Annotated in this window: 424 protein-coding genes, 6 tRNA genes and 5 pseudogenes (2 of these 435 only partly in view); 186 read left to right on the top strand and 249 right to left on the bottom strand. The window is 67.7% G+C overall.

Annotated elements, in window-relative coordinates:
• Positions 1-1,049: the 3' end of a trypsin-like serine protease gene (locus CBR61_RS04330; protein WP_157696488.1), read on the top strand. The gene continues 1,264 nt to the left of window position 1, outside the view; the window shows 1,049 of its 2,313 coding nt (coding positions 1,265-2,313); the start codon falls outside the window, past its left edge; its stop codon occupies positions 1,047-1,049.
• 76 nt (positions 1,050-1,125) lie between these two features.
• Positions 1,126-2,628 carry a S1 family serine peptidase gene (locus CBR61_RS04325; RefSeq protein ID WP_088913250.1) on the top strand — a complete coding sequence of 501 codons (1,503 nt, stop codon included), beginning with the start codon at positions 1,126-1,128 and terminating at the stop codon, positions 2,626-2,628.
• Between the two features lie 39 nt (positions 2,629-2,667).
• Here CBR61_RS04325 and CBR61_RS04320 read toward each other — a convergent pair whose 3' ends face one another.
• Both CBR61_RS04320 and CBR61_RS04315 read right to left on the bottom strand, forming a co-directional pair.
• Positions 2,668-2,916, bottom strand: a complete 249-nt coding sequence (locus tag CBR61_RS04320) for a hypothetical protein (RefSeq protein WP_088913249.1) — start codon at positions 2,914-2,916, stop codon at positions 2,668-2,670.
• Positions 2,917-2,968: 52 nt separating this feature from the next.
• Positions 2,969-4,969 carry a TIR domain-containing protein gene (locus tag CBR61_RS04315; protein ID WP_172835914.1) on the bottom strand — a complete coding sequence of 667 codons (2,001 nt, stop codon included), beginning with the start codon at positions 4,967-4,969 and terminating at the stop codon, positions 2,969-2,971.
• A gap of 305 nt (positions 4,970-5,274) precedes the next feature.
• On the opposite strand from CBR61_RS04315, the gene CBR61_RS04310 reads away from it, so the two are divergent.
• From CBR61_RS04310 to CBR61_RS04295, 4 genes are read left to right on the top strand one after another with little or no spacing between them, the layout of a single operon-like run.
• Positions 5,275-6,048, top strand: a complete 774-nt coding sequence (locus CBR61_RS04310; protein WP_420705698.1) for an SPFH domain-containing protein — start codon at positions 5,275-5,277, stop codon at positions 6,046-6,048.
• Positions 6,049-6,055: 7 nt separating this feature from the next.
• Positions 6,056-6,271, top strand: a complete 216-nt coding sequence (locus tag CBR61_RS04305; protein WP_088913246.1) for a toxin-antitoxin system HicB family antitoxin — start codon at positions 6,056-6,058, stop codon at positions 6,269-6,271.
• Complete coding sequence (locus CBR61_RS04300; RefSeq protein ID WP_088913245.1) at positions 6,264-6,587, top strand: hypothetical protein; 324 nt, start codon at positions 6,264-6,266, stop codon at positions 6,585-6,587. The genes CBR61_RS04305 and CBR61_RS04300 overlap by 8 nt, the downstream gene beginning before the upstream one ends.
• A gap of 44 nt (positions 6,588-6,631) precedes the next feature.
• Positions 6,632-7,612, top strand: coding sequence for a hypothetical protein (locus CBR61_RS04295; RefSeq protein ID WP_088913244.1), 981 nt, complete (start codon positions 6,632-6,634; stop codon positions 7,610-7,612).
• Here CBR61_RS04295 and bchJ read toward each other — a convergent pair.
• The 5 genes from bchJ to hppD form a co-directional block, all read right to left on the bottom strand.
• Entirely contained in the window at positions 7,609-8,214 is a 606-nt protein-coding gene (gene bchJ, locus CBR61_RS04290; RefSeq protein ID WP_088913243.1) for a bacteriochlorophyll 4-vinyl reductase, read from the bottom strand. The genes CBR61_RS04295 and bchJ overlap by 4 nt on opposite strands.
• Positions 8,204-9,817, bottom strand: a complete 1,614-nt coding sequence (gene bchE, locus CBR61_RS04285) for a magnesium-protoporphyrin IX monomethyl ester anaerobic oxidative cyclase (RefSeq protein WP_088913242.1) — start codon at positions 9,815-9,817, stop codon at positions 8,204-8,206. The genes bchJ and bchE overlap by 11 nt, the downstream gene beginning before the upstream one ends.
• A gap of 103 nt (positions 9,818-9,920) precedes the next feature.
• Positions 9,921-10,481, bottom strand: a complete 561-nt coding sequence (locus tag CBR61_RS04280) for a VOC family protein (RefSeq protein ID WP_088913241.1) — start codon at positions 10,479-10,481, stop codon at positions 9,921-9,923.
• A gap of 14 nt (positions 10,482-10,495) precedes the next feature.
• The gene (locus tag CBR61_RS04275; RefSeq protein ID WP_088913240.1) at positions 10,496-11,143 is read right to left on the bottom strand and encodes an intradiol ring-cleavage dioxygenase; all 648 of its coding nucleotides are present in this window, start codon (positions 11,141-11,143) and stop codon (positions 10,496-10,498) included.
• Complete coding sequence (gene hppD, locus CBR61_RS04270; RefSeq protein WP_088913239.1) at positions 11,140-12,255, bottom strand: 4-hydroxyphenylpyruvate dioxygenase; 1,116 nt, start codon at positions 12,253-12,255, stop codon at positions 11,140-11,142. Before hppD ends, CBR61_RS04275 begins: the two co-directional genes overlap by 4 nt.
• A 126-nt stretch (positions 12,256-12,381) precedes the next feature.
• Between hppD and CBR61_RS04265 the strand changes: the two genes are divergently transcribed.
• On the top strand, positions 12,382-12,909 hold the full coding sequence (locus CBR61_RS04265; protein WP_088915452.1) for a VOC family protein: 528 nt from the start codon (positions 12,382-12,384) through the stop codon (positions 12,907-12,909).
• Complete coding sequence (locus tag CBR61_RS04260) at positions 12,909-13,547, top strand: carboxymuconolactone decarboxylase family protein (RefSeq protein WP_088913238.1); 639 nt, start codon at positions 12,909-12,911, stop codon at positions 13,545-13,547. The genes CBR61_RS04265 and CBR61_RS04260 overlap by 1 nt, the downstream gene beginning before the upstream one ends.
• A gap of 122 nt (positions 13,548-13,669) precedes the next feature.
• Here CBR61_RS04260 and CBR61_RS04255 read toward each other — a convergent pair whose 3' ends face one another.
• Complete coding sequence (locus CBR61_RS04255; protein ID WP_088913237.1) at positions 13,670-15,196, bottom strand: acetyl-CoA acetyltransferase; 1,527 nt, start codon at positions 15,194-15,196, stop codon at positions 13,670-13,672.
• A gap of 11 nt (positions 15,197-15,207) precedes the next feature.
• Positions 15,208-16,476 carry an acetyl-CoA C-acetyltransferase gene (locus CBR61_RS04250; RefSeq protein ID WP_088913236.1) on the bottom strand — a complete coding sequence of 423 codons (1,269 nt, stop codon included), beginning with the start codon at positions 16,474-16,476 and terminating at the stop codon, positions 15,208-15,210.
• Between the two features lie 118 nt (positions 16,477-16,594).
• On the opposite strand from CBR61_RS04250, the gene CBR61_RS04245 reads away from it, so the two are divergent.
• Both CBR61_RS04245 and CBR61_RS04240 read left to right on the top strand, forming a co-directional pair.
• Positions 16,595-17,368 (top strand): crotonase/enoyl-CoA hydratase family protein, encoded by a 774-nt coding sequence (locus CBR61_RS04245; RefSeq protein ID WP_233996850.1) that lies wholly within the window; start codon positions 16,595-16,597, stop codon positions 17,366-17,368.
• A 38-nt stretch (positions 17,369-17,406) separates the two neighbouring features.
• Entirely contained in the window at positions 17,407-18,570 is a 1,164-nt protein-coding gene (locus CBR61_RS04240; protein ID WP_088913234.1) for an acyl-CoA dehydrogenase family protein, read from the top strand.
• Between the two features lie 150 nt (positions 18,571-18,720).
• Here the strand turns inward: CBR61_RS04240 and CBR61_RS04235 are convergent, their stop codons facing one another.
• Positions 18,721-21,297, bottom strand: a complete 2,577-nt coding sequence (locus tag CBR61_RS04235) for a TonB-dependent receptor (RefSeq protein ID WP_233996848.1) — start codon at positions 21,295-21,297, stop codon at positions 18,721-18,723.
• A 306-nt stretch (positions 21,298-21,603) separates the two neighbouring features.
• On the opposite strand from CBR61_RS04235, the gene CBR61_RS04230 reads away from it, so the two are divergent.
• The 4 genes and pseudogenes from CBR61_RS04230 to CBR61_RS04215 all read left to right on the top strand — a co-directional run bounded on the left by CBR61_RS04230 (position 21,604) and on the right by CBR61_RS04215 (position 25,883).
• On the top strand, positions 21,604-23,112 hold the full coding sequence (locus CBR61_RS04230; RefSeq protein ID WP_088913233.1) for a flavin-containing monooxygenase: 1,509 nt from the start codon (positions 21,604-21,606) through the stop codon (positions 23,110-23,112).
• Between the two features lie 59 nt (positions 23,113-23,171).
• Positions 23,172-23,934: pseudogene (locus CBR61_RS04225) on the top strand (competence/damage-inducible protein A).
• A gap of 55 nt (positions 23,935-23,989) precedes the next feature.
• Complete coding sequence (locus CBR61_RS04220) at positions 23,990-24,970, top strand: polysaccharide deacetylase family protein (RefSeq protein ID WP_088913232.1); 981 nt, start codon at positions 23,990-23,992, stop codon at positions 24,968-24,970.
• 13 nt (positions 24,971-24,983) lie between these two features.
• Positions 24,984-25,883 (top strand): GNAT family N-acetyltransferase, encoded by a 900-nt coding sequence (locus CBR61_RS04215; RefSeq protein ID WP_088913231.1) that lies wholly within the window; start codon positions 24,984-24,986, stop codon positions 25,881-25,883.
• On the opposite strand, the gene CBR61_RS04210 is transcribed toward CBR61_RS04215, so the two are convergent.
• From CBR61_RS04210 to CBR61_RS04170, 9 genes are all read right to left on the bottom strand, one after another.
• Complete coding sequence (locus CBR61_RS04210; protein ID WP_088913230.1) at positions 25,842-26,159, bottom strand: hypothetical protein; 318 nt, start codon at positions 26,157-26,159, stop codon at positions 25,842-25,844. The two genes, CBR61_RS04215 and CBR61_RS04210, sit on opposite strands and share 42 nt — an antisense overlap.
• 125 nt (positions 26,160-26,284) lie before the next feature.
• Positions 26,285-26,500, bottom strand: a complete 216-nt coding sequence (locus tag CBR61_RS04205) for a hypothetical protein (protein ID WP_088913229.1) — start codon at positions 26,498-26,500, stop codon at positions 26,285-26,287.
• Positions 26,501-26,643: 143 nt separating this feature from the next.
• Positions 26,644-27,336 carry a 50S ribosomal protein L1 gene (rplA, locus tag CBR61_RS04200; RefSeq protein ID WP_088913228.1) on the bottom strand — a complete coding sequence of 231 codons (693 nt, stop codon included), beginning with the start codon at positions 27,334-27,336 and terminating at the stop codon, positions 26,644-26,646.
• 4 nt (positions 27,337-27,340) lie between these two features.
• Positions 27,341-27,772, bottom strand: coding sequence for a 50S ribosomal protein L11 (rplK, locus tag CBR61_RS04195; RefSeq protein ID WP_088913227.1), 432 nt, complete (start codon positions 27,770-27,772; stop codon positions 27,341-27,343).
• Positions 27,773-28,496: 724 nt separating this feature from the next.
• Positions 28,497-29,303, bottom strand: coding sequence for a hypothetical protein (locus CBR61_RS04190; protein WP_157696487.1), 807 nt, complete (start codon positions 29,301-29,303; stop codon positions 28,497-28,499).
• A 558-nt stretch (positions 29,304-29,861) separates the two neighbouring features.
• On the bottom strand, positions 29,862-30,047 hold the full coding sequence (locus CBR61_RS04185; protein ID WP_088913225.1) for a hypothetical protein: 186 nt from the start codon (positions 30,045-30,047) through the stop codon (positions 29,862-29,864).
• 127 nt (positions 30,048-30,174) lie between these two features.
• Positions 30,175-30,711, bottom strand: coding sequence for a transcription termination/antitermination protein NusG (gene nusG, locus CBR61_RS04180; protein ID WP_088913224.1), 537 nt, complete (start codon positions 30,709-30,711; stop codon positions 30,175-30,177).
• Positions 30,712-30,767: 56 nt separating this feature from the next.
• Complete coding sequence (gene secE, locus CBR61_RS04175) at positions 30,768-31,010, bottom strand: preprotein translocase subunit SecE (protein ID WP_088913223.1); 243 nt, start codon at positions 31,008-31,010, stop codon at positions 30,768-30,770.
• Between the two features lie 190 nt (positions 31,011-31,200).
• Positions 31,201-31,276 (bottom strand) — tRNA-Trp (locus CBR61_RS04170).
• A gap of 94 nt (positions 31,277-31,370) precedes the next feature.
• Between CBR61_RS04170 and aat the strand changes: the two genes are divergently transcribed.
• Entirely contained in the window at positions 31,371-32,198 is an 828-nt protein-coding gene (gene aat, locus CBR61_RS04165; protein ID WP_088913222.1) for a leucyl/phenylalanyl-tRNA--protein transferase, read from the top strand.
• A gap of 35 nt (positions 32,199-32,233) precedes the next feature.
• Here the strand turns inward: aat and CBR61_RS04160 are convergent.
• The 4 genes and pseudogenes from CBR61_RS04160 to CBR61_RS04145 form a co-directional block, all read right to left on the bottom strand.
• Positions 32,234-32,470, bottom strand: a pseudogene (locus CBR61_RS04160) (DUF2155 domain-containing protein); the annotation flags it as partial.
• Positions 32,471-32,637: 167 nt separating this feature from the next.
• The gene (locus CBR61_RS04155) at positions 32,638-33,069 is read right to left on the bottom strand and encodes an NADH:ubiquinone oxidoreductase subunit NDUFA12 (protein WP_088913221.1); all 432 of its coding nucleotides are present in this window, start codon (positions 33,067-33,069) and stop codon (positions 32,638-32,640) included.
• Positions 33,070-33,113: 44 nt separating this feature from the next.
• Entirely contained in the window at positions 33,114-33,632 is a 519-nt protein-coding gene (locus CBR61_RS04150) for a DUF192 domain-containing protein (protein WP_088913220.1), read from the bottom strand.
• A complete protein-coding gene (locus CBR61_RS04145) occupies positions 33,626-34,288 on the bottom strand; it encodes a regulatory protein RecX (RefSeq protein ID WP_088913219.1) in 663 nt (220 codons plus the stop codon). The genes CBR61_RS04150 and CBR61_RS04145 overlap by 7 nt, the downstream gene beginning before the upstream one ends.
• 143 nt (positions 34,289-34,431) lie before the next feature.
• On the opposite strand from CBR61_RS04145, the gene CBR61_RS04140 reads away from it, so the two are divergent.
• Complete coding sequence (locus CBR61_RS04140) at positions 34,432-36,165, top strand: fatty acyl-AMP ligase (protein WP_088913218.1); 1,734 nt, start codon at positions 34,432-34,434, stop codon at positions 36,163-36,165.
• 42 nt (positions 36,166-36,207) lie between these two features.
• On the opposite strand, the gene CBR61_RS16975 is transcribed toward CBR61_RS04140, so the two are convergent.
• From CBR61_RS16975 to CBR61_RS04130, 3 genes are all read right to left on the bottom strand, one after another.
• Positions 36,208-36,384 (bottom strand): hypothetical protein, encoded by a 177-nt coding sequence (locus CBR61_RS16975; protein ID WP_172835913.1) that lies wholly within the window; start codon positions 36,382-36,384, stop codon positions 36,208-36,210.
• Between the two features lie 30 nt (positions 36,385-36,414).
• Entirely contained in the window at positions 36,415-36,771 is a 357-nt protein-coding gene (locus tag CBR61_RS04135; protein WP_088913217.1) for a DUF4440 domain-containing protein, read from the bottom strand.
• 125 nt (positions 36,772-36,896) lie between these two features.
• A complete protein-coding gene (locus tag CBR61_RS04130) occupies positions 36,897-38,396 on the bottom strand; it encodes a TIGR00341 family protein (protein WP_088913216.1) in 1,500 nt (499 codons plus the stop codon).
• 216 nt (positions 38,397-38,612) lie between these two features.
• Here CBR61_RS04130 and CBR61_RS04125 point away from each other — a divergent pair, with 216 nt between their 5' ends.
• The 5 genes from CBR61_RS04125 (at position 38,613) to CBR61_RS04105 (ending at position 44,231) form a co-directional block, all read left to right on the top strand.
• Positions 38,613-39,824: a toxic anion resistance protein gene (locus tag CBR61_RS04125; protein WP_088913215.1), complete on the top strand. Its 1,212-nt coding sequence runs from the start codon at positions 38,613-38,615 to the stop codon at positions 39,822-39,824.
• Positions 39,824-40,642 (top strand): hypothetical protein, encoded by an 819-nt coding sequence (locus CBR61_RS04120; protein WP_088913214.1) that lies wholly within the window; start codon positions 39,824-39,826, stop codon positions 40,640-40,642. The genes CBR61_RS04125 and CBR61_RS04120 overlap by 1 nt, the downstream gene beginning before the upstream one ends.
• Positions 40,643-40,645: 3 nt before the next feature.
• Positions 40,646-40,945: a polyhydroxyalkanoic acid system family protein gene (locus CBR61_RS04115; protein ID WP_088913213.1), complete on the top strand. Its 300-nt coding sequence runs from the start codon at positions 40,646-40,648 to the stop codon at positions 40,943-40,945.
• A 146-nt stretch (positions 40,946-41,091) separates the two neighbouring features.
• Complete coding sequence (locus CBR61_RS04110; protein ID WP_157696486.1) at positions 41,092-41,682, top strand: biliverdin-producing heme oxygenase; 591 nt, start codon at positions 41,092-41,094, stop codon at positions 41,680-41,682.
• Positions 41,679-44,231: an HWE histidine kinase domain-containing protein gene (locus CBR61_RS04105; protein ID WP_088913211.1), complete on the top strand. Its 2,553-nt coding sequence runs from the start codon at positions 41,679-41,681 to the stop codon at positions 44,229-44,231. Before CBR61_RS04110 ends, CBR61_RS04105 begins: the two co-directional genes overlap by 4 nt.
• Here CBR61_RS04105 and CBR61_RS04100 read toward each other — a convergent pair.
• From CBR61_RS04100 to CBR61_RS04090, 3 genes are all read right to left on the bottom strand, one after another.
• Positions 44,228-45,001 (bottom strand): class I mannose-6-phosphate isomerase, encoded by a 774-nt coding sequence (locus CBR61_RS04100; protein WP_088915450.1) that lies wholly within the window; start codon positions 44,999-45,001, stop codon positions 44,228-44,230. The two genes, CBR61_RS04105 and CBR61_RS04100, sit on opposite strands and share 4 nt — an antisense overlap.
• Positions 45,002-45,024: 23 nt before the next feature.
• Positions 45,025-46,065, bottom strand: a complete 1,041-nt coding sequence (locus CBR61_RS04095; RefSeq protein ID WP_088913210.1) for a mannose-1-phosphate guanylyltransferase — start codon at positions 46,063-46,065, stop codon at positions 45,025-45,027.
• A gap of 85 nt (positions 46,066-46,150) precedes the next feature.
• Complete coding sequence (locus CBR61_RS04090) at positions 46,151-46,876, bottom strand: energy transducer TonB (protein WP_088913209.1); 726 nt, start codon at positions 46,874-46,876, stop codon at positions 46,151-46,153.
• 163 nt (positions 46,877-47,039) lie between these two features.
• Here CBR61_RS04090 and CBR61_RS04085 point away from each other — a divergent pair, with 163 nt between their 5' ends.
• Positions 47,040-50,030 (top strand): PAS domain-containing sensor histidine kinase, encoded by a 2,991-nt coding sequence (locus CBR61_RS04085; RefSeq protein WP_088913208.1) that lies wholly within the window; start codon positions 47,040-47,042, stop codon positions 50,028-50,030.
• A gap of 88 nt (positions 50,031-50,118) precedes the next feature.
• Here CBR61_RS04085 and CBR61_RS04080 read toward each other — a convergent pair whose 3' ends face one another.
• From CBR61_RS04080 to CBR61_RS04070, 3 genes are all read right to left on the bottom strand, one after another.
• On the bottom strand, positions 50,119-53,439 hold the full coding sequence (locus CBR61_RS04080; protein WP_088913207.1) for a TonB-dependent receptor: 3,321 nt from the start codon (positions 53,437-53,439) through the stop codon (positions 50,119-50,121).
• 266 nt (positions 53,440-53,705) lie between these two features.
• On the bottom strand, positions 53,706-54,647 hold the full coding sequence (locus CBR61_RS04075) for an isopenicillin N synthase family dioxygenase (RefSeq protein WP_088913206.1): 942 nt from the start codon (positions 54,645-54,647) through the stop codon (positions 53,706-53,708).
• Between the two features lie 53 nt (positions 54,648-54,700).
• Complete coding sequence (locus CBR61_RS04070; protein WP_233996847.1) at positions 54,701-56,179, bottom strand: NupC/NupG family nucleoside CNT transporter; 1,479 nt, start codon at positions 56,177-56,179, stop codon at positions 54,701-54,703.
• Positions 56,180-56,394: 215 nt separating this feature from the next.
• Here CBR61_RS04070 and CBR61_RS04065 point away from each other — a divergent pair, with 215 nt between their 5' ends.
• Together CBR61_RS04065 and CBR61_RS04060 are read left to right on the top strand one after the other, a co-directional pair.
• The gene (locus CBR61_RS04065; RefSeq protein ID WP_088913205.1) at positions 56,395-57,117 is read left to right on the top strand and encodes a queuosine precursor transporter; all 723 of its coding nucleotides are present in this window, start codon (positions 56,395-56,397) and stop codon (positions 57,115-57,117) included.
• A gap of 57 nt (positions 57,118-57,174) precedes the next feature.
• Positions 57,175-57,495, top strand: coding sequence for an MliC family protein (locus CBR61_RS04060; protein WP_088913204.1), 321 nt, complete (start codon positions 57,175-57,177; stop codon positions 57,493-57,495).
• A 6-nt stretch (positions 57,496-57,501) separates the two neighbouring features.
• Here CBR61_RS04060 and CBR61_RS04055 read toward each other — a convergent pair whose 3' ends face one another.
• The 5 genes from CBR61_RS04055 to CBR61_RS04035 all read right to left on the bottom strand — a co-directional run bounded on the left by CBR61_RS04055 (position 57,502) and on the right by CBR61_RS04035 (position 60,556).
• Complete coding sequence (locus tag CBR61_RS04055; RefSeq protein ID WP_233996845.1) at positions 57,502-58,008, bottom strand: DUF305 domain-containing protein; 507 nt, start codon at positions 58,006-58,008, stop codon at positions 57,502-57,504.
• 113 nt (positions 58,009-58,121) lie between these two features.
• A tRNA-Lys gene (locus CBR61_RS04050) sits at positions 58,122-58,197 on the bottom strand.
• A 30-nt stretch (positions 58,198-58,227) separates the two neighbouring features.
• Positions 58,228-58,728: a 2-amino-4-hydroxy-6-hydroxymethyldihydropteridine diphosphokinase gene (gene folK / locus CBR61_RS04045; protein ID WP_088913203.1), complete on the bottom strand. Its 501-nt coding sequence runs from the start codon at positions 58,726-58,728 to the stop codon at positions 58,228-58,230.
• A gap of 13 nt (positions 58,729-58,741) precedes the next feature.
• The gene (gene aguB, locus CBR61_RS04040; protein ID WP_088913202.1) at positions 58,742-59,608 is read right to left on the bottom strand and encodes an N-carbamoylputrescine amidase; all 867 of its coding nucleotides are present in this window, start codon (positions 59,606-59,608) and stop codon (positions 58,742-58,744) included.
• 63 nt (positions 59,609-59,671) lie between these two features.
• Complete coding sequence (locus CBR61_RS04035; RefSeq protein ID WP_088913201.1) at positions 59,672-60,556, bottom strand: class I SAM-dependent methyltransferase; 885 nt, start codon at positions 60,554-60,556, stop codon at positions 59,672-59,674.
• A gap of 144 nt (positions 60,557-60,700) precedes the next feature.
• Between CBR61_RS04035 and msrA (CBR61_RS04030) the strand changes: the two genes are divergently transcribed.
• A complete protein-coding gene (gene msrA / locus CBR61_RS04030) occupies positions 60,701-61,243 on the top strand; it encodes a peptide-methionine (S)-S-oxide reductase MsrA (protein WP_088915447.1) in 543 nt (180 codons plus the stop codon).
• A gap of 36 nt (positions 61,244-61,279) precedes the next feature.
• Here the strand turns inward: msrA (CBR61_RS04030) and CBR61_RS04025 are convergent, their stop codons facing one another.
• Positions 61,280-62,527 carry an RsmB/NOP family class I SAM-dependent RNA methyltransferase gene (locus tag CBR61_RS04025; protein WP_088913200.1) on the bottom strand — a complete coding sequence of 416 codons (1,248 nt, stop codon included), beginning with the start codon at positions 62,525-62,527 and terminating at the stop codon, positions 61,280-61,282.
• Positions 62,528-62,582: 55 nt separating this feature from the next.
• Between CBR61_RS04025 and CBR61_RS04020 the strand changes: the two genes are divergently transcribed.
• Positions 62,583-62,741 carry a DUF1674 domain-containing protein gene (locus CBR61_RS04020; protein WP_088913199.1) on the top strand — a complete coding sequence of 53 codons (159 nt, stop codon included), beginning with the start codon at positions 62,583-62,585 and terminating at the stop codon, positions 62,739-62,741.
• 228 nt (positions 62,742-62,969) lie between these two features.
• Here CBR61_RS04020 and CBR61_RS04015 read toward each other — a convergent pair whose 3' ends face one another.
• The 4 genes from CBR61_RS04015 to CBR61_RS04000 all read right to left on the bottom strand — a co-directional run bounded on the left by CBR61_RS04015 (position 62,970) and on the right by CBR61_RS04000 (position 68,874).
• A complete protein-coding gene (locus CBR61_RS04015) occupies positions 62,970-64,397 on the bottom strand; it encodes a cytochrome P450 (protein WP_088913198.1) in 1,428 nt (475 codons plus the stop codon).
• A 66-nt stretch (positions 64,398-64,463) separates the two neighbouring features.
• Positions 64,464-65,498 carry a ferrochelatase gene (hemH, locus tag CBR61_RS04010; RefSeq protein ID WP_088913197.1) on the bottom strand — a complete coding sequence of 345 codons (1,035 nt, stop codon included), beginning with the start codon at positions 65,496-65,498 and terminating at the stop codon, positions 64,464-64,466.
• 79 nt (positions 65,499-65,577) lie between these two features.
• Positions 65,578-67,863: a molybdopterin cofactor-binding domain-containing protein gene (locus CBR61_RS04005; protein ID WP_088913196.1), complete on the bottom strand. Its 2,286-nt coding sequence runs from the start codon at positions 67,861-67,863 to the stop codon at positions 65,578-65,580.
• A gap of 3 nt (positions 67,864-67,866) precedes the next feature.
• The gene (locus tag CBR61_RS04000) at positions 67,867-68,874 is read right to left on the bottom strand and encodes an Mrp/NBP35 family ATP-binding protein (protein WP_088913195.1); all 1,008 of its coding nucleotides are present in this window, start codon (positions 68,872-68,874) and stop codon (positions 67,867-67,869) included.
• A gap of 132 nt (positions 68,875-69,006) precedes the next feature.
• On the opposite strand from CBR61_RS04000, the gene hflK reads away from it, so the two are divergent.
• The 3 genes from hflK (at position 69,007) to CBR61_RS03985 (ending at position 72,667) form a co-directional block, all read left to right on the top strand.
• Positions 69,007-70,101 (top strand): protease modulator HflK, encoded by a 1,095-nt coding sequence (gene hflK, locus CBR61_RS03995; protein WP_088913194.1) that lies wholly within the window; start codon positions 69,007-69,009, stop codon positions 70,099-70,101.
• Between the two features lie 4 nt (positions 70,102-70,105).
• Entirely contained in the window at positions 70,106-70,951 is an 846-nt protein-coding gene (hflC, locus tag CBR61_RS03990) for a protease modulator HflC (RefSeq protein WP_088913193.1), read from the top strand.
• Positions 70,952-71,128: 177 nt separating this feature from the next.
• Complete coding sequence (locus CBR61_RS03985; RefSeq protein WP_088913192.1) at positions 71,129-72,667, top strand: Do family serine endopeptidase; 1,539 nt, start codon at positions 71,129-71,131, stop codon at positions 72,665-72,667.
• 71 nt (positions 72,668-72,738) lie between these two features.
• On the opposite strand, the gene CBR61_RS03980 is transcribed toward CBR61_RS03985, so the two are convergent.
• The 4 genes from CBR61_RS03980 to CBR61_RS03965 all read right to left on the bottom strand — a co-directional run bounded on the left by CBR61_RS03980 (position 72,739) and on the right by CBR61_RS03965 (position 76,648).
• Positions 72,739-74,910 (bottom strand): transglycosylase domain-containing protein, encoded by a 2,172-nt coding sequence (locus CBR61_RS03980; RefSeq protein ID WP_088913191.1) that lies wholly within the window; start codon positions 74,908-74,910, stop codon positions 72,739-72,741.
• 119 nt (positions 74,911-75,029) lie between these two features.
• Positions 75,030-75,437 (bottom strand): peptide-methionine (R)-S-oxide reductase MsrB, encoded by a 408-nt coding sequence (gene msrB / locus CBR61_RS03975; RefSeq protein ID WP_088913190.1) that lies wholly within the window; start codon positions 75,435-75,437, stop codon positions 75,030-75,032.
• A gap of 71 nt (positions 75,438-75,508) precedes the next feature.
• Positions 75,509-76,177 carry a glutathione S-transferase family protein gene (locus CBR61_RS03970; protein ID WP_088915446.1) on the bottom strand — a complete coding sequence of 223 codons (669 nt, stop codon included), beginning with the start codon at positions 76,175-76,177 and terminating at the stop codon, positions 75,509-75,511.
• Between the two features lie 78 nt (positions 76,178-76,255).
• A complete protein-coding gene (locus tag CBR61_RS03965) occupies positions 76,256-76,648 on the bottom strand; it encodes a hypothetical protein (RefSeq protein ID WP_088913189.1) in 393 nt (130 codons plus the stop codon).
• Between the two features lie 110 nt (positions 76,649-76,758).
• Here CBR61_RS03965 and CBR61_RS03960 point away from each other — a divergent pair, with 110 nt between their 5' ends.
• Positions 76,759-77,151: a VOC family protein gene (locus CBR61_RS03960; protein ID WP_088913188.1), complete on the top strand. Its 393-nt coding sequence runs from the start codon at positions 76,759-76,761 to the stop codon at positions 77,149-77,151.
• A gap of 47 nt (positions 77,152-77,198) precedes the next feature.
• Here the strand turns inward: CBR61_RS03960 and metW are convergent, their stop codons facing one another.
• The 3 genes from metW to metX are packed head-to-tail and all read right to left on the bottom strand — an operon-like array spanning position 77,199 to position 79,326.
• Positions 77,199-77,801 (bottom strand): methionine biosynthesis protein MetW, encoded by a 603-nt coding sequence (metW, locus tag CBR61_RS03955; protein ID WP_088913187.1) that lies wholly within the window; start codon positions 77,799-77,801, stop codon positions 77,199-77,201.
• The gene (locus CBR61_RS03950) at positions 77,798-78,229 is read right to left on the bottom strand and encodes a GNAT family N-acetyltransferase (protein ID WP_088913186.1); all 432 of its coding nucleotides are present in this window, start codon (positions 78,227-78,229) and stop codon (positions 77,798-77,800) included. The genes metW and CBR61_RS03950 overlap by 4 nt, the downstream gene beginning before the upstream one ends.
• Positions 78,226-79,326, bottom strand: coding sequence for a homoserine O-acetyltransferase MetX (gene metX, locus CBR61_RS03945; protein ID WP_088913185.1), 1,101 nt, complete (start codon positions 79,324-79,326; stop codon positions 78,226-78,228). The genes CBR61_RS03950 and metX overlap by 4 nt, the downstream gene beginning before the upstream one ends.
• 129 nt (positions 79,327-79,455) lie before the next feature.
• Between metX and CBR61_RS03940 the strand changes: the two genes are divergently transcribed.
• The 3 genes from CBR61_RS03940 to CBR61_RS03930 all read left to right on the top strand — a co-directional run bounded on the left by CBR61_RS03940 (position 79,456) and on the right by CBR61_RS03930 (position 82,819).
• Positions 79,456-80,559, top strand: a complete 1,104-nt coding sequence (locus CBR61_RS03940; RefSeq protein WP_088915445.1) for a pyridoxal phosphate-dependent aminotransferase — start codon at positions 79,456-79,458, stop codon at positions 80,557-80,559.
• Positions 80,556-81,464, top strand: coding sequence for a prephenate/arogenate dehydrogenase family protein (locus CBR61_RS03935; protein ID WP_088913184.1), 909 nt, complete (start codon positions 80,556-80,558; stop codon positions 81,462-81,464). The genes CBR61_RS03940 and CBR61_RS03935 overlap by 4 nt, the downstream gene beginning before the upstream one ends.
• Before the next feature lie 155 nt (positions 81,465-81,619).
• Complete coding sequence (locus CBR61_RS03930; RefSeq protein ID WP_157696485.1) at positions 81,620-82,819, top strand: cytochrome P450; 1,200 nt, start codon at positions 81,620-81,622, stop codon at positions 82,817-82,819.
• Here the strand turns inward: CBR61_RS03930 and CBR61_RS03925 are convergent.
• Genes CBR61_RS03925 through ftsE form a run of 4 tightly spaced genes read right to left on the bottom strand, consistent with a single transcriptional unit; the run spans position 82,809 to position 85,723 of the window.
• Entirely contained in the window at positions 82,809-83,501 is a 693-nt protein-coding gene (locus CBR61_RS03925; protein ID WP_233996843.1) for a lysophospholipid acyltransferase family protein, read from the bottom strand. The two genes, CBR61_RS03930 and CBR61_RS03925, sit on opposite strands and share 11 nt — an antisense overlap.
• The gene (locus tag CBR61_RS03920; RefSeq protein ID WP_088913182.1) at positions 83,498-84,028 is read right to left on the bottom strand and encodes a YdcF family protein; all 531 of its coding nucleotides are present in this window, start codon (positions 84,026-84,028) and stop codon (positions 83,498-83,500) included. The genes CBR61_RS03925 and CBR61_RS03920 overlap by 4 nt, the downstream gene beginning before the upstream one ends.
• Positions 84,029-84,038: 10 nt before the next feature.
• Positions 84,039-84,986 (bottom strand): cell division protein FtsX, encoded by a 948-nt coding sequence (locus CBR61_RS03915; RefSeq protein WP_088913181.1) that lies wholly within the window; start codon positions 84,984-84,986, stop codon positions 84,039-84,041.
• The gene (ftsE, locus tag CBR61_RS03910; RefSeq protein WP_088913180.1) at positions 84,983-85,723 is read right to left on the bottom strand and encodes a cell division ATP-binding protein FtsE; all 741 of its coding nucleotides are present in this window, start codon (positions 85,721-85,723) and stop codon (positions 84,983-84,985) included. The genes CBR61_RS03915 and ftsE overlap by 4 nt, the downstream gene beginning before the upstream one ends.
• A 166-nt stretch (positions 85,724-85,889) precedes the next feature.
• Here ftsE and CBR61_RS03905 point away from each other — a divergent pair, with 166 nt between their 5' ends.
• The 4 genes from CBR61_RS03905 (at position 85,890) to CBR61_RS03890 (ending at position 91,213) form a co-directional block, all read left to right on the top strand.
• The gene (locus CBR61_RS03905) at positions 85,890-86,948 is read left to right on the top strand and encodes a zinc-ribbon domain-containing protein (RefSeq protein WP_088913179.1); all 1,059 of its coding nucleotides are present in this window, start codon (positions 85,890-85,892) and stop codon (positions 86,946-86,948) included.
• A 109-nt stretch (positions 86,949-87,057) separates the two neighbouring features.
• Positions 87,058-87,144, top strand: a tRNA-Leu gene (locus CBR61_RS03900).
• 140 nt (positions 87,145-87,284) lie between these two features.
• Entirely contained in the window at positions 87,285-88,937 is a 1,653-nt protein-coding gene (locus CBR61_RS03895; protein WP_088913178.1) for a DUF885 family protein, read from the top strand.
• A gap of 92 nt (positions 88,938-89,029) precedes the next feature.
• The gene (locus tag CBR61_RS03890) at positions 89,030-91,213 is read left to right on the top strand and encodes a putative bifunctional diguanylate cyclase/phosphodiesterase (RefSeq protein WP_088913177.1); all 2,184 of its coding nucleotides are present in this window, start codon (positions 89,030-89,032) and stop codon (positions 91,211-91,213) included.
• A gap of 1 nt (position 91,214) precedes the next feature.
• Here the strand turns inward: CBR61_RS03890 and CBR61_RS03885 are convergent, their stop codons facing one another.
• Both CBR61_RS03885 and CBR61_RS03880 read right to left on the bottom strand, forming a co-directional pair.
• Positions 91,215-91,721, bottom strand: coding sequence for a DUF6702 family protein (locus tag CBR61_RS03885; RefSeq protein ID WP_088913176.1), 507 nt, complete (start codon positions 91,719-91,721; stop codon positions 91,215-91,217).
• Complete coding sequence (locus tag CBR61_RS03880; RefSeq protein ID WP_088913175.1) at positions 91,721-94,156, bottom strand: M1 family metallopeptidase; 2,436 nt, start codon at positions 94,154-94,156, stop codon at positions 91,721-91,723. Before CBR61_RS03880 ends, CBR61_RS03885 begins: the two co-directional genes overlap by 1 nt.
• A 136-nt stretch (positions 94,157-94,292) precedes the next feature.
• Here CBR61_RS03880 and CBR61_RS03875 point away from each other — a divergent pair, with 136 nt between their 5' ends.
• The 5 genes from CBR61_RS03875 (at position 94,293) to CBR61_RS03855 (ending at position 99,299) form a co-directional block, all read left to right on the top strand.
• Positions 94,293-94,478 carry a DUF5522 domain-containing protein gene (locus tag CBR61_RS03875; protein ID WP_088913174.1) on the top strand — a complete coding sequence of 62 codons (186 nt, stop codon included), beginning with the start codon at positions 94,293-94,295 and terminating at the stop codon, positions 94,476-94,478.
• Positions 94,479-94,534: 56 nt separating this feature from the next.
• Entirely contained in the window at positions 94,535-95,647 is a 1,113-nt protein-coding gene (locus tag CBR61_RS03870) for an S-(hydroxymethyl)glutathione dehydrogenase/class III alcohol dehydrogenase (RefSeq protein WP_088913173.1), read from the top strand.
• A 100-nt stretch (positions 95,648-95,747) separates the two neighbouring features.
• Positions 95,748-96,851: a GNAT family N-acetyltransferase gene (locus tag CBR61_RS03865; RefSeq protein WP_088913172.1), complete on the top strand. Its 1,104-nt coding sequence runs from the start codon at positions 95,748-95,750 to the stop codon at positions 96,849-96,851.
• Complete coding sequence (locus tag CBR61_RS03860) at positions 96,844-98,352, top strand: lipopolysaccharide biosynthesis protein (RefSeq protein ID WP_088913171.1); 1,509 nt, start codon at positions 96,844-96,846, stop codon at positions 98,350-98,352. The genes CBR61_RS03865 and CBR61_RS03860 overlap by 8 nt, the downstream gene beginning before the upstream one ends.
• 68 nt (positions 98,353-98,420) lie before the next feature.
• A complete protein-coding gene (locus CBR61_RS03855) occupies positions 98,421-99,299 on the top strand; it encodes an alpha/beta hydrolase (protein WP_088915443.1) in 879 nt (292 codons plus the stop codon).
• A gap of 15 nt (positions 99,300-99,314) precedes the next feature.
• Here the strand turns inward: CBR61_RS03855 and CBR61_RS03850 are convergent, their stop codons facing one another.
• Genes CBR61_RS03850 through CBR61_RS03765 form a run of 18 tightly spaced genes read right to left on the bottom strand, consistent with a single transcriptional unit; the run spans position 99,315 to position 114,949 of the window.
• Positions 99,315-99,680 (bottom strand): flagellar protein FliS, encoded by a 366-nt coding sequence (locus CBR61_RS03850; protein ID WP_088913170.1) that lies wholly within the window; start codon positions 99,678-99,680, stop codon positions 99,315-99,317.
• A gap of 15 nt (positions 99,681-99,695) precedes the next feature.
• Complete coding sequence (fliD, locus tag CBR61_RS03845) at positions 99,696-101,153, bottom strand: flagellar filament capping protein FliD (RefSeq protein ID WP_088913169.1); 1,458 nt, start codon at positions 101,151-101,153, stop codon at positions 99,696-99,698.
• Between the two features lie 30 nt (positions 101,154-101,183).
• Positions 101,184-102,326, bottom strand: a complete 1,143-nt coding sequence (locus CBR61_RS03840) for an EscU/YscU/HrcU family type III secretion system export apparatus switch protein (RefSeq protein ID WP_088913168.1) — start codon at positions 102,324-102,326, stop codon at positions 101,184-101,186.
• A gap of 1 nt (position 102,327) precedes the next feature.
• Positions 102,328-103,113: a flagellar biosynthetic protein FliR gene (locus CBR61_RS03835; RefSeq protein WP_088913167.1), complete on the bottom strand. Its 786-nt coding sequence runs from the start codon at positions 103,111-103,113 to the stop codon at positions 102,328-102,330.
• The gene (locus CBR61_RS03830) at positions 103,110-103,382 is read right to left on the bottom strand and encodes a flagellar biosynthetic protein FliQ (RefSeq protein ID WP_088913166.1); all 273 of its coding nucleotides are present in this window, start codon (positions 103,380-103,382) and stop codon (positions 103,110-103,112) included. Before CBR61_RS03830 ends, CBR61_RS03835 begins: the two co-directional genes overlap by 4 nt.
• Complete coding sequence (fliP, locus tag CBR61_RS03825) at positions 103,379-104,179, bottom strand: flagellar type III secretion system pore protein FliP (RefSeq protein ID WP_420705697.1); 801 nt, start codon at positions 104,177-104,179, stop codon at positions 103,379-103,381. The genes CBR61_RS03830 and fliP overlap by 4 nt, the downstream gene beginning before the upstream one ends.
• Entirely contained in the window at positions 104,179-104,487 is a 309-nt protein-coding gene (locus CBR61_RS03820) for a flagellar biosynthetic protein FliO (RefSeq protein ID WP_088913165.1), read from the bottom strand. Before CBR61_RS03820 ends, fliP begins: the two co-directional genes overlap by 1 nt.
• A gap of 18 nt (positions 104,488-104,505) precedes the next feature.
• Positions 104,506-104,844 carry a FliM/FliN family flagellar motor switch protein gene (locus CBR61_RS03815; RefSeq protein ID WP_088913164.1) on the bottom strand — a complete coding sequence of 113 codons (339 nt, stop codon included), beginning with the start codon at positions 104,842-104,844 and terminating at the stop codon, positions 104,506-104,508.
• Positions 104,841-105,791, bottom strand: a complete 951-nt coding sequence (locus CBR61_RS03810; protein ID WP_088913163.1) for a flagellar motor switch protein FliM — start codon at positions 105,789-105,791, stop codon at positions 104,841-104,843. The genes CBR61_RS03815 and CBR61_RS03810 overlap by 4 nt, the downstream gene beginning before the upstream one ends.
• On the bottom strand, positions 105,788-106,387 hold the full coding sequence (locus CBR61_RS03805; protein ID WP_088913162.1) for a flagellar basal body-associated FliL family protein: 600 nt from the start codon (positions 106,385-106,387) through the stop codon (positions 105,788-105,790). The genes CBR61_RS03810 and CBR61_RS03805 overlap by 4 nt, the downstream gene beginning before the upstream one ends.
• A 32-nt stretch (positions 106,388-106,419) precedes the next feature.
• Positions 106,420-108,123, bottom strand: a complete 1,704-nt coding sequence (locus CBR61_RS16720; protein ID WP_157696484.1) for a hypothetical protein — start codon at positions 108,121-108,123, stop codon at positions 106,420-106,422.
• A gap of 26 nt (positions 108,124-108,149) precedes the next feature.
• Positions 108,150-108,587 carry a hypothetical protein gene (locus CBR61_RS03795; protein ID WP_088913160.1) on the bottom strand — a complete coding sequence of 146 codons (438 nt, stop codon included), beginning with the start codon at positions 108,585-108,587 and terminating at the stop codon, positions 108,150-108,152.
• Positions 108,580-109,947 (bottom strand): FliI/YscN family ATPase, encoded by a 1,368-nt coding sequence (locus CBR61_RS03790; RefSeq protein ID WP_420705680.1) that lies wholly within the window; start codon positions 109,945-109,947, stop codon positions 108,580-108,582. Before CBR61_RS03790 ends, CBR61_RS03795 begins: the two co-directional genes overlap by 8 nt.
• Complete coding sequence (locus CBR61_RS03785) at positions 109,911-110,579, bottom strand: hypothetical protein (RefSeq protein WP_088913159.1); 669 nt, start codon at positions 110,577-110,579, stop codon at positions 109,911-109,913. The genes CBR61_RS03790 and CBR61_RS03785 overlap by 37 nt, the downstream gene beginning before the upstream one ends.
• The gene (gene fliG, locus CBR61_RS03780) at positions 110,563-111,594 is read right to left on the bottom strand and encodes a flagellar motor switch protein FliG (RefSeq protein WP_088913158.1); all 1,032 of its coding nucleotides are present in this window, start codon (positions 111,592-111,594) and stop codon (positions 110,563-110,565) included. The genes CBR61_RS03785 and fliG overlap by 17 nt, the downstream gene beginning before the upstream one ends.
• Positions 111,591-113,261: a flagellar basal-body MS-ring/collar protein FliF gene (gene fliF, locus CBR61_RS03775; protein WP_233996841.1), complete on the bottom strand. Its 1,671-nt coding sequence runs from the start codon at positions 113,259-113,261 to the stop codon at positions 111,591-111,593. Before fliF ends, fliG begins: the two co-directional genes overlap by 4 nt.
• Positions 113,262-113,264: 3 nt before the next feature.
• Positions 113,265-113,627, bottom strand: coding sequence for a flagellar hook-basal body complex protein FliE (gene fliE, locus CBR61_RS03770; RefSeq protein ID WP_088913157.1), 363 nt, complete (start codon positions 113,625-113,627; stop codon positions 113,265-113,267).
• Positions 113,624-114,949, bottom strand: a complete 1,326-nt coding sequence (locus tag CBR61_RS03765; protein ID WP_233996840.1) for a sigma-54 interaction domain-containing protein — start codon at positions 114,947-114,949, stop codon at positions 113,624-113,626. Before CBR61_RS03765 ends, fliE begins: the two co-directional genes overlap by 4 nt.
• 272 nt (positions 114,950-115,221) lie before the next feature.
• Between CBR61_RS03765 and CBR61_RS03760 the strand changes: the two genes are divergently transcribed.
• The 3 genes from CBR61_RS03760 (at position 115,222) to CBR61_RS03750 (ending at position 119,375) form a co-directional block, all read left to right on the top strand.
• Complete coding sequence (locus CBR61_RS03760; protein WP_088913156.1) at positions 115,222-116,046, top strand: flagellin; 825 nt, start codon at positions 115,222-115,224, stop codon at positions 116,044-116,046.
• A 192-nt stretch (positions 116,047-116,238) separates the two neighbouring features.
• Positions 116,239-117,474 carry a cation:proton antiporter gene (locus CBR61_RS03755; protein WP_088913155.1) on the top strand — a complete coding sequence of 412 codons (1,236 nt, stop codon included), beginning with the start codon at positions 116,239-116,241 and terminating at the stop codon, positions 117,472-117,474.
• Positions 117,475-117,701: 227 nt separating this feature from the next.
• Positions 117,702-119,375, top strand: coding sequence for a beta strand repeat-containing protein (locus CBR61_RS03750; RefSeq protein WP_088913154.1), 1,674 nt, complete (start codon positions 117,702-117,704; stop codon positions 119,373-119,375).
• A gap of 27 nt (positions 119,376-119,402) precedes the next feature.
• Here CBR61_RS03750 and CBR61_RS03745 read toward each other — a convergent pair whose 3' ends face one another.
• From CBR61_RS03745 to flgB, 13 genes are read right to left on the bottom strand one after another with little or no spacing between them, the layout of a single operon-like run.
• Positions 119,403-120,308, bottom strand: coding sequence for a flagellar motor protein MotB (locus tag CBR61_RS03745; RefSeq protein ID WP_088913153.1), 906 nt, complete (start codon positions 120,306-120,308; stop codon positions 119,403-119,405).
• A 1-nt stretch (position 120,309) separates the two neighbouring features.
• Entirely contained in the window at positions 120,310-121,173 is an 864-nt protein-coding gene (gene motA, locus CBR61_RS03740) for a flagellar motor stator protein MotA (protein ID WP_088913152.1), read from the bottom strand.
• An 18-nt stretch (positions 121,174-121,191) separates the two neighbouring features.
• Complete coding sequence (locus CBR61_RS03735; RefSeq protein WP_088913151.1) at positions 121,192-122,112, bottom strand: hypothetical protein; 921 nt, start codon at positions 122,110-122,112, stop codon at positions 121,192-121,194.
• Positions 122,113-122,127: 15 nt separating this feature from the next.
• Positions 122,128-123,468, bottom strand: coding sequence for a flagellar hook-associated protein FlgK (gene flgK, locus CBR61_RS03730; protein WP_088913150.1), 1,341 nt, complete (start codon positions 123,466-123,468; stop codon positions 122,128-122,130).
• Positions 123,468-123,776, bottom strand: a complete 309-nt coding sequence (locus CBR61_RS03725; protein WP_157696483.1) for a rod-binding protein — start codon at positions 123,774-123,776, stop codon at positions 123,468-123,470. Before CBR61_RS03725 ends, flgK begins: the two co-directional genes overlap by 1 nt.
• A complete protein-coding gene (locus CBR61_RS03720; protein WP_172836002.1) occupies positions 123,773-124,879 on the bottom strand; it encodes a flagellar basal body P-ring protein FlgI in 1,107 nt (368 codons plus the stop codon). The genes CBR61_RS03725 and CBR61_RS03720 overlap by 4 nt, the downstream gene beginning before the upstream one ends.
• A 21-nt stretch (positions 124,880-124,900) precedes the next feature.
• Complete coding sequence (locus tag CBR61_RS03715) at positions 124,901-125,617, bottom strand: flagellar basal body L-ring protein FlgH (RefSeq protein WP_088913147.1); 717 nt, start codon at positions 125,615-125,617, stop codon at positions 124,901-124,903.
• Positions 125,618-125,625: 8 nt separating this feature from the next.
• Complete coding sequence (gene flgG, locus CBR61_RS03710; RefSeq protein WP_088913146.1) at positions 125,626-126,417, bottom strand: flagellar basal-body rod protein FlgG; 792 nt, start codon at positions 126,415-126,417, stop codon at positions 125,626-125,628.
• A gap of 23 nt (positions 126,418-126,440) precedes the next feature.
• Positions 126,441-127,187 carry a flagellar basal body rod protein FlgF gene (locus CBR61_RS03705; RefSeq protein WP_088913145.1) on the bottom strand — a complete coding sequence of 249 codons (747 nt, stop codon included), beginning with the start codon at positions 127,185-127,187 and terminating at the stop codon, positions 126,441-126,443.
• A 13-nt stretch (positions 127,188-127,200) separates the two neighbouring features.
• On the bottom strand, positions 127,201-128,016 hold the full coding sequence (locus CBR61_RS03700; protein WP_088913144.1) for a flagellar hook-basal body protein: 816 nt from the start codon (positions 128,014-128,016) through the stop codon (positions 127,201-127,203).
• Between the two features lie 30 nt (positions 128,017-128,046).
• Positions 128,047-128,370, bottom strand: a complete 324-nt coding sequence (locus CBR61_RS03695; RefSeq protein WP_088913143.1) for a flagellar hook assembly protein FlgD — start codon at positions 128,368-128,370, stop codon at positions 128,047-128,049.
• Positions 128,370-128,780 carry a flagellar basal body rod protein FlgC gene (gene flgC / locus CBR61_RS03690; protein WP_233996839.1) on the bottom strand — a complete coding sequence of 137 codons (411 nt, stop codon included), beginning with the start codon at positions 128,778-128,780 and terminating at the stop codon, positions 128,370-128,372. Before flgC ends, CBR61_RS03695 begins: the two co-directional genes overlap by 1 nt.
• Before the next feature lie 5 nt (positions 128,781-128,785).
• Positions 128,786-129,082 (bottom strand): flagellar basal body rod protein FlgB, encoded by a 297-nt coding sequence (flgB, locus tag CBR61_RS03685; RefSeq protein WP_233996927.1) that lies wholly within the window; start codon positions 129,080-129,082, stop codon positions 128,786-128,788.
• Positions 129,083-129,370: 288 nt separating this feature from the next.
• Here flgB and CBR61_RS03680 point away from each other — a divergent pair, with 288 nt between their 5' ends.
• Together CBR61_RS03680 and CBR61_RS03675 are read left to right on the top strand one after the other, a co-directional pair.
• The gene (locus tag CBR61_RS03680) at positions 129,371-130,045 is read left to right on the top strand and encodes a MotA/TolQ/ExbB proton channel family protein (protein WP_088913141.1); all 675 of its coding nucleotides are present in this window, start codon (positions 129,371-129,373) and stop codon (positions 130,043-130,045) included.
• Complete coding sequence (locus tag CBR61_RS03675) at positions 130,042-130,518, top strand: hypothetical protein (RefSeq protein WP_088913140.1); 477 nt, start codon at positions 130,042-130,044, stop codon at positions 130,516-130,518. The genes CBR61_RS03680 and CBR61_RS03675 overlap by 4 nt, the downstream gene beginning before the upstream one ends.
• A 4-nt stretch (positions 130,519-130,522) precedes the next feature.
• Here the strand turns inward: CBR61_RS03675 and CBR61_RS03670 are convergent, their stop codons facing one another.
• Positions 130,523-131,590 (bottom strand): sensor domain-containing diguanylate cyclase, encoded by a 1,068-nt coding sequence (locus CBR61_RS03670; RefSeq protein WP_088913139.1) that lies wholly within the window; start codon positions 131,588-131,590, stop codon positions 130,523-130,525.
• Positions 131,591-131,778: 188 nt separating this feature from the next.
• On the opposite strand from CBR61_RS03670, the gene CBR61_RS03665 reads away from it, so the two are divergent.
• The 7 genes from CBR61_RS03665 (at position 131,779) to CBR61_RS03635 (ending at position 138,072) form a co-directional block, all read left to right on the top strand.
• Positions 131,779-132,321: a flagella basal body P-ring formation protein FlgA gene (locus CBR61_RS03665; RefSeq protein ID WP_233996838.1), complete on the top strand. Its 543-nt coding sequence runs from the start codon at positions 131,779-131,781 to the stop codon at positions 132,319-132,321.
• Positions 132,322-132,400: 79 nt separating this feature from the next.
• Positions 132,401-132,706: a flagellar biosynthesis anti-sigma factor FlgM gene (gene flgM / locus CBR61_RS03660; RefSeq protein ID WP_088913138.1), complete on the top strand. Its 306-nt coding sequence runs from the start codon at positions 132,401-132,403 to the stop codon at positions 132,704-132,706.
• 4 nt (positions 132,707-132,710) lie between these two features.
• Complete coding sequence (locus tag CBR61_RS03655; protein ID WP_233996837.1) at positions 132,711-133,076, top strand: flagellar protein FlgN; 366 nt, start codon at positions 132,711-132,713, stop codon at positions 133,074-133,076.
• A gap of 104 nt (positions 133,077-133,180) precedes the next feature.
• Positions 133,181-134,203 carry a transglycosylase SLT domain-containing protein gene (locus CBR61_RS03650; RefSeq protein WP_233996836.1) on the top strand — a complete coding sequence of 341 codons (1,023 nt, stop codon included), beginning with the start codon at positions 133,181-133,183 and terminating at the stop codon, positions 134,201-134,203.
• A 92-nt stretch (positions 134,204-134,295) separates the two neighbouring features.
• Positions 134,296-136,311, top strand: a complete 2,016-nt coding sequence (locus CBR61_RS03645) for a flagellar biosynthesis protein FlhA (RefSeq protein WP_088915434.1) — start codon at positions 134,296-134,298, stop codon at positions 136,309-136,311.
• Positions 136,308-137,033, top strand: coding sequence for a sigma-70 family RNA polymerase sigma factor (locus CBR61_RS03640; RefSeq protein WP_088913137.1), 726 nt, complete (start codon positions 136,308-136,310; stop codon positions 137,031-137,033). Before CBR61_RS03645 ends, CBR61_RS03640 begins: the two co-directional genes overlap by 4 nt.
• A 76-nt stretch (positions 137,034-137,109) precedes the next feature.
• Positions 137,110-138,072 carry a bile acid:sodium symporter family protein gene (locus tag CBR61_RS03635; protein ID WP_088913136.1) on the top strand — a complete coding sequence of 321 codons (963 nt, stop codon included), beginning with the start codon at positions 137,110-137,112 and terminating at the stop codon, positions 138,070-138,072.
• Here the strand turns inward: CBR61_RS03635 and CBR61_RS03630 are convergent.
• From CBR61_RS03630 to CBR61_RS03620, 3 genes are all read right to left on the bottom strand, one after another.
• Complete coding sequence (locus CBR61_RS03630) at positions 138,069-139,355, bottom strand: acyl-CoA dehydrogenase family protein (RefSeq protein ID WP_172835912.1); 1,287 nt, start codon at positions 139,353-139,355, stop codon at positions 138,069-138,071. The two genes, CBR61_RS03635 and CBR61_RS03630, sit on opposite strands and share 4 nt — an antisense overlap.
• On the bottom strand, positions 139,355-140,599 hold the full coding sequence (locus tag CBR61_RS03625; RefSeq protein ID WP_233996835.1) for a phosphotransferase: 1,245 nt from the start codon (positions 140,597-140,599) through the stop codon (positions 139,355-139,357). The genes CBR61_RS03630 and CBR61_RS03625 overlap by 1 nt, the downstream gene beginning before the upstream one ends.
• Positions 140,600-140,711: 112 nt before the next feature.
• Positions 140,712-142,139, bottom strand: a complete 1,428-nt coding sequence (locus CBR61_RS03620; protein WP_088913134.1) for an aldehyde dehydrogenase family protein — start codon at positions 142,137-142,139, stop codon at positions 140,712-140,714.
• A gap of 188 nt (positions 142,140-142,327) precedes the next feature.
• Here CBR61_RS03620 and CBR61_RS03615 point away from each other — a divergent pair, with 188 nt between their 5' ends.
• The 3 genes from CBR61_RS03615 (at position 142,328) to CBR61_RS03605 (ending at position 145,788) form a co-directional block, all read left to right on the top strand.
• Positions 142,328-143,032: a glutathione S-transferase family protein gene (locus tag CBR61_RS03615; protein ID WP_088913133.1), complete on the top strand. Its 705-nt coding sequence runs from the start codon at positions 142,328-142,330 to the stop codon at positions 143,030-143,032.
• A gap of 34 nt (positions 143,033-143,066) precedes the next feature.
• Positions 143,067-143,933 carry an S-methyl-5'-thioadenosine phosphorylase gene (mtnP, locus tag CBR61_RS03610; RefSeq protein ID WP_088913132.1) on the top strand — a complete coding sequence of 289 codons (867 nt, stop codon included), beginning with the start codon at positions 143,067-143,069 and terminating at the stop codon, positions 143,931-143,933.
• 106 nt (positions 143,934-144,039) lie between these two features.
• Positions 144,040-145,788 carry a methyl-accepting chemotaxis protein gene (locus tag CBR61_RS03605; RefSeq protein ID WP_088913131.1) on the top strand — a complete coding sequence of 583 codons (1,749 nt, stop codon included), beginning with the start codon at positions 144,040-144,042 and terminating at the stop codon, positions 145,786-145,788.
• 16 nt (positions 145,789-145,804) lie between these two features.
• Here the strand turns inward: CBR61_RS03605 and CBR61_RS03600 are convergent, their stop codons facing one another.
• Both CBR61_RS03600 and CBR61_RS03595 read right to left on the bottom strand, forming a co-directional pair.
• Positions 145,805-146,416: an LON peptidase substrate-binding domain-containing protein gene (locus CBR61_RS03600; RefSeq protein ID WP_088913130.1), complete on the bottom strand. Its 612-nt coding sequence runs from the start codon at positions 146,414-146,416 to the stop codon at positions 145,805-145,807.
• On the bottom strand, positions 146,413-147,342 hold the full coding sequence (locus tag CBR61_RS03595; protein WP_088913129.1) for a tetratricopeptide repeat protein: 930 nt from the start codon (positions 147,340-147,342) through the stop codon (positions 146,413-146,415). Before CBR61_RS03595 ends, CBR61_RS03600 begins: the two co-directional genes overlap by 4 nt.
• A 229-nt stretch (positions 147,343-147,571) precedes the next feature.
• Between CBR61_RS03595 and CBR61_RS03590 the strand changes: the two genes are divergently transcribed.
• From CBR61_RS03590 to CBR61_RS03580, 3 genes are all read left to right on the top strand, one after another.
• A tRNA-Gly gene (locus CBR61_RS03590) sits at positions 147,572-147,646 on the top strand.
• A 323-nt stretch (positions 147,647-147,969) separates the two neighbouring features.
• Positions 147,970-150,774, top strand: a complete 2,805-nt coding sequence (locus CBR61_RS03585) for a TonB-dependent receptor (RefSeq protein ID WP_088913128.1) — start codon at positions 147,970-147,972, stop codon at positions 150,772-150,774.
• Between the two features lie 207 nt (positions 150,775-150,981).
• A complete protein-coding gene (locus tag CBR61_RS03580; RefSeq protein ID WP_088913127.1) occupies positions 150,982-153,201 on the top strand; it encodes a TonB-dependent receptor in 2,220 nt (739 codons plus the stop codon).
• An 81-nt stretch (positions 153,202-153,282) separates the two neighbouring features.
• On the opposite strand, the gene CBR61_RS03575 is transcribed toward CBR61_RS03580, so the two are convergent.
• From CBR61_RS03575 to CBR61_RS03560, 4 genes are all read right to left on the bottom strand, one after another.
• Entirely contained in the window at positions 153,283-153,522 is a 240-nt protein-coding gene (locus CBR61_RS03575; protein WP_157696482.1) for a hypothetical protein, read from the bottom strand.
• Between the two features lie 94 nt (positions 153,523-153,616).
• Positions 153,617-154,792, bottom strand: a complete 1,176-nt coding sequence (locus CBR61_RS03570; protein WP_088913125.1) for a saccharopine dehydrogenase family protein — start codon at positions 154,790-154,792, stop codon at positions 153,617-153,619.
• A 265-nt stretch (positions 154,793-155,057) separates the two neighbouring features.
• Entirely contained in the window at positions 155,058-155,612 is a 555-nt protein-coding gene (dcd, locus tag CBR61_RS03565) for a dCTP deaminase (protein WP_088913124.1), read from the bottom strand.
• Between the two features lie 214 nt (positions 155,613-155,826).
• On the bottom strand, positions 155,827-156,549 hold the full coding sequence (locus CBR61_RS03560) for an endonuclease/exonuclease/phosphatase family protein (RefSeq protein WP_088913123.1): 723 nt from the start codon (positions 156,547-156,549) through the stop codon (positions 155,827-155,829).
• Between the two features lie 70 nt (positions 156,550-156,619).
• Between CBR61_RS03560 and CBR61_RS03555 the strand changes: the two genes are divergently transcribed.
• Positions 156,620-157,180 (top strand): chlorite dismutase family protein, encoded by a 561-nt coding sequence (locus tag CBR61_RS03555; protein ID WP_233996834.1) that lies wholly within the window; start codon positions 156,620-156,622, stop codon positions 157,178-157,180.
• Here CBR61_RS03555 and putA read toward each other — a convergent pair.
• Complete coding sequence (putA, locus tag CBR61_RS03550; RefSeq protein WP_088913122.1) at positions 157,177-160,311, bottom strand: bifunctional proline dehydrogenase/L-glutamate gamma-semialdehyde dehydrogenase PutA; 3,135 nt, start codon at positions 160,309-160,311, stop codon at positions 157,177-157,179. The genes CBR61_RS03555 and putA overlap by 4 nt on opposite strands.
• A 152-nt stretch (positions 160,312-160,463) precedes the next feature.
• Between putA and CBR61_RS03545 the strand changes: the two genes are divergently transcribed.
• Positions 160,464-160,751, top strand: a complete 288-nt coding sequence (locus CBR61_RS03545) for a YciI family protein (protein WP_233996833.1) — start codon at positions 160,464-160,466, stop codon at positions 160,749-160,751.
• 4 nt (positions 160,752-160,755) lie between these two features.
• On the opposite strand, the gene CBR61_RS03540 is transcribed toward CBR61_RS03545, so the two are convergent.
• The 6 genes from CBR61_RS03540 to argB form a co-directional block, all read right to left on the bottom strand.
• The gene (locus CBR61_RS03540) at positions 160,756-161,808 is read right to left on the bottom strand and encodes a DUF475 domain-containing protein (protein ID WP_088913121.1); all 1,053 of its coding nucleotides are present in this window, start codon (positions 161,806-161,808) and stop codon (positions 160,756-160,758) included.
• A 53-nt stretch (positions 161,809-161,861) separates the two neighbouring features.
• Entirely contained in the window at positions 161,862-162,485 is a 624-nt protein-coding gene (locus CBR61_RS03535; RefSeq protein WP_088915430.1) for a MarC family protein, read from the bottom strand.
• Positions 162,486-162,518: 33 nt separating this feature from the next.
• Entirely contained in the window at positions 162,519-163,277 is a 759-nt protein-coding gene (locus CBR61_RS03530) for a hypothetical protein (protein ID WP_233996832.1), read from the bottom strand.
• Positions 163,278-163,391: 114 nt separating this feature from the next.
• Entirely contained in the window at positions 163,392-164,288 is an 897-nt protein-coding gene (gene folD / locus CBR61_RS03525) for a bifunctional methylenetetrahydrofolate dehydrogenase/methenyltetrahydrofolate cyclohydrolase FolD (RefSeq protein ID WP_088913119.1), read from the bottom strand.
• Positions 164,288-164,569, bottom strand: a complete 282-nt coding sequence (locus CBR61_RS03520) for a YggT family protein (protein ID WP_088913118.1) — start codon at positions 164,567-164,569, stop codon at positions 164,288-164,290. Before CBR61_RS03520 ends, folD begins: the two co-directional genes overlap by 1 nt.
• A 122-nt stretch (positions 164,570-164,691) precedes the next feature.
• Positions 164,692-165,615 (bottom strand): acetylglutamate kinase, encoded by a 924-nt coding sequence (gene argB, locus CBR61_RS03515; protein WP_088913117.1) that lies wholly within the window; start codon positions 165,613-165,615, stop codon positions 164,692-164,694.
• 151 nt (positions 165,616-165,766) lie between these two features.
• Here argB and CBR61_RS03510 point away from each other — a divergent pair, with 151 nt between their 5' ends.
• Positions 165,767-165,952 (top strand): hypothetical protein, encoded by a 186-nt coding sequence (locus CBR61_RS03510; RefSeq protein ID WP_157696481.1) that lies wholly within the window; start codon positions 165,767-165,769, stop codon positions 165,950-165,952.
• Positions 165,953-166,028: 76 nt separating this feature from the next.
• Here CBR61_RS03510 and CBR61_RS03505 read toward each other — a convergent pair whose 3' ends face one another.
• Entirely contained in the window at positions 166,029-166,280 is a 252-nt protein-coding gene (locus tag CBR61_RS03505) for a YdcH family protein (protein ID WP_088913115.1), read from the bottom strand.
• A gap of 120 nt (positions 166,281-166,400) precedes the next feature.
• On the opposite strand from CBR61_RS03505, the gene CBR61_RS03500 reads away from it, so the two are divergent.
• Together CBR61_RS03500 and CBR61_RS03495 are read left to right on the top strand one after the other, a co-directional pair.
• Positions 166,401-166,889 (top strand): thermonuclease family protein, encoded by a 489-nt coding sequence (locus tag CBR61_RS03500; RefSeq protein ID WP_088913114.1) that lies wholly within the window; start codon positions 166,401-166,403, stop codon positions 166,887-166,889.
• Positions 166,890-167,263: 374 nt separating this feature from the next.
• Positions 167,264-167,638, top strand: coding sequence for an endonuclease domain-containing protein (locus CBR61_RS03495; protein ID WP_088913113.1), 375 nt, complete (start codon positions 167,264-167,266; stop codon positions 167,636-167,638).
• Between the two features lie 327 nt (positions 167,639-167,965).
• Here the strand turns inward: CBR61_RS03495 and CBR61_RS03490 are convergent, their stop codons facing one another.
• The 4 genes from CBR61_RS03490 to CBR61_RS03475 form a co-directional block, all read right to left on the bottom strand.
• The gene (locus tag CBR61_RS03490; protein ID WP_088913112.1) at positions 167,966-169,012 is read right to left on the bottom strand and encodes a ribonucleotide-diphosphate reductase subunit beta; all 1,047 of its coding nucleotides are present in this window, start codon (positions 169,010-169,012) and stop codon (positions 167,966-167,968) included.
• A gap of 60 nt (positions 169,013-169,072) precedes the next feature.
• Positions 169,073-169,261: a hypothetical protein gene (locus CBR61_RS03485; protein WP_088913111.1), complete on the bottom strand. Its 189-nt coding sequence runs from the start codon at positions 169,259-169,261 to the stop codon at positions 169,073-169,075.
• A 73-nt stretch (positions 169,262-169,334) separates the two neighbouring features.
• Positions 169,335-171,365, bottom strand: a complete 2,031-nt coding sequence (locus CBR61_RS03480; RefSeq protein ID WP_088913110.1) for a ribonucleoside-diphosphate reductase subunit alpha — start codon at positions 171,363-171,365, stop codon at positions 169,335-169,337.
• Positions 171,366-171,861: 496 nt separating this feature from the next.
• Entirely contained in the window at positions 171,862-172,872 is a 1,011-nt protein-coding gene (locus tag CBR61_RS03475) for a sensor histidine kinase (RefSeq protein WP_199797453.1), read from the bottom strand.
• A gap of 230 nt (positions 172,873-173,102) precedes the next feature.
• Here CBR61_RS03475 and CBR61_RS03470 point away from each other — a divergent pair, with 230 nt between their 5' ends.
• On the top strand, positions 173,103-173,486 hold the full coding sequence (locus CBR61_RS03470; protein WP_157696480.1) for a hypothetical protein: 384 nt from the start codon (positions 173,103-173,105) through the stop codon (positions 173,484-173,486).
• A gap of 200 nt (positions 173,487-173,686) precedes the next feature.
• Here the strand turns inward: CBR61_RS03470 and CBR61_RS03465 are convergent, their stop codons facing one another.
• Positions 173,687-174,688: an adenosine kinase gene (locus CBR61_RS03465; protein WP_088913108.1), complete on the bottom strand. Its 1,002-nt coding sequence runs from the start codon at positions 174,686-174,688 to the stop codon at positions 173,687-173,689.
• Positions 174,689-174,816: 128 nt separating this feature from the next.
• Here CBR61_RS03465 and CBR61_RS03460 point away from each other — a divergent pair, with 128 nt between their 5' ends.
• The 3 genes from CBR61_RS03460 to CBR61_RS03450 are packed head-to-tail and all read left to right on the top strand — an operon-like array spanning position 174,817 to position 176,943.
• Positions 174,817-175,527: an EI24 domain-containing protein gene (locus tag CBR61_RS03460; RefSeq protein ID WP_088913107.1), complete on the top strand. Its 711-nt coding sequence runs from the start codon at positions 174,817-174,819 to the stop codon at positions 175,525-175,527.
• On the top strand, positions 175,524-175,937 hold the full coding sequence (locus CBR61_RS03455; RefSeq protein ID WP_199797452.1) for a hypothetical protein: 414 nt from the start codon (positions 175,524-175,526) through the stop codon (positions 175,935-175,937). The genes CBR61_RS03460 and CBR61_RS03455 overlap by 4 nt, the downstream gene beginning before the upstream one ends.
• Before the next feature lie 58 nt (positions 175,938-175,995).
• Positions 175,996-176,943 (top strand): hypothetical protein, encoded by a 948-nt coding sequence (locus CBR61_RS03450; protein WP_088913106.1) that lies wholly within the window; start codon positions 175,996-175,998, stop codon positions 176,941-176,943.
• 4 nt (positions 176,944-176,947) lie between these two features.
• Here CBR61_RS03450 and CBR61_RS03445 read toward each other — a convergent pair whose 3' ends face one another.
• The 12 genes from CBR61_RS03445 to CBR61_RS03390 all read right to left on the bottom strand — a co-directional run bounded on the left by CBR61_RS03445 (position 176,948) and on the right by CBR61_RS03390 (position 185,594).
• Positions 176,948-177,421: a hypothetical protein gene (locus CBR61_RS03445; protein ID WP_088913105.1), complete on the bottom strand. Its 474-nt coding sequence runs from the start codon at positions 177,419-177,421 to the stop codon at positions 176,948-176,950.
• A 3-nt stretch (positions 177,422-177,424) separates the two neighbouring features.
• Positions 177,425-177,790 (bottom strand): HesB/IscA family protein, encoded by a 366-nt coding sequence (locus CBR61_RS03440; protein WP_088913104.1) that lies wholly within the window; start codon positions 177,788-177,790, stop codon positions 177,425-177,427.
• Positions 177,787-178,263 (bottom strand): GNAT family N-acetyltransferase, encoded by a 477-nt coding sequence (locus CBR61_RS03435; RefSeq protein WP_233996831.1) that lies wholly within the window; start codon positions 178,261-178,263, stop codon positions 177,787-177,789. Before CBR61_RS03435 ends, CBR61_RS03440 begins: the two co-directional genes overlap by 4 nt.
• A 14-nt stretch (positions 178,264-178,277) precedes the next feature.
• The gene (locus tag CBR61_RS03430; protein ID WP_172835911.1) at positions 178,278-178,721 is read right to left on the bottom strand and encodes an SUF system Fe-S cluster assembly protein; all 444 of its coding nucleotides are present in this window, start codon (positions 178,719-178,721) and stop codon (positions 178,278-178,280) included.
• 5 nt (positions 178,722-178,726) lie between these two features.
• Positions 178,727-179,959: an aminotransferase class V-fold PLP-dependent enzyme gene (locus CBR61_RS03425; protein ID WP_088913101.1), complete on the bottom strand. Its 1,233-nt coding sequence runs from the start codon at positions 179,957-179,959 to the stop codon at positions 178,727-178,729.
• A complete protein-coding gene (locus tag CBR61_RS03420; protein WP_088913100.1) occupies positions 179,956-180,711 on the bottom strand; it encodes a SufD family Fe-S cluster assembly protein in 756 nt (251 codons plus the stop codon). Before CBR61_RS03420 ends, CBR61_RS03425 begins: the two co-directional genes overlap by 4 nt.
• Complete coding sequence (gene sufC, locus CBR61_RS03415; RefSeq protein WP_088913099.1) at positions 180,708-181,451, bottom strand: Fe-S cluster assembly ATPase SufC; 744 nt, start codon at positions 181,449-181,451, stop codon at positions 180,708-180,710. The genes CBR61_RS03420 and sufC overlap by 4 nt, the downstream gene beginning before the upstream one ends.
• Complete coding sequence (locus CBR61_RS03410) at positions 181,451-181,975, bottom strand: hypothetical protein (RefSeq protein WP_088913098.1); 525 nt, start codon at positions 181,973-181,975, stop codon at positions 181,451-181,453. Before CBR61_RS03410 ends, sufC begins: the two co-directional genes overlap by 1 nt.
• Positions 181,972-182,532, bottom strand: a complete 561-nt coding sequence (locus tag CBR61_RS03405; protein ID WP_088913097.1) for a DUF559 domain-containing protein — start codon at positions 182,530-182,532, stop codon at positions 181,972-181,974. Before CBR61_RS03405 ends, CBR61_RS03410 begins: the two co-directional genes overlap by 4 nt.
• A gap of 190 nt (positions 182,533-182,722) precedes the next feature.
• On the bottom strand, positions 182,723-184,204 hold the full coding sequence (gene sufB / locus CBR61_RS03400) for a Fe-S cluster assembly protein SufB (RefSeq protein ID WP_088913096.1): 1,482 nt from the start codon (positions 184,202-184,204) through the stop codon (positions 182,723-182,725).
• Positions 184,201-184,635, bottom strand: coding sequence for an SUF system Fe-S cluster assembly regulator (locus CBR61_RS03395; RefSeq protein WP_088913095.1), 435 nt, complete (start codon positions 184,633-184,635; stop codon positions 184,201-184,203). Before CBR61_RS03395 ends, sufB begins: the two co-directional genes overlap by 4 nt.
• Positions 184,636-184,730: 95 nt before the next feature.
• On the bottom strand, positions 184,731-185,594 hold the full coding sequence (locus tag CBR61_RS03390) for an AraC family transcriptional regulator (RefSeq protein WP_157696479.1): 864 nt from the start codon (positions 185,592-185,594) through the stop codon (positions 184,731-184,733).
• A 343-nt stretch (positions 185,595-185,937) separates the two neighbouring features.
• On the opposite strand from CBR61_RS03390, the gene CBR61_RS03385 reads away from it, so the two are divergent.
• The 3 genes from CBR61_RS03385 to CBR61_RS03375 all read left to right on the top strand — a co-directional run bounded on the left by CBR61_RS03385 (position 185,938) and on the right by CBR61_RS03375 (position 190,717).
• Positions 185,938-186,972 carry a quinone-dependent dihydroorotate dehydrogenase gene (locus tag CBR61_RS03385; protein ID WP_088913093.1) on the top strand — a complete coding sequence of 345 codons (1,035 nt, stop codon included), beginning with the start codon at positions 185,938-185,940 and terminating at the stop codon, positions 186,970-186,972.
• 11 nt (positions 186,973-186,983) lie between these two features.
• Positions 186,984-188,702, top strand: coding sequence for a gamma-glutamyltransferase (gene ggt, locus CBR61_RS03380; protein ID WP_088913092.1), 1,719 nt, complete (start codon positions 186,984-186,986; stop codon positions 188,700-188,702).
• A 191-nt stretch (positions 188,703-188,893) separates the two neighbouring features.
• Positions 188,894-190,717, top strand: a complete 1,824-nt coding sequence (locus tag CBR61_RS03375) for an AMP-dependent synthetase/ligase (protein ID WP_088915428.1) — start codon at positions 188,894-188,896, stop codon at positions 190,715-190,717.
• Positions 190,718-191,015: 298 nt separating this feature from the next.
• Here CBR61_RS03375 and CBR61_RS03370 read toward each other — a convergent pair whose 3' ends face one another.
• Positions 191,016-191,576 (bottom strand): hypothetical protein, encoded by a 561-nt coding sequence (locus CBR61_RS03370; RefSeq protein ID WP_157696478.1) that lies wholly within the window; start codon positions 191,574-191,576, stop codon positions 191,016-191,018.
• A gap of 178 nt (positions 191,577-191,754) precedes the next feature.
• On the opposite strand from CBR61_RS03370, the gene CBR61_RS03365 reads away from it, so the two are divergent.
• The gene (locus CBR61_RS03365; protein ID WP_088913090.1) at positions 191,755-193,071 is read left to right on the top strand and encodes an MFS transporter; all 1,317 of its coding nucleotides are present in this window, start codon (positions 191,755-191,757) and stop codon (positions 193,069-193,071) included.
• Between the two features lie 9 nt (positions 193,072-193,080).
• Here the strand turns inward: CBR61_RS03365 and CBR61_RS03360 are convergent, their stop codons facing one another.
• Positions 193,081-193,671 (bottom strand): NADPH-dependent FMN reductase, encoded by a 591-nt coding sequence (locus CBR61_RS03360; protein WP_088913089.1) that lies wholly within the window; start codon positions 193,669-193,671, stop codon positions 193,081-193,083.
• Between the two features lie 132 nt (positions 193,672-193,803).
• Here CBR61_RS03360 and CBR61_RS03355 point away from each other — a divergent pair, with 132 nt between their 5' ends.
• Positions 193,804-194,589 carry a helix-turn-helix domain-containing protein gene (locus CBR61_RS03355; protein WP_088913088.1) on the top strand — a complete coding sequence of 262 codons (786 nt, stop codon included), beginning with the start codon at positions 193,804-193,806 and terminating at the stop codon, positions 194,587-194,589.
• A gap of 78 nt (positions 194,590-194,667) precedes the next feature.
• Here the strand turns inward: CBR61_RS03355 and CBR61_RS03350 are convergent, their stop codons facing one another.
• Both CBR61_RS03350 and CBR61_RS03345 read right to left on the bottom strand, forming a co-directional pair.
• Positions 194,668-195,492 (bottom strand): nickel-binding protein, encoded by an 825-nt coding sequence (locus CBR61_RS03350; RefSeq protein ID WP_088913087.1) that lies wholly within the window; start codon positions 195,490-195,492, stop codon positions 194,668-194,670.
• Positions 195,493-195,515: 23 nt separating this feature from the next.
• Complete coding sequence (locus tag CBR61_RS03345; RefSeq protein ID WP_088913086.1) at positions 195,516-195,797, bottom strand: DUF4242 domain-containing protein; 282 nt, start codon at positions 195,795-195,797, stop codon at positions 195,516-195,518.
• A 107-nt stretch (positions 195,798-195,904) separates the two neighbouring features.
• Here CBR61_RS03345 and CBR61_RS03340 point away from each other — a divergent pair, with 107 nt between their 5' ends.
• On the top strand, positions 195,905-196,819 hold the full coding sequence (locus CBR61_RS03340) for a LysR family transcriptional regulator (RefSeq protein ID WP_088913085.1): 915 nt from the start codon (positions 195,905-195,907) through the stop codon (positions 196,817-196,819).
• A 255-nt stretch (positions 196,820-197,074) separates the two neighbouring features.
• Here CBR61_RS03340 and phbB read toward each other — a convergent pair whose 3' ends face one another.
• On the bottom strand, positions 197,075-197,797 hold the full coding sequence (gene phbB / locus CBR61_RS03335; protein ID WP_088913084.1) for an acetoacetyl-CoA reductase: 723 nt from the start codon (positions 197,795-197,797) through the stop codon (positions 197,075-197,077).
• A gap of 171 nt (positions 197,798-197,968) precedes the next feature.
• A complete protein-coding gene (locus CBR61_RS03330; RefSeq protein ID WP_233996830.1) occupies positions 197,969-198,748 on the bottom strand; it encodes a hypothetical protein in 780 nt (259 codons plus the stop codon).
• Positions 198,749-199,086: 338 nt separating this feature from the next.
• On the opposite strand from CBR61_RS03330, the gene CBR61_RS03325 reads away from it, so the two are divergent.
• From CBR61_RS03325 to CBR61_RS17135, 5 genes are all read left to right on the top strand, one after another.
• A complete protein-coding gene (locus CBR61_RS03325; RefSeq protein ID WP_420705679.1) occupies positions 199,087-199,548 on the top strand; it encodes a DUF3576 domain-containing protein in 462 nt (153 codons plus the stop codon).
• Positions 199,549-199,572: 24 nt separating this feature from the next.
• Complete coding sequence (leuS, locus tag CBR61_RS03320) at positions 199,573-202,095, top strand: leucine--tRNA ligase (RefSeq protein WP_088913082.1); 2,523 nt, start codon at positions 199,573-199,575, stop codon at positions 202,093-202,095.
• Positions 202,095-202,595, top strand: a complete 501-nt coding sequence (gene lptE, locus CBR61_RS03315; RefSeq protein WP_088913081.1) for an LPS assembly lipoprotein LptE — start codon at positions 202,095-202,097, stop codon at positions 202,593-202,595. Before leuS ends, lptE begins: the two co-directional genes overlap by 1 nt.
• The gene (holA, locus tag CBR61_RS03310; RefSeq protein ID WP_172835910.1) at positions 202,592-203,656 is read left to right on the top strand and encodes a DNA polymerase III subunit delta; all 1,065 of its coding nucleotides are present in this window, start codon (positions 202,592-202,594) and stop codon (positions 203,654-203,656) included. Before lptE ends, holA begins: the two co-directional genes overlap by 4 nt.
• A gap of 97 nt (positions 203,657-203,753) precedes the next feature.
• Positions 203,754-205,157, top strand: a complete 1,404-nt coding sequence (locus tag CBR61_RS17135; RefSeq protein WP_233996829.1) for a sugar transferase — start codon at positions 203,754-203,756, stop codon at positions 205,155-205,157.
• Positions 205,158-205,162: 5 nt separating this feature from the next.
• On the opposite strand, the gene CBR61_RS03300 is transcribed toward CBR61_RS17135, so the two are convergent.
• The 3 genes from CBR61_RS03300 to CBR61_RS03290 are packed head-to-tail and all read right to left on the bottom strand — an operon-like array spanning position 205,163 to position 207,067.
• The gene (locus CBR61_RS03300; protein WP_088913079.1) at positions 205,163-205,756 is read right to left on the bottom strand and encodes an LptA/OstA family protein; all 594 of its coding nucleotides are present in this window, start codon (positions 205,754-205,756) and stop codon (positions 205,163-205,165) included.
• Positions 205,756-206,421 carry an LPS export ABC transporter periplasmic protein LptC gene (gene lptC, locus CBR61_RS03295; protein ID WP_088913078.1) on the bottom strand — a complete coding sequence of 222 codons (666 nt, stop codon included), beginning with the start codon at positions 206,419-206,421 and terminating at the stop codon, positions 205,756-205,758. Before lptC ends, CBR61_RS03300 begins: the two co-directional genes overlap by 1 nt.
• A 25-nt stretch (positions 206,422-206,446) precedes the next feature.
• Complete coding sequence (locus CBR61_RS03290; protein WP_088913077.1) at positions 206,447-207,067, bottom strand: ribonuclease D; 621 nt, start codon at positions 207,065-207,067, stop codon at positions 206,447-206,449.
• Positions 207,068-207,212: 145 nt separating this feature from the next.
• On the opposite strand from CBR61_RS03290, the gene ung reads away from it, so the two are divergent.
• The 3 genes from ung to CBR61_RS03275 all read left to right on the top strand — a co-directional run bounded on the left by ung (position 207,213) and on the right by CBR61_RS03275 (position 209,695).
• A complete protein-coding gene (gene ung, locus CBR61_RS03285; RefSeq protein WP_088913076.1) occupies positions 207,213-207,896 on the top strand; it encodes a uracil-DNA glycosylase in 684 nt (227 codons plus the stop codon).
• On the top strand, positions 207,896-208,678 hold the full coding sequence (locus CBR61_RS03280; RefSeq protein WP_088913075.1) for an enoyl-CoA hydratase: 783 nt from the start codon (positions 207,896-207,898) through the stop codon (positions 208,676-208,678). Before ung ends, CBR61_RS03280 begins: the two co-directional genes overlap by 1 nt.
• 207 nt (positions 208,679-208,885) lie before the next feature.
• A complete protein-coding gene (locus CBR61_RS03275) occupies positions 208,886-209,695 on the top strand; it encodes an outer membrane protein (protein ID WP_088913074.1) in 810 nt (269 codons plus the stop codon).
• A gap of 45 nt (positions 209,696-209,740) precedes the next feature.
• On the opposite strand, the gene CBR61_RS03270 is transcribed toward CBR61_RS03275, so the two are convergent.
• Positions 209,741-210,979 carry a polyhydroxyalkanoate depolymerase gene (locus CBR61_RS03270; RefSeq protein ID WP_088913073.1) on the bottom strand — a complete coding sequence of 413 codons (1,239 nt, stop codon included), beginning with the start codon at positions 210,977-210,979 and terminating at the stop codon, positions 209,741-209,743.
• 181 nt (positions 210,980-211,160) lie between these two features.
• On the opposite strand from CBR61_RS03270, the gene CBR61_RS03265 reads away from it, so the two are divergent.
• The 4 genes from CBR61_RS03265 (at position 211,161) to CBR61_RS03250 (ending at position 216,786) form a co-directional block, all read left to right on the top strand.
• On the top strand, positions 211,161-213,014 hold the full coding sequence (locus tag CBR61_RS03265) for an ABC transporter transmembrane domain-containing protein (RefSeq protein WP_088913072.1): 1,854 nt from the start codon (positions 211,161-211,163) through the stop codon (positions 213,012-213,014).
• A gap of 258 nt (positions 213,015-213,272) precedes the next feature.
• A complete protein-coding gene (locus CBR61_RS03260; RefSeq protein WP_088913071.1) occupies positions 213,273-215,432 on the top strand; it encodes a M13 family metallopeptidase in 2,160 nt (719 codons plus the stop codon).
• Positions 215,433-215,641: 209 nt separating this feature from the next.
• Positions 215,642-216,445 carry an undecaprenyl-diphosphate phosphatase gene (locus CBR61_RS03255; protein ID WP_088913070.1) on the top strand — a complete coding sequence of 268 codons (804 nt, stop codon included), beginning with the start codon at positions 215,642-215,644 and terminating at the stop codon, positions 216,443-216,445.
• 83 nt (positions 216,446-216,528) lie between these two features.
• Positions 216,529-216,786 (top strand): GlsB/YeaQ/YmgE family stress response membrane protein, encoded by a 258-nt coding sequence (locus CBR61_RS03250; RefSeq protein WP_088913069.1) that lies wholly within the window; start codon positions 216,529-216,531, stop codon positions 216,784-216,786.
• Positions 216,787-216,903: 117 nt separating this feature from the next.
• Here CBR61_RS03250 and phhA read toward each other — a convergent pair whose 3' ends face one another.
• Positions 216,904-217,794: a phenylalanine 4-monooxygenase gene (phhA, locus tag CBR61_RS03245; RefSeq protein ID WP_088915425.1), complete on the bottom strand. Its 891-nt coding sequence runs from the start codon at positions 217,792-217,794 to the stop codon at positions 216,904-216,906.
• A 103-nt stretch (positions 217,795-217,897) separates the two neighbouring features.
• Here phhA and ppk2 point away from each other — a divergent pair, with 103 nt between their 5' ends.
• Positions 217,898-218,671, top strand: a complete 774-nt coding sequence (gene ppk2, locus CBR61_RS03240) for a polyphosphate kinase 2 (protein ID WP_088913068.1) — start codon at positions 217,898-217,900, stop codon at positions 218,669-218,671.
• Between the two features lie 103 nt (positions 218,672-218,774).
• Here the strand turns inward: ppk2 and CBR61_RS03235 are convergent, their stop codons facing one another.
• From CBR61_RS03235 to CBR61_RS03210, 6 genes are all read right to left on the bottom strand, one after another.
• Entirely contained in the window at positions 218,775-219,623 is an 849-nt protein-coding gene (locus CBR61_RS03235) for an FAS1-like dehydratase domain-containing protein (protein ID WP_088913067.1), read from the bottom strand.
• On the bottom strand, positions 219,620-220,846 hold the full coding sequence (locus tag CBR61_RS03230) for an acetyl-CoA C-acetyltransferase (RefSeq protein WP_088913066.1): 1,227 nt from the start codon (positions 220,844-220,846) through the stop codon (positions 219,620-219,622). The genes CBR61_RS03235 and CBR61_RS03230 overlap by 4 nt, the downstream gene beginning before the upstream one ends.
• An 88-nt stretch (positions 220,847-220,934) precedes the next feature.
• On the bottom strand, positions 220,935-222,158 hold the full coding sequence (locus CBR61_RS03225) for a CoA transferase (protein WP_088913065.1): 1,224 nt from the start codon (positions 222,156-222,158) through the stop codon (positions 220,935-220,937).
• A gap of 1 nt (position 222,159) precedes the next feature.
• The gene (locus CBR61_RS03220; RefSeq protein WP_088913064.1) at positions 222,160-223,362 is read right to left on the bottom strand and encodes an acyl-CoA dehydrogenase family protein; all 1,203 of its coding nucleotides are present in this window, start codon (positions 223,360-223,362) and stop codon (positions 222,160-222,162) included.
• Positions 223,363-223,407: 45 nt separating this feature from the next.
• Positions 223,408-223,647, bottom strand: coding sequence for a hypothetical protein (locus CBR61_RS03215; protein WP_088913063.1), 240 nt, complete (start codon positions 223,645-223,647; stop codon positions 223,408-223,410).
• 10 nt (positions 223,648-223,657) lie between these two features.
• The gene (locus CBR61_RS03210; RefSeq protein WP_088913062.1) at positions 223,658-223,939 is read right to left on the bottom strand and encodes a hypothetical protein; all 282 of its coding nucleotides are present in this window, start codon (positions 223,937-223,939) and stop codon (positions 223,658-223,660) included.
• Positions 223,940-224,076: 137 nt separating this feature from the next.
• Here CBR61_RS03210 and CBR61_RS03205 point away from each other — a divergent pair, with 137 nt between their 5' ends.
• Positions 224,077-225,030 carry a hypothetical protein gene (locus tag CBR61_RS03205; protein WP_088913061.1) on the top strand — a complete coding sequence of 318 codons (954 nt, stop codon included), beginning with the start codon at positions 224,077-224,079 and terminating at the stop codon, positions 225,028-225,030.
• Between the two features lie 778 nt (positions 225,031-225,808).
• On the opposite strand, the gene ribA is transcribed toward CBR61_RS03205, so the two are convergent.
• A complete protein-coding gene (gene ribA / locus CBR61_RS03200; protein WP_088913060.1) occupies positions 225,809-226,837 on the bottom strand; it encodes a GTP cyclohydrolase II in 1,029 nt (342 codons plus the stop codon).
• A gap of 47 nt (positions 226,838-226,884) precedes the next feature.
• Positions 226,885-227,673 (bottom strand): exodeoxyribonuclease III, encoded by a 789-nt coding sequence (locus CBR61_RS03195; protein WP_088913059.1) that lies wholly within the window; start codon positions 227,671-227,673, stop codon positions 226,885-226,887.
• 97 nt (positions 227,674-227,770) lie between these two features.
• On the opposite strand from CBR61_RS03195, the gene CBR61_RS03190 reads away from it, so the two are divergent.
• A complete protein-coding gene (locus CBR61_RS03190; protein WP_088913058.1) occupies positions 227,771-229,225 on the top strand; it encodes an alkaline phosphatase in 1,455 nt (484 codons plus the stop codon).
• Between the two features lie 339 nt (positions 229,226-229,564).
• Here CBR61_RS03190 and CBR61_RS03185 read toward each other — a convergent pair whose 3' ends face one another.
• Together CBR61_RS03185 and rpmG are read right to left on the bottom strand one after the other, a co-directional pair.
• Positions 229,565-230,233 carry a LolA family protein gene (locus CBR61_RS03185; protein WP_088913057.1) on the bottom strand — a complete coding sequence of 223 codons (669 nt, stop codon included), beginning with the start codon at positions 230,231-230,233 and terminating at the stop codon, positions 229,565-229,567.
• 82 nt (positions 230,234-230,315) lie between these two features.
• Positions 230,316-230,483: a 50S ribosomal protein L33 gene (gene rpmG / locus CBR61_RS03180; RefSeq protein WP_017664380.1), complete on the bottom strand. Its 168-nt coding sequence runs from the start codon at positions 230,481-230,483 to the stop codon at positions 230,316-230,318.
• Between the two features lie 182 nt (positions 230,484-230,665).
• On the opposite strand from rpmG, the gene CBR61_RS03175 reads away from it, so the two are divergent.
• Positions 230,666-231,388 carry a class I SAM-dependent methyltransferase gene (locus tag CBR61_RS03175; RefSeq protein ID WP_088913056.1) on the top strand — a complete coding sequence of 241 codons (723 nt, stop codon included), beginning with the start codon at positions 230,666-230,668 and terminating at the stop codon, positions 231,386-231,388.
• A 3-nt stretch (positions 231,389-231,391) separates the two neighbouring features.
• On the opposite strand, the gene arfB is transcribed toward CBR61_RS03175, so the two are convergent.
• The 3 genes from arfB to pabB form a co-directional block, all read right to left on the bottom strand.
• Positions 231,392-231,811 (bottom strand): alternative ribosome rescue aminoacyl-tRNA hydrolase ArfB, encoded by a 420-nt coding sequence (gene arfB / locus CBR61_RS03170; RefSeq protein ID WP_088913055.1) that lies wholly within the window; start codon positions 231,809-231,811, stop codon positions 231,392-231,394.
• Entirely contained in the window at positions 231,804-232,466 is a 663-nt protein-coding gene (locus CBR61_RS03165; RefSeq protein WP_088913054.1) for an RluA family pseudouridine synthase, read from the bottom strand. The genes arfB and CBR61_RS03165 overlap by 8 nt, the downstream gene beginning before the upstream one ends.
• Positions 232,467-232,580: 114 nt before the next feature.
• A complete protein-coding gene (gene pabB / locus CBR61_RS03160; RefSeq protein WP_088913053.1) occupies positions 232,581-234,395 on the bottom strand; it encodes an aminodeoxychorismate synthase component I in 1,815 nt (604 codons plus the stop codon).
• Between the two features lie 100 nt (positions 234,396-234,495).
• Here pabB and CBR61_RS03155 point away from each other — a divergent pair, with 100 nt between their 5' ends.
• A complete protein-coding gene (locus CBR61_RS03155) occupies positions 234,496-236,034 on the top strand; it encodes a helicase HerA-like domain-containing protein (protein WP_172835909.1) in 1,539 nt (512 codons plus the stop codon).
• A gap of 75 nt (positions 236,035-236,109) precedes the next feature.
• Here the strand turns inward: CBR61_RS03155 and CBR61_RS03150 are convergent, their stop codons facing one another.
• The 3 genes from CBR61_RS03150 to CBR61_RS03140 form a co-directional block, all read right to left on the bottom strand.
• A complete protein-coding gene (locus tag CBR61_RS03150; protein ID WP_088913052.1) occupies positions 236,110-236,505 on the bottom strand; it encodes a cupin domain-containing protein in 396 nt (131 codons plus the stop codon).
• Complete coding sequence (locus CBR61_RS03145) at positions 236,502-236,894, bottom strand: VOC family protein (protein ID WP_088913051.1); 393 nt, start codon at positions 236,892-236,894, stop codon at positions 236,502-236,504. Before CBR61_RS03145 ends, CBR61_RS03150 begins: the two co-directional genes overlap by 4 nt.
• Before the next feature lie 184 nt (positions 236,895-237,078).
• The gene (locus CBR61_RS03140) at positions 237,079-238,887 is read right to left on the bottom strand and encodes an aminopeptidase P family protein (RefSeq protein WP_088915423.1); all 1,809 of its coding nucleotides are present in this window, start codon (positions 238,885-238,887) and stop codon (positions 237,079-237,081) included.
• Between the two features lie 122 nt (positions 238,888-239,009).
• Between CBR61_RS03140 and CBR61_RS03135 the strand changes: the two genes are divergently transcribed.
• Positions 239,010-241,226, top strand: a complete 2,217-nt coding sequence (locus CBR61_RS03135) for a S9 family peptidase (RefSeq protein ID WP_088913050.1) — start codon at positions 239,010-239,012, stop codon at positions 241,224-241,226.
• Here the strand turns inward: CBR61_RS03135 and CBR61_RS03130 are convergent.
• Positions 241,180-241,860 (bottom strand): hypothetical protein, encoded by a 681-nt coding sequence (locus CBR61_RS03130; RefSeq protein WP_088913049.1) that lies wholly within the window; start codon positions 241,858-241,860, stop codon positions 241,180-241,182. The genes CBR61_RS03135 and CBR61_RS03130 overlap by 47 nt on opposite strands.
• 91 nt (positions 241,861-241,951) lie before the next feature.
• Here CBR61_RS03130 and CBR61_RS03125 point away from each other — a divergent pair, with 91 nt between their 5' ends.
• Positions 241,952-242,344, top strand: coding sequence for an acyl-CoA thioesterase (locus CBR61_RS03125; RefSeq protein WP_088913048.1), 393 nt, complete (start codon positions 241,952-241,954; stop codon positions 242,342-242,344).
• Positions 242,345-242,464: 120 nt separating this feature from the next.
• Here the strand turns inward: CBR61_RS03125 and CBR61_RS03120 are convergent, their stop codons facing one another.
• On the bottom strand, positions 242,465-244,204 hold the full coding sequence (locus tag CBR61_RS03120) for a diguanylate cyclase (RefSeq protein WP_088913047.1): 1,740 nt from the start codon (positions 244,202-244,204) through the stop codon (positions 242,465-242,467).
• A 226-nt stretch (positions 244,205-244,430) separates the two neighbouring features.
• Between CBR61_RS03120 and CBR61_RS03115 the strand changes: the two genes are divergently transcribed.
• From CBR61_RS03115 to CBR61_RS03105, 3 genes are all read left to right on the top strand, one after another.
• The gene (locus CBR61_RS03115; protein WP_088913046.1) at positions 244,431-245,489 is read left to right on the top strand and encodes a substrate-binding domain-containing protein; all 1,059 of its coding nucleotides are present in this window, start codon (positions 244,431-244,433) and stop codon (positions 245,487-245,489) included.
• Positions 245,490-245,575: 86 nt separating this feature from the next.
• Positions 245,576-246,712 carry a DUF2157 domain-containing protein gene (locus CBR61_RS03110; RefSeq protein ID WP_088913045.1) on the top strand — a complete coding sequence of 379 codons (1,137 nt, stop codon included), beginning with the start codon at positions 245,576-245,578 and terminating at the stop codon, positions 246,710-246,712.
• Positions 246,709-247,281 (top strand): GDYXXLXY domain-containing protein, encoded by a 573-nt coding sequence (locus CBR61_RS03105; protein ID WP_088913044.1) that lies wholly within the window; start codon positions 246,709-246,711, stop codon positions 247,279-247,281. Before CBR61_RS03110 ends, CBR61_RS03105 begins: the two co-directional genes overlap by 4 nt.
• 9 nt (positions 247,282-247,290) lie before the next feature.
• Here the strand turns inward: CBR61_RS03105 and CBR61_RS03100 are convergent, their stop codons facing one another.
• The 3 genes from CBR61_RS03100 to CBR61_RS03090 form a co-directional block, all read right to left on the bottom strand.
• Entirely contained in the window at positions 247,291-249,639 is a 2,349-nt protein-coding gene (locus CBR61_RS03100; RefSeq protein WP_088913043.1) for a TonB-dependent receptor, read from the bottom strand.
• A gap of 179 nt (positions 249,640-249,818) precedes the next feature.
• Positions 249,819-252,245: an FtsK/SpoIIIE family DNA translocase gene (locus CBR61_RS03095; protein WP_088913042.1), complete on the bottom strand. Its 2,427-nt coding sequence runs from the start codon at positions 252,243-252,245 to the stop codon at positions 249,819-249,821.
• A 98-nt stretch (positions 252,246-252,343) separates the two neighbouring features.
• Positions 252,344-252,880 carry a thiamine phosphate synthase gene (locus CBR61_RS03090; RefSeq protein ID WP_233996827.1) on the bottom strand — a complete coding sequence of 179 codons (537 nt, stop codon included), beginning with the start codon at positions 252,878-252,880 and terminating at the stop codon, positions 252,344-252,346.
• 22 nt (positions 252,881-252,902) lie between these two features.
• On the opposite strand from CBR61_RS03090, the gene CBR61_RS03085 reads away from it, so the two are divergent.
• Complete coding sequence (locus CBR61_RS03085; protein WP_088913041.1) at positions 252,903-253,568, top strand: YggS family pyridoxal phosphate-dependent enzyme; 666 nt, start codon at positions 252,903-252,905, stop codon at positions 253,566-253,568.
• A gap of 63 nt (positions 253,569-253,631) precedes the next feature.
• On the opposite strand, the gene CBR61_RS03080 is transcribed toward CBR61_RS03085, so the two are convergent.
• From CBR61_RS03080 to CBR61_RS03070, 3 genes are all read right to left on the bottom strand, one after another.
• Entirely contained in the window at positions 253,632-255,947 is a 2,316-nt protein-coding gene (locus CBR61_RS03080) for a TonB-dependent receptor (RefSeq protein WP_088913040.1), read from the bottom strand.
• A gap of 130 nt (positions 255,948-256,077) precedes the next feature.
• Positions 256,078-258,837, bottom strand: coding sequence for a [protein-PII] uridylyltransferase (locus tag CBR61_RS03075; protein WP_088913039.1), 2,760 nt, complete (start codon positions 258,835-258,837; stop codon positions 256,078-256,080).
• 21 nt (positions 258,838-258,858) lie between these two features.
• A complete protein-coding gene (locus tag CBR61_RS03070; protein WP_088913038.1) occupies positions 258,859-260,574 on the bottom strand; it encodes a class I adenylate-forming enzyme family protein in 1,716 nt (571 codons plus the stop codon).
• A 194-nt stretch (positions 260,575-260,768) separates the two neighbouring features.
• Between CBR61_RS03070 and lgt the strand changes: the two genes are divergently transcribed.
• Genes lgt through CBR61_RS03050 form a run of 3 tightly spaced genes read left to right on the top strand, consistent with a single transcriptional unit; the run spans position 260,769 to position 264,087 of the window.
• A complete protein-coding gene (gene lgt, locus CBR61_RS03065) occupies positions 260,769-261,674 on the top strand; it encodes a prolipoprotein diacylglyceryl transferase (protein WP_088913037.1) in 906 nt (301 codons plus the stop codon).
• Positions 261,578-263,647, top strand: a complete 2,070-nt coding sequence (locus CBR61_RS17260) for a class I SAM-dependent methyltransferase (RefSeq protein WP_324616827.1) — start codon at positions 261,578-261,580, stop codon at positions 263,645-263,647. Before lgt ends, CBR61_RS17260 begins: the two co-directional genes overlap by 97 nt.
• 11 nt (positions 263,648-263,658) lie before the next feature.
• Positions 263,659-264,087 (top strand): DUF2147 domain-containing protein, encoded by a 429-nt coding sequence (locus CBR61_RS03050; protein WP_233996826.1) that lies wholly within the window; start codon positions 263,659-263,661, stop codon positions 264,085-264,087.
• Positions 264,088-264,207: 120 nt separating this feature from the next.
• Here CBR61_RS03050 and CBR61_RS03045 read toward each other — a convergent pair whose 3' ends face one another.
• Both CBR61_RS03045 and CBR61_RS03040 read right to left on the bottom strand, forming a co-directional pair.
• Positions 264,208-265,746, bottom strand: coding sequence for an ABC transporter permease/substrate-binding protein (locus CBR61_RS03045; protein ID WP_088913036.1), 1,539 nt, complete (start codon positions 265,744-265,746; stop codon positions 264,208-264,210).
• Entirely contained in the window at positions 265,746-266,528 is a 783-nt protein-coding gene (locus tag CBR61_RS03040) for an ATP-binding cassette domain-containing protein (RefSeq protein WP_088913035.1), read from the bottom strand. The genes CBR61_RS03045 and CBR61_RS03040 overlap by 1 nt, the downstream gene beginning before the upstream one ends.
• A gap of 115 nt (positions 266,529-266,643) precedes the next feature.
• On the opposite strand from CBR61_RS03040, the gene CBR61_RS03035 reads away from it, so the two are divergent.
• The 6 genes from CBR61_RS03035 (at position 266,644) to CBR61_RS03010 (ending at position 271,938) form a co-directional block, all read left to right on the top strand.
• On the top strand, positions 266,644-267,810 hold the full coding sequence (locus CBR61_RS03035) for an isovaleryl-CoA dehydrogenase (protein ID WP_088913034.1): 1,167 nt from the start codon (positions 266,644-266,646) through the stop codon (positions 267,808-267,810).
• The gene (locus tag CBR61_RS03030) at positions 267,807-268,016 is read left to right on the top strand and encodes a hypothetical protein (RefSeq protein WP_088913033.1); all 210 of its coding nucleotides are present in this window, start codon (positions 267,807-267,809) and stop codon (positions 268,014-268,016) included. Before CBR61_RS03035 ends, CBR61_RS03030 begins: the two co-directional genes overlap by 4 nt.
• Positions 268,013-269,662, top strand: a complete 1,650-nt coding sequence (locus CBR61_RS03025) for a carboxyl transferase domain-containing protein (RefSeq protein ID WP_088913032.1) — start codon at positions 268,013-268,015, stop codon at positions 269,660-269,662. Before CBR61_RS03030 ends, CBR61_RS03025 begins: the two co-directional genes overlap by 4 nt.
• 89 nt (positions 269,663-269,751) lie before the next feature.
• Positions 269,752-270,393: a lysophospholipid acyltransferase family protein gene (locus CBR61_RS03020; RefSeq protein ID WP_233996825.1), complete on the top strand. Its 642-nt coding sequence runs from the start codon at positions 269,752-269,754 to the stop codon at positions 270,391-270,393.
• Positions 270,386-271,183 (top strand): DUF1295 domain-containing protein, encoded by a 798-nt coding sequence (locus tag CBR61_RS03015; protein WP_088913031.1) that lies wholly within the window; start codon positions 270,386-270,388, stop codon positions 271,181-271,183. Before CBR61_RS03020 ends, CBR61_RS03015 begins: the two co-directional genes overlap by 8 nt.
• Before the next feature lie 116 nt (positions 271,184-271,299).
• Positions 271,300-271,938: a TetR/AcrR family transcriptional regulator gene (locus CBR61_RS03010; RefSeq protein WP_088915418.1), complete on the top strand. Its 639-nt coding sequence runs from the start codon at positions 271,300-271,302 to the stop codon at positions 271,936-271,938.
• Here the strand turns inward: CBR61_RS03010 and CBR61_RS03005 are convergent.
• The 5 genes from CBR61_RS03005 to CBR61_RS02985 form a co-directional block, all read right to left on the bottom strand.
• Entirely contained in the window at positions 271,935-272,444 is a 510-nt protein-coding gene (locus tag CBR61_RS03005; RefSeq protein WP_088913030.1) for a nuclear transport factor 2 family protein, read from the bottom strand. The genes CBR61_RS03010 and CBR61_RS03005 overlap by 4 nt on opposite strands.
• 48 nt (positions 272,445-272,492) lie before the next feature.
• Positions 272,493-273,278: a M50 family metallopeptidase gene (locus tag CBR61_RS03000; protein ID WP_088913029.1), complete on the bottom strand. Its 786-nt coding sequence runs from the start codon at positions 273,276-273,278 to the stop codon at positions 272,493-272,495.
• A gap of 4 nt (positions 273,279-273,282) precedes the next feature.
• Positions 273,283-274,425, bottom strand: a complete 1,143-nt coding sequence (locus tag CBR61_RS02995) for an AI-2E family transporter (protein ID WP_088913028.1) — start codon at positions 274,423-274,425, stop codon at positions 273,283-273,285.
• Between the two features lie 15 nt (positions 274,426-274,440).
• Positions 274,441-277,002 carry a DNA topoisomerase (ATP-hydrolyzing) subunit B gene (gyrB, locus tag CBR61_RS02990; protein ID WP_088913027.1) on the bottom strand — a complete coding sequence of 854 codons (2,562 nt, stop codon included), beginning with the start codon at positions 277,000-277,002 and terminating at the stop codon, positions 274,441-274,443.
• Between the two features lie 96 nt (positions 277,003-277,098).
• Positions 277,099-277,848, bottom strand: a complete 750-nt coding sequence (locus CBR61_RS02985; protein ID WP_157696477.1) for a PIG-L family deacetylase — start codon at positions 277,846-277,848, stop codon at positions 277,099-277,101.
• An 83-nt stretch (positions 277,849-277,931) separates the two neighbouring features.
• Here CBR61_RS02985 and CBR61_RS02980 point away from each other — a divergent pair, with 83 nt between their 5' ends.
• Positions 277,932-279,491 (top strand): class I adenylate-forming enzyme family protein, encoded by a 1,560-nt coding sequence (locus CBR61_RS02980; protein WP_088913025.1) that lies wholly within the window; start codon positions 277,932-277,934, stop codon positions 279,489-279,491.
• 81 nt (positions 279,492-279,572) lie between these two features.
• On the opposite strand, the gene CBR61_RS16710 is transcribed toward CBR61_RS02980, so the two are convergent.
• Together CBR61_RS16710 and CBR61_RS02975 are read right to left on the bottom strand one after the other, a co-directional pair.
• On the bottom strand, positions 279,573-279,827 hold the full coding sequence (locus CBR61_RS16710; RefSeq protein ID WP_157696476.1) for a hypothetical protein: 255 nt from the start codon (positions 279,825-279,827) through the stop codon (positions 279,573-279,575).
• A 398-nt stretch (positions 279,828-280,225) separates the two neighbouring features.
• Positions 280,226-280,546, bottom strand: a complete 321-nt coding sequence (locus CBR61_RS02975; protein ID WP_157696475.1) for a UrcA family protein — start codon at positions 280,544-280,546, stop codon at positions 280,226-280,228.
• A 271-nt stretch (positions 280,547-280,817) separates the two neighbouring features.
• On the opposite strand from CBR61_RS02975, the gene guaA reads away from it, so the two are divergent.
• A complete protein-coding gene (gene guaA / locus CBR61_RS02970; RefSeq protein ID WP_088913023.1) occupies positions 280,818-282,410 on the top strand; it encodes a glutamine-hydrolyzing GMP synthase in 1,593 nt (530 codons plus the stop codon).
• Positions 282,411-282,444: 34 nt separating this feature from the next.
• On the opposite strand, the gene CBR61_RS02965 is transcribed toward guaA, so the two are convergent.
• Positions 282,445-283,446 (bottom strand): DUF3047 domain-containing protein, encoded by a 1,002-nt coding sequence (locus CBR61_RS02965; RefSeq protein WP_088913022.1) that lies wholly within the window; start codon positions 283,444-283,446, stop codon positions 282,445-282,447.
• 173 nt (positions 283,447-283,619) lie between these two features.
• Between CBR61_RS02965 and CBR61_RS02960 the strand changes: the two genes are divergently transcribed.
• The 3 genes from CBR61_RS02960 to CBR61_RS02950 all read left to right on the top strand — a co-directional run bounded on the left by CBR61_RS02960 (position 283,620) and on the right by CBR61_RS02950 (position 286,148).
• Positions 283,620-284,258 carry a YceI family protein gene (locus CBR61_RS02960; RefSeq protein ID WP_088913021.1) on the top strand — a complete coding sequence of 213 codons (639 nt, stop codon included), beginning with the start codon at positions 283,620-283,622 and terminating at the stop codon, positions 284,256-284,258.
• Between the two features lie 245 nt (positions 284,259-284,503).
• Positions 284,504-285,478, top strand: a complete 975-nt coding sequence (locus CBR61_RS02955; protein ID WP_088913020.1) for an NAD(P)H-dependent flavin oxidoreductase — start codon at positions 284,504-284,506, stop codon at positions 285,476-285,478.
• Positions 285,479-285,641: 163 nt separating this feature from the next.
• Complete coding sequence (locus CBR61_RS02950) at positions 285,642-286,148, top strand: hypothetical protein (protein WP_088913019.1); 507 nt, start codon at positions 285,642-285,644, stop codon at positions 286,146-286,148.
• Here the strand turns inward: CBR61_RS02950 and CBR61_RS02945 are convergent.
• Both CBR61_RS02945 and CBR61_RS02940 read right to left on the bottom strand, forming a co-directional pair.
• A complete protein-coding gene (locus CBR61_RS02945) occupies positions 286,109-286,579 on the bottom strand; it encodes a hypothetical protein (protein ID WP_199797451.1) in 471 nt (156 codons plus the stop codon). The two genes, CBR61_RS02950 and CBR61_RS02945, sit on opposite strands and share 40 nt — an antisense overlap.
• A 76-nt stretch (positions 286,580-286,655) precedes the next feature.
• Positions 286,656-286,916 (bottom strand): zinc-finger domain-containing protein, encoded by a 261-nt coding sequence (locus CBR61_RS02940; RefSeq protein WP_088913018.1) that lies wholly within the window; start codon positions 286,914-286,916, stop codon positions 286,656-286,658.
• A gap of 72 nt (positions 286,917-286,988) precedes the next feature.
• Between CBR61_RS02940 and CBR61_RS02935 the strand changes: the two genes are divergently transcribed.
• Entirely contained in the window at positions 286,989-287,942 is a 954-nt protein-coding gene (locus CBR61_RS02935) for an ABC transporter ATP-binding protein (protein WP_088913017.1), read from the top strand.
• Positions 287,943-287,944: 2 nt separating this feature from the next.
• On the opposite strand, the gene CBR61_RS02930 is transcribed toward CBR61_RS02935, so the two are convergent.
• Positions 287,945-288,124 carry a hypothetical protein gene (locus CBR61_RS02930; protein ID WP_088913016.1) on the bottom strand — a complete coding sequence of 60 codons (180 nt, stop codon included), beginning with the start codon at positions 288,122-288,124 and terminating at the stop codon, positions 287,945-287,947.
• A gap of 209 nt (positions 288,125-288,333) precedes the next feature.
• On the opposite strand from CBR61_RS02930, the gene nadB reads away from it, so the two are divergent.
• From nadB to CBR61_RS02910, 4 genes are all read left to right on the top strand, one after another.
• Positions 288,334-289,950: an L-aspartate oxidase gene (gene nadB / locus CBR61_RS02925; protein WP_233996824.1), complete on the top strand. Its 1,617-nt coding sequence runs from the start codon at positions 288,334-288,336 to the stop codon at positions 289,948-289,950.
• 182 nt (positions 289,951-290,132) lie between these two features.
• On the top strand, positions 290,133-291,056 hold the full coding sequence (locus CBR61_RS02920; RefSeq protein ID WP_088913015.1) for a TraB/GumN family protein: 924 nt from the start codon (positions 290,133-290,135) through the stop codon (positions 291,054-291,056).
• Positions 291,057-291,090: 34 nt separating this feature from the next.
• Positions 291,091-291,990 carry an alpha/beta fold hydrolase gene (locus tag CBR61_RS02915; protein WP_088913014.1) on the top strand — a complete coding sequence of 300 codons (900 nt, stop codon included), beginning with the start codon at positions 291,091-291,093 and terminating at the stop codon, positions 291,988-291,990.
• Between the two features lie 168 nt (positions 291,991-292,158).
• On the top strand, positions 292,159-292,317 hold the full coding sequence (locus CBR61_RS02910; RefSeq protein ID WP_088915416.1) for a lasso RiPP family leader peptide-containing protein: 159 nt from the start codon (positions 292,159-292,161) through the stop codon (positions 292,315-292,317).
• A 6-nt stretch (positions 292,318-292,323) separates the two neighbouring features.
• Here CBR61_RS02910 and CBR61_RS02905 read toward each other — a convergent pair whose 3' ends face one another.
• Genes CBR61_RS02905 through CBR61_RS02895 form a run of 4 tightly spaced genes read right to left on the bottom strand, consistent with a single transcriptional unit; the run spans position 292,324 to position 295,841 of the window.
• A complete protein-coding gene (locus CBR61_RS02905) occupies positions 292,324-292,878 on the bottom strand; it encodes a VOC family protein (protein ID WP_157696474.1) in 555 nt (184 codons plus the stop codon).
• Positions 292,857-293,654 (bottom strand): sugar phosphate isomerase/epimerase family protein, encoded by a 798-nt coding sequence (locus CBR61_RS16705; protein ID WP_157696473.1) that lies wholly within the window; start codon positions 293,652-293,654, stop codon positions 292,857-292,859. Before CBR61_RS16705 ends, CBR61_RS02905 begins: the two co-directional genes overlap by 22 nt.
• Positions 293,651-294,406 carry an SDR family NAD(P)-dependent oxidoreductase gene (locus tag CBR61_RS02900; RefSeq protein WP_088913012.1) on the bottom strand — a complete coding sequence of 252 codons (756 nt, stop codon included), beginning with the start codon at positions 294,404-294,406 and terminating at the stop codon, positions 293,651-293,653. The genes CBR61_RS16705 and CBR61_RS02900 overlap by 4 nt, the downstream gene beginning before the upstream one ends.
• A 7-nt stretch (positions 294,407-294,413) precedes the next feature.
• Entirely contained in the window at positions 294,414-295,841 is a 1,428-nt protein-coding gene (locus CBR61_RS02895; RefSeq protein ID WP_088913011.1) for an aromatic ring-hydroxylating oxygenase subunit alpha, read from the bottom strand.
• Positions 295,842-295,967: 126 nt separating this feature from the next.
• On the opposite strand from CBR61_RS02895, the gene CBR61_RS02890 reads away from it, so the two are divergent.
• Positions 295,968-296,504 (top strand): VOC family protein, encoded by a 537-nt coding sequence (locus CBR61_RS02890; protein WP_088913010.1) that lies wholly within the window; start codon positions 295,968-295,970, stop codon positions 296,502-296,504.
• A 247-nt stretch (positions 296,505-296,751) separates the two neighbouring features.
• Here CBR61_RS02890 and CBR61_RS02885 read toward each other — a convergent pair whose 3' ends face one another.
• Positions 296,752-297,561, bottom strand: coding sequence for a helix-turn-helix transcriptional regulator (locus CBR61_RS02885; RefSeq protein ID WP_088913009.1), 810 nt, complete (start codon positions 297,559-297,561; stop codon positions 296,752-296,754).
• A gap of 134 nt (positions 297,562-297,695) precedes the next feature.
• Here CBR61_RS02885 and CBR61_RS02880 point away from each other — a divergent pair, with 134 nt between their 5' ends.
• Positions 297,696-299,309, top strand: a complete 1,614-nt coding sequence (locus CBR61_RS02880; RefSeq protein WP_088913008.1) for an AMP-binding protein — start codon at positions 297,696-297,698, stop codon at positions 299,307-299,309.
• Positions 299,310-299,387: 78 nt separating this feature from the next.
• Positions 299,388-299,891: an MGMT family protein gene (locus CBR61_RS02875; protein ID WP_088913007.1), complete on the top strand. Its 504-nt coding sequence runs from the start codon at positions 299,388-299,390 to the stop codon at positions 299,889-299,891.
• Here CBR61_RS02875 and purD read toward each other — a convergent pair.
• Positions 299,888-301,171, bottom strand: coding sequence for a phosphoribosylamine--glycine ligase (purD, locus tag CBR61_RS02870; protein ID WP_088915415.1), 1,284 nt, complete (start codon positions 301,169-301,171; stop codon positions 299,888-299,890). The two genes, CBR61_RS02875 and purD, sit on opposite strands and share 4 nt — an antisense overlap.
• Before the next feature lie 138 nt (positions 301,172-301,309).
• Here purD and xseA point away from each other — a divergent pair, with 138 nt between their 5' ends.
• From xseA to CBR61_RS02855, 3 genes are read left to right on the top strand one after another with little or no spacing between them, the layout of a single operon-like run.
• Positions 301,310-302,752 carry an exodeoxyribonuclease VII large subunit gene (gene xseA, locus CBR61_RS02865; protein WP_088913006.1) on the top strand — a complete coding sequence of 481 codons (1,443 nt, stop codon included), beginning with the start codon at positions 301,310-301,312 and terminating at the stop codon, positions 302,750-302,752.
• A gap of 24 nt (positions 302,753-302,776) precedes the next feature.
• Complete coding sequence (locus CBR61_RS02860) at positions 302,777-302,980, top strand: DUF2093 domain-containing protein (RefSeq protein ID WP_088913005.1); 204 nt, start codon at positions 302,777-302,779, stop codon at positions 302,978-302,980.
• 13 nt (positions 302,981-302,993) lie between these two features.
• Positions 302,994-304,025, top strand: a complete 1,032-nt coding sequence (locus CBR61_RS02855; RefSeq protein WP_088913004.1) for an esterase-like activity of phytase family protein — start codon at positions 302,994-302,996, stop codon at positions 304,023-304,025.
• Positions 304,026-304,092: 67 nt separating this feature from the next.
• Here the strand turns inward: CBR61_RS02855 and rpmB are convergent, their stop codons facing one another.
• Positions 304,093-304,380 carry a 50S ribosomal protein L28 gene (gene rpmB / locus CBR61_RS02850; RefSeq protein ID WP_088913003.1) on the bottom strand — a complete coding sequence of 96 codons (288 nt, stop codon included), beginning with the start codon at positions 304,378-304,380 and terminating at the stop codon, positions 304,093-304,095.
• Positions 304,381-304,604: 224 nt separating this feature from the next.
• Between rpmB and CBR61_RS02845 the strand changes: the two genes are divergently transcribed.
• Together CBR61_RS02845 and tadA are read left to right on the top strand one after the other, a co-directional pair.
• A complete protein-coding gene (locus tag CBR61_RS02845) occupies positions 304,605-304,850 on the top strand; it encodes a hypothetical protein (protein WP_088913002.1) in 246 nt (81 codons plus the stop codon).
• 24 nt (positions 304,851-304,874) lie between these two features.
• Entirely contained in the window at positions 304,875-305,330 is a 456-nt protein-coding gene (tadA, locus tag CBR61_RS02840; protein WP_233996823.1) for a tRNA adenosine(34) deaminase TadA, read from the top strand.
• A 10-nt stretch (positions 305,331-305,340) separates the two neighbouring features.
• On the opposite strand, the gene CBR61_RS02835 is transcribed toward tadA, so the two are convergent.
• The 6 genes from CBR61_RS02835 to nadC all read right to left on the bottom strand — a co-directional run bounded on the left by CBR61_RS02835 (position 305,341) and on the right by nadC (position 308,755).
• Positions 305,341-305,727: a VOC family protein gene (locus CBR61_RS02835; protein WP_088913001.1), complete on the bottom strand. Its 387-nt coding sequence runs from the start codon at positions 305,725-305,727 to the stop codon at positions 305,341-305,343.
• A gap of 72 nt (positions 305,728-305,799) precedes the next feature.
• Positions 305,800-306,126: a membrane protease subunit gene (locus CBR61_RS02830; protein WP_233996822.1), complete on the bottom strand. Its 327-nt coding sequence runs from the start codon at positions 306,124-306,126 to the stop codon at positions 305,800-305,802.
• A 133-nt stretch (positions 306,127-306,259) separates the two neighbouring features.
• The gene (locus CBR61_RS02825; RefSeq protein WP_088913000.1) at positions 306,260-306,964 is read right to left on the bottom strand and encodes a ribonuclease T; all 705 of its coding nucleotides are present in this window, start codon (positions 306,962-306,964) and stop codon (positions 306,260-306,262) included.
• A 12-nt stretch (positions 306,965-306,976) separates the two neighbouring features.
• A complete protein-coding gene (locus tag CBR61_RS02820; protein ID WP_157696472.1) occupies positions 306,977-307,411 on the bottom strand; it encodes a hypothetical protein in 435 nt (144 codons plus the stop codon).
• Positions 307,412-307,466: 55 nt separating this feature from the next.
• Positions 307,467-307,883 (bottom strand): hypothetical protein, encoded by a 417-nt coding sequence (locus CBR61_RS02815; RefSeq protein ID WP_088912998.1) that lies wholly within the window; start codon positions 307,881-307,883, stop codon positions 307,467-307,469.
• On the bottom strand, positions 307,880-308,755 hold the full coding sequence (gene nadC / locus CBR61_RS02810; protein ID WP_088912997.1) for a carboxylating nicotinate-nucleotide diphosphorylase: 876 nt from the start codon (positions 308,753-308,755) through the stop codon (positions 307,880-307,882). The genes CBR61_RS02815 and nadC overlap by 4 nt, the downstream gene beginning before the upstream one ends.
• 166 nt (positions 308,756-308,921) lie before the next feature.
• On the opposite strand from nadC, the gene CBR61_RS02805 reads away from it, so the two are divergent.
• Positions 308,922-309,188, top strand: a complete 267-nt coding sequence (locus tag CBR61_RS02805) for a TM2 domain-containing protein (RefSeq protein WP_088912996.1) — start codon at positions 308,922-308,924, stop codon at positions 309,186-309,188.
• Between the two features lie 17 nt (positions 309,189-309,205).
• Here the strand turns inward: CBR61_RS02805 and CBR61_RS02800 are convergent, their stop codons facing one another.
• The 10 genes from CBR61_RS02800 to CBR61_RS02755 all read right to left on the bottom strand — a co-directional run bounded on the left by CBR61_RS02800 (position 309,206) and on the right by CBR61_RS02755 (position 318,696).
• Complete coding sequence (locus CBR61_RS02800; RefSeq protein WP_088912995.1) at positions 309,206-310,012, bottom strand: LytR/AlgR family response regulator transcription factor; 807 nt, start codon at positions 310,010-310,012, stop codon at positions 309,206-309,208.
• Positions 310,009-311,223, bottom strand: coding sequence for a sensor histidine kinase (locus CBR61_RS02795; protein ID WP_088912994.1), 1,215 nt, complete (start codon positions 311,221-311,223; stop codon positions 310,009-310,011). The genes CBR61_RS02800 and CBR61_RS02795 overlap by 4 nt, the downstream gene beginning before the upstream one ends.
• An 86-nt stretch (positions 311,224-311,309) precedes the next feature.
• A complete protein-coding gene (locus CBR61_RS02790; protein ID WP_233996821.1) occupies positions 311,310-312,323 on the bottom strand; it encodes a hypothetical protein in 1,014 nt (337 codons plus the stop codon).
• Positions 312,324-312,333: 10 nt separating this feature from the next.
• The gene (locus tag CBR61_RS02785) at positions 312,334-313,041 is read right to left on the bottom strand and encodes a DsbA family protein (RefSeq protein ID WP_088912993.1); all 708 of its coding nucleotides are present in this window, start codon (positions 313,039-313,041) and stop codon (positions 312,334-312,336) included.
• A gap of 37 nt (positions 313,042-313,078) precedes the next feature.
• A complete protein-coding gene (locus CBR61_RS02780) occupies positions 313,079-314,446 on the bottom strand; it encodes a M48 family metalloprotease (RefSeq protein ID WP_088912992.1) in 1,368 nt (455 codons plus the stop codon).
• A gap of 141 nt (positions 314,447-314,587) precedes the next feature.
• On the bottom strand, positions 314,588-316,351 hold the full coding sequence (locus CBR61_RS02775; protein WP_088912991.1) for a hypothetical protein: 1,764 nt from the start codon (positions 316,349-316,351) through the stop codon (positions 314,588-314,590).
• Positions 316,352-316,495: 144 nt separating this feature from the next.
• Complete coding sequence (locus CBR61_RS02770; protein ID WP_233996820.1) at positions 316,496-316,936, bottom strand: DUF2141 domain-containing protein; 441 nt, start codon at positions 316,934-316,936, stop codon at positions 316,496-316,498.
• Positions 316,933-317,706, bottom strand: a complete 774-nt coding sequence (locus tag CBR61_RS02765; protein WP_088912989.1) for a sterol desaturase family protein — start codon at positions 317,704-317,706, stop codon at positions 316,933-316,935. Before CBR61_RS02765 ends, CBR61_RS02770 begins: the two co-directional genes overlap by 4 nt.
• 47 nt (positions 317,707-317,753) lie before the next feature.
• Entirely contained in the window at positions 317,754-318,257 is a 504-nt protein-coding gene (locus CBR61_RS02760) for an MmcB family DNA repair protein (protein ID WP_088912988.1), read from the bottom strand.
• Between the two features lie 52 nt (positions 318,258-318,309).
• The gene (locus CBR61_RS02755; RefSeq protein WP_088912987.1) at positions 318,310-318,696 is read right to left on the bottom strand and encodes a hypothetical protein; all 387 of its coding nucleotides are present in this window, start codon (positions 318,694-318,696) and stop codon (positions 318,310-318,312) included.
• A 150-nt stretch (positions 318,697-318,846) separates the two neighbouring features.
• Between CBR61_RS02755 and CBR61_RS02750 the strand changes: the two genes are divergently transcribed.
• From CBR61_RS02750 to CBR61_RS02725, 6 genes are all read left to right on the top strand, one after another.
• A tRNA-Arg gene (locus tag CBR61_RS02750) sits at positions 318,847-318,923 on the top strand.
• 473 nt (positions 318,924-319,396) lie between these two features.
• Positions 319,397-320,410, top strand: a complete 1,014-nt coding sequence (locus CBR61_RS02745; RefSeq protein WP_233996819.1) for an efflux RND transporter periplasmic adaptor subunit — start codon at positions 319,397-319,399, stop codon at positions 320,408-320,410.
• Positions 320,410-323,514, top strand: a complete 3,105-nt coding sequence (locus CBR61_RS02740; RefSeq protein WP_088912986.1) for an efflux RND transporter permease subunit — start codon at positions 320,410-320,412, stop codon at positions 323,512-323,514. Before CBR61_RS02745 ends, CBR61_RS02740 begins: the two co-directional genes overlap by 1 nt.
• A complete protein-coding gene (locus CBR61_RS02735) occupies positions 323,511-324,890 on the top strand; it encodes an efflux transporter outer membrane subunit (protein ID WP_088912985.1) in 1,380 nt (459 codons plus the stop codon). The genes CBR61_RS02740 and CBR61_RS02735 overlap by 4 nt, the downstream gene beginning before the upstream one ends.
• Before the next feature lie 4 nt (positions 324,891-324,894).
• Positions 324,895-325,572 carry a response regulator transcription factor gene (locus CBR61_RS02730; protein WP_088912984.1) on the top strand — a complete coding sequence of 226 codons (678 nt, stop codon included), beginning with the start codon at positions 324,895-324,897 and terminating at the stop codon, positions 325,570-325,572.
• On the top strand, positions 325,569-326,897 hold the full coding sequence (locus CBR61_RS02725) for a sensor histidine kinase (RefSeq protein ID WP_088912983.1): 1,329 nt from the start codon (positions 325,569-325,571) through the stop codon (positions 326,895-326,897). The genes CBR61_RS02730 and CBR61_RS02725 overlap by 4 nt, the downstream gene beginning before the upstream one ends.
• A 284-nt stretch (positions 326,898-327,181) precedes the next feature.
• Here the strand turns inward: CBR61_RS02725 and CBR61_RS02720 are convergent, their stop codons facing one another.
• Positions 327,182-327,505 (bottom strand): excalibur calcium-binding domain-containing protein, encoded by a 324-nt coding sequence (locus CBR61_RS02720; protein ID WP_088912982.1) that lies wholly within the window; start codon positions 327,503-327,505, stop codon positions 327,182-327,184.
• Between the two features lie 398 nt (positions 327,506-327,903).
• On the opposite strand from CBR61_RS02720, the gene CBR61_RS02715 reads away from it, so the two are divergent.
• The 8 genes from CBR61_RS02715 (at position 327,904) to CBR61_RS02685 (ending at position 336,843) form a co-directional block, all read left to right on the top strand.
• Positions 327,904-328,095, top strand: a complete 192-nt coding sequence (locus tag CBR61_RS02715) for a helix-turn-helix transcriptional regulator (protein ID WP_023836545.1) — start codon at positions 327,904-327,906, stop codon at positions 328,093-328,095.
• A 44-nt stretch (positions 328,096-328,139) separates the two neighbouring features.
• Positions 328,140-328,652 (top strand): hypothetical protein, encoded by a 513-nt coding sequence (locus CBR61_RS02710; protein ID WP_088912981.1) that lies wholly within the window; start codon positions 328,140-328,142, stop codon positions 328,650-328,652.
• A gap of 204 nt (positions 328,653-328,856) precedes the next feature.
• Entirely contained in the window at positions 328,857-329,228 is a 372-nt protein-coding gene (locus CBR61_RS02705) for a hypothetical protein (protein ID WP_088912980.1), read from the top strand.
• On the top strand, positions 329,225-331,069 hold the full coding sequence (locus CBR61_RS02700; RefSeq protein WP_088912979.1) for a type IV secretion system DNA-binding domain-containing protein: 1,845 nt from the start codon (positions 329,225-329,227) through the stop codon (positions 331,067-331,069). The genes CBR61_RS02705 and CBR61_RS02700 overlap by 4 nt, the downstream gene beginning before the upstream one ends.
• The gene (gene mobF, locus CBR61_RS02695) at positions 331,069-333,816 is read left to right on the top strand and encodes a MobF family relaxase (RefSeq protein ID WP_088912978.1); all 2,748 of its coding nucleotides are present in this window, start codon (positions 331,069-331,071) and stop codon (positions 333,814-333,816) included. The genes CBR61_RS02700 and mobF overlap by 1 nt, the downstream gene beginning before the upstream one ends.
• Positions 333,817-334,038: 222 nt before the next feature.
• Entirely contained in the window at positions 334,039-334,917 is an 879-nt protein-coding gene (locus tag CBR61_RS02690; protein ID WP_088912977.1) for an ArdC family protein, read from the top strand.
• A 464-nt stretch (positions 334,918-335,381) separates the two neighbouring features.
• Complete coding sequence (locus tag CBR61_RS17205) at positions 335,382-335,516, top strand: hypothetical protein (protein WP_267890705.1); 135 nt, start codon at positions 335,382-335,384, stop codon at positions 335,514-335,516.
• Between the two features lie 235 nt (positions 335,517-335,751).
• Positions 335,752-336,843, top strand: coding sequence for a Fic family protein (locus CBR61_RS02685; protein WP_088912976.1), 1,092 nt, complete (start codon positions 335,752-335,754; stop codon positions 336,841-336,843).
• An 873-nt stretch (positions 336,844-337,716) separates the two neighbouring features.
• Here the strand turns inward: CBR61_RS02685 and CBR61_RS17280 are convergent.
• Positions 337,717-338,060 (bottom strand): annotated as a pseudogene (locus CBR61_RS17280) (IS21 family transposase); the annotation flags it as partial.
• A 70-nt stretch (positions 338,061-338,130) separates the two neighbouring features.
• Here CBR61_RS17280 and CBR61_RS02675 point away from each other — a divergent pair.
• Together CBR61_RS02675 and CBR61_RS02670 are read left to right on the top strand one after the other, a co-directional pair.
• Positions 338,131-339,374, top strand: a protein-coding gene (locus CBR61_RS02675; protein ID WP_233996818.1) for an IS3 family transposase whose coding sequence is annotated in 2 segments (ribosomal slippage) — positions 338,131-338,469 and positions 338,472-339,374 — 1,242 coding nt in all. Because the reading frame shifts where the segments join, the coding sequence is not laid out codon by codon here.
• 232 nt (positions 339,375-339,606) lie between these two features.
• Entirely contained in the window at positions 339,607-340,491 is an 885-nt protein-coding gene (locus CBR61_RS02670; RefSeq protein WP_088912974.1) for an alpha/beta fold hydrolase, read from the top strand.
• Positions 340,492-340,524: 33 nt separating this feature from the next.
• Here the strand turns inward: CBR61_RS02670 and CBR61_RS02665 are convergent, their stop codons facing one another.
• From CBR61_RS02665 to CBR61_RS02655, 3 genes are read right to left on the bottom strand one after another with little or no spacing between them, the layout of a single operon-like run.
• The gene (locus CBR61_RS02665) at positions 340,525-341,979 is read right to left on the bottom strand and encodes an efflux transporter outer membrane subunit (RefSeq protein ID WP_088912973.1); all 1,455 of its coding nucleotides are present in this window, start codon (positions 341,977-341,979) and stop codon (positions 340,525-340,527) included.
• Between the two features lie 7 nt (positions 341,980-341,986).
• A complete protein-coding gene (locus CBR61_RS02660) occupies positions 341,987-343,546 on the bottom strand; it encodes a DHA2 family efflux MFS transporter permease subunit (RefSeq protein ID WP_088912972.1) in 1,560 nt (519 codons plus the stop codon).
• 6 nt (positions 343,547-343,552) lie between these two features.
• A complete protein-coding gene (locus CBR61_RS02655; protein ID WP_088912971.1) occupies positions 343,553-344,737 on the bottom strand; it encodes an HlyD family secretion protein in 1,185 nt (394 codons plus the stop codon).
• Between the two features lie 604 nt (positions 344,738-345,341).
• Between CBR61_RS02655 and CBR61_RS02645 the strand changes: the two genes are divergently transcribed.
• Positions 345,342-345,827 carry a MarR family winged helix-turn-helix transcriptional regulator gene (locus CBR61_RS02645; RefSeq protein ID WP_157696471.1) on the top strand — a complete coding sequence of 162 codons (486 nt, stop codon included), beginning with the start codon at positions 345,342-345,344 and terminating at the stop codon, positions 345,825-345,827.
• 189 nt (positions 345,828-346,016) lie between these two features.
• Here CBR61_RS02645 and CBR61_RS02640 read toward each other — a convergent pair whose 3' ends face one another.
• From CBR61_RS02640 to CBR61_RS02630, 3 genes are read right to left on the bottom strand one after another with little or no spacing between them, the layout of a single operon-like run.
• Entirely contained in the window at positions 346,017-347,453 is a 1,437-nt protein-coding gene (locus CBR61_RS02640) for an efflux transporter outer membrane subunit (RefSeq protein WP_088912968.1), read from the bottom strand.
• Complete coding sequence (locus CBR61_RS02635) at positions 347,453-350,686, bottom strand: multidrug efflux RND transporter permease subunit (protein WP_088912967.1); 3,234 nt, start codon at positions 350,684-350,686, stop codon at positions 347,453-347,455. Before CBR61_RS02635 ends, CBR61_RS02640 begins: the two co-directional genes overlap by 1 nt.
• A gap of 3 nt (positions 350,687-350,689) precedes the next feature.
• On the bottom strand, positions 350,690-351,841 hold the full coding sequence (locus CBR61_RS02630; protein WP_088912966.1) for an efflux RND transporter periplasmic adaptor subunit: 1,152 nt from the start codon (positions 351,839-351,841) through the stop codon (positions 350,690-350,692).
• 85 nt (positions 351,842-351,926) lie between these two features.
• Here CBR61_RS02630 and CBR61_RS02625 point away from each other — a divergent pair, with 85 nt between their 5' ends.
• From CBR61_RS02625 to CBR61_RS02615, 3 genes are all read left to right on the top strand, one after another.
• On the top strand, positions 351,927-352,556 hold the full coding sequence (locus CBR61_RS02625; RefSeq protein ID WP_233996817.1) for a TetR/AcrR family transcriptional regulator: 630 nt from the start codon (positions 351,927-351,929) through the stop codon (positions 352,554-352,556).
• A 430-nt stretch (positions 352,557-352,986) separates the two neighbouring features.
• Positions 352,987-355,326 carry a TonB-dependent receptor gene (locus CBR61_RS02620; RefSeq protein ID WP_088912965.1) on the top strand — a complete coding sequence of 780 codons (2,340 nt, stop codon included), beginning with the start codon at positions 352,987-352,989 and terminating at the stop codon, positions 355,324-355,326.
• A gap of 495 nt (positions 355,327-355,821) precedes the next feature.
• Entirely contained in the window at positions 355,822-357,384 is a 1,563-nt protein-coding gene (locus tag CBR61_RS02615; RefSeq protein WP_233996816.1) for a TonB-dependent receptor, read from the top strand.
• A gap of 16 nt (positions 357,385-357,400) precedes the next feature.
• Here the strand turns inward: CBR61_RS02615 and CBR61_RS17275 are convergent.
• The 9 genes and pseudogenes from CBR61_RS17275 to CBR61_RS02575 form a co-directional block, all read right to left on the bottom strand.
• A pseudogene (locus tag CBR61_RS17275) lies at positions 357,401-357,718 on the bottom strand (YybH family protein); the annotation flags it as partial.
• A gap of 34 nt (positions 357,719-357,752) precedes the next feature.
• A complete protein-coding gene (locus tag CBR61_RS02605) occupies positions 357,753-358,676 on the bottom strand; it encodes a CopD family protein (RefSeq protein WP_088912964.1) in 924 nt (307 codons plus the stop codon).
• A gap of 7 nt (positions 358,677-358,683) precedes the next feature.
• The gene (locus CBR61_RS02600) at positions 358,684-359,073 is read right to left on the bottom strand and encodes a copper resistance protein CopC (RefSeq protein ID WP_086740562.1); all 390 of its coding nucleotides are present in this window, start codon (positions 359,071-359,073) and stop codon (positions 358,684-358,686) included.
• A gap of 16 nt (positions 359,074-359,089) precedes the next feature.
• Positions 359,090-359,899, bottom strand: coding sequence for a copper resistance protein B (locus CBR61_RS02595; RefSeq protein ID WP_324616826.1), 810 nt, complete (start codon positions 359,897-359,899; stop codon positions 359,090-359,092).
• A 293-nt stretch (positions 359,900-360,192) separates the two neighbouring features.
• Entirely contained in the window at positions 360,193-362,058 is a 1,866-nt protein-coding gene (locus CBR61_RS02590) for a copper resistance system multicopper oxidase (RefSeq protein ID WP_088912963.1), read from the bottom strand.
• A 5-nt stretch (positions 362,059-362,063) separates the two neighbouring features.
• The gene (locus CBR61_RS02585; protein WP_088912962.1) at positions 362,064-362,636 is read right to left on the bottom strand and encodes an RNA polymerase sigma factor; all 573 of its coding nucleotides are present in this window, start codon (positions 362,634-362,636) and stop codon (positions 362,064-362,066) included.
• Positions 362,633-363,070 carry a periplasmic heavy metal sensor gene (locus CBR61_RS02580; RefSeq protein WP_088912961.1) on the bottom strand — a complete coding sequence of 146 codons (438 nt, stop codon included), beginning with the start codon at positions 363,068-363,070 and terminating at the stop codon, positions 362,633-362,635. The genes CBR61_RS02585 and CBR61_RS02580 overlap by 4 nt, the downstream gene beginning before the upstream one ends.
• On the bottom strand, positions 363,067-363,327 hold the full coding sequence (locus CBR61_RS16700) for a hypothetical protein (RefSeq protein WP_086740551.1): 261 nt from the start codon (positions 363,325-363,327) through the stop codon (positions 363,067-363,069). The genes CBR61_RS02580 and CBR61_RS16700 overlap by 4 nt, the downstream gene beginning before the upstream one ends.
• Positions 363,328-363,388: 61 nt before the next feature.
• Complete coding sequence (locus CBR61_RS02575) at positions 363,389-363,775, bottom strand: MerR family transcriptional regulator (protein WP_088912960.1); 387 nt, start codon at positions 363,773-363,775, stop codon at positions 363,389-363,391.
• A gap of 72 nt (positions 363,776-363,847) precedes the next feature.
• Between CBR61_RS02575 and CBR61_RS02570 the strand changes: the two genes are divergently transcribed.
• Positions 363,848-364,597 carry a MauE/DoxX family redox-associated membrane protein gene (locus CBR61_RS02570; protein ID WP_162291046.1) on the top strand — a complete coding sequence of 250 codons (750 nt, stop codon included), beginning with the start codon at positions 363,848-363,850 and terminating at the stop codon, positions 364,595-364,597.
• Positions 364,598-365,496: 899 nt separating this feature from the next.
• On the opposite strand, the gene CBR61_RS02565 is transcribed toward CBR61_RS02570, so the two are convergent.
• The 7 genes from CBR61_RS02565 to CBR61_RS02535 form a co-directional block, all read right to left on the bottom strand.
• On the bottom strand, positions 365,497-368,739 hold the full coding sequence (locus tag CBR61_RS02565; protein WP_088912959.1) for an efflux RND transporter permease subunit: 3,243 nt from the start codon (positions 368,737-368,739) through the stop codon (positions 365,497-365,499).
• An 11-nt stretch (positions 368,740-368,750) separates the two neighbouring features.
• On the bottom strand, positions 368,751-369,971 hold the full coding sequence (locus tag CBR61_RS02560) for an efflux RND transporter periplasmic adaptor subunit (protein ID WP_088912958.1): 1,221 nt from the start codon (positions 369,969-369,971) through the stop codon (positions 368,751-368,753).
• Between the two features lie 2 nt (positions 369,972-369,973).
• A complete protein-coding gene (locus CBR61_RS02555) occupies positions 369,974-371,176 on the bottom strand; it encodes a TolC family protein (protein WP_162291054.1) in 1,203 nt (400 codons plus the stop codon).
• Positions 371,177-371,332: 156 nt separating this feature from the next.
• Positions 371,333-371,500, bottom strand: coding sequence for a hypothetical protein (locus CBR61_RS16695; RefSeq protein ID WP_156076277.1), 168 nt, complete (start codon positions 371,498-371,500; stop codon positions 371,333-371,335).
• Positions 371,501-371,663: 163 nt separating this feature from the next.
• Entirely contained in the window at positions 371,664-372,017 is a 354-nt protein-coding gene (locus tag CBR61_RS02545) for a DUF3703 domain-containing protein (RefSeq protein ID WP_086741015.1), read from the bottom strand.
• On the bottom strand, positions 372,014-372,589 hold the full coding sequence (locus CBR61_RS02540) for a methyltransferase family protein (protein ID WP_086741017.1): 576 nt from the start codon (positions 372,587-372,589) through the stop codon (positions 372,014-372,016). The genes CBR61_RS02545 and CBR61_RS02540 overlap by 4 nt, the downstream gene beginning before the upstream one ends.
• Positions 372,589-373,230: a cation transporter gene (locus tag CBR61_RS02535; protein WP_088912955.1), complete on the bottom strand. Its 642-nt coding sequence runs from the start codon at positions 373,228-373,230 to the stop codon at positions 372,589-372,591. The genes CBR61_RS02540 and CBR61_RS02535 overlap by 1 nt, the downstream gene beginning before the upstream one ends.
• Before the next feature lie 83 nt (positions 373,231-373,313).
• Here CBR61_RS02535 and CBR61_RS02530 point away from each other — a divergent pair, with 83 nt between their 5' ends.
• The 3 genes and pseudogenes from CBR61_RS02530 (at position 373,314) to CBR61_RS02520 (ending at position 374,891) form a co-directional block, all read left to right on the top strand.
• A complete protein-coding gene (locus CBR61_RS02530; RefSeq protein ID WP_086741021.1) occupies positions 373,314-373,709 on the top strand; it encodes a MerR family transcriptional regulator in 396 nt (131 codons plus the stop codon).
• A 154-nt stretch (positions 373,710-373,863) separates the two neighbouring features.
• Positions 373,864-374,073: pseudogene (locus CBR61_RS02525) on the top strand (efflux RND transporter permease subunit); the annotation flags it as partial.
• 179 nt (positions 374,074-374,252) lie between these two features.
• Entirely contained in the window at positions 374,253-374,891 is a 639-nt protein-coding gene (locus CBR61_RS02520) for a cation transporter (protein ID WP_088912954.1), read from the top strand.
• Positions 374,892-374,913: 22 nt separating this feature from the next.
• On the opposite strand, the gene CBR61_RS02515 is transcribed toward CBR61_RS02520, so the two are convergent.
• From CBR61_RS02515 to ald, 6 genes are all read right to left on the bottom strand, one after another.
• Positions 374,914-375,237 (bottom strand): YnfA family protein, encoded by a 324-nt coding sequence (locus tag CBR61_RS02515; RefSeq protein ID WP_088912953.1) that lies wholly within the window; start codon positions 375,235-375,237, stop codon positions 374,914-374,916.
• 210 nt (positions 375,238-375,447) lie between these two features.
• Positions 375,448-375,837, bottom strand: a complete 390-nt coding sequence (locus CBR61_RS02510; RefSeq protein ID WP_086741166.1) for a type II toxin-antitoxin system VapC family toxin — start codon at positions 375,835-375,837, stop codon at positions 375,448-375,450.
• Positions 375,830-376,078, bottom strand: coding sequence for an AbrB/MazE/SpoVT family DNA-binding domain-containing protein (locus tag CBR61_RS02505; RefSeq protein WP_086741164.1), 249 nt, complete (start codon positions 376,076-376,078; stop codon positions 375,830-375,832). The genes CBR61_RS02510 and CBR61_RS02505 overlap by 8 nt, the downstream gene beginning before the upstream one ends.
• A 396-nt stretch (positions 376,079-376,474) precedes the next feature.
• A complete protein-coding gene (locus CBR61_RS02500; RefSeq protein ID WP_088912952.1) occupies positions 376,475-377,710 on the bottom strand; it encodes a tyrosine-type recombinase/integrase in 1,236 nt (411 codons plus the stop codon).
• Positions 377,711-377,999: 289 nt separating this feature from the next.
• Positions 378,000-379,835 carry a DUF885 domain-containing protein gene (locus CBR61_RS02495; protein WP_088912951.1) on the bottom strand — a complete coding sequence of 612 codons (1,836 nt, stop codon included), beginning with the start codon at positions 379,833-379,835 and terminating at the stop codon, positions 378,000-378,002.
• A 96-nt stretch (positions 379,836-379,931) separates the two neighbouring features.
• Positions 379,932-381,026: an alanine dehydrogenase gene (gene ald / locus CBR61_RS02490; protein ID WP_088912950.1), complete on the bottom strand. Its 1,095-nt coding sequence runs from the start codon at positions 381,024-381,026 to the stop codon at positions 379,932-379,934.
• A gap of 136 nt (positions 381,027-381,162) precedes the next feature.
• Between ald and CBR61_RS02485 the strand changes: the two genes are divergently transcribed.
• The 3 genes from CBR61_RS02485 to CBR61_RS02475 all read left to right on the top strand — a co-directional run bounded on the left by CBR61_RS02485 (position 381,163) and on the right by CBR61_RS02475 (position 383,742).
• Positions 381,163-381,603: an Lrp/AsnC family transcriptional regulator gene (locus tag CBR61_RS02485; RefSeq protein WP_088915410.1), complete on the top strand. Its 441-nt coding sequence runs from the start codon at positions 381,163-381,165 to the stop codon at positions 381,601-381,603.
• A 199-nt stretch (positions 381,604-381,802) separates the two neighbouring features.
• On the top strand, positions 381,803-382,852 hold the full coding sequence (locus tag CBR61_RS02480; protein ID WP_088912949.1) for a diacylglycerol/lipid kinase family protein: 1,050 nt from the start codon (positions 381,803-381,805) through the stop codon (positions 382,850-382,852).
• Positions 382,849-383,742 (top strand): hypothetical protein, encoded by an 894-nt coding sequence (locus CBR61_RS02475; protein ID WP_088912948.1) that lies wholly within the window; start codon positions 382,849-382,851, stop codon positions 383,740-383,742. Before CBR61_RS02480 ends, CBR61_RS02475 begins: the two co-directional genes overlap by 4 nt.
• Before the next feature lie 24 nt (positions 383,743-383,766).
• On the opposite strand, the gene CBR61_RS02470 is transcribed toward CBR61_RS02475, so the two are convergent.
• The gene (locus tag CBR61_RS02470; RefSeq protein WP_088912947.1) at positions 383,767-384,297 is read right to left on the bottom strand and encodes a DUF2141 domain-containing protein; all 531 of its coding nucleotides are present in this window, start codon (positions 384,295-384,297) and stop codon (positions 383,767-383,769) included.
• A gap of 253 nt (positions 384,298-384,550) precedes the next feature.
• Here CBR61_RS02470 and rpe point away from each other — a divergent pair, with 253 nt between their 5' ends.
• The 7 genes from rpe (at position 384,551) to dxs (ending at position 392,335) form a co-directional block, all read left to right on the top strand.
• Positions 384,551-385,213, top strand: coding sequence for a ribulose-phosphate 3-epimerase (gene rpe, locus CBR61_RS02465; RefSeq protein WP_088912946.1), 663 nt, complete (start codon positions 384,551-384,553; stop codon positions 385,211-385,213).
• On the top strand, positions 385,213-387,081 hold the full coding sequence (locus CBR61_RS02460) for a heparinase II/III family protein (RefSeq protein WP_088912945.1): 1,869 nt from the start codon (positions 385,213-385,215) through the stop codon (positions 387,079-387,081). Before rpe ends, CBR61_RS02460 begins: the two co-directional genes overlap by 1 nt.
• Positions 387,082-387,089: 8 nt before the next feature.
• On the top strand, positions 387,090-388,691 hold the full coding sequence (gene purH, locus CBR61_RS02455; protein ID WP_088912944.1) for a bifunctional phosphoribosylaminoimidazolecarboxamide formyltransferase/IMP cyclohydrolase: 1,602 nt from the start codon (positions 387,090-387,092) through the stop codon (positions 388,689-388,691).
• A 225-nt stretch (positions 388,692-388,916) separates the two neighbouring features.
• Complete coding sequence (locus CBR61_RS02450; RefSeq protein WP_088912943.1) at positions 388,917-389,102, top strand: hypothetical protein; 186 nt, start codon at positions 388,917-388,919, stop codon at positions 389,100-389,102.
• Positions 389,103-389,107: 5 nt separating this feature from the next.
• A complete protein-coding gene (gene msrA, locus CBR61_RS02445; RefSeq protein WP_088912942.1) occupies positions 389,108-389,788 on the top strand; it encodes a peptide-methionine (S)-S-oxide reductase MsrA in 681 nt (226 codons plus the stop codon).
• 79 nt (positions 389,789-389,867) lie between these two features.
• Complete coding sequence (locus CBR61_RS02440; RefSeq protein ID WP_088912941.1) at positions 389,868-390,332, top strand: Fur family transcriptional regulator; 465 nt, start codon at positions 389,868-389,870, stop codon at positions 390,330-390,332.
• Positions 390,333-390,403: 71 nt separating this feature from the next.
• A complete protein-coding gene (gene dxs, locus CBR61_RS02435) occupies positions 390,404-392,335 on the top strand; it encodes a 1-deoxy-D-xylulose-5-phosphate synthase (RefSeq protein ID WP_088912940.1) in 1,932 nt (643 codons plus the stop codon).
• 1 nt (position 392,336) lies between these two features.
• Here dxs and CBR61_RS02430 read toward each other — a convergent pair whose 3' ends face one another.
• Positions 392,337-393,305 (bottom strand): VacJ family lipoprotein, encoded by a 969-nt coding sequence (locus CBR61_RS02430; RefSeq protein ID WP_088912939.1) that lies wholly within the window; start codon positions 393,303-393,305, stop codon positions 392,337-392,339.
• A 124-nt stretch (positions 393,306-393,429) separates the two neighbouring features.
• Between CBR61_RS02430 and CBR61_RS02425 the strand changes: the two genes are divergently transcribed.
• Both CBR61_RS02425 and CBR61_RS02420 read left to right on the top strand, forming a co-directional pair.
• A complete protein-coding gene (locus tag CBR61_RS02425) occupies positions 393,430-394,227 on the top strand; it encodes a crotonase/enoyl-CoA hydratase family protein (RefSeq protein ID WP_088912938.1) in 798 nt (265 codons plus the stop codon).
• Between the two features lie 34 nt (positions 394,228-394,261).
• Positions 394,262-394,585, top strand: a complete 324-nt coding sequence (locus tag CBR61_RS02420) for a hypothetical protein (protein WP_088912937.1) — start codon at positions 394,262-394,264, stop codon at positions 394,583-394,585.
• A 7-nt stretch (positions 394,586-394,592) separates the two neighbouring features.
• Here CBR61_RS02420 and CBR61_RS02415 read toward each other — a convergent pair whose 3' ends face one another.
• Positions 394,593-395,270, bottom strand: a complete 678-nt coding sequence (locus CBR61_RS02415) for an NnrU family protein (RefSeq protein WP_088912936.1) — start codon at positions 395,268-395,270, stop codon at positions 394,593-394,595.
• A gap of 48 nt (positions 395,271-395,318) precedes the next feature.
• On the bottom strand, positions 395,319-395,786 hold the full coding sequence (locus tag CBR61_RS02410) for a PaaI family thioesterase (protein WP_088915409.1): 468 nt from the start codon (positions 395,784-395,786) through the stop codon (positions 395,319-395,321).
• A 79-nt stretch (positions 395,787-395,865) separates the two neighbouring features.
• On the opposite strand from CBR61_RS02410, the gene CBR61_RS02405 reads away from it, so the two are divergent.
• Entirely contained in the window at positions 395,866-396,231 is a 366-nt protein-coding gene (locus CBR61_RS02405; protein WP_088912935.1) for a winged helix-turn-helix transcriptional regulator, read from the top strand.
• Here the strand turns inward: CBR61_RS02405 and CBR61_RS02400 are convergent.
• The 4 genes from CBR61_RS02400 to CBR61_RS02385 form a co-directional block, all read right to left on the bottom strand.
• On the bottom strand, positions 396,228-396,731 hold the full coding sequence (locus CBR61_RS02400; RefSeq protein ID WP_088912934.1) for an FKBP-type peptidyl-prolyl cis-trans isomerase: 504 nt from the start codon (positions 396,729-396,731) through the stop codon (positions 396,228-396,230). The two genes, CBR61_RS02405 and CBR61_RS02400, sit on opposite strands and share 4 nt — an antisense overlap.
• A complete protein-coding gene (locus tag CBR61_RS02395) occupies positions 396,731-398,044 on the bottom strand; it encodes an amidohydrolase family protein (RefSeq protein ID WP_088912933.1) in 1,314 nt (437 codons plus the stop codon). Before CBR61_RS02395 ends, CBR61_RS02400 begins: the two co-directional genes overlap by 1 nt.
• A complete protein-coding gene (locus tag CBR61_RS02390; RefSeq protein ID WP_088912932.1) occupies positions 398,041-399,468 on the bottom strand; it encodes an amidohydrolase in 1,428 nt (475 codons plus the stop codon). The genes CBR61_RS02395 and CBR61_RS02390 overlap by 4 nt, the downstream gene beginning before the upstream one ends.
• A gap of 88 nt (positions 399,469-399,556) precedes the next feature.
• Positions 399,557-401,137, bottom strand: a complete 1,581-nt coding sequence (locus tag CBR61_RS02385; RefSeq protein ID WP_088912931.1) for a peptide MFS transporter — start codon at positions 401,135-401,137, stop codon at positions 399,557-399,559.
• Positions 401,138-401,310: 173 nt separating this feature from the next.
• On the opposite strand from CBR61_RS02385, the gene CBR61_RS02380 reads away from it, so the two are divergent.
• Together CBR61_RS02380 and CBR61_RS02375 are read left to right on the top strand one after the other, a co-directional pair.
• Positions 401,311-401,649 (top strand): GntR family transcriptional regulator, encoded by a 339-nt coding sequence (locus CBR61_RS02380; RefSeq protein WP_233996815.1) that lies wholly within the window; start codon positions 401,311-401,313, stop codon positions 401,647-401,649.
• A 212-nt stretch (positions 401,650-401,861) separates the two neighbouring features.
• Complete coding sequence (locus CBR61_RS02375) at positions 401,862-402,140, top strand: integration host factor subunit beta (protein WP_073974563.1); 279 nt, start codon at positions 401,862-401,864, stop codon at positions 402,138-402,140.
• A gap of 243 nt (positions 402,141-402,383) precedes the next feature.
• Here CBR61_RS02375 and CBR61_RS02370 read toward each other — a convergent pair whose 3' ends face one another.
• Positions 402,384-404,066 (bottom strand): cation:proton antiporter, encoded by a 1,683-nt coding sequence (locus CBR61_RS02370; protein WP_088912929.1) that lies wholly within the window; start codon positions 404,064-404,066, stop codon positions 402,384-402,386.
• A gap of 115 nt (positions 404,067-404,181) precedes the next feature.
• On the opposite strand from CBR61_RS02370, the gene CBR61_RS02365 reads away from it, so the two are divergent.
• Positions 404,182-404,263, top strand: a tRNA-Leu gene (locus CBR61_RS02365).
• A gap of 168 nt (positions 404,264-404,431) precedes the next feature.
• A complete protein-coding gene (locus CBR61_RS02360; protein WP_088912928.1) occupies positions 404,432-405,076 on the top strand; it encodes a PilZ domain-containing protein in 645 nt (214 codons plus the stop codon).
• On the opposite strand, the gene msrB (CBR61_RS02355) is transcribed toward CBR61_RS02360, so the two are convergent.
• The 4 genes from msrB (CBR61_RS02355) to CBR61_RS02340 form a co-directional block, all read right to left on the bottom strand.
• Positions 405,073-405,573 (bottom strand): peptide-methionine (R)-S-oxide reductase MsrB, encoded by a 501-nt coding sequence (gene msrB / locus CBR61_RS02355; protein ID WP_088912927.1) that lies wholly within the window; start codon positions 405,571-405,573, stop codon positions 405,073-405,075. The two genes, CBR61_RS02360 and msrB (CBR61_RS02355), sit on opposite strands and share 4 nt — an antisense overlap.
• Positions 405,574-405,649: 76 nt before the next feature.
• Positions 405,650-407,002 (bottom strand): cytochrome P450, encoded by a 1,353-nt coding sequence (locus CBR61_RS02350; RefSeq protein ID WP_088912926.1) that lies wholly within the window; start codon positions 407,000-407,002, stop codon positions 405,650-405,652.
• 102 nt (positions 407,003-407,104) lie between these two features.
• On the bottom strand, positions 407,105-408,355 hold the full coding sequence (locus tag CBR61_RS02345; RefSeq protein WP_088912925.1) for an ABC transporter permease: 1,251 nt from the start codon (positions 408,353-408,355) through the stop codon (positions 407,105-407,107).
• Positions 408,352-409,362 (bottom strand): ABC transporter ATP-binding protein, encoded by a 1,011-nt coding sequence (locus tag CBR61_RS02340; RefSeq protein WP_088912924.1) that lies wholly within the window; start codon positions 409,360-409,362, stop codon positions 408,352-408,354. Before CBR61_RS02340 ends, CBR61_RS02345 begins: the two co-directional genes overlap by 4 nt.
• 46 nt (positions 409,363-409,408) lie before the next feature.
• Here CBR61_RS02340 and queG point away from each other — a divergent pair, with 46 nt between their 5' ends.
• Positions 409,409-410,455: a tRNA epoxyqueuosine(34) reductase QueG gene (gene queG, locus CBR61_RS02335; RefSeq protein WP_088912923.1), complete on the top strand. Its 1,047-nt coding sequence runs from the start codon at positions 409,409-409,411 to the stop codon at positions 410,453-410,455.
• Here the strand turns inward: queG and CBR61_RS02330 are convergent.
• The 5 genes from CBR61_RS02330 to CBR61_RS02310 all read right to left on the bottom strand — a co-directional run bounded on the left by CBR61_RS02330 (position 410,448) and on the right by CBR61_RS02310 (position 419,313).
• On the bottom strand, positions 410,448-411,686 hold the full coding sequence (locus tag CBR61_RS02330; protein WP_088912922.1) for an NAD(P)/FAD-dependent oxidoreductase: 1,239 nt from the start codon (positions 411,684-411,686) through the stop codon (positions 410,448-410,450). The two genes, queG and CBR61_RS02330, sit on opposite strands and share 8 nt — an antisense overlap.
• 192 nt (positions 411,687-411,878) lie before the next feature.
• Complete coding sequence (locus tag CBR61_RS02325) at positions 411,879-416,576, bottom strand: NAD-glutamate dehydrogenase (RefSeq protein ID WP_088912921.1); 4,698 nt, start codon at positions 416,574-416,576, stop codon at positions 411,879-411,881.
• A gap of 125 nt (positions 416,577-416,701) precedes the next feature.
• Positions 416,702-417,697, bottom strand: a complete 996-nt coding sequence (locus CBR61_RS02320; protein ID WP_088912920.1) for an LLM class flavin-dependent oxidoreductase — start codon at positions 417,695-417,697, stop codon at positions 416,702-416,704.
• On the bottom strand, positions 417,694-418,572 hold the full coding sequence (locus CBR61_RS02315) for a tetratricopeptide repeat protein (RefSeq protein ID WP_233996814.1): 879 nt from the start codon (positions 418,570-418,572) through the stop codon (positions 417,694-417,696). Before CBR61_RS02315 ends, CBR61_RS02320 begins: the two co-directional genes overlap by 4 nt.
• Before the next feature lie 6 nt (positions 418,573-418,578).
• The gene (locus CBR61_RS02310) at positions 418,579-419,313 is read right to left on the bottom strand and encodes an alpha/beta fold hydrolase (protein ID WP_088912919.1); all 735 of its coding nucleotides are present in this window, start codon (positions 419,311-419,313) and stop codon (positions 418,579-418,581) included.
• Positions 419,314-419,393: 80 nt separating this feature from the next.
• On the opposite strand from CBR61_RS02310, the gene CBR61_RS02305 reads away from it, so the two are divergent.
• The 5 genes from CBR61_RS02305 to CBR61_RS02285 all read left to right on the top strand — a co-directional run bounded on the left by CBR61_RS02305 (position 419,394) and on the right by CBR61_RS02285 (position 425,289).
• On the top strand, positions 419,394-421,067 hold the full coding sequence (locus CBR61_RS02305) for an alkaline phosphatase D family protein (protein ID WP_088912918.1): 1,674 nt from the start codon (positions 419,394-419,396) through the stop codon (positions 421,065-421,067).
• Positions 421,068-421,141: 74 nt separating this feature from the next.
• Positions 421,142-421,810 (top strand): hypothetical protein, encoded by a 669-nt coding sequence (locus CBR61_RS02300; protein WP_088912917.1) that lies wholly within the window; start codon positions 421,142-421,144, stop codon positions 421,808-421,810.
• Positions 421,811-422,105: 295 nt separating this feature from the next.
• Complete coding sequence (thrS, locus tag CBR61_RS02295) at positions 422,106-424,103, top strand: threonine--tRNA ligase (protein ID WP_088912916.1); 1,998 nt, start codon at positions 422,106-422,108, stop codon at positions 424,101-424,103.
• Complete coding sequence (locus CBR61_RS02290) at positions 424,100-424,537, top strand: acetyltransferase (RefSeq protein ID WP_088912915.1); 438 nt, start codon at positions 424,100-424,102, stop codon at positions 424,535-424,537. Before thrS ends, CBR61_RS02290 begins: the two co-directional genes overlap by 4 nt.
• A gap of 8 nt (positions 424,538-424,545) precedes the next feature.
• Positions 424,546-425,289, top strand: a complete 744-nt coding sequence (locus CBR61_RS02285) for a sulfite exporter TauE/SafE family protein (protein WP_088912914.1) — start codon at positions 424,546-424,548, stop codon at positions 425,287-425,289.
• Here the strand turns inward: CBR61_RS02285 and CBR61_RS02280 are convergent.
• The 4 genes from CBR61_RS02280 to CBR61_RS02270 form a co-directional block, all read right to left on the bottom strand.
• Positions 425,286-426,056 (bottom strand): DUF1223 domain-containing protein, encoded by a 771-nt coding sequence (locus CBR61_RS02280; protein WP_157696470.1) that lies wholly within the window; start codon positions 426,054-426,056, stop codon positions 425,286-425,288. The two genes, CBR61_RS02285 and CBR61_RS02280, sit on opposite strands and share 4 nt — an antisense overlap.
• 85 nt (positions 426,057-426,141) lie before the next feature.
• On the bottom strand, positions 426,142-426,276 hold the full coding sequence (locus CBR61_RS17200) for a hypothetical protein (protein WP_267890704.1): 135 nt from the start codon (positions 426,274-426,276) through the stop codon (positions 426,142-426,144).
• Positions 426,277-426,320: 44 nt separating this feature from the next.
• A complete protein-coding gene (locus CBR61_RS02275) occupies positions 426,321-427,304 on the bottom strand; it encodes an agmatine deiminase family protein (RefSeq protein WP_088912912.1) in 984 nt (327 codons plus the stop codon).
• Positions 427,305-427,311: 7 nt separating this feature from the next.
• Positions 427,312-429,015 (bottom strand): M28 family metallopeptidase, encoded by a 1,704-nt coding sequence (locus tag CBR61_RS02270; protein ID WP_088915407.1) that lies wholly within the window; start codon positions 429,013-429,015, stop codon positions 427,312-427,314.
• A gap of 106 nt (positions 429,016-429,121) precedes the next feature.
• Between CBR61_RS02270 and glnE the strand changes: the two genes are divergently transcribed.
• From glnE to CBR61_RS02230, 8 genes are all read left to right on the top strand, one after another.
• Complete coding sequence (gene glnE, locus CBR61_RS02265) at positions 429,122-431,878, top strand: bifunctional [glutamate--ammonia ligase]-adenylyl-L-tyrosine phosphorylase/[glutamate--ammonia-ligase] adenylyltransferase (RefSeq protein ID WP_088912911.1); 2,757 nt, start codon at positions 429,122-429,124, stop codon at positions 431,876-431,878.
• Entirely contained in the window at positions 431,875-432,348 is a 474-nt protein-coding gene (locus CBR61_RS02260) for a peroxiredoxin (protein ID WP_088912910.1), read from the top strand. Before glnE ends, CBR61_RS02260 begins: the two co-directional genes overlap by 4 nt.
• A 7-nt stretch (positions 432,349-432,355) precedes the next feature.
• Entirely contained in the window at positions 432,356-433,147 is a 792-nt protein-coding gene (locus CBR61_RS02255; protein ID WP_088912909.1) for a ferritin-like domain-containing protein, read from the top strand.
• 107 nt (positions 433,148-433,254) lie between these two features.
• Positions 433,255-433,995 (top strand): M23 family metallopeptidase, encoded by a 741-nt coding sequence (locus CBR61_RS02250; protein WP_088912908.1) that lies wholly within the window; start codon positions 433,255-433,257, stop codon positions 433,993-433,995.
• A gap of 287 nt (positions 433,996-434,282) precedes the next feature.
• A complete protein-coding gene (locus CBR61_RS02245) occupies positions 434,283-435,824 on the top strand; it encodes an acyl-CoA synthetase (protein WP_172836000.1) in 1,542 nt (513 codons plus the stop codon).
• A complete protein-coding gene (locus CBR61_RS02240) occupies positions 435,821-437,113 on the top strand; it encodes a cytochrome P450 (RefSeq protein ID WP_088912906.1) in 1,293 nt (430 codons plus the stop codon). Before CBR61_RS02245 ends, CBR61_RS02240 begins: the two co-directional genes overlap by 4 nt.
• Before the next feature lie 116 nt (positions 437,114-437,229).
• Positions 437,230-437,859, top strand: coding sequence for an OB-fold-containig protein (locus tag CBR61_RS02235; protein WP_088912905.1), 630 nt, complete (start codon positions 437,230-437,232; stop codon positions 437,857-437,859).
• A gap of 12 nt (positions 437,860-437,871) precedes the next feature.
• Positions 437,872-439,680 carry a flotillin domain-containing protein gene (locus tag CBR61_RS02230; RefSeq protein ID WP_088912904.1) on the top strand — a complete coding sequence of 603 codons (1,809 nt, stop codon included), beginning with the start codon at positions 437,872-437,874 and terminating at the stop codon, positions 439,678-439,680.
• Positions 439,681-439,721: 41 nt separating this feature from the next.
• Here CBR61_RS02230 and CBR61_RS02225 read toward each other — a convergent pair whose 3' ends face one another.
• On the bottom strand, positions 439,722-440,600 hold the full coding sequence (locus CBR61_RS02225) for a UTP--glucose-1-phosphate uridylyltransferase (RefSeq protein ID WP_088915406.1): 879 nt from the start codon (positions 440,598-440,600) through the stop codon (positions 439,722-439,724).
• Positions 440,601-440,756: 156 nt separating this feature from the next.
• Here CBR61_RS02225 and murA point away from each other — a divergent pair, with 156 nt between their 5' ends.
• On the top strand, positions 440,757-442,037 hold the full coding sequence (gene murA, locus CBR61_RS02220) for a UDP-N-acetylglucosamine 1-carboxyvinyltransferase (protein ID WP_088912903.1): 1,281 nt from the start codon (positions 440,757-440,759) through the stop codon (positions 442,035-442,037).
• 107 nt (positions 442,038-442,144) lie between these two features.
• On the opposite strand, the gene CBR61_RS02215 is transcribed toward murA, so the two are convergent.
• From CBR61_RS02215 to CBR61_RS02200, 4 genes are all read right to left on the bottom strand, one after another.
• The gene (locus CBR61_RS02215) at positions 442,145-442,375 is read right to left on the bottom strand and encodes a ribbon-helix-helix domain-containing protein (RefSeq protein ID WP_088912902.1); all 231 of its coding nucleotides are present in this window, start codon (positions 442,373-442,375) and stop codon (positions 442,145-442,147) included.
• A gap of 74 nt (positions 442,376-442,449) precedes the next feature.
• Complete coding sequence (locus CBR61_RS02210; RefSeq protein ID WP_088912901.1) at positions 442,450-442,962, bottom strand: hypothetical protein; 513 nt, start codon at positions 442,960-442,962, stop codon at positions 442,450-442,452.
• A 68-nt stretch (positions 442,963-443,030) separates the two neighbouring features.
• A complete protein-coding gene (gene thiS / locus CBR61_RS02205; RefSeq protein WP_324616825.1) occupies positions 443,031-444,011 on the bottom strand; it encodes a sulfur carrier protein ThiS in 981 nt (326 codons plus the stop codon).
• Between the two features lie 58 nt (positions 444,012-444,069).
• Positions 444,070-444,459: a MerC domain-containing protein gene (locus CBR61_RS02200; RefSeq protein ID WP_088915405.1), complete on the bottom strand. Its 390-nt coding sequence runs from the start codon at positions 444,457-444,459 to the stop codon at positions 444,070-444,072.
• Positions 444,460-444,580: 121 nt separating this feature from the next.
• Between CBR61_RS02200 and CBR61_RS02195 the strand changes: the two genes are divergently transcribed.
• The 4 genes from CBR61_RS02195 to rpsI all read left to right on the top strand — a co-directional run.
• A complete protein-coding gene (locus CBR61_RS02195) occupies positions 444,581-445,657 on the top strand; it encodes a COX15/CtaA family protein (RefSeq protein ID WP_088912899.1) in 1,077 nt (358 codons plus the stop codon).
• Positions 445,654-445,971, top strand: coding sequence for a divalent-cation tolerance protein CutA (cutA, locus tag CBR61_RS02190; RefSeq protein WP_088912898.1), 318 nt, complete (start codon positions 445,654-445,656; stop codon positions 445,969-445,971). Before CBR61_RS02195 ends, cutA begins: the two co-directional genes overlap by 4 nt.
• A gap of 158 nt (positions 445,972-446,129) precedes the next feature.
• The gene (gene rplM, locus CBR61_RS02185; protein ID WP_088912897.1) at positions 446,130-446,609 is read left to right on the top strand and encodes a 50S ribosomal protein L13; all 480 of its coding nucleotides are present in this window, start codon (positions 446,130-446,132) and stop codon (positions 446,607-446,609) included.
• Positions 446,609-446,901: the 5' portion of a 30S ribosomal protein S9 gene (gene rpsI, locus CBR61_RS02180; RefSeq protein ID WP_088912896.1), read on the top strand. Its footprint extends 223 nt past the window's final position; only the first 293 of its 516 coding nucleotides appear in the window; the start codon lies at positions 446,609-446,611; the stop codon falls past the right edge of the window. The genes rplM and rpsI overlap by 1 nt, the downstream gene beginning before the upstream one ends.

The raw sequence follows: 446,901 nt of genomic DNA, 5'->3' as shown, positions 1-446,901 counted from the left end.
GCTTCAGCCATCCGGCCGCGCCCGCGCCGCTGGCGCAGGGCTACGATCCGCCGATCCGGACACCCGAGGAGATCGCCGAAGAGGAACGGATCGAGCGCGAGGAGCGCGAACGGCAGGACGCCGAATTCGCAGCGCAGCGCTGCCAGACCAACACAGCGATCTTCGAGGGCGTGACCTACAGCGATACGCTGTGCATCAGTATCGCGCGGGTGATCGGCGGCTTTGCGGTACCCCGGCTCGAGCAGGCGCCGTGGCAGGCGCTGCTGTGGCGGCCGGAGCAGATCGGGCGGACCAAGGTCTCGGGCGGGGACAGGGTGCTGTGCGGGGGTAGTCTGGTGCGCACGGGCTGGATCGTGACCGCAGCCCACTGCCTCGTCGACATCGAGAACACCGATATCGTCACCGGCGGCCATCGGGTCCGGCTCGGTCTGATCCGGCCGTTCGAGGACGAGGGCAACAGTTACGCGATCCGCCGCGCGATCCGCCATCCGCGCTTCGACCCCAAGACCTACGCCTTCGATATCGCGCTGGTGGAATATGACCCGCGCAGCGGCACCAGGGGCGACTTCGTCACCGGCGTGGCGCGGATCAACCTCGACCGGCGCACGCTGGCGCAGCGACCGGTCCGTGCCGGCGCGCCGGTGTTCACCTTCGGCTTCGGGCGCACCCGGTTCGTCGACCGGCACCGGTCCGACTTCGCGCAGGCCGCCGCCGGCAGCATTCCCACCTATTTGCAGGCGGCGCGGCTGATGCTGCGCGATGCGGAGGAATGCACCCAGCTCACCGCCTTTCGCGACCTGCGCAGGGATTCGATCCTGTGCGCGGCGGGCGCCAACGGCGAGCAGGCCTGCGACGGCGACAGCGGCGGGCCGCTCGTCACCTATGGCGACCAGAAGGGTGTTCCGACCCTGATCGGGGTGGTGAGCGCGGGCAAGGCCTGCGGCACCACCGGCAAGCCAAGCCGCTACGTGCGGATCGGGCACCCGCTGGTACAGGCCTGGCTGGAGGAGAACCTGCCCGGCTTCAGGGCCGAACCGACGGCTCGCTGACCGCGACCGGCCCGTCCGAGGGATAATTGCGCAACATCCTGCAAGAGGGCATATTTGCCGGACAGGCGGGAGAAAGATGATGGGCAAGCGAGTGGCGGCGCTGGCGGGTCTGGTTCTGGCGGCCGCGGTGCTGGGAGCGGCCCCGGCGCGGGCCGATCCGCGGGAGGTCCGGACGCTCGACACCGCATGCCGCAAGGGCGAGCGCGCCGCCTGCATCACGCTCGGCAAGCGGCTTGCCGACATCTACGATCCCCTCGCCGACCGCCCCCGCGCCCTCGCCCTGTTGCGCCCGGTGTGCGACAGCCCCGCAACGGTCGCGGAGGCGGCGGAGACCTGCGCGACCGTCGGCGAGCTGATGCTGATCGCGCGGACGCTGGACGAGAGCGGCACGAATTCTGCCGTGGTGACCGCCTACCTCTCGCGCGCCTGCGACAGCGGATCGCTCGAAGCCTGCCGCACGCTGGCGGACGAACTGGGTTCGGGCGACCTCCTCCCTGCCGACGCCGCCCGCGCCCGCGATCTGGTCGGCCGGCTCTGCCGCTCGGGCCAGCAGGACGCCTGCGAGGCCCTCGCGCCGGCACAGGCCCCGGAGCCGGAGCCGGCGTCTGACACCGCCGCCGTTCCATCCGGAGATATCGACTATGCCGACCTGCCTCCATCGAGGCCGGAAGGCGCTCCGGATGCCGAAGGGCAGGTCGAAAGCGATGGGCAGCTCACGGAAGTTGATCCCTCGGACGAACCGCGCATGGTCGGGGTCAACCGGGGCATTCCGCTCCGCCCGGGAAGCGCCAACTGGGTGGCGATCCTCGAGCACCCGAGGCAGCTGGGAACGCGGAAGCTCGAGGCGTGGCAAAGGGTGGCCTGCGGAGGATCGCTGATTGCGCCCGGATGGGTGCTCACGGCGGCGCACTGTCTCGATCACAAGGACAGCGGGCGCGTAACCCCCACCAGCGGGCACGCGATCCGGCTCGGGGCGCACAACCCGTTCAACGAGCAGGAGGGCATTTCCTATCCGATCCGGGAGGTCATCGGGCACAATTCCTTCACCCCCGCAACCTACGCCTTCGACATTGCGCTGATCCGGTTCGACGAGACCCGCCCGATTGCGCGCGGGAAAGTGTTCGGGGAGAGGCCGTTCCGCCCCGTGGCGGTCGATGCCCGCCCTCCGGCCAGCCGCCCGATCTCCGGCAGGCTCAACGTGGACGTTCTGGGTTGGGGCCGGACTTCGCCCGACGACCCGCGGCCGGCCGACGGCCTCAGGCGCGGGGATGTTACCCTGATGAGCGAGGCGTCCTGCACCAATGCGACCCATTTCCGGGATATCCGCAAGGGTTCCGTGCTGTGCGCGGCGGCGGGATCGGGGCAGCACAATTGCAAGGGCGACAGCGGCGGTCCGCTCGTGCTCGAGGATGCGCAGCGGCGCAGGGTTCTGATCGGCGTGATCAGCATGGCTGACGCTTGCGGGGATGGCGCGAATCCGAGCCGATTTGTCCGGTTGACGCACCGGACGGTCTGGGCGTGGCTTCAGGAGAAGCTGCCGAAGGACGCGTGGCGCCGGATGACGCTGGTGACAGATTGAACCCTGCGCGGCACCGGCCGCGCAGGGTCTGGCCAGCGATTACTCGGCGGTCGCGCCGGCGGCTTCGCCTTCGGGCGGAATCGGGTTGTCGGACGCGGCCGGCGGGATCGGGTTGCCGGTCGGGTCGAGGCCTTCGGCAGCGGCTTCGGCCGGATCCGCCGCGGGCGTTTCGGCAGCCATGGCATCGGCGGTCGGTTCGGCCTCGGGGGCCTCTTCCGTCTTGCCGCCGCAGGCCGACAGCGCCAGGGCGCCAGCCGCGACAGCGGCGAAGGTCACAATCTTCTTCATGTAATCAACCCCCTCATGCGCGCCCCCCATTGAGCGCGACCGAGGGGTGCTATCATGATCCGAGGCGCGAAAGCAAATTCTTGAAAGCCGCCTCGCCCCGCAGCGGATCGAGCAGCGGGTCGTTGGGCATCCACAGCATCCCCGGATCGCGCATCGCATAGCCAGTTTCCAGCTGCGCCAGCGCCTCTGCGGTGTTCCCGCGCTGGGCGTGGACCTGGGCCTGCTGGTAGTGGCTGTCGTCATAGGCGCTCGCCAGCTTCGACAGCGCGGCATCGGAGCCTGCCGCATCGCCGAGCCGGTGCCTGGCCACCGCGATGGCGGTGAGCGCATAGGCCTCTCCGGCCTCTGCCTCGGCGGCCTTGAGCGCGCCGGCGGGATCGTTCTGCATCAGCCGCGCGATGGCGATGCCGAACTGCGCGCTCGACAGGCTCGGATTGAGCGTCAGGCCGCGTTCCATGCGCGACACGACCGACGGGTAGTCGCGCGCGAACAGCGAAATATATCCCGCCGAACGGTAGGCGCGCGCATTGAGCGGATCGAGCGCGAGCACCTTGGCAATCATCTGCTCGGCCTGCGGCACCTCGGAGCCATAGGCGAGAAAGCCCGCGACCGAGCGCAGAACGTCGGCATCGCCCGGCGCGAGCTCCTGCGCGGCGCGGAAATGGGGCGTTGCCGCAGCTCGCGACAGCTTCCCGTTGTTGAGCGCGAAGCCGAGCGCCAGGTGCCCGCGCGGCAGGCGCTTCTCGATCTGGAGGGCGCGCTCGGCCGCCGCGATCGCTTCCCCGAACAGCTCGGCGGATTCGGCCTCGCCGCTTGCCACGTTGTTCGCGATTGCCGCCAGCATTGTCGAGCGCATCGCATGGGCGGCGGCGTAGTCGGGGTCGGCCGCGATCGCGGCGTCGAACTGCGTCAGAGCCGCGCGGTCGCTGTCGGTGCCGGCCGAGACCTCGTAGAGCGCAAAGCCGCGCAGAAAGGCCTCGTAGGCGGCGACGTTCTGCGTCCCGCCGACATCCTGCTGCGCCGCCGCCGCCTTCTGCGCCTCGCTGGCAGTAGCGACCTCGGCGACAAGCGAAACCGCGACGGTCTGCGCGATCTCGGACTGGACCGCGAAGACATCCTCGAGCGCGCGGTCGTAGGTTTCGGCCCAGCGCACCAGCCCGCCCTTGATCTCGACCAGTTCGGCACTGACCCGCACCCGCGCGGTGTCGCGCTGGACGCTGCCGCGCAGGATGTGCCCGACCCCGAGCTTGCGGCCGATGGCGAAATCGTCCTCGCTCTGGATGACGCTCGAGGAGGTGGGCGCTGCGACCTGGAGCCGCGGGTTGCGGGCGAGCACGCTGCGCAATTCGCGCGAGAGCCCCTCGGAGAAATACTGCTTGGCCGGATCGCCGGTCTCGTTGGCGAAGGGCAGCACCACCATCGAGATCGCCGCCGAGGCTGGCGAGCCGAAAATCCCGAACTGCCATGCGCCCAGCAGCCCCGCCGCTCCCGCCACGCCCGCGACGCCGATCATCAGGGTGCGGCGCGAGAGCGCGGGCCCGCCCGCCAGCTGCGCGGCGGCAGGCACCGCCGTCGGTACAGCCGGGGCAGCCGCGACCGGCACGCGCGCCGCTTGGCCTGTGCCCTGTTCGGCCCCGGCCTTGGCCCTGACCGCGACGAGAATGCGCGCCGCCTCGGGGCTGCCGGGCTGGCCGTCCCAGCCGCTGATGTCGAGCAACTGGAACTGGCGGAAGCCGAGCGGGGCCATCGTCCCGTCAATCGTCAGCGGCACGAGGCAGCCGCGCTCGCGACCGCGCTGGGCCTCGTCGCGGACCCAGTGCGACTGGGTCGATGCGGCCGACCACAGCACCACCACCGCATCCGCGCCCTCGAGCGCGGCCTCGGTGGTCTGGAGATAGTTCTCGCCGCCCTCGAGCCGTCCGTCCCACCACACGTCGTATCCCGCCCCTTCGAGCAGGTCGATGACAGGACGGGTGCGAGCGAGATCGCCGCGCGAATAGCTGACGAACAGCAGGGGGGGGACACCGGAGGAGGCGTCGTCTGCGCTGTCCACTGATTCTGCCCCCCTTTTGCAATCGTTGACCGATCGCCCCCTGCTACCGCGAAACGCCCCCCGTCGCCAAGCGATGATGCGCATCCGCGCGGAATGGCTTGTCGCAAATCCGCTTGACGCACCCGACTCATGATATAAATATGATATCATAATAATACTGAAACCGGAGATTCGTCATGTCCCCATCCGATACCCCTGCCCTCAACCGCAGCCGGGAAGTCCCGGCAACGACACAGAGCGGCTATGTGATGCTGCTCGCCAGCCTCGTGCTGGTGGCACTGGCGGTCTGGCTGTTCATCGGCGCGATGGCGCCCGAGGATCCCGACGGGCTCAAGGTGATCGGCGCGATCGTCACCGGCGTCGCCGGGCTGTTCATCCTCACCGGCTTCTACATGATCAACCCCAACGAGGCCGCAGCGATCCAGCTGTTCGGCGCCTACAAGGGCACAGACCGCAACGAGGGGCTGCGCTGGGTCCTGCCGTGGCTGACCCGCAGCAAGATCGCTGTGCGCGCCAACAACGTCATCTCGGAGAAGATCAAGGTCAACGACGCGCGCGGCAACCCGATCGAAATGGCCGCGCAGGTCGTGTGGCGCGTCACCGACACCGCGCAGGCGCTCTACGACGTCGACGACTACCGCGAGTTCGTCACCGCCCAGATCGAGGCGGCGGTGCGCGCAATCGGTTCGCGCTATCCCTATGACGATATCGAGCATCTCGAGGTCACCCTGCGCGGCAACCACGAGGAGGTCGGTGCGGAGCTGCGCCTCGCCCTGATCGAGCGGCTGCAGGTCGCCGGGATCACCGTCGATGAATGCGGCCTCACCCACCTCGCCTATGCCCCCGAGATCGCCGGCGCGATGCTGCGCCGCCAGCAGGCCGAGGCGGTGATCGCCGCGCGCGCCAAGCTGGTCGAGGGTGCGGTCTCGATGGTCGAACTGGCGCTGACCCAGCTCAGCGAAAAGGACGTCGTCCACCTCGACGACGAGCGGCGCGCGGCGATGGTGTCGAACCTGATGGTGGTGCTCTGTTCCGAGCGCGACACGACCCCGGTGGTCAATGCAGGATCGCTCTACTGATCCTGCCATGAGTGCGAAGAAGGCCTTTGCCCTGCGTCTCGATCCGGCGCTTCACGCTGCGGTCCAGCGGCTCGCCGATGCCGAGCTGCGCAGCGTGAACGCCGAGATCGAGATGCTGCTGCGCGAGGCGCTGGCGCGGCGCGGGGTGAAAGTCGAGGTCAGCAAATCCGCCAAGCGCGGGCGGCCTGCGGGCAAGGCAAGCGAGGGAGACAGCGATGCGTGACGAGGACAAGCCCTTCATTCTCACCCGTTACGGGCGGTGGAGCTTCAAGATTGCCCCGCGCAATGGCGAGGGCTGGCGCCAGACGGTGGTCTGGATGGCGCTGCTGGCACCGATCACCGGCGGCTTTGCGTGGTTTGCGTCCGGCCAACCCGAAGGTTCCACCTTTCATATCGGCCTTGCGCTCTACCTGATCGTTATGTTCGCGTGGGGCACAGGCGGCATGATGTGGATGAAAGCCCGTGCCGAGGTGGTCGACATTGAGGAATTGCTCAAGCTGAAACGCGAGGCGGATCGCAAGGCGCGGCGCCCGAAATAGGCCCGGGCAAGGGAACCGGGTTAAGGAAAAAACGTTGAAATGACATGTCATTCCGTCTGCCGCTGTTCGCCGCTTTCGTCCTGACCCCGCTTCCGCTCGCCGCACAGGACGCGCCTGACGCCGGCCCCGGCATCGTCGTCACCGCCGAACGGAAAACCCCTGCCGAGGAGCTGGTGCTCCCGCCAGACCACATCATCACCGTGGTGATCGACGGCACGCCGTTGCGCCTGCTGGTCACCGCCGACGCCTCGGGCCCGGCGGCCATCGATCCCAGAATCGTGGTGCGTCTGGGGTGGGGCGCCACGTTCCAGACCCACTGGGATTACGGCAATGGCGATGTGCTGAAATCGGCCGGCACATTGCGGATTGCCGATTTCGGCGACCGCAAGGCAACCCTGCCGGTGATGTGGAGCTTCGGGTTGCCCACAATGCTCGCCGACGGCATGATCGGCATCCATAACCTGCCCTACAAGCGCATCGTCATGCCGCTTGCCGCACCGGTCGGGGAACAGACGGTCCAGCGCTTCCCGCTCCAACGCTTTGCCGGACAGCGCGCAATGCGGGTGGGGACCGAGATCGACGCCGACGGGCGAAGGCTCAAGGCAATTTTTGCCACGGATTACACCGACAATGTCGTTACCGCGCCGACCGCAAACTGGCTCGCGACGCGGTTCGACGGCGGGTTCCTGCCCGGGAGCGAGGGCAAGCTGCGGATGCGTTTCGGGGTGGAGCGCCGCACGCGGATGATGCGCCTCGCCCGGCCTCTGGAACTCGGCGACCTGCTGATCGACCGCTTTGCGGTGCGGCTCGCGGATTACGGCAAGGCCCGCAATGTCGGCGAGGCGGGGGAGAACGATCCGCGCTTCGACCCGAACGAGATCGTCGTCTCCGAACGCAAGCCGCGCGGGCGGGTCGACATGCTGACCCGCATCGGCCGCAACCAGATCGCCCACTGCTCCACGCTCACCTACGATCTCGAGAACAACGAAATCCGCCTCGCCTGCGGCACCCCGCCCGCCAGCTAGGCGCGGGCGATGCGGTAGTCCCGGCGCGGCACGATCTCGCAGCCGGGCTCGATCACCGTGCAGGTGCAGCCCGCCGCCACCAGCTCGCGGTAGAGCCGGGTGAAGACCGCCGCATACCAGTGGAACAGGCTGTCGGGCGGCATGGTGGGATCGTCCGCGGCGGAGCGGTCGATGGTGAAGCCCCACGCCCCCTTCGCGGCAAAGGCCCCCGCGCCGATGAAGGTCCAGGCGTGCTTCCTGATCGCCGCCATCAGCAGCGGCGCGGCCAGCATCGGCGGAAGGCGCCGCAGCAGCCAGCAGACCGCGCGCGGGATACGGTTGGCGATTATGTAGTCGGCAGTGCGCAGGCCCGCCTCCTCGGCAACGACGAAGGCGCCCATCGGATCGTGCAGCGACAGCCAGCGGTGGAGCCGAAGCGCCTCGATCTCGGGGATCATGTGCTCGCCCGAAGGCAGGCGGTGAATCTGCGCATCGAGAAGGATCGCGCGGGTCTCGGCAGCCCCGAGCCGCTCCTCCATCACCTCCACCGCCTTGAGCACCGCATTGGGCCCGATCAGCGCGCCGGGCTTGCGGCGCCCCTGAAGGCGAGCCTCAATCGACATCGATCCGGTCCCGCCGGCGTTGCTCACCCCGCTGCTTCATCTGGCTGCGCACAGCTTCGCGGCGCTCCTGCGCCTGCGCGGCGCGGTCGGCGGCGGTTTCCCAGTCGGCGGCGGCATCGATCGCGGCGGCGCGGCTTTCGTCGAAGTGGAACTCGACGCTCTTCTTCGTCTGCGGCCCCCAGTAGCCCGCCTTGCCGAGATCGTAGAAGGTCCGCTTGAACCCGGCGCGCAGGAAGGCCCAGAGGCACCCCAGCAGATAGCGCCGCCGGAAGCCGGTGCCGCGCCACGGATAGTGGAACAGCGCCTTCCTCATGTAGAAGCGGCGGTAGTTCTTCATCACCCCGTCGAGCAGCTCGCCCCGCTCCATCGCGGCGGGTTTCATGATCGGGGTGACGAAGTTGTACTTGCTGAAATCGTGGACCTCGACCTGATCCTTCAGCGTCTCGAACAGCGGCGTGTAGGGCCAGGGCGTGTACATCGCCCAGTTGGCGAGATCGGGCTGCCAGTCCCACGCCATCTGGAAGGTCTCCTCCAGCAGCTCTGGCGTCTCGTTGTCGAGGCCGACGATGAACTGCGCCTCGACGAAGATGTCTGCCTCGCGCAGCAGGCGGATCGCCTCCTTGTTCTCCTCGACCTTGGTTTCCTTGTTGAACCGGTCGAGCTTCATCTGCGCCGCCGCCTCGGTGCCGAGGCTGACATGGACGAGGCCTGCCTTGCGGTAGAAGGACAGCAGCTCCTTGTCGCGATAGATGTCGGTGACGCGGGTGTTGATGCCCCACTTCACCTTGTCGGGCAGGCCGCGGTCGATCAGTTCCTGGCAGAACCTGATGAAGGTCTTGCGGTTGATGGTCGGTTCCTCGTCGGCGAGGATGAAGAAGCCGACGCCGTGCTTTTCGTGCAACTCCTGGATTTCATCGACGACATCCTTCGGGTCCCGCACGCGGTAGTCGCGCCAGAACTTCCACTGCGAGCAGAACGAGCAGGTGAAGGGGCAGCCACGCGCGAGGTTGGGGATGGCGACCCGGGTGCCGAGGGGAATGTAGGTGTACTGGTTCCAGTCGAGGATGTCCCAGTCGGGCTTGATCGAGGCCATGTCCTTGATCGTGTCGGCGGCCTCGGTGGCGACGACCTTTTCACCTTCGCGGAAGGCGAGGCCCCTGATCGCACGCGCCTCGTGCGGCCAGCGGCCCTCCTTGATCGCCGTGAACAGCTCCACCGCGATCTCCTCGCCCTCCCCGCGCACGATCACGTCGATATGCGGGGCTTCGGCGAGCACCTGGGCATACATGAAGGTCGCATGGATGCCGCCCAGCACCCTGACCGCGCGCGGCACGGTGAGCGCCGCGACCTCCAGCACGCGTTCCGCCGCGTAGATCGAGGGGGTGATGGCGGTGGTGCCGACGATGTCGGGCTGGAGAGCGCGCATCCGATCGGCCAATTCCTCGTCCGACAGCCCTTCGGTCATCGCGTCGATGAAGGTGATGTCGTGGAACCCGGCGCGCTTGAGCGGCCCCGTCAGATAGGCGACCCAGGCGGGCGGCCATGTCCCGGCGATCTCGGCACCGCCCGAGCGGTAGTTGGGATGAACGAACAGGATGCGCATGGGCCGACTCCCCCCTTCAGGATGGCCCAAGGTGGGGGAGTCGCGGCGCTGCGGCTTTGTTTTGGATCAAATGTTAAAAGGCAGACGCTCCGCCGCAGAGGAATTACTTCGCCGCGTGCTGCGCCCGGGCAATCTCGTGGAGCCAGTCGGCGTGGCGCGGGGCTTTCTTGGTCTGCGACCATTCCTCCAGCATCACCGGGGCGACGCGGGCGAGTTCCTCGTATTGCTCGGCCGTGCCGATGTCCGCGGCGAGTTCCACACGGTGGCCGTTGGGATCGAAGAAGTAGATCGACTTGAAGATGCCGTGATGCGTCGGCCCGAGCACGTCGATCCCCTCAGCCTCGATATGCGCCTTGGCCGCCAGCAGCGCCTCCTCCGAAGGCACTTTCAGTGCGAGGTGCTGCACCCATTGCGGCGTGTTCGGGTCTTTGCCCATCTCCGGCTGGTTCGGCAGCTCGAAGAAGGCGAGGATGTTGCCGTTCCCCGCATCGAGGAAGATGTGCATGTAGGGATCATATTCGCCGGTCGAGGGCACGTGGTCCTCGGCAAAGGCGGTGGTGTAGGTCATGCCGAGCACGCGGGCGTACCACTCCACCGTCTCCTTCGCGTCCTTGCAGCGATAGGCGGCGTGGTGGATGCCGGCGAGGTTCACGGGATGGGTCATGGCGCTCTGCTCTCTCACTCGGGATGGCGTTCAAGGATGATGTCGCGGGTCACCTGCCAGACGCCGCGCGCGTCGCGGGTGGCCGGGACGATGCCGTTGCCGCCCTTGTTCGTCATGCTGCGGCGATAGGCGTCGGTCACCCCGAACTCGCCGTCGAACACGATGTCGTCGATCCAGTAGGGGCGTTTGCCCGGCTCGAGGATGGTGAAGTGGACATGGGCCGGGATCGTGTCGTCCGGGTAGGGGGCGGGCTTGATCGTGCCGAAGCTGTAGCGCCCGTCCGCGCCGGTCTTCACCCAGCCGCGCAGCCGCCCATGGCGGCGCGAGGCCTCGGTTTCCGGGGTGCCGCCCGCATAGAGCCCCGCGGCGTTGGTCTGGTAGGCATAGATCACCACACCCTCGGCGGGTGACTTGCCGCCTGCAGCATAGACCGTGCCTTCGATGCGCAGCGGCTCGCCCGGTTCGCCGGCGGGAGCCATGTCGGCATGGCTGGCGAGCGAAGCGGCATCGGCCTCGAGCGCGCCTTCGCAGCCTTCGCACTGGTAGAGATCGGCGCGGGCCTTGCCCGCCAGAGGCGCGGCATCGTCCTGCGCGCCCGCCACGCCGCAGCCCGCAAGACCGAGCAGCATGGTCGCGGCAAGGACGGGCCGCGCGGCGATCACTCCGCCGGTTCCTCGACGTTGAGCACGCCGCGGATGATCTGGTCGCGCTCCATGCTTTCGAACAGGGCCTTGAAGTTGCCTTCGCCGAAGCCCTCGTCGCCCTTCCGCTGGATGAATTCGAAGAACACCGGCCCGACCTGCGCCTGGGCGAAGATCTGGAGCAGCAGGCGGGGAGAGCCGCCTTCGGTGGTCCCGTCAAGCAGGATGCCCCGCATCTTCAGCGCCTCGACATCCTCGCCGTGGCCGGGGAGGCGTTCGGCGAGCATCTCGTAATAGGTCGCGGGCGGCGCGGTCATGAAGGGGACGCCGAGCTTCTGGAGGCGGTCCCAGCAGCTCACGAGATCGTCGCAGATGAGGGCGATGTGCTGGATGCCCTCGCCGTTGAAGGCGCGCAGGAACTCCTCGATCTGGCCCTTGCCGCCCTCGCCCTCTTCGTTGAGCGGGATGCGGATCTTGCCGTCGGGCGCGGTGAGGGCCTTGGAGGTGAGGCCGGTATATTCGCCCTTGATGTCGAAGAAGCGGATCTCGCGGAAGTTGAACAGGGTCTCGTAATAATCCGCCCAGTACTTCATCCGCCCGCCGTAGACGTTGTGGGTGAGGTGATCGATGGTATGGAAGCCCGCGCCCTCGGGGCGGCGCTCTATACCGGGGAGATACTCGAAGTCGATGTCGTAGATGGTGAGGCCGTTGCCCCCTTCCGCGCCCTCGTAGCGGTCGACCAGATAGAGGATCGCCCCGCCGATGCCGCGGATTGCGGGGATGCGCAGTTCCATCACGCCGGTCTGGACGGCCACGGGCTCGGCCCCCTTGGCGATCAGGTGCTCATAGGCCTTGGCGGCGTCGCGCACGCGGAAAGCCATGCCGCAGGCTGACGGGCCGTGCTCGCGGGCAAAATACCATGCGGCGCTGCGCGGCTCGTAATTGGCGATGAGGTTGATGCCGCCCTGCCGCCAGAGGTGCACGTCCTTCGAGCGGTGCTGCGCGACGCGGGTGAAGCCCATCGCCTCGAACACCGGTTCCAGCATCCCCTTCTCGGGCGCGCAGAACTCGACGAACTCGAACCCGTCGAGCCCGGCGGGATTGTCGAACAGGTCCTTGGTCGGTGCATTCATCGCGGGCGCTCCCTCGTCGGCGAATATAGTTTCAATTGAAACCATCTACCCGAAATGGCCGATTCGCGCAAGCATTGCCAGCCGGGCCGGATCGGGGCAGTCTCGCGCCGGAGGAGAGACAAGCCGATGATCAGGACCAAGGGCATCAACCACATCGCGCTGGTGTGCCGCGACATGGCGGAGACGACGCGGTTCTACACCGAAGTTCTCGGTATGCCGCTGTTCAAGACGGTGGAGCTGCCCGACGGCGGCCAGCACTTCTTCTTCGATTGCGGCGGGGGAAATGCGGTGGCGTTCTTCTGGTGGAAGGACGCACCGCCCGCCGCGCCGGGGATCGCCTCGGTGAAGAAGTTCCCGTTCGACGCCAAGACGGCGGTGGGATCGATGAACCACCTCGCCTTCGACATGGAGGAGAACGAGCTGGAAGCGGCTCTCGAGCGGTTGCAGGCGGCGGGCGTGCCGCACACGCACATGGTCTTCAACCACGACGACAGCCCCTCGGGCTATGCGCGTGAGATGCACGAGGGGGTGTTCGTGCGCTCGGTCTATTTCACCGACCCCAACGGCATCATGCTCGAATTCGCCGCCACCACCCGCGCCTTCGGGCCGGAGGACGTACGCCACGCACCCGCGACAATGGCGGAGGACGCCTGATGCCGCGCCTGAGGGAAGTGCCCCGCGCCGAGGCCGATGCCAAGGTCGCCCAGCCGCTCTATGCGCAATTGTTCGGGGAGCGCGATCCCGTCGCCGAGCCGGGCACCGCGACCGGCACGCGCGGGGACTGGTGGACGGTGTTCGCCAATTCGCCCGACACGCTGCGCCACGCCGCGCAAGGGTTCGCTTATTACCGCTCGCCCGAGAGGAAGCTCGATCCGGTGCTGCGCGAGCTGGGGCAGACCTGGGCGGGGTGGGCGACCGGCTCGCAATTCGTGTTCTCGCAGCACTGCAAGTCCTTGCGCGGCCTCGGGGTCAGCGAGGCGAAGATCGCGGCCTTGCCGGTGTGGCAAACGTCGGACGAGTTCGAAGCGCGGGAGCGCCTCACGCTCGCCTATGCCGACCGGCTTGTGTGCCATCAGGGCCGGGTGCCCGACGCGCTGTTCGCCGAGGTGAAGGCGGCGTTCAGCGACGAGGAGATCCTCGAGCTCACCTACATCACCTGCCTCTACCACATGCACGCCATCATGAGCCGCGCGCTGCGGACGGAGTTCGACGATCGCGATGAACCGGTGGTGGAGGTGCCCGCGCCCGAGGGCTTCGACGCGCTGGATTTCCTCGGCGGGGCTAGGCGCTAAGTCTCCCCTCCCGCCTGCGGGAGGGGCCGGGGGTGGGCAAGTGAACCGTCGCGCAGGCCCACCCCGCTGCGACTAGGCGGCAAGCCGCCAAGTCTCGCTCCCCTCCCGCAAGCGGGAGGGGATTACGCCACCCGCCCCAAAGTCCGCCCGCGTTCGTCCTGCGTCAGCGACAGCCGCTTGCCGAAGGGCTCGCCGCTCTCGAAGACCTCGGCGGTGGCGACATCGGTCAGGTCGGCATTGCCCACCACCCGCTCGCCCGCGTCCGAGCGGCCGATGAAGATCGCCTCGGCGCCCTTGGGACCGCGGTTGATGGTGTAGGTCTCGACCGTCGCGGCATCTATCGGGCCTTTCGCCAGCGGCACCTTGTCGGTCGCCTTGGGGAGCACGGCGAAGCGGTCATTCGCTGACCAGTCGGCAGGTTCGGTCGAGTAGATGCCGGTCGCATATTTGCTCATCCACCCGCCATTCGCGCCCACCAGCGCGAAGGAGCCGCGATCGGCGCGCACCCGCTGCACGGCTTCCGCGATGGCATGGGCCGAGTAGTTGTTCCCGGCCCCGCCGAAGAAGGGGAGTCCCCCCGTCAGCGTCAGCCCGCGCGGGTCATCCGCCGAAAGGCCGAAGTGGTCGCACTGGTTGAACACGGGGATCGCGAAGCAGGAATAGAAGTCGAGGTAGCGGATGTCGCCGATCCCCTTCCCCGCGCGCGCCAAGGCCGCATCGACGCTGGCAAGGCTCGCCGGATTGCCCGCCAGATCGGGCCGCTGCGAGAGCTTCAGCTCGGTCGCGGCGGTCACCGCGTGGATATGCACCCACTTGTCCTCGGGCACGCCCAATTCGCGGGCCAGCCCGGCGCTCGCGACGATCACCGCCGCCGCCTGGTTCACCTGATCGCGGGCGACCGTCATGCGCGGATAGGGTTCCGCCACGATCCGGTTGCGGTCGGTGACGGTGGCGAGTTCCTCCGCGGTGCGCTCCACCGGCGCGGCCGAATGCGGGTTGGCAGCGGCAACCTTGGTGAAGGGCGCGAACAGCCTGCCGATTTCCAGCCGGTATTCCTCCAGCCCCATGCCCAGCCGGTGGCGCCGCGCGTTCTCCGCCAGCGCATAGAGCGGGATCGCCCCGCTCGCTCCGTGCATGAACAGCACGGGTTCGAGCAGTTCCTCGACCCCGAAGCCCTGATCCTCGAAGTCGCCGCCGATTTCTTCCGACCAATCGGGAATCTCGCCCTTGGCGGTGAGCGCCAGCACGGTCGAAATCGCCTCGCTGCCGACGATGACCGCACAAGCACTGTCGCCCGCCGCAATCGCGCTCGCAAACTCGCCCACCAATTGCTGGTTGGTCTGACCGCCGGTGGTGGTGAGGATCGCCCGCTTCGGATCAGCCCCGACCCGCTTGGCAATCGCGCGCGGCACATTGTCCGCCGCGCCGAAGGGCGGCTTGCGGTCAGGCCGCGACATTTCGAAGGCGCGGATCGCGGCGAGGGTGTCGATCGCGCCCGCGACCGACCCACTCGCCCCGCTATCCGCAATCGCTGCCCCCAGCGCCCGTCCGGCAAGGTCCATGTAGGACAGGGCTTCGTAACCGGGCTCTCCGACCCGTTCCGAATACTGCCCGACCCCGATGATGACGGGCGTGTTGTCAGCGATCATGCGCGTGTCTCTCAGTCGACGAAGCCGTCCACGCGCTCGACGATGATCGCCGGGGCCATGCCGCCCGCCGCGCACATCGTCACGAGGCCATAACGCCCGCCGCGACGCTCCAGCTCGTCGACCACGGTGCCGATCAGGATCGAACCCGTGGCGCCGATCGGGTGCCCGAGCGCGATCGAGCCGCCGTTGACGTTGACCTTGTCCCAATCGAGTTCGAGATCGCGCACGAACTTGGCGGCGACCACGGCGAAAGCCTCGTTGATTTCGTAGAGGTCGATATCGTCCTTGGTGAGGCCCGCCTTGGCCAGCACCTTCTTCGCCGCAGGCACGGGGGCGTTGAGCATCAGCGTGGGATCATCGCCCATGTTGGCGGTGGCGACGATGCGGGCGCGGGGCTTGAGGCCGTGCTTTTGCGCGTAGTCCTTCGAGGTGATCAGCACGGCGGCCGCGCCGTCGACCACGCCCGAGGAGTTGCCCGCATGGTGGAAGTGCTTGATCTCGAGATCGGGATACTTCTGGTTGATGAGCTTGCGGAAGGTCGTGCCCTGCTCGTCCAGCGGAACATCGGCGATCTTGGGGAAGGCCGGCTCCAGCTTGGCGAGGTCTTCCATCGTGGTCTGCGGGCGCGGATATTCCTCGCGGTCGAGCAGCACCGTGCCGTCATCGGCCACCACCGGCACCACCGACTTGGCGAAGCGCCCTTCGGCGATTGCCTCGGCCGCGCGCTGCTGCGAGCGGTAGCCGACTTCGTCCAGTTCCTCGCGGGTGAAGCCTTCCATCGAGGCAATCGCATCGCCGCAGATGCCCTGGTGCGATTGCGGGTGCACCTTCTGGAGCCGCTCGTTGTAGCTGCCCATCATCGGCGGCTTGATCCCGGCGCGCATCTTCTCCTGGCTCATCGCGGCGGTGAGGCTCATCATCTCGGTCCCGCCGGCGACGACGCAATCCTCCATCCCGCTCATCACCTGCGCGGCTGCCAGCGCGACGCTGGTGATGCCGCCGCCGCAGAAGCGATCGAGCGTGGTGCCGGACGAGGTGATGTCGTAGCCCGCATCGAGCGCGGCCATGCGGCCCATGTCGCCCGCCTGCATCCCGTCCTGCGTGCTCACCGACCAGATCACGTCGTCGACCGTCGCCGTGTCGAGATTGTTGCGCTCCTTGATCGCCTTCAGAACGGTGGCGGCAAGGTGCTGCGGGTGGCACGCGGCGAGCGCGCCCTTGCCCTGCTTGCCGATCCCGCGCGGGGTGCGCACTGCGTCGATGATATAGGCTTCGGCCATGGGAGACTCCTCTCTCGTTCTAGCGAAAATGCGGTTGACGCGTCCGTAAACCGACTGCACCAGTGGCACAAGAATTGCGTTTCGAAACGCAATGGCAAATTCGATAGGAGAGAGCCCCGTGAGCGACACCGCTGCCCCCGAAGTGCTGACCGAAGTCGAGGACGGCGTCCTCATCGTCACCATCAACCGCCCTGAAGCCAAGAACGCCATGACCAAGGCCGCCTCCGAGGCGATCGCGGCGGCGATGGACCGGCTCGACGCGGAAGACGACCTGCGGGTCGGCATCCTCACCGGCGCGGGCGGGACCTTCTGTTCGGGCATGGACCTCAAGGGCTTCCTGCGCGGCGAATCCCCCTCCGTTCCGGGCCGCGGCTTCGGCGGCGTGGTGCAGGCTCCGCCGCAGAAGCCGCTGATCGCTGCGGTCGAGGGCTATGCGCTGGCCGGGGGCCTCGAGCTGATGATCGCCTGCGATCTCGTGGTCGCCAACGCCAATGCCAAGTTCGGCATCCCCGAAGTGAAGCGCGGCCTCGTCGCGGCCGCCGGGGGCGTGATGATGCTCCCCGACCAGATTCCCGAGCGGATCGCGATGGAACTGGCGCTGACCGGCGACTTCATCGACGCGGCCCGCGCCTACCAGCTCGGCCTCATCAACGAGGTGACCGAGGGCAGCGCGCTCGAGGGTGCCAAGGCGCTCGCCGCGCGGATCGCGGCGAACGGCCCGCTGGCGGTGAAGGTGTCGAAGCAGGTTCTGAAGCAGTCGCGCGGGTGGGCGATGGAAGATCGCTACGCCAAGCAGGGCGAGCTGATCGGCCCCGTCTTCGTCAGCCACGACGCCCGCGAGGGCGCGGCGGCCTTCGCCGAGAAGCGCAAGCCCAACTGGACCGGCAAGTAAGCGCCAGCCTTCAGGGATCAGGAGAGAGAGGAACCACCATGCCCGTCATCGACGTGCCCCAGCCCGCCTTCATGGAAGACGAGGAAATCGCCATTTTCGCCGACGCGGTCGGCAAGTTCTATGCCCAACACGCGCCCCAGAAGCGAGTCGAGAAGTGGCGCGAGGACGGGATGGTGGAACGCGAGTTCTGGCGCGAGGCGGGTGCCGCCGGCCTGCTCGGCGTGTCGGTGCCGACCGAATATGGCGGCCACGGCGGCGACTTCCGCCACGACATGGTGGTGATCTCCAAGCAGGGCGAATACGGCGTCGACGGCTTCGGCGCCTCGCTCCACAACACCATCATCCTGCCCTACCTCGTGCGCCACGGCACCGAGGAGCAGAAGCAGAAATACCTCCCCCGCCTCGTCTCCGGCGATCTCGTCAGCGCGATCGCCATGAGCGAGCCTGATGCCGGTTCGGACTTGCAGTCGATCAAGACCACCGCACTCAAGGACGGCAACGGCTACCGCCTCAACGGATCCAAGACCTGGATCTCGAACGGCCAGCTCGCCGACTTCATCATCGTCGTCGCCAAGACCGATCCGAACGAGGGCGCCAAGGGCATCTCGCTGCTGCTGCTGGAAACCGAGGGCGCGGAAGGCTTCACCCGCGGGCGCAAGCTCGACAAGATCGGGCTCGACGCGCAGGACACCTCGGAACTGTTCTTCGACAACGTCTTCGTGCCGGCCGACAACCTGCTCGGCGGGATCGAGGGGCGCGGCTTCTACCAGCTGATGGGCGAGCTGCCGCAGGAACGCCTGGTGATCGCGATGGGCGCGATCGCCGGGATCGAGAAGGCGCTCGACGTGACGGTCGAATACGTCAAGAACCGCAAGGCCTTCGGCAAGACGATCTGGGATTTCCAGAATACCCAGTTCACCCTCGCGGACCTCAAGGCGCGCGGGACGGCGGCGCGGGTTTTCGTCAACGACTGCATCGCCAAGCTGCTTGAAGGCAAGCTCGACGTGGCGACCGCGAGCATGGCGAAGTACTGGGTGACCGAGCTGCAATCGGAAGTGGTCGACAAGTGCCTCCAGTTCCACGGCGGCGCGGGCTACATCAACGATTACGCCATCGCCCGCATGTACCGCGACACCCGCATCGCCCGCATCTACGGCGGATCGAACGAGATCATGAAGATGCTCATAGCCCGCAGCATGTAAGGCAGCATCAGATTGACGAACTGCGAAGGCGGCCCTGCAAGGGGCCGCCTTTTCAATGTCCGGCAACTGAGAGAGAAAAGGAAAGGGCGGCTCGCTCCGCGCGAACCGCCCCCTCTCCCGCTCCTTTTCGGAGCTAACTGTCGAGCGCGCTCAGAACTTCGCGCGCAGCGTGACGCCGTACTGGCGCGGCGGCAGGGTGAAGGCCGAGCGCGAGTTGGCCGCGCCCGAGCCGCGCAGCGTGGTGTTGAAGGTCACCCCGCGCACCACCTCGTCGGTCAGGTTGTTGACCCAGCCTTCGATCGCATAGGCACCGTCGGCAAAGCGCAGGCCGGCGCGCAGGTTCACGAAGGCCTTGCCGTCCTGCACGTCAGCGATGATCAGCGGCTGGGCCGCGGCCGCGGCGATGACCGTCGCCTGCGACGAGCCTGCCGCCACCGTCGGCGGGACAATCGCCTGAGTCGAGGTGCGCTGGTCGCTCTCCATGCGGACCTGGCCGGTGATGAAGAATTCCGCCGAATCGCTGATCGGCTTCTCCCACATCGCCCCCGCCAGCGCGACCACCTGCGGCGCGTTGGTCAGGTCATAGCCGCACAGCGACACCACCTGCGGCGCGGTCTGGTTGCCGGCGCAGTCCTTCGGATAGCTCGCCTCGAGGAAGGTCGCGGCGAGGTTGAAGGTCAGCTCGTCGTTGGGCCGGATAAGGCTTTCGATTTCCACACCCCGGGTCTCGGCAATCGGCACGTTGAAGGTGGCGAAGGCCGTGCCGGTGAACTCGAGCACCTGGAAGTTGGTGAACTCCTCGTAGAAGGCCGCGATGTTGAGCGTCAGCGCGCCGTTCGGGGTCTGACCCTTGACGCCCAGTTCCCAGGCATCGACCTCTTCCGACAGGAAGGTCGGATCGGCCCCGCCCACCGCTGCGGTGGTGTCGAGGTTGATCCCGCCCGCCTTGTAGCCGTGGGTGAAGCTCGCATAGGAGGTCACGAAGGGGCTGAACTCGTAGCCGAGCTTGATAGTGTAGATCAGCTCCTCGTCCTTGAAGTTGGACTGGAAGGTGCGCGGCAGCGGCAGGACGGCGGCCTGCGGCAGGCTGGCGGGCGCGGTGAAGCCGAAGCAGCCCAGCGCCACGAAGGTCGGCCGCAGCGCCGCGGGCACCACCGCCGGACCGGTGCCGGCGCCGATCGCGTTGAGCGTTGCCGGACAGATCTGGTTGTTCACCGCGGTCTGGGTGAACCCGCCCGACTTGTCTTCCCACGAATAGCGCGCGCCGAGGGTCAGCTCGAGCCCGTCGGTGATCTCCAGCGAGTTGTGCGTGAAGATCGCGTAGCTCTTGGCGTCCTGCTGGAAGCGGTTGGTGTTGGTCGTGCCGGCCGGATCGCGGCCGGTGAACACGGTCAGCGGGTTCGGCCCGAGCGCCCCACCGGTGGCCGGGAACAGCAACGCGCCCACGTTCTCGCCGTAGTCCTGCCCGAGCGCGAAGCTGACCGACTGGTCGATCTGCTCGTCGGAATAGAACCCGCCGATCATATAGTTGAGCTTGCCCTCGAAGGTCTCCCCCTGGAGCCGCAGTTCCGCGGTCCAGTTGTCGATCTCGAGGTCGAGACCCGGCACGTTGAAGATGTCGAGCCCGGTGAAGTCGGAATCGTAACGCTCGAAGCTCTGGTACTTGCGGTAGGAGCCGATGAAGATGAGGTCGGCGTTGTCGGAGACCGGGAATTCGAGTTCGCCGGTCACGCCGTAGTTGTCGATATCGGCCTGGGGCGCGAAGTTGGCCGAGACGATGCGGTTGTCCATCGCCCGCTCGAAGGCGGCATTGTCGCGCGGGGCGGGGCTGACGAAGGGCTGGCCGTTGCCGCCGTTCGCCCCCAGCCCGACCGCGGCGTAGGCTCCGCCAGTCACCAGCGGGGTCTGGTAGAGCTCGATCGCGCCGCAGCAGCTCGACTGGCTCTTCGAGTAGTCGGCGATGATGCGCCCGCGCAGGCCGCTTTCGGTATCCCAGCCGATCTGGCCGCGCACCAGCCACTGGTCGACATCGTTGGTGTCGCCGACCTCGCGGCCGGTGCGGTCGACCACCGTAAGGAAGCCGTCACGCTGACGGAAGGCACCGGTGAGGCGCACCGCGACGGTGTCCTTCACGATCGGCAGGTTGACCGCGCCCTGCAGGCTGACTTCGTCGAAATTGCCGTATTCGGCGTTCACGAAGCCGCCGAACTCGGTCACGTCGGGCCGGGCGTTGGTGATGTTGAGCGCGCCTGCCGAGGTGTTGCGGCCGAACAGCGTGCCCTGCGGGCCGCGCAGCACTTCGACGCGTTCCACGTCGACGAATTCGCTGAGCGCCACGCCCGGACGGGCCTGGTAGGCGCCGTCGATGAAGATGCCGACCGCGCTTTCGAAGCCGATGTTGTTCGAGGTCGTCCCGATACCGCGCACGCGCAGCACCACCGAGCCCGAGGCGAGCTGCGCCTGGCTGGCGGTGAACGAGGGCGCGAGGGCCGAGATCTGCTGGATGTTGACGACGCGCTGCGCCTCGAGCTGCTGCGGCGCGATGGCTGTCACCGCGAGCGGAATGTCCTGCACGTCCTGCGCGCGCCGGGTCGCGGTCACGATGATGACGTTATCGGCGTTGCGGGTGGCCTGGGCGTCGGTATCCTCGTCCTGGGCAAAGGCGGGGGTGGTCAATGCGCTGCAGGCCATCAGGCCGCAGGCGAAGGTTGCGAACTTGCGCGTCATGGCTGTCCTCTCTCCACATTCCAGCCGGTCTTGTTGCCGGTCTTGGCTTGTGGAGAGGAAACTATCAGCGCCGCGCCGCCTAACAAGAGTCATAGCCAACTTATGATAGACAGTAGCAAAAATGCCACATCCCCTGTTGCAGCGCAGCAATGATGCGATGGCAGGCGCTGTAAAGACAAGAATCTTGCCCCCGGTCCGGACCGGTGACGTCCGGCGGATGGTCGGTTGCAATTTGCCATTCAAGACTCGCTTTTGCCCGAGGCCTGTGGTTACATCGGTGTCAACAAGGGAGAGAGAGGCCCCGTCATGCTTGCATCACCACCCGATTTCGACGTCCTGATCGTCGGCGCCGGCATTTCCGGCATCGGCATGGCCGCGCACATGGAGATGAAGGCCCCGCACCACAGCTATTGCATCGTAGAGCGGCGCGACAATCTCGGCGGCACCTGGGACCTGTTCCGCTATCCCGGCATCCGCTCGGACAGCGACATGCACACGCTGGGCTTCGATTTCGAGCCCTGGCGGCACGAGAAGTCGATCGCCGATGCCCCCGCGATCCTCGAATATCTCGACCGGATCGTCGACGAGCGCGGCATCCGCCCGCACATCCGCTTCGGCCACAAGGTGATCAGCGCCGATTTCCGCCACGACGAGGCGCGCTGGCACGTCGAGATGGAGAAGGCCGACGGTTCGCGCACCCGCATGACCGCGAACTTCCTCTACCTCGGCGCAGGCTATTACGACTACGACGAGCCCTATGATCCGGGCTTCGATTTCGGCGAGTTCGACGGTCAGGTGCTGCACCCGCAGTTCTGGCCCGACGATCTCGACTACAAGGGCAAGAACGTGGTGGTGATCGGATCGGGGGCGACCGCGGTGACCATCGTCCCCTCGATGGCGCGCGAGGCGGGGCACGTGACCATGCTCCAGCGCACGCCGACGTGGATGTTCACCCGGCCGGCAAAGGACGCCATCGCCAACTTCCTGCGCGCCATCCTGCCCGAAAAGCTCGCGTACCGGATCACCCGGTTCAAGAACATCAAGATGCAGGACTTCAGCTTCAAGCTGGCGCGCGATAACCCGCAGAAGGTGAAGGACGCGCTCTACAAGAAGATCGAGAAGGCGCTCGGCAAGGATTACGACAAATCAGCCTTCACCCCGCCCTACAACCCGTGGGAACAGCGCCTGTGCCTCGTGCCAGACGAGGACCTGTTCCGCGCGATGAAGGCGGGCAAGGCGAGCGTCGTCACCGGCCATATCGCGAAGTTCGAGAAGGGCGGCGTGCGGCTGACCGACGGGCAATTCCTGCCTGCCGACATCGTCGTCACCGCGACCGGCCTGAAGCTGGCGGTCGCCGGCAAGATCGCGGTCAGCGTCGACGGCGAGCCGGTGCAGTTCAACGAGCGGTTCTACTACAAGGGCTGCATGTTCTCGAACCTGCCCAACCTTGCGGTGGTGTTCGGCTATCTCAACGCCAGCTGGACCCTGCGGGCCGACATCAATTCGGACTACGTGTGCCGCGTGCTCGAGCATATGCGCGCGACCGGCACGGCGATCGCCACCCCGGTGCTGACCCCCGAGGGTGAGGCCGCGATCATCGAGGACGACGTGTTCGATTTTTCGAGCGGCTACATCCAGCGCGGCAAGCACATCATGCCGAGGAACTCGGTCAGCTATCCCTGGCGGCTCAACCAGGAATACGTGATCGACAGGAAGCGCATGAAGGAGGATCCGCTCACCGACGGGATCCTCACCTTCACCAAGCCGGGCGCGAACGCGCAGCGCGGCGAGGAGCAGCTCGAAGCGGCGGAATAAGGGCGAAAGGCGGGCGGTAATCTCTTCCGATTGCGCCCGCCTTGGCCTAACCACAGCCCATGACCTCTCCCGACAAGATCTGGACCGCCGGGCTCATCGTCATCGGCGACGAAATCCTCTCCGGCCGCACGCAGGACAAGAACATCGCACAGGTCGCCAGCTGGTTGCAGGTGCAGGGCATCCGCCTTGCCGAGGTGCGGGTGGTGCCGGACGTGGAGAGCCGGATCGTCGAGGCGGTCAACGCGCTGCGGGCCGCCTACGACTACCTGTTCACCACCGGCGGAATCGGGCCGACCCATGACGACATCACCGTCGATGCGGTCGCCGCCGCGCTCGGCGTGCCGGTGGTGATCCACCCCCGAGGCCCGCGCGCTGCTCGAGAGGTATTACGAAACCCGCGGCGGCCTCAATGAAGGGCGCCTGCGCATGGCCCGGGTGCCCGAGGGTTCGGAGCTGATCCCCAACCGCATGTCCGGCGCGCCCGGCATCCGGCGCGGCAACCTGTTCCTGATGGCGGGCGTGCCCCACATCACCGCCGGAATGCTCGACGCGCTCACCGGCCAGCTCGAAGGCGGCGCGCCGCTGCTGTCCGAAACGATCGGCTGCTGGGTCGCCGAAAGCGAGGTCGCCGCGCTGCTGCGCGAGGTCGAGGCCGCGCACGAGGGTTGCCAGATCGGCTCCTACCCCTTCTTCCGCGAAGGGCGGGTGGGGGCGAATTTCGTGGTCCGCTCGACCTCGGCCGAGGCGCTGAGAAGCTGCTGCGACAGCCTGACCGGCGGGCTCGCCACCCACGGCCACGACTTCACCCCCGGCGGGATCTGACCGGCAGGAAACATCATCACCTCGCTTTAACCCTTGGCTGCTATGCCAGCCTTGCATGACCCGCGTGTTCATCACCATCGACACCGAGTATTCCTCGGGTCTCTATACCGGGCCGGGCACGGTCGACCGGGCGGACAATTACGCCCGCTCGATCGCCTGCATCACGCCGGAAGGTCCTGCGGGCATCACTCACAAGCTGCAATTGCTGGCCCAATACGGTCAGAAGGCGGTGTTCTTCGTCGACCCGATGCCTGCGCTGGTGTGGGGCGTTGCCGCGATCGAGGACATCGTCGGGCCGATCCTCGAGGCCGGGCAGGACGTGCAGCTCCACTGCCACACCGAATGGCTGGCCATCGCCGGAAGCGCCAATCCGCTGCCCTCGAAGGCGACCGGCCATAACCTCGCCGATTTCCCCTTCGAGGAGCAATGCGCGATCCTCGACTATGCCCGCGCCACGCTGATCGCCGCCGGAGCCCCTGCCCCGGTCGCCTTCCGCGCGGGCAATTACGGCGCCGACGACAACACGCTGCGCGCGCTCGCGGCGAACGGGATCGACTACGATTCGAGCCACTGCCCCGCCCTCGTGGGCGCGAGCGCCTGCGCGATCAGCCTCGGCAGCGAGGACCGCGATCCGGTCGGCCACATGGGGGTGATCGAGGTGCCGGTCGGCAGCATCGGCACGATGGGCGGCGGCTTGCGCCATGCCCAGATCACCGCGCTGACGCTGGGCGAGATGCTCGGCGCGATCCGCCATGCCCGCGACAGCGACCGCGACAGCTTCACGCTCGTGAGCCATTCCTTCGAGCTCATCAACCGCCGCAAGCTGGCGGTGAACCACATCGTGCGCCGCCGCTTCGGCGGGCTCGTCAAGACGCTCGCGACCATGCGCGGCGTGACGACCGGCACCTATGCCCACACTCCGCCCGTCCTGCGCCTCACCGGCGCGAGCGCGCAGCCGCTCCCGGCGAGCGCGATGCGCACCGGGCGGCGGCTGGCCGAGCAGCTGGTCTCCAACACGCTCTACGGCGCGCTCTGAAGGGGCAGCCGGCATGGCCAGCGCGGCAATCGACTTCACCCTCGGCTCGCGCCGCCTGCTGAGCGTGCCGCGCAGTCTATCGACCTGGGCCTTCAGCCTCGAGGACGTGCTGGCCGGCGCCCTGCCCGATGCCCCGCCTAGCGGGCGCGACGGGGTACGGGTGCTCTCAGCCCCGACCGCAAGCCTCGCCGCCGTCACCGCGCGCTATCCGGGCTTCATCGCCGGCGGCCGGCAGGATTACCGCCGCCACTTCATCGACATGGGGCAGGATTTCGAGGCCTACATGGGCCGGTTCTCGGGAAAGACCCGCTCGACCCTGCGGCGCAAGGCGAGGAAGCTGGCCGAGGAAGCGGGCGGCTACACCGTCACCGAACACCGCACCCCTGCCGAGATCGCGGCCTTCCTCGCCGCCGCCCTGCCGCTCTCGGCGCGCACCTATCAGGCGCGGCTGCTCGATGCCGGGCTGCCGGGCGACGAGCCTGCGCGCCGGGCGATGATGGAGGCGGCGGAGGCGGGGCTGATGCGCGCCTTCCTGCTCCATGCGGGCGGCGCGCCGGTCGCCTACCTGTCCCTGCCGGTCGCGGGCGAGACGCTGGTCTATGCCCACCTCGGCTACGATCCCGACTGGGCGCGGCTTTCGGTCGGCACGGTGCTGCAGATGGATGCGCTCGAACGGCTGTTCGCGGAAAGGCGCTTCCGCTGGTTCGACTTCACCGAGGGGGACGGGGCGCACAAGGAAATGTTCGGAACGCATTCGGCGGCGTGCTCGAGCCTCGTGCTGCTCGAGCCGACGCTCGCCAACCGCACCCTGCTCGGCGCGCGGGCAGGATTCGACGCAGGGGTAGCGGGCGCCAAGGCGCTCGCCGAGCAGTCAGGGGCGCTGGGCCGGATCCGCGCCCTGCTGCGCGCCTGAGCGCGCAAAGTCGCGCGCTGCCGCCATGCGCCGCAGGTTCTCCTGCTGGCGCGCCCGCTCGACCGGCACCATCCGCACCGAGGGCGTACCGCTGAGCGAGCCGTAGCGCAGCGCGATGTAGAGCCAGATCACGGTCACGACCGCCAGCAGCGAACCCGCTGCAAGGCCGAGTCGCAGATCGTAACTGAGCAGCAGCCCGTCAGCCGCGAGCGCTACCCCTGCGACAAGCCACTTGAGCGACAGCCATCCGGCCAGACGTTCGGAAGGAACAGGCATGGTGCGAACCTCTTTCACGGCGCGCGGGCGGGGAAGGGGAGAGGTTCCGCGCGACCGTGAAAGAAGATGGTGCAATCGGGAAGAAACGCAAGGGGTCAAACGACCCATGACGCCCGGTCGCCGGCCTACTTGTCGCCGCGCGCGCGTTCCTCGCGCTGGTGGCGGGTGGCCTCCTCCGACCGGCGCCGGTTCGCGCGGCTGTCGCCCCGGTTGTAGAGCCAGCCGGCCAGCAGCACGCCGAACAGCAGCGCCGCGCCGATCGGCGGGGCGATGAACGAATCGGTGAGGTAGGTCGCAAGGACCGTGGCGAGCAGGATGAGAACGATGGCGGCTTTCAGCATGGGGCGCTCCTTCGCAGGGGCTACCCCCTCCGCGGGGCCGATGATCCGCCACCGGTCGCCTTTCCCCCGCCGCCCGACGCAAAAGGGGCCGGAAGCGCGGCTTCCGACCCCTTTTCGTATTCAGCAGTTCGGCAGGAGAGGGCTTACGCGCCTTCCACTTCCGACAGGTCGACCTTGAGGCCCGGGCCCATCGACGAGGTCAGCGAGACCTTGCGGACATACTTGCCCTTGGCGCCCGAGGGCTTGGACTTCACGACGGCTTCGGTCAGCGCCTTGAAGTTGGCCTTCAGCGCGTCATCGGAGAAGCTCAGCTTGCCGATGCCCGAGTGGATAATGCCCTGCTTCTCGACGCGGAACTCGACCTGACCGGCCTTGGCGTCCTTGACGGCCTGGGCGACGTTCGGGGTCACGGTGCCGAGCTTCGGGTTCGGCATCAGGCCCTTGGGACCAAGCACCTTGCCCAGACGACCCACCACGCCCATCATGTCGGGCGAGGCGATCACGCGGTCATAGTCGAGGTTGCCGGCCATCATGTCTTCCATGAGGTCCTCCGCACCGACCTTGTCGGCACCGGCGGCCAGCGCCTTCTCGGCATTGTCGCCGCGCGCGAAGACCGCGACCTTCACGTCCTTGCCGGTGCCCGAGGGCAGCGACACCATGCCGCGCACCATCTGGTCGGCGTGACGCGGGTCGACGCCGAGGTTCATGGCGACTTCGACGGTCTCGTCGAACTTGCCCTTGAACTGGCGCAGCACGCCCAGCGCTTCCTCGATGGTGTAGAGCTTCTCGCGGTCGAGCGAGGCCAGCACCTTGGCCTTCTTCGTGATCTTGCCCATGGTCTTAGCCCTCCACCACTTCGAGGCCCATCGAGCGGGCGCTGCCGGCGATGATCTTCATCGCCTGTTCGATGTCGTTCGCGTTAAGATCGACCATCTTGGCTTCGGCGATCTCGCGGATCTGCGAGCTCTTGATGGTTCCGGCCGAGACCTTGCCCGGCTCCTTCGAGCCCGACTTGAGGTTGGCGGCCTTCTTGATGAAGTAGGTCGCCGGCGCGGTCTTGGTGACGAAGGTGAAGGAACGGTCACCGTAGACGGTGATGACCGTCGGGATCGGCATGCCCTTTTCCATTTCCTGCGTGGCGGCGTTGAACGCCTTGCAGAATTCCATGATGTTCACGCCGCGCTGACCCAGCGCCGGGCCGATCGGCGGCGAGGGGGTTGCAGAGCCCGCGGGCACCTGCAGCTTGATATAGCCTTCGATTTTCTTGGCCATGAGGCCTTGCTCCTGTTCGCACTCTTGCCGCGCTGCTTCCAGCCCGGCTCATGTTAAGCGGTCGAACGCCCCTGCCTTGTGCATGGCGAGGGCTCCCGCACGGAATCACCCGGAGCCGAAGCCCGAGCGAAGGCGCGCGCCTAGGCGCAAGCCGGGAAAAAAGCAACCCGCCTGTGGCGGCAGCGCAGCCCAAGCGGACAAAGCGGACACCCTGTCCGCTTTGTGGCACCGCTATTTCCCTAGCACTTTCAGACGCTACCACCCGAATCCGCCAAGCGGACGGACAGGGAAGCGGGGCCTTGTTTCGCGCCCCGGGCATCGGGCGGCCTCGCAGGCCGGGCACAAGGATGGGAAAGAACCGGGGCGCATCGTAGCGGCTGCCAGAGGTGTAGGAAATGCCGCGACCCGTCCCCCGCTCGTCGCCCGTGCTCGACAAGGGGCTTGGCTGCCCTCCCTTCGCGCGCAGAGGAAGAAAAGCCTGACCCCCGATCAAGTCCGGGGCGACGATCGAGGGATGGCGGCTTCAACCCCGTTCCGGCCAGAACCTGCCTTTCGGCTAGCGACCCCATATCGGACTCACGCTTTGCGGTTGAGAAGTGGCCGCAACGGGCAGATTATTGACCGTCCTCTTTTGGTGACAAATCGGTAAAAACTGCCGTAGGGTCGCGGACCCTTCATCAACTGATCATAGGTTCGAGGTCTAGTGCTTCCACAATGTACACCATTATGATCGCTTAGGTTTTTTGACCGGTTTGGCAGCGCGAGCTGCGGGGCTTTTCGCACTTCGGGTAACGCTGGGGGTAACTGATGCCTTTGCAGCCTCGGGCTGCAAATAGGAGCACATGTCGAGCATGGCCCCCGCGACAGCCTCCAGATAGGTTTCTACCATCTTACTGCGCCGCTTCACGCGAGCGGCCCATTCAGCCGAGGAACGGCGGTAGCCTCTGTTGGCCACATCCCTCCAGCCAGGGCCTACCTTGTCGCTGTAGCCCATGATCAGGGCCAGCCCGATGCCGTGTATGGCGCCATCATCAAATCGCTCATGGTGATGGATGCTGTTGCGGGCTCTCAGCTCCTGATCAAAATCCTTGGCAAAACTCTTCAAAACAGGGCCTGTGTTAATGGTGCCTTCTATGGTCGCATCCACAGCATTGAGGCAGCGCTTTAGTCGCTCTTTGAATTCATAAAAGCGATTGAAATACATCTCGCACATGTTGCGTATGTGATCCTCCTTGCTCACTGGTAGGTGAGCAAAGGGGTAGCGCCGGAAATAGAATTCGCACTGTTGCAGGGTGTAAAAGGATTGAGCCAGGCTTAGGTAAGCCAATATGGCCTCATGCTGGCGATTAATCTCAGCTGTGAATTGGAATTCCCCTGGGAGGTCATCATCCCTTATCGGGAAACCCTCCACCAGCGACAGCACTGCTCCCACCTTTTTCCTCTGCCACTCCCGAAAGCCAGGATAGCTATCAAGTGCTTTGATCCAAACACCGATTGCGTCCAGCAGCTCTGATTGCTTTGATTTGTCCATGCACCGTCACCATCGTTTAAGCGGGGCGCGGATTCAACTTTGGAATAAAGATGGGCAGCAAGCGAAAAGCATGGCTGCCCCAACCAGAGCGGGACGGTAGGGGCCAATACCCACCGCAAATTTTGCGAAGGCAGCTGGAGCAGCCTGATGCCGTTGGTATCGAGCAAGCGTCAGCTTTTAGGGCAGCGAACCAACAAGCCGAACGGCTGGGAATGGCGCGCGAAACTGTCGCTGGCGAGCGAAGAAACGGATGACCGATTTCCACCCACTTGCCGCCATTCGCGCAGCTTAACGGCACTCCCGAAAGCGGACGCTTGGCGCGCTTTCCTACCGGGGTGCTTGCCGCTAGCCTCGGGCGGTTCTTTCGCGTTGTCGATGCCGCGCGCCATCGCCGCTCAGGGCTGTCTGGCTCCCCGATCAGGCGGAGAAAACGCAAAACACAGTGTCAACTTCGGTTTTGCCGAGCAAGCCGATGAAACAGCTATGGAATTCCCGTAGGAAACCGAAGTTTACAGTGTCAACTTTGTAAACTTCGCCGGTCCGGGAGGCGGGGCGGGGTCAGGGCCGCTCATCCGCGACGCGCGGGACGCGCAGGCCCTTGGTGCGGCTGGTGAGGTGGAAGCGGCGGCACAGCGCGCACTTGTAGGCGCGCAAGGGTGTGTCGGCCGCAACCGCAACCGCCTCGGCCGCCTCACGCGTGTCGAAGCGGCGCTTCTTCTGGCAGATGCCGGGACGGGTCTTCACACCTGCACCCTGCCCGTCCTGCGTCCGTTCGCCTCGAGCGCAGTCGAGAGGCCTCGGCGTGCCGGTGTCTCGACTGCGCTCGACACGAACGGAAGGGGCAAAGCCAAGCGGGCAGGCCGCAGGCCCCTCACTTCACCAGTTCGACTTCCTCGAAGCCCAGTTCCACCGGGGTCGCGCGGCCGAAGATCGAGACCGAGACCTTGACCTTCTGCTTGTCGAAATCGAGCTCTTCCACGATCCCGTTGAAGCTCGCGAAGGGCCCGGCGTTGACCTTGACCGAATCGCCGATCTCGTAATCGACGCTGATGTCGCGCTTGGGCGCGGCCTTGGCCTCTTCCACCCCGCCGAAATAGCGCGCGGCCTCGCGTTCGGAGATCGGCTGCGGCTTGTTGCCTGAGCCGAGGAAGCCGGTGACCTTGGGGGTGTTCTTGACGAGGTGGTAGATGTCGTCGGTCATGTTCAGCTTGGCGAGCACGTAGCCGGGCATGAACTTGCGTTCGACCTGGACCTTCTTGCCGCGCTTCACCTCGGTCACGGTCTCGGTCGGGACCTGCACTTCCTCGACGCCTTCACTGAGGCCGAGGCGTTCGGCCTCGGCGATGATCGCGTCGCGCACCTTGTTCTCGAAACCGGAGTAAGCGTGGATGATGTACCAGCGGGCCATGGGTCGTCCTTGGAAAATGGGTCTGACGGGCAGGGAATCGGGAGGCGCGGCTCGGCCTACTGCAGCAGGCCGATCAGCGCGCGCACGATCGCACCGAAGGCGCTGTCGATGCCGAGGAAGAACAGCGAGAGGATCAGCATGAAGATGAACACGAAGATCGCCGTGCGCACCGTCTCCTCGCGGGTCGGCCAGACGATCTTGTTCGTCTCGGCCTTGACCTGGTTGAAGAACTCGGCGGGCGAGGTCTTGCGCTTCTTCTCTTCGGCCCCGTCCTTGGGGGCGATCATCTTGTCGGCCATGCAGCCTCGTTCCTTCGCGTAATGCCTTCTCGTCTCGTCCGGCCGGCTTTCAGGTAGGGCTCCGCGCCGCCCGGGACAAGGTCGCCGGAGGGGCTGGATGATCTGCCGATGTCGGAAAGACGCCGACGCCCTTACGCGCACGGGGCCGCGATTGCAAGAGAGCGGCGGGCGGACGGCGATGGCGGGAAAATGGCAGGGGTGACAGGATTCGAACCCGTGGCCCTCGGTTTTGGAGACCGATGCTCTACCAGCTGAGCTACACCCCTGCAGCACGTTGGAGCGCGCCCCTTAGCCAAGGCATCCGGGATAGGCAATCCTCTTTGCCTCGCGGGGGGCGGCCATGTATTGTGCGCTGCAACCATGCACGCGCCCAGCCGCCCTCCCATCCCCGTCGAGACCCTTCTGCTCGCCTATCGCAGCGGGATCTTCCCGATGGCCGACCGGCGCGAGGATCCGGAGGTGTTCTGGGTCGAGCCGCGCGAGCGGGCGATCATTCCGCTCGAGGGGCTGCACCTGTCGAAGTCGTTGAAGAAGGTGATCCGCGCGGACCGTTTCACGGTGACGGTCGACCGCGCCTTCGAACAGGTGATCCGCGCCTGCGCCGAGCCGCGCCCCGACCATCCCGAGACCTGGATCAGCGAACGCATCGTCCAGTCCTATCTCGGCCTCCACCGCGCCGGGCATGCCCATTCGGTGGAGTGCTGGCAGGAGGGCGCGGGCGGGGAACCCGAGCTGGTCGGCGGGCTCTACGGCGTCAGCTTCGACCGGGTGTTCTGCGGCGAATCCATGTTCAGCCGGGTGCCCGATGCGAGCAAGGTCGCGCTCGCCTGGCTGGTGGCGCTGATGCGGCGCGCGGGGATGGTGCTGCTCGACTGCCAGTTCATGACCGAGCACCTGCGTTCGATGGGCGCACGCGAACTGTCGCAGGCGGATTACCGGCGGCTGGTCGAACGCGCGCAGGGGCAGCCGCCCGCCAGCCTCGGCATGGCGTGGCGCGCCTTTGCCGGGGGCTATGTCGCAGGCGGCGCGGGAGCCGGAACGGCGGGAGCAGGGGCAGCGGGCGTCGCCGCAGCCGAGGGCGAGGCCGAGGCACCGGCGGCCGGACGGCCGGAGGCTTCGGCCTTGGGCGAGGCGGGGCCCTCCTCGCCCGGGAAGCTCATCGTGCAATCCTTGACCCAGACATCGTAGATCGGGTGCTCGACGACATTGAGGCTCGGGCTTTCAAGGAACATCCAGCCCGAGAACACGCGGCGGTGCTGCGCCGCGCCCCGCTCGCGGATGTCGACCTGCACGAAGGCGCCGGTCTGCTGCGGCATCTCCCAGGGCGCGGTGCGCTCGCAGGCGGAGACGCGCACGATCACCGGTCCCACCTCGCGCGCCTCGCCGGGCTTGAGGCGGAGCTCTTCGGACACGTTGTTGCGCTTGTTGAGCAGGCCGAGCACCGCGACGCGCTCGTTCATCGGGGTCGCGCCGTAATCATTGGCGGGCGCAGCCGTGGCGGCGGCCGCAGGCGCGGGCGTCGCATCCTCGAGCGGGACCTTGACCGCCTCGCCCTCGGGCGCGGCGAAATAGTCGCACGCCGCAAGGCACAGCGGCAGGACGAGGACAAAGGCCCGCACGCGGTGCCTCAGCTGTCCGCGGCGCCGGGGGTCCAGGCCTCGTAATCGCCGACGGCGCGCGCACGCTGGCCGCCACGCTCGAGCGCACCCTGCGGGCGATAGGCGGCCGCGGTGCCGGTGGCGTTGGGGGTGTAGTCCACCTCCCACACCTTGGGCGGCGGCAGGTGGCTTTCGGGCACCTCGTCATAGGTGCCGTGGAGCCAGCCATGCCATTCGGACGGCACGCGGCTGGCATCGTTGGCGCCGTTGTAGATCACCCAGCGCTTTTCGCGGCTGGTGTAGGAGCCGTCGTTCGGCCCCGCTGCCTTGGGGCGAGCGCGGTAATACTTGTTGCCGGCGGCATCGGTGCCGACGTGCTCGCCCTTGGCGCGGCTCGCCCAGAGGTGGGTGCCGATGGTGGCACCGTCCCACCAGGTGAAGATCTTCATCAGGATTCCCATGGAGGCGCGCCTAGCCGAATTGGCGGGGAGCGCCAAGGGGGAGATCACCGGGGCAGGCTGTAACTCACCTTGTCGCCCGGCACGATCCCCAGTTCCTTCGCCCGACCGGCGCGCAGTTCCAGCACCGCGCTCGCCAGCCCCTTCGAGGTCACCGAATCGAGCGAATAGGGCACGGTGTTCGCCGCGATGTTGGCGATCCGCCCGTCCGGCCCGATGAAGATGATGTCGAGCGACAGGGGCGTGTTCTTCATCCAGAAGCTGCGCGTCTCGGGCACGGCGGAGGGGAAGATCATCCCCTCGTTGTCGCCGAGCTGGGTGCGGAACATCAGCCCGCGCGCCTGGGCCTCGGGCGTGTCGGCAAGCTCAACCCGGAAGGGCAGCCGCTTGCCCCCGCGCTCCACGGTGAGGTCGATCACCCGAAGCCCCGAGACAGGGTGGCGCGCGGCGGCGGTGGCGGCGGGCGGCGCTGGGCTCTGCGCAGTCGCAGTCGCGCCCCCGCCGGGGGAACAGGCAGCAAGCGTTCCCAGCGTCAGCCCCGCTGCGGCCAGAATGTGCCTCACCATTGCCCTTCGATCCCTTCATCATCGCCCGCCTCGGCGAGCCATTCCTCGACATCCTCGATCCGCGCGGCGGCGAGGATGGCCTTCACATGCTCGTACTGGTGGCCTGCGCGCAGCATTGCTGCAACGGCTTTTTCGCGGGCCTTGCCTGCCACGAGCGGATCGGCCTCGTCCTCCGCCCTGCCGAAGGGGCCGAGCCGGCGCTTCCTCGCCATCAGCACCGCGGCGTGGCGGCTCGCCGCCTCGCCCGGAGCATGGGCGGCACGCAATGCATCGCCGACCCCGGCATGGCGCAGGCTCTCCTCCACACGCCGCGCGCCGTAGCCCCGCGCCCCCAGATCGCGGGCGCGCATCCGGGCATAGGCATCGTCATCGACATAGCCCAGTTCCGCCAGCCGGGCGACGAGCGCGGGGAGATCGGGATCGATGGTCCGCCCGTCGGAATCCTCGGCCAGGCCGCGTTCCCTGATCTTGCGCGAAAGATAGGCCTCGAGCCGCGCCCCCGTGGACGCGAAGCGGGCGGCGTAATGCAGCGCAAGGTCGCGCAAATTCGCCTCGGTGAGCGGGGGTTTGGCCCGCCGCTCGCCCCGCCGCCGGACGCGGCGATCCTCCCCGGCATCACGACCGGTCGATGACGAATTCGCTTTACCTGAAACCATTTCGCCTTATTCGTGCCACTTTCCTTATCAAATGCGAACTCTGGAAGACGCCGGACTATGCCCGGCGACACGGGGTTATGCCAGAGCGCGGAAGGGGTGCCACCATGAACCGCGCCGCAACTGACGGGTATCGCTGAAAAACCATGACCGACGCCGCCCTGACGCCGACGCCGAACGATTGCGACCTGCCGCGAATCCGTGCGCAATTCGCAACCTTCAACGAAGCGATCGACTATGCCGCGCAGAGCCTGAAGGGGCTCAACTTCCACGACATGCGTGGCGAACTGGCGCGCGTCTACCCCTATACGACCATGCGCGAAGATGCATTGGTCATGGCACGCAGGCTGGTCGCGGCGGGGATCGGCAAGGAGGACCGCGTCGCCCTCATCGCCGAGACCGGCGCGGAGTTCGCCGCGCTGTTCTGCGCCTGCGTCTATGCCGGCGCCTGGCCGGTGCCGCTGCCGCTGCCGACCACCTTCGGGGGCAAGGACAACTACATCGACCAGCTGGCGATCCAGCTGATGAGCTCCGATCCCAAGCTTCTCCTCTACCCCGAGGAGATCGCCGAGATGGCCGCCGCCGCCGCGGCCCGGCAGGGCTGCGCCGCCGAAAGCTGGCAGGACTTCGCCCGCCGCGAGGCTCCCGAGGTCACCCTGCCCGAGGCCAGCCCAGACGACATCTGCTACCTCCAGTATTCCTCCGGCTCGACCCGCTTCCCGACCGGCGTCGCCGTGACCCACCGGGCGCTGCTGCACAATCTCTACGGCCACGCCGAGACGATGAACCTCGGCACCAACGACCGCTGCGTCAGCTGGCTGCCGTGGTATCACGACATGGGCCTCGTCGGCTGCCTGCTCTCGCTGATCGCCAACCAGGTTTCGGGCGACTACCTCAAGCCCGATGCCTTCGCCCGCCGCCCGCTGGCGTGGCTCGACATGATCAGCCGCAACCCGGGCAACACGCTCTCCTATTCCCCCACCTTCGGTTACGACATCTGCGCGCGCCGCATCTCGAGCCAGAGCCACGTCGCCGAACGTTTCGACCTGTCGCGCTGGCGGATCGCGGGCAACGGCGCGGACATGATCCGCCCGGACGTGATGCAGAACTTCGTCAACGCCTTCGCCGAGGCAGGCTTCAAGGCGGCGAGCTTCACCCCCTCCTACGGCCTTGCCGAGGCGGTGCTCGCGGTGACGGTGATGCCGCCGGGCGAGGGCATCCGGGTCGAGCTGGTCGAGGAAGAGCGCCTCTCGGGCGCCCCGCGCGATCTCTCCCGCCCGGCGCGCTACCGGGCGATCGTCAATTGCGGCAAGCCGCTCCCGGACATGGAAGTCGCGATCCGGGGCGAGGACGGCACGACGAAGGGCGATCACCAGATCGGCAAGGTGTGGTGCCGCGGCCCCTCCGTCATGCATTCCTACTTCCGCAACGAGGAAGCCACGGCCGACTGCCTGGCTGACGGCTGGCTCGACACCGGCGACATGGGCTACACCGCCAAGGGCTACCTGTTCATCGTCGGCCGGGCGAAGGACATGATCATCATCAACGGCAAGAACCACTGGCCGCAGGACATCGAGTGGGCCGTGGAGCAGCTTCCCGGCTTCAACCACGGCGACATTGCCGCCTTCGCCATCGAGATGGAGAACGGCGAGGAAGCGCCCGCGGTGCTGGTCCACTGCAAGGTCTCCGACCCCGAGGAGCGCATCCGCCTGCGCGACCAGATCGCCGACAAGGTGCGCTCGGTCACCGGCATGAGCTGCATCGTCGAACTCGTGCCTCCGCGCACCCTGCCCCGCACTTCGTCGGGCAAGCTCAGCCGCGCCAAGGCGAAGAAGCTCTACCTCGCGGGCGAGATCGTCCCGATCCAGCTGGCGGCCTGAGACGATTCAAGGCTGAACCTCCGGGCCCCGTCAGCGGGCCCGTCAGATCTTCTCGGGCGGGGCCTCGTCGGGACCGCGACCGGGCTCGTCAATATCGGGCGGGGTCGGCTCGGTTTCGGGCGGCGGCGACCTGTAGGGTTCGGCAGGTTGCGGCGGCGCCTCCTCGGGCGGGGCAGCGGGCTCGACGGTGTCGGGCTCAGTCGGCGGGATGGTGGCCACGATCGTATCTCCTCGAGATCGGCATAGGGTTCAGCCGGCGGTGAGCGGCACGGTCTGCTGGTGCTGCACCACCCGCCATTCGTCATGGGCCAGCCTGCGGATGGTGCTGGTGCAGAACGCGACATAGCTGCGGTCGGAACGCTTCGCCTCGGCCCTGTAGGACAGGACGATCAGCCCCTCCTGGGGACGCACGACCTGCTCCTCGCTGAAGGTCACTTCCGACCAGCGCGGTGTGTCCTCGACGGCGGCGATCGCCTGCTCGGCCGTGAAGACATAGGGCTGTGCCGGCAGGACCATCAGGCATTCGTCGTCGATCAGCGCCTCGTAGGTCTCGGGACCACCGGTCCAAAGGCTCCGTTCGAACTCCCACACCCGCGCATCTTCCATGGCTCGACTCCTTCCGGCTGCGCTGGGGTAGCGCCCGCGCCGGCGATCGTTCCGCAGCGGTGTGCGCGATCGGGACGACCGGTGCCTGGCATCCCGCCAACAGAGCAGGCGGACCGGCGGGCGGGCTAGTCCGCCTCCTCCGCCCAGCTTGCGCGCAAGGGGGCCGCGCCCGCGCGGGTTTCTGCGGCGACGCCTGCCTCGCGCAGCACTTCGGCGGCTGCCTCGGCGCTTTCGGCGGGGCCGGTGAGCACCACCGCACGGCCCAGCCGCTGCGCCGCCCAGCCGGTCAGCGCCAGCGCGCGGGCGCCCGCCTCGGTCGGCGCGCCCTCGGCGAAGGCGATCGCGTCCGGAAGGGCGGCGGTCGGCGGGACCAGTTCGATCCGCCATTCGGGTTCGCTCGCGGCGATGCGCGCCTCGAGCGCGCGGTAGGTCGCAAGGCTCGCCCCCTCCAGCCGCTTCGCCCGCACCAGCGCGCGGCGGCGGGCGTTGTCGATCAGGACCTCGCCCGGCCCCACCCCCGCAGCCAGCGCCAGCCGCGCCGTCAGCGCCTCGGCGCGCGAGGTTGCGGCGCGCTCATCGCGTTCGCGGGCGGCGGAAAGCTGCGCCCGCTCGGCGGCGGTGGCATTGGTGCCGACCTCGTATTGCACCAGATCGAGCTTGACCGGCTCGTCCAGCCGCTCGGCCAGCGCGCGCTCCACCCGCGTCTCGACCCCGGGCTGCAGCAGCGGCGTGAAGATCACCGCATGGACCCCCACCGGGGCGGCGGCGAAATCGATCTCCAGGAGATCGAGCTGCGAGCGGTCGTCGAACTGCGCACGGATCTCGCTGCGCACGATGCGCTGGGCGTTGGCCTCCCACGCGATCCGCTGGAGCGAGAAGCCGAGCGGCACGGCCAGCGCGATGAACACCGCCACCACCATGAAGTTCTGCACCTGCGACTGGCCCTTCGACAGGTTGGCGCGGAAGCCGTAGAGCTTGGCCATGCCGAAGGCGGTGAGCGCGATGGTGATGAAGTTGGTCACGAACAGCAGCAGCGCGCCGGAGAACACCGTCCAGTTCCAGGTGGCAAGGCCGTAGCCGACCACCGCGAGCGGCGGCATCAGCGCAGTGGCGATGGCGACGCCGACGATCGCCCCCTCGCGCCCGCGGATCATGGCATAGGCCCCGGCGAGCGCCGAGAACAGCGCCACGAACAGGTCGAACAAGTTGGGCCGGGTGCGGGCCGCGATCTCGCTGGTGACGGCCTGTATGGGCGAGACGAACACCAGCACCGCGCACAGCAGCACCGCCATCACGCTGCCGATCACCAGCGTGCGCAGGCATTGCTTGAGCCAGTCCCAGTCCCCGATCGCGAGCGCGAAGCCGAGGCCCATGATCGGCCCCATCAGCGGCGAGAGCAGCATCGCCCCGATCACCACCGCCGGCGAGGACAGCAGCAGGCCGAGGATCGCGATGGCGCCGCTCATCGCGGTCATGAACAGGTAGTGTTCGGACAGCTGGCCGTCCTCGCGGCGGCGCTCGGTCACCTCGGCCTGGTCGACGCGGCCGATGACGTGCACGGTCCACCATTCACGCACCGCGGCGAGCACACCGCCGAGCGGGGCCTGATCGGTGGTCTCGTTCATTGTCGGGCCCCTCGCATTTTGCCTGCCTTGCCCGCAACCTAGCCCGCGCCGCGCCGGAATGCCAAGCGGGGCTTGCGGGCATGGACGGGAGGGGGGTTTCGAGCGTAGCATGCGTGCGCGCGCTTGAAAGGCGTGTTTTAGATTACTAATACAGTGGGCACGACCGTTTTCGCGCCTTGCGTGGCGCGGTGGCCCAGAGGGAGCACGAGACGAGGCATGAGCACCGAAACCAAGACGGCGACCGCGACGGACTTCACCCTCACCCCGCCCGATCCGGTGCCCCAGGTCGCGCCCGAGCAGGCCGCGGGGCTGGTGCCGGTCACCTCCGAGCAGAAGTCGAAGCTCGACACCAAGGTCGATGCCTTCGTGAACGAACTGGTCTCGGTCGATGCCAATTCCCCGGCCTTCGGGGAGAAGGTCGACCAGATCACCCGCATGGGCCAGGAGCAGATCCGCGCCGCCGCCGCCATGTCGAACCGCTTCCTCGACCGCCCGGTGCGCGCGATGGATGCCGACGGCAGCGTGGGCAAGGATCTCGCCGAACTGCGCCGCACGGTCGAGGATCTCGATCCCGGACGGCAGGGCAAGCTGTCGGGGCCGCGCAAGATCCTCGGGCTCATCCCCTTCGGCAACAAGATCAAGAACTACTTCGACAGCTACACCTCCGCGCAGGGGCACATCGCCTCGATCCTCCAGCGGCTCGAAAGCGGCAAGAAGGAGCTGCATCTCGACAACGCCGCGATCGATACCGAGCGCCAGAAGCTGTGGACCGCGATGGGCGAGCTGGAGCAGATGATCCACATCGCCAAGACGCTCGACGAACGGCTCGAGCAGAAGGCGCTGGAGCTCGACAGCTCCGACCCCGCCAAGGCCAAGGCGCTGCGCGAGAGCGCGTTGTTCTATGTCCGCCAGCGCACGCAGGACCTGCTGACGCAGATGGCGGTGAGCGTGCAGGGCTATCTCGCGCTCGACCTGGTCAAGAAGAACAATGTCGAACTGGTGAAGGGCGTCGACCGCGCCAGCACCACCACGGTCGGCGCGCTGCGCACTGCCGTCACCGTGGCGCAGGCGATGACCAACCAGCGGCTGGTGCTGGGGCAGATCACCGCGCTCAACAAGACCACCAGCGACATCATCGATTCGACCAGCACGCTGCTGCGCGAGCAGACCGCGCAGATCCACGAGCAGGCGGCCTCGAGCACCATCCCGCTCGAAACGCTCCAGCGCGCCTTCCAGAACATCTACGACACGATGGACGAGGTCGACAACTTCAAGGTCCGCGCGCTCGATTCGATGAAGCAGACCGTCACCGTGCTGACCGCCGAGGTCGAGAAGTCCAAGGGCTACATCGCCCGCGCCGAAGGCCAGGCCCAGGCCCAGGCCAAGGTCGCCGCGCAGACGCCCTCGCTGCTGGCGCTGGATAGATAATGCCCGACAGCACCCGAGAATCCGACCGCATCCTGCGCGAGGCCAAGCGGAGCCTCGTCACCCAGCGCGAGGGCGGCACCCACCGCCCTGCGCCGCGCGGGGCAAGCATCGGCAAGGCCTCGGCCGAGGTCAAGACGAAGGCGCTGCTCAGGAAGGCGCGCAATATCGTCCTGACGCTGCTCGCGCTCTATGTCGGGGCCGGGATCACGGGTGCGATCATCGGCGGGATCGGCTTCTGGGGCGTGATGACGGTGGTGGCGCTCACCGCCATCGTCTTCGCCATGTTTGCCGCGACCGGGAAGGTGAAGACCCCGCGCCGCGAGGAGCTGAAGCAGGGCAACCCGCACCAGATGGTCGCGCGCACCGAGCTGTGGCTCGAGGCGCAGCGCCCCGCCCTGCCCCCGCCCGCGCAGGCGCTGGTCGACCGGCTGGGCGTGCAGCTCGATGCGCTGGGGCTGCAATTGAAGGGCCTCGGCGACAACGAACCGGCGATGGCCGAGGTGCGCGAGCTCGTGGGCGAATACATCCCCGAGACGATCGACAACTACCGCAAGATCCCCGTGCATCTGCGCGCCGAAGAACACGCCGGCAAGACTGCCGACGAACGCCTGACCGAAAGCCTCGAGAAGCTCTCGGGCGAGGTCGACCGCGTCACCCGCCGCCTTGCCGAGGGCGCGCTCGACGATCTCGCGATCAAGAGCCGCTATCTCGAATACCGCTACGGAGGGGCCGAGGCGCTCGAGGACATGACCGGAATGCCCGACACCGGCGTGCCCCTGCCCGATTTCGCGGCCCTGCCGACCAAACAGGAGCGCTGAGCCATGCGCGTGACCCTTCCCCACAACCTCACGAAGGAAGAGGTCCGCCGCCGGATGCGCGCCCATGCCGACGAGATCGGCGGCTTCTTCCCTGCAGGCCTCGCCAGGGTCACCACCGGCTGGCCGCATGAGGACCGCATGAACATCACCGCCGAGGTGATGGGCCAGGCCATTCCCGGCGGCGTCGAGGTGCGCGATCACGAGGTGGTGATCGAGATGGACCTGCCGCTGCTGCTCTCGGTGATGAAAGGCCCGCTCGAGGCGGCGGTGAAGAAGGAAGGCGGGCGGCTGCTCGCCCCCTGAACCGATGCCCGATGCGCGCGGGCGATTGCCATGGCGGCCTACATATGTAACAATATCTGTACATATTGATTGCCTAATTTGCCTTACACTCGGGATCGTGCGGCAGATCGGCTTAGTGGTCGATTCGGACGGGAAGGACGGGTGGTATGGCACCGGTCATGGACAATGCAGACCCGCGCGAAAGCCTGCGCGCGCATCTGCGCACCGCGACGATGGCCGCGCACGACCTGCTCGACCACGCGATGCAGGCAGCAAGCGGATGGCAGACCCGCGCCGACTATGCCCGCTTCCTCGCCCTGCAACACGCCGCCCGCGCGCCGCTGGAAGCGTGGATCGGGGCCCATGCGCCGCGCGGCCTCGCCCCGCCGCCGCAATCCGGGCTGATCGCGCGCGACCTTGCTGCCCTCGACTGCGCCCTTCCCGCCCCGGCGCCGCTCTTCACTCTCGGCCGGACCGGCGCAGGGCACGCGCTCGGCACGGCCTGGGTGCTGGCCGGATCGGCGCTCGGCAATCGCGCGATCGCCAAGCAGGTCGCCCGCATCGGCGGCGGCACCTGGCCGGTGGCCTTTCTCGATGACGGGGCAATGATGACCTTCTGGCAGGGCCTCAGGGAGAGGGTCGAACGCCCCGCCGGTATCGAGGAGGCCGAAGGGGCGACCCGCGCGGCCGAGGCGGTCTTTGCCCACTTTCTCGCCGTCGCCGAGGGTGCGCAGGTGCCGGAAGGCGCTGCGTCATGAACCTCCACCAGCGCAGCGACACGCTCACCGAATGCGACCGCGAGCCGATCCACCACATCGCCGCGATCCAGAGCTTCGGCGGATTGCTGGCCGCCGATGGCGCGGGGCAGGTGGTGCACGCCTCGGCCAACGTGGCAGACTTGCTGGGCCTTGCCGAAATCCCCGCCCCCGGCACCCCGCTCGCCGCCATTCTCGCGCCCGCGTCCCTCGCCACCCTCGAACAGGCGCTCGGCGGACTTGCGGGGGTGGACGCGCTCGAACGCCGCTTCGGGCTCGATCTTGCCGGCACGGGCACCCGTTTCGACTGCGCCGTGCACCGCTCCTGCGGCCTGTCGGTGATCGAGTTCGAGCCCCACGCCGCGAGCGACTTTGCCGACCATGTCAGCATGATCGTCCCTGTCATCGCCCAGCTCGAACAGGCCGCCAGCCTCGCCGCGCTGTGCGATACGGCGGCGCGGCTGGTGCGGCAGATGACCGCTTATGACCGGGTGATGGTCTACCGCTTCCATCCCGACGAAAGCGGCGAGGTGATCGCCGAGGACAAGGACGAGAGCCTCGAACCCTTCAAGGGCCTGCGCTATCCCGCCGCCGACATTCCGCAGCAGGCGCGCGAGCTGTTCCGCCGCAACCGCTTCCGCGTCATCGCCGACATGACCGCCGAGCCCGTGCCCATTGTCCCCGCGCTGGGGCCGGAGGACACCCCGCTCGACCTGTCGATGTCGATGCTGCGCGCGCACTCGCAAATGCACCTCGCCTATATGCGCAACATGGGGGTGGGCGCCTCGCTGGCGATCGCGATCGTCCGGCACGACCGGCTGTGGGGCATGATCTCGTGCCACCACCGCGAAGCGCGCCTGCCGCCCTATTCGCTGCGCACCGTGGCCGAACTGCTCAGCCAGACCTTCTCGCTGATGCTCGACCGCATTCTGGTGGCGCAGGCCGAAGGCTTGCGCGAACGAGCGCGGCAATTGAACGACCGGCTGCTGCTGCGCCTGGCGGGCGGGGTCAGCCTCGCCGACAGCCTGCCGATGATCGAGGAGCTGCTGCGCGGCACGATCCAGCACGACGGCATCTCGCTCTTTGCCGACGGGGAATATCGCGCCAGCGGCGATGCGCCCGACGAGGACGCCTTCCGTGCCGTCGCGCCGCTGCTGGCGACGACGCTTGGCGGGGCGACCCACGCCACCACCCGCCTTGCCGATCAGATCGCCGAGGCCGCGCCCTTCGCGCACCGGGCGGCCGGCGCGCTGGTGCTGCCGCTGTCGCGCGGCACGCGCGATGCGCTGGTGCTGTGGCGCCGCCCGCTCGAACGGGTGGTGCAATGGGCGGGCGATCCGAACAAGGCGGTCGCCGCGCCCGGCGAACTGCTCCAGCCGCGCGCGAGCTTTTCGGCCTGGCAGGAAACCGTGCGGGGCCACTCGGCGGACTGGAGCGCCGAGGAATGCGAGATCGCCGCGCGCCTGCGCCGCACGCTGATCGAGGTGATCCTGCGGATGAGCGAGGATCTGACGCGCGAGCGCGCCCGCGCGGCCGAGCAGCAGGACCTGCTGATCGCCGAACTGAACCACCGCGTTCGCAACATCCTCGGCCTGATCCGCGCGCTGGTGTCGCAGTCGCAGGCCGAGGCGCTGTCGGTGCCCGGCTTTGCCGCGATCATCGGCGGGCGCATCGCCGCGCTGGCGAGCGCGCACGACAACATCACCGCCAAGAACTGGGGCCCGGCGAGCCTCGCGCGGCTGATCGAAGCCGAGCTTGCGCCCTATAGCGGCGAGGCTCGCGCACGTTTCCGCCTGAGCGGCGATGATGTGCTGGTGACGCCGGAGGCCTACACCATCCTGGCGCTGGTGGTGCACGAGCTGGCGACCAACAGCGCCAAATACGGCAGCCTCTCGGCCCGCGCCGGGACGGTCGAGGTCAGCCTCGCGCGCACCGCCTTCGGCGATCTGGCGCTGCGCTGGCGCGAGAGCGGCGGGCCGCCGGTGACCGCACCCACGCGCCATGGCTTCGGCTCGACGATCATCACCCGCTCGATCCCGCATGATCTCGGCGGCGAGGCGGACGTGCGCTACAAGCTCGGCGGGGTGGAGGCGGAATTCCTCGTCCCCGCGCGCTATCTTGCCGCACCCGATGCGCCCGGGCGGCGTCTCGCCCCGCCCCCGCCCGATCCGCTGCGCGCCGACCGCCTGCCCCCCGATGCGCCCGCTCGTGTGCTGGTGGTGGAGGACAGCATCATCATCGCGCTCGACACCGAGGAGAACCTGAAACGCCTCGGGGTGGCAGAGGTGCGGCTGGAAAGCTCGGTCACCGGCGCGCTGGCGGCGATCGCCGAGAGCCCGCCCGATTTCGCGATCATCGACTTCAACCTCGGCGGGGAAAGCTCCGAGCCAATCGCCGAGGCCCTGCGCGCGGCGGGCGTGCGTTTCGTGCTGGCGACGGGCTATGCCGAAGGAGCTGCGAGCTTCGAGCGGCTGGGTGCGGCGGCGGTGCTGCGCAAGCCCTACGGCATGACCGAAATCGAGCGACTGCTGGTCGGCGCGGAGCCGGCCTAGGCCGCCCGCGCCAGCAGAGTCACCTGCGCCCCGCCGAAATCGAGACTGTCGAGACCGTCCGCCACCAGGCACTCCCCCGCCGCCGCCCGGGCCGATCCGTCCTTCGCAGCGATCTCGCCCGCCAGCGGCAGCGCCAGCAGCGCCCCGCTCCACGCCGCCGAAGTCGCCGCATCGGGGGCGCCCTCGATCCGGTCGAGCCGGAAGTGCGGACCATCGACCAGAACCGGCCCCGCGGTTACCGAGCCCTTGTTCCCGGGCGCATAGACCCCTCCCGAAGCGACAGCGAGGGCCCGCTCGAGATGCAGTTCGCGCGGGCGGCCGTAGTCGTAGAGGCGGAAGGTGGTGTCGCTGGTCTGCTGCACCTCGACCAGCGCGAGGCCGGGGCCGATGGCGTGGACGGTGCCGGCCGGAAGGTAGAACAGGTCGCCTGCCTGCGCCGGGTACCAGGCGAGCAGCGTCTCGATGCTGCCGTCGCGCGCCGCTGCGGCGATCTCCTCGCGCGTCACCTCCCGCGCGAAGCCGATGGCAAGCTCAGCCCCCTCCTCGGCATCGAGCACCAGCCAGCACTCCTCCTTGCCCGCCTCGCCGGGAAGCGCGGTGGCCTCGGAGGGGTGCACCTGCACCGAGAGTTTCTCGCTCGTGAACAGATACTTGACCAGCACCTGCGGCAATTCGGGCGGGGGTTCGAACCAGATTTCGCCGATGCGCGTGCCGGGCGGCGCAGCGAAGGGAGCAGGCAGCACCTCGCGGCCCCAGACCTTCTCGACCATCAGCGTGGAGAGCCGGCGCGCGGTCACTGGCTCATTGCCCCCGGCAGCTTGCCCACACCCTGCGCGCCGTCGCGCGTGGTGACCAGAACCTCGCCGTCCGAGACGACGATGCACACCCCCTCGAGCCCCACGGCCGAGATGCGCGGCCCGTCGGTGGTGGCGAAGACATCGCGGCAGTCCGCCAGATCGACCGCCCCGCGCACGACATTGCCCAGCCCGTCAGCCTCGCCAGCCAGCGCCTCGGCGAGCGCGGCCCAGTTGCCGATATCGGACCAGCCCATGTCGGCCGGCACCATCGCCGCGCGGGCGGTGTTCTCCATGACGGCATAATCGATCGAATCCCCCGCGATCGCGGCGAAGGGCGCCGGCGCGGGATGGAAGCGCGCGCCCTCCCACCGGCCGCCCGCGACCGCCTCTGCCACTAGGCGCGCCATGTCGGGGCGGTGCGCGGCGAGTTCCGCCAGCAGGTGCCCGGCGCGGAAGGCGAAAATCCCGCCGTTCCAGCTGTATTCGCCGCTTGCGAGATAGGCTTCGGCCCGCGCCCGATCGGGCTTTTCGACGAATTCGCGGATCGCGTAGCCCCCGGCCAGCGGCGCGCCGCGGCGCAGGTATCCGTAGCCGGTTTCGGGCCGGTCGGCGGCGATGCCGAAACTCACGAGATGATCCTCGCGCGCCAATGCCGCCGCGGCAAGGGCGGAGGCGCGGAAGGCGTCGGTGTCGGCGATGTGGTGGTCGCTCGGGCAGACCAGCATCACCGCGTCCTCGGGCAGCAACGCGGCGGCAAGCGCGATGGCGGGCGCGGTGTTCCTCGCCGCCGGCTCGATCACCAGCCGCGCTCCCGACGCCGGGCCGAGCTGCGCTTCGATCAGATCGGCATGGTCCGCACCCGCGACCACGATCGGCGGGGCGAAGCGATCGTCTCCGGCAACCCGGCGCACCGCCTGTTCGAACAGCGTCTCCTCGCCCAGCAGCGGCAGGAACGGCTTGGGCAGCGCCTTGCGGCTCACAGGCCACAGGCGCGTGCCGCCGCCGCCGCACAGGATCACAGGATGGATGGCCGTCACTCGCATACCCCTCGTCTGGCCCCGCTATATCAGCAAGTTTTGCCGAAACGTAATGCTGGTCAGGATTATTCCGCCACCGGTCGCATCAGAACCACTGCTGGCGCCAGTAGAAGGGCGCGGCGACCGGATTGCCGGCCGCATCGCGCGCCGGGCGGAAGCCGAGGCGGCTCTCGACGAGGCGGCAGGTGATGCGGTCGGCCTCGGGATCGGGGCTGGGGCGGTAGATGCTGCAATCGCGCGCGCGCCCATCGGTGCCCACGGTCACGCGCACGATGACCTGCGTGCCGCGCCGCGCCTCGCGCCCGCCGGGAGGCACGGGAAAGTCGCGGGCATTGTCGATGCTGCCGGAGATGTGGACGGGCTTCGAGACCGCTACCCCGCCGCGCCCGCTGCCGGAATTGCCGCTGCCGGTGCCCAGCCCCGTGCCCGCCGCGCCGGTGCCCTCGCCTGCCGCCGCCGCGCCCGAGCGGTTCGCGGTGCCGGTCGATGCGGCGCGCGGGAGCGGCTCGTCTTGCCTGACCCGCACCCTGGGCGGCTGTGCGGTCACGGGCTTCGCCACCGCCTCCCGCCCGGGCGCGCCTTGCGCGCCTTCATCCGGTTCGGGGCGATTTTCCGGCGGGGGCGGGGGGGGCGGCGGGGGCGTGGCGATGCTGAAGGCCGACACCACCTCGCGCTCGACCGCGGCGGTGATGTCGGGCGCGAGCGCGCGGGCGAGACCGTAAAGCGCGGCGATGTGCAGCAGGACAATGCCCGCGATCAGCGGCCAGCTGAGCCGCTTGCGCCGGGCGCCGAAGGGTTGTGGTGTTGCCATCGCCGCTCGCCTGCCTGCCGTTAACTCCATTCCGGATGCAGTTGTCTCTGCAATCCGCCCTAACCCACTATAGCAACATGGGGGCAATTGGCGATGGAGCGCAGCGATCGGGCGCGCAGACAATCACGATCGGCACGGCGGCAGCGATCCGCCTGATGCCGCCATGGGCGTCGCCCGCAAGGCGCCGTCGTACGCAGCCGTGCGCCCGGCTGCCCGCGAGGCCGGGGCGGGCTTCGCTCTGATCCGCAACGCGCTGGCGCTTGCCGGAATCGCGGTCGGGCCGCCTGACCGGCGCAGTCTGCTTGCGGCGCTGATCGGCGGCGCGGGGTATCTCGCGCTCGCCTGCCTCAGCCTCATGCTGTCGCGCGCGGGCGATACCGTCAGCCCGATCTGGCTCGCCAACGCCTGCGCCGTCGCGGTTCTGCTGCGTGCCGGGCTCCGCTGCGAGGTGCCCTTCCTCGTCGCATGCTTCGCCGCGAGCCTTGCGGCCAACGTGGTGGTGCAGCTGCCCGACAGTATCGCGCTGTTCTTCTCGCTCGCCAACGTGGTCGAAATCGTCGCCGTGCTGGCCCTCACACGGGTGCCGGGCCGGGCACCGCCCGACATGAACCGCCTCGGCGATCTCGCCCGCTTCGTGTGGGCGGGCGGGCTGGTGGGGCCGGTGCTCTCGGCGCTGGTGGCGCTGCCGGCCATGGGCACGAGCCTCGAACAGCTGCGCGCCGGCGCGGTGACGTGGTTTCTCACCGACAGCATGGCGATGGTGTTGATCGTGCCTGCCGCGCTGCTGGCGACAGACCGGCTGCGTGGCCGCCTCGCCCCGGCACCGGCGCGCATGCCCGAAGCTGTCGTCCTGCTCGGCGGCGGGATGGTCAGCGCCTATCTGGTGTTCGACCAGACGCTCTACCCGTTGATGTTCCTGATCCAGCCGGTCACCCTCCTCCACGCCTTCCGTTTGGGCAGCCTCGGCAGCGCGCTCAATGTCGTCGGGGTGGCAGTGGTGGCAGGCGCGATGACCTTCGCGGGCGAGGGTCCGATCGCGGCGGCGAGCGGCGGGGGCATCGCCCAGTTGCACCTGCTGCAGGCCTTCATCGCCGCCAATTTCCTCACCGGCCTGCCGGTCGCCGCGATCCTCGCCGGACGCGACCGCATGGTGGCACAGCTCGCGGCCGGCAAGCGCGAGGTCGATCTGCTCGCCGACAACATCACCGACGCGATCCTGCGCTTCGATCTTTCGGGCGTGTGCACCTATGCCTCGCCCTCGGTGCGCACCGTGATGGGGGTGCCGCCCGAGACCTATATCGGCAAGCATCTCACCGCGCGCCTGCACCCCGATGCGCATGACCGCACGGTGCAGGCGCTGGAGCGGCTGCTCGACGGCACCAGCGTGCACGAGCGCGTGACCTATCGCCGCTTCGCCGACGCGCCTGACGGCTCTCCGGTCTTCCTTGAGGCCGATTGCGCGGTGTTCCACGATCCGCAGACCGGCGCGCGCGAGGGCGTGGTGGTGGCGGCCCGGGACGTGACCGAGAGGGTCGAGCTCGAACTGCTGCTCACCCGCGCCCGCCGCAACGCCGAGAACGCGGCGCGGGCCAAGTCCGAATTCCTCGCCAACATGAGCCATGAGATCCGCACCCCGATGAACGGGGTGCTGGGCTTCGCCGAGCTGATGCTTCAGGGCGAGCTGGCGGCCGACCAGCGGCGCTTTGCCGAGCTGATCGTGCAGTCGGGCCGGTCGATGATGATGCTGCTCAACGACGTGCTCGATCTCAGCAAGATCGAGAGCGGGCAGTTCGCGATCGACCGCGCGCCGGTCAACCTTCACGCCAGCATAGCCGAATGCGCCGCGCTCCACCGCCCTGCGGCGAGCCGCAAGGGGCTGACGCTCGAGGTCTCATGCGATGGCGGCGGGGATCCCGCTTCCCGCTATTCCGAGGACCGCCCGCCTTGGGTGCTGACCGACGGGCTGCGGCTGCGGCAGATCCTGCTCAACCTGATCGGCAACGCGGTCAAATTCACCGAGGCGGGGCACATCCGGGTCAGCTACCGGGTGTGCCGCCAGGAGGTGCGGATCACCATCGCCGACAGCGGCATCGGGATCAGCCCGCGCCAGCTCGAGACGATCTTCCATCCCTTCACGCAAGGCGAGGCGAGCACCGCCCGGCGGTTCGGGGGGACGGGTCTCGGCCTGTCGATCAGCCGCCAGCTGGCCGCGCTGCTGGGAGGGCGGATCGAGGTCGAAAGCGTGCCCGGCGAAGGCTCCCGCTTCACACTGGTGCTGCCCGCGACGCTCGCCCCGCCCGCGCAGGACATGGTGGCCCTGCCCGGGACGCCAACGGCCGCCGACCTCGCCCCGGCGGCGCTCGCCCCGTCGCGCATCCTCCTCGCGGAGGATCACGACATCAACCGCGAGCTGATCGGCGAGATGCTCCAGCGCTGCGGCCAGCAGGTCGATCTGGCGCATGACGGCAACGAGGCGATCGCGATGGTGATCGACCAGGTCATGCGCGGGCGTCCCTATGATCTGGTTCTGATGGACGTGCAGATGCCCGACTGCGACGGGCTCGCAGCGACCCGCGCGATCCGTGACGAGGGGATCGGTCCCGGGCTGCTGCCGGTGATCGCGCTCACGGCCAATGCCTTCCCCGAGGATGTCGCTGCGACGCGGGCGGCGGGGATGCAGGGGCATCTCGCCAAGCCGGTGGTCTTCGCCCAGCTCGCCCGCGCCCTGCAACGCTGGCTGCCGACGCGGATCGTCGAGGCGCGGGACAGCGATGCGCCGGTCGCGCGCATTCCTCTCGACCGGTCGGAACGCGCCTCGGCCCTCGCGCGCTCGCCGCGGCTGGTGGCGCGCTGGGAGGCGCGGCGCGCGGAAGCTCTGGCGGCGGTGGGGGCGGAGCTTGCCGCAGGACGGCTCGGAACATCAGGGCCGGAAGCGTCACGGGATCAGGCCGAAGACCTCGCCCGGCTGCTGCACAAGCTGGCGGGCACAGCGGCGATGTTCGGCGAAGCGGCGCTGGGCAAAGCCGCCGGCGCGCTCGAGCGCGCCCTGACGGGCGGCGCCGACGCCGCGACTTGCGCGGCGCTGGCCGCGGCGCTGCTGGCCGAGGCCGACCGTTCGGCAGCGGCCGGCGCGGCGCGCATGGCTCGTTCCTGATCCGGCCCGGCGGTCGCCACGGCTCCCAAAGCAAAAGGGCGGCCCGTTACCGGGCCGCCCTTCTAAGTGGTTCGCTTGCGCGACGCGATCAGAACAGCACGCGCACCCCGAAGCGCACGCCCCACAGCGACCCGTTGATGTTGGTCGCTTCGACAGGCGCACGGAAGGTCGTGCCCGAACGGTTCTCGTAGAGGTACTGGGCGCAGGGCTGGGCCACCGTGGCGACGCTCGCGGCGTTGCCCGGAGTGGTCAGGCAGCGCACGTTCACGATCGGCGCGGTGTAGGGGAAGCCGACCTGACGGATCGTGCCCCAGTCCTTGTCGATGAAGTTGAGGACGTTCTCCATTTCCATCGACAGTTCCATCTTCCCGCCGAGCGGCAGCGGAACCTGCTGGCGCACCGACAGGTCGAGCTTGTGCACCCACGGGGTCTTGGCGATGTTCTTCGGCGCGATCTGGCCCTGGAAGTCCGCCAGCTCCGAATTCAGCACGAACTGCTGGAAGCCGGTGAAGTCGAAGTTCGGGGCATAGAGCACGCGCGAATCGGCGGTCGGGCTGCTCACGTTCGGCACGTAGAGCAGACCGCGCTCGTTGCGGCCGGTCACCCCGAGAACGGTCGACCGGGCGGTGCCGGCGGCCTGATCGGCGAAGGTGTAGCTGTAACGCTGGCCCGAACGCACGTTGTAGAAGAACTCGACGCGGGTGATGTTGTCGCCGAACAGCTCGTTGTCATAGCCCGCCACCAGTCGGAACTGGTGGTCGCGCTGGTAGTTCGAGATGCCCTGCGCGGCGAAGTTCGGATCGAGCACGGCGGTGTTCTGGTAGTTCGAGAACGCCACCGACGAGGTGCCCGGGTTCTGATCCTGAACGTCGCCATAGGTATAGGCGCCGTTGAAGAAGAAGCCGCTGTCGAAGCGCTTGTCGAAGCGGCCGACGATGTTCCAGCTGTCACCGAAACCGGTGTTGGTCAGCAGGACGTCGGTGTTCACCGTGGTGCCCTGGCCGGGGAGCACGGTGTAGCGGGTCCGGCCATCGGGCAGGGTGCCGTTCGGCACCGAGCGCAGGTCGGTCCACTCCAGCGCGTTGCGCTGCTTCGAATAGACCACGTCCGCACCGAAGGTCCAGCCATCGCCGAGGAAGCCGAGGTCGGCTTCGTAGTCGACCGAGCCCGAGAAGCGCCACTGCGAGAGCACCTCGAAGTTCGGATCCAGCGCGTTGGTCGGCGAGGCGGCGGTGCCGGTGGTGCGGATCGCATCGACCAGCGCCTGCGGAACGCCCGTGCCGCCCGAGACATTGTTGAGCGTGGCGGCGCCGATGGCGTTCTGCTGCGCCGCCGACAGGCCGGTGACGCCCGAAACGGTGAAGGTGTCCTGCGCCGGGGTGGCGCCGGGCACGCGGCGGACCTGCACGCGGCCGATCGTCGGGCCGGGGTTCGAGTAGTTGTTCGAGATCCAGACGTTGGGGTTGCCGCCGCCGAAGATCCCCGCCGAACCGCGCACCGTCAGGCGGTCGGTCGGCTGCCAGTTGATGCCGAAGCGCGGCTGGAACAGGTCACGCCCGTTGAGCGTGGCAGTGTTCGAGAAGCCGAAGCGGCCGAGGAAGGCGTCGTTGGCAAAGGGACGGTCGGGCGTGTCGAACAGGTCGTAACGCATGCCGGCCACCACGGTCAGGGTGTCGGTCACGTCGATCGTGTCCATGATCCCGAAGGTCCACGAGTTGTTCTGGAAGTCCGCGGTCACGGTGTCGATGCCGCCGCGCAGCGGCACGGCGATGTCGACTTCGTTGGCGCGGCGGGCCTGCAGGTCGCTGATCCCGTCGAAGTACCACGCACCCGAAACGCGCTGGGCGAAGAGGTTGCGGATGTCCTGCGTACGGCGCTCGGCGATCACCTTGACGGTGTGGTTGTTGAGGTTGAGCGTCGCGGCGAATTCGATGTTCAGGCTCTGGCTGTCGAGCTCGTTGGCCTGACGGCTGATGTCAGGGCCGAACTGGAGACGGCGGGTCCCGGCCGGGCAGACCAGCGGCGGCGCCGAGGGGTTGTCGGCAAGGCAGACCTGGAACTGGCCGAAGTCGCGGTTGCCGCCGATCGGCACCTGCAGGCGCACGTAGTCGGCGTAGGACACGCGCAGCATGGTCGAGAAGTTGTCCGACCACTGGTTGTTCGACTGGATCATCCCGAAGTGATTCTTCGCGCCCTGCGTGTAGTTGTTCGACAGCAGGTTGAAGGTCGGGTTGTTGGCGTTGATCTGGCCCACGCCGGTCTGGCCGGCGAGCAGCGCGCTTTCGTTCCAGATGTAGGTTGCGCTCAGACGGTGACCGTCGGCGACGTTCCAGTCGAGCTTGGTGACGAGCTTGTCGTCGCTCTCGACGATGTCATTGGCAACGCCCAGCGTGTCGAACTGGTAGGTATTGCGGGCGATGTCGCTGATCCGGGTGAGCTGCGCATCGGTGATGCCGAGCTGCGAGGGCGCCACTTCCGAAGGCACGGTGTCGCGGGTGCGCTCGTAGGTGACCGCGAAGAACAGCTTGTCCTTGATGATCGGGCCGGTGACCTGCGCCGTGTAGATCTGCGATTCGAAGGCGCCGACACGGGTCAGTTCGCGCGCGCGCTCGCCGCGCAGGCTGTCGTCCTGATAGTAGGCGCCGCCGAGGAAGGTGAAGCGGTTGCCGCCCGACTTGAGCTGCGCGTTGATCGCGCCGCCCTGGAAGAAGCCCTGCTGGATGTCCACCGGAGCGATTTCGACGGCGAATTCGCCGATCGCGTCAAGCGGCACCGGGCCACGGGCCGAGACAAGGCCGCCCGATTCGAGGCCGAAGGGGTCGCCGAAGGCCACGCCGTCGATGGTGAAGCGGTTGTAGCGGTTGTTGGCGCCGGCGATGCTGATCGCGCCGTTGTTGGTCGCATCGAGGTTAACGAGCGGGTTGCGCGCGGCGAGGTTGCGGATGTCGCGGTTGATGTTGGCGACGCCGAGGATGTCGCGGGCGCTAAGCACGGTGGCGGCGCCGGTGGCGAGCTTGATCGACGAGGTCTGGCGCGCGCCGGAAACGACGATCGCCTGGCCCTGCTCGACCAGCGCGACGCTGAGGCGCTGGGCCTGGCCGGCGGTGAGGAAGCCGATTTCCTGCTCGACGGTCTCGAAGCCGTCGGCGGTCACGGTGACGTTGAAGGGGCCGCCGAGACGCAGGCCGGCCGCGTTGAAGCCGCCGCTCGCGTCGGTGGTCTGGGTCGAGGTCGTGCCCGAGGGAACGTGGGTCACGGTGACGGTCGCACCGGCAATGGGCGCGCCGCTCTGGTCGGTCACGTTACCGCGAACCGACGAAGTGGTTTCCTGCGCGAAAGCCGGCGTAGCGATCGTGGTCGTCGCGGCGAGGCTGACGATGCTCGCGGCAAGGAGATACTTAAGCTTCATGGTTGAGGCCCCTGTTTGCGAAATGGAAATCGTGATTGGGAGAGGTCGATGCCGGGCAGCCCTAGGCCCGCTGGCTTGCGGAAAAGCGACGGTTCTGTGACAGTTTCAAGACTCTCTTCGCGTCAGGCCGTCGATTTTGCGGAAACGCTCCGCCCGCGCGCCGAAAAAACCCTCGGAGTCAGCGGGTTGCACGGAGTGGTGTTGCATCGCAGCAACGCCGCGCCCATTTCAGGGGCAGGCCGACGAAGCGTGCTTCGCGTGCGATGTCAGGCGAGATTGATCTCGCGCAGGCGCTGCATCAGGAAATCATGCGCGGTGATCGGCGCGGGCGGCGGAGTCGCGGCGTCCGGATCGATGCACTCGGGCAGGGGCTCGATCAGGAAGTCGGGCCGGAAATGCAGGAAGAACGGCATCGAGTAGCGCGAACGCTTCGCCGCCTCGCCGCGCGGGTTCACCACCCGGTGCGTGGTCGAGCGCAGCCGGCCGGCGGTCTGGCGTTCGAGCATGTCGCCGACATTGATGACCAGCGCGCCCTTCACCGCCGGGATCGGCAGCCATTCGCCTTGCCGGGTCAGCAGTTCGAGCCCCGCCTCCTCTGCGCCGAGCAGCAGGGTGATGGTGTTGATGTCGCCATGCGCGGCAGCGCGGATCGCCCCTTCGGGCGCGCCTTCGCCGAGCGGCGGGTAGTGGAGCAGGCGCATCACCGAATTGCCATCCTCGACGCTCGCCGCGAAGAAATCGCGCGGGCGTCCGAGGTGCAGGGCGATCGCCTCGAGCACGCGGGCTCCTGCCGTCTCGAAAGCGGCGAACAGCGCGCTCATGGTCTCGCGGAAGCCCGCGACCTCGGCGGGCCAGATGTTGGGGGCCATGAACTCCGCGAGCGGGTGGCCCTGCGGCAGATCGCGGCCGACGTGCCAGAACTCCTTGAGGTCGAACACCTCGGCGTCCTTGGCCTTCTCGGTGCCGAAGGGGGTGTAGCCGCGCGCACCGCCGCCGCCTTCGATCCGGTAGGCGCGCTTGACTGCGTCCGGCAGGGCGAAGAACGCCTTCGAGACGGCTTCCGCCTCGTCGATCAGTTCCTGCGGGATCCCGTGATCGCGCACCACGGCAAAGCCGTATTCGGAAAAGCTGCGGCCCAGCTCGTCGGCGATGGTTTCGAGCGGCTGGGCGAGGCTGACGGAGGCGATGCCGGGGGCGATATTGGTCATGCCGGGCGCCTTACACCTGCCGGGGAGGCCCTGCCAAGGGGGCAGGGCACCGGTCAGTATGGCAGAAACAGGCTGGCGAGCGCCGCGCTCATCAGGTTGGCGAGACTTCCGGCGGCGAGCGCCTTCAATCCGAGCTTCGCGATCACCGGGCGCTGGTTGGGCGCGAGGCCTCCGGTCACCGCCATCTGGATCGCGATCGAGGAGAAATTGGCAAAGCCGCACAGCGCGAAAGTGATGATCGCGCGGCTGCGCATCGTCAGTTCGCCCGGCCCCATGGCGCCCAGATCGATAAAGGCGACGAATTCGTTGAGCACGATCTTGGTCCCGAACAGCCCGCCCGCGATCTGCGCCTGGTCCCAGTCGGAAATGCCGATCAGGAACATCACCGGCGCGAAGATGTAGCCGAGCAGTTTCTGAAAGCTGATCCCCTCGAGCCACGCTGCGACCTCGGGCGATAGCGGACTTCCCGCGCCGGCGGCGAGGTTAACGATGCCGGTGCCGATGCCCGCCAGCATCCCGTTGGCTAGCGCCACGAGGGCGACGAACACCATCACCATCGCGCCGACCGCGACCGCGAGCTTGACCCCGGTCTGGGTCCCTTGCGCGGCGGCCTCGATGATGTTGGCGGGGCGCTGGCCTTCCTCGAAAGTCTCCGCCGCGCTCACCTCGTCGGCCTTGGCGCCGCCTTCGAGGATCGAGGCCGGGCCGACCGCGCTGATGCGGGCCTGCGGGAGTTCGACCTCCTGCCCGTTCTCGTCGTACATCACCACCCGGGTCGCCTCGGTAAGGGCGTTGGTCTTGCCGCGCGCACGGGCAACCGCGGCTACGCCGATGGCGTGATCGTGGCCGCCCGGGCCGCCCACGTCAGGCATCATGATCTTGGCCATGAGAATGCCGCCCGGCGCCGACATGAAGGCGGCCGCGAGCAGGAAGGGCACGGCCTCCTCGCCGATGAAGCTCGCATAGGCGGCAAGGATCGTTCCCGCCACGCCGGCCATGCCGACGCTCATCAGCGTGAACAGGCCTGCCGGGCTGAGCGCCGCGAGATAGGGGCGCACCACCAGCGGGCTTTCAGACTGGCCGACGAAGATGTTGGCCGCTGCACCCAGCGCCTCGACCTTGCTGATCCCGGTGATCCAGCCGATCGCCCCGCCGACCCAGCGCACCAGCCGCTGCATGATCCCGAGATGGTAGAGGATCGAGACGATCGCAGCGAAGAACACGATCACCGGCAGCGCGGCGATCACGAAGGTGTTGGCGAAGGGGTTGTTCTCCATCGGCCCGAACACCGAGGTGATGCCGATCTTGGAGAAATCGAGCAGCGCGATCACGCCCTGCGACAGCCCCCCGATCACCGCCACGCCGGCATCGGTGCGCAGCACGACGAGCGCGGTCAGCGCCTGCAACGCGAAGGCCGAGCCAACCACCCTGAGGTTGATCTGGCGCCTGGCCGATGACAGCGCAAAGGCGATGGCAAGAATGGCGAGCACGCCGGCAAGGCTCAGCAGGATGGACGTGATACTCTCGTTCACGGCAGCGAATGGCCCTTGTTCTGGCTGGGAAAGCGTGTCGACCCCTCACGCGCCGCAGCCCCGCTCCGGCACGCACACGCTTGGCGTGGCAGTTTGCGCGGGCACTTGCAAGCGGCGATGCGGCATGGGGCGGCCAGAAGCCGTGGGCAAAGTGCGGTGACAGGCAGTGCGAGTGCGCTTTTCTTTTGCCGGCGCGCTGGCTAGCACTTGGCCCGATGGACACGCCCGCACCCGCCGTTCCGGCCGCCGCCCCCTTCGCCGCCACCGCGCCTTCAGGCATCGCAATGCCCCTCGGCATGTTCGTCTTCACGCTGCTCTATGGCGGGATGACGGTGCTGGCAGGCGTGCTCGCCTTCAAGCAGGTGCAGCTGTGGCCGACCGATCTTGCGGTGGAGAGCGGCATCTTCCCCTTCCTGCTGCTGGTGGTGATCTCGAGCACGCTGTCGCAGCTCTACGGGCGCGAGGCGGCCAAGCGGATCGTTTGGTGGGGCTTCCTGCCGCTGGGGCTGTCGGCGGTGCTGATGCAGCTGGTGCTGGCCCTGCCCGCCTCCTCGGAGATGCTCGCCTTCCGCCCCGACGATCTCGCCGCCTTCGAGCGTGTGCACCAGTCGACATGGCGCGTGTGGATGGCGGGACCGGCGAGCTACATCACCTCGCTGCTGCTCAACATCTGGATCTTCGACCGCCTGCGCGGGAGCGGCAGCGGCGAGAGCACGATCGGCCTGATGGTGCGCGGCGCGGTGGCCTCGGCGCTCAGCCAGGCGGTCGATTCGGTGATCTTCATCACGCTCGCCTTTTACGGCGAGTTCGACATCACCGACCTGATGATCGGGCAGGTGCTGGCCAAGGTGTTCCTCAGCCTCGTGATGGTGCCCTTCCTCATCACCTTCGGGGTGCAGGCGGCACGCTGGCTCGATGCGAGGACGGCCCAGGCCTAGCCACAAAAACGCCACGCTCCGGCCATACCCTCCGTCCAAACGGAGGGAGAGAGGCACATGAAACAGGTTATCCTTTTCACACTCGGGGCGTTGGCACTGGCGGGCTGCACCCAGAGCGTCGGCGGGCCGGGCGCGAGCAGCTATTTCGATTGCGGCAACGGCACGCGGCTGAAGGTCGACATGCTCGATGGCGACCGGGTGATGGTACAGATGAACGACAATGCCCCCGTCACCATTTCCGCGGACCGCTCGGCCTCGGGCGCGAAATACATGAGCCCCACGCACCAGTTCTGGAACAAGGGCGACGAGGCGATCTGGACCGTGGGCCGGATGGCGCCGATGACCTGCCGGAAGGTGGCCGTGCCGCGGGGAATGTGAGGCCGCTCAGCGGGGGGCGGCGGGCTGCGCCTGCACGCCGTTCGCCTCGATGTCGGCGATCAGCGCCTTCATCTCGGCGATCTCGCGGCGCTGGGTCGCTGCGATTTCGTCGGCCAGGGCGCGCACCCTGGGATCGCGGATCTGCGCGCGGGTGCTGGTCAGGATCGCGATCGAGTGGTGCGGGATCATCGCACGCATGTATTCGGTGTCGGTCACGGTGCGCTGGCTGCGCACCAGCCAAAGGGAAAGCGCGAAGACCAACGCCGCGACGGCAAGGACGATCAGGTTGCGCGTCCGGCTCGGATACATCCCCCACATGAAGGCGAGCATCACCACCATCATCGCCGCGCCCATGACGAAGGCCATCCAGAACCGCGTCTCGCTCCAGAAGACGTGGTCGGGGGCGTAGGTGTTGAGATACATCAGGCCGAACATCACCACCGTTCCGGCCGCGATCATCGCCATGAAGCGCCAGTAGGGGGTGCTGGCGGTGCTGTCTTGCTGCGGTCCCATGCTCGTCTCCCTCGCGATGATGCGGAGAGAACCGCCGGGTCCGGCGCGATGTTCACCAGCGCGCGCCACGCCGTGGCACAGGCGCCACAGACCGTTCGGACGAGCAGATAGAGTGGTGAGCCCGACAGGATTCGAACCTGTGACCCGCTGATTAAAAGTCAGCTGCTCTACCTACTGAGCTACGGGCCCACGCGCTGCGCCTTTTCGCGGCGAGCGCGCTCACCTAGGCAGGGGGCGCGGGCGGGTCAAGCGGGCTTGGGACTGGGCGAGGGTCAATCCGCTGCGCGGATCGCGCCACTGCCGGGCGATGCGGCAGGCCGGGTCGAGCACGAAGGCCCTTGCGGCAAAGGCCGGGTGAGGGATGGCGAGGCCCTCGCCCCGCACGCCCGAGCGCCAGACCCCGCCACTCCACAGCACGATGTCGCAATCGAGCACCCGGTCACCCCAGCGCTGGCCGCGGCGCCGACCGAAGCTGCGCTCGGTGCGCTTGAGGCCTGCGAGCAGCGCCGGCGGGGCGAGCTCGGTCTCGAGCACCAGCGCGGCATTGGCGAAGCGCCGCCGCGCCGCGCCCATCGCCGGGGTCGTCACTACGGGCGAGCGGGCGGTGACGGTGCCGAAGGCGGCAAGCTCCTCCATTGCCGCGCGCACTACCCCACCCGGCGCGCCGTAGAGGTGGTGCCACCGGTTGCTCCCCAGCGCGATCAGGTAGGTGCTGCTCAATCAGACCCCGCGCCTAGATGTCCTCGGCGATGCGTCCGTAGAGCTGCGGGCGGCGGTCGCGGAAGAAGCCCATGCCGGCGCGGTGCGTCGCCGCGCGCGCGAGGTCGAGCCGGGCGACCAGCACGCCGCTCTCCCCGGCACCGTACTCGGCGAGGAAATCGCCCCATTCGTCGGTGATGAAGGAGTGGCCGTAGAAGCGCTGCCCGCACTCCTCGCCGATGCGATTGGCCGCCACCACCGGCATGCAGTTCGACACCGCATGGCCGAGCATTGCGCGCCGCCACATCCGGCTGGTGTCGAGGCCGGGATCATAGGGTTCCGAGCCGATCGCGGTCGGGTACATCAGCAGTTCCGCGCCCAGCAACGCCATCACGCGGGCGGCTTCGGGATACCACTGGTCCCAGCAGATGCCGACGCCCACGCGCACCCGCGCGCCGTCCTCGCCCGGTACATCCCACACCTTGAACCCGTCATTGCCCGGGCGGAAATAGTACTTTTCCTCGTAGCCCGGCCCGTCGGGAATGTGGCTCTTGCGATAGGTGCCCATGATCGCGCCATCCGGGCCGATCATGGCGAGGGTGTTGTAGTAGTGGTGTCCGTCGCGCTCGAAGAAGCTGGTGGGGATCGTCACCTTCAGCTTCGCGGCGAGCGCCTGCATCGCGGTCACGCTCGGGTGCTCGGCGAGCGGACGGGCCAGGGCAAACAGGCCCTCGTCCTCCTCGCGGCAGAAATAGGGTCCGCTGAACAGCTCGGGCGGCAGGATCAACTGCGCGCCCCGCGCGGCGGCCTCTTCGACCAGCGCGGCGACGGCGGCGATGTTGGCGGCCTCGTCCTCGGAGCCGAGGGGGAGCTGGAGGGCGGCTACGGTGATGGCGGTCATGCGCCGCCCCCTACAGCACATCCGCACGCGGGGGAACCTCTCCCCCGCGCCGGATGAGACGAGTTACTTCGCCTTCTTGAACAGGAGCGTCATGCGGTCGCTCTCGCCGAGGCCCTTCAGGTCCTCGCGCTTGGTGGCGAGCACCGGCGGCATTTCCCACACGCCCTCGGCATGGTTGGCCGGGTCCTTGGCGTTGGCGTTGATCTCGCTCGCACCGACCAGTTCGAAGCCGTTGAGGCGCATGAAATCGATCACGTCCTGCTGCTTGAGATAGCCCTTGGTGCCGTTGGCGTAGGACCACGGCGCATCGGCCTTGGCGCGGTGCTGGACGATACCGATCAGGCCGTCGTCCTTGAGCAGCTCGCGCATCGCCCGGATCTCGGTGTCGGCGATCCCGGCGCGCATGATGTTGTGCATCGCGCGGATCACCAGGATGCGATCGAAGGTGCCCTTCTGCTCGGCCGCCTTGTCGAGCGTCAGGCCGCTGAACTTCTCTTCCGGGAGACCGGTGTATCCCGCCACTTCCTTGCCGAAGCCCGCAGCACCATCGCGGATGCGCTGCTGGCGCGCCGGGTCGGCGGTGGCGGTGAGCGGGTTGGTGTAGAGCCCGACCAGCTGCCCCTCGCCGCCCAGATAGTGGCCGAGCAAACGCGAATACCAGCCGCCGCCGGGCGAATATTCGCCGACCTTCATGTGCGGGCCGACATGGAAGAAGGCGAGCGTTTCGGCCGGGTGACGGTGCACGTCGCGCGCCTTGTCCTCGGCGCGGGTCGGGTGGTTGATCGCGCCCGCCAGCGCCTCGCCGTGATGCTTCATGAAGGTGGCGGTGTCCTTGATGTGCGCTTCGGTTTCGGCACCGTGCCCTTCGTGGCCGGCGTGCTGCGCCAGCGCGGGCGCGGCGAGGGCAAGGCCGCTCGCGGCGGCGAAGGCGAGGATCAGCTTGTTCATCGGGTCTCTCTCCGGACAAATGGAAATAATCGGCAGGTTGAGAATAGGGCCTCAAGCAGCGAAGCGGTAGGCCGGAAATGCGTGGCAACGCGGCGGGTGCTGCCCTATCTCTGGCACAAAGCAACGGAGAATTCGATGAGCAACATGGAAACGGCGATCATTGCAGGCGGGTGCTTCTGGTGCACCGAGGCGGTGTTCCGCGATGTGGTGGGCGTGAGCACGGTGGAAAGCGGCTATATCGGCGGCACCAAGGCGAACCCGACCTACAAGGAGGTGTGCACCGGCACCACCGGCCATGCCGAGGGCATCCGCGTGACCTTCGATCCGGCAGTGATCAGCCTGCCCGAGATCTATGACGTGTTCCTCGGCACCCACGATCCGACGCAGCTCAACCGGCAGGGCAACGACATCGGCACGCAGTACCGCTCCGCTATCTTCCCGCTGTCGGACGAGCAGGGCGCCGAGGCCGAGGCCGCGATCGCGCGCTGGAATGCGGAGAACGGCAAGACTGCGGTGACCACCATCGAGGGTCTCGCAGGCGGGGTCCAGACCGCCGAGTGGTATCCGGCCGAGGACTACCACCAGGAATACTGGGACGGCGAGGGCCAGCGGAACCCCTATTGCCTCGCGGTCATCCCGCCCAAGCTGATGAAACTCAGGAAGAGCTTCCAGAAGTACGTGAAGTGACCACTTCCCGTCCCGGGTCAGGCCCGGGGCGGGCTGCTACTTCACCCACCGGGCCACGAAGAACCCGTCCAGCCCGCCCTGCTCGGCGAGCATCCCCGGATGGGTGCGCAGCCAGCCCTTCGGGGTGGGCGCGAGTCCGGCGGGGAGTTCTTCGGGCATGATCGGGGCCGGGGCGAGGCCCAGCTCGGCGTCGATCCACGCGCCCTGCTCCTCGCCCTCCTCGGCCTCCAGCGAACACACCGCATAGACCAGCACCCCGCCGGGGTTCAGCCACTCCGCCGCCTTCGCGACCAGCGCCCGTTGCAGTTCCGCCATCTCCGCGACCTGCCCCTTGCCGATGCGGTGGAGGACGTCGGGGTGGCGGCGGCAGGTGCCGGTGGCGGTGCAGGGCGCGTCGATCAGGATCGCGTCGAAGCGGTGCTTCGGTTCCCAGGTCAGCGCGTCGGCTCGCACCGGCGAGGCCTTGAGACCGGTGCGCTTGAGGTTGTCCTTCAAGAGGTCGAGCCGCCGCTTCGACAGGTCGAGCGCGGTGACCTTCCAGCCGGCCGCCGCAAGCTGCATGGTCTTGCCCCCCGGCGCGGCGCACAGGTCGAGCGCGCTCCGGCCATTCCCCGGCCCCAGCAGCCGGGCGGGGAGCGAGGCGGCGAGGTCCTGCACCCACCACGCGCCCTCCCTGAAATCCTCGAGGCTCTCCACCGCCGCGCCCCTCGGCAGGCGGATGTGGCCGGGAGCGAGGCTGATGCCGCCCATCTGCACCGCGCGGGCCTGCGTCTCGGCAGGGTCGCGAAGGGCGAGGTCGAGCTCGGGCGGGAAGGCGAGGCCGGGGGCGATCGCGGCGGCCCACTCCGCGCCCCATCGGGCTACGACACGCTCGGGCAGGGTCGGCACCTCGGGCAGCTTGGCACCTGCCTTGTCGAGCGCCGAGAACACCCCGTGCGCCAGCCGCCGCGGGCCACCTTCGAGCAGCGCGAGACCGGTAGCTATCACCGCGTGCGGCGGGGTCTCCAGCCGCAGGGTCTGGGCCAGCATCAGCCGCAGCACCATCCGCGCCTTGGCATCGTCCGGCAGGCGCTGCTTCGTCGCCGAATCGATCAGATCGTCGAGGTCCGTCAGCCAGCGCAGCGTCTCCCCGGCGATGGCGCGGGCGAGGGCGCGGTCGGGGGCCTTGCGGATATCGCCCAGCGCAGGCCCTTCCGCCTGCTCCAGCGTCTCGCCCCGCCGCAGCACGGCATCGAGCAGGCGCAGCGCGGCGCGGCGCACGGGAAGTCCGGGGGGGAGAGCCATGCCTGCGCCCCTAACCCTTCTTGAAACCGGATGCCAGCACGCGCATTTGGAAGGCATGACCAAGGAAAAGTCCGAGGCCGCAAAGGCCTTCAAGAAGCCGGCCCACTGGACCAACGATCCCGCCCCCGCGCCGAAGCCCGTCGCGAACGAGGAGAAGCTCTCCCCCACCCGCTACGGCGATTGGGAGAAGGACGGGATCGCGGTCGATTTCTGAGCCAAAGTTTACAAAGTTGACACTGCAAACTTCGCAATCCTACAGGAATTCCGCAATCCCCTCAAAGGCTTGGACGGCAGAATCGAAGTTGACACTTTGCCGGCGAAATTCGCATCCCGGCGGCCGATTCAGCCGTGCGAAAACAACCCCGCGCACGGAGCGGCATGACCCGACGATCGCAAAGAGCCTCCCGCCGGTTACGCCACACGCACCATGTAGGAAACAGCCCTAGAGCGGGGTGAAGGTCACCTTCAGCCCGTCCTTGGGCTGGGGGATCGGCCAGTCCTGCCATTCGGGATTGTAGCCGGGCGCAGCCTCGATCCGGTAGCGCTGGAGAAGCTGCGCCATCAGGATCTTCACCTGCATGTAGGCGAAATGGAGGCCGAGGCACATGTGCGCGCCGCCGCCGAAGGGCACCCAGGCATATTTGTGCCGCGCCTTCACCTTGTCCGGCGTGAAGCGCATCGGATCGAAGGCGTAGGGGTTCTCCCAGTATTCCTCGGAATGGTGGGTCCAGTGGATGTTGATGCCCACCATCGCGCCCGCCGGGATGCGGTAGCCGCCATATTCGAACTCGCGCAGCGCGCGGCGCGGCATCGAGGGGACGGGCGGGATCATCCGCAGCGATTCCTTGAAGGCCATCTCGGTCAGGTCGAGCTTCGCCAGATCGTCGTAATCGAGCGGGCGCGGGTTGCCGTCTCCGTCGGGGCCGCCCGTCACCGCCATGATCTCCTCGCGCACCTTCTCCTGCCAGGCCGGATTGGTCGCGAGATGATAGATCAGCGAGGTCGCCGAGGAGGTGATGGTGTCGTGCGCGGCCATCATCAGGAAGTTCATGTGATCGACCACCTCGTCGACCGGCAGCAGGCTTCCGTCCTCGCGGGTGGCGGTGGCGAACTGGCTGAACATGTCCTGCCCCCCGCCTTCCGCACGGCGGCGCAGGGTTTCCTTCGTGAAGTAATCGACGAGGTAGGCGCGGCCATCCACGCCCTTCTTCATCTTGGTGAAGGGCAGCGGGCGGCGCACCGGCGCGACCGAGGCCTGCACCATGTCGACGAAGGCTTCGTTGATCCTGTCGGCTTCCGGCCCCCACGGCAGCCCGATGAAGCTGTCGGCCGCCAGATCGAGGGTGAGCTTCTTGATCGCCGGATAGAAGGTCTTGGGGCCCGCCCAGGTCGCCACTTCGCGGGCGATGCCGCGGTTCAGGGCGCCCGAATAGTGGCGCATCGGTTCAGGCTTGAAGGCGATCGAGAGCGCGCGGCGGTCAATCCGGTGATGCTCGAAATCCATCAGCATCAGCCCGCGCGGGAACAGCTGGTCGAGCACCGGACCCCAGCCCTGTTCGCTGGAGAAGATCTTGTCCTTGTTGAACAGCAGCAGCTCGTTCGCCTCGGCCCCGATCAGGGCGACCTGCCAGCCGCCGAAGGCCCGGTTCCTGTAGACCTTGCCGTGGGTGCGGATCATCCGCTCGGCAAAGGCGTGGGGATCGGCGAGCATGGTGAAAGTGTTGCCGACCAGCGGCCAGCCCGCCTCTCCGGGAATATGGGCCAGATCGGCTTCGGTCAGGCGCTGCTCGTTCCAGTGGCGGGGGGCGTCGGTGGGCGCGCTGCCACCGTTCGCTTCGGTGTACTGCGGGGCTTCGGCAAGGGTGGCCATGGCTCTCTCGATGCTCCGGTGAAGGTTCGGATTCGCAACTGACTCTGGTGTAAATAATGCTCCGCGTCAAATCCAGCCGGAAAGCTCGCGGCGCAGCATGGTCTCGATCATGGCGAGACCGTCCTCCGAGGTGTTGAGGCAGTCGAGCACGGCGTAGTCCTCGCCGCCCGCCTCGCAGAATTCCTCGCGCCCTTCGATCGCCAGTTCCTCGAGCGTCTCGACGCAATCGGCGGCAAAGCCCGGGGCCGCGACGACGAGGCGCTTGGTGCCTTTCTCCCCTTCGGCGATCAGGGTCGCATCGGTCGAGGGTTCGAGCCATGCTGCGGGTCCGAAGCGCGACTGGAAGGTGGTCTCGAAGCGCACGCCCTCGAACTCGGGCCTTGTCCCGAGCATCTCGCGTAGCAGGCGGGCGGTCTTCATGCAGTGGCAGTAGTAGGGATCGCCCTTCTCGAGCGTCTGCTGCGGCATCCCGTGGAAGCTGAGGAGCATGACCTCGGGCTTGAAGGCCAGCGCCCGCGCCTGCCGGGTGAGGTCCTCGGCGAGGGCGTTCAGGTAGTTGGGATCGTCGTGATAGGGCGGCACGAAGCGCAGGGTCGGCTGCCAGCGCATCGTCTTGAGCACGCGGGCGATCTCGTCGAACACCGTCGCGGTCGTTGCTGCGCAGTATTGCGGATACATCGGGGCGATGAGGATGCGGTCGCAGCCGTCCGCCATCATCGCGGTGAGGCGCGATTCGATCGACGGATTGCCGTAGCGCATCGCCCAGTCGACCTGCACGCTCTCCCCGAAGCGCCCAACCATCGCCTCGGCCTGACGCGCGGTGATGTCGGCGAGCGGCGAGCCGCGCTCGGTCCAGATCTTCTGGTAGGCCTTGGCGCTTTTCTGGGGGCGCGTGTTGAGGATGATCCCGCGCAGGATCAGCTGCCACGCGATCGGCGGGATCTCCACCACCCGCGTGTCCGATAGGAACTGCTTGAGGTAGCGCTTGACCGATTCGGGGTCGGGCCCGTCGGGCGTGCCGAGGTTGATCAGCAGAACGCCGACGCGGCCGCTTTTTGCAGGAGGATGGTCGCCCGGAAGGCGCTGGGTCTGCCAGGTCATGACCGGCCTAACGCGCGGTGCACGTTTCGTTTCCGGCAGGCGGCGATTGCCTGCCCTGGCTGTGGCACAAATGTCGGGGTCATATGCCGTCCGAAAGTAGGGGCAGGCGCCGCAGCCGCAAGCCTGTAGCCGAAAACAGCGCATTGGCAATCGCGGGCGGCGCGACCACCGCGCCAAGCTCGCCCGGATCGGCGGGCGGGGCTTCGCTCTCGATGAATTCGATGCGCATCTCGGGGCAATCGGCGAGCGTGGGGAGGCCGAGCGCCGCATCGCTCGGCACCGTGGGCAGGCCCGCGCGCAGCTCCAGCGGGTTGCCCAGCGCGATACCGATGCCGAACACCAGCCCCCCCTCGATCTGCTGCTTCGCGATGTCGTGGTTGACGATCCGCCCGATGTCGGCGGCGGCGGAGAGGCGGATCACCCGCACCCCGCCCTCGCCCTGACGGGCGGTGGCGACACAGGCGATGCGGGCGGCCTCGGGCCCCTCTCCGATGCGGGCGCAGGCGAGGCCCTGCCCGCTCTGGTCCGCGCCGCCATCCCACCCGGCGAGTTGCGCCGCGCGCTGGAGGCAGGCGGCGAGCCTGACGTCGGCGCCCAGCATCGACATCCGGAACGACAGCGGCTCGCGCCCGTGCTTTGCCGCGATCTCGTCGATGAAGCTCTCGATCGCGAAGATCAGGGGCCCGTGCGAATTGCCGCGCACCCTGCCGACCGGCAGGCCGATGTCGGCGGGGATGTGCTCCACCAGCAGCGCCGGGATCTGGTAGGGCGGCACCGCGCCCTCGCAGGCGAGCGGATCGGGCTCGCCCGCAGTCTCGCGCATCGCCGCCTCGGGGGTGAGGTTGGCGAACAACCGCTTGCCGAACTCGCGCGCGCCGGGGGGCGTGGCGATCCGGATGCGCATCGCGTCGATCGCCCCGCCCTCGCCCTTGGTGCCGCCCTTGGCGACCTGCGCGCCGAGCAGCATCCAGTAGGGTGCGCGCGGGCGGGCGCGGATCAGCTCGTCGCGGCGCGGCCAGACGAGCTGCACCGGGCGGCCGAGCTCGCGCGCGATCAGGGCGATCTCGATCGCGTGGTCGTGTTCCAGCCGCGCATCGAAGCTGCCCCCGGCGGCCACAGGGTAAAGCGCGACGTCCTCGGTGGCGATGCCGATCGCGCGGGCGGCGGCGATGCGCGTCTGTTCGGGCGCCTGTGTTGCGATCCACAGGTCGAGCCGCCCGTCGGCAAAGCGCGCCGTCGCGGTCGCCGTTTCGGCCGGTGCGGCATAGGCCGGTTCGACCTCGTAGCGCCGCCCGATGTCGACCCGCTGCATCGCCTCGCGGCCGTAGCCGGTCTCGGCAATGACATGGGCCCCGCCCGCGGTCAGCAGCGTGCCGAGGCGCGCGGCGATGTCGGGGCTGTTGACGGGGGCGGCGGTGGTGAAGCGCGGCTTCATCGCGGCGAGCGCGCTTTCGGCGCTCCACCAGGTGTCGGCGGCGACCGCCAGCCAGCGTTTGCTCTCGACGATCCCGGCAAGGCCCCTGATCCCCGCGGCGGCGTCCTTGTCGAAGCCGGCGAGTTCGGAGCCGCCCGCCGGGCCGTGGCGGATCGAGGCGAACACCATCCCCGGCAGGCGCACGTCCCCGGCAAAGCGCCACGAGCCGTCGACCTTGGAGGGCAGGTCGATGCGCGGGAAGGCGGGCGCGCCGTCGACATCGGCGGGGAGCGGCTTTTCGCGCGGGGGTTCGGGGCGCAGCGGCGGGGGATCGGGCGGGGTCCATTCCGCCGCCGCCTCGGCGAGTTCGCCAAAGCTCGCGCGCTGGCTGCCGTGGGTGACGAAACCGCCTTCGACCTCGCATTCCTCCCATGCGACGCCCCAGCGCGAGGCCGCTTCCTGCGCCAGCATCGCGCGCGCCGCGGCGGCGGCTTCGCGGGCGGGCATCTCGTAGGCTTCGAGCGAGGTCCCCGCAGCGGTGGCGTTGAAGCGCCGCGACTGGGCGAAGCGCGTGGCGATGAGATCGTCGCTGCCTTCCGAAAGCCCGGCAAAGGCCGGGTCCCACAGCGCCATCCACTTCTTCGCCAGCGGAACATTGGCATAGGCGCCCGAGACCGGCGCAGGGTCGACCGCCACCTGCCGCCAGTCCGCGCCGAGTTCGTAGGCGACGATCTGCGGCAGCAGCGTGGTGATGCCCTGCCCCATCTCGAGCTGCGGGACGGCGACCGTCACCACCCCGTCGGTGGCGATCTTGAGCCACGCGCCGAACACGTGCTCGCCGCTCGCCGCGACCAGCGGGCTCGCATAGCTGCGCGGCATCAGCCACCAGGCGACCACGAGGCCCCCTCCGGCCGCCGCCCCTGCCAGCAATCCGCGCCGGGTGATCGCCATTCCCTAGAGCTTCCCGGTATCCAGCCAGCGCGCCAGCTTTTCGGCGATGGCGCGGAACGGGGCGGCTTCCTCGCCCTCGCCTGCCGCCGGGGGCACGCCCCTGTCGCCCGCGATTCGGGTTGCGAGCGTCAGCGGCACGCGGCCGAGGAAGGGGATTTCGAGCGCGGCGGCGAATTTCTCCACGCCCCCGCTGCCGAAGGGATCGCTGATGTGCCCGCATTCGGGGCAGCAATAGCCCGCCATGTTCTCGACGAGGCCGATGATCGGCACCTCGCCCTGATCGAACAGCTGGCCCGCGCGCGCGGCATCGATCAGCGCGAGATCCTGCGGGGTCGAAACCAGCACCGCCCCGTCTGGCTTGTGGGCGGAGAGCATCGACAATTGCACGTCGCCCGTCCCCGGCGGCAGGTCGACCAGCAGCAGATCTGTCTCGCCCCAGTCGGCATCGACCAGCTGCGACAGGGCCTTGCCGGTCATCGGCCCGCGCCAGGCGAGCGCCTTGCCGGGGGCGACGATGTGCCCCATCGAGAGCACCTTGACGCCATAGGGGCTGTCGATCGCGACCAGCTGCTTGCCGTCGGGGGTGGCGGCGGGCTTCAGCCCTTCGGTCTTGAGCAGCTTGGGCTGCGAGGGGCCGTAGATGTCGCCGTCGATAACGCCGACGCGGCGGCCCATCCGCGCGAGCGCGACCGCGAGGTTGGTGGTGAGCGTCGACTTGCCGACCCCGCCCTTGCCTGACCCCACCGCGATCAGCCGGCGGCGGCGGCGCTCTCCGGTCAGCGCCACGCGCACCTCGTCCACTTGGGGCAGGGCACCAATTGCGGCAGTGATCGCGCCTTCGAGGTCGTTGCGTCCCGCGTCGGACAGGTCGCCGGCCTCGGCGACGATCACGGCGCGGCGGGCGACGATGCGGGCCGAGCGCAGGCGGTGGTTGATTTCGGGCGTGAGCGCGGCGCGGATCAGCGCCTCTTCGGCTTCCGGGTCACGGGGGGTATTGGCAGGGTTGTCCATTGCGCCACGCCTCTAACACCAAAATCACGCAGCGAACCCCTGTTTTTCGCCGGATCGCGTGCCTATAAACGGCCTATGCAGAGATTGGACGGCTGGAGAGAACGTCTTGGCACTGGCCTCAGGGGCCTCGCCATGGCTGGCAGGAACAACCCCTGGGGCGGCGGCGGCAACGACGACGAGCCGGGCGAGAGCGGTCCTTCGGGCGATGGCGGCGGCTCGGGCGGAGGCCCGCGCAATCCCTGGCTTCCCGGCGGGGGCGAGCCGGGCAAGCGGCGTTCGGCCAGCATCGAGGACATCTTCAAGAACCGCGGCCCCGAAGGTCCGCGCCGCGCGGGCGGCGGCCCCGGCGGGCCGGCCTTCCGCCTGCCCGAAAGGCCCGGCGGCAAGAGCTGGGTGCCCGTCATCGTCGGCGGCGTCGCGCTGGTCTGGGCGGCAGTGACGAGCGTGCACTTCGTCCAGCCGGGCGAAGAGGCCGTGGTCGAGTGGTTCGGCGGCAAATATTACGCCACGCTCGAATCCGGCACCAACATTACCGCCCCTTGGCCGATCCACACGGTCGAGAAGGAGAACGTGGCCCAGGTCAGGCTCGAGGAGGTGCCCGGCACCAAGACCGAGAAGCTGATCCTGACCGGCGACCAGAACCTCGTCGATCTCAGCTACCTGATCCGCTGGAACATCTCGGACCTCACGCTCTACAAGTACCAGCTCAACGATCCGCAGAACGCCCTGCTGGAGATCGGCGAGGCGGCGATGCGTGCGGCGGTGGCGCGGCAGAACCTCGACACGGTGCTGACCGGCGCGGGCCGCGCGGAGATCGAGCAGGAGGTGCGCGAGCGGATGCAGGCGCGGCTCGATGCCTATCGCTCCGGCATCCAGGTGCAGGGGATCGAGATCAACAAGGTCGATCCGCCGAGCCGGGTGGAGGAAGCCTTCAAGGACGTCTCCTCGGCCCAGCAGGACGCGGACGCCGCAATCAACCGTTCGCGCGCTGTGGCCCAGCAGGTGCTCGCCCGGGCCCAGGGCGATGCGCGCGAGTTCAACGACATCTACGAGGAATACAAGCTCGCGCCCGAAGTGACGCGTCGCCGCCTCTATTACGAGACCATGGAGCAGATCCTGTCCAAGACCGACAAGACGATCGTCGAATCCGGCAATGTGACGCCCTACCTGCCGCTGCCGGAGCTGAAGCGCCGCGCGCAGCAGCAGCCGCAGACGCAGGGGGAGTGAGGCCATGAGCGACTTCGTCCGCAGCACCCGCAACGTCATCATCGCCCTCGTCGCGCTGGTGGTCGCACTGCTCGCCAGCGTGGTGATCGTGCCGGAAACCCACCAGGCGGTGGTGATCCGCACCGGCCAGCCCGACCGGGTGTTCAACATGTTCCGCCCCGGCCAGCCCTACGGCTCGACCGGCGCGGGGATCAACTTCCGCATCCCCTTCGTCGAGGAAGTGCGGATGATCGACCGCCGCGTGCTCGATCTCGACATGGAGCGCACCCAGGTGCTCTCCAACGACCAGCAGCGCCTCCAGGTCGATGCCTATGCGCGCTACCGGATCATCGACCCCGTGAAGCTGGTCGAGAAGGCAGGGACCGAACGCCAGCTCGAGGCACAGCTGCTGCCCATCCTCACCTCGGTGCTGCGTCAGGAACTGGGCCGGCGCCCGTTCTCCGCGCTGATCAACGCCGAGCGCGGGACGGCAATGGCCAACATCACCGCCACGCTCGACCAGCAGGCGCGCATCTACGGCGCGCAGGTGCTCGACGTGCGGATCAAGGCTGCCGACCTTCCCGAAGGCCGTCCGCTCGATGCCGCCTTCACCCGGATGGAAACCGACCGGCAGGAGGAAGCCGCCACGATCCGCGCCGCCGGGCAGCGCGATGCGCAGATCATCCAGGCCGAAGCCAGCGCCCAGGCCGCCAAGATCTACGCCGATGCTTACGGAAAAGACCCGAAGTTCTACGACTTCTACCGCGCGATGCAGAGCTACCGGCAGACCTTCCTCGCCGGCGAGGGGCAGAGCACGATGGTGCTGTCGGAGGACAGCGAGTATTTCCGCCAGTTCAAGGGCGGGAACTGACCATTCGACAAAGCGCCGACGCACGGCGTTGAAGGGCGCGGGTGTTCAATCCGCGTTCAGCCCCGGAAAGGGCATTTGCACAGCGGGCTGCCGGCCTTCGCGCCGGCCCCGTCAAAGGGTTTAAGGAACGGCGCGGGGTGCCTGCGCATTCCTTCACAGGATAAGGACCAAGAGGACGTGAACAACGTGCGCTACGTATACGGACTGTCGAGCGCGCTGCTGGTGGGCGGCGCAGCCATCTCGCTGATCACCGGCTCGCCGCTGGGCGCGCAGGTGGCGCAGAACGACGATGCGGTGATGGACCGGGTGGTCCCGGTCGCGGGCGCTCCGGCGAGCTTCGCCGACCTGACCGCCCAGCTCCAGCCGGCGGTGGTCAACATCGCCACGCGCCAGCGGGTCGAGGTCGCCAACAATCCCTTTGCCGGCACGCCCTTCGCCGAGCTGTTCAACCGTCGCCAGGGCGGCGGCGGAGCCCAGCCGCAGACCCGCGAGGCGCAGTCGCTGGGTTCGGGCTTCATCATCTCGGCCGACGGGATCGTGGTCACCAACAATCACGTCATCAACCCGCCCGATACCCGCGCCAAGCTCGAGGCGATCACCATCACCCTGTCGGACGGCACCGAATACGAAGCCGACGTGATCGGCGCGGATGCCGCATCGGACCTCGCGGTGCTCAAGATCCGGTCGAACAAGACCTTTCCCTTCGTGCGCTTCGGGGATTCGAGCGCGGCGCGGGTGGGCGACTGGGTGGTGGCGATCGGCAACCCCTTCGGCCTCGGCGGGACGGTGACCAGCGGGATCATCTCGGCGGTCTACCGCAACACCGGGCAGGGCGGCGCCTATGACCGCTACCTGCAGACCGACGCGAGCATCAACCGCGGCAATTCCGGCGGCCCGCTGTTCGACATGCGCGGAAACGTGATCGGCATCAACAACGCGATCTTCTCGCCCTCGGGCGGAAGCGTGGGCATCGGCTTCGCCATCCCCGCCGAGATCGCCGCGCCGATCGTCGACCAGCTGCGTTCGGGCCAGGAGATCCAGCGCGGATACCTCGGCGTGCGGCTCCAGCCGATCGACGAGGACCTCGCCGCCTCGCTCGGCCTGCCCAAGCGCCGCGGCGAGCTGGTGCAGTCGGTCGAGGACACCAGCCCCGCGGGCCGCGCCGGGATCAGGGCAGGCGACATCGTCACCAAGATCAGCGGCAAGGAAGTGACTGCCGAACAGACCGTCTCCTTCCTCGTCGCCAATCTCCAGCCGGGCACCACCGTGCCGGTCGAGGTTCTGCGCGACGGCAAGCGGACCGCGATCAACGTCACCCTCGGCAAGCGCCCGAGCGAGCAGGAGCTGCAGGCGCAGAACCAGACCTTCGATCCCAATGCCGAGGAGCCGATGGCGCCCGGCACCTCGGACACCACCATCGAGCAGTCGCTCGGGATGCAGGTCATGCCGATGAGCGCAGGCATCGCCCGCTCGCTCGGCGTGCCCGCGGAGACGCAGGGCGTGGTGGTCGCTGCGGTCGATCCCAATGCCGACGCCGCCCGCAAGGGGCTGCGCCGCGGCGACATCATCCTGTCGGCCAATTATCAGCCGGTCGCCTCGGTCGAGGCGCTGGTGGCGCAGGTCACTGCCGCCCGGGCCGAGAAGCGCGAGGCGATCCTGCTGCGCGTCCAGCGCGGCCCCAACCCGCCCGCCTTCATCGCCGTCCGCCTGCGCTGACGCGCGCCGCACGGCAGAAACGACAAAGGGCGCCGGGATCCGATCCCGGCGCCCTTTTCGTATGGCGCGGCCTATTGCTCGCCCGGCTTCAGCGCCGGCGGCTGCGGCGGCGGGCGGCGCGGCGGCGGGCGCTGGTTCTGCGGCAGGGCGCCGCCGGTCGCCTCCTCGAGGAAGTCCTGGCTCGCGGCCGGCGGGGCGTTAGGGCCGCGCTCGCCCTCCACGCCGAAGGGCCCCGCGCCCGGATCGCGACGGCTCGGCTCGATCGCGTTGCCCTGCTCGTCGATGTAGTAGTAGTCCTCCGGCTCGCCGAACAGCGCCTCCTCGTCGGGTTCGAGCCATTCGGGCGGCTCGAGCGTGACGTCGAAGGGTTCGACCGGGCGGTCCCTGACGGCATAGCGCATGTAGGCGGCGAAGGCCTGCGCCGGGGCGCGGCCGCCCTGGAGGCCGGGGACGGGCTTGGCATCGTCGCGGCCCATCCACACGCCGGTCGTGATGCCGCTGGAGAAGCCGATGAACCAGCCGTCCTTGTTCGACGAGGTCGTGCCGGTCTTGCCCGCCACCGGACGGCCGATGTCGGCGGCGCGCCCCGTCCCGGTCTGGACCGCGGCCTGGAGCAGGTCGGTGATCCCGGCCACGACGTAATCGGGCACCGCCGGCGACTGGCGCTGGCTCTCGCGGCGATAAAGAACCTCGCCGCTCGCTCCCGTCACCTTGGTGATCCCGTAGGGCTCGACCGGCGCGCCCTTGGCGGCCACGCCCGCAAAGGCCTGGGTCATCTCGATCACCCGCATCTCCGAGGCGCCGAGCACCATCGAGGGGTTGGTGTCGACCTTCGAATCGATCCCGAACCGCCGCGCCATCGAGGCGACCGTGCCGAACCCGACCTCGTTGCCGAGCTGCGCCGCGACGGTGTTGATCGAATAGGCGAAGGCGGTGCGCAGGTCTGTCTCGCCGACGTTCCGGCCATTCGAGTTGCGCGGGCTCCAGCCGTCGATCGTCACCGGGGTGTCGACCACCTTGTCCTCGGGCGTGTAGCCGGCCTCCAATGCGGCGAGATAGACGAACAGCTTCCACGCCGAACCGGGCTGGCGCAGCGCGGACGTGGCGCGGTTGTAGTTGCTCGCCACGTAATCCGTGCCGCCCACCATCGCGAGAATCGCCCCGTCTCGGTCGAGGCTGACCAGCGCGCCCTGCGCGCCTTTCGGGGTGTTCGCTTCGATCGAGGCCGTCGCGGCTCGCTGCATCCCGATGTCGAGCGTGGTCCACACCTCGATCGGCTCGTAGGTTTCGGGCAGGATGATATCGAGCTGCGGCAGCACCCAGTCGGTGAAATAGCGCACCGAGTTCTGCCCGGCCTGCTCCTTGAGCTGCACCGTGCTCACGTCGACATCGGCCTGGTCGGCGCTGATGAAGCCCTGCTCGCGCATCAGCCGCAGCACCACCTTGGCGCGGTCGACCGCGGCCTGCACGTCGGCGGTGGGCGAATACTGGCTGGGCGCCTTGACCAGCCCGGCGATGATCGCCGCCTCCTCGACGCTGAGCTCGTTCGCCGGGTGGCTGAAGAACTTGCGCGAGGCGCTGTCGATCCCGTAGGCGCCGCCGCCGAAATAGACCTTGTTGAGGTAGAGCTCGAGGATCTCCTCCTTGGAGAACTTCCATTCGAGCGCCATCGCCAGCACCGCCTCGCGCGCCTTGCGGTCGGGGGTGCGGTTGTTGTTGAGGAACAGGTTGCGCGCCAGCTGCTGGGTGATGGTCGAGGTGCCGCCGATGCGCGATCGCGAGCCGGTGATCCATTCCGCCACCGCCCCGGTGAGGCGCACGGGATCGACCCCGAAGTGCGAACGGAACCGCTTGTCCTCCACCGCCACCATGGCGTCGGTCATGCTGCGGGGGATCTCGTCGTATTCGAGCCATTCGCCGAAGCTCGGCCCGATCTCGACCAGCTCGCGCCCGTCGCGCGCGCGGATGATGATGGTCTGCCCGGGCTGGGTGGCCTGAAGCGTGGCGAAGCTCGGCAGCGAGGAGGCGGCAAAGCCGACCGCGAAGGCGAGGAACACGAGGCCGAGCACCGCCACACCCGCACCCCAGACGAACAGGCGGCGCAGCCACAGCCGCCAGCCGGTGCGCGGCGGCTTGCCGCCGGGGCCGCGCGGGGCGGGGTCGGCCGCGCCGGACCGTTCCGCCGCCGCCCGGCGCTTTCCGCGCGCGCCCCTGTTCTGCAACTGCTCACCCCGTTTCGACATGACCCGTGCCCGATTGATGCTCCCCTGAACCGGGGCGGAAATGCGGCCCCTTGCATAGGCAAGTTGTAACCGGGGGTGAACCCGGCGCTGTGCGGCTCTCCCCGATTGCGGCGGCGGGCTCAGCCGCCGGCAGGAGTGAAGATCAGCGCGGCGGAATTGATGCAGTAGCGCAGGCCTCCCTGTTCGGGCGGGCCGTCGGGGAAGACGTGGCCGAGATGCCCGCCGCACTTGCCGCAGCGCACCTCGGTGCGGATCATGCCGTAGGAGGTGTCGCGGTGCTCCTCGATCACCTCGTCATCGGCAGGCCGGGTGAAGGCGGGCCAGCCGCAGCCGGAATTGTATTTGGCCGTGCTGTAGAACAGCTGCGTGCCGCAGGCGGCGCAGTGATATTCGCCCTCGTCGTAGAACTTGTCGTATTCGCCGGTGAAGGCGCGCTCGGTCCCCGCCTCGCGAAGGATGTGATACTGCATCGGGGTGAGCTTTGCGCGCCACTCGGCGTCGGTCAGGCTGCGGGGATCGTCGGTCATGGTGTCACCTCTCTCGTCGGGCCAATATCGGCCCGGGAGTGCCATTTCGCAAGCGAGCCCTCTTTCGTTACCTAACCGTCCAGCAGCGCATAATGCGCGGGCGGCTTGATCGTATCCATCCGCTCGGTCAGCAGCGGGCGGAAGCTCGGGCGGCTCTTGAACACGGCATACCAGCCGCGCGACTGTTCGTGCCCCGACCAGTCGATCCCGCCGAGATAATCCGCGACCGAGATCTGCGCCGCCGCCGCCAGATCGGCGAGGCTCATGGTAGATCCCGCCACCCACGGGCGGTTGTCGATCAGCCAGTCGAGGTAGTCGAGATGCCCGTGCGCCATCTTCATCGCGTTGCGCAGCGCGCCGCTGTCGGGCGGCTGGCGCAGGATGCGCTTCTTCATGCGTTCGGACAGCAGCGGCGCGGTGACATCGGCGTAGAAATTCTCGTCGAACAGCGCAACCAGCCGGCGGATCTCGGCGCGCTGGGTGGCGGTGCCGTTGATCATCGGGTTGCGGTCCACCGTCTCCTCGAAATACTCCGCGATCGCGCGGCTGTCGGGAATGGTGATGTTCTTCTCCGCATTGACGATCACCGGCGTGCGCCCGGCCGGGTTCAGATTGAAGAACAGGTCCGAGGCCGCCCAGGGGTCCTCGCGCACCAGATCGAAGGGGATGTTCTTCTCGCTCAGCAGCAGCCGGATCTTGCGGCTGAAAGGGCAGAGCGGGAATTGGTAAAGGAGCCACATGGTGGCCCGTTCCATGCCTCGTTTGGTGGCGGGAATCCAGCGCCCGATCATGGGCGCGCGGGGGATATGTCCGCTCTCTTAAAGCCCCGCAGCCGACTTCATCAGCTCGCAGACGGGCATCATCTGCGCGATCCGCTCGGCGCCTTCGGGGGTGTCGTTGCGGGCCGCAGCCTCGGTCGTCATCATGACGATGCTCTCGCGTGTCACCCCGGCGTCCATCAGCTTGGCCATGACCTGCACGAAGAACTCGCGCCCGCCCTGCGCCTCGGCATCGGGATAGGCGCTCCCGCGCGTATCGCCCGCCTTCTGCCAACGGCTGACCGTGGCATAGGCGATCGCACAGCGCACCGCGGCGGCCTGTTCGATCGGGAGATCGTCGATCGCATCGGCGCCCTGCTTCGGCGGCACTGGTTCGGGATAGGCAGGCGCTTCCTGAAGCACGAGCGCAGCGGCGAGGAGAGGCGTGAGCATGGCCCTTCGTATGCCCTGTCACCTGAACCAATGGCTACCGGAATCCGCATTGCGGGCGGGCAAGTTCCGTCCTAATCCGCAACCTGTCCTATGAGAGGAGACACCAATCCATGTTCAGTCACATCATGGTCGGCACCAGCGATTTCGACCGCGCCAAGGCCTTCTACGACAGCGTGCTCGGCGTGCTCGGCGCCGGCCCGGGGATGATCAACGTTGCCGCCACCGGCCACAAGCGCGCCTTCTGGATGCACAACGGGGGCATGTTCTCGATCAGCGAGCCGATCAACGATCAGCCCGCGACCTGCTCGAACGGGTCGACCATCGGCTTTGCCTGCAACAGCCTCGAACAGGTGCAGGCCTTCCACGATGCCGCCGTGGCTGCGGGCGGCAAGTCGATCGAGGACCCGCCGGGACCGCGCACGGGCGCGATGGGCACGCTGAACCTCGGCTACGTGCTCGACCTCGACGGCCACAAGCTCTGCGCCCTGCACCGGGCGGGCTGATCGTGCGCGCTCGCTGATGCGAGCGGGTCTGCGCCACCGAAGGTGGCCTAACGACTCAACTCGAAGACAGCAAACTCGGCGCGCCAGTTAGCCGCTGGCGCGCCGATCTGTTTCTCGTTCGCGAAAAACCACGCCCGCTCGATCCGCGCGCCCTTGAGCCGTGCGAGATCGCGGAAGTCCTCGACCGTGACATGGTGGATGTTCTCGGTCTCGTACCAGCTGACCGGCAGGGCGCGGGTCACCGGCATCCGCCCCCCGAACATCAGCGCCGCGCGGGTGCGCCAGTGGGCGAAGTTGGGGAACGACACGAAGGCGCGCCGGCCCACGCGTAGCAGCTCGTCGAGCATCAGGTCGGGCCGCGTCGCGGTCTGCAGGGTCTGGCTGAGGATCGCGTAGTCGAAGGCCTTGTCGGGGTAGTTGGCGAGGTCGAGATTGGCATCGCCCTGCACCACGGAAAGTCCCCGCGCGACGCAGCGTTCGACCAGCGCACCGTCGAGTTCCATTCCCCGCGCATCGCAGCCGCTTTCCGCTTCGAGCACAGCCATCAGCGCCCCGTCCCCGCAGCCGATGTCGAGCACCCGGCTGCCGGGCGCGACATGGGCGGCGATCGCGGCTAGGTCGGGGCGCAGGGAGGGTACGGGGCTCCTCATCGCCAGCCGCTTTCCGGGCGATACTGGCGGAACCACGACAGGTCGTCGGGCACGCCATAGCCCAGTTTCTCGTAGACCCCGTCGGCGTCCCGGGTGACGAGCAGGAAGCGCCGCACCCCGGCGAGTTCCGGGTGATCGTGGAGGTGGCCGACCATCGCCCGGGCAAGACCCCTGCCGCCATGCTCCGGGATCACGAATACGTCGGCGATCCAGGCGAAATGCGCCCGGTCGCTGACCGCGCGGGCGAAGCCGACCTGCGCCGCGCCGTGGAAGGCGGCGACGCACAGCGAATGATCGACAGCACGGTCCATCCGTTCGCGGGTGAGGCCCTGCGCCCAGTAGCTGTTCGCCAGCACCTCGTGCATCAGCGCCCGGTCGAAGCGCGACGGATCGGTCTCCAGCCGGTAGCCCTGCGCCAGCCCGCTCATTCCACGAACCCCTTCACCACCCGGTCGAGCTGGTCGTGTTCGAGCAGGAAGCTGTCATGGCCGTGCGGTGCCGACAGTTCCACGAAACTGACCTTCGCGCCCGCCGCGTTCAGCGCGTGCACGATGTGGCGGCTCTCGGCGGTGGGATAGAGCCAGTCGGTATCGAAGCTGACGATGCAGAAGCGCGCCTCGGTGCCCGCGAAAGCGTCCGCCAGTTTCCCGCCGTGCTCCTCGGCGATGTCGAAATAGTCCATCGCGCGGGTGATGTAGAGGTAGCTGTTCGCATCGAACCGGCGGGTGAAGCCGCTGCCCTGATACCTGAGATAGCTTTCCACCTGGAACTCGGCGTCGAAGCCGAAGCCCTTGGCCTCGCGGTCCTGCAACCGGCGCCCGAACTTCTCGGTCAGCCCCGCTTCGGAGAGGTAGGTGATGTGCGCCGCCATGCGCGCGACGGCGAGGCCGTTGTCGGGCTTGGCGTCGCCCGCGTAGTAGTCGCCGCCGTTCCACGCCGGGTCCGCCATGATCGCCTGCCGCCCGACCTCGTGGAAGGCGATGTTCTGCGCCGAGTGCCGCGCGGTGGACGCGATCACCAGCACCCGCGCCGCGCGCTCGGGCCAGTTGGCGGCGAGGCTCAGCGCCTGCATCCCGCCCATCGACCCGCCGACCACCGCGTGCAGGCGCGCGATCCCGAGGCCGTCGAGCAGCGCCACCAATCCGCGCACCATGTCGCGGATGGTGATGACGGGGAAGCGCATCGCATAGGGCTGTCCGTCCGGGGCGAGGCTGGCGGGGCCGCTCGATCCCATGCAGCTGCCGATCACATTGGCGCAGATCACGAAGTGCCTGTCGGTGTCGATCGGCTTGCCCGGGCCGACCATCCGCTCCCACCAGCCGGGCTTGCCGGTGATGGGGTGCGGGCTGGCGAGATACTGGTCGCCGGTCAGCGCATGGCACACCAGCACGGCGTTGCCCTTGTCCGCCGCCAGCGTGCCATAGGTCTCGTAGGCGATCTCGCAGGCCTCGAGCACCTGCCCGCTGTCGAGCGGCAGGGGGTGGGGGACGCGGTAGACCGGGGAGACGGGCGGGGCGGCGTTCATGCGAAAGTTGCGAAAGCGGAAAAACGGCCCTTCGACAAGCTCAGGGCGAACGGCTAACGAAACTTTTCGCAAAATCCGCCCGTGCTGAGCTTGTCGAAGCACTGCCTTTTCTTCAAGCGGCGCATCACGATGACTATCGCAAGACCCGAACCGAAGCCCTGGATCGCGCAGATCCACGCCTATGTGCCCGGCAAGTCGAAGTCGGCGAGCGGCAAGCCGCTGACCAAGCTTTCGGCCAACGAGAACCCGCTGGGCTCCAGTCCTGCGGCGCTGGCTGCGCTGGCGGAAGGGCACAACCCGGCGGATTACCCCGATCCCGATGCGCGCGCCTTGCGTGACGCGATCGCCGAGGTTCACGGGCTCGATCCCGCGCTGATCGTGTGCGGCACCGGCTCTGGCGAGCTGCTCCACTGCGCGGTCCAAGCGCTGGCCGGGCCGGGCGACGAAGTGCTCATGTCGCGCTACTCCTTCTCGCTCTATCCGCTGCTCGCGCAGAAGGTCGTCGCAACCCCGGTCTTCGCCGAGCCCGAGGGTTATGGCGCGAGCGTCGACAACCTCCTCGCCGCCGTCACCGAGCGCACCCGCGTGGTGCTGCTCGACAACCCGAACAATCCCGTAGGGACCTTCCTGCCGCCCGCCGAGGTGGCCCGCCTCCACGCCGGCCTGCCCGGCGATGTGCTGCTGGTTATCGACGAGGCCTATGGCGAATATGTCGACCCGGCCTTCCAGACCCAGGCCTTTGCCCTCGCCGCAGCGCACGAGAACGTGCTGGTCAGCCGCACCTTCTCAAAGGCCTATGGCCTCGCCGCCGAGAGGGTTGGCTGGGTCACCGGTTCGGCGCACCTGATCGATCTCGTCAACCGCCTGAGGGGCGCGTTCAACGTCTCGGTGAGCGGGCAGAAGGCCGCACTGGCGGCGCTGGGCGACCAGGCTTTCGTCGCACGCAGCCGCAACCACAACGCGACGGAGCGGCAACGACTGGCCGACGCCATCGCGATGCTCGGCAATCACGGGATCTCGGCACCGCCGAGCGAGGCCAACTTCCTGCTCGTCCATTTCGACGGCGACGTGACGGCCGCACAGGCGCTCGAGGCGCTGTCCGACGCCGGATACGCCGTGCGCCACCTGCCAAGCCAGGGCTTGCCGAACGCCCTGCGCATCACCATCGGCACGACGCAAGCAACCACCGACGTCATCGCCACGCTGCGCCGGCTGTGCGGAGAGACGGCATGAGCATCGCGCGGGTCGCGATCATCGGCCTCGGCCTGCTCGGCGGCTCGATCGGGCTGGCGGCGAAGGCGCGCAGCCCCGGGATCGTCACCACCGGTTGGGACCGCGACCCGGCCGTGCGCGCAAGGGCGACCGAGCGCGGACTGGTGGGCACGGTCTGCGAGACGGCGGAAGCCGCCGTCGCCGGTGCCGACCTCGTGATCCTCTGCGTCCCCGTCGGCGCGATGGGCGATGCCGCGCGGGCGATCGCGCCGGGTCTCGCGCCCCACGCGATCGTCAGCGACGTCGGCTCGTCCAAGGCGGCGGTGGCAAGCGCGCTGGCCGAGGCGCTGCCGGGCGCCTGCGTGATCCCCGCCCACCCCGTCGCCGGGACCGAGCAGAGCGGGCCGGACGCGGGCTTCGCTACCCTCTTCGCCGGGCGCTGGTGCATCCTCACCCCGCCCGAGGGCGCCGACCCGGCGGCGGTCGCGGCGCTGTCGGACTTCTGGACCGCGCTCGGCTCCAGGGTCGAGATCATGGACGCGGCGCACCACGACCTCGTGCTCGCGGTCACCAGCCACATCCCGCACCTCATCGCCTACACCATCGTCGGGACCGCCAGCGATCTCGAGGAGGTGACCCAGAGCGAGGTGATCAAGTATTCCGCCGGGGGCTTCCGCGATTTCACCCGCATCGCCGCCTCCGATCCGGTGATGTGGCGCGACGTCTTCCTCAGCAACAAGGGCGCGGTGCTCGAGATGCTCGGGCGCTTCGTCGAGGACCTCACCGCGATGCAGCGCGCGATCCGATCGGCCGATGGCGAGGCGCTGTTCGACCTCTTCACCCGCACCCGCGCGATCCGCCGCGCGGTGATCGAGCAGGGGCAGGACGATCGCCGCCCCGATTTCGGACGCGAACACGGAGAGTGATCGCGCGGCGGGCTGCGCCCGGCTCTAGGGCGCCGCGAAGCGGAGCGCGATGCGCCGCACCCTGATCTCGCCTGGTGCGATGATGGACCGGCACGGCACCTCTCGCGGCGCGGATCACGTTTTACAAGCGGGGCGGCTTCGCGCACAGAGCGGGCGTGACCACGTTGCCCGACCCCGCCCCGCTGCCTGCCGCGACCGACCCGGCGGAGCGCGACCCCTTCGCCGCCGCGCGCCGGGGCGAGGGCGTGCTGCTTGCCCAGTTCGACGGCGAGCCGATCCCGATGATCCTCGGCCACCGCGCGGTGCGCCGGGCGGCGAAGGAATGGCAGACCTTCAGCTCCGACGCGCCCTGCCGGGTGCCGATCCCGGAAGAGACCGGGGTGCGCAGCATCAGGCAATTGCCGATCGAGGCCGATCCCCCGCTGCACAAGGCGGCGCGCGATCTGTTGAAGCCGATCTTCATGCGCCCCGCCGCGCCGGAATACGCGGCCCGGATCGAAGACCTCGTCGCCCGCCTGCTCGCGCCGCTGGTGGGGGCGGGCGAGGTAGAGATCGTGCGCGGTTTCGCCCTGCCGCTCCAGTCGACCGCCCTCACCCACCTCATCGGCATGCCCGAAAGCGCGGCGAAGGAATGGATCGGCTGGGGCGTCCACGTCTTCCACGACGGGCCGGACAGCGCCGCCAAGGGCTCGGTGCTCGACCGCTACATCCGCGAGCGGATCGCCGCCGCGCGCGCCGCGCCGGGCGCGGATCTGTTCGGGGCGATGACGCGCATGCGCCTCGACGGCCGCCCGCTCACCGAGGACGAGATGGCCGGCATCGCCAACCTCGCCTTCGCCGGCGGGCGCGACACGGTGATCACCGCGATCGCCGAGATCATCGCCTACTTCGCGGGCAATCGCGCGGCGCTCGAACGCTTGCGCGCCGAGCCCCGGCGGATCGCGGCGGCGGTGGAGGAATTCGTCCGCTACACCTCGCCGCTCACCCATATCGGGCGCGTGTGCCCGCGGCCCACGACCGTCGGCCCCCATGCCGTCGCCGCCGATACGCGGGTCTCGCTGTGCTGGGCCTCGGCCAATTTCGACGAGACCGTGTTCGATGCGCCGGAGGAAATCCGGCTCGACCGGATGCCCAACCCGCATCTCGGCTTCGGCAGCGGGCACCACAATTGCCTCGGCGCGGCGCAGGCCCGCGCGATCCTGCGCGCGCTGATCCGGCAGCTGGCCGAACAGACCGCCGACATTGCCATCGTCTCGCAGGTGCGCGGCGAGGAGCATTTCGGCGCGCTCGTGCGGCACGTCGGCTTCCGCGCGCTGACCGTCCGCCTGTCCGCCCGCCCGGCCTCTAGCCGTTGAGCGCGTTGATCGCCGCGTGCACCCGCGCCTCGACCTCCTCGCGCGGAAGGCCCGCGGGGATGGTCTCGCCGACCTTGTAAGTGATCCGCCCCGGGCGCTTGACGACCGCGTGGTAGAGCCTGCCGCTGTCGACCGCGATCGGCACCACCGGCAGCCTGAGCAGCTTGTAGAGCCCGGCGAACCCCGCCTGGAGCGGCGGACGGGTGCCCACGGGGACGCGGGTGCCCTCGGGGAAGATCACCAGCGGGCGGCCCTGTTCAACCCGCTCCTTCGCGGTCGCCAGCATCTGCCGCAGGGTCTTGGCGCCCTCTTCCCGCGCCACCGGGATGAGGCCGTAAACCAGCGCGGAATAGCCCCAGCCCGGGATGCGGAACAGTTCCTGCTTGGCGAAGACGGCGGGGAAGGCGAACAGGCGCGGGGTGTCGATCGCCTCGAAGAACGCCTCGTGCTTGACCGCGATCAGCACCGGGCCTTCGGGCAAGGTCCCGTCGAGCACCACCTTGATGCCGAGCACCTTCTCGACGCACCACAGGTGCCAGCGCCCCCACCGCCCGACGATGCCGCGCAGCCAGCCGGGCTTTGCCGTCACCGCCACCACCGAGGCGGTCACCAGCAGCACGCTGCCGCCATAGAACAGCACGTAGAAGGCGAGCGAGCGCAGCGCGGCGATGAGCCAGCTCAAAGGTCGGCCAGACCCGCCGCGCGGCTCGCGATCAGCTTGTGATATTCGAGGAACAGCGTGCCGAGATCGGGCTGCGAGGGCACCGCGTCGCGGATCACCGTGACGTGTTCGGGCAGCGTCCGGTCAAGCTCGCCCGCGGCGCGGCGCATGTGCCAGTCGGTCGTCACCAGCCGCAGGGACCGCACCTCGTTCTGCGCCACCCACTTGGCGGTTTCGGCGGCGTTGGAGCGGGTGTCGACCGCCGCGAAGCCGAGCGTCACGCAGCAGGCCATCTGCCGCGGGGAAACTCCGAACTGGGCGGCGAATTCCTGCGGCCGCACCTCGGGATCGACCCCGCTGACCAGCAACTTGCCCGCCAGCCCCTGTTCGAGCACCGTGAGGCCGCGCGCGATCCGCCCGGGGCCGCCGGTGGGGACGATCACCGCATCGGTCGTCACGCCGTCGGACGGCTTGGGCAGGGCCACCACGAACCACAGGAAGCCGATCGCCCAGGCGAGAAACAACAGGGAAAGGGCACGCCGGATCATCGTCACGCGCCTAAAGCATGTCCTTGAGGGCGAGCGCAATGGTGATGCGGGCCGTCACCAGTGCGAGCAGCACGCCCGCGAGCGGGATCGCGGCGATCGCCAGCCAGTCCGCCAGCATCAGCCCTCCGCCGCTCACCATGCCGCTGCCGAGAGCGGCGAACTGCTGGCCAAGCAGCCAAACCGCCGCCACCCCCAGTCCCGTGCCGAGCAGCGCGCCTGCCGCCGCCTCGCGCAACACGTCGCGCAGGAACACCGCGCTGATCTGGCTCTGGCTGGCGCCCAGCAGGTGCATGATCTCGACCGTGTCGCGCGCGGCGGCAAAGGCATTGCGCGCCGCCAGCCACACCGCCGCCGCAGTCGCCAGCGCGACCAGTGCGATGAGGCCCAGCGCCAGCCATTGCAGCGCAGCGAGGGCATCGTTCACGGGGCGCAGGAAATCGCCCTGAGCATCGACCCGGGCGCCAGGCACCTGCGCGGTCAGCGCCGCCTCGATCCGGGCGATCTCGGCGGGGCCCGCCTTGCCGGCGAGATCCACGTCGATCAGCGCCGGGATCGGCACATCGCCCTCGCCCGCGCCCGGGCCGAGCCAGGGTTCGAGCATCGCGACCAGTTCCGCCTCGGGCACCAGCCGCACCGCGCTCACGCCCTCAATCCCGGTCAGCACCGCGACCGCTGCCTGTCCCCGCGCAGGGCGCAGATCGGGGTTGGGCTCGATCACCTGCACGCTCACCGCGCTCGACAGGCCCGCGCTCGCGGCGGTGGCAAGGTTGCGGAGCGCGAGCCCCCCGGCGGCGGCGATCACCACCAGCGCGATCAGGATCGCGATCACCCAGGGGATCGGCCCGGTCAGCCGGGTAGGAGGCAGCAGCCGCGCCGCCGCGCGGCCGGTCGGGCGCGCGGGGGGCGCATCCTCGGCCGGTTCCTCGGGCGCGGCGGACAGGGGCGGCAGCGAGCTCATGGCGCGCCGCCCCCCACGGGCGCGGACGGCCGCGGCGGATAGCGCAGCGCCCCCGTGGGATCGCTGAGCTGGCCCTTGTGCAGCCGCATGATGAGCGAATCCGGCACCTTCTTGAGCAGGTGCACATCGTGGGTCGCCACCACCACGGTTGTGCCGACACGGTTGTTGAGTGCCTCGAACAGCCGCAGCAGCTTCAGTGCCATGTCGGGGTCGACGTTGCCGGTCGGCTCGTCGGCGATCAGCATCTTCGGCCGGGCGATCACCGCGCGGGCGATGGCAACGCGCTGCTGCTCCCCGCCCGACATGGTCGGCGGCACGGCATGGGCGCGGTGCGCGAGGCCCACCCAGTCGAGCATGTCGCCGACCGCCTTCACCACCTTCTTCTCGTCCGTCCCCGCGAGGCGCAGCGGCAGAGCGACATTGTCGAAGGCGGTGAGGTAGGGGACGAGGCGGAAGTTCTGGAACACCACCCCGAGGCGGCGGCGCAGCTCCGGCAGGCGGCTCTGCGGCATGGTGACGAGATCCTGCCCGAACATCCGGATCGCCCCGCGCGAGGGCCGCTGGGCAAGGTAGAGCATCTTGAGCAGGCTGGTCTTGCCCGCCCCGCTCGCGCCGGTGAGGAAGTAGAAGCTGCCGGGATAGAGCGTGAAGCTGAGATTGCTCAGCACCTCGGGCTCGGTGCCGTAGCGCAGCCCGACATTGTCGAATTTCACGTGGCCGTCGAGGGTCTCGCTCATGCCGCGCACCTATCAGGGGGGCGCGCGGCGGGAAAGCCGGTGATCGCCGGGAGGGGTCCGGAATGCCCGATTTACGCCCCGCAATGTGGAAAACAGCGGGTAAATGGGGGCCCCGAGGGTGCTTCCTCTTGTTTGCGCAGGCCTGTGGACTATCACCGAGTGTGACATGATCATCGCCTGCCCAGCCTGCGGCACCCGCTACGCGGTGCCCGATGCTGCCATCGGCAGCGAGGGGCGCACCGTGCGCTGCGCCAAGTGCAAGCACAGCTGGTTCCAGGAGCCGCTCGAGACGGCGGCCACGCCTGCGCCCGAGCCGCAACCCGCGCCCCCACCCGCGCCCGCGCCCGCTCCCGCAACCCGGCCGGAACCCGAACAGTCCCGGCCGGCTCCCCAGCCCGCCGCCACCGTCGCACCCCGACCCGCACCGGTCGCCGCGCCGCCGCCACCGCCCACGTCCGCCCCGGCACCCGAAGCCGAAAGTGACGGGCCCTCGGTAAGCCACTGGCGCACGCCGGCGGAACCCGGCGCGCCGAGCTATACGCCCGAAAGTGCATCGCTGGCCGTGCGGGCCCTGCGTCATGGTCGCGCCGCCCAGCAGGAGCCGGCACCCCCACCGCCCCCGCCTCCTCCGCCGCCGACACCGGCGCCGACCTTTGCCGAGACCCCCTCCTTCCCCGACCCGGCCACGCCCGGCGAGACCATCCCCGACCCGCCTTTCGACGATGACGAGGGCTATGGCGAGGACGCGGATGGCGGCGAGGGTTCGCAGTTCGATTACCGCGCGCCCTTCACCCGCCCGCGCAACACGCTGAGGATGTGGACGCTCGCCGCCGCCCTGTTCGCCGCACTGGCGACCGGCACGGCGGTCGCGGTCAACTATTACGGCCTGCCCGAATGGCTGCCGCTCGAGCGGCCGACCTTCGGCGTCGGGCGCCCGGGGCTCGAGCTCAATTTCCCCGCGGCCGACCAGCGCCGCGAACCGCTCGAAAACGGCGAGGTGATCTTCCGCGTGCGCGGCACCATCACCAACACCGCGAGCGAGAGCCTCGATGTGCCCAACGTTCTGGTGGTGTTCAGCGACCGGCGCGAACGCAATATCGGCGACTGGGTGGTGGTGCCCTCCCAGCGCCGCCTCGCCCCGGGCGAGACCGTGACCGTGACCGAGGCGATCGCCAACATCCCTCCCGGCGCGGCCGGTGCGGCCCTCGGCTGGGCGCCGCGCTAGGACGCGCGAGAAAGTCTGCGTCAAAGAGCTTGCGCGGCTGCAAACCCCTTGCTAGGGGCGCGCTCCTACCGCGGGGCCAGCGCTTTGGCTGCCCCGGCAAACCCCGAGTGCGGTCGTGGCGGAACTGGTAGACGCGCAACGTTGAGGTCGTTGTGGGCGAAAGCCCGTGGAAGTTCGAGTCTTCTCGACCGCACCATTTCAATCCGGACACAAGCCATCGTCCCGCCGCACGGTCCCCCGGGGCCGTGACAGCGCGACGTCGTGCGCTCTCCGGCACCCTCTTGGATAAGCGCGCATTCTGCTCCATCATCGCAAGCGGTTTGCGGGGGAGGGGTTATGCGGTGGTTCCTGGCGTTTCTGGGCTTCGCGCTGTTCTGGGCGGGCGCCGTCCGCGCCGAGGAAGCGGATCCCGGATACGACGCGCTGCTCGCGCTGCACGAGGACCTGCGCGACTACATGCTCCCCGGCTTCACCGCAGGGGTGGTGATGGATTCCGGCGCACGGGTGGGCGAGGTCTATGCCGATGACCTGATGGCCCGCAAGCTGGCGGGGCTGGCGGCCTTCGAGACGCGGCTCGCCGCCCTGCCGGTCAAGACATGGTCGCGCGCCGGACAGGTCGATTACCTCGCCGTCAAGTCGATCCTCAACGGCTACCGCTTCAACCTCGAGGTGCTGCGCCCGTGGAAGCGCGACCCGGGCTTCTACCTCGATCCGCTGATGGGGGTCGCCTTCAGCGAGGTGACGGGGAGCGAGGCCGACATCGCCAAGCTGCGCGCGCGGCTTGCGATGGTGGCGCCGATGCTCGCCTCGGGGCGGCAGAATCTGACCGAAGTGGCGGGCGATTTCGCCGATCTTGCGATCCACAATCTCGAGAACAGCGACGGGGTGAACCACTACCATCCCTATCGCGCGGTCCCGCCGGCCGGGATCATCGGCTGGTATGACGACCTGCTGGCGCGCAGCCGTGCCTCGCGCCCCGATCTCGTCGCCGATGTCGAGGCCGCGCGGGCGGCGGTGATCGCCTTTCGCGACTGGCTGCGGGCCGAACGGCCGCGCATGACCGCCCCCGGCGGGGTCGGGGCGGAACGCTACGACTGGTATATCCGCCATGTCCGCATGATCCCGCTGACCGCCGCCGAGATGCTCACCCTCGCCGAGCGCGAGCACGAGCGCATGACCGCCGCGCTCGCCCTGCTGCGCCATCGCAATCGTGACCTTCCGCAGCTCACCCTGTCGCGCAGCGCCGCCGAGCAGGCCGAAAAGATCAGGGTGACCGACGCCGCCGTGCGCCGCTTCCTCACTGAGGAGGAAATCGTCACCATCCCCGATTACGTCGGCGAGCTCGGCACCAACACACCCTATATCGAGCGGCCTGGCGGCCCCAATTTCTGGGAGCAGATCCAGTTCCGCGATCCGATCCCCGATCACCTCCATGCGGTGATACCGGGCCACCGTTTCGATGCCGTTCTGGCGGCGCGCGACACGCGCCCGATCCGCGGCAGCTACAGCGACGGCGGGCGGGCCGAGGGCTGGGCGACCTATCTCGAGGAAGCGATGATGCTCGCGGGCGGCACCCGTCACACCCCGCGCGCCGACGAGTTCATGCAGCTCTTCGGCATCTTCCGCGCCGCCCGCGTGCCGGTTGATATCGGCATGCAGCACAACCGCATGACCGTCGCCGAGGCGGTCGCGGCGATGCGCGCGCGCACCCCCTGGCTCGACGAGGACGTGGCGCGGGTCGATGCCGAGATCTACCTGCGCCGCCCGCCGGGCTACGGGGTCGCCTATACCATCGGCAAGCTCCAGATGGACGCCCTGCTCGCCGACCGCGCAGCGCAGCTCGGCGAGGCCTTCCGCTTGCGGGAGTTCCACGATGCCTTCCTCGCCGCAGGCCGGCTGCCGATCGCGCTGACCCGCTACGAGATGACCGGATATGGCGAGGAAGTGGCGCTGTTCTGGACGACACCGCCGATCCCGCCCGCCGGCTGACGCGGCGCGCCCTCCCAAGGGCGTCGGACTTGCGGCAATACGCGCCTGCCGGGGCACGTTTTCTTAAGAGCTTGTAAGGCACAGCCGCGGGCGTGAAAGACCTGCTACGCCTCGATGCCATCCGCAATCTCGGACTCGAGGCGATTCCCGATCGCGACCTGTTCTCGCGCATTACCCTGCTCGCCAGCACCATGCTCGGCTGCCCGATCGCGCTGCTATCGGTTGTGGAGCAGGACCGCCAGTGGTTCCTCGGGCGCACGGGCACCGACCTCTTGGAAACCCCGATCGGCGATTCGTTCTGCGCGGTCTGCATCCAGAGCGAACAGCCGATGCTGATCGCCGATGCGCGCACCGATCCGCGCCTCCGGGACAATGCGCTGGTTACCGGGGCCCCCTTCATCCGCTCGTATCTCGGCGTGCCGATTCGCACGGACGAGGGCGTTCTGCTGGGCGCCTTGTGCTGCATCTCGCCCGAACCTGACGCTTTCCGCCCGGAACAGATCGCGCCGCTGGCGATGCTTGCCGAACTCGCCGAACAGTCGATCGCGCTCCACGCCCGCACCCGTGCGCTCAGCACCGCCAATGCGGCCCTGCGCCAGACCAGCCAGATCTTCCGCCAGGCCGAACGCGCGGTGAATGTCGGGAGCTGGTGGGTCGATCTGGCCACCCGCCAGCTGCACTGGTCGGATCAGGTCTATGTCATCACCGGGCTGGAGCCGGGCCATTCGATCGATGTGCGCGACGTCGTGCAGCTCTACCAGCCCGATGACCGGACGATGGTCAGCAAGGCGATCGACGACACGATCGAGGGCGGCAAGCCGTTCATGTTCGAGACTACGATCCACCGCCGCGACGGAGAGCGGCGCCGCATCCGCGTGGTCGGCGAACGCATCGATGTCGACGGACAGCCCGACTGCGTCGCCGGGATCATCCTCGATTGCACCGAGGAGCACCTGCGCAATGTTGCCCTCAAGCGCGCTGCCGAGCGCGACCGGCTGACCGGGCTCTACAACCGCGCGACCTTCGACCGGCGGCTGGCCGAGGCGATGCAGCACGTCGAGAGCGCGCCTGTCGCCATCGCGCTGCTCGATCTCGACGGGTTCAAGGATGTCAACGACACGCTCGGCCACCTCGTCGGCGACCGGGTGCTGGAAGCAATCTCCGCACAGTTGCAGATGCGCACCGCCGCAGGCGTGTTCCTGGCGCGCTGGGGCGGGGACGAATTCGCGATGCTCTTCCCCCCGGCCATGACGCTGGCGGAGGTGACCGGCTTTCTCGACGAACTGCTCGCGGAACTCGGGGAGATGCCGCCGCTCGGCAACAGCCAGATCCGGATCGGCGCGACCTGCGGGGTGGCGCGGATGGACAGCGCCGCCAGCAGCGAGGAGATCATGCGCCGCGCCGACCTTGCGCTCTATCGCGGCAAGGAGGAGGGGCGCGGGTCGGTGGTGTGCTGGGACGAGCAGATCGAGGCCCGCCAGAACGAACGCCAGAAGGCCGTTGCCCGGCTGCGCAGCGCGCTCAACGCCGACCGAGCGCTGGCAGCCTACCAACCCATCATCGAACTCGCGACCGGCAGGGTCGTCTCGGTCGAGGCCCTGCTGCGGCTGCGCGATGCCGAGGGCACGCTGCTCGCGGCGAGCGATGTCTTCTCCGCGCTGCTCGATCCGGAACTCTCGCGCCGGGTCAGCCGGGTGATGCTCGACCAGATCGTGGCCGACGGGCCGGCGATCCTCGAACTGTTCGGGCCCGAGACGCGGGTCGGGATCAACCTGTCGGACGCCGATCTCAGGCAGGGCGACTTCGTGCGCCACCTGATCGAGGTGATCGACGACAGCCCGCTGGGGCCGCACAACATCACCATCGAGGTGACCGAGACCATGCTGCTTGACGCCGGCGGCAATCTGCGCGCCTCGCTGGCGATGCTGGACGAATGCGGCTTCACCATCTGCCTCGACGACTTCGGCACGGGTTTTTCCTCGCTCACGCACCTGCGCGCCTTCCCGATCCACAAGGTCAAGATCGACCGCGATTTCATCGCCGCGATCCGCGAGGATCACCAGTCGCGCCTCATCATCCAGGCGATTGTGCAGATGGGCCATTCGCTGGGCCTGCGCGTGGTGGTGGAAGGCGTCGAGACCGAGGAGCAGGAGACCTTCCTGCGCGCCATCGGCTGCCGCCACGTTCAGGGCTATCGCTACGGCCGCCCGGCGCTGCTGGCGGACCTGCAAAACCGTTTCGCCGCGCCCGATATCGCCGTTCGGCGCAGCGCCTAGGCTAGGGCGTCAGCGGGGCATCGGCCGGGACCGAACCGGCCCTGAAGATGAAGGTGTTGACCTTGGTCCCGCCGCCGATGTTGACCCGGTTTTCCTGCCGCGCCCAGACATCGGTGAGGATCTGCGAATTGAACCGCAGCACCGCCTGCCCGCCTGAGGGTGCCGGCACCTCCTGATAGACCCACAGGCTGCCGCCCGTGATCTCGCTGCCGACATAGGCGGGCTCGACCACCTTGCCGTCGACCTGCAGCAGGAACCGCCGCGTGACGTAGCGGGCGAAGGCCTCGCGGCTCTTTTCCGAGCCGATGATGTCGGCGCTCTTGGCCCCCTGCGCTCTCAGCGCGTGTTCCGCATCGTGGACCGGCACCTGGTGCGCGATCTCGATCGCGCCGCTGCGCGCGTTCAGGGCGATGGTGCTGATCGCGATCTTCTGCTGGTGCGCCAGCGCCGCCCCGCCCGCGAGCGGGGCCAGCACCAGTGCGGCCAGCAGCAGCAGCCGGTGCAGCATCACTTGCGGTTCTTGACCGGCTCGGCGCCCGCCGCCTCGCCCATCAGATCGCGGCTGACCCGCGACTTCGACGCTTCGTCCTTGAAGGCCTCGATCCGGCTCGGGATGATGCGGCGCGGGTAGTGGTTGTCCTCGAGGTTGGCATCGCCGGTCTCCCAGTCGGGATCGACCATCACCTCGACCAGCTCCTTGTTCTTCGGGAAGACCAGCAGCTTGGCCACTTCCTTGGAATTGCGGCGCCAGATCTCGGCCGGGATGTTGAGCTTCTGCTTCGATCCGTCCTTGAAGGTGAGGCCGAGGATGATCGGCATCACGAGGCCGCCCTTGTTGGTGAAGTTGAGGACGTAGTAGTTCGCATCCTCCTTCACCGCCCGGTCGAAGGCGGCGCGTTCCCACGGGGCGAGGCCTTCGAGGAAATCGGTGTAGCCCTTCCGGTCCTTGGGCGTGACGGTGAATTCGTCGTTCTTGTCGTAGAAATCGGTGACGCCCGGGTTCTCCATCACCCAGATCGGCAGCCCCTGTTCCTTGTTCAGCCCGATGCCGACCGGCGTCGGCTCCTCGGCCCTTTCCTGACGGCGGCGCGGCAGGTCGATGTCGGGGTTCTTGCTGTCCATCTTCAGCCGGTAGATCGAATCGAGGCTGATATCGACGTGATCGGTGGTGTAGAACCAGCCGCGCCAGAACCAGTCGAGGTCGGTACCCGAGGCTTCCTCGATGGTGCGGAAGAAGTCCGCCGGGGTCGGACGCTTGAACTTCCAGCGGCGCGCATATTCCTTGAGCGCGAAATCGAACCGCTCGCGACCGATCACCGTGTCGCGCAGCACGTGATAGGCGGCCGACGGCTTGCCATAGGCGTTCGAGCCGAGGTCGGTGATCGAATCCGACTGGGTCATGATCGGCTGCTGGTTGTTCGAGACCATGTAGGGCACGAGGTCACGCGCGAGGCTGCGGGTCCAGGGCATGTTCGGATCCCACTCGTAGCCCGCGACCGAATCGAGGAAGGAGTTGATCCCCTCGTCCATCCAGGTCCACTGGCGCTCGTCCGAGTTCACCGTCATCGGGAAGTAGATGTGCCCGATCTCGTGGATCACCACGCCGACGAGGAACATCTTCTCGGCCAGCGAATAGGTGCGGCTGCCGTCCTTGTTGAGGGTGGTGCGCGGCCCGTTGAAGGTGATCATCGGATATTCCATCCCGCCGACCGGTCCGTTGACGGACTGGGCGGTGGGATAGGGATAGTCGAAGCTGAATCGCGAATAGACCTTCAGGGTGTGAACCACCGCTGCGGTCGAATACTTGCGCCACAGGTCCCCGCCCTCCTTGGGCCAGAAGCTCATGGCGAGCACGGTCTCGTGCTCGGCGCCGGGCTGCTTCACCCCTTGCGCGTCCCACATGAACTTGCGGCTCGAGGCCCAGGCAAAATCGCGCACGTTGGTGGCGGCGAACTTCCAGGTCTTCTTGCCGCGGGGATTGCCGGCCTCGGCGGCGGCGGCTTCCTGCGGGGTGACGACGAAGACGGGGGCGTTCGCGTTCTTCGCGGTCTCGAGCCGCTGGCGCTGGGCGGCGGTGAGCACGGTTTCCGGGTTCTGGAGCGTGCCGGTGGAAGCGACGATGTGATCGTCGGGCACGGTCATCTCGACCTCGTAATCGCCGAATTCGAGCGTGAACTCGCCGCGGCCGAGGAACTCCTTGTTGTGCCAGCCTTCATAGTCCGAATAGACCACCATGCGCGGGAACCACTGGGCCATCAGGAAGATGTCGTTGCCGCCCTTCCTCGGGTCATCGGGGAAGTGCTCGTAGCCCGAGCGCGCGACGACCGCGTCCTCCTCGACGATGTTGAAGGCCCATTCGATGACGAATTCGGTGGTCTGGCCCGGCGCGAGCGGCTCGGGCAGGTCGATGCGCATGAGGGTGCCGACGATGGTGTGCGGCAGCTTCGCGCCCGCCATCGTGGTCACCGCGCCGATATCGTAGCCATAGTCGTTGTCGGCCATCGACTGCTGGCGGCGCAGTTCGTCCATCGAAAGCTTGGTCGGCTCGTTGCCGGAACCCAGCGCGACCTTCGGCCCGCGTCGGCCCGCGCCGCCGAACACATCGGTCAGCTCGGCCATCGAATCGCGCTTGAAGATGTTCTGGTCGAGCTGCATCCACAGCCACGGCAGGGCATCGGGCGAATTGTTGGTGTAGCGCACCGTGGCGCGCGCGGTCAGGCGGCGCTTGGTCTCGTCAAGCTCGGCGGTGATCTTGTAATCGACCTTCTGCTGCCAGTATTCGTGCCCCGGCGCGCCGCTGGCGTTGCGGTAGGTGTTGGGATCGGGCAGCACCTCGTCGAGCTGGCGGAACTTGTCCTCGAAGCCCCCCTTGGTCTGCTGCACGCCCTGGGCGTGGGCGGGAACGGCGAGAAACAGGGCGGCAAGCAACAGAACGAGGCGCAAGAGCGTTCTCCGGCAAGAATGGCAGGCGCGTGAGAGAGCGCAAATCCGGCAAGCGCGCAAGCGGGTATGGTGCGCCGGGCGGCAATTTTATGTCGTGCATGGCATCGCGGACACTTTGGCCCTATCGGATGCGACCATGACGCAGCCCGAATGGCATGTCCTGCACGAAGCCGCCTGCGCCCGCGGGGAAGCGACCTATTGCGATCCCGAAACCGGCTACACCGTCTTCACCCGCCTTGCGCACCTGAAGCGCGGCAAGTGCTGCGGATCGGGATGCCGCCATTGCCCCTACGATCACGAGGCGGTGCCCAAGGCACGTTGACGCTTGCCAAGCTGCGAAGCTGCGGGAATAGGCGGGTTCACGAGGAGACCCGCCCCATGAAGACCCGCGCCGCCGTTGCCTTCGCCGCCAAGCAGCCGCTCGAGATCGTCGAGCTCGATCTCGAAGGCCCGAAGGCGGGCGAGGTGCTGGTGGAGATCATGGCGACCGGCATCTGCCACACCGATGCCTATACGCTCGACGGCTTCGACAGCGAGGGGATCTTCCCCAGCGTGCTCGGCCACGAGGGCGCGGGGATCGTGCGCGAAGTCGGCGCGGGTGTGACGAGCGTGAAGCCGGGCGATCACGTGATCCCGCTCTACACCCCCGAATGCCGCCAGTGCAAAAGCTGTCTCTCGGGCAAGACCAACCTGTGCACCGCGATCCGCGCCACGCAGGGCAAGGGGCTGATGCCCGACGGCACCACCCGCTTCAGCTACAAGGGCCAGCCGATCTACCACTACATGGGCTGCTCGACCTTCTCGAACTTCACCGTGTTGCCCGAGATTGCGGTCGCAAAGATCCGCGAGGACGCGCCCTTCAAGTCCGCCTGCTACATCGGCTGCGGGGTGACGACGGGCGTGGGCGCGGTGACCAACACGGCCAAGGTGCAGGTCGGCGACAATGTCGTGGTGTTCGGCCTCGGGGGCATCGGCCTCAACGTCATCCAGGGCGCGCGGCTGGCGGGGGCGAACCTGATCGTCGGGGTCGACATCAATCCGGCGCGCGAGGAATGGGGCCGCCGCTTCGGCATGACCCACTTCCTCGACAGCCGGGGAATGAGCCGCGAGGAGATCGTGGCGAAGGTGGTCGAGATGACCGACGGCGGCGCGGACTACACCTTCGATGCCACCGGCAACACGGAAGTGATGCGCACCGCGCTCGAAGCCTGCCACCGCGGCTGGGGCACCAGCGTCATCATCGGGGTGGCCGAAGCCGGCAAGGAGATCGCCACCCGCCCGTTCCAGCTCGTCACCGGGCGCAACTGGCGCGGCACCGCGTTCGGCGGGGCCAAGGGTCGCACCGACGTGCCCAAGATCGTCGACATGTACATGACCGGCAAGATCGAGATCGACCCGATGATCACCCACGTCATGGGCCTCGAGGAAATCAACACCGCCTTCGACCTGATGCACGAAGGCAAGTCGATCCGCTCCGTCGTCGTCTTCTGAGCCCTGCCGCGCTCGCTCGGGCGAAGCCCGTGGTTAACCGGGTGGTTACGCCCCCTTGCTATGGCCTTCGCCTGACGCCCGCGGGCGAGGCAGGTGAGGAATGTACGAGAGCAGGATTGCAGCCGATCACCTGACGGTCGCGGCGGTCGAGGGCTTCTGCCCCGAGATCGACGCGCTGGCGGCGTGCAACCTGTCGGATCACGGCTTCCTGCGCGCGGCTTGGTATGGCGCGGGGCAGGCGGACAAGGGCCGCACCCTCGTGCTGCGCGGCGCCAACGGCGCGCCGCTCGCCGCGATTCCGACCGTTGCCTTCGGCCCGCAGGTGGCGGGCGCGCGCAAGGTGCCCGGGAGCTACTGGCCGCTGCGCTCGCCCCTGATCGCGCCCGGCTGCGGCGTCTCCGATCTCGCCCACGCGCTCGGCCATGCGGCCTCCTACGGCCTCGGTCCGGTATGGCGCATCGGCCCGGCGCGCACCTGCGATCCGACAATCGCGCGGGTGATCGAGGCGGCGCACCTCGCCAACTGGACGATCCTCGCCCGCCCCGCCGGCATCAGCTGGCTGGTCGATCTGGAAGCGGCGAAAGCGAACGGCTGGCCCCGCCCCTCGGTCGGCAAGAAGTTGCGCGCCGCGTGGCGCAAGCTCGAGGAGCTCGGCACGCTGCGCTGGCACCACGTCCGCGGGAGCGGGTGGAGCGAGGCGGCGCTCGAGGACATGGGCCGGATCGAGGCCGAAAGCTGGATCGCCCGCACCACCGACGGGCGCGGCGCGAAGTTCATGACCCCCGCGCAGCGCGCCCAGTGGCAGGATGCCCTGCGCGATCCCGTGATCGCCGAAAATCTCTCGGCCGCGATCCTGATGCTCGATGACCGCCCGATCACCTTCTGCTTCGACCTCGACGACGGACCGGTGCGCTATGGCATCGCCAGCAGCTATGTCGAGGACATGAAGCGGTTCAACATTGGCAAGCTCGCCAATTACCGCTCGATGGAGGACGCCATCGCCGCAGGGCAGCGCGTGCTCGATCTCGGGGTGGGCGACAGCGGCTACAAGGAAGAGATGGGCGCGGCCGAAGGCTATGCCATGAGCGATCTCCTGTTCGTCCGCAGCCGCACTGCGGCGCTGATGCTCGCCCGCCTGTGGGGCGAACCGCTGGTGCCCGCACGCCTTGCCCGCCTCGAGCAGACCGGGGCCGGGCGTGGCTGAGGCCGATCCGGCAGCCGCCGGCCCCTCGCTCGCTTCGCAGGTGCGCACCGCGGTGATCTGGCGCTCGGGCAGCCAGGTGCTGACCCAGCTCGTCTCCTGGGCCTCGACCCTGATCGTCATCCGCCTGCTCGCCCCGCAGGACTACGGCCTGTTCGCGATGGCGCAGGTGATGCTGACCCTGCTCAACACGATGAACGGCTGGGGCCTCGCCTCGGCGCTGATCCGCGAGGAGACCGTCAGCGAGGAGCGGCTGCGCCAGACCCTGGGGATGCTGATCCTGCTGAACGGGATGCTGGCGCTGGTCCAGTTCCTCGCCGCGCCGCTGGTGGCGCTGTGGTTCGAGCAGCCGATGGTGGCGGACCTCTTGCGGGTACAGGCGGTGCTCTATCTCGCGGTGCCGTTCTGCGCCGTGCCGCACGCGATGCTCTCGCGCCGGATGGACTTCCGCCGCCCGGCGCAGGTGCGCCTTGCCGCGGCCGTGGTCGGCGCGGTGACGGCGCTCACCGGCGCGTTGTCGGACTGGGGGGTGTGGACGCTGGTCGCCGCGCCGATGGCGATGCTGTTGACCGAGGCCGTGGGCATGACATGGGCCGCCGGTGCCCCGATCCGACCGGTGTTCCGGTTCGGCGGGGCGGGGCACATCGCGGGCTTCGGCGGGGTGATGACCGCGACCCAGCTGTTCTGGTTCGCGCAGAGCCAGGCCGACATCGTGATCGCCGGACGCGTGCTCGATCCGCACGATCTCGGGGTCTACACCACCGGCCTGTTCCTCGCCCAGCTGCTCGCCGCCAAGTTCGTGCCGCCGATCAACGAGGTCGCCTATGCCGCCTATTCGCGCCAGCAGGCCGAGGGCGAGGCGGACATGATCGCCCCCGCCCTGATCGCCACGATCCGGCTGGTGATGCTGGTGGCGCTGCCGGCCTATGCCGGGCTTGCCGTGGTCGCCCCTGTGCTGGTGCCGGTGCTGCTCGGCGAGAAATGGGTCGAGATCGCCCCGCTGCTGCCGATCCTTGCCGGCGCGATGGCGATGCTGACATTGCAGATCCTGTTCTCCCCCGCGACCAACGCACGCGGCTTTCCTGGGATCGCGCTGAGGGTGACGATCGTCGGCAGCGCGGTGATGCCGATCGCCTTCTTCACCGGATCGTGGTGGGGCCTCACGGGCTTCGCCTGGGGCTGGGTCGGAGGCATGACGGTGCTGACCGGGGCGACGATCCTGCTGTCGCGCCCGGTGATCGGCTTCAGCCTCGCCGGCCTCGCCCGCGCGATCCTGCCGCCGCTCGCCGCCGCGCTGGCGATGGCGGCGGGGGTGGCGCTGGTGCTGCGGAGCCTGGCGGGGGCGCCCGACCTTGCCGCGCTCGCGATCGCGGTGCCGGTCGGCGTCGCGCTCTACCTCGGTCTGCTCCACCGGATCGCGCCCGATCGCCTCGCCGAGGCACTGCGCTTCATCCGCAACCGCGGCGAGACCGGGAGCGCCGCCGTGCCCGCCCCGGCGGAGTGAACGCGCGGTGCCGGAACTGGCAAAAGCGCGCGATTGACTTGGGCCGAGCGATGCTCTTGTGCGGCGGCATGACCACCGCGCGGCCTGCCCCCGTCACCCGTCTCCATCCCGTCAACGGCATCGATCTCGCGGTCCACGAATGGGCGTCCGAGGGCGGCGGGGTGCCGCTCGTCTTCGCCCATGCGACGGGGTTTCACGGCCGGGTCTGGGACACGATCATTGCGCACTTCCCGGCGCATCCTGCCTACGCCCTCGACCTGCGCGGGCATGGCCGCTCGCGCGCGGGGCCGATCACCGACTGGCGTCTGCTGGCCAGCGATGTCGCTGAATTCCTTGAGCAATCGTCGTTGAGCGGTGCGGTCGGCATTGGCCATTCGATGGGGGCGCACACGCTGCTCCAGGTCGCCGCCGACCGCCCGGAGGCCTTTGCCCGCCTCGTGCTGTTCGATCCGGTGATCCTCGCGCCCGAATTCTACGGCGAGGGCGAGCCGCTCTACACCGCCGACAACCCTCACCCCGCGATCCGCCGCAAGCGCGACTTCCCATCCGCCGAGGCGATGATCGAACGCTTCGCCGCGCGCGATCCCTATGACCTGTTCGACCCCCGCGTGTTCGAGGATTACTGCCGCCACGGCCTTGTCCCCGCCGCTTCGGGCGAGGGTCTGGAACTCGCCTGCGCCCCCGAGGTCGAGGCCAGCGTCTATGCCTCGAGCCGCAGCAACGGCGCCATTCTCGAGGCGGCGCGGCGGGTCGATATCCCGGTGCTGGTGGTGCGCGCGCAGATGACGAGCCTCAACGATTTCAAGAGCTCGCCGACCTGGCCGGAGCTGGCGAACGTGCTGCCGCAGGGGACCGACCTCTACCGGCCGGACATGACCCATTTCCACCCCTTTCAGGACCCGGCGGATGCGGCGCGGATCATCGGGGACTTTGCAGGTTTCACGTGAAACATTGCCGGCGGCCTAGCCCGCCGCTTCAAGTATATCCCTGATATCGCTCTGGATATTCTGAAGCGCCGCAGCATCCGCCTGTAGGATTTGCGCTCCGATCTGTGCAGCGAGCCCGCCGTAGAAGGCCTTGAGGCTCGCCCCCAGCGGATGCCCGGGCGCGACCGATTTGGCCAGCCACAGCATGATCGTCTGGGCGCGCATGAGTGGCTCACGACCTGCCGACGACCCGCGCATGACCGCGCCATGCGCCTGCGCGATCGCGGCCTCGCACTCCTCCAGACAGATCCGCGTGAGATCCGCCCCGCTTGAAGCCTCGATCCGCGCCTCGAGCGCGACGCGGCGATAGGCGGCGGCGGGGTTGCGGGCCAGCATCTGCATCCCTGCGCCTCCCCCTTACCGCTCGCGGGCCGACCAGATGTCGACCTGCTGGCGGATGAAGGCGAGGGTCGACTGCGAGGCCGCCACGCGCCGCTCGGAGGCGGTGAATTCGCGGGTCAGGCGCTCGCGCAGCGCCTCCTGCTGCTCGGCGATCCGGGCGAGGCGCTCGTCGCTCGCCTCGAGCTGGCGCTGGAAGCGCCGCTGCGAGCCGCCGAGCGAGCCCGGATCGCCGGAAAGGCCGGTTTCGCGCGCCAGCCGGTCGAAGGCGGCGAACACCCCCGTCGCCCCGGTGGTGAACATCGCCGCGGCGGCATCGGGGCTGGTCTCGAGCGTGCGGTTGAGCCGTGCGCTGTCGAGCCGGAAGGTGCCGTCGCGGTTCAGCGCGAGGCCGAGGTCGCCGAGCGTGCGCGGCGCGCCCCCGGTCGCCGAGGGCATCAGCACCTGCCCGGCAAGCGCCGCCAGATCGCGGCGCAACTCGCGCGCGCCGGGATCGTTCGCCAGCTCGCCCCCGACCGGCGCGGCGAGATCGTTGATCTGCCCGACGATCTCGTTGAGCGCCGCGACGAGATCGGTCATCACGCGCGACACGGCGGCCGAATTGCCCGCAAAGCTCAGGGTGGTCGGCGCGCCCGGATTGGTGCCGGTGAGCGTCAGACCAAAGCCCCCGGGCAGGCCGGTGACGCGGTTGGTGGGGCTTGTCATCGCCACCCCATCGAGCCGGAAGGCGGCATCGCGCGCAGTGCCGGTGCGCAGGGTGTCGCCGGGGGCGGGGGCCCAGGCGAGATAGCGCGGATCGCCGGCGGCGAGCGGGGGCGCGGGTTCGGGATCGGGCGGCGCGGACGGCGGCAGCGCGGCTTCGATCACGAAACCGTTCGCCGCGCCCTCCTGCCCCTTCATCACCAGCTGCGCGCCGCCGGTGCCGGTGGCGACATAGGCTTGCACGCTCCCTCCGGTCGCCTGGGTGATCTTTGTCGCGAGAGTCGCGAGGGTGTCGGTCGCGGTCAGGGTGATCTCGATCGGAGCGCGGGCGGCGTCGGGGGTGAAGCTGCTCGCACCCGCCGTCCCGAAGCGCAGGGTCAGCGTGCCCTCGCCCACCAGCGCGTCGCGGCTGGCGAAGGGGCGGCTGAGCAGCGTCTGCGCGGCGGCGAGCTCGGTCACCTCGAGCGCGAAATTGCCCCGCGGCGCGCTCCCCGGGAGCACGTTCACCGTGGCGACCGCGGCATTCGCCAGCGTCCCGCGCGGGGAAAGGTCGCCGTTCCGGATCCGGTCGCCGAGCGCGCTCGCCAGTTCGGTGAGCGATCCGCGCAGCTGCCCGGCGGCGGAGATCTGCGCCTCCAGCGCGGTCTTGCGCGCCGTCAGCTGGTCGCGCTGCGCGGCGAAGCTGGCGGCGGAGATGTCCTGCGCCAGCTTGGTGAAATCGACGCCGCTGCCTGCGCCGAGAGCCGAGATGATCGAGGAGCCTGAGGTTGTCATGGCACGGATAACGGGCGCGGGCGGCGAAGTTTAAGCATGGTTTTCGGGCCTCCCGTCCCCGTCGAACCTCAGCCCCTGCGGCACCTCCACCACCGGGCGGCGCGGGCGCTGGCCGCGCTTCAGCGCCATGACGAAGGCGACCAGCGAGGCGAGCGCGACATAGAGCTCCTCGCGCACCATCTGGTTCGGGCGGGTGGTGAAATAGACCGCGCGGGCGAGCTGAGGGTATTCGAGCACCGGCAGGCCTTCTTCCGCCGCGATCTCGCGCATGGCGAGCGCGGTCTCGCCCCGGCCCTTGGCCAGCAGCAGCGGGGCAGGCGCACGGGCCGGATCGTAGATCAGGGCGACGGCGAAGTGCATCGGGTTGACGATTATGAACTGCGCCTCCTTCATCGCCTTGGCCACGCCCCCGCGCGCGAGGTCGCGCTGGCGCTGGCGGCGCGCCGCACGCATTTCGGGTGAGCCTTCAGATTGCTTGTTCTCGTCGCGCATTTCCTGAAGGCTCATCTTCAGGCGCTTGTCGCGCTGGAAGCGTTGCAGCGGGTAATCGATCGCGGCGATGACGAGCAGGCCGATCAGCAGCGCGCCCACGAGGCTGGTGATCGCCTCCAGCGCCTGCGCCAGCTGCGCCTCGAGCGGGAGGGTGCCGAGCGCCAGCAGCGCGGAGACGCGGTCCTTCGCCCACCACCACGCGATCCCGCCCAGCAGGGCAAGCTTGGCAAGGCCCTTGCCCAGCTCGATCAGCCCCTGCCAGCCGAGGATGCGCTTGAAGCCGGAAAGCGGATTGATGCGCGATCCCTTGAAGGCGGTGTTGCCGATCACGAAGCGCCCGTCGGCGCCCCCCATCAGCACCTGCGAGGCGGCGGTGGCGGCGGCGACGATCAGCCCCAGCGCCATCACCGGCGGCAGCGCGGCGAGCGCCGCGTCGCCCATCGCCGCCCCCGGGGTGAAGCCTTCGAGCGCGCGGCGGTCGAAGACGAAGCCGGCGCGCGCAATCCGCGCCATGCCGTCGTTGAGCCACGCCCCCAGTCCCCACAGCGCCAGCGCACCCGCGCCCGTGGCGGCGGCGACGCCGAGCTCCTTTGAGCGCAGCACGTCGCCCTTCTTCGCCGCGTCCTGCCGCCGCTTGGGGGTGGGGGCGAAGGTCTTTTCGCCGGCAGTCTCCTCGGCCATGTCAGGGCGTCCCGACGAGCGCGGCGGACTGGTCGAGCGCCACCTCGATCACGCCCCGGATCTGACCGACCATCACCGGCATGGCGATGATCAGCGCCGCGATCCCCGCCAGCACGCCGGCCGGCAGGCCGAGCGCGAAGAGGTTCAGGGCCGGGGCGGAGCGGGCGACGAGGCCGGTGACGATCTGCACCAGCAGCAGCACCAGCACCACCGGCAGGGCGATGGCGGCGGCAGCGGCGAGGCCGTAGCCGAAGAACATCACCACCGCCTCGGCCCGCCACGCGCCGAAGGCGAACTGCCCGGCGGGCAGCAGGCGGTAGCTTTCGATCAGAAGCTCGAACCACAGAAGGTGGGCGCCGGTGGCGAAGAACAGCAGGCTCATCACGAGGCCGAAGAAGGTGCCCAGCGCCCCCGCCTGCGCGCCGCTTGCCGGGTCGATCGAGGTGGCGATGGCAAGACCCATCGTGCCGGAAATCTGCTCGGCGGCAACCAGCGGAATGGCGAAGGCGAGTTGCAGCACGAAGCCGAGCATCAGCCCGACCGCGATCTCATGCAGCACGGCAAGGATGGCGGCGATGCTCATCATCGCAGGCGGCGGGGCGATCGGCACCCAGGCGGCGATGAAGTGGCCGAGGACGAGGGCCAGGAGGATGCGCAATTGCACCGGCACCGCCGTCCCGCCCACCATCGGCGCCGCCATCAGCGCCGCGCCGCAGCGGATCGAGAGGAACAGGATCTGCCACAGCTGCGCCTCGATGCTGCCGAGGCCGAAATCGAGGACGTTCACGCCGCCAGCCCTGCGACCTGGGCCATGATCTCGCGGGTGAAATCCGCGAGCAGCCCCATCATCGCCGCGCCCAGCACGACGAAGACCAGTGCGGTGATGGCGAGCTTGGGGATGAAGGAGAGGGTCTGCTCGTTGACCGAGGTCGCCGCCTGCACGATCCCGACCACGAGGCCGACCACCAGCGTCGCGAGCAGCACCGGCCCCGCGATCAGCGCAGTCACCCACAGGGTCCGGTCGGCGAGCGCGAGAAGGGCGGCGTCCTCGGTCATGTGGAGAAACTCAGGGCAAGGCTGCCCATCAGCAGCGCCCAGCCGTCGACCAGCACGAACAGCAGCAGCTTGAACGGCAGCGAGATGATGGTGGGTGACAGCATCATCATGCCGAGGCTCATCAGCACGCTCGCCACCACGAGGTCGATCACGAGGAAGGGCAGGAAGATCATGAAGCCGATCTGGAAGGCGGTCTCGAGCTCGCTGGTGACGAAGGCGGGGAGCAGGATCGAGAAGGGCACGTCCTTGCCGCTCGCGAAGGTGCCGCCGCCGGCGATGTCGGTGAACATCACGAGGTTCGCCTCGCGGGTCTGGGCGAGCATGAAGGCGTGGAAGGCCTCGCCCGCCTTGCCGATCGCCACGTCGGCGGACAGCGCGCCGCTGGCATAGGGCGCAATCGCCTGCGCATTCACGACGTCGAGGGTCGGGGCCATGACGAAGAGCGAAAGGAACAGTGCGAGCCCCGCCAGAACCTGCCCCGGGGGCGATCCCTGCAGGCCGAGCGCCTGTCGCAATATCGCCAGCACCACGAGGATGCGCAGGAAGCTCGTCATCATCAGCACCAGCGCGGGCAGGATGGTGAGCAGGCCCATCACCACCAGCAGCTGGAGCGAGAGGCTCAGGGGGCTGTCGTCACCCGCCCCCTGGTCGCCCAGCGCGCGCTCGATGGCGGTGCCCACGCCTGCCGCGACCGGATCGGGCACAGGCGCAGCCGCGAGCGCCACCTGGGGCGCGCAGAACATGGTTAACGCGGCAATGCACAACAGCGCCATGCGCAGCATCGCGGGCAGGCGCATCACGCGGTCTCCGCTGGCGTGTCGGTGGTGGCTGGGGCCTCGCGCAGTCCGGCTTCGCCAAGGCGCACCATGCCCTGCCGGGTGCAGCCGAGCAGGATCTCGCGGTCATGGAAGCGCACCACCGCGAGCTTCATGCCGGGCGCGATCAGGCTGGTCTCGACCAGCTGGAGCTGCCGGCCCGTCCCGGCGCCCGCGCCCGGCATCTGGCCGAGCCGGGTCTGGAGCCAGCGGGTCAGCCACAGGCTCCCCCAGATCAGCCCCGCCAGGACCGGCAGCAGCAGCGCGAGGCGCAGGAGATATTCGAGCATCGACCCTGTTCCGGCCGCTTACAGCGCGTCGCCGGACGCGCCCGGCACCGGATCGGCGGAGCCATCAGGTGCGGCAGACTCGCGCGCGGGCGGCAGTTCCTCGCCCTCCTCGCCCAGCAGGCTCACGATCCTGAGGGCGAAGCGCCCCTTCTCGGCCACAACCTCGCCGCGCGCGATGACGCGGCCATTGGCGGTGACGTCGAGCAGCTCGTCGGTCATCCGGTCGAGCGGCACGGTGCTGCCCTCGCCCAGCATCAGCACATCGCGCAAGGGCATCTCGGTGCGGCCGAGCTCGACCGACAGGCGCACGGCGACGTCCCCGAAGCGGGCGAAAGCGGCGGGTTGATGGACGGTCATGATGCGATCCCTTCGGATGGGGTGAAAACGGCGGACGGAATGCGGGTGAGGCGGATCGCCATGCGATCCTCGGCGGTGCCGACGCTGCCGTGGCCGACCAGCGTATCGCCGGCCATCAGCGGCACCTGCCGGCCGATCGCGAGCGGGATCGTGTCGCCCGGACGCAGCGTCTGGAGGCGCGCCAGCGAGAGGTCGAACTCGGCCAGCACAACGTGGAGCGGCACCGGCACAGCGGCAAAGGGCGCGGCAAGGCCGCTTGCGGGCGCGCGGGATGTCCGGGCGCGCAAGGTCCGCCCGCCGCCGGGCAGCAGCCGCGCCATGCGCTCGGTCGCCACCGCCAGCACCGCGCGCCAGGTGCAGCCCTGACGGTTGGCGATCTCGAGCGTGAAGACCAGCGCCTTGGCATCGAGCGCGAAGGGTTTCAGGCGCGCCGCGCTCTCGCTGCGCACGATCACCTCGCCGCGGCTCGCCATCGCCGCAGGGGGCGGCAGGTCGCCGAAGCCCGCGACGGTGATGGCCCCGGCGATCATCGTCGCCGCTTCCTCGATCAGCAGCGCGGCCGAGCGCGGCAGCACTTCGGGCACGCTTCCCGTCACCCGCCCGTCGCCACCGAAGCTCTTGTCGGTGAGCGCGATGGCGGTGGCGAAATCGAAGCTGACGAGCGCGGTCTCGCCGCTCGCCCCGCAGCGGATCAGGGCATTGGCGGCGAGCGGGCCGATGCGGCGCAGCGCGTCGGCACCGGTCATGCGCTCGGGCTCGGCAATGCTCACCTCGAGCCGGTCGCCCGAGAGCAGGGCCGAAAGGTCGTCCGCCAGCAGCCGCGCCAGATCGCGCCGCCAGGCCGCCATCAGCGCAGCGCTTTCGGCCGGATTGGGCCCGCGCTCGGTGAGCTCGGCGCAATGCAGCGCGGCGGCGCGCGCGGGCGCGAAGGCGTGTTTCATCCTCATTGGACCAGGAACCCCCGGAAGTGCACCGCGTCGATCCCGCCGAAGCCCTCGTTCTCCTCGAGCACCTGGTTGACCGCCTTGGTCAACCGTTCGGCGAGGCGCTTCTTGCCCTCGACGTCATAGGCCTCGGCCTCGGTGGTGGCGGCGAGCTGGGCGAGGATCGCCGAACGGATCGCGAGCTCGTGGGTCTTGACCCATTGCAGCACCCGCCCGTCGCGCCGGGTAGAGACCGCCAGCTCGACCTGCACCAGCCCCGGCGAATCCGCGAGGTTGGAGGTGAAGCTTTCGGCGAAGGAATAATAGGCGGTGCGATACTTGCTGCCGCCCTCGCCATAGACGGGCGCGGCGGCCTCCTTTTCCTTCTCGGCGCCGGGCAGGGGATAGGGATCGGCGTCGGTCTTGAGCACCAGCTTGGGTTCGTCGGGCTCCTTAGCGCCGCCGCCCCCGCCGATCAGGCCCATCGCGAAGGCGCCATAGGCCCCGCCCGCACCCAACCCCAGCAGCAGCACCGCGCCGAGGATGATCTTGATCATCCCGCCCTTGCCGGACTTGCCGCCGCCATCGGCGCCATCGGCCTTGTCCTTACCCTTGGCCATGCCCTGTCAGCTCCCTTGCCTTGCCCATGCGATCAGGCGAACAGGCCGCCCGGTGCCCGCGAGGCACCGGCAGAATCATCCTCCGGCTCCCCTGCGCGGGCCGCGAGTGCGGCCGCAGTCGAGGGGCGGCGGTGGTCCGGCGCAGCCTCGCCGTCACGGCCACCCGATTGGCCCGGGTATGGTTGAGACGATCCTTGACCCCCGTTAGGGGAAGCCCCGTAACGCTGGTCACCTGTCCCGTTCTGACCCATCGCCGTGCCGCTGTCCGTGGGCGCCTGAGCGGGGCTGATCGCCCGCTCGGCGAGCGCGGCCTGGATCGCGGGGACGAAGCCCGGATCGCGGCTCGCCAGCACCGCGCGCCACTGGTCGGGCGCGGCGGGTTCGAGCCGCAGCGAGATCATCCCGAATTCCGCATGGCGCACCACCATCTCGGGCCGCTGGGCGCGCAGCGCCTCGCGCAGGGTCCCGGCCTGGGCGATGGCGGTCTCGACCGGTGCGGCAGGGTCGGACGGGCGCGACTCGGCGGCAGGCTGGGATGCGGGAGCGGTTGGCGGGGGCAACGGCGCGGGGATGGCGGGCGTGGGGGCGGCGGGTGTCGTGCTGGCACCGGAAGCGGGCACGGACAGGGCATCCGGTTCCGCCTCGGGCAGGGTCGGGATGCCGACAGGGAGTGCGGAGGGCACCGGCGCGGCGGAGCCGGACGATGCCGGCACCGCAGAGACCGCAGGTTCGGCAGCCGCAAAGCGGGACGCGGAGCCGCGCGTAAACGATGCCTTCGCCGGAGCGGGCGCATCCACTCCGCCCGCAGGCACGACAAGCGCGCCCGCCAGCGCGACAGGCGCAGCAGCAGGGACCGACACGGCAGCAGAAGCGGGGACGGGGGCAGGGCCGGGTTCCGGCGAAGCCGCAAGCGCCACGCCGGTCTGCGCGGGCGGCGACCACGGGGCACCGGGCACAAGATCAGATGCGGCGGCAAATGGCGCCGAGGGTTGGGCAGGTTCGCCCGGTTCGGCCGCTTCGCCGGTCTCGGCCGGCTCGGCTTGGCGCGGAGCCTCGGTGGTCACGAAATCGGACGTCGTCGCGATCCCAAGCGACACAGCGGTCGGGACGGATGGAGGTTGCGGATCGCGGGCCGGGATACGAAGAGCGGACGGCGCGACCGCAAGGACGAGGGCCGCACCTTCGGGCACGGCTCCGGGCGCGGGTGCGGGTGCGAGGTCTGATGCGGAGGAAGGCGCGGGCGCGGGGGCCGCGGCCGCTCCGGCCAAGGGAGGAAGCTGTCCCATCGGCACTTCGGCCCGCGCCATGGCCGGGGGGGCGCGATGCGCTTCCGGCACCGCAACCGCAAGCGCGGCGGCAGCCTGCGGCAACGGGGGCGGCAAGGTTTCGCCCGCTTCCGGCAGAATCCGGCCGCCCGGCAGCCGCGGCGCTGCAGGAGCCGGGAGCGCGGGGACCTCCTGCCGGCGCACCCGGGGATGGGCGGGTGCGGCCTCCTCCGGCGCGGCGATGAGGGTCAGACTCGCCGCGTCGGACGCTGGCCGGTTCTCCCCCGTCGTCCCCTGCGAGGAGGCAGACGGCGGAGGGAGCGCGGCGGCACCGAGCAGGGCGGCGAAGTCCAGCCCGCCGCCGCTCGCCACGCCTGCACCCGCACCCGCACCCGTCCCGGTCGCCGGCAGGGCGGATGCGGGCAGCGGAAGGGCGGGAGTGACGGGCAGTTCGGGCAGGAAGGGGCTCATTGCGGGCAACCTCGTTGCGGCTTCGGTCAGTCTTGCGGGCGACTGTGCAACTTGCGTGCCAGCGGCACGGCGCGCGCCGCCTCGCGGCGATCCTTCGCGGCGGCAAGCGCGGTACACGCCTCGGCGGCCATCTCGGCGAGCCGCCGCGCGCGGGTCTCGGTGCGGGTCAGGGTCTCGGCCTGCCAGTCGCGCTGGCGGGCGGCATCGCGCGCCGCCTCTCCGGCGTGGGCGGCCAGCCTTGCAAGACCGGCGGTGAACTCCGCGCGGGCGGCCAGCGCCGCGCCGGTGGTCGGCCCCTTGCCGGGCGCGCTCGCCGCCACCAGGCGCTGGCTGCGCGCGGCGAGCGCGCTGCTGCGCGCCTCGGCCTCGAGCGCCTCGGCCAGCGCGCGCAGGGCCTGCTTGCGCGCCACCTCGGCGATCAGGCTCTGGCGGCGGAGCAGCGCGAGGCGGCGTGCCTCACGCACCGGCGGGCGCCATCAGCGCGAGGAGAGCGGCGTGGCTCGGCCCCAGCGCCTCGGGCTGCCCGCGCGGCTGGGTGAGGAAGGCGTCGATCGGGCCGCTCAGGGCCAGCGCCTCGTCGAGCAGCGGGTCGCCGCCCGCGCGGTAGGCGCCCATCATCACCAGATCGCGCCCGCTCTCGCGCGCCGCGATCAGGCCCCGCAAACGCCGCGCCGCGGCGGCGACGGGCGCGCTCACCACATCGTCCATCACCCGGCTCAGCGAGGCGGGCACGTCGATCGCGGGATAGTGCCCCCGCGCCGCCAGCTCGCGCGAGAGGACGATATGCCCGTCGAGGATCGCGCGCGCGGTGTCGACCACCGGATCGTTGGCGTCGTCCCCGTCGGCGAGCACGGTGTAGATCCCCGTCACCGCCCCGCCGCTCCGCGCGGAATTGCCCGCGCGCTCGACAAGGCGCGTGATCGCCGCCAGCGCGGAGGGCGGATAGCCCCGCGCGGCGCCGGGCTCGCCCAGCACCAGCGCCAGCTCGCGCGCGGCGTGGGCAACGCGGGTGAGGCTGTCGAGGATCAGCAGCACGCGCTTGCCCTGCGCCCGGAAGTATTCGGCGATGGATGAGGCATACTGCGCCGCCCGCAGCCGCAGGTTGGGCGCATGGTCGGCCGGCACGGCCACCACCACGATCCCCCCGCGCCGGTGCCCGGCCATGTGCCGGTTCACGAAATCCGAGACCTCGCGCGCCCGCTCGCCGATCAGCGCGACCACGGTGACATCGGCAACGGCATGGCCCGCGATGGTGTCGACCAGCACCGACTTGCCGACCCCCGATCCCGCCATGATCCCGAGCCTCTGCCCGACGCCCATCGCGCACAGGGCATTGATCGCCCGCACCCCGCAATCGAAGGGATGTTCGACGCTCGCCCGTTCCAGCGCGCCCTCGCGCCTGCCGGCCAGCGGCCAGACCTCCCTGCAATCGAGCCGAGGGCCGCCGTCGATCGGCTCGCCGAGGGCATCGACCGCGCGGCCGAGCAGCGCCTCGCCGACCCGCACCTCGCCCGGCTGCCCCAGCGCGCGCACCCGCGCCTGCGGGCGCAGCAGCATGGCATCGCCGAGAAGCATCATCAGCGAATGACCCGCGCGAAAGCCGATCACCTCGGCGAGGCACTCGGCCCCCGCATCGTTCTCGATCAGCCCGAGCGAACCGACGGGAAGCGGCAGGCCCGCGACCTCGATCAGCCCGCCGTCGCAGGCGACCACGCGGCCCGTCAGCACCGGCCCGGCGGCGACCGGCGTGGCGCGCATCCGGGCGAGGTCGAGCTGGAGTTCGGCGATCATGGGCGCAGCGCGGCGGCGATAGCGCGGCGCCATTCGGCGGGGCCATCGGCCACCGAGCCCTCGGGCCCCTGGATCACGACGCTGCCGGGTTCGAGCGAAGGATCGCCCGCGACCCGCATCGTGCCAAGCGCCTCCTCGCCGAGCAGGGCGATGTCGTCGGGGTGTAGGTGCAGCACCAGCGCCTCCGGTGCCTCGCCGATCCGGCGCGCGGCGGCGATGCAGCGTTCGCGCAGACCCGCCGGGTCGCGTGCCGCCTCGCCGAGAACGCCCTCGCACAGCGCAGCGACGGTGGCGGCGAGGTCATCGGCGAGCACGCCGAGAGCGGCCTCGTCGAGCGCGCGGAAGGTCAGCCGCAAGGCCCGCTGGCGCGCCATTCGCGCCTCGCCTTCGGCCTCGGCGGCGGCGCGGCCCTCGGCAAAGCCTTCGGCGCGCGCAAGGGCGATGGCTTCGGCCAACGGATCGGGTGCGGGTTCGTCGGGTTCGGGTTCCTGAAGGGGTTCGGGCAGGTCGGCCACCCCTGCCGGATCGCCGAACAGCGGAGCCTCGCGGAAGGCGCCCGCCGTATCGAGCAGGGCGAGCCAGTCGGGCGCCTGTGCGTCCGTGTCGCGAGCGATGGCGACATCGGCCCCGGCCAGCCGGCCGAGCCAATCAGACGAATTCGCCATTGCCGCTTCCGATCACGATCTCGCCCGCATCGGCCAGCCCCCGCGCGATCTCGACGATCGCCTTCTGCGCCGCGGCAACCTCGCTCTTGGCCAGGCGCCCGCGCAGTTCGATCTCGTCGCGCACGCCGTCCGCCGCGCGGCTCGACATGGCGGCGAAGAAAGGCGCGCGCTCGGGCTCCTTGAGGCCCTTGAGGGCATCCACCAGCTTCTCGTTGTCGACATCGCGCAGCAGGCGGCCCATCGACATCGGATCGAGTTCGAACAGCATCTCGAAGGTGAACAGCTCCTCCTCGATCTTCTCGGCAAGCGGCCCGTCGCGCTCGGCGATGGCGGGGAGCACGGTGTTGCGCAGCTCGCCCGCGGCAAGGTTGATGAGGTTCGCCGCATCGCGCGGTCCGCCCAGCATCAGCGCGGCGGTGCCGTATGTCGCGCTGATGCGCTGGGTCAGGAGCGTGTCGATGGTGGCGATCGCGGCCTGCGAGATCGCGCCGCTCCGGGCCACCCGCTCGACGACGAGGGTCTGCAGTTCGAGCGGGAGCATCGCCAGCACCGCGGCGGCGGGTTCGGGGTCGATCAGCAGCAGCAGCGCGGCGATCACCTGGGGATGCTCGTCGAGGATCAGGCGCGCCAGCACGCCCGGGGCGAGCCACTTCGCCAGTTCGAGGCTGCGCGGCCCGGCATCGGGCTCGATCCGCTGCATCATGCTTTCCGCACGCGCGGGGCCCAAGGCCTTGTCGAGCAGGCTGCGCACGCGGTCGTCGCGCCCGCGCCGGGGCAGGACCTCGCGCGCCGCCTCGCCCGCGAAATCGGCGAGCGCCTCGGCCATGTGCGGCTGCTCGATCTCGCCCAGCGCCAGCATCGCCGCGCCGAGCTTTTCGAGCTGTTCCGGGCTGAGGCGCGCCAGCAGGCCGGTCGCCTCCTCGTCGCCGAGCAGCATCAGGAACACCGCGGCGCGATCGACCCGGCTGAGCAGGGTGGGCGGCGGAGCGGACGCGGGGAGCGGTTCGGGGATCATGCCGCCTCCGCCTCGGGCCCGCGCGCATCGGGTGCCTCGAGCATCCGCTGGAGCGCCTCGACCGCGCGTTCGGGCTGGCTCGCGGCAATGCGGCGGGCGAGCTCGACCTGGCGGGGGAGGTCATCGAGTGTGCTGCCATTGTCCCCGGCGAGCACGCCCATCGTGGTCTCGGCTTCGCCTTCCCCGATGGCGAGAGCGCCGTCGCCCGGCGTCGAAGCCGCAGAGGCCGCAGCCTCGTCACGGCCCTTGCCCCTCAGCTTGCCGATCAGCGGGCGCACCGCGAGCAGCAGCACCAGCAGCACCGCAATCAGCGCCGTGCCGTAACGCACCAGCATCGCGAACCATGGCTGTTCGTAGAAGGCAGGCGGTTCGAGCGTTGCGGGCTCGAACTTGCTCGCCGCGACCTCGACCTTGTCCCCGCGCTGGGCATCGGCGCCCACGGCGGCACTGACCAGCGCCTGCAGCCGTTGCGCGTTGAGGGGTGCGGCGGCCTTCAGGGCCTCGTCGCTGACTGCGACCGCGACCGAAAGCTTCTTGAGCCGCCCCGGCCCGGCGGTGGTCACGGCGACCTCGCGGCCCAGTTCGTAGGCGCGATCGGTGGCGGTTTCGGTGTCGGTGGCGGCGGCAGCGGCGGGGGCGACAGGCTGCGGCGCGCCGTCGACCAGCTGGGCCTGCGGGGGCGGGGTGTTGGCAGCGACGCCCGGAACGCCGCCCGCGGGCGCGGCCCCGGTGCGGGTCGCCTCGCGCGCGCTCTCGCTGCGGATTGCGCCTTCCTTTTCATAGGTCTCGCGCGCGGTTGTGACTTCCGCGCTGTCGAGTTCGACCTGCACCTGAGCACTGAAATTGCCCTCGCCCAGCAGCGGGAGCAGCAGCGCATCGAGCTGTTCGCGCAGCTTCGCCTCGTGCTCGCGCTGGAGCGTCAGGCCCTCGCCCGCCGCCTCGCGCGGGTCGGAGAGGAGGCGGCCGTTCTGGTCGACCACCCGCACGGCATCGGCGCTCATCCCCGGCACAGAGGCGGCAACGAGGTTGACGATCGCGCCGACCTGTTCCTGCGAAAGGCTGCGCCCGCCCACCAGCCGCACCATCACCGAGGCGCTGGGCGGGTTGTTCTCGCGCACGAAGACCGAGCGTTCGGGGGTGGCGAGGTGGACACGCACGCTCTCGATCCCGTCGATCTCCTTGATCGTCAGCATCAGCTCGCGTTCGCGGGCGAGGCGCAGGCGTTCGCCTTCCAGCGTGCGCGAGGTGCCGAGCGGCATGGCATCGAGCATCGCCTCGGCCCCTTCGGGCGCGGCAATCCCGGCGTCGCTCGCGACCAGCATCTTGGCGCGATAGACGTCGTTCTCGGCAACCGAGAGCGCGCCGGTCGCGTTGTCGATGCTGTAACCGATCCCGCCCGCCTCAAGCGTTTCGACCACCTTGGCGCGCTCGGCATCGGTGAGGCTGGTGTAAAGCACGCGGTCGGGGCCGGAGGAAATCGCCATCCACAGCCCCGCCGCCGCCGCCACGGCGCCGAGGCCGGCAATGGCGGGCAGGGCGCGGGCGAGCGCGGGCTGGCCGAGGAATCCGGCAACCTGCGGCGGAACCATCCCCCGCCATCCGCCGGCGGCAGGCGCGACCGGAAGGCCCGGGGGATCGGCGGGAACGGGCAGAGCGGCGTCGGCCATCTATCAGCCCCCCATCCGCATGATGTCTTGATAGGCGTTGAGGAGCTTGTTCCTCACCTGCAGGGTGGCCTCGAAGGCGACCCCCGCCTCCTGCCGCGCCAGCATCACCTGGGCGATGTCGGTCACTTGGCCGCGCTCGTAGGCGACCTGCATCGCGCTCGAATGCTCCTGCACCGCGCTGACCTGTTTGAGGGCCGTGTTGAGCGTGTCGGCAAAGCCCGCGCCGGGCGCCCGGCCGGTCGCCTGAGGCGCGCCGCCCGTCTCGCTCGCCGCGCGCACGGCGCGCAGGGCGGCACTGCGGGCGAGCACCTGGCTGCGCAGCGCCATCACGTCCTCGATGCCGAAGCCTGTCCTCACCGCGCTCATGCCGCACCTCCTGCGGCCGCGAGCATCCCGGCTCCGCGCATCGAGGCGAGGCGATAGCGCAGGGTGCGCTCGGAGATCCCGAGGCTGCGTGCGGTGGCGGCGCGGTTGCCGCCGTGGCGACCGAGGGTTTCGAGGATCGCCCGCGCCTCGGAAGCGAAGGCGACATCGGAGAGCGAGCGCGGCGCTGCGACGGCAGCGGGCATCGGCATGGCGGGCACGGCATCGGCGGCGGGGCGCACGGCGGTGTCGAAGACGATGTGCTGAGGCGCGATCGCCGCCGCGTCGCCCGCGAGCAGGATCGCGCGGCGGATGACGTTCTCGAGCTCCCGGACATTGCCCGGCCAGGCATGACTCTCCAGCGCCGCGAGGGCATCGCCCGTGATCCAGCCCGGCTGCCGGGGGGCGGGCGCATGGCGCAGCAGCATCGCGAAGGCGAGCGGGGCGATATCGCCGGGCCGCTCGCGCAGCGCGGGCAGGCGCAGGGGGAAGACATTGAGGCGGTAGAGCAGGTCCTCCCGGAAACGCCCGGCGGCGGCCTCCTCGGCGAGGTTGCGGTTGGTGGCGGCGATCACGCGCACATCGACCTTGACCGGCCTGGTCGCGCCCAGCGGCAGGATCTCGCCTTCCTGAAGCGCGCGCAGCAGCTTGGCCTGGAGCGCCAGCGGCAGCTCGCCGATCTCGTCGAGCAGCAGCGTACCGCCGTCGGCTGCGCGGAACAGCCCCTCGCCAGCCTCGGCCGCGCCGGTGAAAGCGCCCTTCTTGTGGCCGAACAGCAGCGCCTCGAGCATGGCTTCGGGCATGGCGGCGCAATTGACGGCGACGAAGGCACCGCCCTCACGCGCGGAGAGACGGTGGACGAAGCGCGCCAGCACCTCCTTGCCGGTGCCGGTCGGGCCTTCGAGCAGGACGGGGATGTCGCTCGCCGCGATGCGTTCGGCAAGGGTCAGCAGGGCAAGCGACTGCGGATCGCCCGCGACCGGCCAACCCCCTTGCGCCGATGCCGCGATCAGCGCCGCACGGGCCGAGGAAAGGGCTGCGGGATCATAGGAAAGCGTGACGCGGTTGGTGCCGGTCAGCGCCAGCGCGGGCGCGGTGCCCTCTGCGTGATCGAGCGTGATCGCGATCTTGCCGCCGCGTGCGATTCCCGCCGCCATCTGGGGAGGCAGGCCGTCGCCGAGCACGATCCGGTCGCGCTGCCAGCTGCCGCCCATCAGCGGCACCGTCATGCCGATCAGGATGTCGTGGCCGCCGCTGCCGCTTCGCGCCGCCTCGCGCGGCGGTGCTTCCCTGCGGCGGATCGCGCCGTTCGCCGGTTGCATCATGCTTGCCCCTGCTCGTGTTGCCTTGTGGCAAGTCCCTGCCGCATACAGGCTGCACAGCAGGCAAATTTAAGCCCCCGTAGCTTCCCCTAGACGCCTAGGGGCGAACACGCGGGCAGGGGCGGCGACGCGACGGTGCCGATCGCCCGATTTTCATCTATTCTGTTGTTTTCACTATTATATTTTTTCGGCTTAAACATCCCGCCACATGGCCGCTCTTAGGGCCAGCAGCGACGGGCCTGTTCGTCCTGCCTGACCATTCGGGAGTTTGAACAATGAACGTAGTGAACACCAACATCTCGGCCCTGCGCGCCACCAACGCCAGCGTTTCGGCGGGCAAGATGCTCGGCACCTCGATGGAGCGCCTGTCGAGCGGCAAGCGCATCAACAGCGCCGCCGACGACGCTGCGGGTCTCGCGATTTCCGCCTCCTTCACCTCGCAGATCCGCGGTATGGCCCAGGGGATCCGCAACGCCAACGACGGCATCAGCCTCGCGCAGACCGCGGAAGGCGCGCTCGACGAAGTCACCAACATGCTCCAGCGGATGCGCGAACTGACCGTGCAGCGCTCGAACGGCACCTATTCGACCACCGACATCGCCAACATCGATTCGGAGCGTGACGCGCTGGCCTCGCAGATCAACTCGGTGATCTCCAACACCACCTTCAACGGCATCAACCTGTTCTCGACCGCGACCAACGACATCGACATCCAGGCCGGTGCCGAAGCGGTCGACGCCATCACCCTGACCCTGCCCGAACTCGACGTCGCCGGCGGCGATCTGGCCGGCGTCGTGACCTTCGGCGCCACTCCGGCGGCGGTCGCGGGTGCCTCGCTCGACGACTATGACGATGCGATCGGTGCGGTGACCACCGCCCGCGCCGACCTCGGTGCGTTCCAGAACCGCCTGCAGTCGGCGGTGAACAACCTCACCAACGTCTCGACCAACCTCACCGATGCGCGTTCGCGGATCATGGACACCGACTACTCGGCGGAAACGACCGCGCTCGCCAAGGCGCAGATCCTCGGTCAGGCCTCGACCGCGATGCTCGCCCAGGCCAACCAGTCGCAGCAGAACGTGCTGTCGCTGCTGCGCTAAGCCGACCATCCTCGCGCCCCGCCCCTCTCCCCTGGGGGCGGGCCACGAGCGCCCGGAGCCGCAAGGCTCCGGGCCTTTTTGTGCGTCGCCCACGGTGCGGCGTTCGGGGGCGATGGACCAAACCGGGCCCCGGAATGGTTAAGCAGGCAGGGGCGGCACCGGGCTGCCGCCATTGCCGCTATTCGAGACCCCATGTTCGGATTCAGTTCGTACCACGTCCTTCTGGCCGCCTCGGGCCTTGCAATCATCGTGTCCTACTGGTGGCCACGCTTCATATCGGGCCGCGAACCGGCGGCCTCGGCGCTGCTGGTGCTGACCGGATACGCCGTCTTCTCGTTGATCCCCGGCATGCCCACGGCCATCGATCCGCTGGGCGCGCCGCGCATCTGGGAAGTCTCGGCCGAGCTGTGCGTGATCATCGGCCTGTTCGGCACCGGCCTCAGGATCGACCGGCTGACCGGGCGCGACCTCCTGAAGCCGACCTTCCGGTTGCTCGCCATCGCCATGCCGCTGACCATAGCGGCGCTGGCGCTGGTCGGCTGGCAGGCGGGGGGGATGACGCTGGCGGGCGCGCTGCTGCTCGGCGCGGTGCTGTCTCCGACCGATCCGGTGCTGGCCGGGGACGTGCAGGTCGGCCGGCCGAACGAGGGCGGGGAGAACACCGTGCGCCTGACCCTCACCACCGAAGCGGGCCTGAACGACGGTCTCGCCTTCCCCTTCGTGCATCTCGGGGTGCTGATCGCCACCACCGGGGCGGTCACGGCGGGGCTGATGGGCGAATGGGTGGCGCGCGATCTCGTATACCGCGTGATCGTGGGCGCTCTCGGGGGCGCGACGATCGGCTGGCTGCTCGGGAAGCTGCTGTTCGCCTGGCCGCGTGCCAACGCCCTGTGCACGACACAGGCCGGCGTCGTCGCCTTCGCGGGCGTGATCCTCGCTTACGGAATGACGGAGCTGGCCGAAGGTTACGGCTTCATCGCCGCCTTCGTCGCCGGCCTGGTGCTGCGCCGGCAGGAGAGCGAGCACGAGTTCCACGCAAGGCTGCACGATTTCTCCGAATCGCTCGAGCACACGCTGACGGCCATCATCCTCGTCGCGCTCGGGGCGGCGCTGCCGACCTTATGGCCCTATCTGGGATGGCCGGAGGCGATCATCGGCCTGTCGCTGATCTTCGTGATCCGCCCGGCCACGGCGTGGCTGGCGCTGGCGGGGACAGGCGTTTCCGGTCGCCCGCGTGCGGTGATCGCATTCTACGGCGTGCGCGGGATCGGTTCGATCTACTACCTCGCCTATGCCGGCCACCATGTCGAACTGGTCAACGAGGGCGAGCTATGGGCGATCATTGCCTTCACCATCGTCCTGTCGACGGTGCTCCACGGCCTGACGGCGGGCATCGCGGTGGAGCAGGCCGCGCGCGCGCCTGGCTGACCGGTCAGCGCGGCGGCTCCAATGCCCACCGCGCCGATAGACCACGAGAGCCCGGAACGAGCAGCGCGCCGATTCAAGCTTTACGGCGAGTTAACAAACCGTAAACTGTACGCAAAAATACGAGTCGCTACAGGGTTTTGGTTGAACAACACGGGCTGCGGGGGGCGGCCAGCGCGTCGATTTGCGCGCAAATTCCGGCTCCCTGGGCGCGATGGGGGGGAATTGAAATGAAAGTTCAAGTGATGCTCGGCGCTTCGGCGCTGGCAATGGCCGTTGCTGCGCCTGCTCTGGCACAAAGCAACCAGTCCACTGCGACCCAGACCGGGACGAACGGTGCGATCACCGTGACGCAGTCGGGCAGCGACGGCACCTCGACCGTGACGCAGGGCGGCAATCTGAATCGGGCGACGCTCAACCAGTCGGGGAGCCTCAACAGGTCGACCATCACCCAGGACAACGGCGTCGGCAGCTCCGACGACAACAACACCGCGACCGTGACCCAGAGCGGCAGCGAGAACGTTTCGGTGGTGTCGCAGACCAACGACTTCTCGACCACCACCGTCGTCCAGGCGAACGACAGCAACGATTCCGATGTTTCGCAAAGCGGCGATCTCGATCTCGCCAGCGTCACCCAGACCGGTTCGGACAATGAATCCGACGTGGTCCAGGTGGGCAACATCAACACCGCGAGGATCGCGCAGGGGGGTGACGGCAATACCTCGACCATGACCCAGACGAGCGGGCTCAACGAGGCGATCGTGACCCAGAACGGCAACGAAAACACCTCGCTGGCGACCCAGGAGGGCGTGGGCGCCAATACGCTGAACGTGCTGCAGGAGGGCGACGAAAACCTGTCCGACATCGTTCAGGGCGGTGCCGGCAACGGCGTGGGTACCACGGCATCGGCGGGCGTGATCCAGCTCAGCAACGAGAACACCGCCACCATCCGCCAGGCCGGCGGGCTTCACACGGCCTTTGTCGAGCAGAAGGGCGGCGACCTCAACACCGCCTCGATCAATCAGGGCGCCAATAGCTCCACCGATCATGATGCGCAGGTCCGACAGGACGGCACCGACAACGATGCGACGGTCAACCAGCGCGGCTTCAACCAGCTCGCCGACGTGCGCCAGGGCGGTGACGGCAACAGCGCCGATGTCGCACAGGGCGACGGGCAGGGCCGCGACCATGACGCCTTCATCGTGCAGGACGGCAACGACAACACCGCCGACATCGCTCAGGGCGGCGAGCGCCAGAGCGCGACGATCACCCAGCCCGGCAGCGACAACGAAGCCACCATCGATCAGGGCCGCAATCGGCTGCCCGGGTTCGCCGGGGTTACCGACACCGGATTCGGAGCCGATCAGGTCGCCAGCATCACCCAGTCGGGCAGCGGCAACACCGCCAACACCATCCAGCGCGGCGAATTCCAGCGGGCCACGATCTCCCAGGTCGGCGACGACAACGTCGGGTCGGGCGGTTTCCTGTTCGGCGCGCAGATCACCCAGGGCGGTGACGCCGGCCGCGACAACGATGCGACCATCACCCAGCTTTCGGGCAGCAACCGCGCGCTTATCGATCAGCAGGGCGACAGCCTCGCCGCCAACGTGACGCAAGGCGGTACGGGCAGCAACACCAGCACCGTGCTCCAGACCGGCGCGGGCGGGACGGTGCTGCTCAATGCCGACGTGCTCCAGAACGGCGCGGACAACACCTCGATGGTCGATCAGACCGGGACCGGTCAGACCGCCAGCGTCGATCAGCTGGGCGAGGACAACCTGTCCACCGTCCTGCAAAGCGGCAGCGGCCACACCGCCACCGTGATCCAGAACTCCAACGCCAACCTGTCCACCATCACCCAATCGGGTGCCGGTCACAGCGCCACCGTCACGCAGGGCAGCTGATCGCAACGCCCCGCAGCCGGGCCGCCGTCAGCGCGGCGGCCGGGCCTGGGTGCCGGGGCTCGGCGGCGGGCTTCGCCCTGCTGCCGCCCCCCGCCCCTCGAGCAGCAGCAGCGAGATGCGGCGGTTGCGCGGGTCGGCGGGGTTGTCGGCCACCAGCGGCTCGGTCTCGGCGACGCCCTCGATCCGGGCGAAGCGGTTCTGCGGCACCCCGCCCAGCACCAGCGCCTGGCGCGTCGCCTCGGCGCGGCCGGTGGAGAGCGGCCAGTTGTTGGTCGTCACCCCGCCGCGCCACGGCAGCGAATCGGTGTGGCCGCGGATGATCAGCGGGGCGGATTCCTCGGCCAGGGTCTCTGCCATCACCTCGAGCAGCCCGCGCGCCTCCTTGGTCAGGATCGTCGTGCCCAGTTCGAACATCGAGAAATCGGCATTGTCCATCAGGTCGATGCGGATCCCCTCGGGCGCGCGCATCACCCTGACCTGCCGCGCGAGATGCTTCAACTGGCGGCGCTGGACGAGCTTGCGGTCGATCTTGTCCTGAAGCTCCTTGAGCTTCTTCGCTTCCATCTCGCCGCGCCCGCCGGCCTCGCTCGGCCCGCCGGTCACGCCGCGGGGGATGGTTATCGACCGCGTGCCGGTCTGGCCCTGCTGATTGGGATAATTATCCGGATCGGTTAGCGAAGAGCCGCCCAGCAGGCCGTCCGAGCCGGCGCTTTCCTGTCGCAGCTTGACCAGCGTGGGCGTGAAGTAATCGGCGATGCCCTTGCGCTGCTTCTCCTCGGTCGCACCGAGCAGCCAGAGCAGCAGGAAGAACGCCATCATCGCGGTCACGAAGTCGGCATAGGCGACCTTCCACGCCCCGCCGTGATGGCCGCCTTCGACGATGGTGACCTTCTTGACGATGATCGGAGCAAGCTTGACGTCGGCTTCGGCCACCTCAGCGCCCCCGCATCATGTCGAGCAGGTCGGTCAGCTTGGGGCGGTGCGCCGGCGGCAGGCCCGAGCGCGCGGCCTCGAGCACCAGCGGCTGCGGATAGCCGTGCAGGCTCGCGATGATGACCTGCTTGATCGAATAGAAGATCTGGCTGTCGTGGGTGTTGATCTGCTTGAGCCGCGCGCCGAGCGGCCCGGCGAAGCCATAGGCGAGCAGCACCCCGAGGAACGTCCCCACCAGCGCCGAGCCGATCATCTTGCCGAGGATCTCGGGCGGCTCGCTGATGGCGCCCATCGTCTTGATGATCCCGAGCACCGCCGCCACGATCCCCAGCGCGGGCAGCGCGTCGGCGAGCGACTGGATCATGTGCTGCGGCTCGTCCATCTCGTGGAGCTGGGTCTTGATCGCACTGTCGATCACGTCCTCGACAGCGTGGGTATCGAGCGTGCCCGAGGAGACCACCATCAGCGTCAGCGGATCGCAGATCATCGCGGTCACCACCGGATCGGCCTGGAGGCGCGGATATTCGGAGAAGATGGTCGAGGAACCCGGCTCGGTGACATGGCTTTCCAGCGCCACCGCGCCTTCGGATCGCAGCAGCTTCATCAGCTTCGATGTCAGCGCGATTGCGTCGATGTGGTCCTCGTGGGTGTATTTCGGCCCCTTGAAGATCTTGCCCAGCCCTGCGCCGAGCAGCTTGATCTCGTGCATGGAGTTGCCGATCAGGGTCGCGCCGGTGGCGGCCCCGCCGATCATCATGAATTCGAGCGGGAGTGCGGCCAGAACGGGCCCCATGGCCCCTCCGGCGAGGATGAACCCGCCGAACACCATGGCGAGCAGCACGACGATACCGATGGCGACGAACACGGACCCTTGCTCCCCGGCTTAGCGCAGCGCGTCGAACAGGGTCAGCGCGCTGACCCTGGCGAAGGCGGCCTGGCTCGCCTCGAGCGCGGTCAGCGATTGCTGGAGCCGGGCGACGGCATCGGCGATGTCTGTGTCGCCGACGCGGCTGCGGCGTTCGGCCAGCGCGATGCTGCGATCGGCCTGCTGCTGCTGCACCTGCTCGACCCACGCCATGCGGGTGCCGATAATGGTGGTGGCGCGATTGGTGGCATCGAGCGCCGCGTCGATCCCGTCGATCGCCGCGTTGGCGGCCGCAACCGGATCGGGCGCCCCGCCCTGGAGCGCCGAGACAAGCCCGCCGAGCACCGCGAAGGCGCTCGAGGGCGTGCCCCCGAGGTCGAACTCGAACACCTCGCTGCCCGGCAGGCCGCGCTCGATCGCGGTGCCCGGCGCGATTGGCACGGCCCCGCTTTCGGGCGTGCCGGCATAGGTGACATTGCCGAGCGCATCGCGGGTGAAGGCGGCGCCCGACGATTGCCCGGCGAACAGCGGCTCGCCGGTCAGCGAGGTGGCATTGGCGCGGCTGAACAGTTCCTGCCCGAGCTGTTCGAGCTCGAAGGCGACCGCGCGCCGCCCGTCAGCCCCGAGCGGCGTGTTGGCCGCCTGCAATGCCAGTTCGCGGGCGCGCTGGAGCAGGACGGTCACCGCCTCGAGCTCGTCGCCTGCCGCGCCGAGATCCTGACCGAGCCGCGCGGCATTGTCGCCCTCGACCCGCGCCAGCGCCTCGCGCCGCGCGACGCTGCGCAGCTGGGCGGCGACGGCGGGATCCTGCGAACCGCGCTCGATGGTGCGCCCGGTCGCGATCTGGGTGCGGGTGCGCTCGATGCCGTTGCGCAAGTTCGCCATCTGGGCGAGCGAGCGGTTGAAGAAGGACCCGGCGGAATTGGTGATGGAACTCATCGCGCAAAAGGCTCCTTACCTCAGGCCCAGGATCGTATCGAACAGCTCGGCGGCGACCTGGATCACCCGGCTGTTGGCCTCGAAGGCCTGTTGCAGGCGCACCAGATTGGCGGCCTCCGTGTCGAGATCGACGCCGGTCTCGCGCAGCAGCTCGGCCTCGGCGCTGGCAGCGACGACGGAGAGACCCTCGGCGCGGGTCTCGAGCGCGGAAACCCGGCTGGAGAGGCCGAGCAACAGGCTGTCGACGCCGTTGGTCGGCCCCGTCGGCGCGGCAAGCGCGGCGATCAGCGCAGCGAGGTTGGTCGTGTCGCGGCTGCCTGCGGGCGCACCGGCGGGGGCGGTGGCGAGGCCATCGGCGCCCGAGAGCACCACGGCGATGCTCCCCGCACCGGTTCCGGCGAACAGCGGCTGGCCGGTCGTGCCGTCCGCGCCGACACCCGCGGCCTGCGCGGTGTTGCTGAGGGTGATCGCCGAGACCGCCAGCGCGTCGAGCCCGGCCTGAAGCCCGGCCATCTCGGAAAGCGCGGCGGCGCGACCCGCCATCCCCCCGCCCGTAGGGGCAAAGGTCGTTCCGCCGACCGTGAAGGTGGCGGTGCCGTCGGCGGCGTAGGTGACGGCGACGGCCTGCGCCACGGCGCCGGTCACCAGTCCCAAAGGCGGGGTGCCGGTCAGCGTCACGTCGGCGGTGCCATCGGGGTTGAAGACAGGCTGGAGGCCGAATTCCTCCGCCAGCGACCGCAGCGCCTTGTCGCGCGCATCGAGCAGCGCCGCGCGGCCCGCGGTGCCCTCGCGCGCGCCGACGAGGTCGGCGTTGATCTTGGCGAGCTCGTTCGCCAGTTCGTTCACAGTCAGCACCTCGGCGCTCACCTCGGCCTGGACGAGGCTGCGGGCATTGGCGAGGGTGCCGTCGGCGATGCGGAAATTGCCTGCCACCTTGCGCGCGCTCTCCAGCGCCGAGAGGCGCAGCGCGGGTTCAGTGGGGTTGTTCTGGAGCCGGGTCAGCGCTGCCTCGTAATCGACAAGCGCGGTGAACACCCCCGAGGTCTCGAGCGCGCTTTCCGCCTCGCGCAGCGCGAGGAACTCGGCCTCCGCCGCGGCCAGCGCCGAGGAGGAATCGCGCGCCTGCCGCTGCACCAGTGCGCTTTCGGCGCGCTCGATCGCACCCGGACGCACCCCGCCGAGCGAATCCTGCGCGTTGACCCCGATCGAACCCGTCATCACCAGCTCGCCCTGGGTCAGTGTGCGGCGCGAATAGTCGGGGTTCTCGGCATTGGCGATGTTCTGCGCCGTCAGCTCGAGGCTGCGGCGGGTCGCGGTGAGGCCAGAACGGCCGATGGTGAAGATCGCGGTCGGCATCAGCTATTCCCCTGTTCCTCGGGTTTAGCCGGAAGATGTTGCGCGAGGCTCGCCTCGATACTGCGGGCAAACCCGAAGCTGCCCGACTTGGCGGCGATCTCGGCGAGGTGTTCGTCGCGCATCGCGGTGAACTGCTTCATGCCCCCGCCGGTCAGCGGGGTGTCCTCGGCGAAGCTCGCCGCGCGCGCGGTGGCGAGCATGCGGCGCACCATGATCGCCTCGAAGCCCTCGGCGGCCTTGCGCAACTCGGCACGCTCGGGGGAGAGCGGCGCGGACGGCGCGGCAGTAGGGGTGACGGGACGGATCACAGCACCACCATTTCGGCCTGGAGGCTGCCGGCCTGCTTGAGGCTCTCGAGGATCACCACGAGGTCCGACGCGCCGACGCCGAGCAGGTTGAGCGCGTCGACGATCTCGGTCAGCGAGGCGGCGCCGGGCATGTAGGCGACGCGGTCCTGCCGCTCGTCCACGGTGATGTCGGTCGCCTCCTCCTGCGCAGTCACGCCGTCCGAGAAGGGCGCTGGCTGGACTATCACCGGGTTCTCCTCGATCCGGATCACCAGCTTGCCGTGGCTGACCGCTGCGGGGGAGAGGCGCACGGCATCGTTGATGACGACCGTGCCGGTGCGTGAGTTGACGATCACCTTGGCCGCGACGGGAGCGGGCGAGACGGCGAGCATCTCAATCTCGGCCATCAGCCCGGAACGCACATCGTTGCCCTGCGGCAGGGCAAGCTCGATGCTCACCCCGTCGGCGATGGACGCGATGCCGGGCCAGCGCGCGTTGATCGCGTCGCGCACCCGGGCGGCGGTGAGGAAGTCGGCCTTGTGGAGGTTGAAGCGCAGGGTGGGCGATGCGTCGAAGCCGGTGGCGACGCCGCGCTCGACCGTGGCCCCGTCGGCGATCCGGCCCACCGTGGCGACATTGACGCTGACTTGGGAGCCGTCGCGCCCCGTCACGCCCAGACCGCCGACCGCGACATTGCCCTGAGCCATCGCGTAGATCTGCCCGTCCGCGCCGTAGAGCGGGGTCAGCACCAGCGCCCCGCCGCGCAGGGACAGCGCCTGGCCGAGCGTGGAGACGGTGATGTCGATCCGCTGCCCCGGCTTGGCGAAGGCCGGCAGTTCGGCGGTGACGATGACGGCAGCGGCATTCCTCAGGATCGGCGAGACCCCGGGCGGCAGCGGCAGGCCGAGCCGGCCCGATACCCCGCGCATCGCCTCGGTCACATATTCGAGATTGTTGTCCCCCGTCCCTTGCAGGCCGACGACCACGCCATAGCCGGTCAGCTGGTTGGCGCGCAGGCCCTCGAACTGGCCGAGATCGCGGATGCGCTCGGCGGCGGCGGGGGCCGGCACCTGCCCGGCGACAAGCGCGATCAGCAGGTAGAGGATCGGCAGGATAATGCGCATCCGGTTCATCGTGCGGCCCCCTCAGAACGGCGAGATCATGTTGAAGAAGCGGCTGAGCCAGCCGGGGCGGCTCGCCTGCTGGACCGCGCCCTTGCCCGAATAGATGATCCGGGCGTTGGCGACCTGCGAGGAGGCGAGGCGGTTGTCGCTGTCGATGTCGACCAGCCGGATGCGGCCGGCGAACTGCACCCACTCGTCTCCCTGGCTGAACATCATCTGCTTTTCTCCGACCACTTCGGCGGTGCCGTTGGGGTAGATCGCGGCGATCGTGACCGCGACCGCACCGTTGAGGCGGCTCTGCTGCGAGGCATTGCCCCCGCCCGTGAACGACCCTTCGGCCGCAGCTTTAAGGGCATCGGGGTTCAGGAAATCGAGCGGGCCGCGAGTCGGCGGGGTGATGCCGAAGCTTCCCTCCCGCGCCGTTCGCCCTTGCGTGCTCTTGGTCGTGGTGGTCGCCTCGGTGAGGATGATCGTCACCATGTCGCCCAGCTGGCGCGCGCGGGTGCCGGTGACGAGGCCGGCATAGCCGCTCCCCGTCTGGAAGATCGCACCCGCAGTGGTCGCGGGCGTGATCGGCGGCGGCGCGCCGACCGGCACCGGATCGCTGGCCCCGGCGGCGACCTGCGCTGCTCCCGGCGGCGGCGGCGCGGCAAAACCGGGCGCGGGGCCCTTGCCGCCCAGCCCGCCGCAAGCGGCGAGCCACAGCGGCGCGGCGAGGATGGCGATACGACCGTTCATGATCTGTCTCACAGCGTCTGGTTGGCGTTGCGCAGCATCTCGTCGACCGCGCTCACCATCTTGGAATTGATCTCGTAGGCGCGCTGGGCCTCGATCATCTCGACCAGCTCCTCGACCACGTTGACGTTCGAGCTTTCCAGCATCCCCTGGCGGATCTGCCCGCGCCCGTTCTCGCCGGCGAAGCCCAGTTCGGGCGGGCCGGAGGCGGCGGTCTCGACGAGGAAGTTGTCGCCGATCGCGCGCAGGCCCGCCGGATTGACGAAGCTCGCCACGGTCAACTGGCCGAGCAGCGTCGGCTCGGCATTGCCGGGAGTGAGCGCGCTCACCGTACCGTCGGGCGCAATGGTGATCGACTGCGCGCCGGCGGGCACCTGCAAGGGCGGCTGGAGGGCATAGCCCTGGCTGGTGATCAGCGTGCCGTCATTCGAAAGCGTGAAATTGCCCGCGCGGGTGAAGCCGATCTGGCCGCCGGGCGGCAGTTCCACCTGGAAGAACCCGTCCCCGTCGAGCGCGAGGTCGAGCACGTTGCCGGTGTTGTTGAGCGTCCCCTGCGTCGAGATGCGCGTGGTGCCCTGCACCTGCACGCCGGTGCCGAGGTTGAGGCCCACCGCAAAGGCCGTCTGCCCGGTCGAGGCCTGCCCCGCGACGCGCTGTTCCTGGTAGGCGAGCGTGGCGAAGTCGGCGCGGTCGCGCTTGAAGCCGGTGGTGCCGATATTGGCGAGGTTGTTGGCGATGACGCGCATCCGCGCGTCCTGCGCCTCGAGGCCCGTGCGGGCGACGTGAAGGGCCGAAGTGGGCATGGGTCAGGTCTCCTTGGAGTGTGTCAGCGCAGCGCCATGAGGCCGCTGCCGGCCTCGTCGAGCTCGCCTGCGGTCATGATAATCCGCGCGCGCTGTTCGAAGGCGCGCTGCGCCTCGATCATCTGGACGAGGGTGTCGGCGGTCTCGACGTTCGACATCTCGAGCGCGCCGGGCTTCAGGCGGGCGGTGGGATCGGGGGGCAACACGCCCCCGTTCGGCACCTTGAGGAAGCTGTCGATCCCCTTGGCGAGCGGGCTGCCTTCGGGGTTCACCAGCCGGATGCGGTCGATCGCCTCGGCGGCAGCATTGGGCGTGGCGGGATCGCTGGCGAGCACCGTGCCGTCGGCGGCGAGGCTGACGGCAAAGCCCGGGGGCACGGTGATCGGCGTGCCGCCCTCGCCCAGCACCGCCAGCCCCTCGCCGTTCTCGAGCACGCCCGATGCCGCCACCCGAAGGTCGCCGCGCCGCGAGTAGATCTCGCCCTGCCGGTCGGGGGACTGGAAGGCGATCAGTGCCTTGCCTTCCAGCGCGACATCGAGCGGATTGCCGGTCGGCACCACCCGGGCGGCCTTCATGTCCGCCCCGCGCACGTTGCCGCGCGCCATGGCGCGGGCCTCGAGCGAGCCGTCCTTCAGCGTCGCCGGGGTGACAGCGAAGACCTCCTGGCGAAAGCCCGGCGTGCTGGCGTTGGCGAGGTTGTTCGCCACCACCCGCTGCCGGTCCATCGCCGCGTTCATCGCGGTCATGGCGGTGTAGATCAGCCGGTCCACGCCTCAGCGCCCCTTACTGCTGCCGCAGGTTGATGACGGTGGTGGAGATCTGCGTCGCGGTGTCGATCGCGCGGGCGTTCGCCTGGAAGTTGCGCTGCGCGGTGAGCAGCGAGACCATCTCCTCGGCAAGGTCGACGTTCGAGCGTTCGAGCGCGCCGCTGATCATCTCGCCATAGGAGCCGATGCCCGGGTTGCCGAACACCGCCGCGCCGGATTCGCCGGTCGCCTGGAATTTGGTCTGGCCGATGGTGCGCAGGCCGCCCGGCGCGGGGAAGGTCGCCAGCGCCACCTGCCCGACCGGCGCGGTGCTGCCGTCGGCATAGGCGGCGGTCACGATCCCGCGCACGTTGATGGTGACATTGGCGAGGGTCGAGCCGGCCGCGTTGGTGATCGGCACGTCGATATCGGCCGGCACGTTCGAGGTCGCATTGCCCGCGGCATCGACGGGATAGGCCTGCAGGCGGTTGCCCCAGGCATCCTCCAGCTCGCCCGCCGCGGTCAGGCGGAAATTGCCGTTACGGGTGTAGGACACATCGCCCGAGAAGGGGTTGGAGAGCGCGAAAAACCCGTCGCCGTCGATGGCGAGGTCGAGGCTGCGGCCGGTCTGTTCGAGCGGGCCGAGCACGAAATCCTGCGTGATCCCGGCGATCGTCGCGCCGATGCCGGGGCTGCGGCGCGGATCGGTGGCGGAGCCGGTGGCGACCAGATCGGCGAACTGCACCGAGCTTTTCTTGAAGCCCACGGTTTCGGCATTGGCGATGTTGTTGGCGATGACGCGCAGGTCGGTCTCGGCGTTGCGCAGACCGGAGAGGGAGGTGAAGAACGACATGGCAGGGTGATCCTTTCAGCGGAGGGAAATTCAGGGTTGGGGGGCGGTGACGGCGCGGGCCGTGGCCTCCTGCGCCTCGATCAGGCGGTCGAGCTTGGCGGAGATGTCCTCCAGTGTCGCGCCGCTCTCGGTCTGGGCAGCGAGCGCGGAGAACTGCGCCATCTGCGCCAGCATCTCCTTGTTGTCGGTCGGCTCCAGCGGGTCCTGCATGGTCAGCTGGGTGGTCAGCAGCTTGAGGAAATCGGCCTGGCCGAGCGTCTGCATCCCGCCGCCCTTGAGGCGCGAGGGCGTGTTGAGCCGGTCGAGCGTCGCCTGTGCGGCGGGCGTCAGGGACGTGGTGGCGGTGGTGGTCATCACTGGCTCCTCAGGGTTTCGAGCATCAGTTGCTTGGCGGTCTGGAGCGCCTGCACCAGGTTCTGGTACTGGCGCGCGCTCTCCATGATCTCGACCATCTCGGCGGTCTCATCGACCGGGGCCTCGAAGACGAAGCCGTCCTTGTCGGCCAGCGGGTGGCCGGGATCGTGGCGCTTGGTGGGCGCGGTCTCGGCGCGCACGAGGCCGCCCGTGGTGACCCCGGCAAGGCCCGAGGCACGGTCGAGTTCGGTGGCAAAAACGGCGCGGATCGGGCGATAGGCGCCCTCCTCGGTCGAGGAGACGGACCCGGCATTGGCGAGGTTCGATGTCGCCGCGTTCATCCGCACCATCTGCGCGCTCATCGCGCGGGTGGTCATGGAGAACAGCGTCATGGGGGTGCGATCGGGCATGGCACTCACTCGCCCTTCAGCGCGCGGGTGATGGTGTTGACCTTCCCCTGCACGAAGCTGAGCGTTGCCGAATAGGCGACCGCGTTCTCGGCGAAGGCGACCTGTTCGCGGGCGAGTTCGACCGTGTTGCCGTCGAGCGAAGGCATGGTCGGCGCGCGCCACACCATGCCGGCCTGCGGGTCGGCAGGCATTGCCCCCCGCGCCCGGGCAAGCCGGGCATCGAGCGCGGCGTTGAAGTCGATGTCGCGCGCCTTGTAGCCGGGGGTCGCGGCATTGGCGATGTTCGACGCGATCACCCCCATGCGCTCGGAACGCAGGGTGAGTGCGGCGCCGTGGATGCCGAAAAGTCGCTCGTTCACGCGTCGTGGCTCCTTGCTCTGCGGGGCGGGCCCGCGGGGTTGCGGCGATGGTCAGCAGGAAGCGTGCCAAACCGGCGCGCGAGGAAGCAGGCGGTGCAATCGGCGCTGCGGGCGGCAGGCTTTTGCCGCTTGTCCGGGCGCGCCGGGCAAGGTCGTGCCGCTGCGACAGGCGGGCTTAATCGCCTCAATTCCCTGCCGTTCTGTGGGTGTCAGCAGCAAGAGAGATCCGCCATGCCGCCCAATTTGTCGTCGCTCCTCGATCCCGGATCGCTGGCCATCGTGATCGCGGGAACCGTGCTCGCCACGGTCGCGCGCTGCGGGTGGCGCGATTTCGGCGCGGCGCTGAAGGCGGCGGGCGGCTTGCTGCGCGCCGGCTTTGCGACCGAGCCCAACCGCAGGGCGCTCGCCCAGGCGATCGAGGCGATCCGGCGTGACGGCCATCACCGCGCCGACCCTGCCCTGCCGCCCGACCGCGCGCTCGGGCTGATGCTCGAGACCTATCTGCGGCACGGTGCGCTCGAGGCACTCGGCGGCGTCCGCCGCGCCGAACGCGCGCTCGACGAGGCGCGGCGGGTCAATGCGGCGCAGGTGTTCGTCTGGGCGGCCGAGCTCGCCCCGGTGTTCGGTCTGGTGGGCACGCTCTACGGCCTCTCGCAGCTCACCCCGTCAGCGGGTGTGGGAACGAGTGCGGTGATCATGGACGCGGTCTCGACCGCGGTTCTGACCTCGCTCTACGGCGCCCTCATCGCGCACCTGCTGTGCTATCCGCTGGCAAGCGCGATCGAACGGCGCGGCCTCGCCGACGAGCGGGAGCGCGACACCCTGGCCGAATGGTTCACCCTCCAGATCGGCGGCGCCGAGGCTGCGGACCGCGCGCGCCGCGCGCACCTCAGGGGTGTGGCATGAGCAGCCTTGCCGCCCACCCGCGCACGGGACACGGCTGGCAGCTGATCCTCGCCGATCTCGCGCTGATCCTGTTCCTGCTGACGCTCTCGGCCCTGCCCGCCGCCGAGGCCGAGAGCGGCGAACGGCTCGCCGACCGGGCCGCGCGCGACAAGGAGGCCGAAGGCGTGCCCCTGCCGGAGATCGCGGGTGCGCAGGCGCTGTTCCGTCCGGTGCCCGGCGGCCCCGCTTTGGGCGAGTGGCTCGCCGTGCAAGCCCCCGATCCCCGCGCGACGCTGACGGTTGTCGCCACCCACGCCGCCGGCGGCGAGGCGCAGGCCTGGGCGCGGGCGCAGGCGCTCGCCGCCGAGGCGCGGGCGCACGGCACGCGGGTGCGGATCGTCATCACCGCCGGCACCACCGCGGACCTCACCGCCAGCCTTGCCTATGACGCGCAGCTGGCGGAGACCGGTCGGCTGGCGGGCGGTGCCTCGTGAGCGGTCAGCCCAGCTCCACCCGGTTGCGGCCCTGCTGCTTGGCGCAATAGAGCGCCGCGTCCGCGCGGGCGAGGGCGCTTCGGATGTCGGGATCCTCGGTCACCTCGGCCACGCCTGCGGAGAAGGTGATCCGCCCGAACGGCTGGCCGGTGTCGCGGTTCATCAGCAGCTTGGCCCCCTGGGCCCGGCGGATCGCATCGAGCCGGCCCTTGGCGGCCTGCTTCCCGAGGCCGTAGAACAATAGCACGAATTCCTCGCCCCCGTGACGAGCGACGAAGCAGGAATCGCCCGCCATCTCGGTGAAGGTCGCCGCCAGCGCGCACAGCACCCGGTCGCCCGCGGCATGGCCGTGGCGGTCGTTGACCTGCTTGAAATGATCGACATCGCAGAAGGCGATCGCCAGCGGTTCGCCCTTGCCCTCGGCCTCCATTGCCGCCGAGACCAGCCGTCGTTCGAAGGCGCGACGGTTGGGCAGGCGGGTGAGGTGGTCAACATCGGCTTCGATCCGCGCCCGGGCGAGGCTCTGGCGCAGGGACGCGGCCTCCGCCTCGCTGCGGGCCATCGCCGCCTCGGCCTGCTCGATCCGCGCGAGCATCGCCCGCGACAGGTCGAGCACATGCGCAAGCCCCTCGGACCCGGCCAGCGTCTCGATCTGCACCCCGATCGCGCCGCGATGATCGCTGGTCTCGCTTTGCGCGGCGCGCGCGGTCTGGGCGAAACGCATCAGGGCATATTCGAGCTTGTCGGACAGGGTTTCGAGCGCGGCGATGCGGCTGTGCCCGTCGGGATCGAGCCGCGCCAGGGTGTCGAGCCAGCGCTGGTCGATCGGTTCGCCCGAGGCCTCGCGCTGCACCAGCGCGCGCGCCAGTTCCGGATGCGATCCCGACAGCGCGCCGCACACCGTCGCAAGGTTCTGGGCGGTCACCGCCAGATCGTTGCGGATGACGAACTCGCCGATCCGTTCGAGCAACTGGCGCCGCGCCTCCTCCGCGCGGCCTTCAGGGGCAGCGGAAGCATCGGCGGACTTGGTGCGGGCGCGGGCGGCACGGGAGAAACCGGAAGCAAAAGGCATGGCAGGTCGCGGGCTTGAATGTGGTGATTGTCGGTGCCGCGGACCTTAGCGGCTTATGCTTAAGTGCCCGCGCGGCATGAACCGGGGAAACTGCGTAGCGATGCGCTTGGCATGGCCCTTGCTGTCGGTCGGGCACCATTTCCACGCCGGGCCCGATCCCGGCACCCGCGAAACGAAAGGCCCGACACATGGACACGATCACATCCCGGCCCGAAGGCTGGCGGTTCCTGCCGCTGGTCCTGCCGATGCTGCTGCCGCTGTGCGATCCTCCCGCGGCGGCGCAGGCGCGCGTCACCGATCCGGCGGAGATCGACCGCGCGGTGGCCGCCTTCACCGGCGCCGCGACCGGCACCCCCGGCGGCGCGCGGGTGCCTGCCGATCCGCGCCTGCGGCTCGCCGCCTGCGGGGGGGCGCTCGCGGTGAGCTGGCACACCCCGGCCAAGACGGCGGTGCAGGTCGAATGTCCGGGCCCTTCGAACTGGCGCATTTTCGTCGCCGTCGCGCCCGCGCAGGGCGGCCCCGCCGCCGCGGGACGCGCCGCACCTGCCGTCAAGCGCGGCGACGCGCTCACCATCATGGTGCGCGGGCGCGGCTTCAGCGTCCAGCAGTCCGGCGAGGCGATGGAGGCGGGCGGCGTCGGCGACTGGATCTTCGTGCGCACCGGCCGCAAGGCCGAAGGCCTGCGCGCCCGGATCGAGCGTCCCGGCCTCGCCGTCATCCCCGCCGGATGAAAGGCACGCACCGCCGCCCCTTAAACTGCCCTTTCCGCCGCCGTTCTCGCCCACAGAGACCTGATCGAAGGATAGACCAATGCCCTCTGTCGAACTGAGCAAATTGCCGAGCGTCAGCGCCGCCCGCGCCGTGACCCCCGGCGACCGCGCGCAGATCGAGGCGCGCACCCGTCCCGCTCCCGCCGCCGCCACCCCCGGCACGGCGCCGGGCATCAGCCTCGAGGTGAGCGCCGCCGCCGAAGCGGCGAGCCCGCCGGTCGATGCCGAGCGTGTCGCCCAGATCCGCGAGGCGCTGCGCGACGGCTCCTACCCGCTGGTGCCGACCCGCATTGCCGACGCCATGATCGCCGCGCAGGTCAGCCTGTCGCTGCCCGAGCGGAGCTGAGAGCGTGGCCGAGGTCTTCGTCCCTGCGCGCCGTCCCGCCGCACAGCCCGTCCCTGCCACCCCGCTGGCCGGCGCCCTGCGGCAGATGATTGCCGTTCTCGAGCGCGAGCGGCAGGCGCTTGCCGCACTCGATGCCGACGGCCTCGTCGGCGCGGCGCAGGACAAGGAAGCGCTGTGCGACGAGATCGCGGCGATCGGCCCCCAACCGCTCGACGGCGAGACCCGCACCCTCGCCGAGACTGCGCGCCAGCTGAACGAGGTCAACCGCCGCGTGCGCAATCTGCTCGCCGCCAATGTCGCGGCGCGGATCGAGGCGCTGGGCGGGCCGCGGCGGCTGCCCCGGGTCACGTACGCCCCGGCGCGCGCCTAGGGGTTCTTGCGGAGGCCTGACCCGGCCCGTCTGGCACGCGCTTTGCAAACTCCACCCCGGAAGGCGCCGCAGTCCCGCGTGCGCCCGCAGGAGGTGGAGGGCGCGTGAGCCATTCCTCGACATCGCTGAACCTGCCCGCCGGTTCGATCCGTGCGGGGTTCGAAAGCGCCGCGCGCGCCCATGCCGCCGTGCGCGCCGGGGCGGAGGGGCGCGTTGCCCCCGCCGCCCGACAGATCGCCGCTCCGGGCGGCTCCGTCGAGGCCGCGATCGCCAATGCCGCCCGCGCGACCAGCGTCGATTTCGATTACCTTCTCGCCCAGGCCGAGGTCGAGTCCGCGATGGACCCCGACGCCCGCGCTGCCACCTCGAGCGCGACCGGGCTCTACCAGTTCATCGAAAGCACATGGCTCGACACCATGAAGCGCCACGGCCACCGCTTCGGGCTGGGCCACGTTGCCGACCAGATCGACGTCACTGCCTCGGGCAGCGCCTGGGTCGCCGATCCGGCACGGCGCGCAGAGATCCTCGCGCTGCGCAAGGATCCCGGTATTGCATCGCTGATGGCGGCGGGCCTAGCCGAGGACAACCGCGCGCACCTGATGCCGATCCTCGGCCGGCAGCCGGGGCATGGCGAACTCTATCTCGCGCATTTCCTCGGTGCCGGCGGGGCGGGGCGGTTCCTGTCCGAGTTGCAGGCCGACCCGCACCAGAGCGCGCCCGCGCTCTTCGCCCGCCCCGCCGCGGCCAATCGCGGCATCTTCTATGCCCCCGATGGCAGCCCGCGCAGCCTTGCGCAGGTGATGGACGTGATCGAGGGCAAGCTCGACCGGGCGCTCGGCCGCGCCAGTGACGGGCGCGCGGTGAACTTCGCACGCGCGGACTATGGAAGGTCACCTGTCGGCGGCGCGAGCTTCACCCCCGCCCCCTACCTGATCGCCGACGAGGCGGTGTTCGGCCCCGGCATGCCTCCGGCGCTGACCCAGACCTCGCTGCCGTCCCCCAATCTACGTTCCGACCGCAGGCCGCCGATGTCGCAGATCCTCGGCAGCACTTTCGGCACCGATCCCGCCGCCGCGCCGCCGCAGGTGCGCCGCGCCTATGAGCGGCTGAAGGCGCTCGGCCTGTGACCCCTGCCGTTACCGCCCCGCTGACCGCCCGCTTCGGGCAGGTGCCCGCCGCGCTGGCGCTGCCCGTCGGCATCTTCGCGCTGCTCGCGCTGATGGTGCTGCCGGTCCCTGCGCTGCTGCTCGACATCTTCTTCGTGCTCAACATAGCGATTTCCATCGCCGTGCTGATGGTCGCGCTGAACGCCCGCCGTCCGCTCGATTTCTCGAGCTTCCCCAGCGTGCTGCTGTTCGCGACCCTGCTGCGGCTCGCGCTCAACGTCGCATCGACCCGCGTCGTGCTGGTCCACGGCCACGAAGGCGGTGCGGCCGCCGGCCACGTGATCGAGAGCTTCGCTGCCTTTCTTGTCGGCGGCAATTTCGTCGTCGGCCTGTTCGTCTTCGCGATCCTGATGATCATCAACATGATCGTCATCACCAAGGGCGCGGGCCGCGTCTCGGAAGTCTCGGCGCGCTTCGTGCTCGATGCCTTGCCGGGCAAGCAGATGGCGATCGACGCCGACATCGCGGCCGGCCTCGTCACCGCCGACGAGGCGCGTGAACGCCGCCGCGAGGTCACCGTCGAGGCCGATTTCTACGGCTCGATGGACGGTGCCAGCAAGTTCGTGAAGGGCGATGCCATGGCGGCGCTGCTGATCCTCGGGGTCAACATCGTCGCGGGCTTCGCCATCGGAATGATCACCCATGGCCTTTCGGCGTCCGAGGCAGGCGAGGCCTATGTCACGCTGGCGGTGGGCGACGCGCTGGTGGCGCAGGTGCCCGCGCTGCTGCTGTCGATCGCGGCGGCAGCCATCGTCACCCGAGTGAGCGACCAGCGCGACCTTGCCGGACAGATCGGCGGCCAGTTCGCCGACCCGCGCGGATGGCTTCCGGTGGCACTGATCCTCGGCGCAGTGGGGCTGGTGCCGGCCATGCCGCAGGTTTTCTTCCTGCCGGGCGCCGCCATCGCGGCGGCGATCTGGTGGCACCTGAAGCGCCGCGCCGCCGCGCCGCAGCCGGTGGTCGAAACCGCCGAGGACGTCGCCCCCGATCACATCGCGCTCGCCGACGTGGCCGACAGCACGCTGGTGACCATCGAGCTCGGCTACGGCCTCGTCGGGCTGGTCGATGCAGGTCAGGGAGCGCCTCTGGTCACCCGCATCACCGGCATCAGGAAGCAGCTCTCGCGCGATCTCGGCTTCGTGCTGCCGCAGTTCCGGATCCGCGATTCGCTTGATCTGGCGGCGCAGGACTATGCGGTGCTGATGGGCGGGGTGAGCATCGCGCGGGGGTCCGTGCGCCCTGGCAAGCTGCTCGCCATCGACGCGGGCGACGTGCGCCCCGGGCATGGCCTGACGGGCGAGCCGACGCGCGATCCCTCCTTCGATTGCCCTGCCCTGTGGATCGCCCCCGCCGCGCGCGACCATGCCGTGGCCGAGGGCTTCCTCGTGGTCGATCCCGCCACCGTCATCGCCACCCACGCCAACCAGGCGCTGCTCGCCGAGGCGCATCAGCTCCTGGGCCCGGACGAGGTGCGCGAATGGGTGGACGGCCTCAAGACCCGCGCCCCGGCGCTGGTCGAGGCGGTATATCCCGACCCGCTCCCCCTCGCGGCGCTAACCCGCACGCTGCGCGCGCTGATGGCGGACGGGATCGGCCTTTCCCACCCCCAGCCGCTGTTCACCGCGCTCGCCCTGGCCTTGCAGAAGACCAGCGATTTCGACGCCGTGATCGATGCCGTGCGCGCCGACCTCGCGGGGCGGCTGGTGGCGCGGATCGCCGGGCCGGACGAGCCGCTCAAGGTCGTGACGCTCGATGCGGGACTGGAGGCGGCGATCCTCGGCGGGATGCTTGACCCCTCCACCGGCCAACCCCTGATCGAGCCCGATTGCGGGGCGATGATCCTGCGCGAGATCAACGCCATCGCCGATGCCGAGGGCGGCGCGCTGGCGCTCATCGTCCAGCCCCCGGCGCGCCGCGCGCTCGCCGCGCTGCTCAAGCTGCGCGCGCCCCGCTGCCTCGTTCTCTCCATCGCCGAGCTGCCCGCCAGCCAGCCGATCGCCGTGGTCGGCACCATTGGCGCAAGCAGCGAGGCGCCCGTCCTCTCCGCGCCCGAGGGGCTTGCCGCATGAAGCACGACCACACCGCCTTCGGGGCTCTTGTCCAGCCCTATGCCCCCTCCCGTGCCGAGGTCGAGGACCGGGTGCGCCGCTTCCTGCCGCTGGTGCGCCGCACCGCATGGCACATCAACGGGCGCGGGCGCGAGGGACTGGAAATCGAGGATCTGGTGCAGGCCGGCATCCTCGCGCTCACCGAATGCGCCCAGCGCCACGCGGGGCCGACCGAGGACGGCTTTGCCGCCTATGCCAAGATCCGGGTGCGCGGCGCGATGCTGGACGAGGTGCGCCGCACCGCCCACGACAGCCGCACCGCGCGGGCAAAGAGATCGGCCTACGAGCGGGCGCTCGCTTCGCTTCGCGGGTCATTGGGCCGCGAGCCGAGCCGTGGGGAACTGGCAGAACGGATGGAGGTCTCCGACGCCGAACTGCTCGCCATCGAGGCCTCGGGCGTCAAGCTCACCCCGATCGAGGACGCCTATGACGAAAGCAACCTCGCCTTCGCCAGCGACGATCCCGATCCCTTCGAGGCCCTGTGCGCGGTGGAAGATCGCGAGCGGCTGATCGCGGCGATGGTGAAGCTCCCGGACCGGCTGAAGCTGGTGCTCCAGCTGTTCTTCGTCGAGGAGCTCAACCTCACCGAAATCGCCGCCGTGCTGGAGGTCAGCGTGCCGCGCGTCCACCAGCTCAGGGCCAAGGCGCTGAAGGACCTGCGCACGCTGCTCGAGGCCGCCTGACGCCCCGATGCGGATAGCGGGGCTGGCGGGGGCCTCCGATGATGCTAGGGCATCGCCGAGGGGGAACCACCGGGCCATGCTGCGCACGATCACGAACAATTTCGCCATCCTGACGCTGGCGGGGGTGGCGCTGGCGTGGTTTTTCCCGCCCGCCTTCACCTGGATGACCGACGGGAGCATCCGCCTCGCCGGGCAGCCGCTGCTGAGCCTCGCGCTGGGTACGATCATGCTCGCCATGGGCCTGACGCTGACCTTCGAGGATTACCGCAACCTCACCAGAATGCCCCGCGCCTTCGTGGCGGGGGTGGCGCTGCAATACACTGTGATGCCGCTCTCGGGCTTTGCCGTGGCGAAGGTGCTCGGGCTGGAACCGGGGCTCGCCGTGGGCCTCATTCTGGTGGCCTGCTGTCCGGGCGGCACGGCGTCGAACATCGTCACCTATATCGCGCGCGGCCACGTGGCCCTGTCGGTGGCGATGACCATGGCCTCGACGCTGGCCGCGGTGATCCTCACCCCGCTGCTGACCGGCTGGCTGGCGGGCGCTTACGTCGAGATCGACCGGCTCAACCTCCTCGTCCAGATGGTCAGCGTGGTGCTGGTGCCGGTGGTGGCGGGAACGCTGCTCAACCGCCTGTTCCCGCGCGCGGCCGAGGCGGTGAACGGCGTGCTGCCGCTCATCGCCATCGTGCTGGTGGTGCTGATCGTCGGCGGGATCGTCGGCGGCTCCAAGGCGCAGATCATGGAGCACGCCGGGGTGCTGCTGCTGGCGACCTTCCTGCTCCACTCCCTGGGCTTTGCGCTGGGCTATGTGCTGGCGCGCGTGCTGAAGCTGGGCGAGGTGGAGGCGCGCACGATCAGCATCGAGGTGGGGATGCAGAATTCCGGCCTCGGTTCAGGCCTTGCCAAAACCCCGGCCTTCGCCGCGCAATTCGCAAGCCTGCAACAGGCCGCGCTCGCGCCCGTTCCGGCGGCGATCTCGGCGGTGTGGCACGTTCTGATCGGGAGCCTGCTGGCGGGGTGGTGGCGGCGCAAGCCTTAGCCGTACATCCCCCGCTTCGGCCCGAGATAACCGAACAGATACGCCCCCACTTTCCGCATCTGGATCTCCTCCGAGCCCTCGGTGATGCGGTAGCGGCGGTGGTGGCGGTAGATGTGCTCGAAGGGCTTGTGCCGCGAATAGCCGATGCCGCCGTGGACCTGCATGGCGCGGTCCGCCGCCTCGCACACCAGCCGGTTCGCCCAGTAATTGCACATCGAGACCTTGTCCGAGATGGTCTTCTCGATCTGCTCGTGGGGCATGTTGTCCATCTCCCAAGCGGTCTTGAAGATCAGCAGGCGCAGCATCTCCGCCTGCGTCGCCAGCTCCACTAAGGGGAACTGGATCGCCTGATTGCGCGCCAGCTCCTCGCCGAAGGGTTTTCTCTCCCGCGCGTATTTGACGCTTTCATCGATGCAGTAGAGCGCCGCCCCACAGGAGCTGGCCGCCTGCCGGATGCGGTTCTGGTGGACGAAGCTCTGCGCCAGCGCGAGGCCGCGGCCTTCGACGCCGAGGATCGCGCTATCGGGCACCCAGACATTGGTGACGCTGAGGCGCGGGTGATCGGTGGGCATGTTGAAGGTCCACATCCACTCCTCGATTTCGAGGCCGGGGGTGGGGTTGGGCACAAGGAAGCAGGTGATCCCGCTCGCATCCCCCGCCTTGCCCGCCGTGCGAGCGAACATCGCGCAATGGGTGGCGACGTGCATGCCGGTGATCCACATCTTCTCGCCGTTGATCAGCCAGCCATCGACCCCGTCACGGGTCTCGCGCACCGCGTGCGTCTCCATGTGGGTGGCGTCCGAGCCATGGTGCGGCTCGGTGAGGCCGAAGGCGACGCGCCGCGTGCGCTCGAACCCGCCGAGGATGAATTCCTGCTTCTGTTCCTCCGTCCCCCACTGGTCGAACATGGCGACGAAGGGGAAGTTGCCAACGATCGAATGCTCGTTCTGCAAGTCATTGTGCAGCCCGAGGCCTTGGCGCGCGAAATGCTCGCGGATCACCGCCATCCAGAGGTTCGCCCCGTCCTTGCCGCCGTACCGCTTGGGGGCGGAGAAGCGCCAATGGCCCGCCTTGTCTGCGCGTCGGGTGGCTTCCTTGAGCAGCTCCTCCCACTCGTGCCGGGGCAGCCCGCCGCGCTCCCAGTCGGTGCGCGCATGCTCGCGGCGGTGGTCGAAGAAGCGGATATTGTCGTCCTGCTGCTCGAGCGGCTTGATCTCGGCGGCGATGAAGGCGTCGAGTTCGTCGAGATAGGCTTGCAGGTCGGCGGGGATGGCGAAGTCCATTAGTTCTCTCCGGTCCATTTTTTGCGCGCATAAGCATGCGCTGCATACTTGGGGACGTCGCTGCGCAGTTTTCGTAGGGCGTCGGCACGCAGATCACTAAGCAGTCCCTCGGTGCTCAGAGATTTCTCGCCGTCCAATATGTCCCGGCAAAGTCCCTCGTCGCAGATATCGACCCTGATCATGTCCTGATGTTCGCGCGCAATCATTCCGAGTGCGTTGCGTGCGACCGCGAGCTGGAAGCGGTCGTGGCCAGTAAGCTTGTCTTTCAAGGTGGCGAGCCATTCGCTGATGGCCGTCGCAATTTCCGATGTGGATGCTTCTCCGCGGTGGCGCCATTCTATTGGACCATCCCAGACTTCGCGCGCCAACTCCACCTCCGGCGCATCCTCCTCCAGCAGCAGCAGCAGATCCAATTCCTGCTCGCTGGTCCGGCGCGAGATCACCACGCGTTCGAGCATCCGGTCCGCGCCCGAGCGCCATTGGGCAGCCATCTTGAGGCACCCGAGCGCCCACCACACCGTCCGATAGATCGTCCAGAAGCGGAAGCGGGCGGGATCGACCGTGACGCCCGCCTCGGCCTCGTAGGCGGCGAGGTAATCTTCAATCGAACCCAGCCCCAGCGCGGGCCGGTCGTAGCGGGCGAAGCGCCACACGGCCATGCAGCCGAAGGCGAGGTCTTCGTGGCTGTCGCCGAAATGGGCGATCTCCCAGTCGAGCACGCCGGTGAGGTTCGAGCCCTCAACCAGCAGATTGCCCATCCGGTAGTCGCCATGGTTGAGGACGGGCTCGACCGGCGCGGGGCAATAGTCCTCCAGCCACTTCAGGCCGAGCGCGATGATCGGGCGATCACCGCCCGCAGTCATGAACTGCGCCTTGAGGTCGGCGATGGCAGCGCGATAGTCCATCACCGGCACGCCCTCGGGCACATCGTCCTGCCGCAGCCGATGGATGCGGGCCAAATCTCGCGCCGCCTCGCGCAGCAGCCCATCGGGATCGTCGCAGCCGAGGATCACCTTGGGATCGGCCGTCCCCGGCAGCGCGCGCATGACGAACCCACTCCCGAGACCGTCCGCCTCCTCCAGCACCGCCACCACCTCGGGCGCGGTCACACCCTTGGCGCGCGCGGCCTCGATCAGCGCCGCCTCGACGTGGTGCCCGTAAGGCCGCCCCTCCATGAAGGCGAGGCTCGGCGCGCGGCGCAGGACGTAATCGGAACCGCCCGCAGAAAACCGCCAGCTCTCCATCACCGCTCCGCCCGTCAGGCGCTGCGGCGCCAAAGACAAAGCGCCGAGACCGGCGCGGGCACACACCCGCGCCAGCCCGGCGCTCAGTTCTTCAACCGTTACCGCCACCGGATCAGGCGGGGACGTTGTCCTTCTTGACGGTGATCACCTGTGCGTAGGTGAACTCCTTCAAACCTTCCTTGCCGTATTCGGCGCCGAAGCCCGACTGCTTGTGCCCGCCGAAGGGCGCAAACGGGGACAGGTGGAGATATTCGTTGATCCACACCGTGCCGGTTTCGAGCTGCTCGGCGATCTCGACGCCCTTGTCCGGATTGCCGGTCCACACCGCGCCGGCGAGGCCGTATTCCGAGTTGTTGGCGCGCTGGATTACCTCTTCCTCGCTCGAGAACTTCATCAGCGGCATGACCGGGCCGAACTGCTCCTCGGCGACGATCCGCGCATCTTCGGGCGGGTTGTCGAGGATGGTCAGCGGGACGAAGTAGCCCGTGCCCGACGGGTCCACGTTGCCGCCCAGCAGGAACTTGTAGCCGTTCGACTTGGCGTCCTCGATCAGCTCCAGAACGCGGTCGTACTGCTTCTTGTTCTGGATCGGGCCGACGCCGGTGCCCTGCTCGCTGCCGTCGCCGACCTTCACCGTCTTGGCATACTCGACGATGGCTGCGCTGAGCTCGTCATAGATGTCCTCGTGGATGTAGACGCGCTTGGCCGCCACGCAGATCTGCCCGGCGTTGGAGAAGCTCGACCAGAACAGCTGTTCGGCGACCTTCTTGGGATCGGCATCGGGGAGCACGATCGAGGCATCGTTGCCGCCCAGTTCCAGCGTGATGCGCTTGAGGTCGGCCGAGGCGCCCTCCATGATCTTCTTCCCCGTCGCGGTCGAGCCTGTGAAGGTGATCTTGTCGATATCGGGGTGGCTGGTGATCATCGGGCCGAGGTCGTCCTCGCCGGTGATGATGTTGACGACGCCCGCGGGCACCACACCGGCGATCAGCTCGGCGATCTTCAGGGTGGTGAGCGGGGTAAAGGGCGAAGGCTTCAGGACGATGGTGCAGCCCGAGAGCATCGCGGGGACGATCTTCTGGATCGCCATCATCACCGGGAAGTTCCACGGCACGATCCCGCCGACCACGCCTACCGGCACGCGGCGCACGCGGTGGAGACGGGTGTCGTCGTCCTGCACGATCTCCTCGTCGAGGCTAAGCGTCGATTGCGCCGCCGCCATCCCGGCCGCGCCGTAGATCTCGCCGCGGGCCTGATCATGGGGCTTGCCCTGCTCGCTGGTCAGCAGGCGGTAGAGCTCCTCGGCATTGGCCTTGATCGCGCCCGAGATCGCCATGATCGCGGCACGGCGTTCCTCGATGGGGGTGTTCTTCCAGGTCTTGAACGCGGCGCGCGCGGCGGCCACCGCCTTGTCGAGCTCGGCCTTGCCGCAGGCCGGGACCTGCCCGATCACCTGTTCGGTGGCGGGGTTGACGACATCGAGCCAGCGGTCGGTCGCGATCATCTCGCCGCCGATCAGGTTCTTGTACTGGGTGACCATGTTCGTTCCTCTCTAACGAATGGGGGACTCGTCTCTCTCGCCCAAGGTTGGCGCGTTGCATCCGAAAACGCAATCGCTGCTTTGCCGTCCAGACTAGCGAGCCGCCCGCGCGCGATCACCTGACGATTGCGCTATTCGCAGCCTCGCTTATGGAAGCGGCCGGAGACCGACGAGAGGAGCCCACGCGCATGACCGACCCCCGCCCCGATCTGGTGATCTACGGCAGCCCCGTTTCGCCCTTCGTACGCAAGGTGGCGAGCCTGTGCCTGCTGAAGGGAGTCCCCCACGAGGTCGAGGCGGTGAATGTCTTCTCTCCGCCCGAATGGTTTGTCGACATCTCGCCGATGAAGCGCATCCCGGTGCTGCGCGACCGCAGCGTGGCGGAGCAGGGCAGCGGCGGGACGATCCCCGATTCCTCGGCGATCTGCGCCTATATCGAGAAGAAGCACCCCGAACCGGCGCTCTATCCGGCAGAGCCCATGGCCTATGGCGAGGCCCTGTTCATCGAGGAATTCGCCGACACCTCGCTGGCGATGGCGGGGGGCCTCGGCATCTTCCGGCCGATCTTCTTCGCGGTCTCCAAGGGCGAGGAGCCCGGGCTCGACAAGGCGCGCGAGACCTGGTCCAAGCAGATGCCGCCGCTGTTCGACGTGCTCGAAACGCGGCTTTCGGGCGCGGCGTTCTTCGCCGGCGGTGCGCTGTCGATTGCCGACATCACCGTCGCCCACGTCATGCTCCAGATCGCACTGGTGGCGGAGATGCCGCTCGGGTCGTGGCCCGCGCTCGAACGCCACTTCGCCGCGATGTTCGCGCTCCCCGAGATCTCCGGCCCCTACCAGGCTGCGGACAGGATCATCCGCAAGGCCTTGCCCAGCCGCTTCGACCTGACCTAAGGCCCCGAGCGAGCAAAAGAGGGTAGAGCCACGCATGGCCAGCGAATGGTGCATCGGGATCATCGGCGGATCGGGCCTCTATGCCATCGACGGCATCGAGGACGCGCAGTGGATCGCGATCGAGACGCCGTGGGGCGATCCTTCGGACGAGATCCTGTGCGGGACGCTCGGCGGGGTGAAGGTGCGCTTCCTCCCCCGCCACGGGCGCGGGCACCCGATCAGCCCCACCGAACTGAACGCCCGCGCCAATATCGATGCACTCAAGCGCGCCGGCTGCACCGACATTCTCGCGATCAGCGCGGTGGGGAGCCTTCGCGAGGAACTGGAGCCGGGGCGCTTCGCGGTCGTCGAACAGTTCATCGACCGCACCGTGGCGCGGCCCAGCACCTTCTTCACCAGCGGTTTCGTCACCCATGTGTCGATGGCCGATCCGGTCTGCCCGCGCCTGTCCGACATGGCTGCGAAGGCCATCGCCGCCGCCAAGGGCAAGGTCGCGGTGGGAGCGACCTATCTCGCGATGGAAGGCCCGCAATTCTCGACCCGCGCCGAAAGCCGGATGTACCGCCAATGGGGCGCGGACGTGATCGGGATGACGGCCATGCCCGAAGCCAAGCTCGCCCGCGAGGCGGAGCTGCCCTATGCCCTCGTCGGCATGATCACCGACTATGATTGCTGGCGGGACGGCGAGGCCGTGGATGTGGCCGAGGTCGTCCACCAGATGCAGGCCAACGGCGCGCTCGCCCGGGCGATGGTGAAGAACTTCATCGCCGCCCTGCCCGAGGTGCGCGAGCCCTCCCCGATCGACACCGCGCTCGACGATGCCGTGATCACCGCGCCCGACGAGCACGACCCGGCACTGATGGCGAAGCTCGACGCGGTGGCCGGGCGGCTGTTCGGCTAGGGCCCTTCACGGATAGCGGAGCGCGGCCTCCTCAATCCTTTCCGGTTAACAGGGCGACGAGTCTCGCGTCGAAACTCCCTGCAAGGAACAACCGGGCCGCCCGTCGATGAGCATCCAGCACACGAGCCAGAGGGGTGGCCTCGCGCTGCTCGGCATCCTCGCCTTCGCAATCGTTTTCAGCGCCTTCGGCATCAACACCGTCCGCTTCGGGGGCGAGATGCACCGCGTCAACCAGCAGCTGCACGAGTTCAACGCCGACATCCTGCCGCCGCCCGCCTATCTGGTCGAAGCCTACCTGGTCGCCAATCTGGTCGCCCGCTCGCCCGATCAGGTCGAGGGTTTCGCCGCGAAGCTGGAGGTGCTCGAACGCCAGTGGCGCGAGCGCGGCGAGCATTGGGCGGCCTCCGATCTCGATCCCGAACTCAAGGCCGGCATCGCCGCCACGATCGCCGAGGATGGCGCCGCCTTCTGGCAGATCGTCGACGAACGCCTGATCCCGGCGGCTCGGGCCGGCGACGTGGAGGCCAAGACGCGCGCGCTGACGGCGCTCGATGCGGTATACCTGCGGCACCGCGACCGGATCGACGCGCTCGTCAAGGGTGCGGCCGAGCGGCAAAAGGAGCTCGAGGAAAGCGCCGAGGGCACGCTGACGGCGATCTTCGCCGGGCTTGTCCTCGTGGTGGCGATCGTGCTGGCCAGCATCGGCGGCGCGCTCGTCATGCTTCGCCGCAAGGTGATCGTGCCGATCGCGAGCACCGCCGAAACGATGCAGCGCATGGCCGACGGTGATCTCGAGGCCGGGCGGCGCGAGCACCACAGCCGTGACGAGATCGGCACCATGACCCGCGCGATCGAGGTGTTCCGCAAGAGCGCGATCGAGGCGCAGGAGGCCGATGCCGAACGCAAGCGGATCGTCGGCGTCCTGCGCGAGAAGCTGAGCGCGATGGCGGGCGGCAATCTCGACGAGCCGATCGAGACCCTCTTCGCCGAGGCCTACAAGGGCATCCGCATGGACTTCAACCAGGCCCAGGCAGCACTGCGCGACTTGATCCACTCGGTGGTGCACTCCGCGCACGAGATCCACCGCAGCGCCAGCGAGGTGAACGAGGCCGCCGCAGACCTGTCCGAACGCACCGCCCGCCAGGCCGCGACGCTGGAGGAAACCGCTGCCGCGCTCCAGCGCACCAACAAGGGCATCCAGTCGAGTTCCGAACTGGCGCAGCAGACCAATGCCGAGGTCGCCTTGGCCCGCCAGAACGCGACCAGCAACCGCCAGATCGTCGAGACCGCCATCGAAGCGATGGCGCAGATCCAGACCTCCTTCGCCGAGGTCGCGAACATCACCGACCTGATCCAGAACATCGCCTTCCAGACCAACATCCTCGCGCTCAATGCCGGGGTCGAGGCAACCCGCGCGGGCGAGGCGGGCAAGGGCTTCATCGTCGTCGCCAACGAGGTACGGGCACTGGCGCAGCGGTCCTCCGAGGCGGTCACCGCGATCCAGCAACTGATGGCCAGGAGCGGCGAGAGCATCGCCAACGGGTCGCAGCAGGTGGCGTCCTCGGGCAATGCCCTGCGCGAGATGATCGCGATCATCGACCGCGTCAGCCAGCGGGTGGAGGACCTCGCCGCCGCCTCCAGCGCGCAGGCGCGGCATCTCGACGAGGTCGACGCGGCCGTTTCGGCGCTTGAGCGCGACACCCAGCAGAACGCCGCGATGGCGCAGGAATCAAGCGCGGCGAGCGAATTGCTGCGGCAGGAAGTGACCCGGCTGACCCAGCGCACGGCAGTCTTCACCCGCACCGCGCCTGCCAGTGCCGAAAGCGCGCCGGTCGACCTTCGGCTTTACGGCTGAGGCCGGCACGCCCCCGCTATTGCAGGGTGACGATTTCCTCGCCGCCGTCGTGGCGGCCGTAGAACTGCATCAACTGGACCAGCAATTCGCAGCGATCCGTGAGCGTTTCCGCCTCGAGCAGCGCCTGCTTGCTGGCCGGATCGAAGGGCGCGATCTGGGAGACGCCGTTGATGAGCGAACGGTCGTCGAGCCGCTCGACCGAATCCCAGTCGACCGAATAGCCCTGGGCGTCGGCGAAGGCCCGCGCCTCGCGCTCGAACCCGCCGCGCTGGGCGTGGGTGAGGGTCTCGTCCTCGGCCTCGTCATAGATGTCGGCTTCGACCTGGCGATAGGCGGTGGCGACCTCCAGCTCGCGCACCAGCCGGAACCGGGCGGTGCCTTCGAGGATGAGGTTGTAGCGCCCGTCGTCCATCGCCTGGATCTCGCCGATCCGCCCTACGCAGCCCACGCGGTAGAGCGGCGCGCCCTCCATGGGTCGTTGGGGCTGAATCATCGCGATCAGCCGGTCGCGGATCAGCGCATCGCCGACCATCGCGCGGTAGCGCGGCTCGAAGATGTGGAGCGGCAGCTGCATGCCCGGGAACAGCACCGCGCCCGTCAGGGGGAAGATGGCAAGTCGTTTCGTCATCCGAACAATACGCGAGACAGGCGCCGGCGGACGCCGACCACCCATTCGTCTTCGAGCCCCGTGGCCTCGAAGATCTTGAGCAGCCTGGCGCGCGCCGCGCCCTCGTTCCATTCGCGGTCGGCGGCGATCATGGCGAGGAGGGTATCGGCGGCCTCGTCGCGGCTGCCGGCGGCGAAGGCGGCTTCGGCGAAGGCGAACTGCGCATCCATGTCCGACGGATCCGCCTGTGCGGCGGTGCGCAGGGCGGCAAGCTCGCCGTCATCAACGCGCGTGCCCGCCAGTTCCAGCGCGCTGCGGGCGGGCGCAATCGCGGCATCGGCGGCAAGACGCGGATCGCTGTCGATCACCTCCATCACCTGCCGCGCCTGATCGATCTCGCCCATTTGCACCAGCGCGCGAACGAGGCCGGCATGGGCCGGCGCGTTATCGGGCGCGAATTCGGTGATCTGGGCGAAGATCGACGCGGCGCGCTGGGCATCGCCTGTGGAGAGCGCCTCCTCGCCCATCTTCACGAACTGGGTGAGCTCTTCCGCCGAAGGGCCCTGCGGCGCGGCGCCGTCGGCCGTGCCGCCCTGCACCGGTAGCTGGGCGAGCAGCTGGTCGAGCACGCCCTTCAGCTGCGATTCGCTGCGCGCGTTGGTGAGATCGGCGACCGGCTGGCCCTGGAACATCGCATAGACCGTCGGGATCGAGCGCACCTGGAACTGCGCGGCGATAAACTGTTCCTCGTCGACATTGATCTTGGCGAGCACCACGCCCTTGTCGGCGTAATCGGCCGCGACCTTCTCGAGCACCGGAGTCAGCGCCTTGCACGGCCCGCACCACTCGGCCCAGAAATCGAGGATCACGAGTTTCGTCTGCGACGGATCGACCACCGTCTTGCGGAAGCGCTCGACCGCCTTCTGTTCCTCGATGCTCAGTCCCATGCTGGCCAAGTTGTCTGCTCCTGCTGTGTCGCGCGCCGCTGCGCACCCGTGCCCCAATGTGGGGCGCCTCGCGCGGATGTGAAGCGCCCGCCTGTGCTGGCCCGTCGCCCTCGCGTGATCAACCCCCGATGGCGAGAATTTTGCGCTTGCAGGCATGGAATGGCGCTGCTAATCGCGCCGCCTCTCCGGCAGGAACGATCGCTCAGGCGGTTCCTGTCAGCGCCAGTGAGCGGGCGTAGCTCAGGGGTAGAGCACAACCTTGCCAAGGTTGGGGTCGAGGGTTCGAATCCCTTCGCCCGCTCCATCGATCATCCGACACAGCTGTCATGACCGGACACCGTCGCATCGGTGTGCGGCCGCCTGCGCGCGATCCGCGGATCATCCTCCTGCCGATGCAGAATGGCAACATTCGCGATGAAATCTTAATCCAGATTAAGTGTAATATTTGCCGCCATTCTGTCATACAACAGACGAAATGGCGAAATTCCGCGTGTTTATTGAACAGGCGGGCAATCCCTTCAATTGTTGCAGATCGGTGACACAAGTATTGGCACCGATCTGTCAGCAAAGTGTCACGCGATATCCATAGCGGCGCCCCCGATCCGACAAGCCAACAGGGGGCTTCCCATGCTCAAGACCGAATCGCCCAGCCTTCGCCTCTCGCGCAAGGCGATCATGCTTGCCGCCGTCGCCGCGATCCCGCACGCGGCCTTCGCGCAGGAACAGCAGGCACCGCAGGACAATTCCGCGCTGGTCGACGAGGAAGGCGAGATCATCGTCGACGGCACCCGGCCGATCGCCGAATCCGAAGCCGCGGCGCTGCGCATCCAGCGCCTCTCGGACAACCTCGTCTCGGTCCTCTCGGCCGACTCGGTGGGCCGTCTGCCCGATCAGAACATCGCCCAGGCCACCGGCCGCCTGCCCGGCCTTGCGGTCGAACGCGACCAGGGCCAGGCGCGCTACATCTCGATCCGCGGCGCGCCCAACTACTGGACCACGCTGAGCTTCGACGGGATCAACGTCGTCAGCCCCGAAGGCCGCGATGCGCGCTTCGATTCGATCCCCTCGGCGATCGCCTCGCAGATCATCGTCTCCAAGGCGATCACCCCGGACATGCCGGGCGAGACCGTCGCCGGTAACGTCAACATCATCACCCGATCGGCCTTCGACTATCCGGGCATGCGCGCTTTCGGGAAGGCGGGCGGCGGGATCGCCGAACTCGGCGACCGCGAGGAATACGAGGCCAACCTCGTCCTCTCCGACCGCTGGAATGTCGGCGGTCTCGGCGAGATCGGCCTGCTCGTCTCGGGCAGCTACTACCAACGCAACATGATCACCGACAATTTCGAGATCGACTGGGAGCGCGTGACACAGGACCAGCGCCAGGGCGCGGGCAGCCGCTTCTGGGCACGCGAGACCGAGAACAAGCTCTACCGCCTGACCCGCAAGAACTGGTCGGTCTCGGGCCGCCTCGACTGGCGCCCGGACGACGACAACGAGATCTCGCTGCGTTCGGTCTACACGATCTTCACCGACTTCGAGGCGCGCGACAACTACATCTTCGACATGGACGACCGTCAGGGCGATCTGGTCGCCAACAGTGCGCCCTGCGATGTCGCCGTGAACCCGTCGCCGACCACCACCGGCTATGCCGACATCTGCATCGGCAACACCCCGCTGATCGGCACGGTCTACGGCATCGACATCAACCAGCGCGCCACCCTGCGGGACTTCGCGCAGTCGATCTTCACCAACACCATCGAAGGCAAGCACACCTTCGGCGACAGCGGCCTGCGCTTCGAATGGCTCGGCAACTACACCCGCTCGCGCGATGATCGTTCTGTGGTGGGCGAGGGACGCTTCAACAGCCCCTCGACCCGCACCCTGCGCCCGACCATCGCCTATGATTTCACCAACCCGCTGCGCAACACGCCGCAGCTGTTCAACACGCTCCAGCTTTCCGGGCCGACCCGCTTCCAGCGCGGCGCCGCGGTGACCGCGATCGACACCTTCACCAAGCCGCTGTCCGAATTCCGCGTCGCCGATCTTGTCGACGACACCGACGCCTACACCGGGCGCGCGATCCTTGCCTACGACACCGAATTCCTCGGCGGCAACGCGACCTTCAAGGCCGGTTTCCAGTACGACCAGCGCACCAAGCAATCGGTCAACGAGCAGATCCAGCTCACCACCGCGGCGCAGTTCACCACGATCGGCGCCCCGACCGATTACAACGCCTTCTCGATCGACCTGCCGTTCCAGGGCAAGATCCCGATGGGCTACACCTTCCGCTACTTCGACATCGATCGGGTGGAGCAGGTGGCAGACGCCGCGCGCGCGAACTTCCCCTTCACCCGCCTCGTCGACGAGGACTACGAGGTGCGCGAGACGATCTACGCGGGCTTCCTGATGGGCACCCTGCGCTATGACTGGGGCAGCATCGTCGGCGGCGTGCGCGTCGAGCGGGTCGAGAACCGCGGCATCGCCACCGGCATAACCGCCGAGAGCGCCGACACGCTGTTCTTCCCCAGCCTCCATGTGAACTACAACGTCTCGGAGAACGGCAAATTCCGGATCGGCTACACCACCGGCGCGGCACGGGCCGACTATGACCTGCTGCGCCCCAACGTGCAGATCAACGATGCCAACGAGACCATCTCGGGCGGCAACCCGGCGATCCGGCCGGAGCGTTCGTGGGGCCTCGACAGCTATCTCGAATGGTACATCATGCCGCAGGGCTTCATGTCGATCGGCGTGTTCTACCGCGACGTGCGCGACGTGCTCTACACCGACCGGCGCACCTTCAACTCCGATGCGCTGAACTTCGGCGGTGTCGACCGTTCGGGCTACATCTTCTCCGGCATCGCCAATGCAGGCGAGGGCCGCATCATCGGCGTGGAAATGGCCGCGCAGCTCCAGCTCGAACCCTTCACCGAGGATCTCGGCCTGCCCGGCTGGATGGGCGGCTTCGGCATCACCGCCAACCTGACGCTGAACGACAGCGAGGCGACCAAGCCCGCATTCGGGACCGGCGCCACCGCCATCCCCGCGCGCACCGTGCGCCTGCCGGGCACCTCGGACGTGGTCTACAACATCGGCGGCTATTACGAGAAATACGGCTTCTCGGCCCGCCTCCAGTACCAGCGCCGCAGCACCTGGCTCGACGGCATCGCCAACGACCTGACCGACGCGGGCGACACCTACTGGGCGGCGGACGACGAGATGGACTTCTCGATGCGCTATGCCTTCAACCGCAACTTCGAGATCTATTTCGACGCCTCGAACCTGCTCGACCAGCCGGGCCGTCGCTATTCGGAGCCGGGCAACCTGCTGACCGCGACCGGCACGCCGACCCCGTTCACCGACAACCTGACGATCGAGTTCGAACAGTTCGGCCGCCGCTACACGGGCGGGGTGCGCATCACCTTCTGACCGCCGGCAGACCATCCAAAGGCCCGGTCGCCCCGCAGCGGCCGGGCCTTTTCGCGTCCCCGGCAGGGCGGGTTGTTGCATTCCGGTCGCAGCCCGTCGGCGCCAGTCGACAGTCTGCCCATTTTCTCTTTGCATCCGGCGCGCGCCGCGCTAGGCGCGTGATACGTTATTACATCAACGTAACCCCTAGAAAGCAACGGAAACACCATGACCGACCGCAAGATCCGCCTTGCAACCTCCCGCCTTGCCCTTGCCACCGTGCTCGGCCTCGCCGTGTCCGCGACCCCCGCGCTCGCCGATACCGCCGCGACGGATGCCGAGGCCCAGGCCGCGGCACAGCCCGCGCAGACCGGCAGCACGCCGCCCGAGGACGATCTCCACAACCGCCAGACGGCCACCACGGGCGAGATCATCGTGAGTGCCGCCGGCCTCAAGGAACTCGACGTGCTCGCCGGCACCAGCGTGGTCGAGATCGCCGACGTCCAGCGCGACGCGGTGAACGGCCAGATCGGCGACCTTCTCGCCAAGCTGCCCGGCGTCTCCTCGACCAGCTTCGCCCCCGGCTCCGCGCGCCCGGTGCTGCGCGGCCAGCAGGGCGAGCGCGTGCGCGTGCTCGTCGACGGCGTCGGCACGGCAGACGTCTCGAACACCTCGGTCGACCATGCCACCACCATCGAGCCGATCACGATCGAGCGGATCGAGGTGCTGCGCGGCCCCGCCGTGCTGCTCTACGGCAGCCAGGCGATCGGCGGGGCGGTCAACGTGATCGACAAGCGCATCCCGACCCGGATGCCGGACGAGGCGTTCCACCTCGATGCCTTCGCCGGGATCGACAGCGCGACCAACCTGCGCACCGGCGCGGCGAGCCTCGATGCCGGGATCGGGTCGAATCTCGTGTTCCACCTCGACGGCTCGTGGCGCGATACCGGCAACATGGACATCGGCGGCTTCCAGCTCTCGCCCCAGCTGCGTGAGGAGCTGCTCGAAGAGGCCGCCGAGAAGATCGCCGACGGCGAACCCGAGGAGGCCGCCGAGTTCCGTGAGGCCGCCGACCAGCGCGGCTTCGTGCCCAACAGCGACATGCGGAGCTGGACGCTCAACGCCGGTCTCGGCCTGATTCTCGGCGAGAGCACCTTCGGCGCTGCGATCGGCTGGTACGATACCAATTACGGCGTCATCAAACGCCCCGGCCTCAAGCATGAGCACGGCGGCGAGGAAGGCGAAGACCACGGCGGCGAGGAGGAGAAGGAGGAAGAAAACGTCCGCATCGACCTCCAGCAGTTCCGCGCAGACTTCAAGGGCGACATCTACCTCGGCGACGGGGCGCTCGAGCGGCTGAAGGTGCGGGTCGGCTATTCCGACTACACCCACACCGAGTTCGAGGGCCCGGGCGAGGTCGGCACCGTGTTCGACAGCACCAGCATCGAAGCGCGTGCAGAGCTGGTGCAGAACGCCGCCGGCGTGCTGCGCGGCGCGACCGGCGTCCAGTTCCTGCACCGCGATTTCAGCGCCGTCGGGGCGGAAGCCTATGTCCCGCCGAACCTCACCGATCAGCTCGCGGTCTTCACCCTGCAGGAGTGGGGCACCGGCTCGGTCCAGATCGAGGCCGCGGCCCGCGCCGAATTCACCGACGTCGAGGCCCAGACCGTCGGCATCGCGCGCGACTACGAGACCTTCTCGGGCGCGCTCGGCCTCGTGTACCAGGGCATCGAGGGTGTCCGCATCGGCATCAACGGCTCGCGCGCCGAACGGGCGCCGAGCGCCGAGGAGCTGTTCTCTGACGGACCGCACATCGCCACCCAGGCCTTCGAGGTTGGCGACGCGGACCTTCGGACCGAACGCGCGTGGGGCCTCGAGGCCTATGCCCGCGGCAGCATCGGTGCGGGGACCTTCAACCTCACCGCCTACCGCCAGTGGTTCGACAACTACATCTTCCTCGAGGATACCGGCGCTGAGGAGGACGACCTGCCGGTGTTCCAGTATCTCCAGCAGGATGCCGACTTCTGGGGCTTCGAGGCCGAACTCAACTACCCGGTGATCGACACCGGGAGCTTCCGCCTGATGACCGACCTGCGCGCCTCATACACCGAGGCCGAGCTCGCCGACGGCACCGCCGTGCCGCGCATCCCGCCGCTGGCGCTGCTGGGCGCGCTGGAGGCCCAGACCGATGCCTTCGACGTGCGCGGCGAGGTGCAGTGGTTCGGCGAACAGGACCGCGTGACCGCCTTCGAGACGCCGACCGACAGCTTCACGCTGGTCAACGCGCTCGTTGCCTGGCGGCCCTTCACGCAGAACCGCAACGTGACCGTGCTGGTCGCTGCCGACAACATCTTCGATGTCAACGGCCGCCGCCATGCGAGCTTCACGAAAGACTTCGTCCCGCTGATCGGGCGGAACTTCCGGGCGAGCGTGCGCCTCAGCTTCTGAGCCTTACCCTCCCCGCGAGGGTCGCAATCGGGGCAGTCGGCCAGAGAGATCTGGTGTCCGGCTGCCCCTTTTGCATGGGCGCTAGAAACCTGCAGCCCGCAGCACGATCCACACCTCGCCGACAAGGCTGAAGCCGAAGACCGTGATCGCGGCGCTCACCGCGCGGAAGCTCGCCAGCCGCCGGCCCTCGCCCGGCACCAACGGGAAGACCGGGCGCAGCAGCAGCGCCACGTCGCGGGCGTGAAGCACAAGCCAGGCGGCCGAAAGCAGCGAGGCGGCGGAAAGCAGCGCGATCAGCACTTGCATCTGAAGCAGGGTCACGGGGGCAGGCCTTTCGTCGCAGCGACGCCCCTCCACCTGCCTCAACACCGCAGGCCCCCGGCAGGTTCCCCCACCCGCCGGAGCCTACGCAACCTTACGTTTCGACCGCGAAGGTCAGCTCGGCGTGCTCCTCGAGCCGCTTGACCAGATCCTCGCCGAGGAAGGCCCCCGGCGTGCCGATGCCGCCCGGCTTGGTGCAGGAAAGCAGCGCAATCCCGGTTTCGCTGAGCATCCGGCTGGTCGAGCCGTAGCCGGGATCGTAGCGGCCCTTCACGCCATACTGGAGCCGCTGACCATCGGGCATGTCGGCCACGAACACCACGTCGTAGAAGCCGTTCTCGCGCTCCTCCTTGGTCGGCCCTTCGCCCGGCTTGGGGGGCTTGGCGCCGAAGGGGTTCTTCATGAATTCGAGCGCCGCATTGGCCGCCGCCTTGCCCGCCTCGCCGGGGCTGGTCAGCATCATCTCGTCGTACTGGAAATCCTTGCCGTAGGGGTGGCCGAGCAGGAAGTTGGTGCGGTGCACGTTCTTGGTGTTGATCGGCGCCATCACGAAGGGCGCGGACCACTTGCCGAGATCGTCCTCGTAGCTCGGGATCATGCCCGAGGGCTGGTCCGGCCCCTCGAAGCCCGGGGTGAGGGCAAAGGGGTTCCGCAGCGTGGCGATCACCGACATGTCCTTGGCGGCAGCCTTCATCGTCGCCCCGAGGCTCGCCGCGGTGCCGCCCGAGAAGGTACCCTGCATCGCGCCGACACGGCCTCGGATGCGCGGGGCGGGCTTGCCGAAGCGTTCCACGCAGGCCTTCTGGGTCATCATCACGCCGAGATCGAAGGGGATCGAATCGAACCCGCTCGAAAAGCAGATGCGCGCGCCGGAGGCTTCGGCGGCAGCCTGATGCTCGGCGATCTTGGCCGCCATCCATGCGGGCTCGCCACAGAGGTCGGCATAGTCGGTGCCGGTCGTGACGCAGGCGGCGACGAGCTTGTCGCCATAGAGCTGGTAGGGGCCGACGGTGGTGAGGACCACGCGGGTGCGCCGGCACATGGCTTCGAGGTCGGCATCGTCATCGGCATTGGCGACGACGAGCGGGGTCGAAGCGGGCGCGCCGATCAGGTCGCGGACTTCCTCCAGCTTGGCGAGGCTGCGCCCGGCCATCGCCCACTTGGGGCCATCGTCACGGCTGCCGTAATGGCTGGCGAGATACTCCGCCACCAGCCGCCCGGTGTAGCCGGTGGCGCCATAGACGATGATGTCGAATTCGCGGGTGCTCATGCATGCTCTCCTTTGGCTGGCGTGTTGCCACGCACCGCCGCACGGGGCCAGACCAAATCGGCAAGTCCAGACGTGGAAAAGCGGACAAAGCGGACACCGTGTCCACTTGATGCAACGTGGTATTGGCTAACTATACCAGTGCGTTGCGCGTCGTTGGTCGAGGCGGACGGACAGGGAAGCGGGGCCTTCATCACAGCAGCAAGGGCCTTTCGGACGCGAAGACCCCCGAGGCTAACCGGTCTGGCTGTCTGTAGGAAAGGTTGCCCTAAAGCCTCGGCAGCGTCACCCCGCGCTGGCCCATGTATTTTCCGGCGCGGTCCTTGTAGCTGGTCTCGCAGCGCTCGTTGCCTCGCAGGAACAGGAACTGGCACGCGCCCTCGTTGGCGTAGATCTTGGCGGGCAGCGGCGTGGTGTTCGAGAATTCGAGCGTCACGTGCCCTTCCCAGCCCGGCTCCAGCGGGGTGACGTTCACGATGATCCCGCAACGCGCATAGGTGCTCTTGCCGAGGCAGATCACCAGCACGTCCTCCGGCACGCGGAAATATTCCACCGTGCGGGCGAGCGCGAAGCTGTTGGGCGGGATGATGCAGACATCGGTCTCGCGGTCGACGAAGCTCTTGGGATCGAACTGCTTGGGATCGACCACCGAGGAATCGACATTGGTGAAGATCTTGAACTCGGGCGCGACCCGCGCGTCGTAGCCGTAGGACGAGAGGCCATAGGAGATCACCCCGTCCCGCCGCTGTGCCTCGACGAAGGGCTCGATCATGCCGTGTTCGAGCGCCTGAGCGCGGATCCATTTGTCGGAGAGAATCGCCATGGGGAAAGGGATTCCCGATGGCGCGCGCAGGGGCAAGGGTGGCGGCCCGACATATCCCCCTTCCCGAAAATGCGCACGCAGCGCCGCCTAACAGCATTTGTCACGAGCCTGTCCGCAGGGACATGCTATCAAGGCCTTGCGACCCGAGGGGCCCTCCGGCCCCTGACTTCAAGCCCCCGCCCTCACCGGCGGGGGCCTTTTTTGCGGACCCCGCTCAGGCCGGGGCGAAGCGCGCCCAGACGGGCAGGTGGTCCGAGGCGGCGGCGGCAAGCGCGCTGCGGTGCACCCCGCAGTCCTCCACCCGCAGGCGCTCGCAATGCAGGATCCGGTCGAGCCTGCCGAGCGGACGGCGACTGGGGAAGCTCGGTCCGGGATCGAGCAGGGCGAAATGCCGCCCGAATTCGCGAAAGCACCCGGCGGCCGCGCGCCATTCGTTGAGATCGCCCATCAGCACCGTGGGCCGCGCGCTGCGGGCCGCATCGGCGAGCGTCGCGATCGCGCGGGCCTGGCGCACCCGCCACAGGCCCGACAGGTCGAGATGCATCCCGAACACCGTCAGTCCGGCATCGCCGAGGCCGAGCGTCGCCGTCACCACCCCGCGCGGTTCGAGGCAGGGGATGTGGATGATGTCGTGGTGCTCCACCGCGATGCCCTGCCGCACGAGGATCGCGTTGCCGTGCCAGCCCATCGAATCGTGCTGCACGTCGAGCGGCACGGGGACGTAGTCGGTGTGGCTCTCGATCATAAAGCGCGGCAGCACCGAGGCGCGGGTGCCGAACCTGAGGTCGGCTTCCTGCAGGCACACCACGTCCGCGCCCACCTCGTTCAGCACATTGAGGATGCGCCCCGGATCGCGCCTGCGGTCGGTGCCGACACCCTTGTGGATGTTGTAGCTGGCGACCGTGAAGGTGCGGCGCGTCGGAGCGGCTTCGTGCATCGGCCGCAGGATAGGCCCGGCGAGTCCATTTCGATAGAGCCAAGCGCGCGCTTCGGCGCAAGCTTGCGGCATGACGTATGGCGCGCGGGTTCTTTATGCCTTCGACGGCGGTGCCGGGGGCGACTGGGCGGTGACCGGCATGACGACGCTGGCAGGGGAGAGCCTCCCCGCTGCCCGGGGCCTGTCGGTCCGGCCGGGGGAGCGCGCGCCTGCGGCGGGAACCGTGTGGACGCTTTCGGGCGTCGCCAGCCACCTGCGCTACACCCTGCGCGAGGAATTTGCCGCGCTGTCGGCGCGCGGCAGTCCGCTCGGGCGCGGCGAGGCGCGGCGGGCGGCGTTGATTCCCATCAGCAAGTCCGAGGCATGGTGGGCGCTGGCGCAGGACGAACGCCGCCGGATCTACGAGGAGCAGTCGCGCCACACCTCGATCGGGATGGAATACCTGCCGCAAGTCGCCCGCCGGTTGCACCACGGCCGCGACCTGGGCGAGCCCTTCGACTTCCTCACCTGGTTCGAATTCGCCCCGGAGCACGAAGGGATGTTCGACGAACTCCTCGCCCGCCTGCGCGCGAGCGAGGAGTGGCGTTACGTGAGCCGCGAGATCGACATCCGATTGACGCGGGCGCTCTAACCCGCCGCCAGCAGGCTCGCGTTGCCGCCGGCCGCCGTGGTGTCGATGCAGGTCACGCGCTCGGTCGCGAAGCGGGCGAGGTAGTGCGGGCCGCCGGCCTTGGGCCCTGTGCCGGAAAGGCCCTCGCCGCCGAAGGGCTGGCTCTCCACCACCGCACCGATCTGGTTACGGTTGACGTAGAAATTGCCCACCTTGGCACGCGCCTGCACGAAGCGCCGGGTCTCGGCGATGCGGCTGTGGAGGCCGAGGGTGAGGCCGAAGCCGGTGGCGTTGATGTCCTCGATCACGCGGCCGAGTTCCCCCGCGCGGAAGCGCACGACGTGGAGCACCGGGCCGAATTGCTCGCGTTTCAATTCGCCGATGCCGCCCAGTTCGATGATCGTCGGCGCGACGAAGCAGCCCTTGCCCGTGCCTGGCGGCAGGGGCAGGCGCTCGACCTTGCGCCCGCTCGCCTCGCTGCGGGCGACGTGTCGTTCGAGCGCGGCGCGCGCGTCCTCGTCGATCACCGGGCCGACATCGGTGGCGAGGTCTGCCGGGTCGCCCACGGTGAGCGCCGCGAAGCCGCCGCGGATCATCGCCAGCATGGGTTCGGCGATGTCCTCCTGGAGGTAGAGCACCCGGAGCGCCGAGCACCGCTGACCGGCGCTCTGGAAGCTGCTCGCCAGCACGTCGCGCACCACCTGTTCGGGGAGCGCCGAGCTGTCGACGATCATCGCGTTCTGCCCGCCGGTCTCGGCGATCAGGGTGGCAATGGGGCCATCGCGGTTGGCGAGGGCGCGGTTGATCGCCCTTGCCGTCTCGGTCGATCCGGTGAAGGCAACCCCCGCGAGGCGCGGGTCGGCGGTGATCATCTGCCCCACCGGGCCGGCGCCCGGGAGCAGCTGGAAGGCCTCGGGCGGGATCCCCGCCTCGTGGCAGAGCTTCACCGCGAGCGCGGCAATCAGCGGGGTCTGCTCGGCAGGCTTGGCAATCACGCTGTTGCCCGCCGCCAGCGCCGCGCTCGCCATGCCGATGAAGATCGCGAGCGGGAAGTTCCACGGGCTGATCGTGGCGAACACCCCGCGTCCGTGGAGCGAGAGGCTGTTCTCCTCGCCGGTCGGCCCCGGGAGGATCACCGGCGCGGCGAACTGGCGACGCGCCTCGGCGGCGTAGTAGCGCAGGAAGTCGACCGCCTCGCGCAGCTCCAGCACGGAATCGAGCAGGGTCTTGCCCGCCTCGCGCTGGCACAGGCTGAGGAATTCGGCGGTGTGCGCCTCGAACAGGTCGGCGGCCTCCTCCAGCAGCAGCGCGCGGGCCTTGCCGCCGAGTGCGTCCCAGCCGGGCTGGATCGCGGCGGCGCGGGCGAAGGCGGCATCGACCTCTTGCGGAGTGGCGTCGCGGCGGGTGCCGACCACCTGCGCCATGTCGTGCGGGCTGGTGATCGGCGCGATCTCGCCCGCGCTTGCGGCGGGGAAGGTCGGCTCGGCACGCCAGTGGACGCCCTCGAGCAGCTTCAGGCGCTCCAGCAGGGGAGCGCGCACCAGCGGGTCGGAGAGGTCGATCCCGGCGCTGTTGCGGCGCGCGCCGAAGATGTCGGCAGGCAGCGGGATCGCAGGGTTGCGGCGCGGGCGCATCGCCGCGAGTTCCGCCACCGGATCGCCGACCAGCTCCTCCGCCGGAATGTCGGCATCGCCCATCCGGTTCACGAAGCTGGTGTTGGCCCCGTTCTCGAGCAGACGCCGCACCAGATAGGCGAGCAGCTCCTTGTGCCCGCCGACCGGCGCGTAGATGCGCACCGGGGTACGCTGGTTGCCCTCGAGCGCATGGAGCGCGTCATAGACTTCCTCGCCCATGCCGTGCAGGCGCTGGAATTCGAACGGCTTGCCCTCGCTGAGATGCTTGATCGCGCCGATGGTGTAGGCGTTGTGCGTGGCGAAGGCCGGGCGGATCACGTCCGAATGCTCGAACAGCCGCGCCGCGCAGGCGAGGTAGCTGACGTCGGTCGCGACCTTGCGGGTGAACACCGGATAGTCGGCATAGCCGCCGACCTGCGAGAGCTTCACCTCGCTGTCCCAGTAGGCGCCCTTGACCAGCCGCACGAACAGCCTGCGCCCGTGCCGCCGCGCGAGCTTGCCCGCCCAGTCGCATACCCACAGGCCGCGCTTCTGGTAGGCCTGGATGGCAAGGCCGAAGCCCTCCCACCGGCTGCCGTCCGGGCGGCGGAAAAGGTCGTCATCGGCGACCAGTTCCTCGATGATGTCGAGGCTGAGTTCGAGCCTTTCGGCTTCTTCCGCGTCGATCGTAAAATGGATGTCGGCATCGCGCGCGCGCACCGCGAGATCGCGGATCACCGGCACCATCGCCGCCTTCGCCTCGTCCGCATGGAAGAAATTGTACTTGGGGTGCAGCGCCGAGAGCTTGACCGAGATCCCCGGCGAGCCTGCGACACCCGCCCCCGCCTCGCGCGCCAGCCGCGTCAGGGCGCTCTCGTAGGCCTGCCGGTATTTCTCGGCGTCCTCGAAGGTCATCGCCGCCTCGCCGAGCATGTCGAAGGAGTGCGTGATCCCCCGCGCGCGTTCGGGCGCGGCGCGCTTCAGCGCCTCGTCGATGGTGCGGCCGAAGACGAACTGGCCGCCGAGGATCTTCATCGCCTGCGCGGTGGCGGTGCGGATCACCGGCTCGCCCAGCCGGTTCATCGCCCGCTTGAAGGCGCTGCCCAGCCCCTTCTGCCGCGCATCGGGCGGATCGAGCACTTCGCCCGTCAGCATCAGCGAGAAGGTCGCGGCGTTGACGAAGGTCGAGGAGCTTTCGCCGAGATGCTCGCCCCAGTCGATCTGGCCGATCTTGTCCTTGATGAGGGCATCGGCGGTGGCCGCATCGGGCACGCGCAGCAGCGCCTCGGCTAGGCACATCAGGGCAATGCCTTCCTCGGTATCGAGGCCGTATTGCTGGAGGAAGGCGTCGATCCCGGAGGCTTTCTTGGCCCGCGCGCCCTCGATCAGGTCGATCGCCAGCCGCGCCGCGCCCGCGTGCACCCGCGCCGCGGGGGCGGCCTGTTCGAGCCGCTCGGCGATGCAGGCCTCCTCCTCCTGGCGATAGGCACGGCGCAGGTCGGTGCGGTCGATTGCGGGGGCGGGCGAGTAGTCGGCCATCTGGTTTCACCTGAAACGATTCGCGGGGCAATGCCCGGCCCTCTGGACCTGCGAAGGCTGCGCTTCAAGCGCCGGTTTTGCAACGGCCCGCTTGCCCGCCGCGCCGGGCCCGTTTAGCTTCGCGCTGCGATCAACAGGGGCCCCACACGATCATGCGGATGTTCTGCTTCCACTGCCGCGACGGCGAAGACGGCGGCCGGCTGCGCGCGATCCACCGGCCCGCGCATCTCGAGTTCATCCACGCCAATGCCGATCATTTCGTGATCGTCGGGCCGCTCAAGCGCGCCGATGGCCTGATCATCGGATCGCTGCTGATCGTGAAGGCCGAGGACGAGGCCGCCGCGCGCGCCATTCTGGCGGACGATCCCTACCTCACCGGCGGGGTGTGGCAGCTGATCCGGGTCGACGAGTTCTCGCCCCTGCTGGGCGACTGGGCCTAGGCTCTCAGGCCAGCGCGTCCTCGGGCTGGGCGGTGCCGTTGGCGCGGTTCCACCTGACCGAGGACCAGAAGGCGAGGCCGATCAGCACCGCGCCGATCACCCCGGTGATGACCTCGGGGATGTGGACGAAGGTGTTGAGGTACATGATCACCGCCAGCGCGATGATCGCATAGAAGGCGCCGTGCTCGAGATAGCGGTATTCGCTCATCGTCCCCTTGTTGACGAGGAAGATCGTCATCGAACGCACGAACATCGCGCCGATGCCGAGGCCGATGGCGATGATGATGAGGTTGTTGGTGAGCGCGAAGGCACCGATCACCCCGTCGAAGCTGAAGCTCGCATCGAGCACTTCGAGATAGAGGAACGCCCCGAAGCCCGCCTTGGCGACGTCGCCCGTGGTGGGCGTCGGCGGTTCGAGCAGGTGGTTGACGATCTCGACCGCGAGATAGGTCAGCAGGCCGGCGATGGCCGCGATGAGGAAGGTCAGCGCCTCCTCCCCGGGCAGCACGCTTGCCACTGCCCAGGTCCCGGCCAGCACCACGCCGATGGCGATCGCCTCGATATTGGCGACCTTGGCGAGCGGGCGCTCGATCGCCTCGATCCAGTTCACTTCCTTCTCGGCATCGAAGAAGTACTTGAGGCCGACCATCCCGAGGAACGCGCCCCCGAAGCCCATCAATCCGACGTGCGCTTCGCTGACGATGCGCTGGTATTCGGCCGGTTCGTTGAGCGCGAGCTGCATCGCCTCCACCGGGCCGAGCGCGGCAGCGACCATCACGATAACCAGCGGGAAGACGATCCGCATCCCGAACACCGCGATGGCGATCCCCCAGGTCAGGAAGCGCCGCTGCCAGACCGGGTCCATGTCCTTGAGGATCGAGGCGTTGACCGCGGCATTGTCGAAGGACAGCGAGACTTCGAGCACCGCCAGCACCGCGCAGATCCACACGATGCCGAGCATCCCGTCGATCGTGCCGGTCAGCTCCCAGCCATACCAGCCGCCCAGCACGAGGCCGGCGAGAGTGAACAGCAGCGAACCACCGAAATGCTTGAACATGGAATTTCCTGTCAGAATGCTCACGCGCTCTTAGTGCGCGGTGCGGGCGTGATCTAGATGCCGAAGCTGCCCTTCAGCCCGTCGATGACATATTGTGCCGCAAGCGCGGCAAGCAGAACGCCGAGCAGGCGGGTGATGACCGCCTCGACCTTGTCGCCGAGCAGCCGGATCAGCGGTCCGGCGGCGACCAGCGCGGCGGCGGTGATGGCGAGCACCGCGGCGAGCGCGGCAAGCACCTCGATCATCTCGGGCCAGCCCTCGGCCTCGTTCATCAGCAGCATCACCGCCGCGATCGCGCCCGGGCCGGCGAGCATCGGCATCGCCATGGGGAAGACCGAGACATCCTCGATCTCGGGGGTGGCGGCGATCTTCTCGGCGCGTTCCTCGCGGCGCTGGGTGCGCTTCTCGAACACCATGTCGAAGGCGATGAAGAACAGCATCAGCCCGCCCGCGATGCGGAAGGAGTTCAATTCGATATGAAGCGCGCCGAGCAGTTGCTGGCCGAACAGCGCGAAGACGAGGAGGATGATCGCCGCAATCCACGTCGCCCGCAGCGCCATGCTGCGCGCCTGGGCGGGCGATGCGCCCTTGGTCAGCCCGGCATAGATCGGCGCGCACCCCGGCGGGTCGATCACCACGAACAGGGTGACGAAGGCGGAAAGGAAGAGTTCGGTCAGGACCATCTGGGCAAGCTCGCGCGCCCCCTCACATCAATCGGCGGTCGGCACAAGGCTTTGTTCGATGGCGGTGACCCAGCGGCCCTGGTGGAAATAGTCGGCGGCGGCATAGCGGGTGCCGTCGGCGCGGTGCTCCCAGCGCCAGCGCAGCGTGCCGTCGCGCGAGAGGCGGGCGTCGGCCTTGCCTTCCTCGCCCACGGGGACCGCGGGCGGCGGCGGGGTTCCGGCGCCCCCGCGCGGGCAGGTGGCGACAAGGCCCTGCACCGCGTCGATCTCGGTCACGACGATATCGCCCGGCCGCGCCTCGGTTTGCTTGCGCGGCGGGGGCTGGGGCACGTCGTCGCCGCCGGCGTCGAAGACATAGCGGTAGTCGCCGGAAGGCTGGCGTTCCCAGACCGTGACGAAATTGCCGACCTTGCCATCGGGATCGCGATAGCGGCCCTGGCTGACCGCGAGCGCCCCGTCGCAGCTCATCACCACGATGCGCGGCTGCCACTGGACGGCCTCGGGAGGATCGGTCTGGGTGGCGAGCCAGGGTTCGATGAGGAAGGGGCCGTTCCCCCCGTGGAGCAGCGCGCCGGGGGCGGCGAACAGGCGGAAGGCGGTCCACTGCCCGCGCTCCCTCGCCGCGCGCGAGAAGGCGAGTTCGGCGGCGACGATGTTGCTCGGCTGGGCCGCGCCCGGCGCGACTGCGAGCGCGCGGTCGATCATCGCCATCTGGCGCTTGTTCGGCTTGGGCGGCCCTCCACCCCCTGCGCAGGCGGCAAGCGAGAGTGTGAGAAGAAGGCTCAAAGCTACGACCCGCATCCGTATCTCCGTTCGCCCTGAGCTTGTCGAAGGGCCGTACTTCCTGTTTCTCGAACTCTGAAGAAAAGACGGTCCTTCGACAAGCTCAGGACGAACGGGTTAGATCCCGGAAGGAGCGTCCATCCCCGCGTGCCTGTGCGCCGCGACCAGTGTATTCCTGAGCAGCACCGCGATGGTCATCGGCCCGACCCCGCCCGGCACGGGCGTGATCGCACCCGCCACGCCAAGCGCTTCGGCATAGGCGACATCGCCGACGAGGCGACCCTTCGGCCTGTCCTCGGTGGGCGGCAGACGGTTGATGCCGACATCGATCACGGTCGCGCCCGGCTTGATCCAGTCCCCGCGCACCATCTCCGGCCGGCCGACCGCGGCGACCACGATATCGGCGCGGCGCACCACCTCGGGGAGGTCCCGCGTGCGGCTGTGCGCGATGGTGACGGTGGCGTTGGCGTCGGTCAGCAGCTGGGCCATCGGCTTGCCGACGATGTTCGACCGGCCGATCACCACGGCCTCCAGCCCGCTGAGGTCGCCGAGGTGATCGCGCAGCAGCATAAGGCAACCCAGCGGCGTGCAGGGGACGAAGCCCTCCTGCCCGACGCTGAGCCGCCCGGCATTGATGACGTGGAACCCGTCCACGTCCTTGTCGGGATCGATCGCGGCGATCACCGCCTGTTCGTCGAGCCCCTCGGGAAGCGGCAGCTGGACGAGGATGCCGTCGACCTCCGGATCGCGGTTCAATCGCTCGATCAGCACCAGCAGCTCGGCCGCGCCGGTGGTGGCGGGCAGGCGGTGCTCGAAGCTTGCGATCCCGGCCTCGATGCAGGCGCGGCCCTTGGCGCCGACATAGACCTGGCTCGCCGCGTCCTCGCCCACCAGCACCACCGCAAGCCCCGGGCGCCGGCCCGCGTGCAGGGCGAAGGCCTCCGCCGCCGCGGCGATGCGCGCACGAAGCCCGTCCGCGAAGCCCTTGCCGTCGATCCGCACCGCCTCCGGCATCAGGCGAGCGCGCCCTGGAGGATGTAGCCGACGGCGTTGAGCAGCATCAGGAACACCATCGGCGAGAAGTCGATCGCGCCGGTATCGGGCATGACCTTGCGGATCGGGCGCAGCGCCGGCTCGAACAGGCGGGACAACGCATCGTGCACGGCATAGGCGAACTGGTTGCTCGGGCTGACGACGTTGAAGGCGAAAAGCAGGCCGATGATGAACCAGATGATCAGCAGCATGTTGGCGGTGTTCACCACCATAATGAAGATCTGGAGAAGTGCGTCAGTCATGGCGATCCGTGTTCCGTTGCGAAGGGCGCTCGGCTCGCATCTGGCGAGCCGCCGCGCGCGGTCAAGTCCCGTGAGGGCGTATTAGCCGCTTAATACGCCTCGCGCCATAGGCCTGTTCGGGCTCAGGCCCGCACCAGCGTGCCGGCGCCGCGGGCGGTGAAGAATTCGAGCAGCATCGCGTGGCCCACCCGGCCATCGAGCACCACCGCCGCCTCGCAGCCGGATTGCACCGCCGCGACGCAGGTTTCGAGCTTGGGCACCATGCCGCCGCGGATCACCCCGTCCTCGCGCAGCCGCGCGATGTCGGCGGGGGTGAGGTCGGTGAGCAGCTCGCCCCCGGCGCCGAGCACGCCCGGCACGTCTGTCAGCAGGAACAGCCGCGCCGCGCCCAGCGCCGCAGCGATCGCGCCGGCCATGGTGTCGGCGTTGATGTTGTAGGTCGCCCCGTCCTCGCCGGGCGCGATCGGGGCGATCACCGGGATCATGCCGGCGGCCACCATCGTGTCGATCACGGTGGTGTCGACGCTCGCCGGCTCGCCCACGAAGCCGAGGTCGACCGCCTGTTCGATGTTGCTGTCGGGATCGCGGGTGGTGCGCGAGACCTTGCGCGCGGTCACCAGCCCGCCGTCCTTGCCCGAGATGCCGATGGCCTTGCCGCCCGCGCCGGCGATCCAGCCGACCAGCTCCTTGTTGATCGCGCCCGAGAGGACCATCTCGGCGACCTGCGCCGTCGCCGCATCGGTCACGCGCAGGCCATCGACGAAGGTGCTCTCCACCCCCAGCCGCTTCAGCATCTGGCCGATCTGCGGGCCGCCGCCGTGGACCACCACCGGGTTGATGCCGACGGCCTTCAGAAGCACGATGTCCTCCGCGAAATCGCGCGCCGCCTCAGGGTCGCCCATCGCGTGGCCGCCGTATTTCACCACGAAGGTCCGCCCGGCATAGCGCTGGAAATAGGGCAGCGCCTCGATCAGCACTTCGGCCTTGAAGAGTTCGGGCGTGTCCGCGCCCGAGCGGGGCGGCGTGTGGTTGAGTTTTTCGGTCACCGGCGTTCATTCCCCCCGCGCGCACCTCGCGCTTTCGGGCCGCGCCCTAGCGGCTCGCGCGCGCGGGGCCAAGCGGCTTGGTGCCTTCGGTAACCCCTGATTAGGCATTTCAGCCGCTTGGTGCTATCATCGCGCCTCGAGAGAGGTGAACATGGCCGACAAGGACAGTGCGACACCACCGGCCGGCGCTTCGGCTGCCGATCCCGAAGGCGGGGGCCGCAGGCAGGGCGACCGGCGCAAGGCCCAGCTCCCCATCGAGGGCGAGGACCGCCGCAAGGGCGAGCGCCGCTCGGGCACCGACCGGCGAAGCTCGGCGCGCGGCGAGGCGCTGGACTAGCGTCCCCTGGCGGGTTGCGGGGGGAGCATCGCCTCATGCCCCCGCCCGCATGGGACCGGTGATCCCTCCCGGATCGCTATTCGGCCGGTGCCTGCTCCAGCATCGCGGCGATATCGTCGAGCAGGCGCAGCCGTTCGCGCTTCAGTTCCTCCAGCCGCTCGTCGCTCGCCGCCTCGGCCTCGCATTCGATGCGGTGGATCGTGCGGTTCACTTCGTGATGCCGCTCGGCGAGGCGCGCGAAATGGGCATCGGTGAGCTTCAGGCGGTGGAGTGCGGCGGCATCCTCGGGAAAGGTGTCGGCCAGTTCGTTGGGCGTGTGTGCGGACATGTCGTGTCTCCCCTTGTGGTGCCCCACGCCTAGCCGCTTCGCCCCCCTAGGCGTTTGACCGGGGTCAAATTCACTGGAACGAAACCGCCGGGCCGCTATTCTCCGCCGCGGGATAACAGCATGACACGACCGGCCCCCTTCCGCCGCCGCTGGCTGGCGCTTGCCGCCGCACCTCTTGCCGCCCTTGGCGCGCTGGCGCTCTGGCCGGAGGCCGGCGAGGCGCAGGACAGCGAGGGCCGGGGCGAGCCGCACCGCGCGCTCTTCCCGGTGTGCTCCGGGCCGGTGCGCGTCACCTGCGTCGTCGACGGGGACACGATCTGGTACCGCGGCACCAAGATCCGCATCGCCGACATCGACACCCCCGAGATCGCCCGGCCCGGTTGCCCGCAGGAGCGTGCCCTTGGCGAGCGCGCGACCGAGCGGCTGCGCCAGCTCCTCAACGCCGGCGGCTTCGCGCTCGAGACGCCCCCCGGCGGCCGCACCCGCGACCGCTATGGCCGCGAGCTGCGGATCGTCACCCGCGGCGGCCAGAGCATCGGCGCGGTGCTGGTCCGCGAGGGCCTCGCCACCCGCTGGGGCGGGCCGCGCCGGCGCTGGTGCGGGGCCTAGAGGCGGACAAAGCGGACACCCTGTCCGCTTGGCGACGCGCCATTATTTCCGGCTTTTTCCGTTCGATAGCGCGGTTCCGCCGCACCGGACGGACAGGGAAAGGGGGCTTTGTTCACCCGATCATGCGGCGACTGCCGCCTGTGCGACGATTCCGAAAGAGCCGGGGGCGGGAGAGCCCCAAGCAGGTCATAGGAGCGCACGGGCTGTGTAGGAAAGTAGGCGTACTGGTGAGTGCGGTAGCGCGCAGGCCCACCCCTGACCCCTCCCGCAAGCGGGAGGGGGACAAGAGGCGCTGATACTCCCCTCCCGCTTGCGGGAGGGGCCGGGGGTGGGCCTGTCTTGTCGAGAGCCTCATTCTCCAATAACCTCCTGAAATGCCAGACTGGAAGCCCCGCGACACCGCCCGCGCCCGGTCGCTGCGGCGCGAGGCGACCCCGGCGGAGCGGGCCTTGTGGGTGTTCCTCTCCCGCAGCCAGACCGGCGCGAAGTTCAGCCGCCAGATGCCGGTCGGGCCATGGTTCGCCGACTTCCTGTGCCGAGAATTGCTGCTGGTGGTGGAACTCGACGGCTTCAGCCACGATGTCACCCCCGAACGCGACGCGCGCCGCGACGCATGGATGGCGGCGCACGGCTACACGGTGCTGCGCTTCACCAACGAGGATGTGCACAGCAATGTCGAGGGCGTCGTGAGCGCGATCCGCCAGGAAGTCGAGCGGCTGCGGGGGCTGAAAGGAAGGGCCCACCCCTAACCCCTCCCGCAAGCGGGAGGGGAAAAAGAAGCGCCAACAACTCCCCTCCCGCCTGCGGGAGGGGCCGGGGGTGGGAAAAAGCCAAGGGATCGGGCCGCGCCGATCCCCCTTCCCGCCTGCGGGAAGGGAGCGAGACTTGGCGGCTTTGCCGCCTTAGTCGCAGCGGGTTGGGCATGCGCTGAGATAACGAAAAAGGGCCCCACCTAGCAGGCGGAGCCCTTCCTTTCGTTGAGCGAAAAAGCCCCCGCAGATACTGCGGGGGCCTCATTATACTTCGTAAGGGGTGCAATTGTTTGCAGAAGTTCGTTAGGGCAAGCTCATAGCAACCTACTCCGCAGCCTCAGCCCCAAACAGCCCGGCCTCGGCCTCTTCCGCAGTGCCCTCATTCGCCGCCTTCGCCTTCTGGCGCTTGTCGAAACTCGACCACACGTCGTTCCAGTTGCCGCGGGTTGCGCCCTTCGAATATTCGGTCGCGCGGGTTTCGAAGAAGTTGGCGTGCTCCACCCCGTTCAGCAGCGGCGCGAGCCACGGCAGGGGGTGTTCCTCGATCATGTAGATCTCCTGGAGGCCCAGCTGCTTCAGGCGCCAGTCGGCGATGTAGCGGATGTAGCGCTTGATCTCCTTGGCGCTCATGCCGTCGACCGGGCCCATCTCGAAGGCGAGGTCGATGAAGGCGTCCTCGAGGCGGACGGTCTTCTGGCAGATGTCGATCAGGTCCTCCTTCACCGCCTTGGTGAGGCACTGGCGTTCCTCGCAGAAGGTGTGGAACAGCTTGATGATGCCCTCGCAATGCAGGCTCTCGTCGCGGACCGACCAGCTGACGATCTGGCCCATGCCCTTCATCTTGTTGTGGCGCGGGAAGTTCATCAGCATGGCGAAGGAGGCGAAGAGCTGGAGCCCCTCGGTGAAGCCGCCGAAGGCCGCGAGCGTGCGAGCGATGTCTTCATCCGTGTCGACGCCGAACTGGCCGAGGAAGTCGTGCTTGTCCTTCATCTCCTCGTATTCGAGGAAGGCGCTGTATTCCGCCTCGGGCATCCCGATGGTGTCGAGCAGGTGCGAATAGGCGGCGATGTGCACCGTCTCCATGTTGGAGAAGGCGGCGAGCATCATCTTGACCTCGGTCGGCTTGAAGACGCGGCCGTAGTTCTCGTGGTAGCAGTTCTGCACCTCGACATCGGCCTGGGTGAAGAAGCGGAAGATCTGGGTGAGCAGGTTGCGCTCGTGATCGGTGATCTTCTGCGCCCAGTCGCGGCAATCCTCGCCCAGCGGCACTTCCTCGGGCATCCAGTGGATCTGCTGCTGGCGCTTCCAGAAGTCGTAGGCCCAGGGATACTGGAAGGGCTTGTAGGTCGGGCGGGCTTCGAGAAGCGACATGGGCTTAGTCTCCGGTCAGGCGATCAGTATAGCATATACGGGGGTGACCCCCGCGCGGATTCAGGCGGGCCAGTAATAGGCCATGACGATCAGGCAGAAGGGCACGAGCATCGAGACCATCGCGATGTGGATCATCGCGGCGTTGCGCAGGTGGCCGGGCTGGTTGCGCTTCAACTCGCGCACCGACTGGACCGCGAACCACGCGCTGACCGCAAGGCCGATCAGTGCGACGACGAATGGCACGTTCATATCGCTTCCTCCCCCGTGGTCGCAGGGCAGGCGGGTGGCCGGCCGGGCCCCCGCCCGCGCGCTGCGGCTGCGATTACTGGCAGCTCAGGCATTCCTCGTAATCGGTCTGCTCGCCATTGGCGGCAAGCTCGATCCGGGGCGCCTCGGAGGTGTTGTCGGCCTCGACCCCGCCCGCGAACCCGGCGCGCTGCACCGACTTCGAGCGCAGGTAGTAGAGCGACTTGATGCCGCGTTCCCACGCCTGGTAGTGCAGCATCATAAGGTCCCACTTGTCGACGTCGGCCGGGATGAACAGGTTCAGCGACTGGGCCTGGTCGATATAGGGCGTGCGGTCGGCGGCGAATTCGAGCAGCCAGCGCTGGTCGATCTCGAAGCTGGTCTTGTAGACCGCCTTCTCCTCGGGTGTCAGGAAGTCGAGGTGCTGGACCGAGCCGCCGCGCTCGAGGATCGAGTTCCAGACGTTGGTCGAGTTCTTCGCCTTCTTCTCGAGCAGCTTTTCGAGGTACGGATTGCGCACGATGAAGCTGCCCGAAAGGGTCTTGTGAGTGTAGATATTGGCCGGGATCGGCTCGATGCAGGCCGAGGTCCCGCCGCAGATGATCGAGATCGACGCGGTCGGCGCGATCGCCATCTTGCAGCTGAACCGCTCCATCGCGCCCATGTCGGCGGCATCGGGGCAGGGCCCGCGTTCCTGAGCGAGCAGCATCGAGGCTTCCGAGGCCTTGGCGTGGATGTGCTTGAACATCTGGAGGTTCAGCGCCTTCGCCATCGCGCTCTCGAAGGCGACGCCCTTCTGCTGGAGATAGGAGTGGAAGCCCATCACCCCGAGGCCGACGCTGCGCTCGCGGCTGGCGGAATACTTGGCGCGGGCCATCTCGTCGGGCGCGCGGTCGATGTAGTCCTGCAGCACGTTGTCGAGGAAGCGCATCACGTCCTCGATGAACTGCTTGTCGCCCTTCCACTCTTCCCAGGTCTCGAGGTTGAGCGAGCTGAGGCAGCACACCGCCGTGCGGTCATTGCCAAGGTGGTCGATCCCGGTCGGCAGGGTGATTTCCGAGCACAGGTTCGAGGTCGAGACCTTGAGCCCGAGATCGCGGTGATGCTTGGGCATCATGCGGTTCACGGTGTCGGAGAAGACGATGTAGGGCTCGCCGGTGGCCAGCCGGGTCTCGACCAGCTTCTGGAACAGCGAGCGCGCATCGACCTTGCCGCGCTCCGACCCGTCGCGGGGGCTGCGCAGGGTGAATTCGGCGCCTTCACGCACCGCCTGCATGAACTCGTCGGTGACGAGCACGCCGTGGTGGAGGTTCAGCGCCTTGCGGTTGAAGTCGCCCGAAGGCTTGCGGATTTCGAGGAACTCCTCGATCTCGGGGTGCGAGATGTCGAGATAGCAGGCGGCCGAGCCGCGCCGCAGCGAGCCCTGCGAGATCGCCAGCGTCAGCGAATCCATCACCCGCACGAAGGGAATGATGCCGCTGGTCTTGCCGTTCAGGCCCACCGGCTCCCCGATGCCGCGGACATTGCCCCAATAGGTGCCGATCCCGCCGCCCTTCGAAGCGAGCCACACGTTCTCGTTCCAGGTGCCGACGATCCCTTCGAGGCTGTCCTCGACCGAGTTCAGGTAGCACGAGATCGGCAGACCGCGATTGGTGCCGCCGTTCGAGAGAACGGGCGTGGCGGGCATGAACCACAGGTTCGAAATGTAGTCGTAGAGCCGCTGGGCGTGGTCCTGATCGTCCGCATAGGCATCGGCCACGCGGGCAAAGAGATCCTGATAGGTCTCTCCGGGCAGCAGGTAGCGGTCGGTCAGGGTTTCCTTGCCGAAATCGGTGAGGCGCGCGTCGCGGCTCGCATCGGTGACGATCGCGAAGCGGCGGTCGTTGACCTTCTTGCTGTCGGTCTTGCCCGCATCCTTCATGGCCGTGGCCATCGCGTCCACCAGCGCCTCGCCCGCCTTGGCGGCGATCAGGGCGTCGGAGCCGGTATCCATCGTCTTCATCGTCACAGCCTTTTCATCCCCCGCACCCGCGCCGGTTTCGCTTTCATTGGTCACTTCGGTGTTCACCGCGTCATCGGGCACGTTGTCGCTCGCCTTGAAATCCATTGTCAGCCCCACTTCTCCCCCGAATCGGGACTATGGCACAAGAGGCCATGTTCCGATTCTGTTCCATACCGCCGGGTCCACAGACTTGCCAACAGGACTGCGCTGTCGCGGTCGGCAGGGCAGGTCGGTCGATCCCGTTCGTGGCGCGCTGCAGGCCCTGTGTGCCGAAGCGAGTCCTCCCTCCTTCGCTCCGCTGGGGAGCGGCAGGGATTCACCACGGCTTGGGGGTCCGATTTGCGCCGAACCACTAGATGATGAATCACCGGGGAATCCGCGTCAACGGGCGATTAAGCACCTAGTTACCATGACGGCTCCGTTTCAGAGCCGGGTCAGACCCGCGACGCGTGGAGCAAGCTTGAGTCGCGGGACCTGCAAGCCCCAAATTGAATCTGTGAAGAAAAATATGGTGATTGAATCATTCGAATCCACCCGTGAATCTTTTGCACGGGCCGGCGCATGATTGTTGCGCCCTGAACCGCCCCGATCCGTTCCGGCGCTAGGCCAGAGGCAGATCGATCGTGCAGAGGAGACCGCCGGGTTCGAAGCGAATCTGCGTGCTTCCGCCGAATTCGTAGGCGAGCTGTTCCTCGATCAGCCGCATGCCGAGGCCGGTGCGGGTCGGCGGGGTCACGGGCGGGCCGTCGCTTTCCTCCCACACCACTTCCAGCACGCTGTCGTCCGGGGGCTCGTGGCGCCAGCTGATCCGCACCCGGCCGCCGGGGATGCTCAGCGATCCATACTTCACCGCATTCGTGGCAAGCTCGTGCAGCGCCATCATCAGCGCGACCGTCACCTTCGGCGAGACGATGAGCTCGGGGCCGGCCAGCGTGAAGCGGTCGGGCCCGAAGGTCCCGGCCACGCTGCCGGCGATGCGGTCGAGCGCGGTCGGCTCCCACGCGTTGCGGGTCAGCACTTCATGCGCCTTGGACAGGGCGGTCAACCGGTTCTTGAAGCTGGCCAGCGCCGCCGCATCGCTGCCCTCGAAGGTCTGGCCCGCGATCGCCTGCACCGTTGCAAGGGTGTTCTTCACCCGGTGGTCGAGCTCGTTGATCAGCACCCGCTGATTGGCCTGCGCGCGCCTGTATTGCGAGATGTCGCGCACCTCGATGATCGTTCCGATGGTCTGGGACGCCTCGTCGCGGATCGGGCTGGCGCAGAATGCGACGGGATAGAAGTGACCGTCGCGGTGCACGAACATTTCCTCCCCGCGCGTCTGGGCATGTTCGGGGAAGGCCCGGTCGATCGCGCATTCGTGCAGCGGGAAGGGCCGCCCGTCGGGGTGGGTGTGGTGGATGATGTCGTGAAGCGGCCGGTCGAGCGCTAGGACCTCGTCGAGCGTGTAGCCGGTGAGCTCCTCGGCGGCCGCGTTCATGTAGATGCATCGCTGCCGGTCATCCATCAGGAAGATGGCGAAGGACGCGTTGTCGAGCACCGCCTGGAGCCGCAGGTTCGCATTGGCGAGCCCTGCTTCGCGCCGCCGCTCGCAGTCCGTCTCGTGTCCGCTCACGCTGACATCCTCCCTTCAGGAGACATACAGCATCAATCGCTCGCTGGTTCCCCGGCGGCAACGATGCCCCCCGCAGCGGCGTGTCCGGATCGGAGGATGATCGCGCCGTGCCTTCAGGGCACCAGCCTGCCGCCATTTCTCGGGAAAAGCCGTCGTTCCACAGGCGAAGGCTTGCGGGAAATTTGATCCCGGTCAAGGAATGCAGGGCCGATAGGGAGGACAAGACCGGCATGAAACATCGCCTCATCCTTCTCGCCCCGGCCCTGCTGCTCGCGCTTGCCGCCTGCCAGACCCCCGGCACCGACAACCCGCCGCCGATGGTGGGCAAGTCCACATCGCCCTCGCGCGACACCCGTGCACCGGCCTTCGTCGAGGCGGCGTGCGGGGGGTGCCATGCGGTCGAGCCGCCGTTCCTCTCGCCCAACCCCGCCTCGCCCAGCTTCGCGGCGATCGCCAACCGGCGGGGGCTGTCGGAAACGTCGCTCGCCAACTGGCTGGGCGAGGCGCACAATTATCCCGAGGACATGGACTTCACCCTGACCCCCGCCCAGACCCGCCAGATCGCCGCCTACATGGTGACGCTGCGCGACGCGGGCTACGTCCCCGACGAGTGAGCTTTCCTACAGACGCGGCGAGGGCTTAGGGTGCGCCCTGCTCTTTCGCATCGTCAGCCCGCCTTGCCCGCCCGGGAACAGGGAAAAACGCCGCGCACAGTGTCAACTTCGCTTTTGCGAGGCAACGCGATGAAATTACGGGGCAATTCCTGTAGGATCGCGAAGTTTACAGTGTCAACTTTGTAAACTTCGCAAGGGCCTCAGAGCCGCTCGGCCATCAGCGCCTGCATGTCCGCCTCGGGCCGCGGGCCGTAGTGCGAGATCACTTCCGAGGCGCAGATCGCCCCGCGCTTGAGGCAGCGGGTCAGGGGCTCGCCCTTGACGTAGCCCGACAGGAAGCCGGCGGCGAACTGGTCGCCCGCGCCGGTGGTGTCGACGACCTTGATCACCGGCACGGCGGCCACCTCTGCCCGTTCGCCGTGGGCGATGGCGACGGCGCCCTTCTCGCTGCGGGTGGCGACCAGCACCGGCACCTTGCCCGCCACCGCCGCGAGGCCTGCTTCAAAATCGTCCTCGCCGGTCAGGGTCGCCAGCTCGGTCTCGTTGACGAACAGGATGTCGATGACGCCTTCGTCGATCATGCTGCGGAAATCGTCGCCGTGGCGGTCGATCACGAAGCTTTCGGAGGCCGTGAAGGCGATCTTGCGGCCGGCGTCGCGCGCGACCTCGATCGCGCGGCGCATGGCGCGGCGGGGCTCCTCGGGGTCCCACAGATAGCCTTCGAGATAGAGGATCGCGCCGCTCGCGATCAGGTCCTCGTCGAGCGCGGCGGCAGGGAGGAACTGGCCTGCGCCGAGGAAGGTGTTCATCGTCCGCTCGCCATCGGGGGTGACGAAGATCAGCACGCGGCCCGTGGCCGGCTCGCCTTCCCGCGCGGGGGTGTCGAAATCGATGCCGGTCGCGCGCATGTCGTGGCGGAAGACCTTGCCGAGCTGGTCCTCGGCGACCTGCCCGATGAAGGCGCACTGGAGGCCGAGCGTGGCGAGCCCCGCCAGGGTGTTCGCCGCCGAGCCGCCCGAGACCTCGCGGGCCGGGGGCATGGCCTCGTAGAGTTCCTCGGCGCGCGCCTCGTCGATCAGGGTCATGCCGCCGCGGTTCAGCTGGAGCTCCTCGATCAGCTCCTCCTCGCAGGAGGCGATCACGTCGACCACGGCGTTGCCGATGGCGATCACGTCGTAGCGGGGCGGGGTCGGTTCGGGCACGGGCAGGTTCCTTGTCTGAGCTTGCGGGCGCCGCCTAGCGGGGTTCGGCCCCTGCGCCAAGCGATCTGTGTGCGGCGCAGCACGAGCGCGTTGACTTCGCGCGGCGGCCACCGCATCGACCCGGCGTGATGTCCGCCGTCCCTGCCGCGCTGTTGAAGGCCCTCGGCCAGCTTGGCGACCGCGCCGTTCTGGCGGTGCTGGTCAAGAGCGTGGCCGTGACGCTGGCGGTGTTCGCGCTGGCCGGCTGGGGGCTCTACGAGGGCCTCGCGGTGGTGCTGCGCGAGGAGCGGGTCGCCGCGCTCCTGCCCGAGGGCTTCGCCCCCGCCGCGCAGGCGCTCGCCGCGCTGGTGATCGGGCTGGCCGCCTTCTGGTTCCTGTTCCGCGTGGTCGCGCTGGCGGTGCTCCAGTTCTTCGCCGACGAGGTCGTGGCAGCGGTCGAGGCGCGGCACTATCCGGCGCTGGCGGGGCAGGCGCGGCCGCTGCCGCTCGCCCGCGAGGTGTCGGTCGCGGTGCGCGGGCTGCTGCGGGTGGTCGGCTACAACCTGCTGGCCCTGCCGGTGGCGGCGGTGCTGACCGTCACCGCGATCGGTCCGGCGGTGGTGTTTCTGGCGGTCAACGCCCTGCTGCTCGGGCGCGAGTGCACCGACATGGCGTGGCTGCGGCACTGCGCGGGCGACGAGCGCGGCAACCCGGTCGGCGCGGGCGAGCGGTTCCTGCTCGGCGCGGCGGTGGCGGGGCTGATGCTGGTGCCGCTCGCCAATCTCCTCGCGCCGGTGGTGGGCGCGGCGGCCGGGACGCATCTCGTGCTGCGGCGGCTGGAGGGGAGCGCGCGGCGATGATCGGGCGGGGGATACTTCTGGCCGGCCTCGCGGCGAGCGTGCTCGCAGGCTGCGCGGGCGGTGGCGGCGGATCGCCCCGCCGCCCAGCGCCTGCGCCGGGTGCGCCCCGCGGCAGCATCGTGATGGTGCCGCAGGTGATGGCGCCCGCCGGCCTCGAGGGCGTGATCGGCTCGCCCGCCGCGGCGCTCACCCGGCGCTTCGGCAGCCCGCGCATCGACCTTGCCGAGGGCGACGCCCGCAAGCTCCAGTTCGGCGGGCCGTCCTGCGTGCTCGACATCTACCTCTACCCCCTCGCCGCCGGGGCCGAACCGACCGCGACCCATGTCGCGGCGCGCATCCGCCAGGGCGGTGCGCCGGCCGATCCGGGCGCCTGCATCCGCGAGGTCGAGCGGGGGAAAGAGGCGCGGTAACGCGGTCTTAAGCCTGATCGTGCCATCACTTGGGGCGGAACCCCAGGGGAAGACCGGCATGACCACGCAATTCATCGACATCGCCCGGCGGGCGGCGGCCGACGGCCAGATCACCGCCGAGGGCCTGCTCGCGCTGCGCCGCGAGGGCTGGGGCGACGGGATCATCACCCGCGCCGAGGCTGAGGCGCTGTTCGCGGTGAACAACGCGCTCGTCGAGCGCAGCCCCGAATGGTGCGACTTCTTCGTCGAGGCGATCGGCGAGTTCGTGCTGAACGGCACCCCGCCGCGCCTGCAATGCTCGCTCGAGGAGGCCGAGTGGCTGATCAGCCAGATCGACCATGACGGCGTGGTCGACAGCATGGTCGAGCTCGAGACGATGGTACGGATCATCGAACGCGCGGAGAACGTGCCCGACCGGCTCAAGAACTACGTGCTCGACCAGATCGAGCGCGAGGTGCTGACCGGCACCGGTCCGACCCGCTGCGGCGGCGAGCTTGCCGCGACCCGCATCACCGCCGCCGAGTGCCGGATCATCCGCCGGGTGATCTTCGCCAGCGGAGGCTGCGCACCGGCGGCGGTCTCGCGCTTCGAGGCCGAGATGCTGTTCCGCCTCAAGGACGCCACCCTCGCCGAGGAGAACGCGGCCGAGTGGGACGACCTGTTCATCGACGGCGTGGCGAACTTCCTCAAGGGCTTCACCCACCAGAACGCCCAGCTCAGCCACGAACGCAAGCGCGAGCTAGAAGCCTTCATCGCCTCCGGGCACAAGGCCAACGTCGGGCGCTTCATCGGCCGGGTGATCCGCGAGGTGCCCCATGTCGGGAACCACTTCGGCCTGGTGTTCGGCAAGAAGCAACCGTCCAGCCCCGACTATGCGGCCATCGCCGCCGAGGGCGAAAAGGTCACCGACTTCGAGAGCGAATGGCTCGAGAGCATGGTCGATGCCGACGGCGAGGTCGACGAACTCGAAAGCCGCCTGATCGCGCGCCTCGCGCAGGGCGACTGACAGTTCAGCCCTTCAGAGCGGCGAAGCCGGTGCGCGCCAGCTCGCGCCAGCGGCGCTGGCGGTGGGCGTAGAACACCCGCGCGAACCGCTCGATCAGCGGGGTGAGCAGCCCCGCATCGATGTCCACGCGGTCGACATAATGCGTCGTGCCGTCATCGAGCGGCGTGATCGCGATCCAGTGGTCCCAGCGCCTGATCAGCGGTCCGTAGCCGTTGTCGCGGACGAAGCGCGTCGCGCCTTCGGGCGGCGGCTCGCTGATCACTATCGCCTGCCAGCCGATGGGGATCAGGCCGAACAGCCACATCCAGGCGCGGTATTCGCCCGGCTGCCAGATCGCGGGGAAGGCCGCGCGGCCCTTGGGCGTGAAGCGGATCAGCGGCGCGGCGACATGCATCAGCAGCGCCGAGGTGTGGACCCGCTCCCACGCTTCGTCAGCCGTGCAGGCGAGCCTGGTCGACAGGGTGACGGTGACGACCACCGCTCACACCATGAAGCTCTCGCCGCAGCCGCAGGCACCCTTGGCATTGGGGTTCTCGAACACGAAGCCGGCGGTGAAATCGTCCTCGCGCCAGTCCATGATCGAGCCCACGAGGTAGAGCACCGAAGCACCGTCGATGTAGAATACCCCGCCCGGGGTGACGATCTTCTCGTCGAACTTCGCCTCGGTGGTGACGTAGTCGACCGAATAGGCGAGGCCGGAGCAGCCGCGGCGCGGGGTCGAGAGCTTGACGCCGATCGCGCCTTCGGGGGCCTTGGCCATCAGCTCGGCGATGCGCGCCTCGGCAGAGGGCGTCAGGGTGACGGCGGCCTTGGGTGCGGCGCGCGTGGTGGTGGTGGTGTCGGTCATGTCAGCCTCTTCTGCCAGAACAGCGCGTGCCCGGTAGCGGGATCGAGCTGGTAGTCGCCGAACCCGCAGGCGGCGTAGAGATGGCGCGCGGGATTGCCGCTCAGCACTTCCAATGTGATCTTGCACGCGCCGCGCTTCAAGGCCTCGGCCTCGACGGCGGCGAGCAACGCCCTGCCGATGCCCTTGCCACGTGCGTCCGGCAGGACGGCGAGATCGTGGATGTTGACCAGCGGCGCAGCGGCGAAGGTCGAATAGCCCGTGAAGCAGTTGGCAAGGCCGACCGCCCGCTCTTCCAGACGCGCGATCAACGAGAAGGCCTGCGGGTTGGCGGCCAGATCGCCGGTCAGGCGCGCCTTGACGTCATCGCGCAAAGGCTCGCCCCCGCCCATCGGATCGCGCGCATAGGCATCGAGCAGCGCCACGACGTCGGCCGCATCGCGGGTGTCGCGGTAATCCGCGAGCGTGATGGTCAAGGCGGGTGCCAGCGTCACAGCATCCCCAGTTCGAGCCGCGCCTCGTCGCTCATCTTGTGCGGGCCCCACGGCGGGTCCCAGACGAGGTTCACCTCGGCATCGCGGATTCCCGGTACGCTGGAGACGCGCAGCTCGACCTCGCCGGGCATGGACTCCGCGACGGGGCAATGGGGCGTCGTCAGCGTCATGGTGACGGTGGCATCGGCGTTGTCGTCGACCTCGACCCCGTAGATCAGGCCGAGATCGTAGATGTTGACCGGGATTTCCGGGTCATAGATCTCGCGCAGCGCCTCGATCACGGCGGCCTGCAGGTCGCTGCCCTCGCCGCCCACCGTGTCTGCGGCAGGCTTGGCGGCGAGGAAGCCGTCGAGATAGTCGCGCTGGCGCGGGGCCGCGTCGTCCGTGTCGATCGCGTCCTGAACCCGGGCGCGGGGGGGCTTTTCGGTCGAGCTGTCCATCGCTCTCATCCTTTTCCAAAAATGCGGCGGGTGCGGGCGATCCCGGCGAGCAGCGCGTCGATGTCGGCCTCGGTCGAGTAGACCCCGAAGCTGGCGCGCGCCGTGGCGGGGACGCCGAGGTAGTCCATCAAGGGCTGGGCGCAGTGGTGCCCGGCCCTGATCGCGACATTGCTCTCGTCGAGGATCGTGCCGAGATCGTGGGGGTGAATGTCGTCGATCGCGAAGCTGACGATCCCGGCGCTGTCGGCAGGGCCGAACAGCGTGACGTCGTTCATCGCGCCGAGTTCGCGCCGCAGGCGGGCGACAAGTGCTTGTTCATGCGCATGAATCCGGTCCGGGCCGATGGCGCTGACATAGTCGGCGGCAGCCGCGAAGGCGATGGCCTCGGCGATGGCGGGAGTGCCCGCCTCGAACCGCTGGGGGCCGCTGGCGTAGGTGGTGCGTTCGAAGGTTACGCGGTCGATCATCGCCCCGCCGCCCTGATACGGGGGCATGTCGGCGAGCAGCTCCCGCTTCGCCCATAGCGCCCCGATCCCGGTCGGGCCGTAGAGCTTGTGGGCGGAAAACACGTAGAAATCACATGCCAACGACCTGACATCGACCTGCATATGCGGTGCCGACTGACAGCCGTCGAGCAGCAGCAAAGCGCCCACGCGGTGCGCCAGCGCCGCTGCGCGCGGGGCATCGAGCAGCGCGCCGGTGACGTTCGAGACATGACCCAGCGCGACCAGCTTGTGCCGCTCCGTCAGCATCGCCTTGGCAGCGTCCAGATCGATCCGGTGGTCGGCGGTCAGCGGGCAGACGTCGATGTGCGCGCCCACCTCCCCGGCCACCATCTGCCAGGGCACGATGTTCGAATGGTGCTCGGCCTGCGAGAGGAGGATGCGGTCGCCCGGCTTGAGGTTCGCCCGGCCCCAGGTCTGGGCGACGAGATTGATCGCTTCCGTCGCGCCGCGGGTGAAGACCAGCTCGTCCTCGTGCCCGCCGATGAAGCGCGCCACGGTCCGGCGCGCCGCCTCGTAGGCGAGCGTCATCTCGGCCGAGCGGGTGTAGACCCCGCGGTGGACGGTCGCGTAATCCTCGCCCAGCGCGCGGGCCATGGCGTCGATCACGGCGCGCGGTTTCTGCGCGGTGGCGGCGGTGTCGAGGTAGTGCCAAGGCTTGCCGTCATGGGTGACCATGCCGGGGAAGTCGGCCCGCAGGTTCGCAAGGGGGGCAAGGGTGGCCGCGTCGCTCACAGCTTGGCTCCCTCCAGCGCCGCCAGCGCGGCATCGAGCAGCGTCTCGCGGCTCTCCTCGTCCTCCAGCGCCACGAAGGCATCGCCGATGAAGGCCTGCACCATGAGGCGCTGCGCCGTCGCGGGGTCGACCCCGCGCGCCATCATGTAGAAGCGCGCGGCCTCATCCAGCGCGCCGACCGTCGCGCCGTGGGCGCATTTGACGTCGTCGGCGAAGATTTCGAGCTGCGGCACGGCATTGGCGCTTGCGCCCGCTTCGAGCAGCAGGCCCTTGAAGTCCTGCGCGGCGTCGGTCTTCTGCGCATGGCGCGCGACCTTGATCTCGCCGAGGAAATTGCCCGTCGCCCCGGCCCAGTGGACCGCGCGGATGGTCTGGTTTGAGGTTGCCTCGGGCTCGGCGTGGACGACCTGCGTCACGAATTCGCGGGTCACGCCCGCCCCGCCGATGGTGACGCCGCCGAATTCGAAATGCGCACCCCTTGCGAGGTGCACTTCCAGTTCGACCCGGGTGTAGTCGCTCCCCGCATTGGTCACGAAGAACGCCGCCCGCGCGCCCTCGCCCAGCTGGACGCGGAAGCGGTGCAGTTCGGGTTCGCCCGAACCGACCACGAGGCAGCGCGTCAGGCTCTCGCCAGCGGGGACGTCGATCGCCTGCCACTGGTCCAGCGCCGCCACGCCAAGCCGCGCCACCGCGTCCATATCGGCATAGCGCCACGCCTCATCGCGGCGCGTGGGGAGAGTGGCTGTCGTCACGCCATCACCGCGTCATAGCCCTCGGCCTCGAGCCTGAGAGCGAGTTCCGGCCCGCCGGTCTCGACGATGCGGCCGCCCGCAAGGATGCTCACCTTGTCCGGCTTCACCACGTCGAGCAGGCGCTGGTAGTGGGTGATGAGCAGCACGCCCTTGTCGGGGCTGCGCATGATCGCATTGATGCCCGCACCCACGATCCTGAGCGCGTCGATGTCGAGGCCGGAATCGGTCTCGTCGAGCACCGCGAAGGCGGGATCGAGAATGCCCATCTGCACCATCTCGGCGCGCTTCTTCTCGCCGCCCGAGAAGCCGACGTTCACCTGCCGCTTGAGCATTTCCATGTCCATCTTCAGCAGGCCCGCCTTCTCCTTGGCGAGCTTCAGGAACTCGCCGCCGCTCAGCGGCTCCTCCCCGCGCGCCTTGCGCTGGGCGTTGAGGGCCTCGCGCAGGAACTGGACGTTGGAGACGCCCGGGATCTCGACCGGATACTGGAAGCCGAGGAACAGCCCCTTGGCCGCGCGCTCGTGCGGTTCCAGCGCCAGCAGGTCCTCGCCCCGGAAGGTCACGCTGCCCGCGGTCACCTCGTAACCGGGCTTGCCGCCGAGCACGTTGGAGAGGGTCGATTTGCCCGCACCGTTGGGGCCCATGATGGCATGGATCTCGCCCGCGGGGACGGTGAGGGTGAGGCCCTTCAGGATCGGCTTTTCGCCGACGCTGGCGTGAAGATTGTCGATGATCAGCATTACTTGCCGTCCTTGTCCTGTTCCTGCGCCGCAGGGGCGGTGGCATCGGTGCGCGCCTTGACGACGCTTGCATCGCGCAGTTCGATCACCAGCCCCTTGGGCTTGTTCGCTTCATAGGCCTCGCCCGCCGCCTCGGCCCCGGCGAGCCGCATCATGAACTGCTGGTCGAGATCGCGGCCCCGGGCGATGTGGATCGCGCCGATATTGTCGAACAGTTGCGCGACCTCGGCGGGGCTGAGGGTGGTCTTGGCCCCGGCCAGCACTTCGTTGGAATCCGCGACGGCCTTGGCCCGTGCCTCGACGCAGCGCGTCACGTCGCCGGCGTGCTGCTGCTCGAAATCGGCCTTGCCCGCGATCCGCCGGTTGGTGAGCGCGAGACAGCGGCGGTAATCGGCGACATAGGGCCGGATCAGGAAGGGATATTCGACCGTCCAGGTTTCCGGATTGTCGTTCTTGATCGCCACGGCGCTTTCGCCGGTGGTTTGCAGCGCGACGAGGGTGGCAAGGAGGCTGGCGGCGATCACGGCTTGCGGCTCCGGGGCTTGGTGGTGTCGTCACGGGCGGGTCCGCACGGCTTGGGGCGCGAATAGGTCTGCTTGGGGTTGGCCGCCTTGTGCGCGCGGGCGGCTTCCTTCTTGGCCGCGATCCGCTCGCGCATGGCGAGGGTGAGGCGCTGGAGCACCGCGTCGATATCCTCGAGGATGTCCTTCGCCGCGATCCGCATCACCTTGATGCCGACCGCCTCGAGGCTCTTGTCGCGGCGCTTGGCGAGGGTGTCGTTCTGCCCCTCCTCGTCGATCGCCAGCGCGAGCCCGAGGTTGTGGCAGTTGAAATCGACGATCGCCGAGCCGACCACGGCGTGGCGCTTGAAGGTGTAACGGCCCATGTCGGCGGCGGCGAACTTCGCCGCGAGCGCCTTGTGCGCCTCGGACGAGTGCCGCCGCAGCTCGCGCGCCTGTTCGTGCAGCGCATCGAGCCGCTTCTCCGAAATCTCCCACCCGCGGCCCTTCTTCTTGAGCGCGGGGGCTTCGGCGGTTGCGGCAGCCTCGGGGTTGAGGGCGAGGGTTTTGCGGGTGGTCATTGAATTACTCGGACCGGGACTGGAATCTTGTCACATTGGAACGTCAAGAGAAGCAGGTTAACGTCTTCTGGACGAACTCTTCTGCACCAACCCACAGAGCAGTACTCCCAGTCATCATAAGGATAATCCTGCTCACCCAACCAGGCTCCCACCTCGTCAAGCATTTCTGGGTGCACCGCTATCAGCTTCATCACCCCACGCTCCCCTCGAGCGAAATCGCCAGCAGCTTCTGCGCCTCGACCGCAAACTCCATCGGAAGCTCTTTCAGCACGTCCTTGGCAAAGCCGTTGACGATCAGCGCCACGGCCTCCTCTTCGCCGAGGCCGCGCTGCATCGCGTAGAACAACTGCTCGTCGCTGATCTTGCTGGTGGTCGCCTCGTGTTCGATCTGGGCGGTGGGGTTCTTCACCTCGATATAGGGCACGGTGTGCGCGCCGCACTGGTCGCCGAGCAGGAGGCTGTCGCACTGAGTGAAGTTGCGCACGCCGCTCGCGGTCGGGCCGACGCGGACGAGGCCGCGATAGGTGTTGTTCGACTTGCCCGCCGAAATGCCCTTGGAGATGATCGTCGAGCGGCTGTTCTTGCCGTTGTGGATCATCTTGGTGCCGGTATCGGCCTGCTGGTAATTGTTGGTGACCGCGACCGAGTAGAACTCGCCGACCGAATCCTCGCCGTTGAGCACGCAGGAGGGATACTTCCACGTCACCGCCGAGCCGGTCTCGACCTGCGTCCACGAGACCTTGCTCCGGTCGCCCTGGCACAGCGCGCGCTTGGTGACGAAGTTGTAGATCCCGCCCTTGCCCTCGGCGTTGCCGGGGTACCAGTTCTGCACGGTCGAATACTTGATCTCGGCATCGTCGAGAGCGACCAGTTCCACCACCGCGGCGTGCAGCTGGTTCTCGTCGCGCATCGGGGCGGTGCAGCCTTCGAGGTAGCTGACATAGGCGCCCTTGTCGGCGATGATCAGGGTGCGTTCGAACTGGCCGGTGTTCTCGGCGTTGATTCGGAAATAGGTCGAAAGCTCCATCGGGCAGCGCACGCCTTCGGGGACGTAGACGAAGGTGCCGTCGGAGAAGACCGCGCAATTGAGCGCCGCGAAGTAATTGTCGCGCACCGGCACGACGCGGCCGAGCCACTGCTTCACCAGCTCGGGATATTCGCGGATCGCCTCGGAGATCGAGAGGAAGATCACGCCCGCGCGCTTCAGCTCCTCGCGGAAGGTGGTGGCGACGCTGACGCTGTCGAACACCGCGTCCACCGCGACCTTGCGCGCGCCCTCGACGCCCGCGAGCACTTCCTGCTCCGCCACGGGGATGCCGAGCTTGTCGTAGACCGCCTTGATCTCCGGATCGAGCTCGTCGAGCGAGGCGATGGTCGCCTTCTTCTTGGGCGCGGCGTAGTAATAGGCGTCCTGGTAGTCGATCGGCGGGTAGCCGATCTTCGCCCAGTCGGGCTCCTCCATGGTCTGCCACAGGCGGAAGGCCTTGAGGCGCCATTCGAGCATCCATTCGGGCTCGTTCTTCTTGGCGCTGATGAAACGGACGGTGTCCTCGTTCAGGCCCTTGGGCGCGAACTCGGTGTCGATCTCGGCCGACCAGCCATGCTCGTAATCGGCGACCTTGGCGGCGGCCTCGCGCGCTTCCCTGTCCTGAATGTCGATGTCTTCGCTCATGCCAGATGGTCCTCGGGGGTCGTCGCAGATGCGACAGGGCCGCGCAGCTGGGCCAGCGTGATCCCCGCCAGCGCCCCGCGCAGCGCGTTGTTGATGATCGGCCAGTGCGGCTTCATGTTGCACCCGCTCTCGAAATCGCACGGCGCGTGGTCGATGCAGGCGGTGAGCGCGATGCGGCCCTCGATCGCCTCGACGATGTCGGCCACCGTGATCGCCGCCGCCGGACGCCCGAGCTGGAGGCCCCCGTGGGCGCCGCGCACGGAGCGCAGCAGGCCCGCGGCGGTGAGCTTGGAGACCAGCTTCTGCACCGTCGGCACCGGCAGGCCGGTCTCGGTCGCAAGCTCCGCCGCACTCACCCGGCCGTTGCCGCAATGGAGCGCGGCCTGGCACATCGTGATGACGGCATAATCGGCAAGGTTCGACAGACGCATTGCGAGCGGTTCTCAATTCGGACGGAATCAGTCCGAATTGCAATTAGGAGCAATGCGCTCGCATTACAACCGCCAAACCGGCTGCGGCGCGCGGCCTAGCCGGTCGGCGGGGTCAGCACGGCACCCGCGGCCCCGTGGCCTGCCGGCTGAAGCAGGCCGGTCATCAGGCTGCGCTGGCGCAGCTGGGTGGGCGTGCGTCCGGTGTAGCGCCGGATGTCGTGGATGAGGTGCGCCTGATCGAAATAGGTCGCCATCAACTCGTCGTGCAGCTCCTGGCTGAGGCCCGGCTGCGAGAGCACCATCGCCGCCCGGAGCGCACGGAACCGTTTGAGCACCTGCGCGGGCGGCACGCCGAAAAAGCGCCGGCAGATGCGCTGCACCTGCCGCTCCGAGACATCGACGCTCGCATAGAGATCGGCGAGCGCGGGATCGAAGCCGCTCGCCAGCCAGCGCTGGATCGCGCCCACCACGGCGGCGTGGTCCTCGCTGAGGGCGAAGGGGGCTGCGGCGATCACGTCGCCCATGGCGGTGCAAACATCCTCGGGGGTGATGCGCCCCGCCCGGCACGCCTCGGCGGCGGCCTCGAGCCGCCCGAGCTGCTCCGGCGAAAGGATCACGGCGGCGGGGATCAGCCGGTCGTGCACCGTGTCGGCGGGGAGGTTCGCCAGCCTTTGCCACGCGGCATGGGTGAGCGAGGCGCCGATCTCCAGCAGCGGCCCCTCCAGCACGCATTGCGCGGCCCTGAGTTGCGGCGCCTTGATGAAGACGCCGGAGGCGGGCGCACTGTGCCCGTCGGCAAAGGTGAAGGTCAGCTGCCCGCGCACCATGACGATCAGCTGCGCCGAATAGGCCGGAATCGATTCGGTGACCGGTTCGCTCCCGGTTTCGATGATGTAGTAGGTGTGGACGAACTCGGCGCGGTCGGCCGAGGGTAGCATCATCCTCGCATCGAACTGCAACAAACCTCTCCCCGGGTCTTCGGGGCCCCCTGTTCTGGTTTGGTGCGACCCACAGCGCGAAACCGCACCGTTTCGGTCTCAATGCGCAACTTGTCCGTGTTTGTCGAGGGGGGTGTGATGCGTGTCCGCAGCGGGGCAGACGCAAAAAAGGGCGGCGGCCCTTGGGGACGCCGCCCATTAAGTTGAGGAACTCTTTGCAATGCTGCTCCGAGCCCTTCGGGTCGCAAGAGGGGCAATAGCCTTGGATTCGCAGGCAGGATTGTATGCAAGCGACAACTCCGCAGGGGCCCCGCGCGGCGCCAGCGCTCGACACGGAGGGCGCTCTCGCATAGGCGCAGGAACGATGCTGTTCCGCTTGATCAGACCCGCGATTTTCGCGCTCGATTCCGAAATCGGACACCGGCTGGCGATCCGCGCGCTGGCCGCGCTGCCGCAGCGCGCGCCCGCCTCGGCCGGGCCGCTGGCAGTCGACGTGGCCGGGCTCGCCTTCCCCAATCCGGTCGGTGTTGCCGCCGGGTTCGACAAGGATGCCGAAGTGCCCGACGCGCTGCTGGGGCTCGGCTTCGGCTTTGCCGAAGTGGGCTCGATCACGCCGCTCCCGCAGGCAGGCAATCCGAAACCGCGCCTGTTCCGGCTGGTCGAGGATGATGCCGTCATCAACCGCATGGGGTTCAACAACGGCGGGGCCGAGGCGGCGCTCGCCCGGCTGAGGGCACGGTCCGGACGCCCCGGCATCGTCGGGGTGAACATCGGCGCGAACAAGGATTCGGCCGATCGGATCGCCGACTATGCGGTGATGGCCAGCCACATGACCCCCGTCGCCAGCTACCTGTGCGTCAATATCTCCAGCCCCAACACCCCGGGCCTGCGCGCGCTGCAGGACGAGGGCGCCTTGACCGGCCTGCTCGATGCCGTGATCGCCGCGCGCGACGCGGCGGGCGGCACGCCGCCGATCTTCCTCAAGGTCGCGCCGGATCTCGAACCGGCAGACATCGACGCCATCGCCCGCATCGCCATCGAGAAGCGATTGGGCGCGCTGGTCGTGTCGAACACCACGATCTCGCGCCCCGCGCTGCGTTCGGCCCATGCGGGGGAGACCGGCGGCCTGTCTGGCGCGCCGCTGCGCGCGCTTGCCACCCAGCGGTTGCGCGATTTCCGCAAGGCGACAGGCGGCGCGATTCCGCTGGTCGGCGTCGGCGGCATTGCCACCGCCGAGCACGCCTGGGAGCGCATCCGTGCCGGGGCAAGCCTCGTGCAGCTCTATTCGGCGATGGTCTATGAAGGCCCCGGCCTCGGCGCGCGGATCGCGCGCGGGCTCAAGGCGCTGATGCGGCGCGACGGCTTTGCGAGCATTGCCGAAGCGGTGGGAAGCGAATAGCACCCTCGGCCATGCGCTTCCTTCCCGCTCTGATCGCCCCGCTGGCCCTTGCCCTTTCGGGCTGCGCCGCGACCCAGACCGCCACGCCCGCGACGGCCGCGGCCCCTGCCCGGACCGGCGCCGTCAGCAGCGCCGATCCCCGCGCCACCGCGGCAGGCGAGACGATCCTCGCCGAGGGCGGCTCGGCGGTCGATGCCGCGATCGCGGTGATGCTGGCGCTGACCGTGGTCGAACCGCAGAGCTCCGGCATCGGCGGTGGCGGCTTCCTCGTGCGCGCCGATGCGCAGACGGGGGCGCTCGTCACCTATGACGGCCGCGAGACGGCCCCTGCCGCCGCTACACCCACCCGCTTCCTCGACGAGACCGGAAAGGTGCTCGGCCGCGACCAGCGGGTGTTCTCGGGCCTCAGCGTCGGGGTGCCGGGCAATGTCGCGCTCGCGGCGAAGGCCCACGCCGCACACGGCAAGCTGCCCTGGGCGAAGCTGTTCGCCCCCGCCATCGCGCTCGCCGAGAAGGGGTTCGTGATGAACCCGCGCCTCCACGAATCGCTCAAGGGCAACAAGGGCCGCGCCGACAAGTCCGACGAGGCGCGCGCCGTGTTCTTCGGCCCCGACGGGGAGCCGCTCCCGGTGGGGGCGACCGTCAAGGTGCCGCTGCTGGCCGAGACCTTCCGCGCCCTCGCCGCGAAGGGGCCCGAGGCGCTCTACGGCCCCGCGCCGGCCGCAGCGTTCGCCGCCCATGTCGCCGCCGCCACCCCGCAGGACGGGCGGATGACCGCCGCCGACGTCACCGGCTATGCCGCGAAGGAACGTCCGCCGGTCTGCGCCCGTTACCGCGTCTACCGGGTCTGCGGGATGGGGCCGCCGTCCTCGGGCGGGATCGCGGTCGCGCAGATGCTCGGCCAGCTCGAACGCTTCGACCTTGCCGCGCTGGGACCGGACAGCCCCCGGTTCTGGCACCTCTTCATCGAGAGCCAGCGCCTCGCCTATGCCGACCGCGAGCTCTATTCGGGCGATGCCGATTTCGTCGAGGTGCCTGTCGCCGGGCTGGTCGATCCGGGCTACCTCGCCACCCGCTCGGCGCTGATCGATCCGGCGGCGCGGCGCGCGAAGGTCGAGGCGGGCGTGCCCCCCGGCGCCCCGCTCGCACGCGGCGACGGGCCGGAGGAGCCGGAGAACGGCACCACCCACTTCTCCGTCGTCGACGCGGCGGGCAATGCGGTCAGCTACACCTCGACCATCGAAGGCGCCTTCGGGTCGGGGCTGCACTGGCGCGGCTTCTATCTCAACAACGAGCTGACCGACTTCACCCTGACGCCGGTCGCGGACGGCAAGCCCGTCGCCAACCGGGTCGAGGGCGGCAAGCGCCCGCGCTCCTCGATGGCGCCGACCATCGTCTACGATGCCGATGGCAAGGTCGTGCTGGTGATCGGGGCGGCGGGCGGGCCGACGATCCCGGTGTCCGTCGCGCGCGGCATCATCGGGGTGCTCGATTTCGGACTGCGGGCGCAGGAGGCGCTGGCCCTGCCCTTCGCCATGTCCTTCGGCGACATGCTGCTGATCGAGGAAGGCAGCGCGCTCGAGGCAATGAAGGGCGACCTCGAGGCGCTCGGCCACAAGGGCATCCGGGTGGGCCCCGCGCCGATCAAGGCCAACGCCCTCGGGCGACGGGCCGACGGCACCTGGGAGGTGGCGACCGAGCCGCGCCTCGTGAGCGTGGTGACGCCCTGATTCCCGGCGCGGTGGGCAGCCGCATTGCCGGTGCTTGCCGCTACGGATTTGACCTTCTAATCTGCGCGTCACACGCGGGTCGCACCTGAACCTGCGAAGGATAAGTTCGAAGGGATCAGGAGCCTTTGCCAGTGCATTCCCCCACCGTGCCCCACGCCGCCCGCAGGATCGCCAACCCCGCGGATCACCCGATGTTGCAGGACATCGACAACGCCCAGAACCTCGTCGAGCTGTTCCTCAAGCGCGCCGATGAAAAGGGCGATGCGCCCTTCCTCGGCCACAAGGCGGGCGGGCAATGGGTGACCCAGTCCTGGCGCTCGGCCGCAGAGCAGGTCTGCCTGCTCGCGGAAAGCCTGCGCCGCATGGGGCTGGAGGACGGCGACCGCGTGGCGCTGGTCAGCGAGAACCGGCCCGAATGGTGCATCGCGGACCTCGCGATCATGGCGGCGGGGTGCATCACCGTGCCGACCTACACCACCAACACCCGCCGCGACCACGCCCACATCCTCGACAATTCGGGCGCGCGGGCGGTGTTCGTCTCCAACGAGAAGCTGCTCGCCCCGCTGGTCGGCGCGATCGGCCAGACCGGCCTCGTCGAGCACGTCATCGGCATCGAGAACCTCAAGCGCCAGCAATCGGGCAGCTTCGAATATCACGCCTGGGACGCCCTCATGACCGGCGATGCCGCCGCCGCCCGCGCCGCGGTGGACGAACGGATCGGGCGTATCGAACGCTCGGAGACCGCCTGCCTCATCTACACCAGCGGCACCGGCGGTGCCCCGCGCGGCGTGATGCAGCACCACGGGGCGATCCTGTGCAACGTCTCGGGCGCGGCCGAGGTGCTGATCGAGGATTTCGGCATCAAGGACGAACGCTTCCTGTCCTTCCTGCCGCTCTCCCACGCCTACGAACATTCGGGCGGACAATACCTGCCCATCGGCGTCGGGGCGGAGATCTTCTATTCCGAAGGCCTCGAGAAGCTCGCCAGCAACATCGAGGAGACCCGCCCGACCATCATGGTCGTCGTCCCGCGCCTGTTCGAGGTGCTGCGCACCCGGATCATGAAGCAGGTCGAAAAGCAGGGCAAAGTCGCCAATTTCATGATGGATAGCGCGTTGAAGATCGCCGAGCACTCGAAGGAGGGCAAGAAGCGCCTGCGCGACCGGCCGCTCGATTTCCTCGTCGAGAAGACCCTGCGGCCCAAGATCCGGCAGAAGTTCGGCGGGCGGATCAAGGCGATGGTGTCGGGCGGGGCGCCGCTCAATCCCGAGGTCGGCAACTTCTTCGACGCCATGGGCCTTACCATGCTCCAGGGCTACGGCCAGACCGAAGCGGGGCCGGTGATCAGCTGCAACCGACCCAAGGTCGGGCTCAAGATGGACACCGTCGGCCCGCCGCTCCGGGGCGTCGACGTGAAGATCGCCGAGGACGGGGAGATCCTCGTGCGCGGCGAGCTCGTCATGCACGGCTACTGGCGCAACGAGGCCGAGACCGCGCGCACGCTGAAGGCCGATCCGGCCGACCCGACGGGCCTGCCCTGGCTCCACACCGGCGACATCGGGCACCTCGACGCCAAGGGCCGGATCGTCATCACCGACCGCAAGAAGGACATGATCGTCAACGACAAGGGCGACAACATCGCCCCGCAGAAGGTCGAGGGGATGCTGACGCTCCAGCCCGAGATCGCGCAGGCGATGGTGAGCGGCGACAAGCGCCCCTATGTGGTCGGGCTGATCGTGCCCGATGCCGAATGGGCGCTCGAATGGGCGCGGGCCAACGGCGAGAAGTTCGACATGAAGGCGCTGCAGGACCTGCCCGCCTTCAGGAACGCGGTGCGCGCGGCGGTCGACCGGACCAATGCGGACCTGTCGGTGATCGAGAAGGTCCGCCAGTTCGCCTTCGCCGACGAGGCTTTCACCATCGAGAACGAGGAAATGACCCCGAGCATGAAGATCCGCCGCCACAAGATCCGCGAGCGGTATCAGGAGCGGATCGACGGGCTCTATCGGGGGTGAGGTACGGGGAGCGAAGTTTACAAAGTTGACACTGTAAACTTCGCAATCCTACAGGATTTCCTCTGCTATTTCATAGCTTTGATCGCAAAATGCGAAATTGACACTGTGCGCGGCGTTTTCTGGCCGCGTGGCCGTGTGCGCATGGCAGAGCGGGGGATCACGATGCGAAAGAGCCGCGCACGGTCTACCCCCTCGCTGCCGAAGTAGGAAAGCGCCTCGCCTGGCCGAGCCGCAGCATCGCGTGGGACGAATGGGACGCGGCTGTGGCGAAAGGGAAGGGCTGAGGGCCCTCCCTTCGTCACCCCGGACTTGATCCGGGGTCGGGCTTTTTTGGTTCGGTTGCGACCAGCGAATTCTGGTTGGATCCAGAGCGCTTGCGGAGCAGACCGAGTTGGTTGGTTAGCCGCTTGAACGTGCCATAGAGACGCTCCTCGAATTCCAGCGCCTCCGCATTGCTCCAGTTCAGTCTTTGGGGCTGGCATTGCCCCTTCTTGACCGCAATGAAATCGAGTTGGATGTGCCATTGCCCGGTTCGCCCGATCATTTCGGTGACGATGCCATGGGAGAAGAAAGGGCGCAGGACATCAAGCTCGCGCCAAGCTATCAGCGCATCTTGCAGGCCTTTCTGCTGCGCACCTGTAGCGGGGCACCTCAGTGCGATCTTGTCCAGCGTGTTGAAGCGCTGACCTGCGAGGGGTTCGAATGGCAGCGTAGGGTCGGTTTCGCGAAGCAGAGCCAGCGTCTCAGTGATCGCCTTCTCGGCGCGGGCGAAGATGTTCAGGCACCGCCCCCGCCATGCATCCATCTCTGCCTTGGCAAGATCATGGGGCCTCAGGTTCGCCGGTTCAGGAATGCTCACGAGGCTCTTGCCTTATTTGCCGCCCGCTGTCGCGTGCTGATAGCGGACATTGCTCACTGCCGCTCGCATATCACCCAAGCCCTTAAGCCTTCGTCACTTTCCGGCGCCGCGGGTGGCCCGCTCCCCTTCATTGCGCACCAGGTTAACATGGGTTAGTCTCCCGCCCCGGGGGACAGCGATGGCGGCAGGGGACGAGGAACGGGCGGCCATCGGCGCTTCGGCGATGCGCAAGGCCTTGTGGCGGATCATCCCGCTGATCCTCGTCGCCTACCTCTTCGCCTATCTCGACCGGGTCAACGTCAGCTTCGCGGCGACCGACATGAACGCCGATCTCGGCTTCAGCGCGACGGTCTATGGCCTCGGCGGCGGGCTGTTCTTCCTCGGCTATGCGCTGTTCGAGATCCCCTCCAACCTCCTGCTGGTGCGCTTCGGGGCGCGCCAGTGGATCGCGCGGATCATGGTGACATGGGGGCTGCTGTCGGCGGGCATGATGTTCGTCGAGACCCCCTCGCAGTTCTACATCCTGCGCTTCCTGCTGGGGGTGGCCGAGGCGGGGTTCTACCCCGGGGTCATCTACTATTTCTCGAGCTGGTTTCCCCCCTGCCACCGCAGCCGCGCGGTCAGCCGCTTCTATATCGCCGTGCCGCTCGCCTCGCTGCTGATGGGCGCGGTGTCGGGCTGGCTGCTGTCGCTCGACGGGATGGCGGGGCTGGCGGGCTGGCAATGGCTGTTCCTCGCGCAGGGGCTGCCGACGGTGCTGGTGGGGATCGCGGTGTTCGTCTGGCTGCCCGACCGCCCCGCCAGCGTGACCTGGCTGACCCCGGACGAACGCGACTGGATCGAGGAGGAGCTCGCCCGCGAACAGCGGCTGATCGGCGCGCCCGCCCGGCACAGCATCCTTGCCGTCCTGCGCCATCCCCGGGTGCTGATGAACGGCACCATCGGCTTTCTGGTGATCGGGGCGAACATCACCTTCACCCTCTCGGTGCCGATGATCCTCGCCGAGGCGGCGGGGATGGGGCAGGCGACGGCGGGGTGGATGGTGAGCGCGGGCGGGGTGCTCGGGGTGATACTGATGCTCGCGCTCGGCCAGGTCGCGGACCGCCGGAGCGACCGGTTCTTCTACGCCTTCTGGTGCGCGGCGATCATCGCCGCCGCCTTCTTCGTGATCGCCCTGTCGGGATCGCCGCCGGTGGTGGCGCTGGCCTTCCTCGCCTTCGCCGCCACCGCGCCGAGCGTGCCGATGCTGCTGTCCTCGGCCTGGCCCGAGACGCTTTCCCAGAGCGAGCTGGCAGTGGGGGCCGCGGCGATCAACACCATGGCCCAGATCGGCGCCTTCGTCTCGCCCTTCGCCTGGGGGGCGCTGGCAGATTCGACCGGGAGCTTCGATGCCGGGCTGATCGGGATCGGGACGATGGTGACGGCCTGCGCCTGGCTGATCTGGGTGCTGCGCGCACAGGTGCGCGCGCGGATGATGCAGCCTGCGGTGGTCTGATCGCGGCCGTCAGTAGGGCGGCTTCGCCCGCTCCCGCTGCGCCTTCGCCGCGGCGGTCCACCACGCGAGATCGTCGGCAAAGCGAGGGAACTGCCGTTCCAGCGCCTTGCCGCCCTCGCCCACCGGCTCGCCCGCCTCGTCCATCGTGTCCTTCATCGGGCCGACCGCGATGGTGCTCGAGACCACCACCATCCCCATCTCGCCGAGGATGTCCCGCCACGCCAGCGCCGCCCGCACCCCGCCAAAGCGACCGGCGGAATAGGACGCGATCGCGGCGGGGCGCCAGAACCACTCCTCGAGGAAGTGGTCGGTGAGGTTCTTGAGGCCCGGCTGCACGCTCCAGTTGTACTCGCCGACCACGAACAGGAAGGCGTCCGCCGCGCGGATCTTGCCCGCGAGCGTCTCCAGCGCCTCCGGGGCCTCGCCCTTGGGGTATTCCTTGTACATCCGGTCGAGCATCGGCAGGCCCACCGCCTGCGCGTCGATCAGCTCGACATCGGCCCCGCGCGCCTTGAGCTGGCGCATGCACCAGTCGGCCAGCCGGATGCCCTGCCGGTCGCTGCGGTAGGACCCGTAGAACACGAGGATGCGGTCGGCCATGCGGAGTCTCCTTCGGCCGCCAGCCTAGCGGGGGCGGATGACATTGGCTTGTCGATTCTGCCGCAGCCCGCCGCCTGTGCCCCCGAAAAATTCGGGGTGGCCGGCTCCGGCGCCCCGCCCTAGACCCGCGCCATGACCACCGGCATCGACGCCCTCACCGACAAGGAGAAGCAGACCCTGCGCCTGCTTCTGGGCGGGCACGACGCCAAGTCCTCGGCGCGCGCGCTCGGCCTGTCGGTCCACACCGTCAACGAACGCCTGCGCGAGGCGCGGCGCAAGCTCGGCACCACCAGCAGCCGCGAGGCCGCGAGGCTGCTGCTGGCACAGGAGGGCGAACAGACCCCCGAAATCCTCGGGGACAAGGCTTTGGGGGATGCGCCGGGCAGGGTCGCGGCCCCAGACACGACGGCAGCCGCCCCCCGGCGGCGGGCAGGTTTTCGCCTACGGCGAGGCCCTGCTCTCACACTTGCCGGAGTAACCGCCATGTCGCTGATCCTTGCCGCCCTGTTCCTGCCCGCCTCCCCGCTCTCGGTGCTGGCCCCTGCCCCCGCGGTGACCACCGCCGCGGCCACCCTCGCCGCCGAGGACGAGGCCGCCGGCGCCGCCCGCGCCGCCGAGGCGTTCCTCGCGCTCCTCGACGAGAGCCGCTGGGCCGAAAGCTACGCCGCCACGGGCGCGGAGTTCCGCCGGCTCAACACGCTCGAGGTGTGGAGCGAAGTCTCCGAACGCGCCCGCCCGCCGCTCGGCAAGGTGCTGACCCGCGACCTTGTCGGCAACGAATGGGTGCCCGCCCCGCCCTCGGGCTACCGGCTGGTCAAGTTCCGCTCGACGTACGCGAACGGCACGAGCCAGACCGAGAGCCTCTCGCTCGCGCGGGAGGACGGCGCGTGGAAAGTCGCGGGGATCACCTTCGACTGAGCGCCGATGACGGCTTTCGGGGCAGGACTGGACGGCGCCGAAGGCGGGAAGCGGGTGGGAAGCCTTCAGACCCTCCCGCTAGTCGAGCCGCACGCGCCGAATGCGCACCGGATCGGGAAAGCCCTTGAGTTCGTCCTCGCCAAGGTCGTCGAAGCGCATGCCCTTGCCGATGCACAAGTCGGCGAGCACCGCCGAGACCAGCACCTCGCCGGGCGCCGCGCGGGCACACAGGCGGGCAGCAAGCTGGACGGTCGATCCGAACAGGTCCTGATTCCGCTCGACCGGCTCGCCGGCCGCCGCACCGATCCGCACTGCGAGCGGATCGTCAGGCAGCTCTTCGGCCCGTGCAACAAGCGCGCGCTGGATCTCGCGCCCGCAGCGCACCGCCGAAGCGGGTGATATGAAAGAGGCCATGATGCCGTCGCCTGTATGCTTGACCTCGCGCCCGCCCCATGTGGCAAGGCAACCGCGGACGATAGCATCGTGCGCCTCCACCAGTTCGAGCGCAGCATCGTCGCCGATTTCCTGATTGAGCGCAGTCGAGCCGACAATGTCGGTGAACAGCACCCCGCGAACCCCGGTGTCGTAGACATCGCCGCCACGCACCGTCACCGCACCCGCATTGTTGACTGCACCGCCCCCGAGGAACCCTTCGGCGAGCACCGGATCGACCTCGATGATTTGCTCGGCAAGCAGCCCATGTGCCTCACGGTGAACGGCGTTGGCGGCTTCGGCGGAGGGCGCCTCAAACAGGCAGAAGAGTTTGCCTGCCCCCTCGTTCCACCAATATTTGAGGCAAGTCACGTCGTGCTTGTGCTGCACGCTCTCGTCCGCCTCGTGGGCGGCGGCGAGGGCGTCGGCAGTCGCCCCGTCGACATTGTGGATATCCATGTACATCGGCATGGGCGACGCTCCTGTGCAGGCGGTCAGTTGTTGGCGGTAGTGGGATCGATGACCTGCGCGATTTCGGTGACCGCGTTGACCGGGAAGCCGGACAGCTCGGCGTGCTCGCGGATCACCTCCTCGCTCTCGGCGAGGTAGATGCAGAAGGTCTTGTCGCCCGCGACATAGCTGTGCTGCCACTGGATGCCAGCGCCGATCCGGACGATCGCCGAATTGGACGCCCTCGCCGCGCCGCACAGTTCGACGATCGACATTCCGCCGATGCCGGGAATCTCGCGCTCGATCAGAAATCGCTTCAGGCCCATGGCCCCGTTCTCCCCCTTGTTCCGGTGCCGCCAAGGTCGCGCCAAATGCGGCGCGCGACAAACCAAATCTTCTGGCGCTGGCTAAAGGTCATGCTTAGTCTGAGGTCATGGCCGCGCCTTTTCATCTGCGATCGCTGCAAGCGCTGGAAATGGCGGTGCGCTGTGGGTCCTTCGTGAAGGCCGCCGAGGAACTGGGGATCACCCCCGCGGCGGTCGGCCAAAGGGTCAAGGCCCTTGAGGATTATCTGGGGGTTCCGATGCTGCTGCGGACGCGTGGCGGGATCTGCCCCACGCCCGCACTTGATCAGGCGATGCCGGCACTGTCACACGCCTTCGCCGATCTCGAGCAGGCAATGGAGGCGCTGGAGGAACAGCGCGGGCAGGACATCCATATCGCTGCGCCTTCGGACGTGGTCGAGCTGTGGCTGATGCCGCGCCTCGCCTCCTTCCGGGCCGCGCATCGCAACATCCGCTTCTGCATCAACGGGGAGGGCGACGCGCCGCTGCGGCTCGGACGGGTCGATGTCGAGCTGGACTTCGGGCTTGCCGAGGGCCCCGATGTCGCGCCGCTGTTCCGCGATCTGGTCGTGCCGCTCGCCTCGCCTCTCAACATCGCGAGGCTGGCGGATTGCGAGCCTGCGAGCCGGCTCGAGGGCTTCCCGCTGCTGCATTGCGATCTCTACCGCAACGATCCGGCGGGGCTCTCCTGGCCGGACTGGGTGCGCCGGCATGGCATCCCCCGCTCGGCACCGGAACGCGGGATGCGGTTTCAGCGGGCGGTAGCGGCGCTCGACGCGGTGGCGGCGGATGCCGGGCTCACGCTCTGCGGCGTCGCGCTGGCAGCCCCGGCACTGGAAAAAGGGAGCGTGGCGCTCGCCTGGCCTGCATCCATGGGCCTCGTAAGTGGCACTCCGCTCAGCGTCAGATGCAGCAGCGGCGCCGCCCCGCACGTGAAGCGCTTCCGCGCTTGGCTCGTCGAGGAGGGCGCGAAAACCGAGGACTGGATAGCTGCGCAGGCATAATCTGAGCTACCGATGTTTAAGATTGCGGTCTCCGTAGGCCGACCGCAACGGGGTCGATAGCCGAAAGGCAGGTCCAGGCCGCAACGGGGGCGATGCCGCCATCCCCTCGATGGGCGCCGTGCTTGCCTGCCCCGGCGCAAGCCGGACCACTCGTTGCCTGCGGCAAAGCCGCAGGCTGGCGTCAGACGGGTTCGGCGGGCTGGCGCCGCCGACCCGCTGGCCGCCCGGCGGGCTGGCGCTGCGCGGCTGCCCGCCTCAGTACATATGCTGGCCGCCGTTGATGCTCATGGTCGAGCCGGTCATGAAGCCGCCGTTCTCGCTGGTGAGGAAGGCCACACCGCGGGCGATCTCCTCGGCCATGCCGAGGCGGCCGACGGGGATCTTGGCGACGATCTTCTCGAGCACCGGCGCGGGGACGGCGGCGACCATGTCGGTGTCGATATAACCCGGCGCGATCGCGTTGACCGTCACCCCGAACTTCGCGCCTTCCTGCGCCAGCGCCTTGGTGAAGCCGTGGATGCCGCTCTTGGCGGCGGCGTAATTGACCTGGCCGTATTGCCCCGCCTGCCCGTTGATCGAACCGATGTTGACGATCCGCCCCCAGCCGCGCTCGCGCATCCCGGGGAAGGTCGCCTTGGCCATGTTGAAGCACCCGCCGAGGTTGATGCGCATGACATCGTTCCAGTCCTCGAAGCTCATCTTGTGGAGCGTGCCGTCGCGGGTGATGCCGGCGTTGTTGACGACGATGTCGATCGGGCCGTGATCCGCCTCGACCTGCGCGCAGCCGGCCAGCGTCGCCTCGTGATCGCCCACGTCCCACTTGTAGGCGGGGATGCCGGTCGCTTCGGTGAAGGCCTTCGCCTTCTCCTCGTTGCCGGCATAGTTGGCGATGACGGTGTGGCCCTGGCGCTGGAGCCGCTTGCAGATCGCCTCCCCGATCCCGCGCGTTCCCCCGGTGACGATGGCTACCCGGCCCATGACAATTCTCCCCGATATGCGATGCTTACACCCGCAACCTAGCGGTGACGTAGCGGAAGGGGAAGGTCCGAATAGCTATGCTTTGGGCCCATGCCGAAAGCGACACGCCAAGGCAGGCGGATGCGCCCTGACGATCAGGAGGCCTGCCGGATTGCCGGAATGTGCGTCAGATCAGAACTTGATCTGGGTGCCGACGTAGACGGCCTGGCTGTCCTTGACCGAATTGGTCAGCGGATCGAGCCGCTCGCGCTCCTGCGAATAGCGCACACCGGCCATCACGTTGAGGTTTGGCGAGAGGCGATAGCTGCCGCCGACGCCGACAGTCTGCTGCGCGACCGAATCCAGCGTGTTGGGCGAACGGCCGGCGATCTCGCGATCCTCGAGCTCGATGCGCGGCTGGAGGCGCGAAGGCTTGTCGGCGGCCTGCGGCGTCGAGGGCTTGAACTGCGCCAGATCGGGCATCGCCATCGCGCTCACCTTCGACGACAGGTCGACCGTGCGCGCGAAGCTCTGGTAGCCGCGCGCCGCGCCGAGCTGGAACTTGCTCGCCTCAATCCCGGCAAGGCCGAGCCCGCGGCCGGGTGCCGCCTCGATCGCCTTGCGTACCGAGATCGCGCGCGCCGTGTCGTCATCGACCCGTACCGCGACGGTGACGGTGCGCTTGCCGGTGACGGGCGAGGCCGCCGCCGGGGTGAAGGGCACGCCGCGCGCCCGCGCCTTGCCGGCGACGCGCGCCGCAAGCGCGGGATCGACCGACGCGGGGGTGAACATCGTCAGCGCATCGAGGCCCATGTCCGTCAGCGCGGCGGTGCGCGCCGGGGCGACTTCGCCCGCCAGCGCCAGACCCGCGCTCGGCACTGCAAGGGCCAGCCCGGCGAGGGCCAGCGCGGGCAGGGCAGAACGCGACAGCGTGTGCTGCCCCTTCGCCATCCTGTCCGTTTTGCGTGCCATTGCCGTCTTTGTGTCCTGTCCTGCCGTATCGGCCGTCTGCCAAAGCATGCACAAGCTTAACCGCGCCTGAGTCGCGGGCCTGTGGAAAGTCTGTGATAGGTTCTCCCACGGGGCTTGCAACGACCTTGCGGCAGGGATGCGGGATTCGCCGGGGACCTGTGGCACCATGCACACATAAGGCCCCGAGTCGCGGGCAATTCAGGCCCGGTAAAGCCCCGGCAGGCTCAAGCCCGGGGGTGCCCGTCTGCAAACCTCGCGGATGAAGCTTGCCGCCGGGTTGCTGGCGGCTATAGGGGCATGACAGGCTTCCTGCGACAGATGATGAGGATGAACCGGCTGTGACACGCGCCCCTTCCGCCCCTATCCGTGCCGCCCGCCTTTGCGGGACCGCGCTGCTCGGCGTTGCCACGCTGGCACTCGCGGCGTGCGGCGGCGGCGACCGTCCGCGGACCGAGCTTGCCGCGGCGCAGCTCAACACCATCGGGGTCAACGCCTATCTCTGGCGCGCCGCGCTCGACACGGTGGCCTTCGCCCCGCTGCTCCAGGCCGACAGCGCCGGCGGGGTGATCGTGACCGACTGGTACGCCAATCCCTCCAACCCGGGCGAGCGGGTGAAGCTGACCGTGACCATCCTCGATCAGGACCTGCGCGCCGATGCGCTGCGCGTCGCGGCGAGCCGGCAGGTTAACGAGAACGGCACCTGGACGGAGGCGCCGGTGCAGGCGGCGACGGTGCAGAAGCTCGAGGACATCATCCTCACCAAGGCCCGCGACCTGCGCCGCCAGGCGCTCGCCTCGTAACACCGCCCCACCGGACCGACTTACATGACGGACACCCGTTTCGACCCTGCCGTCGCCGATGGACGCTGGCAGCAAGCCTGGGCCGAGGCGGGCACCTTCACCGCCGATTCGGACAGCCCCAAGCCCAAGAGCTACATCCTCGAGATGTTCCCCTATCCTTCGGGGCGCATCCACATGGGCCATGTGCGCAACTACACGATGGGCGACGTGCTGGCGCGCTACCAGAAGATGCGCGGGTTCGAGGTGCTGCACCCGATGGGCTGGGACGCCTTCGGGATGCCGGCCGAGAACGCCGCGATGGAAAAGGGCGTGCATCCGGGCGGCTGGACCCGCCAGAACATCGCGCAGATGAAGGCGCAATTGCAGCGCATCGGCTTCGCGCTCGACTGGACGCGCGAATTCGCCACCTGCGATCCCGAATATTACGGCCACGAACAGGCGCTGTTCCTCGACCTCTACGAGGCGGGGCTGGTCTATCGCAAGGAATCGACCGTCAACTGGGACCCGGTCGACATGACCGTGCTCGCCAACGAGCAGGTGATCGACGGCAAGGGCTGGCGCAGCGGCGCGGAGGTCGAGAAGCGCAAGCTCAACCAGTGGTTCCTGAAGATCACCGACTTTGCCGATGATCTGCTGGAGGGGCTGGGCAGCCTCGAGGACTGGCCCGAGAAGGTCCGCCTGATGCAGGAGAACTGGATCGGGAAGTCGCAGGGTCTGGAGTTCAGCTTCGATCTTTCCGACGGCGGCAAGCTGGCGGTCTATTCGACCCGCCCCGACACGATCTTCGGCGCGAGTTTCTGCGCCATCGCTGCCGATCACCCGATCGCGCAGGGCCTGGCGGGCGACCCGCAGGTCGCCTCGTTCATCGACAAGTGCAAGAAGGGCGCGACCACGGCCGCAGCGCTCGAAACGGCGGAAAAGCTGGGCTACCGCACGCCGATCACCGCGAAGCACCCCTTCACGGGCGCGGATCTGCCGGTGTTCATCGCCAACTTCGTGCTGATGGAATACGGCACCGGCGCGGTGATGGGCGTGCCGGGGCATGACCAGCGCGACTTCGAATTCGCCACGAAATACGGCCTGCCCATCGTGCGGGTCGTCGCCAGCGATCCGGCCAAGGCCGACGAACCCTTCAAGGGCGAGGCCGAGGCGGGGGACGGGGTGATCGTCAACTCCGGCTTCCTCGACGGGATAACCGTCGAGGCCGCCAAGCAGGCCGTCATCGCCCGCGCCGAGGCCGAAGGCTGGGGCACCGGCAAGACCGTGTGGCGCCTGCGCGACTGGGGCGTTTCGCGCCAGCGTTACTGGGGCACGCCGATCCCGATCATTCACAGCCCCGATCACGGCCCCGTCCCCGTGCCCCGCGACCAGCTGCCGGTGGTGCTGCCCGAGGACATCGACTTCAGCGAGCCCGGCAACCCGCTCGACCGCCACCCGACGTGGAAACACACCACCTGCCCGATCAGCGGCAAGCCCGCCCTGCGCGAGACCGACACGCTCGACACCTTCGTCGACAGCTCGTGGTATTTCCTGCGCTTCGCCAGCCAGCCCGCCGACAAGCCCTTCGACCCCGAGGAGGTCGCCAAGTGGATGCCGGTGCAGCACTATATCGGCGGCATCGAGCACGCGATCCTGCACCTCCTGTACGCGAGGTTCTGGACGCGCGCGCTCGCCCATATCGGCAAGCTCGACGTGAAGGAGCCGTTTGCGGCGCTCTTCACGCAGGGCATGGTGACGCACGAGACCTATAGCCGCATCGACGAGAGCCGGGGCGTGCCGATCTACTTCGGCCCGGAGGAGGTCGAGCGCACGTCGGAAGGGGCGACCCTGAAGGCCGACGGCCAGCCGGTCGAGGTCGGCCGCGTCATCAAGATGTCGAAGTCGAAGAAGAACGTCGTCGACCCCGACGCGATCATCGCCCGCCACGGGGCGGACGCGGTGCGCTGGTTCATGCTCTCGGACAGCCCGCCCGAGCGCGATCTGCCGTGGTCCGACGCGGGGATCGAGGGCTGCGCGCGCTTCGTCCAGCGGCTGTGGCGGCTGTTCTCGGCCTATGACGCTTCCGCAGAGGGCGAGGACAAGAGCCTCGACCGCAAGACCCACCAGACCATCGCCGCCGTCGCCGCCGACATCGAGGCATTGGGCTTCAACAAGGCCGTGGCGCGCATCTACGAACTGACCGGCGCAGTCGAGAAGGCCGCGGCCTCGGCCAGCCGCTCGGCGGCGATCAAGGCGCTCGTCCACCTCGCAGCTCCCATGATGCCGCACCTCGCCGAGGAGGCCTGGGCGAAGATGGGCAACACCACCCTCATCGCCGACGCGCCCTGGCCCGAGGTCGATCCCGCCCTGCTCGTCGATGACGAGGTCACCATCGCGATCCAGCACATGGGCAAGCTGCGCGACACCGTCACCGCGCCCAAGGGGGCCTCGAAGGAGGATCTGGAGGCGCTCGCGCTGGCCTCGCCCAACCTGCAACGCTCGCTCGACGGCGCGGCGGTGCGCAAGGTCATTGTCGTGCCGGACCGATTGGTGAATATCGTCACCTGATGCGGATTCTCATTGCTCTGGCGGCCTCGCTGGCCCTCACGGCCTGCGGCCTTTCGCCGATGTATGCCGGCGGGACCGGCGCCGCGACCGCGCAGGGGCTTGCCGCGATCGAGATCCCGGCGATCCAGGGGCGCGGCGGCTGGCTGGTCAAGAACGCGCTCGAGGCCCGCCTCGGCGTCGCGGGCGAAGCCGCGCCGCTCTACCGGCTCGACGTGCGCCTCGACGATTCGCTCGAAGCCTTGGGTGTGCTCAACGACGACACCATCAGCCGCGAACGCCGCATCCTGCGCGCCCGCTACCAGCTGGTCGACCTCGCCACCGGATCGGTGCTGCTCGATGCGACCGCAGGCTCGGACGCGGGGATCGACGTGGTCTCATCCGAATATGCCACCATCGCCGCCGAGCAGAAGGCGCTCGAGAACCTCGCGCTCGAGGTCGCCGACCGGATGGCGACGCAGATCGCGCTGACCCTCCGGGCGCGCCCTGCCGGCCAGCCGTGAAGGCCAAGAACAGCGATTTCCTGCGCGGGCTCCCCCCCGCCGTGCGCGAGGCGCGCATCTTCTTCTTCTGCGGTCCGGACGAGGCCGGCGCCAGCGCCGCGGCCAACCGTGTCGCGGCCGCCCTGCCCGACCCCGGCGAGCGGATCGACATGACCGGCGCCGAGCTCAAGGGCGATCCGGCGCGGCTCGGGGACGAGGCGCGCTCGACCTCGCTGTTCGGGGGCAGCCGCCACATCTGGGTGCGCGCCAGCGGCGACGATGCCCATGACGCGCTGCAATACCTGATCGAGACCGCCGAGGCCGGTGCGGGCGAGGCGGCACCGGTGATCGTCGTCGCCACCTCCGCCACCGACAAGTCGCGTACCGCCAAGCTGCTCGAAAAGCGCAAGGATGCGCTCGTCGCCATGTTCTACCAGCCGGAGCTGAAGGACGTGGCCCAGGCGGTGCGGGGCATGGCGGATGCCGCGGGCCTCAGGCTCGGGGGCGACCTTGCCGAGCGCATCGCGCGCGCCGCGGGACTCGATGTGCGGCTGGCGCAGTCCGAGGTCGACAAGCTGGCGCTCTATGTCGGCGCCGACCCGCAGGCCCCGCGTCCCGCCACGCCCGAGGATCACGCCGCGATCGGCGCGGCCACCGAGGAGGACGGTTTCGCCCCGCTGGTCAACGCCGTGCTCGGCGGCGAGCTGGGCCGGATAGCAGGCGAGATCCGGCGGATGCGCGAGCTCGGGCTCAACCCGGTGGGCGTCGCGCTGGCGCTGGAACGGCGCGCGGCCCAGCTCGCGCAGATCGCCGCCCGGATCGGCACCACGGGCCGTATTCCGAGCCTCAACCAGGGCGAGAAGATGCAGCTCGGCATCTTCTTCCGCGAGGAGCGCGCGATCACCCAGCAGTTCGAACGCTGGACCCTGCCCGCCACCCGCGGTGCCCGCGAAACTCGGCTCGACCGACTAATCCCTCGGCTCACCGCACTGCACCGCGCCCTGCTTGCCAATAGTCAGGCGGCGGAACTTTTGCTCGCCAGCGAACTGGCTGAAATCGCTCGGTTTGCTGCCAGACGATAGCAAAATATGCGACTTTTTTGTTTCGCAGTCGCACAATTTGCGCTTTTCTCCGTATTAATGCCTAGGTAGTCGCTGAGGGTCGCGCCTCGGGGGATACATGAATCGCGTCACACCGAAATTGCTGGATTCCGTTCGTCTCCAGTCCGTGGAGAGCAGGGCGGCGCCCTCGCTCGAGCGGCGGCGTCTGCGCTCCTACATGCTGATGCTGGCGGCGGATGCGGTGTTGTTCAACTTCAGTTTCGCGCTTGCCTCCTTGCTGTGGGAGGACGTGTGGGCCGAACCGCGCGCCATGCTGGCGGCGCAGGTGATGCTGCCGGCCTACTTCACCATCGCGCTCTACAATCGCACCTACGGCCTCGAAGCGCTGGTCGACTGGCTGTTCGCGGCGCGCAAGGCTTTGACGGCGCTGTTGATTTCCGCCGCACTGATCAACTTCGTCGGCTTCTACACCAAGTCGAACAGCGATTTCTCGCGTGCCTCGGTGACGATCGGCCTCGTCTTCACCGGGCTGCTGCTCGTGTCGCTGCGCCGGGCGGTGGCGCTGTTCATCGCGCGCCGCTGGAACGGGCGGGTGATGAACCGGCTGGTGATCGACGACGGCGGCGCGAGCTTCCCCTTCAACGGGGCGGACCGCATCTCGGCGGCCGACTTCAACCTCGATCCGACCAGCCACGATCCCTTCATGCTCGATCGTCTCGGCAAGCTGCTGCGCAACCAGGACCAGGTGGTTGTGAGCTGCCCGCGCGAGCGCCGCGACGACTGGGCCTTCCTGCTCAAGTGCGCGGGCGTCTATGGCGAGATCGTGAGCGAGCCGGCGCACAGCCTCGGCGCGGTCGGGGTGCATCGCTACGACGATCTCGATCGCACCACGCTGGTGGTCTCGACCGGCCCTCTCGGCCTGCGCGCGCGGATCATCAAGCGCCTGTTCGACATCGCCGTGGCCACTGCCGGGCTGGTGGCGCTCTCGCCCGTGCTGATTGCGGTGGCGGTGCTGATCAAGCTCGAGGACGGCGGCCCGGTGCTGTTCATCCAGCGCCGTCTCGGACGCGGCAACCAGTTCTTCGACATGTTCAAGTTCCGCTCGATGCGCGAGGAGAAGCTCGACCACGACGGCAACCGTTCGGCCTCGCGCGATGACGACCGCATCACCCGCATCGGCGCCTTCATCCGGCGCACCAGCATCGACGAGCTGCCGCAGCTTATCAACGTGCTGAGGGGCGAGATGTCGATCGTCGGCCCCCGCCCGCACGCGCTCGGCTCGCAGGCGAACAACAAGTACTTCTGGGACATCGACCGCCAGTACTGGCAGCGCCACTGCCTCAAGCCGGGGCTCACCGGGCTTGCCCAGGTGCGCGGCCACCGCGGCGCGACCGAGCACGAGAAGGACCTGACCGACCGGTTGCAGTCCGATCTCGAATACATCGCGAGCTGGTCGCTCCCGCACGATATCGGCATCGTGCTGCGCACCATCCTCGTGCTGCGGCACGAGAACGCCTTCTAGCCCCGCTAGTTCGTCTGCTTGCGGTCCTGCGGCACGTTGAATGTGCCGGTCACGCGGCCGCGGCCCGCCGGGGTCCCCGGTGCGGCGCTGGTGCCTGCGGCCGAGCCGTCGACGGTCGACAGCCCGCTGTCGAGATCGATCACCAGCCGCCCGCCGTTCAGCGTGTCGCTCCCGCGGCGAAGGCGGACATTGCCGGCCATGGTGATGATCCGGCGGTTGAAGTCGTAGATCGCGTGGTCGCCGCTGGCGCGCTCGTCGCCGCGGGTGATGAAAACCCCGCCGGTGGCGGTGATGCGCTGGATCTCGAGCTGGCCGCCGCCATCGGTGAAGTTGACCAGCATCCGGTCCGACTGGACACGCAGGCCCGCCTGGGTAAGGATCACCCCGCCGCTCGCGATCGCCTGGTTTCCGCGATCGTCGAACACGAACTTGCCCGCGTCGTAGGTCACCGGGGCGCGGGAATCGTGGCGGGCGATGCCCTGCGCCGCAAGGTTCATTCCCCCCGCCATTACAGCGGCGAGCGCGAAGCCGCCCGCGCCCCAGACGAGGGCGAGGCGCTTGATGGGCGTGCGGCGGGCGGCGGCGGTCTGATCGGGCATCACGGCATCCTCAACTGGCCGGGAATCATGGTGAAGCGGGCATTGCCCTCGAGCGTGATCGTGCGCGCGCCGAGATCGGCGCTGAGCGTGTCGGCGGAGAAGGTGCCTGCCGGGACCTCGCCCGACACGCCCGCATCGCCCCGCATCATGCGTGCCTTGAGGTCGACCGACACGCCCCTTGCGGTCATGGCGTAGCCGTCCGAGGCGGTGAGCCGCACCGGCCCGTCGACCGCCACGGTCTCGGCGTCGATGTCGTAGGTGCCGCCGTCCGCGCTGAGGCGCGCAGGGCCCTCGGTCAGGAGCAGCTGGGCGACGAGGTCCTGCATCCGCACCAGTCCCTCGACGCTCGAACGCTGCACCGCCTCGCCCGCCAGCAGCGAGAAAGGGCGGCCCTGGTTGTCGCGCCCGCGATACATGGCGTTGTCGACCGAGAGGCGCTCGTCGATCAGGGCGACCTTGTTGCGATCGAGCAGGAAGCTGACCTCGCCGCGCGGGGAAAGCGGGGTGATGACCATCAGCGCGGCGACAACCCCGACGCCCATCGGCAGCACCCGGGCGAGAATGCGCACCAGCCGGTCGTGCGATCCGCCCGGCGCGGCGAAGGCCTGCCTCCGGCTGCGCAGGAGCCGGGCCTCGCTGGTTTCGATGCTCTGCTCCGGGGCCATGCTCGCGCCTCTGCCGCCTTGTTCCTTACATGTGGCTGAAGATGTCGCTCTCGGCCCAGCCGGCGATGTCGAGCAGCGCGCGGGTGGGCAGGAAATCGAAGCAGGCCTGCGCGATTCCCGTGCGCCCCTCGCGTTCCAGCCGCGTCGCCAGTTCGGCGCGCAGGCGGTGGAGATAGCGCACGTCGGAGGCGGCATAATCGCGCTGCGGATCGGTGATCACCGGCCCGCCCCAGTCGCTCGACTGCTGCTGCTTGGAGATGCTCTCCCCCAGCAGTTCCTCGACGAGGTTCTTGAGGCCGTGGCGGTCGGTATAGGTGCGGGTCAGCTTGCTGGCGATCTTGGTGCAGAACACCGGGCCCGCCATGACGCCGAGGTAGTAATGGATCGCAGCGAGATCGAAGCGGGCGAAGTGGTAGATCTTCTCGCGCGCAGGATCGCCGAGCAGCGCCTTGAGGTTCGGCGCGTCGTAGCGGCTGCCGGGATTGAAGCGCACGAGATGCTCGTCGCCGCTGCCGTCGGAGATCTGCACCACGCACAGCCGGTCGCGGTGGGTGACGAGGCCCATCGTCTCGGTATCGACCGCGAGCGCCCCGCTTCCGGCCAGCACGCCGGCGGGGAGATCCTCTTCGTGAAAATGCACTGCCATGCCCCTCGCCCTACGCGCATTGGGGAAAGAGGGGAAGGGGCGAGTGGCGCGGGTCGATCCCCTGCACTAACCCGTTCGTGTCGCGCGTGGTCGAGACACCTGTGACGGGCCTCTCGACTGCGCTCGAGACGAACGGAGCTCAGAATTGTCCGAAACCCTCCCCGAAAGCTGGCGGCCGGTGCTGGAGCCGGTGCTCGCGACCCCCGAGGCACGCAAGCTCGGCGGCTGGCTCAAGGCCGAGGAGGCGGCGGGCAAGGTGGTCTATCCCCCGCGCGGGCAACGCCTCGCCGCGCTGGCGCTGACCCCGCTCGATCAGGTGCGCTGCGTGATCCTCGGGCAGGATCCCTATCACGGGCCCGGGCAGGCGCACGGCCTCGCCTTCTCGGTGCGCGCCGGGGTGCGACCCCCGCCCTCGCTGGTCAACATCTACAAGGAACTCGAGAGCGATCTCGGCCTGCCCCGCCCCGCCGGCGGCGACCTGTCGCGGTGGGCAGAGCAGGGCGTGCTGCTGCTCAACAACACGCTGACGGTCGAGGCGGGCCTCGCGGGGAGCCATGCCGGGCGCGGGTGGGACGCCGTGACCGATGCCTGCGTCGCGGCGGTGGCGGCGAGCGAGCGGCCGACCGTCTTCATCCTGTGGGGCAGCCACGCGAGGAAGAAGGCTTCGCGGGTGCCCGCGCTGGGCCGGTCCTCCCACCACCTCGTGCTGACCTCGGCCCACCCCAGCCCGCTCTCCGCCCACAACGGCTTTTTCGGCTCGCGCCCCTTCAGCCAGGCCAACGCCTTTCTGGAAGCCGCGGGGCGCGGGCGCATAGACTGGAGCTTGTGATGGACGACGTGATCCTGTGCGAGGTGGCCGATGGTATCGCCACCGTTACCCTCAACCGCCCCCAGGCGATGAACGCGCTGAACCGCGCGCTGAGGCAGCGCCTTGCCGAGGTGATGCGTGCCGTGGACGCGGACGAGGCGGTGCGGGTGGTGATCCTTACCGGCGCGGGCGAGCGTGCCTTCACCGCGGGGCTCGATCTCAAGGAACTGGGCAGCGAGGAAGGCGCGCTCGGCAGCGCCAATGCCACCGACCCGGCGGACAATCCGGTCAAGGCGATCGAGCTGTGCCGCAAGCCCGTGATCGGCGCGATCAACGGGGTCGCGATCACCGGCGGCTTCGAGGTCGCGCTCGCCTGCGACGTGCTGATCGCCAGCACCAACGCCCGCTTCGCCGATACCCACGCGCGGGTCGGGATCGTGCCGGGCTGGGGCCTGTCGCAGAAGCTGTCGCGCATGATCGGCATCAGCCGCGCCAAGGAGCTCGCCTTCACCGGCAACTTCCTCGATGCCGCCACGGCGCACGCCTGGGGCCTCGTCAACCATGTCGTCGCGCCGGAGGAGCTGCTGCCGCTGGCGCGCAAGCTGGCGGGGGACATGGCGGGCATCGATCCCGCATTCCTTGGCCTCTACAAGCGCCTCATCGACGACGGTTATGCGACCAGCTTCGGCGAGGGGCTGGCGCTCGAGGCGGAGCGTTCCAGCGCCGCCAACAGAGCGGTCGCCCCCGAGGAGGTCGAAGCCCGCCGCGCCGCCGTGCAGGAACGGGGACGAGGGCAGACCTGAGGCGCATCAGTGAGCCTCCCGCAAGGATCCGGGCTCTGATCCCTTGTGATCCCGAAAAAATCTGCCAGGCCCGGGTGCATCCGGTATCTGCAGGTTCTCGTATATGCGAGGTGGCGGAGAGGGGCTGCGATGCTTTCGACCCGGGCGGGCGCCCCGCTCCGTCACCCCAGCGAAGCTGGGATATGCAACGCAATTCCGGAGAACCTGATGAAAGCACTTTCCCTCGCCGCCCTTTCGGCGGTCCTCGTCGCCGTGCCCGTCCAGGCAGAGGACGAGTTCGACGGCTTCTACGCCGGCGCCTCGATCGGCTACGATTTCCAGGCCGGCGACAGTGGCGAAACGATCAGCTTCGACCGCGGCTCCAACGGCACCTTCGGCGAAAGCGTGACCACCGCTGCGGGCGCCAACGCCTTCTCGCCGGGCTTCTGCGGCGGCGCGGCAACCTCGACGCAGAACAGCAACTGCCGCAGCGACTCCGACGGCGTGGGTTTCGCGGGCCGGTTCGGCTATGACAGCCAGATGGGCAAGCTGGTGATCGGCGCCGTGGCCGAGATCGGCACCGCCGACCTGCGGGATTCGGTGGCGGCCTTCAGCACCACGCCCGCGTTCTACACCATGACCCGCGAGATCGATTACACCGCGGCGCTGCGCCTGCGCGCCGGCTTCACCCCCGCCGCGAAGACCCTGATCTACGCGACCGGCGGCGTGGCCTATGCCAAGCTCGACCAGTCCTTCGAGACCAGCAACACGGCCAACTCCTTCACCGTGCTCGAGGACGACGAGACCTGGGGCTACCAGCTGGGCGCCGGAGTCGAACAGAAGCTCGGCACGAATGTCTCGCTCGGCGTCGAGTATCTCTTCACCGGCTACGGCGCGGACGACACGCTGATCCGCGTCGGCCAGGGCACCGCCGGCGCGACCAACCCCTTCGTGCTGGCGAACGGCGTCGACTTCCGGCGCGCGGGCGATTCCTTCGACATCCAGACGGTCAAGGCGGTGCTGACCTACCGCTTCTGACGACACTTGCCGCACGGGGGCAGCCCTGGGCTGCTCCCGTGCCCCTCACCCTGCGTGGGCGGCGATCCATTCCTCGACCACCGGCGCGACCTTGGTGCGCCAGCGCGAGCCGTTGAAGATGCCGTAGTGGCCCGCCCCTTCCGCCATGTAGTACCGCTTCTTCTCCTCGGGCAGGCCCGGGGTGAGCTTGAGCGCGGCACGGGTCTGGCCGAGGCCTGAGATGTCGTCGCGCTCGCCCTCGATCGCGAGCAGCGCCGTGTCGGTTATGCGGGTGATGTCGACGAGCTCGCCCTTGTGGCGGAACTCGCCCTTGGGGATCGAGTGCTTCTGGAACACCTCCTCCACCGTCTGGAGGTAGAATTCCGCGGTCATGTCGCAGACCGAGCGGTATTCGTCGTAGAAATCCTTGGTCGCCTGCGCGCTTTCCTCGTCGCCGACGGTGAGGTGCTTGAACATCTCGTAATGGCTCATCATGTGGCTCGAGAGGTTCATGCTCATGAAGGCCGAAAGCTGCATGAAGCCCGGATAGACCCGCCGCCCGCTGCCCGGGTATTTCATCGGCACCGTGGCGATCACCGACTGGCGGAACCATTCGATCGGGCGCTGCATCGCCATGTTGTTGACGACCGTGGGGCACTCGCGCGTGTCGATCGGGCCGCCCATCATGGTGAGCGTGGCGGGCGTGGCGGGCGACTTGTGGAGATTGAGGAGCGCGGTCGCCGCAAAAGCGGGCACACTCGGCTGGCACACCGCCATCATGTGGATGCGCGCACCCCCTGCCTCGCCGTGAACGTGCTCGGCGAACTCCATCAGGTAGTCGATATAGTCGTCGAGATCGAACTTGCCCGCGCTCGCCGGCACCATCTTGGCATCGGCCCAGTCGGTGATGAAGACCTCCGCCGATTCCAGCATCCGCTCCACCGTGCCGCGCAGCAGGGTGGCGTAATGGCCGCTCATCGGCGCAACGATCAGCAGGCGCGGGCGGTCGGCGGGCGTGCCCTCGACCCGGAAGCGGAGCAGATCGCCGAAGGGGCGCTTCAGCACGGTCGATTGCGTCACGGCGTGCGGCTGGCCGTCGATCGTGACCGAGGCGATCCCGAATTCGGGCTTGCCGTAATGGGCGGTGGCGTGGGCGAAGACATCGAGCGCGTTGGCGACCAGCGGGCCCATACCCATGTATCCGAAGGGATTGGCCGGGTTGGAGAGCATCCCTGCGCTGATCGAAGCGAGCGCGCTGGCGCTGTTCATCCAGCTGCGCTGGAGCTCGTAGGCGTGATAAAGCATCGGTTTCCTCGCGGCGACGAACGGTCTGGCGCCTTATCCCCGTGGCGCCTTGCGACCACAGATGCGCTTTCGCATTCGATTGTGCAACGCACAATTGCATAGGTGTCAAACCCCGCAACGGTGCGGCCCCCCGATTTTTGCACGTGAAATTCGCGGCCCCTGCGGCTAGAGGCCAGCGATCATGCACGGCGAACACCCCACGCGCGACCCCGAGACCGCCTCCGACGAGCTGCCGGAAGGCGCCGGGGCCGTGCTGCACGGGGCAGACGAACCCGCGCCGAAGTCGCGCACGCTCGCGCCGCTCCGGATGGTGTTCGGCGCCGCGCTGCAATACCCGCGCCAGATCGCCTTCGCGCTCACCGCGCTGGTGATCACCTCGGCGGCGACGCTGGCGATCCCCTATCGGTTCAAGGTGATCATCGACGAGGGCTTCTCGGGCGCGAGCAGCACCGACGACATCGCCCGGGCCTTCCAGTACCTGCTGATGATCGTGGTGATCCTCGGCGTCGGCACCGCCTTCCGCTTCTATTTCGTCAGCTGGATCGGCGAGCGGGTCGTGGCCGACCTGCGCCTGAAGGTGCAGCAGAACCTGCTGCGCCTCTCGCCCGGTTTCTACGAGGTCAACAGCCCCAAGGAAATCTCCAGCCGGATGACCAGCGACACCACGATCATCGAGAACGTGGTGGGCGGCACGGTGTCGATCGCGCTCAGGAACACGCTGACCGCGATCGGCGGGATAATCATGCTGTTCTACCTCGCCCCGACGCTGACGCTCGGCCTGTTGCTGGCGATCCCGCTGATCGTGGTGCCGATCGTGTTCTTCGGCCGCCGCATCCGCACTGTCTCGCGTACCAGCCAGGACCGCATCGCCGATGTCGGCGCCTATGTCACCGAGGTGCTCTCGGCGATGAAGATCGTCCAGAGCTTCGGACAGGAGCGCCGCGAGGGCGAGCGGTTCGCAAGGGTGGTCGAAACCACCTTCGAAACCGCGCGGCGGCGCATCCTGCTGCGCGCGGCGATGACCTCGCTGGTGATCCTGCTGGTATTCGGCGCGGTGACGATGGTGATGTGGCGCGGCGCGCTGGCGGTGGCGGCAGGCGAGATCACGGGCGGCACCATCGCCGCCTTCGTGCTGGTCGGCGGGCTGGTCGCGGGGGCCTTCGGCGCGCTCACGGAAGTCTACGGCGATCTGCTGCGCGGCGCGGGCGCGGCGAGCCGGCTGGCCGAACTGCTCGAGGCGAAGCCCGACATCGCGCCCCCCGCCCGGCCCGAACGCCTGCCCGAGCCGGCGCGCGGCAGCCTCAGCTTCCGCAATGTCACCTTCCGCTATCCCGCCCGCCCCGACAGCCCGGCGCTCAGGGACTTCACGCTCGAGATCGAACCGGGCGAGACCATCGCCATCGTCGGGCCCTCGGGGGCGGGCAAGTCGACGATCTTCCAGCTGGTCGAGCGGTTCTACGATCCGCAGGGCGGCACGATCCGGCTCGATGGGGTGCCGCTGACCAGTGCCGATCCGGCCGACATCCGCTCGCGCATCGCGCTCGTCCCGCAGGTCGGCGTGCTGTTCAGCGCCAATGCGCGCGACAACCTGCGCTACGGCAAGTGGGACGCGACCGACGAGCAGATCTGGCAGGCCGCCCGCGCCGCCAATGCCGAAACCTTCCTGCGCGCCCTGCCGCAGGGTCTCGACACGCATCTCGGCGAGGGCGGGACCCAGCTTTCGGGTGGGCAGCAGCAGCGCATCGCCATCGCCCGCGCGCTCTTGCGCGATGCACCGATCCTGCTGCTCGACGAGGCGACCAGCGCATTGGATGCCGAGAGCGAGCAGCTCGTCCAGCAGGCGCTCGAAGGGCTGATGCAGGGCCGCACCACGCTGGTGATCGCCCACCGCCTCGCCACGGTGCGCGCCGCCGACCGGATCGTGGTGCTCGACGAGGGCCGGATCGTCGAGCAGGGCACCCACGAGGCGCTGACCAAGGCGGGCGGGCTCTACGCGCGCCTCGCAAGGCTCCAGTTCACCGCCGACGCGGCGTAGCTTGTTCCCGAGCCACCTTCGGTGGCACAAACCACCCGCCCCGCCTCCCCACCCGGCCGCCATAGCCTGATGGTATCATTGGTGGCCGGGTGGGGAGGCGGGGCGGGTGGTCTGCATCGCGCGCCAGCGCGATCGCCAAAAGCGACAAAATCGACGAACCACGCCCTGTCTCGACGAAGCGCAACCCTTCGCCCTGTGCGACGTTACTGTGACGTCACGCCGACATCCTGTCGCGATTCTCAGGGACTCGAGAACACCATGATCCACAAGACCGCCGCCCTCATCGGGGCGAGCCTGTTTGCACTCGCCGCCCCCGCGCTGGCCGATACGCATGACCATCAAGGCGAGATCGAGACGCTCCAGAGCGCCGACACCGGCTCCGACCTGCCGACCATCAGCTTCGGCACCTGGGGCTTCGATCCGGCCTACATCGCCACCGACATCAAGCCGGGCGACGATTTCAACGCCTATGCCAACAAGAAGTGGATCGACGCCAATCCGCTCCCGCCCGAGTTCAGCCGCATCGGGGCCTTCGTCCTGCTGGGCGAAAAGAGCGTCGCCGACGTCAAGGCGCTGATGGACGATCTCGCCGCGCGCGATCCCGCCAGCCTTTCGGGCGACGAGAAGCGCATTCTCGATGCCTATCGCACCTATCTCGACACCGCGGCGATCGAGGCGGCGGGCCTCGCTCCGGCCAAGCCGTATCTCGACCGCATCGCCGCAGCGACCACGCTCGATGATCTGGCGAAGCTGTGGGCCGAACCGGGCTTCGCCAGCCCGCTCAGCGCCTCGGTCGGGATCGATGCCAAGCAGCCCGACCGGCATATCGCGCAGGTCGGCTTCGGCGGGCTCGGCCTGCCCGACCGCGACTACTATCTCGACACCTCGGACAAGGGCCGCGCGATCCAGGACAAGTACAAGTCCTACCTCGCCTTCCTGCTCGGCGAGGCGGGCTATGAAGACCCCGAGGCGCAGGCCGCCGAAGTCTACGCCTTCGAGGACCGCATCGCCCGCGAGGTCGCCTGGGACCGCGCCGTGCGCCGCAACCGCGATCTGACCTACAACCTCCTGACCGCCGACGAACTCGGCGCGATCAGCGGCAAGGTGCCGGTCGCGGCGATGCTCGAGCAGATCGGGATCGCGCAGAGCCCCGGCTTCGTGGTCGCGCTGATGCCGCCCACGGCCGAGGAGATCGCCCAGTACAAGCTCGACGAGGCGACCCGCGCCAAGATCGGATCGGGCCTGCCGGGGATGTTCACGATGCTCGGCGACACCCCGGTCGAGACGCTCAAGGCGTGGATGATCAAGGAGTTCCTGTCCGATCATGCCGCGGTCCTTCCGGCGCGCTTCGATGCGGCGAACTTCGAGTTTTTCGGCAAGACCCTGCGCGGCACGCCCGAACAGCGCCCGCGCTGGAAGCGCGCCATCGGCGAGACCGAGGGGCTGATCGGCGAGCTGGTCGGCAAGGCCTACGTCGCGCGCTACTTCCCGCCCGAGAACAAGGCGGCGATGGACGAGCTGGTCGCCAACCTGCGGCTCGCTCTCGGCCAGTCGATCGACGAGATCACCTGGATGGGCGAGGCGACCAAGGCCCAGGCCCGCGCCAAGCTGGCGAGCTTCGATCCCAAGATCGGCTACCGCCCCAATCTCGAGACCTATGATGGCCTCGCGATCACGGCGGGCAACCCCGTCGCCAACCGCATGGCTGCGGCGAAGTGGCGGCGGGCGGACAACACCGCCAAGCTGGGCGAGCCCATCGATCGCACCGAATGGTCGATGCTGCCGCAGACGGTGAACGCCTATTACAGCCCGGTCAAGAACGAGATCGTCTTCCCGGCGGGCATCCTCCAGCAGCCCTTCTTCGCGCTCACCAACGACATCGCGGTGAACTACGGCGCGATCGGCGGGGTCATCGGGCACGAGATGGGCCACGGCTTCGACGACCAGGGTTCCAAGTCCGACGCCACCGGCGCGCTGCGCAACTGGTGGACCGACGCCGACCGCGCCGCCTTCGACACGCTCGGCAACCGGCTGGTCGCGCAATACGATGCCTTCTGCCCGCTCGACGAGGGCAAGACCTGCGTCAACGGCCGCCTCACCCTTGGCGAGAACATCGGCGATGTCGGCGGGCTGTCGATGGCCTACCGCGCCTACAAGATCGCCACCAAGGGCAAGGAGGTGCCGGTGATCGACGGCCTCACCGGCGACCAGCGCTTCTTCCTCGCCTGGGCGCAGGTGTGGCGCTCCACCCAGCGGGAAGAGAACTACCGCAACCGCCTTCGCACCGACAGCCATTCCCCCGAGGAATACCGGGTCAACGGCGTCGTGCGGCAGCTCGACGAATGGTACGAGGCCTTTGGTGTGAAGCCCGGCGATGCGATGTACCTGCCGCCCGAACAGCGCGTCCGGATCTGGTAAGCGTTTCTATGTGCGTGCCCGCCTTGCGCGGGCACATCCTCGGCGCTGTTTCAAGCCCTGCGGGCTTGAGCGCCTGCGGCTCGCGCGCGTGCGCTCGCGGCCCGTCCTGCGGCGGGCCGGGCGGCATGCGCGCCTGAGAGGCCCGCTCCTCCGACGGAGCGGGCCTTTTGGTTTGACTTGACCCCGCCTCTCGTCGAAGCGGTGCGCCCATGACCGACACCATGGCCGCCATCCTGCTCGGCATCCTCGAAGGGCTGACCGAATTCCTCCCCGTGTCCTCGACCGGGCACCTGATCCTCGCCACCGAACTGCTGGGCTTCGACCAGCGCGAATGGGAGGTGTTCAACATCGCGATCCAGCCCGCCGCGATCCTTGCCATCGTGGTGCTCTACTGGCGCACCTTCTGGGACGTGGCCAAGGGGCTGTTCGGCCTGGAGAAGGGCGCGCTGGCCTTCGTGCGCAACCTGCTCGTCGCCTTCTTCCCGGCGGTGCTGCTGGGCCTCGCCTTCGGCGACATCATCGAGGGCTTCCTCGGCAATGCCGTGCTGGTGTGCTGGACGCTGATCATCGGCGGGGTGGCGATCCTCGCCATCGAGCGCTGGGCCAATCCGCCCGCGACCGGCCCCGGCGTGGCGGGCGTCCCCTTGCGCACGGCGATCCTGATCGGCGTGGTCCAGTGCCTCGCCATGATCCCGGGCGTCAGCCGTTCTGGCGCAACGATCCTCGGGGCGATGGCCTTCGGGGTGGACCGCAAGACGGCGGCCGAATTCAGCTTCTTCCTCGCCGTGCCGACCCTGTCGGGCGCGACCGTCTACCAGCTGGCGAAATACGGATCGGACCTCACCGCGCGCGATCTGGAGCTGATCGGGATCGGCTCGCTCGCGGGCTTCGTGGTCGCGCTGGTGGTGGTCAAACTGTTCATCGCGATCGTCACGAAGATCGGCTTTGCGCCCTTCGCCTGGTACCGGATCGTCGTCGGCGCTGGGGGCCTCGTCTGGCTTACCCTGGTCTGAAGCACTTTTCTGGAACCGTCCGCGCCGCTGCTGGTTAGGGAGTCGGACCGCGACAGGGCGGCTGAACGGAGATTTCGGACAAGATGGCGTTGCTGGTGCTGATCGTGTTGGGGGCAACTCTGGGCTGGCTGGCCTCGATCCTCGCGCGGACCGAGGCGCCGGGCGACATCCTGCGGCAAGTGGTGCTGGGCACGCTGGTCGCGGTGGTCGCCGGCGAGATCGCCAACGACGGCACGATCATCGGCAGCCTGTCCTTCCTCAGCCTCGGCGTTGCGCTGGCCGCCACTGGGGTGGCGCTGGTGCTCTACCACGCCGTGTTCCGCCGCAAGGCGCGCGCGTAGTTCGTTGCGCCCTCAAGCGCCGGGCGGCGGACCTGCGTCCGCCTTGGCTTTCACCGCATAGGCCGCGGCGGCCATTCGGCGTTGCGACGCCTTCGGCATCGGGGTTTCGTGAAGAACCTAGACCGGGGTTGCCCCGCTCCCCCGCCCACCGCGCAGGTGGTATTCCTGGGTGCCCCGGTGCAGCACGTTGTCGACATCGATCACCGCGCTGTTCGCATAGGTGAACCCGGCCGGAAGGCTGCGATAGAGCCGGTCGAAATCGCGCTCCACCGTCTGGCGGTAGAGGTCCTGAAAGCTCTCGATCACGAAATAGGTCGGTTGCAGATCGCTGATGACGTAGTCGGTCCGCATCACCCGGTCGACGTTGAGCATGATGCGGTTGGGGCTCTCGGCCTCCACCGCGAACCTCGCCTCGGTCGGGCCTGACAGGATTCCCGCCCCATAGGCCCGCACCTGCCCCTGCTCCTCGATCAGGCCGAACTCGACCGTGTACCAGTAGAGCGCGCCCAGCGCCTTGAGCCGGTTGTAGCGCATCGCCTTCCACCCGGCGCGGCCATATTCCTGCATGTAGTCGGCATAGACGGGATCGGTGAGCATCGGCACATGGCCGAAGACATCATGGAAGACGTCGGGCTCCTCGATGTAGTCGAAGGTCTCTCGGGTCCGGATGAAGTTCCCCGCCGGAAATCGCCGGTTGGCGAGGTGCCAGAAGAACACGTGATCGGGGATCAGCATCGGCACCGGCACGACGCTCCACCCCGTGAGCGCGCCAAGTTCCTCGGAGAGCTGTCCGAATTCGGGAATGCCGCCCCTGCCCAGATCGAGCTTCTCGAGTCCCGCCATGAAGGCGCTGCACGCCCGGCCGGGGAGCACCTCCATCTGGCGGGCAAAGAGATCGTCCCAGACGGCGTGATCCTCGGGCGTGTAGGCGGTCTGCGCGGGCTCCAGCCAGTCCTCGCCCACGTGCGCGGGGCGTGCGAGCGGGGCGGTGAAGACATCCGCCGCCATCTCTGGCAGGGTGGCGAAATCGGGCTGGGGGTCTGCAAGCGTGGCCATATCGTTGCAGATGATACTACCTTCCCGGCGCGCAGACAAACGGGGAGAGCAGGCAATGGCGATGAAGCGCAAGGATTACGAGGCGGCGCTCGAACCGCTCACGCTCGAGCTGGTCAGCATGGCGCGCTGGGTCAAGGCGACCGGCGCGCGGGTGGTGGTGCTGTTCGAGGGCCGCGACACCGCGGGCAAGGGCGGCGCGATCACGGCGGTGCGCGGGCAGCTCAACCCGCGCCAGTGCCGCACCGTGGCCCTGACCAAGCCGACCGAGGCGGAGATGGGGCAATGGTATTTCCAGCGCTATGTCGCCCACCTTCCGACCGCGGGAGAGATCGTGCTGTTCGACCGCTCGTGGTACAACCGCGCCGGGGTCGAGAAGGTCATGGGCTATGCCTCGCCCGAGCAGGTCGACGCGTTCCTCAAGGCCGCGCCCGCCTTCGAGAAGCTGCTGGTCGATGACGGCATCCTGCTGTTCAAATACTGGCTCGCCGCCGATCAGGAAAAGCAGGAAGAGCGCCTGCGCGAGCGGCTGGAGGATCCGCTGAAGCGCTGGAAGCTGTCCCCCATCGATCTCGCCGCGCGGGAGAGATACGACGATTACACCAAGGCGCGCGAGGCGATGCTGAAGGCCACCCACACGCCCCATGCGCCGTGGACCATCGTCGATTTCAACGACCAGCGGCGCGGGCGGCTGACGCTGGTGCGTGATCTGCTCTCACGCATCCCCGATACTCACGAGGAGCCCGAGGCGATCGACTTTCCCGACCTGGGCCGCAAGCCTGCCAAGGAGAAATACAAGGTGCTGAAGCCGATCGCGGACTGGGAGGGCTGACGCATCCTTCTCCCCTCCCGCAAGCGGGAGGGGTCGGGGGTGGGAAATTCAGCGCGCGCGGATTCGCGCCCACCCCCAGCCCCTCCCGCAAGCGGGAGGGGAGCTAGATCGTGGCACTCGCCTGCGTCACCTGCCGGCCGTCGCCTGCGAAGGCCGCCAGATCGTATCCCGCCTCGCCCTTGCGCATCACCAGATGCAGCGGCTCGCCCGCGATGGCAGGGGAGAGGCCGCGGAAGCTGAAGCTGCGCAGGCGGTTCTCGCCCAGCGCCTGCGCCGCCAGTTGCAGCAGCAGGCTTGCGGTGAGCGGCCCGTGGACGACAAGGCCGCGATAGCGTTCGGTCTCGACGGCATAGGGCGCATCGTAGTGGATGCGGTGGGTGTTGAAGGTCAGCGCCGAATAGCGGAACAGCAGCCGCGCATCGGGCGTGAGGGTGCGGTGGGCGTCCCAGCCTGCGGGGTCGAACCGCCCCTCGCCCGGCGGCGGCGGACTGAGCGGCGCGTCGGGCGGGGCGGCATCGCGGTAAACCAGCGTCTGGGTCTCGATCACGGCGATGGTGCCGTTCGCCTTCGTGGTGTGCTCGACATCGACGAAGGCAAGGCGGCCCGAGCCGCCCTCCTTCTCGCTGATCGCGGCGACGCGGCTCACGCGCTCGATCGCGGCGCCGATGGCGATGGGCGCGTGGAAGGCGATCTTGCTGGACGCCCACATCCGCCGCGGCATCGGGAAGGGGGGGAGGAAGCTGACGGGCGATTCGTCGCGCGCGGGATGCCCGTCCTCGCCCAGCGTCGCGGTGGGAGCCTCGGGGGTGCAGAGCGCGAAATGGATGCCCTGCGGCATGATCGCGGGGTGGGGGCGCGGCAGGTCGAAGGTGGCGAGCCAGCGCGCGGCCAGCCCTTCACCCAGCCGGTCCTTGACGCGCGCCTCGCGCCCGATCCACGCCTCGTAGCTCATGCGGCGCGCTCGAACACCGCGGCGATGCCCTGCCCGCCGCCGATGCACATGGTCTCGAGGCCATAGCGCACCCCGCGCCGGTGCATCTCGTGCGCCATGTCGGCGAGGATCCTGCCCCCGGTCGCGCCGATGGGGTGGCCAAGGCTGATGCCCGACCCGTTGACGTTGAGGATCTCGCGGCGGCTGTCGTCATCCGACCAGCCCCAGCCCTTGAGCACGGCGAGCACCTGCGGGGCGAAGGCCTCGTTCAATTCGACGAGGCCGATATCGTCCCAGCTGTAGCCCCGACGCGCGAACAGGCGCTCCACGGCAGGCACCGGCCCGATCCCCATGCGCGACGGATCGCAGCCCGCCGCCGCCCAGCCGCCGAACCACAGCATCGGGGTGAGGCCCAGTTCCTCGAGCTTGTCCTCCGCCACCACGAGACACGCGGCGGCGGCGTCATTCTGCTGGCTGGCATTGCCGGCGGTGACGATGGCCTGCGAATCGCGCTTCAGGTCGATCGGCGCGAGCTTGCCCAGCGTCTCCATCGAAGCGTCGGTGCGGTAGCCTTCGTCGTGGTCGAAGATCACCGGATCGCCTTTGCGCTGCGGGATGGCGACCGGCACGAGCTGTTCGGCGAACTTGCCTTCGGCCCATGCGCGCGCTGCGTTCTGGTGCGAGCGGACCGCGAAGGCATCGGCCTCCTCGCGGGTGATGCCGTAATCCTTCGCAAGGTTCTCGGCGGTCTCGATCATCCCCGTGATGACGCCGAAGCGCTCGACCGGCTGGCTCATCACCCGGCCCCGCGAGAGGCGGTCATGCAGCACCATGTCGCCCATCCGGACGCCCCCGCGCGCGGCGAGGGTGTAGTGCTCGACGTTCGACATGGATTCGACGCCGCCCGCGACGACGACATCGGCCATGCCGGTCTCGACCATCATCGCCGCCGTGGCGACCGCCTGCACGCCGGAGCCGCAGCGCCGGTCGAGCTGGAAGCCTGGCACCTCGATGGGCAGGCCCGCCGCGAGCCACGACCAGTGGCCGATGGCGGGCGCCTCGCCATTGCCGTAGCCTTGGGAGAACACGACATCGTCTACGCGCTCGGGGTCGATACCGGAACGCTCCATCAGCGCCTTGAGGATCACCGCGCCGAGCTGTCCGGCGTTCATGCTGGAAAGCCCGCCGAGGAACTTGCCCACCGGGGTGCGCAGGGGGGTGCAGATGGCGGCGCGTCTGGTCATTCTCACTTTCCTCCGTTCGGTTCGAGCGAAGTCGAGGACCGTTCGCGCAGGTGTGTCTCGACTTCGCTCGACACGAACGGGTGGTGTGTCACTTGTCGCTCAGGGCCACCGTGCCTGCATCGACCAGCTTGCCGATCGCGCCGGACGACAGCCCCAGCTTCTCCGCCAGCACCTCCTCCGAGTGCTCGCCAAGGTAAGGCGCAGGAGCGGGGTCGCCCACCTCGCGGCCCGGGAGATTGGCGAAGCTGCGGGTGGCGGGGTATTCGAACCCGCTCGGATTGGCGGGCGCGGGGCCGAACAGCGGGTTGTCCGCCACCAGCACAGGGTCGTTCGCGGCCTCGTAGGCGGTGCGGTAGCGTTCGAAGGTGCAGGCCTCGGCGGTCATGCGCGCTTCGAGGGTCGCATAATCCATGCCGTCTGCCGCCTTCTGGAACAGGTCGAAGAGCGCGTGGCGATGGTAGAAGCGCGGGGTATCGCCGTCGGCGAAGCGCACGCCGTGTTCGGCCTCGAGCGCGGCGATGCCCTGCTCGACCCCGAAGGCCTTGACCAGGCCGCTCCACTGCTTGGGCGTGAGCGCGGCGACCATGAAGCGCACGCCGTCCTTGCTGCGGAAATCGCGCCCGAACGCACCCCAGATGGCATTGCCGAGCCGCTCGCGGTCCCCGCCGCGGTAGAGCACCTCGGCCATCAGCCCCGCATTCGCCATCGTCCCGATCGCGACGTCGCCAAGCGGCAGGCGCACCTCGCTGCCCTCGCCTGTCCGGTCGCGGTGGCGCAGCGCGGCGAGCATGGCGAAGGCGCCATAGGCCCCGGTGATGAAGTCCCACGCCGGGAGCACCTGGTTGACGGGCGGGGCGGTCGCCGGGTCCCAGTCCTCCGGCCCGCACATCAGGGGGTAGCCGACGGCGGCGTTCACCGTGAAGTCCATCGCCTGCCGCCCGTCGTGCCAGCCCATGACCCTGAGCGAGATCATGTCCGCGCGGCGGGCCGCCATCGCGGCATGGCTGAGAAAGCTCTGCTCCGGCAGATTGGTGATGCACTGGCCGACGGCGCTCGCCAGTTCCACCAGAAGCTCGCGCCCCTCGGGGGATTGCAGATCGAGCGCGACCGACTTCTTGGCGCGGTTGAGGTTCTCCCACGAGAGGCTGCGCCCCTCGCGGGTCAGCATGTAGCGGTTGTAATCGAGCCCGCCCGCCTTGTGGTCGACGCGGATAACCTCCGCCCCCAGCTGCGCGCAGTAAAGCCCTGCGGTAGGCGAGGCGACGAAGCTCGAGACTTCGACGATGGAGAGGTCATCGAGGAGGTTGTACATCTCAGGCGTTGGCCGCCCACTCGCGCAGCATGTGCTTGGCGATCTGGAGCTGGAGGATCTGCGTCGTGCCCTCGTAGATGCGGTAGATGCGCGCATCGCGGAAGAAGCGCTCGGCGTCGTATTCGGCGAGATAGCCCGCGCCGCCGTAGATCTGCACCACGCGGTCGACCACGCGACCGCACATCTCCGAGGCGAACACCTTGAAGGCCGCAGCCTTGACGAGAATGTTCTCGCCCCGGTCGGCCCGCGCGGTGACGTCCTTCATCATCGCTTCGGCAGCGTAGATCTCGATCTCGCTGTCGGCAAGCATCTGCTGGATCAGCTGGAAGTTGGCGATCGGCTCGCCGAAGGCCTTGCGCTCGTTGGCGTAGCGCAGCGCCGAGTCGAGCGCGCGGCGCGCGTAGCCGGTCGCCGCCGCGCCGACGCTGATGCGCCCGTTGTCGAGGCTCTTCATCGCGAAGACGAAGCCCTTGCCGGTCTCCCCGCCGAGCAGCGCGTCGCCGGGCACCCGCACATCGTCGAGCATGATGTCGGAGATATGCGAGCCCGACTGGCCCATCTTCCTGTCGGGCGAGCCGGTCGAGACGCCGGGGGTGTTCATCGGCACCAGGAACGCGCTGACATGGGCGTTCTTGGGCAGCGCCTCCTTGCTGGTGCGCGCCATGATCAGCGCGACGTCGGCGTGGGGGGCGTTGGTGATGTAGCGCTTGGTGCCGTTGAGGATCCAGCCGTTGCCGTCGGGATCGGGGGTGGCGGTGGTCGCCATCGCGGCGGAATCGCTTCCCGAGCCCGGCTCGGTGAGGCCGAAGCAGGCGATCTTGCCGGCCGCGATCTGCGGATACCACTCGGCCTTCTGGGCCTCGGTCGCGCCGTTCTTCAGCGCGCTCGCGAACATCCCGACATTGATCGAGAAGATCGAGCGGTACGCGGGCGCGGCATAGGCCATGATGTTCACGACGCGGGCGTACTGCGTCATGTTGAGCCCCGCGCCGCCGTATTCCTCGGGCACCGAGAGGCCGAACAGGCCCATCTCGCGCATCTCGTTGAGGATCGCGTCGGGGATGCGGTCCTCGGCAATCACCTGCGGCTCGGCCGGGATCAGGCGTTCGCGGACATAGCGTGCGAGCTGCTCGGCGAACTGTTCGAAGGTCTCCTCGTCCATGCCGGGATTGGCGGGGGCGGCGAGGTTTGCGGGGGCGTTCATGATGGCATTCGTCCTTGAAGGGAGGCGCGGCGGCGCCGGCCCCGGCTAGCGTGCGGCCGGGGCGGCGTCGCCTGTCATTTCGGCAGGCGCTTCGGCGGGCGGGTCGGAAGGGATCGCCTCGGGTGGCAGCTGGCGCTCGTCGAGCATCGAGGCGGCATCCTCGAGCGCCTCGGCCTCGCCCGGGCTGACCCCGCCCGGCGCGCTCGCCCCCTCGTCCCCGCAGGCGGAAAGGGCGAGTAGCGTGGGGGCGAGCAGGAGCGCGGGGGCGATCGGGTGGCGCAGCACGGGGCGCGGCCTATTCGGCCGGCGCTTCGGCGGCGGCAGCGGCCTCGGCGGCGACACCGGCCGCGGCATCGGCAGCCGCCGTCGCCCCTGCGGTCGGGTCGGCCTCGGGCGCGTCGGTGGCGGTGGCGGACGGGTCGGCGACCGGTTCCTCGGTGACCGGCGCCAGCGCGCTGTCGGCGGGCATCTCGACGGTGTCGGCGCTCGCCTCGGTCGAGGCATCGTCGGCGCTGCCGCAGGCGGCGAGGGTCAGGGCGGCGCTGCCGAGGGCGGCAAGGGCGATAAGCTTGCGCATGGTTCGGGTCTCTCCTCTCGAATGGTGCGGGCAGGGGCATCGGCCCCGGCCCGGTTCGCGCGAGGGTTTAGCCAAGCCTTGCCCCCCGCGCCAAGCGACAAATGGTGCCTTAACCATTGCGCGCTAGGATCGCGCTCATGACCCGCAAGCCTTCCTTCGCGCTCCATGCGCTCGCCGCTGCCCTGGCGCTGCCGACGGCGGTGCTGGTCGCCCAGCCCGTGTCCGGCCCCTTCACCGTCACCGAGACGGGGCGCAGCTTCGCCAGCCTGCAGGAGGCGATCAACGCCGTGGGCAACACCCGCGCGACGATCCGCATCCAGCCCGGCACCTATCGCCAGTGCGCGGTGCAGGAGCAGGGCGTCATCGTCTACGAGGCCGCCACTCCCGGCGCCGTGACGCTCGAGGGGCGCGCCTGCGAGGGCAAGGCCGCGCTGGTGCTGCGCGGCACCGGGGCGGAAATCCGCGGGCTCACCTTCAGCGGCATCAACGTCGCCGACGGCAACGGGGCGGGCATCCGGCTCGAGGCGGGGGCGCTCAATGTCGCCTTCGCGCGGTTCCAGAACAGCCAGCAGGGCATCCTCAGCGCCGCCGATCCGTCGATCCGCGTCTTCATCACCCGCTCGACCTTCTCCGGCCTCGGCACCTGCGAGAACGACGCGGGCTGCGCCCATTCGGTCTATATCGGCGACATCGGCTCGCTCACCGTGCGCGAGAGCCGGTTCGAGCGCGGCACCGGCGGCCACTACCTCAAGGCGCGCGCCGCCGAGGTCGCGATCGAGGGCAACAGCTTCGACGATTCGGGCGGGCGCACCACCAACTACATGATCGACCTGCCCGCCGGCGCGCGCGGTCGCGTGACCGACAACTGGTTCATCCAGGGCCGCGACAAGGAGAACTACTCGGCCTTCATCGCGCTGGGCGCGGAGGAAGTGCTGCACCCCTCGGACGGCCTCAGGATCGAGAACAACGAGGCCCGCTTCGTCCCCGGCCTCCAGCGCCAGAGCGCCTTCCTCGCCGACTGGACGGGCGAGCGCGTGATGATGCAGGGCAACCGCCTCGCGAGCGGGATCAAGCAGTACGAGCGCCGCTAGGTTTTGTGCTTGCAGGACAGCGCGCCGAAAGTCCGCTTTCAGGGAGCCGGTGCTGTTGCCTTAGTGACCGCAACTGGATGGTTAGTAGTCATTCGCTTTCGCGTGCAGCCAGCGCGCTTTCGAGCCAGTGAATGCGCTTACGCCACTGCTTAGCCGTTGCTGCTGAAGGAGCGATACTCAATCGGCTCCGCGACCTGGAGAGTTCCGACCGCAACTCCTCATTACTGAGTTTGCTCAGTTCATCGTCTCGGTGCGGAACGCCGGATCGCTTGCCCATTAGCGCAATCTGCCCAATGCATTGAATGTCGACAACTGGGTCGCTTTCGGGACGGCAGGTTTTGGCCGAGACGAGGCTGAAGCCGCCACCCCATCAGTCGTCGCCCCGTGCTTGACACGGGGTTAGGCTCTTCTTCCTCGCCCCCCCGAAGGTAAGTCAGCCAAGCCCCGTGTCATGCACGGGGCGACGAGGGGAGATTTTCCTACATCCCCGCCAGCCGCTACGATGCACCCCTGCTCTTTCCCATTGTTGTGTCCGGCCTGCGAGGCCGTTGAATAAGCGCGGCGCGAAACAAGGCCCGGCTTCCCTGTCCGTCCGCTTTGGGGAATTGGAGTTTATCGTCTGATATTATTGATGAAATGACTGAGCGGAGAGGCGGACAGGGTGTCCGCTTTGTCCGCTTCGGGCGCGTCTCTGGAAAGTCCGACTTTGGGCTGATAATTTGAAAACCCGATGCCACCGTCGAACCGGTGCAGGCGTGCCGCCCCATGGCGACGGTCGTCAGATCAGCAAATGCCCCGACCGGTCGCGCTTGGTCGCCAGATAGCGCGCGTTGTGGGGATTTTCGGGGAGCTGGTGCGGCACCCGCTCGCTGACCGTGATCCCCGCCGCCTCGAGCGCGCGGACCTTTGCGGGATTGTTCGTCAGCAGCCGGATCGTCGTCGCCCCCAGCAGCTCCAGCATCCGCGCCGCCAGGGGGAAATCGCGCGCCTCATCGGGCAGGCCGAGGCGCTGGTTGGCCTCGACCGTGTCGAAGCCCTGGTCCTGCAGGCGGTAGGCGCGCAGCTTGTTGACGAGGCCGATGCCGCGCCCCTCCTGCCGCATGTAGAGCAGCACGCCCCACCCGCCCGAATCGCGCGCCTCGTGCGCCATGGCGTGGAGTGCGGCATCGAGTTGCGGGCCGCAGTCGCACTTGAGGCTGCCGAGGATGTCGCCGGTCAGGCACTCGGAATGGAGCCGCACCAGCGGCAGGCGGTCGCCGCTTTGCGTGCCGATGATCAGCGCCACGTGCTCGCGCAGGTCCGCCGCCGAACGGAAGGCGACGATCTCCGCCTCCTCGCAGGCCGAAACCGGCAGGTGTGCGCGGGTGACGATCCGCAGCTGGCCCGCATCGGCATAGGCGGCAAGGTCCGACACGGCGACCGGCACCGCCTCGCCCGCTTCCGCCGGATCGACGAGGAAGGCGGGCAGGATTCCGGCGATCCGCGCCAGTTCGAGCGCCGCGGCGGCAGTCTCGGCCCAGTCGAGGCTCACCGCCTTGAACGGGCCTTTCAGCGGATTGCCGAGATCAAGCGCCGGGTCGGCGATCGGCAGCGCCTCGCGCAGGGAGAAGTCCTCGCCCCCCGCGATCAGCACCGGCGCGTGCGGCACCGCGGCCTCGCGCTGGTTGGCGAGCTTCAATGTCGCCGCGCGCGCCGCCGAGATCAGCATTCGCGGTGCGCGCGCGCCTTGGGCGATCGCGGTCTCGACCGGCAGCAGGACGGGCCCGCCCGCGAAGGCCAGCGGCCAGCCGTGGCGCAGGGCGTCCACCGCCTGCGCCGCGCGGCGCTCGGGGGACGGGGCGGGAGAGGGGCCACTCAGATGTCGAACTCCGTCACCAGCGGCACGTGATCGGACGGCTGCTCCCACGCCCGCGCCTCCTCGATCACGCGGTGCGCGCGCGCCTGCTGCGCCACGGCGGGCGAGGCCCACATGTGGTCGAGGCGGCGGCCCTTGTCGTTCTCCTGCCAGCCCGGATTGCGATAGCTCCACCACGAATAGTAGCGCCCGGGCGCGGGGATGTGCTGGCGGCCGAGGTCGACCCAGCCGTGGGCATCCTGGAACCGGCCCAGCGTCTCGACCTCGATCGGCGTGTGGCTGACGACCTTCAGCAGCTGCTTGTGGCTCCACACGTCACTTTCGAGCGGGGCGATGTTGAAATCGCCGACGATCAGCGTCGGGCGGTCGAGCGTGTCCGCCCACCGCGTCATCCGCCCGAGGAAGTCGAGCTTCTGCCCGAACTTGGGGTTCACCTCCCGGTCGGGCACGTCGCCGCCGGCGGGGACGTAGACGTTCTCGATCAGCAGGTCCTTGCCCAGCACCTCGACCCCGATGTGCCGCGCCTCGCCATTGTCCTGCCAGTCGTGGCGGGTGACCTCGCGGATGGGCACGCGGCTGACCGTGGCGACGCCGTGGTAGCCCTTCTGCCCGCTCACCGCCTGATGGGTGTAGCCGAGCGCGGCCAGTGCCTCGGCCGGAAACAGGTGGCTCTCGCACTTGATCTCCTGCAGGCACAGGATGTCGGGCGCGGCCTCGGTGAGCAGCTTCTCGATGAGGCCCACGCGCAGGCGCGCGGAGTTGATGTTCCAGGTGGCGACAGACAGCATGGGGGCGGACTTAGGGGGGCGCGGCGCGGTTTTCCAGCTTTCACTTTCATGTCGCATGGCGGCGCGATAGGGCGGGGCGGCATTCCCGGAGACCCGCATGATCCAGACCCGCGCCCTCGTCGCCCTGCTCGCCGCCGCCCTGCCGCTCGGCGGCTGCGTCGCCACCATCAACACCAACGGCGCCACCGGCTACAGCGATACCCGCCCCCCAGCCCCGGCGCCGGGCAAGGCGAAGAACGTCATCCTGTTCATCGGCGACGGCATGGGCATCTCCACCATCACCGCCGCGCGCATCTATGACGGGCAGAAGCGCGGGGAGACAGGCGAGGAGAACAGCCTCAGCTTCGAGAAATTCCCGAACGTGGCGCTGGTCAAGACCTACAACACCAATGCCCAGGTCCCCGACAGCGCGGGCACGGCCACGGCGATGCATTCGGGGGTGAAGACCCGCATCGGCGTGCTCGGCATCGGGCCGGAGGCGGAGAAGGGTGTGTGCAAGGACGCGCTCGCCCACCCGCTGCCCTTGCTGGGCGAGGAGGCGAAGCGGCGCGGCCTCGCGCTCGGGATCGTCACCACCACCCGTCTCACCCACGCCACCCCGGCGAGCGTCTATTCGCGCAGCGCCGACCGCGACTGGGAGAGCGACAGGGACATTCCCGCCGACCAGCAGGGGCAGGGCTGCAAGGATATCGCGCTCCAGCTGGCCGAGGCGCAGTTCGACGTGGCGCTCGGCGGCGGGTCGGGGATGTTCTACGGCAGGAACGGCGGCGGCCGGCGCGCCGATGCAGCCGCCGATCTGCCAGCGCAGTGGGCGGCGAACAACGGGGGCGTGGTGGTCAAGGACGCCGCCGGCCTCGCCGCCGCGCCGATGGACAGGCCGGTGCTCGGCCTGTTCAACCCCAGCCACCTGACCTTCATGGCCGATCGCAAGCCGGATTCGCCCGAGCCGACCCTCACCGACATGACCGCGCAGGCGATCGCGCGGCTGAAGGCAGACCCGGAGGGCTTCTACCTGATGGTCGAGGGCGGGCGGATCGACCACGCGCATCACGCCGGGCAGGCGGGCTATGCGCTGGAGGAGGCGGTCGAGTTCGCGCGGGCGGTGCAATATGCGGTCGAGAACACCGATCCGGCCGAGACGCTGATCATGGTCACGGCCGATCACAGCCACGTCTTCACCATCGCCGGCTATCCGCGACGCGGCAACGACATCCTCGGGCTGGTGGTGCCGCCCGCCGGACGCGGCGAGGACGGCGGCGACGGCACCTCGCCCGCCCCGGCGATCGACGGCAAGCCCTACACCACGCTCGGTTATGCCAATGGCCCGGGCGGGATCCACAAGGACGAGGACGGCGACGGCGAGCACGCGCGCCCCGTGCCGCAGACCGGCCTTGCCGCCCGCCAGCAGGCGCTGGTGCCGCTCCCGTCGGAAACCCACGGCGGCGAGGATGTCGCGCTGTTCGCCACCGGCCCCGGCGCCGAACGGGCGCGCGGAGTGATCGAGCAGAACGTGATCTACGCGATCATCCGCAGGGCACTTGGCTGGGAGTAGGAGATAGAGCCCGGCGGCGCAGCCGCCGCAAGGCCGAACGGCCGCCCGCAGCGATGCGACCTTCAGGTCGCATGAGCGAGGATTTCGCACGCCGGATGGCGTGCGGAACACCAAAAAGCCAAACAAAAACCCCCGACCCGGGGGCGATGGGTCGGGGGTTCCATGGAGCGTTCGTCACGCTTGTGCAAGGCGGGCCCTTGGTGAAGGGTGGGCAACAGGGGGGAAACCTCCCTTCGACCTGCCTTGTTGAGAATGATTAGCCGCTGGAGGCTTTCATTCACATGAACGCCTCCGATTTTTTGTCGCCTCCCTACAACCGTTCGTCGAGCGGCCCGCGATTCAGCCCGGGCGGCGGGCGGTTCGGCGCGGGTCCTTGAAAGTGAAGGCGCTGTCGGCCACCGCCACGCCGTAACGCTGGTTCGACAGGTTCACCCGGGTGCGGTTGTTCTGCGCATCGAGCGCGACCCAATGGGTCAGCTGCAGCCCGCCCGGCGCCGCGGCATTCTTCACGAAGATCAGCGTGATCATGCCGAATTCCGGCTTCTTCGGATCGCGCACCTCGACGCTCAGCACATCGGGGTTCCCGGTCGGCACCAGCTTGCCGTAACGCTTCACGTCCTTGTCGGGATCGAACAGCGCGCCAAGCGGCGAATTGCCGATCGGCCAGCGTTCGACCTGGGCGACCTCGTAGTCGACGACGTAGAGCGACTTGCCGTTGGAGACGACGAGGAAATCGGCGTCCTTGCCATAGTCGAAGCGGATCTTGCCCGGACGCTTCAGCGTCATCACCCCGCGCAGGGTCTGGCCCTGCCGGTCGGTCTGGACGAAATCGGCCTTCATCGTCGAGATCGCCCGGAGCGCGCCGACCACGCGGTCGAGATCGCTGGCGGCCTGTGCGGCGGCGGGCGGGGCGAGGAGGGTGGGCTGGCCGGGGGCAAGCCCCAATGCAAGCGCGCCGGCGCCCAGGGAGAGCGCCAGCGTGCGGGCGAAGGGAAGCTGTCTGATCATGCCGACGCGACTAGGGCCGCAGGCTTGAACTGTCGATGAATTATCGCAACCGCCCGTCTGGGCGGAGGCGGAAGGCCCGATCTTACTTGATCTTGGCTTCCTTGAACTCGACATGCTTGCGCGCCACCGGGTCATACTTCCGGAAGCTCATCTTCTCGGTGATGTTGCGCGGGTTCTTCTTGGTCACGTAGAAGAAGCCGGTGCCCTCGCTCGAGACGAGGCGGATCTTGACGGTGGTGGGCTTCGCCATGGCGGGTTCCTGTCAACTGGGTCGGCCCGGCGGACGTTCACCCGGGCTTGAAAAAGCAAATAGCGGCGCGCCCGGAAGGCCCGGCACACCGCCACACGGGCGCGCCATTCGCCGATTCACGGGGAAAAGTCAAGGCGGCTGGCCGATTGCCCTGCGCCCGCCTGCCGCATAGAGACAGGTCCATGACCGACCCCGATCGCCCGATCGCGCTCGCCGCCTACGAGAGGCTGGCCGAGGCCTATGCCGCCAAGGCCGAGACCAAGGCGGAGAACGGCTACAACGAGCACCCCGCGATCCGCCGGGTGATCGGCGCGGTCGAGGGGCTGGCGGTGCTCGATGCGGGGTGCGGACCGGGGTTCCTGATGCGCGACCTTCTGGCCGCCGGCGCGGCGCGGGTGACCGCCTTCGATGTCAGCCCGGCGATGGTCCGGCTGGCGCAGGCCCGCGCGCCCGCCGCCGAGGTGTTCGTCGCCGACATGGCGCAGCCGCTCGTGGGGCTTAACGATGCAGGGTTCGACCTTGTCGTCTCCTCGCTCGCCATCGATTACGTGCGCGACTGGTCGGTTCCGCTAGGCGAGTTCCGGCGCCTGCTGCGTCCCGGCGGGCGGCTGGTGTTCAGCGTCCAGCATCCGATGGGCGCCTACAAATGGTACAATCCGCCGAGCCCCTTCGGCGTCCAGTATGTCGAGGCCACGTGGAAGGGATTCACCGCCGATCCGGTGGTGGTGCCCGATTACTACCGGTCCTTCGAGGAGATGGTGAATCCGCTGCTGGCGGCCGGATTCGCGCTGCGGGGCGTGCACGAGACCCGCCCCGCGCCCGAACTGGAAGCGATCGATCCGGTCAAATACGCCCGCGGCATGGCCTACCCGACCTTCATGGTGATCGACGCCGCGGCCGCCTGAGCCTCACCAGTCCGAGGCGCTGGGCCGCCCTCGCCCCGCCTTCACCGCGCCGCGCGCCTTCTTGACCTTCAGCCGCTCGGTCTTGCCGACGCGGTTGAGCCGAGTCCTGGCGCGGCGCTTGGGTTCGGTCTGGGCTTCCTCGAGCAGCGCGGCGAGCTTGGCGCGGGCGTCCTGACGGTTGGCTTCCTGCGTGCGGTGCGCCTTGGAGGTGACGATGAGATCGCCGTTCCCCGCCAGCTTTGCCCCCGCAAGCTTCCTCAGCCGCGCGAAGACCGGCGGGCTGAGGCGCAGCGCATAGATGTTGACGCGCAGCTCCACCTCGGTCGCGACCTTGTTGGCGTTCTGCCCGCCGGGGCCGGAACCGGCGAGGAAGCTCTCGCTCGCCAGCCTCAGGGCGCGGGCCGTCAGCGGCTCGTCATCCATCTGTCGCCCCGAGCGCGAGGAAATCCGCCGGCAGCGGCGCCCGGGCCTCGATCGGCGTCTTGCCCGGGCGGGTCACGGTCAGGCTTTCGGCATGGAGCATCGTGCGCTTCGCCCCCGGGGCATTGCCCGCACCATAGACCGGATCACCCAGCAGGGGCGCGCCGAGGCCCTTCAGTGCGTGGACCCTGAGCTGGTGGGTGCGGCCGGTTTCCGGGCGGAAGCGGATCAGGCTGTGGGGGCCAAGCTCCTCCACCAATTCCCAGTGCGAGACCGCCGGCTTGCCCTTCTTCGCCGGGATTATCCGCCAGCCCTTCTCGGCCGAGCTGATCTTGGCGAGGGCGAGCTCGATCGTGCCCTGCGTGCCCGGCGGACGGCCAGCCAGAACGGCGAGGTAGGTCTTGCCCACCAGCCGCTCCTCGAAGGCCCGGTTGAACCGCGCCAGCGCCTTGGGGTTGCGGGCGAGCAGCAGGCAGCCGCTGGTGTCGGTATCCAGCCGGTGCACCGCCACCGGCGCGCGCTGGAAGCCCAGTTTCAGGCGGTCGAGATGATCCTCGAGGCAGATCCCGCCCTTGCGCGGGCGATCCACCGCCATGCCCGAAGGCTTGTCGATGACGAGCGCCTCGCCGTCTTCGTAGAGGATGCGAATGTCGGCCATGAATCTTCTTATCCGTTCGTGCTGAGCTTGTCGAAGCACTGTCCTTCTCTCTGGAAGGCCGGTGCCTGAAGTGGAAAACGGCCCTTCGACAAGCTCAGGGCGAACGGGAAATGGTCACACCAGCACCGCGCGCATCAACCCGCGCAGGGCATTGCCGATCCAGAAGCCTGCGGCCAGATCATCGAGCGTCAATTCTGCCTCGCGCGCGCGGCCCTCGGCGATGAGGTGCCCGCGCAGAACGCCGGGCAGCAGGCCGAGGCTGGCGGGCGGGGTGAGCAGCACGCCATCGGGGCCATCGACGAAGACGCTGGTCCAGCTCCCCTCGGTCACGCACCCGTCGGCGCGCACCAGCAGCGCCTCGTCGGCGCCCAGCGTGCGCGCGGCGGCCAAGGCATCCTCGTAGAAACCGCGATCCGAGGTCTTGTGCGCGAGGCGCCAGTCGGACGGGTCGAGCGGATGGGGGAGCGCGGCGACCTTCACCGGCTCTTCCAGCGGCGCGGGCAAGGGCGCGGTCTCGAGCGCACTCGCCCCGCTGCGCGCGACCAGCAGGCGCACACGGGCAGGGGCGTCGAGTTCGAAGCACAGCGCCTGGATCTGGTTCCTCAGCGCATGGCGATCGAAGGTGAAGCCGAGCGCCCCAGCACTCGCCTTCATCCGCGCAAGGTGGTCCTCGAGCAGGGCAATGCCGCTCTCGGGCTCGAAGCGCATCGTCTCGATCAGGTCGCACTGCGGCGCCGCAAGGCCCGGGGCAGCGCGGCGCAGGAAGCCGGCCTTGACCTCGCACTCGCGCCGTTCGGCCATGGGCTCGCTGTCGGCGACGATTGCCGAGCCGATGCCGAGCACCGCGCTGCCCTGCCCGTTCTCGATCGGCGTGAGCCGCAAGGTGCGGATTGCGACGTTGAAGGCCGCGTTCCCATCCGCATCGATCCGCCCGATCGCGCCGCAATAGGGGCCGCGGGCATCGCGCTCCACCTCGCCCAGCAGTTCCATCGCCCGGATCTTGGGCGCGCCGGTGATCGAACCGCAGGGGAACAGCGCCCGCACGAGGTCCATCGCGCCCCTGCCGGGACTGAGCCTCGCGCGCACCGTGGAGACCATCTGGTGCACCGTCGGGTAGCTCTCGACCGCGAAGGGCGCATCGACCCGCACGCTGCCAGCCTCGGCCACGCGCGACAGGTCGTTCCTCATCAGGTCGACGATCATCAGGTTCTCGGCGCGGTCCTTGACCGAGGCCCCTAGGTCCGCCGCCATCGCCGCGTCGGCGGCCGGATCGGCCATGCGCGGGCGGGTGCCCTTCATCGGCTTGACCTTGGCCTCCCCGCCCGAAAGCGCCACGAACAGCTCGGGCGAGAAACTCAGGAGCCAGTGCGCGCCGTCGAACACAAGCCCGCCATAGCCCGCGCGGCTGCCGTCGCGCAGGGCGGCATAGAGCCCGATCGGATCGCCGCGAAAGGACCCGGCGAGGGGATAGGTGAGGTTCGCCTGATAGATGTCGCCGGCGCGGATCGCCTCGGCCAGCCGCGCGAAGGCAGCGGCATAGCCGCCGGGGGAGAGCTGCGGCTCCATCGGGCCGAGCGTGCCCGGGCCCTGCGCCCGCTCGGCGAGCCAGGCCGGGACATCGGCGGCGGCGATCCGGGGCGGGGCATCGAACAGGCCGAGCCAAACCAGCGGCCCCGCTCCGCCGCTGCGCGCGGCGGCAAGGCCTGCCAGCTTCGGCTCGAGCGCGAGGCCCGCCTCGTAGGCGATGTAGCCCGCCAGCGATCCGCCCCCGGCCACCCGCGCCGCCTCGGCCGCGGCGAGCACGGCTTCGACTTCCTCGGCCCGGCGCGCGGCGAACACCTCGCGCGGCGCCTCGTAGAGCAGCGCATCGGCGGCGGCGTCTTGCGCGCGCGCATCGTCGAGCAGGACAAATGGCGTTGGCGAACCCATCACGCGCAAGCCTTGGCCCAAAGCGGCGCCGCTGTCGAGAACTTGACCGCCGCGCCATGCCCCTGCACATCAGCGGGAGAGCGGTTACAGGGGACGCGAGATGGCGGAAATGGCGGGCGAAATCTTTCTCGGCCTCGGTGCGGACGGGTCGCGGCAGGTGCTGCTGCTCGAACGCTCCAACCGCCACGGGCTGATCGCCGGGGCGACCGGGACCGGCAAGACCGTCACGTTGCAAGGCATCGCCGAAAGCTTCTCGCGCGCCGGGGTGCCGGTCTTCGTCGCCGACGTGAAGGGCGACCTGTCGGGCATCGCCATGCCGGGTTCGCCTACCTTCAAGCATGCCGACAAGCTCGAATCCCGGGCGAAGGAACTGGGCATCACCGACTATGCCTATGCGGACAATCCGGTGATCTTCTGGGACCTCTACGGCGAACAGGGCCACCCGATCCGCACCACGGTGAGCGAGATGGGCCCGCTGCTGCTGTCGCGCCTGCTCGATCTCAACGAGACGCAGGAAGGCGTGCTGCAGATCATCTTCCGCTACGCCGACGAGAACGGGCTGCTGCTGCTCGATTTCGGCGATCTGGCCGCGCTGCTCGCCTGGGCAAACGAGAATTCCGCTGAATTGTCAGGCAAGTACGGCAATGTCTCCAAGCCCTCGGTGGGCGCGATCCAGCGCCAGCTGCTCTCGTTCGAGGCGCAGGGGGCGGACCATTTCTTCGGCGAGCCTGCGCTGGAGATAAACGATTTCCTGAAGGTGGACGATCAGGGGCGCGGCTATGTGAACGTGCTGGCCGCCGACAAGCTGATGCGCAGCCCCAAGCTCTACGCCACATTCCTCCTGTGGCTGCTGGCGGAGCTGTTCGAATCGCTGCCCGAGGTCGGCGATCCCGAGAAGCCCAAGCTGGTGTTCTTCTTCGACGAGGCGCACCTGCTGTTCGACGATGCCCCCAAGGCGCTGCAGGACACCATCGAGAACGTCGTCCGCCTGATCCGCTCCAAGGGCGTGGGCGTGTTCTTCGTCACCCAGAATCCCATCGATATCCCGGAGGAAGTCGCAGGCCAGCTGGGCAACCGCGTGCAGCACGCCCTGCGCGCCTTCACGCCGCGCGACCAGCGCGCGATCAAGGCGGCGGCGGAGACCTTCCGGGTCAATCCCAGGCTCGATGTCGAGAGTGCGATCACCGAGCTCAAGGTCGGCGAGGCGCTGGTCTCGACGCTCGATGGGGACGGCGCGCCGACCATCGTGGAGCGCACGCTGATCAAGCCGCCGCGCTCGCGCCTCGGGCCGGTGACGCCCAAGGAACGTGCGATCATTCAATCCATCAGCCCGCTTGAGGGCAAGTACGACACTCGCGTCGACCGGGAGAGCGCGGCGGAGGTGCTCGCCGCCAAGGCCGCCGATGCCGCCGCCACGGCCGCCGAGGTGGCCGAGAAGGGGCGCGAGGAAGTCGCCAAGCGCGAGCGCAGGACGCCCTCGGTGTGGGAGAAGGCGGGCAAGAGCGCCGTGACCGCTGCCAGCGGTTCGCTCGCCTCGATGGCGGTCGCGATGGTGCTCGGCAAGAAATCGGGCGCCGATCCGCTGCGCACCGGGGCGACCGCCTTCGTGCGCAACATCATCGGCGGGCTGATGCGCTGACGCCCCCCTGACGACAGGGGGACGACATCGCGACGACCGCGCAACGACTGCGCCACGCCCGCACCTGTCCGAGACCTAGCGCGGCCGGTGCTGCGTGCCCTCCCCGGCAGTGATGAAGATCGCGCTCGCGGCCTCGGGCACATCGGCGGTGTGCCACACGCCGGCCGGGTTGATCGCGTATTCGCCCGCCGCGAGCGGGGTTTCCTCGATCCGCCCGTCGGGATGCTCCTGCACCAGCACCATCGCGCCGGAAATGCAGATCACCACCTCGTCGCCCGCCGGGTGCATCTCCCACGATGTCCAGCTGGTCGAGAAGGCATATTGCGAGACCAGCCGCCCTTCCGCCCCGTCCGAGGCATGGCGGGCGGCATAACCCTCGTACCATTCCATCCCCGAGAAGGGCGGCTCCTCCACCGCCCTCGCCCCGAGGCCGAGATGAACGAACCGCTCCTCCAGCCGGGGCGCGCTCATTCCCCCGTCTTTTCGGGGGCGACCATGCAGAAGGCATTGAGCTTGTTGCCATCGGGATCGCGGAAATAGGCGGCGTAGAAACCGTCCTCCCCGCGCGGGCCGGGTGCGCCCTCGTCGCTCCCGCCGTGCGCCATCGCCGTGTCGTAGACCGCGTGGACCTGTTCGGGCGATTTCACCTCGAGCGCGACCATCACCCCGTTGCCGACCGTGGCCGGCTGACCGTCGAAGGGCAGGGTCGCCGCGATCCCCGGCGCGCCGCCCCATTCGCCCCAGGCGATGAAGGCTTCCGTGTCCATCATCCGCCCCACGCCGAAATGGGCGGCGAGCGCGTCATAGAAGGCCGCAGCGCGCGGCAGGTCGTTGGTTCCGAGGGTGACGTAGCCGATCATTCTGTGTTCCTCCCATGCGAATCGATGGAGGAACATTACCGGAACATTGGGGTTGTAACAAGCGGTGCCTGGCCACCCCGTTTCCGTTCGGGCTGAGCTTGTCGAAGCCCTGTCCTTTCCCTTTGAAAACTGCGCAAAGGGAAGAAGTTCGGTCCTTCGACAAGCTCAGGACGAACGGGCTTTTTCAAAGCGGCGCCGTTTCCCGCTCCACCCACGCCAGATCCTCGCCGGACAGGCGGGGCGAGAGAATCGCGCGCACCTTGGCATGGTAGGCGTCCACCCACGCCACTTCCTCCGCCGTCAGCAGGCTCTTGTCGATCAGCCGGCGGTCCAGCGGCACGAAGGTCAGGGTCTCGAAGCCGAGCCAGCGCCCCTCCATCCCGGCAATCTCCCGCTCCTCGACCAGCACCAGGTTCTCGATCCGGATGCCAAAGGCGCCGGGCTTGTAGTAGCCCGGTTCGTTGGAGAGGATCATCCCCGCGAACAGCTCCTGCCCGGTGCCCGCCTGCCCGCCGTTGGGCTTGGCGATGCGCTGCGGGCCCTCGTGCACGGCGAGCACGCTGCCCACCCCGTGCCCGGTGCCGTGGGCGTAATCGACGCCCGCTTCCCAGAGATACTGCCGCGCCAGCACGTCGAGCTGCCCGCCACTGGTCCCTTGCGGAAAGACCGCGCGGGCGAGCTGAATGTGGCCCTTCAACACGCGGGTGTTGCGATCGCGCATTTCCTGCGTCGGCTCGCCCGGCCCGACCCACACGGTGCGGGTGATGTCGGTGGTGCCGCCGGGATACTGCCCGCCCGAATCGACGAGGTAGATCGAGGAGGGCGGGATCGGGATATTGCTGTCCTCGTCGACCTTGTAGTGCGGCAGGGCGGCATGGCCCGCGGCGGCCGAAATGGTGTCGAAGCTGAGGTCGGAGAGGCCCGGGTCCTCCTCGCGGAAGGACTGGAGCCGCGCCGCGGCCGAGAGTTCGTCGACGCCGCCCTTGGGTGCCTCGATCTCGAGCCAGCGCAGGAAGCGGCTCACCGCCGCCCCGTCGCGCGCCTGCGCATCGCGCTGGCCGTCCTGTTCGGCGGGGTTCTTGATCGCTTTCGCGAGGATCGTCGGGTCCTGCTTGAAGGCGAAGCTCGCGCCGCCTGCCCGCAAGCCCTGCGCGATGCCGACCACCGCGAAATCAGGATCGAGCGCGACGCTTTTCCCTGCGAATTCGCTCGTGAGCGCACCCTCGAACGCCGCACGCTCGCGGATCGTCACCGCGTTGCCGAGGTGGCGGGCGAGTTCGGGCGTCACCTTCTCGGGCGCGATGAACAGTTCGGCGCTGCCGTCCTTATGGGCGATCACATAGGACAGGGCGACGGGGGTGTGCGGCACGTCGGCGCCCCGGATGTTGAGCAGCCATGCGACCGAATCGAGCGCCGGGATCACCACCGCGTCGTGGCCCTCATTCGCCAGCCAGTCGGCCACGGCAGCGCGCTTGTCGGCCGAGGAGCGGCCCGCGCGGGCCTCGTCGTGAGGAACGGCAACGGCGGGCGAGGCGGCGGGGCGATCGGCCCAGACGGCATCGACCGGGTTGCCCTGCGCCGGGACCATCGTGATACCCTTCGGCTCCACCCGCTTCTCCAGCGCCTCGACCCAGGCCCAGGTGTGGAGCCAGGGATCATAGGCGATCCTCGCCCCGCTCTCGCACACCTCGGCCAGCCAGCCACCGAGGGTGTCCTTCGGGACCGAGCGGTATTCGAACAGGTTCCCGTCGACCTGCTCGCGCACCTGCACGGTGTAGCGCCCGTCGACGAAGATCGCGGCATGGGTCAGCGTGACGCAGGCGAAGCCCGCCGAGCCGCCGAAGCCCGTCAGCCACTTCAGCCGCTGGGCATAGTCGCCGACATATTCGCTCATGTGCTCATCGCTGATGGGGACGACGAAACCGTCGAGCCCCCGCCGCTTCAATTCCTCGCGCAGGGCAGCAAGGCGCGCTTCGTGGGTCTGCATCAGCATGTCGTCGATCCTCTGGCGAAGGCGCGGGCACTTGCCGCGCATCATTGTCGCATTACAACCGCATCATAGGCCCGACGGGCTTGTGTTTCCACCCGCACCGACACACGGGAGCCTGCAACCCGATGCTTCGCCCTATCAGCCTTGGCGCTCTTGCCTGCGCGCTAGCCGCCACCACCTTTGCCCCGGCCGCCGTGGCCGCCAACAACGAGGATTCCGCCCGCGTGACCACCGCTCCCGCCGCCGCTGCCGAGATCAAGCCTCCCGTCGCCGCCAAGCGTCCGCACACCTTCACGCATCACGGGATCACCGTCGAGGACCCCTACGACTGGCTCTACGACAAGTCCTATCCGGTGGTCGACGACGAGGAGGTGCTCGCCCACGTCAAGGCCGAGAACGCCTATTTCGAGGCGAAGATGGAGGGCCAGAAGGCGCTCACCGAGGCGCTGTTCACCGAGATGCGGGCGCGCATCAAGGAGGACGATTCGACCGTGCCCCAGAAGGACGGTGACTGGCTCTACTGGTCCGAGTTCGAGGAAGGCGCGCAGTATCGCAAGCACTATCGCAAGCCTGTCGCCGGGGGCGAGGCGCAGCTGCTGATCGACGAGAACGCGCTTGCCGAAGGCCACGAATATTTCAGCCTCGGCGCGGCCTCGGTCAGCCAGAACGGGCGCTTCCTCGCCTATTCGACCGACACCAGCGGCTCGGAACGCTACACCGCGCGGATCAAGGACCTCACGACCGGCGAGCACCTGCCCGACGTGCTCGAGAACCTGCGCGGCGGGCTGGTGTGGGTGAAGAACGACACCGCACTGGTCTACGGCCCCTCGACCGAGGAATGGCGCACGCTGGAGGCGAAGCTCCACGTGATCGGCACACCGGTGGAGAGCGATGTGACGCTCTACAAGGAGGAGGACCAGTCCTTCGGCGTCGGCACCGGCCTCAGCGCGCAGGAGGACTGGCTGATCATCGCCACCGGCGACAACGAGACGAGCGAGGTGCGACTCGTCCCCGCCGCCGATCCCACCGCCGCCCCGATCCTCGTGAAGCCCCGGAAGAAGGGCGTCGAATACAGCGTCGACGTGCGCGACGGCGAGCTGTGGGTGTGGACCAACGACGATCACATCAACTTCCGCCTCGCCAAGGCGAAGCTGGAGACGCCGGGCGAGTGGCAGACCGTCATCCCCGGGTCGGACGATTTCTACCTGACCGATTTCGACCTGTTCAAGGACTTCTTCGTCACGGAAGGACGCCTGAACGGGCTCGACCAGATCCAGCTGCGATCCTACGCCGATCCGGCGAAGATCACCCCGATCACCTTCCCCGAGCCGAGCTACACCGCCGGGCTCGGCAACAACCCCGAATACGACATGAAGAAGCTGCGGCTGTCCTACCAGTCGATGGTGACGCCGGGGACGGTCTATGACTACGACGTGGCCACGGCCAGGCTGACGACGCTGAAGACGCAGGAGATCCCGAGCGGCTACGACCCCTCGCTCTACGTCTCCGAGCGCCTGACCATCACCGCGCGCGACGGGACGCAGGTGCCGGTGAGCGTGCTGATGCGCAAGGACCGCGCCGAGATCCTCAGGAAGGCCGGGATCGAGGGGCCGGGGCCGCTCCACCTCTATGCCTATGGCGCCTATGGCTATGCCATCCCGCCGGGCTTCTCGACCACGCGCTTCAGCCTCGTCGATCGCGGCTTCGCCTATGCCATCGCGCATATCCGCGGCGGGGACGATCTCGGACGGCGCTGGTATCTCCAGGGCAAGCTGTTCGAGCGGACCAACACCTTCAACGATTTCGTCGACGCCGGGCGCGGGTTGATCGCGAAGGGCTACACCGCGGAAGGGATGGTCACTGCCAGCGGCGGCTCGGCGGGCGGCGAGCTGATGGGGGCGATCGTCAACCAGGACCCGGCGCAATACGGCGCGATCGTCGCCCACGTGCCCTTCGTCGACGTGCTCAACACGATGCTCAACGAAAAGCTGCCGCTCACCCCGGGCGAATGGCAGGAATGGGGCAACCCGATCGAGAGCCGCGAGGCTTTCGAATACATCCGCTCCTATTCGCCCTACGATCAGGTGTCGGCCCAGGCCTATCCGCCGATGCTGGTGACCGCAGGGCTAAACGACCCGCGCGTGACCTATTGGGAGCCGGCCAAGTGGGTCGCGCGCCTGCGCGAGCTGAAGACCGACGACAACCTGCTGCTCCTGAAGACCAACATGGGCGCAGGCCACGGCGGGCAATCGGGGCGCTGGAACAGCCTCAGGGAAACGGCGGAGGAATTCGCCTTCATCCTGTGGCAGATGGGGATGGCCCCGAACCCGTCGCGAGACTGACCAGCTCCGGGGGAAGCGACACGCCGTAGTCGAGCGCTTCCTCCGCCAGCAGGATGACGATGCTCTCCATCTCGGGGCCGAACATCGCCAGCTTGAGGTAAAGCTCGGGCACGGCGCGGATCAGGCCGAAGCCCGCTTCCTTGCCGAACACCGGGATCGGGCCGGCGGGCAGCGGGCGCTTGTCGAGATCGGGGGTGAGCTGCCACACCATCCCGACCTTGCGGCTGTTGAAGATCGCCATCAGCCGGCCATAGTCGGCCGCCAGCAGGACCGAGGGCATCGCCGCGAGATAGCGGCAGGCGGCAACCGCCGCCGCGCGGTCGCGCAGGCCCAGCGCGCCCTCTAGCCAGCCAAGCGTGCGGCGCACGTCCTCGCGCGTGGCATCGTCGGCATGGGCGACGAGATGGTCGTAGCCGCGCAGCGCCCGGTTCCACCCGCGCGGATCGCGCGCGACCTGATCCCAGAAGATGTCGACCGCATCGGCGATCGTCTCGAGCTTGCCATCCTGGTGGGCGAAGATGCCTTCCGGGCCGATGTAGAGGCTGCGCGCGCCCGCGCGCTTGCCGCTGAAATCGACGGGCGGACGAATGCCGCGGTCGGGCTTGGGGGCGGGATCGGGCGGGTCTTCGCTCATGACGGGCACCCTAGCACGGGCAGGCTAACAAGCCCTTGCCTTCGGCGCCCCTCCTTGCCCCGTCAGCCCCGCGCGGCTAGGCCCTGCGGCCATGCCCTCGACCTTCACCCGCACCTTCGTGGCCGCACCCGGACACATCGACGAACTCGGCCACGTCAACAACACGGTGTGGGTGCAGTGGATCCAGGACATGGCGACCGCGCACTGGGACGCCGTGGCGCGGCCCGAGGACCGGGCGGCGTTCTTCTGGGTCGTGGTGCGGCACGAGATCGACTACCGCGGCAACGTGTCCGAGGGCGAGAGCGTCACCGCGACGACATGGATCGAGGGCCCGGCGCAAGGCGCGAAGTCGCTGCGGCGGGTGGAGTTCACCGACGCTGCCGGAAAGCGCCTCGTCAGCGCGGCGACGACCTGGGCGATGCTCGACCGCGCGTCCGGAAGGCTCGCGCGGGTGCGGCCCGAGGTGCTGGCGGCGTTCCTGTAAGGCCAACCGAAGTTCCGTTCTTGCCGAGCTTGTCGAGGCACTGTCCTTCTTCGCGTCAAGCGCAGGATCGAACGAGAAGTGCTGCCCTTCGACAAGTTCAGGGCGAACGGAGTGTACCCCTCAAGCCGCTTCCTCGCGCCGCGCGCGCGCGGCGGGGGGCTCGTTGAAGACCGTCAGGCGCTCGTAGGCGAGCCGGTTGCGCCCGCTCGCCTTGGCCTCGTACATCAGGGCATCGGCGCGGGCGTAGAACTCGGCGAAGGCCATCTTGTGGCGGCCCGCATCGCCCATCACCACCACGCCCATGCTGGCCGTGACCGGCAGGTCGAGCCCGGGCACCTCCTTGGCGATGCGCATCGGGATCGCCTGCCGCAGCGCCTCGGCACGCTCGAGCGGCCGTGGCCCGCGCAGCAGCACCACGAATTCCTCGCCGCCGAGCCTGACCGCGACTGCATCGCGGTCTCCGCTGGCACGGATCGCGCTGGCGCAGGCGACCAGCGCGGCATCGCCGACCTGGTGGCCGTGGAGGTCGTTGATCGCCTTGAAGCGGTCGAGATCGACCAGCGCGAAGGTGTCGAAGCCCTGCGCCAGCAGCTCTTCGAAGCGCGCCTCGATCGCGCGGCGGTTCATCAGGCCGGTGAGCGAATCGCGGGTCGAGATCTGCTCGAGCATCCTCGCCTCGGTCAGGGCGGCGTCGCGCTCGCGGCGCAGCGCGAGGAAGCGGTCGGCGATGGCGAGCGAGATCACCACCACCTCGATCCCGACCGCGACGTAGAGCATCTGGTCGAGGCTCGATGGGCCGACGTGCCAGCCGAGCCCGCGCAGCAGCCGTTCAACCGATGCGGTGATGATCGGCAGCCAGGCCAGCGCGATGAAGCGCGCCGAGCGGCTGCCGCGCAGGACCGCCTCGATCACGGCCGCGCTGATCACCGCGATGGCGGGCAGGAAGGTGACGAAATAGGCGACATCGTCGAAGGGCTGGGTGGCATCGAGCTGGAGCGCGAAGAAGCCCGGCACGAACATCGTGAACCAGCCGGTCGCGACCGTCACCCGGCGCATCAGGCGCGACTGCGCCCCGCGTTCGAGGAAGGCGACGAGGAACAGCGCCGAAATCCCCGCCCCGACAGCCCATGACAGCGGCGCCAGCACCGCCATCAGCGTCACCGGCAGGGTGACAAAGGCCGAGGCCAGCCCGCCGGCAGTCAGGACATAGACCATCATCGCGCTCACCATCGCGGCGTGCAGCACCACGAAACGTTCGCGCAGCACCACGAAGAAGCTGATGTCGAACAGCAGCGGCAGCACCAGCATCCCCGTCACGAAGGCGAGCAGCATCATGTCGATCTGCGACCATTCCGCCTTGCCCGGGTCATGGGTGATGCGCGCCTCGGTGAGCAGCGGGATCGAATGCGGTCCCTCCACCTGCGCGAAAAGCAGTTCGGTATCGGCAGTGACCTCCGGCAAGGGCAGCTGGAACACCGGGCCGGCGGCAAAGGGCGTGCCCTCGGCCTCGGTCAGGCGGCGCGACCGGATCGTGCCATCGGCATCCACGGCGTGGAAGGTGATCGCGTCGAAGCGCGCGATGCGGGTGAAGAAATAGCGCGGGGTCTTCTGGCCCTGCCAGCTTTCCGCCTCGAACCGGAGCCACGCCGCCGGCACGTCGGACCGCCAGCGGGTGTTGTCGCAGATCCATGCCTCGCGCGCACGCAGCGCCGCCACGCCGGCATCGGCTCCGGGCGCCGCATGGCAGGCCGGAGCGAAAGTCGGCACCACATGATCGTCCGCCGCTGCCGGGCGCGCAACGCCGAGCGCCAGCACAACAGCGACCAAGCCGAGCCGGAAAAGGAGGCGGACAAATGCCATGTCCGGGCGCGTAGCATGAAAGCCCTTACGATGCTGTTAAGCTGCGTAGTTCCACTTCGGCGGCTTTTTCATCCGAATTCAACTAATTGCATTTGGCGCAAGTATCGGTCGCGCGCGTGCCGGAGCGCCTGACGGCGATGTCTCCGCAGGCGTAACCGCGTTGTCATGAAAGCGTCGTAGAGCGCCCCGCGCGACGGCATCTGCCTATCGCCGATCAGGATCATTCATGGCACATCGAACCTCTGCGTTTCTCAAGACCGGCGCCGCTCTGGCGCTTGCCGCCACCACCCTTGCCGCCTGCGACAGCGGCGGGACAGGGGCGCAATCGGTCCACGCCGTCGGCTCCTCGACGGTCTATCCCTTCGCCAAGCTGGTGGCCGAGAACTTCTCGCGCACCTACCCCGACATGCGCTCGCCGCTGATCGAATCCACCGGCACCGGCAACGGCATTCAGCTGTTCTGTTCGGGGCTCGGTCCCAACACCCCCGACATGGTCAACGCCTCGCGGCGGATGAAGCCCTCGGAATTCGATAGCTGCGTGTCGAACAAGGTCGACGAGGTGATCGAGCTGCAGGTCGGGCTGGACGGCATCGTGTTCGCCTCGGCCAAGGGCGGGATCATGCTCAACCTCTCGCCCAAGACGGTCTACGAGGCGCTCGCCGCGCAGCCCTATGGCCGTCCGCAGACGGCGAAGACCTGGAAGGACGTCGATCCGGCGCTGCCCGCCGATCCGATCCTCGTCTATGGCCCGCCGAGCACCTCGGGCACGCGCGACGCGCTCAAGGAGCTGGTGCTGCTGGCGGGTTGCAAGTCCAATCCCGAGATGAAGGCGCTCAAGGAGAGCGACGAGGACAAGTTCAACCAGATCTGCACCGAGGTGCGCGACGACGGCGGCTATGTCGACCAGGGCGAGCAGGACAACCTGATCGTCCAGAAAATCGTCGGCAACCCGCGCGCGGTCGGCGTCTTCGGCTTCTCCTACATGGAGGAAAACGCCGACCGGGTGCAGGGCTTGCCGATGAACAGCGTGCCCCCGACCTACGAGAACATCGCCAGCTTCGCCTATCCCGGCGCACGGCCGCTGTTCGTCTACGTCAAGAAATCGCACATGCGCGCGATCCCCGGGCTCGAGGACTTCATGAAGGAATGGGTCAAGAGCTGGGGCCGGGAAGGCCCGCTGGCACGCATCGGGATGGTCGCCATGCCGCCCGAGACGATGCAGGCCAACGCCGCCAAGGTGCAGGGCATGACCGTGCTGACCAAGGCGGAGCTCGAATCCGAGTAAGCGGGTTCTTGTTGCCCTACCGCTTCGCTGCTTGAGGGCGTCCTGCCATGATTGCGCCGCTGATGGCGGGGCGCTAGGCTCCTCGCATGAGCGCGCGCAAGATCGCCCAGTGGCATGACGCCGGCCTGATCGACGCCGCGACGCGCGATCGCCTCACTGCGTACGAGGCCGACCACGCCCGCCCGCTGCTGCTGTGGGCGGTGTGGGGCATCGGCGCGCTCGCCATCGGGCTCGGCCTCATCTCGGTGGTGGCGGCCAACTGGGAGGACATCCCGGGGCTTGTGCGCCTGTCGGTGCATCTGGCGCTGATCGCCGGCTTGCTGGGCCTGCTGTTCGCGCGCGAGGACCGGCTGGCGGCGCAATCGCCGTGGGCCGTCGAGGCTCTTGCGTTCATTGCCGCGGCGCTCGGGCTCACCTTCTTCGGGCATCTCGGGCAGGTCTACCAGACCTCCTCGCCCCTGTGGCAGCCGCTTGGCCTGTGGCTGGCGCTCTTCGCGCCCATGCTGGTGCTGACGGGGCGGAGCTGGCCTACGGCTGCGGCGCTGATGGGCGGGGCGGTGTGGTGCGCGTGGGACTATGCGACCTCGCGTAACGGCGACCCCGACCTTGCGCGCCAGCTATGGCTCGCCACGGTGCTGACCGCGCCGGTGTTCTTCGCTCCGCTCGGCGCATGGCTGCAGAGCCGCAGCGCGCGCGAGGATTTCTGGTGCGACCTCGAGGAGCTCGCCTTCACCTATGCCGTCGGCTCTGCCTCCCTCGCGACCGCCATCGCGGCGTGGGACGGCTTCGGCGACCGGAACGTCGCCGGCGAATGGGCGAGCGTGCTCCTCGCCGGCGCGCTCGGCGCGCTGGCCGGGACGGGGGTGATCGCGGCGCGCTCCGGGATCTCGGGACGGATGACGGGGATCGTGATCATCGGTGCGGGAGCGACCGTGCCCCTTGCCTACCTGCTGAGCGGACAGACCGTCCCGGCCGCGCTCGCGTTCTTCGCGCTATGGACCGGGATTGCCGCTGCGGCGCTGGCAGCATCGTGGCGGGTGCTGTTCCAGATCGCCGTCGGGCTGATCGCGGTGCGGCTGATCATCCTCAGCTTCGAACTCGCCGCGGACCTGCTGATGAGCGGCTTCGGGCTGATCCTAGCCGGGGTGATGATCCTCGTGGTTGCGTGGAGCGCGGTGCGGGTCTCGAGGCGCTTCGCCCCCCGCAAGGGAAGCGCCGCATGAGCCGCCCGAAGCACGCAGGCGCGCGCCTCCTCGCCGCGATCCTCCCCGTCGCGGGCCTCGCGGGTCTCTGGGCGACGAGCGACAGGGCCTACAACGCGGGCACCGAATGGGAAGTGCCGATCCAGGGATACGACCCGCGCGATTTCCTGCGCGGGCACTATGTCGAGTTCGGCTACGACTGGCCGGGGATCGACGAGTTCAGCAACCTGCCGCTCGAGGCCCTGTGCCTCGAAGGCGCGGCACCCTCGCTGGCGCGGGTCGGGCCCATTTCTGCCGATGCACCTTGCCGCGGCGCGCGGGTCCGGGCCGACGGCAGCGGCGTCTACGGCTGGGAGGCCCTGACCCGCGGCCGCCTCTACATCGGGCAGGAGCGCGCCGCGCAGCTTCAGGAGCAGCTCCAGAACCGCGACCAGCGCGGAATCGTGACGATCCGCCAGCGCGAGGACGGCAGCTTCACGCCCGTCGCGATCCGCTTCCGCCCGCTCACCCCCGCCGAGATCGCAGAGCGCGACGCGCAAAGCGAACGGGCGGAGGACACGCGTCCCCCGCCCGCCATCATGTCGCAGTAGCGCGCGCGATCAGAACCGCGCGGTGACTTCCACCCCGTAGAAGCGCGGCTCGCCCGGGATGAAGGTCGGGATCGTGAAGGCCCCGCCGGTGTTGCCAGCATCGAGCAGGAAGTCCTCGTTGAAGGCGTTCCTGATGAAACCTGCGATCTCGTAGCGCGCATCGGCGAAGCTCAGGCCCGCACGGGCGTTGACCAGCGTCACCGGGCCTTGAGAGATCAGCGCGGTGTTGGGCACCTGGAAGAAGATCGTGCTGCGGTGGGTGATGCTGGGCGTGGCGAAGAACCGCGCCCCGCCGAAGTCGTAATCGACCGTGAAGCCGCCCGAGGCCTGCCATTCCGGCTGGAGGCGGAAGCGCGATCCGGCGAAGGTGCCGTTGGCCGGATCATCGTCGATCCCGCCGTCGATATAGCCGAAGTTGCCGAAGACGTTGAGCCAGCTCGTCACGTCGACCGCCAGTTCGCCCTCGACCCCGAGGTTGCTCGCCGAACCGGCGCTGCGGGTCTGGAAGGCGCCGGTCGGGTTGCCGTTGGCATCGAGCACCGGGACCGAGACCTGGAAGTTGTCGTAGACCTGGTAATAGACCCCGAGCGAGCCCGATACGCGGCCGGTGGCGAGCTTGATCCCGCCCTCGTAGTTCCACACGATCTCTTCCAGCACGTCGGTGCGGTTGGCGAGCACGTCGGTGCCCTGGCGCCGTGCGTTGACCTGCACCACCGGCGAGCGGCGGCCCTTGGAGACGGTGGCGAAGACGTTCACGTCGTCGCTCACGCGGTAGAGCGCGTTGAAGCGCGGCAGCACCGCGCCGAAGCGGTCGTCGGCGACGAAGGTCTGGCCGCGGGTGTCGATCTGCCCGGGGATCAGCGGACCGCCGGTCAGCCGCGCGTTGGGCACCCGCGCGAAGAAGCCCGAGCGGCGGTATTCGTCGAGGAAGCGCACGCCCGCGGTCAGCTCGAGCGCGTCGAAGGGGATCCAGGTGGCGTCGGCGAAGACCGAATAGGCCTCGTTGCGGCCCTGGTTCTCGAACACCGAACTGTACTGGAAGTTGGTGATGCCCTGCGCGGGCACGCTGCCATTGGCCGCGACGCAGGGGGTGGCGCCGAACGGGCGGCCTGCGGGGGGCACACCGAACAGTGTAGTCAGGCACTGGAGGAACAGGCCTTCCTCGCTGGCGAAGGGCACGTTCTGGCGGCCGTCTTCGATGAAGGCGTTCCAGCCGAAGCTCGCGCGCAGCGTGTCGCCCGAATAGGTGAAGCGGCCTTCGTGGCTGAACTGCCAGCCATCGGCGATTTCCGAGAATTCGAGGAAGGGCGCGGCGGTGCCGTCGGCGTCGAACACCTCGCGGCTGTCGAACTCGCGGTAGCCGTTGACCGTGGTGAAGGACCAGTCGTCCTCGAACTGGTAGTCGAGCGTCAGGTTGAGGTCATAGACCTCGCGGTTGAGGCCGAGCTGGTCGTCGCCCAGCGCCGCAGCCCCCGCCGGGTTGCCGCCGAGATTGGCGGGGACGAAGGCGTTGGCCGGGCCGCCGGGCGAGGCGCTCGAGCCGGGGAAGCGCGCCGAGATGAAGGGCGTGCCGCCGTTCCGCTGCTGGTCGTAGGTGCCAATCAGGTCGATGGTCAGGTCGGTCGTCGGCGTCCAGCGCAGCGAGGCGCGCAGACCGAGCTGGTCCTGCGCGTAGAGATCCTTCTCCTGGTTCGGGCTGAGGTTCTCGACATAGCCGTCCCGCGTGCGCCACTCGCCCGCGAGGCGGAAGGCGATGGTGTCCGAGCCGACATTCACGAAGCCGCCGAGCAGGGTCTGGTTGAAGTTGCCGTAGCCGCCGCGGACTTCCGCCGAGAAGCCCTCGCGCGGGCGGGCCGAGACGAGGCTGATCGCGCCGACCGCGCTGGCCGTGCCGAACAGGGTCGCCTGCGGGCCCTTGATCACCTCGACGCGCTCGAGATCGTAGATCGCCTGGTACGACCCGCGCGAGCGCGAGATGTCGATGCCGTTGTAGTAGAGCGTGACGCGCGGACCTTCCTGCGCCGAGCCCGAGTCCGAGGTGATGCCGCGGATCACGACGCCGGGGTTGTTGGCGCTCTGCTCCTGGATGAGGAGGCCGGGGGTGTAGTAGGACAGCTCGTCGAGATCGGTGACGCCCAGTTCGCGGATTCGCTCTCCGCCCAGCGCCGAGATGGTGATCGGCACGTCCAATGCGCGCTGTTCGATCTTCTGGGTGGTGACGATGATCTCGTTGCCCGAGTTCTTCTGGTCCTGGGCGGCGGCGGTGTCGCTGTCCTGCGCGAAGGCGATCTGCGGCGCGGCGGCGAGAATGGCGGCGAGCGCGATCAGCGACGCGCGGGGGGAGAGGGTGCGGGTCATGTCATGGCTTCCCTGTTGCGTGAGAGAGGCCCTGCCCGTGGCACCCGATGGTGACGGCTGCGCGACCGCGCGATGAAGCGCGGATTACGGCGCGTTTACAATTCCGGGACGTTGCCGAAATGCATCTTTGCTGGCGGCCACCTTCGGTGGCGCAGACCGCCCGCCAGCGCGACGGAAAGCTAGATCGGATTCCCGTCCTTGTCGCGGAAGATCTCGCGGCGGCCTACGTGGTTGGCGGGGCCGACGAAGCCGTCCTCCTCCATGCGCTCGATCCACTTGGCCGCCGTGTTGTAGCCCACCCCCATCTGGCGCTGGAGCCAGCTGCCGGATGCCTTCTGGTTCTCGAACACGATCTGGCACGCCTGGCGGTACTTGCGCTCCTCGGGGTTGTCCGAGGCGGTGAGATCGTCATCGAAGCCGAACCCGAAGCCCTCTTCCGGCTCCTCGGTGACCGCGTCGACATATTCGGGGGCGCCCTGCGCGCGCCAGTGCTTGGCGACCGCCTCGACCTCCTCGTCCGAGACGAAGGGCCCGTGGACGCGCACCATCGCGCCGGTGTTGGGCTTGTAGAGCATGTCGCCCCGGCCCAGCAGCTGCTCGGCGCCCTGTTCGCCGAGGATCGTGCGGCTGTCGATCCGGCTCGTCACCTTGAAGCTGATGCGGGTGGGGAGGTTCGCCTTGATCACGCCGGTGATGACATCGACCGAGGGACGCTGGGTCGCCATGATGAGGTGGATGCCCGCCGCGCGGCTCTTCTGGGAGAGGCGCTGGATCAGCACCTCGATCTCCTTGCCGACCGTCACCATCAGGTCGGCAAGCTCGTCGACGATCAGCACGATCTGCGGGAGCGGCTGGTAATCGAGCTGTTCCTCCTCGAACAATTGCTCGCCGGTCTCCGGGTCGAAGCCGGTCTGCACCCGGCGCCCGAGCGGCTTGCCCTTGGCGATCGCGGCGGAGACCTTCTCGTTGAAGGAGTTGATGTTGCGCGAGGAGATGGCGCTCATCATCCGGTAGCGCCGCTCCATCTCCTCGACCGCCCACTTCAGGGCGCGCACCGACTTCGACGCCTCGGTCACTACCGGCGAGAGCAGGTGCGGAATATCGTCGTAGACGCTGAGTTCGAGCACCTTGGGATCGATCAGGATCATCCGAAGCTCGGCCGGCGTGAAGCGGTAGAGCAGCGAGAGCAGGATCACGTTGAGCCCGACCGACTTGCCCGAACCGGTCGTCCCCGCGACCAGCAGGTGCGGCATGGCGGCAAGATCGGCGATCACCGGCTCGCCCGCGATGTCCTTGCCGAGGATGATCGGCAGGTTGCCCTTGGCATCGGCGAAGGCGGCCGCGGCGGCGAGCTCCTTCAGCATCACCGTCTGGCGGTCCTGGTTGGGCAGTTCGATGCCCATCACCGTGCGGCCCGGGATCGGCGAGACGCGCGCGGAGATCGCGCTCATGTTGCGGGCGATGTCCTCGGCGAGGCCGACCACGCGGCTCGCCTTGATGCCGGGGGCGGGCTCGAGCTCGTACATGGTGACCACCGGGCCGGTCCGCACCGCGGTGATCTCGCCCTTGACGTTGAAATCATCGAGCACGTTCTCGAGCAGGCGGGCGTTGCGCTCCAGCGCCACCTTGTCGAGCTTGGGGCCCTTGTCCGCCGGCGGCTCGGCCAGGAGGTCGAGGCTCGGCAGGTTGTAGGGAGCGAACATGTCGCGCTGCGCGGTCTTGCCCGAGGGCGCGCGCTTGGGCGGGGCGGAGGGATCGGAGATTTCCGGCGGACGGCGCGGCTTGTCGTCACGGTCGGGCAGGGCCTCGCCCTTCGGCCGGGGGCGCGGGCGGGCGGGTGCCTCGTCCTCGTCGTCGTCCAGATCGCCGGCGAAGGCCAGCGCCTCCTGCCGCGCGCGGCCCGGCAGGGGCAGGCGCCGCATGAGGCCCGCCAGCGATCCGCCGCCGAGGAATTCGGGCAGGCTCATCAGCACGCGCCAGTCGATCGCGAAGATGCGGGTGAGCAGGGCGACCCCCGTCGCAAGGCAGGTGAGCGCGAGGCCAAGAATCACCCAGCCCTCGATGCCTTCGCCGAAACGCGCCGCCACTGCCTCGATCGCGCCCGCGCCAAGCAGCCCGGCCAGCCCCCCCGCCTGCGCGGGCAGGGTGCCGCCGGGGCCCTGGAACACGAGGCTCAGCACCGTGGCGATGAGAGTCATGGCGATCAGCAGCAGCGCGGTCGGCGTCCACCAGGCGGTGGTCTCCGGCGCCTCGCCGTTCTCGACATCGCGCCACAACTTGCGCGCGGAGACATAGAGCAGCGGGAGCAGCAGCACCCCGGGCAGGCCGAAGATCAGCAGCACGCGGTCGGCCACCCAGGCCCCGGGGCGGCCCATCCAGTTGGCGACCTCGGCCGGGTCGGCGGCGGTGGAGGGGCTAGGGTCGGTCTGGGTGTAGCTGGCGAGCGCAAGCGCGAGGAACACCGCCGCCCCGAGCAGCAGCCCCGCGCCCGTCATCTGCGCGATGCGGCGCAGCGAGCGGCGCAGGCCGGCGCGCCATTCGGCGTCGGTCTGGCGAGCGGGGGTCTGGCGACCGGGTTTGACGGGTGCGACCGCGCGGCTGGCCATGGGGGGAGTCTCCTGTGCGGAACACATCATGAATCCTGCGCGGACTCCGGTCAAGGAAAGAGCGATGAACCGCGTGGTCGCGCGTGCCCCGCGGGAGGTCAGCTCAACCCGTCGATCGCCGCCCAGCGCGTCCAGCGCAAGGCGCGGGCGCGGTGCCGGGTCATGCCGCCGAGCGCGATCACCGGCAGCCCCGCCGCCTTCGCCAGCAGGCGGAAGCGCACCGCGCCGAGCACCCCGCCGCCCGGGTGCGATCGGGTCGGGAAGACCGGCGAGAGCAGCGCAGCATCGGCACCCAGCCGCGCTGCGAGTCCCAGTTCGGCCATGTCGTGCGCGGTGGCGAGGTGAATCAGGCCGCGACGGCGCGGCGACAGCGCTCGGGGCGCGCCATAGATCCCGTCCGCCCCCCACTCGCGCGCGGTGAGGGCCGAATCCGCGAGCACGATCCGGTGCCCCCGCGCCCGCGCCGCCCGCCGCAGCGCGCGGAATCGCGCGAGGCGCTCCGGCCCGTCCAGATGATAGTGCCGGTAGATCAACCCCGAGCCGCGCGGCAGCGCGGCGAGGGCCCGCTCCAGCAACGCATCGTTCCTCGCGTCGGAGATCAGCCACAGGGCGGGGAGGGTCTTTGCGCGGGGCACGCACCCGCTATAGAGCGCCCCGATGGAAAACGCAGCAGCCTCCCGCCTCGCCGAAGTCCGCGCCAACATTGCGCGGATGTGCAAGCCCGCCCGCCGCGAGGCCTCCTCGGTCACGCTCATCGCGGTGAGCAAGACCCATCAGGCCAAGGCGATCCAGCCGCTGATCGACGCCGGCCAGCGCGTGTTCGGCGAGAACCGGGTGCAGGAGGCTGAGGGCAAATGGCCCGCATTGAAAGCGGCCCATCCCGACATCGAGCTGCACCTCATCGGCCAGCTGCAATCGAACAAGGCGGAAGAAGCCGTGGCCCTGTTCGACTATATTCACTCGCTCGACCGCCCGAGCTTGCTGGCGGCGCTCGCGAAGGCGATGGACAAGGCCGGGCGGCACGTGCCGTGCTTCGTGCAGGTCAATATCGGCGACGAGCCGCAGAAGGGCGGCTGCCCGATTGCGGAGCTGCCCGGCTTTCTCGCGCAGGTGCGTGCGACGGGCATCCCGCTTGCCGGGCTGATGTGCATTCCCCCCGCCGACACCGAGGCCGCGCCCTTCTTCGCGCTGCTGGCCAAGCTGGCCGCCGACAATGGCGTGACCGGTCTCAGCATGGGCATGAGCGGGGATTACGAGACTGCGGTGATGCTGGGTGCGACCCACGTTCGGGTCGGCACGGCGCTGTTCGGGCCGCGCGGCTAGACCAGCACAAAAAAAGGCGCCCCGTTGCCGGAGCGCCCTCTTTTCCTTGTCCAAGGCTAAGCCTTAGAACTCGAACATCGCCTCGATGCCGACGTTCCGGCCGCGCATCAGCGGCGAGAAGGTGCCGGCCTGCGGGCGCGCGCCGAACGGGATGCGCTGGCCGCTCGAGTTCGGGCCGCCGAAGGGCACCTGGGTGTCGCCGCCTTCCTGGACCTGGTCGAGCAGGTTGCGCCCGTAGAGCGACAGCGACAGGCCGTCGATCGGGGTGTTCCAGGTGATGTTGGCTTCCAGGTTGCTGAGGTCGTTCAGCCAGCCGAGGTTGTCGTCGGTGTAGGCCGCCTTGTCGCGATACTGGTAGTTCACGCGGGTCAGGATGTTGCTGCTGCCCAGATCCCAGTCGTGGATCAGGCCCGCACCCACCGTGATCGGGGGAACGCGCGGCAGGCTCAGGTCGAGGTCGGCATCGCTGATGACGCCGTCGCCCGAGATGTCGAACAGCACGCGGTCATAGCCCGCATCGATGATCCCGATGTTGGCGGTGAAGGCGAGCGAATCCGACACGCGCATGCGCGCCTCGGCCTCGAAGCCGGTGATGGTGGCATCGGCGGTGTTGAGGATGTTCTGCACCACGCCCGCGCCCGGATCGGCGAGGTTCACCTCGCGCTGCATGTTGCCGACCTTGGTGACATAGCCCGCGACGTTGATCGTGAAGCTGCCGTCCGCGGTCTGGAACTTGCCGCCCAGTTCGTAATTGTCGACCTGCTCTTCGTCGAAGCCGAGCGAGCCGGTCGCGAGGAAGGCGCGGTTGAACACCGGGACGTTGGTGATGCGGAAGTTGTAGCCGCCCGAACGGAAGCCGCGGCTCCAGTGCCCGTAGACCTGGCCGGCGTCGAATTCATACTGCAGGCCGAGCTTGGGCGAGACGTTGCGGAACCGAACGCGGTCGGTGAAGCCGTTGGTCTCGGTCGCCGGGTTGAACGGCCGGGTGCCGGTCGGGCAGAGCGGCGCGGTGATGAAGGAACAGGGCGCGCGCGGCGTGATATAGGTCACTCCGGCGTCCTTGGTTTCCTGGTTCCAGCGGATGCCCGCGATCAGCGACAGGTTGTCGACGAATTCCCACTGGGCGTTCGCGAACAGGCCGATCACCTCGTGGTTCTGGCGGCCGCCGCCGAAGAAGCGGGGGGGCTGCAGCGCGGGCGGAAGATCGCGGCGCAGGGTGCGCACTTCGGTGTAGGCGAGATCCTGTTCGAACCAGAAGCCGCCCAGCGTCAGGTCGAGGCTGTCGAACGACATCGCGTAGCGGATTTCGTTCGAATACTGCTCCTGCGCGGTTTCGGTGTTCGAGTGGAACAGGAAGCGCGGGGTCGCGTCGATGTCGCCGTTGGTGGTGGCGTCATACTTGCGCCAGCCGAACACGTTGGTGAGCGTGCCGGGGCCGATGTCGACGGTCGCGGTGAGCGAGCCGGTCCAGATCTCGTTGGCATAGGCGCCCGGCTCGTCGATCGAGAAATCGAACGAGTTGCGGTCGAAGAAGGCGCGGTTCTGGCCCGAGGGGCCGTCGCCGTCGCTCTCGAAGTAGTCGAGCTTGCCGAGCAGGGTAAGGCCGCCCAGACGCGCTTCGAGCGCGCCGCGCAGGATCTTGGTTTCCGCCGCGCCGTGGTTCGAATTGTCGAACAGGTTGCGGAAATAGCCTTCGTCCTTGTTGTAGTAGGCGCCGACCTTGAACAGCAGCACGTCTTCGACGATCGGGCCGCTGAGCACGCCGCTGACCGTGTAGTTGGCGCCGCCGCGGCCGCCATCGACCGGGCCGTCGACCGCCGCACGGAACTTGCCGCGGAAGTCCTCGGTCGGGTTGCCGGTGTTGATCACCACCGCACCGCCGGTCACGTTGCGGCCGAACAGCACGCCCTGCGGACCGCGCAGGATTTCAACGCTGTCGAGGTCGAACAGGTCGAACACGACGCCGCCGTTGATGCCGAGGTACACGCCGTCGACGAACACGCCGACGGTCGGGTCGATCGAGGGGATCGAGGAGTTGATGCCGAGGCCGCGGACCGTGAAGTTCGCGGTGCCGCGGCTGGTGCCGACCTGGTCGAGGCTGACGGTCGGAGCCTGGAACGAGAGGCCCGAAATGTCACGGATCTTGAAGGCCTCGAGCGTGCCGGCGTTGAACGCGGTCACGGCCAGCGGCACGTCCTGCACGTTCTCGGCATCCTTGGTCTTGGTACCGGTGACGAGGATCTCGTTGATCGCGTCGAGCGAGTTGGTGCGCTCTTGGGCAGCGGGTTCCTCGGCATCCTGCGCCGCGGCGGCGAAGGGGGCCAGCGTCGCGGTGCCGAGCATGAGTGCCAGCTTGCCGAGCCGGAGGGGGCTCCGCATGGGGGTAGCGGTAGTCATGTTATAACTCTCCCTGAGTTGAGGCGCGCCGAATAACAAAGAGTCACGCAATTGCAACCTATCTCGGCACTCCTTCGACGGAGAGCCATCCCGCCCCGATGACGGCGCCCGCTCAGGCCTGTTCGAGCTGCTCCTGGCGCTGGTCGCTCGCGGCGGCGAGCAGCGCCGCCTCGATCTCGGCGAGGCGATCGGGTGCCTTCACCTTCGCAGCGGTGAGATCGGTCACGTAGAAGGTGTCCGCCGCCGCCTCGCCATAGGCGGTGATGTGCGCCGAATGGACGATGAGGTTGGCCTTGTAGAGCGCGTGGGCCAGCCGGTTGAGCAGCGCCGGACGGTCGCGCGCGGTCACCTCGATAACGGTGAAGTGGTTCGAGGCATCGTTGTCGAACCCGACCCGCGGGGCGACGTCGAAAGCCTTGGCGCGCGAGTGCGCAAGCGGCCTTGCCGCCAGCTTGGGCACCAGTTCGACCTTGGCGAGCAGCGCGTCGCGGATGCCCTTTTCGATGCGCGCCATCTGGCCCGCCTCGCGGAAGGGGCGCGCGTTGTGATCCTGCACCAGGAAGTTGTCGACCGCATAGCCGCTGCGCGCGGTGTGGATGCGCGCGTCGATGATGTTGGCGCCGGCGAGGTGGATGCCGCCTGCCATGCGGTAGAACAGCCCGGGGTGGTCGGCGGCGATGACGCTGACGCGGGTCGCACCGCGCGTCTCGTCGACCTCGCAATGGATCGAGAGGTGATCCTCGCTCGCCACGGCGGCGTCGTATTGCACGAGGTTGCTGGCGATGATGTCCTCGGGCTCGGCGATCCAGTAGGCATCGCCGAGCAGCGCGCCGACGGAATCGACGAGGTGGTCCTGATCCTCCAGCAGCCGCGCCACCGCATCCTTCTTGGCCGCGACCCGCTGCTTGCGCCCGGTGCCCTTGTGGCCGAGGCGCAGGCGTTCCTGTGCGGCATCGTAGAGCTCGCCCAGAAGCTGGCCCTTCCAGCTGTTCCACGTCCCCGGCCCCACCGCGCGGATATCGACCGCGGTGAGGATCGCGAGATTCCTCAGGCGCTCGAGGCTCTGCACCTCGGCGACGAAATCCTCGATGGTCTTGGGGTCGGTGAGATCGCGCTTCTGCGCGGTGCGGCTCATCAGCAGGTGGTGGAGCACCAGCCAGGCGACGAGATCGGTCTCCTTCTCGTCGAGCCCGAAGCGCGGGCACAGCCGGTGCGCGACGTCGGCGCCGAGCACCGAATGGTCGCCCCCGCGCCCCTTGGCGATATCGTGCAGCAGCACCGCGACATAGAGCGCGCGGCGCGAGGCGAGCTTGGGAAATTCGCGGGTAGCGCGCGGGTGGTCGGCGACCAGCAGCCCGCGCTCGATCTGCGAGAGTAGCCCGATGGCGCGGATGGTGTGCTCGTCGACGGTGTAGTGGTGGTACATGTCGAACTGCATCTGCGCGTTGACCCGGCCGAAGTCGGGCACGAAGCGGCCGAACACGCCCGCCTCGTTCATCCAGCGGAGCGCCGTTTCGGGGTCCTTGCGGCCGGCCAGCAGGTCGAGGAACAGCGCGTTGGCGCGCTTGTCGCGGCGCAGCTTGCCGTCGATCAGCTTGGCGTCGCGCCCCGCCTGGCGCATGGTTTCGGGGTGGATTTCCAGCCCCTCGGCCTCGGCCAGCTGGAACACCTCGATCAACCGCACCGGATCCTGCCGGAACCACTCGTCGCCGGGCGCACGCAGACGCCCGCCCTCGACCGTGTAGCCCTTGAACTGGCGGGGGCGCTGGGTCCAGCCGGCGAAAAAGCCGGTGCGCGGGCGCTTGCGCGCGAATTCCTCGTCGAGGTGGGCGAGGAACACGCCCGTCAGGCTGCCGACGCGTTTCACCTGGAGGAAGTAGTACTGCATGAACCGCTCGACCGCGCTCTTGCCGGGGCGGTCGGCGAACAGCATCCGCTCGGCCACCTGCCGCTGGAGGTCGAAGGTCAGCCGGTCCTCGGCGCGATCGGTGATCAGGTGCATGTGGCAGCGCGCCGCGAGCAGGAAGGCCTCGGCCCGGCGGAAGCTGCGATATTCGCTCTGCGTCAGCACGCCGACATCGACCAGCTCGGCGGCATTGTCGACGCGGTGGACATACTTGCCGATCCAGTAGAGCGTCTGGAGATCGCGCAGGCCGCCCTTGCCCTCCTTGACGTTGGGCTCGACGACATAGCGGCTGTCGCCCATGCGCTTGTGGCGCGCATCGCGCTCGGCGAGCTTGAGGGTCAGGAACTGGCGCTCGGAGCCCTTGGCGACCTCGTTCCAGAAGCGCGCGCGCAGCTCGTCGTAGAGCGCCTGTTCGCCCCACACCAACCGGCTTTCGAGCAGCGCGGTGCGGATCGTCAGGTCCTCCCGCGCCATGCGGATCGTGTCGGAGACGGTCCGGCTCGAATGGCCGACCTTCAGGCCGAGATCCCACAGCAGGTAGAGCATCGCCTCGATCACCTGCTCGCACCACGGGGCGCGGCGCATCGGGGTGATGAAGGCGATGTCGACATCGGAATGGGGCGCCATCTCGGCGCGCCCGTAGCCCCCCACCGCGAGGATCGCGAGGCGTTCGGCCTGGGTGCGATTGGGGACGGGGTAGAGATGCGCGGTGACGTGATCGTGAATCACCCGCAGCAGCTGGTCCATCAGGAAGCTGAAGCCGGCGGTGACATCGTGCCCCGCCGAGGGCGTTTCCTCGAGCCGCCGTGCCAGCTCCGCGCGGCCCTCGTCCAGAGCCATGCGCAGCGCGGCGACGATCGCGCCGCGCGCGCGGTCCCCGCCTGCCTCGTGGAGCGAGGCGATTTCCTCGGCCAGCGCGCGCCGGTCGATGATCGCGCGCTGGCCGGGGACGCGGCGGGGACTCATGACGACGGGCTCACGTCACGCTCACGCCGCGACGGCCTGATCGAGATAGCGGGCCTTGACCGTGCGCTTGTCGATCTTCTGCGTGCCGAGGCGCGGCAGGGCCTCGTGGGTCAGCCAGATCTGGTGTTCGAGCGGCACCTTGAAGGGCGCGATCCGTTCCAGCAGGAAGGCGCGCAGCTGCGCGGGGGTGATCGCGGGGCGGCCCTCCTTCATCGCATAGACCGCCGCTGGCACCTCGCCGAAGCGCTCGTCGGGCAGGCCGAAGACCGAGCATTCGCCGATGTCGTCATGGGCGTAGATCGCGTCCTCGACCTCGATGCAGGAGATGTTCTCGCCGCCGCGGATGATGATGTCCTTCTTGCGGTCGACGATGAACAGGTAGTCGTCCGCATCGAGATAGCCGAGGTCGCCGGTGCGGAAATAGCCGTCGGCGGTGAACGCGGCCTTCGTCGCTTCCTCGTTCTTCCAGTAGCCGCGGAAGTTCGCGACAGAGCGGATGCAGACCTCGCCCACCTGGCCCTGCGGCAGCGGCTTGCCCTGATCGTCGAGGATCGCGAGATCGACCATCGGCTTGGTCGGCTTGCCGGTCGAACCGGGCTTGGCGAGGTAGTTCTCGTTGAAGTTGCCGCAGCCGACCGCGTTGGTTTCGGTGAGGCCGTAGCCCAGCAGCGGGAAGCCGCCGGGGAAGGCCTCCTTGATGCGGGTCACGTGCTCGACCGGGCGCGGCGCGCCGCCCGCGGCGAAGCTCTTGCAGGCCGACAGGTCGTATTTCTCGCGGTCGGGGTGGTTGGCGATCTCGTAGCTCATCAGCGGCACGCCGACGAAATAGGTGACCTTCTCATCGGCCATCAGCCGGATCGCGAGACCGGCATCCCACTTGGGCATCAGCACCAGCTTGCGCACGATCGCAAAGCTCTGGAGGAACAGCGGCACCTCGCCCGTCACGTGGAACAGCGGCACGGCGACGAGCGCGCAGGGCTGCTCGGTCATGGGGCCTTCCTGGGCCTCGATGTGGACCTTGGCCATCGCGCTGACGCTGACATAGCTCATGATCCCGTGGACGACGCCGCGGTGATCGGACCATGCCGCCTTGGACTTGCCGGTCGAACCCGAGGTGTAGAGGATGGTCGCCATGTCGTCCGGCCCGAGCTGGCCGAGCATCGCCATCGCCGCGCTGGTGCCCTGCGGAACGGCCCAGACGTTGGCGAGGCCTTCGGACGGCGCGTTGCCGTGCGAGAACAGCACCACCTTCGCGCCGTGGTCATGCCCCTCGAGCCGCGCGGCACGGCCCTCGTCGGCGAGCACCAGCTTCGCCTCGGCCAGATCGATCGCATAGGCGAGCTCGTCCCCGCTCGAGAAGCCGTTGAGCAGGGTCGCGCAGCCACCCGCCATCAGGATGCCCATGTAGGCGATCATCCAGTTGGCGGAGTTGCGCGCGGCGATTCCGACGCGGTCGCCCTTGGCGATGCCGTGGGTGGTGGCGAGTCCCTCGGCCACGCAGGTCGCGGCAGCGTAGACTTCGCCGAAGGTGAGCCGCACGTCGCCATCGACAAGGAAGGGGACGTCCTTGTTCTGGCTGCAGAAATGCGCGAAATAATGGGCGAGCGTCGGGGGGGCGGCGGCGAAGGCCGGCATGGTCACCCCGTCGCGGGTGAAGGGCACGGTGGCGAAGGGCTGGCCCTCGGCCGTCAGGGCGGCGATGATCGCGTCGAGCGCATTGTCCAGCTGCGTGGGCATTGCGGTGTTTCCTCTCTCTCGTTGTTGCGGCGTCCGGGACCGGGGTGCGACCCGTCCCGAATGCCTGTCCCATTCCGTTCTGGCGATCCCGTGCCCCTTCCCCTGCCCCGGATGCTGTGCCAGAAGCGCCAGCGCGACCGGGGCCGTTTCGGGACCACCGTTACGGCATATCATTGCAATAAGAGGTTCGCCCCGTGCTGTCACTACTTGCCGCAAGCGGCGCCGCTGCCGATCCGATCTACTGGACCGATCTGGGTCTGAAGCCCGGCATCGAGCTGGGGTTCTTCACCCTGCGGTTCTACTCGCTCGCCTATCTCTTCGGGGTGATCTTCGCCTATTGGCACACCTCGAAGATGCTCAAGGCCCCCGGCGCACCGATGGCGCAGCGCCATGCCGACGACCTGTTCTTCTACTGCACGCTCGGCGTGATCCTCGGCGGGCGCCTGGGCTATGCGCTGTTCTACACCGGGGGCGACACCGGAATCCCCTCGGCCTTCACCGATTTCTCGGGCGACGGATTCATCTCGTGGAAGCTGCTGCGCCTGTGGGACGGGGGGATGAGCTTCCACGGCGGCCTGATCGGCGTGACCGTGGCGATGGCGTGGGTGTCGTGGCAGGGCAGGCTCAACTTCATCCGCGTGGTCGATTACGTGAGCGTCGGGGTGCCGATGGGGATGCTGCTCGGGCGGCTGGCGAACTTCATCAACGGCGAGCTCTACGGCCGCGGGCCGACCGACGTGCCGTGGGCGATGATCTTCCCGAGCGATCCCGCAGAACTGCCGCGCCATCCCAGCCAGCTCTACCAGGCCGGGCTCGAGGGGCTTGCGATGCTGGTCATCATGATGGTTCTGTTCTGGTTCACCCGCGCCCGCTATCGCCCGGGCCTGCTGGCGGGCGTGTTCACGCTCGGCATGGGAATTGCCCGCTTCGTCAACGAATTTTTCCGCGAGCCGGATCAACAACTGGCTGACTTTGCCGCCCGGACAGGGCTATCGATGGGCCAATGGCTGACCATACCGCTTATCCTGACTGGATTGATTGTCGTGATCTACGCGCTGCGGAAGAAGCCGCTGGGCGCGGGGACGGCGGCACCGGCCTGAAGGCCGGAGCGGGCGGGTCGGCGCGCGTCTGGAAAAGCGCGCTCCGGCTGATCGACCCCGAGCCCGATGCCGGCGCGCCGGCGGTCAACCCGCGCGATGCCGCCCGCGCCGCCGCCAAGGCCCGCGCCGAGGCCGCCGCGCGCGAGAAGGCCGAGAGCCTCGCCCGTGCCAAGGCCGAGGCCGAGGAACGCTCGCGCGCCCTGAGGGAAGCCCGCGCCCGGGAGAAGGCCGAGGCCGAAGCACGCGCCCGCGCCGAGCGCGAGGCACGCGAGAAAGCCGCCGCCGAGGCCCGCGCAAGGAAGCAGGCAGAGGCCGAGGCACGCGCCCGCGCCGAAGCGGAAGCGCGCGCGAAGGCTGCTGCCGAGGCTCAGGCGCGAAAGGAAGCCAAGGCGCGCGCGGAAGCCGAGGAAAAGGCCCGCCGCGAGGTCGAGGAACGCGCGCGCCGCGAGGCCGAGGCGGCCGAAGCCGCCGAGCGCGCCCGCGCCGAGGAGGAGGCGCGCCGCATCGCCGAGGCCCGCGCGAAAGCCGAGGCCGAAGCCAAGGCCCGGGCTGCCGAGGAAGCCCGGCTGAAGAAGGAAGCCGAAGCCCGCGCAAGGGCCGAAGCCAAGGCGAAGGCCAAGGCGGAAGCCGAAGCGCGCGCGAAGGCCGCGGCCGAGGAAAAGGCGCGTCGCGCCGCCGAGGAGAAGGCCCGCCGCGAAGCAGAAGCGAAAGCGAAGGCCGAGGCCGAGGAGAAGGCCCGCAAGGAAGCCGAAGAAGCGGCCCGCCTTGCCGCCGAGGAACAGGCCCGCCGCGAGGCCGAGGAAGCCGCCGCCGCCGAAGCTGCCCGGATCGCCGCCGAGGCCGAGGCTGCCGCTGCCGCCGAACGTGCCGCCGCCGAGGCGGCCGCGGCCGAACAGGCGCGGCTCGAGGCGGAAATGCTCGCCCGCGCGCAGGTCGATGTGCCCGCCACGATGAAGCGCCTGATCCGCGAGACCGGCCCCGTCAGCCTCGCGCAGTTCATGGGCGAGAGCAACGCGCGCTACTACGCCAGCCGCGATCCGCTCGGCGAACAGGGCGATTTCATCACCGCGCCCGAGATCAGCCAGATGTTCGGCGAACTGATCGGGTTGTGGCTGGCCGACCTTTGGGTGCGCATGGGCAGCCGCAAGCGCATCCACTATGTCGAGCTCGGCCCCGGGCGCGGCACGCTGGCGAAGGACGCGATCGGGGCGGCGGCGCGCTATGAATTCGCGCCGGAAGTCCACTTCGTCGAGACCTCGGCGAGCCTCCGGAAAATCCAGCGCGAGGCCTTCCCCGATTGTCACCACCACCACGATCTTTCGACCCTGCCCGAAGATGCCCCGCTGCTGATCGTCGCCAACGAATTCTTCGACGCGCTGCCGATCCACCAGCTGGTGCGCTCCGCCGACGGCTGGTTCGACAGGATGGTCGGGCTTGATGGCGACAACTTCACCTTCGTCGCCGGCAAGGAGCGGATGGACCACATCGTCCCGCCCAGCTGGACCAGCGCCGCGCAGGGCGCGATGATCGAGACCAGCCCCGCCGCGGTCGCGCTGATGGCCGAGATCGCCCGCCGCCTGAAGGAGCAGGGCGGCGCGGCGCTGGTGATCGATTACGGCCACCTCGAGCTGCGCTCGGGTTCCACCCTTCAGGCACTGAAGGCGCACCAGAAGGTCGATGTATTCGCCCACCCGGGCGAGGCCGACATTACCGCCCACGTCGATTTCGAACTGCTGAAACAGGTCGCCGAGGATCACGGCGCCGACGTGATGGGTCTCACCTACCAGGGCGAATGGCTGCGCCAGATGGGCATCGACACGCGCATGGAGGCGCTCCAGCGTCGCAATCCCAAGGAAGGCCAGAAGATCCAGCGCCAGCGCGACCGGCTGGTGGAGGACAACCAGATGGGCACGCTTTTCAAGGTGCTCGGGATCTGCGGGCGGCGCTGGCCGTTCGGGGTGGGGTTCGCATGAGGATGACGAGGATGACGATGACGAAGGGACGCGTGTTGGCGCTGGCGGCTGGCCTTGCCGCGATGGCTTCGCCCGCACTGGCGAGCGGGCCGATCACCGGGCGCTGGGTGACGGGCGAGAAGGACGCGGTGGTGGCGATCGCCAAGTGCGGCAAGTCGCTGTGCGGACGGATCGAACGCTTTCTGGTGATGCCCGCCGGCGGCGCCGACCAGCGCGACGTCAACAACGCCGATCCGGACAAGCGCAGCCGCAAGCTCATCGGCACCCCGATCCTCTACGGTCTCACCGAAGATGCCGGGGTGTGGCGCGGGCAGGTCTACGATCCCAAGAGCGGGCGCACCTACACCTCCGAAGTGCGCCGCAAGGACGGCGGCACGCTGGAGGTGAAGGGCTGCTTCGGCCCGCTGTGCCAGACGCAGGTGTGGAAGAAGGCGTCGTGATTGGCGCGGGCCATCCGGCCCGCGATTTCCTCGCTCACGCGATCTGACGATCGCATCGCTGCTGGCGGCCGGTTGGCCTTGCGGTCGCGGCGCGACCGGATCGGGACTCGGTGGCGGAGACTAGAGCCCCGCCTTTTTCGCCAGTTCCGCCGCCGCCTGTTTCGGGGTCAGCTTGCCCGCATCCTCGCGGTCGACGGCGAAGTTCGCCTCACGCATCGCCTCGACGCTGATCGCGCCGATCAGCGGGCGGAGCGCGGCCAGCACGCCTTCGTCCCCGGAGATGCGCGGGCTGAGCATGAGCAGCGCATCGTAGCTTGGCAGCGCACCTTCGGGGTCGGCAAGCACCACCAGCTTGTCAGCCGCGATCCGCCCGTCCGAGGTGTAGGCGCTGATCACGTCCGCCTCGCCCGAGGCCAGCGCGTTGTACATGAAGGTCGGTGCGAAATTGCGCGTCTCGCCGAACCGCAGCCCATAGGCATCGCGCACCGCGATCCATTCGGGCCGCTCGAAGAACTCGGGGTCGCCGCCGACGGTCAGCCGCGGTCCGACCGCGACGAGATCGGCGAGGCTGGCAACGCCGAGCGCGGAGGCGCGGTCCTGCCGCATGGCGAAGGCATAGGCGTTCTCGAAGCCGAGGCGGCCCAGCACCCTGACCTTGTTCTCGCGCATCTCCCAGTCGCGGATGGTCGTGTACATCGCCTCGCGCCCCGGGTTGTCGGTGCGCTTGAGGTAATTGGTCCAGATCGTGCCGGTGTAGTCGACCGAGATGTCGACGCTCGAATTCGCCACCGCCGAGTGCACCACGGCGCTCCCCAGCCCGTCGCGATATTCGACTGCATAGCCCGCCGCCTCGAGCCGCTGGCCGATCAATTGCGCAAGGATATACTGCTCGGAGAAGGACTTGGCGGCGATGACGATGGTGTCCCTGTCCTCGCCGTCCGCCTGGGATGCGAGTGCGGCGGTGACCCCCGCCACCACCGCCATCAGGGCACCCGCCCATTTCCAGCGCCGCCGCTCGTCGATGCCGCGTTCGATCCACCAAAGGAGCCAGTCCGCCACCAGCGCCAGCCCTGCGCTCACCAGGCACCCCGCGACCACCAGCGCCCAGTTCTGGGTCTGGAGGCCGGCGAAAATCGGATCGCCGAGGCTCGGCTGCCCGATGGTGGTGGCGAGCGTCGCCGCGCCGATCGTCCACACGCTCGCGGTGCGGATGCCGGCCATAATGAAGGGGGCCGAAAGGGGCGCTTCGACCAGCACCAGCTTCTGCCACTTGGTCATGCCGACGCCGTCCGCAGCCTCAAGCACGCCGGGATCGAGATTGGCCTGCGCCGTCACCGCGTTCCTGAGGATCGGCAGCAGCGCGTAAAGCGTCAGCGCCATCAGCGCCGGGAGGAAGCCGAGGGTCGGCAGCCCCTCGCCGAACACGGCCCGAAGCGACAGCAGAAGCGGGAAGAACAGCGCCAGCAGCGCGAGCGCGGGGATGGTCTGGACGAGGCTCGCAAAGCTTAGGGCAAGCCGCGAGACCATCGGCGAGCGCCCCGCCCACACCGCCAGCGGCAGGGCGATCACCATAGCGAGCCCGATCGCGCTGGCCGAGAGCACGACGTGTGCCGCCAGCTTGTCGCCGAGGCCGGGAAGGATGTCCCAGATGCCCTGCATCAGGCCCCTTGCCCCTCGGGCGCTTCCATCGCCGCCAGCCGCTCGGCCTGTTCGCGCGGGACGCTGGCGAGACGCTGCGCGACCGCTCCGCCTTCCCCTGCCAGCAGCGCGCGCGGGGTCTCGTCGGCGACCAGCGCGCCTGCGTCCATCACCAGCACCCGGTCGGCGAGCAGAAGCGCCTCGGCCATGTCGTGCGTCACCATCACCGTGGTGAGGCCCAATGTCTCGTGCAGTTCGCGGACCTTGCGGCCAAGCGCGTCGCGCGTGAGCGGATCGAGCGCGCCGAAGGGCTCGTCCATGATGAGCAGCTCCGGCCCGCCCGCCAGCGCGCGCGCCACGCCCACCCGCTGGCGCTGCCCGCCGGAGAGTTCGTCTGGCATCCGCGCGGCGAAGGCGGGGTCGAGCTCCACCAGCCGCAGCAGTTCGGCGATACGCTCGGGCGGCAGCTTCTCGCCGGCAAGGCGCGGGCCGATGGCGATGTTCTCGCCGACCGAGAAATGCGGGAACAGGCCAATGCCCTGGAAGACGTACCCCACGCGGCGGCGCAGGCGGGCGGGCGGCAGCGTGGTCACGTCGTCGCCACCGAACAGCACGCGGCCCTCGCTCGGGGTGACGAGCGTGTTCACGGTCTTGAGCAGCGTCGACTTGCCCGATCCCGAGGCGCCCACCAGTGCGACGAAGCTGCCTTGGGCGATGTCGCAGGTGACGCCGCGAACCGCCGTGACCTCGCCGAAGCGGCAGATCACCCCGTCGAAGCGGAGCAGGGGCGAGGCGGTCGTCATTCGCAGTGAGGATTAGCGAGGTTCGACCCTGCGCGCCAGCGTCCCCGATTGGCCTTTGCGCTCACCCTTGCTATGCGAGGCCGCAGAACAATCATTGCCCGGCGAGGAACGATTCATGCGCGCCACCCCTGATTTCGACTTCCAGCTCGGCGAGGCCGCCGAGATGATCCGCGACAGCGCCGCCCGCTTCGCCGACGAGCAGATCGCCCCGCTCGCCGAGCGCACCGACCGCGAGGACCGCTTTCCCCGCGAGCTGTGGGAGCCGATGGGCGCGCTGGGCTTGCACGGCATCACGGTGGAAGAGGAATGGGGCGGGCTCGGCCTCGGCTATCTGGAACACGTGATCGCAGTCGAGGAAGTGTCGCGGGCGAGCGCCAGCGTCGGCCTGTCCTATGGCGCCCACTCGAACCTCTGCCTCAACCAGATCCGCCGCTGGGGGAATGACGAGCAGAAGGCGAAATATCTGCCCAAGCTGATCTCGGGCGAACACGTGGGCAGCCTTGCCATGTCCGAAGCGGGCGCGGGGTCGGACGTGGTCTCGATGAAGCTCAAGGCCGACGCGGTACAGGGCGGCTATGTGCTGAACGGCACCAAGTTCTGGATCACCAACGCCCCCGAGGCCGACACGCTGGTGGTCTATGCCAAGACCGACGGCCACGCGGGCAGCCGCGGCATCACCGCCTTCCTGATCGAGAAGGGCGACGAGGGTTTTTCCATCGGCCAGAAGATCAGCAAGGTGGGCATGAAGGGCTCGCCCACCGCCGAGCTGGTGTTCAGCGATTGCTTCATCGCCGAGGAGCGCGTCATGGGCCCGGTCAACGGCGGTGTCGGTGTGCTGATGAGCGGACTCGATTACGAGCGCGTGGTGCTTGCGGGCCTTCAGCTTGGCATCATGCAGGCGTGCCTCGACACGGTGATCCCCTACCTGCGCGAGAGGAGGCAGTTCGGGAAGCCCATCGGCAGCTTCCAGCTGATGCAGGCCAAGGTCGCCGACATGTATGTCGCCCTGCAATCGGCCCGCGCCTACACCTATGCGGTGGCGAAGGCCTGCGATGCTGGGCAGACGACGCGCTTCGATGCGGCAGGGGTGATCCTGCTGGCGTCCGAAAACGCCTTCCGCGTCGCGGCCGAGAGCGTCCAGGCGCTGGGCGGCGCGGGCTACACGACCGATTGGCCGGTGGAGCGCTATATGCGCGACGCCAAGCTGCTCGACATCGGCGCGGGGACGAACGAGATCAGGCGGATGCTGATCGGACGGGAATTGATCGGGGCGCAAGCATGAGCACGAACAAGGAATTTCTGGCCTGGGATTACCACCTCGCGTCGGAAGGGCACTCTATCCCCAACCCCGATTTTCTGCGGGCCAAGCTCAATCAGTTCTATGTGCAGGGCTGGTCCCTTCTGACGGCAGTTCCCTACACGGAACGCGGACAGGAGGGCTTCACGACAGGCATCATGCATTACATGGATCGGGTCGCAAGGCCATGACCGCCCCCACCCTTTCGACAAAACTCGACCGCGAGAGCCCCGAGGCCAAGGCTCGCTTTGCGCACAACCGCACCCTCGCGCAGGAACTCCGCGCACGGGTGGCCGAGGCCGCATTGGGCGGGCCGGAGAAGCATCGCGAGCGGCACGTCAGCCGCGGCAAGCTGCTCCCCCGCGAGCGGGTGGAGCGGCTGCTCGATCCGGGCTCGCCCTTCCTCGAGATCGGGCAACTGGCCGCGAACGGCATGTACGAGGGCGACGTCAACGGCGCCTCGATCATCTGCGGGGTCGGGCGTGTCTCGGGCCGCCAGTGCATGATCGTGTGCAACGATGCAACCGTGAAGGGCGGCACCTACTACCCGATGACGGTCAAGAAGCACCTGCGCGCGCAGGAGATCGCGCAGGAGAACCGCCTGCCGTGCATCTATCTGGTGGACTCCGGCGGTGCGAACCTGCCGCACCAGGCGGAGGTCTTCCCCGACCGCGACCACTTCGGGCGGATCTTCTTCAACCAGGCCAACATGAGCGCGCTCGGCATCCCGCAGATCGCCTGCGTGATGGGCTCCTGCACTGCCGGGGGCGCCTATGTCCCCGCCATGTCCGACGAGACGGTGATCGTCCGCAACCAGGGCACGATCTTCCTCGCCGGCCCGCCGCTAGTGAAGGCCGCGACGGGCGAGGAGATCAGCGCGGAGGACCTCGGCGGCGGCGACCTGCACGCGAAGAAATCGGGCGTGGTCGACCACCTCGCCGAGAACGACGAGCACGCGCTCACCATCGTGCGCGATATCGTCTCGCACCTCAATTCCCCGTTCGGTTCGAGCGCAGTCGAGAACCGGGGTCTGGGGTGTGTCTCGACTTCGCTCGACACGAACGGCTTGCGGGAGCCAAGGCCGCCGAAGTTCGACGCGGAGGACCTCTACGCCCTCATTCCCGAGGATGTGCGCGCGCCCTATGACGTGAAGGAAGTGATCGCGCGCCTCGTCGACGCATCCGAGTTCCACGAGTTCAAGGCGCATTACGGCGCCACCCTCGTCTGCGGCTTTGCCCATATCTGGGGGATGCCCGTGGCGATCCTCGCCAACAACGGGGTGCTGTTCTCCGAGAGCGCGCAGAAGGGCGCGCATTTCATCGAGCTCGCCTGCCAGCGGCGCATCCCGCTGCTGTTCCTCCAGAACATTTCGGGCTTCATGGTCGGCGGAAAATACGAGGCGGAAGGCATCGCCAAGCATGGCGCGAAGCTCGTCACCGCGGTCGCAACCGCGACCGTCCCCAAGGTCACCGTGGTGATCGGCGGCAGCTTCGGGGCGGGGAACTACGGGATGTGCGGACGCGCCTATAGCCCGCGCTTCCTGTTCACCTGGCCCAATGCGCGCATCTCGGTGATGGGCGGCGAGCAGGCGGCGAGCGTCCTAGCCACCGTCCACCGCGACGCCGACAGCTGGACGCCGGACGAGGCCGAGGCCTTCAAGGCGCCGATCCGCCAGAAATACGAGGACGAGGGCAACCCCTACTACGCCACCGCCCGCCTGTGGGACGACGGGGTCGTGGACCCGGTGCAAACCCGCGACGTCCTCGGCCTCGCTTTCGCCGCCTGTCTCGAGGCCCCGATCGCCGAGCGCCCCGCCTTCGGCGTGTTCAGGATGTAGGAACGTCAGCGGTCTGAAACCCTCCCCCACCCACTTGCGTAGCTAACCCAAGTTAGGCCACAAGGGCCTGCCTTTGGGAGGGGCGCATCTTGCATACACCGATCACCCCCGTGCCGGAGCGCGCGCCGACGCTGCTCTCGCGCATCGTGCGCCGGATCATCCTCGCGATCTGGTACATCAAGGGCTGGAAGATCGAGGGTGCCTTCCCGAAAGGCGTTCGCAAGTGCGTGATCGCGGGGGCGCCGCACACCTCGAACTGGGACTTCGTTTTCTTCACCGGTGCCACCCACGAGGAGGGCATCAGGCCGAACTTCATGGGCAAGCACACGCTGTTCAAGGGCGTGATGAGGAACTTCATGCTCGACATGGGCGGCATCCCCGTCGACCGCCGCAGCCGCCTCAACGCCACCGAGCAGGTCGCCGCCGAATTCGCCCGCCGCGACGAGCTGGCGCTGGTGATCGCCTGCGAAGGAACGCGCAAGACGGACGGCAAGTGGAAATCCGGTTTCTACCACATCGCACGTGCAGCCAATGTTCCCATCATCCCGGCCTTCGCCGACAATGCCAATCTGGTGATCAGCTTCGGCGAGCCCTTGATCCCCAGCGGCAATTATGGCGAGGACCTCCTCAGAATCGCCGAATGGTTCCGCTCCAAGCTGCCCGATTACGAACGGTTCAAGGTGCTGGAGCAGCAGGCGAGAGATATAATCGCAGGTCGCAACGATGTTTGAACTTCTCGCGCTCAATGCCGCGGTCCTTCTCGTGCTGGTGCTGGTCCAGTGGGCGATCAGCGTGAAGATCGACGACGTGTCCTTCATCGACGCCTTCTGGGGCGCGGGCATGGGCATCCTTGCCGTGGCGAGTTGGCTCCACGTGCCGGGCGGGCCGGGCGATCTGGCCACGCTGATCATGGCGATGACCGCCGCCTGGGGCTTTCGCCTCGGGATCTACCTGTTCCTGCGCTGGCGCAAGGAAGGCGAGGATCGGCGTTACAAGCGCATCCTGAAGGACGCGCGCGAGAAGGGCCAGTTCGCCCGCGCCGCGCTGACCCGCGTGTGGCTGATGCAGGCGGTGCTGCTGTTCATGGTCTCGAGCCCCGCGCAAGTCGGCATCCTCGCCAGCCCCGCGCCCGCGCCGATCACCCTGCTCGCCTGGGCAGGCTTCGCCCTGTGGTGCGTGGGCGTGTTCTTCGAATGGGTGGGCGACTGGCAGCTCGCCCGTTTCAAGGCCGATCCCGCGAACCACGGCCGCGTGCTCGACACCGGGCTGTGGCGCTACACCCGCCATCCGAACTATTTCGGCGATTTCTGCGCGTGGTGGGGCATCTGGCTGACCTGCGCCGCGGCGGGTTGGGAGTATGCCGCTGCGACGGTGATCGGGCCGCTGTTCCTCAGCTTTACGCTCACCCGCTGGTCGGGCGTGCCGCTGCTGGAGAAGAACCTCCACAAGACCAAGGGCAACAAATATGCGGTCTACGAGCGCAAGACTTCGGCCTTCTTCCCGCTCCCGCCTCGCTACTGACCCACAGGGCGCCAATGGCCTTTCCCTTGCTGCGTCGCACAAAAATCGACGAGCGGCCCTTCAATCCCGACCGCGGTTGGCCTATGTTGACGCTCGCGCGAGGAGGCGCGAGCGAGATGCCACTGACCGACACCGCCCGTGAAGCCGAGCGCGAGCGCATCGCGCGCCATGTGCTCGACATCGTGAAGGAGCGCGGCGCGGAGGTGCCCTGGACCGTCGCGATGGCCGAAAGCGGCCTCACCCGCGCGCGGTTCGAGGCGCTTTTCGCCGATTACGACGATCTGTTCGATGCCGTCGCCCAGACCTGGCTAGCCCCGCACATGACCGTGATGGAGGAAGTGCTGTCGAGCAACCTCCCGCCCCAGCGCAAGATGTACGAGTTCTTTCGCCGCCGCTTCGTGATCTCGCAGGAACGGTTCCGCGCCGACCCGCACTTCTTCACGATCCTGTGCGAGATGGGCGCCGCCAACTTCGAGCGCGTGCGCTCCTACGTTGATCTTGCCGACCACTACCTGTGCGAACTGATCGCCGAGGCTCAGGCCGAAGGCTTCTTCGCCGGGCTCGAGATCGACGAGGCGCTGTCGCTGATCAACCAGATGATCAGCAACTACACCCTGCCAGATGCGCTGATCTATCTCGGCGACAAGCTGTCCGAGCAGAAGCTGGCGCGGATCGTCGACACGATGTTCATCGGCCTGTCGGGCGAGGCGGGCGCCGACGCTTCAGGTGTGAACACGCTGAAGGTTGCATCCTAGCCCTCGCCCCACCACGCGCTTGCCGGGTCATCTCCGCCCCGCGCGCCGCGGCGGAGGAGGTTATCGAACAGCCCGCCTTCGAGCTGCATCGTCGCGGCGCGGGTGCTGTTCCAGTCCATGACATAGAGCCGTTCGGCAATGCGCCAGCGGCCCTCGCGCTTTGCGAGCCGGTCGAGATAGCGTCCGCCGACGGCCAGTTCGACCTCGCCCTCCGGCCCGGGGATGATGTGGAGCGCGACGCAATTGGTCTCGGCGCGGGCGGTGTCGCCATCCACCCGCATCACGGTATTGCCGATGTTGTGCTGGGTCAGCCGCATCGCGCCGAGGCCGGCCATCAGGCCCGGAATCACCTCGGCAACCAGCCTTGCCCCGTCCCCGTAATCGATCATCGCATCGGGGGTGAAGGCGGCGGCGAGCTGTTCGGGGTCGCAGCGGTCGATCCCGCGGCAATAGAGCGCGAGGGTCTCGGCGATCGCCAGCCGGTCGGCGATTTCGGTCGTGTCCATGCGCCGCAGATTACCGCGCGGCGGCGCGGCGGGGGACTGCCGAAAGCGTCAGCGGCGCGGATCGCGCTTGAACTGCAGCACGTTGGCGGGGAGCTTGCGCGGCGGCGGGCGCAGGCGCTTTTCCGCCAGCGCGTACTTGAGCGCCGCGCCGGTCATCGTGCCCGAGACGACGAGGATCACCCCCGCCCAGAACCAGTGCGGCAGACCCAGCACGGCGGCGATCGAGCCGGTATCCGACAGCATCGCCTGCCCGCCGATCTCGACCTGTTCGGTGAACAGGTAGCCCCAGTCGCGCAGGGCGCTCATCGCGCCGAGCACGCCAAGGAACTGGAGGCTGAAACGCGTCCAGGCCGGCGAGCCGCGCAAGGCGACGAGACCGATGATCCCCGCCACCAGCGGCAGGGCCCACCACCCCGTCGCCGAACGAACCCAGATGCCGGTGCTGGCAAGGATCGCCGCCGCCACCAGCCACAGCACCGGCCGCCATGCGCGCGGGTGGGCGCTGGCGACGATCAGGCCCGCGCCCGCCGCGCTCGGCGCCAGCGGGCCGCCCGCGGCGATCGCGGCATGGACGAAGCGCGAGGCCTCGCCGTCGACCCGGCTCTCGGCCACGCCCGAGCCGTTGGCGAAGATCAGCAGCTGCTCGAAATGCTGGTGGAGCGCGAGCGCAGTGAGGCCGTGGCCCATCTCGTGGAACCACGTGGTCAGGATCGCGAAAGGATAGATCAGGTAGGCGCCGAAAGGCAGGGCGGGGAGCATCGTCACCACCAGCCCGGCGACCACCAGCCGCCCGATCGCCTCGCCCTGCGAGCCCGGAGTCACGAGCGGCTGCATCGGCTCAGCCCACGGTGGTCACGGCATCGGGGGTGTGTCCCGAGGCGTCGACCCGGATATCATCCTGGCGCGACGCCTCCTCGTCCTCCTCGCGCTGTTCGCGCAGGATCGACCAGCTGGCGAGGAACAGCCCCGCCACCAGCGGCCCCAGCACGATGCCCGAAAAGCCGACGAGGCTGATGCCGCCCAGCGTAGTGATGAGGATGATCCAGTCGGGAATTCCGGTGTCGCGCCCGACGAGGATGGGGCGCAGGACATTGTCCGCCGAGGAGATGATGAAGAAGCCGGTCAGCAGCACGAACAGACCCTGCCACGTCGCGCCCGAGATCAGCAGCCAGATCCCCGCCGGCACCCACACCGCGCCCGATCCGATCACCGGCACCAGCGCGAAGATCGCCATCACCACCCCGAACAGCAGCGCGGAGGGGACGCCCGCGATCATCAGCGTGATCCAACCGAGCGTGCCCTGCACCAGCGCAACCACGCCCGTGCCCTTGATCGTCGCGCGCACGATGCCGAGGAAACGCTCGGCCAGACGGTCGGCAATGCTGCGTTCGACCGGGACGGCGCAGAGTACCGTGCGGCCAATCCGCTCGCCGTCGCGCAGCAGGAAGAACATCACATAGAGCGCGACGCCGAAGGACAGGATGAAGCCCAGGGCCTCGCTGCCGATCGTCACTGCCTGGGTGGCGATCATCCCGGCGCTCTGGGTGAGGAATTCCTGAAGGCGGGTCTGGATCATGGTGATGTCCGCCCACCCGCTGCGGTCGACCGCATCGCGCGCGATTTCGGGGAGCGCGGTGTAGAAGGTGTCGAACCACGCGGCGAGATCGAGCGGCTGCTTCTGCAGTGTCGCCACCAGCATGATCGCCTGCTCGATCACCATCGTCGCGATCCAGCCGAAGGGCACCAGCACGAGGATGAAGATCACCAGCAGCGAAAGACCAGCGGCCGGATTGCGACGACCGCGCAGGCGCCGCAGGATGGTGCGGTAGAGCGGCTGGAACATGATCGCCGCCAACGCCGCCCACAGCAGCGGCTGGGCGAAGGGATAGACGATCACCGCCATCAGCAGGCTGACCACCGCGAGGATGATCAGGAAGCTTGCCTGTTGCAGGTCCTCGGTGCGGTGGGGGTGGGCGGCCATGCAGTCCTTCGGTGGCTAGACGTCGAGGTTGGCTACGTTCAAGGCATTGTCCTGGATGAACTCGCGGCGCGGCTCGACGATGTCGCCCATCAGGCGGGTGAAGATCTCGTCGGTCACGTCGGCATCCTCGACCTTCACTTGCAGCAGCACGCGCGCTTCCGGGTCGAGCGTGGTTTCCCACAATTGTTCCGCGTTCATCTCGCCCAGACCCTTGTAGCGGCTGATTGAGAGGCCCTTGCGCCCGGCGGCGAAGATCGCCTCGAGCAGCTGGCTGGGGCGGCTGATCGTGCCGTCGAAGGTGGCGGCGGGAGCGGGGGCGGCCTCTTCCGCTTCGCCGGCGAGCGGATCGGCGGCGGCGGGGGCTTCGGGTTCGGGCTCTTCGGCTTCGGCTCCGGCGCGCACCAGCTTGACCGGTTCGGCATAGGCTTCGGCCTGTGCGGCAGCGAGGCCGTGGAGCTTGTGCGCCTCGGTGCTGGAGAGGAAGCGCGCGTCGATCTCGTGGACGTCGGTGACACCGCGCCACAGGCGCTCGAACACGACGGTCCCATCCTCGCGCTGGAAGGCGGACCACCGCGCCTCGCGGTCGCCCGCACCCAGCCGTCCGGCGGCGCGGGCCAGCGCGGCGGCAAGCGCCTCGCCCGCCAGCCCCGGCTCCAGAGCGCCGGTCAGTGCCATCTGCTCGACTATCCCGCTGTCATAGCGGCGCGGCACGAAGGCCAGCAGGTTCTTTAGGCGCAGCGCCCCGTCGACCAGCGCACGCAGTTCCTCAGCGCCGCGCACCCCACCCGAGGTCTCGAGCACCCGGCCCTGAAGCCCGGCATCGACAAGATAGCGGTCGAGCGCGGCCTGATCCTTGAGGTAGACCTCGCTGCGCCCCTTCGCGACCTTGAACAGCGGCGGCTGGGCGATGAACAGGTGCCCGGCCTTGATGATCTCGGGCATCTGCCGGTGGAAGAACGTCAGCAGCAGGGTGCGGATATGCGCGCCGTCCACGTCCGCGTCGGTCATGATGACGATCTTGTGGTAGCGCAGCTTTTCGAGATTGAACTCGTCACGGATGCCTGTGCCCATCGCCTGGATGAGGGTGCCGACTTCCTTCGAGGAAATGATCCGGTCGAACCGCGCGCGCTCGACGTTGAGGATCTTGCCCTTGAGCGGCAGGATCGCCTGGGTCTTGCGGTCACGCCCCTGCTTCGCCGAGCCGCCTGCGGAATCGCCCTCGACGAGGAACAGTTCGGACTTGGCCGGATCGCGCTCCTGACAATCGGCGAGCTTGCCGGGCAGGCTGGCGACGCTCATCGCGCCCTTGCGGCTCATCTCGCGCGCCCGCCTTGCGGCCTCCCGTGCGGCGGCGGCGTCGATGATCTTCTGGATGATCGCGCGAGCCTCGTTCGGGTTCTCCTCGAGCCACTCGGTCATCTTCTCGCCCATCAGCGTCTCGAGCGGCGAGCGCACTTCGCTGGAGACCAGCTTGTCCTTGGTCTGGCTGGAGAACTTGGGGTCGGGCAGCTTGACGCTGACGATCGCGGTCAGGCCCTCGCGCATGTCCTCGCCCGCAAGGCTCACCTTCTCCTTCTTCAGCATCCCGGACCGCTCGGCATAGTTGTTGAGCGTGCGGGTCAGCGCCGCACGGAAGGCCGACAGGTGGGTGCCGCCATCGCGCTGCGGGATGTTGTTGGTGAAGGCGAGGACGTTCTCGTAGTAGGAATCGTTCCATTCCAGCGCGACGTCGATGCCGATCCCGTCCTTCTCCGCGCTGACCGCAATCGGCGAGGGGATCAGCGGCTGCTTGTTGCGGTCGAGATACTTCACGAAGGCCGCGATCCCGCCCTCATAGTAGAGATCGTGTTCGAGCTTTTCCTCGTGCCTGAGGTCGCGCAGCTTGATGCGCACGCCCGAGTTGAGGAAGGCGAGCTCGCGGTAGCGGTGCTCGAGCTTCTCGAAATCGAACTCGGTGACGTTCTTGAAGGTGTCGTGGCTGGCCTTGAAGGTGACGCGGGTGCCCTTCTTGAAGCCGTTGGCGTCGGCATTGCGGTCGCTCTTGGGCGCATCGCCCACGACCTTGAGCGGGGCGACGGCATCGCCGTGCTCAAAGCGCATCCAGTGCTCCTTGCCCTCGCGCCAGATGGTGAGTTCGAGCCACTCCGAAAGCGCGTTCACCACCGAGACGCCCACGCCGTGAAGCCCGCCCGAGACCTTGTAGGCGTTGTCGTCCGAGGTGTTCTCGAATTTCCCACCCGCGTGAAGCTGGGTCATGATCACTTCCGCCGCCGAGACGCCCTCTTCGGGGTGCATGCCGGTGGGAATGCCGCGGCCGTTGTCCTCCACCGAAACGCTGCCATCGGGGTTCAATTCGATGAGAACGAGGTCGCAATGACCTGCCAACGCCTCGTCGATGGCATTGTCACTGACTTCGAACACCATGTGATGCAGGCCCGACCCGTCGTCGGTGTCGCCGATATACATGCCGGGGCGCTTGCGGACCGCATCGAGGCCCTTCAGAACCTTGATGGAATCGGCGCCGTATTCGTTGGAGTTGGGCAGCTTTGCGGGGGTCTGGTTGGTGGTGTCGTCCATGACCCATCATATAGGGGCTAAGGCGCGGAAACCCAACTGCGGGACGGCCGCAAGAGGCGCTTTTCCACGAGTGTGCAGAGGCGTTCGACGGGCGGCTCAGAAGGCCTTGCGGAAATGCACGCGCCCGCGCCACATGGTCGCGTCGAACAGGCCCATCATGCCCTCGCGCGAGGCCTCCGGAAACTGGGTGACGTGGCACATGGCGGCGGCCCTGGCGGCAGCGAGATCGGCGGGCGTGTAGGCGATGCCCTCCGCCAGCAGCTTCGGGTCGGTCATGGCCCAGTCCTGCATCTCGGCAACCGGCGGGAGCCGGCCTGCGGGAATGGCGACATAGAACAGCGCCGCGCGGTCGCCTTCGGGCTGGGCCTGCACCATCTGTGTGGCGATCGCGCTGACGAGACGGTGGTCGGCGTGACCATATCCCCCGTCCGGACCCCAGGTCAGGACCACGTCGGCCCAGGCGAGATGATCGTGCAGCGTCTTCGCCAGCGAGCCGTCGCGCACGTGATCGGCCAGCTTGCCGTCGGGAAGGCCGAGGTTCACCACCTCGGACACGCCCAGCGCCTTGCCGGAACAGTCCGCCTCGGCGCGGCGCGTCTCGGCCAGGGCCGCGCCCTTGGGCAGGTTCGAGACCCCCGGCCCCGCATCGCCCGGCGTCGCATGGACGATCCGCACGAAATGCCCCTCGCGCGCCAGCGCCGCCAGCGCGGGGGCCATGAACAGCTCGTCGTCGGGATGGGCGACCACGGCCACCACCAGCGGCGGCTCGAGATCGGCTTCGTCCTGCGCGGCGGCAGGGGCAAGTGCCAGCGTGACGGAGACTGCTGCGGCGATGGCGCGGATCATCGGTTCCCTCTCCCTTGTCGCCCTCCTGCCACTTGTGCCAGCCGCCTTGCAATGGCTTGCACGCGCCCCCATGCCGATTATGCATGGCCGCCATGAGCAACGATGCGATGATGGCCCGCCTTGCCGAACCTTTCGGCAGCTTCCCCGAGATCCTGATGGAATGGTCGCGCATCAAGGGCGACGATCTCGCCCTGAGGGACGACAGGCGCGAGGTCTACTGGGCCGAGCTGGTCGGGCTGGTCGAGCGGCTGGCGGCGCGGCTGGTGGAGACGGGGCTCCAGCGTGGGCAATCGGTGGCGATCCTCGGCACCTCCACCGTGGAATACGCGCTGGTGTTCCTTGCCGCCGTGCGCGCGGGCGGCGTCGCCGCGCCGCTCACCACCAGCGCCTCGCCCGAGCAGCTCGAAGGCATGGCGAGGGATTCGGGCGCGATCCACCTGTTCATCGACGCGGCCAAGGCGGCGGAGCTGGGGCCAGACTTCATGGCCCACCTGATCCGGGTGCCGCTCGGGAGCATCGACCAGTGGATGGCCCCTCCGGGCAGCCGCGCGCCGGAGTTCGCGCCGGAGCCGAAAGACCCCTTCAACATCATCTATTCCAGCGGCACCACGGGCATTCCCAAGGGCATCGTCCACTCGCACCAGATGCGCTGGCGGCAATTCGCGGCGACCGCCCTGAGTTACCTCGGCGCGGGGCTGGAGGTGCGCTCGCTCGCCTCGACGCCGCTCTATTCGAACACCACGATGGTCGCCTTCCTGCCCGTTCTGCTGGCGGGGGGCTGCGTGCGGGTGATGGGCAAGTTCGATTGCGCGAAGTGGCTGGCGCACGCCGAGGCGGACCGCACCACCATCACCATGCTCGTTCCGGTGCAATACCAGCGGCTGATGGACTTTGCCGGCTTCGACGAGTTCGATCTGTCCAGCCTGAAGCTCAAATACTGCACCTCCGCGCCCTTCTCGGCAGACCTCAAGCGCGAGGTGCTGCGGCGGATGCCCGGCGGGCTGATCGAGATCTATTCGATGACCGAAGGCGGCGTCGTGTGCCTGCTGGCGTGCCACGAATTCCCCGACAAGCTCCACACGGTGGGCCGCCCCGCGCCGGGGAGCGAGCTCAAGGTGCTCGACGACGAGGACCGCGAGGTGCCGCCCGGCACCCCGGGCAATCTCGTGGGCCGCAGCCTCACCATGATGAGCGGCTACAAGAACCGCCCCGAAAAGACCGCCGAGGCCCAGTGGACCGACCCCGCGACCGGCGAGGTGTGGATGCGGATGGGCGACATCGGGCGGGTGGACGCGGAAGGCTTCGTCGAACTGGTCGGCCGCGCCAAGGACATGATCATTTCGGGCGGGTTCAACATCTACCCCAGCGATCTAGAGGCCGAACTGGCGAAGGAGCCGGGCGTGGTCGAGGCCGCGGTCGTCGGCGTGCCCTCGCGCGCCTGGGGCGAAACACCAGTGGGCTTCGTGGTGCTGCGCGAGGGCGGGGACACCGCGGCCATCCTCGCGGCCGTCAACGCCCGGCTCGGCAAGACCCAGCGCCTCGCTGCGCTTCATCCGATTGCCGAAATGCCGCGCAGCCACATCGGCAAGCTGCTCAAGACCGATCTGCGCGCCGAGGCGGAGCGGCTCGGCGGGATCGACTGACAGGTCCCCGGATACGGCACGGCCCGGCTCCTCTGGCGAGGAACCGGGCCGCCGGAAGCTGTCGCTCCGCTCGGGCGATCGTTACACGATGAAGGTGTTGAACGCGGTGCCGCTGACGACAACGGCGAGCAGGAAGGCGACGGCCTTTTCGCTGATCATGCGCATGGTTCTGGTTCCCTGTTTTGTTGTGGTTGGGAGCCCGGGCAACCCAAGGGGGGGAGAGAGGGGATTGCCCGGGCCAGAGCAGCATATATTCAGGTGCGCGCAATTTTCAATCTCTGTTTCGATTGAAAATAATTCATCAGCGCAATCGAAAAAGGCGATATCGGGAGGCATCCCAGCAGGCTGCGGCTCGAGACGCGGCCGCCTGTTCAGGGGGGGGAGGTTGGCGGCCGCGTCTCTTTCGCTGCGGGCCTGGCGCAAGCGCCGGGCAATGACGGATCACGACGACCTGGCGAGGGGGGGAGAGCCAGGCGGTCCTGCCGTCCGGCAGGCGGGCAATGGGGCCGCATTCGGCCTCGATTACCGGGCAATGCATCCTTGCGGACTGACGGCGGGGTTGGAGAGGAGGCCCCGCGCTGCATCGCTTGGGCGGCAAGTGGTGTTCGCAAGCGCACAATTCAAATGCGAAAACACCAATTTGAGTTGCTTAAAATGCAACAATTAATCATGTGTCGGACGCAAAGCGGCCGCCGGATCGCTCCGGCGGCCGCTTCAATTACAAGAGCTTGCGCTCAGTTGGCGGCGACGGTCCCGCTGCTGCGGCCCTGCATGGCCACGACCCGGTCGACTTCGGCGAGCGCCGCGGTGCGGGCTTCGGCGACGCACTTGGCGTCAACCGCGGGGCGGCCGTAGCTGTAGCGCGAAGCGGCTTCGACGGTGCAGGCCTTGCGCAGCTGGGCGGCGATGCGGGTCTCGAGCGCGGCGCGGCCTTCGGCGGTGGTCACGTCGACGTCGCCATAGGCGATGCGGACGGTCACGACTTCCTCGGCGGGCGCAGCCAGCGCGGGGGCGGCGAGAGCGGCGAGGGCAATCAGCGGGAGAGTGAAACGCATGGTGGATACTCCGAAAGGTTGAGAGAGGGTTTCGGGAGAAGCGATGCCGTTGACCGGCATTCGGTTGCTGTTTGAAACTCTGGTGCAGCGCACAAGAGACTTGTGCAAATGCGAAATGCGGCAGGATGGTTCCAAAGAATGCAACGTTTTTGCGGCGGATTTCCGGGAACCCCATGAAATTCCTGCGGCTGTTTTGCGCTGCACCGCAAAATCACGCGCTGGCGGTGCGGCGATGCTGGACAGGCGGGGGCGCGCTCCTTAATCCGCCGCCATGAGCGCGCACCGATCGAGCGGCGAGTCCGCTGTCCCCGATTCCATCCTGATCGTCGACTTCGGGTCGCAGGTGACCCAGCTGATCGCGCGCCGCGTGCGCGAGGCGGGGGTCTATTCCGAGATCGCGCCCTTCACCCAGGCCGAGGCCGCCTTCGCCCGCCTGAAGCCCAAGGGCATCATCCTTTCCGGCTCGCCCGCCAGCGTGCCTGAGGAGGGCTCCCCGCGCGCGCCGCAGATGCTGTTCGAGGCCGGGGTGCCGATCCTCGGCATCTGCTACGGCCAGCAGGTGATGACCCACCAGCTGGGCGGCGAGGTCCGCCCCGGGCACGAGACCGGAGAGGGCGGCGAGTTCGGACGCGCCTTCCTGACCGTCACCGCCGAATGCACCCTGTTCAACGGCCTCTGGGAAGTCGGCGAGCGGCACCAGGTGTGGATGAGCCACGGCGACAAGGTGACGCAGTTCGCCGAGGGTTTCGAGATCGTCGCCACCTCCGACGGCGCGCCCTTCGCGGTGATCGCCGACGAGGCGCGCAGGTTCTACGGCACGCAGTTCCACCCCGAGGTGGTCCACACCCCCGACGGCGCGCGTCTGATCGCCAACTTCGTGCGCCATGTCTGCGGCCTTGCGGGCGACTGGACGATGGCCGAGTTCCGCCAGACCAAGATCGCCGAGATCCGCCAGCAGGTGGGCGACAAGCGGGTGATCTGCGGCCTTTCGGGCGGCGTCGATTCCGCCGTCGCCGCGGTGCTGATCCACGAGGCGATCGGCGACCAGCTGACCTGCGTCTTCGTCGACCACGGACTGATGCGGCTGGGCGAGGCCGAGCAGGTCGTCAGCCTGTTCAAGAACCACTACAACATCCCGCTCGTTCACGTGGAGGCCGAGGAGCTGTTCCTCGGGGGCCTCAAGGGCCTCACCGACCCCGAGGCCAAGCGCAAGTTCATCGGCAAGACCTTCATCGACGTGTTCGAGGCCGAGGCCAAGAAGATCGGCGGCGCGGATTTCCTCGCGCAGGGCACGCTCTATCCCGACGTGATCGAATCGGTGTCCTTCACCGGCGGGCCCTCGGTGACGATCAAGAGCCACCACAATGTCGGCGGCCTGCCGGAACGCATGAACATGGCGCTGGTCGAGCCGCTGCGCGAGCTGTTCAAGGACGAGGTCCGCGATCTCGGCCGCGAACTGGGCCTGCCCGACGCCTTCGTCGGCCGCCACCCCTTCCCCGGCCCTGGCCTCGCGATCCGCATTCCTGGCGAGGTCACCAAGGAGCGCTGCGACATCCTCAGGAAGGCCGACGCGATTTATCTCGAGGAGATCCGCAACGCGGGCCTCTACGACGCGATCTGGCAGGCCTTCGCGGTGCTGCTGCCGGTCAAGACCGTGGGCGTGATGGGTGACGGGCGGACCTACGATTCCGTCTGCGCCCTGCGCGCTGTGACCTCGACCGACGGAATGACGGCGGACGTCTACCCCTACGACGCCGGGTTCCTCACCCGCGTCGCGACGCGCATCGTCAACGAGGTCAAGGGCATCAACCGGGTGGTCTACGACTATACCAGCAAGCCGCCCGGGACCATCGAATGGGAGTGATCCGCGACACCGGAAGGTGCCTCGGGCCACAGGCCTAGCCGACTGCAATCCGCGCAAAGCGGCCTTCGCCGTGGCCGCGCTGGAAAATGCTGTTGGCGATCAGCCACACCCTCACGATCCGCTCCGGCAACGGCTCGCCCAGCGCCTCGGCATAGTCGGCGGCGATCATCCGGCGTTCCGAATGCCATTGCCCGAGCCCGGCACTGCCGCTGCGCAGCACCCAGTGCGTCTCGCGCTCGCACCACCATTCGAGCGGGCAGCGGAACACGTGGCCCTCGGGGAGCCCTGCGCTCCACATGTAGGTAAGGTCCCGGCCATTATCGAACTCCACCGCGATGCTGAGATAGTCGTGGGTGAAGGCGAGATCCTCGGGCAGGTCCGAGGGCAGCCGCTCGATCAGCCAGTCCCACGAAAGCACGGTCTCGCGAGTCAGCGGCAGATCGAGCGGGCGCTGGAGGATGCCGACATCGCCGTGGGTGGAGACCGCGATGTCATCGGGGTCCCCAGTGTAGATGCGCCCGTCGCCGAGCCGCCAGAGATAGTGCCAGCCATCGGGCTGACCGGTGGTGTCCGGCGGGGCGTCCGCGCGTTCCACCCTGAGCGCGATCCCCGGTCCCTGTGCGCGCCGCTTGCCCGGCAGCAGAATGCCCCGCTCGTCGGCGAATTCGGAAAGCGTCTTGGTAAGGAAAGCCAGCTCGCCCTCCTCCCACGCCTCGTAGACCGCATCATCGGCGACGAGCTTGCGTATCGCCCCGCCACCGATCCGCATGAACACCGTCGCGCGCGGCTCGATCACGAGGCCGATCGGCTTTGCCAGCCACTGGTGACCGGTGGCGACCACTCGGAACCGCTCCCCGGCGGCAAGGACATGGCCGCTGGCGGTCCAGCCGCTTTCCGAGCCGTCGAGCCGGACGGGGGCGGCCGGATCGGGCAGAGTGAGCCCGGCCGCAATCGCCCGGGCGCTGCCGACCTGCTTGCGCAGGAACCCCGCAAGGGTCCCGGCCCTCGCCACCATCGATCGCCTGGTTTCGCGCATGACATCCCCCGCCTTAGACCCGTCGGCGAAGTTTGACGCATAGGGCGCGCCGCGCAAGCGTACTTTGGAACGTCTCTAAGCTGCGCGAATAAGTTGGTCCGCCCCTTCCCGCCGTCCGCCAAATCGCATATCGCTGCCGCCCGAATGGATACCACAAGAGGTCGTCAATCGTGATGCCGCTGCTTCGCCCGCTTGCCTTTGCCGCCGCCCTTGCAGCCGGCCTGTCCGCCTGCGCCCAGCCCGCCGCCGCGCCCGGCGACGACGCCGCCGCCACCGCGCCGGTGACCGAGGGCGCATGGACGCTCGATCCGGCAGGCTCGCGCCTCGCCTATGTCAGCATCAAAGCCGGCGAGGTGGCCGAGGCCAACCGCTTCGACACGCTTGCAGGCAGCGTCGCGGCCGATGGCACCGCGAGCCTCGACATCGACCTCGCCTCGGTCAACACCGGGGTCGACATCCGCAACGAACGGATGCGCGAGATCTTCTTCGGGGTGGCCGAGAATCCCAAGGCGACGGTGACGGCCAAGCTCGATCCCGCAGCCTTCGCAGGGCTGGCGGTGGGGCAGTCGCTCACCCGTCCGCTGACCGCCAGCGTCACGATCAAGGGCGCCTCGGCCGATGTCGAGACCGAGGTGCTCGTCACCCGCGTCAGCGCCGACCGCGTGACCGTGGTGCCGACCGCGCCGGTGATCGTCTCGACCGACATGTTCGGCCTGACCGACGAGCTTGGCGAGCTGCGCGCTCTGGCGCAGCTGCCCTCGATCACGCCCGCGGTGCCGGTCACCTTTGCGCTCGCCTTCAAGCGGGGCTGACAGACCTTGCGGTAAATCAATGCCCTGGCGGGCGGACACGGGCAACGAGGCGTAGCCGGGCGGCGGCACGCGAACCGATCCCACCGCGTCCCAGCCGCCCGGCATCCCCCGCCGATTTCCCGAGAGCGCCTGACGCTACGGCGCGCTAGCGCGGCGGGCGGGCCTCTCAAAAGCAGGCTTGAAAGCCGCGCTCAACTCGGCTTGTCTCCCGCGCAAACACGGCTTTGCACGGGAGAACACAGGCCATGAAGACCGCCATCACCGAAATGTTCGGCATCGAGCACCCGATCATCCAGGGGGGGATGCACTATGTCGGGTTCGCCGAGATGGCGGCAGCCGTCTCCAACGCGGGCGGCCTCGGCATCATCACCGGCCTGACGCAGGGCACGCCCGAAAAGCTCGCCAACGAGATCGCGCGCTGCAAGGACATGACCGACAAGCCCTTCGGCGTGAACCTCACCATCCTGCCGACCCTGACCCCGCCCGACTATCCGGGCCTCGTGAAGGCAGTGATCGAGGGCGGCGTGAAGGTGGTCGAGACCGCGGGTCGCAACCCGGTCGAACTGCTCCCGCCGCTGAAGGACGCGGGGATCAAGGTGATCCACAAGTGCACCTCGGTGCGCCACTCGCTCAAGGCGCAGGAGATCGGCTGCGACGCGGTGAGCGTCGACGGCTTCGAATGCGGCGGCCACCCGGGCGAGGACGATGTGCCCAACTTCATCCTGCTGCCGCGCGCCGCCGATGAACTGGAAATCCCCTTCGTCTCGAGCGGCGGGATGGCCGACGGGCGCAGCCTTGTCGCCAGCCTCGCGATGGGCGCGCAGGGGATGAATATGGGCACCCGCTTCATCGCCACCAAGGAAGCCCCGGTGCACGAGAACGTGAAGCAGGCGATCCTCGCCGCGAGCGAACTCGACACCCGTCTCGTGATGCGCCCGCTCCGCAACACCGAACGCGTGCTCAACAATGCCGCCGTCGAACGCCTGATCCAGAAGGAGAAGGAACTCGGCGATGCCGTCACCTTCCAGGACATCATGGAGGAGGTCGCGGGCGTCTATCCCTCGATCATGATGGAAGGCGAGATGGACAAGGGAGCGTGGAGCTGCGGCATGGTCGCAGGGCTGATCCACGACATTCCGACCTGCAAGGAGCTGATCGACCGGATCATGCTCCAGGCGGAGGAGATCATCGCCCGGATGCAGGCGATGGCCCGCGCCTAAGGGCTGATCCCTAGGTAACTCCCCGCATTCTCTGCACTGCCGCACTGCGGCACCATGCTGCGCGTGCGGCACCGATTCTGGAGGGGATCGGCGCCGCGCGCGAGGCTGTGTGCCTCTGTCCGGCTTCGGGAGGCCGTGCGGAGGGTCGGACGGGGAGGTAGCGATGGATCTATGGGATGGCCCGGCGGCGCTGGGCGGGATCATGATGTGCGTGGCGCTCGGCGCCTGGACGCTGGGCCGGTGGCAGGGCGGTCTTGCCGTGCCCGAGGACGGCGCCGGGCGGGCGCCGTGCGATGCCGGGGACGCCGCGCCGGCTCTGCGCACCGCCGCGACCGAGCACCCGACCGCGCCGTGCCAGCAGGACGCGCTCGCCGCACGCCGCGCGGTGCTGGCCGTGGCGGATTCGCTCGGCGAACTCCACGCCGAGATCAGCGCCTATCGGCGCGCCGAGCAAGTGCTGGCGGATGCGGAGCCGAGCGAACTCGTGATGCGGCACCGCTGCGCCGAGACGGGCCGTGCGTGCCGCCATGTCGGCCTCACCGGAGAGCCCATCTGCGATCTTTCGCGTAACGCACGGCGCGCTTGCGCTACGGCGGCTCCCGCCGCCCGGGCGGGCAGCGCGTGCGAGAGTCAGCCTTCGGCCGCGTCCTTCGACCCCTTGCGGGTATAGGGAACGAAGTCCTCGAAGAACACCGCGCCGGTGAAGAAGCCGTTGAACCGGTCGATCGTCGTCATCACGTCGAACCGGCACAGCTGCGAGGCGTTGAAGCGGTTTGTGACGAGCGTATCGGTGTCGTCAATCTGTTCGGGATTGGCGGTGCGCTGCACCCAGATCGTGTCGCCCGCGCCGTAGACGAAGGCGGTGCCGGGGATGGTCTGCACGCGCTGGTTGCCGAACGAGCGGATGCAGGCCTGCGGCTCGCCCGCCACGCGGCCCTCGAGCAGCTTGGCGAGGCGCAATTCACCCTTGGTCGGGGGCACGGGAACGTCGGTGGCGATAGGGGTTTCGGGCGCCGTATCGGCATTCGCGGGAACGGCGAGCAAGCCGCCGGCCAGCACCAGCGGAAGCGCGGCGAGCAGGGCGGAGCGGAAACGGGTCATCGCGGGATCCTTTCGAATCGTCATGCGCGCCTCGTTGCACACAGCGCCTTAACCCGCGCTGAGCGCCCGGCCCGGATCACCGGTGCGCCGGGCTCGCACCCGAGGACACATCGGGCAAGGCGGCCTGGTTCGCGCCGTCCGCCGGGCCGCCACGCAGCACGAAGCGCCGGTCGCAATAGCCGCAGTCGACATAGCCGCGCTCGTCGATCTCGAGGAAAACGCGCGGGTGACCGAGTGCGGCGGGACGATAGCCCGCGCCGCCGCGGATGCCGCTGGCCCCGTCGCACGCCACGCGATGCGTGTCGACCACCAGCACTTCGGGAGGAGGAATGCTCATGGCGCTGCCGATACAGCCCCGCGCCGCGCCGCGCAATTGCCTTTGCCGCGCCCGCGCCCTAGGGCTTCCCGCATGTCAGCCGAACCCGCCATCCGCATCGACAACCTCGTCAAGCGTTATGCCCCGGCAAAAAGTGCCAAGGGCACGGTGAGCGAAGGCAAGCTCGCGCTCGGCGGGGTCAGCTTCGACGTGCCGCAGGGTGCGATCTTCGGCCTGCTCGGCCCGAACGGCGCGGGCAAGTCGACGCTGATCAACATCCTCGCCGGGCTGGTCAACAAGACCGCAGGCCACGTCGACATCTGGGGTTTCGACATCGACGCCCATCGCCGCAATGCCAGCCGCTCGATCGGGATCGTGCCGCAGGAGATCGTCTTCGATCCCTTCTTCACCCCCTTCGAGGTGCTGGAGAACCAGGCCGGCTTCTACGGTATCCCCGCCGCCCTGCGCCGCAGCGAGGCGCTGCTCGAGGCCGTTCGCCTCTCCGACAAGCGCGATGCCTATGCGCGCACCTTGTCGGGCGGGATGAAGCGGCGGCTGCTCGTCGCCAAGGCGATGGTGCATTCGCCGCCGATCCTCGTGCTCGACGAGCCCACCGCCGGGGTCGATGTCGACCTGAGGCGCCAGCTGTGGGATCTGGTCGGCGAGCTCAACCGCGAGGGCGTGACGGTGGTGCTGACCACCCACTACCTCGAGGAAGCCGAGGAGCTGTGCGACCGCATCGCGATCATCAACCACGGCAGGCTGATCGCCAACAAGCCGACCCGCGAACTGGTCGAGATGGCGCGCGAGAAGATCGTCGTCGTCACCGCTGCCGCCGATCTCGCCGCCGCTCCTTCGCACGAGGCCTTCGCACGGGTCGAATGGGACGGCGCGCGGGCAGTCGAGGTGGCCTATGACAAAGACCGCCTCAACGCCGGGCAGGTGCTCGCCATCCTGCAGGCACAGGGCCTCACCATCGAGGATGTGACCACCCGCGAAGCCGATCTGGAGGACGTGTTCGTCCAGCTGACCGCAGGAACTGCCTGACCTCAGGCGCCGTCGATCCCGACATCCGTCTTGCGCCGCCGCCAGTCGCGATGGCTGTTGCGTTCGATCGGCCTGCCGCAATGACGGCAGTTGCCGACGAATGTGAGCCCGTCCCACGTGATATCGCGGCGGCGGGGCTCGTGCTGATTGATGAAGCAGCCGAAGAACCAGAGGTAGGCCATGGGAGAGGTCGCCTGTAATGCCGGTTTGCACCTGAAGACATCATGCACGCCCGCGTCCATGCGTCCTTTGGACACTCTGGATACAGGTGCGCCACACGGTCGGGCGGGAGCCCGGCGACCCGTGGAAATACTTATCTCGTTTTGAAGTAAATCAAACGGCATTTTTGATCACCCTTGCCCCTTTCCCGCTTCCGCGCCATGGCGCGGTCATGGCGATGGACAAGGCATTGCGATCACCCGGCGACACCCCCGCGCACGACGTGCTGGTGATCGGTTCGGGAGCGGCGGGGCTGACGGCGGCGCTGGCGCTGGCCGAGAAGTGCCGGGTGCTGGTGCTGGCCAAGGGCTCGCTCACCGGCGGCTCGACCGCCTGGGCACAGGGCGGCATCGCCGCGGTGCTCGATGCGGGCGACACCTTCGAGGATCACATCCGCGACACGATGGTCGCCGGCGCGGGTCTCAACGACCTTGCCACGGTGGAATTCGTGATCGAACGCGCGCCGCGCTCGATCGACCGGCTGTGCGAGCTGGGCGTGCCCTTCAACCGCGACGCCGATGCCCTGCACCTCACCCGCGAGGGCGGCCATTCGCACCGCCGGATCGTCCATGTCGATGACGCCACCGGCTGGGCGGTGCAGGCGGCACTGCTGCGCGCGGCGGAGGCCAACCCGAACATCACCCTGCTGCCCGGCCGGACCTGCATCGACTTCATCACCGACCGCCACCGCGAGCACTTCTCGGCCGCGGGCCGTGTGTGGGGTGTCTATGCGCTCGACGAGGCGACCGGCCATGTCGAGCGGCACGTGGCGCGCGCGACAATCCTCGCCAGCGGCGGGGCAGGGCGCGTCTACCAGTTCTCCACCGCCCCGCGCGGCGCGACCGGCGACGGCATCGCGATGGCGTGGCGAGCGGGCGCGCGGGTCTCCAACATGGAGATGATGCAGTTCCACCCGACCTGCCTCTACCACCTCGAAACCAAGAATTTCCTCATCACCGAGGCGGTGCGCGGCGAGGGCGGGCGGCTGATCAACCCGCGCACCGGCAAGCGGTTCATGACCTTCTACGATCCCGAGCGGATGGAGCTTGCGCCGCGTGATGTGGTGGCAAGGGCGATCGATGCCGAGATCAAGCGGTTCGGGCTCGACTACGTCCATCTGGACATCAGCCATGAAGACCCGGACTTCGTGCGCGGGCACTTCCCGACGATCCACGACAAGCTGATGGGCCTCGGCATCGACATGACGAAGCAGCCGATCCCGGTTGTCCCCGCGCAGCACTACACCTGCGGCGGGGTGGTGGTGGATCTGGCGGCACGCACCGACGTGCCAGGCCTTTGGGCGGCGGGCGAATGCACCGAAAGCGGCCTCCACGGCGCGAACCGGCTGGCGTCCAACAGCCTGCTCGAATGCTTCGTCTTCGGCGAGGCCGCCGCGCAGGACATTCTTGCAAGGTGGGAAACATTGGAGGCGCCCCCCGCGATCCTCCCGTGGGACGAAAGCCGCGTGACGGACTCCGACGAGGAAGTCGTCATCAAGCAGAACTGGACCGAAATCCGCCGCTTCATGTGGAACTATGTCGGCATCGTGCGCACCACCAAGCGGCTGGAGCGCGCCGCGAGCCGCATCGAGTTGCTGAAGCGCGAGGTCGAGGACTACTACGGCGCCTTCCGCGTGACGACCGACCTGATCGAACTGCGCAACCTGCTCCAGTCCGCCGAGCTGATCGTGCAATCGGCGCTCCGCCGCAAGGAGAGCCGCGGGCTGCATTACACGCTCGATTATCCCGAGCTTGCGGACGAGGCGAAAGATACGGTGCTGGTTCCTTAGGCGACCTGTTTCCGTTCGCGCTGAGCTAGTCGAAGGGCCGTCCTCCACTTTGGCTTCAGCGACCACTGGAGAAAAAGGCAGTGCTTCGACAGGCTCAGCACGAACGGGGGGAGGCAAGTTCGGCCAGCATTCAGGCTCGGCGCTCTAGCGATGTGCCAAATGTTGCATCGAAGGGGCGCACGATGAAGAAGTTGCTGATTTTCCTGTCCCTTGCGGCTCTCGCTACCGCGCCGCTCGCCGCGCAGCAGCCTTCCGAGGAAAACGCCATCGTCGTCACCGCCCAGCGCTCGGGCGCGCCGATGTGGGTTGTCGAGACGCCCTCCGGCACCGTGATTCTCGTCGGCGAGATCCGGGCGATCCCGAAGACCACCCCGTGGGAGCCCGCGCGGCTCGAGGAGGCCACCAAGGTCGCCGACCGCGTGATCCTCGGCGCGCGGCCCAGGATTTCGCCGGGCGACGTCTTCCGGCTGATGTTCTCGGGCGGCAAGCTCACCAAGCTGCCCGACAAGACCGTGGCTTCCGATTACCTCGATGCAGCCCAGCTCCAGCGCCTTGATACCCTCGCCGCCGCGCACAAGAAGGACTATGCGCGCCAGTCCTTCCTCCTCACCTCCTTCCGGATGCTGCGCGAGGAGCTGCGCTTCAACAAGGACACCGCGCGCGACGCATCGGACGTGGTCAAGGACGCCGCCGAGAAGGCCGATGTCGCGATCACCCGCGCGGCGACCCTCAGGGGCGAGGACGTGATCGACAACCTGTTCGAGGCGCTCCCGCAAGCGCACATCCCCTGCCTCGTCGCGGCGATGGATGCCGTGGAGGCGGGGCCGCAGATCGTCGAGGAGCGCGCCGCGAACTGGCGGCGCTTCAGGATTCCCGCCGTGATGGACAACCCGCTCGAAAGCGCGCTCGGCCAGTGCTGGCCCTGGGCGGACGAGACGCTCGGCAGCGAACTCAGGACCATCTGGGTCGACCGCATCGCCGAGGCGAGCGCCGCCAAGGGCACCACGCTGGCAGTCGTGCCGCTCAGGGTGTTGGCGGAAGGCGGCGGGGTGCTTGACCAATTGGACGCGCGCGGCTTCGATATCGCCGGACCCCCGTGGAAGTGACCGCCGGGGCCGCGCGAGAGGATCACACCGCCCCATGCCCACCGTCACCACCCCCAACACCGGCATCGAACTCTTCTACGAGGAGCAGGGCGATCGCCAGGCCGAGGTGATCCTGCTGGTCATGGGCCTCGGCGCGCAGATGACCCTGTGGCCCGACGAGCTGGTCGAGGCGCTGGTCGGCGAGGGCTTCCGCGTCATCCGCTACGACAACCGCGACATCGGCCTCAGCCAGAAGATGGAAGGCGCCCGCGCGCCCTCCCCCGCCGTCCAGGTCCTGCGCAAGAAGATCGGCTTCCCCGCGAAGGTCCCCTACACCCTGAAGGACATGGCCGACGACGGGATCGGCCTGCTCGACGCACTGGGGATCGCCAGGGCGCACGTGGTCGGCGCCTCGATGGGCGGGATGATCGCGCAGCTGATGGCGGTGCATCACCCCGACCGGCTGATGACCCTGACCTCGATCATGTCGACCACCGGCAACGGCAAGCTCCCTCAGGCCGAACCTGCCGCGATCAATGCCTTGACCGCGCCCCTCAAGGGCATGGACGAGGACACGCTGGTCGCCCACGGCCTCAACATCATCCGCAACATCGGCACGCCCGACAGCCCCGAATTCCCCTTCGACGAGGCGCACCAGCGCGAACGGGTGGTGCGGGGCGTGCGGCGCTCGGTCTATCCGCCGGGACTGCCGCGCCAGCTCGCCGCGATCATCGACGACGGCTGCCGCCGCACCCGCCTCGCGCAGGTGCGCACCCCGACGCTGGTGCTGCACGGCGAGGCCGATCCGCTGGTCAGGCTCGCCGCCGGCGAGGACACTGCGCGGCACATTTCCGGCAGCCGGCTGGTGACGATCCCCGGCTGGGGGCACGACCTGCCGCTGAAGCTGGTCCCGCGCCTCGCCAGCGAGATCGCGGGGCACGCGAGGGGGCAGTAGATCCGCCCGCGGGCGGATACCGCAAACGATACACCTAACCGGACCGCCCGTGCCGAAGTTTCGACGAGGCGCGCCGGGCCAGCGTCATTTCCTGCTCAGGATCAGGGTGGCGGCACGCAGTCGCACATAATTCTGGAGGTGCTGACCACAGCATCAAAGGAGATGCAGATGACCCGCCGCACCTACCACGCTCCGCAGCTCCAAGAGCTCGGTACCTTCGAACGCCTTACCCAGGGCGCCGGCTGCCCCGACGCGCTGGATGCGACTTTCCCCGCCGGCACTCCGATCGGCGACCTCACCTGCGGACTCGAGGACGGCCTGTCCTGACCGCCATTAGCGCTGGGTGACGAAGGGCCTGATCGCCAGGTCGCCGGGGCGGGCGGCGGCGGCATCGCGCGCTTCGGCATACATCGCACGAATGATCGGCAGTTCGGGATAGATCTCGGTCATGAAGCCGAGCAGCGGCCGCGTGTCGACATAGCAGATGTGGCGGCCGGCAAAGCCGAACTCGCTCACCACCGGAAAGCCCTGCGCGACGAAGTGATCGCGCGTGCTTTCGTAATCGGCGGCGAACGTCGCGCAGTGGTGGAGCACCGGCCCGCCATCGGCGTGCAGCATCTCGTGGAAGGCGCTAGGGGCGTCGGAGGCAACCTCGATCACCTCGACATTGATCTCGCCGGTCTGGACGAAGACTCCGCGGATGCGGATCGGCCCTGCAGGCTCGCCCCGATAGGTGTGGTCGGCAAGCACGCCTTCGGTGCCGCCACAGAACGGGCCCCAGCCATAGGCGTGGTTCAAGGCGGCGCAGCCTTCCTCGAGGCTGCGCACGAGGAAAGCCATCTGAACGAGGGTGACGGGCAGGATGCTCACGCCCGCGCGTCCAGCCACGCGCGGGAGGTCCTCGCGCATTGGCGGGCGCGTTCGGCAAGGTCGGGGAAGGCGTCGCGCAGCGCGGCGCTGCGTTCCTCGATCGCCAGCGGCAGGTGATTGGGGAGTGCGTCCAGCATCGCCGCAAGCGGAAGCCCGCCCTGCCCCAGAGGCAGGCGGCGGTTGATCGCATCGTCGATGATCGCGTCGAAGTCGCTGGTGTCCGGCCCCTCGGCGGGCGCGTCGCAGGGCTGGCAGTAGCTGAACCATTCGCGCGGGATCGCCTTCAGGTCTTCGGCGGTCCCGCCGGAGCGCGCCCAGTGGAGCGTGTCGACCAGCAACGCCTTGGCCTCGCCCTCGACCGCCTCCAGCACCGCACGCGCCATGTGGATGGTCTTGACCTCGGTGAAGATGCCGAATTCGAGATTGACCCTGACCCCGGTGCCCGCCGCGCGGGTAACGAGCGTCTGGAACTTGGCGGTGGTGGCGGCCATGTCAGGGTCGCTCGAGACGCAAAGGAGGTTCCTTGCGCCCAGCTCTGCCGCGATGTCGACCAGCTCGCCGAGCCACGGATCGGGCGCGCCGGGCTTGATCCAGGCGACCTCGACATCGAGCAAATCGACGCCCGCGTCTCGCGCCTGCTGGCGGATGGCCCGGGTGGTGGCCGGGCTCCAGCTGTCCTGCTCCACCCACATTCCGCCGAAATCGAAATCGCTCGCGGCGGCGCACTCGATCAGCTGCGAAGGCGTCGCCTCGGGCATGATCCCCGCGGCGAGCGAGATGAGCCGCTTCGTCACAAGGTCTGGCCATCGTCGAGCACGAAGTTCGCGCCGGTCACGAACTCCGCCGCATCGGAGCACAGGAACAGGATCATCGCATCCAGCCCCTCCTCGCCCATCAGCCGGCGCTTGGGGAAGCGGGCGATCTGCTTCCGGCCGCCCTCGGTGTCGAACCACGCATCGTTGATCGCGGTGCGGATGTAGCCGGGGGAGACGGTGTTGACGTTGATCCCCGCCCGCACCCATTCGCGCGCAAGTGTGCGGCCCGCCTGCACCACGCCCGCCTTGGACGCGGCATAGGCGACGAGGCCGGGGGAAGGCTCGAAGGCGGTGATCGACGCGATCAGCACGATGCGCCCGCCGGTGACGCCCTGCGCCATCATCCGCTTCGCGCCCTCGCGCGCCGTCAGGATCGCGCCTTTCAGGTTGATCGCGAGCGTGGCCTCGATCTCCTCCTCGGAAATGGTGGTCGCCATGCCTGCCCCGTCGACCCCGGCATTGGCGATGACGGTATCGACAGGGCCGCCGAACGCGGCCTCGGCGGCGTCGAAGCCGGCGATGATGTCGGCCTCGCGCGCCACGTCCATCGTGACGGCGGCGGCGGCGGGGCCGATCTCGGCAGCGAGTGCCGCCAGCCGGTCGGCCCGCCGCGCGCCCAGAGCCACCCGCGCGCCGCTTGCCGCAAGGATGCGCCCGAAGCGGGTGCCGAGGCCCGAGGACGCGCCGGTGACGAGCGCCGTGCGCCCGGTGAGGTCGAAGGAGAAGCTCATGCCGGCGCTACTTAACCGCGGGCAACTCCCCGTTCACGTATTTCATCAGCGTCGTCTGGAAATGCCGCACGCGGCTGTCCTGGTAGTGGCCGAGCTCCATCAGCCCGTCCTTCATCGCCTTCATGCCTTCCTGCACATAGGGCAGGTTCGCCATGTCCTGATCGAAGACGTTGGCGAGCTGCGGGCCCATCTTGTCGGCGGCCCAGGCGAAGGGCTCGTCGTCGGGGATATAGGTCATTTCCACCGCGCGCGGCCGCGGCTGCCCCTTGGGGGTGGGGAACAGCAGGCGGATCTCCATGATGCACCAGTCCGGCGTGTCGCCAGGGAGCCAGCGGTAGACCAGCGTCGGCAGGAAGCCGATCCACGGGGCGAAGTTGGGGAAGATGTTGTAGGTGAAGTTGTCGAGGATCTCGGTGTCGGCGGCGTCCGAATAATCGTAGCCGTACTGCTCCGCGAACCCCTTGCGGCCCGCCTCGGCGAGGATCTTGCGCGCGCCGAGCGGATCGTCGGCGTCGTAGCCCTCAGCCGGGCTCTCGCTCGCGGAGAAACGGCGGTTGGTGCGCGCGTCCTGCCCGCCCGAGAACTCGTTCATCTTCTCGAGCACGTAGTCCGAGTTCTTGCCCTTCACGTGCGGGCTGAGCACCCCCGAGGGCGTGATCGCGCGGTTGAAGTGGTCGCCGATCAGATCGTAGCGGGTATTGGCATCGCCGAGGAAGGCCAGCAGTTGCGGGTGGGTTGTGATCGAGTGCCAGGCCTCCATGAAGGCCTCGGCGGTGGCCTTCCAGTTGGCCGGGATCTTCTTCTGCACCCACATCCCGGTGTAGCGATTGGCGAAGTCGTAGCGTTCGTAATGCGACGCGGCGGGGCCGAGCCAGGTCTTGAAATCGGGCAGGGCGTGGTTTTCGGTGAGCATGACGAAGCCCTGCCACAGCTCGACGCGTGCCTGCGGCAGGTCCATGTCCTTGCCCTCGAGGTGCTTGAAGTCCCACGAACAGGGGATTTCCTTGAGGCTCCCGTCGTTCCTCCACGTGAACCCGTGGAACGGGCAGCGCAGCTGCACCGACTGGCCGCCCTCGGTGCGCAGCTTGCGGCCGCGGTGGAGGCAGGCGTTGTAGAAAGCCTTCACGCTGCCGTCCTTCTGGCGGATCAGCAGGAAGCTCTTGCCGGCGATGTCGAACACCACCGTGTCGCCCGGGTCCGGCATCTCGTCCTCGCGCGCGGCGAAGAGCCAGACGTTGGGCCACATCTTCTCGCGTTCCAGGCGGGCGAAGTCCTCCGAAATGTAGGGCGCAACCGGGAGCGGATCGTCGCCCATCTCGATATGCGATTCCTCGAAAAGATAGTCGGGCGGGCGGCGGGTGTCGCCGTTCAGCATGTCGGTGTAGCTGATCCCCGGGCAGCGGTCAGCGCGGGCGATGTCCTTGATTTCGTTCATGAGCCTGAAGCGTCCTCTTGCCGGGGTTTGCCCCCGTCCCTTGTCCCTCGCACTTTGTGCAGTGTCACCGCCGGGGAATATCACACAGCTTGGACAAGGGGTCACCCTATCGGATTGGAGAGGAACATGGCTGTTGCGGGGAAAATCGCGTCGCTGGGCGAGGTGATGCAGCTCGCCTTCGTGCCGGAAGATTTCGACGCGGCGGTGAAGCACTGGACGGAAGGGATGGGGGTGGGACCGTTCTTCGTGATCGAGGGCATCCACCTCGAGGGGATGAAGTATCGGGGCCAGCCAACGGATGCCGTATTCGACCTCGCGCTGGCCTATTGGGGCGATATCCAGATCGAGCTGATCCGCCCGCGCGACGAGCATCCTTCGATCTATCGCGGCCAGTACGGATCGACGGGCAACGGGCTGCACCACGTGTGCATCCTGGTCGACGACATCGCCGAGGCCCGCCGGGTGTGCGCCGAGGCGGGGGCCGAGGTGGTGATCGAGGGGACCTTCGGGACGAGCCAGGTGATCTATGTCGATCCGGGCACCGGGCCGGGGACGCTGGTAGAAATATTGCAGCAGGCCAAGGACGGGCCAGACCTGTTCGGGATGATCAAGGCGGCAGGGGTCGGCTGGGACGGCTCGGAGCCGCTGCGGAAGCTGGGTTAGCTTCTCTCGTCATTGCGAGCGGCGAAGCCGCGCGGCAATCCAGAGTGCAGCGCGAACCGCTCTGGATTGCCGCGTCGCCTGCGGCTCCTCGCAATGACGAAGGAAAGCGCTGATCCGGCCCGCAGGGCCGCGAGCGCACGCGCGAGCCGCAGGTGCCCCGCAGCGAAGCGAAGGAAGCGTGCCCTCAAGTAGCGAAGCGGTAGGGCAACAAAGACTCACCGAGGACGCGGCCGCGGAGGCGGCCGCGCTAGTCAGACGCCCCCAGATACCCGAGCTGGCCCGCCTTGAAGATCGTCTGCGCGCGGTTGACGCTGTCCAGCTTCTCGCCGGCGCGGTGGATGTGATAGCGGATCGTGGCGTGCGACCGGTTGAGGATCATGCTGATCTCCTTGTCGGTCTTGCCGATCGCCGCCCAGCGCAGGCATTCGACCTCGCGCTTCGAAAGAACGCAGTCTGACGGGATCCGCCGCTTGGTGCGGTGGGCCTGGACGTAGCCGGCGACGAAGCACCGCGTCACCATCGCGAAGAGCGCGCCGTATTCGGCGAACTCGGCCGAAAGGTCCTCCTTGGTGCGGTCCTGGCTGATGAAGCTCGACGCGCTGATCTGGCCGAAGGGCAGGTGGACGGGGATCACGATCGCCGCCTTGCACAGCGCGCGACGCTCGAAATCGTTGAGGTCGATCTCGGCAAGGTAGTGGTTGCGCCAGCGGGTGTTGAAGCCGTGGCGGTTCACCCAGAAGGGTTCGCTCTCGTAGCGGCAGGCACGCGGCAGCGGCGAGTGGAGCGCCAGCCGGTGATCCTCCCACCAGCGCGCGCCATCGTCGAGCCAGCGGAAGATGTCGGCGTTGAGGATCGTGCCCTCGGCATCGACCATCGGCTCCTTGGACGAGATGTCGTCGCAAACCGCGATCTGCATCCCCCGCTCCTGCGCGATTCGCGCCAGCGCGACGGCGGCATCGTGGATGTCCTCGGGGCAGGTGATGGTGACGGAATCGAGCAATTGCTCAAGGGATTCGCGGCCTTGCGGTGTCCGCAGCTCGACAACATTATGGGCCATTGTCAGCCTCGCTCCTCTCCATTGTTCTCCCGCCGGTCCAGTCTAGCGCAAGATCCGGCAAAGTCCTCATCATTTACCTAGGGGAAGCGCGGCGTGGCAGGGGCTAGCGAAAATGACGAGGAGAGAGGCGGCATATGGCGTTTGCAGGTGCGAATTTCGGGGTTGTGCTGAAGGCGCTCGCGGCGGCGATCCCGGCGGAGCGGCCCGCGCTGGTCCACGGCGAGCGGGTGGTGACCTGGGGCGAGCTCGACGCGCTGACCGACCGGATCGCGGCGGGGCTGGTCGCCCGCGGGTTGAAGCCAGGCGACATCGCCGGGCAGATGCTGCGCAACACGCCCGAATACCTGCTCGCCTGGTTCGGCTGCGCAAAGGCAGGAGTCACGCCGGTCAACGTCAATTACCACTACAAGGCGCGGGAACTGGCGGACATCTTCAACCGCTTCGGCCTGAAGGGGCTGTTCGCCGAGAGCGATTTCGCAGACCTCGGGCGCGAGGCCATGCCGAACGGCACGCTGACGGTGGATGTCGGCAGCGGCGAATGGGCGGCGCTGTGCGACGCGCCCATGCCCGATGGCTTTGCGCCGCATGATGACCCGGAGGCGCTGTTCCTCACCGCCACGGGCGGCACCACGGGGATGCCCAAGGCGGTGATGTGGCCGATGGATCAGGCCTGGGGTGCCTTCAACATCGGGGTGTGGCAGCGCCCGCCCGGCACACCGCCGCTGGTCGCCGGGAGCCTTGCGGAGCAGGTCGCCGAGGCGGAGCGGATCGGCCCGGATCATCCGGCGAGCACCTCGCCGCTGCTGCTGCTCTCGCCGCTGATGCACGGCGCGGGGCAATTCACTGCGCTGATCCACCTGCTGAAAGGCGGCACGCTCGCGCTGCTGCCCGCCGCGAAGTTCGACGCCGATCTGGCGCTGGACGAGGTGAAGCGGCTCGGCGCGCGCGGCATCTTCATCGTCGGCGACGCCTTCGCGCTTCCGCTCGCCGATCGGCTGGACGCGCGGGGCGACGGGGCCGAGGTGCTGGCATCGCTGCGAAGCATCACCTCCTCTGGGGCGGTATTCTCGCCCGCGCTGAAGCAGCGGCTGATCGCGCATCACCCGGCGCTGATGATCGTCGATGCGCTCGGCTCCTCGGAAAGCTCGGGCACCGGAATCGTCATCACCACCGCGCAGGGCTCCACCGGCGGGGGCAAGTTCCAGCCGCTCCCGGGTCGCGACACGAAGCTGTTCGACGAGCATCTGAACGAGATCCCCCCCGGCACCGACGGCATCGGCATCGTCGCGCGCACCGGGCCCCTGCCGCTGGGCTATCTCGGCGAGGACGAGAAGAACGCCCAGACCTTCCCCGTGATCGACGGCCGACGCTGGCTCATGACCGGCGACCGCGCGCGCTGGGCGGCGGACGGGACGCTCGAATTCATCGGCCGCGACAACATGTGCATCAACACCGGCGGCGAGAAGGTCTTCCCCGAGGAGGTCGAGGCGGTGCTGCTCGAACACCCGGCGGTGAAGGACGTGCGGGTGGTGAGCCTTCCCGACCCGCGCTTCGGGCGCAAGGTCGTCGCCGTGGTGCAGCCCGAGGGCGCGGTCGACGATACGGCGCTCGATGCCCATGCCCGCGCGGGGCTGGCGGGCTACAAGATCCCGCGGCTCTACATCCTCACCGACCGATCGCTCAGGCTCAACAACGGCAAGCCCGACTACCGCACGGCGCAGGCACTGGCCGACGCGGCGGCGGGGTAAAGCGGGAACAAACCGCTCTTATTCTCCCGCCCGCCCGCGCACGATAAACCGCGGGCGAATCAGGAGAAGGAGTGCCCGATGGCCAAGCGCAAGACTGCCCTCGACCACCTCAACAGCGGCCGAGAGCCGCATATCGTCCACATGATCCCGCCCGGTGCACCCGGCTACCGCGAGGCGGGCGGCGGGGCGATGGTCGTCTCCAGCCCGGCCGAGGTGAATGCGCTGGTGCGCACCCTTGCGGAGGGGGAAATCGTGACGCTCGACGACCTGCGCGCCGCCCTCGCACGGCGGCACAAGGTGGCGGTCGCCTGTCCGGTCTCGACCGCGATCTTCCTGAACATGGCCGCCCGCGCCGCAGAGGAACAGCGCCCTTTCCTGCCCGAGGAGGAGCTGACCCCGTGGTGGCGGGTGCTGAAGAAGGGCGGGTTCCTCAACCCCAAATACCCCGGCGGCACCGAGGCCCAGCAGGCGCTGCTCGAAGCCGAGGGCGTGCGCGTCTCACCACTGCGGCGCAAGCCTGCGGTGTTCGACTATGCGGACCGCACGCCCCGCGACCCGATCGAGGAACGCGCGGGGCGCTAGGCGTTGCGGGCGGCCTCGCGGGCCACTTCCTTTTGGCCGATATCGCGGCGGCAGAAGCCGGTGGGGAAGGTGATCGCATCGACGGCGGCATAGGCCTTGGCCTGCGCCTCCGTCACGCTTGCGCCGGTCGCCGTCACGTTGAGCACCCGCCCGCCGTTCGCGACCAGCGCGCCCTCCTTCAGCGCGGTTCCGGCATGGAAGACCTTGGCGCCCTCGGCTTCCGCCGCACCGAGGTCGATCGCGCCGCCCATCTCGGGCGTGCCGGGATAGCCCCTCGCCGCCATCACCACCGTGAGCGCGGTCTCGTCGTGGAAGGCGACGCGGGTCCCTTCGAGGCTGCCTTGCGCACAGGCGAGCATGATCGCGGCAAGATCGCTCTCCAACCGCATCATCAGCACCTGGCATTCGGGATCGCCGAAGCGGGCGTTGTATTCGATCAGCTTCGGCCCCTCTGCGGTGAGCATGAGGCCCGCATAGAGCACGCCTTGATAGGGATTCCCCTCCTCGCGCATGGTGCGCACGGTCGGCTCGACGATCTCGGCCATGACGCGGGCCTGCAATTCGGGCGTAAGCACCGGGGCGGGGGAATAGGCGCCCATCCCGCCAGTGTTGGGTCCGGTGTCGCCGTCGCCGACGCGCTTGTGATCCTGCGCGCTGCCGAAGGGGACGATGGTGGTGCCGTCGGTGAGGGCGAAGAAGCTCGCCTCCTCGCCCTCCATAAATTCCTCGATCACCACTTGCGCGCCCGCGCCGCCGAAGCCGCCGCCGAACATGTCGGCGAGCGTCTCCTCGGCCTCGGCGAGGCTCGCGGCGATCACCACCCCCTTGCCCGCCGCCAAGCCATCGGCCTTGAGCACATAGGGCGCTTGGAACTTGGCGAGGGCGACGCGCGCTTCCTCGAGCGATGCGGTGCGCACGTAACCGGCGGTGGGAATGCCTGCGCGGGCGCACAGGTCCTTGGTGAAGCCCTTGGAGCCCTCGAGCTGCGCGGCGGCCTTGGAGGGGCCGAACACCGGCACGCCGGCGGCGCGCAGGCTGTCGGAAAGCCCGTCGACCAGCGGCGCCTCGGGGCCGATCACGACGAGGTCGATGGCCTTGTCGCCGCAGAAGGCGATCACCGCGGCATGATCGGTCACCTCCAGCGCCACTACCTCGGCCTCCTCGGCGATGCCGGGATTTCCGGGCGCGGCATAGAGGGTGCCGCGCAGGCTCGGCGATTGGCGCAATTGCCAGGCCAGCGCGTGCTCGCGACCTCCGGAACCGAGGAGAAGGATGTTCATCTGCGAAACCTCGCGCAAAAGACAGGACAGCGCTTCGACAAGCTCGGCGCGAACGGGTATTGAGTCGGCCCATATCCGTTCGCCCCGAGCCTGTCGAAGGGCCGTCCTTCTTTGGACACAGCTAAGCGTCGTGCACCAATGTCAGACCTGATCGCCAATCCCAAGCCCGGGGACAACGCCCAGCCGCTCACGATCAGCGAGATATCCGCGCTGCTCAAGCGCACGGTCGAGGACCGCTTCGGCTTCGTGCGGCTGCGCGGCGAACTTTCGGGGGTGAAGCGCGCCGCCTCGGGGCACTTCTACTGCTGCCTCAAGGACGAGGGCGCGGTGATCGACGGGGTGATGTGGAAGGGCAACGCCGCCCGCCTCAATTTCCGCGCCGAGGATGGCCTCGAGGTGATCGCCACCGGCAAGCTCACCACCTACCCCGGGCGGTCGAAATACCAGATCGTGATCGACAGTCTCGAACTGGCCGGAGAGGGCGCGCTGCTGGCGCTGCTCGAAAAGACCCGGACGCGGCTCGCCGCCGAGGGGCTGTTCGCGGCGGAGCGCAAGCGGGCGCTGCCCTTCCTGCCGCAGGTGATCGGCGTCGTCACGTCGCCGACGGGGGCGGTGATCCGCGACATCCTCCATCGCCTCGCCGACCGCTTCCCCAGCCACGTGCTCGTCTGGCCGGTGTTGGTGCAGGGGCAGGGCGCGGCCGAGCAGGTCGCAGCGGCGGTGCGCGGGTTCTCCGCGCTCCAGCCTGGCGGCCCGGTTCCGCAACCCGACGTGGTGATCGTCGCGCGCGGGGGCGGCTCGATCGAGGACCTGTGGAGCTTCAACGAGGAAGCGGTGGTGCGCGCCATCGCCGAATGCACCATCCCCGTGATCAGCGCCGTGGGGCACGAGACCGACACCACGCTCGCGGATTTCGCCGCCGACCGGCGCGCGCCCACCCCCACCGCTGCCGCCGAGATGGCCGTGCCGGTGCGCGCCGACCTCGCCTTCACCCTCGCCGACCTTGCCCAGCGCCAGCGCCGCGCGGTCTATCGCCCGGTCGAGCTGGGGCGTGAGAGGCTCGCCGCCCGTGTGCGGCTGCTGCCCCGGCCCGAGAACCTGCTCGCACCCCAGGCCCAGCGGCTCGACGATTTGTCGGAGCGCCTGCGCCGCGCGCTCGGCGACCGTTCGGCCAAGGGGCGCGAACGGCTCGCCGGGGTCGCCGCGCGCCTTTCGCCGAGCCTGCTCTTGCGCAGCGCCGCCGAGGCGCAGCGGCGGCTCGACCGTGCGCGCCTCTCGCCCGTCCTCGTCGAACGCCCCCTGCGCGAGGGCGCGCACCGCCTCGCCGCGCTCACCCGGGTGATGAGCCAGCTCCATCCCGAAAAGCCGCTGGAGCGCGGCTATGCCATCATCCGCGGCGCCGGGGGCCGGGCGCTCACCACCCGCACCGAGGCCGCAGGCGAGGCGCGCCTGCTCCTGCAATGGCGCGACGGGACGCTCGCCGCCGTGCCCGAGGGCGCAGCCCCGCCCCCGCCTGCGCCTCCGCCCCGCAAGCCCGCGAAATCGGCGCCGCCGCCCGCCCAAGATGATTTGTTCGGCTAGCTGCTCGGTGCTATCAGGGGGCCCATGCTGATGACTCCCTCCGACAAGGTCGCCAAGCTCTACTACGGTCCCTCCAGCTTCCGGGTGCTGCGCCCGGGGAGCCACGTGCTCTGCGCGGTGACGGGCGAGGCGATCCCGCTGCCCGAACTGCGCTACTGGAGCGCCGAGCGGCAGGAGGCCTACGCCTCGCCCGAGATCGCCACGCGCCGCCTGCTCGGCCTCGCCTGATCCCAGCGCATCGATGATCCCCGACGCCCCCCGCGCGCGGCGCACCGGGCACGTGCGGGCGCTGCGCCTGTTCGGGATCGCGGTGGTGGCGCTGGCCCTCGCACCGGGGACCTTCCTGCGTGCGCCCGGCCAGCTGCGCAGCGATCCGGCCCAGATCGCCGTCACGCCGCGGATCGCTCAAGGGAAGGTGGCGGGCGAGCTGGGCCAACCCGACGGCGTCTGGGAACTGACGTCCCCGCAGGGCTTCTTCGGCGGCTTTTCCGCGCTCGTGGCGGGAGAGGGTCCGGCGCTGATCGCGGGGAGCGACCGCGGCTTCCTGCTCGACATCGATCTGGCTGGGGAGGCGCCCCGCCCTGTCCTTGCCAGCTTCCGCTTCGTCGGGATCAGCACCCGAGGTCGCAAGGAATTCGTCGATCTCGAGGCACTGGCGCGCGACCCGGTGACCGGCACGCTGTGGGCGGCCTTCGAGCATGACAATCTCGTCATGCGCTTCCCGCGGCAGGGCGGACGCAGCGTCCATGCCCCGCCGGACATCGCGGATTGGAGCGCCAACAGCGGGCCCGAGACGATGGAGCGGCTCGCCGACGGGCGCTTTCTGATGATTGCCGAGGGCAACATCGGCGGCGACCGCCGGTTGCACGATGCGCTGCTGTATCCGGGCGATCCGGGCGAGAGCGGAACGCCGCCGCTGGCCTTCCGCTTCCTTGGCCCGGCCAACTTCAATCCGGTCGACGCCACCCAGCTGCCCGATGGGCGGGTGCTGATCCTCTTGAGGCAGGTCGATTACAGGATCCCGGCGAGGTTCAGCGCCGCGATCGCGATTGCCGATCCGCGCAGGATCCGCGCGGGCGCCGCGTGGGAGGCGCGCCTCGTCGCGCAGATGCAAGACGGCATCCTTGCGGAGAATTTCGAGGGGATCGCCTATGTTCCCTCGGTCGCCGACCCGCGCAAGGGTAGCGTCTGGCTGATCTCGGACGACAATTTCTCGATCTTCCAGCGCACGCTGCTGGTGCGCTTCGCCTGGGACGGTTCGATCGCGCCATAACGAAAAAGCGCCCGGAGGTCCGGACGCTTGATCGATTCGCCTTCACCCTGGACGGGCGGGCGGAAAATCAGGCCGCGGCCTGGGCCTTGATCAGTTCGCGCTTCACCTTCAGCGCGTTGGCCGAGAGCTTTTCGTCGCTGGTCTTGAGCAGCCAGTTGTCGAGCCCGCCATTGTGCTCGACCGAGCGCAGGCCGTGGGTCGAAACGCGGAACTTGAAGCTGCGCTCGAGCTTTTCGCTCATCAGCGTCACGTTCTGCAGGTTGGGCAGGAAGACGCGCTTGGTCTTGTTGTTGGCGTGGCTCACGTTGTGGCCGACCTGGCGGCCCTTGCCGGTCAGTTCGCAGATGCGCGACATGGTGTGTCTCTTCTCGTAAAAGTCGGTTCTAGCCGGGAAAGCGGCGCGCATAACGGGGCAGACCCGAATCGTCAAGCAGGATGCGCTCCCCCGGCCAGCCGGGCGGCTGCCGGGGTGCCAAGCCTAACCCATGTGATGGCCTGCAATCGCACCGTCTTCTGCATTCGCGGCCGACCTGACGGGGGCGATGCCCGCATTGTCAGGCCTCAAGGAGAACCACAATCATGAAGCGCATCATCATCACCAGCCTCATCGCCCCCTTGGCAATCGGCCTTGCCGCGTGCGATGTCGACCAGACGCAGGAAGGCGAGATGCCCGAAGTCGAGGTGACGGGTGGCCAGATGCCGGAATACGACGTCGAGACCGCCGACGTCGATGTCGGCACCGAGGAAAAGACGGTCGAGGTTCCGGATGTCGATATCACCATGCCCGATGCCGAAGGCACGCCGGCAACCGGCAACGAGGAGTAATCCTGCCGGCCACGGGCGCGGGGCATGAGCGGGCGGACATTCCGCAGCTTCATGCCCCGCGCCCTCGCCGCCGCGCGCGCCGCCGCCGCGGCCGGCGAGGTGCCGATCGGCGCGGTGGTCGTGAAGGACGGCGAAGTGATCGCCGAGGCGCATAACGCACCGCGCGGCTCCCACGATCCCACCGCCCATGCCGAGATCCTCGCGATCCGCCGCGCCGCCGAGGTGCTCGGCGATGAACGCCTGACGGGCTGCGAGCTGTGGGTCACGCTGGAGCCTTGCGCGATGTGCGCGGGCGCCATTGCCCATGCGCGGATCGCGCGGCTCTATTACGCCGCGAGCGACCCCAAGGGCGGCGCGATCGAGCAGGGCGCGCGGGTGTTCGACCACCCGCAATGCCTCCACCGCCCCGAGGTCTATACCGGGATCGGCGAGGAGGAGGCGGCCGATTTGCTCAGGGCGTTCTTCAGGGAGCGGCGTTAGGCCCCCAGCGTCAGTCCACCGGCGGCACTCCGCGAGGGTAGTAGCTGATTTCCACCCTCAGGCCGTCCGGATCGGGCACGAACAGGGCAGTGATGCCCGGCTCGAAATGCTGGAGCCGCGCCTCAATGCCTGCCGCCTCCAGCTCGGCCGCGAGCGCCTTGACCGCCGCCGCGCTCGGGGCGGAAAAGCCGAAATGGTTGAGGCCGGGGGCATAGCGGCCATAGTCCCCCGTCCCCTCCTTCGCCTTGCCGAACTGGATGTGCAGCCCGGCCGCGTTTGCCCAGATGCCGCGCTTCTTCTGCACGAAACCTATGCGCGGCAGCAGGAAGCCGTAGAAGGCGGCGGCCTGGTCCGGATCGCGCGACAGGATGGTGAGGTGATCGAGCGCGTAGCTCATGCGCCGCTCCTTCGGGGCAGGTTGGTGGGTCCCGCAAAGATATGGAATGTAGCGGTTATTACAACAACCTGCTCACTCCTGCGCGGGTGCTGGCCTCGGTCGCAGCCGCCCGGCCTCGAGGATCGGCAGGCCGCCCTCGGTCGGGACATATATGATCTGCCCCTGCGACTGCGCGAGGTGCTCGATATAGAGATAGCGCAGATAGCCCTCCGGCCCGCCCAGACCGTCGGCGACGATGCGGTTGGCCTCGGCCACGCCCTTGGCGCGCTCGACCTCGGCCCGCGCAAGCAGCTTGGCGCTTTCCAGCTTGGCCTCGGCCTCGAGGGTGGCGATCTGGCGGTTCTGGCGCGCCTGGGCGAGTTCGGCCTCGCCGGCGGTCTCCGCGTTCCAGACGCGCACCGAGTTGTAGGCTGCGCAGGACCCGAGCCCGCCTCAGACGACGACGATCAGCAGGAACAGGATGCCCAGCGCGAGGGACCAGACGGAATTCGTGGCATTCATGAGGGTTGCAACTCCTGATGGGAAAGAACGGTCACAAACCGCGCCAGATCTGCGCTGGCGTGTTGTCCTTCGCACCCCGCCTCGCGGGCGGACAGCGCACCGGGTGGAAGGTCTTGGAATAGCAAAGACGAATCTCCTCGAGCCAGCCGCGCGGGGAGAGCATCACTGCGATTGCCGCCTCGGGCCATTCCGGATTGGCATCGGCGAAGGCGGCGCGAATGCGGCCTGCGGTCAGCCCCTCCTCGCGGCTGATGCGGTCGTAATCGGGCAGGCGCAGGCCCGAACGCAGGATGCGGATCACCTTGAGGTAGTTCGCGGGGCGCTTGACCATGCAGGCGCCGTGCTTCGCCCATTGGCGCGCGACGAGGCGCTCGGAGGGCATCAGGCACATCGCCCCGCGGATATCGGCGGGGGTGAGGGCCGTGCGAGCCTCGCACCATTGCGGCCAGTCCCGTGCGCCTTCGGGCCTGAGTCCGTGGACGACGAGGCCGAAGCGGCCCTGCTTGCCCGCGCACTGGAAGGTGTGGGAGCGATCTCGGCTGCGCGGCTTGCAGAACTCGGGCGACCAGCTCAGCGCGAGGGTGTAGCCTGTCACCGGCAGAACCCGGCGCGGGCCGTCGGGGACGATGCGCGGCACGCTCGCCACCTGCGGGGCGCGGCACTGGTAGGCCTGCGCGAGCGCAGGGGCGGGCAGCAGCGCGGCCAGCGCCGCCACTCCCGCGAACCCCGCCCTCACGCCGCGGCGCGCCTATTCGAAGGCGGCCGGGTCCATGCCCTTCGGCCCGTGCTCGAACCACGCCTTGGCATCGGGCCGGAACAGGAACCAGAGGGCGGCGATCTGCATCACCGTGATCGCCACCGCGATGACCGCCTGCACCAGCGGCACCGCTGCCAGACCCAGCGGCATCATCAGCGTGCCGATCAGGGTCAGCACCAGCAGGATCCACTTGGCGATGTTCGAGGCCCGGCGCGAGATGAAGAACCACAGCAGCAGCGAGATGGCGAAGCCGAAGGCGGTGGCAGCGAGCATGAAGCCGGGACCCGCCATGCCCGCGGCGGCCACCGCCGGATCGGCCTCAAGCTGCGCCATGGTGTTGTCGTAGTTCAGCACGGTGTTGGCGATCCCCAGCGCCATCGCGCCGAGGTAGAGCTGGTCGAATTTCGTGATGGAAGCCGGTCGCATGAACATCCCCTCTTCAGCAACAACGGGGGCAAGCTAACATGCGGTGAACACAAGTCTATTCGAAAATGGCAGGACCGTCTTGCTCCGGCTCCGGCACGCGTGCGAACCAGCGTCCGGCCTGCGCGGTGAGCAGGCTCGCCATCGCGACCGCGACAAGCAGCGCGCCGGTCAGCGCGGCCGGATCGAGCATCGCCAGCCGCAGCGCGCCGAAGCCCAGCACCAGCCAGCGCGCGAAGGGCGCGGCGAAGAGGTAGATCCACACCAGCGGGATCAGCGCGATCGTGAATTCGGCCGACAGCGCGACGATGGTCCAGTCGCGGTCCCACGCGAACCACGGCAGATGGGCGGCATAGGCGCTCTGGGCGCGCGTCAGGTCGTCGAGCCCGCGCACCAGCCGCAGCAGCGCCGCAGCGAGGAAGGCCGCGGCGAAGACGCGGATCGCCAGCGGTCTGGGCCCCCGCGCAAGCTTCACAGCGGCTTGAAATCCAGTCCGATATCGGCGGCCGGCGCGCTCTGGGTGAGGCGCCCGACCGAGATGTAGTCCACCCCGCTCGCCGCTTTCGCGGCGATGGTGTCGAGGTTGACACCCCCACTCGCCTCGGTCGGAACGCGGCCTGCAACCAGTTCGACGGCCTCCGCGAGGGTGGCCGGGTCCATGTTGTCGAGCAGCAGGTGATGGGCGCCAGCCGCCAGCGCGGGTTCGATCTGGTCGAGGCTATCCACCTCGCAGATGATCCTCTCGACCCCCGCTTCGCGCGCGCGCCGCACGGCCTCGCCGACGCTGCCGGCGACCGCGACGTGATTGTCCTTGATCATCGCCGCGTCCCACAGCCCCATGCGGTGGTTCTGCGCCCCGCCCTGACGGGTGGCATATTTCTCGAGGAACCTGAGGCCCGGAATGGTCTTGCGGGTATCGAGCAATGTGCAGGCCGGATTGCCCCCGGGGCCGCGCATGGCGGTGACATAGGCTTGCGTCAGCGTGGCGATGCCTGAGAGGTGCTGGACGATATTGAGGGCGCTGCGCTCCGCCGTCAGCAGCGCGCGCGCCCGGCCCTCGATCCGCATCAGGTCCGTGCCGGCGGGCACCTTGTCGCCATCGTGCACGAGGCTGTCGATGGCGCAGTCGGGATCGAGATGGCGGAAGAACGCCTCGGCCAGCGGCAGCCCCGCAACGGTGATCGCATCCCGGCTGTCCATGACGCCGGAGAAGCGGGCTTCGGCGGGGATCACGCTTTCGGAGGTCACATCCCGCCCCCCGCCGGAAAGGCCCTCGCCGAGATCCTCGGCAAGCGTCGCGCGGACGAAGGCGGCGAGATCAAAGCCGGGAAGGACAAAATCGGTCATAGGTTCAAACCGTTAGCTGATTGTCAGTTGTTTGACGGCATGTCATGCAATATCCTTCTACCAAGCCAGCCGGAAACAGGAATGGCAAACGCAGGTGGAGAGGGCGCAAGGCGTGGACTCGCATGACGACGAGTGCCGGAGAATCCCGTTCAGCCTTCAACAGAAGATGCTGATCGATTTCCAAGTTGCCGCGCATAGGCCGAGCAAGCTGGCGGCCTACCTTCTTTGCGTCTTCCTCGGAGTGCTGGGTGCGCACCGCTTCTATCTCGGTGAACGGAAGACCGCGATCGTGATGCTCGGCATCGGCATCACGATCATCGGCCTTCCGGTCACCGCGGTCTGGGCGGTCACCGACCTGTTCCGCATCCCCGCCATGATCCGCCAGCGCGACGAGGAGACCCGCAAGCGCCTGACGGCCGAGGCCGCGGAATAGGCTGTGCCTCGCGCGGATCAGTGGACGAAGCGCGCCACCACGTCGCGATAGGAGCGCGACACCTTCACCTCGGCGCCGCTGTCCAGCACCAGGAAGCATTCACCGTTGGTGTGGGGCTTCACCTGCCGGACGAGGTCGAGGTTGACGATGGTGCTGCGGTGCACGCGCTGGAACTTGCGCGGATCGAGGCGGCGCTCGAGATCCTTCATCGTCTCGCGCAGCACCAGCGAATTGTCGCCGGTGGAGATGATCATGTAGTCGCCCGCAGCCTCGATATGCTCGATCGTGTCGACTTCGACACGGAAAATCTGGCCGCGGTCCTTGACGTTGATGAGCTTCTCGAAGCGGTCCGCGCTTTCTGCCGCCGGGGTGGCGGTCTCGACGAAATCCGCCGCGCGCTCGGGCGCGATTTCCGAGAGCACTTCGAGCAATTGCCCGGCATCCTCGGACGATTTCTTCTCGGCAAGGCGCTGGCGAACGCGCTCGATGGTGTCAGCAAGCTTCTGTTCGTCGACCGGCTTCATCAGGTAGTTGACCGCGTTCGCCTCGAAGGCGCGGATCGCGTGTTCCTCGTAGGCCGTGACGAAGACGAACAGCGGCGGTTCGATCTCCATCACGCCCTTGACGACCGAAAAGCCGTCGAAGCCGGGCATCTGGATGTCGAGGAAGACGAGATCGGGCTTCTCGGTCTTGATCTTGCGGATCGCCTCGCGGCCGTTGGCGCAGGTGTCGATGATCTCCACGTCCTCGAAGGCCTGGAGCCGGAGCTGCAGGCCCTGGATCGCGAGCTTCTCGTCGTCGACAAGGATGGTTCTGATGGTCATGCGGTTGTTCCGATGGTTCTTATGGGGGGGTTGAGGGGGATGATGTTGTCGCCCCCGCCGCTTGGGGCAGTCCCGACTGCCACGGCGGGTGCTGTCGCTTCCCCGGCTCTCGCGGCCGGTGTGAAGGGAATCTCGATCAGCACAGTGAAGCCGCCCCCAGCTTCGGATCTCGTTTCGAACAGGTGTTGGTCGCCATAGGCCTGCGCCAGGCGGTTGCGGATGTTGGCGAGGCCGACGCCGGTGGAGACCGGGCGACCCGGCACCGGATCACCCGTCACGGCACGCGGCGTGTCGTCGGCACCAGGTCCGGTGTCCTCGACCGTCAGCCGCAGTCGCTCGCCGATGACCCGCGCGGTGAGCGCGATCTGCGCGCCTTCCTCCTGCGGGCTGACGGCATACTTGATCGCGTTCTCGACCAGCGGTTGCAGCAGCATCGCCGGAAGCTGCGCCTGGAGCGCGGCGTCCTCGATCTCGAAATGGGTGCGCAGGCGTTCTTCAAAGCGCATCCGCTCGATGTCGAGGTAGAGCTGAAGCGTCTCGATCTCCTGAGCCAGCGTGACCTGGCTGCCGGGCTCGGCGATCAGGGTGTGGCGCAGGAAGCCGGACAGGCGCGTGAGCATAGCGTTGGCGGGCTCGGTCTGCTTCAGCAGCACCAGCGTGCTAATCGAATTCAGGGTGTTGAACAGGAAATGCGGATTGAGCTGGTAGCGCAGCATGGCAAGCTGCGCCGCGGTGGCCTGCGCCTCCAGCCGCTCGAGCCGGTCGGCCTGCTGTTCCACCGTCAGGAAGAAGTTGATCGCGTAGTAGAGCGCGCTCCACCCGCCAAGCAGGGTCATCGGCAGGTAGAGCAGGCCGATCAGGCGCTGGACGAAGCTGTCGCGGCCGCCGCCGGTATACACCCCCTGCACCCAAGCATCGATCGAGGCGTGGAGCAACACCGCGACAAACAGCACCAGCGCGGTCACCCCCCACGTCACCAGCGGCTGCTGGCGGATCAGCTGGCGATAGATCACCGAAAGGATCAGGCTGATCGAAAAGCCGGTGATGGTGGTGACAAGGATCAGCGCAAGAACCGCAAGTTCCTGCTTGTTGGCCAGCGCCGAGACCGCGCGCAGCAGGAACGCCGCGCCCCAGCCCGCCAGCTGGAGGTTCCAGAACGCCCGATTCTTGCTCGCGAAGAACGGCGCCGCCTGGATCTGGAGCACTGCCATAGACGCGACGGTCTAGCTCATTTCGTCGCAGAGGGCACCGCAAATCGCGTCTGCCGCCGCTGGCTCGCCACGGCTCGGCGCAAGGCTCAACGGCTCGCGGCGCGGCGAGGGCCGCTCGCCGAGTCTATCTCGCGGCGGAAATGCAAGCGCCAGTCGGCGCGGCCCTCGCGCGCCATGAGCGCCTTCACCAGCACCGCCTCGGCGGCGATCGCCTCGGCGCGCTCGTCCCAGCCGTCATGCCCGTAGCGCATCCGGAGGCCCGAATCGTGGGCCGATCCCCAGCGGGTCATGAAGGTCACGCCCGCCTCGGGATCGTAGCCGGCATTGGCAAGCAGCCAGGGGATCAGCCGGTCGGCCTCGCGCTCGATCCGCCGCACCAGCTTCGCCCTGCGCCCGTTGCGGTCGAGCCAGGCGTCGTGGCCGAGGACATTGTGCGCCAGCTCGTGCGCGACGAGTGCGGCGAAGACCGGCTCCTCGGCATAGGCGAAGGCGGGAAAGCCGATGCCGATCACCACCCGCGTGCCGTCGGCGACCGCCTTGCCCCCCTCGCCCATCAGTTCGAAGCGGGTGGCGCAGACCTCGGCCGGGGTCACGCGCGCCTCGCTCCCGTCGGCAAAGCCGACCGCTATACCGCCGTGTTCGGTCAGCATCGCCTCTACGTGGTCGTGCGCGCGGGCGAGCCGCTGCCAGTCCATCGCCCCGCCCGCAGACCAGCCATTGGGATCGAAGCGTTCGAGCCGCACCACCTCGCGGTTGCGGGTGAAGGCCCCCGAAAGCGCGGCAGGCGATCCGCGCGCGGCAGTCTGGACCGCGAAATCGGCCGCAAGGCCCAGCGCGTCGCGGGCGATGGCGGGCGCGCCGTAGCTCGCCATGTCCTGCAATTGCAGCCCGATCGAGGGCACGACCTTTGGGCAGAACGGCGCATTGCCGCGCGCGAGCTGCCATCCCACGTCCTGGAGCCGCTGGTCGGCATCCTGGTAGCGGGCGATGGCGGCGCGTTCGGCGGCGTAGTCGACGCGTGGCGGAGGGGCGGCCTGTGCGGCGAGCGGCCCGCAGCACAGTCCCGCCGCCAGCAATCCGAAAAGCGCAAGTGCGCGCATCGCGGCTGCCTCAGCCCGCCTCGCCCGTCTTGGCGAGTGCGGCCTTCAGCCTCTCGTAGCCGACCGCGCCGCCGAAAGGCGTCTTGCCCGCGATCCATGCCGGCGTCCCGGTGAAGCCCAGCGCGCGGGCATGGTCGAGATTGCGCGCGATCTCGGTCGAGACCGCCTCGGAGGCGGCGTCACGCTGCGCGCGCTCCATGTCGAGCCCCGCCTTGCGCGCCGCCGCCTCGACATCGCCGGTGGCGAACATCGCATCGTGGAAGGCGCGATACTTGCCCTGAAGCCCGGCCGCGAGGGCCATGCGCGAGGCGACGTCGGAGCCTTCGAAGATCGGCCATTCGCGGATCACGACCTTCAGATCGGGGTCCTCGGCGATCAGCCGGTTCACGTCCTTGAGGCTCGCCTCGCAATAGGGGCAATTGTAATCGGTGAACTCGACCAGCACTGTCTTGCCGTTCGGGTTGCCGAGCACCACGCCCGGGAAGGGCTCGAACACCGCGCCCCCCATCTGAGCGAGGCGCTTGCCGGCCTCTTGTTCCTCGTAGGCCTGCGCCATCTGCGGCAGCAGGTCGGGGTTACCCAGCAGGAAGGCGCGGGTGCGGTTGTCGGCAAGCCCCGAGTAGGACCACGCCGCCGCGCCGAGAAAGCCGAAGACCAGCGCCATCAGCGCGGTCAGCAGGGTGTTGCGCAGGGACGAGGGGGCAGGGTCGGCGGACATGGCGGTTCCGTGAGCGTGAGGCGGATGACAGCCAGCCTTAGCGGCGGTTCTTCACGCGTTCCAGTTCGGCGCGCGCTTCGAGCGCGACATCCTGCGCGCGGATCCAGTCTGCCGAGCCGTAAGGCAGGTAGGCCTCGGCCGCCTGGGCATTCGCAAGCGCCTGCGGATATTGCCGGTTCATCACCTGCACCTCGGCGCTGGCGAGCCGCGCGCGCGGGATATCCCCGCGGGCCTCGTAGACCACGCCGAGCTGGTACCATGCGAAGGGATTGTAGCGATCCCGCTGGACCGAGGCGCGCAGCACCTGTTCGGCCTCGGCGAAATTGGCCGGGTCCTCGGTGGCGATCAGCGCATGGCCGAGCATCCCGGCGATCAGCGGATGGGCGCGGGTCAGCTCGGTCGAGCGGCGCAGCGGCGCCAGCGCATCCTTGGGTCGCCCGGATTCGAGCAGCACCTGGCCCTTAAGCTCAAGGAACCACGGATTGTCGGGCTCCAGCGCCAGCAGCGCATCGGCCTCGGCCAGGGCGAGATCGACGCGTGCCTCCTTGTGGTAGGCATAGGCGCGGGCATAGCGCGCCGGCACGCTGGTATCGCGCACCGGATAGGCGTTGAGTGTGCGGCGCGGCTCGGAAAGATAACCAAACAGCTTGGCCTTGGCGCGCACGAAGCGTTCCTGCAGTTCGGGATCGGGCTCGGCATTCCATGCCCGGTCCTCCTCCAGCAGCCCGCGCAGGGTCTGGATGCGGTCGCCGGTCAGGGGGTGGGTGCGGGCATAACCGGCCTCGTCGGTCTGGCTGTAGCCGGCCCGAATCTCGTTGCCGCGCAGCCGCTCGAAGAACTTGATCATGCCCTTGCCGCTGATCCCCGCGCCCGAGAGGTAGCGCACGCCGGCAAGATCGGTGGCGGCTTCCTGGTCGCGGTTGAAGCTGAGGAAGCTGCCCATCGCGGCCTGCTGCCCGGCGGCGATGATCCCCATCGCCGCATCGCCCGCCCCGGCCAGCGCCGCACCGACGCCGAGCAGCAGCGAGAGGATCGAGATTCCGTTCGCCGCCTTGGTGCGCTCGTTAAAGCGCACCACGTGGCCTGCCGTGATGTGGCCGAGTTCGTGGGCGAGCACGCCCTGGACCTCGTTGGCGCTCTCGGCCGCGCCGATCAGCCCGGTGTGGACATAGATCGCCTGCCCGCCGGCGACGAAGGCATTGATCGAGCCGTCGTTGATCAGCACCAGCTCGACATTGCCGGGCTCGAGCTCACTCGCTTCGATCAGCGGGGCGGCCATGTCGAGCAGGAGCTGCTCGGTCTCGGCATCACGCAGGATCGATTGCGCTGCCGCAGGATGGGCCGCAAAGACGAGGCTTGCCAACAGCGCAAGGCAGAAGGTCAGAGGATTGGGGCGACCGCGCATTGGCGGTGACACTACCGGAGTTGCGCCTGAACGCAAACTGAAGGCGCGGCCCCTGTCACACAAGCGGCGTGTCCCCGCCCGGGCATCAAGCGTGCCTCGGGTGTTGATGTCCGGGCGGAGAGGGTGAGAGCGGCGGCTGCCTCAACCGGCGAGCTTGCGGGCGGCGCGTTCGATCTGGGCGATGTCTTCCGGCAGTTCGGCGAGGATTTCCGCGCAGCCGATCTCGTCGCGGCGGATCAGCACCAGCGCGAATTCGGGGCCTGCCCCGTCGAGATGCTCGAGCGTGATCGCCTCGAGCGCGCGCAGCTGGGCGGCGAGCGCCTCGCGCACGGCACCGGGCTCCTCGACCGGCTTGCCCTGTTCCTCGCGGCGCAGGCGGCGTTCGGCCTTGACCACCGCCTTCACCCCGCCCTCGGTCTCGGCGAGGAAGCCCGCAAGCGTCCCGCGGGCCAGCTTGAGGCGATGCGCGTGGGTCAGCACGGCGGCATATTCCGTGAGGCGGGTCTTGTCGTAATCGTGCCCGAACACGAGCTTGACCACCGGGGTCATGGGCGCGCGGTCCTGCACGGTCAGGCCGCTTTCGGCGATCAGTTCGGCATAGTCCTCGGGCGCGTCAGCGGCGGCGAGCGAGAAGTCGTAGGCGCGGCTGACCGCTGCGTAAAGCGCGCTGCGGCTGCGATCCTCGGTGCTGTCGGCGGCGCGGGCAAGCTCGCGCGCGGCGGCGAGGCAATCGTAGAGACCGGCATCCTCGGGCAGATCGTCGGCAAAGACGGGTTCGTCCTCGTCTTCGTCGTAGACATCGTCCGCGGCGGCGAAGACCGGCACCCGCGCCGCGACCGGAGCGGCGACGGGGGCGGGAATCGGCGCTTCGACCGGTTCGGGCACGAAGCCGTATGCGGGGGCGGCAGCCTCGTCCTCGTCTTCTTCCTCGGCGAAGGGCATGGGCTCGAGGCCGGTCAGGTCGATCGCCTTCTTGGCAGGGGCCTCGATGTAGTCGGCAAGGCTGGCGAAGTTGTAGCCGGCGCTCTCGCCCTCGCCCTCGTCCTCGTCGTATTCCTCGTCGTCGTCGCCGAGGCTGTACTGGCTGAAATCGGGGAGCGCGTCGTCATCATACGCGTCCTCGGTCCCGCCGAAAGCGGAAAGGGCCTTCAGGTCGGCGAAGTCGGCGGCGAAATCGTTGTAGGCGTGCACGGGTGCTGCGGCCTCGTCCTCGTGCTCGTGCGCGGGCGAATCCGCCCAGTCGGTGACAGGCTCAGCCGCACGCGGGGCCGGGTCTTCCTCGAGCTCGAGGTCGCTGCCGAGTTCGAGCGCCTGGTCGATCTCGAGCAGCAGCTCGTCGGCGGTCAGCTGGTCGGCCATTTCCTTCCAGTTGATCACCCCGTAGATGAAGTCGATCGTCTCGTCGTCGCTCGAATAGGGCAGCAGGATCCCGCGATAGAGGATCGCGATCCCGGCGTGATTGACGAATTCCGCCTCGAACCCGATCGGCGCCTGGTTGGCGAGGATTTGCATGTAGTGGTCGGTGATGCGGCTGAGCAGCGAGCGCGGCGGAACGTCCGACAGACGGGTGATGACCCCCTGCGTGCCGCATTCCGCCGCCAGCTTCTCGCCGAGGTATCGCACCCCGGGATTCTCGATCCCGTAGGAGAAATCGAGCAGCACCGAGTGCGGGCCGAAATCGGGGAGATTGGCGGGGTCGAGGTCCTCGATGCTCGGGAACATTCGTTCGCCGAGCAGGCTCGCCCAGTGGTTGTAGGCGCGCACCTGCATGCGGCGCTCGTCCTGGCCGATCGCCTCGGGCGGCAGCTGACGGGGCGCCGGTTCGGCGCTCTCGTCCTCCTCGATTGCGTCCCAGCTCCGATCCGATGCCGAGTCGGAACCGAAGGCGCCGCGCAGAGTGTCCATGGCTGTCATACGCCCCTTGGTGAACCTGTGTCGGCCCGTTCTGGCGCGGCGTGGTAAACATCACGTTAAACGGAAGGGGAGTCTTTGCTTGCGATCGCGCCGGTGCGCGATGCAGGGGGGGCGGTCCGCGCCACCGGACGTGGCTTACAGGAAATACCTCATCTTGATGGTGACGCGGCTGGTGCCTTCGCCCTGGACGAACACCGCGTCCTTGAACTTGGGCGGGGCCATCTTCACCGGCGCATCGCGCGAGAAGCCGTAGCCCTCCTTGGGCATCATCCCCATCGCGCGGTCGGCCTTGCCGTTGTCGTTCTCGTCGTGGAGCAGGGCGATCGCATAGCTGCCCGGCTTCACCCCGGTGAAGCGGATCTCGACCTTGCCGGCGGCGGGCACCACGGTGCGGTGCGCGCCCGCATCCTTTATGCACCGCGGGAAGATGTCCTCGCGCGTCGTCATGCAGGCGCGCACCACGCCCTTGGTGGACCTCAGGTCGGTGACCGTGATCACGACCTCGCCCGCCTGTGCCGGAACCGCCGCCGCCGCCGTCGCGGTCGCGGCCACCACGAACAGCGCGGCGCGCCTCACGCCGGCACCTGCGGGCCGTGCCCGGCCTCGGCCACGATCCGCTTCGACAGCCCCCTGTCGGTGCCGCAAAGCCGGTCCCAGACCCGGAAATAGAGCCCGAAATTGCATCTGTATTCCTCGTGATGGCGCTCGTGATGGCTGGCGGTTATCAGCCAATTGCCCAACGGCGAGTGAACGAGCCAGCGAGGGAACATCTCCCAGCCCATGTGGTTCGTCACCCCCATCACCGTGGCGATGGTCAGCACGAGGCCGAGCATGGCAACGTGGATCGGCACGAGAAACACCAGCACCGGGATCACGACCGCGCCGGTCAGCGCCTCAATGGGGTGGAAGCTCATCGCCGTCCAGGCAGTCGGCGGGCGGCTGTCGTGGTGGACGGCATGGGCGATCCGGAACCATTTCGGCCGGTGCATCCAGCGGTGGCTCCAGTAGAAACAGGTGTCCTGCACAAAGAGGTAGATCAGCACGCTGAGCGGATGCCACCACAGCGGCAGCGCGCTCCAGTCGGCGGCGAGCATCGTCCAGCCGTGATGCCGCCAGCCCCACAGCACGATCCCGGCTGGCGCGCCGTAGATCGCCGCGGAGAGCAGCGACCAGCGCACCTCGCGCGCGATCTGCGCGCCCTTGCCGGCATAGAGCCCCGGGCGCATCTTCGCGGTGGCAAAGGCGAACAGCCCGCTGGTCAGCAGATAGCGCAGTGCGACGATGGCGGTGACGGCAAGGCTGACGACCAGCAGCGCAATCGGAACGGGGGTATCGGCGGGGAGCATCGCGCGGCCAGCTATGCCGCAATTCCGCCGGGCGCGACAGGCCTATCTCAGTGGGCTGCGTCCAATGCCGTCGCCAGCGGATCGATCAGCGCCATGTGCCGGCGCATCGCCATACGCGCGAGCTGCTCGACCAGCGTCTTGCGCCGGGCCGCCGCGAGGGGCGCAAAAGCGGCGGGGCGCAGGATCTCGGCATCGTAACCGTCCGCCACGATCACCCCGCAGGTTTCGGGCCGGTAGGCCTCGCTCTCGAGCGGCGCACGATCGAGTGCGGGGGGCAGGCCCCAGTAAAAGCGGTCGCAGAAATCGAGATAGTCCGGCCACTTGGCATCGCCCAGCAGATCCGCGCGGGCGACCTTGATCTCGACAATCACGACGAGGCCCTTGGCGTCGATCCCCATCAGATCGGCACGCCGACCGTTCTTCAGGGGCACCTCCGAAAGGCACCAGATGTCGTTGCGGGCAAAGAGCCGGCCGATCCCGCGCGCCACGTCGCTCGCGGCCAGCGCCGGGGATGCAAGCGAATCGGCGGGAGGGGGCGAGGCACCGGACATGCTCCGGCGTTGGAACGAAAGTGGAACGCAGTCAAGCCTGCGCGGCGCTCCCTCAGGCGGGTTCGCGCGTCTCGAGCACCCGCACCATCGCCTCGCGGGCGGCGTGGAACTCGCGCCACAGCACCAGCGCCGGCGCGGCGGTGTCCTGTCCGCGGCGGGTGAGCGTGGCGAGCGCGGCCAGTCCGGTCTCGAGCATCACCGCGCAATCGGTGATGGTGCGGGCGACCAGGGCGCGCTGCCACGGATGGGCACGGGCGATCACCGCGCCGAGCTCGCCGCCGATCTCGACCGGCTCGGGCGCGAGCCTCGCGAGCATTGCCAGTGCCGCGGCCTGTCCGTGGAGCGCGACCAGCGCCTCGGCCAGCACCTCGGGCGCGGCGGAGGAATCGGCCGCCACACCGGCGTCGGGAAGAATCGGCTCGGGCGGGAGCGTGGCCATGGGGGCGAGCCTAGGCAGACGTCCTTTCCGAATGGTTAAATCCGCCCTCGCCGGGGATCCGCCGCGCCGCGCGGGCATGCCACAATTGTCTGGCATCGCGCCCCGCCTCTTGCTAAGCGCCGCGCCGCACACGAAAGTGCGCGCGGCCATGCACCCGTAGCTCAGCTGGATAGAGCGCTGCCCTCCGAAGGCAGAGGTCACAGGTTCGAATCCTGTCGGGTGCGCCATAATTTTCAATGACATACTGCGACGCACAATTTCGGTCACAATGCCCGTAAGTGAAATGTAAGTGCAACTCGACCTGCACTTACGCTCAATGATCATGCGAGTAACCTACTGAAAACCCGCTCGGGAGATGCAGATCGGCCCGGTTCCTTTGGCGGTCCGATTGACGCTCAGGCGACGCATGAGTTGCGGAAGCTGTTGGCGCCTCAATCTCGGCCAAGCGTTTCGGCCCACATGGAAACTGATCACCGAAAAGCCCTCCGGCCGGGTTTGGGACTTAGCAGTCATTCCTGAATGTCATACCGAGTGACCGCATTTGTCAGGAGCGGACGCGACCCTGTCTAGGAGCGTGTGGAGCGCCCACTAGATGTCAGCGGCCTACTAGCAACCACCCCGATGTCACTTTTGCATCGGGTTACACTTGCCGCGCAGCCGCAACATTGGGCTATTGTATAGCCTTGCCAACATTGCCCCAATGCACGCGCTCTATGCGGCGGGAATGCCAAACCGCTTCACCCTTGTCGCTTTCGCCCCTGCCATCCTCCTGACCGCGTGCGGAGGCGAACCGGCTGCGCCTGCCAAGGCCCCGGTCCACAGCGAGGCGATCGCCCACGAGACCGAGCTCGTCCGCCTGAAGCTTACGCCGGAAGCCCAGAAGCGGCTCGGGATTGTGACCGAGCGGGTCGGGGCGGGCACCGCATCGGCTATGCGCATGACGAGCGGCGAGATCGTCATCCCGGCGGGCGTCGGCGGCGCGCCGATCAATTCCGCCAGCAATCTGCAACAGCTCGCTGCCCAACAGGTCGCCGCCGATGGCGAACTTGCGCGTGCAAGCGCCCAGCTGGCATTGGCGCGCGTCGCCTACGACCGTGCCTCGGCTCTGGTTGATGAGGAAGCGGGCAGCATTCGCGCGCGTGATGAGGCGAAGGCGGCGCTTGGTGCGGCCAAGGCTGCTGCCGATGCGGCTGCGGCCCAGCGCCGCCTGCTCGGGCCATCGGTCGCAAGCCTTGGCAACCAGCGCTACGTCTGGGTGCGGGTGCCGGTGTTCGGGAGCGATCTTGCCGGGGTGCAGCAAGGCCAGTCGGCGCTGATCTCGCCGCTGGGACAGGACGGCGCGGAACGATCGGCGCGGCCCGTCGATGCGCCGCCATCGGCGAACGCAGTCGCGGGCACCGTCGATCTCTATTTCGCGCTCGACAATCGTGACCGGGCCTATCGTGTCGGCCAACGCGTCAGCGTCGCGCTCCCGCTTGCTGGTGGGCGGAGCGAAGGGTTGTCGGTGCCGACCTCCGCGATCCTGCGCGACATCTATGGCGGCGAATGGGTCTATGCCAAGGCCGAGGCCGACACCTATGTCCGCCAGCGGATCGAGGTTGCCGCAACCGAGGGCGGCCGCGCGATCCTGTCGCGGGGATTGCGTCCCGGCACGCTGGTGGTCACGGCAGGCGCTGCCGAACTGTTCGGCACCGAGTTCGGGGTCGCACACTGATGCTGGCCTGGCTGGTCCGCTCGGCGCTCAAGCAGCGCGTGCTGGTGCTTGCCATGGCAGCACTCTTGGTGGTGCTTGGCCTGCGAGCATCTGCCGATGTTCCGCTTGATGTATTCCCTGAGTTCGCCCCCCCTATCGTCGAGATTCAGACCGAAGCGCCGGGCCTGTCGACCGAGGAGGTCGAAAGCCTCATTACCGTACCGATCGAGACAGCGGTCAACGGCGTGCCTGATCTGGCAACTCTGCGCTCGAAGTCGGTGCTGGGCCTCTCCTCGGTGACGATCCTGTTCGAGCGTGGCACCGATGTGATCCGCGCTCGCCAGCTGGTGCAGGAGCGCGTGGCGCAGGTGCAGGCGCGGCTGCCTGCCGCTGCCCGCCCGCCGGTGATGCTGCCGCCGCTGTCGTCAACGAGCCGGGCGATGAAGATCGGCATCTCCTCCAAGAAGCTCGATCAGATGCAGCTGTCCGAGCTGGTTCGCTGGACGATCCGGCCCAAGCTGATGTCGGTGCCGGGCGTCGCCAATGTCGCCGTCTGGGGCTACCGTGACCGGCAGTTGCAGGTGCTGGCCGATCCCGACCGGCTGCAAGCGTCGGGCGTTACGCTGGCCGAGCTGCGCGCGGCAACCGGAGATGCGGTGCTGGTCGGCGGCGGCGGCTTTGTCGATACGCCCAACCAGCGGCTGCCCGTTCAGCAGGCAGGCGCGATCCAGACCGCCGAGGATCTTTCCCGCACGGTCATCAAGATCGCGGGCGATGCGCCGGTGCGGGTGGGAGATGTCGCGCGGGTGACCGATGGCTTTGCAGCCCCCATTGGCAATGCGATCATCGACGACGGCCCGGGCATCATGCTGATCGTCGAGAAGCAGCCCACCGGCAACACGCTCCAGCTGACCCGCGACGTCGAGGCAGCCGTCGAAGAGCTACGGCCCGGCCTCAAGGACGTGAAAATCGACACCACGATCTTCCGCCCGGCAACCTTCATCGAGAAGTCGATCGACAATCTCACTCGTGCGCTGATGATCGGCTGCCTGCTGGTGGCGATCGTCCTGTTCGCCTTTACCCGCGACTGGCGGCAGGCGACCATCAGCCTGGTGGCGATTCCGCTGTCGTTGCTGGCGGCCGGTCTCGTGCTGCTGTGGAGCGGGGCGACGATCAACACGATGGTGATCGCCGGACTCGTGATTGCGCTCGGCGAGGTGGTTGATGATGCAATCATCGATGTCGAGAACATCGCCCGCCGTCTCCGCCTGAACCGTGAGGCGGGCAATCCGCGCTCGTCCTTTGCCGTGGTGCTCTCGGCCTCGCTCGAAGTGCGCACGGCGGTGGTCTTCGCCTCGCTGATCGTGATGCTGGTGTTCCTGCCGATCTTTTTCCTCGGCGGGGTGGCGGGGACGTTCTTCCGGCCATTGGCGATTGCCTATGTGCTGGCGATTGCCGCCTCGCTGCTGGTCGCGCTGGTGGTGACGCCTGCGATGTGCCTGATGCTGCTCCCCAATGCGCCGATGAAGGAGCATCGCGACACGCGCTTTGTCGCCTCGCTCAAGCAGCGCTACCTCGGCGTCCTGCCTCGCCTGATTGATCGCCCACGGCTTGCCATGGGCATCATCGCGGGCGGCTTGCTGCTTTCCGGCGTGGGCTATCTGGGCTTCAAGGACCAGTTCCTGCCCGACTTCCGCGAGACCGACTTCCTGATGCACTTCGTCGAGAAGCCGGGGGTCGGCATCGAGGCGATGGATCGCATCACCATCCGCGCGTCGAAGGAGCTGCGCGCGATCCCCGGGGTGCGCAATTTCGGAGCGCATATCGGCCGTGCCGAGGCGGCTGACGAAGTGGTCGGCCCCAACTTCACCGAATTGTGGATCAGCCTCGACGACGGTGTCGATTACGACGCCAGCGTCGCGCGGATTAAGGAAGTGGTCGAAGGCTATCCCGGCCTCTACCGCGACGTGCTCACCTATCTGCGCGAGCGCATCAAGGAGGTGCTCTCGGGCGCTGGCGCAACCGTGGTGGTTCGGATTTACGGTCCCGATCAAGACGAGCTGCGCGCAGCAGCCGAGCGGGTGCGCGGCAAGGTCGCTAGCATCCCCGGTGTGACCGACCTTAAGGTCGAACAGCAGGTGCTTGTGCCGCAGATCCAGATCCGCCCGCGCGCGGCCGATCTGGTCACGCTGGGTCTGACGCCAGGCGAAGTGCGGCGGCAAGCGCAGACGCTGGTGGCAGGCGAGAAGCTGGGCGAGATCTACCGCGATCAGAAGGCTTTCGATGTCGCCTTGTGGGGCGAGCCGGCTATTCGCGGCGACCAGCACGCGCTTGCCGACCTGATGATCCAGACCCCGGTTGGCGCGCCCGTCCGCCTGCGCGATGTCGCCGATGTGGTAATTGTGCCCGCGCCGAACGAGATCAAGCGCGAGGACGGCCAGCGCCGTCTCGATGTCACGCTCAACATCGCCAGCGATGCCGATCTCGGAGCCGTTGCGCGCGGGGTCGAGGCGGCGGTGAGCGAGGTGCCCTTTGCGACCGGCTACCACCCCGAGATCCTCGGCGAGTATGCCGCGCTGAAGGAATCGCGCGAACGGCTGTGGACGGTGGGTCTTGCCTGCCTGTTCGGCATCCTGCTGCTCGTCTGGCTGGAGTTCCGCTCCGCCCGGATCACGGCGCTGGTGGGCCTTAGCCTGCCCTTTGCGCTGGTCGGCGGGGTCATCGGGGTCGCGCTCACTGGCGGGGTTTTGTCGCTGGGATCGCTGGTCGGCTTCGTCACCGTGATCGGGATTTCGGCGCGCAACGGGATCATGCTGCTCTCGCACTACGATCATCTGCGGAGGTTCGAAGGCGAGGCGTTCGGCCCGGCCCTGATCCTTCGCGGTGCGCAGGAACGTCTGGTGCCGATCCTGATGACCGCACTGTGCGCAGGGCTTGCGCTGGTGCCGCTGGTGATCGCGGGCGACAAGCCGGGTCACGAGATCGAGCATCCCATGGCGATCGTCATCCTCGGCGGCCTGATCTCGTCGACCGCGCTCAACCTGTTCCTGATGCCCGCACTCTATGCCCGCTTCGGCAAGGAACGCCCGGCACCCGAGCCCGAACTGGCGGAGGCGGTGGCATGAAGAGTTTTGTCCCCTTCGCGGCGCTGATGGTGACCGCCTGCGCAACCATGCCCCCACCTGCGGCTACCAAGGTCGATCCCGCGCTCGCTGCCGGGCCGTTCGCGAGCCTCCCAGTTGCCTCGATCGAGCCGGTGCCCGACGATTGGTGGCGGCTCTACGATGATCCTGTGCTTGACCGCTTGGTCGAAGCCAGCCTTGCGGCCAATGCCGATCTCAGGGTGGCCTATGCCAGTCTCGATGCCGCACGTGCGGCGCTGCGTCAGGCGCAAGCCGCCCGGCTGCCTCAGACCACGATCGAGAGCAGTCTCGGTATCGACAATCCCGCCAATCAGCCGAGCGCATCGGGTAATGTGCTGACCACCGACTATGATCTGGCGGTGACCGCAAGCTGGGATGCGGACCTGTTCGGACGTCTCCGTTCGGGTGCTCTGGCCGCACGTGCCGATGCGGAAGCACAGGCCGCTGCGCTCGATGGGGTAAAGGTCGCGGTCGTCGCCGATACGGTTCTGGCCTATGTCGATCTGTGCGGCGCAACCCGCAGCCTTGCCGTCGTGGGAGAACAGGTCGCACTTCAGGAGCGTGCGCTGACCATCACGCGGAGCCAGCTGGCAGCAGGCGAGGTATCCCCGCTGGAAGTCTCGCAGGCCGCCAACCTTGTCGCGGCGACCAAGGCGACCATCGCACCGCTGGAAGCCGCGCAGGCCAATGCGCGCTATCGCCTCGCCACGCTCGCAGGACGCCCGGCAGGAGAGGCACGCACCAATCCCGTCGCTTGCGCAGCGCCGCCGAAACTGCGCACTGCCGCTCCGGTCGGCGATGGAACCGCGCTGCTGCTGCGCCGTCCTGACATCCGCGAAGCCGAACGCCGCCTTGCGGCCGCCACCGCACGGATCGGCGTGGCGCGTGCTGATCTCTACCCCCGCATCAACCTTGGCGGGGCGCTAGGCCTGCTGAGCGGGGGGCTGGTTGCAACGGGCTCGCCGCTGGTGAGCTGGGCCTTCCCCAATCAGGCCCCGGCCCGCGCACGGATCAAACAGACTGAAGCGACCGAACGGGCTGCGCTGGCCGGATGGGATGTGGCGGTCCTCCGGGCGCTACGCGATGTCGAGACGGCGCTTGCGGCCTATGATGGCGAAGTGCGCCGGAACCGTGCGCTCACCGAGGCGCGCGACGAAGGACGCCTCTACGCCCGCCGCGCCGAGGCGCGCGTCCGGCTTGGCGATGCGGCACCGCTGCTGCGGATCGATGCCGACCGCACACTGGCGCAGGCCGAGCTTTCGCTGGCGCAATCCGAACTCGCGGTTGCGCAGGCGCAGGTGGCGCTGTTCCGTGCGCTTGGCGGTGGCTGGCGCAGCGGTGCCAAGCCGTTAGAATGATCGCATGAGAATCCTGATCGTCGAGGACGATGCCGATACCAACCAGTTCATCGCCCGCGGCTTGGCCGAGCTGGGCCATCAGGTGGTGACCAGCGGCGACGGGCGCGACGGGCTGTTCCAAGCGACCGATGGCGGCTTCGATGCCATGGTGGTCGACCGGATGCTGCCCGGACTGGATGGCCTTGCGCTGGTTAAGGCCCTGCGCGCTGCTGGAAACATGACCCCCGTGCTGATGCTCACCGCCGTCAGCGGGATTGCCGACCGGGTCGAAGGGCTCGAAGGCGGGGCGGATGATTATCTGGTGAAACCCTTCGCCTTTACCGAGCTGGCGGCCCGGCTCCATGCGCTGGGGCGTCGGCCATCAGCGGCAGCGGAGCCTGCGCGGCTGACGGCGGGCGACGTCGTGCTCGACCTGCACCGCCGCACCGTCACGCGCGCAGGCCGCAAGATTGCGCTCCAGCCCCGCGAGTTCACGCTTCTAGCCGAACTGATGCGCAACCCGGGCCGCATCATGACCCGCACCATGCTGCTCGAACGGGTGTGGGATTTCGACTTCAACCCCAAGACCAACATCGTCGAGACCCATCTCAGCCGTTTGCGCTCCAAGCTCAATGCCGGGTTCGACAGCGACCCGATCGAAACCGTGCGCGGCGCGGGCTATCTCATCAGGGACGGCGGATGAAGCGCTGGTGGCGCGGCACGTTCGGCTTGGTGGCAGCAGTCGCTTTGGGCTTTGCGCTCGCAACGCTGGTGATCGGCGCGGTGGCATTCGAAACCACCCATGAAGCGCTCGAACTGCAACTCGATCACCGCATCGCCATCGAGACGCAGGCGCTGATCGACGAAGGGCAGGACGGGCATGAGGGCGTGGCTGCCGCCATCCGTCGGCGCGAGGCGGCAAGCAGCACGGCAAGCCTCGGCTATCGGCTCGTCGATGCCCAAAACAGACCCGTAGCCGGATCGCTCGATGCAATTGTCCCGCCCAAGCCCGGCTATGTCGAACTGCTGCCTTACAAGTTGGGCGGCGAGGAGCGGATCGCGCAGTCGCTGACCACAGCCCTGCCGGGCGGCTATCGGCTGCTTGTCGGAGCGGATCGCGCCGCCATCGATGAAATGGACAACCGTTTTATCGTGCTGTTCCTGGGCGCCTTCGGAGCAATGCTGTTGCTCGGCATCGGTGCCGCTTGGCTGGTCGGCATCGTCACGCGCCGCCGCCTTGCCCGCATCGATCACACGGCTGCTGCGATCATTGCCGGCGATCTCTCGCGGCGCGTGCCCCTGACGGGCAGCGGCGACGAGTTTGACGGTGTAGCCACGACGCTCAACCGGATGCTCGACCGCATCGCCGGGCTGATGGAGAACCTGCGGCAGGTCTCAAGCGATGTCGCCCACGACCTGCGCACGCCGCTCACGCGGCTGCAAAACCGGCTCGACGAGGCGCTACGCGAGCGCAACCCCGAGCTGCAACGGGAGGCAATCGAGGCTGCCGCCGGGGAAGCGGGCGAACTGCTGGAGGTCTTTTCCGCCTTGCTGCGGATTGCAGAGGTCGAAGGCATGGCCGCCCGCGCACACTTCCAGACGGTGGACCTCAGCGCCGTCGTGTCCGACGTGGTGGAGGCGTTCCGCCCCTCAATGGAGAGCAGTGGTCACCTGCTTATCACCAGCATCGCGCCCAGCCTGACTATGCCCGGCGATCGCAGATTGCTGCAACAGATGCTCACGAACCTGCTCGACAATGCCGCGCAGCACACGCCGCAAGGAACAACCGTCCGCATCACCCTCGAAAGCACTCATGTCGGCATCAGACTCGCCGTCACTGATGATGGTCTGGGCGTGAGCGAAGACGAGGCGCCCGAGCTCTTCAACCGGTTCGCCCGTGTCGACCGCAGCCGGTCGACGCCGGGCCACGGTCTGGGACTGGCCATGGTCGCGGCAATCGTTGCCACGCATTCTGGCAGAGCCACCATTGCTCCGCGCCCTGGCTTTGGTGTGCAGGTCGAGTTTTGATCCAACCTGGCTGGCTGGCCATATGGCGCCACTCGCCTTTCCACCAACCACCAGTCATCGGCGGACGTGATGCGTGATACTGAAAAGGCCATGGCGGATATCGGCGGAAGCAGGCGTTCAGCCTTGCGATCGTGATTGACCGTGTCTGGGTCGAGAGCTGCCGATTTTCTTCACCCTGCTGGAGAGCTGCTTTCAGCCTCCATGTGTGCGGAACCTGCTGCTCGATGACCCCCCCAACTGTAGAATTCCTGCGACCGTTCGGGCCCTGAAAGCCCCTGTAATAATCAATGATAGGGCTCGCAGCCGATCCCATCGCCGTCGCCATCAAGCCGCTCCGAAAAGCCAGGCTCATGGCCATAAAGGGGCGCAACACCCGCAGCGCGGACCTCATTGCATCCCGAATACGTGTACCCGGCGGGCAGCGCATCGAGGATCGCACGCCGCTCCTGTGCAGCCTCCAAAGCATTCGCTCCAAAGGCCAAGCCAAGCCCCGAAGCGACGGCAATCAGACCATAGCGCCCGGCAGTCTGCAGGGTCGTTTCGGCAGTCGGCGCGGGACGCCGTTGAGGGCGATTGGTGAAGCGCCGGTAGGGTTGTGGGCGAGCCATAGGATTGAATTACAATCCAATCCTCAAGGCTCCGTTAAATGCGCAAGGTGCCGAGTCGCGCAGATTCCGGCAACAAACGCCGACACAATGCGCTACGGTTGCCGTTGATCACCGCCAAGATCGAGCATGAGCATTTCGCTCACACAATTCTTGCTGGCCGCAATACGTCCCAGTGCGTCCGCTCGCGTCCTCGCAGGATGTGGAACGGCATTTGATCCTGTTTTGTTCTTTCCAACAGCCAGACGTTGCACATAGCTTCTGATGGTCACTGAAGCTCAGGCAGGGGTGTCGGGTTGAACACAGGATAGCCGTGCGGCTCGCCGTACGACGGCCAACCCGCCACTCCGGAAGGGGACGACGGCGCCAGTGACAGAACCTTGAACCATAAGGAATCTGTCATGTCGAATACCGAACTGATCACCTGCCAGGAGGTGCTGCGCCTCACCGGCATTCGCAGCCGCTCCACCATCTGGAGGAAGATGCGCAAAGGGGGCTTCCCCCATCCCGTCGACATCGGCGGGGGACGCATTCGCTGGCGCGCCGCCGACATATCGGAGTGGATCAACGCCCTTCCGCTGCGCCGCTACTGACCCCCTCTATTGGCGGGCGGTGGCCCGCAGAAAGCACCTTCCCAATGTCCATCTATTCCATGTTGAAAGCCGCCTTGCGTGCGCAGGGCTGGATCCTTGCCCGCGTCCCTGAAGATGATGAGCTGCACGCAGCCGAGCTGGTCGACCTTCTTACCGAGGACAACGCGGACGGACGCGCGCGGCGCTTCGCTCTTGCGCCCTGGCTGACCTTTGAGCGCCCCGTCATCGCGCGTTTTCTGGGCGAGACCTGCATCCTCACTGTCGAAGGTCCGATCTACCTCAAGCACGGCTTTGGCTATCCTCTGGGAAGCCAGATGCAGACCGAGTTTGGCTGGCTCGCCCTTGCCCCGGTGGAAACCGGTCAGCTCATCGATGAGCTCCGCGCTGCGATCGATCTGGTGCTGATGCGGTGGTTCACGGACCCTGCAATGGTGCCCCGCCAGACGTCGTCACGGCAGCCGCGCGAGCGGTTCTTCGATGACCATCTCGCCAAGACCCAGATCCGGTCTGCGACGCCTCCCGTCCGTCACGAGGAGCAAGCCGCCGATGACCAGTAACTTCGGAAAAGCGGGAACCATGAAGGGCCACGATGCGATGCATCGGGCCCGGAAAAGGGATACACACCCCACGCACGCGTGCAGCGAGGATTTCTGCGGGTTTGACGGGATGCGGATAGCATCTCGTCTCCGACAGGCTCTCCGTACCCACGCAATTCCGCCATTTTTCGCGATGGCGGATCGCATCGCCGAGGAGACGGTGCAATGAGCGCGCGGGTGCAGACGGTGCGCCTCAATCCGTCGCAATATCGGGTGCTCGCAGAGTTCGCGCAGCGGCGTGGGCTCAGCCAGTACGCCATGCTCGGCCGGGTCGTTGAAGAGGGGCTCCTGGCCCTGATTCACGGCGCTGACCGGGGGACCGATCTTGCCGAAATGGCGAGCGTGATCGGGTCGATATCGGAACGCCTCGCCGATGCCGAACGGGTGCTTGACCGCACCCTGTTCACGGCTTGCGCTGCCTATGCCTATGCGCGCTCGTCAGCGCTCGGCGGGCGGACATCCGACGAGGTCATTGCCGCCGAAGCGCGGGCCGCATTCGAGCGCCAGCGCAAGCTGGCAGAGGAGAGCGAGCGATGACCGCAGGCACCGATTTCATCACCCGTGCCCACGCGCTGTGGCGCGTGCGCATGGCACAGTGGCAGCAACGTTTCGGGTTCTTTGCCCGGCTTGTTCTGCTGTCTGGCGGGGCCGGCGCGATCATCGCGCCGCAGTTCGTCATGAGCGCTCCCGAGTTGAAGGTCGCAGGCCAATGTCTGATGGCCAAAGCCCTCGTCATTCTGGGGGAGATGGCGGGCAGGGACCTGATGATGAACGTGTCGCTGGAGGGGCACCGCGCTACCGTCTCAGCGGCTGCTTTTGCCAACGAGCCATTCATCGCCGGAACCTTCTCCAAGGCCGTAGCTGTGCTCATCATCGGGGCGGTTCTGGGCTGCGCCCTGGGGCTCCTGGTGGTCTGGTTGATCCAGCGCACCATGTCCTCGCAAGGGCGCGATACGCTGGCCGACCGGGTGATCGGCGGTACCCGTCTGGCGCGTCAGGAAGAGGTTGCCGCGCAGACCCGTTCGATGTCCGGCGGGGGTGCGCTGCAGATCGGACCGGTCCCCATCCCGCAGCGGATCGAGACCCGGCATTTTGCCTTCCTCGGTACCACCGGCAGCGGCAAGACCACGGTCCTGCGCCAGATGCTCGACGGTATCGAAGCGCGAGGCGAAGCGGCGCTGGTTTACGACACATCCGGCGAGTTCATCGCGCACTATTACAACCCGGCGCGCGGTGACATCATCCTCAATCCCTTCGATGCGCGCTGCGCTTTCTGGTCACCCTTCGACGAGATATCGCACCCCGCTGATGCTGACCGGATCGCGCGCCAGCTGGTCTCCGAAACCGGCAGTCAGGATGATGATGTCTGGCTCGAGACGAGCCGCATTCTGGTCGCCAACATGATGCGCTCGCTTTGGGCCGAGAAGAACGGCAGTCTCGAGGCCTTGCTCGATGCCTTGCAGATGAAGAGCAAGGAGCAGCTGAAGGCCTGGCTCGGGCATACCTCGTCGGCCCGCACCTTTGCCGACGATGCCGACCGCGCCACCGGGAGCGTGCTGTTCATGCTCGCCAAGGCGGCGAACCTGATCCAGTTCCTGAAGGTGGAACAGGCGGGTGCAGACCGCTTTGCCTTCCGCGATTTCATTGTTGGGCTCGACCAGATCGACGGGGCAAAGCCCTGGATCTTTGTACCCCGCAAGGAGGACTATTTCGAGGCCGCCAAGCCGCTCATGGCGTGCTGGCTCGAATGCGCAGCGAGCGCCGTGCTCGGGCTTTCGCCATCGCCCGACCGGCGCATCTGGTTCGTGCTCGACGAGCTTGCCGACCTGCCGCGCGTCGAGAACCTTGCCCGTCTTCTGCCCGAAGGTCGCAAGTTTGGCGCGGCGATCGTGCTGACCTTTCAGGCGCTGGGGCAGATGCGTCATCGCTATGGCGACAACATCGCTGAGGCCATGCTCGCCTGCTGCAACACCAAGCTGTTCCTGCAGACCGTCGACCGCGAAACCCGCCAGTGGGCGAGCGAGACGATCGGCCAGTGCGAGGTCGAAATGCGGATGGCCACCGACACCTTGATGGTCGGCAAGGAGGTGCCCCGCACCGCCATTGCCACGCAGCGCCAGTTCCGCGCAGCTGTGCTCGAAAGCGAACTGCGTCTTCCCCCGCATCAGGGCTATCTGCTGCTCCCTGATGGCCTGCCGGTTGCGCGGATCGGTCTCACTGCCGAGCACATCGCCCGGCGGGGCTCGCCGCGCCAGCCAGCCTTTATCGCGGGCGATCCGGCGAGCACTCTGTGGAGCCGGGTCAGCGCGATTGCCGTCCCTTCTGCCTCTGAACCGAAGTCAGGCACCAAGGCAGGACCAGAGGCGGGACCGGTGTGATGGTGGCATCGGTCTCAGCCCTGACCAGCGCCGCGCAGGCAGCCAGCTACTACGAGGCCGACGACTACTATGCCGAGGGCGGCTTTGCGCCCTCGGAGTGGTTCGGGGAGGCCGCCGCATCGCTGGGCCTGTCCGGCGAAGTCGACCGCGTGAAGTTTGCCGGGCTGCTCGAAGGCCGCGTTGCCGGGCAGCAGCTCGGTACGACCCGCGATGGCCAGGTCGAGCACCGGCCGGGCTGGGACATCACCTTCTCAGCGCCCAAGTCGGTCTCGATCATGGCCGAGGTTGCCGGTGACAAGCGGCTGATCACCGCCCATGCGGCAGCGGTCAAAGCCGCGCTTGGCCATGTCGAGCAGCACATGGCGGCAACCCGGGTGCGCGAGGGCGGCGAGGTGCGGCGCGAGGAAACCGGCAACCTTGCCATCGCCACCTTCCGCCACGCCACGAGCCGCGCGCAGGACCCGCAGCTCCACACCCATGCGGTGATCCTCAACGCGACACAGAACAAGGACGGCAACTGGCGCAGCCTTGAGCCACGCGCCTTCTACCAGCTGCAAAAGGAGATCGGCGCGATCTACCGCCAGGAGCTGGCGCATGGCGCGGCCCAGCTCGGTTATCGCATTGAGGCTGGCAAGGATGCCTTGTTCGAGATCGCAGGCGTGCCTGACAGGGTGATCGAGGCATTGAGCCAGCGTACCGCTGCCATCGATGCGCGGCTTGCCGAGCGCGGGACGAGCCGTGAGGAGGCCAGCGCTGCTGAGAAGCAGATCGCCGCGCTCGATACCCGCGAGGCCAAGAGCCACGTCGATCACAAGAGCTTGCGCGCCGATTGGCGCGCGACCGCCGAAGCAAAAGGCTTTGGCGAAGCCGAACAGGCCCGGGTTATCGCCGAGGCAAAGGAGCGGGCGAAAGCAGGTGAGCTGGCAGCAAGCCCTGAGGTGCTCGCCCGCCAGGCTGTTTCCTGGGCTGCTACCAAGTTGTCCGAGCGTCAGGCGGTGTTCCCGGCCAGCACGCTGACTCGTGAGGCGGGCGACTATGCTTTCGGCAGGCTCAGCAACAGCGCCATCAACGCCGCTGTTGCCGAGGCGAGGGAGAATGGCGCGCTGGTGCCGCGCGAATTTGTGGACCGGCGCGGAGCAGAGTTTGCAGGGTTCACGACGCCCGAGGCGATTGCGACCGAACGGGCCATGCTTCGCCTTGAAGCCGCGGGGCGCGGCGTTGCCGCGCCGCTGGCTTCGCCGCTCGCTGCTGCGCGCGCGGTTGAGCGCGCCGCCCGCCAATCCGCGCGCGCGGGCTTTGCCTGGACCGATGATCAGAAGCGCGCGACCTCCGCGCTGCTGACATCGCGCGACCGCGTTGCCGCCGTGCAGGGCTATGCCGGGACCGCCAAGACCACGACCGTGCTGGCGACCTATGCGCGGGAGGCAGCGAAGAGCGGGCTGGCGGTTACCGCGCTCGCACCGACCGCGTCGGCAGCGACGGTGCTGGGAGAAGCCCTTGGCTTGCGAGGCGATACCGTCGCGCGGCATCTTGTCTCGCCCGAGGCCAAAGGGGTCGGCAAGGGCGCGGTCTGGATCGTCGATGAAGCCTCGATGCTGTCCGCGCGCGACATGGCCGCACTTATGGCCAGCGCCGGCAAGGTCGGTGCGCGGCTTGTGCTGGTCGGCGACGTTCGGCAGCTCGGATCGGTGGGCGCGGGTGCGGCCTTCGCCCAGCTGCAGCAGGCGGGCATGGCCACCGCCAAGCTTGCCAACGTGGTGCGGCAGACCAATGCCGAGACCCGCGAGGCCGTCATGGCGTCAATCGAGGGCCATGCCGGCAAGGCGCTTGCAGCGCTGGAGCGCGGGGGCGGCGAAGTGGTCGAAGGCGCGGACTGCGATGCGCGCCTTGGGACAATGGCGCAGCGCTATGTTACCCTCAGCCCTGCCGAACGGGCGCGGACTCTCGTGATCGAGCCGTCGCGCGACGGGCGCGACAGTCTCACCACCCTGATCCGTCAGCAGTTGGCGCAGCGCGGTGAGCTCTCAGCCGCGGCCCTCCGGTTCGAGGCGCTGGAAGCCAAGGGCCTGACCCGCGCTGAAACCCGGCAGGCCGCAAGCTATGCCATCGGCGATGTTGTGCGTTTCGCCCGCGACTATGCCGACAAGGGCGTGACGCGCGGCGCTGCCTACCGGGTCGAGCGCATCGATCCGGACAAGGCCGCAATATCGCTCAAATCTGCCGACGGGTCAGCCGTCGACTGGCGGCTGCGACAATGGGGCGCGGGCAAGGTCGAGGTGTTCGAGCCGAAGGCGATGGAGCTGCAAGCGGGCGACCGGGTGCAGTTTACCCGCAACGACCGCGAGGCGGGTCGCATCAACGGATTGCGCGGTACGGTGACCGGTATCGATCCCGAGCGGCAGCAGGCGACCATCGCGCTGGCCAATGGCCGCGAGCAGCGGCTCGATCTCACCGACGCCCGCGACGCTCACCTGCGCCATGCCTATGTCCAGACCGCCCACGCCGCGCAGGGCCAGACCGCCGAGCGGGTCCTGATCCACGCCGACAGCCGTTCCGCCAATCTGGTCGATCAGAAGATGCTCTATGTCGCGCTCTCGCGCGCGAAGTCCGAGGCCATTGTCGTCACCGACGACAAGGCGCGACTGATCCGCGCGATCCATGAGCGCGCGGGCGAGAAGCAGACCGCCATGGAGGTGAGTGCACCCGAGGCCGCGAAGACGAAGTCTCTTGGGGCTGGTCTCGGCTGATCGGTTGATACGCAAGCGCAGGGCCATGGCATCCTTCGCCCTGTCATTGGAATGAACTGCTCCCTGAGTGACAGGCCGTGCCGGGCGGGATCAACAGCCTGCCCGCTCCATTCGGGCTACGCCCTCCCGTGTTGGCTGTTCCGCGCTCCGCGCTGACCCGCCCGGCCATCCGGCCCGTCCCTTCATCCGCGTTCCCAACGACAGGACGAAGGATTTACCACCATGGCCAATACCGAAACCGCCAGCATCTACGACACCATCACCAACCAGATCATCGCCGCGCTGGAGCGCGGCACCGGCGACTATACGCTTCCCTGGCATCGCAGCAGCGCCCCGCTCACGCGGCCCGTCAATGCGGTCACCCGCAAGGCCTATCGCGGTGTCAATGTCCTTGCCCTCTGGGCCAGCGCCGAGGCGCAGGACTTCGGGCATGGCCTCTGGGCAACCTATCGCCAGTGGCAGTCTCTGGGCGCGCAGGTGCGCAAGGGCGAGAAGGCCTCGCCGATCGTGTTCTACAAGGTGCTGGACAAGGCCGAGGGCAGCGAAGACGAGGCGCGCGAGGGCGCTGGCCGGATCTTCGCGCAGGGCTCGCATGTGTTCAACATTGCGCAGGTCGAGGGCTACGCCCTGCCCGAGGCGCCCGAAGCCGAGGCCTTCGATCCCATTCCTGATGTCGAAGCCTTCATCGCAGGGACTGGCGCTACCATCCGCATCCAGGGCGAGAGCGCCCACTACACCCCTTCCACCGACACGATCACGATGCCCGACCGCGAGCGGTTCTTCGCCACCGACACCGCCAGCGCCGAGCAGAACTGGTATGCCATCCTGCTCCACGAGCTGGTCCACTGGACCGGGGCCGATCACCGTCTCGCCCGCACCTTCGGCAAGCGCTTTGGCGACGAGGCCTATGCCATGGAAGAGCTGGTCGCCGAGCTTGGCTCAGCCTTCATGTGCTGCGATCTTGGCCTGTCGGTCACCCCGCGTCCGGATCATGCTTGCTACCTCGCCAGCTGGCTGAAAGTGCTCAAGGGCGACAACCGGGCGATCTTCACCGCCGCCAGCGCAGCGGCGAAGGCGGCGGAGTGGTTGGGGGAGGGGTAAATCTTCCGGCCGCGACGCAGTTGTCGTCCAGTATGTTGGCCTGCATTGAACTGATTTCGCTGGCATTCTGAGACTGGCATTTGCGTGGCGCCAGCGTTAGTCTCCCAAAGCAAAGGGGCCAAGAATGCTGGATAAGCAAGGGCTATCCGGCATGAGGTGCCCGCTCGATTTGGCCAAGGTCTCTGGCATGCGTGGCGCTCGCGGCTGTATGGGCCACGAGTCCACTTTGCGGATCAGCTCGAAACTGGTTTATCCTGACGCCTGTGGGTGAATGGATTTGCTCGCATGGTCGCAAGCCCGTGCCTGTGGACAGAAAACCCCGCAGACTCGTCATTTGCCTGAGTTTACGGAATCTTACTTCCGGTTCTCACTTTCGAACGTCGTCAAGCCTTTGACCCGCGAGGCGCACACGGCGTTTTCGGGGGGAACGGACCAACCGTTCGCGCTCGCACAGGAGAAATCCCATGAGCAAGAACACCCACCAGCGGGGTCGAGATGCGCGCACTGGCCGCATCATCCCTGTGAGTGAGGCTCAACGCCGTCCTTCCACGACGGTCGTTGAGACCTACAAGACCGGCAAGAAGGGTCCGAAGAACTAAGGTTCCAACCTTCAAGCCTTGAATGGGGGCCGTCGGGGGAAACCTCGGCGGCCTTTGTCTCTTGAATCAGAGTCGGATTCTGACGTCAAGTCCCGCTGAGGATTGCTGGCTAGCACGATGTCGGCGTGGTGGAGCCATCTTTACATATTCAACAAACGTGTAAAGAAAATCGGGTTTTCTTTACAGATCATCGGAACCTGATAAGCTTCCGGCAAATCCTTTGCATGAGGCGAGCATGGCCCTTGAACCCACCTACGCCATCCCCGGCCTTCCACCACCCGGCGCTGTCGAGACCCCTCAGGTGCTCAAGGCCCTGACCCGTGCCCATCGCTACCTTGCCGAGCTCAAGGGGCGCGCAGCGACAATCCCAAATCAGGGCATCCTCATCGATACGCTGTCACTTCAGGAAGCAAAGGCCAGCTCTGAAATCGAGAACATCGTCACCACCCAGGACGAACTTTTCCAGCTGAACGCATTTCCGGAGATTCCGGGCTCTCCCGCTGCGAAAGAGGTGGCACGCTATCGTGACGCGCTCCGGCATGGCTTCGAGGAGCAGCGCCGGCTCGACGGGTTGCTGACCAACAACATCCTCATCGCGATGTTCCAGATCCTCAAGCGTTCAGGCGGGGGCTTCAGGGAGACACCTGGCACCGCCCTCAAGAACGAGGGCACTGGGGATGTCGTCTATGTTCCGCCGCAGGATGCCAACCTTATTCGGAATCAGATGGCGGCGCTTGAGACATTCATCAACGCGGGCGCTGATGACACCGAGCTGGACCCGCTTACTTCCATGGCGATCATCCATCACCAGTTCGAGAGCATTCACCCATTCCCCGATGGCAATGGACGTATCGGTCGCATCATCAACGTTCTCTACCTTACCCGATGCGGGCTGCTCGACATTCCCATTCTCTATCTCAGCCGCTTCATCACCCGCAACAAGCCCGAATACTACCGGCTCCTCCAATCGGTGAGAGAGACAGGGCAATGGGAGGAGTGGATCCTCTACATCATCAACGGGGTGGAAGAGACCGCCATCGAGACACTCCGTCTGGTCGAAGGCATCAGGCACCTGATGGCGCAAACCAAAAACCGGATGCGCACCGAGCATCCGAAAATCTATTCGCAGGACCTGCTGAACAACCTTTTCCGTCACCCTTACACGCGGATCGACTTTGTCCAGTCGGAGCTGGGGGTGTCCCGGCCTACCGCCACAAAGTACCTTGAGGAGCTGGCCGATGGCGGACTGCTCATCAAGCACAAGGCGGGGCGAAACAATTACTACATCAACCAGCCGCTCGTTGGACTGTTTGTCGAAAGGGAATAGGGTTCGCCGCTACCCTGCCGGGCAACCTGCTCTATCTGCTGGCGCGGACCGGGCCTGTAGTCCCGGCCCATCCGGGTGACGATCATGAGCGATGGCAAGCGGGGCGTGAGGTTCTGGAGGACGCGCTCTGTCCCGCATGGCCTGTGGCCATGCTCCTGAGGGCGCAGTGTACTTGAGCTAACCCGCAGGCGCTCTTGCCTCTCTCATTGCCGGACGCCCGCTGGCCCACTTGGCCCGCGCGCAGGGCGTCCGGCGGCTTCGCGCCGTGCAAGGGCGCCGTTCCTGTGCGGATCGCTGCGGCGATCCTTGAGGGGAACGCCAGGGGCTTTGCCCTCTCGCTCCCAAACCCCAATCGTCACCCCCGTGTGGCGGGCTTCGCCCGCTGGCCCGCGCGAGGGCATCGATTGGGGTTTCCCTCCCACCTCCCATTCTGCCCGGAAGGCAGAGCCGCATACCGCATGACGCTTGCGGCTCTGCCGGATGGAGTTTGGACGATGGGTGACCTGATCTTGAATTACCGCTCGTGCTGGCTCATGATGATGGCTTACCGCTCTTGACGGTGGAGCAGCTGTCTAGGTGAAGGTGAACAGAGCAACGCAGCCCAAAACTGTTAGCTCGGCTGATAACGCACATTATGTAAAACGTTATACCAGCGCGGAGGCCGTCCCCCGCGCAATCATGAACCATTCGACGATCAGGAACATCCCGCTGAAAATCAGTATCCATAGCAGCGTCATCTTCGCCACTTCGCCAACCCCCAACTGGTGCGACCTGAGGCTGACGCCTAGCGAAGTGTTGCGTCTGATCGAGGCCTGCAGCTCACACGCTCGCCAATGATTACGGCCCAGTTTTCGTTCTAGTCTAACTGGAATGCTCCCCGGGCGCAAAGACCGGTGGCACAAAGGTTCCAGGCACGATGGTTTGCCGCTCATATTGCCGCTACGCCTCTCACGCTCGCGCAAAAGCGGCAGCCCAGCCTTAGGAAACGTCAAATTCCACCGCCACCAGATCGGCGTGCAACTGCTTCAAGCGCGCCCCTGCTTGCGCGACTTGCCTGCCTGGATTCGCAGCCAATGCGAGAGCTTCTCGGCAAACGGGTCCAGCTTGCTGGCAAGCTCGGGAACCCCAAACTGCGGCTCCCCTGAACTGCTGGGAAGATACTTGCAGATCGTGTTCCGCGACAAGCCAGTGCGCCGCGCGATCTCCCGGATCTGCATCCGATCTCGCAGATGAAGCGGCCCCCAAAATGACCGGACAGTTCCTCACACTTATGTGAGAGTGAGGCATATGACCGACAGTAGTCCCAGGAACTATGTGCATGCGGAGGTTCTCGGAGGGGTGCAGCGCCGTAGGCGCTGGACCCCGGAAGAGAAGCTCCGCATGGTCGAAGAGACCTTCCTGCCCGGCAACAGCGTGTCGCTTGTGGCGCGCATGCACGGGGTCGCGCCCAACCAGCTATTTGGCTGGCGCCGGCAGGCGGCAAGTGGTGCCCTGACCGCCACCCGCGCCGGCGGCGAGGTGGTTGCGGCCAGCGAGTATCGCGCGCTGGAGAACCAGGTTCGCGAGCTGCAGCGCATGCTTGGCAAGAAGACGATGGAGAACGAGATCCTGCGCGAGGCGATCTCGCGCGTGGCCGGACCCAAAAAAACGGCCTTGCGCACGCTCTCGTTGCCGGAGGGCGACCTGTGAGCGCGGTGGCAAATGCGCTCGGCGTCTCCCGGCAGCATCTCTCGTCCGCCAGACGGAAGGCCGCCGCACGCCGCCGCGGTCGGCCCCCACTGCCCGAGGAGGAGCTCGTCGCGCGCATCCAGGCCCTGATCGCCGAACTGCCGACCTATGGCTACCGCCGGATCCATGCGCTCCTGCGGCGGCAAGCACGCAATGGCGGGCCATCTGCGCCCAATGCCAAGCGCGTCTACCGGGTGATGAAGGTCCATGGCCTGCTGCTCCAGCGCCATAGCGGCAAGGCGGACGAGCGTCGCCACGACGGGCGCGTCGCGGTCGATACCCGCAACACCCGCTGGTGCTCCGATGGCTTCGAGATCGGCTGCGACAACGGCGAGAAGGTGCGCGTCGCCTTCTCCCTCGACTGCTGCGATCGCGAGGCGATGGGCTTCGTTGCCACCACTGCCGGCATATCTGCCGAGGATGTGCGCGATCTCATGACCGCCACCGTCGAACACCGCTTCGGCCGCGTGAACCGGCTGCCTGCCACCATCGAGTGGCTGACGGATAACGGTAGTTGCTACACCGCCAGGGAGACCCGCCGCTTCGCCCGTGAGATCAACCTCCGGCCGCGCACGACGCCAGTCGAAAGCCCGCAATCCAACGGCATGGCCGAAGCGTTCGTGCGCACCATGAAGCGGGACTATGTCCGCGTCGCCGAAAAGCCCAACGCCAGAGCCGTGATCAGCCAGCTGCCAAGCTGGTTCCACCACTACAACACCGTCCACCCACATCGCGCACTTGGCTACCTCGCCCCGCGCGAATACATCACCCAATCAACCAGTGAGGAACTGTCCGGAAATTAAGGGGCAACGACAGCAGATGCCAGCGACGGATTACACTTAGTGGCGCCATCTCGATCACTCTTGTCTCCCTCGCTGCTCGCAGCAAGGGACGGGTCAAGACACGGGTCAAATCTCAACTTAAAGCTAAAGTCAGGCCTCAGGTGGACGCTTATGGGCAATGCGATCTACCATCTCCTGCCTTGTGATATAGTAAAGGTCTTTACCATACGAAATCTTGTCTTATGCTGGCGGTATGTCGAACTCATCCATTATCCTGCCCGGCCATTGCGGCCATCCCATTGCCGCGCTGACCGAGGGGCCCGAGAGCGGTATGCCGGTTTTGCTGGCGCACGGCGGCGGGCAGACCAAGCGGGCGTGGAAGCGGGTTACTGCAATGCTGGCGGCGACCGGGTTTCGCACCATCGCGCTCGACCTGCGCGGGCATGGGGAAAGCGCCTGGGCGGCGGACGGGGCCTATGACATTCTGGATTTCGCGCAGGATCTCGTGGCCATTGCCGGAGCGCTTGATCAAGCCCCCGCCCTGATCGGCGCCTCGCTAGGGGGCCTTGCAGGAATCATGGCCGAAGGCCGCGTCGCACCCGGCAGCTTTGCCTCGCTCACTCTGGTGGACATCACGCCGAAAATGGAGGCTGGCGGGGTTGCGCGGGTGGTCGGCTTCATGGCCGCTCATGCCCGCGAAGGCTTTGCCTCGCCCGACGATGCAGCGCGGGTGATCGCAGAATACCTGCCCCATCGCCCGAGCCGCAAGGCATCCTCCGGGCTTGCCCATTATCTGCGCCGGCGGGACGACGGGCGCTATTACTGGCACTGGGACCCGGCCTTTATCGATGGTGTCATGCGGCGCTATGCCGAACGCGGCGATGACAGCGATTTAGGGCACAGCGAACTGGGCGAAGCAGCCGCGCGGCTGGCGCTTCCGGTTCATCTCATCCGCGGCGGATCGAGCGATCTCGTCTCGCCCGAAGCGGCAGCGCATTTCCGCGCGCTGGTGCCGAACGCTGCCTACAGCGATATTGCCGATGCAACGCACATGGTGGTGGGCGATCAAAACGATGCCTTTGGCGATGCGATCCTCGATTTCCTGATCCGCACCCACCCCGGGGATATTGCAGCATAGGCCCGCCGGGCAGCTCTGGGCTGCACAGCCCTTTCATCCAGGCGGCGGCAGCTCTTCCCAGCCAAGGCCAAGCGACTTTTGCACCGCAATCCAGCTGGTGGTCAGCCCTGCCAGCGCCCTGTTGAGGTCAGCCTGAGACTGATTGCGCTGCCTCAATGAGGCGTTGAGTTCGGTGCGCGAGATTACTCCTGCGCCATGGCGCTGGATATTGAGATCGGCAGCGGTATCGGCCTGACGCTTGATCTGCGCGAGCGCTGCCACATAGCCGCGGTTCTGGCCGAAACGGGCCAGCGCTTGCTCGGCATCCTGCAAGGCTCCGAGCACGATCTCGCGGTAGCGCGCCTCGGCCTCGTCGCGGGTGCCTCTGGCTTCGTCGATGGCGGCAGCGGTGCGCCCGAAGTCGAGCAGGTTCCATTGCAAGCGCGGCACCGCCAGCGCGGCAAGATTGCCGGTGTCGAGAACATCGCCCGGTTCCGAACCGCCAAGACCCAGAACGCCGAGGAAGGAAATCTTGGGGAAGCGCCGGGCTTCGGCCACTCCGATGCGAGCGGTGGCGGCGGCAAGATTGCGCTCGGCGGCGCGGATATCGGGGCGGCGCGCGATCAGCGCAGCCGGATCGCCCACCTCGACCCGCTCCGGCGGCAGCGGGATAGGGCCGCCCTGAACGAGCATATCATCGAGCGCGCCGGGAGCCTCTCCGACCAGCACCGCCAGCGTATCGCGAAACACCGCACTATCGGCGCGCGCCTCGGCAATCCGCGCCTTGAGCAGTTCGAGCTCGGCATTGGCATTGCCGACCGGGAACAGCGCCAGCGCGCCCTGGGTGTAACGCGCATAGGTCAGCTCCAGCGTCTGCTGCTGCAGATCGCGCTCGCTTTCGAGCAGCGCCAGCCGGGACTGGGCTTCGCGCAGGGCGACATAGGCGCGGGCGACTTCGGCGGTGAGTTGCACCAGCGCATCCTCGCCCGTTGCCACCGCTGCCGCAGCCTGCGCATTGGCCGCCTCGCTGCGCCGCACCTGCTCGCCAGCGAAATCAAGCTCCCAGTTGGCGATCGCACCGAGGTTGTAGAAGCTGAGGCGGTCATCTCCGCCACCGCCACTGCCACCGCCTGCCGCGCCGGATGATGGGCCTTGCAGATTGAGATCAGGCAGGCGCCCCTCCGCCACGGTTGCGTCGGCCCCGAGCGTGGGGAAGCGATTGGCTTGCTCCGCCCGCACCCTCGCGCGCGCCTGCTCGATCCGTGCGCGCGCCGCCGCGATGCCCGGATTGCCGCCAAGCGCGCGTGCTTCAAGCTGATCGAGCACCGGATCGCCCAGCAGCGTCCACCACTGGCTCGCCCGCGGCGCGGCGGTATCGACCTCATCGCCCGCACGCTGGAATTGCCCGGGAAGTGCGCGTGCCGCTTGCGGCGGCCCGGCATAATCCGGCCCGGCTACGCAGCCGGTCACAAGCACGAGAGGAAGGGTTAGAAGAAGGGGGTTTTTCATGGCGGTCTCAGTGCATGGAAAGCGATGCATTCTTGGGCAAGGGCCTCAGGAACAGAACCAGCGGCACTGTCGCCAGCGTGATCACGCCCATGGCGAAAAACACATCATTATAGGTCATCACCAATGCGTCGCGCTGGAGCATTCCGGCAAAACTTTCGAGCGCGGCCTGGGCATTGCCCATCATGGCGCCCATGCGATCGAGGTAGTCTTGAACCTGTGGGTTGTTCGCGCTGACCGCTTCTTCCATGCGGCGACTATGGTGCCACATGCGCTGATCCTGAAAGGATGCAAGCCCTGCCAGCGCGAAGGAGCCGCCGAGATTGCGGGCGGCGTTGAAGATGCCCGAGGCATCACCGGCGTCTTCCTTGGCGACAGACGCAACCGTTGCCTGATTGAGGAACATCATGGTGAGGATCATGCCCATGCCGCGCAGGAACTGGCTTTCGGTAAATACCCCGCCGCCAGACTCGGCCGTCAGGCTGACGCTGACAAAGCAGCTTGCCGCCATGATCAGCATTCCAGCCCCCACCGCGATGCGAATGTCGATTTTGCTGATCATTAGAGGCAGCACCGGCATCATCAAGAACGCTGGGACGCCCATCCAGAAAATGACCTGCCCAGTCTGCAAAGCATTGTAATCGGAAATGATCGCAAGGAACTGCGGGATGACATAGGTCGATCCATACATCACCATCCCCAGCGCAAGCGCCATGGCGATGACGCTCGCAAACTGGCGGCTCAGCATCAGTCGCAGCTTGAGCACCGGCTTCTTGGCGTAAAGCTGACCGTAGGCGAGCAGCAGGAACCCGACGATAGTGACAATCGTAAGCTGGATGATGAACGGAGATTCAAACCATTCTTCGCGGTGACCTTCTTCAAGCACGACGGTGAGGCCGCCGAGTCCCAGGATCATGCCCACAATCCCGGCCCAGTCCGCATCGCGCAGATAGATCCAGTTGGGCTGTTCATGCGGCAGGCCGATGAACAAGAGGCCGAGCAGCAGAGCGCACACCGGCACATTGACGAAAAAGGCGTAGTGCCAGCTCAGGTTCTCGGTCAGCCAGCCGCCCACCAGCGGGCCCATCACCGGCCCGAGAATAACTGTCATCCCGAACAGCGCCATGCCGATCGGCTGCTGCGATGGCGGCAGGCGCTTTGCCACGATGGTCATGGCGGTGGGGATCAGTGCGCCGCCCATGAAACCCTGGCCGGTGCGCCCGATGATCATCGTGATAAGATCGGTGGCGACCCCGCACAGCACCGAAAACGCGGTGAAGGCCGAAACCGCAATGATCAGCAGCGTGCGCAAGCCAAGCAGGCGTTCGAGCCAGGCGCTGAGCGGAATGATGATGATTTCCGCCACCAGAAAGGAGGTGGCAATCCACGTCCCTTCCGTGCCGCTCGCGCCAATCTCACCCTGAATGGTCGGCAGCGCAGAATTGACGATCGAAATATCCAGCGTCGCCAGCAAGGCGCCAAGCGATCCCGCCGCCACCGCCAGCCAGGCGGTCAGATCGGCGCGTTCGACCTGTGGTGCAGCCGGCTCGCCCTGAAGTGCCGCATCCATCGACCGTTACCTCTCGGCAGGCGCGCGAACCGCCGCAAGTTCATCCTTTGCGGAGCGGGTATCGACTGTTGCCACCACCGACATCCCCGCAACCAGCAGACGCTTGACTTCCGGGCCTGCCTCGATCGCGATCCGCACCGGCACGCGCTGCACGATCTTGGTGAAGTTGCCGGTCGCATTCTGCGGCGGCAGGATCGAGAATTCCGCGCCCGTGCCCGGAGCGATACTGTCCACGCGGCCTGCGATTTTCACGTCAGGCAGGGCATCAACCTTGAGCGTCACCGGCTGCCCGGGCCGCATCAGTGCGAGCTGGGTTTCTTTGAAATTGGCGGTCACGTAAAGCTGATCGGTCGGCACGATGCTCATCAACCGCTGGCCGGGCTGGACGAACTGGCCGGGCCTGACAGTCAGATCGCCAATCCGCCCGGCGATGCTGGCGTTGATAGTGGTCGAATCAAGATTGAGGCGCGCGGCCTCCAACTGCGCGCGCGCGGCGTTCGCCTGCGCGGTGGACTGGCCGATCTGCTGACCGAGCGAGCCCAGCCGCCGTTCACTGGCAAGGACAGCGGCCCGCGCTGCGGCAACCTGCGCCTCAGCCTCGCGCGCCTGGGTCTGCAACTGTTCCAGCTTCTCGCGCGGTTCAGCCCCGCTTTCAGCGAGCGGGCGATAGCGCGCAACCTGCTGTCTTGCCAGCTCGGCCTGCGCGCTCACAGCGGCGAGCTGCGCTCGCGCCTGCGCGATCGCAGCATCTTGTTCGCGCTGCTGAGCGCGCACCGTGTCACCGCCAGCGAGCAGGGCTGCAATCTCAGCTTCGATTTGCGAGGTCTGTGCCTGATAATCGCGAGCATCCAACTCAACCAGCGGCGCACCGATAGCCACCGCCTGATTTTCGCTGACCAGCACCTTTTCGACGTAGCCTGCGATCTTTGGCGCAACGATCACGCTGTCAGCCGCGACATAAGCATTGTCGGTCGATTGCTGGAATTTGCCGAAGGTTTCGTGGTTGTAATACCAATAGCCGCCTCCCACCAGGATAGCGATGGCGGCCACAATGAGGCCGCGGCGCAGGCGCGGATTGGCAAGGCGGTTGGATTGCGCGGGTGCAGCTGGACGAGCGGGCGCAGCAGGCGAGGATTCCTCAAAATCCGTCTTAGACCCTGTAAAACTTACATTATCGGCATGGTCGGCCATTATTTCGAGCGCTCCTGCGGTAACAGCCCCCCGTTGTTGCCGCCGTATAATACGAGAGGAAAATAGGAAAGTCCTTTATCAAAAATTTGTCAAAGACGCCTCCCCCATCTTTGACTGAGCAGACAATCAGCGTCACGCTCGATGGCATCTCCACCGATGATGATGGTATGTTGTTCCTGATGGACGAGATTAGCCGCGGGGCGCGGAAGGCCTTCGACGATCACGCTCAGCCGCTGGGGCTCTGCGTCACCAAAACCCGTTCGACGTATCCTGCGACCTTAGGAGATACAATGACGCTTTCTGCCTGGATATAGGCGTTGTCGGTGGAATGCGGGTGTTGGCCAAAAGTCCGGTGGCGGCAGAACCAATAGGCTCCGCCAATCAAGATGAGGAAAGCAGCGATGATCGCGGCCCTCCGCTGTCGCGGATTCGAGCCCCTTCTGGCTCTCATGCGAGGCACCCGGCGGTCGTGCGCTTGAATTCGTTATTTGATCAATCAGTGCTGTTGAAAATTCCGTGCTACGCGAACGGTTGGATTGCCGTATAATCATCAACCCAAGATGCAAAAGCCCTCTAGTAAACCGCGGCGATGTGGAAGCCCAAAATGACCGACCAAACAGCCACGGCCCCATTGGAACGTATCTTCAACGACAACGATCATATGCTATTCGTGATGGATGAAATCAGCCGTGCGGCCCGAAAAGCTTTTGATGAGCGCGTGGAGGGGATGGGGCTCAATCGAACCCAGTGGCGTGTGCTGGCTCAGCTCATCCGAGAGCCAACATTGAACCAATCCGAGATTGCCAAAAGGCTCGATCTTGAACCTGCAACAATTGGATTGGCCGTTAATGCATTGTCAGACCAAGGGTTCGTAGAAAAGCAGCGGGATCCGAATGACGGCCGGGCTTGGTCCTTGGCATTAACTTCAAGGGTTGCGAAAATCCTTCCGGACCTCAGGCGTGCTGCTGACAGTGTGCACGCAGCATTGTGGTTCGGCATTACCGCCGATCAAAAAGCCGCGCTCAAAGTAGTTCTTGAGCATCTCAGCGCCAATGCGCGCTCCCAAGCGATTGAATTCGAGCATCGCTGAGGATTGGGCAAGCGATGCATGCCTCCCAAAAAAAGGGCGGCACGCAGGCCGCCCAAAGGTGTGGAGAGAGGAAAGGAAACCGACACTCTCGGTGCTCCTTCCTCCTCCTCGATGGTAGCACATTGCTGCAGATAGTAAATGCCTTTAGCTCTCTCACTCACAATTGTCGGGCGCGAACGGCGTCGCAAGTCAGCTAGCACCTCCATTTCCGACCGCTCCTCCACCAAGCGCGACGAAAAGCGTGGCACGATTTTGAAGCCACGCCCGACGCGTGGCGAGGAGTTGCTGCTCCGCGCTGAAGAGATTGCGCTCCGCATCGAGCACTTCCAGATAATCAGCGACTCCTTCCCGATAACGCGCTCGGGCAACCTTAGCGATCTCAGTTTGCGCGACAATGGCCCGCTCTAATGTGTCGATCTGCTCCGCCAAATATCTTCGACCGGCCAAGGCATCGGATACTTCGCGGAAGGCCTGCTGCACGGTACGATCGTAAACAGCGACTTGCTCAACTTCCAAGGCCTTGGCCAGATCAAGATTTGCCTCTCGCGCACCGAAATCGAATATGGGTAGCGAGATGCTTGGGCCAAAACTCCACCCTAAACCATCTTCGTTGAACAGGTTGCCAAGACTCGTGGATGTCAGGCCGGCAGATCCAGTGAGCGAGATCGAAGGAAAGAATGCAGCACGCGCCGCACCGATATCCGCGCGTGCGGCTCGTAGTTGCTCTTCCGCAGCGATAATGTCGGGGCGGGCCAACAAAAGCTCGGAAGGCAGCCCTGCGGCAAGCCGACACCCGTCGGCCTGTTGCGCCAGCGTGAGACCACCCGGGAGCTTCTCTGGCATCGTCCCGCCGACGAGCACAGCGAGTTGATTGCGAAGTTGCGCCAGCGATAGTTTCTCGCTCGCAAGCTGTTGTTCCGCTTGCGTGAGCAGCGTCTCAGCTTGGCGATATGGCAGAGCAGATGTCACGCCCGCCTGAAGCCTAAGCTTCGCAATCCTCAGCCCTTCGCGACGTGATCGAGCGGTGGCCTCGGCTAGGACGATTTGTTCCTCGGTTTCTACGATCTCGAAGTAAGTAGTCGCCGTATCCGCCACAAGAGAGAGGTAGAATGCACGTTGGTTCGCCACTTCGGCCAGATATCGGGCACGGGCTGCTTCGCTCTGATTGCGCACACGCCCCCAAAAATCGAGCTCAAACGCGCTAATGCCCACCCCGATATCAAATCGGTTGAAAGTGAAAGAAGTTGGCGCGTTTCCGTCTCCGGCACCGAACACCGGATTTCCGGCGGTTGCCTGACGCGTCCGGTTGCCGCTGCCGGTCGCAACAAGGTCTGGCAGCCGGCGGCTTTCGTCGATCCTGAATTGCGCCCGCGCCTGCTCTATCCGTGCGGTCGCGGCCAGCAGATCACGATTGTTTGCGAGGGCATTCGCGATCAAGGCTTGCAGCTTTGGATCGCCATACCAGTCACGATACGACAGCTGCGATGCTACCACGGCCCCATCGGGTCGGTATTCAGGATTGTAGGCTGACCCAGTCGCTAGCTCAGGCCGTACATGTTCCGGCGCCAAATTCACGCAACCGACAAGTGCAAAGGATGCGATTGCCAGAATTGCGGTTCTCTTCATCAGTCCGACTCCTGCGGGTTCGGTGAACCAGATGTAACCACGTCGTTGACGGCGATCTTTTCACCTTTGGCTCCGGCTATGCTGCGGACCACTAGATAGAGGGCCGGGATTAGAAATATGCCGAGCACAGTGGCTGCAATCATACCCCCAAGCACGCCTGTACCGACGGCGACCCGGCTGGCTGCCCCCGCTCCGCTCGCGAGCACCAGTGGGATCATACCCATCGCGAAGGCGAGCGATGTCATGATGATTGGTCGAAGCCGCAGTCGCGCGGCAGCTTTGACTGCCTCAAGGGGGGAGCACCCCGCCCTCTCCTCCTCAATGGCAAATTCCACGATCAGGATAGCGTTTTTGGCGGCAAGGCCGATAATGGTGATCAAGCCGACGTTGAAATAGACATCTGCCGAAAGCCCACGCAGCATCGAAGACAACACGGCGCCGAGGATGCCCATCGGCACGATCAGCAGAACTGATAATGGGATCGACCAGCTTTCATAGAGTGCTGCCAGAACCAGGAACACCACAACAACTGACAATCCAAGAAGCAGACCGATCTGCCCGCCCGCCTGTTTTTCCTCGTAGGAGATACCGGTCCATTCGTATCCAATGCCTTGTGGCAGCTCGCCCGCGAGCCGTTCCATCTCTTCCAGCGCAGTTCCTGAGGACTCTCCAGGCGCGGCGGTGCCCGACAAAGTCATCGCCGGGTAGCCGTTATAGCGAGCAAGACTTGCGGGCGCGGCGGACCATTGAGCAGTAGCGAACGCTCCGAAAGGCACAAGCTTGCCAGCAGCGTTCGGGATGCGAAGCGCGAGAACGTCCTCGGGAGTCATGCGGAACGGAGCGTCTGCTTGAACCAAGACCTGCAGTATCCTCCCGTCACGCGTGAAGTCGTTGGCATAAGCCGAACCGAAGGTGATAGAGAGGGCGGTGTTTACCTCTGTCATGGAAAGCCCGAGTGCCCGCGCTTGCACCCTGTCAATATCCACCTTGACCTCGGGACTGGGTCCCTGATCCTCCGGCCGGAGGCCTGACAACACAGAGCTTTGTGAGGCCGCCGCCAGCAACTGGTCTCGCGCGGCTTGCAAGGCCTCTCTGCCGAGACCCGCACGGTCCTGCAGCTTCAAAGTGAAGCCGCTTGCTTGCCCAAGTGAGCGGATCGCAGGTGGCTGAATGACGAAAGCGGTGGCCTTATCGTTGCGTAGGAACAGTCCCATTGCCCGCTCCAGAAGTGAGCCTGCACTGCTTTCGTTCGAGCTGCGCTCTTCCCAAGGTTTGAGAGAGGCGAACATCAGAGTGTTATTTTGTCCTTGTCCAAAGAAGCTGAAGCCGCGAACCACAACGAGAGAGCTGACCTCTTCCTGTTCCAGCCAAAAATCGGTGATCGGCTTGAGTGCCTCGTCCATTCGTTCCAGCGTTGCGCCCGGAGGAGCTTGAACAGCAGTAATGAGGAAGCCCTGATCTTCAGTGGGCAGAAAGGCTGTTGGCAGGCGGACAAAGAGGAGAAGGGTAAGGGCGACCAGTGCTGTAAAAACCGCCATCGCACGCTTAGGACGTGACAGGACGCGGGTATTGGCACTTTCGTACCTTGCCTCCATTCGATGGAACCAGCGGTTGAAAGCTCCAAAAAATCTCCTCCCGAGATTGTTCGCGCGAATAGACCAACTTTTCCAACCGCTTGCTGATGTGGCAAAGGCGGCGTTTTTCCCTTCGCTCTCAAGTGGTCGTGCTTCCGCAATCGGTTTGAGGAAGGTAGCGCACAAGGCTGGCGTTAACGACAGGGCGAGAAAGGCTGAGAAGAAGATTGCTATAGCCAGCGTGACAGAGAACTGCCGATAGATCCCACCTGTCGATCCGGGGAAGAATGCCATCGGTATAAATACTGCGATTAAGACCAGTGTGATACCAATGATCGCAGTTGTGATCTGATCCATCGCCTTGCGCGTGGCTTCGAACGGAGACAGCCCCTCCTCGCGCATGATCCGCTCTACATTCTCGATCACGACGATGGCATCATCAACAAGGATCCCAATGGCAAGCACCATCCCGAATAGTGAGAGCACATTTATCGAAAATCCGAACAGCCAAAGGCCAAGGCACGCTCCTGCGAGCGCAATCGGCACAACCAGTGCTGGGATCAAGGTTGCCCGGACGCTCTGAAGAAAGAGGTACATAACAAGAAAAACCAGCACCATCGCTTCGATGAGCGTCTTGACGACCTCGTTCACGGAGGCCTGCACGAAGGGTGTCGTATCGTAGGGGATCGACCAGCTCACCTCGCTCGGCAAACCTGCCTCAAGCTCAGCCATCCGTGCTTTGACACCTTCGGCCACGGCCAGAGCGTTCGCGCCCGTCCCAAGCTGAACAGCCATACCCGCCATAGGTTGACCATTGAGCGTGGTTGACGTCGCATAGCTTTGAGCGCCGATCTCGATCCGCGCCACCTCGCCCAGGCGTACCACAGCGGCTCCGGAGTTGGCGCGCAGAATGATGTTCTCGAACTCCTCAACGGTGCTGAAGCGCCCTTCGCTCGCGATAGTCGCGGTGATCTGCTGGCCCTTCTCCAAAGGCAGTGCACCGATCGAACCGCCCGCTATTTGGGCGTTCTGCTCTCGAACAGCAGCGAGTACCGCACCAGGGGAAAGGTTATATGATGCGAGAGCTTCAGGATCGAGCCAGATGCGCATTGCGTAGGCAGAGCCGAACAAGGTAACATCACCCACCCCCTGCACCCTGCGAAGTTCGTCAATGATCTGGCTCGACGCGATGTTTCCGAGATCGGTACTGTTCAGCCCCTTGTCCCGCGATGTGAGCGCGACAATAAGCAGGAAACCCGCATTTGCTTGCCTAACTGTAATGCCCTGCCGCCGCACTTCCTCGGGCAAGCGAGCTTCGACCGTGCTGAGCCGATTCTGTACCTCGGTCTGAGCGATATCGATATCGGTCCCGGCCTCGAAGGTAAGCGTTATGCTCGCTGTACCGTTAGATGCGCTGGACGAGGCCATGTAGAGAAAGCCCTCTACGCCGTTCAATTGCTGCTCGATGACCTGCGTGACGCTTTGTTCGATGGTTTGCGCGTCGGCACCGGGATATACTACGTTTATGGTCAGCGAAGGAGGAGCAACTTCCGGATACTGCTCTACAGGAAGAGCCCTGAGAGCGAGCACTCCCGCAAGCAGAATGCCAAGCGACACAACCCAGGCAAAGATGGGCCGGTCGATAAAAAAGCGCGCCATCGGTCAACGCTCCTTCGCCGGCACCACGCGCGGCACATTGCTTGGAGCCGCGTTTATCGGCTTTACAGCCACGCCAGGGCGCAGCTTCTGGATATTGCTGACAACCACTTTATCGCCTGGCTTCAAGCCATCTTCGACAATCCATCGATCCCCGATCAGCGCACCTAATCGAATCGGGCGGTTGGCCACCGCCCCTGTGCGGTCGACGACGAATACGGATCCACCCCGCTCGGAGAGCACAACAGCACGTTGTGGGATGGTAATGCCTTCCTTCAACTGCCCAATGAACAGCTTTGCCCGAACAAATTCGCCAGGGAGCAAAACGCCGGTTGGATTAGGAAACTCGGCGCGCAGATCGACGGTACCCGTCTCTTCATCGACGGACAGCGCCAGAAAATTGATATACCCAGAAATGGGATACTCGGACCCGTCGGCGAAGCTCAGCCTGACTTCAACCCGCCCATTTTCGTCAAGAGCCAATCTGCCGCTCGAGACAGCGCGGCGTAATGCAAGAACTTCGGTGGCAGCTTGGGCGAAGTTTACATAGACTGGCTGACTCTGCTCGATGCGCGTCAAAAGTGTCCCCTCGGTCTGGCTAACCAGCGCGCCTTCGGTGACTTCGGCGCGCCCTGCTCGCCCGGCAATCGGTGCGCGGACTGTGGTGTAATTCAGTTGTAGGGATGCCGCTTCGAGCTGGGCGCGGGTCTGCGCGACATTTGCTTCGGCCTCTCGCGCTGCGGCAAGGGCTGCATCATACTCCTGACTGCTGATGGCATTTTCGGCAACGAGGGGTTTGTATCTTTCCACCACCGCTCGGGCGTTGGCTGCGGTGGCTTTTGCTCGTTCGAGCGAAGCACGAGTTTGTGCAAAAGTGGCCCTCAACTCCCTCGGGTCGATAAGGAACAATGGCTGACCAGCTTGGACATCGGTTCCTTCGACGTAAAGCCGCCGCTGCACGATGCCCGTGACACGCGCGCGCACTTCAGCCATCCGAACGGGCTCAACTCGGCCTGGCAGCTCGATCACGTTCGGCACGGCTTGCGGCGCAATGGTCACGACTTCAACCGGAAGCGGCGGCGGCGGCGGTGGATCGTTCCGGCCTGAACATCCTGCAAAGGCCAGCAGGGCCAAGAGGGCCGTGAAGCAGCGCGACATGGGAGAGGATCCTTCGGCTTCTGTTTTTATGGATGAATCGGTGTAATATCAATTACACAGTTGTCAATTACCACATAAAGTCCGAATGGTTCCCGTGATGGAGCAATGGTCTCAAAACTGTCGCTTGGAGCGCCGCAAGGGTGCTATCGTCGCGGCTGCGCGGGACCTGTTTATCAAGAACGGTTTCGAGCAAACAACGCTTGCCGAAATCGTCAATCTTTCGGGCGGGTCCCTATCGACCGTATACAAGCTCTTTGGTAATAAAGACGGGCTTCTCGAGGCAGTGGTGCTAAAAAATGCTGCCTCAGGCGAAGCAATTATTCGCGACGCTATGGAAGCCGGCTTGGCGCCAGGTCCCACGCTGCATCAGGTGGCCGACGGGCTTCAGAAGCTTTTTCTTCACCCTGACGTAGTGGCAATCGTTCGCATCGTTATTGGCCGAAGTGTCAGCGACCCTCGATTTGCAAGAAGATTCTTCGAACGTACCGCTAATCGTACGAGGGACGCAATGCGCGAGCTATTCGCGCGTTGGCAAGAAGCAGGATACTCCATGCAGGGTACTCCTGATTTTCTGGCGGATCAATTTATGAGCTTGTTTTCAACCGATCTACAAAGGCAGGCATTCAGCTATGGTGTGATAGGGACAACCTCGCGCGAGATGATCGCAGCACGCACGGATTTTTTCCTGAAGGCAGCAGAAATTTTGCCGCCCTAGTCATGCCCCCCCTTTGCGGTTCAGCTCACGCCTTTCTTCGCAGACCGGTAAGAAATGCTGAGACATTCTGGTCCGCCCACCGCCAAATCCCGTTCTGCTGCATCAGAAGCGATCAGTCCTGTCAGTGAGAGATTCTTGCCAAGACTGCATGCTCACAGCGATCGCGGTCTGCCATTAGCTCCACGGCGTATCCCCTTGGCCGGCCTCTAACCGTTCCCAGCACAATAACGGCAGGGCAGGCCGAGCCAAAGGCGGACCCGGGCAAGTAGTCGCCAGGATCGCGCATACGACTCGCCGTCTCGCGTGCAGCTGGGCTGCCTCGATGTTGCAGGTTGGTCACAGTGTGAAATTGGTAGCTCTGTCCAGTTGACGCCAAGCGATGCATCCGCAAAACGCAATAGCCAAAACAGACAAAAATTGAGAGGTCATCATGCAGAAACATATCCTTTTGCGACGCTCGTTGGCATTGCTGCTTTCCACGGCTGCCATAAGCCCATTTGCCGCGCACGCTCAGGACGCCGAGCCCCAAAACCAGCAAGAGACGAGTGCTAACTCGCTCGACGCGATCAACGAAATTCTCGTTACCGGAACCAAGACCAAGGATGCCGAGAACGTGCAGGACGTGCCGCTGGCCGTAACGGCGTTCAACGCCAGTACACTCGAAGCTTTCAAGATCCGCAACATCGCTGGCCTCTCGTTTCAAGCGCCGAGTGTCAGTCTCGACGATGTGGGCACGACCCGCGGCGCGGCCAACTTCACGATCCGTGGCGTCGGCATCAACTCGTCGATCCCCTCGATCGACCCGACCGTGGGCGTCTTCGTTGACGGCGTGTATCTCGGCATCAACGGGGGCGTGGTGTTCGACCTGTTCGACCTCGATAGCGTTGAAGTGCTGCGCGGCCCGCAGGGTGTGCTGTTTGGCCGCAACGTCACCGGCGGCGCGGTGGTGATCAACACCGGCAACCCGACCGAGGACTTCCGCGGCAAGTTCCGCGCGGCGGTCGACGGCCCGGTCGATGGCGGCCGCGGCGGCGCCAACTACACCGTCAGCGGCGTGCTGAGCGGCCCGATCGTCGAGGACGTGCTGCTGTTCAAGGTCGGCGCCTATTACAACAAGGACGAAGGCTACTTCACGAACCTGTTCGACAATTCGAACCACGGTGCAGCCGAAACCAAGATCCTGCGTGGCGCGCTGGAAGCCCGCCTCGGCGGCCTGACCCTGCTCGGCAAGCTCGACTACTTCGAGAGCGACGGCGACGGCCCGTCCAGCCAGAACCGGGCTCTTTTTGACCGAAATTCGTTCGATTTCTCGATTGATGAGCCGGGCAATTACGCGAACGAAATCTGGACCGGTTCACTTACCGCGACGGTTGATATCGGTGCCGGCACACTGACCAACGTGTTCGGCTGGCGCAAGTATGACGCCACCACCCTCGGCGATATCGACGCCACACCTCTCTTTCTGTTCCATTCAACGACCGAGACGGCACAGGAGCAATTTTCAAACGAGCTGCGTTATGCAATTTCGCTCGACAGCCTAGACTTGACCGTTGGCGGGTTTTGGTTCGAACAAGATCTTGCCTACACCGAAGAACGCAGCCTGCGCCGTGACCTGCCGGTGAACCTGCAACCCCCGCGCTTCTGGGGCGGCGGTTCGCAGAACCACGAAGTAATCGGTGTGTTCGCCAACGCCCAGTGGGAATTTGTTGACAATCTTTCGCTGATCGCGGGCATCCGCTGGAATCAGGAAACTAAGGATGCAGGCGTCACCTTCATCCGTCCGCGGCCAAGCTGTTCGGTGGTCCAAGGCACCTGCCCGACATCGGGCACCAACCCCTTCGTTCCCGGAGAGAGCAACGGCTTCACAGATCGCGTGCGTTTCCGCAACGTCTCGCCAAAGCTCGGTTTACAATACGAGTTCGCAAACAGCCAGGTCTATGGGCACTGGAGCCGCGGCTTCCGTTCGGGTGGCTACAACTTCCGCATAACCGACGTCGCGTTGTTCAATCGCATTCTTGCTGCTACCGATGGCGCGCTGGGCTTCGACGAAGAGCAGGTCGACACCTACGAAGTCGGGGGCAAGTTCCAGACGGCCGACCGTTCGTTTACACTCAATCTTGCTGGTTATGTGACCAAGATCGGCAATATGCAGCGTGAGGTGAACACGGCAGGCCCTTCGGGCGTCGTTCAGAATATTGTTAATACTGCCGATGCCACCATCATGGGCATTGACGCCGAAGCCCGCATGCGGGTGTCGGACTCGCTGGTTTTCACCGCTAACCTCGGCCTGATTGACGCGGAATACGACAGCCTATTGTTCAATATCGGCAGTTCCGACGGTATCACCGGTAATCCGGCGGATTCGCTCGGCCTTAGCATACCGCGCGTCTCGCCGGTCACTGTGGGTGCCGGTTTCATCCACGAACTCGACCTCGGGAGCAGTAACATCCTCACGCGAGTGAACTACCAATATCGCGACAAAGCGGCCTACACGGACGACAACCTGGGATGGCTGAACGATTTGAGCATGCTGGAAGCCAACATTACTTGGAACACACCGGTCGACGGGCTGTCGCTCTCAATCTACGGGCGCAACCTGCTCGATCAGGTGCAGGAAGGGGGCGACACACAGGTACCCTTCGGTCCGGCCTTCCCTGGTTCAACCTCGACTGGCGTGCGCCGTCCGTTCGGACTGCAACCCACCGCCGGCACCTTCTCACCGCTGATGCGTGGCCGGAACGTGGGTATCGAAGCTCTGTTTGAGTTTTAATGATCGCACCCGAAGCGGGGTGCGATATGCTTGCTCACGCGACCTGAAGGTCGCGTCGCTGCGGGCGGCCGCTTGGCCCTGCGATTGCATTGCAACCGAGGTCGGCCACAGGCGAACAAGGATGGGGCGCTCCGGGAACGGGGCGCCCCCTTATTGTTTTCAACCTTACCCGCGCACTTCACAACCGACTAGGCCAGCGACCTCATTCGACCACCACGGGAGACGGAGAGAGCGCTGTCTCAATGACTTGTGTGCTCTCATGACGGGTCGACATTCCTGCAAGGACCGTGCCTTGCTTCCGCTCTATCAAGCTATCCAACACCAACCTTAAATGGCTTTACTAATTTCACATCTTCGCATAGCTTCTCACTCGCGAGGATGGCACTCTCTCCCCTCCTCAAAAAAGCTTCAGGGCGATCCAAAGGTGGGCGCTTTTGAGCATCGCAAGCCGCTGCGGCGTAGAACGTCTCAGCCGACGAATGGAGAGGATACAAAATGAAAACTAGGGCGATGATACTGGCGAGTGCCGCAGTTGTTGTGGCTTGCCCGCACGCGGCTAATGCGCAGGAGAATACTGAAAGCGGCCCTGATGCGGATAGCTCTGTAATCATCGTCACAGCGCAACGGCAGTCGCAAAGCCTTCAAGAGGTACCCATTGCTGTTTCCGCTTTTGACGCCGAAGCGCTCGGAAGCCAGCAAATTGAAAATGCGTCGGATCTACAACTAACACTGCCAAACGTGTCCTTCTCAAAGGGCAATTTCACCGCCGCATCTTTTACAATACGCGGAATTGGTGATCTATGCGTAGGCGTCACATGTGATGCGGCAACAGCTATTCATGTGAACGGTTCCCCGCTCTTTGGAACACGGTTATTTGAAACAGAATATTTCGATTTAGAAAGAGTGGAAGTTCTGCGCGGGCCGCAAGGAACGCTGTTCGGACGTAATGCGACATCCGGGGTGGTGAATTTCGTTACAGCGAAACCCGACCTGGGGGCCTTCGGAGCGTCCGGTGAGTTGGAATATGGCAACTACAACAGCATCAGGGTCGAAGGGATGGTTAACGCTCCAATCACCGACACGATCGGTGTCCGATTGGCCGGCTTCTATCTCAATCGGGACGGGTATACCACGAATCTCTTCGACGGAACGGACATTGATGACCGTGATATGTATGCCTTCCGAGGCTCTTTAAGGTTCGAACCAACTGTCGACACTACAATAGACTTGATGGGCTATTACTTCCGTGAAAAAGATAATCGACTGCGCAACCAAAAGCAAACTTGTCAGCGTGATCCTCTTGGTGTTCTTGGCTGCCTGAACAATCGGCGTGATTTTGATATCACTAACGCCAACTCAACGGTCGGCGCTACGCTTAGCTCACAAGAATTTTTCGCCCTTCAGGGCATTCCGTCTGCCTTGGGTCTCGGAAGCCTGTACGGGCCAGACGCGTTCAGCGGGTTTAACGAACCCAGTGATGTCCGCGTGGTCAATACAGCATATACGCCTTTTTATTTTGCTGATGAGTTACAGTTACAGGCCCGTTTGGAGCAGAGGTTGGGGGATCTCTCTCTATCTGCGACGGGAATTTACCAAGACACACAAGTCGACTCCCGTCAGGATTACTTCCTTGGCATTCAGAATCGCAGCACGTTTGCTCCAGCTCTGAATGCGCTATCCAGTTTTGCGACTGTTGGCATACCAACAGGTCTTCCTGCGCCGGCGCCCGCAGTTGTTCCCGGCTCCGCCGCCTACTTCGCACCAATCGCCCAAGCCCTCATACCGAGCGGACCACAGGGCGTGTTATGCACTTCCGACAATGATGACGGTAATAGGGGCGCATTCGAAGGCAACTCGCGCTGCTCTGAAACGCCACTCTCCTTCGATAGATCGGCGGAGCGCCGAAAATCGTGGAGCGCGGAGGTTCTTCTCTCTAGTGATTTCGATGGCAGCTTCAATTTTCTTCTGGGCGGCATCTATGCCCGCTCAAAAACAACAGACAACATACATTATGTAAAATTGTCTCTGTCAAGTTCGGAATTTTGTTCTGCTTACTGACATCAATTCACGTGCTCTAGCCATTGATTGTCGCAGATGACCAATGGATGTGCATGATACGCCATTGCCCTTTCATCCGCCTGAGAATTACCGTCTCGATCAACCGGCTGTTGATCACACGCGTGCGGTACGTTCCTGAGACCGTTTCAACGCTCATAACCCACGCCATATCGCCTTGCATTCGATCAGTCCGGCTTACCAGCTTCCGAGTTACAGCGGCGGTAAAGGCAGCGTCCGCCTCCAGATGGTGGCTGGCATATTCGGCGCGACCTCTTTCGACGCCGCCAGATTCAAAGATGACGACATCTTCCGCAAGCAGCGCTAACGCAGCATCTGTGTTCCCCCTCGGTGGTCAATCCACGTACTGTCTACATCGTCATTGGAGACAGCATGCCCAGCACAGCAACCAGTCCAATCACCCCAGCAGCCAACATCAACTCGCCTGCCAAGCTTTTACGCAGGAGCGTCAGTGCAACTGAGTGCTCCACACTGTCGCGTTCATGAACCAGAAAATGCCGCCGTCCGATCTGGGCATTGTGCGCGCCAAACGCCAGCATTCCGCCAACTAACGTCACTTTTGCGACTAACAACAAGCCATAGGGGGTGTCGGAAACGGCTATGGTGTTCTCCAAGCCAAAGATCAGCTGCGCATTTATCAGACCCGTCATAGATACAGCTGCGACAAGCCCGACACCCAGCGGTGCGAAGCCATGCATGACGCGAAGCAGCTGATCGGTAGGGATAAGAGCGGGCTGCCGGTGAGCTTTGATTGTCAGTAAAAGGAACCAGCAGATGGCACCTACCCACAAGCTCGCCGCAAGCAAGTGTACGCCGTTATTCAGACGGTGGAACAAGCCCAATCCGCCGTCAGTCGCAGCCACATGGCCGCTCCAGCTTAGCGTGAGCAGCGCACCGGCGAAGCAGGCAGCAGCGACGGGGAAACCTACGCTAGTCCGGTGTCGAATGAACAACGCACACAAGCCGAAGGTGAGCAAAGATTCGCGCAAGAGGAACGCTTTGCCAAGGTCAGTGCCAACAATCATTGCTTCGGCCATCGGCCAATCGAGCGCTGTAATTGGCACACCCATCATAGCAGCGATCGAGGCCAGCATCAGGGCGATTGAAACCACCGGTGCCGCAAGCGCTGCGATGATCAGCGTGTGACCGCCCTCGTCGTGAGGCACCCAGCGCTCGCCACGCAACCCAACCAACCGAAATGCCGTCCAACCCAACAGGCCGAGCAGCAAAGCATAATGAGCAAACCGCAGAACCTGTTCGGTTGGCTCACCCATCTCATTATCAGCCGACGATAAAGCTGACTTTACCTGTCATACGATGGCCGTCCGCCCCCGCAGCCTGCCAGCGCACCTCATAGGTTCCTTTGGCCAGCGGCTTTTTCAGGGTGAGTGTCATCGTTTTGTTGCCGTTGGACCAAGAGGTGGTGAAATTGCGGATGGCCATTTCGCCGTGGTTTGCCATGCCCGGCATCGCGGTCATGACGATGCTTGCTGCCGCCGTCGGCGGGAGCAGAGCTTCACTGAAGGTCAGTGTGACCACGCGGGCGCTGCCAACAGTCGTTCCCTCAGCCGGTGTCGATGCGACGACTTTGGTGTGAGCAAGCGAAGCGGACGGAACTGCAAGCGGAGCGGCGACCATTGCGATTGCGGCGAGGAGAGATGCGAATTTCATGGGGTACTCCTTTATTTCAGAACCAGAAACGGATGCCAACGAGATAGTTCGTGACGCTGGGATCCTCGCCGCGTGCGCGGGCGTAATCGGCGCTGCCGCCGAGGCGCCAACTTTGCTCGATGCCGATATACGGGGCAAATTCGCGAATAAACTCGTAGCGCAGCCGCACGCCGACCTCGACCGAATCGATGCCTGACCCGGTGCCGAGCTGCGGAATTTCCTGCGCCGACAGGTTCACCTCGGCGCGCGGTTGCAGGATCAGACGTTGAGTGATGCGCTGGTCGACCTCGCCCTCGATCCGCGCTGTGAGATCGCCACGCTGTGACAGGAACAATGCGGCGTCGACCTCGAACATATAGGGCGAAAGCCCTTGCACGCCGATCACCGCATGCGTGGTATCGGGTCCGCGGAGGTCTTGGCGCACGCCCGCCTGCAGATCCCAGAAGGGCGCAATGGCCCGCGCGTAGAGCGCCTGGACCTCGGCTTGTTCAATCGGTTCGCCGAACGTGCCTTCACCTTCGCTCTTGAACCAGAGCCGGCTCGTCGGGCCACCATAATAGCCCTGAAGATCCCAAAGATAGCCCTCACGACCGTCGCGCACCTGCGTCTCGAAACGATCGCCCTGAAACCAGAAGACCGGGAAATCGCCATGGGTGCGTTGCAATTCCTCGCGCGAAGCCCGCATCGCGTCGGCGCCCCAGATGGCATCGGCGGCGCGCGGTGGACCGCTTCCGGCCTCAGGTGGCGGCGGGGTTTCCATGGCAGGTCCCGGAGAAGCAGGCGCGGCAACGTCGACCGCGCCATGATCCATGGTGCTGTGGTCCATGCCAATCATCGAATCGGCAGGCCCGGCCGCCCCACCCGTCATGTCATGGCCTGCGTGAGGGTCGATTGGCTCAGCGGTAGCAGGCTGCTCTGGCATGGCGTGCCCCGCGTGCGGATCGGCCGGATCAAGCGCTGTCGGCGCCGCGGGCATGCCGTGGCCGGCATGGCGGTCGCCGGGCGCTGGCGCAGGTGTGGGCGCTGGCGCGGGCATTGCATGCCCTTGATGCTGAGCGAAGGCCGGAACGGAGATCAACGCGCTCCCGAGCAGGGCCGCTGACAGGACAGACCGCACGCTCATGCACCGCCGCCCGGACCGACCACGGTCACAGTCTGCATCATCCCGCCATGCATGTGATACATCAGGTGGCAGTGAAACGCCCAGTCGCCGGGTTCATTGGCCGTGAGATCAAATTGCGCGCTGGCGCCGGGCTGGACGATCACGACGTTCTTGCGCGGCTGAAGCGCAGCGCTTTCCCCGTTTACCAGCTCGAAGAACATGCCGTGCAGATGGATGGGGTGCGCCATCATGGTGTTGTTGACCAGCTTCACCCGCACCCGCTCGTTCCATGCAAAACGGATCGGCACATCGCTGACGGCAGAATACATCCGCCCGTCGAACGACCACATATAACGTTCCATATTGCCAGTAAGGTGCAGTTCGAGCAGCCGCGATGGCTCGCGGGTGTCGCGGTTGGGCTCGAGCGCCTTGAGCATGCGATAATTGAGCACCCGGTGCGGCACATCGCGCAGTCCAAGGCCGGGATCGCCCATTTTGTCGATGGGGGCCATCGACACCATGTCGATGCCTGGGCCGATCGCGACGTCGGGCGGGAGCAGCGCGGTATCGCGCATCTTCATGCCGTCCATGCTCATGCCACTCATCGCCATGCCTGCCATGCCACTATCGGCAGAGGCGGCCACGTCGCCATGTCCCATGGCTGCGTGATCCATCGCGCCTGTTGCACCACCGGTTGCACCTTCTGCGGAAGGACCGGACGTCATTGCTCCATGATCCATGCTGCCGGACCCGTGATCCATTCCCATGTCGCCCATGGTTAGCAGCGGCGGATCGCGCAGCGCAGGAACGGTCGCCCGCGCACCGGGCCGACTCGCCAACATGGCCAGCGCCATGCCCGAACGGTCCATCGACTCACCGACGATGGCATAGGCTTCGGCATTTCCTGGCTCGACGATTACGTCATAGATTTCGGCAGTGCCGATCTGGAATTCGTCAACCTCAACCGGGCGCACGTTCTGCCCATCTGCTGCGATGATCGTCATCGGCAGGCCGGGGATGCGAACGTTGAAAAAGCTCTGCGCCGATCCATTGATGATACGCAGCCGGATGCGTTCTCCCGGCTTGAACAGATATTCCATGCCCTCCGCCGGCCCACGTCCGTTGGCAAGAAACGTGTACGTCTTCCCGCCAATATCCATGATATCGGTCGGCATCATCCGCATCTGTGCCCACATCCGGCGTTCTTCGCCGGTCATCGGGTAGTCATCGGTCCAGGTGTTTTGCTGGCGGTTGAAATAGCCTTCGCCGGTGCGCAACCGCTGCATGATGAAATGTGGGTCGAGCACAGTGAAGTCGCTTAGCAGCAAAATGTAATCGCGATCATACTCCACCGGTTCGGCGCCTGCCGGGTCAATAATCAAAGGGCCATAATGCCCCGACTGCTCCTGCAAGCCCGAGTGGCTGTGATACCAATAGGTACCTGCCTGGCGGACCGGGAATTCGTAGGTGAAGGTCTGGCCCGGCTTGATGCCCGGAAAGCTGATGCCCGGGACCCCGTCCATCTGGAACGGGAGCAATAGCCCGTGCCAGTGGATCGATGTATCCTCGCTCAAATTGTTGGTGACATTCAGGCGGACATTCTGCCCTTCGCGCAGCCGGATCAACGGGCCGGGGACACTGCCATTGACGGCGATGCCCGGGCCGCGTCGCCCTTCAACAATGCGATGCCCGCTGCCGACGGCAAGATCGATGACCTCGCCGCTGAGCTCACCAAAGCCCGCAGGAATGCGCGGGCCGTCGCGGCCATGGCTGCCGCCCCGGTGCATGCTGTGCCCTTGCGCCCAAGCTGGCGTAGCGGCGAAGGCTGAGGCCGCGCCAAACGCAGCGATCAGGTGACGTCTTGTGAGATGAGGACTGGTCATGCGATTTATACGCGCGCAAGGCCTTCACCCCTCAAAGTTTCCTGAAGTTTTTTCCGCGCCCTCCCAAGACGTGTCTCGACCGCCTTTACGCTGATGCCCAGTGTCGTTGCGGTCTCCTGCTGGCTTAGCCCTTCGACTGTGCAAAGGATCAGGACATCTTTGAGACGTGCTGGAAGCTTGGCGATCGCGCGGGCGGTCGCGGCGAGCTCGGCGCGGTCTGCGGCAAGCGTTTGTGCCGAGGGTGCATCATCGGCAATCCATTGCGCAGCCTGTTCGGACATGGGCAGGCCTATGAAGCGCCTGACGGCGCGCCGACGGGCCCAGTCCCGGCATTTGTTGAGCGTGATGGCGCTGATCCAGGCCTTGAACGATCGTCCGGGGTCGAAGCGGTTCAGCGCGCCGAATGCGGCTATGAAAGCCTCCTGCGTAATGTCCAAGGCTTCATCCGGATCACCCGTCGCTGAGCGCGCAAGCCGGTACACTGTCTCGCGGTAGCGCTCCACAAGCTCCCGCTGCGCATCGGCATGGCCAGCCAGAGATCTGCGGACGAGCGCCGCATCCGGATCGTCAGCGGTCACTGCGGCTGAGCAGCGAGGCTCTTGCTGACCACCGCATCGAACCGTGATTGCTGATCGGGGCGCAGAATGGCGCGCATCGCGAAAACGTGTTCGAGTGTTGCTTTTTGGAGATCCCCCATCGCGTCATGCGTCTCGTCGATCGCGGCCGACACGCGGGGACCGTATTCGTGCTCGGCAGCAATGGCTTCGCCGAGCAGCGCGTTGCTGCTCCTGAGCCGTTCTTCGAGCGCTTCGCGCCGCGCAGCGAACTGGCGCTCCAATGCAGTCAGTTCTTTTTCCTGCGCCGGGTCGAGGTCAAGCTCATCATGAATCAGGGCGTGGAGTTCAGCCCCACCATGGTGCGGTGCGGGTTGAAGCATTCTTCCGAGCCATACCCCTACCAGCGCAAGCGCAATGATCAGCCCCGCCGCCAAAACGATGCGACGCTGGTTCATTGCTGACCCAGGGCGATGAGAGGGGTCAGCGATGCCGGGGGACCGAAGGCGGCAATAGGCACTTCGGCTTGTGCAGGTGCCTGAAGACCGCTGAAAACGCCCAGTCCGAGCGACGCAACGAGGCCTAGTCCGAGCAATGCCCGTGTCTGCCTGACGTCTGCCTGTGCGCGCTGCGCGAGGCGTTCACCATCAATCCCGGACATATCCGGGACAGGAAGTCTGGCCAGGCGTGCGAGATTCTCGTCGAGATCCATCATGCAGCTCCTTTAGAGTTGTATACGCAGGCGCGGACAAAACCCCTCACTTTCCGATGCCCAATTATCGTTGCAGCTCAAAACTGAAGGCATCGATGATCGGACAGGGCCCAGATTTCCCCGCAGCGCAGTCCTCGGCGAGCCGGACGAGCGCACCGCGCATGGTTTGCAAAGTGGCAATTTTCTCATCAAGCGCCGCGATCCGAACGCGTGCAAGGTCCTGCGCCGCCGCTCGGTCGCCAGAATCGAGGGAGAGCAGCGTGGCGATCTCTTCAAGTGTGAACCCGGCGGTCTGCGCCGAGCGGATCGATTGCAAGCGTGCCAGATCGCCGCGCGTGTAGCGGCGCGGACCCTCGTGGCGCTCAGGCTGGGCCACCAATCCGCGCCGCTGATAATAACGGATCGTCTCGACGTTGACCCCGCCTGCACGGGCAAATTCACCGATCTTCATATAATGCTTGATCCCGTACCATGGTACGGAACCTATATAAGCCGCAAGTTTGCGATTCAAAGGAAATCACTAATGCCCAAGCCTACAAAAACCGCCGTGCTTCACCGCATGGTCATGCAAAACCACACTTGCCCTTACGGCCTGAAGTCAAAGCATCTGCTCAAAACGCGAGGTTACTCCGTCGATGATCGGCACCTCACCACGCGCGAACAGACTGACGCGTTCAAGGCTGAATACGGCGTTGCAACCACCCCACAGACCTTCATCGATGGCAAGCGGATCGGAGGGCATGACGACCTGCGGCGCTACTTCGGGATCAAGGTCCCTGTTCCCGGCGCGACCAGCTATCGCCCGGTAATTGCGCTCTTCGCCATGACAGCAGCCATGGCGATGGCCGCTGGCATCGCGGTTGATGGCACAGCCTTCAGCATTCGCGTTGCCGAGTGGTTTATCGCGTTTAGCATGTGCGTGCTTGCGATGCTCAAACTTCAGAATGTCGACAAGTTCGCGACCATGTTCCTCAATTACGACCTGTTGGCGAAGCGCTGGGTCCCTTATGCGACCCTCTATCCCTTCGCTGAAGGCTTGGCCGGTGTCCTGATGGTTTCAGGCCAGCTGCATTGGCTCTCGATACCCGTGGCGCTATTCATTGGGACGATCGGTGCAATTTCGGTCTTCAAGGCAGTCTACATCGACAAGCGCGAACTCAAATGCGCTTGCGTCGGTGGCGACAGCAATGTCCCGCTAGGCTTCGTCTCGTTGACTGAAAATCTAATGATGATGGCAATGGCAATCTGGATGTTATCCAGAGCCATTGGCTAAAGGTCGCCCGCATAAGAATTGAGAACATCGCCCCTTAGGCTTTGACCTGCCTAAAAATAATGGGTCGTTGCTCATTATCGATGGGGATAATGCCCCCACCATACACAAGAAAGCGGGCGCCCGGTTAGTAACCGGACGCCCGCCCTTTTTGCTCTGGTTATTCCCTTACGGACAGCAGCTCATGGCCGCATCGCAGCAAGCGAGCACGAGGTCGCAGCAGGACATGGCGAGGGATGCAACCTGATCCGGCGCAGCGGCAAATGCTGCAGAGCTGGATCCGAGCAGCACGGCTGCAGCGATAATGTACTTTTTCATGATGGTATCTCCGTTGATGTTGAATTGACTGGATCAGCGGCGAATTCGGGGAGGAGGCGGTTCCGGCCCTGCGTTTGGCGAGGGCGGAGAATTGGCGATAAGCAGGAGAAAGGTGAGCGACGAAAGATCGCGGGCTTCTAGTGACGAAAATCGCGCTGCTGGCAGCGTCTGGCAAAAGGCGAGACAGTAACTCTGACACTGCTGACGCTCATCATCCATGCAATCATCGCAGCCGCCTGCGTCTGCGCTCATCTCTGCCATGGGGGTACAACCGTTCGCTGCATACGTTGCCTCGACGGGCAGCAGCGCGACCAGAAATGCCGCGAGGTAGAGAAAGAGGCGCTGTGTCACTGGATGGACCATACTGCTGGGTTCGGGTTGATCAAAGACTTAGTTACAATCAGCTAGGCAATGCTCCTGCGCACTCGCATCTCGCCTGCCGGCGCCATGATCATGGCTCGCCCCCATCAGCCTGCATCCTGCGTGATCAAACACCGTTCGCAAGATTGCGACGCAAATCGCTTATCGCTGTGGTTCATCGCCTTTCTCGCTAGTCCTATCTTCCAATGCATCTGATCCTCATCTCATGCGATTGCGGGGGATAATGCCTGCGGCTCATCGTCAGGAAAGCGTCTTGCTTCCCGGTCGAGCACAAGCCGGGCGAGCGCGGGCAAGACGACCAAGGTCAACAGGGTCGCCGAAATCAATCCGCCGATTACCACCGTCGCGATCGGTCGCTGCACTTCCGCCCCTGTGCCGCTTGCCAGAGCCATCGGTACGAAGCCGAGACTGGCCACCAATGCCGTCATCAGCACGGGCCGCAGGCGCATCAGCGCGCCTTCGCGCACCGACTCCAGCACGCCCTTGCCGTTGTGACGCAGCGCCAGGATGCTCGACACCATAACCAGCCCGTTGAGCACCGCCACGCCAGACAGCGCAATGAAGCCAACCGCTGCGGAGACCGAAAAGGGCATGCCACGCAGCCACAGCAATAGCACCCCGCCGCTCAGCGCCAGCGGCACGGCCGAGAAGACCATCGCCGCCCGGCTCGCCGATCCCAGCGCTGCGTACAGCAACGCAAAGATAGCCGCGAAGACGAGGGGTACCACGATGCTGAGACGGCTTTGCGCGCGCTCGAGATTCTCGAACTGTCCGCCCCAGTCGATCCAGAGGCCGGCGGGAATCTGGACATCGCGCGCGACCGCCTGCTGCGCATCGGCGACAAAGGATCCGAGGTCTCGCCCGCGCACATTGGCCTGAACCACAACCCGCCGCTTGCCGTTTTCGCGACTCACCTGATTGGGGCCATTTTCGACTTTGAACCGGACGAGTTGACCGAGTTGTACCGAGCGCGTCGTTCCCTCCGCAGTCGGCAGCGCAACCGGCAGCGCGGCCAATGCGTCGAGATCACGTCGCTGCCCTTCGGGCAGGCGCACCACGACATCAAACCGCCGATCGCCTTCAAAGACGAGCCCGGCTTCGCGGCCGCCGAGCGCGATCTGTACCACGTCGGTCACATCGCCGACCGACAGACCATAGGCAGCAATCGCCGCCCGGTCGAAATCGATCACCAGCGCCGGCAGTCCTTCGGTCTGCTCGACTTTGACATCCGAAGCACCATCGACTGCACGCAGCGCGGCTGCAACCCGCTGCGCCGTAGCATGCAATGTCTCGAAATCATCGCCATAGACTTTGACCGCCACATCTGATCGCACGCCCGAAATCAGCTCGTTGAACCGCATCTGGATTGGTTGGCTGAACTCGTAATTGTTGCCGAGCAACGTGTTCAGGCGGGCTTCCACTCGGGCAATCAGAGCAGCCTTCGTTTCTGACGGATCGGCCCACTCCTCACGTGGGCGCAAGATCACGAAGGTGTCGGACACATTGCCGGGCATCGGGTCAGTCGCAACTTCCGCTGTGCCTGTCTTCGAGAAGACCGTCGCGACCTCCGGAAAGCCAGCAATCACCCCCTCGACCTGCAACTGCATTGAGGCCGATTGCTCGACACTCGTGGACGGGATCCGCATCGCATGAAGCGCGAAATTCTTCTCGTCGAGCTGCGGAATGAACTCCCTCCCAAGGCTGGTGAAGGCCAAGAGCGCGACAAGGAAAATCGCCGTTCCCGAGCCGATGGCCACCCATGGCCGGGCGAGCGCTTTGTCGAGCAAAGGCTCATAGCGGCTCCGCGTTGCCGCCAGCACACGCGGCTCCTTCTCCTCGACCTTGCCGGTCACGAGCAGCGCCACCATAGCTGGTACGAAGGTCAGCGACAGGATGAACGCTGCGGCGAGCGCCAGCATCACGGTGATCGCCATCGGCGCAAACATCTTGCCTTCCACCCCGTCGAACGCGAGCAGCGGCAGATAAACCAGAATAATGATGGCCTGACCGAACACCGACGGACGGATCATCTCGCGCGCTGCAACCATCACTTCGTGCAGCCGCTCCTGCAAGCTGAGCAACCTGCCTTCGTGATGATGGCGCTCAGCCAGACGGCGCAGGCAGTTTTCGACGATGATCACCGCGCCATCGACGATCAGCCCGAAATCGAGCGCGCCGAGGCTCATCAGATTGCCTGAAACACCCCCTTTGACCATCCCAATCGCCGCCAGCAGCATCGACAGCGGGATCACTAGCGCGGTGATGATGGCAGCCCGGAAATTACCGAGCAGCAGAAACAGGACGACAATGACGAGGAGCGCACCTTCGGTCAGGTTCTTGGCCACCGTGCTGATCGTCGCATCCACCAGCACCGAACGATCAAGCACCGGCGTCACGACAATGCCGGTCGGGAGGGCTGCGCCGATCTCTTCGAGCTTCTTGGCGGATTCGGCTGCCACCGTGCGGCTGTTGCCACCTGCAAGCATCAGGGCGGTGCCGACCACAGCGCCATGACCATTGACACTGGCTGCACCTGTGCGAACTTCGCGGCCCGATGAAATGGTCGCCACATCGATAACCCGCACCGGCGCCCCGCCCCGTTGGGTAATCACGATATTGGCAATTTCCGACCCGCGTGACACCCGGGCATCTGCCCGCACCACCAGCCCTTCACCGCTGCGCTCGACCACGCCCGCACCGCTCGACACATTGCCGCGTTCGAGGGCCTCGACCAGATCGGCCATCGACAGACCGGCGGCGGCCAATCGCACCGTATCGGGTGCGACTTCATATTGCTTTACGAAGCCGCCGATCGCGTCGACACCCGCCACATTGGCAACCTGGCGCATCTGCGGGCGAATGATCCAGTCCTGTACGGTGCGCAGGTAAGTCAGGCGCTCCTCCGGCGTCGTCAACCGCTGTCCCTCAGGTGTCAGATAGCTGCCGTCAGTTTGCCAGCCCGGCTGCCCGGCCCGCGCGCGCGGAGCCCCGCGCCCGTCGGGATGCTCAAAGTCGACCGTCCACATCAGTACTTCGCCAAGGCCGGTCGACACAGGTCCGATTTGTGGGTCAACCCCGGGCGGAAGTGTCCCCGCTGCCTGCGTCAAGCGCTCACCCACCTGCTGGCGGGCGAAGTAGAGATCGGTATCGTCAGTGAAGATCACTGTGACCTGTGCAAAGCCGTTGCGGGAAATCGACCGCGTCTCGACCAGGCCGGGCATGCCCGCCATTGCGGTCTCGATCGGATAGCTGACCTGTCGTTCCATCTCCGTCGGTCCCAGCGAGGGCGCGACGGCATTGATCTGCACCTGCCGGTTGGTGATGTCGGGCACGGCATCGACCGGCAAATTTGCCAGCTGGGTCGCCCCGTAGATTGCTGCGAAGACGGTCAGCATGACCACCAGCACTCTTCGCTCGACGGCGAAGGCCAGAATTTTCTCAAGCATCGTCCGTCCTCTCAGTGATCATGTTCGGCCTCGGCCTTGCCGAGTTCCGCTTTGAGGACGAAGGCGTTGACGGTTGCCACGCGCTCGCCGACGCGCAGGCCGGAAAGGACCGGAACCGCTGCATCGCTACCTAACCCGATCGTCACCGGACGCATGACAAACCCGCGCTGGGTCCGCACGAACACGACACTGCGCCCCTCGGTCTCCTGGATCGCGCTGCGCGGCACGACTGGTACGCGCGCGCCGTCAACGCCCGGAGTAGCAACCCTCGCGCTGACATTCTGTCCGACGCGCAAGTCACCGTCGGTGTTGTCGATAGTCGCGATCGCCTTGGCCGCGCCGGTCGCCGGATCGACGGCAGGCGACAGGAACCGTATGCGACCGGTATGGGGATGATCGCTCCCCTGGACGGAAAGCGTGATGGTCTGACCGATCACAACCCGCTGGATGTCGCGCGCTGGGATCATCAGCTCTGCCCATACCGTCCGTGGATCGGCGACCTGAAACAGCTCGCGCTCCGGCGGAACATATTCGCCCGGGGTCACCGTTACCGACGTTACCTCGCCTGCAACCGGCGAGCGCAGCGTCATGAGGCGCGTCGTCCCGCCGCCACTGCCGGCGCCCAATGCTCGCAATGCCTGATCGGCCTGCTGCGCTTCGATGCGCGCAGCGTCATAGGCCGCCTGCGCGGCTTCATAGTCCTGCCGGGCAGTCACACGCTGGCGGAACAGACTTTCCTCCCGGACAAGTACAGTGCGCGCGGCTTCGGCCGCGCGGCGTGCGCGCGCTGCGGCACCTTGTGCTTCAGCCACTTCACGGCTGTCGATCACTGCAAGAGGATCCCCGACACCAACCCGGTCGCCAAGCTGACGCAGGATGCGCACCACAACACCGGAGGTCCGTGCCGTGACATGCCCAACCGATTGGGTGGGCGGAACCAGAACGCCCGCTGCCGTCACCTCGCCGCCGGCAAGGCCCTCCTGTACTACGGCAACAGCAATCCCCGCTGCTTGTATCTGCGCATCACTGACCGCAATTGTTCCCTCCGAGGCTCCGGCTGAAACAGTCGCTTCATCGGCGTCTCCACCGCTTTCTTCCTCTTCAGCGTGCGTGGCATTCCCAGTCTGTGCGGTATCACCCCTCAAGAGATACCCAGCGCCGCCACCAGCCAGCGCAATCACCGCAGCGCCTGCGAGAAGTGGCATTGTCCTTTGATCGAGTTTGTAGGCCATGGTTAAATCTCCTCGCGCGCAAAGGCGCGGTTGAGCGCGGCAAGTGCGCGCGCACGATCCAGGCGAGCGTCGATTATGGCCCGCCGGGCCGAAGTGAGCGCTGTCTGAGCATCGAGCAGTTCGAGCAGTGAAAAGCGCCCCGCGCTGTAGCCAATCTGCGCGAGCCGAAGCGCTTCCTCGGCCTGGGCAAGACCCGGTCCTTCAAGGGCCTCAAGCCGGGCGTCAGCCGCTTCCACGAGCATGCGGGCCTGTGCCCGATCCCTACGCGCATCGGCGCGCACTCGCTCCAGTTCAAACTCCGCAGCGGTCGCATCGGCACGGGCAGCTTCAATGCCGCCGCGATTGCGATCGCGGATCGGAATGGGGATCGACACGCCAACGACAAAGGCCGTATCGCGACCATCACTGAACCGGCGTAGCCCTCCGCTCACGGTAACATCGGGGGTAGCCGCAGACTGGGCCAGTGCAATTCGTGCCGCCGCTACACGCTGCTCGGCATCGGCGAGCCGTTCGTCGATACTCGCAAAGCCAGGCTCGTTGCGGCCCATCGGCTCGGCGGCCGCACCTGTCTCGGTGCCCTGCGAAGGAGTCAACTCCGCATCGTCCGACGCAATCAGCGTCGCGAGGATGCGCCGCGCCGCCAGCATCGCACTGAAGGCTTCCAGTTCGGCCGCCCGAGCGTCCGCAAGAGCGGCCTCGGCTCGCAATTGCCTGAGCGGTGGATCGCGACCCGCTTCAACCAGTATCCGGGCTGTGTTAGCCAGCGAGGCTGCCTGCACTGCATTGTCGCGCGCGAGCGTCGCCCGGTCGGTCGCCGCAGACAGCTCGGCGAACGCCACTTCTACCTCACGGCGCAAATCTACCCGCTCGCGGAGCAATGACAGAGCGGCAACATCGCGCTCGCCCGCTGCAACCGCCCGCCGCGCACTGCGCTGACCGCCAACTTCAAGCCGTTGGCTCAGCGCCAGCGTTGTCTGCGCACTATCGAAGGACCGAAAAGGGCCGTTGCCGGCAAAGTCCTCGACCTCAAGACTGACCTCCGGATTGGGCGCCACCCCCGCCTGCCGTGCTCGGCCCTCTGCGGCAGCGACACGCGCTTGAGCCGCAGCTATTCTAGGGGAGTTGGCAAGCGCGCGCTCGAGCGCGCTGCCAAGCGTAATAGGTTCAGCCAACGCCGGATGGGCGGTAGCCAGCGCCGCAGCCATAAGGGCGGCGCGCAAGGACATTCGCATCGAAAAACTCCTGAACACAGGTGCAAACGGCACACGGGCGCAATGGCCCGAGTGCACTGGGCGACTGGGTTCAGGCTGACGGTGGTTGAAGGGGAGGCGCTTGAGCGAACGAGCTGAGAACGGCGGCGCTCAAGGCTGAATGCGAGGTATTGCCGCCCAGTGGCAGACCGAAATCACTTGCCCCTTCGCTGGCAAGTCCGATGCTGCAATGATGATGAACCAGCCCATGACATGGGCCGCCGTCATCGCTGGAACCGTTCCCGTGCCCGTCTCTGTCTGCATGATCAGCATGAGCATCCAGCATCATGACGCTGTCGTATCCGCTCGTACCATGCGCTGCAGCCGGCGATTCAACGCCGCCAAAGGCAAGGCCGATAGTCAGCCATAACAGGAGGAACATAGCCCGCACGCTAATGACCTACTCGTTCCGACCGGAAACAGCAATCTTGAACGCTTAAGGTCATTCGCCCATCCCGTCTTGCAAGAGCTCCAGAAGATCAGGCGGAATTGGCATTGGCTGAAAGGCGCTCACAGTCGACCGCCCGGTATTTCCGATCGGCAACTTTCCCGTCAGCGCGCCGATCGGCGCCAGAATGAGTCGGAAGATCTGGCCAAGTGCTTCGCTCCAATCGCGTTGCCGGAAGGCAAAGGCCAGCATTGCGCGGTGATTGGCCAGATGCTGCCTTAGGTAGGGCTGGGACAGGATGTGCGCCCGCTCGAGGTGGCACCATGCCATATCGTACTCGCCACGGCTGCGCGCCAAGCGATAAGCTGTCATCTCCTGCTCAATGAGCCTCATTGCAGCGAACTTCATTCCGCTCCTCCCTTACCAAGCCAACGCGGTACACGCGCTTTGAACTCGTGGTATTGGGCACCAAAACTTGCTGAAAGATGGGCTTCCTCGATCCTGACTTGGGCGATGCAGGCGACGACAAACGTCGCCCATGACACCCAGGCCCACCAAAATGCAGACACCATCGCGGCCGAGAACCCGACGAGCATCATCGCAAGGAAGATCGGGTTCCTACTGTATCGGAAGAGCCCGTGGGACACGAACTCCGGTGCATCTCCCTGACGAACGCCGATACGCCATGCGCGGCCCATCTGGATTTGCGCCACGATCACGGCGCCACCACCTAAAGTGGCAAGTATAGCCGCCAACCATGACAAGTCGCGGGGCCCAGCTCGTGCGCCGATGCCACTTGCAATAATCAGGGCCGCACCACTGACCGCGAATGCAAGTCCCGAAGCTCGCTGAGCCCCTTTCGCCGACAGAAAGGCGAATGCGTGGTCGCCAGTACGTCGCCGGATGGCGACACCGCGAACGATTGTCGCAGTGATTATCGCGACCATCGCAACGAAAGGTACTATTTGAAGAAATTCCATCAGGCCTGTTCCTGCCAAGCAGGCGCAGACTTCAATTCGCTCATCGCCTGTCGAAGAATCTGCATGCCCCCAGTTAACGCCAACCACGCCATTGCGGAGGCGACGATCAGGTCAGGCCATACACTGCCAGTTCCGAATACACCGATGGCAGCAAGCATCACGGCAACGTTGCCGATGGCGTCGTTGCGCGAGCAAATCCACACCGAGCGCATGTTCGCATCGCCAGTACGAAAGCTGTAGAGCATGATGGCGACGCCAGCATTGGCTGCGAGCCCGAGCAGTCCGATGACTCCCATCAGTTCAGGTTCGGGTGCAGCGCCCTCAAGCGCCGCCAGAACCGCGGTGATCGTGACCCAACCGCCCAGTCCGATGAGGGTGATCCCCTTGGCCAGCGCCGCCCGCGCGCGCCATGTCAACGCCATTCCGGCGACAAGCAGGCTGATCGCGTAGTTGGCGGCATCGCTTAGAAAATCGAGTGCATCAGCCTGTAACGCGCGGCTGTCAGCAGCGGCCCCTGCTCCCATTTCCACCGCGAACATGCCGGCGTTCACGCCGAGCGCGATCCACAAAGCCCTTCGCCAGCGCGGGTCATTCAACGTGGCCGCCGTTCCGCACGCGGCCTTGCAGCAATCATCAGCCATCGTCCTGCCTTCTCGACAATCTGCGAGTCGGCAGTCTATCTACACTCTGTAGCAACTACAGGGTCAAGAGCGGAGGTGTGGCAATGAAGATTGGCGAACTTGCGAGCGCCACTGCGACGAAGGTCGAGACGGTGCGCTATTATGAAAAGATCGGGCTGCTGCCGCCGCCCTCACGGACAAGTGCCAATTACCGCGCCTATGGGAATGATCATCTTGCGCGCCTGTCGTTCATCCGTCGCGCCCGCGATCTCGGTTTTACGCTCGAAGCGGTCCGCGAGCTGCTCACGCTGTCGGACGACAAGGCCCAATCCTGCGATGCGGTTGATGGGATTGCGCGCGTCCACCTTGCCGAAATCGACCGCAAGGTTACCGATCTGACCGCGCTTCGTGGGGAGCTTGATCGGATCATCGGATCCTGCCGTCACGGGACGGTGGCCGAATGCAAGATCATCGAAACCTTGGCCCCGCGCGGAAATTAGCAAGCTTGATCAATTACCTGATCATCGGTGCCTCTGATTTCAGTGCTCCGCATGATTTGGATGCGAAGCGACACACAAGGCTTGGAGCGCCTAGCCGCGCATTCCGCCGCGACGTTCTGGTATCTACTTCCGAGGCTATCGAAGTCGCCATCCTATCCGTCCGGCGCTCATGACTGCGCTGGTGGCATTGCTTGGCTTCGTGCCGATGGCGGTCGCGACCGGGAAAGGGGCCGAAGTGCCACGGGCGCTGGCAACTGTGGTCATAGGCGGCTTCATCCCCGCAACCATTCTTCCCCTTTTCGTTCTTCCGGCGGTTGCCAGACTTGTGCTGGGCGTTTCTGACGCGAGGCGAAGCCGGAAGTAGAACTGGCGCGACGGCCTGCGCCGTGACGCTACCCAGGATGAACAGGTAGGTCTTGGCGAGCTTAACCAGGTGATTTTGGGTGCCAACGCAATGTGGAAAGCTTCAGCACTTGACGATCGTACTTGCGGCCATGCCGTCTGGTATAGGCAGGAAAATTGGTGGACAAACGATATAATGAGATGAGCGGCGAAGGCGACCTTAATCTCGACACAGCCGAAAAGCGGCGCACCTTGTGGATCGTGCTGTGGCTTAACGTCGCCATCGCTGTAGGCTTCTTCATTACCGGCATCGCGGGCGATTCAAATGCTCTGCTCGCTAACGGGCTGGATAACTCATCGGACGCGGCGGTCTATGCGCTGAGCCTGCTGGCCCTGTCCCGTTCGCGAACTTGGAAGCGCGGCGCGGCACGCTTTTCCGGTATTATGCTGCTCATTTTCGCAGGCGGCGTCATCGCCGATGCCATTCGGCGCTTTGTTGAAGGATCGGAGCCAACTGGCATCATGATGATGGCAATGGCAGCGGTGGCGGCTGTCGTGAACCTGATCTGCTTGAAGCTACTCAATGAAATGAACGAGAAGGACGTCAATCTTCGCGCGGCGACCACCTTCAGCTTCAACGATTTCATCTCCAACGGCGGCATCATCGTCGCCGCCATCATCGTGACGGTATCCGGCGCAAATTGGCCCGATCTTGTGGTCGGTATCGCTGTCGCCGGAATAGCGCTGTATGGCGGTGTCGAGATCCTTCAGGATGCCCACATGGACGTCCATGATGAGGATGGCACAGAGCATGAGAAGGGTGATCAGCTCAACCTGTAAGAGGCGATCGGTCTTTCCACGTTTAAACTGGGCGCGGCCCCCACAGAATGATCGAAGCCCCTAACAAGCAGATGGCCACTCCAATGGTATCCCAACGATCAGGTTTGATCCCCTCAGCCATCCAAAGCCAAACCAGCGCGGACAGAATATAAATCCCACCGTAAGCCGCGTAGGTGCGACCAGCATGCTCAGCCTCGACGAACGTAAGAAGGACCGCGAAAAGGCACAGTGACAGAGCGCCAGGGATCAGCCAGATCGGGCTGCGATCAAGGCGCAGCCAAGCCCAGAACGCGAAGCAGCCCGCGATCTCGGCCAGCGCTGCACCGATGAAGATCAAGTAGGTCATCGTGGCGCCTGTCTGACAGGCACGGGCGGGAGTGGCAATCATTCGGATCCCACGGCAGGCTTACACTCAGTTGCGATCACAAGCAGGGTTGGAGCTTGATCCCAGAACCTGCACGGCGGCTTTCGGCGAAAACAGACGTTTTCGCTGATGATCGGCACCGGCTTAGTTTGGGGCGGGAGTGGCCGGAAGGTCTTGAGTCGGAAGCGGAACTTAGCGAAGAACTTCGACGGCGATATCAACGTCGAGTTTGCCCCATGCCCGATCGGTAGTCACTGCAACTGCATTGCACGACTCGGCTGCGCTAAGGCAGGCTCGATCCCCCAAGGACAATCCAACACTTCGCGTCGCAGCACGCAGCAGTCCGGCATGTACTGCCTGACTCTGATCGAACGCGAGCACATCGAAATTCAGCTCTGCAAGACTGGACGTTATGACCTCATCGGGCACACCGCCTTCTTGTAGTTTGGCAACAACCTCAGAAAGGTTGACGGCGCTTATGTGGCTGGCAGCAAGTCGCTCTCGAACCTGATCGCCGCCGTTCTCACCGAGCATCATCGCGAGCACAGCCGAGGCATCGAGCATATAGCGCTTATCACTCATTTTCTGCGGCAGCCCGGCGCTCAGCTATCAATTCGTCAGACAAGCTGCGACCTGGCTCCACATACTTGCGCAACTTCGCCTGAACCCGGGTCACAGCATCGCGATAGGGCCGCACGTGGATTTCGCCATCGACCACTTCGAGCAGCACGGTGTCGCCATCGGATAGAGAGAGCGCACGCCGGATCTCGACCGGCAATTGCAGCCTTCCTCCCGAGACAAGTTTTCCCCGCTGCACGTTCATAAATCACCTCGCTGTATGGTCGATTGTCCATTACAATTTTTGGTTTTCTGTATCAAGCGCAGGTCAATACATTTGAAATGAGCAAGGCTCGTGCGACCGCATCGGATCGCTTACCGGACACTTTGCGGTTCAACGACAGGCACGGAGTTGATCATCCTCTCGCCTTCGCAACTCCGGCCTGTGGGATTTCTCATTGAGGTGGTACGCTTCATTTTCTCAAGCGGGGGCCTCATTCGTTACAAGTTTCCAGCCCGCTGATGGCATAGGCCGCAAGATTGCTCCCCTGAGGCGCGGCTAGCCCGCAACCTGGCGCTTGAGCTGGAAAACTGTTCGTGAGTGCGTCCGTAACCTGGCGACCTTGGGCTCAGATCGCAGCGGAGATCGCATTGAAGCAAACTACTTCGTCGCCACAATCTTGAGGTGCGGTCTCGGCTTGTCGAGAACCTCTACCGCTTCGCGCCGATGCTCAGGCGCAAGGTGGGCATAGCGCAACGTCATCCCATAATCGCTGTGACCCAGCAGCTCTCGGATGGTGTTGAGATCAACGGCCCCCATCGCGAGGCGTGAGGCGAAATGGTGGCGCATATCGTGCCAACGAAAGTCGGCGATCTTCGCGTCTTCGAGCAGCTTCTTCCATGACGAGTTGACGTTGTCGAAGCGCGCTCCATCGTCGCTCTCGAATACGCGACTATTGCCCAGATCGCATTGCGATCGCCACGCCTTGAGAGTCTCGAAGGCCTCGGCATTGAGCGGAATGTGCCGCGTCTTTCGCGACTTTGCCGTCTGCGCCGACACCGTCACGATCCGCCGGTCGAAGTTCACATGGGACCATTTAAGATCGAACAGCTCGCCACGGCGCATGCCGGTGTTGATCGAAAGAAGCACCATCGGCATCAGGTGATCGGTGAAGGGAAAGGCATGGAGGCTTGGCAGTGGCTCCATCTTGCGATCCCGACGCCACTGGTTGGTCCGCTCCCGTGCCTCTCTTGCCTCCTGCTCGCGCTTCTTGAGCTGAGAGCGCAAGCGATGCTCTTCTGCCTCATCGAGATACCGGACTCGGACTTCCTTGTCCTCTCGCGCCTTTTTCACCTTGGCGATCGGGTTGACCGCGATGAGCTCCCACTCGACCGCGCGGTTGAGGGCTGCCTTGATGGCGGTGATGTCGCGATTGACCGTATTGGTCTTCACGCCGTCCTTCATTCGCTGGGCGCGCCAGCGCTCCATATCGAGCGGCGAAATCGTCGCCATTGGCATGTTCAGAAACTTACTGAAGGAGACCTTCAGGCGCTTGATCGTAGCGGAAGCCGTTTTCTGATGCGCAGCAGCCCAATCCGCATAATGCTCGTCGATGAAGTCGCCGAAGGTCGACACCTGCTTTCGTTTCTGGCGCTCGATACGCGGGTCCGTCCCCGCCCAGTATGGGCCCAGTGCATTCTTGGCGGCCTCAACAGCTTCGCTGTGACCCATACTGCTCAGCCGACCGAGCCGGATGCGCTTGCCGCGTTCGAACTCCAGGTACCATGTCTTGACGCCCGATGGCTGTACCCGAAGCAGAAGGCCATTCAGCTTGGCATCGCGCAGCTCATAAGGCTTTGCCTTTGGTAGCGCCTGCTGAGCGATCTTGTTGTTCATCGTCGAGACCTGCGGGACGGGGGTAGCGTTCGGACTCTAGCCGATCCGTAAGTGAAATGTAAGTGCAAAGTGACCAAACGCGGTGCAACAAATACGAACGAGTTGCAATATCGAAAACCTATTTTCTCTTTTTATATCATTATATTGTTGGTGCACATCGTTCTATTGCGGTGCAGAAAGTGCCGCCATTTTTGTGCCTCCGAAGGCAGAGGTCACAGGTTCGAATCCTGTCGGGTGCGCCAACAAGGCCCGCTCCTCTGCCGGGGGGCGGGCCTTGTCGGTTCTGGCGTCACCCCTTCGCCCGGGCCGCGATCCATTCGTCAACGCGGCGCTCGAGGATCGAGAGGGGCTGCGAGCCGCTGGCGATCAGCAGGTCGTGGAAGCCCTTGATGTCGAACTTCGCGCCCAGCGTCCTTTCGGCGCGTGCACGCAGTTCCATGATCTTCAACATCCCGATCTTGTAACCCGTCGCCTGGCCGGGGAGCGTGATGTAGCGCCGCACCTCCGAACGCGACCGCTCGATCGGCTGGCGCCCGGTGGTGTTCATGTAGGTGACCGCCTCGTCCTCGGTCCAGCCCAGCGCGTGGATGCCGGTGTCGACCACCAGACGGGCGGCGCGGAAGAGTTCGGCATCGAGGCGCATGAAGTCCGCCGCGATGTCGGGGAAGGCGCCCATCTCCTTGCACAGCGCCTCGGCATAGAGCGCCCAGCCCTCGCCGAAGGCGACATAGCCGGTGACCGAGCGGAACTTCGGCCCGCCCTGCTGGCGCACCTGGATATCGCCCTGCATGTTGTGGCCGGGGACCGCCTCGTGACACATCAGCGTGTACTTCGCCGCCGGGTCGGGAACGGTGCCGACGAGGTGGACATAGGTACGCGCCGGGCGCGCGCCGTCAGGGCTCGGGGCAGAGGCATGGGCCGCGCCACCGGCGACTTCGGAGAAGGCGGGCTCGCGCACGACCTCGATCCCGTATGCTGGCAGCGTGCCGAACCACGGACCCAGCATCGAGCGGGTGCGGGCGACGAAGGCGTTGGACTCGTCGAGATACTCCTTGCGCGCGGCATCGTCGAACGGGCGCGGCGGGTAGAGCCGCGCGCGCTCGGCATAGAAGGCATGGCGGTCGGCAAGGCCCGCCTGACGCGCCAGCGCGTCCTGCTCCGCCTCGATCCGGGCCACTTCGGCGCGGCCGATGGCGTGGATCTCCTGCGCGGTCATGTCGGTGGTGGTGACGAGCTTCAGCTGCGCGGCGTAGTAGGCATCGCCGCCCGGCAGGGTGAGCGCGCCGACCTTGCCGCTCGGCGCGTCGGGCAGGCTGGCCTCGGCCCAGGCGATCACGCGTTCGTAGGCGGGCGCAAGTGCGAGGATCGCCGCGCGCGCCTCGCCGAGCAGCGTGTCGGCCTCGGCCTGGGGGAGCTTGCCGGCGGCAACCAGCGCGGCGGTCTTGGCCTTGACGTCGGCCCACAGCGCCGCGTCCGGACCTTCGCCATAGGGCGCACCCGAGATGAGCTTGCGGCTGCCCGTCATCACCGTCTCGATCTGGAAGCGCGGCGGCTTGATCCCGGCCTCCTGGCTCGCCCTGGTGCGCTCGATCGCGCGGTCGAGCAGCGCGGGCATCCCGCGCAGACGGGCGATGTAGTTCCTGAGATCCGTCGCGTCCGCCACGGTGTGGGTGTTGACGAGGAAATCGGGCAGCTGGCTGTGCGCCGAGTAAAGGCGCGAATAGAACGGCGGGCGATAGATCCGGTTGGCGAAATCGACCTCGGCCCGTTCGGCCTCCAGCGCCCAGATGTCGAAATTGACCTGCGCCTCGGGCGAGAGTTTCGCGCGGTCGAAGGCGGCGCGCATCTTCGCGACGCTGGCCTTGCGCCACTCGACCTCGGCGCGGGTGGCCTCCTCGCTGGTGTCGTTCCAGCGGTCGCCGCCCTGCTTGAGCCCGAGCCGGGTGGCAAGCTGAGGCTGGCGCGCGAGATATTCCTCGAACGCGGCATCGAGAAAGGCGGTGAGGCGCGCGTCCTCGCTCTGCGTGGCGGTGCCGGCGGTTGCGGTCTGCGCCGCTGCGGGCAGTGCGGGGAGCGTCACCGCGGCGAGCGCCACGGCGAGGCTGGTCGAAAGCTTGTGCATCATCTCGGGTCCCTTGTCGCGCCCGTTGCGGCGCCTGACAGGGGCCTAGCGGGCAACGGAATCCGGATGAAGCCCCGTTCGTCGAGCCGCGTCGCCCGTTCAGCCGAAGGGCAGGTCGAGCGCCTCGGCGACCGCGCGGTGGGTGATCCGGCCGCCCGCGACGTTGAGCCCTGCGGCAAGGTGCGGATCGGCGGCCATCGCCTCTTCCGCACCCAGATTGGCAAGCTTCATCACATAGGGCAGCGTTGCATTGCCGAGCGCCATGGTCGAGGTCCGCGCCACGGCGCCGGGCATGTTGGCGACGCAGTAGTGGATCACCCCGTCGACGAGGAAGACCGGGTCTTCGTGGGTGGTGGCATGGCTCGTCTCGAAGCAGCCGCCCTGGTCGATGGCGATGTCGACCACCACTGCGCCCGGGCGCATCGAAGCGATCATCGCGCGCGTCACCAGCCTGGGCGCAGCCGCGCCCGGGACGAGCACCGCGCCGATCACGAGGTCGGCCCCGGCCACCGCCTCGGCAATCGCGGCCGAGGAGGAGAAGGCGGTGCGGATGGTGTTGCCGAACACCATGTCGAGCTCGGTCAGGCGGCGGTGCGAGATGTCGAAGATCGTCACGTCGGCGCGCAGGCCCACGGCCATCTGCGCCGCGTTCACGCCCGCCACCCCGCCGCCGAGGATCACCACCTTGCCCGGCTCAACCCCCGGCACCCCCCCGAGCAGCACGCCGCGTCCGCCCTGGTGCTTTTCGAGATAGTGCGCACCGCACTGCACGCTCATCCGCCCGGCGACTTCTGACATAGGCTTCAGGAGCGGCAGCGAGCCGTCGGGCGCGGTCACCGTCTCGTAGGCGATGCAAGTCGCGCCCGATGCCATCAGCCCCTCGGCCTGCGGCTTGTCGGCGGCGAGGTGGAGATAGGTGAAGAGCAGGTGATCCTCGCGCAGCATCGCGACTTCGCCGGGCTGCGGCTCCTTGACCTTCACGATCATGTCGGCGCCCGCGAACACGGCGGCGGCATCGGGAAGGATCGTCGCGCCCGCAGCCTCGTAGGCGGCATCGGTGAAGTCGACGCCGAGGCCCGCGCCGCTCTGCACCACCACGGAATGACCGGCGCCGGTGAGCTCGGCGACGGCACCCGGAGTGAGGCCGACGCGGTATTCGTTATTCTTGATCTCGGTGGGGACGCCGACGCGCATGGGCTCTCTCCTGATGTCTCTCTGGCGCGGCATCTAGCAGAAGGCGCATGCGGGTTCTTCGCAATGATCGGCGGGGACCTGTGGCCTTGCGGGATTTTCTTGCACTGATGCCTCTCTCGATGCAGGAATTATGCACATGGACCGTATTGACCGGAAAATTCTCGATCTGCTGTCGGCCGACGCGCGGCTTACCGGCGAGCAGATCGGCGAGCGCGTCGGCCTCAGCCCTTCCGCCGCGCACCGCCGCGTCAAGGCTCTCGAAGAGACCGGCGCGATCCTCGGCTACCGGGCGCGGCTCTCGCGCGCGGCGCGCGGCAATCCATCGACCGTGTTCGTGCAGGTCACGCTCACCGACCAGCGCCAGGCGACGATGCTCGCCTTCGAGGCGGCGCTGGCGCGCACCGAACAGGTGGCCGAGGCCTATCTGATGAGCGGGCCTTCGGACTACCTCGTGAAGGTGCTGGTGCGCGACGACGACAGCTACGAGCGGATTCACCGCGAGATCCTCTCTGCCTTTCCGGGAGTGCAACGGCTGGTCAGCCAGTTCACGATCCGCACGCTTGAAGGCGGTGACTGAGCCATTTGTCGCCGCCTTGCGGCAACTATGCGACAAATGTGGCAATCGGGCGAAAGACGCCGGTCCCGGAAACGGTAGGTTTCGACCCCTCAGCCCTTGTTTTTCGCCGCACAGCACCGATCTGCCGGGGCCTGTTCTGTTACAGTTCAGGGTCAAGATTGCAGTAGAAAGTTGGTTTTCCGACCCGTATAGGACCGCCATGGCAACGCCGATCTACGAATTTGCGCAAATCCCGCGGGTCGACGCCGCCAGCCGCGCCCGTGCGCGTGTCCGGCGGATGCGCGATGCCGGGCAGGCGCCAACGGTCGGCGTGATCTACAATCCGCGCAGCCATCGCAATCTCGGTGCCGATTTCGACTGCGGGATCTGCCCACACGTCCACATCGCCCAGCCGCGCGAGCGCGGTCAACTGCCGCTGGCGCTTGCCGAGTTCGCCGAAAAGGGGATCGACCTTCTCGTGATCAACGGCGGCGACGGGACGGTGCGCGACGTTCTGACCTGCGGACAGGCGGTGTTCGGCGAGGAGTGGCCGGCGATCGCGGTGCTGCCCAAGGGCAAGACCAACGCGCTCACCGTCGATCTCGGCGTGCCGGACGACTGGACCTTGCAGGACGCGATCGACGCGCTCGATCACGGCAGCCGTATCTACCGCCGCCCGATGAATGTCTCGGCGCTGGGCACCGACGCCAAGCCCGGCGCGGTCTCGCGCGTGGCGGGCTTCATCCTCGGCGCGGGCGCCTTCACCAAGGCGACCCAGGCCGGGCAAAGCGCACACAAGCTCGGTGCCTTCAACTCGATGGTGGTCGCCGTGACCGGCATCTGGGCGCTGCTCCAGTCGCTGTTCGCGACCCGCGGCAACGCCTGGCGCAAGGGCGCGCGGATGCGCATCGGGCTGGGCGCGGCCGATGCGCCGATGGTCCATAGCGGGCACGGCGATCCCGCGATGCGCCAGCTGCTCTTCGCCTCGACGCTCGAGCGGCTCCCGGCCGGGATCAAGCCGTTCGGCGCGCTCCGGAGTGGGCTGAAGCTGGTAGCTATCGATCAGATTTCGCGCCGCACCACGGCGCTGATCCCGCTGATGCTGCTCGGCAAGATCAAGGGCCCGCTGCGCCAGCGCGGCATCCACCAGCTCGCCGCGACCCAGTTCAGCCTGTCGATCGACGATCAGTTCATCCTCGACGGCGAGGCCTTCCCCGCGGGCGACTATCGCATCGAGCAGGGGCCGGAGCTCGCCTTCGTCGCACCATGAGCGGCGCGCTCGAAGCGCGGATCGCTGCGCGTCTGGCCGCCCCGGTCGATCCCGCGGTCGCAGATTTCGCCCACGCGCTGGCCGAAGCTTCGGGCGCACGCGCCGTGCTGTTCTACGGTTCGAACCTGCGCACCGGATCGCTCGAGGGCGTGCTCGACTTCTACGTCCTGCTGCCGGGGCGGGAGAGCAGCGCGATCTGGCCGCGTGTCTCCTATCACGAGCGTGAGCATGAGGGCCTGACCCTGCGCGCCAAGGTCGCGACCATGGCGCTGTCGACCTTCGCCCAGGCGGCGGAGGGAACCCTCACCGACACCACGATCTGGGCACGTTTCGTCCAGCCTTCCGCTCTGGTGTGGGAGGCGGACGAGGCCGCCCGCAGCGACGTGATCGCGGCCGTCGCCGCCGCTTCGGCCACCGCCGCGCGCCTCGCCGCCGCGCTCGGCCCGGCGAGCGGCACTGCCGAGGATTACTGGCGGGCCCTGTTCCGCGCCACCTACGCCGCCGAGTTCCGGGTCGAGAAGGGCGGGCGCGAGAACGACATTCTCGCGGTCAACGCCGATCACTTCGCCGGGCTGCTGCCGCTGGCGCTCGAGGCGGCGGGGATCCCCCCGGGGCTCCATGGGGCGATCCTTACCCCGCGCCTGATGCCGGCCGAACGGGCGCGGATTCTCGGCTGGTGGAAGCGCCGCCGGCGGCTCGGCAAACCGCTCAACCTTCTGCGCCTCGTCAAGGCTAGCACCACTTTCGAGGGGGCGGCGCGTTATGCCGCGTGGAAAATCGAGCGGCACACGGGGATGGCCGTCGAGGTCACGCCCTTCCGCGAACGCTACCCGCTGCTCGCTGCGCCGCAGGTGCTGTTCGATCTGTGGCACCACAGGCGCCGCGCCTGACGCGCACGCCCCGCGGCGCTTGCGTCACATGTACTGGATGTTGATCGACATCCGGCTCACACCGCCATCCGCGCTGAAGCGGGTCTTGTCGACCGAGGGCGGGCGCGGGACGAGGCCGAGGATCTTCCTGATCCCGGGATTGTTCGACATCCCCGCCCCATCCGCCAGATCGGACTTGCGGTTGCCGTTGACATCGTGGTGGACCGCGATGGCATAGTCCCCCGCTGCGGGGAGGGGCACGCACACCGTCATGCTGCCGGGCTGCGGCCGCGCATCGACGCGCATGACGTAGCGCTTGCTCTGCAGCCAGTCGCGGCTGTTGGCGGGATAGGCGCGCACGAAGAGGTTTCCCTCGGAGGACTTCAGTCCGTTGACCGTGATGCGCACCGCCGGACCCTTGCCCGCGGCGCATTGCGCAAGATCGTTCGTCATCGTGCGGGCATAGGTGAAGCCCTGCGCCGCCACCGGCAGCGCGAGGGCACCGGCCAGCAGCGCCCCGCCCGCGGCGCGGCGGACAGGGCGGGACAGGTTGGGGAGGGACGGCAGAGCGTTCATGGATATCTCGCGAGGACAGGTAAGGAGAGGAGCGCAGGCGCGCAAGCGGGAGGGGGCGAAAGCGCGGGCGGGGCTCATCGGCTCATGGCACATCCATTTGTGGCACGATGCGCCTGAATTGCGGCTTAATCTGCCGCTTTCGTGCCCCGGCGACCGGACCCGCGGTGGAAAAGCCGCCCCGCACGCCTTGTCCCGGCTTTCGCCGCTCCCGTATGGCCGGGTATCGCGCCACACGGGATCTGTCGTCGCCGTCATGCCTGCCCCCCTGATCTCCCCCTCGATCCTCTCCGCCGATTTTGCGCGGCTGGGCGAGGAGGTGCGCGCCATCGACGCGGCGGGGGCGGACTGGATCCACATCGACGTGATGGACGGCCATTTCGTGCCGAACATCACCATCGGTCCCGATGTCGTGAAGGCGCTGCGCCCCCATTCGGCCAAGCCCTTCGACGTCCACCTGATGATTGCGCCGGTCGATCCCTATCTACAGGCCTTCGCCGAGGCCGGGGCGGACATCATCACCGTTCACCCCGAGGCGGGGCCGCACATCCATCGCACGCTCCAGGCGATCAAGGCGCTCGGCAAGAAGGCGGGCGTGGTGATCAATCCCGGCACGCCGGTCGAGGTGCTCGACAACCTGATGGACATGGCCGACCTCATCCTCGTGATGAGCGTCAATCCCGGTTTCGGCGGGCAGAGCTTCATCCCCTCGCAGCTCGACAAGATTGCCCGCATCCGCTCGATGATCACGCGCTCCGGCCGCGCCATCCATCTCGAGGTTGACGGCGGGGTGAACGCCGAAACCGCACGGATGTGCGTCGAGGCGGGGGCCGACGTGCTGGTTGCGGGCTCGGCGACGTTCAAGGGCGGGCAGGACGCCTATGCCGCCAACATCGCCGCGCTGAAGGGCGAGAGGTGATGGCGACGCTGCTGCGCACCCCTGCCGCGGCCCGGGCCGATGCGCTGGTGGAGCGGGTGGCGGAGGCTCCGGTGCTACCGCTCGGCAGCGGGGCCGAACCTGGGACGGAACCGCCAGCACCGCCGCGCCCGGAGGAGCCCTCGCGCGCGCTCGCCCTGTCGGATGTCATCGCGGTGAAGGCCGGGCCGGGCGAAGCGCTGATCCGGCTCGCCTACCGCATCGGCATCCCCGGTCATGCCATCGCCGCTCCGTTCCGCCGCCCGCAGGCGCCTCGGGTGATAGCGACGGTGGAAAGCCCCAACCGCGGCGACCGCGCGGCAGGCACGGCCCTGCGCGCGGGGCACTTCCTGATCCACGGCGTGCGCCTCCCCATCGCGAGCTTCGATTTCTCGCTGCCCGCGCACCACGCCCCCGGCGTAGAACGGGTGGTCCATTCCTTCGCCTGGCTCGCCGATCTTGCCGCCAGCGCGCCGCGCGCCGACGGTGCCGCCGTGGCCGAGCGGATCGCGACCCAGTGGCTCCACGCCCACGGCGTCCCCGGCAAGGGTCCGGCATGGGAAACCGAACTGACGGGCCTGCGGCTCGTCGCTTGGCTAGTGCACGCGCCGCTGATGCTCGGCGGCAACGACAAGGCGCTGAAATCCCGCCTGCTCGCCGCCATCGGCGCGACCGCGGGCTGGCTCGACAAGCGCGCCCCGAGGGAGCCTGCGGGCTTCGGACAGGTCGCCGCCTGGGCAGGCGTCGTGGCAGCGGGGCTGCTGCTCCCCCACGGCAGACCGCGGCGGCTGTTCGGCGAGGCCGGGCTGGTCCGGGCGCTGGGCGACATGGTCGGCGAGGACGGAGGGGTGCTGTCGCGCTGCCCTGCCGCACAGCTCGACGCGGTCCGCCTGCTGACCGATCTGCTGGCCTGCTACGAGGCGGTGAAGGTGGCGCCCCCGCCCGCGCTCGCGGTGATGCGCGAGCTGCTTGTCCCGCCGCTGCTCGGCCTGCGCCACGGCGACGGGTCGCTCGGCAGCTGGCAGGGACAGGGCGCGATCCCCGCCGACCGCGTCAACGCCGTGATCGAGGCAAGCGGCGTGCGCACCCGTCCGCTGGCGCAGGCCGGGGGCTGGGGCTACCAGCGCATCAAGGCGGGCGAGACCCTCGTCCAGTTCGACACCGCCCCGCCGCCGCGCGCGAAGCACGCCCGCACCGGCTGCGCCTCGACGCTTGCCTTCGAGCTTTCGGACGGGCCGCAGCGGATCATCGTCAATTGCGGCGGCGCGGCGCTCGCCGGCGGGCAGGTCCCCGCACGCATCGGCCAGGGCCTGCGCGCCACCGCCGCCTTCTCGACCCTTGTGCTCGACAACGCCAATTCCACCGCCGTCCTGCTCCACGGCAAGCTCGGCAAGGGCGTGGAGACGGTGGAGTTCGACCGCCGCACCGTCCCCGGTCGGGCGCGCGAGGCGACCCGGATCGAAGCCGCGCATGACGGCTATGCCGGCCGCTTCGGCCTCACCCACCGGCGCATCCTGACGCTGAGCGGGGACGGAACCGAACTCGCCGGCGAGGACATTCTCGTGCCCACCGCGAAGAACGGGAAGCGCGGCAAGATCGGCTTCGCGATCCGCTTCCACCTCGGGCGGGGGGTGGAGGTGCAACTTTCCGGCGACAAGCGGGGTGCCAGCCTGCTGCTGCCCGACGGTCGGCTCTGGCAATTCCGGCTCGGCGGCGATAGGGCGGGCGCCGACGCAATCACCCTGTCTGCCGAGGACAGCCTGTGGGTCGACGGCGAGGGCCGCCCCCACGCCACCGAGCAGCTGGTGATCGAGGGACTGGCATTGCGCAGCGGGGGGCAATTCTCCTGGCTGCTGAGAAAAACGGGGTAGCATCCACCATGAGCGACAATGTGATCCGGCGGGCGCTGCTGTCAGTGTCCGACAAGAGCGGTTTGGCCGATCTGGGCGCGGCGCTCGCGGCGCGGGGCGTGGAGCTGGTCAGCACCGGCGGCACGGCCAAGGCGCTGCGCGATGCGGGCCTTGCGGTAAAGGACGTTTCCGAACTCACCGGCTTTCCCGAGATGATGGACGGGCGGGTGAAGACCCTCCACCCCACGGTCCACGGCGGCCTCCTCGCCCTGCGCGACAATCCCGAACACGTCGCCGCCATGGAGGCCCACGGGATCGGTACGATCGACCTGGTGGTGGTCAACCTCTACCCCTTCGAGGCAACCGTGGCGAAGGGCGCCAGCCGCGAAGAGGTGATCGAGAACATCGACATCGGCGGGCCCTCGATGGTGCGCTCTGCGGCGAAGAACCACGGGTTCGTCACGATCCTCACCGATCCGGCCGATTACGCGACGCTGATCGAGGAAATGGAGGCCAATGGCGGCGCGACGACACAGGCCTTCCGCACCCGGATGGCCGGCAAGGCCTATGCCCGCACCGCCGCCTATGACGCCGCGATCGCCAGCTGGTTCGCCTTCTCGCCCGCCGCCAGCGACGAGCCGACGCTGTTCCCCGAAACGCTCCCGCTCGCCTTCAAGCGCGCCGACACGCTGCGCTATGGCGAAAACCCGCACCAGTCGGCGGCGATCTATGTCCCGCAGGTGGCGGGCACGGCGGGCGTGCCGCAGGCGGAGCAGCTTCAGGGCAAGGAACTCTCCTACAACAACCTCAACGATGCCGACGCCGCCTTGGACCTGGCGGCGGAGTTCGCCGGGCAGGAACCGGCGGTCGTCATCGTCAAGCACGCCAACCCTTGCGGCGTGGCGCAGGGCCGCTCGCTGCTCGCCGCGTGGGAAGCGGCGCTGGCGTGCGACAGCGTCTCGGCCTTCGGCGGGATCGTCGCGGTCAATACCGAACTCGACGCCGCGACCGCCGAGGCGATCAGCGCGATCTTCACCGAAGTCGTGATTGCGCCTTCGGTCAGCGCCGAGGCGCGCGAGATCTTCGCGAAGAAGAAGAACCTGCGCCTGCTCGAATGCGGCGCCCTACCGAACCCGCGCCGCGGCGGGCTGGCGCTCAAGACCATCGCCGGGGGCGTGCTGATCCAGTCGCGCGACAACGGGGCGATTGGGCCGGACGACCTCAAGGTCGTCACGAAGCGTGCGCCGACCGAACAGGAACTGAAGGACTGCCTCTTCGCCTGGACCGTCGCCCGGCACGTCAAGTCCAACGCGATCGTCTACGCCAAGGATGGCGCGACCGCAGGGATCGGCGCAGGCCAGATGAACCGCCGCGATTCGGCGCGGATCGCCGCGATCAAGGCGAAGGAAGCCGCCGAGACCCATGGCTGGGACGCGCCGCGCACCGTGGGCAGCGCAGTCGCCTCGGACGCCTTCTTCCCGTTTGCCGACGGATTGATCTCTGCCGCCGAGGCGGGCGCGACAGCCGTGATCCAGCCGGGAGGTTCGATCCGCGACGACGAGGTGATCGCCGCCGCGGACGAAGCGGGGCTGGCGATGGTGTTCACCAGAATGCGGCATTTCCGGCATTGATGCGTCGCGAAGGGTCCTTCGCCCCTTCGTCATCGGTTTGGTCGCGCAACCTGTCGCGTTGCGCGCACGGCTGGGCCGTTCTTCCGCCCCTGCGCAACTATTTTTCAGCCGATCCGTAACCAGTTTAGGGCCGAGACCCAATACGGCCCGACCGCCGGTTCATCCCGCCGCAATCCGGCAGCGGGCAAAGGGACAGGCGGAAATGACGCGAATCACGAGCACCCAATGCGCCTCTTCAGCACCGACCTGTTCCGCAATTTCGGCATCGGCTTCGTCCTTGGGGCGGTGCTGATCGTCGGCGCGAACGCGGAAAGCTGGAGCGACGCCGTGGCCGCACCCGCGCAGGCTGCCGAAATCGTCAAGGCCCCGGCCCCCGCGGCGGAGTTCGTGATCGCGCCTTCCGAAGGCTGATCCCCATGCACAAGCTTGCTGTCATGCTCGCCGCCGGTTCGCTGGCGCTGAGCGCCTGCGCCGGTCCCGCGACCGCTGCCGAGGAACCCGTCGACGCCCCCGCCGCCGCCCGCATCGCCAAGGAGAAGCCCGGCCTCAAAACGGCGGTCTTCGCAGGCGGATGCTTCTGGGGGGTCGAAGGCGTCTTCAGCCACGTCAAGGGCGTGACCGGCGCGGTCTCGGGCTTCCACGGCGGCACGAAGGAGAGCGCGAAATACGACATCGTCGTCACCGGCATGACCGACCATGCCGAATCCGTGAAGATCACCTATGATCCTTCGGTCGTGCGCTACGACGAGCTGCTGCGCATCTTCTTCTCGGTGGTCGCCGATCCCACGCTCAAGAACCGTCAGGGCCCGGACGTGGGCGCGCATTACCGCAGCGCCATCGTGCCCACCAACGCCGAACAGGCCGCCGTCGCCAAGGCCTACCTCGCCCAGCTCGGCAAGTCCCAGCTTTGGTCGAAGCCGATCGTCACCCGGATCGAGAGCTACAAGACCTTCTACCCGGCCGAGGGCCACCATCAGGACTTCATGCTGAAGAACCCAAAGCACGGCTACATCGTCCGGTGGGACGCGCCGAAGGTGGCGGCGCTGAAGCAGATGTTCCCGCAGCACTATCGCGCGAGCTTCCTCAAAGGCGCCTGAGGGTCGGCGCTGTTCCCGGCCGGAACGACTGTCACAAGTCGCCTTTGCGCTTTCCGCGTGTCCGCCTATATTGGCAGACATGGGACAGCACGCACACACCCACCATGAACACCGGGGCGCAGACCTCGTCGCCGAGGCCGCCCGCGCGCTGATCGCGGGGGGCGAGCAATGGACCTCGATGCGCGAGGCGGTGTTCAACGAACTCACCAGGCACGAACGCCCGGTCTCTGCCTACGACATCGCCGACAACCTTTCGGCCGCGCGTGGCAAGCGGGTCGCGCCGAACTCGGTGTACCGCATCCTTGATGTCTTCGTGACGAACAACCTCGCCATGCGGGTCGAGAGCGCCAACGCCTACCTCGCCAACACCCACCCGGGCTGCGCGCATGACTGCATCTTCCTGGTGTGCGACGAATGCGGCGAGGCCGCCCATGTCGACGACGAGGAAGTGAGCCGCGCTGTCCGCGCCATCGCCGCCGCCCGCAGCTTCAAGGCCGAACGGCCGGTGCTCGAGATACGCGGCCTGTGCAAGGCCTGTGCATAGGCGATCCGCGTTTGATCTGACGCAAGCCTTTGCGTCGACACACCGCTATTCCGGGTGTAAGGCTGGGGGTTATGACACAACCGCCTTACACTCCTCTGCTCGATCAGGTTGACACTCCGGCCGACCTGCGCCGCCTCAAGCCCGAACAGCTCCGCCAACTCGCCGACGAACTGCGCGCCGAGATGATCGACGCGGTCAGCGTCTCGGGCGGGCACCTCGGCTCCGGCCTCGGCGTGGTCGAACTGACCGTCGCGATCCACTATGTCTTCAATACGCCCGAGGACAAGCTGGTGTGGGACGTGGGGCACCAGTGCTATCCGCACAAGATCATCACCGGCCGCCGCGACCGCATCCGCACCCTGCGCCAGGGCGGCGGCCTCAGCGGCTTCACCAAGCGTTCCGAGAGCGAATACGACCCCTTCGGCGCGGCGCATTCCTCGACCTCGATCAGCGCGGCGCTGGGCTTTGCCATCGCCAACAAGCTGAAGGGCGAGCCCGGCCGCGGCATCGCGGTGATCGGCGACGGCTCGATGAGCGCCGGGATGGCCTACGAGGCGATGAACAACGCCGCGCAGGCCGGTAACCGGCTGATCGTGATCCTCAACGACAACGACATGTCGATCGCCCCGCCGGTGGGCGGGCTTTCGGCCTATCTCGCGCGGATGGTGTCCTCGAGCGAATATCTCGGCATCCGCAGCCTCGCCTCGCGCGCTATCCAGAAAATGAGCCGCCGCCTCCACGATACGCTCGGCAAGGCGGAGGAATTCACCCGCGGCATGGTGACCGGAGGGACGCTGTTCGAGGAACTGGGCTTCTACTATGTCGGCCCGATCGACGGGCACAATCTCGATCACCTCCTTCCCGTGCTGGAGAACGTGCGCGACACGAGCGAAGGCCCGGTGCTGATCCATGTCGTGACCGAGAAGGGCAAGGGCTACGCCCCCGCCGAGAACTCCGCCGACAAATATCACGGCGTCCCCAAGTTCAATGTCGTCACCGGCGAGAAGGCCAAGAGCAATCCGACGGCGCCTGCCTATCAGGACGTCTTCGGCCTGACGCTGGCGAAGCTTGCCGAAACCGACGACAGGATCTGCGCGATCACCGCCGCCATGCCTTCGGGCACGGGGGTCGACAAGTTCGCCAAGGCGCACCCCGCCCGCACCTTCGACGTCGGCATTGCCGAGCAGCACGCGGTGACCTTCGCCGCCGGCCTCGCGGCGCAGGGGATGCGGCCCTTCGCGGCGATCTATTCGACCTTCCTCCAGCGCGCCTATGACCAGGTGGTGCACGACGTGTGCATCCAGAACCTGCCCGTGCGCTTCGCCATCGACCGGGCGGGCCTCGTGGGTGCCGACGGGGCGACCCATGCGGGGAGCTTCGACATCACCTATCTCGCCACCCTGCCTAACATGGTCGTCATGGCCGCCGCCGACGAGGCGGAGCTGGTCCACATGACCTACACCGCCGCCGAATACGACGAAGGCCCGATCGCCTTCCGCTACCCGCGCGGCAACGGCACCGGAGTGCCCCTGCCCGAGGTTCCGGTGAAGCTCGAGATCGGCAAGGGCCGTCTTGTGCGCGAAGGCTCGAAGGTCGCGATCCTCTCGCTCGGCGCGCGTCTGGCCGAGGCGCTGAAGGCCGCCGACACGCTGGAGGCAAAGGGCCTTTCGACAACCGTCGCCGACCTGCGCTTCGCCAAGCCCCTCGACGAGGAACTGATTGCCCGTCTCATGCGCACCCACGAGGTGATCGTCACGGTCGAGGAAGGCGCCATCGGCGGTCTCGGCGCCCATGTCCTGACCTTCGCCAGCGACGAGGGCCTGACCGACAACGGATTGAAGGTCCGCACCCTGCGCCTGCCCGACACCTTCATCGACCACGACGATCCGGTGAAGCAGTATGACGAGGCCGGCCTCAACGCGCCGCACATCGTCGATACGGTGCTCAAGGCACTGAAGCACAACAGCGCGGGGATCGAAGCGGGCGAGGAAGTCAGGGCCTGATCTAACGCGGGCGGGTGATCGGCAAGGTCTCGGGGTCAGCAGGCGGTTCCACCGGCGCCGCCGCGCCTTCATCCGGAGCCGCTGCCGATTGCGCCTTCATCGCCTCCAGCTCCTCCAGCCACATGCGGTCGCGTTCCGAGATCGGCTCGCCTTTCAGCTCCGCGATGTCCTGCCGCCGCCGGGCGAGGTAGGTTTCGCGGCGCAGGCGGTAGGGATCGTCGGCGTTACGGATGCTTTCGATCTCCTCGTCGAATTCCAGCCGCTGATCGAGGCCGTTCACCACGAAATAGGTCGCCGCATAGGCCGGGCGGTTGAAAGGCTTGCCCACCGCCAGTGGCAGCAGCAGCTGGTCGAGCGTGCTCCCGGCGAGATCGCGCACACTCGTCGCTCCCGTCACCGGCAGGTAGAGGTAGGGTCCCGGCCCCACCCCGTAATAGCCCATAGTGTTTGCAAAGCCGTTGCGGCGATAGGGCAGATCCGCCTTCTTGCCCGCCACGTCGAACAGCCCGCCCACGCCGATGGTGGTGTTGATCGCCATCCGCCCGAGCGTCTCGAAGGCCTTGCCGACCTTGCCTTGGAGCAGGAAATTGAGCGCGTTGCTCGGCTCGCCCAGATTGCGCACCACGTTGCCGAGCCCGTCGCGCACCGGCCCGGGCAGGCCATCGCGGTAGGCATAGGCGACGGGTTCCACCAACGCCTGATCGACCGCCTGCGTGAGACGATAGCTCTCCTCGTTGACGCGCTCCATCGGATCGCTCTTGGGCGGGCCGATCTCGCCCTCGACGACGATCTCGCCGACGGGCGGTTCATCCTCCTGCGCGGGCGGACCTGCTTCCTGCGCCGCGGCGAGGCTCCATGCCAGCGGCACGACATCGGCCACCGGCACCTGCGCCGGCGGGGGCAGCGGTGCGGCGGCGAGCGCGGCGCCCAGCAGCGAAGGCGAGGTCGCAATCAGCCCAAGGCCCGGCATGACACTCCTTTCGCTTCCGGCGTTCCACGTTCCTGCGCGCCCACTCCGCGCAATTCTTGCCCTTTATCCCCCCGGCCTATACGCAAGCTGAATTATCCGACACAAAGGCGCAAGTTACTCCATCATGTCCCTGCTCCAGATCGCCAAGGAAGGCCCCGTCACCATTCTCACGCTCGACCGGGCGGAGAGCATGAACCCCCTTGGTGCGCCGGGCGACGGGGACGAGTTCGTGCGTGTCGCGGGTGCGATCAACCGCGACATGGAGTGCCGCGTGGTGATTCTGACCGGCGCAGGGCGGGCCTTCAGCGCGGGCGGCGACGTCAAGGCGATGCGCGACAAGACGGGGACCTTCGGCGGCACAACCCCCGCCATTTCCGACGGTTACCGCGACAATATCCACCAGATGCTGCGCGCGCTCTATGGCCTGCGCGTGCCGGTGATCGCGGCGGTCAACGGGCCGGCGATCGGCCTCGGCTGCGACGTCGCCTGCCTCGCCGACATCCGCATCGCTTCGGAAACCGCGAAGTTCGGGGTGACCTTCCTCAAGCTCGGGATCATCCCGGGCGACGGCGGCACCTGGATTCTACCCCGCGTGATCGGCATGAGCCGCGCGGCGGAGCTGTTCTACACCGGCGATGTGATCGACGCCGCGACGGCGCAGGACTGGGGCCTCGTCAGCCGCGTCGTGCCGGCCGATGCGCTGATGGACGAGGCACGGGCGTTGGCGGCGAAGATCGCCGCCCTCCCGCCGCACGCGCTGCGCCATACCAAGAACCTGCTCCGCCAGGGCCAGCAGACCAGCTACGACACCGCACTGGAACTTGCCGCCAACACACAGGCTATGATGCACACCACCGCCGATCACGCCGAAGGTGTCGCAGCGCTGATCGAGAAGCGCCCGGCGGTGTTCAAGGGCGAATAGGCCGGCCGGCGCGCGGCCTGACAGGAGAAAGGCCGTGAGCATCGAATTGTGGATCGCCCTCGGGGCCAATCTCACCAGCCTGCTGGTCGCCGCGGGAGGCTGGCTCTTCGCGTGGCGGCTCCAGAAGGAAAAGAAGAAGCAGGGCCGGCGCGACAAGCTGCTCCAGCGCTCCTTGCGCGAGATCATGGCGCGGGTGGTGCTCGAGGAGAAGACGATCGACTATTTCATCGACGAACAGCCGCTCGGCAGACAGGCGCTCAAGGTCGAGCTGCGCGACCGGGTCGAGGCGGAACTCGGCTACCGGCCCGCCATGTCGCGCAGCGAGGTGAAGCGGTTCATGGATCAGAACCCGGGGTAACGCCCTGTCAGCCTATCCAGCGGAACACCCCCGCCGGGATGCCGGCGCGCCACAGGTGGACCCAGCTTCCCGCGATCCACAGCGCGGTGCCCGCCAGCAGGGGCACGGCGCCGACCGACAGCAGCCGGCCCCAGCGCGGCCAGTAGCTCGTCTTGCTTTCCCACTTTGCCCAGGCGGCACCCATCAGCGCCTCTTTCTTGGCGTCCTGAAGCCTCGCGCCGACCAGCGCGAGGATGCCCATCGCCAGCGCCGTCACCATCGTGCGGGTGCTCCAGAACAGCACGAGGTGCGAGATCGCCCAGAGACCGATCCCCCACATCATCGGATGGCGCGTGACGCGCAGCGCCCCGCGCGGCTCGGCGCGGGTCTGGGCCTCGGCCTGCGGGGTCGGCAGGGCGGGATTGCCGATGAAGGATCCCGCCAGCAGCACCATCGCGGGCCAGGTCAGGATCGTGGCGATGATCCACCCCGCCTCGCCCGAGCCCGGCAGGTCGGCGGCAGGGGCGGCGAGAAATGCGAAATAGACCCACGCCAGCGTCGCGAAGCTGACCGCGGTGTAGGCCAGCTGGAACCCGCCCGCGCCGAGGGCCTTCACCATGGGTCCGCGAAGCGGGTGAGACATGGCGAAGTGCGAGCCGACAAAGGCAATGTTCGCCGCGATGAGTGCGATGATGTTCCCGTCCATGGCGCGCAGCCTAACATGGGTTGGGGCGGCGCGCCTAGCGGGGCTGCGTCACATGGCCACGGTTTCGCTGGCGAGACCGGTCGGCACGATGGTCGCCTGCGCAGCGGCGACATGGACGGGGGCTTCGCCTTCGCTCTCGGCCCAGACATCGGCGCGCACCACCACCTGCCGCTTGCCGGCCTTCACCACCGTGCCCTTCGCCCGCAGCCGCTCGCCCTTTGCGGGGCGGAGGAAGTCGATGGTGTAGCCCCCCGTCACCACGTCACCCGCAACAGAGGCCCCGGCCCAGGCGCAGGCATTGTCCGCCATCAGTCCGACAATCGCGCCATGCGCGAAGCCGTGATGCTGGGTCATCTCGGGGCGCAGGGTCAGCGTAAGTTCGCTTTCCCCCTGCCACACCTTGACCGGCTCGACATCGAGCCAGGCGGAAAAGCCCGACCGCGCGACCGCGACCTTCCTCATGTAGGCGATCGAGGCTTCGGGGCTGTCGAAACGGGTGACGGGTCTGGTCGACATCGCGGCGAGCTCCATTTAGTCTGTAATGCAGACGTTATGCCGCTTGCCAAGCTGCGGCGCAAGTCTGATAATCAGACGGATGAAAACCTACCGCCCCTCCCGTGCTCCCTGCCCCATCGGCCGGGCTGCGCGCCTGCTCGGCGATCGCTGGGTGCTGCTGATCCTGCGCGACGCCTTTCTGGGGGCGGAGCGGTTCGAGGAATTCGTCGACCGCCTCGGCATCAACCGCGCCGCGCTGACCTCGCGGCTCGCGATCCTGCAGGAGGCGGGGCTGATGGTGCGTGAGCCGCCCGAGGGCAAGCGGGCACGCTACATCCTCACCGACAAGGCGCGCGCGCTGGTGCCGCTCTACGAACAGCTCGGTGACTGGAGCGCCCGGCATCTCTATGCCGAGGACGAGCGCCCGGGCCTTTGGCCGCGGGCGTTCGGCGAGGCACGGCCCTAGTCGGCGATCGCGATCAGCTCGACCTTGAACACCAGTGTCGCATTGCCCGGGATCGGCCCGCGCCCGACCGGGCCGTAGGCGAGGTCCGCGGGTATCGCGATCTCGATCGTCTCGCCCACGCCCATCTGCGGGATCGCGAGCTGCCAGCCCTTGACCAGCCGGGCGAGCGGGAAGGTGGCGGGCTGGCCCCGGGCATAGGAGCTGTCGAACACCGTCCCGTCGATCAGCTTGCCCTCGTAGTGGACGGTGACCGTGTCGGAAACCTTCGGCTTCTTCTCCGAGGCGAGATATTTCACCCAGCGCCAGCGGACCCCGCCGTCGATGAAGTGCCAGCCGTCCGCCGCGGTCAGGCCCAGCAGATAGGCCTGCTGCTGGGCGTGCCACGCGGGGCTCTGCGCCCGGGGGTCGGGCGCTGGTTCGGTGTCCTGCGCCTGGGCCGGATGCAGCGCGAGCAGGAACGCGGCGGCAAACGCGGCAAGGGGCTTGGCGGATGCGGTCATCACCAGTCGTAAGCCTTGGGTCGGTCGCTTTCGTCAAGGTCGATGTAGCGATCGCGCAAGCGGGTCTGGTGGTTGGTGAGGTCCTGTTCGCGCCCGTCGATGAACACGCGGGTCGGCACGCTGCCGACTTCGAGCGGATCGCCGGTCCAGATCACCACGTCGCCGAGCGCGCCGGGCTTGAGCACCCCGGCCTTGCCGCCCATGCCGCTGATCTCCGCCGGGACCGAGCTGATCGCGGCGAACGCCCTGCCCCAATCCATTCCCGCTGCGCCCGGCATCTTCGTCAGCGCCACGAGATTGCCCGCGACCTGCTGCAACCGGCGCGGGTTCTGCATCGTGGAAGCATTGATAGCGACCTTCACCCCCGCCTGCGCGAGGCGCCCGGCGTTGGACTGGGTTGCGCCCAGCTGCTCGAAGGTCTCGGGCAGGTCGACGAGGCCGTTGGCGATCACCGGCACCCCGGCGGCGGCGATGTCGGAGGCGACCAGCCAACCCTCGGTCGCGCCGACCAGCACCAGATCGAGCTTCGGATATTCCTGCTTCAGCGCCAGCACGGCGCGGATGTCGGCCATCCGGTCGACCGCGACATAGAGCTTCTGCCGCCCCGTCACGACCGGCACCAGCGCCTCGGCATCGAAGCGCGAGAGCAGCACCGCATCGCCCTTGTCGATGGCGGTGGTCTCGGGGATGGCGGTCTTGCCAACCAGCGCCTGCGCCTCGCGCAGGGCGGCGCGCAGCAAGGCATGGGCCGCCGCGCGGCTGCCCCCGGCCTCGGCCGCCCCGCCTTCGCCGAGGTTGATCATCTGGAAGGCACGCGCCTGCACCACGGGCCGCGCATCCCCGTCGAGATCGATGATCGCGCCCTGGCCTGCGAAGATCGAGCCCGAGGGCAGGGTGGTCGTCGCGGCGCGGGTGATGCCGGCCGCCTTGTGGACAAGGATGTGCTGCGAGGTCGGGTTGATCGCGGTGGAGGCATCGAGCGCCGCGCTGAAGGGCGTGCCGCCCGCGGTGATGTCGTTCGATTCGTCCACCGCCGAGACATCGGCGAGCCCGAGCGTGGTGACGGTGGCGAACAGGCCGGGGGTGACCCAGGCGCCCTTCGCGTCGACGGCATTGCCGCCGGCCGGTGCGCCGCTGGAGGGTCCGGCATAGACGACCTTACCCGCCTGCACGACCACGGTGCCGCCCTCGATCGGGGCGGAACCGTCGCCCAGCACCAGCCGGGCGTTGGTGATCGTCACATCCTGCGCGAGGGCAGGGGCGGCGGCAGCGAGCGCGAGGGCGCTGGCGGCGAGGGGAAGGAGCCGCTTCATTTCACATCTCCTTCACCGGGCTGGCCGAGCTCGAAATCGCTCACCGGGCGGATCTTGGGGTTCATCGCATCGAACATCAGTGCGCCGTCGATCCACACCTTCTCGGGGCGCGAATAGACGCTCAGCGGATCGCCGTTCCACAGCACCACGTCGGCCATCTTGCCCTTTTCGAGGCTGCCGGTCAGGTCGCCGATACCCATCGCCTTGGCGGCGTTCCAGGTGATCCACTGGATCACGGTCGCATCGGGAATGTCGATGCCGAGCCTGAGACCGGCGGCCTGCGCCTTGGCAGCCTCCTGGTTGAGGCGCTGGATGTCGTTCGCGTCGTCCGAATGGATCACCACGCAGGCGCCTTCACGCTGCAGGAAGGCCGCGTTCTCGAGGATCCCGTCGTAGCTTTCCATCTTGAAGCCATACCAGTCGGCCCAAATCGCCGAGCACACGTCGTTCTCGCGCAGGAGATCGCCGATCTTGTAGGCTTCGACGGCGTGGTGGAAGGCGGCGACCTTGTAGCCCATCTCCTTGGCCATATCGAGCACCAGCGCCATCTCGTCGGCACGGTAGCAGTGGTTCTGGATGAGGATCTCGCCCTTGAGCACGCCGACGAGCGTCTCCTTGCCGAGATCGCGCTTGGCCTCGGGGTTGTTGGCGTAGTCGATTGCGGCGAGCCAGGTCTCGCGGTTGACGGCGAGGTTGCCCATCCGGGTCGAGGGCATCCGCCCGCGGCTGCCGTAGACCCGCTTGGGGTTCTCCCCGCAGGCCATCTTCATCGAATAGGGCGCGCCCGGGAACTTCATCCCCTGCATGGTGCGCGAGGGCACGTTCTTGAGCGTGGCCGAGCGCCCGCCCATGAGATTGGCCGAGCCGGGCAGGATCTGGAGGGCGGTGATCCCGCCATTGGCGAGCGCACGGGCGAAGCCCGGGTCCTGCGGCCAGACCGAATGTTCGGCCCAGACTTCCGGGGTGGTCGGCGCGGTTGCCTCGTTCCCGTCGGAATGGGCATCCACCCCGGGCGAGGGATAGTCGCCGAGGTGCGAGTGGATGTCGATGATGCCCGGGGTTACGAACTTGCCGGCGCCGTCGAATACCGCGATGTCGGCCGGGATCGGGGTATCGGGGCCGCCGACCGCGACGATCTTGCCGCCGGACATGAAGACCACGCCGTTCTCGATCATGCCGCCCTTGCCGTCATAGACGGTCGCGCCGCGGATGGCGGTGGCGACGTTGGGGAAGGGCTTGTAGGTCGAGGGGAACACGCCCTCGCTCTCGCGCTTGGCGGCGAGCTTGCCTTCCTGCTTCGCCGCGCCCGATGCGCTGGCGGTGTCGCCCGCGCTCCCCGTGGTGGCGCAGGCGCTCAGCGCGAGGGCGCCGACGAGCGTGGCGAGCAGGCCCGCGCGGGCCCGCCGTGTCTTATCTGCAAACATTCAAACCTCGCGTTTTCCGATTCCCGCTTTGGAACGGAAAACGCGAGGCTTGTCCATGCCGTTGGACGATTTTTGTGTCCGGCTTCGCTTACCCTGCCGGGCGGGTGGCGGGGTGGATGCCCGCCTGCTGCGGCTCGACGCCGACGCCCGCCTGGCCTTCGAGATCATCGCCGACATTGTCGTCGCGAAGCGTGTCGAGGTGCATCAGCTTGCGGATCAGCGGGCTGATCACCAGCACGCCGATGCCGACTGCGACCGCGATCCAGCCGATCTGCGAATAGACGTCGAGCACCACCTGCTGCCCCGCGCCCTCGCCCGAGGCCTTCTCCGAACCCGTCGCCGCCGCGATCAGGCCCGCGGCGAAGTTGCCGGTGGCCGAAGCGAAGAACCAGGTGCCCATGATGAGCGACGCCATGTGCGCCGGTGCCAGGCGGTTCATCGCCGAAAGGCCGACGGGGCTGAGGCACAGCTCGCCGGTGGTGTGGAGCAGGTAGATGAGGAAGATGAACAGCACCGGGGTCGCAACCCCGTTCGCCGCGCCCGCCACCAGCACCAGGAAGCCCGCGCCCAGTTGCATCAGCGCCAAGCCGAACTTGGCCGGGGCCGAGGGCTCCAGTCCCTTCTTGCCGAGCCATGTCCACGCCGCCGCGAAGACGGGGGCGAGCAGGACGATATAGGCCGCATTGACCGACTGGAACACCGAGGCCGGAACCTCGAAGCCGAAAATCGTGCGATCGACATGGCGGTCGGTGTAGAGATTGAGCGACGAACCGGCCTGTTCGAACAGCGCCCAGAACAGGATCGAGCCGAGGATCAGGAACATGGCGGCGAAGATGCGGTCGCGGTCGTGCGGTTCGAGCTTCACCACCGCGGTGAACAGGACATAGGCCACGAGCAGCAGGCCGAACCCGCCGAGCAGGTAGCCGACCACGGCCTGGTTCTGCACCATCCACCAGCACGCGCCGACCGCCGCCACGCCGACGGCGTAGAGGCCCCATTCGGTGCCCTTGGCGAGCGCCTTGGGCGGCTCGCCGCGGCCGAGCAGCAGCGGCTTGAAGCCGACGAACACGATCAGGCCCAGCAGCATCCCCACGCCCGCCGCGCCGAAGCCGTAGGCCCAGCCGTAGGTCTCGCCGAGATAGCCGCACAGCAGCGAGCCGAGGAACGCGCCGAGGTTAATCCCCATGTAGAAGATCGTGTAGGCCCCGTCGCGCCGCACGTCGGTGCGCGGGTAGAGCTGGCCGACGATCACCGAGATGTTCGCCTTCAGGAAGCCCGAGCCGACGATGATGAAGGCGAGCGCCAGCCAGAAGATGCTGAGGCTGGCGGCATCCTGTCCGCCATTGCCCTCGAAGCCCATCAGGAAGTGCCCGAAGGTCAGCAGCACCGCCCCGTAGGTCACGGCCTTTCTCTGCCCGAGATACCTGTCGGCGAGATAGCCGCCGAGCACCGGGGTGATGTAGACCAGGGCGGTATAGGCGCCATAGATCACGCCCGCCTGGCTGTCGGAGAACAGCCAGTGCTTGGTGAGGTAGAAGATCAGCAGCGCCCGCATGCCGTAGTAGGAGAAACGCTCCCACATCTCGGCGAAGAACAGGACGAACAGACCCTTGGGGTGGCCGAGGAAAGTCCCGGCGCTGTCCCCGTGCGGAAGATCGGCGGTGGCCATGTCAGATAGAATCCCTGAAGTGCGCCCCTCCCGGGCGCGGTCCCATGGCGGGGCAACCTAGCGCCTCTGTCGCCTGTGTGAAGCTTTTGTTTCGGGTGTAACCGGATTACCCCCTGCCTTGACCGCATGGCTGTATTATGGCACTGATGCACCCTGCAAGGGACACTGCCGCCATGAACCCCAACCGCCCCGTCTATCTCAAGCTGCGCGACCAGATCGCCGCGGCGATCATCGACGGGGTCTATGCCGAAGGCGCGATGCTCCCCTCGGTGCGGGCGCTCGCAGCGGAGCAGGGGGCGAACCCGCTGACCGTCGCCAAGGCCTACCAGCAGTTCCAGAACGACGGACTGGTCGAGGTGCAGCGCGGGGTCGGCATGTATGTCGTGCGCGGTGCCGCCGAACGCCTGCGGGCGGCCGAGCGCGAGGCCTTCCTGCGCGAGGAATGGCCCGAGATCCGCAGCCGCATGGCGCGGCTCGGCCTTGATCCGGCAGACCTTGCGCTCGTCTCTTGAGCGGAATACAACTTACAACAGTATCGGTTGCGGTGGGATCCCGTAATGCGACGCTTTGTATACAATTGTAGTCGTCGGGATTGCATCTGTGCCCGGGCTGCGATTAAAGGGGGCGCCTCACGGGTCGGAGGCGAGTTGAGGAAAACGACGGGGTAACCCGCATTGGCGACGTGATGTGGCGGCTCGACCGTCACGGGCGTCGGGAGATCGCCATGATCAGATCCGAATTGCTGCAGGAACTGCACAAGGACAATCCAGACCTTCGCGCCGACGAGATCGAGCAGGTCGTTGATATCTTTTTCGACGAGATCGCACAGCGTCTGGCTGAGGGGGGCCGGGTCGAGCTGCGCGGTTTCGGTGCCTTCTCGACCCGCGAGCGCGAGGCGCGCAGCGGCCGTAACCCCCGCACTGGGGAAACGGTCGACGTGCCGTCGAAGCGCGTGCCCTACTTCAAGGCCGGCAAGGAAATCCGCGAGCGGCTGAATAAGTAGGGGGCGCCTCCGCGCCCCCCTCCTCGGTGCGGTTCCAAGCCCTGCCGGCTTGGGCACCTGCGGCTCGCGCGCGTGCGCTCGCGTCCGCTTTGCGACCAGGATCAGTGCATCAGACCAAGAACCGCGCTGCCTCGGCTCGCCAACGGACGGGCCGCAAGCGCGAACCCGCGCCCGCAGGTGCCCCGAAGCGCAGCGAAGGGAAGGCACCGAGGACGAGGGCGCGGAGGCGCCCTCGCAAACAAACTACGCAGCGCGCGGCATCGGTTCGTCATGTGCGAGGCCCGGGACGGGCAGCGCGCGTTCCTCGCCGAGCGCGGTGAAGACCAGCTCCGTCAGGCGCTCGGTCCCGCCGCTCAGGCTCATGTCGACCGGCACCATGCCGAGCGCCGCCATCTCGTCGAGCTCCTCGGGGCCGGGCACGGCGATGATCCGCGCGACGTCCGGCATCCGCTGCGCCGCCAGCGGGGTGAGCTCGCGCGACACGTCGGTCACACCGGTCGCCACCACCAGCACCCGCCGCCGGTCGATCCCGATCGCGTCCCAGCTGCGCGGATCGCCGGGATTCGCCCGGTGGACGTGGTAACCGTCGGCCAGCGCCATCTGGAACCGGTCGTGATCGGCCTCGAGCGCGAGGTAGCCGATATCGTTGAACGCCAGCGCATCGGCCACCGCACGACCTGCCGATGTCATGCCGATGATCAGCACCGGCGCATCGTCACCCGCCAGCTTCATGTCGGCCGGACCCCGCCGCAGCCGTCCGGCCAGCTTGCGGCCGAGATTCGAGACCATCGGCGTCACCGCCAGGCTGATTGCGATCGCGGTGACCATCGCCGAGACGAGCCGCGGTTCGGCCAGTCCCGCGACCGCCGGCAGGGCCAGCAGCACCAGCGTGAACTCGCTCCCCTGCCCGAGCAGGAAGCCCAGCTGGATCGACCCCGGCACCGACCAGCGATTGAGCAGGCCAGCGCCGACGTTGAAGGCGCATTTGAGCGCGATCATGCCCGCCGTCATCCCGACCACCAGCATCCAGTCCTGCGCCAGCAGCGCCGGATCGATCGACAGGCCGACCGAGATGAAGAAGAACGAGAGAAACAGCCCGCGAAAGGCGTCGATCTCGGTCTGGACGAGGATGCGATAGCGCGAATCGGCGACCGCCATCCCGCCGAGGAAGGCACCCAAAGTCAGCGACAGGCCCGCCATCCCCGTCGCCCAGCCCGCCGCCAGCGCGATGAACAGGGCCGTGGCGGTATAGACCTCGGTGGTGCCAGCGCGGGCGATCAGGCCGAACAGCGGTTCGGTCAGGTAGCGGGCGAAGAGCACGGCAATGGCGAAGGCGGCAAGCGCCTTGCCCCCCGCAAGACCCAGCGCCGGGGCCAGCGCCCCGCCGCCCGCGAGCGCGCCTGCCGTCACCAGCAGCAGGATCGCGGCGATATCCTGGAAGATCAGGATCGATTGTGCCGCGCGCCCCACCGGGCAATCCTCCTGCCCGCGCTCGCGGATCAGGCCGATCACGACGGCGGTGGAGGAAAGCCCCATGCCGAAGCCCGCGATCACCGCGAAGGCCGGCGGCAGGCCGAGCGCCCAGAACAGCGCGGCAAAGCCCCCGCCCGCGACCAGCATCTGCAACGCCCCGAAGCCGAAGATGTTGCCCGCCTCGGCCCGGATCCGCCCGAGCGAGAAGTGCAGCCCGAGGTTGAACAGCAGGAACATCACACCCGCCTCGGCCATCGCGGCGACCACGGGGCCGCTGAACTCGCCTGCCATCCCGAGGCTGGCGAGCCCGAGGCCGAGGCCGAGATAGCCGACGATCGGGTTCAGCCGCAGCGCCCGGCTGGCGAGCGCCGCCCCGATGCCGAGCCCCAGCAGCGTGATCGCCGGCTGGATCGTCGCCACCACCGAATGCGCGTCTGATGCTTCGCCCGCCATGCCGGTCCCTGTCTTGCAGCAATGGCTTGGAGATGGGGCATGGGCGGCCCGCTGGCAAGCGCCCGGCCCTGGCTCTGGCCATACCGCGATGATCTGTGGCAAGGGCGTGAGCCATGCGGGCGTGGCGGAATGGTAGACGCCGGGGACTTAAAATCCCCTGATCCTTGATCGTGCGGGTTCGAGTCCCGCCGCCCGTACATGGCGCCGGGCATGCCCCGGGCACGCGAATGCGTCGAGAAGATGCCGCGCATTATCTTCGCCTTAACGCCTTGTCCTTCATGCCGTAGCCGAAGCATGGGGCCGCCTTGCCCCGTGCATGTCTCGCCAGTGCCAGGACCAGGGGCTGACGGGTTGGGACAATTGGCATGGATTCAGCGACGCATACCGCACGTCTTGAACCGACACCCGACACGCCGGGCGCAGAACAGCGCGCCGCGCCGCGCTTCACGCTGCTGATCCGCGCGGCGAAGCTGGTGTCGGCACAGGGCGAGTTCGTCTGCGTGATCCGCGACGTTTCGGAAACCGGCGTGAGCGTGCGCCTTTTCCACGCCCTGCCGGGCTGCAAGGACTTCGCGTTGCACATGCCCGCAGGCGCGGTCTACGAGATTTCCCGCGTGTGGGAGAAGGGCAACGAAGCCGGCTTCACCTTCACCGAGGCGGTCGAGGTCGAACGGCTCGTCAACGAATCGAGCGAATACCCCAAGCGGGGCCTCAGGCTCGGCCTGTGCTTCCCGGTGACGATCAACGTTCTGGCAGGCAGCTTCGAGGCGGTGGTGGAGAACCTCTCGCAGCAGGGTGCCCGCCTGACCTGCGACCGCCTGCTGGCGATCGACCAGACCGTGCGGCTCGCCATGCCCGACCTCTCCGGCAAGCCGCGCGAGGTGCGCGCCAAGGTGCGCTGGCGGCGCGAGCAGCATTACGGCGTGGTGTTCGACGATACCTTCACCCTCGGCGATTTCGCGCGGCTGGCGGCGCTGCTCCAGGCCCCGGCGCTGCTCGCGGACAGCTAGGCGGGCACGAATTTCAGCGCCACGCCGTTGATGCAGTGGCGCTTGCCGGTGGGCTTGGGCCCGTCCCCGAAGATGTGCCCGAGATGCCCGCCGCAATCGGCGCAGTGCACCTCGGTGCGGGGATAGCCGATCAGGTAGTCGGTCGAGGTGCCGACCGCGCCCTTGTCGATCGCCTGCCAGAAGCTCGGCCAGCCGGTGCCGCTGTCGTATTTGGTGGCGGAGGAATAGAGCGGGTTCGCGCAGCCGGCGCACACGAAGGTGCCCTTGCGCTTCTCCTTGTTCAGCGGCGAGGTGAAGGCGCGTTCCGTCCCCGCCTCGCGCAGCACGTAGAACTGCTCGCGGGAGAGGACCTTCTTCCACTCCGCCTCGCTCCGGCCTTTGGGGAAGGTCTTGGCCTCGGCAGGCGCCGCCCCGCAGGCGCTGACGAAGGGCAGCATCCCGGCAAGTCCGGCGCTGGCGGCCATCAGGCGGCGGCGGCTGAGAAGGGGCAGGCGCATGGGTGTCTCCGTGGGTGGGGGCGAAATGCCCCCGCCCCCCATTTACGTCGAAAACCGGCCCCGGGTTTCACCCCGCTCAGAAAGTCGTGATCTCGACCTCGAGCTTGCGGAAGCCGTGGACGAAGTTCGCCCGCACCCGCTCGACATCGCCCGCGACGTGCACGCGCATCCGGCGCTTGTGCATCTCCTCGAGCAGCACGCGCAGCTGGAGTTCGGCGAGGCGCGCGCCCACGCAGCGGTGGATGCCGTAGCCGAAGGCGAGGTGGCGGCGGGCGTTCTCGCGGGTGATGTCGAGCTTGTCGGGGTTCTCGAACACCTCCTCGTCGCGGTTGGCGCTGATGTACCACAGCACCACCTTGTCGCCCGCCTTGATCTGCTGGCCGAAGACCTCGGTGTCCTCGGTGCAGGTGCGGCGCATGTGGGCGAGCGGGGTCTGCATCCGCAGGCATTCCTGCACCGCGTTGGGGATGAGCTCGGGCTGCTCCTCGAACAGCTTGCGCTGGTCGGGGAACTTGTCGAGCGCATGGATGATCCCGCTCATGGTGTTGCGGGTGGTGTCGTTGCCGCCGACGATCAGCAGCACCAGATTGCCCATGAACTCCTCGGGGCTCATCTGGTTCATCGCCGGCGAGTGGATCATCATCGAGATGAGATCGCTGCCCGGCTCCTTGTCCATCGTGCGCTCGATCCACAGCGACTGGAAATAGGCCGCCATCTCCTGGAGGATGCTCCAGCGCAGATCGTCGAGCGCGCGGATCGAGCCGAGTTCGGTGTCGCCCGACCAGTCCGACCAGAAGGTGAGCAGGCGGCGGTCTTCCCAGGGGAAGCCGAAAAGGATCGCGAGCATCCCGGTGGTCAGCTCGATCGAGACCGTGTCGACCCAGTCGAACACCTGCCCGCGCGGCAGCGAATCGAGCAGTTCGCCGGTGCGCTGGCGGATTTCGGCTTCCATGTCGGTGACCGCCGAGGGCGTGAACTTGGGCGCGACGGTGCGGCGCTGGCCGGTGTGCTGCGGGCGGTCCATCGCGATGAACATCGGCAGCTCGCGCCGCTCGCCGTCACGCGCGGCCAGTTCCTCCTCGCTGAGGCGGTTGAGGATGGTGATGCCGCCATGCTCCCAGCTCGACGAGAAGATCTCGGGCAGGGCCTCGATATGCTGGATCGCCTTGTGGCCGACGACCGCCCAGTAGGGGCCGAAGGGGCTGTCGGGGATCCAGTGGAGCTGGCCCGCGGCGCGCATCTCGGCGAAGACGGGCTGCCAGCGGTCCTCGAAATAGATGTCCGAGCGGCTCACATCCCACGGGTGGGTGTGCTGGAGGCGCTCTTCCGGGTGGGCGGCGAAATGGGCCTTGAGCGCCTCGTAGGAGGAAGGCTCGCGGCGCACCTGCGGGCGCTGGATCCCGGGCGTCGGGGGGGCAATCGTGGCCATGTCTGTCTCCCGTCAGGCGGCCTCTTGATGGGGCCGCTCCGTACGAGTCGTAGTCTGACGCAACTTACAGCAATGTCAATATCGGTTTCGATTCGGAACCGATCACGCGGCAAGACGCCCCTTGCGGCTCTTGTCGCGGCCCGCGCCGCCCGATTTCATCACCCGCTTGCGGAACAGCAGCGATCCGCCCTTCACCAGCACCAGCACGGCAACGGCCTGCCAGGCGAGCGCCAGCGCGTGGGTCCACAGGGCGGGCTCCATCGCCGCCCGCGCCAGCATCGCGAAGGGCGAGGACAGCGGGAAAGCGATGGCCGCCATCTCCAGCGCGGAACCCGGCTGCTTGATCGTGTAGGCGGCAAGGAAGAACACCATCAGCTGGAGCATGGTGACCGGCATCGACAGCGTCTGCACCTCGCGCACCGAGGTCGCCATCGAGCCGATGGTGAGGAACAACGCGCCGAGCAGCAGATAGGCCATCGCGAAATAGACGACGCCCAGGACCACGAACAGCGGCCAGCCGACGGCGGGGGCGGGGAGGTTGGCGGGGTCGAAGCCCGTCACCTGCGTGATCGCATCGCCGCCGGCCGTCCACAGCCCGAAGGCAGCAAGGCCCCACACCGCGATGCCGACAAAGGACACCGCCAGCATGGCGAAGAGCTTGCCCATGAACACCGCGTCCATCGGGATCGCCGCGGCGAGGATCTCGATGATCTTGTTCCCCTTCTCCTCGACGAGGTTGGAGAGCACCATGCCCGCCAGCAGCATCGTCAGCAGGAACAGCAGCATCTGCGCGATCTGCGCGGTCTGGATGCGGGTGGTGCGTTCCGATGCGGCGCTGGTGGCGACCGCCTCGGTGGCGACGGCGGGGAAGCTGGCGGGCTCGGCGGCGAGGGCATGGCCGGCGATCAGGCCGACGGGCCCTTCCCAGCGCGCGATCTGGCCTTCGGTGCCGACGAGCCGCGGCGCAGCGAGCGTGCCGGTGACGATCGCCGCGTAATTCCCGCGCCGCGCCTCCATGAAGCCGCGCGCGTCGAAGGCAGCGCCCTGCGCGGCCTCGGGCACCTGCTCCAGCAAGGGGAGCGCCCGGCCGAGCTGCGGGGAGAGCCGCTCGGCGGTGGCGATCATCGCGGCGTTGTCCTGCTGGCTCATGGCGAGCCCCACCTCGATGCTGACTGCCTCGCGCTGCACCTCGCCGCCGATGCTGCCGGCGAGCCCGCCGACGATCACCGGGAACAGCGGGCCGAGCAGGAAGAACAGGAAGGCGCGGCTGAACAGCACCGCCACGAAATCGCGCCGGGCGATCACCCAAGCGGCCTCGAGAGCCGAGAGGCGCGAACGGGTGTGCTCGCTCATGCGCGGTCCCCTTCGTTGTCGGCCTGAAGCTGGCGCGCCGCGGCCTCGCCCGCGATGGCGACGAAGGCATCGTGCAGCCCGGCGCGCTCGATCGACAGGGAGAGGATCCCCGCCTCGCCTTCGATCAGGCTCTTGAGCAGCGGCTCGATGCCGGTTTCGGGCAGCGGAAAGTGGAAGAAATCGCCGTTGCGGCGGGTCTCGGGCGGCAGGGCGGCCATCCATGCCCCCTCGCGCGCCCGGGTCTCGAGCCGGACCTGCGCCGGGATCCGGTCGCGCGCCGCCTCGACCGAACCGGCATAGGGCACCTTGCCCCCGGCGATGATCGCGACGCCCTCGCACAGGCGCTCGGCATGGTGAATGACGTGGGTGGAGAAGATCACCGTCACCCCGTCATCCGCCAGCGCGCGGATCATCATCTCGAGCTTGCCCTGGTTGATCGCGTCGAGGCCCGAGAAGGGCTCGTCGAGCACCACCAGCCGGGGATTGTGCACCAGCGTGCCGAGCAGCTGGACGGTCTGCGCCATGCCCTTGGAAAGCTGGCGGATCTGGCGGTCGGCGGCGTGACCGAGGCCGTGGCGTTCGAGCAGTTCCACCGCTCGCGCGCGGCCCTCCTTCAGGGGCAGGCCCCGCAGCGCGCCCATGAAGGCGATCGCCTCGACGCATTTCATCGCGGGGTAGAGGCCGCGCTCTTCGGGGAGGTAACCGATCAGCCGGCCGATATCGTGGGGGCGGTCATGACCGAAGACGCGGCGCACGCCCTCGTCCGGGTCGATGATGCCGAGCAGCATCCGCAAGGTCGTGGTCTTGCCCGCGCCGTTGGGGCCGAGGATGCCGTAGATCGCGCCCTCGGGCACGGCGATGTCCACCCCGTCGACCGCGCGCGTGCCGTCGAAGCTCTTGACCAGCCCGCGCGCCTCGATCGCGAGGGGACGCGCGTCGGCGGGCACGGCGCTGAAGCCACCCGCGTGATTGCCCGAAAGGGTGTGTTCGCTTACCGCCATGTCCATGACATAGGCGGTTAGCCGTCAGGATTAAACGGAGGCCCTTCCGAACATGGTTAATGCCCCCGCAAGCCTTGCCCTCCGGGTGCAGGAGCGGGCGCTCGCCACTGGCTTCGCGGCCTGCGGGATCGCGGGCGCGGGCGAGGACCCGTTGCGCGCCGCCCGGCTGGAGGAATGGCTGGGCGAGGGGCACCACGGCTCGATGGAGTGGATGGAGACGCGCCTTGCGCACCGCCGCTCGCCGCAGGGGCTGTGGCCCGAGGCGAAGAGCGTGATCGCGCTCGGCATGAGCTATGCCCCGGCGGCCGATCCGCTGGCGCTCGAAGGGTCGGCGGAGCACGCCCGCATCTCGGTTTACGCGCAGGGCCGCGACTATCACGATGTGGTGAAGAAGCGGCTGAAGGCGCTTGCCCGCTGGCTCGTGGACGAGGTGCCGGGATCGCAAGTGAAGGTCTTCGTCGACACCGCGCCGGTGATGGAAAAGCCGCTGGGCGAGGCGGCGGGGATCGGCTGGCAGGGCAAGCACACCAACCTCGTCAGCCCCACCCACGGGAGCTGGCTGTTCCTCGGCGCGATCTACACGACTTTGGATCTGGCGCCCGCCGAGCCGCACCGCGACCAGTGCGGCAGCTGCCGCGCCTGCCTCGACGCGTGCCCGACGAACGCCTTCCCCGCGCCCTACCGGCTCGATGCGCGGCGCTGCATTTCCTATCTCACCATCGAGCACAAAGGGCCGGTTCCGGAGGAATTCCGCGAGGCGCTCGGCAACCGCATCTATGGCTGCGACGATTGCCTCGCGGTGTGCCCGTGGAACAAGTTCGCCTCCGCCGCCCAGGCGATGCAGGAGTTCCTCCCCCGCGCCGAACTGGTCGCCCCGCGGCTCGGCGAGCTGCTGGCATTGGACGATGCGGGGTTCCGGGCGCTGTTCTCCGGTTCGCCGATCAAGCGCATCGGGCGCGACCGGTTCATCCGCAACTGCCTCTATGCGGCGGGGAACAGCGGGAACCGGGCGCTGGCGGCGCAGGTGGAGTTGCTGACGCAAGACCCCGATCCGGTCGTGGCCGAGGCAGCGGAATGGGCGCTGGCGCGGCTCAGATAAGGTCCTTCAGCGCCACCTCGGGATCGGCCAGCAGCGCGGGATCGATCTTGCCGGCCCCGCTCTCGAGCAGCTTCCGCGCCTGCACATAGTCCTTCATCGTGCCCACGCAGTCGAAGGCGATCGGCACCCCGGCCTTGAGGTAGACGACGGTGAACTTGCGGTCCGCCGGATCGCCGCGCAGCACGGTAGCATCGAAGCCGAGGCTGAGGCCTGCCGTCTGGAGCTTGAGGTCGTACTGGTTCGACCAGAACCACGGAAGCGCGTGATAGGGCTCCTTCTCGCCCATGATCGCCTTCGCCACGGTGTTCGCCATGTCATGCGCGTTCTGCACGGATTCGAGCCGGATCACGGCATTGTCCGCGAAAGGGTTGGCGTGGGCGGCGCAGTCGCCGATGGCGTAGATGTCATCGAGGGTGGTGCGGCAGCAGAAATCGACGTCCACCCCGTTCGAGCCGGCTGCCCCTGCCGCGATCAGCGGGGCGACGGCGGGCACGATGCCGATGCCGACCACCACCATGTCACAGGGCACTTCCTCGCCGCTGTCCAGCCGGACGCCGGTCACGCGGTCGTCGCCCAGCACTGCGTTGACCCCGGTCGAGAGGCGCACGTCGACGCCCTGCCGGCGGTGTTCCTGCGCATAGAAGGCGGACAATTCCTCGCCCGCCACCCGCGCGAGCAGGCGGGGGAGCATCTCGACCAGCACCACCTCGCTGCCGAGTTTCCTGAGCACCGCGGCCGCCTCGAGCCCGATATAGCCGCCACCGATCACCACGGCGCGCTTCGCTCCGTCGGCGAGGGCCTGCATCATCGCGTCGGCATCGGACTTGTCGCGCACGTAGAAGACGCCCGGCAGCACCGCGCCCGGCACCGGCAGGCGGCGCGGATCGCCGCCGCCCGACCAGATCAGCTTGCGATAGGTCACCTGCCCCCCGTCCGAGAGGGTCAGGCGGTGCGCCTGCGGGTCGATCGCGGTCACCGCCGCGCCGAGCCTGAGGCCGATGTCCTTCTCCGCCCAGAACTTCTCGGGCCGGATCATGATCCGCTCGAAGCCCTTGTCCCCGGCGAGATATTCCTTGGAAAGCGGCGGGCGTTCGTAGGGCGGCGCATCGTCGCGCCCGATCATCAGGATCGTGCCCTCGTGCCCGTGCTGGCGCAGGGCGATCGCCGCCTGGGCCCCGCCGTGCCCGGTGCCGACGATCACCACGTCGGCGTGCTGGTGGTTGGATGCCATGCTCTGCCTATGCCCCTCCGGCTCAATGCGGCCCTTGATGTGGCGCAAATTGCCGGAGGGTCAAGGTAGCGTTTGTGTGTCGGACCGCCCGCCCCGCCTCCCCGCCCGGCCACCATAACATAGTGGTACCATTGGTGGCCGGGCGGGGAGGTGGGGCGGGAGGTCTGCGCCGCGCATAGGCGCGGCCGCAATTCACCGCTCCAGCAGGTTCCTCGCCTGGCTGGCGATCTGGGCGAGCATCGCCGCGCCGACCGGCGGGCGCGCCTGCGCCCGGGCGATCATCGCGCGGAACTGCGCCACGCCCGCGGCATTGCGCTCGGCCCAGGCGTCGACCGCGCCGCGCGGATCGTCCTTGCCGGCCTTGCTGCGCATCAGCCGCCGCAGGAACTCGATCCGCATGTGCTGGAAATCGCGCGCGAGGCCAGAGACCAGCAGCCGCTCCCACACGTCCGACGGGCTCATGTGCGCCGCCGTGCCCTGCGCCCAGTCGAGCCCCAGCCGGGTGCCGATGTCGGTGAAGGCATGGGTGAGCAGCTTGGCGTCGATTCCCGTCGCGCGCGCGGCCTGGGCAAGGCCCACCGCGCCGTCGAAATCGAACAGGCCCGCAACCTGCGCCGCGAGCGCCTCAGAGGCACCGGCCGCGACGAAGTCGTGCTGGAGCGCCTGCGAGCGGGCGCGCGGCTCCGCGGTGAGCAGCTCCTCGCGCGCGCCGACCAGCATGGCTACACCCTCGGCCAGATCGCCGATCATCGCCCCAGCCGCGATCGAGCCCGCAGCCGTGCGCAGCACGTCGCTTATCAGGTTGCCGACCGCCGCCGCCAGCCGGTCGAACAGCGCGAGTCGGACGGCTTCCGGCATGGCGGCCTCCTCGAGAGCGCGCCACAGCGGCTCGAGCCCGAACAGGCGCTCTGCCACCACGAAGGCGGCCGCGACCTCGGCGAGGCCCACGCCTTCCTCCTCGGCGAGTTCGAAGGGATGGACCATGCCGAGCCGGTTGACGATGCGGTTGGATAGGCTCGTCGCGATCATCTCGCGCCGCAGCCGGTGGCCCTTGATCTCGGCGGCGTAGGTCTTGCGCATCGCCGAGGGGAAGCGCGCGAGCAGCACCGGTTCGAGCACCGGATCGTCGGGCAGCCCGCTCGCCTCGATCGCGTCCTGCAGCGCGAGCTTGGCCGAGGACAGCAGCACCGCCAGTTCGGGGCGGGTCAAGCCCTGCCCGTCGGCGGCGCGGCGGGCGAGGGTCTCGCCGTCGGCCAGCCCCTCGGTGCGGCGGTCGAAATCGCTGACCTCCTCCAGACGCTCGATCAGGCGGACATAGGACGCGGTCGCCCCCGGCCCGCCGATTTCGGCCACCGACAGGGCGAGCGCCTGGAGCCGGTTGTCCTCGAGCACCAGCGCGGCGACCTCGTCGGTCATCGCGGCGAGCAGCGTGTTGCGCTTCTTCTCGGTGAGCTTGCCCGAGGCCGTGGCGGCGGCCAGCGCGATCTTGATGTTGACCTCGTTGTCCGAGCAGTCGACCCCGGCGGAGTTGTCGATGAAGTCGGTGTTGATCCGCCCGCCCCCGAGCGAGAAGGCGATCCGCCCGGCCTGGGTGACGCCGAGGTTGGCGCCTTCGCCGATCACCCGCGCGCGGACCTCGTCGGCATTGACGCGCAGCGCGTCGTTGGCCGGATCGCCGACCTGGAGGTGGTTCTCGTGGCCGGCCTTCACATAGGTGCCGATGCCGCCGAACCACAGCAGGTCCACCGGCGCCCGCAGGATCGCGCTGATCAGCGCCTCGGGCTCGATCTCCTTGACGTCGAGGCCGAGCACGTCGCGCGCCTGCTTCGACAGCTTGATCACCTTGGCCGAGCGCGGGAACACGCCGCCGCCCTTGGAGATCAGCGTCTTGTCGTAATCCTCCCAGCTCGAGCGCGGCAGCTCGAACATCCGCTTGCGCTCCTTCCAGCTGGCGAGCGGATCGGGCGAGGGGTCGATGAAGATATGGCGGTGATCGAAGGCGGCGACGAGCTTCAGCGCCTTCGACAGCAGCATCCCGTTGCCGAAAACGTCGCCCGACATGTCGCCGCAGCCCGCGACGGTGATCGAGTCCTTCTGGACGTCGATCCCCATCTCGCGGAAGTGGCGCTGGACGCTCACCCAGGCCCCACGCGCGGTGATGCCCATCGCCTTGTGGTCGTAGCCGTTCGAGCCGCCGCTGGCGAAGGCGTCATCCAGCCAGAAATCGCGGCCCTGCGCGATGCCGTTGGCGATATCGGAGAAGGTCGCGGTGCCCTTGTCGGCGGCGACCACGAAATAGGGGTCCTCCCCGTCGAGCACCTGCACGCTCTCCGGGTGCACCACGCGCCCGTCGGCGATGTTGTCGGTGACCGACAGCAGGGTGCGGATGAAGATCTCGTAGGCGGCGCGGCCCTCCGCGGCCCACCCCTCGCGGTCGAGCGCGGGCGAAGGGAGCTGCTTGGGATAGAACCCGCCCTTGGCGCCCGTGGGCACGATCACCGCGTTCTTGACCCGCTGGGCCTTCATCAGGCCGAGGATCTCGGTACGGAAATCATCGCGCCGGTCGGACCACCTGAGGCCCCCGCGCGCCACCGCGCCCGAGCGCAGGTGGATGCCCTCGACGCGCGCCGAATAGACGAAGATCTCGCGCCACGGAACGGGCTTGGGCAGGCCCGGAACAAGGTCCGAATCGAGCTTGAAGGCGAGCGCCTCGGCGGCCGCCGGCGAGAAGGCGTTGGTGCGCAGCACCGCGCCCATCACCGCGCGGTAGAGGCGCAGCAGGCGGTCGTCATTGATCGCGGTGACCTTGGCGAGGCCGCGGCGGAAGGCGCTCTGGGCCTCGGCCAGCGCCGCATCCCGGTCGCCCGCGAAGGCCGGATCGTGGCGCGCCTCGAACAGCGCGATCATCGCGCGGGTCACCTGCGGCGCACCGGCGAGGGCATCGACGACGGTGTAGATGGTGTAGCTCACCCCGGTCTGGCGCAGGTAGCGGTAAATCGCGCGCAGCCAGTTGGCCTCGCGCGGGAGCAGCCCGGCGGCGGGCACCAGCCGGTTGAAGGGATCGTCCTCCGCCGCGGCGTTGAGCACGTCGGCGATCGCCCCCTCGATCAGCGCGGTGCGATCGAGCAGCGCCGACGCATCGCGGCCGGCGGGCAGCGTCAGCAGGAAATCGTGGATCGACCCGAGCGAGGCATCGGTGAGGAAGGTCGGCACCTCGGCGAGCACCCGGAAGCCGAAATTCTCGAGCGCCGGCACCGCATCCGACAGCGCCAGCGCGCCGCGGGTGAGATAGACCTTGAGCCGCAGCCGGTCGGGCCCGTCGGCGTTCATCCGGTAGAGCCGCACGGCACGCGCGGTCTCGCCCTCGCCCATCGCCAGGCCGCGCAGCTTGGCGATGTCGAGCGCGGCCTCCTGCGGGCCGTAGGTGACGCGGTAGCCGGTCGGGAAGGCCGGGGCATAGCGGCTCGCGAGCGCGGCGGCGCGCCCTTCGTCCTCGTGCGCGGCGAGGTGGGTCGCCACCGCCTCGTTCCAGCCGCGCAGCAGATCGACCAGCTGCGCCTCGATCGCCGCCTCGTCGGGCAGGTCGGGGCAGCCGCGCACGTCGATGAGGAAGCGCAGCAGCGCGAGCGTGCTGCTTTCCACCTCGAGGCTCCAGTCGAGCAGCGCCGCTCCGGGCGTTCCCAGCAGCATCGCCTGGATCTGCAGGCGCACATCGGTCGAAAGCTGGTCGCGCGGCAGCCAGACGAAGGCGAAGACGTGCCGCTCGAGGATCGCGGGCACCATGATGAGGCGCGGGCGCGGACGATCGATCAGCGCCATCTTGGCGGTCACGAGATCGGCCACGCGAACCGGATCGAAGGCGGTGAGCAGGTCGTTGGGCAGCGAGGTGAAGGCGTGCACCAGCGCCTTGCCGTTGTGGCCGGCCGGATCGAAGCCGAGACGCGTGGTGATGTCCTGCACCATGGCGCGCAGCACCGGCACTTCGCCCGGGCGCTCGTTCATCGCGGCGCTGGTCCACAGGCCGGCGTGGATCGACAGCGCGGCGATGCGCCCTTCTTCGCGGAGCGGCACGATGAACAGGTCGAGCGGGCTGGCGCGGTGGACGCGGGCCTGGACGTTGGACTTGATCGCCAGCAGGGCGCGGGGCGTGCCCTCGGCCTCCTGCCGGTCGAACCATTCGAAGGCGCGTTCGTAGGACACCTCGGCGAGCAGTTCCTGCGCCGAGGCGCGGCAGATGCCGAGCCGCTCGGTCGAGGAGCCGTCGCGGCGACGAGTCATGTGGCCAAGCTGGGTCAGCATCCCGCCCCCCAGCCACGCCAGCAGCGCGCCCGCCTCGGCATCGAGCGCGCCGACGCGCCCGGCATCGGCGGCCATCGCCGCCTGCATCGCCGGCCAGTCGGCGACCGCCGCATGGACATCGCCGAGCGTCGTGCGCAGCGCCTCGACGAGGTCGCGGCGCTGGCGGGCATCGGCGCGCGGGGTCTCGATATAGATCAGCGATTCGCGCGCTCCGCCCTTCCCGAGCGCAATGATCACGCCCTCGGCATCGCGCTCGACCGGGACCACGGGGTGCAGCAGCCGGTCGATGGTCAGCCCCTGCGCCGCGATGGCGGCAGCGACCGAATCGACGAGGAAGGGCTGATCGTCGTTGACGATGGCGATGCGCAGGTGGCGGCGTCCGGCGCTGGCGGATTCGATCTGGACGAGTGGCTCGCCCGGGGCGCGGATGGCGGCGGCGGAGAGCAGCCAGGCGGCGGCCTCGTCGAGCGCGGACTTGTCGACCGGCGCGTCGCCGGGCAGCATCGAGGCTTCAAGCGCGGCGCGCAACCCCTTGATCAGAGAACGGTTTCCACCCTTGACCGGCGCGGTGGCGGCGGTTTTCGACCCCATCTTCGGCTCCTGCTCGTCCTGCGTGTCCGGCCTCGTCCCGTGGTAATTTTATTATGCCGGATTGTTGTTATCGTGTTTGCTCGCGATACGCCTTTCCCCCCGGGCAAGGCAAGCGCGATGATCGCTCAGACTGCCGGAACGGTCTGGCAGGCTTCCATCGTCAGTTCGAGACTGCGGATGCGCGCCTCCGGATCATAGGTCGCGCCGCAGAGCATGATCTCGTCCGCGCCGGTGCGCTGCACGAAGGCGGCGATGCCCTCGCGCACCTGCGCCGGCGTGCCGACGGCGGCGGCCTGTCCGTGATGGGCGAGCATCGCCTGCGCGGCGGCGGGCAGCGTCTCGGCGTAGCCCTGCACCGGAGGCGGCAGCTTGCCGGGGTTGCCCGAGCGCAGCCGCACGAAGCTCTGTTGCTGCGAGGAGGCGATCAGCCGCGCCTCGGCTTCGGTGTCGGCGGCAAAGACGTTCATCGCGACCATCACGTGCGGGCGGTCCAGCGCCTCGGAGGGCTGGAAGTCGCGGCGGTAGACGGCAAGCGCGGCATCGAGGTGATCGGGCGCGAAGTGCGCGGCGAAGGCATAGGGCAGGCCGAGCTTGGCGGCGAGCTGCGCTCCGAACAGGCTCGATCCGAGCATCCACAGCTCGACCTTGGCGCCGAGACCGGGGGTGGCGGCGATCGGCAGGTCGTAGTCCCCCGTCAGCAGCGCACGCAGCTCGACCACGTCCTGCGGGAAGTATTCGGCGGCCTGGTGCAAGTTCTTGCGAAGCGCGCGCTGCAATTCCGGCCCTGCCCCCGGCGCGCGGCCCAGCCCGAGGTCGATCCGCCCCGGGAACAGCGCGTCCAGTGTGCCGAACTGCTCCGCGATCTGGAACGGGGTGTGGTTCGGCAGCATGATCCCGCCCGATCCGATGCGGATGCGGGTGGTGGCGTTGCCGATGTGGGCGAGCACCACCGAGGTCGCCCCGCCGGCTATCCCGTCCATCGCGTGATGTTCGGCGACCCAGAACCGGTCGCATCCGAGGCTTTCGGCGGCGCGGGCGAGATCGGCGGTGGCGGCGAAGGCTTCGCTGAGCGTCCCGCCCTCGCGCACCGGCACGAGATCGAGCACGGAAAATCGGGTCATGGCTGCGGCTCCTCTCCCGTCGCGGGGGCACTCTCGCCCGCTTGCCCGAGCTGCGCAAGATAGTCCGTCGCGGTGGCGGCGAAGGCGCTGCCGGGGGCGAGGTCGATCACCGACTGCCAGCTCCGGCGCGCGGCATCCTCGCGTCCGGCGAGCATCGCGACCACCCCCGCCTCGAGCGCGACCTGCGGCCCGATCCCGCCCGCGCCCGGGGCGAGCCCGGCGGCCTGTTCGATCGCGGACTGCGCTTCGGGCAGGCGGTCCATCCGGCGCAGCAGGGTCGCCTTTAGCAGCCACACCTCGGCACTGTTCGGCGCGAGACCGGCGGCGGATTCGAGCGCGGCGAGAGCTTCCGTGTCCCGGCCCAGCCGCACCAGAGCGCGGGCGCGGTCGGTAGCGGCGATCGCCTCGAGCGGGGCGGCGCCGGCCGCGCGGGCATCGCGCTCGGCGAGCAGCAGCAGGTCGACCGCGCCGGCGGGATCGCCGCCTGCCAGCGCGGCGTTGCCCGCCATCGCCGCGAAGCGGGCGCGGGCGCGGGTGTCGTCTTCGGGCGTCTCGCCCCGCGCGGCGGCGAAGGCGGCGCGCGCGTCGTCCCACAGCGCCAGCTCGGCGGCCGCCATGCCGAGGCAGTGGTTGGCGAGCACCCGTTCGGTGCCGTCGGTCTCGCTGCGGCGGATCTGCGCCATTGCGTGGGCGCGCGCCGGGTCCTCGTCGAGCTGGGCGAGGCAGCCTTCGAGCCACAGGCTGGTCGCGCCCGGCTCGGCCTGCGCACGGGCTTCGGGCCGCGGCGGCCGGTCGCGCACCAGTTCGTCTCCCGGCATCGCCCCGCCAAGCGGGTTGGGGCCGACTTGCAGGAGCAGGGCAAGGAGGATCGACAAGGGGCGCTATCCGTAGAATTCGGCCACGATGGCCTTGAGACGATCGATGTCGCCGGGGCGCGACAGGCGGTGATCGCCGTCTTCTACCAGCGTCACCTGAACCTCAGCCGACGCGAGCGCATCCTTGAGCCGCAGCGAGATTTCCCACGGCACGTCGGCGTCCTGCTTGCCGTGGAGCAGCCGTACCGGACAGGCGATGCCGATCGCGCCGTCCAGCCTGAGGTGGCATTCGGCATCGGCAAAGAAGCCGGGATGGGTCGGCGTCGGCTCGGGACCGTAGGGGTTGTCCTCGTAGATCGTCTCCCCCGCCGCGAGCGCGGCGCGCTGCGCCTCGGAATAGCCCCAACGGGTGAAATCGGGCGCGGGCGCGATGCCCACCAGGCCGGCGAGGCGGTGCTTGAGGTGCTCGGCCACCAGCAGCATCAGCCAGCCGCCCATCGACGAGCCGACCAGCAGCACCGGCCCCGCCACATAGCTTTCGACCAGCGCCAGCACCTCGTCGCGCCATTTCGAGAGCATCCCCTCGGCGAAGTCGCCGCCGGATTGCCCGCAGCCCGAATAGTCGAGCAGCAGGCAGGCGCGGCCCCGCGCCTCTGCCTCGGCGAACAAGGCGGTCGCCTTGCCGCCGCTCATGTCGCTCATGTAGCCGGGCAGGAAGACGAGGCAGGGGCCTGCTCCGGGCGTCAAACGGAAGGCGATGCGGCGCCCGTCGTAGAGGGTGTGGTGCATGATGGCGGTCATGCCCTCTCCATGCCTTGCGCAAGGCGCCAAGGGCAAGCATTGTCACGGGAGCGCAACGGGAGAGGATTACGCGCCGCACCATGTTCAAGACCGACACCGCCGCCGCCCAGCCGGCACCCTCGCCCACGGCCCTCACCCGCCGCAGCCTGTTCACCCTCGCGGGGGCATCGGCCGCTGCCGCCGCCGCGCCTGCGGCCGCGACGGGCTTCGGCACCGGCTTCACCCACAATGTCGCGAGCGGCGAGCCGGGGACGGACAAGGTGATGCTGTGGACCCGCTATGTCTCGGACAAGCCGGCCTACCTCGCCTGGGAAATGAGCGAGACCGAGGACTTCGCGAAACTCGCCGCCGAGGGCAGCACCGGCAATGCCGCCGGCCCCGACAGCGATTACTGCGTCAAGACCTGGGCCGACGGGCTGATGCCGGGTCGCTGGTATTTCTACCGCTTCATCGCCCCCGACGGCACCAGGTCCCCCGTGGGCCGCACCCGGACCCTGCCCGATGACTCCGCGGCGCAGTTCCGGCTGGCGGTGTTCTCGTGCTCGAATTTCGGCTTCGGCTGGTTCAGCGCCTATGGCCATGCGGTCGAGGCGAACGATGCCGACCTCGCGGTGCACCTCGGCGACTACATCTACGAATATGGCGCGGGCACCTATCCCGATGCCGGCAAGGGCGTGGCCGAACGCGTGCTCCAGCCCTCGACCGAGATCGTCGCGCTAACCGATTACCGCCTGCGCTACGCGACCTACCGCGCCGACCCCGATCTCCAGCGGCTCCATCAGGTGATGCCGATGGTGGCGGTGTGGGACGATCACGAGACCGCCAACGATTCGTGGAAGGACGGGGCGCAGAACCACCAGAGCGACACCGAGGGCGATTGGGCGGTGCGCAAGGCCGCCGCCAAGAAGGCCTATCGCGAATGGATGCCGGTCTCCGACGAGCCCTATGCCGCCTACCAGGTCGGCCAGCTCGCCACCCTGCTGCGGATCGACACCCGCCTCGAGGGCCGTGACCAGCAGCTCAGCCTCGAGAAGATCATGGCCGGGAACAGGGACCCGCAGGCGCTGATGGCGGCGCTGGCGACATTCCGCGACGGCGAATGGTCCGCCGCCGACCGCCAGCTGCTAGGCGAGCGGCAGGAGAAGTGGCTGGGCGAGGCGCTCGCCGCATCGACCGCGAAGGGCACCCACTGGCAGGTGCTGGTGCAGCAGGTGCTGATCGGCAACCTGCGGACGCCCAAGGCCTTCGCCGACCAGATCGGCGCGGGGCTTCCCGATTTCGTGCGCCGACGCCTCGATGCGGCCGCCGCGGCGAGCCAGGCCGGGCTGCCCTCGAACATGGATGCATGGGACGGCTACCCCGCCGCCCGCGCCCGCGTGTTCGAGGCCGCGCTGAAGGCCGATGCGAACCTCTTCGTGCTGGCGGGCGACACCCACAACGCCTGGGGCTTCGAACTCGCCCACGACGGCGATGCGGTGGGGGTCGAGCTGGGCGTCTGCTCGGTGAGCTCGCCGGGGTTCGAGAGCTACCTCTCCTTCGTCAAGCCGCAGGATCTCGCCGCCGCGCTGGTGGCGGAGAACGCGCAGCTCAAGTGGGCCGACACCGCCCAGCGCGGCTACATGGTGGTCGAGCTGACCCCGGCGCGCGCGACCACCGAATACCGCTTCGTCGAGGGCATCAGGCAGCGCTCGACCCGGCTGGCGGGGACGAAGCGGATCACCACCGAGAAGGGCAGCGGCAAGCTGACGGTGTGACGGCGGATTTCGGCGATAAGTTATTAAGTTATCCGCGATAGAACCTGCCCTTCTCGATTGCGGGGAGGTTGCAGATGCGGATGATGATGCTGGCCGGTGGCGCGTCCCTCCTGGGTGGCGGTGCCTATCTCGCGGGGGCCTTCGACGGCGGCGAGTATTACGCGATGGCGCCCTCCGCCGTGGAGGCTCGGCTGGCGGGGCTCAATTTCGGCTCCGAGCTCGGGATGGCCTCCGGCGACCCCTCGATCGCGCTGGTGCTACGCAGCCGCGGGCCCAAGCTGCTGCGCTGGGACCTTATGGCCGGCCCCGAGCGCGTCGCGGATGTCCGCGCCCACCTCGCACCCGAATCGACCGGCACCCGGGTGAGCGTCGACTTCCAGTTCGCCAAGGGCGAGGGGATGATGGGGATGGAGGAAGACCCCCTCCTCAACGACATCGCCCGGATCGCGATGGAGGAGAAGGTCGATTCCGTGCTCGACGGCCGCGCCTTCGACGCGACCCGCCTGCAGGCCAAGCTGGCAGCGAAGATCGCCGCCGATCCGGGTGCGCTGATGAACATGCAGCAGTCGCTGCACGAGAACGTCGCCAACGAGATGGAGCGCATGGCGCCCGATCCGAACTATGAATACGGCTCGGGCTACGGTTCCGGCTACGGTTCGTCGCCCACCACCGCCACCGCCAAGCCGAGCAAGGGCCCCGACTTCAGCGAGACCCACGCCGACGGCGGCTGGGGGAAGAACTAGGGCGAGGGAACCCGCTCGTCGCGGCCCGAGATCATCATCGAATCAAGTTGCACGTGACAGACTGCGACCAAGCCACTATCTGACCCCCATGGCCAAGCCGCTCGCCACCACCGGCACGACCACCACCACCCGGACTACCATCCGGGGGCGGAGGGCTGTGCGCTAAGCGAAGCAGCCCGCCGCCCGGATCGGGGCGGCGCGGTGTTCTCCTCGATCCGGCAACGCGTTCAACACCGCTCTTCCGGTGCGGCCCTGCTTGTGGCAGGGCGCGCCCAAACGAGACGGACCTGCGACGATGACGGAATTGCTCAAGATCAGCCTCCCCGACGGATCGGTGCGCGAGATGCCCGCCGGGAGCACCCCTGCGGACGTCGCCGCCGCGATCGGCCCGGGCCTCGCCAAGGCGGCGCTCGCGGCGCGGGTGAACGGCGAACTGCGCGACCTCGCCCGCCCCTTCGAGGGTGATGCCGAACTGGCGCTCGTCACCGCGCGTGACGAGGCCGATGCGCTCGAACTCGCGCGCCACGATTACGCCCACGTTCTGGCCGAGGCGGTGCAGTCGCTCTTCCCCGGCACGCAGATCACCTTCGGCCCGGCGACCGACGATGGCTTCTACTATGACGTGAAGGCGCCCGAGAGCCGCGAGCCCTTCGGCATGGACGATCTCCCCGCGATCGAGGAGGAGATGCGCCGCATCATCCGCGCCGACAAGCCGCTGCGCCGCGAGGTGTGGAGCCGCGAGGACCTGATCGCCAAGTGGTCGGCCGAGGGCGAGGTGTTCAAGGCCGAATGGGCCAAGGAACTGCCTGAGGGCGAGGAACTCACCGTCTATTGGTCGGGCGAGGACTGGCTCGATATGTGCCGCGGGCCCCATCTGCCGAGCACCGGCAAGCTCGACCCCGACGCCTTCAAGCTGATGCGCGTCGCCGGGGCATACTGGCGCGGCGACCAGAACAATGCGCAGCTGACGCGCATCTACGGCACCGGCTGGCTCAACAAGAAGCAGCTGCAGGCGCACCTCACCCGGCTCGAGGAAGCCGCCAAGCGCGACCACCGCAAGCTCGGGCGCGAGATGGACCTGTTCCACTTGCAGGAAGAAGCCCACGGGAGCGTCTTCTGGCACCCCAAGGGCTATCGCATCTGGCGCGAGCTCGAGAGCTACATGCGCCGCAAGATGGACGGCGGCGGCTACCGCGAGATCAAGACCCCGCAGCTGATGGACGTGCGCCAGTGGACCCAGTCCGGCCACTGGGGCAAGTATGCGCAGAACATGTTCGCGGTACCCGACATCGTGCCCGATGTGGACGAGGAGTCCGGCGTCGCCTCGCCCAAGGTGGCCGACGATGCCGCGTGGATGGCGATCAAGCCGATGAACTGCCCGGCGCATGTCATGGTGTTCAAGCAGGGGATCACCTCCTACCGCGACCTCCCCATCCGCCTCGGCGAGATGGGCTGCTGTCACCGCAACGAACCCCACGGCGCGCTCCACGGTCTGATGCGGGTGCGCCAGTTCACGCAGGACGATGCGCATATCTTCTGCACCGAGGGGCAGGTGGTCTCCGAAGTGCAGGCCTTCATCGCGCTGGCGGACAGCGTCTACCGCGACTTCGGCTTCACCTACGACATCAAGCTCGCCCTGCGCCCCGAGAAGCGTTTCGGTTCGGACGCGGACTGGGACAAGGCCGAGCAGGAACTGCGCGACGCGCTCACCGCCAACGGCCTCGAATGGGAGGAACTCCCCGGCGAAGGCGCCTTCTATGCGCCCAAGCTCGAATGGCACCTCACCGACGCGATCGGGCGCACCTGGCAGGTCGGCACGATCCAGTCCGACCGCGTGCTGCCCGAGCGTCTGGACGCGCATTACATCGGCGAGGATGGCGAAAAGCACCGCCCGGTGATGCTCCACCGCGCGATCTTCGGGAGCTACGAACGCTTCATCGGCATCCTGATCGAGCACTTCGCAGGGAAACTCCCCGCTTGGCTCGCGCCGGTGCAGGCGGTGGTGGCGACCATCGTGTCGGACGCCGATCCCTATGCCGAGGACGTCGCCGCCCAGCTGCGCGCGGCGGGCATCCGGGTCGAGACCGACACCCGCAACGAGAAGATCAACTACAAGGTGCGCGAGCACTCGCTCGCCAAGGTCCCGCACCTGCTGGTCGTCGGCAAGCGCGAGGCCGAGGAAGGCACCGTCGCGGTCCGCACGCTGGGCGCCGAGCACCAGAAGGTGATGCCGCTCGCCGAAGCGATCGCGATGCTGCGCAGCGAGGGCACGCCGCCCGACCTGCGCGGATGATGCTGCGTCCGGCGACCCCCGCCGATGCCGATGCCGCGCTCGCCATATGGCGTTCAGCGGTGGATGCCACCCACGGGTTCCTCGCGCCGGAGGACCGCGCGGCCATCGAGGCCGAGGTCGCGGCTTTCCTGCCCGAGGCACCGATGGTCCTCGCCTGCACCGAGGATGGCACCCCCTGCGGCTTCCTGATCCGCGACGGGGCCAAGGTCGAGGCGCTGTTCGTCGCGGCGGAGAGCCACGGGCGCGGCGTCGGCTCCGCGCTGCTGCGCCATGCGCGGGAAGCGGCGGGCGAACCGCTGGAGGTCGATGCCAACCTTCAGGCAGACAACGCCCTGCCCTTCTACCTCGCGCACGGGTTCATCGAGACCGGACGCAGCGAGCGCGACGCGCAGGGGCGCCCCTACCCGCTCGTGCATCTGAGGCAAGGCGCCTAGCCGCCGCCATGGCAATCCTCGGAGGTTTCACCGCGCTGCAAGTGGGCGTCGCGCTCGCGGCGGCGCTCGGCTCGGCCTTCGTGCGGGGGCTCACCGGCTTCGGCATGGCGATCCTGCTGGTGCCGGTGCTGGCGCTCGCGCTGCCCCCGATCGAGGCGGTGGTGCTGACCAACGCGCTCTCGCTGATGATCGGGGCGACCGAGATCCGCAGCCTCGTGCGCGATGCCGAGCGCAGCGTTTGGGTGATCGGCGCGCTGGTCCTGGCGGCGACGCCGCTGGGGATGCTCGCCCTTTCGCTGACCGGCAGGGACGTGGCGCGGCTGGTGATCGCGCTGATCGCGCTCAGCGCCTTCATCGCCATCCTGCTACCCCGCCGCGGGAACGCCCAGCCGGGGCGGGGCGTGACCGGCGCGGTGGGCGTGCTGAGCGGGCTGATGACGGGCTATGCCGGGATGCCGGGGCCGCCGGTCGTGCCCTATTACGCCGGGCGCGATCTGCCGCGCAGCACCGCCAAGGCCTCGATGCAGCTGATCTTCACCATCGCCGCATCCGCCGGTCTGGCAAGCGCGCTGTGGCTCGGGGTGCTGCGCTGGCAGCTGCTGCTCTTCGCGGTGCTGATCCTGCCCTTCATCATCGCCGGAAACCGGTTGGGCGCGCGGGTCTCGGGGCGGGTGAGCGATCCGCTGTGGCGCGCGAGCGTCGGGCTGGTGCTCGGCGGAGCGGCGCTCGCCGCGCTGATCCGCCTCGTCTAGGCCACCCAGCGCGCGGCAAGCACCGTGCCGCCGCCGGGCTGGCGCAGCACGAGGGCATAGCGGTCCGCGCCCGGGACCTTGAGCGCATCCGCCGCCAGCGCGACATCGCGCTTGCCGCCCTGCCAGTCGGCGATCTTGCGCTCGGCGCGCAGGACGTTGGTATAGACGACCTTGCGCCCGCCGTTCTCGCCGCGGCCGATCCCGACCGCGACCGTTCGGGTCACCGCGAGCAGCACCAGCTCGGCCTCGCCCGTAGCGCTCCCCGAGAGGCTCACGGCATAGCCGCCCGCCCCCTGCGGCGCGACGCGGATCGCGGCATCGCCGCCCGCGCCGTGCCGCGCGATCCCGGCGCTCACCGCCTCGGCGCGCGAGCCGACCGTGCCGAAGCGCCCGTCGACCACCAGCTGCGGGGTATAGACCCCGTTCTGCCCGGCCAGCCCGCGGCGGGCATAGGCCTGCTGGAGCGCGGTGTTCTCCTCGCGGGCCAGCGTGTCCTTCCACCCCAGCCGGTCCCAGTAGGTCACCGGGCGGGCGATCACGACGAGGGAGGGGTCGGTCGCCAGCTTCTCCGCCAGCGCATCGGCAGGCGGGCAGGAGGAACAGCCCTGGCTGGTGAACAGTTCGAGCAGCACCGGCGCGTCCTTCGCGGCGAGGGCGGGCGTTCGGGTCACGAGCGCGGCGGGAGTGCCCTGCGACAGGCCGAGCGTTGCGGCTCCGAGCACGGCGACAAGGCCGAGCATGGCGAACAGGGGGCGGCTGACGGTCATGGACTGCATCCTCGCATGGCGGTGTCGAGGATGCTTTCGCGTTCTACCGGCGTCCGGTTACGCGCAGGATGTCAGAAAAGCGTTGTCAGAAAGGGAGGGCGGTCCCCGCGAGGATCAGCGCGAAGGCACAACCGAGCACGATCGCCTGGCGGGCGAGATCAACCGCATCGAGGCGGCTGGCGGCGGCGAGCGGCAGGGCGAGAGCTTGGGCGCGGGTCATGAGGCGCAGTCTCGCGCCAATGTCCTAACGAAGCGTTAACCCGCTCATGCAGGCAGGGCAGGCATCTGCTGGCTCGCGCAGTGGAAGCCCCCACCGCCCGCCAGCACCGCCTCTCCCGGCAAGCCGATGGTGTCGCGGTCCGGGAAAAGCGCGGCGATCGCGGCGACCCCTTCCGCGTCGTGGGGCGAGCCGAAGGTCGGCACCACAACGAGATGCGAGGTGATCGCGAAGTTGACGTAGCTCGCCGGTTCCACCCGCCCGTCGCGCTCGATCCGGCCGGGCGAGGGGATGCGCACCACCTCGACCCCGAAGGCCTCGGCCCGCGCGGCGGCATCGGCATAGATCGCGGCGTTGGGATCGTCATTGCCAGTGGCTTCAGGCACCACCAGCCGGTTCGGGCCGACAAAGCGCGCGAGGTTGTCGACATGGCCGTCGGTGTGGTCGTTGATGAGGCCATCGCCCAGCCACAGCACCCGGGTGAAGCCGAGCTGCGCGGCCAGCTCCGCCTCGATCTCGGCGCGCGAGAGGTGCGGGTTGCGGTTGGGGTTGAGCAGGCATTCCTCGGTGGTCGCCACCAGCCCGGTGCCGTCCCCGTCGACCGCCCCGCCTTCGAGAATCATCGGCGTGGTGGTCACCGCCAGCCCCGCATCGCGCGCGATTTCCGCGCCGATCTCCATGTCACCCGGCATCAGGTATTTGCCGCCCCAGCCGTTGAAGCCGAAGCGGCGGGCGATGCGCTGCTGCCCGTCCGACACCACCAGCGGCCCGGTGTCGCGCAGCCACACGTCGCCATAGACGCGGGACTCGAGCGTGACCTTGCCGCTGACCAGTGCGCGTGCGCGGGCCGCATTGGCTTCGTCCCGGACCAGCAGCCGCACCTCCTGCCCGCTTTCCGCCACGGCGGAGGCGAAGGCCGCCATCTGGACCTGCGCGGGTTCAAGCCAGCCCGGCCACTCCTCGGCGAGGTGCGGAAAGCCGATCCAGATCCAGTCCTGCGGCGCCCATTCGGGGGGCATGATCATGGTCATGGGGGGATCAGCAGCCCTTGTCGCTGGCCTTGCAGCTTTCCTCGCGGATCGCCCGGAACTCGTCGCCCTCGTTCCAGGTCGGCCAGCTGGTGCTCATCGCCATCATCCGCCCCAGGCGGTAGTAGAGTTGCAGGTCGGCCATCACGCCGGACCAGTCCCACGCCTCGTCGAATTCGTCCTTGGGACCGTGATAGCGGTTCTCGGTGTAGTCCGCCGCGACCCTGGCCCCGGCCTCGCGCCCGCCTTCGATCAGGTCCTCACCGCCGTCGATATAGAGCATCGGCACGCCGAGCTTGGCGAAGGCGAAGTGGTCGGAGCGGTAGTAGTAGCCGTTCTCGGGCTTGGGGTCGGGGGTCACGGTGCGGCCGTCCGCCTTGAGAGCGGTTTCGAGGAAGATGTCGAGCTGCGACTTGCCGAGGCCGACCGCTGTCACGTCGCGGGCAGGGCCGGCGACCTGAAAGGCGTCCATGTTCACCCCGCCCACGGTCTGCGCCAGCGGGTAGACCGGGTTCTGGGCATAATAGGTCGCGCCGAGCAGGCCGGATTCCTCCGCCGTCACCGCGAGGAACACGAGGCTGCGGCGCGCCGGTCCGGCCTTGGCGTGGGCCTCGGCCAGCGCGACCAGCGCGGCGGTGCCGGTGGCGTTGTCGACCGCGCCGTTGCAGATGTCATCGCCGTCAGGGGCGGGCGAGCAGCGGCCGAGGTGATCCCAGTGTGCGGTGTGGAGCACGTATTCGTCCGGCTTCTCGCTGCCCGGCAGGATGCCGATGATGTTGTGCGAGGTGAAGCTGCGCACATCGCTGGCGAAACGGGTGGAAAGCTTCATGCCCAGCGGCACCGCTTTGAAGCCCTTGGCCTGCGCCGCCTTGGTCAATGCATCGAGATCCTGCCCCGCCGACTTGAGCAGCTTGCGCGCGGCATCCTCGGTCAGCCAGCCGTTCATCTGAGTGAGCGGCGGCGCGTTCTCGCCCCGCTGGGCGTAGGCCTGCGGGCCGGTCCACGAGCTTTCCACGACGTTCCAGCCATAGGCGGCCGGCGCGGTCTGGTGGACGATCAGCGCCCCCGCCGCGCCCTGCCTTGCGGCTTCTTCATACTTGTAGGTCCAGCGCCCGTAATAGGTCATCGCCTTGCCGTTGAACGGCCCCTCGAGGTTCTGCGTCTGCCAGTCCGGGTCGTTGACGAGGATCACCACCGTCTTGCCCTTGACGTCGAGGCCCGCGTAGTCGTTCCAGCCCTTCTCGGGGGCGTTGATGCCGTAGCCGACGAAGACGAGCTCGCTGTCGGAAAGGCTGGTCGCGGCTTCCTCGCGGTAGGTGACGCCGACCCAGTCCTTGCGGAAATCGAAGGAGAGCGGGGCACCCTTGCCGGTGATCGTCAGCGGGGCGTAGTCCTTGCCGGTAATCTCGACCAGCGGGACTTCCTGCACCCAGGACTCCCCGTTGCCCGGCTGCAGACCAGCCGCCTTGAAGCGTTCGATCATCAGCGCGATGGTCTTTTCCTCGCCCGGCGTGCCGGGGGCGCGGCCCTCGAAGGCATCGCTCGAGAGGATGCGGGTGACGTCCTTCATCGTCGCTTCGGAAAGCTGGCCGGGTTCCACCTCGGGAATGTCGAGCGCCGCGCCCGCGCCGCCGGGCACGGGCAGGCCCTCGCACGCCCCCAGCGCGAGCGCGCCGGCGAGCAGGGTGCCGATTGCGAATTGCCGGATCGTCATAGCCAGATTCCTCTCATCCATCCGCGCCCCCTGTTGCAGAGCCTCGCGGGTGGCGCAAGCACACCGCTCTTGCAGCGCGGCGGCGGCGCGGCCAGAGAGGCGGGCGATGGGAGAGAACCGGCCTGATTGGGAAAGCGCGCTTGCCCGCGCCCGCGCCCACGCGCCCTTCCTCGCGCGCGCGCTCGACCGCCAGCCGGAACTGGCCGCGCTGCTGGCGGCGGGGGACGGCTCCCGGGCGCTCGCATGGGCGCGGGCGCAGGGCGAGGAACCCGACGCCGAGGTCGCGCTGCGCCGCGAGCGGCTGGCGCTCGCCGCCGCGCTGGCGGTGGGCGATCTCGCGGGCGCCTTCCCGCTGGCGCAGGTGGTGGGCGAACTCACCGCCTTCGCCGATCGCGCCCTCGACCGCGCGATCCGCACCGCCATCGCCGAACGCTGCGATGCCGACTCTGCGGAGGGCTTCATCGCCCTCGCGCTCGGCAAGCAGGGGGCGGGCGAGCTCAACTATTCCTCCGACATCGACCCGATCCTGCTGTTCGACCGCGCCCGCCTGCCGCGCCGCGCCAGCGACGATCCGGGCGAGGCGGCGCAACGATACGCGCGCCGCGTGGTCGCGCTGCTCTCGGCCAATACGCCCGAGGGCTATGCCCTGCGCGTCGACCTGCGCCTCAGGCCCGCGAGCGAGGTCAGCCCGCTCGCCGTGCCGGTGGGCGCGGCGCTCACCCATTACCAGGGCGCGGCGCTGGCGTGGGAGCGTGCCGCCTTCACCCGCGCCCGCGCGGCGGCGGGCGACATCGCGGCGGGCGAGGCCTTCCTCGACGAGATCCGCCCCTTCGTTTGGCGCGGCCAGCTCGATTTCGGCGCGATCGAGGAGATCCGCGCCCTCACCCACCGCATCCGCCACAGCCACGAAGGCCCGCCCGCCCCCGGGCCCGGCTTCGACGTCAAGCGCGGGCGCGGCGGGATCCGCGAGATCGAGTTCTACGCCCAGACGCACCAGCTGATCCACGGCGGGCGCGACGCCTCGCTGCGCGTGCGCGGCACCCGCGCCGCGCTCGATGCGCTGGCCCGCGCGGGGTGGATCGCTCCGGAGAACGCGGTCACGCTGGGCGAGGCCTACGACCGCCTGCGCCAGATCGAGCACCGCTTGCAGATGGTGAACGACCGCCAGACCCATGCCCTGCCCGAGGGGGAGGCGCTGGACAATGTCGCGCGGCTCGACGGGCTGGCGGACGGCGCGGCGCTGGTCGCCGAGCTGACCGAACTCACCGCGCGCACGGGGCGCATCTACGAGGAGCTGATCGGCCGCAGCGACCCCGCGCCGGCCCCCGTCGCGATGCCGGTCAGCGCGCTGGCGCACAATCTCGCCGAATGGGGCTTCCCCGAGCCGGACACCCTCGCCGAGCGGATCGAGACCTGGCGCGACGGACGCCACGCCGCGATCCGATCCCCCCAAGCGGTGGAGGCCTGGGACCGGCTCGCCCCCGCCCTGCTCGAAGCCATCGCGAAAAGCGACGATCCGATGCGCGCGATCACCCGCTGGGAGCGGATCATCGAGAGCGTGCCGTCCGCGATCACCACCTTCCGCCTGCTCGACGCGCGACCCGATCTCACCCGCCGGCTGGTCGCCGCCCTCACCCTCGCGCCCGTCCTGTCGGACGAGCTGGCGCGGAAGCCGGAACTGCTCGACACCCTGATCGACAAGGACGCGCTCGAACTGCCGGGCGAGGTGCCCGCGATCATGGCGCGCATGAAGGGCGCGGCGGTGCGCGACGATTACGAGGCGCTGCTCGACGCGATCCGGGTGGTGACGGGCGAGATCCGCTTCGCGCTCGGCATCCAGCTGATCGAGGGGCTGGCCGATCCGCTCGCCATCGCCCGCGCCCTGTCGCGCACCGCCGAGGCGGCGCTGCGGCTGGCGACATCGGGAACCGTCGTGGAGTTCGGGATCAAGCACGGGCGCATTCCCGGGAGCGAGCTGCTGATCCTCGGCCTCGGACGGCTGGGCGGCGGGGCGCTGACCCACGCCTCGGACCTCGACATCGTCTACCTCTTCACCGGCGACTTTTCCGCCCAGTCCGACGGGCCGCGCCCGCTTGGCGGGACGATCTACTACAACCGCCTCGCCAGCCGGGTCAGTGCGGCGCTTTCGGTGCCGACCGCGCAGGGCGCGCTCTACGAGGTCGACACAAGGCTGCGCCCGCAGGGCAACCAGGGCCCGCTGGCGGTGAGCTGCGAGGCTTTCGGCAAGTACCAGCGCGAGGCGGCATGGACGTGGGAGCACATGGCACTCGCCCGCGCGCGGGTGCTCTATGGCTCCGACGCCGCGCGGGCCGAGCTCGAGGCGGTGCTCGCCGAGGTGCTCCATGCCCCGCGCGACATGGTGGCGCTGCGCGAGGCGGTGCTGGGAATGCGCGCCGAGATGGCGAAGCACAAGCAGCCCGGCGGCCCGGTGGACGCGAAGCTGACGCGCGGGGGCCTCGTCGATATCGAGTTCCTCGTCCACTACCTGCAGTTGAAGGGCGAGACCGCCGATGGCCGCCCCCTGGCCGAAACCTGTGCGCAGGCGCTTTCGCCCGATCTCGAACAGGCCCTCGCAGGCCTCGCGGCGGCGGGGCTGCTGCCGGCCGACCTTGCCGGACCCCATGCGCTGATGAGCCGGATGCTGGTTGCCGGACGCCTGCTCGCTCCCGACGGGCGCGAACCCCCGCCGTCAGGTGCGCGCGCGCTGGCGCGGGCCTGCGGGTGCGATTCCTATGCCGATCTCGAGGAGGCCTTCGCACGTGCGCGCCTCAGGGTCGCCGAAGTGTGGAAACAAATCTTCGGCACGGACATTCTCGCAAGCGAACAGGAGAACCCCGCATGAGCAACTTCCCCGGCGTCGGCGACGCCATTCCCGATATCGCGATGGAAACCCCCGAGGGCGGCAGCGTGAAGCCGTCGGACTTCGCGGGATCGAAGCTGGTGATCTTCTTCTATCCCAAGGACGACACCCCGGGCTGCACCACCGAGAACAAGGATTTCTCCGCGCTGAAGGACCAGTTCGAGGCGGCGGGGACGAAGCTGCTCGGCGTCAGCAAGGACCCGGCCAAGAAGCACGCCAAGTTCATCGCCAAGCACGGCCTCACCGCGCCGCTCGCGAGTGATGCCGAGGAGGGCGGCCTTTCCGACGCGCTCGGCGTGTGGGCGGAAAAGCAGATGTACGGCAAGACCTACATGGGCATGGTCCGCGCGACCTATCTGGTGGACGCACAAGGCAAGATCGCGCGCATCTGGGACAAGGTGAAGGTCGCGGGCCACGCCGAGGAAGTGCTGGCGGCCGCCAGGGCCCTCTGATTCCCGCATGACCACCGTCGCCCGCGCCATCCGCGCCGCGCTGCTCACGCCCGAGCCGCGTGCCAAGTGCTTCGCCACCCGCGAAGTGGCGCGGGCGTGGCGCACGGGCAGGCTGGCTTGGGCGTTCGACGTCGCCATGCCCGACCGGCCCGCCTGGCCGGATACCCCCGAACTGCTCCCGCCGAATCGCATGCCCAAGCGCGGGAAGGGCGGGAGCGAGCGGGCGCGAATCGCGCTGTGGCATTCCCTCGCCCATATCGAATTCGTCGCCATCGACCTCGCGCTCGACATGGCGGGTCGATTCGGCGCCGACATGGGCGAGGAATTCGTCGGCGATTTCCTCGCCGTTGCCGCCGACGAGGCGATGCACTTCGCGCTGCTGGCGCGGAAGCTCGCGCAGCTGGGCAGCCATTACGGTGCGCTGCCCGCCCATGCCGGGTTGTGGGAAGCGGCCCATGCCACCCGCGACGATGTCGCCGCACGGCTGGCGGTGGTGCCGATGGTGCTCGAGGCGCGCGGGCTCGACGTCACGCCGGCGACACTCGAACGGGTTCGCGCAACAGGGGACGCGGGCGGCGCGAAAATTCTCGAACGGATACTTGACGACGAAATCCGCCACGTCGCGGCAGGCACAAAGCACTTTTTGCGCTGTGCCGAAATGGCGCAGATGGAACCCGAATCCCTGTGGCAGGACCTCGTAAAACGGCACTTTCGGGGGCAGGTTAAGCCACCGTTCAACGACTCGGCGCGTCTTGCTGCCGGTTTGTCGCGCGGTTTCTACGCGACGATTGCCTATTAACGACTCACCCGGATAACCACTCTCCAGCCAAGGCGCGCATCAGACGTGCCGGAACATTCCTACGGCGCCGGACCAAGCATGGCGCCGCAATCGGGACCGGGTCAGTTATGAAGATTGCCTTGCGCCAAGTGCTGAAGCTGGCTGCCGCAGCCTGCTCCGCCATTCTGGTTTCAGCCGCTGCGCCGGCCTTCGCCAACACCGCCAATTCCGCCAACGCCGCCACCAGCGCCGATGTCGTCGCGCCGGTCCGCGAAGCGCAGGGCGACGTGGTCGACAACGGCGATGCCCGCTTCAAGTCGCTCTTCGCCAGCTGGACCGCGATCGAGCGCACCGCGCCGACCGCCGGCACCGGCGAAACCGTCACCGCCTATTCCTCGCCCGTCCCCGTGACGGGCGTTTCGATTCCGTCGCGGATGCCGCTCGAAGGGGCGCAGCTCACCAGCGGCTTCGGGATGCGCAACCATCCGGTGCTCGGCGGCCGCCGCCAGCACGCCGGGATCGATCTCGCTGCGCCGACCGGCACCCCGGTCTATGCCACCGCCGACGGCATCGTCAGCCGCGCCGACTGGTATTCGAGCTACGGCCTCTACATCAGCGTCGAGCATGGCGCCTCGATGCAGACCCGCTACGCCCACCTCTCGCGCCTTGCGGTCGCGGAAGGGGACAGCGTCAAGAAAGGCGACCTGATCGGCTATGTCGGCTCGACCGGCCGTTCGACCGGCCCGCACCTTCATTACGAAGTTCGCGTCGAGGGTCTTGCAGTCAATCCGATTCCGTATATGGTGGAGAGCGAAGCACAGCTGGCCTACGCCCGCGACGCTCGTCTCACCGGCCAGGGCGGCGAGTAAGCTTCACGAGATTGCCCGTGTAAACGGGCCGGACATTGGAGAGGGTGTCCGAACATGGGCGGCGGGTTATCCCGCCGCCTTTTTTCTTGTGCACGCCATCCCGCCTCGCGTTGCGGATGCATCGCGAGGTCGTTGCAGGGTCATCTGCAGGTCGTTGCCGCCGATGGGTAGCAATTCCCATACTCTTTTCGCTTGCGAGCGTTCCCGCGCCCGCTAGATTTTCTCTCCAGAGAGAGAATGTCGGCAGCCCCCCGTGGGTGCTGCCGCTTGGGAGAGAAATCATGTCGATGCACCCGATCGCGCACGCCGCGACCCGGCCCGATCACCCGGCGGTCATCATGACCGGCTCGGGCCAGCAGATCACCTACGGCGAGATGGAAGCGGAATCGAACCGCTTCGCCCATCTCCTGCGCGCCCACGGGATCGCGGCGGGCGATGCCTTCGCGGTGCTGCTGGAAAACCGCATCGAGTACTTCACCCTGATCTGGGGATCGCAGCGCGCAGGGACCATGCTGGTGCCGATCTCCTCGCGTCTGACCGCGCCCGAGGCCGCCTACATCATCCGCGACGCCGAGGCGAAGCTGCTGATTACCAGCGGATATTTCACCGGGATGCTGGACGCGATCCGTGCCGAGTGCCCGGGCCTTGCGGTGCTGGTGATGGACTCGGGCGACGCCGAGGATTTCGCCGCCGCCCTCGCCGCGCAGCCCTCCAGCCCGATCCCCGACCAGAGCGCCGGGATGGTGATGCTCTATTCCTCGGGCACCACGGGCCGGCCCAAGGGCATCCGTCCCGCCCCGCCTGCCGACCCCGATCCCCAGGCCGCCGTCCCGCTCGTCGGCCTTGCGGTGATGGGCGCCGGGATGCCGACCGACGGTTCGATGATCTATCTCTCCCCCGCCCCGCTCTACCACGCCGCGCCGATCGGCTGGTGCTCGGTCGTCCACCGGCTCGGCGGCACGGTGGTGATGATGGAGAAGTTCGATCCCGAGGAGGCGCTGAAGGCGATCGAAACCTACAAGGTCACCGACAGCCAGTGGGTGCCGACCCATTTCGTGCGCTTCCTCAAGCTCGATCCGGCGGTGCGCACGAAATACGACCTCTCCAGCCACCAGCGCGCCCTGCACGCCGCCGCGCCCTGCCCGGTGCCGATCAAGCGCGAGATGATCGAATGGTGGGGGCCGATCGTGAACGAGTATTACGCCGGCAGCGAGAGCATCGGGATGACGATGATCCGCTCCGCCGACTGGCTCACCCACCCGGGCAGCGTCGGGCGGGCGATCTACGGCACGCTCCACATCTGCGGGCCGGACGGCGAGGAGGTCGGGCCGGGCGAGGACGGGCTGATCTATTTCGAGAATGCCCTCCTGCCGACCTATCACAACGATCCCGCCAAGACCCGCGAGGCGATGCACCCCAAGGGCTGGATGACACTTGGCGACATCGGGCATCTCGACGCCGACGGGTTCCTCTACCTCACCGACCGCAAGAGCCACATGATCATCAGCGGCGGGGTCAACATCTACCCGCAGGAGATCGAGAACCTGCTCGTCACCCACCCCAAGGTGATGGACGCCGCCGTAATCGGCGCGCCGTGTCCGGATCTGGGCGAGAAGGTCGTCGCGGTGGTCCAGCCCAAGGACATGGCGCAGGCCGGGCCGACGCTGGAGGCGGAACTGCGCGAGTTCCTCGCGCCGAGCCTCTCCAAGATCAAGATGCCCAAGCTGTTCGACTTCCGCCCCGATCTGCCGCGCGAGGCCAACGGCAAGCTCTACAAGCGCGAGCTGCGCGACGAATACGCGGCCAAGGCCAAGGAACCCGCGGAGTGAGCCGCGAGGCGGTGCTGCCGGGCGATCTGGCCCGCAAGGTCATCGACCCGCACGCCTATGCCGAGTGGGACGGGCTGCTCGACACCTTCGACGCGATCCGGGCGAGCACCCCGGTCGCAAAGGTCCAGCCCGACACGCCCGGGCTGTTCGAGCCCTTCTGGCTCGTCACCGCCTATGACGACGTGATGCGCATCTCGAAGGACAACGCCGCCTTCCTCAACAACCCGCGCCCAGTGGTGTTCAGCTTCAACCAGGCGATCGAGTTCAGCCGCGCCGCCACCGGCTCGAACATGCTGGTCGATTCGCTGGTGGTGTTCGACGCGCCGATCCACCCCAAGTATCGCAAGCTGACCCAGGAATGGTTCATGCCGAGGAGCCTCGCCCGCCTCGAGGATGAACTGCGCGCGCTCGCCGCCCGCACGGTCGACCGGATGCTGGAGCAGGGCGGGGAGGTGGACTTCGTCAAGGAGGTCTCCGGCCCCTACCCCTTGCGCGTCGTCATGCAGATCCTCGGGGTGCCGCCCGAGGACGAATTCCGGATGCAGATGCTCACCCAGCAGCTGTTCGGCGGGCAGGACAAGGACCTGTCGGGCAGCGGCATGGACAAGATGACGCCCGAACAGGTGGTGCAGATCGTCGCGGGGGCGGTGAAGACCTTCGAGGATTATTTCGCCGCGCTCGCCGAGGATCGCCGCCGCAACCCGACCGACGATGTCGCCAGCGTCATCGCCAACGCCACCGTCGACGGCCAGCCGCTCCCGCCGCGCGACATGGCGGGCTATTACATCATCGTCGCCACCGCGGGGCACGACACCACGAGCGCCAGCACGGCGGGCGCGATGCAGGCGCTGGCGAACGATCCCGAACAATACGCCCGCGTGCGCGCCGACCGCTCGCTGCTTCCCGGCATTGTCGAGGAAGCGATCCGCTGGACCAGCCCCGTCCAGCACTTCATGCGCACGGCGGCGGAGGACTGCGAGATCGGCGGGCAGCAGATCAAGGCGGGCGACTGGCTGATGATCAACTACGTCGCCGCCAACCACGACCCCGCGCAGTTCCCCAACCCGCGCCGCTTCGACGCCGCCCGTTCGCCCAACCGCCACCTCGCCTTCGGCGCGGGCGCGCACCAATGCCTCGGGCTGCACCTCGCAAGGCTCGAGATGAAGATCCTGTTCGAGGCGATCCTCGACCGGGTGGCGGCGGTCGAACCGGCGGGCGAGGCCAAGCGCGCCAGCAGCACATTCGTGGGCGGGTTGAAGACCTTGCCGCTCAAGGTGACGCCGGCCTGAAAAGGCGGGAAAAATCGGACATCACCCGTCCGATTCCGCTAGGGATTTGCCCCCGTTTGTCCTAGCTTTCCGAGCATGGGATTTTCCGTTCGCCTTGCAGCCGGGGCCGGCGCAGCGTGAGCCTGCTCGCTGGCCACAACCTGCCCTTCGTGATCGCGCTTGGCGCTCTGGCGCTGATCGCGCTTGTTCAGGTCACGGGGCTCGGCGACGTGTTCGACGGCGCGGGGGATGTCGATGCGGGCGGCGGGCTCGAGGCGGGCGGCTTCGGCGAGGCGCTGACGGCGCTGCTCGGGCTCGGACGGGTACCGCTCCTGATCTGGCTCGCCAGCCTGCTGCTCATCTTCGGGGGCGTCGGCCTGATCGGACAGGCGTGGATCGCAGGCTTGCTGGGCGCCCCGCTCTCCACCGGATGGGCGACGCTGGCGGCAGGCGCTGCCGCCCTGCCGCTCAACAGCATCGCCATGCGCCAGATCGGCGCGATCATGCCGCGCGACGAGACCACCGCAATCGCGCTCGACGAGCTGGTGCGGCGCGACGCCGAGATCCAGATCGGCACGGCGCGCGCCGGATCGCCCGCCCGCGCCAAGGTGATCGACCGCCACGGACAGGCGCATTTCGTCATGGTCGAACCGCACGACCAGGCACTCGCATTCAATGCAGGCGACACCGTCCTGCTGGTGCGCCGGGAAGGGGAGACCTTCTTCGGCGTGCAATACGAAAGCCCGCTGCTCGGGCTCGAGTCTTAAAGGGGAACGCACATGTCTTTGCCGACGACAACCTCGAACGGGGAGCTGGTCCCGACCGGCGATCTCGCCTCCTCCACCGGCGATCTCGTCACTTACGGCGTGATCGGCGTCAGCGCCGTGCTGTTCTTCATCGTCTTCTTCGTGTTCCTGATCCGGCTCTATCGCCGCGCGACCAAGGAGACCGCCTTCGTGCGCACCGGCTTCGGCGGCGAGAAGGTGGTGATGAACGGCGGCGCGCTGGTCTTCCCGGTGTTCCACGAGGCGATGCCGGTGAACATGAACACTCTCGTCCTCAGCGTCGTGCGGCGCGATGCCGAGGCGCTGATCACATTGGACCGGCTGCGGATCGACGTGAAGGCGGAATTCTACGTCCGCGTCCGCCCCGATGCCGCGGCCATCGCCATGGCTGCCCAGACCCTCGGCCAGCGCACGATGCAGCCCGAGCTGCTGAAGGACCTCGTCGAGGGCAAGTTCGTCGACGCGCTGCGCTCCGTGGCGGCGGGCATGACCATGAACGAGCTGCACGAACAGCGCGCGGATTTCGTGCAGAAGGTGCAGCAGGTCTCCTCGAACGACCTCGCCATGAACGGTCTCGAGCTGGAATCCGTGTCGCTCACCGGCCTCGACCAGACCTCGATCGAACACTTCAACGCCAACAACGCCTTCGACGCCGAGGGCCTCACCAAGCTCACCGAGCAGATCGAGGCGCGCAAGAAGCTGCGCAACGACATCGAGCAGGAAACCCGCGTCCAGATCGAGAGCAAGAACCTCGAAGCCAGCAAGCGCAGCTTCGAGATCAGCCGCGACCAGGAATACGCCCGGCTCGAACAGGAGCGCGAGGTCGAGGTGCGGCGCGCGGCGCAGGCGGCGGAAATCGCCCGCGAGCAGGCCGAACGCAACCGCGAGGCCGAGATCGCCCGGATCGAGGCCAAGAAGCAGGTGGATGCCCAGCAGATCGAGGCCGACCGGCTCGTCGAGGAAGCGCGCATCATCCAGCAGCGCGCGCTCGAGATCGCGCGGCAGGAACAGCAGATCGCCGTGCAGAACAAGAGCCGCGAGGAAAGCCAGGCCAAGGCCGAGGCCGATGAAGCCCGCGCCAAGGCGGTCGAGGCCGAGGAACGCGTCGCCACCGCGCGCGAGCGCGAGATCGCCGAGCGTCAGAAGACCATCGAGCTGATCGAGGCCGCCAAGCAGGCCGAGCGCGACGCGATCGGGGTCAAGGTGCAGGCCGAGGCGGAAAAGGACGCCGCCACCAACCGGGCCGAGGCGATCCGCTTCGAAGCCCAGGGCGAGGCCGAGGCCGAGAAGCTGCGCGCCGAGGCCGCCCGGGTGCGCTTCGAGGTCGAGGCGGCGGGCCAACGCGCGATCAACGAGGCGGCGAACATCCTCTCGATGGAGCAGATCTCGCTCCAGACCAAGCTGGCGCTGCTCAAGGTGCTGCCCGAGGTCATCCGCGAGAGCGCCAAGCCGATGGAGGCGATCGATTCGATCAAGATCGTGCAGGTCGACGGGCTCACCAATGGCGGACGCGCGGCCAACGACGGCGGCGGGGCAGGCAATGGTTCGGGCGGCGGTTCGGGCAATCTCGCCAGCGATGCCGTCGCCGCGGCGCTGGCCTACCGTGCGCAGGCACCGGTGCTCGACGGGCTGATGAAGGAGTTGGGGCTCGACGGCTCCTCGCTGTCGGGTCTGGTCAAATCCGCCGCCGAAGCCGAGGGCGAGGCGGCTCCCTCACCTGCCCCCACCAAAGCCGCAGCCCCGAAGGCGATCGCCCGCGACAACGACGCGGATGATGCGCCGACCGGAGAGGCGGCAGAGTAGGAGGACATCGTGCGAGGGGCGGCGGTGCTGCCCCTCGCCGCCTACTTCAGCAGATCCATCGCGATCGCGCGCACTTCGGCGCCCATGTCGGGGCGCTGGAGCGCGATCGCCAGCGTCGCCTCGACGAAGCCGACCTTGCTGCCGCAGTCGTAACGATTGCCGTCGAAGGTGACGGCGTGGAACGGCTGGGTGCCGATCATCTTCGCCATCGCGTCGGTCAGCTGGATCTCGCCGCCTGCACCCTTGCCCTGGTTCTCGAGCACGCGCATGACCTCGGGCTGCAGGATGTAGCGGCCCGAGACGATCTTGTTCGAGGGTGCCTCGGCCACCGGCGGCTTCTCGACCAGCCCGCGCACCTCGGTGAGCGCGCCCTTGGCCTCGCCCGGGTCGATCACGCCGTAGGACGAGACCTGCTCCATCGGCACTTCCAGCACCGAGATGAGGTTGCCGCCGACCTGTTCGTAGGCTTCGACCATCTGCTTCATGCAGCCGGTGCCGCCCTCGCGCGCGACCATCAGCTCGTCGGGGAGGAAGATCGCGAAGGGATCGTCACCCACGATCGCGCGGGCACACCAGATCGCGTGGCCGAGGCCGAGCGGCACCTGCTGGCGCACCGCGATCACGTCCCCCGGGGTTGCTCTCGCGCAATCGAGCACGGAAAGATCCTTGCCGCGCTCGGACATGGTCTGCTCGAGCTCGAAGGCGATGTCGAAATGCTCGACGATCCCGGTCTTGCCGCGCCCGGTGACAAAGATCATCTGCTCGATTCCGGCCTCGCGCGCCTCGTCGACGGCGTACTGGATCAGCGGGCGATCGACCACGGGAAGCAGCTCCTTGGGCACGACCTTGGTCGCGGGAAGGAAGCGCGTGCCGAGACCGGCGACGGGGAAGACGGCTTTACGGATCGGCTTGGGAGGCATCTGGCACCTTGAGCTGATGAATTCGCGAAAGTTCTTGCGCCCGTCGCGGTCTCCCGTGCCCTGCGCCATAACGCAGGTCAATGATTGTTCGTCATCGCGCAAGCCGGGCGGCGGGAGCGAGTTGCACGAAGGGCGCTTTTCGCTAAGGCTGGCGCGATGGACAAGCTGATCATCAAGGGCGGCAACCGCCTCAAGGGCACGATCCCGATTTCCGGTGCGAAGAATGCGGCGCTGACGCTCATTCCCTGCGCTCTGCTGACCGAGGAACCGCTGACGCTGCGCAACCTGCCGCGGCTCGCGGATATCGACGGGTTCCAGCACCTGATGAACCAGTTCGGCGTCACCACCGTGATCCAGGGCACGCGCCCCGAGGATTTCGGGCGGGTGATGAGCATGGAGGCGACGCGGATCACCTCCACCGTCGCGCCCTATGACCTCGTGAGGAAGATGCGTGCCTCGATCCTCGTTCTCGGGCCGATGCTGGCGCGCGCGGGCGAGGCGACCGTGTCGATGCCCGGCGGCTGCGCGATCGGCAACCGTCCGATCGACCTGCACCTGAAGGCGCTCGAAGCCTTCGGCGCGAAGATCGAGCTCGCGGCGGGCTACGTGAAGGCCTATCAGCCCGATGGCGGGATGCCGGGCGGGGATTTCGACTTCCCCGTGGTGTCGGTCGGCGCGACCGAGAACGCGCTGATGGCGGCGGTGCTGGCGAACGGCACCAGCCGCCTCTTCAACGCCGCGCGCGAGCCGGAAATCGTCGACCTGTGCAACCTGCTGGTGGCGATGGGGGCGGAGATCGAGGGGATCGGCCGGTCGAACCTCACCATCCACGGGGTCAAGCGCCTGCACGGCGCGACCTACCGCGTGATGCCCGACCGGATCGAGGCGGGCTCCTATGCCTGCGCGGCGGCGATCACCGGCGGCGAGGTGCGGCTCGAGGGCGCCAAGGCCGAGGACATGATGGCGACCATCCACGCGCTCCAGGCGATCGGGGTCCATGTCGAGTGGGACGCCAAGAGCGTCACGGTCAAGGCGAACGGCGCGCTGAAGGCGACCAACCTCACAACCGCGCCCTATCCGGGCCTCGCCACCGACATGCAGGCGCAGCTGATGGCGCTGCTGTGCAAGGCGGAAGGCGCAAGCGTGCTCAAGGAGACGATCTTCGAGAACCGCTTCATGCACGTGCCGGAACTCGCGCGCATGGGCGCGGACATCACCACCGAGGGGCGCACCGCGATCGTGAGGGGCGTGAACCGTCTGACCGGTGCCGAGGTGATGGCGACGGACCTGCGCGCCTCGATGAGCCTCGTGATCGCAGGCCTTGCGGCGGAGGGCGAGACCACGGTTCGCCGCCTCTACCACCTCGACCGCGGCTATGAGCGGCTGGAGGAAAAGCTTCAGCTGGTCGGTGCGGACATCGAGCGGGTGGACGACTAGGGCCATCCCTCGTCATTGCGGGCGCAGCGAAGCAATCCATTGCCTGCGCTTGCCGCTGACGACGGGTTCATGGATTGCCGCGGCCTTCGGCCTCGCAATGACGAAAATCAGGCGTTTGTGACCAGCCATACCCTGATGGCGCTCGCCAGCCCGGGGGGCGTCGGGGACTTGATCCGTTCGGCATCGATGCGCGCCACCAAGGCTGCAACTGCCAGCCCCTCGCGCGCGGCGGCGGCTTTCAGCATCTCCCAGAACAGCGGTTCGAGGCTGATCGAGGTCTGGTGGCCCGCAATTGCAAGCGAGCGTTTGACGGGGGGGTGGTAGGGGGAGGGCTCCATAGCTCCCCGTTACCACGTCTTTGGTGTCGCATCGCGCAGAAAACCGGTTCCCACTTTTCTGCGCGATGCTCCGGTCAGGCCGCTTCGAAGTCGTCCACATATTCGGGGAGGAACACCGGCTCGCGCTCGGACCAGCCGGGGGCGGTGGCAGCGGCTTCGCTGAGCGACTGGAGCAGCAGCTTGCGGCGCTCGGGCCGGATCAGGGGCAGGGCGCTCGCGGCGCAGAAAGCGGCCGGAAGCCAGGGCCGCACCCGCGCGCCGAGCAGGCGTTCGTAAAGGAAGCGGAAGGCCGAGAAGCTCGCCAGCCGTTCCTGTTCGAGATCGAAAGCGGCGAGGCGCACCAGCTTGCCGAGGAAGCGTTCGACCTCGAAGGGCGTGCCCTCGTCGGGGATCAGGCCGCGCAGGGCCTTCAAGTCCTGATAGGCGACATATTGGCGGCGGATCGCGATGTTCTCGGCCTCGCTGCGGCCCCAGCGCCGGAAGGCGTCGGTGCGGGCAAGGCCGATGTCGAGGCTGCGCTTGATGTAACGCTGCTCGCAGGGTGCGAACCCGGCGAATTCCCGCATCTCGGCAATCGGCATCATCATGGCGCGTCTCCTTCGGACAGGGAGAACGTCGCAGAGCATGGTTAATTTAGGGTTATGTGGTTTTAACCCTAGATCAGGCCGGCGAGCGGCGATGAGGGATCGGCATACATCCGCCGCGCCATGCGCCCGGCAAGATAGGCTTCGCGCCCGGCCTCGACCGCCAGCTTCATCGCGCGGGCCATGCGGATCGGGTCCTTCGCTTCGGCGATGGCGGTGTTCATCAGGATGCCGTCGCAGCCCAGTTCCATGCCGACCGCAGCGTCCGAGGCCGTGCCGACGCCGGCATCGACCAGCACCGGCACCTTGGCTCCCTCGACGATCAGGCGGATCGTCACCCGGTTCTGGATGCCGAGGCCCGAGCCGATCGGCGCCCCCAGCGGCATGATCGCGACCGCGCCCGCATCCTCGAGCTGCTTCGCCGCAATCGGATCGTCGGCGCAGTAGACCATCGGAAGAAATCCTTCCTTGGCCAGTACCTCGGTCGCCTTCAGCGTTTCGCGCATATCGGGATAGAGCGTGCGCGCCTCGCCCAGCACCTCGAGCTTGACGAGGTCCCAGCCCCCCGCCTCACGCGCCAGCCTGAGGGTGCGGACCGCTTCCTCGCCGGTGAAGCAGCCCGCGGTGTTGGGGAGGTAGGTGATTTTCTTCGGGTCGATGAAATCGGTCAGCATCGGCGCCTTGGGATCGGAGACGTTGACCCGCCGCACCGCGACGGTGACGATCTCCGCGCCCGAAGCCGCAACGGCGGCGGCGTTCTGCTCGAAGCTCTTGTACTTGCCTGTGCCGACGATCAGCCGCGAGCGGAAGGTGCGGCCCGCGACGGTCCAGGTGTCCTCGCCCGCATGGTCGCCCCCGCCCACGAAGTGCACGATCTCCAGCCTGTCGCCCTCGGCCAGCGGCGCATTGGCCAGCGTCGAGCGGGGCACGATCTCGCCATTGCGCTCGACCGCGACCTTCTCCGGCGCAAGCTCCAGCTCGCGCACCAGATCGGCGATGGTGGCGGCCGCCGAGCGGTGGGGGGCGCCGTTCAGGGTGATGCTCTTGGTCATGCGCGGTGACATAGGCCCTCGCAGGCGGCGTGCAACCACGAGTTTGAGGGGGAGCGCCTCAGTGCGCCGCGCGCAGGTTCAGAAGGTGCCCGAGCCCGACCAGCGCCACCCCGACAAGGGTCAGCAGGAACTCGTTGGTGCCGTGCGGCACAAGCAGCGCACCCCCCATCAGCAGCATTCCGGCAAAGGCGAGCACGAAAGGCCGCTTGCGTCCATGGCGCAGCAGGCCCCAGCCGATCGCCACCGCCGCCACCCCGAAGGCCAGCGCGAGACCGATGCGGTGGATGTTCTCGTCGAACAGGAAGTGCCCGCCGAAGCCGAGTGCGGAGATCAGCAGCAGCGTCGCCAGGCAGTGCAGCGCGCACAGCCCCGCAAGCGCGATCCCGAGCGTGTCGAGTCGGCGGCGCAGCGAGCTCCGACTCGCGGGGGGCAGGGCATCGGGGGTCATGTTGCCTCCGCACATATGTAATGTTGTTACATTGTGCAAGGCGGACTTGCACCAGTGGCACGGCGGTTTGCGGCAAACGGACTTGCGCAGCGGACGGCGGGCGGACAAAGAGCGGGCCGTCATGGCCACCTCCGCCTCCGTGTCGAACCTGTTCCGGCCCGCGCCCGGCAGCCGCGCCCGACCTCTCGCGGTCGCACGCTGGCTCGAGATCGTGGCGGGGCTGGTGGTGCTCATCGTCCTCGTCGGCGGGATCACCCGCCTGACCGAAAGCGGGCTTTCGATCACCGAGTGGAACGTCGTCAGCGGCATCCTTCCCCCGCTCAGCGAGGCGGCATGGCAGGCCGAGTTCGCCAAATATCGCCTCACCGCCGAGTACCGCATCGAGAGCGGCCCGGCGGGAATGGACCTTGCCGCGTTCAAGTTCATCTTCTTCTGGGAGTGGTTCCACCGCATCCTCGGGCGGGTGATCGGGCTGGCCTTCCTTCTCCCGCTGATCGTCTTCGCGGTGCGTCGTGCGATTCCCGCAGGCTACGGCTGGCGGCTGGCCGCGATGTTCGCGCTGATCTGCGGGCAGGGCGCGCTGGGGTGGTACATGGTGTCCTCTGGCGTGGGCGAGACCGATCTCACCGACGTGAGCCATTTCCGCCTCGCGGCCCATCTGCTGACCGCGCTGTTCCTGCTGGCGGGCCTTGTCTGGACCGCGCGCGATCTCAGGCTGCTCGCCCGCAACCCCGCCGCGCGGCCTGCGCCGCTGACGGCGGGCGCGGCGCTGGCGGGCGGGGTGCTGTTCGTCCAGCTGCTGCTCGGCGCCTGGGTCGCGGGGCTCAATGCCGGACATGCCGCCTATGACTGGCCGCTGATGAACGGGCGGCTGGTGCCGCAGGTGGACTGGTCGGGCGGGGTGCTGTGGACGCTGACGCACGACCCCTTCCTGATCCAGTTCATGCACCGCTGGTGGGCGTGGGTCGCGGTCGCGGCGCTGGTGTGGCTGGCGCGGCGCGTGCGCAAGGCCGACCGCTTAGCCAGCATTGCAGTGCATTCGGCCTTCGGCACGATGGTGCTGCTCGGCATCGCCACGGTGATGAGCGAGGTCTCCCTCTGGATCGCCGCCGCGCACCAGCTGGTCGGCGCACTGACCGTGGCGGCGACGGTGTGGGCGATGCATTCGGACGGCCTAGCGCGCAGGGCTGCGGCATGACCGCCGCGCTCGTCTGGTGCCCGTTCCCGGAAGTGGAAAGCGCCCGCGCCGCCGCCGACGCGCTGCTCGACGACAGCCTGATCGCCTGCGCCAACATCCTCGGTGCCATCGAAAGTCGCTTCGTCTGGGAGGGCGCCCGCGCCACCGGAAGCGAGGTCGGGGTGCTTTTCAAGACGACGGCCGAACGTCTCGACGACGTGGTCGAGCGCCTCGGCGAACTCCACCCCTACGATACCCCGGCGATCATCGGCTGGCACGCCGATGCCGCACATCCGGCCACCTTCGCCTGGCTGGCGGGGAGCATTTCCCGCTAGCGGTATTATTTTACCGTATCGGAAAACGGCGCTTTTGCTTGACTTCGCGCCTGCCTGACGACATTTGCGCTCCACTTCGCTCCCCCGGCCACGGACGGGGCGGGTGATTCTTCCGGACATCTTCCGCGAAGCACAGTTTCGAACCAAGGACATATGCCATGAAGGCGCTCAGCAAGCAGACCCGGTCGATCAAACCGGCCGAGGTCGAAAAGAACTGGCACATCATCGACGCCGACGGCCTCGTCGTCGGCCGCCTCGCCGCGATCGTCGCCAACATCCTGCGCGGCAAGCACAAGCCGAGCTACACCCCGCACGTCGACTGCGGCGATCACGTGATCGTCATCAACGTCGAGAAGGTGAAGTTCACCGGCAACAAGATGGGCGACAAGGTCTATTACAAGCACACCGGCCACCCGGGTGGCATCAAGGAAACCACCCCGGCCAAGGTGCTGGGAGGGCGTTTCCCCGAGCGCGTGCTCGAGAAGGCCGTCGAGCGCATGATCCCGCGCGGCCCCCTCGGCCGTCAGCAGATGAAGGCGCTGCACCTCTATGCCGGCACCGAGCATCCCCATAACGGCCAGCAGCCGCAGGTGCTCGACGTCGCTTCCATGAACCGCAAGAACAAGGTGGCCGCATAATGGCTGACGAAACCACGACCGTCTCGGATCTCGCCGATCTGAAGGACATCGCCGCCGGCGTGCCCCAGGGCGACGCTGCCGAAATCGCCCGTGTCGCCGCGCCGCTGCGCGAGCGCGAGATCGACGCCCAGGGCCGCGCCTACGCCACCGGCCGCCGCAAGGACGCGGTCGCCCGCGTGTGGGTCAAGCCGGGCACCGGCAAGATCACCATCAACGGCCGCGACCAGGAAACCTACTTCGCGCGTCCGACCCTGCGTCTGGTGATCAACCAGCCCTTCACCGTGACCGACCG

This window comes from Porphyrobacter sp. CACIAM 03H1 (assembly GCF_002215495.1).
In the GTDB taxonomy this organism is placed as follows: Bacteria; Pseudomonadota; Alphaproteobacteria; order Sphingomonadales; family Sphingomonadaceae; genus Erythrobacter.
Note: the sequence above shows the minus strand (reverse complement) of the source record. Positions and strands in the feature narration are given on the sequence as shown.

Excerpts from the sequence above, each read along its gene's own strand:
- fliD (WP_088913169.1), bottom strand. The coding sequence starts at position 101,153 with ATGACAACCTCAGGCTCCTCGATCATCTCGGCTCTCGGCGCAGGCAGC.
- folD (WP_088913119.1), bottom strand. The coding sequence starts at position 164,288 with ATGCCGGAGGCGGTGCGGATCGACGGCAAGGGCTTCGCGGACGGGCTT.
- CBR61_RS16710 (WP_157696476.1), bottom strand. The coding sequence starts at position 279,827 with ATGCCTCCCGATATCGCCTTTTTCGATTGCGCTGATGAATTATTTTCA.
- CBR61_RS02250 (WP_088912908.1), top strand. The coding sequence starts at position 433,255 with ATGAAGATTGCCTTGCGCCAAGTGCTGAAGCTGGCTGCCGCAGCCTGC.
- CBR61_RS03330 (WP_233996830.1), bottom strand. The coding sequence starts at position 198,748 with ATGGCACGCAAAACGGACAGGATGGCGAAGGGGCAGCACACGCTGTCG.
- CBR61_RS02390 (WP_088912932.1), bottom strand. The coding sequence starts at position 399,468 with ATGTTTGCAGATAAGACACGGCGGGCCCGCGCGGGCCTGCTCGCCACG.
- CBR61_RS16700 (WP_086740551.1), bottom strand. The coding sequence starts at position 363,327 with ATGATGGATCTCGACGAGAATCTCGCACGCCTGGCCAGACTTCCTGTC.
- flgB (WP_233996927.1), bottom strand. The coding sequence starts at position 129,082 with ATGGGGGTGATCGCGTCGAACATCGCCAATGCCGCGACCCCCGGCTAC.
- CBR61_RS02800 (WP_088912995.1), bottom strand. The coding sequence starts at position 310,012 with ATGACCATCAGAACCATCCTTGTCGACGACGAGAAGCTCGCGATCCAG.
- CBR61_RS03635 (WP_088913136.1), top strand. The coding sequence starts at position 137,110 with ATGCTGCGCACGATCACGAACAATTTCGCCATCCTGACGCTGGCGGGG.
- CBR61_RS17135 (WP_233996829.1), top strand. The coding sequence starts at position 203,754 with ATGAATCGCGTCACACCGAAATTGCTGGATTCCGTTCGTCTCCAGTCC.
- sufB (WP_088913096.1), bottom strand. The coding sequence starts at position 184,204 with ATGAGCGAAGACATCGACATTCAGGACAGGGAAGCGCGCGAGGCCGCC.
- CBR61_RS03595 (WP_088913129.1), bottom strand. The coding sequence starts at position 147,342 with ATGGGACTGAGCATCGAGGAACAGAAGGCGGTCGAGCGCTTCCGCAAG.
- CBR61_RS03120 (WP_088913047.1), bottom strand. The coding sequence starts at position 244,204 with ATGGCATTTGTCCGCCTCCTTTTCCGGCTCGGCTTGGTCGCTGTTGTG.
- CBR61_RS04205 (WP_088913229.1), bottom strand. The coding sequence starts at position 26,500 with ATGCTGAAAGCCGCCATCGTTCTCATCCTGCTCGCCACGGTCCTTGCG.
- CBR61_RS02985 (WP_157696477.1), bottom strand. The coding sequence starts at position 277,848 with ATGATCCGCGCCATCGCCGCAGCAGTCTCCGTCACGCTGGCACTTGCC.
- CBR61_RS02480 (WP_088912949.1), top strand. The coding sequence starts at position 381,803 with ATGGCAACGCCGATCTACGAATTTGCGCAAATCCCGCGGGTCGACGCC.
- CBR61_RS03850 (WP_088913170.1), bottom strand. The coding sequence starts at position 99,680 with ATGCAGATGCTGGCCCGCAACCCCGCCGCCGCCTATCGCCGCGTCGCG.
- CBR61_RS02395 (WP_088912933.1), bottom strand. The coding sequence starts at position 398,044 with ATGAAGCGGCTCCTTCCCCTCGCCGCCAGCGCCCTCGCGCTCGCTGCC.
- metX (WP_088913185.1), bottom strand. The coding sequence starts at position 79,326 with ATGAACGCCGCCCCGCCCGTCTCCCCGGTCTACCGCGTCCCCCACCCC.
- CBR61_RS03940 (WP_088915445.1), top strand. The coding sequence starts at position 79,456 with ATGACTATCGCAAGACCCGAACCGAAGCCCTGGATCGCGCAGATCCAC.
- CBR61_RS03045 (WP_088913036.1), bottom strand. The coding sequence starts at position 265,746 with ATGCAGGGCATCTGGGACATCCTTCCCGGCCTCGGCGACAAGCTGGCG.
- CBR61_RS03430 (WP_172835911.1), bottom strand. The coding sequence starts at position 178,721 with ATGGACAGCTCGACCGAAAAGCCCCCCCGCGCCCGGGTTCAGGACGCG.
- CBR61_RS03485 (WP_088913111.1), bottom strand. The coding sequence starts at position 169,261 with ATGAACGTGCCATTCGTCGTCGCACTGATCGGCCTTGCGGTCAGCGCG.
- CBR61_RS03185 (WP_088913057.1), bottom strand. The coding sequence starts at position 230,233 with ATGATCAGACAGCTTCCCTTCGCCCGCACGCTGGCGCTCTCCCTGGGC.
- CBR61_RS02450 (WP_088912943.1), top strand. The coding sequence starts at position 388,917 with ATGCGCCTCTTCAGCACCGACCTGTTCCGCAATTTCGGCATCGGCTTC.
- CBR61_RS04145 (WP_088913219.1), bottom strand. The coding sequence starts at position 34,288 with ATGGTTTCAGGTAAAGCGAATTCGTCATCGACCGGTCGTGATGCCGGG.
- CBR61_RS04305 (WP_088913246.1), top strand. The coding sequence starts at position 6,056 with ATGAGTGCGAAGAAGGCCTTTGCCCTGCGTCTCGATCCGGCGCTTCAC.
- CBR61_RS02350 (WP_088912926.1), bottom strand. The coding sequence starts at position 407,002 with ATGGCCACGATTGCCCCCCCGACGCCCGGGATCCAGCGCCCGCAGGTG.
- CBR61_RS02540 (WP_086741017.1), bottom strand. The coding sequence starts at position 372,589 with ATGGAATTTCTTCAAATAGTACCTTTCGTTGCGATGGTCGCGATAATC.
- CBR61_RS02225 (WP_088915406.1), bottom strand. The coding sequence starts at position 440,600 with ATGCCTCCCAAGCCGATCCGTAAAGCCGTCTTCCCCGTCGCCGGTCTC.
- purD (WP_088915415.1), bottom strand. The coding sequence starts at position 301,171 with ATGAACATCCTTCTCCTCGGTTCCGGAGGTCGCGAGCACGCGCTGGCC.
- lptC (WP_088913078.1), bottom strand. The coding sequence starts at position 206,421 with ATGGCCCCGGAGCAGAGCATCGAAACCAGCGAGGCCCGGCTCCTGCGC.
- CBR61_RS02230 (WP_088912904.1), top strand. The coding sequence starts at position 437,872 with ATGTCTTTGCCGACGACAACCTCGAACGGGGAGCTGGTCCCGACCGGC.
- CBR61_RS04210 (WP_088913230.1), bottom strand. The coding sequence starts at position 26,159 with ATGCCTGTTCCTTCCGAACGTCTGGCCGGATGGCTGTCGCTCAAGTGG.
- CBR61_RS02600 (WP_086740562.1), bottom strand. The coding sequence starts at position 359,073 with ATGAAATTCGCATCTCTCCTCGCCGCAATCGCAATGGTCGCCGCTCCG.
- gyrB (WP_088913027.1), bottom strand. The coding sequence starts at position 277,002 with ATGGACGACACCACCAACCAGACCCCCGCAAAGCTGCCCAACTCCAAC.
- msrB (WP_088913190.1), bottom strand. The coding sequence starts at position 75,437 with ATGACCGACGATCCCCGCAGCCTGACCGACGCCGAGTGGCGCGCAAAG.
- purH (WP_088912944.1), top strand. The coding sequence starts at position 387,090 with ATGAGCGACAATGTGATCCGGCGGGCGCTGCTGTCAGTGTCCGACAAG.
- CBR61_RS02755 (WP_088912987.1), bottom strand. The coding sequence starts at position 318,696 with ATGGCCACGCTCCCGCCCGAGCCGATTCTTCCCGACGCCGGTGTGGCG.
- CBR61_RS03280 (WP_088913075.1), top strand. The coding sequence starts at position 207,896 with ATGGACGACGTGATCCTGTGCGAGGTGGCCGATGGTATCGCCACCGTT.
- CBR61_RS03510 (WP_157696481.1), top strand. The coding sequence starts at position 165,767 with ATGGCCGACAAGGACAGTGCGACACCACCGGCCGGCGCTTCGGCTGCC.
- CBR61_RS02505 (WP_086741164.1), bottom strand. The coding sequence starts at position 376,078 with ATGAACGTGCAGCGGGGAAAACTTGTCTCGGGAGGAAGGCTGCAATTG.
- CBR61_RS03700 (WP_088913144.1), bottom strand. The coding sequence starts at position 128,016 with ATGTCGTTCTTCACCTCCCTCTCCGGTCTGCGCAACGCCGAGACCGAC.
- hflK (WP_088913194.1), top strand. The coding sequence starts at position 69,007 with ATGGCTGGCAGGAACAACCCCTGGGGCGGCGGCGGCAACGACGACGAG.
- CBR61_RS03970 (WP_088915446.1), bottom strand. The coding sequence starts at position 76,177 with ATGTGGCTCCTTTACCAATTCCCGCTCTGCCCTTTCAGCCGCAAGATC.
- CBR61_RS04025 (WP_088913200.1), bottom strand. The coding sequence starts at position 62,527 with ATGGCTCTCCCCCCCGGACTTCCCGTGCGCCGCGCCGCGCTGCGCCTG.
- CBR61_RS02785 (WP_088912993.1), bottom strand. The coding sequence starts at position 313,041 with ATGTCCGCCGACCCTGCCCCCTCGTCCCTGCGCAACACCCTGCTGACC.
- CBR61_RS03015 (WP_088913031.1), top strand. The coding sequence starts at position 270,386 with ATGTTTGAACTTCTCGCGCTCAATGCCGCGGTCCTTCTCGTGCTGGTG.
- CBR61_RS03375 (WP_088915428.1), top strand. The coding sequence starts at position 188,894 with ATGTTGCAGGACATCGACAACGCCCAGAACCTCGTCGAGCTGTTCCTC.
- CBR61_RS02565 (WP_088912959.1), bottom strand. The coding sequence starts at position 368,739 with ATGCTTGAGAAAATTCTGGCCTTCGCCGTCGAGCGAAGAGTGCTGGTG.
- CBR61_RS03495 (WP_088913113.1), top strand. The coding sequence starts at position 167,264 with ATGCCAGACTGGAAGCCCCGCGACACCGCCCGCGCCCGGTCGCTGCGG.
- CBR61_RS02885 (WP_088913009.1), bottom strand. The coding sequence starts at position 297,561 with ATGGCCCATAATGTTGTCGAGCTGCGGACACCGCAAGGCCGCGAATCC.
- CBR61_RS02965 (WP_088913022.1), bottom strand. The coding sequence starts at position 283,446 with ATGCGCGAAACCAGGCGATCGATGGTGGCGAGGGCCGGGACCCTTGCG.
- flgK (WP_088913150.1), bottom strand. The coding sequence starts at position 123,468 with ATGCCGACCGCGATCTTCACCATCGGCCGTTCTGGCCTCACCGCGACC.
- CBR61_RS03130 (WP_088913049.1), bottom strand. The coding sequence starts at position 241,860 with ATGAGCGAAGACCCGCCCGATCCCGCCCCCAAGCCCGACCGCGGCATT.
- CBR61_RS02775 (WP_088912991.1), bottom strand. The coding sequence starts at position 316,351 with ATGGACACTCTGCGCGGCGCCTTCGGTTCCGACTCGGCATCGGATCGG.
- CBR61_RS04075 (WP_088913206.1), bottom strand. The coding sequence starts at position 54,647 with ATGACCAATATCGCCCCCGGCATCGCCTCCGTCAGCCTCGCCCAGCCG.
- thrS (WP_088912916.1), top strand. The coding sequence starts at position 422,106 with ATGACGGAATTGCTCAAGATCAGCCTCCCCGACGGATCGGTGCGCGAG.
- CBR61_RS04130 (WP_088913216.1), bottom strand. The coding sequence starts at position 38,396 with ATGAACGAGACCACCGATCAGGCCCCGCTCGGCGGTGTGCTCGCCGCG.
- CBR61_RS02670 (WP_088912974.1), top strand. The coding sequence starts at position 339,607 with ATGTCGAACTCATCCATTATCCTGCCCGGCCATTGCGGCCATCCCATT.
- CBR61_RS02735 (WP_088912985.1), top strand. The coding sequence starts at position 323,511 with ATGAAGAGTTTTGTCCCCTTCGCGGCGCTGATGGTGACCGCCTGCGCA.
- CBR61_RS03025 (WP_088913032.1), top strand. The coding sequence starts at position 268,013 with ATGACCGCCCCCACCCTTTCGACAAAACTCGACCGCGAGAGCCCCGAG.
- CBR61_RS17205 (WP_267890705.1), top strand. The coding sequence starts at position 335,382 with ATGAGCAAGAACACCCACCAGCGGGGTCGAGATGCGCGCACTGGCCGC.
- CBR61_RS16720 (WP_157696484.1), bottom strand. The coding sequence starts at position 108,123 with ATGAGCCCCTTCCTGCCCGAACTGCCCGTCACTCCCGCCCTTCCGCTG.
- CBR61_RS03345 (WP_088913086.1), bottom strand. The coding sequence starts at position 195,797 with ATGGGCCTGAAGCGATTTCTGATCGAGCGCGAGATTCCCGGCATCGGC.
- CBR61_RS03805 (WP_088913162.1), bottom strand. The coding sequence starts at position 106,387 with ATGGCCAAGGGTAAGGACAAGGCCGATGGCGCCGATGGCGGCGGCAAG.
- CBR61_RS02740 (WP_088912986.1), top strand. The coding sequence starts at position 320,410 with ATGCTGGCCTGGCTGGTCCGCTCGGCGCTCAAGCAGCGCGTGCTGGTG.
- CBR61_RS03920 (WP_088913182.1), bottom strand. The coding sequence starts at position 84,028 with ATGATCCGGCGTGCCCTTTCCCTGTTGTTTCTCGCCTGGGCGATCGGC.
- CBR61_RS04240 (WP_088913234.1), top strand. The coding sequence starts at position 17,407 with ATGCCCGTCATCGACGTGCCCCAGCCCGCCTTCATGGAAGACGAGGAA.
- CBR61_RS03720 (WP_172836002.1), bottom strand. The coding sequence starts at position 124,879 with ATGCGCATTATCCTGCCGATCCTCTACCTGCTGATCGCGCTTGTCGCC.
- rplA (WP_088913228.1), bottom strand. The coding sequence starts at position 27,336 with ATGGGCAAGATCACGAAGAAGGCCAAGGTGCTGGCCTCGCTCGACCGC.
- CBR61_RS02940 (WP_088913018.1), bottom strand. The coding sequence starts at position 286,916 with ATGAGCATTCCTCCTCCCGAAGTGCTGGTGGTCGACACGCATCGCGTG.
- CBR61_RS03350 (WP_088913087.1), bottom strand. The coding sequence starts at position 195,492 with ATGCCGATGTACATGGATATCCACAATGTCGACGGGGCGACTGCCGAC.
- CBR61_RS02805 (WP_088912996.1), top strand. The coding sequence starts at position 308,922 with ATGCTGATCGATTTCCAAGTTGCCGCGCATAGGCCGAGCAAGCTGGCG.
- CBR61_RS03810 (WP_088913163.1), bottom strand. The coding sequence starts at position 105,791 with ATGAGGATGAAACACGCCTTCGCGCCCGCGCGCGCCGCCGCGCTGCAT.
- CBR61_RS02635 (WP_088912967.1), bottom strand. The coding sequence starts at position 350,686 with ATGGCGCGCTTTTTTATCGACCGGCCCATCTTTGCCTGGGTTGTGTCG.
- rplM (WP_088912897.1), top strand. The coding sequence starts at position 446,130 with ATGAAGGCGCTCAGCAAGCAGACCCGGTCGATCAAACCGGCCGAGGTC.
- CBR61_RS02790 (WP_233996821.1), bottom strand. The coding sequence starts at position 312,323 with ATGCGCGCACTTGCGCTTTTCGGATTGCTGGCGGCGGGACTGTGCTGC.
- secE (WP_088913223.1), bottom strand. The coding sequence starts at position 31,010 with ATGGCCGACAAGATGATCGCCCCCAAGGACGGGGCCGAAGAGAAGAAG.
- CBR61_RS03695 (WP_088913143.1), bottom strand. The coding sequence starts at position 128,370 with ATGACCACCACCGCCACCACGTCCCTGACGCCCGCCGCACAGGCGACG.
- CBR61_RS02935 (WP_088913017.1), top strand. The coding sequence starts at position 286,989 with ATGTCAGCCGAACCCGCCATCCGCATCGACAACCTCGTCAAGCGTTAT.
- mtnP (WP_088913132.1), top strand. The coding sequence starts at position 143,067 with ATGGCCAGCGAATGGTGCATCGGGATCATCGGCGGATCGGGCCTCTAT.
- CBR61_RS02705 (WP_088912980.1), top strand. The coding sequence starts at position 328,857 with ATGAGCGCGCGGGTGCAGACGGTGCGCCTCAATCCGTCGCAATATCGG.
- cutA (WP_088912898.1), top strand. The coding sequence starts at position 445,654 with ATGACCGCCGCGCTCGTCTGGTGCCCGTTCCCGGAAGTGGAAAGCGCC.
- CBR61_RS03950 (WP_088913186.1), bottom strand. The coding sequence starts at position 78,229 with ATGAGCGGGCTGGCGCAGGGCTACCGGCTGGAGACCGATCCGTCGCGC.
- CBR61_RS03035 (WP_088913034.1), top strand. The coding sequence starts at position 266,644 with ATGCGCGCCACCCCTGATTTCGACTTCCAGCTCGGCGAGGCCGCCGAG.
- CBR61_RS02330 (WP_088912922.1), bottom strand. The coding sequence starts at position 411,686 with ATGGCATCCAACCACCAGCACGCCGACGTGGTGATCGTCGGCACCGGG.
- CBR61_RS02385 (WP_088912931.1), bottom strand. The coding sequence starts at position 401,137 with ATGGCCACCGCCGATCTTCCGCACGGGGACAGCGCCGGGACTTTCCTC.
- CBR61_RS03250 (WP_088913069.1), top strand. The coding sequence starts at position 216,529 with ATGGCGTTGCTGGTGCTGATCGTGTTGGGGGCAACTCTGGGCTGGCTG.
- CBR61_RS02285 (WP_088912914.1), top strand. The coding sequence starts at position 424,546 with ATGGCAATCCTCGGAGGTTTCACCGCGCTGCAAGTGGGCGTCGCGCTC.
- CBR61_RS02360 (WP_088912928.1), top strand. The coding sequence starts at position 404,432 with ATGGATTCAGCGACGCATACCGCACGTCTTGAACCGACACCCGACACG.
- CBR61_RS02500 (WP_088912952.1), bottom strand. The coding sequence starts at position 377,710 with ATGAACAACAAGATCGCTCAGCAGGCGCTACCAAAGGCAAAGCCTTAT.
- CBR61_RS03815 (WP_088913164.1), bottom strand. The coding sequence starts at position 104,844 with ATGACCGTCCATCAACCCGCCGCTTTCGCCCGCTTCGGGGACGTCGCC.
- CBR61_RS03075 (WP_088913039.1), bottom strand. The coding sequence starts at position 258,837 with ATGAGTCCCCGCCGCGTCCCCGGCCAGCGCGCGATCATCGACCGGCGC.
- CBR61_RS02475 (WP_088912948.1), top strand. The coding sequence starts at position 382,849 with ATGAGCGGCGCGCTCGAAGCGCGGATCGCTGCGCGTCTGGCCGCCCCG.
- CBR61_RS03545 (WP_233996833.1), top strand. The coding sequence starts at position 160,464 with ATGCGGATGTTCTGCTTCCACTGCCGCGACGGCGAAGACGGCGGCCGG.
- CBR61_RS03605 (WP_088913131.1), top strand. The coding sequence starts at position 144,040 with ATGAGCATCCAGCACACGAGCCAGAGGGGTGGCCTCGCGCTGCTCGGC.
- CBR61_RS02730 (WP_088912984.1), top strand. The coding sequence starts at position 324,895 with ATGAGAATCCTGATCGTCGAGGACGATGCCGATACCAACCAGTTCATC.
- rpmB (WP_088913003.1), bottom strand. The coding sequence starts at position 304,380 with ATGTCGCGCATCTGCGAACTGACCGGCAAGGGCCGCCAGGTCGGCCAC.
- CBR61_RS04115 (WP_088913213.1), top strand. The coding sequence starts at position 40,646 with ATGCGCGTGACCCTTCCCCACAACCTCACGAAGGAAGAGGTCCGCCGC.
- CBR61_RS03625 (WP_233996835.1), bottom strand. The coding sequence starts at position 140,599 with ATGGAGAGCTGGCGGTTTTCTGCGGGCGGTTCCGATTACGTCCTGCGC.
- CBR61_RS02760 (WP_088912988.1), bottom strand. The coding sequence starts at position 318,257 with ATGTCCGGTGCCTCGCCCCCTCCCGCCGATTCGCTTGCATCCCCGGCG.
- bchJ (WP_088913243.1), bottom strand. The coding sequence starts at position 8,214 with ATGTCGATTGAGGCTCGCCTTCAGGGGCGCCGCAAGCCCGGCGCGCTG.
- flgG (WP_088913146.1), bottom strand. The coding sequence starts at position 126,417 with ATGCCCACTTCGGCCCTTCACGTCGCCCGCACGGGCCTCGAGGCGCAG.
- bchE (WP_088913242.1), bottom strand. The coding sequence starts at position 9,817 with ATGCGCATCCTGTTCGTTCATCCCAACTACCGCTCGGGCGGTGCCGAG.
- CBR61_RS02605 (WP_088912964.1), bottom strand. The coding sequence starts at position 358,676 with ATGGGTGAGCCAACCGAACAGGTTCTGCGGTTTGCTCATTATGCTTTG.
- CBR61_RS03620 (WP_088913134.1), bottom strand. The coding sequence starts at position 142,139 with ATGGTCACCCAGTACAAGAACCTGATCGGCGGCGAGATGATCGCGACC.
- CBR61_RS03460 (WP_088913107.1), top strand. The coding sequence starts at position 174,817 with ATGTCCGCCGTCCCTGCCGCGCTGTTGAAGGCCCTCGGCCAGCTTGGC.
- CBR61_RS02665 (WP_088912973.1), bottom strand. The coding sequence starts at position 341,979 with ATGAAAAACCCCCTTCTTCTAACCCTTCCTCTCGTGCTTGTGACCGGC.
- CBR61_RS03355 (WP_088913088.1), top strand. The coding sequence starts at position 193,804 with ATGACCACCGGCATCGACGCCCTCACCGACAAGGAGAAGCAGACCCTG.
- CBR61_RS02400 (WP_088912934.1), bottom strand. The coding sequence starts at position 396,731 with ATGACCGCATCCGCCAAGCCCCTTGCCGCGTTTGCCGCCGCGTTCCTG.
- CBR61_RS02955 (WP_088913020.1), top strand. The coding sequence starts at position 284,504 with ATGAAGACCGCCATCACCGAAATGTTCGGCATCGAGCACCCGATCATC.
- CBR61_RS03570 (WP_088913125.1), bottom strand. The coding sequence starts at position 154,792 with ATGAGCACCCGCGAATTCGACATCATCGTCTATGGCGCCACCGGCTAC.
- CBR61_RS03645 (WP_088915434.1), top strand. The coding sequence starts at position 134,296 with ATGGTGCTGCCGGTCCCTGCGCTGCTGCTCGACATCTTCTTCGTGCTC.
- CBR61_RS04320 (WP_088913249.1), bottom strand. The coding sequence starts at position 2,916 with ATGAAGAAGATTGTGACCTTCGCCGCTGTCGCGGCTGGCGCCCTGGCG.
- CBR61_RS03100 (WP_088913043.1), bottom strand. The coding sequence starts at position 249,639 with ATGACCCGCACCCTCTCCCCCCGCGCGTCGCTGATCGCGCTCGCCGCC.
- CBR61_RS03555 (WP_233996834.1), top strand. The coding sequence starts at position 156,620 with ATGACGTATGGCGCGCGGGTTCTTTATGCCTTCGACGGCGGTGCCGGG.
- CBR61_RS02630 (WP_088912966.1), bottom strand. The coding sequence starts at position 351,841 with ATGTCGCGCTGCTTCACGGCCCTCTTGGCCCTGCTGGCCTTTGCAGGA.
- hflC (WP_088913193.1), top strand. The coding sequence starts at position 70,106 with ATGAGCGACTTCGTCCGCAGCACCCGCAACGTCATCATCGCCCTCGTC.
- CBR61_RS03790 (WP_420705680.1), bottom strand. The coding sequence starts at position 109,947 with ATGGCGCCGCGCTATCGCCGCCGCGCTGCGCCCATGATCGCCGAACTC.
- CBR61_RS03915 (WP_088913181.1), bottom strand. The coding sequence starts at position 84,986 with ATGAGCTCGCTGCCGCCCCTGTCCGCCGCGCCCGAGGAACCGGCCGAG.
- CBR61_RS04155 (WP_088913221.1), bottom strand. The coding sequence starts at position 33,069 with ATGGGAATCCTGATGAAGATCTTCACCTGGTGGGACGGTGCCACCATC.
- CBR61_RS02910 (WP_088915416.1), top strand. The coding sequence starts at position 292,159 with ATGACCCGCCGCACCTACCACGCTCCGCAGCTCCAAGAGCTCGGTACC.
- CBR61_RS04015 (WP_088913198.1), bottom strand. The coding sequence starts at position 64,397 with ATGGCCACCCTTGCCGAAGCCCCGCAGTACACCGAAGCGAACGGTGGC.
- CBR61_RS03365 (WP_088913090.1), top strand. The coding sequence starts at position 191,755 with ATGGCGGCAGGGGACGAGGAACGGGCGGCCATCGGCGCTTCGGCGATG.
- ald (WP_088912950.1), bottom strand. The coding sequence starts at position 381,026 with ATGCGCGTCGGCGTCCCCACCGAGATCAAGAATAACGAATACCGCGTC.
- CBR61_RS03875 (WP_088913174.1), top strand. The coding sequence starts at position 94,293 with ATGACGCAGCCCGAATGGCATGTCCTGCACGAAGCCGCCTGCGCCCGC.
- CBR61_RS04100 (WP_088915450.1), bottom strand. The coding sequence starts at position 45,001 with ATGGTCGAGAAGGTCTGGGGCCGCGAGGTGCTGCCTGCTCCCTTCGCT.
- CBR61_RS03680 (WP_088913141.1), top strand. The coding sequence starts at position 129,371 with ATGCCGCCCAATTTGTCGTCGCTCCTCGATCCCGGATCGCTGGCCATC.
- CBR61_RS02290 (WP_088912915.1), top strand. The coding sequence starts at position 424,100 with ATGATGCTGCGTCCGGCGACCCCCGCCGATGCCGATGCCGCGCTCGCC.
- CBR61_RS04005 (WP_088913196.1), bottom strand. The coding sequence starts at position 67,863 with ATGGCGATCACCCGGCGCGGATTGCTGGCAGGGGCGGCGGCCGGAGGG.
- CBR61_RS04055 (WP_233996845.1), bottom strand. The coding sequence starts at position 58,008 with ATGGGACCGCAGCAAGACAGCACCGCCAGCACCCCCTACTGGCGCTTC.
- CBR61_RS03385 (WP_088913093.1), top strand. The coding sequence starts at position 185,938 with ATGCTGTTCCGCTTGATCAGACCCGCGATTTTCGCGCTCGATTCCGAA.
- CBR61_RS03165 (WP_088913054.1), bottom strand. The coding sequence starts at position 232,466 with ATGGCCGACATTCGCATCCTCTACGAAGACGGCGAGGCGCTCGTCATC.
- CBR61_RS04135 (WP_088913217.1), bottom strand. The coding sequence starts at position 36,771 with ATGGAAGATGCGCGGGTGTGGGAGTTCGAACGGAGCCTTTGGACCGGT.
- CBR61_RS04150 (WP_088913220.1), bottom strand. The coding sequence starts at position 33,632 with ATGGTGAGGCACATTCTGGCCGCAGCGGGGCTGACGCTGGGAACGCTT.
- CBR61_RS02415 (WP_088912936.1), bottom strand. The coding sequence starts at position 395,270 with ATGGACGGGAACATCATCGCACTCATCGCGGCGAACATTGCCTTTGTC.
- CBR61_RS02300 (WP_088912917.1), top strand. The coding sequence starts at position 421,142 with ATGCGGATGATGATGCTGGCCGGTGGCGCGTCCCTCCTGGGTGGCGGT.
- CBR61_RS02595 (WP_324616826.1), bottom strand. The coding sequence starts at position 359,899 with ATGGACCACAGCACCATGGATCATGGCGCGGTCGACGTTGCCGCGCCT.
- CBR61_RS02710 (WP_088912981.1), top strand. The coding sequence starts at position 328,140 with ATGTCCATCTATTCCATGTTGAAAGCCGCCTTGCGTGCGCAGGGCTGG.
- CBR61_RS03820 (WP_088913165.1), bottom strand. The coding sequence starts at position 104,487 with ATGCTCGAATATCTCCTGCGCCTCGCGCTGCTGCTGCCGGTCCTGGCG.
- CBR61_RS02260 (WP_088912910.1), top strand. The coding sequence starts at position 431,875 with ATGAGCAACTTCCCCGGCGTCGGCGACGCCATTCCCGATATCGCGATG.
- CBR61_RS03960 (WP_088913188.1), top strand. The coding sequence starts at position 76,759 with ATGTTCAGTCACATCATGGTCGGCACCAGCGATTTCGACCGCGCCAAG.
- CBR61_RS04000 (WP_088913195.1), bottom strand. The coding sequence starts at position 68,874 with ATGGACAACCCTGCCAATACCCCCCGTGACCCGGAAGCCGAAGAGGCG.
- CBR61_RS17260 (WP_324616827.1), top strand. The coding sequence starts at position 261,578 with ATGGCTGACCATACCGCTTATCCTGACTGGATTGATTGTCGTGATCTA.
- CBR61_RS03005 (WP_088913030.1), bottom strand. The coding sequence starts at position 272,444 with ATGGACACGACCGAAATCGCCGACCGGCTGGCGATCGCCGAGACCCTC.
- CBR61_RS03765 (WP_233996840.1), bottom strand. The coding sequence starts at position 114,949 with ATGATGCAACCGGCGAACGGCGCGATCCGCCGCAGGGAAGCACCGCCG.
- CBR61_RS02640 (WP_088912968.1), bottom strand. The coding sequence starts at position 347,453 with ATGAAGAGAACCGCAATTCTGGCAATCGCATCCTTTGCACTTGTCGGT.
- CBR61_RS02310 (WP_088912919.1), bottom strand. The coding sequence starts at position 419,313 with ATGACCGCCATCATGCACCACACCCTCTACGACGGGCGCCGCATCGCC.
- fliF (WP_233996841.1), bottom strand. The coding sequence starts at position 113,261 with ATGGCCGACGCCGCTCTGCCCGTTCCCGCCGATCCCCCGGGCCTTCCG.
- CBR61_RS03865 (WP_088913172.1), top strand. The coding sequence starts at position 95,748 with ATGTACGAGAGCAGGATTGCAGCCGATCACCTGACGGTCGCGGCGGTC.
- CBR61_RS02795 (WP_088912994.1), bottom strand. The coding sequence starts at position 311,223 with ATGGCAGTGCTCCAGATCCAGGCGGCGCCGTTCTTCGCGAGCAAGAAT.
- CBR61_RS02195 (WP_088912899.1), top strand. The coding sequence starts at position 444,581 with ATGGCCACCTCCGCCTCCGTGTCGAACCTGTTCCGGCCCGCGCCCGGC.
- dcd (WP_088913124.1), bottom strand. The coding sequence starts at position 155,612 with ATGGCGATTCTCTCCGACAAATGGATCCGCGCTCAGGCGCTCGAACAC.
- CBR61_RS02685 (WP_088912976.1), top strand. The coding sequence starts at position 335,752 with ATGGCCCTTGAACCCACCTACGCCATCCCCGGCCTTCCACCACCCGGC.
- rpmG (WP_017664380.1), bottom strand. The coding sequence starts at position 230,483 with ATGGCGAAGCCCACCACCGTCAAGATCCGCCTCGTCTCGAGCGAGGGC.
- CBR61_RS02615 (WP_233996816.1), top strand. The coding sequence starts at position 355,822 with ATGAAAACTAGGGCGATGATACTGGCGAGTGCCGCAGTTGTTGTGGCT.
- CBR61_RS03195 (WP_088913059.1), bottom strand. The coding sequence starts at position 227,673 with ATGCTGTCTGTCGCCACCTGGAACATCAACTCCGCGCGCCTGCGCGTG.
- CBR61_RS03405 (WP_088913097.1), bottom strand. The coding sequence starts at position 182,532 with ATGACCACCCGCAAAACCCTCGCCCTCAACCCCGAGGCTGCCGCAACC.
- CBR61_RS02510 (WP_086741166.1), bottom strand. The coding sequence starts at position 375,837 with ATGAGTGATAAGCGCTATATGCTCGATGCCTCGGCTGTGCTCGCGATG.
- CBR61_RS03040 (WP_088913035.1), bottom strand. The coding sequence starts at position 266,528 with ATGACGACCGCCTCGCCCCTGCTCCGCTTCGACGGGGTGATCTGCCGC.
- CBR61_RS03140 (WP_088915423.1), bottom strand. The coding sequence starts at position 238,887 with ATGCTGATGCAGACCCACGAAGCGCGCCTTGCTGCCCTGCGCGAGGAA.
- CBR61_RS02855 (WP_088913004.1), top strand. The coding sequence starts at position 302,994 with ATGATCCCCGACGCCCCCCGCGCGCGGCGCACCGGGCACGTGCGGGCG.
- CBR61_RS02430 (WP_088912939.1), bottom strand. The coding sequence starts at position 393,305 with ATGCCGGGCCTTGGGCTGATTGCGACCTCGCCTTCGCTGCTGGGCGCC.
- CBR61_RS03830 (WP_088913166.1), bottom strand. The coding sequence starts at position 103,382 with ATGACCGAGGACGCCGCCCTTCTCGCGCTCGCCGACCGGACCCTGTGG.
- CBR61_RS03340 (WP_088913085.1), top strand. The coding sequence starts at position 195,905 with ATGGCCGCGCCTTTTCATCTGCGATCGCTGCAAGCGCTGGAAATGGCG.
- CBR61_RS02960 (WP_088913021.1), top strand. The coding sequence starts at position 283,620 with ATGCCGCTGCTTCGCCCGCTTGCCTTTGCCGCCGCCCTTGCAGCCGGC.
- CBR61_RS03275 (WP_088913074.1), top strand. The coding sequence starts at position 208,886 with ATGAAAGCACTTTCCCTCGCCGCCCTTTCGGCGGTCCTCGTCGCCGTG.
- rplK (WP_088913227.1), bottom strand. The coding sequence starts at position 27,772 with ATGGCCAAGAAAATCGAAGGCTATATCAAGCTGCAGGTGCCCGCGGGC.
- CBR61_RS03225 (WP_088913065.1), bottom strand. The coding sequence starts at position 222,158 with ATGTACAACCTCCTCGATGACCTCTCCATCGTCGAAGTCTCGAGCTTC.
- CBR61_RS02555 (WP_162291054.1), bottom strand. The coding sequence starts at position 371,176 with ATGGCTGCGGCGCTGGCTACCGCCCATCCGGCGTTGGCTGAACCTATT.
- CBR61_RS03450 (WP_088913106.1), top strand. The coding sequence starts at position 175,996 with ATGACCACGCAATTCATCGACATCGCCCGGCGGGCGGCGGCCGACGGC.
- CBR61_RS02580 (WP_088912961.1), bottom strand. The coding sequence starts at position 363,070 with ATGAACCAGCGTCGCATCGTTTTGGCGGCGGGGCTGATCATTGCGCTT.
- CBR61_RS04295 (WP_088913244.1), top strand. The coding sequence starts at position 6,632 with ATGTCATTCCGTCTGCCGCTGTTCGCCGCTTTCGTCCTGACCCCGCTT.
- CBR61_RS04230 (WP_088913233.1), top strand. The coding sequence starts at position 21,604 with ATGCTTGCATCACCACCCGATTTCGACGTCCTGATCGTCGGCGCCGGC.
- CBR61_RS02890 (WP_088913010.1), top strand. The coding sequence starts at position 295,968 with ATGGCTGTTGCGGGGAAAATCGCGTCGCTGGGCGAGGTGATGCAGCTC.
- CBR61_RS02765 (WP_088912989.1), bottom strand. The coding sequence starts at position 317,706 with ATGCTCCCCGCCGATACCCCCGTTCCGATTGCGCTGCTGGTCGTCAGC.
- CBR61_RS04190 (WP_157696487.1), bottom strand. The coding sequence starts at position 29,303 with ATGGACAAATCAAAGCAATCAGAGCTGCTGGACGCAATCGGTGTTTGG.
- CBR61_RS03440 (WP_088913104.1), bottom strand. The coding sequence starts at position 177,790 with ATGACCGACACCACCACCACCACGCGCGCCGCACCCAAGGCCGCCGTC.
- flgC (WP_233996839.1), bottom strand. The coding sequence starts at position 128,780 with ATGCCCGATCGCACCCCCATGACGCTGTTCTCCATGACCACCCGCGCG.
- CBR61_RS02340 (WP_088912924.1), bottom strand. The coding sequence starts at position 409,362 with ATGGACATGGCGGTAAGCGAACACACCCTTTCGGGCAATCACGCGGGT.
- phbB (WP_088913084.1), bottom strand. The coding sequence starts at position 197,797 with ATGGGCCGGGTAGCCATCGTCACCGGGGGAACGCGCGGGATCGGGGAG.
- CBR61_RS03190 (WP_088913058.1), top strand. The coding sequence starts at position 227,771 with ATGATCCAGACCCGCGCCCTCGTCGCCCTGCTCGCCGCCGCCCTGCCG.
- CBR61_RS02895 (WP_088913011.1), bottom strand. The coding sequence starts at position 295,841 with ATGAACGAAATCAAGGACATCGCCCGCGCTGACCGCTGCCCGGGGATC.
- CBR61_RS03360 (WP_088913089.1), bottom strand. The coding sequence starts at position 193,671 with ATGGCCGACCGCATCCTCGTGTTCTACGGGTCCTACCGCAGCGACCGG.
- CBR61_RS03000 (WP_088913029.1), bottom strand. The coding sequence starts at position 273,278 with ATGCAGCCGCTCGTGACTCCGGGCTCGCAGGGCGAGGCGATCGGGCGG.
- CBR61_RS02570 (WP_162291046.1), top strand. The coding sequence starts at position 363,848 with ATGCCCAAGCCTACAAAAACCGCCGTGCTTCACCGCATGGTCATGCAA.
- CBR61_RS03585 (WP_088913128.1), top strand. The coding sequence starts at position 147,970 with ATGCTCAAGACCGAATCGCCCAGCCTTCGCCTCTCGCGCAAGGCGATC.
- CBR61_RS03260 (WP_088913071.1), top strand. The coding sequence starts at position 213,273 with ATGATCCACAAGACCGCCGCCCTCATCGGGGCGAGCCTGTTTGCACTC.
- CBR61_RS02255 (WP_088912909.1), top strand. The coding sequence starts at position 432,356 with ATGACCACCGTCGCCCGCGCCATCCGCGCCGCGCTGCTCACGCCCGAG.
- CBR61_RS03670 (WP_088913139.1), bottom strand. The coding sequence starts at position 131,590 with ATGCCTTTTGCTTCCGGTTTCTCCCGTGCCGCCCGCGCCCGCACCAAG.
- CBR61_RS17200 (WP_267890704.1), bottom strand. The coding sequence starts at position 426,276 with ATGACCCGCGCCCAAGCTCTCGCCCTGCCGCTCGCCGCCGCCAGCCGC.
- CBR61_RS02845 (WP_088913002.1), top strand. The coding sequence starts at position 304,605 with ATGAAGCGCATCATCATCACCAGCCTCATCGCCCCCTTGGCAATCGGC.
- CBR61_RS02820 (WP_157696472.1), bottom strand. The coding sequence starts at position 307,411 with ATGCGACCGGCTTCCATCACGAAATTCGACCAGCTCTACCTCGGCGCG.
- CBR61_RS04060 (WP_088913204.1), top strand. The coding sequence starts at position 57,175 with ATGAAACAGGTTATCCTTTTCACACTCGGGGCGTTGGCACTGGCGGGC.
- CBR61_RS02950 (WP_088913019.1), top strand. The coding sequence starts at position 285,642 with ATGGATCTATGGGATGGCCCGGCGGCGCTGGGCGGGATCATGATGTGC.
- CBR61_RS03600 (WP_088913130.1), bottom strand. The coding sequence starts at position 146,416 with ATGACGAAACGACTTGCCATCTTCCCCCTGACGGGCGCGGTGCTGTTC.
- CBR61_RS03155 (WP_172835909.1), top strand. The coding sequence starts at position 234,496 with ATGGCGGAAATGGCGGGCGAAATCTTTCTCGGCCTCGGTGCGGACGGG.
- CBR61_RS03135 (WP_088913050.1), top strand. The coding sequence starts at position 239,010 with ATGCTTCGCCCTATCAGCCTTGGCGCTCTTGCCTGCGCGCTAGCCGCC.
- CBR61_RS02920 (WP_088913015.1), top strand. The coding sequence starts at position 290,133 with ATGAAGAAGTTGCTGATTTTCCTGTCCCTTGCGGCTCTCGCTACCGCG.
- arfB (WP_088913055.1), bottom strand. The coding sequence starts at position 231,811 with ATGGATGACGAGCCGCTGACGGCCCGCGCCCTGAGGCTGGCGAGCGAG.
- CBR61_RS03905 (WP_088913179.1), top strand. The coding sequence starts at position 85,890 with ATGATCATCGCCTGCCCAGCCTGCGGCACCCGCTACGCGGTGCCCGAT.
- CBR61_RS04260 (WP_088913238.1), top strand. The coding sequence starts at position 12,909 with ATGCCGCGCCTGAGGGAAGTGCCCCGCGCCGAGGCCGATGCCAAGGTC.
- fliE (WP_088913157.1), bottom strand. The coding sequence starts at position 113,627 with ATGAGCGCGGTGAGGACAGGCTTCGGCATCGAGGACGTGATGGCGCTG.
- CBR61_RS03870 (WP_088913173.1), top strand. The coding sequence starts at position 94,535 with ATGAAGACCCGCGCCGCCGTTGCCTTCGCCGCCAAGCAGCCGCTCGAG.
- CBR61_RS02720 (WP_088912982.1), bottom strand. The coding sequence starts at position 327,505 with ATGGCTCGCCCACAACCCTACCGGCGCTTCACCAATCGCCCTCAACGG.
- CBR61_RS04220 (WP_088913232.1), top strand. The coding sequence starts at position 23,990 with ATGACCCGCGTGTTCATCACCATCGACACCGAGTATTCCTCGGGTCTC.
- CBR61_RS03395 (WP_088913095.1), bottom strand. The coding sequence starts at position 184,635 with ATGCGTCTGTCGAACCTTGCCGATTATGCCGTCATCACGATGTGCCAG.
- CBR61_RS02520 (WP_088912954.1), top strand. The coding sequence starts at position 374,253 with ATGAGCGGCGAAGGCGACCTTAATCTCGACACAGCCGAAAAGCGGCGC.
- CBR61_RS04280 (WP_088913241.1), bottom strand. The coding sequence starts at position 10,481 with ATGACCCATCCCGTGAACCTCGCCGGCATCCACCACGCCGCCTATCGC.
- CBR61_RS02440 (WP_088912941.1), top strand. The coding sequence starts at position 389,868 with ATGGGACAGCACGCACACACCCACCATGAACACCGGGGCGCAGACCTC.
- CBR61_RS03210 (WP_088913062.1), bottom strand. The coding sequence starts at position 223,939 with ATGCGCAAGCTTATCGCCCTTGCCGCCCTCGGCAGCGCCGCCCTGACC.
- CBR61_RS03455 (WP_199797452.1), top strand. The coding sequence starts at position 175,524 with ATGATCGGGCGGGGGATACTTCTGGCCGGCCTCGCGGCGAGCGTGCTC.
- CBR61_RS03230 (WP_088913066.1), bottom strand. The coding sequence starts at position 220,846 with ATGACCAGACGCGCCGCCATCTGCACCCCCCTGCGCACCCCGGTGGGC.
- CBR61_RS03080 (WP_088913040.1), bottom strand. The coding sequence starts at position 255,947 with ATGCGGAGCCCCCTCCGGCTCGGCAAGCTGGCACTCATGCTCGGCACC.
- CBR61_RS02725 (WP_088912983.1), top strand. The coding sequence starts at position 325,569 with ATGAAGCGCTGGTGGCGCGGCACGTTCGGCTTGGTGGCAGCAGTCGCT.
- CBR61_RS02655 (WP_088912971.1), bottom strand. The coding sequence starts at position 344,737 with ATGGCCGACCATGCCGATAATGTAAGTTTTACAGGGTCTAAGACGGAT.
- thiS (WP_324616825.1), bottom strand. The coding sequence starts at position 444,011 with ATGACCAAGAGCATCACCCTGAACGGCGCCCCCCACCGCTCGGCGGCC.
- CBR61_RS04255 (WP_088913237.1), bottom strand. The coding sequence starts at position 15,196 with ATGATCGCTGACAACACGCCCGTCATCATCGGGGTCGGGCAGTATTCG.
- CBR61_RS02305 (WP_088912918.1), top strand. The coding sequence starts at position 419,394 with ATGTTCAAGACCGACACCGCCGCCGCCCAGCCGGCACCCTCGCCCACG.
- CBR61_RS03050 (WP_233996826.1), top strand. The coding sequence starts at position 263,659 with ATGACGATGACGAAGGGACGCGTGTTGGCGCTGGCGGCTGGCCTTGCC.
- tadA (WP_233996823.1), top strand. The coding sequence starts at position 304,875 with ATGAGCGGGCGGACATTCCGCAGCTTCATGCCCCGCGCCCTCGCCGCC.
- CBR61_RS02380 (WP_233996815.1), top strand. The coding sequence starts at position 401,311 with ATGAACCCCAACCGCCCCGTCTATCTCAAGCTGCGCGACCAGATCGCC.
- CBR61_RS02485 (WP_088915410.1), top strand. The coding sequence starts at position 381,163 with ATGGACCGTATTGACCGGAAAATTCTCGATCTGCTGTCGGCCGACGCG.
- hppD (WP_088913239.1), bottom strand. The coding sequence starts at position 12,255 with ATGAATGCACCGACCAAGGACCTGTTCGACAATCCCGCCGGGCTCGAC.
- CBR61_RS02495 (WP_088912951.1), bottom strand. The coding sequence starts at position 379,835 with ATGATGCACAAGCTTTCGACCAGCCTCGCCGTGGCGCTCGCCGCGGTG.
- CBR61_RS03095 (WP_088913042.1), bottom strand. The coding sequence starts at position 252,245 with ATGGCCAGCCGCGCGGTCGCACCCGTCAAACCCGGTCGCCAGACCCCC.
- CBR61_RS02620 (WP_088912965.1), top strand. The coding sequence starts at position 352,987 with ATGCAGAAACATATCCTTTTGCGACGCTCGTTGGCATTGCTGCTTTCC.
- CBR61_RS03735 (WP_088913151.1), bottom strand. The coding sequence starts at position 122,112 with ATGAGTTCCATCACCAATTCCGCCGGGTCCTTCTTCAACCGCTCGCTC.
- CBR61_RS16695 (WP_156076277.1), bottom strand. The coding sequence starts at position 371,500 with ATGCTCATGCTGATCATGCAGACAGAGACGGGCACGGGAACGGTTCCA.
- CBR61_RS02875 (WP_088913007.1), top strand. The coding sequence starts at position 299,388 with ATGGCCAAGCGCAAGACTGCCCTCGACCACCTCAACAGCGGCCGAGAG.
- CBR61_RS03105 (WP_088913044.1), top strand. The coding sequence starts at position 246,709 with ATGAGCCGCCCGAAGCACGCAGGCGCGCGCCTCCTCGCCGCGATCCTC.
- CBR61_RS02575 (WP_088912960.1), bottom strand. The coding sequence starts at position 363,775 with ATGAAGATCGGTGAATTTGCCCGTGCAGGCGGGGTCAACGTCGAGACG.
- CBR61_RS03265 (WP_088913072.1), top strand. The coding sequence starts at position 211,161 with ATGCACGGCGAACACCCCACGCGCGACCCCGAGACCGCCTCCGACGAG.
- CBR61_RS02625 (WP_233996817.1), top strand. The coding sequence starts at position 351,927 with ATGGTTCCCGTGATGGAGCAATGGTCTCAAAACTGTCGCTTGGAGCGC.
- CBR61_RS02975 (WP_157696475.1), bottom strand. The coding sequence starts at position 280,546 with ATGCGTTTCACTCTCCCGCTGATTGCCCTCGCCGCTCTCGCCGCCCCC.
- CBR61_RS04110 (WP_157696486.1), top strand. The coding sequence starts at position 41,092 with ATGGCACCGGTCATGGACAATGCAGACCCGCGCGAAAGCCTGCGCGCG.
- pabB (WP_088913053.1), bottom strand. The coding sequence starts at position 234,395 with ATGGGTTCGCCAACGCCATTTGTCCTGCTCGACGATGCGCGCGCGCAA.
- aguB (WP_088913202.1), bottom strand. The coding sequence starts at position 59,608 with ATGACCGCCATCACCGTAGCCGCCCTCCAGCTCCCCCTCGGCTCCGAG.
- CBR61_RS02425 (WP_088912938.1), top strand. The coding sequence starts at position 393,430 with ATGTCCCTGCTCCAGATCGCCAAGGAAGGCCCCGTCACCATTCTCACG.
- CBR61_RS04215 (WP_088913231.1), top strand. The coding sequence starts at position 24,984 with ATGGCCAGCGCGGCAATCGACTTCACCCTCGGCTCGCGCCGCCTGCTG.
- lptE (WP_088913081.1), top strand. The coding sequence starts at position 202,095 with ATGCGGATTCTCATTGCTCTGGCGGCCTCGCTGGCCCTCACGGCCTGC.
- aat (WP_088913222.1), top strand. The coding sequence starts at position 31,371 with ATGCACGCGCCCAGCCGCCCTCCCATCCCCGTCGAGACCCTTCTGCTC.
- CBR61_RS04105 (WP_088913211.1), top strand. The coding sequence starts at position 41,679 with ATGAACCTCCACCAGCGCAGCGACACGCTCACCGAATGCGACCGCGAG.
- CBR61_RS04140 (WP_088913218.1), top strand. The coding sequence starts at position 34,432 with ATGACCGACGCCGCCCTGACGCCGACGCCGAACGATTGCGACCTGCCG.
- CBR61_RS03470 (WP_157696480.1), top strand. The coding sequence starts at position 173,103 with ATGAAACATCGCCTCATCCTTCTCGCCCCGGCCCTGCTGCTCGCGCTT.
- CBR61_RS02945 (WP_199797451.1), bottom strand. The coding sequence starts at position 286,579 with ATGACCCGTTTCCGCTCCGCCCTGCTCGCCGCGCTTCCGCTGGTGCTG.
- CBR61_RS02780 (WP_088912992.1), bottom strand. The coding sequence starts at position 314,446 with ATGCGCGGTCGCCCCAATCCTCTGACCTTCTGCCTTGCGCTGTTGGCA.
- CBR61_RS02700 (WP_088912979.1), top strand. The coding sequence starts at position 329,225 with ATGACCGCAGGCACCGATTTCATCACCCGTGCCCACGCGCTGTGGCGC.
- CBR61_RS03840 (WP_088913168.1), bottom strand. The coding sequence starts at position 102,326 with ATGGCCGAGGAGACTGCCGGCGAAAAGACCTTCGCCCCCACCCCCAAG.
- CBR61_RS03110 (WP_088913045.1), top strand. The coding sequence starts at position 245,576 with ATGAGCGCGCGCAAGATCGCCCAGTGGCATGACGCCGGCCTGATCGAC.
- CBR61_RS04080 (WP_088913207.1), bottom strand. The coding sequence starts at position 53,439 with ATGAAGCTTAAGTATCTCCTTGCCGCGAGCATCGTCAGCCTCGCCGCG.
- CBR61_RS02275 (WP_088912912.1), bottom strand. The coding sequence starts at position 427,304 with ATGACCATGATCATGCCCCCCGAATGGGCGCCGCAGGACTGGATCTGG.
- CBR61_RS03270 (WP_088913073.1), bottom strand. The coding sequence starts at position 210,979 with ATGCTTTATCACGCCTACGAGCTCCAGCGCAGCTGGATGAACAGCGCC.
- CBR61_RS03885 (WP_088913176.1), bottom strand. The coding sequence starts at position 91,721 with ATGCTGCACCGGCTGCTGCTGCTGGCCGCACTGGTGCTGGCCCCGCTC.
- CBR61_RS02280 (WP_157696470.1), bottom strand. The coding sequence starts at position 426,056 with ATGACCGTCAGCCGCCCCCTGTTCGCCATGCTCGGCCTTGTCGCCGTG.
- CBR61_RS04250 (WP_088913236.1), bottom strand. The coding sequence starts at position 16,476 with ATGGCCGAAGCCTATATCATCGACGCAGTGCGCACCCCGCGCGGGATC.
- ggt (WP_088913092.1), top strand. The coding sequence starts at position 186,984 with ATGCGCTTCCTTCCCGCTCTGATCGCCCCGCTGGCCCTTGCCCTTTCG.
- CBR61_RS03855 (WP_088915443.1), top strand. The coding sequence starts at position 98,421 with ATGACCACCGCGCGGCCTGCCCCCGTCACCCGTCTCCATCCCGTCAAC.
- CBR61_RS03980 (WP_088913191.1), bottom strand. The coding sequence starts at position 74,910 with ATGTCGAAACGGGGTGAGCAGTTGCAGAACAGGGGCGCGCGCGGAAAG.
- leuS (WP_088913082.1), top strand. The coding sequence starts at position 199,573 with ATGACGGACACCCGTTTCGACCCTGCCGTCGCCGATGGACGCTGGCAG.
- CBR61_RS03145 (WP_088913051.1), bottom strand. The coding sequence starts at position 236,894 with ATGATCGGCTACGTCACCCTCGGAACCAACGACCTGCCGCGCGCTGCG.
- CBR61_RS02530 (WP_086741021.1), top strand. The coding sequence starts at position 373,314 with ATGAAGATTGGCGAACTTGCGAGCGCCACTGCGACGAAGGTCGAGACG.
- CBR61_RS02660 (WP_088912972.1), bottom strand. The coding sequence starts at position 343,546 with ATGGATGCGGCACTTCAGGGCGAGCCGGCTGCACCACAGGTCGAACGC.
- CBR61_RS04085 (WP_088913208.1), top strand. The coding sequence starts at position 47,040 with ATGGGCGTCGCCCGCAAGGCGCCGTCGTACGCAGCCGTGCGCCCGGCT.
- CBR61_RS03175 (WP_088913056.1), top strand. The coding sequence starts at position 230,666 with ATGACCGACCCCGATCGCCCGATCGCGCTCGCCGCCTACGAGAGGCTG.
- msrB (WP_088912927.1), bottom strand. The coding sequence starts at position 405,573 with ATGCGCCTGCCCCTTCTCAGCCGCCGCCGCCTGATGGCCGCCAGCGCC.
- CBR61_RS03760 (WP_088913156.1), top strand. The coding sequence starts at position 115,222 with ATGAACGTAGTGAACACCAACATCTCGGCCCTGCGCGCCACCAACGCC.
- sufC (WP_088913099.1), bottom strand. The coding sequence starts at position 181,451 with ATGCTGATCATCGACAATCTTCACGCCAGCGTCGGCGAAAAGCCGATC.
- CBR61_RS03480 (WP_088913110.1), bottom strand. The coding sequence starts at position 171,365 with ATGGATTTCAAGGCGAGCGACAACGTGCCCGATGACGCGGTGAACACC.
- CBR61_RS03290 (WP_088913077.1), bottom strand. The coding sequence starts at position 207,067 with ATGGCAGTGCATTTTCACGAAGAGGATCTCCCCGCCGGCGTGCTGGCC.
- CBR61_RS02835 (WP_088913001.1), bottom strand. The coding sequence starts at position 305,727 with ATGAGCTACGCGCTCGATCACCTCACCATCCTGTCGCGCGATCCGGAC.
- CBR61_RS02590 (WP_088912963.1), bottom strand. The coding sequence starts at position 362,058 with ATGACCAGTCCTCATCTCACAAGACGTCACCTGATCGCTGCGTTTGGC.
- CBR61_RS02860 (WP_088913005.1), top strand. The coding sequence starts at position 302,777 with ATGCTGATGACTCCCTCCGACAAGGTCGCCAAGCTCTACTACGGTCCC.
- CBR61_RS02515 (WP_088912953.1), bottom strand. The coding sequence starts at position 375,237 with ATGACCTACTTGATCTTCATCGGTGCAGCGCTGGCCGAGATCGCGGGC.
- glnE (WP_088912911.1), top strand. The coding sequence starts at position 429,122 with ATGGGAGAGAACCGGCCTGATTGGGAAAGCGCGCTTGCCCGCGCCCGC.
- CBR61_RS04020 (WP_088913199.1), top strand. The coding sequence starts at position 62,583 with ATGACCAAGGAAAAGTCCGAGGCCGCAAAGGCCTTCAAGAAGCCGGCC.
- CBR61_RS03300 (WP_088913079.1), bottom strand. The coding sequence starts at position 205,756 with ATGCCCGATCAGACCGCCGCCGCCCGCCGCACGCCCATCAAGCGCCTC.
- CBR61_RS03895 (WP_088913178.1), top strand. The coding sequence starts at position 87,285 with ATGCGGTGGTTCCTGGCGTTTCTGGGCTTCGCGCTGTTCTGGGCGGGC.
- CBR61_RS02210 (WP_088912901.1), bottom strand. The coding sequence starts at position 442,962 with ATGATGATGCCGATTGCCGAGATGCGGGAATTCGCCGGGTTCGCACCC.
- CBR61_RS03580 (WP_088913127.1), top strand. The coding sequence starts at position 150,982 with ATGACCGACCGCAAGATCCGCCTTGCAACCTCCCGCCTTGCCCTTGCC.
- putA (WP_088913122.1), bottom strand. The coding sequence starts at position 160,311 with ATGGCCGACTACTCGCCCGCCCCCGCAATCGACCGCACCGACCTGCGC.
- CBR61_RS02745 (WP_233996819.1), top strand. The coding sequence starts at position 319,397 with ATGCACGCGCTCTATGCGGCGGGAATGCCAAACCGCTTCACCCTTGTC.
- CBR61_RS02345 (WP_088912925.1), bottom strand. The coding sequence starts at position 408,355 with ATGAGCGAGCACACCCGTTCGCGCCTCTCGGCTCTCGAGGCCGCTTGG.
- CBR61_RS04300 (WP_088913245.1), top strand. The coding sequence starts at position 6,264 with ATGCGTGACGAGGACAAGCCCTTCATTCTCACCCGTTACGGGCGGTGG.
- CBR61_RS03030 (WP_088913033.1), top strand. The coding sequence starts at position 267,807 with ATGAGCACGAACAAGGAATTTCTGGCCTGGGATTACCACCTCGCGTCG.
- msrA (WP_088912942.1), top strand. The coding sequence starts at position 389,108 with ATGCACAAGCTTGCTGTCATGCTCGCCGCCGGTTCGCTGGCGCTGAGC.
- CBR61_RS03010 (WP_088915418.1), top strand. The coding sequence starts at position 271,300 with ATGCCACTGACCGACACCGCCCGTGAAGCCGAGCGCGAGCGCATCGCG.
- CBR61_RS04310 (WP_420705698.1), top strand. The coding sequence starts at position 5,275 with ATGGCGCCCGAGGATCCCGACGGGCTCAAGGTGATCGGCGCGATCGTC.
- CBR61_RS03125 (WP_088913048.1), top strand. The coding sequence starts at position 241,952 with ATGCCCTCGACCTTCACCCGCACCTTCGTGGCCGCACCCGGACACATC.
- CBR61_RS02470 (WP_088912947.1), bottom strand. The coding sequence starts at position 384,297 with ATGAACGCTCTGCCGTCCCTCCCCAACCTGTCCCGCCCTGTCCGCCGC.
- CBR61_RS03490 (WP_088913112.1), bottom strand. The coding sequence starts at position 169,012 with ATGTCGCTTCTCGAAGCCCGCCCGACCTACAAGCCCTTCCAGTATCCC.
- CBR61_RS02645 (WP_157696471.1), top strand. The coding sequence starts at position 345,342 with ATGACCGACCAAACAGCCACGGCCCCATTGGAACGTATCTTCAACGAC.
- CBR61_RS02900 (WP_088913012.1), bottom strand. The coding sequence starts at position 294,406 with ATGAGCTTCTCCTTCGACCTCACCGGGCGCACGGCGCTCGTCACCGGC.
- CBR61_RS03675 (WP_088913140.1), top strand. The coding sequence starts at position 130,042 with ATGAGCAGCCTTGCCGCCCACCCGCGCACGGGACACGGCTGGCAGCTG.
- phhA (WP_088915425.1), bottom strand. The coding sequence starts at position 217,794 with ATGGCGGCGGATGTCTTCACCGCCCCGCTCGCACGCCCCGCGCACGTG.
- fliG (WP_088913158.1), bottom strand. The coding sequence starts at position 111,594 with ATGATCCCCGAACCGCTCCCCGCGTCCGCTCCGCCGCCCACCCTGCTC.
- CBR61_RS03115 (WP_088913046.1), top strand. The coding sequence starts at position 244,431 with ATGGCACATCGAACCTCTGCGTTTCTCAAGACCGGCGCCGCTCTGGCG.
- metW (WP_088913187.1), bottom strand. The coding sequence starts at position 77,801 with ATGAGGAGCCCCGTACCCTCCCTGCGCCCCGACCTAGCCGCGATCGCC.
- CBR61_RS03520 (WP_088913118.1), bottom strand. The coding sequence starts at position 164,569 with ATGACTGACGCACTTCTCCAGATCTTCATTATGGTGGTGAACACCGCC.
- CBR61_RS04325 (WP_088913250.1), top strand. The coding sequence starts at position 1,126 with ATGATGGGCAAGCGAGTGGCGGCGCTGGCGGGTCTGGTTCTGGCGGCC.
- CBR61_RS02270 (WP_088915407.1), bottom strand. The coding sequence starts at position 429,015 with ATGACGATCCGGCAATTCGCAATCGGCACCCTGCTCGCCGGCGCGCTC.
- CBR61_RS02320 (WP_088912920.1), bottom strand. The coding sequence starts at position 417,697 with ATGACCCGATTTTCCGTGCTCGATCTCGTGCCGGTGCGCGAGGGCGGG.
- CBR61_RS02410 (WP_088915409.1), bottom strand. The coding sequence starts at position 395,786 with ATGTCGACCAGACCCGTCACCCGTTTCGACAGCCCCGAAGCCTCGATC.
- CBR61_RS03630 (WP_172835912.1), bottom strand. The coding sequence starts at position 139,355 with ATGGACTTCGCCATCCCCGCCGACCTGCAAGCCTATCTCGACGAACTC.
- CBR61_RS03640 (WP_088913137.1), top strand. The coding sequence starts at position 136,308 with ATGAAGCACGACCACACCGCCTTCGGGGCTCTTGTCCAGCCCTATGCC.
- CBR61_RS03560 (WP_088913123.1), bottom strand. The coding sequence starts at position 156,549 with ATGCACGAAGCCGCTCCGACGCGCCGCACCTTCACGGTCGCCAGCTAC.
- CBR61_RS03235 (WP_088913067.1), bottom strand. The coding sequence starts at position 219,623 with ATGAGCTACGAGGCGTGGATCGGGCGCGAGGCGCGCGTCAAGGACCGG.
- CBR61_RS02980 (WP_088913025.1), top strand. The coding sequence starts at position 277,932 with ATGGCCGCCATGAGCAACGATGCGATGATGGCCCGCCTTGCCGAACCT.
- CBR61_RS03505 (WP_088913115.1), bottom strand. The coding sequence starts at position 166,280 with ATGTCCGCACACACGCCCAACGAACTGGCCGACACCTTTCCCGAGGAT.
- CBR61_RS04120 (WP_088913214.1), top strand. The coding sequence starts at position 39,824 with ATGCCCGACAGCACCCGAGAATCCGACCGCATCCTGCGCGAGGCCAAG.
- hemH (WP_088913197.1), bottom strand. The coding sequence starts at position 65,498 with ATGACCTGGCAGACCCAGCGCCTTCCGGGCGACCATCCTCCTGCAAAA.
- queG (WP_088912923.1), top strand. The coding sequence starts at position 409,409 with ATGGTTAATGCCCCCGCAAGCCTTGCCCTCCGGGTGCAGGAGCGGGCG.
- murA (WP_088912903.1), top strand. The coding sequence starts at position 440,757 with ATGGACAAGCTGATCATCAAGGGCGGCAACCGCCTCAAGGGCACGATC.
- CBR61_RS03255 (WP_088913070.1), top strand. The coding sequence starts at position 215,642 with ATGACCGACACCATGGCCGCCATCCTGCTCGGCATCCTCGAAGGGCTG.
- CBR61_RS03220 (WP_088913064.1), bottom strand. The coding sequence starts at position 223,362 with ATGAACGCCCCCGCAAACCTCGCCGCCCCCGCCAATCCCGGCATGGAC.
- CBR61_RS03715 (WP_088913147.1), bottom strand. The coding sequence starts at position 125,617 with ATGAACGGTCGTATCGCCATCCTCGCCGCGCCGCTGTGGCTCGCCGCT.
- CBR61_RS04235 (WP_233996848.1), bottom strand. The coding sequence starts at position 21,297 with ATGACGCGCAAGTTCGCAACCTTCGCCTGCGGCCTGATGGCCTGCAGC.
- CBR61_RS02690 (WP_088912977.1), top strand. The coding sequence starts at position 334,039 with ATGGCCAATACCGAAACCGCCAGCATCTACGACACCATCACCAACCAG.
- CBR61_RS03500 (WP_088913114.1), top strand. The coding sequence starts at position 166,401 with ATGACACGACCGGCCCCCTTCCGCCGCCGCTGGCTGGCGCTTGCCGCC.
- CBR61_RS03540 (WP_088913121.1), bottom strand. The coding sequence starts at position 161,808 with ATGTTCAAGCATTTCGGTGGTTCGCTGCTGTTCACTCTCGCCGGCCTC.
- guaA (WP_088913023.1), top strand. The coding sequence starts at position 280,818 with ATGAGCGCGCACCGATCGAGCGGCGAGTCCGCTGTCCCCGATTCCATC.
- CBR61_RS03665 (WP_233996838.1), top strand. The coding sequence starts at position 131,779 with ATGGACACGATCACATCCCGGCCCGAAGGCTGGCGGTTCCTGCCGCTG.
- CBR61_RS04090 (WP_088913209.1), bottom strand. The coding sequence starts at position 46,876 with ATGGCAACACCACAACCCTTCGGCGCCCGGCGCAAGCGGCTCAGCTGG.
- CBR61_RS02915 (WP_088913014.1), top strand. The coding sequence starts at position 291,091 with ATGCCCACCGTCACCACCCCCAACACCGGCATCGAACTCTTCTACGAG.
- CBR61_RS03755 (WP_088913155.1), top strand. The coding sequence starts at position 116,239 with ATGTTCGGATTCAGTTCGTACCACGTCCTTCTGGCCGCCTCGGGCCTT.
- CBR61_RS02325 (WP_088912921.1), bottom strand. The coding sequence starts at position 416,576 with ATGGGGTCGAAAACCGCCGCCACCGCGCCGGTCAAGGGTGGAAACCGT.
- CBR61_RS02460 (WP_088912945.1), top strand. The coding sequence starts at position 385,213 with ATGGCGACGCTGCTGCGCACCCCTGCCGCGGCCCGGGCCGATGCGCTG.
- CBR61_RS02880 (WP_088913008.1), top strand. The coding sequence starts at position 297,696 with ATGGCGTTTGCAGGTGCGAATTTCGGGGTTGTGCTGAAGGCGCTCGCG.
- CBR61_RS04035 (WP_088913201.1), bottom strand. The coding sequence starts at position 60,556 with ATGAACAAGCTGATCCTCGCCTTCGCCGCCGCGAGCGGCCTTGCCCTC.
- CBR61_RS03150 (WP_088913052.1), bottom strand. The coding sequence starts at position 236,505 with ATGAGCGCGCCCCGGCTGGAGGAGCGGTTCGTTCATCTCGGCCTCGGG.
- CBR61_RS03965 (WP_088913189.1), bottom strand. The coding sequence starts at position 76,648 with ATGCTCACGCCTCTCCTCGCCGCTGCGCTCGTGCTTCAGGAAGCGCCT.
- ppk2 (WP_088913068.1), top strand. The coding sequence starts at position 217,898 with ATGGCGATGAAGCGCAAGGATTACGAGGCGGCGCTCGAACCGCTCACG.
- CBR61_RS04065 (WP_088913205.1), top strand. The coding sequence starts at position 56,395 with ATGGACACGCCCGCACCCGCCGTTCCGGCCGCCGCCCCCTTCGCCGCC.
- CBR61_RS04265 (WP_088915452.1), top strand. The coding sequence starts at position 12,382 with ATGATCAGGACCAAGGGCATCAACCACATCGCGCTGGTGTGCCGCGAC.
- CBR61_RS02545 (WP_086741015.1), bottom strand. The coding sequence starts at position 372,017 with ATGAAGTTCGCTGCAATGAGGCTCATTGAGCAGGAGATGACAGCTTAT.
- CBR61_RS02200 (WP_088915405.1), bottom strand. The coding sequence starts at position 444,459 with ATGACCCCCGATGCCCTGCCCCCCGCGAGTCGGAGCTCGCTGCGCCGC.
- ftsE (WP_088913180.1), bottom strand. The coding sequence starts at position 85,723 with ATGAGCGAGACCCTCGACGGCCACGTGAAATTCGACAATGTCGGGCTG.
- CBR61_RS02375 (WP_073974563.1), top strand. The coding sequence starts at position 401,862 with ATGATCAGATCCGAATTGCTGCAGGAACTGCACAAGGACAATCCAGAC.
- CBR61_RS03935 (WP_088913184.1), top strand. The coding sequence starts at position 80,556 with ATGAGCATCGCGCGGGTCGCGATCATCGGCCTCGGCCTGCTCGGCGGC.
- dxs (WP_088912940.1), top strand. The coding sequence starts at position 390,404 with ATGACACAACCGCCTTACACTCCTCTGCTCGATCAGGTTGACACTCCG.
- mobF (WP_088912978.1), top strand. The coding sequence starts at position 331,069 with ATGGTGGCATCGGTCTCAGCCCTGACCAGCGCCGCGCAGGCAGCCAGC.
- CBR61_RS03750 (WP_088913154.1), top strand. The coding sequence starts at position 117,702 with ATGAAAGTTCAAGTGATGCTCGGCGCTTCGGCGCTGGCAATGGCCGTT.
- msrA (WP_088915447.1), top strand. The coding sequence starts at position 60,701 with ATGGAAACGGCGATCATTGCAGGCGGGTGCTTCTGGTGCACCGAGGCG.
- CBR61_RS03085 (WP_088913041.1), top strand. The coding sequence starts at position 252,903 with ATGGAAAACGCAGCAGCCTCCCGCCTCGCCGAAGTCCGCGCCAACATT.
- fliP (WP_420705697.1), bottom strand. The coding sequence starts at position 104,179 with ATGCGCCTGCCCGCGATGCTGCGCATGGCGCTGTTGTGCATTGCCGCG.
- CBR61_RS03785 (WP_088913159.1), bottom strand. The coding sequence starts at position 110,579 with ATGGCGAATTCGTCTGATTGGCTCGGCCGGCTGGCCGGGGCCGATGTC.
- CBR61_RS02715 (WP_023836545.1), top strand. The coding sequence starts at position 327,904 with ATGTCGAATACCGAACTGATCACCTGCCAGGAGGTGCTGCGCCTCACC.
- CBR61_RS02405 (WP_088912935.1), top strand. The coding sequence starts at position 395,866 with ATGAAAACCTACCGCCCCTCCCGTGCTCCCTGCCCCATCGGCCGGGCT.
- CBR61_RS02215 (WP_088912902.1), bottom strand. The coding sequence starts at position 442,375 with ATGGAGCCCTCCCCCTACCACCCCCCCGTCAAACGCTCGCTTGCAATT.
- nusG (WP_088913224.1), bottom strand. The coding sequence starts at position 30,711 with ATGGCCCGCTGGTACATCATCCACGCTTACTCCGGTTTCGAGAACAAG.
- nadB (WP_233996824.1), top strand. The coding sequence starts at position 288,334 with ATGGCGATGGACAAGGCATTGCGATCACCCGGCGACACCCCCGCGCAC.
- CBR61_RS03615 (WP_088913133.1), top strand. The coding sequence starts at position 142,328 with ATGACCGACCCCCGCCCCGATCTGGTGATCTACGGCAGCCCCGTTTCG.
- CBR61_RS02995 (WP_088913028.1), bottom strand. The coding sequence starts at position 274,425 with ATGGCCGCCCACCCCCACCGCACCGAGGACCTGCAACAGGCAAGCTTC.
- CBR61_RS02535 (WP_088912955.1), bottom strand. The coding sequence starts at position 373,230 with ATGGCTGATGATTGCTGCAAGGCCGCGTGCGGAACGGCGGCCACGTTG.
- CBR61_RS03070 (WP_088913038.1), bottom strand. The coding sequence starts at position 260,574 with ATGCCCACGCAGCTGGACAATGCGCTCGACGCGATCATCGCCGCCCTG.
- CBR61_RS04125 (WP_088913215.1), top strand. The coding sequence starts at position 38,613 with ATGAGCACCGAAACCAAGACGGCGACCGCGACGGACTTCACCCTCACC.
- CBR61_RS02245 (WP_172836000.1), top strand. The coding sequence starts at position 434,283 with ATGCACCCGATCGCGCACGCCGCGACCCGGCCCGATCACCCGGCGGTC.
- xseA (WP_088913006.1), top strand. The coding sequence starts at position 301,310 with ATGTCAGACCTGATCGCCAATCCCAAGCCCGGGGACAACGCCCAGCCG.
- CBR61_RS02930 (WP_088913016.1), bottom strand. The coding sequence starts at position 288,124 with ATGGCCTACCTCTGGTTCTTCGGCTGCTTCATCAATCAGCACGAGCCC.
- CBR61_RS02560 (WP_088912958.1), bottom strand. The coding sequence starts at position 369,971 with ATGGCCTACAAACTCGATCAAAGGACAATGCCACTTCTCGCAGGCGCT.
- flgM (WP_088913138.1), top strand. The coding sequence starts at position 132,401 with ATGCCCTCTGTCGAACTGAGCAAATTGCCGAGCGTCAGCGCCGCCCGC.
- rpe (WP_088912946.1), top strand. The coding sequence starts at position 384,551 with ATGCCTGCCCCCCTGATCTCCCCCTCGATCCTCTCCGCCGATTTTGCG.
- CBR61_RS02370 (WP_088912929.1), bottom strand. The coding sequence starts at position 404,066 with ATGGCGGGCGAAGCATCAGACGCGCATTCGGTGGTGGCGACGATCCAG.
- nadC (WP_088912997.1), bottom strand. The coding sequence starts at position 308,755 with ATGACCGATTTTGTCCTTCCCGGCTTTGATCTCGCCGCCTTCGTCCGC.
- CBR61_RS03205 (WP_088913061.1), top strand. The coding sequence starts at position 224,077 with ATGACCCGCAAGCCTTCCTTCGCGCTCCATGCGCTCGCCGCTGCCCTG.